This is a genomic window from Streptomyces sp. NPDC056738, assembly GCF_042790435.1.
Taxonomy (GTDB): domain Bacteria; phylum Actinomycetota; class Actinomycetes; order Streptomycetales; family Streptomycetaceae; genus Streptomyces.
Window position 1 is genome coordinate 1 of record NZ_JBHTZF010000006.1, and the last position, 461,373, is coordinate 461,373.

Consider the following 461,373-nt stretch of genomic DNA (forward strand, 5'->3'; position numbering starts at 1 on the left):
CGAGCACCGCGAGGACCGTGAACAGCAGCCGCAGCCCGCCCGCCCACACGAGCACTCCGCCGAGCAGCGGGCCGAGCGTGTAGCCGACGGACTTGAAGAAGCCGTAGCTGCCGAAAGCCCTGCCGTGCTTCGCCGCCGGGTTGAGCCGGGCGACCAGCGCGGAGGCCGAGGGCGAGAAGGCGGACGCGGCGGCGCCCTGGCCCAGGCGCGCCGCCCACAGCAGTCCTGGCCTGTCCGCCACCGCGTACACGGCGGAGGCGGCGGCGAACGCGACGAGCCCGCCGAGCAGGACCGGACGGGCCCCGACACGGTCCGCGAGCGTGCCGAAGACCGGCTTGAGCAACACCTCAGCGCCGTCGTACAGGGCGAGCAGGCCGCCGAGCACCATCAGCGACGTGACCGCACCGCTCCCGTGGCCGCCGAGGTTCGCGGCGATGCCGTGCGCTCCGAACGCGGTCGTGAACCCGGCCGCGTACAACGGCCACATCTGACGCACCGGGGCCGGCCGGGGGTCGGGAGTGCCGGTCATCGGCCGCTCCGGCGTCCCGCGCGGGGCACGGAAGTCCTGCTCCGTACAGCCTTCACGAGCATGCGCATACGAGGCCCTTGATGTAGGCGGGGTCGGTCCAGGAGTCCGTCGCGTTCCCCGGGCGTCGGCCGATCACCCACTGCGCCGAGGGGGGACGCCATCATCTTCTCCGCGAGCCCGGCTTTCCACCTGGCATGCGGGAAAAGACCGGCGGTTCGCGTCGGCCAGGTGTGGCTCCTGTCCGAGCCGAGCCCGTCGGCCGGGCGGCCCGCCTTCGCGAGGAAGTCGCCGACGGCCGATTCAACGGCGAAGAGCGGGCCACCGTGGCCTACGGGTCTCTGTGTCAGGGAAGGCGGAACCGGAGCCGGCAGATCACGGCGTCGGTCTCCCGCCTCACCGCGTGGGCGACCACCGCTCCCCGCTGGTTCTGGAGGAGGCGCTGCCACAGCCGCTCCGGTTGGGTCTCCGGGATCAGCACGGTCACCCGGGTGCCGGGTGCTGCGGCGGCCACCTCGCGGACGTACGCGGCTATGGGACGCCCCAGGCCGCGCCGTTCGCACGCGAGCCGCACCAACTCCACGCCCGGGTCCCACCGCGCCCACGCACGCTCGAAGGCGAGCGTCGCCGCCTGGTCCTCGGGATCCGCGTAGCAGACGGTCACCGCGCGGACCTCGTCGCCGAGCGAGGCCGCCGCGGTCAACGCCTCCGACGTGAGCCGGGAGAGCGAGGAGACCGGCACGACGACCAGAGAGCGCTCGCGATGGGGAGCCTCGGGGACACGGCCGAGTCCGAGCCGCTCGCCGATCCGGCCATAGGCGCGGTGCACCGCCTCGAAGCCCACCACCAGTGCCGGGAGTGCGAGCACGATCAGCCAGGCGCCCTCCATGAACTTGCTCGCGGTGACGACGACCGCGGCGACACCGGTGAGGAGTGCGCCGAAGCCGTTGAGCAGTGCCTTCCCTCGCCGGCCGCGCCGCCTGTCCGTCAGCCAGTGTTTGACCATGCCCACCTGAGCGATCGTGAAGCCGACGAAGACGCCGATGGCGAACAGGGGCACGAGGGTGTTCGTGTCCCCGCCGGAGAAGACGAGCAGCGCGGCCGAGACGACGGCCAGCGCCAGGACGCCGTGCCGGTGGACCTGCCGGTCTGCCTTCAGGGCGAAGACGTGCGGGGCGTAGTTGTCGCGGGCGAGCAGTTTCATCAGGACGGGGAGCCCGCCGAAGGAGGTGTTCGCGGAGAGCGCCAGCAGGATCATCGTGGCGAACTGGATGACGTAGAAGGCCCAGTTGTGGCCGAGGGAGGCGTCCGCGAGCTGGGCGAGGACGGTGACGCCCTCGACCGGCTGGAGGTGGAAGCGGCCGATCAGCACCGACAGACCGACCAGCATCAGTCCGAGTACGGCGCCCAGGGCCACCTCGGCGTGCTGTGCGCGGCGCACCCGCGGCACCCGGAAGGACGGGACGGCGTTCGCGATGGCCTCCACACCCGTCAGCGCGGCGCAACCGGAGGCGAACGCCTTCAGCAGGAGCAGCGCGCCCACGGTCGAGGCGTTGTCCGCGAGGACGGAGGCGTGCCCGTCCGCGGTCACCGTGCTCACGGGGTGGGACCGGAAGAGCCCGACGATGATCAGTACGAGGATCGAGCCGACGAAGACGACCGTCGGCACGATGAACGCTCTCGCCGACTCCACGATCCCGCGCAGGTTGACGCCCGTGATCAAGGCCAGCACCGCCAGGCACAGCCACAGCCGGTCGTCGTACAGGGCCGGGAAGGCAGAGGTCAGGGCCGCGACGCCGGCCGTCACGGCGACCGCGACGTTGAGGACGTAGTCCAGCACCAGCGAGGCCGCGGCCACCAGGCTGGTGCGCGGGCCCAGGTGCCTCTTGGCCACGGCGTAGGAGCCGCCGCCGTCCGGGAAGGCCGCGATGACCTGCCGGTAGGAGGCCACCAGAACGGCCAGCAGGCCGGCGATGGCCAGTGTCACCGGCATCGTGAAGCCCAGTCCGTGGGCGCCGGCGGCGGCGAGGACGAGGACGATCGCCTCCGGGCCGTACGCCACCGACGCCATCGCGTCCAGTGACAGGGCCGCGAGCCCGGTGACGGCGGTCAGCCGATGCCGCTCGCCCGTATCGGGGGGCTCCTCACCGGAGGGGACGGCATCCGGTCGCTCGGTGGGGGTCAGGACGGACATGGGTGCGTGCTCCTTCGTTCCTCAGCCCCGCACGACGGCCGACGGGCGCGCGGGTGCACCCAGGTTCAGTCCGGAACCCGGATCGGCGGCCGTTCCTTGCGCCTTCTTCGCGCCCGATCGGCCCGCCTTGACGGGACCTTGACGGGAAGGAGGGCGGAGATCCGGGCCAGCCCCTGGGATCACCGGCCTGGTTCGGACGGCCTGCCACGACGCGAGTCGCGCCGGTACACGCGTATGAGACGCGTCAGCATCCGCTTCTCCGGCGTCAGAGGTCCGTCAGCGACGATGGCCGGACCCGGCAGGGCCGCATAGCGTCGGTCGCGTGGAAGGAAACGGACCCGGCGGCTCGATCGGTGACCGGAACTGGCGTGGCAGCGTGCTGCTGGCGGTGACCTGCGCCCTGCTGTTCTGTGGCCTGGCCCTGCTCGTCGACTGGGACGCGGGGAGCGTCACGTCCCTGCGCGCCCTGCTGTGGCTCACGGTGTCCGCGGCGGTGGGCATCGTCCTGCTGCCGCCCCGGGTGAGCGCCGGTCCCGGCTGGCTGGCGGTCCGCACGCCGTGGCGCCGACGGGTCGTCCGCACGGACGCGTTGACGAGCGTGCGGCAGTACGACGGTGTCTCCTCCCACCTCGTACTGCGCGACGCGAGCGGGCACCGGTTGGAGCTCGACCCCCGTGTCCTGACCGCGAACCCGCTGATCTGGCACGAACTCGACACCGGCGTGCGGCGCTCCGTCGAGCGCGGAACCCTGCGCCAGGGAGCCGAGCTCCTCGACCGTCTGGGACACCGGATCGACGACGAGACGGTGCGTGCCGTGCTCAGGGCGTCGGGGCTCTCCGGCTGAGCGGCGGCCCGGCGCCGACCGGCCGATGTCCGTCGACAGCGTGAAGCGATTGATGGGTTGGGGTGTTCCTACTGCGGGGACGGCTCACTGACGCGTGGGACGCGGGCGGCCGAGCGCGAACCGGCTCGGTCCGGGCTCTCCGCGTACCAGCGCGGCCGCCAACTCGCCGATGACCGAGGCGAACTTGAAGCCGTGCCCGGAGAACCCTCCCAGCACGGTGACCGGGCCCTGCCGGTCGATCACGAAGTCATGGTCGGGGGTGGTGGTGTACAGGCAGGTCACAGCCTCGGGCGCGGTGTGGTCCACGCCGGGGAGCCAGCGCTCGGCGTACGCCGCCAGTTCTCGCAGGATCGCGGGGTCCGGGGTGCGGTCGCGCCGGTCGGGGTCGACGACCGGGCCGACGCCGTGGAAGCCCGCCTTGACGCCGTCGACGCTGCCGAGTCCGTACACCCCGTCCGCGGTGAGGCCGTCCACGGGCAGCGCGGCGCCCGGGTGGTGGATGTAGCTGGGCCAGGTGAGCGCGTCCGCCGCGGGGAAGTGCGCGGGCTGCTCCTGGGTGACACGCAGCACCGGTACGCCGCCGACCGGCGGAGCGGTACCGCCGCCCAGCATTCCGGGCGCCCAGCCGCCGACCGCGACCACGACCGCGTCGGCGCGCAGTTCCTCCTCCGTGTCCGTGACCACCCGGACCTCGGCGTCGCCGTGCACCGAGAGCCCGGTCACCCGGACGCCGTGCCGGACCTCCGCGCCGTGTGCCCGCGCCGCCTGCTGGAAGGCGGTGACCGCTTCGTCGGCGTGCAGGCGTCCGGCCTCCGGGTGGAACACCGCGCCGGTGTCGGCGCGCAGCCCCGGCCAGCGCTCGGCGACCTCCTCCGGGGCCAGCCGCTCGGCGGGGTGTCCGGCGGCGGTCAGCGTCTCGTACAGTGCCTCGGTCGTGGCGGCCGGGCCGTGGTCGACGGCTCCGGTGAGGGTGAGCACCTGCCGTCCCGTCTCCTGCTCCAGCCGCCGCCACAGCGGCAGCGACCGCGCGGCGAGCCCGACGTAGAAGGGGTCCGGGTAGGCGAGCCGGAAGATCCGCGAGGTGCCGTGCGAGCTGCCCCGGTCGTGGCCGGGCGGGAACCGCTCCAGCAGGGTGACGCGGTCCCCCTGAGCTGCGAGCCGCCACGCGGCGGACGAGCCCATGACCCCGCCACCGATGACGACGACTCGACGAGAAGACACGATGCTCGATCCTTCGGTGAACACCCCGGACCGACCGGGCAACCGGACGCCCCGAGGTTTTCCAGCCTGACCTGCAACGTTCTATCAGCCGTCAGCCCGGGGCGAACCAGCCGGGTCCACCCCGCCCGTCCCCGAGACGGCGCCGGTCACGAGGGCCCGCATGCTCCGTCTGCCCAGGGTGGCGCGAACCGAGGGCACGTCACCAGGGCACCTCTCCCTCGTCGTTGAAGAAGCGTCCCGTCGGCCCGTCGTCCGACACGGTGGCCAGCCGGATCGCGGCGGCCGCGCCCTGCTGGGGAGTGCGCACTCCCGTGAAGCCGTTGAGGTCGGTCGCCGTGAAACCTGGGCAGACGGCGTTGATCAGGATGTTGGTGCCGGCCAGTTCCTTGGCGTACTGCACGGTGACCGCGTTGAGGAACGTCTTCGACGGAGCGTAGGCGATGGAGATGGGGCCGGTCTCGGTGCCGGGCGTGGTCTGGAGTGTGAGGGAACCGACGCTGCTGGAGACGTTCACGATCCGCGGCGACGGCGAGCGGCGCAGCAGCGGGAGCAGGGCGTTGGTGACACGGATGACGCCGATCACGTTGGTCTCCACGGCCGCCCGTACCCGGTTCACGTCGACCGTGGTGGGCTCCTGCGGTCCGCCGCCGGTGATCGCCGCGTTGTTGACGAGCGCGTCGAGCCGTCCGGCGCGCTCCTCCATCAGCCGAGCCGCCGCTGTCACGCTGGCGTCGTCGGTCACGTCCAGCGGCACGCCGAACGCGTCGGCTCCGGCGGCTCGCAGCTTGTCCACGGCGGTCTCGCGCCGCTCCTCGTTCCGCGCGCCGACTCCGACGGACCAGCCGAGGGCGCCGAGCCCGGCGGCGATCTCGTACCCGATGCCCTTGTTGGCCCCGGTCACCAGCGCGACCTTGTGGTGGTTCACGGTGTTCGTCTCACTCATGACACCGATACTTCTCCCCGCCGGACAGGGCGTCCAAGACCGACTGGGTGGACGGCGATACCGTCCGGGTATCGCTCCTGGCCGTCCCGGTTAGGCTGGCGGGGTGGAGACACGTGAGCTGCGGTACTTCGTCGCGGTCGCCGAGGAGCTGCACTTCGGCCGGGCCGCGCGGCGGCTCGGGATCGCCCAGCCCCCGCTGTCGCGGGCGATCGGCGGACTCGAACGGCGCCTGGGCACGCTCCTGCTGGAGCGCGGCAGCCGGGGTGTCTCCCTGACCGGGGCGGGGGCGGTGCTGCTGCGGGAGGCGCGGGCGGCGCTGGACGCCGTCGAGGCCGCCGAACGGCGCACCCGCCGGGCCGCGCTCGCGGCGACCGGCAGCCCCGCCGTGGTCCTGGCCGCGAAGGCGGGCGCCTCAGGTGAACTGCTGGCGAAACTCCTCGACGCCTACGCCGCCGAGCCCGGCGCCGTCGCGGTGGACGTCGTGCTGTGCGGGCCGGGTGAGCAGACGCGGTTGCTGCACGACGGCCGGGCCGACGTGGCCCTGCTGCATCGGCCGTTCGACGACACGGCCGGCTTCGACACCGAGGAGCTGCACTCCGAGGGTCAGGTGGCGATCCTCCCGGCGGGCCACCCTCTCGGCGCCCGCCCCCACGTGCGGCTCGCCGAGGTCACCGACCTTCCCGACCTGCCCCTGCCCCGCTGGCCCCACCCTGACGGAACCTTCCCGGACGGCCCCGGACCGCAGGTGCGCGACCACACCCAACTCACCCAGCTCATCGCCCTCGGCCGCGCCTGCGCGGTCGTGCCGGAGTCGGGCCGCACCGGCCTGCGCGAGCACCTCACCGCCGTACCGGTCCGCGACGCGCCCCACGTCACCACGGTCATCGCCTGGCCCCCGCACAGCCGCTCGACGGCGGTCGCGGGGCTGGTCCGCGCCGCCACCGCCCTGTGACCGACGGCGAAGTGACGACAGGCCTGCCTTGGTGACGTCGTCGTGTGACCAGGCTCGGTAGTTGGCACTGGACAACGTTCGCGACCTGCACCGATGCCAAGTAGCTCCAGCAACTGGAGACACTGAATCAGCAAGATAGTTGGCACTTTGGTACACCGCAGGTCACGGGGTGTTTCGCGGAGGGCACTGGGGGCCATCCGCACTCCGGGCGAAAGGCCCGCTCAGGTGCGGCCGACGGACATCAGGTCCCGACGCAGCTTCTCTGCTGATGATCCGCACGGTGATGCATCCAGAGCACCACGTCGCAGACTCGCAACGTGCTGACGGTAGCTGGGAGATCGGCGGAATGCCGTAGGGCGGTCAGGTCGCGGTGCAGCGCATGGTCGTCGGCACGCAATGCGCCATGCAGGTCGAGCCAGAACGACTTCGGCCGGCCGAGAACGCACCGAACGACTTGGTCGTAGACCGGCAGCAGCCGCGGGCGCTTTCGGGCAAGGAGCTTGCCTGCCGTCACCCACCCGATTCCGGGCTGGTCGCAGAGAACGCGCCAGGCAGTGCGGGCCGGAGCCCCTTCGGCCAGGTCGGCAGCCTCGGCCTCGACCATGTCGATGTCGAAGCGAACGCTGCTCAGCAGCTCGGACAACCGGATTCCAAGGTCGCCTTCGAGTAGATCGACGGCGACCTGCGCAGGAATCCTGACCGAGAGAGTCTGCACGGCAATCAGGTCGTCGGCGGTCACTACGTTCGCGACCGCCTGACGGTCCCCTCCGCCGGCCAGATGCTCGAAGCGACTACCCGTGAACGGCACAGCATCATCGAGCAGGCCGATGCCGAAATAGCGTCGGAGATCGGGTACGGCCTGATCAGAGGTGATGAGGCTGTTCAGTCGGTGGGCGAGCGTCGGTTGACTCAATGCCGCAACCAGGTGGCGAAGGCGTCGACAAGGCCGGAGTAGAACCGCTCGTCGGGCACCGATCCCGGGTTCTTGCTCGCGTCGTAGAAAGCAACGTTGGTGAAGGTGGCGGAGGTGGACGCGTTGAGGTTCTTGTAGAACGCGAGCTTGCCGCGTCCGAATCCCACGAACAGCCAGAAGACACCGAGTGATGCGGTGTTCTGCAGCAAGGAGCGGACCTCGGCCTTGTCCCAAGGTTCGTCACCGACCTGAGTCACGACGAAGGCGGGATCAGTGGCGCCTGATTCCTGGTAGTGCCCTACTGCACGACGCATGGCGTCGGCGACATTGCCCCACCCCCAGTCGACCTGGGTATGCAACTGCCCGATACGACCGCGGTAGTTGTCCAGCCGGATCTCCTCCAGGAAGGGTTCCCGTCCGCTCGAGAAGACCACGGGAACCGTGCCGTCGTCATCGAGGGTGGCCGAGAGCGCCAAGACGCGCTCGGCGAAGGCTTGTACAGCGAACGACTCGTACAACTCTTCCATGTGCCAGTCGTGATCGAGGATCAGATACACCGCCGCCCGCTGGTTCGCGATGTCCCGGTCCACAAGAGCCTTGCCGGCCTGGCGTGCCGGAGACAGCAGTCCTGGGGCCAGCCGTTCGACCTTCGACAGGTCCACCACAGGCCCCGAAGACCTCGAATCCCGACGTCCTTGGGTGGGGAGCGGCGCAGGGGTTGCGGCGGGCTCGGGTTCGACATCGACGCCGTAGTCGGTCGCGAGACCCGCCAGACCGGAGGCGTAGCCCTGTCCCACTGCACGGATCTTCCATCCGCCGTCCCGTCGGTAGAGCTCCGCCAGAACCACGACCGTCTCCCCGGACGTGAAGTCCGGCGCCGTGAACGACATGGCCGGCGAGCCTGTCTGAGTGATCGACAGAAGCGGCGCGCGGGTGAAGACGACACCTGGCTGCAGCGGATCTGCACTCACCACGACAACCAGGCGGTCCACGTCAGCCGGCACGCGTGCGAGATCGACGGTAACCACCGGGCCGGCGATTGACACGCCGTCTTGGGCCGGATGGTTGTAGAAGACCAAATCGTCGTCGCTCCGAACCCTGCCGTCCGTTCCGAGCAAGAGTGCCGAGACGTCCGCAGCCAAGCCGTGAACCGACACCGTCAGTATCGCCGGCGCCGTCAACAGGCCGATGTTCTCCCCTTTGCGCAACGACGCCGTCTGCATCCTCGCCCCCTTGATCGCCGAAAGGGAAACGGTAGACCCCAGATGCCCGGCAGTCCCGACTTTGGGCAGAATTCGCCCCTGACGGACTTCGCTGGGAAAGATGAGCCCCGCATGTGCTCCCGAAGCATCCGGTAGTGCCACACTGTGCCCCCGGGAAAGGGGTGGGCCATGGGGTTCGGATTCCGTGTCGGTGTGCCTGGGATGAGTGTGCGTGTCTCCACACGTGGCGTGCGGACCTCCGTGGGCCCACGCGCCGCGAGGCTCAGCGTGGGCAGTGGCGGCACGCGGGTGTCGACGGGACTCGGTCCTTTCTACGCGTCGAGCTCCCTCAGCGGCAGTCGCCGACGGACCACCACACGGCGTACCGCGCAGACCCGGTCAGTCGCACCTTCAGCCGCACAACTGGAGCGGGCGCGCCGCCAGGCGGAAAGAGCACAACAGGAAGCAGAGCGCGATGCCGCCATCGCCGAGTTGCGAGAGCTGAGACGGGAGATGACCAGCGTCCACCTGCAGTCCTTCGCCGCAGCGCAACCGCCCCTGATCCCAACTGCTCCACAGCTCGGTCTTCCATGGGCACTCGCCGAAGCCCAGGCCTTTCACCTGCAAGGAGTGGGCCGACTGGCACGGGCTGAACGCGCTGCCGCCAAACAGCGCGCCCAGCAGGACGCTCCCGAGTACCTGGCCGAGGAGACGAACCGTCTGCACGCCGTACGGGAACAGATGGTCACCGAGGCCGGACAGTGGTGGCAGGAGCTGCTCTCCAACAACGAGGCCACCGTCTGCGAGGCGGTGAACCACGCCTTCTCCGACAATCCGGCCGCCGGCTGCGCAGTCGGCGTGGACGGCTCGGTCCTGTCGGTCGTCATGCGACAGCAAGACCTCGACACGATGCCCACCCAAACCGCCAGCCTCACACCCAGCGGGCGTCCCACCCTGAAGAACCTCACCAAACGCGACCGGACTCTGTGGTGGTTGACAGCCATGGGCTCCAACATCATCGCCACGCTCAAGGAAGGCTTCGCAACCGCGCCCGGCGTCGAAGCCATCGACCTGGCCGTCCTCACTCGATTGCCCGACACCCAACGGCTGGGCTTTGTCGCCTATGGCCGCTGGACACGACACGCGATCGAGTCCACGCCTTGGCGGGAACCGGAGGACGCCCTGCGGTTCCTGGACATCGGCCAGGACCTCGCTTGCTCCGTCACCACCACCGCCTCCGGCGCCTTCTCCAGTACGCTCAAGCCGCTGGACACCACCCGCGTACCCGGCCTCCAAGACCTGCTGGACGGCGCCCAGGACGCCTCCGACTCCGGCGAGCCCTCCCTCGCCGACCTGGACATCACCCTGGGCTCCAACACCCTCGCCGACCCGTCGGCCAGGGCTGGCGACCCCTACCGAATCCGGTCATTCACCGAGTGGAAGCAACAGGCTCCCGGTCCGTCACACCCCACGCCCGTCGCTCCTCCGACCGTGTCCGAGGTGCTCGTCCCGGGCCAGACCCTCGTCCTGCCAGATGAAGCCCGTCAGGGACTTCACGTCTCCTTCGGCTTCGCCGGCGCCGACGCCGACCTCACCCTGTTCCTCGTCGGGAACGACGGCAGGGTCTCCGGTGACGAGGACTTCGTCTTCTACAACCAGCCGTCCGCCGCAGACGGTGGGGCCCGCCTCCTGGGCAAACAGCAGGAGGGCCCCCACACCGTCGAACGCGCCACCGTTCATCTCTCCGCCCTGCCCGACCGCGTGCAGCGGATCGCCATTGCCATCAACATGGACGTCGACACCGGCTTGACTTGCGGATCCCTCACTCACGCAACCCTGAACCTAGACTGTGCGGGCGCCACTGCCTGGGCTTTCGAGCCTCCCGCCGACCCCTCCATCCGCGCCATGGTCATTGCTGAGCTCTACCGGCACATTGCCGACGGCCACCCGGTGTGGAAACTCCGAGCCCTTGGCCAGGGCTGGGCAGACGGACTCGACGGACTCGCTCGCGCATATGGGGTCAACGTCGAATAACTGCGAGGCGGGTGGGCATGGCAGCCCTGTGACCAAGATTGCTAGTAGGACTCCGTTAGGTTGGTGGGGGCTGTCTGCCGGATGTTCTTGGCAAGGGGCGGTGGCAGGTGGTGCAGGTACCGGTCCAGCAGTTCAGCAGGTCCTGGACGGCGTCGAGGGTCTGGCAGAAGGTGAGTCCGCTGTATCGGCTTTGGGGGCCAGGCGCTGTTCGGTGAGGAACGCGTGGGCGGCGGTAACCAGGGTGACGTGGTGATGCCAGCCGGTCTAGGAACGTCCCTCGAAGTGGTCCAGGCCCAGGCCGTGTTTGAGTCCAAGTCCACGTACCCCACCCCATACCGAGGTCAACGACGCCTCACCACATAGGACACGGTCTAAGTACGGCTTCGGCTCCGGACAAGCCCCAGCGGGATCCGGTGATGCCCAGGCGGTCTTTGACCACCAGGTGCCGGCATGCTCCCTCGATGATTCCGGTGGCGATCGGCCAGCCGCGTTCGAGGGCGGTGTCGTAACGCAGGTGCTCGGCCTTGCCGGTCAGGTAGTTGACGGCCTCGTCGATGCCCTTGCACCGGGCGCCAGGCAGTCCGGCGGCACAGGCGGCTTCCTCGAGTGCGGCGGCGGTCTGCTGCACTCCGCCGCCCACCAGGACACGGACGTGACGGGCGACCCAGTGCTCCGCGCAGGCATCGCCACTGTTGTGCAGGCACCAGGCTGCTCGCCACAGATATTCGAGCACGTGGATCAGGTCGACGCTCATATGGACGTCCAAGCCGCGCTGCTGTGCTTCGGCCTTGGTGAGGTCGATCTGATGGCGGGCCCCGTCGACCAGAACGACCCAGGGACGTCGGTGGCCGGGGTCGCGGTGCTCTGCCTGGTCGAACACAGCGGCCACCACCTGCGCGGCGGTGTGGGTCACCGAGCCGCACAGCCACTTCGACCGGGCCTTGGGCCCCTGGCGGCGCTCGGGTGCGGCACCGTGGCCGGCGTCGTCCTGCCGGTCGGGGTCGGCGATGATGTCGTCGGCTGTGCGTGGCGCGGGTTCGGCATTGCAGACGGCTCCCAGGGTGGCCATCCGTTTCCTGCCGTGTTTCTCGCTGATGGAGCACGGCGGCAAGTCCTGCGCTGGCTCGGCCGGCCAATGCTGGAGCAATCGCTCCACGATGCCCACCCGTAAGGCGGTTCGACGGTGCCTCCCGAGGCCGTATCCACAGCGCGCGTCCTCTGGACGCGAACGGACGGCCCGGGGGGGCCGCCGCCCGGTCCCCCGGAAGTGCGGAATGGCGTGAGCGTTCGCATCGTTCGCAGCCCCGGTGACGGACGCCGGATCGGCTCCCGTCAGGTCGAGGACGCGCGCAGCGCCGCGTACTGGGTGGCGGGTGGCTGGGCTCAGATCCAGGTGTCGAGCCACATTCTGGCGTGCCAGTCGGCGTACGGGATCGTCTGTCCGGTGTAGACCGGGAAGAAGTAGATGAAGTTCCAGGCGATGAGCAGGACCAGCAGGCCCGCGGCCACCGCGCCTCGTATGCGGCGCCCCTGAGTCGCTCCCGCAGGACCCAACAGGGCTCCCAGCATCATCGTCACGGCCAGGCACAGGTAGGGCACGAAGACGACCGCGTAGAAGGAGAAGATCGTGCGGTCCTGGTAGAGGAACCAGGGCAGATAGCCGGCACCTACCGCACAGAGGATCGCGCCGGAGCGCCAGTCACGGCGTAGCGCCCATCGGTAGAGCAGGTACACGAGTGCGCAGCACGCCAACCACCACAGGAGCGGTGTTCCCAGGGCGAGGATTGCCTGTGCGCAGCCGGCCGTCGCGTGGCAGCCGTCCTGCCCGGGTGCCGGCGACTGGTAGTGGAACAGCACAGGGCGACCGAGGACCGGCCAACTCCAGGGGTTCGACTGGTACTTGTGGGGAGTACTCAGTCCCACATTGAACTGGTAGACGGCGTGCTCGTAGTGCCACAGGCTGCGCAGCGGAGCCGGGATCCACGACCAGGTGCCACCCCGGGCGTCCGCCCAGTGGCGTGCGTAGCCGTTGTCGGACAGGAACCAGCCGGTCCATGTCGTCAGGTACGTCAGGACAGCGACCGGGGCGAGGGACAGCACCGACCAGCCGAGGTCCTTACGCAGCGCCGCGCGGTAGGGGCGGTGCGCTCCTGCCACGCGGCGAGCGCCGACGTCCCACAGCAGGGTGAGGATCACGAAGAAGGCGAGGAAGTACAGGCCGTTCCATTTGGTCGAGGCCGCCAGGCCCAGGCACAGGCCTGCGGCAAGCCGCCAGGGTCGCGCTCCCGTCCCGGCACGGTCGCCGGTGTGTCCGTCCGGGCGCACCCGGCCGTCCTCGTCGACCGGCAGAGCTGCCGCGAGCCGGGCCCGCGAGCTGTCGCGGTCGATGAGCAGGCAGCCGAACGCCGCCAGGACGAAGAACATGACGACGAGGTCGAGCAGCGCGGTGCGGCTCATCACGTCGTGCAGACCGTCCACGGCCATCAGCGCTCCGGCCAGGCAGCCCAGCAGGGTCGAACGGAACAGGCGGCGTCCTATTCGGCACAGCATCAGCACCGACAGCGTGCCAAGGAGCGCCGTCATGAAACGCCAGCCGAAGGGGGTGAGGCCGAAGATCCACTCGCCGAGGGCGATGACCCATTTGCCCGTCGGCGGGTGCGCGACGAAGGACCCGGTGTCGGAGAGCGGGATCACCTGCGGACCGGCGAGGATCTGCGGGTCGGAGATCTTGCTGCTGGGCCAGGTGCCCTCGTAGCCGAACCGCAGCATCGACCAGGCGTCCTTGGCGTAATACGTCTCGTCGAACACGACCGCCCGCGGGCTGCCCAGGCGCCAAAAACGCGGCAGCCCGGCCAGGAGCGCCACCAGCAGCGGCCCGCCCCACTGCGACCAGCGCGCCAGCCGGCGCCCCGCTGCCGGGGAGAACCCGAGCGTGCGCCAAAGCCATGACCCGGGTTCGGGAAACGGCACGACCAGGCGCTCGCGCACGGACACAGACGGACGCCCGACGTGCCCGAAGTCCCGCAGCCGCCGCTCCCAGGAGGCCGGCCGGCCATTCACCCCCTCCCCTGACTCGTCGACCAACACGGGCGTTCTCTCATGGATCACTGGTGAGCCTTCTCATGTGGAGGACAGGACGAGCGGGAGCAACCGCCCGGCAATCGGTGGTCGGTGGTCGTCACGCCGGCTCAGGCCGGCCCTCGCTGACCGCGACTGCCTGAACCCCGACAAGAAGCAGCCTGGAGGAGGTTGAGGCCGACACCGGCTCGAGCGTTGAAGAACGGTGCGTTATCGGCCCCCTCTTGCGGCCAAGGCGGAACGGGCACACGACGGAGCAGGCAGGAGACGGCGCCGGACCGACGTGGCAAAGGACAGAACAAGCCCGCCGCGCCCTCACGTTGGACACGAAATTCATCTACCAGGAGCGATCGGAGTCCCCGCAGGTTCCGCGTTTCCCGAACCGATAACCCAGTTTGGCGCAAACCGTGCCGGACAGGAGCTGTCCATTGACAGGGAAGCCGGTCGCCGTCGCGTCGCCGACCTGCAGCGACCACGTTGGATGTCACTGGTGCGAGGCGTCGGCCGTCTACCTGGTCCGGGCCGAGGCGTGCGCGACGAAGTGTTGAGGAATGTCCGCGCCTCAGCCGACCTCGTCCGCAGTTCTTCGCGCTCTGTTGCGCGGTGAAGCGCGCCGATCATCCCGATGGTCTGCTCCGCCTGTGCATGCAGGTCGTCATCGGGTACGAGCAGGCGCAGTCGGTGAACAGCTTGGAAGGCCTGACCACGGATCCGGAAAGCTTCCGTTCTGGCCGCCACGTGCGCCGGACCGTCACGTTCCTCGTGTTGCCGGTGCCACCAGTCGTGCCGGCTCCGTATCAATTCGTTGGTCGCTGCGGTGAAGGGCAGAACGGCGCTGCTCCGACGTCCTCGCCACCGCCTGCGACCGGCCCGTTGCCTCGGTGCAGACAGGCGACCTCGAGGCGCACCTGCGCGAGACCCAATCTCCATAGAAACGGGGCACACCAGGGTTCGGTGGCAGGTCATCCGCCGACGCCCCGGGGCGAACGGCGAGGGACACCTGAGGCTCGACACGGTTCGGGACTCCCTGCGACCAGAATCTGCACCTCCGCGTCTCCGTACGCACAGTCATTGAGTAGTTGACACGAACGCGCAGCACGCCGGAACCTCAACAGCCCTGAGGAAGCAACAGGTCAGCCGCCTCGGACAGGCTGCAAGCCGGGCCCGCTACCCTCAGGTCCGCGCCCTGTGTACGGTGCCAACTATCCCGCTTTTGTGCCAACTAAAAAGCTTCGTCACATCGCGTCAACGCCGCACGCGGGGCATCCCCAGCCCGATCCACGAGATGATCTCCCGTTGGATCTCGTTGTTGCCGCCGCCGAAGGTGAAGATCACGGCCGAGCGGTAGCCGCGTTCGAGTTCGCCGTGCAGGACGGCGCCGGTCGAGCCCTCCTTGAGGACACCGGGAGCGGCGACGATCTCCATCAGCCAGGCGTACGCGTCCCGGCGCGCCTCGGAGCCGTACACCTTGACTGCGGACGCGTCCTGCGGGGTGAGCGTGCCCTCCTGGACGGCGTTCACCATGCGCCAGTTGAGGAGTTTCATGGCGTCCAGCCGGGTGTGCGTGCGCGCGAGGAGGCGGCGCACCCACGGGAGGTCGACGACGCGGCGGCCGTCGGCGAGCTTGGTCTCCATCGCCCAGCGCTGGACGTCGTGCAGGGCGCGGATGGCCATGGTGCCGTGTGCCGCGAGGGTGACGCGCTCGTGGTTGAGCTGGTTGGTGATCAGCCGCCAGCCCTTGTTCTCCTCGCCGACCCGGCGCGTGGCGGGGACGCGGATGTTCTCGTAGTAGCTGGCCGTGGTGTCGTGCGAGGCGAGCGTGTTGATCAGGGTGCAGGAGTAGCCGGGGTCGGAGGTCGGGACGAGGAGCATGGTGATGCCCTTGTGCGGCGGGGCGTCCGGGTCGGTGCGGACCGCGAGCCACACCCAGTCGGCCGTGTCGCCGTTGGTCGTCCAGATCTTCTGGCCGTCGACCGTGTAGTGGCCGCTCTCCTCGTCGCCCTCCCGCACGGCCCGGGTCCGGAGCGCGGCCAGGTCGGTCCCGGCACCGGGCTCGCTGTAGCCGATCGCGAAGTCGATCTCACCGGCCAGGATCTTCGGCAGGAAGTACGACTTCTGCTCCTCCGTACCGAACCGCATGATCGTCGGCCCCACCGTGTTGAGCGCCATCAGTGGCAACGGCACCCCGGCCTGGGCGGCCTCGTCGAAGAAGATGAACTGCTCCATCGGGCTCAGGCCCCGCCCGCCGTACTCCTTGGGCCAGCCGACCCCGAGCCAGCCGTCGGTGCCGAGGCGTCGGATCGTCTCGCGGTAGAAGCGCTTCTGCGCCGCGGGATCGCCGTAGCGGGCGTAGGCGTTGTCCGGCACCAACTCGGCGAAGTAGAGACGAAGTTCGGTCCGCAACCGCTGCTGCTCCGGCGTGTATTCGAGATGCACGGCGCCTCCTGCTCCCCGAGCCCGACCTGACGGCGCACACCGTAGAACGTGTTCCAGAAATTGGGAATGCCGATGACGCGGACGGCTACGGGGAGATGACCTGCCGAGGGTGTGGGGGGGGCAGGCGTCGGGAGCGAGGCGTGGGGTGCGGGGTGCACGCGAGGGGGCGGTGTCCGGTCTCCCGGGCGCCGCCCCCTCGTGCGGGCCGGTTTCCCGGCCCTCGCGCAACAGCGTGGCTCGTACGTTCCCTGTCGCCGTCAGTGGCAGGGGAACCCGAGCAGGTGCCGGGCGTCGTGGACCCACTCGTGGACGTTCTCGCCGGAGACGAGGGAGGTGGCGCCCTGTTCGGCACCGACGAAGTAGAGCAGGACCAGCATGAGGATGCCGAAGAACGCCGCCCAGGGGACGATCGCGCCGATCGGCAGCTTGGCGGGAACGGCGGTGGGCGTGGCGGTCGGCTGGACGACGGACTGCGCCATGGGCAGAACCTCCTGGGGAACTCGCGTCCCGTCTCGGTGGTGCACAGGACGACAGCCACGGGTCTGACTTGCCCGCGTCCGTCACCCCTGGCCGGAGTGACATGTGCCGGGCTTACAGTGGCGCGACCGTGCCGGATTTCCACCGGGCTTCCGTCGAACCGTCGTCAATATCCATGTGACCGTACCGCGAAGCCGTCGGCCCGGCCAAGGGCGCACACCCCGGCGCTCCGTGCGCCCTGCGGTTCGTGGAGCATGACGGTGGGACAGTAACGTGCCTGATGGGCCCGGGGATTCCGCCTCTGCCCCCGGGTACACCGCACGATCCGCACCACACGACGGACGGAGCGGGCTGGACCATGGCACACGGTCCGAGCCCGCGACACATGAGAGTGACGACATGACCAGCCGAGTGATCTTGATCTCCGCGGCGATCAGCGAGGCGCTGCGCGAGGCCCGCTTCGACGACGGGAGTCCGGTGGACGCCTCGGGCCTGCGGGCAGCGCGCTCGGCCGCCGACGCGGGCGCCGTCCCGGCGGGCGGACGCCTGTGGGTCTCCCCCACCGCGCGATGCCGGCAGACCGCCGAGGCACTCGGACTCGAAGGCGCCGCCGAGACACCGGAGTTGGCCCCGCTCGACGTGGGCCGCTGGCGCGGGGCGACGCTGACCGAGGTGAGCGCGAAGGAGCCGGAGGCGGTGGCACGCTGGCTCGCCGATCCGACGGCGGCGCCGCACGACGGCGAGTCGGTGGTGGCGTTCTGCGACCGGGTGGCGGAACACCTGGATACGGCGGCCGGTTTCGACGGCCGGACCGTCGCCGTGGTGGAGCCAGACGTCGTACGGGCGCTGGTGGTACGGGTATTGGGGGCGCCGGAGCAGGCGTTCTGGCGCGTGGACGTGCCGCCGCTCACCGTGACGGAGTTGAGCGGGCGCGCCGGACGCTGGAACCTCCGCGCCGGACGCCCGCTCGTCGGGCCTGCCTGATCCGGGTGGGCCGGGTCTGCGCTGCTCCGGGCGACGATCCGGGGCCGCCCGACATGGGCCCGCGAGGCCTCACCGCAACGTGGCGATGAAGTCCGTGCAGGAGCGCGCGCATTCGCGGCATTTCCGCGCGGCGGCCTCCGACCCCGGACACGCGTCGAAGGCCTCGGCGCACTCCAGGCAGACGTCCCGGCACCACTCCAGCCGGGCGCGGAGCTCCCGGTCGCTGAGCCCCGGATGACGGGACAGCACATGGCAGGTCGCCTCGCAGACCTCCGCGCACAGGATGCCCGAACGCCGCGCGGCCTCCTGCTGCTTGGGCCCGTCGGGATCCATGAGGCTCGCGCGCAGCGTGGAGGTCCTGGCGCATTCGGCGCAGGCCCGGGCGCACTCGAAGCGGTCCTCCAGGTACCGGAAGAGCTCCTGCTGTGATGGCGTCGTCGTCACAACAGGCGGGTAGCCGGAGGAAGTCGGTTCAAACAGCGCGAGGCCACGCGCTCAGGCGCCGGCCGCCTCCCGGGAGATCTGCTCGAACTGAGCCCCCATGGCCTCGGAGAGAGCCTGCGCCGCTGACAACGGGCGGACCATCACGGTGAATTCGTCGATGCGGCCCTCCTCGTCGAAGTGCAGGAAGTCGCAGCCGTTGATCTCCTTGTCGCCCACCTTGGCCGTGAAGACGAGCGCGTGGTCGCGGCCGTCGGCACCGGCGATCTCACGGACGTAGCGGAAATCGCTGAAGACACGCCAGACGCCCCGCAGGATGGCGGCGGTGATCGGCTTGCCCGGGTACGGCTTGAAGGCGACGGGGCTGGTGAACACGACGTCGTCGGCCAGCAGCTCCTCGACCGCGTCGAGGTCTCCGGCCTCCACGGCCTTGCGGAAGGAGTTCATTGCGCCCGCCTCTCATACTCAATTAGTTGATTAGGTGTGGATAAGATTAGTCCTGTGAGTGCGGGGCGTCTAGCCTTGCCGGATGGCATTGCGCAACGCGGTACTGGCCTCGCTCCTGGAGGGTGAGGCGTCGGGGTACGACCTGGCCAAGGGGTTCGACGCCTCGGTGGCCAACTTCTGGATGGCGACCCCGCAGCAGCTCTACCGGGAACTCGACCGGATGGAGTCCGAGGGGCTGATCGAGGCCCGGGTCGTCCAGCAGGAGCGCCGGCCCAACAAGCGGCTCTTCTCACTGACCACGACCGGCCTCGAAGCGCTCGCTTCCTTCACCTCGGCACCCGCGAAGCCCACCGCGATCCGCGACGAGCTGATGGTCAAGGTGTACGCCCTCGACATGGGGGACGCCGACGCCGTCCGCGCGGCGATCGCCGAACGGCTGGAGTGGTCACGCGCCAAACTGGCGCATTACGAACGGATCGGCGCCCGCCTGCTCGACGGGCGCACCGAGGACGCGTACCTGGCCGAGGCGGAGCGCGTGGGCCCGTATCTCACGCTCCTGGGAGGGCGCGCCTTCGAGCAGGCGATCATCGACTGGGCGGAGCGGGCGCTGAGGATCCTGGAACAGCGGGCGACGCGGGCCCGCTGAAGGCGCCCTGTTCGCACCAACCTGGTCTTGGCCCAAGTCGATCACGGTTCGTAGCGGTTCCTGTCCCTTCACATCACTTCGAGCCGGTTTCATGTGAGCCTGGTCTGGTCCGTTCGCGTTCGGTCCGGTGCTGAGGAGGGCGATCGTGGTGCGTGCGCTCGGTGTCGCTGTCGTGGGGTTCGGCTGGATGGGACGGGTGCACACACAGGCGTACGCGCGCGTCCTCCACCACTTCCCCGAACTCGCCCTGCGCCCCGAACCGATCGTCGTCGCCGACGAGGCGCCCGGCCGCGCCGAGGAGGCCGCCGCACGGTACGGCTTCGCGAGCGCTGTCCGGGACTGGCGGGAGATCGCCACCGATCCGCGCGTCGAGGCCGTGAGCATCACCGCGCCGAACTTCCTGCACCGTGACATCGGTGTGGCCATGGCCGCGGCCGGCAAGCACATCTGGATCGAGAAGCCGGTGGGACTGACCGCCGACGACGCCCGGGCGGTCTCGGACGCGGTGACCGAGGCCGGGGTGCGGGGCACCGTCGGTTTCAACTACCGGGGCGCACCGGCAGTCGTGGCGGCGCGCGAGCTGATCGCCTCCGGGGACATCGGCGAGGTGACGCACGTACGCGTCCGCCTCTTCAGCGACTACGCGGCCCATCCCGAGGGTGCGCTGACATGGCGCTACGAGCGGGAGCGGGGCGGCAGCGGAGTCCTCGGCGACCTGGCCTCGCACGGCGTGGACCTGGCGCGTTTCCTGGTGGGCGAGATCGAGGCGCTGGCGGCGGACACCGCCGTGTTCGTACCGCTGCGGCCTCGGCCGGCCGGCGCGACCGCGGGCCACACGCGCGCGGCGGGCGGCGAGCCGGCCCCCGTGGAGAACGAGGACTACGTCAACTGCCTGCTGCGCTTCGCCTGCGGCGCGCGCGGCGTCCTGGAGGCGTGCCGTGTGTCGGTGGGCGAACAGAACGCCTACGGGTTCGAGATCCACGGCACCAAGGGCGCGGTCTTCTGGGACTTCCGCCGGATGGGCGAACTCGGTGTCAGCCGGGGCACGACGTACCAGGACCAGCCGGTCAGCACCGTGTACGTCGGTCCGGGCGCCGGGGACTACGCATCCTTCCAACCGGGCGCGGCGAACAGCATGGGCTACGACGACCTCAAGGTCATCGAGGCGCACACGTTCCTGCGCTCCATCGCCGACGACAAGCCGTACGGGGCCACGCCGGCCGACGCGGTCAGCAGCGCGACGGCGCTGGACGCGATGGCCCGCTCGGCGGGGTCGGGGGCGTGGGTGACGCTGGAGGTATAGCCCTCTGGACCCGCCACCTGGCGCTGTCGGGTCAGGCGTGAGTCCCGTAGAGACCCGCCACCTGGGCCGGTCGGGCCAGGCGTGAGTCCCGTAGAGACCCGCCACCTGGCGCTGTCGCGTCAGGCGTGAGCCCCGTAGAGACCCGCTGCCCGTCGGCTCAAGGTTCAGGTCACCAGGGCGTAGACCGCCAACCCCAGGATGCAGAGGGCGAAGGCCAGGACGACGGCGCAGGTGAGACGGAACCGGAACCTGCTCCAGTACTCCGCCCGCCGACCGTCGGGCGTGTCGGTGCGCCAGACCGAGGGGATGTCGACGCGCCCTTCGGCGATTGCCGTCGCGGCCCGTCGTACATCCCGGGGGTGGTACGAGTAGAAGGTCGGCGCCGCCCCGTACGTGCCCCGGCTCTCCCCGCCGTACCGGCGGACGCGGACATCCATACGCCCAGCCGCACCCGGCAGCCACTCGTCACGCACCGGCCACAGCGCGGCGACCTCGCGACTGTCCAGCCAGGGCTCCTCCTCCTGCTCCGACTCGGGCCCTCCCGAATCCGGCGTTCGCGGCATACGTCCCCCTCGATGCGGCAAGCACCCAGTACACACCCACCGCCCGGCACGCCGACAGAGCGCCTGCGGCGCCGCAACGCGCGATCGATGCGGCCCTACGGGCCGTGAGCCGTCGCCGCGAAACCGCCGCCACGCCCACCGACGAAACCGCCCCCGACGACGGGCCGACCACCGCCCGCCCCTGCCGCGGCCCGATCTCAAGCCGCCGCGTGCTTCTGAGGCTTCCATCCCTTCTCGGTCGTGACCAGCACGCGCTGCCCGGCGAGGCCCCGGTCGGCTGCGATCTCGACCAGGGCGCGGGCGACGTTCGCGAAGGGGAGGGTGGGCAGGCCGGGGACCCTGCCGACCTGGTCGAGAGGCTTGACCGTGGCTGCGGGGACGGCAGGGGCCTCCTTGAGGTTGACCGGGTTGACGATCGTCCAGTTCAGACCAGTTACCGGCAGGTTCTGCTCCGAGAGCGCCTTGTCCTTGAAGATCGCGGCGACGACCGTCTTGTAGACCAGCCGCCCGAGGAACGATGCCTTCGCGGCCGTGTCCCCGACACCGAAAGCGGAGACGAGCACGAACCGCTCGACACCGGCATCCTGCACGGCGGCGGTGATGACCGGCAGGGTGCGCTGCATCAGGTCGATGGGCTTCTTCGCGCGCAGGGCCACGCCGATGGCGGAGATCACGGCGTCGCCGCCGGCGAAGGCCTTGGCCATTGCGGCACGGTCATCGAGGGGGCCCCGCACGACGGTCAGCCCTGTCTGCCGCTGTACCGCGTCGGGGTTCCGGACATACGCGACGACCTCGTGCCCCTGGGACAACGCCTCCTTCACGACGTGTGAACCGATGTTGCCGGTGGCACCCAGTACGACGATCTTCATGATTCTCCTCCTCCAGGGTCCACTCGGACCCTCTTGGACCATTTACTTCGAATTCGAAGCAAAGGGGCGAAGTGCTTCGAATTCGAAGCACTTGAAAACGGTAGCATACTTCGAACTCGAAGCAAGGACGGTGGACCATGGAGCCGACCCCCCGACACGTCGCGGCCTACTTCGCCCTCATGGAGGCCGGAGCCCTACTGCAACAACTGGTCGAGAAGCAGCTGCGCGACGAGGGCGACCTCAGCTACATCCAGTTCCGCGTGCTGGCGCAGCTCGAGGAGGCTCCCGACCGGAGCGTGCGCATGACCGATCTCGCCGACGGCGTCGTCTACAGCCGCAGCGGACTCACCTACCAGGCCGACCGCCTGGAACAGAACGGCCTGATCGTCCGCACCCCGTCACCCGACGACGAACGCTCGGTGACCGTGGCGATCACCGAGGCCGGCCGGGAGGTCCTGACGCGCGTACTCCCTGGGCATATCGACCTCGTCGCGCGAGAACTCTTCGGCCCCTTGAGCGAGCAGGACGTCACGGCGATGGCGGACATCCTCACCCGAGTCCGCGACAACCTGCGCAACGCCCCACGCCGCGGGACGTCCCGCCGACGACCCTCCGCGAGTTGACCCTTTCGAGGACATCGCTCCGACCTCGCATCCCTTGACAGACTTACAGCATAAGCATTCTACTGCAGTCAGCCTTACGGCATAAGTCATCGGCTTTGGGACGGAGCCCCTGTCATGACCTCTGGGACTGTGATCATCGTGGGCTGCGGCCCCGTCGGACTCGGAGCCGCGCTGGAACTCGCGCGCTTCGGCGTTCCGAGCGTGGTACTGGAGAGGCGGATGGCGCCGTCACGGCACCCGAAGACCCGCAACTTCAACACCCGCACGATGGAGATCGCCAGGGGCTGGGGCCCGGCGGTCTACGGGCGGCTTCGCGGCATCGACACCCCGGAGGGCTGGAAGAGTCCCATCCGCTTCTTCGACACCGTCGTCGGCAAGGAGTTCGGCCACATCGACTCCAAGGGCTTCGAGGGGCCGGGCCCCGAGGTCAGCCCGGCACTCCCGGTGATGTCGTCGCAGGACCTGCTCACAGAGATCCTGCGGGACGCGGCTGCAGCGACCGGCCTGGTGGAGTTCCGGTTCGGCCACCGGGTCACCGAAGTCACCTCCGGCGCCGGCGACTTGGATGCCGAGGCGGTAGTCCGGGTCCTGGACGAGAGCACCGGTGAGTCGTACGCGCTGTCCGGCGCCGCCCTGGTGGCGGCCGACGGCGTCGACAGCTTCGTACGGCAGACGCTCGGCGTGCGGCTCGAAGGCGAACAGGGCATTCATCACTTCGTCAACTGCTACTTCCACTCGCCCGTGGAGCAGTACGTCGGCGAGCGGACCGGAGTGCTCCTGTACGTCGCCGGCTCCGATGCGCTCGGCGTGCTCCAGCCCCTGGACGCGAACGGCCGCTGGCTGTGCCAGATCTCCGTCCCGCCGGAGCAGTGGAACAGCGAGACGTGGACGGACGACAGGGTGCGCCACTGGGTCCGCGCCGCTGTCGGCGTGCCCGGACTGGAGGTGGACGTCCGGAGTGTGGGCGTGTGGCGGATGAACGTGACCGTGGCCGAACGGCTCGTGCTCGGACGGGTCGTGCTGTGCGGGGACGCGGCCCACCAGTTCCCGCCCACCGGCGGACTCGGCGTCAACACCGGTCTGCAGGGCATGCACAACGCCATGTGGAAGCTCGCCCTGTGCGTGCAGGGCCTCGCCGACTGGTCGCTGCTCGACACGTACGACACCGAGCGCCGGCCTCCGGCCCGCCGGACGGCCGACCAGTCGTACGAGAACTACCGCAACGTCTCCCGCATGGGCGCCGCGGCCTACGGTCTGGGCGACGATCTGGATCCGGACACGATCCTTCGGGAGACCCGCCGTTACGGCAACCATCTCGGCGTCGAGTTCGGCACCGTCTACGACTCCGCCGCAATCGTCCCGGACGGCACCCGCCCGCCGCCCGTCGAGGACGACTACTCCGACTACGCGCCCAGCGCCACGCCGGGCTGCCGGGCACCACACGTCCGCCTCGGCTCCGACGACACGCTGTCCACCCTCGACCTGTTCGGCCCCGGCTTCACCGTGCTCACCGGCCCGGACGGCACCGCCTGGCGGGAGGCGGCCGCGGTCGCCGCACACCGGCTGCGGCTCCCGGTGGCGGGCTACACCGTCGGCTCTCCCGGACTGACCGACCTCGGCGGCCTGTTCCTGCGCCGCTACGGAATCGGTTCCAACGGGGCCGTCGTCATCCGGCCGGACGGATACGTCGGCTGGCGGTCGGCCGATGCGGCGACGGCCGCCGGGAAGCAGCTCACGGAGGCGATCGAGCAGATCATCGGTCGTGATGATTACTGACGGTTCGTCATGTGTTTGGTTCAGTTCTCCACTTGAGCGAGGAGTGAGGCATGGATGTCGGCGTCGAACGCCGTGGCCCGGGTGTGGCAGCCATACTGCGGGGTCTCCGGGCGCCCAGCCTCGCCCCCTGGACGCATCTGTACGAGCCGCCGGCACCGCTTCGGCCGGGGGCGCCGCGCACCCTGTTCCTCGGCGTGTCCACGATTCTGCTGGACGACGGTGACACGGCGATCCTCACCGACGGGTTCTTCAGCCGTCCCGGCCTGTTGCGTGTGCGGTTCGGCCGGGTTCGACCGGACCGCACACGCATCACCGCAGCCCTGCGCCGGGCCGGTATCGATCGACTCGACGCCGTGTTCGTCGTCCATTCGCACTACGACCACGCCCTGGACGCTCCCGAGGTGGCCGCGGCCACCGGCGCCCGTCTCATCGGCTCCGCCTCCACCCGCAACATCGCCGCCGGGCACGGCTTCCCCGTCGACCGCTTCCAACCGGCCGTCACCGGCGAGCCGTTCATGATCGGGCGCTTCACCCTCACCGCCCTGCCCGCCCGGCACAGCCCGGGCGACCTGGCTCCCGGCCGGATCGATCGCCCTCTGAGTCCGCCGGCCCGCGCGACGGACTACCGGACCGGCGACTGCTACACCCTCCACGTCCGCCACGGCGAACGCCAACTCCTCGTCCACGCCAGCGCCCACAGCCTGCCCGGCGCTCTCGACGGTCACCGTGCCGACACCGTGTACCTGGGGATCGGCGCGCTCGGCAAGCAGGACGAGGCGTTCCGGGAGGAGTACTGGGACCTGCTGGTCACGGGTACGGGTGCCCGACGTGTCGTACCCATTCACTGGGACGACTTCACTCGCCCGCTCGATCGGCCACTGCGGCCCTTCCCCGCCTTCTTCGACGACTTCACGGCCACCATGAGCTTCCTGACCCGCAAGGCCGAACGCACGGGAGTCGCACTGACGCTGCCCGTGGTGGGCCGGCGGGCCGACCCGTGGCCGTCCTGACCGGTGATTCGCCGCCGGGCAAGGTGGCGCACGTTCGAAGAAACTTATGCTGTAAGTTCACAGGGAAACGGGATGGATGTACGCCGTACGTGCGTCAGCGTCCACCCACCCTTACTTTCTCCAAGGACATCCGCCATGAAAGTCCACCACCTGAACTGCGGCACCATGCGTCCGCCGGGGGCCCCTCTCGTCTGCCACGTCCTGCTGGTCGAGACCGCGAACGGCCTGGCCCTCGTCGACTCCGGCTACGGTCTCGGTGACATCGCCGCCCCCAAGCGGCGTGTCGGACCGGCGCGCCGTTTCGTGCGGCCGGCGTTCGACCCGGACGAGACGGCGGTCCGGCAGGTCGAGAGGCTGGGGTTCCGCCCGGACGACGTCCGCCACATCGTGTTGACCCACTTCGACGCCGACCACATCGGTGGCCTCTCCGACTTCCCCGACGCCCAAGTCCACCTGACGGCGGACGAGGCCCGCGGGGCCGTCCACTCGCCCTCGTGGCGCGAGCGGATCCGCTACCAGAAACCCCAATGGGAGCATGGCCCGAAGCTCGTCGAACACCGTCCCGACGGCGAGAAGTGGCGCGGATTCGCGGCGGCGAGGGAGCTCGATGTGATCGCTCCCGGCATCGTCCTGATCGCCCTGCCAGGCCACACCCGCGGGCACGCCGCCGTGGCGGTCGACGCCGGTGCGCGCTGGATCCTGCATGCCGGTGACGCCTTCTACCACTACGGCACCCTGGACGGTCATTCCCCCGTCCCGCCTTCGCTGCGCGGCATGGAGGCCGTCGTCGCGTACGACGGGAGGAAGGTCCGCGACAACCACGCCCGCCTCGCCGACCTGCACCGGCAGGCCGACCCGGGCCTCATGATCGTCAACGCCCACGATCCCGTGCTGTACGAGAAGGCACGGGCGAGTGCGTAGCCGAGGAGTAAAGGAAAGACGACCGTGCGTGTGTGCATTTCCCGAGCGTGAGTTGAGGGTGGAGAAGGTTCTCCAGCCCGCCCCGGGCAGGGCTGGAGTCCTGGTCGAGGTCGAGGCGGCCGGCGCCTCCCTGCCCGACGGGCACTGATTCTCGGGCGAGCTCGGCGGGATGCTTGGTAGGCGCGCACCGAGTCGTCGGTCCTGAGCAACGAAGGTGGCCGGCACCATTGCGGCGTTCGGCCCCGACGTGGACGGCTGGGAGTGTGGCGACCGGGTCGCACTCCAGGCGGGCGAACAGCCCGGCGGCAGGGTTTTGACGCGGCCCTTCTCTCACCGCCCGCGCACGCGCTCAAGTCCATCGGCTTCGCGCTCGCCGTGGGCGTCCTGATCGACGCCCTCGCCGTACGGTGCGGCTCGCGGAGAGGGACGAGTCGGGTCGGGTGACATGCCTCCCGAGCACGCCGGTGTCAGGAAGCAACCACTGCCCGGCGGCGGACGGTGTCGAGGAGGAGCTCCAGGCCGAACTCCATCTCCGCCTCGTGGTCGATCACGGCCAGTTCGCCCGCCGCGGCGGCCACCGCCGGCAGCCCGCTGTCGACGAGTTCCTGCTCGCTCGTTGCGGTCACCCCCGGGATGGCGCCGGCATACGTCGGCGCCATCCCCACCTCACGCGAGAGCGTCCCGACCAGGAATGCGATGAACGCCCGCAGAACGTGTACGGCTTCAGCGCCTTCCAAGCCGGCACGGTTCAGGAAACGCAGCGCGGCCTCGACGACGGGCATGACGGCGGGCGCGTTCAGCCGCCGGGTCAGCACCAGGGACGCGGAACGGGGGTGTTCCAGGGCTGCGGCCCGGAAGGAACGGGCGATGGCGCGCAGTCCGTCCTCCCACGGCAACTCTTCGGCGTCGGGAACGGCGATGCCCTGGAGGATCACGTCCGCCATGGCGTCGAGCACGTCGGCCTTGTCGTCGACGTGGTTGTACAGCGACATGGTCCGTACTCCCACCGCCGCGGCAATCTTGTGCAGCGACAGCTTCTCCATGCCCTCCGTCTCGGCCAACACCAGCGCCTGACGCACGATTTCCTGCCTGGTCAGCGGCCCCCGGCGAGTCATCCTCTGCGCCATCGCCCATCCCTCCGATCAGCGGCGCGCCCCTGCGCCTTGTATCAACTTATCTCATAAGTTTCAAGCGTTACGAGGAGTCCCCGTACGAAGAGCCCCGCAAGGCACCGAGGGTCGCCGCCCGTGTCTGCGCGAGTACGGCGTTCCGAGCCTCGGGGGCCTCGCACCGGAGGGCGACCGCGACGCCTTGGACCAGGAAACGGGTCGCAAGCTCACCGATGGCGCAGTCGACAGGACGTAGCGCCGACTCGGGAACCAGGACGAGGGTCAGACGAGCCGCGAGCGCCCCGAAGAGTGCGTTGGGTTCGCCGACCGGGCCCGGATCGCACAGCAGAGGCAGCAGGGCTGGACGCCCCTCCGCCAGAACCAGGACCGCACGAAGCACTTCGTCCATGGCCGAGACGGCGAATGCGTTCGCCGGGCCGGTCCTCTCGTCCAGGATTCGGGGCGCGACCGCGGTCTCCGCGCGGAGGTGTTCCGCGAACCGCTGCAACAGCCCCTCCACGACGGCCTGCTTGTGCGGAAAATACTGGTAGAGGGTGCCGGGGGATACACCTGCGTGCCGGGCGACGGCGTTCATGCCGACGGTTTCGACACCGACCGCCGCGACGAGTTCCTCCGCCGCGTCCAGGATCTGCTCGGCACGGCGCAGACCGCGCCACTGTCGCCTCCTGGCCTCTGCCTGCGGATTCATGCGCACTCCCCTTGCCGGCCCCGTCGTACGCCACCCCCACCCGCGCCCCGCCGGGCCGAAGATCAGCAGTTTCGATACCGTGCTGAAACCCGGCCTGATGGTCGCTCACCGCGAGACAGGTCGCGGCGGCGGACGGGCGCGGAACACCCAGGGCGACCATCTCGTCGACCCTGCGCCCGACCTGGTCCGGTTCGACCGTGCCCACGGTGATGGCCTAGCCCAGTTCCCACATGATCACGCCGACTGTGAACCGGCGAAGCTCCGCAACGCTGGGACGGGTTCCTGGGGCGGGAGCCCGGGTTCGGGGAAGTCGGCCAAGGCGCAACGGGCGTTCTCCATGGCCACCGGCGACTGTGCGGGCCGGGCGGGACGAACCAGGGCGGAGGCCTTGGGATACCGCACGACCGTGACCCCGAAAGCCACGGCCTGCGCCCTCACACGCTCCTGCCAGGTCCCCTCGACGCCCAGTCACCACGAGTTTCCGCACAGAGAAGAAGTCCGGACCGTCCCGGTCGACGGCCGCCGCGGCCTCGTTGACCTGTCCTGCGTCGGGCCGAGCCGCCCGTGCCGGGCTTTCATCGACGACCTCCCACCCTGACACGACTTATTCCGTAATCCTGACTTGAGGAAACAGTGTACATACGCCGTAAGTTTTATGGAATCCTTTCCGTGTCGTAAACGAGCTCGGGACGGTCGGTACAGCTGTTTGCGCCGGCGCGGTCACGATCGCCTTCGATCAGTGCGAGTCGTTCGGCCGGCCGGCCCGGGCCACACCCGGCGGCATCCGCCCACAGAACCTGCGCCGACCTCCCGGGTGGCGGCCGGCGCGGGCCGCGTTCAGTGGAAGGTCTGGCGCATCTCGCCGAGGCCCTCGATCCGGCTGACCAGGACGTCGTCGGGGCCGAGGAACCGCTGCGGAACGCGACGGTTGCCCACCCCGGCCGGGGTCCCGGTGAAGATCAGGTCGCCGGGGTGGAGCGGGCACACCGCGCTGATGAACTCCACCAACCGAGGCACGGAGAAGATCATCTCGCTGGTGCGTGCCGCCTGGACGCTCTCGCCGTTCAGGAGGCACTCGATCGCGATGTCGTCCCGGTCCGGCAGCTCGTCGGGGGTCACCAGCGCCGGACCGGTCGGCCCGAAGCCCGGGTACGACTTGCCCAGCGAGAACTGCGGTGGTTTGCCCGTGAGTTGGAGGACGCGCTCGGAGAGGTCCTGCCCCACGGTGAGCCCGGCCACGACCTCCCAGCCCTCGCTCGCGGGCACCCGATGGCAGGGCGCGCCGATGACGGCGACCATCTCGAGCTCCCAGTCGACATTGCCCTTGGGCAGTTCGACCTGCGCGGTCGGGCCGGTGATGCAGCTCGGGAACTTGGTGAAGAGCAACGGGACCTCGGGCGGGACGTAGCCGGCTTCGGTGGCGTGCGGACGGTAGTTCAGCGCCACCGCGAAGACCTGGCGCGGCCGCGGGACCGGTGCGTCCAGATCGGCGGTCCGGTACGGGCTCGCCGCGGGCAGTTCGGCGCCGGCGGCCCAGGTCCGGAACGCGGTCCACTCGTTCAGAACATCCATGGGGTCCGGGCCGAAGCGGCCCGACGAGGCGTCGGCGATGTCGACCGCGCCGTCGTCGGTGAGCAGGACGGCGCGGTCGGAGAGCGTGGCCAGTCGCATCTGCTCCGCCTCAGTTCGCCGGGCCGTAGAGATCGCTGGAGAACGGCTCGGTGTCGTGCGCGTCCTTCCAGCCGACCACGTGGTTCCGCAGCGTGCCGATGCCCTCGATCTCCGCCTCGATGCGGTCGCCCGGCCGAAGGTAGAAGTCGAACGGATTCGGCTGCACGGCGGCGACGCCCGAGATGGTGCCGGTCGTGATGATGTCGCCGGCCGTGTAGCCCTGGGCCGAGTGGTAGGCGACCAGGTGCGGGATCGAGATGATCATCTTCTCGGTGTTGCCCGTCTGCCGTCGCTCGCCGTTGACCCGGAGCTCCATTGCGAGCGCGTGCGGCTGGGGAACCTCGTCCTTCGTGACGATCCAGGGGCCGATGGGGCAGAAGGTGTCGATCCCCTTCGAGAAGGAGAAGACGCCCGACTGCATCTCGCGGCGCTGGATGTCCCGCGCGGTGATGTCGTTGAAGACGGTGTACCCGGCGATGTAGTCCTCGGCCTCCTCCGGGCCGAAGAACTTGCCGCTCTTGCCGATCACGACGGCCAGCTCGAGTTCGTAGTCGAGCTCCTTGGTGAGCCCCTCGGGATACACGATCGGCTGGTCGGGACCGATGATCGCGTCGACGTTCTGGAAGAAGACGATCCCCTTGTGCACCGGGTGCGACCAGTCGACGGCGGTCAGCTCGTCGTGGTGGTCGGTGAAGTTTCCGGCGGTGTGGAAGAACTTCTTGGGCACGATCGGCGCCTGCAGGGTGACCTCTCCGAGGGGGAATCGCCGCCCGGTCTCCCCGACCTTCCCTTCCTGTTCGAAGTAGGCGCGCATCGACGGGACGTCGAGCTCGATGACGGTCTCGCCGTCGGTGTGGCCGACCCGGCCGTCGTCGAAGGTCACGAGTTTCATGCGGAGTCTCCTGGCGGTCCGACGCGGAAGACGCGCAACTGCAGCGCGAGCGTCGCGTAGTAGCCCACCAGGGTGGTGAGCTCCACCACCGCCTCGATGCCGTTCAATGAAACGGCCCGGTCGAAGACGGCGTCGTCGGCGTCGCCCCTCGCGACCAGGACCCGCACCAGTTCGAGGGCGGCGGCTTCGGCCGGGTCCGAGAGCTCAGGGGCCGCGCCGGCGTTCGCCGCGGCGATCTCCGCGTCGGTCAGGCCCGCTGCCCGGCCGATCGGCTCGTGGGCGTAGCGCTCGAAGGCCGAGTCCCACCGGGCCGCGACCGTCAGGACGGCGAGTTCGCGGATTCGATCACTGAGCGAGGTCCGGTAGCGGATCGCCGAGCCCAGTTCCTGGAGAGCCGCCCCGACCCTTGGTGCGAACAGCATCGCGTTGAAGGGGCCGTTGAGTCTTCCCTGTGCGTCGGTGAGGGCGAAGAGCTGGGGACCGCCGGCGCGTGGCCCTCCGGTGATCGCGTCGTAGAGGGGGCGTTGGTCGAGGTCGAGTTCACCTGGGGTGAGGCGGGGCAACCGAGTCATGGTGTCGAGTGTCGTGCGCGCGCCGGAGTACACGCAGTGCCGTGCCGAGCAATGGCATGGCACTTCCGTACATCCGCACGTGCCAATGATTGAAACGAACGTAGTACGGATCACACGCCATCGCCTTTCATCCCTCGCATGGATGACTGGCTCGGACTCGAACAGCGCGCGGCCCTGGTGGCCGGTGCCGGCGGCATCGGTGCGGCCGCGGCCCTCGGCCTTGCCCGACACGGCGCCCGCGTGACCGTCACGGACGTCGACGAGGAGCGGCTTGCCGCGCTCGCCGAGCAGGCGTCGGCGGCAGGATTCTCGATCGCGACCCGCGCGGCCGACCTCACCGACCCGCTGAGCGCTCGTTCCGCGGTCGCCGAGAGCGCCGGGGCGATGGGCGGCCTCGACGTCTTCGTGCACGCGGTCGGTATCAACGACCGGCGCCCGGTGCTCGAGACTCCCGACGACGTCTGGGAGCGGATCATCGACGTCAACCTCAAGAGCGCCGTGTGGAGCGCTCAGGCGGCCGGCGCCCTGATGGTGTCGGGCGGCTACGGCCGGATCGTCCTGCTGTCCTCGGTCTCCGGACTCCTGGCGCACGCCGACCACGCTCCGTACGCCGCCACGAAGGGCGGGGTCAACCAGCTCTGCCGCGTCATGGCTCGCGAATGGGCGCCGCACGGCGTCACGGTCAACGCCGTCGCGCCCGGTTACACCGAGACCGACCTGACACGCGCCCACCTCGACAAGCCCGGCGTGCGCGAGGACATGGTCGGCCTCGTTCCGGCCGGCCGGCTCGGCACAGCCGACGACGTCGTCGCCCCCCTGCTCTTCCTCTGCTCCACGCAGTCCGCGTTCGTGACGGGCCACGTCATGTACGTCGACGGCGGTCGCACCCTCGTCTGAAAGGCAGACCATGAATCTTCCGCAGCGCTTCACCGACAAGGTCGTCCTGGTCACCGGTGCCGGCACCGGCCTCGGCGCCGAGATCGCCGTACGGGCGGCACAGGAGGGTGCCGACGTGGCGATCCACTACCGCAGCTCGCAGGCGGGCGCACGCCGTACGGCCGACCGGGTCGAGGCCGAGGGGCGCAAGGCCTTCCTCGTCCAGGCCGACATCGTCGAATGGGCGCAGATCACGCGCATGGCGGACGAGGTGTGGGGCCGCTTCGGCCGGGTCGACGTGGCGATCAACAACGTGGGCGACATGGCCGACGACCAGATGTCGTGGCGGGAGATCACCGAGGAGTCGATCGACCACACGCTCGCCGTCGACATCAAGGGCACGTTGGTGTGCACCCACGAGTTCGGCTCCCGGATGCTCGAGCAGCCCGGCGGCGGCTCGATCGTCAACGTGGGTTCCACGGTCGTGGTCCGCGGCAGCGCACGGGCTCCGCAGTACGCGGCCGCGAAGTACGGCATTCTCGGCATCACCAAGTCCTACGCCCAGGCGTTCGCGCCCAAGGTGCGGGTGAACACGTTCGCACCCGGTTTCATGGAGACCGAGCGCATGCTCAACCGTGAGGACTACAAGAACGGACGCGGTGAGAAGCTGCGGGAGATGACACCGATGCACCACATCCCGAAGCCCGAGGAGATCGCCGGCACGGCGCTCCTCCTCGCGACCGCGGACGCCCAGCACATCACCGGCAGCTACTTCGTCGCTGACGGTGGCTACAACATGATCGGAGCCTGACATGTCCGATCAGCGCATCCTCTTCGTCGGCGGCGACGTCTTCGACGGCTCGGGCACCCCGGCCGTCCGCGCCGATGTGGTCGTCCGCGGCGAGACGATCGAGGCGGTCGTCGTCGGCGGTGGCGTACAGGCGCGGCCGGGCGACCAGGTCGTCGACTGCACCGGCAGGACGGTCATGCCGGGCATGGTCGAGTCGCACTGTCACCTGACCTTCCCCTCGGCCGTCGGTCACATCGACACCTCCTTCAACCCGCCGCTGGACGTCAGCTTCTTCCACCACATGCCGACGCCGGACGAGCACCTGGAGATCGCGAAGCGCAACGCGCGCATCCTGCTCGACCAGGGCTTCACCAGCGCCTACTCGGCCGGCTCGCTGACCCCCGTACCGACCGAGGTGATCCTCCGCGATCAGATCGAGGCCGGTGCCGCGGTGGGACCGCGGATGCGTGCCGCGTCGTTCGAGCGCGACAACAACCCGGTGCAGATGGGCCCCGACGGCCCGCGCGAGCAGAAGACGGGGCCGGACGCGGTGCGCGCGTTCATCCGCGAGCAGGCCGCGATCGGCTTCGACAGCGTCAAGCTGCTGATGAGCAACGACGACGTCTTCTTCGAGGGCGGGTCGATGGTGACGCAGTACAGCGCCGAAGAGGCACGGGCCGCCGGCGAGCAGGCGCGCGAGTCCGGTGTCTGGCTCAACTGCCATGCCCAGAATCCCGAGTCGATCAAACTGGCGGTCACCAGCGGCTTCCGCTCGATCTATCACTGCTCCTACGCCGACGAGGAGGCGATCGACCTCCTCGACGAGGCGAAGGACTCGATCTTCCTCTCGCCTGCTGTCGGCATCATGTGGGCCAACGTCCACGAGGGCGAGGAGTTCGGCATCGACACCGCGATGGCCCGGACGATGGGCTCGGTGAAGTCGCTCGAGGCGATGACGAAGCTCTACCCCGAGCTCCGCAGGCGCGGCCTGCGCGTGCTGCCGGGCGGCGACTACGGCTTCCCCAACAACCCGATCGGCCGCAACGCCCGCGACCTCGAACTCTTCGTCGACCTCTTCGGTTACAGCCCGCTCGAGGCACTCGAGGCGGCCACCTTCCACGGAGGTCAGGTCCTGGAGTTCCCGGTCGGCCTGCTGGCGCCGGAATACCTGGCCGACATCCTCGTGGTGGACGGGGACCCGACGCAGGACGTGACCGTGTTGCAGGACGCCGGGAACCTCGTCGCCATCGTGCAGGGCGGCCGGTTCCACAAGGGCGCCGAGCAGCTCACGCGCGGTACGGCGTGAGGCGGGTCGACGGCGTGAGACGGGTCGACGGCGTCGAGTACGCCGTGATCCCGGGCTTCCGCCCGCTCGAACTCGACCTGTACCTGCCCGACGCGGTATCCGCGCCGGGCACTGTCGAGGTGCCGGTCATCGTCCACGTGCACGGCGGTGGATGGCGACGCGGTTCCCGTCGCCATCCGCTGCCGCGCCTGGGTGAGGACTTCTACCCCGCGATGGTGCGCGCGGGCTTCGCCGTGGCGGCGATCGACTACCGCCTCAGTGGCGAGGCGGCCTACCCGGCCGCGGCCGACGACGTGCGCGCCGCGGCCGCGGCCGTCGCCGAGGTCATGGCGCCCCACGGGGTCGACGCGGGGCCGGTGTTCCTCTGGGGCGACTCCGCCGGCGCGCACCTCGCCCTGCTGGCCGCGCTGACCGGCTCCGCCGTGGCCGGAGTGGTCGCGTGGTTCCCGGTCACCGACCTGACCGCCATGCCCGACCCCACCGATCCACAGACGCGGGAGGCGCTCTTCCTGGGGGCACCCGCCGCGAAGGTCCCGGACCTCGCCTGCGAGGCCAGTCCGATCAGCCACGTGCGCGCCGACGCGCCGCCCGTCCTCGTCATGCACGGCGACAGCGACACGATGGTGCCGACCGCGCAGAGCGTCGACTTCGCCGCGGCCCTGACCGCGGTGGGAGGGTCCGCGCAGTTGGTGCTCGTGCCCGGCGCGAGTCACTTCTGGGAGGGCGCCGACGACGTGACCGCCCTGCACCAGCGGTCGCTCGCCTTCCTGCGGACGCTCGTCACGCCATGACCCGTCCGGTGATCCCGGGATTCAACCCGGACCCCAGCGTGGTGCGGGTCGGTGACGACTACTACCTCGTCACGTCGTCGTTCGAATACCTGCCGGGACTGCCCGTCCACCACAGCACCGATCTGCGGCACTGGCGTCAGATAGGCCACGTGGCGACCCGGCCGGAGCAGGTCGAGCTCGAACGGATTCCGACGCCCGGCGGAGTCTGGGCCCCGACGCTGCGCCACCGCGACGGCCTCTTCCACCTCATCGTCACCGTCTTCCTCGGCGGCCGGGGCTGCGTCGTCTTCACGGCGACCGACCCGGCCGGCCCGTGGAGCGACGGTGTGAGCATCCCCGCCGTCGACGGGATCGACCCCGACCTCGCCTGGGACGACGACGGCACCGCGATCGTGACGTTCGCCCGCCATCCCGACCCGATTCAGCAGGTCCGCGTCGACCTGACGACCGGCCGGGCCATCGACACGCCCCGTGCGGTCTGGGCCGGCAGCGGCGGCTACTCCCCCGAGGGCCCGCACCTCTACCGCCGTGGCGCGTGGTGGTACCTGGTGGTGGCCGAAGGCGGCACGGACCGAGGCCACGCCGTCACGGTGGCCCGGGCCCGAAGACCGGACGGACCGTTCGAGAGCTGCCCGGGGAACCCGGTCCTCTCCGCCGCCGGGACCGGCCGGCCGGAGCAGAACCTCGGCCACGCCGACCTGGTCGAGACCGACTCGGGGACGGCGCTCGTCTGCCTCGGGGTCCGGCCGGTCGGGCTGGCGCAGTCGTTCTCGCCCCTCGGCCGCGAGACCTTCCTGGCCGACGTCGACTGGGCCGACGACTGGCCGAGCGCGCGGCTGACCGAGCTGCCTCCGGCACCGGACGAGGACGTGACGTACGACCTCGGCGCGCCGGACGCGCTGAGCGACCCGGTCTGGATCGCCGTACGCCAGTTGCCGACAGCGGTCGCCGCTCCCACACCGGACGGCCTCCTCATCCGTCGCACCTCCGGCCAGACCGGGCTGGACGGCCCACGACCGGCCTTCGTCGGGCGTCGGCAGCGGCATCTGGGCGCCGTGGTGAGCGCGGTGTTCGACGTCCGGGAAGGGCGCGGGGGCCTCGCGTTCCGCAACGCGGAGGACAACCTGGTCGCGCTCGAGGCCCGAGCCGCCGGAACCGGGGTCGAGGTCGAGGCGCGGGTCGTGGTGGCGGGATTCGACCGGACCTGGCACGCCACCCTGCCGTGCGGAGACGTCGAGCTGACCATCGCGACAGAGCCACCTCCGGCCGACTTCGCCGCCGGTGCGGTCGGGGGCGACCGGATCCGGCTGACGGCCCGGGTGGGCGACGACGACGTGACACTCGTCGAACTGGACGGCCGGCACTGGTGCTTCGAGACCGCCAAGGCGTTCACGGGCCGGGTCGTCGGGCCGTTCGCGACCGAGGGCGCGGTCCGGGTCCGCCGGCTCCGGTACTCGGGCCGGTCCTGACGATCACATCAGTCGGTCCTCAGGTTCCGGTCGCAGTCGGTCCTGAGGTTCCGTTCACGGTCCGTCCTGAGGTTCGGTTCACAGTCGCTTCTGAGGTTCCCTGCGCAGTCGGGCTTGAGGTTCCATTCAATGGAGCGGCCGGGTGACGTGGATCAGCGCGACCGCGACGCTGCGACGCATGCCGATTCATCCCGAGACCCTCCGGCGCTTCGCGCACATCGAGGGCGTTCCCAGCATGCAGGCCTTCTTCGAGGACCCCCAGTACGCCGAGCGGCGGGTCGCGTTCGAGTCCTGGCCCGATTACGAAGTCCCCGACGTCGCGGTTCGCACGGCCCAGGCGCCCGGACCGCACGGCCCGGTACCGGTACGGATCTACGGCGAGCGCCCGGGAGCGGCCGAACGGCCCGCTCTGGTGTGGATGCACGGCGGCGCCTTCATGATGGGCGACCTGGACATGCCCGAGGCGGACTGGACCTCGCGGGAAGTGGCGCGACGTGCCGACGCGGTCGTGGTCTCGGTCGACTACAGGCTGTGCCAAAACGGCGTGCACTACCCGGTGCCCCACGACGACGTCGTGGCCGCGGTGCGCTGGGTCCGCGAGAACGCGGCCGAGCTGGGTGTCGACCCCGCGTGGATCTCGGTCGGCGGGGCCAGCGCCGGTGCCAACCTCGCCGCGGGAGCCGCCTTGAAGGTGCGCGACGAGGACCAACGGCCCCCCGCCCACCTGATCTTCGCCTACGGCGTCGCCCACGCGGTGCTCCCGCCGCTGAGTCCCGAGCACACCGAGCTGATGAGCCACGTGCCCGAAGTGCTCCACTTCCCACCGGAGACGCACGGCTTCTTCAATCACAACTATCTCGGTGGTCCGCTCAGCAAGGCCGACGGATACGCGTTCCCGATCCTGGCCGACCTGCGGGGGATGTGCCCGACGCTGGTGCTCAACGCCGAGTACGACGACCTGAGGGTCTCCGGCGAGGCCTTCACGGCCGCGCTCGCGGCCGCCGGCGTGGACGTGCGGCAGGTGATGGTGCGGTCGATGATGCACGGCTACCTCAATCTCCCGGCCACCTTGGGGCCGACCGCAGCCGCGCTGGACCTGATCGCGGGCACGGTCGGCCGGCCCGTGCAGCCCGGCGCATGAGCGCGCCGACCGCCCTGGCCGTCGAGCATCTCGGTTGCCCGCTCGGGCTCGGCGAGCCCGCGCCCCGGCTGTCGTGGCGGCTCCCTGGGGGCACGCGCACCCAGACCGCGTACCGGATCCGAGCGGAGTTCGGTGGCGTGGCACACGACTCGGACTGGGTCGAGTCCACGGGGACCGTCCTGGAGGCATGGCCGTTCGAGCCGCTCGGGTCGGCGCAGCCGGTGAGCTGGCGGGTGCGGGTGCGGACCGATCGAGGGGAGTCCGGGTGGTCGGCCGCGGCGAGCTTCGAGACGGGCCTGCTCGACACCGGGGACTGGACCGCTGCGTGGATCCGGCCGGTCGAGCCGGACCCGCTCCCGCAGGCCCCGCGCCCCGCGTACGAACTGCGCGGTCGCCTGGCCGTCCGGCAGCCCGTACGCCGCGCCCGGCTCTACGCGACGGCGCACGGTCTCTACGAGACGTTCCTCGACGGGGTCCGGGTCGGCGATCTGGAGCTGACCCCTGGGTACACGCACTACTCCGCGCGGGTGCCGGTTCAGGTCTACGACGTCGCTCCGCTGCTCCGGCCGGGGTCGGTCTCCTGGACGGCGCTGCTCAGCGACGGCTGGTTCCGCGGCCAGGTCGGGATCTTCCGCGCGGTCGATCAGTGGGGCGAACGCACCGCGTTCCTCGCGCAGTTGCACGTGGAGTACTCCGACGGCACCACCGAGGTGTTCGGCACCGACGCGGGCTGGGAGTCCCGGCGGTCGAGCCTCGTCCGCGCCGACCTGATCGACGGTGTGTCCGACGACCGGCTTGCCACCGACGCGGCGGGATGGCGCCCGGTGGAGCCGGCCGCACTTGGGTACGACACGCTGTTCTGGTCGCCGGCGCCACCGACGCGTCGCATCGAGGAGCTACGTCCGAGGTCGGTGGTACGACGCGGCGACGACCGTCAACTGGTCGACCTGGGCCAGAACATCAACGGCTGGGTCCGGCTGAGCGACCTCGGCCCGGCGGGCGGCGAGGTGACGCTCGTCCACGGTGAGGCCCTCGATCCGAACGGCGATCTCACCACCGACCACCTCAGACCCGCGGTGCCGTTCCTGCCCGCGCCGCTTCCCGCCGGGCAGGTGGACCGCGTCCTCTCCGCCGGCCGGCCCGGTGACGTGTTCGAGCCGCGGCACACGACCCACGGCTTCCGGTACGTCACCGTCGAGGGGCATCCCGACGATCTGACGCCGGAGGACGTCACCGGTGTCGTGGTGCACAGCGATCTGCGCCGCACGGGATGGTTCTCATGCAGCGACGAGCGGATCAACCGGCTCCACGAGGCCGCCGTGTGGAGCTTCCGCGACAACGCCTGCGACATCCCCACCGACTGCCCCCACCGGGAGCGGGCGGGGTGGACCGGCGACTGGCAGGTCTACGCGCCGACGGCCGCTTTCCTGTACGACGTCGCCGGATTCTCGGCCAAATGGCTGGGCGACGTCGCGATCGAGCAATGGCCCGACGGCACGATCGCCAACATCTCGCCGCACGGCCCGGCGGAGGGCCCGCACGGTCCCACCGCGTCCTTGCAGGGTTCGGCCGGGTGGGGTGACGCCGTCGTCATCGTGCCCTGGGAGCTCTACCGCGCGTACGGCGACGAGCGGATCCTGGCCGATCTGTGGCCGAAGATGGTGCGCTGGGTCGGCCGTGCCGAGCGGATGGCCGCCGAAGGCCGGCACCCCGGCCGCACCGGCCCGGTCGCGGCGCACGAGCGCCATCTGTGGGACACGGGCTTCCACTGGGGTGAGTGGCTGGAGCCGGGCGACGAGGTCGACGACTTCGGCGCTTTCGTCGCCGCCGACAAGAGCGATGTCGCGACGGCGTACTTCGCGCATTCGGCGGGGCTGATGGCCCGTATCGCCGGGGTGCTCGACAAGCCGGAGGAGTCGGCGCGCTACGCCGAGCTCGCCGACCGCGTCACCGCCGCCTGGCGCACCGAATTCCTCGCCGCCGACGGCACGGTGCGCCCGGCCACACAGGCCACCCTCGCGCGGGCGCTGACCTTCGGGCTCATCCCGCGGGAGGCCGTTCCGAACGCCGTGGCGCAGCTCGTCGGCCTCGTCCGGGCCGCGGGCACCCGTGTCGGCACCGGCTTCCTGGCGACGCCCTTCCTCCTGCCGGTGCTGGCCGAACACGGCGAGGCGGAACTCGCCTACGAGCTCCTGTTCCAGGACGGTCCGCCGTCCTGGCTGCACATGATCGATCGGGGTGCGACCACGATCTGGGAGCGCTGGAACGGGGTCTCGGACGACGGCACGCCCCACGAGTCGCTCAACCACTACTCGAAGGGGGCGGTGATCAGCTTCCTCCACCGTCACACCGCGGGGCTGCGGCCCCTCGATCCGGCCTACCGCCGCTTCCGGGTGGCCCCGCTTCCCGGCGGCGGTCTCACCGCGGCCTCCGCCGCGCTCGAGTCGCCCCATGGACGCATCGAGTCGGCGTGGCGGCTCAGAGGCGACCGGCTGCTTCTCGAGGTCGTCGTGCCCCCGGGCACGACCGCCGAGGTCGTCATGCCGAGCGGCGGAGGGGAGGTGGTCGGACCCGGCCGGCACACCTTCACGTCTTGAGAGCGGCCGGCGGCAAGGCCGCGCTGGGGGCGCCGAGGGCGCGCGAGATGCCCTGCGCGGCGATCCTCACCGCGTAGGTGAGCCGGCGTGGCTGCGCCTCGCGTTCGGGGAGCAGCACGCCGATCGCGGCGACCGCCTCGTCGCGTTCGTCGAAGACCGGTGCCGCCACCGCCACCAGCGTCTCCAGCTCGGTGCGACGGAAGATGGCCACCCGCTCCCTGCGCACTTCGGCGAGCGTGCGCCGCATCGCCGCGGCGGGAATGAGTACCTTGTCCGGCTCGCTGTGCAGCGGCCGTGCGAGCAGTTCGTCCTGCACCTCGGCCGGTGCGAAGGCGAGGAGCGCCAGCCCCATGCCGGTCGCGTGGAGGGGCATCTTGCCGCCGACCCGATACCGGACCTCGACCGCTCTGTGCGCCGAGAGACGCTCGACCAGGGTCGCCTCGAGACCGTCGCGGACCGCGAGCTGCACGTGCTGATGGGTGACCGCTCCCAGGTCGCTCATGAAGGGCAGAGCCGTCTGGCGCAGACCGTGTCCGCGCGGGGCGAGCGAGGCGACCTCCAGCAGCCGCAGGCCGATCGAGTACCGGCCGGCTTCGTCGCGTTCGAGAGCGCCCCAGTCGAGCAGCCGGCCGGCCAGCCGCAACGTCGTGCTGACCGGAATGGAGGTACGCACGCTCAGCTCACGCAACGTCAGATGCCGCCGTGTCGCGTCGAACGCGTCGAGCAGCGACAGCGCCCGGTCGATGACGGGTTCCCCCTGCGGTGGGCGCTTGCCCCGGCGTCGGGTCGGGGCGGCGGCCGTTTCGCTCACAAATAGCACCTTCCGGTTAAGCGCGCGTTTCAATCAATGGCAATCATTGCTGACTTGTGTGACTGGCGCCACTCATTGTTCTCCCCAAGTCGGGCCAAGGCCCCGACCCGGACAACCGAGAGGCTTCGATGACCGGCTTCACCTTCAAGCGTCTGGGAGTCAGCACGCTGGCTCTGGCGGTAGCCACCGTCTCTCTGGCGGCGTGCGGCTCTTCGACGAACAGCGCTGATCGCTCTTCGGGCACCACACTCACCATCGGCTACGACTCCGACCCGGCACCGCAGGGCTACGACCCCCTGCTCTACGGCGGTGGCCAGCGACTCTTCTACGAGTCGGCCTACCAGTCGCTCTTCGCGGAGGGCGCCGACGGTCAGCCCGTCCCCGAACTCGTCTCGAGCTTCAGCTACAACAAGGCCAAGACGCAGATGACGCTGAAGCTCAAGTCCGGTGTCACCTTCACCGACGGCTCCAAGCTCACCGCCCAGCTCGTCAAGGCGAACCTCGACCGTCGCGGCAACTCCAAGCTCCAGGCCTACTCCGGCTTCGCCAAGGGCGGCTCGACGGAGATCAAGGGCGTCAAGGCCGCGAGCGCGGACACCGTGGTGCTCACCTTCCCCACCGCGCAGGGGTCGTTCCAGACGAACCTCGCGGGCGTCCCCGGGGCGATCGTCGGAGCGAAGGCGATCAGCGACCCCAGCCTGCTCAACCGGGGCCCGGACGGCTCGGGGCCGTACAAGATGCGCACCGCGGTCAAGGGCAGCAGCTACACGATGAGCCGCCAGCCCGGCACGGACAAGGCCACCTACCCGTTCCAGACGATCGTCTACAAGCCCTACCTTGACAAGAACGCCCGTCTGAACGCGCAGATCTCCGGCCAGAGCGACGCGTCGCTCCTCGACACGTCCACGAAGCAGACGGCGGCGTCCAACGGCGTCTCGCTGGCCAGGAACGGCGGCACGATGCTGGACCTGCTGGTCTTCGACAAGACCGGGGTCAGCTCGAAGCCGTTCGCCGACAAGGACGTCCGCCGCGCACTGAGCTACGCGATCGACCGGGCCGCCTTCGTCAAGACCGTGGCCAAGGGCGCCGAGCCGACGGTCAACGCCTTCCCCAAGTCCTCCCCCGGCTACGACCCCACGCTGAACACGCGGTACGCCTACGACGTCGCCGAGGCGAAGCGGACGCTGACGAAGGCCGGTTACCCGAACGGGTTCTCGTTCAAGATCACCGCCAGCCCGACGAATCAGGCCGCGCTGGAGTTCCTGCAGAACCAGTTCAAGGCGATCGGCGTCGACATGAAGATCGACGTCACCACCTCGACCGGACAGCTCTTCGCCGCGGTCAACACCCAGCCGCTCGGCTTCCTCCCGCTGACGATGAGCAACGAGATCGGCGTCACCGCAGGGGTTCTCGTGGGCGGCTTCGCCAACCCGCACAAGGCTCAGGACCCGGTGATCGGGGCCGCGCTCGGGGCGGCGTCGAACGCATCCGGCGCGGACCACCCCGCCGCGCTGAAGAAGCTGAACGGCGCGCTGATCGACGAGGGCTGGCTGATCCCGGTCGCCGAGCAGTACGCGTACGTCGGCTACGACGCCAAGACGCTCAAGGCGCCGAACTACCCCGGCACCGACGGCTACCCGCTGCTGAGCTCCTTCAAGCCGGCCGCCTGACCGTTCCCCCGCGGTCGGCCGGAGGTCCTCATGACCGTCGGCCGGCCGACGGGACGGCGTGCCCGGTGCCGTGATCCCGGAAAGGACCCCATGTCATGTTCACCTATGTCGCCCGTCGTATCGGGCTCGGTGTCGTCACCGTCCTGGTGGCGTCCGCCCTGAGCTTCCTCCTGGTGCACGCCTCCGGCGGCAGCCCAGGAGCCATCACCGCCGGGGAGGGGGCGACCAGGGCCCAGATCGCGGCGGAGAACGCCCGGCTCGGCTGGGACCGCCCGCTCGTCGCCCAGTACGCGAGCTGGCTCGGACACGCCGTCCGCAGCGACCTCGGGGTCTCGCTGATCGACGGTCACGACATCTGGCCGGACCTGATGCAGCGCGTACCGGTCACCGCTTCGACGGCGGTCCTCGCGACCCTGTTCAGCGCGGTCCTGGGAATCCTGGCCGGAGTCGTGGCGGCGGTGCGCCGGGGCAGAATCGATCGCCTGATCACCGTGACCAGCGGAATCATGCTCTCCCTGCCGCAGTTCTGGCTCGGCATCCTGCTGGTGTACGTGCTCTCGGTGAAGGCCCATCTGCTGCCCGCCACCGGCTACGTCGGGTTCACGGCCTCGCCGGCGCAGTACGTCCGGAGCCTGGTTCTCCCGGTGCTCGCGCTGGGGCTGACCGGAGCGGCGATCATCGCCCGCACGACCAGGGCCGGCATGGCCGACGCGCTGCAGCAGGAGCACATCCGCACCCTGCGAGCCCTCGGCACGCCGGTCTGGCGGATCCGCTACCTGCACGCCCTCCGCTTCGCCGGTGCGCCGGTGGTGTCGGTGATCGGCATCCAGTTCATCGCCCTGTTCGGCGGCTCGGTCATCATCGAGCAGCTCTTCGCGCTGCCCGGTCTCGGCCAGGCCGCCCAGGGCGCGATCAACACCCACGACTTCCCCGCCGTCCAGGGCGTCGTCGTCATCGCCACCGTGGTCGTGGTCCTCACCAATCTGGTCCTCGACCTCGTCCTCGCCGCCCTCGACCCGAAGGTTCGTGCCGCGTGAACGCCTTCACCGAAACCGTCCAGGTGCCCGCGGCGTCCGAACCGACGTCCGGCCGGCGCCGACTGCCGGCCCCCCTGCGCCGCCCCGTCACCGTGCTCGCGAGCGCGTGGCTGGCCGCGATCGTGATCGCCTCGGCGACCGCGCGCTGGTGGGTGCCGTTCCCTGTCGGCGCGCAAGACGCCGCCCACGCCCTGACGGGTCCTTCCGGCAGGCACTGGCTCGGCACCGACGAACTGGGCCGCGACATCTTCTCCCGGATCGTCACCGGTGGCTGGATCTCGATCGGCCCGGCGCTGCTGGCCGTGGCGGTCGCCTTCTGTGTCGGCGTGCCGATGGCGTTGCTCGCGGCCGAGCACGATCGCAGGATCGAGGGGACCTTCAGCCGCGTCGCCGAGCTGCTCCTGGCACTGCCGACCACCGTGATCCTGCTCGCCTTCGTCGGCGCGGTGGGGGTCCATGTCTGGGCCATCATGGCCGTGCTCGGCCTTCTGCTCGCGGCGCCGGTGTACCGGATCCTGCTCGCTCTCGCCCAGTCGCTGCGCACCCGCCTCTACGTCGACGCGGCGAAGGTGAACGGCGTCGGCTCCCTCCTGGTGAACGTGCGTCACGTGCTGCCCGGCATGGCGACCACGATCGCCGTCCAGGCGGCGCAGCTCTTCGCGCTCGGCATCCTGATCGAGGCCGGCCTGGCCTTCATGGGCTACGGACCGGCGATACCGGCGCCGAGCTGGGGCGGTCTCATCGGCGACGCTCAGCAGCACATCTACGACGACGCCTGGATGATGGTTCCCACCGGCGTCGTGCTCGCACTGACCGTGGTCGCGGCCAACCAGATCGCCGACGCCCTGGCCGGTGAGCGGAAGCGGACCGCCCCCGCCCGCCGCCCCGTGCGACGAACGGGTCGGTCCGTGGCAGCGGCCTCGGCCGCGGACGAGGCATCTCCTCGGACCGACGGAGCCCTGCTCGAGGTGCGCGATCTGCACGTCAAGGTCGTGGAGGGCACGGAACTGGTCACCGGTGTCTCGGTGTTGGTCCGGCCCGGCACCGTGCTCGGCCTGGTCGGCGAGTCCGGGTGCGGCAAGACGATGACCGCGCGGTCGCTGATCGGACTGCTGCCCGACGGCGTCGAGGTCGGCGCCGGCTCCATCCTCTTCGAGGGCCGGGATCTGGTCGGGCTCTCCGACAAGCAGTACGAGGCCGTCCGCGGGCGGGACATCGCGCTCATCTCACAGGAGCCGATGGTCGCGCTCGACCCGATGTTCTCCATCGGCCATCAACTCACCCGGCCCATCCGCCGCTTGCGCCAGGTCGGCCGCGACGAGGCCCGCCGCGTCGCACTGGACCTGCTCGCCCAGGTCGGCATCGTCGACCCCGAGCGCGTCCTGCGCAGCCACCCTCACACGCTGTCGGGCGGCATGGCCCAGCGCGTCTGCATCGCCCTCGCGCTCACCGGCTCGCCGAAGCTCCTGATCGCCGACGAGCCGACCACCGCCCTGGACGTGACCGTGCAGGCGGAGATACTCAGCCTGCTGCGCTCGCTCGTGCGCAGCACCGGCCTGTCGGTCGTTCTGGTCAGTCACGACCTCGGTGTGGTGGCCGACCTGTGCAACGACGTCGCCGTCATGTACGCCGGTCAAGTGGTCGAGTCCGGGACCGTGACCGCGGTCCTGGACCGGGCCGCGCATCCCTACACGAGCGCGTTGCTGAGCGCGAACCCCCACATCCCGCGGGGCGAGGCGGTCCCGGACCGGCTGCCCTCGATCCGCGGCACGGTGCCGGCGCCGAAGGACTGGCCCGCCGGCTGCCGGTTCGCGAGCCGGTGTCCCCTGGTCACCCCCGAGTGTCACGAGCCGATCGCGGCGGCGCCGGCGCACGGCGCGGGTACCGCGCGCTGCATCCATCCGCTGACCCTGGCGCCGAGCACGGCCACGCCGAACGAATCCGGAGTCGTCCGATGAACCAGTCAGCCCTCCGCGTGCGGGATCTCGTCGTCCACTACGGACGTCGTCGCAGGACGCCCCCCGCCGTCGACGGGGTCAGCTTCGACATCGCGCCGGGCGAGACCCTCGGTCTCGTCGGTGAGTCCGGCTCCGGCAAGTCGACCATCGGCAAGGCGATCCTGGGACTCCAGGCGGCGAGTTCCGGGTCGATCACGCTGAACGGGACGGACATCACCACGGCCTCGCTGCGACAGCGGCGGGTCAGCGCGATCGACCTGCGGGTGGTCTTCCAGGACCCCTACTCCTCGCTCAACCCGGCCCAGAGCATCGGCCGGACCCTGGTCGAGCCGCTCCGGGTGCTGCGTGTCCCGAAGCCGGAGCAGTGGCAGCGGGCCAAGGAGGCGCTCGAGGCGGTCGGTCTGCCGGGCGACGCGATCGACCGCTCTCCGTCGCAGCTCTCCGGCGGTCAGCGTCAACGCGTGGCGATCGCCCGTGCCCTGGTCTGCGACCCGAAGGTGATCGTGCTCGACGAGCCGGTCAGCGCGCTCGATCTCTCGACCCAGGCGCAGGTGCTGAACCTGCTGGCCGATCTGCGTGACCGACGGCAACTCGCCCTGCTCTTCATCGCGCACGACTTGGGTGTCGTCCGGTTCCTCTCCCAGCGGGTCGTCGTGCTCTACCGCGGCCAGGTGATGGAGCAGGGAGATGTCGAGTCGGTGACGCAGGACCCGCGCCACCCCTACACCGTCGCGCTGACCGCGGCGGCTCCCGTGCCCCATCCAGCCGAGCAGGCGCACCGCCGCGCCGCGCGCGAAGCGCTGGGCATCGGCGCGGCCGGGACGGCGGCGGCCGCACCGACGGGCTGTCCGTTCGTGCACCGGTGCCCGCTCGCGGGGGATCTCTGCCGCACCGAACGGCCCCCTCTCACCGGCACCGGTGACACCTCCGCGGCCTGCCATCGCCTCGACGAGGTCGCCGCGCTCCGTGCCACCCACTGACCCTCGCACCCCTTACGGAGATCCCATGCACCAGTTCCCCGCCGGCTTCCTCTGGGGAGTGGCCAGTGCCGGCCATCAGACCGAGGGCGACAACGTGTCCAGTGACTGCTGGTTCGCCGAGAACGTGACACCGACCGTCTTCAAGGAGCGGTCGGGCAAGGCGTGCGACGGCTGGGAACGCTGGCGCGAGGATGTCGACCTGGCCGCCGCCCTGAACCTCAACGCCTACCGCTTCTCCGTCGAATGGGCGCGCGTCGAGCCCGTCGAAGGCGAGTTCTCCGCCGCGGCCCTTGCCCACTACGAGGCGATCGTCGACCACTGCGTCGCGCGGGGTCTGGCACCGGTCGTCACGTTCCACCACTTCGTCGCCCCGCACTGGTTCGCCGCGCGCGGCGGATGGCTCGACGCCGAGGCCCCGGAGCGGTTCGCGCGCTTCTGCGATCGGATCATGACGGCCTTCGGCGACCGGATCGCGGTGGCGGTGACCATGAACGAACCCAACCTGCCGCCGATGCTGGCCTGGGCCGGGCTGCCGGACTTCGTCAGGGACCTCGAGCGGGCGACGCTGGAGGCCTGCACCCGGGCGGCCGGCGTCGAGCGCTACCGGCTCACCAACATCACGCTCGCCGAGGAGGCCGGCGCCCTGCTCGCGGGCCAGGAGGCCGGGCACCGTGCGGCTCGCGCGGCGATCAAGGCGCGTCGCGCGGATCTTCCCGTCGGCCTGTCGATCGCGATCGTCGACGACCTCGTCCACGGCCCGGACCCCGCCCTGCGGGACCGCAAGCGCGCCGAGGTTTATCAGCCCTGGCTCGAGCTCGCTCGCGAGGACGACTTCATCGGCGTCCAGAACTACGAGCGGCATTACTACGACGCGAAGCGTGCGGTGAACCCCGACGGCACACCCGCCGAGGGCGGGGTGATGAACCGCACCGACCCGGCGTCGCTCGGGAGCTGCGCGGAATACGCCCACGCGGTGAGCGGCGTGCCGGTCCTGGTCACCGAGCACGGCATGCAGGCGGACGACGACTCGAAGCGCGCCGGTTTCATCGAGCCGTCGCTGGCAGGTCTCCAGCAGGCGATGGACCGCGGCGTCCCCGTGCTCGGCTACTTCCACTGGACGCTCATGGACAACTTCGAGTGGATCTTCGGCTTCAGGCCCAAGTTCGGGCTGCACAGCGTCGACCCCGTCACCTTCGAGCGCACACCGAAACCGAGCGCGGGCCGCTACGGCGACCTGGTCGCGGAGCTGCGCCGTGGATGAGGTGTCCGCCGTCCGCTTCGAACATCGCGACGATCCGCTCGGCATCGGGGAAGACCGCCCGCGGCTCTCCTGGCAGGTCGCGAGTCGGCAGCGGGGACGCCGACAGGCCGCCTACGAACTGACCGTCGGCGACGAGTTCTTCCACGTGGATTCGGCCGACTCCGTGCTGGTGCCGTGGCCCACGAGGCCGCTGGCGTCCCGCGAGGCGCGCGAGGTCCGGGTCCGCGTCGTCGGCACCGACGGCGAGGTCTCCGACTGGAGCGACGCGGTCAGCGTGGAACGCGGTCTCGACGCCGCCGACTGGAAGGCCACGCTGATCGAGCCGGCCGGGGACGAGCGAGGGCCGGCATCGCTCCTGCGACGCTCCTTCGTCACCGACGGCGAGATCGCCCGCGCCCGCCTCTACATCACGGCGCACGGGCTGTACGTGGCCGAACTCAACGGCGAGCGGGTCGGCGACGACGCCCTCGCCCCGGGGTGGACCAGCTACCACCACCGGTTGCGCTACCAGACCTACGACGTCACCGGGCAGGTGCGCGCCGGTGAGAACGCGATCGGGGTGCAGGTCGCCGACGGCTGGTGGCGAGGCCGGGTCGGGTTCGTGCCCGAGTGGCGGGACACCTACGGCAGTTCACTGGGGCTGCTCGCCCAACTCGAGATCGACTACGCCGACGGCCGGCGTCGGATCATCCCCACCGACGAGAGCTGGCGCTCCTCGACCGGGCCGATCCGGTCCGCGGATCTCTACGAGGGCGAGACCTACGACGCGACGATGGCGATCCCCGGCTGGTCATCTCCCGGATTCGACGACGTCGAGTGGGACGGTGTGCACCGCGGTGAGCGCGACCCCGCCACCCTGGTGGCTCCCTCGGGGCCGCCCGTCCGGGCCGTCGAGGAGCGCGTTCCGGTCGACACGATCACCACTCCCTCCGGCCGTACGGTCCTCGACTTCGGCCAGAACCTGGTGGGACGACTCCGCATCCGGGTGCGCGGCCGTCGCGGCGCGACCGTCACCCTGCGCCATGCCGAGGTCCTCGAGAGCGGCGAACTCGGAGTGCGACCGCTGCGCACGGCCACGGCCACGGACCGGTACGTGCTCGCCGGGGACGTCGGCGGCGAGAGCTGGGAGCCCTCCTTCACCTTTCACGGCTTTCGCTACGCCGAGGTGAGCGGTGACCACGACGCACTGGAGGCGACGGCGGTCGTCTACCACTCCGACATGCGCCGGACCGGCTGGTTCGAGTGTTCCGACCCCCTCCTCAACCGTCTGCACGAGAACGTCGTGTGGGGGATGCGCGGCAACTTCGTCGACGTCCCCACCGACTGTCCGCAACGTGACGAGCGCCTGGGCTGGACCGGCGACACGCAGGTCTTCGCGCCCACCGCCGCCTACCTCTTCGACTGCGCCGGCCTGCTCACCTCCTGGCTGGCCGATCTCGCCGCGGACCAGACGCCGGAGGGCGTCGTCCCGCTGTTCGTGCCGCGGATCGACTTCCCGGGCCCGTTCGCGGAACCGGCCGCGACGGCCGGCTGGAGCGACGCCGCGGTGATCGTCCCCTGGGTGCTCCACCAGCGGTTCGGCGATGCGGGGCTGCTCCGTCGCCAGTACCCGAGCATGCGGGCCTGGGTCGACGGCCTGACCGCGTCGCTGGGGCCGGCCGGCCTGTTCGACAAGCCGGCGTTGCAGCTCGGCGACTGGCTCGACCCGGCGGCACCCCCGGACGCGCCCTGGCAGGCCGAGACCGACGCGCACCTGGTGGCCACCGCCTACCGCGCGCACGTCGCCGGCCTGCTGTCACGGATCGCGGCGGTGATCGGCGAGGAAGCGGACGCGGCCAAGTACGGCGAGCTCGCGAGCGGAGTGCGGCAGGCGTTCCACGACGAGTACGTGACCCAGGGCGGCCGGATCGCCGACTCCGGGCAGACCGGCTATGCCCTGGCACTCGAGTTCGCCCTGCTGCCCGACGCCGGACAACGCGCGCGGGCGGCGCGGCAACTGGTCCGGCTGGTGCGGGAGAAGGGCCACAAGGTGGCCACGGGCTTCCTCGGTACCCCGCTGATCTGCGACGCCCTCACCTCCGCCGGAGCGATCGACGACGCGTACCAGATGCTGCTCCAGACCGAGTGCCCCTCCTGGCTGTATCCGGTGACGATGGGGGCCACCACGATCTGGGAACGCTGGGACTCCATGCTCCCCGACGGTTCGGTCAACCCAGGGGAGATGACGTCGTTCAACCACTACGCCCTGGGCGCGGTGGCCGACTGGATGCATCGCGTGGTCGCCGGGCTCGCGCCCGACGCGCCGGGCTACCGGTCCCTGCGGATCGAGCCCCGCCCCGGAGGACGGATCGCGTGGGCACGCACGGCGCACCGCACCCCCTACGGCTTGGCCGAGGTCGCGTGGGAGCGAGCCGAGGGTGAACTCCGCGTCGACGTCACCGTGCCGACCGGGTCGGTGGCGACGGTCGTCCTGCCGGGCCTCGAACCCCAGGAGATCGAATGCGGCAGCCACCACTTCGTGGTCCCGCACCCGGGCCCGTCGTCCGACCGCGAATGGCACCCGTCCCCGCCGTTCCCGCTCGACGAACTGGCCACTGAAGGAGACCACTGACGGACAAGGTCACGGGTTCGGCTGCCGCCACGGTGGCAGTCGTCCCGGCGACACCGGCGCCGCGATGGGCGGCTTCGGACTCCGCCTCCTCCGTCGCAGGGCGAGCAGCGGACGGACTCCTGGCACCGGCAAGGGATGGATGACGACCCGGCAGGGTTCTAGCCGGCGTTTCGAACGGCCTCGCCAGTAAGGGTGTTGGGGAGTGGCCCCGCCGGCTTGCCGCGCGGGGTGGTGTCATCGCTGGCTGGGCCGGGCGGTTGAATACGCAGATGAACGAATCTCTGCGGAGTCGACACTCAGTTGCGGACGAGAGGGAAGTAGACCGCCTGACATCTGCCGGTCGCAACATACGGGCCCTCGCGATGATGCGCTCATCATGATCCGAGTTCCCACCTGCGTACTCAGCAGCTTTCAGGCACCTCAGGTCTCCCACGGCCACGACCCCGATCTGTTCGTGCAGATCGGTTCGTTGACCAAGGCGCTCACCGCGACCGTCCTGACCGCCTTGGCCGACGACGGCGTCCTGAGCCTCGACGACCCGCTGGAGCTGTTCCTGTCGACGCCGAGCGGCACGGGGATCACTCTGCGCCAACTCGCCGAGCACACCTCGGGCCTTCCTCGCCTGCCTCCCGGCATCGGCGGGCGCGATCCCTACGTGGCGTTCGACGCCGGCGCACTGGACTCGGTCGCACGGAACCTCGACACCCTGGTCACCGCTCCCGCGGGGACGGTCGAGGAGTATTCCAACCTCGGATACGCGCTCCTGGGCGCGGCTCTGGTCGCGGCAACCAGCACCCCGTACGAGGAACTCCTGCACCGCCACCTCCTCGACCCCCTCGGCATCGCCGATGTCGCCACCGATCCGCCGTCCGGCAGACGACTGTGCCGCACGGGGCTGTTCGGCCGACCTCGCCGGGACTGGACCATGGACGGCGCGATTCTCCCCGCCGGCGGCCTGTGGGCCACTCCCCGGGCCGCCGCCCGACTCCTCACCGACCTGCTGGTCGACCGCAAACTGGGTGAACCGGCACCGGCCTGGCAGAAGGCGGGAAACCTCCTGTGGCACAACGGCGCGACAGGCAGCGCGTCCGTCTTCGCGGGAGCCTCACCGCAGGGCTGGATCCTTGTCCACCGCCTGTCCGCCCGAAGCACCGTGACGGACAAAATCGCCCTGGACACGCTCAGACGGTTCATCGGGCCCCGAGCTTGACGCCGGGACGGGCAAGGCGACCTCAGTGTTCGTGCTCTGCTCGCGGGGCGTGATTGAGCGCTCCAGACACAGGGAATTGTGCTCTTCGGGGCTCACCCCCGGAGGGACGTGGCGCCGAGGGTCTGTGAGGTGTGCATGGCTGGTTCGCGGGCCGAGTCGGGGTCGGACGACTTGCTGGAGCGCTGGGATCAGCGGGGGCTGGCCATCGCTTGTCTCGTCGCCGTCTGCGGATCGGTGGCCGCCGCGCTCTTCGGACTGTCCGCCGCCTGGCAGATGCCGTTCCTGTTCACGGCGGTCTACGCAATCCTCCGCGCGCTCGTCCCCATCACCTCGTCCCGGCGGGAACTGACCGATCTCCGCGCCGAAGTCCAACTGCTGCGGCGGGACTTCGACCAGGTGAACTCGTCACGTATAGAGCACTATCCGGACGCGGCGGCCTTCTACAAAGCGGAGGTCGACTACCTCGTCAACCGCTGCCCCAGCCACATGGACGCCTGGTACATGCGGCTGGAGACCCCGGACGACTTCAGCGCGTCGTCCGCGGCCTTCTCGGACTACTTCCAGGCGGTACTCGACTGGGCGCACAACGGCGGCTCCGTACGACGCCTGTTCTGCCTAGGCTCGTCCAGAGGGTATGCCGGCTGGACGGCACGGCACCGAGAACAGACCCGCCACCTGCGCAGCTACAGCATCCGGGAGGTGACGTGGCCCATCAAGGCCGACCTCATGAGCATGGCCATCATGGACACGAGCGCGGTGTTCCTCGCATTCACCGTCGGTGACCGGGTCCAGGGCATGCGTATCGAAGACAGCGAGGCCGCGGCGTATTTCAAGTCGTACTTCGACCGGCACTGGGAGAACGCCCGAGAGGTGGCGAGTGTCCGTACGCCTTGAGGCGTGTTCCGGCTGTCCGCGTAGTCAGGTGGCGGAGCGGAAAGTGCCTTTCCGGCCTGGAAGTCCGGGGTCGGAAAGGCACCTTCACGCTTTCGTATCGGCAACGGCCGCGCTCGCACGCGACAGTGCGGCTATGGCCGCTGCTTCAGCCGGTCGACGACGGCCCACTCCACCACGTGTGACAGTTGGATGTACGTCTTGTCGCCGGACGCCGAGGTCCGTTCGTCGCGGAAGCCCAGGAATGCATAGGACTTCGGGTCGAAGATGAGGTACTTGCCCTTCGCGAAGGGACTCTTGGGGCAGGAAATCCCCACACCGGTGCGCCCGGCGGAATCCTTCACTCCGGGAATCGCCTCGACACCGGGCACGAGGGCCAGTGCCTTGTACGCGGCGGGACGCAGCCCCTGGGGCAGGACCGGCCACTTCAGGAGCTCACCGAGCATGAAGTAGGCGTCGAACCAGTCCTGTTCGGTGAAGTCGCTCGTCGACCTGTCGGAACGTCCGCTGCCGGCGATGGCCGGAATGAGTTTCTCCGGATCGGTGGGCAGCTTCTTCAGCTTCCTCCATTCCCGAGGCGGCCACACGCTCTCGCCGTTCTTCAAGGGCTCCTCCCAGATCACGCGGCCGAGTTCCATGGTCAAGGAGCGCTTGGAACCGTCCACCGAGTCCCAGTTGACGTCCACGTAGGTCTTGACCGCGCCCGTCCCGCGTTCCGTCTCCTTGATGATCCGCTTCGAGTAGATGAACTGGTCGTCGCGCGGAGCGACAGGCCTCTCGTCCCTGCCCGTCTGCGCCGCCGCCCCGTTCAGCACGATCACGGCATTGACGTTCTCCATCCTCGGGCTCGCTGTGCCCGAGGCGCGGCCGGTCCGGCCGGAGCGGTCGCCATCGTCCGCGCCGCGTTCGGTGATCACCACCGCTGTTCCCGTGACCGCCACCGCGACCACCGCGGCTGTCGCGAGGCGGAACGCGTGCCGTCGGCTGGGGGCCGGACCGGGGTGCTGCTGCGCACGCGCGATCGTGTTGAGCAGTTGGTGGCGGGCCTTCGCCCGGACCGGGTCGGCGAGCGGGACGGTGTCCGCGTCCCAGTCCCGCAGGAGTTCGAGTTCGTCAGTCATGGCCGGGTACCTCTCGCAGTGTCGTCGGATCGGATCCGCCCAACGCGTCGCGCACCTTGTTGCGGGCCCGGTGCAGTCGTGATCTGACCGTGCCGATGGGGACGCCGAGGGCCTGGGCCACCTCCTCGTAGCCGAGACCGCCCCACGCCACCAGCAGCAGCACGTCCCGGTGCCGTGCGGGCAGCGAGGCCAGTGCCTCCGCCAGTTCGCGGCCCACGGCTTGTGCCCCGACCCGGGCCGCGGCACGGTCGGCCAGTGGCTCCTCGTGATCGGCCGGAGCCGGGACCCGGGCCATGGCTTTGAAGCGACGACCCTCGGCCCGCCGGTGCCGGGCGACCAGATTGGTCGCTATGCCGAACAGCCAAGGGCGGGCGCCGTCGCCCGTGGCGCGCGAAGGGTCGTACCGGTGCCGTTGCTGGAAGGCGGTGGTGAAGGTCTCCGCCACGAGGTCGTCCGCGGGCTCGCCGCCGAGCCTGCGGGCCAGGTAGCGATGGACGTCATCCGCGTACCGGTCGAAAAGTGCGGCGAATGCTTCGGGCTCATCCCGGGACCGTGCAATCACCGAGGCATCGCTCTCCGCCCCCGTGCGGACGCCTGGTTCGACGGTCATCGGGGCTCCTCTCGTCTTGGGGAACGTGCTTCGAAGGCTTGGGCTTTCATCCCTCCTTCACCGCTCGCCCCCGGCGAGTTCCCTCGAGCCCCTCGGGTATCGAAAACAGGCCTCCCTGGCGGCCGGGATCCGACCGTCAGGCCTGGGCCGGCGTGCTGCCGCCGGGTGCGTCCTCGGGACGTGGGGCACGGGGCCGCCGGTGGACTCGCCTCAGCGCCGCGAGCCCGGCGGCGGTTCCGGCTGCGAGCGGAACAAGGGGCCAGTACACGGTGGTGTTCCCGAAAGCCGCACACCCGATGAGCGCGAAGCTCGCCGTCATCGCGACGAGGAACCCGAACACCCAGGGTGCGCCCCGTTCCTTCCGCTCCAGCCGTGCCCGGCCGTCGCGGCCGGCCAGGTTCGCGGCCGCGGCCAGGGCGAGGGCGATCAGATAGCCCGCGATCAGCGGGTAGAGCAGGAACAGCGCCATGTCCCACCCTCCGGGGTGCCAGCCGAGCCACACGTCACGCCCGTCGATCTCCACGACCCGCCCGTGCCACAGGCCCGCCTGGACCCGCTGCCCCTCCCGCAGGTCGTTCACGGAATCGTCCGGGACGCCGTTCACCGTCTTGGTCCCGTCACCGATGCGCAGGTCGATCGTGTACGTGGTGCTGACGTTCCATTCGCCGCTGCCGCCGTCCTGGCCCCCGCCGTCTCTCCCACTCACCGTGTGGGACGTCAGCCCCGTGATGGTGGCCCCGGCCGTGTGCAGCGTTCCGTTCGACTGTGCGTGCGCGACGCCCGTCTCCTCGTAGGTGCGCAGGGCGAGCAGCAGGATCAGGGCGGCCATGACCAGGCGGAACGCCCAGCGCAGTACGCGCCCCCGCACGGTCCTGGTCCGCCTCGTGCCCGGCGTCGTCCGCGCCGTCGTGTCCCCGGTCCGCTCCTGTGTCATCGGGTCCCCCGCCCTCCGGTCGGGAACAGCCGAAAGCCGCCCCACCGGATCACACGCCGCCCGGCTGACCATGGTTGCGGGGGCCGGCCACCCGGCCGGGGACGCACACGGCGTCGCCCGGCCGTCACGGATCACAAGGTGTCGGCGTCCACGGGGACGTCGGGGGCGATGTGGGGGCCGAGGGTTTCGCGGTAGAGGGCTACCTCGGTCAGCAGGGAGCGGCGGACGCTGTCGGCTCTGCGGAAGCCGTGGCCCTCGCCCTCGAAGAGCAGGAAGCGGTGCCACACTCCGCGTTCGGCCAGGTTGTCCACGATGCACGTGGCCTGGTCGGGGCGGCAGATGAAATCGTCCGCGCCCTGGAGCATCACCAGTGGCACGGTGATGCGGTCGGCGTTCGCGGCGGGTGAGATCTTGTCGAAGAGGGCCCGGTCCTGCGGGAGGACGCCGACAAGCGTGTCCACGTAACGGGACTCGAAGTCGTGGGTCTGCTCGGCCCGCCAGCGTGCCGGGTCGCTGATCGGGTAGAGGACCGTGCCCGCGCAGAAGACGTCGGTGTGGACCAGGCACGCCAGGGTCGTCCAGCCGCCGGCCGAACCGCCACGCACGGCCGTACGGGCCGGATCCGCCAGCCCCTCGGCGGCCAGGGCGCGGGCGACGGTGACGCAGTCGTCGACGTCCACCACTCCCCACTGGCCGCGCAGCCGGTCGCGGTAGGCCCTGCCGTAGCCGGTGGAGCCGCCGTAGTCGACGTCCGCGACGGTGAAGCCGCGGCTGGTGAAGAAGGAGTACTCCAGGTCGGCGGTGACACCGGTGGAATTCGTCGGGCCGCCGTGGACCTGCACCAGCAGGGGCGGCAGTTCGCCCTCGGGTCCGGTCGCGGTGGGGTGGGTGGGCCGGTGCAGCACGAAGTGGACGGGTCGGCCCTGCGCGTCGTGGACGGTACGGCGTTCGGGCCGGGGCTGCCAAGGGGCCAGCGGGTCCTCGGACTTGGGCCGGGTACGCCGGGCCGGACCGGAACCGGGGGCCAGCGGCACCGACAGCAGGGCGGAGCCGAGGGCCGGGTCGGCGGCGCGGACCAGGATCCGTTCGCCGTCCGACCAGAGGTCGCCCTGGAAGCTGGTCCAGCCGTCGGCGAGTTCGGTCAGTTCGCCGCTCTCGGGCGCCCAACGGGACAGCCGCTGCGGGCCGTTGCCGTGCGGCAGCACCACTCCGTACGGCGTCACGGCGAACCAGCTCGCGCCGACGCGCCAGACGGGGCCCGCGCAATCCTCCTGGAGGGGAAGGACGTTGGTGTTGGTGATCGCGGTGGGTGTCGGCCGGTCGGGGTCCAGGTCGACGCGGTGGAGGTTCCACCAGCCGTCCGGGTCCGCCATGGCGTAGAGGGTGTCGGGACCCGCCCACGCGGCCTGGGACACGGAGACCTCGGTGCCGTCGTGGCTGCCGCCGAGCAGCCGGACGGGCTCACCCGCGACGCCGTCGTGCAGCTCGGCGACCATCAACTCCGAGCTGTCCCAGGGCATATGGGGGTGGTCCCAGCCGATCCAGGCGAGCCGCCCGCCGTCCGGGGAGATCCGGTGTCCGCAGAGGAAGTGGTGGGAGCGGGCCACCACGCGCAGCGCGCCGGGGTCGTCGGCGGCGGCACCGGACAGCGGTACGGCGACGATCTCGCGCACGGTGCGGAGTGCCGGGTCGGCGTCGTGCGGTCCGGTGGCCGCGCGGGTGGTCTCCCGCACGCACCACACCTCGGTCCCGTCCGGGCCGGCCACCGGGTCGGCCCAGCAGGTCTCCCGGTCGGACGGATCGGCCGGGGTGAGCGGCACGGGCACGGGGAACGTCTTGTCGTCGGCGGCTCCGAGGCGGGACACCTCGGCTCGGTACAGGCGTTGGTCGCGGTGGTCGGTGAAGACCAGCAGGTGGCTGCCCGTGGCCGGGTCCGCCGCGCGTACCCAGTACGGCTTGCCGCCGTAGCCGAGGGAGCGGTTGCGCACGGAGACACCGGGGGCGAGCACCGGGACCGGCTCCTCGTGGCCGGGGGCGTTGCGCAGCAGCCGTACGGTCGCGGTGGCCGGGTCGTTGGCGCACCACCAGTTCTCCTCGCCGGCCCCCGAGGGCCACGAGGTGGATCCGGAGGCGGCGGCGACCGCTTCGGCGGTGATCGGGGACGGCCAGGTGCCGTAGGGCAGGTGGGACGCGGTGGACATGGGTGACTCCGAGTACGGGAGGGGGAGTTGGGGGGAGGTGGCGCGGGCGGTCCACCGCCTGGGCTGGGGTGGATTGCCGTGCATCGCCATGGGCTGCGGTGGACTGCCGTTGGGTTGCTGAGGGCGGGGCTGTGGGTGGGTGCGGTCACCGACCCCTGGGGAAAGCTCCATTGAGGACGGTGTCGTAGGAGGAGGTCCCGGTGCCCGTTGCGCCGACCCGGCGGTGCCCGCCGTAAGCCGCGCACACATGCCGCATGAGCGAAAGGTGTGCCCGGATCCAGCCGGAGACGCGCCCGGAGTCAAGTGAACCGGAGCCCCGCCGGAGGCGCGCGGGAGCACGGGAGGCGGAGCCCCGCCGCGGTCACCCGACGGTCAGTCGCACCGGCTCGCCCGGGCCGCCGCGACGGCCCCGGCAGGAAGCCGCGCGCACGCCCCGCGTGAGCGACAGGTGCGCCTGGATCCGGCGGGAGCGCGCCCGGGGCCAGGCGAACCGGAGCCCCGCCGAGGTCACCCGGCGGTCAGCCTCACCGGCTCGCCGTGCCCGTCGCGGCGGCGCAGGTCCTCCGGGGTCTCCCGGCGGACCATGAGACGGGCGCTGCCGTCGCGTACGGCGACGACGGCGGGCCGGGGCTGGGCGTTGTAGTTGCTGGCCATGGCGTGGTGGTAGGCCCCGGTGGCGGGGACCGCGAGGAGGTCGCCGGCGGCGATGTCCTCCGGCAGGGCGATGTCGGGCACGACCACGTCCCCGCTCTCGCAGTGACGGCCGACGACCACGGCGTGCACCGGATCGCCCTCGGCGGGACGGTTGGCGGTCCACGCGGTGTAACGGGCGAGGTAGAGGGAGGGGCGCAGGGCGTCGCTCATGCCGCCGTCGACGGCGACGAACCGACGGCGCAGCCCGTCCTTGACGGCGCCTACGCGGTAGAGCGTCACCCCGGCGGTACCGATCATCGACCGGCCGGGCTCGACGGCGAGCCGTACCGCCGAGCCGGGCAGGACCCGTTCCAGACCGGCGCGCAGGGCGGCCGTGAACGCGGCCGGGTCCAGGCGGGGTTGGCCCGGCAGGTAGGGGATGCCCGCGCCGCCGCCGAGGTCGATCTCGTCCATGGTGATGCCGTGGCGCTCGGCGAGCGCTGCGACGAAGGCACCGACCCGCTCGGCGGCGAGGGTCAGTCCCTCGGTCGCGGTGATCTGTGAGCCGATGTGGGAGTGGACGCCGGCCAGCCGCAGCGAGGGGTGTGCCGCGACGGCCAGCACGGCCCGCTCGGCGTGGCCGCCGCGCACCGGGAAGCCGAACTTGACGTCGTCGCCGCCGGTGGCCATGTAGTCGTGGGTCTCGGCGGCGACGCCGGGGGCGATCCGGACGTAGACGTCCTGGACCCGCCCGGCCGTCGCGGCGGCGCGCGCGAGCCGGTCGATCTCCTCCAGGCAGTCGACGACCACCACGCCGACGCCGTGGGCGACGGCGGCCTCCAGTTCGGGCACGGACTTGTTGTTGCCGTGGAAGACGATCCGGGCGGCGTCGAAGCCGGTGTCCACGGCGAGCCGGAGTTCGCCGCCGCTGCACACGTCGAGGTGCAGCCCCTCGGAGTCGACCCAGCGGACCATCTCGGCGCACAGGAACGCCTTGGAGGCGTAGTGCACCCGGTCCGCGCCGGACTCGCGCCACAGCCGGGCCCGGTGGCGGAAGTCGGCCTCGTCCACCACGTACAGCGCGGTGCCGCAGGCGTCGGCCAGGTCGTCCAGGGCGACGCCGCCCACGTGCACGCGGCCCTCGACGGTGCGGGCGGTCAGCGGCCACACCTCGGGGGCCGTCTCGGGTGAGGCGGCCGCGGCCAGTCCGTCGGGCAGCGGGGTCTCCGCCCGGGGTGCGGGCAGGGAGGGAGCGGTGGACACGGGGCTACTCCTCGGTGAGGACGACCAGCATCAGCAGGTCGTCGCTGGGGTCGGTGAAGTGGTGTTCGTCGGTGGCGGCGAAGTGGCAACTGTCGGCGCGGCGCAGGAGCCGTACGACGCCGCCCACAGAGACCCGGCAGGAGCCGGCCAGGACGAGCGCGAACTCCTCGCCGGGGTGGGCCGTCGGGTGGTCGTGGTCGCCGAGGTCGGCGTGCAGCAGCCGGGCGCCGATCCGGCTGGCGCCGGGGGCCGTGAGGTCCCAGATGCCGTGGTGCCCGTCGGCCTGGGCGAGCAGCGGTGCCGGGGCGAAGCGCGGCGGGAAGGCCGGGGCGGCCGCGGCGGCGACCGGTGTGGTGCCGCCGAGGAGTTCGGCGGGGGTGGCGCCGAGGGCGTCGGCGATCTGGGCGAGGGTCCGGACCGTGGGGTTGGCGGCGCCGGACTCCATCTGCGAGACGTAGGCCGGTGAGACGCCGGCCCGGGTCGCCACCGCGCTCAGCGTGAGCCCGGCGGCCCGGCGGACGCGGGCGACGGAGGCGGCGAGCACGTCTCCGGTGTCCGCCCGTTCGGGCGACGCACCCCGCTCCGCGTCGGCACTGTCGGGCGGCACGTCCTGACGGGCCTCCGCAGAGACCGACGACGCACCCCGACCCGTATCCGCGCGGTCGGGCTGCCCTCCCCGGCCCGCGTCCGCGGAGGCGGTCCCTCCCGCCCCGCTCCCCGATTCGTCGTCGGGCTGTACGGAATCGTCGGCGGCGCGACGCGAGTTCTGCCGCGAGGAGGGCGGATCGGCCGAAGAGTTTTCCGCGCCGGTGGCTCTTGACGAGGTCATGCGGCGACAGTAAGACTCACGCATCGCTTAGATCAAGCAATCTGACACCGCCGTTTAACTGTCAGCAGAGATGCAGTTCAGCACCCGGTTTCCCGGGTGTGGGCTGCCCTGAGTGGGAGGGGTGAGCAGTGACCGGTCCTCTGGCGCCTACGCCGACCCTCGAACTGCTGCGTGCCGCGGCCGAGCTGTGCGGTCCCGCAGCGCAGCGCCTGTTCGAGGTGCTGGCGGAGGACTACCCGGCCTCGCTGGAGCGCCGCCCCGGTCAACTGCTGCGGGCGGCCGACGCCAGCGCCGCGGACCTCGACGGACTGCTGGCGGCGGCGGGAGTCGCCTCCACCGACGACCTGCGTCAACTGGCGGCCCGGGAGAGCGGCCTGCGCCTGGCCGAGCCGGATCTGCGGTTCACCAGCCGTGATCCGGAGTCCGAGCCGCGCGAGCGGTCGGCGCTGCGCCGGATGATCACCGCGGAGGAGGGCAACCTCCGTCGCACGCTGGCCGATCTCCAGGCCAACGGCGCCCTGGAGTTGGCGGCCGCGGCCCTGTTGCGGGCGCGGCGGCGGTGGGTGCTCGGCGACCTGAAGTCGGCCGGGTACGCGTCGCTGCTGACCAGCGACCTCACCAGCAGCATGCGGGACGTGTTCCTCGTACCGCCTGCGACGGGCGCGGCCGTCAACGCGATCAGCGACGCGCACGCGGAAGACGTCCTGGTCGTGTTCAGCTTCCGCAACTACAGCGGGCTCACGGTGGACGTGGCCCGGGAGTTCCACGCGCTGGGTGCCTCGGTGATCGCGTTGACCGACAGTTACACCAGTCCGGTGTGTTCCTTCGCCACACACGTCCTGGCGGTGGACACCCGCAGCGAGTCGCCGCACCACTCGCCGACGGCGGTGGCGGCGGCGGCCCATGTGCTGGCGGCCCTGGCCGCCGCGGGCGCCAAGGGGGCGGCCCGGCGCAACCGGCGCCGGGCGGAGCTCTTCCGCTCCCTGGGCAGCTACGGCCTGGGCCGGACACCGTCCGTCACGGCCGCCGAGGAAGCGGAGGGCGCGCCGGATCTCCAGGGACCCGCCGCACACCTTCCCGCCGCACACCTTCCCGCCGCGGACCTTCCCGGCACCGGACTTCCCCCCGCGGACCTTCCCGGCACCGGAGTGCCCGCCGCAGACCTTCCCGGCACCGGTCTTCCCGGCACCCCCGCCACGAACCCGTCCGGCTTACCCACCGCCCCCGAGGACGAGCCCCCGCCCGCGCGGTGACCGCCCTCCTCCCTCCCTCGTCCCGCCTGTTCCCCGTTTCCGCGAGTCCGTCTCGCTGAGCCATCGACGGCAGAGGCCCCGTCCTCGCGCCCTGCCGCCGGGAAAGCAAGTGGTACCTCTTCATGAACGACCCCACCCTCTACCAGGACGGCGGCGCTCTCTCCCCCGCCGAGGACTCCGCACTGATCTCCGAAGTCACCGAGCTGTGCGCCCGGTTGATCCGTTTCGACACCAGCAATTACGGCGGTGGCGACTCCCGAGGTGAGCGGGAGGCGGCCGAGTGGACCGCCGGACTGCTCGCCGAGTCCGGCTACGAGCCGGTCGTGCTGGAATCGGCGCCCGGCCGGGCCAGCACCGTGGTCCGCATCCCCGGCGAGGACCGCGAGGCCCCGGCCCTGCTGGTCCACGGCCACCTCGACGTGGTTCCGGCCGAGCCCGCCGACTGGAGCTTCGACCCGTTCTGCGGGGAGATACGCGACGGCGCGATCCTCGGTCGCGGGGCGCTGGACATGAAGGACATGGACGCGATGATGCTCGCGGCCGCCCGGTCCTGGGCGCGCCGCGGGGTGAGGCCGGCACGCGACATCGTGATGGCGTTCGTCGCGGACGAGGAGGACACCGGCGAGCTGGGGGCGGGCTTCCTCGTCGACCGGCACGCGGACCTCTTCGAGGACGTCACCACCGCGATCGGCGAGTCCGGCGGCTACTCGGTCCATCTGCCGGACGCCTCCCGGCTCTACCCGATCGCCGTCGGCGAGCGCGGCAGCGCCTGGATGGACCTCACGGCACGCGGCGCGGCGGGCCACGGCTCCCGGCCCAACACGGACAACGCCGTCGCCACCCTGGCGGCCACCCTCGCCGCGCTGGCCGCGCACCGCTGGCCGGTGCGGATCGTGCCTCCGGTGGCCGCGCTCCTGGAGGGGCTCTCCGCCCGTCTGGGCGTGACGGTCGACCCCGCGGACCCCGCGTCCCTCGCGCAGTTGGGCGAGGCGGCCAAACTGATCGAGGCCACCGTCGCCAACACGCTCAACCCGACCATGATGAAGGCGGGTTACAAGCACAACGTCATTCCGAGCGAGGCGACGGCCGGCGTGGACGGCCGGATCCTGCCGGGCGCGGAGGAGGACTTCTTCGCCACGGTGGACGCCCTGCTCGGCGAGAAGGTCTCGCGGTCCTTCCACAGTTTCGCCGCGCCGGTCTCCGCCGATCACACCTCGGCCGAGTTCGAGGAGATGGCGGCGGCGCTGCGCCGCGCCGATCCCGAGGCCCTGGTGCTGCCGTTCATCATGTCGGGCGGCACCGACGCCAAGGCGTTCGCCCGACTGGGCATCCAGTGCTACGGGTTCGGTCCCGGCCTGACCCCGCCCGGCTTCGACGCGTGGCGGTATGTGCACGGCGTCGACGAGCAGGTCCTCGTCAGCAGTCTGGAGTTCGGCGTACGGGTGCTGGAGGACTTCCTGCGCACCGGCACCGGCACCGGGCCCCGGAAGGCGGAGTCATGACCGCCCCGTACCCCGGCTGACCCCGCACGGGCCCGCCACGGAGCCGGGGAGCTCCGCACCGGACCCGCTCCGCACCGGCCCCTCCCCCGTCCGCACCAGAGCCCGTCCACACCAGAGCCCCACCGTCCCCCTCCCCCTCCCCCGTCCCAGCGTGCACACGCATATACATGCATGCACCAATGCATAAACCAATGCACGTACCAATGCATAGACCAATAGGTGCAACGTGCATTTATCGTCGCGCTGTGCGACCCACCCCGGGTCGCCGGTGCAGCGGCCGCCCCGTCCCGTCTCCCGTCCCTTCGCGGCCCCGTGCCGCCGCCACCTCAGGAGAAGTCCACGATGACCACGTCCGCCCCTGTGCACAGAATCGGCCGCAAGGCCGCCGCACTGGCCACGTCACTGCTGCTCGGTACCGGCGCGGGCCTCGCCTTCGCCCCGGCCGCCACGGCCGACGACGGCGGCAGCACCCTCCGCATGCCGATCACCGGCATCGGCATCGACTCCCTGAACCCGTTCCTGGCCTACTTCGCGGGCAGCCTGGACGTGTTCGCCGGCATCTACCCGGCGCTGGACACGGTGGAGCAGGACGGCACCGTCAAGCCGTACCTGGCGGACTCCTGGACGACCTCCGGCGACAAGCTCACCTGGACCTTCAAGATCCACAAGGGTCTGAAGTGGAGCGACGGCAAGCCGATCACGGCCGAGGACGCCGCCTGGACCTTCAACCTGATCATGAAGAACTCCACGGCGGCCACCGCCAACGGCTCGCTGGTGAGCAACTTCGCGTCGGTCACCGCGCCGGACGACACCACGCTGATCGTGAAGACCAAGAAGCCGCAGGCCACCATGCTGTCGGTCAGCATCCCGGTGTCGGGCATCCCGATCGTGCCGAAGCACATCTGGGAATCCCACGTGAAGGACCTGAAGAGCTACAAGAACGACAGCTTCCCGATCGTCGGCTACGGCCCGTGGACGCTGACGGACTACAAGCCGGAGCAGTACGCCAAGTTCGACGCGAACAAGGACTTCGTACTCGGCGCGCCCAAGTACGGCCACATGATCGAGCAGTCCTTCAAGAACACGGACGCCGCGGTCGCGGCCCTGCGCTCGGGGCAGTTGGACTACGTCAGCGGTCTCAACCCCACCCAGTACCAGGCGCTCAAGGGCCAGTCCGGCATCAAGGCCTACGAGCAGGTCGGCAACCGCTGGAGCGGCATCGAGGTCAACGGCGGCGCCCGGACCCGCGACGGCAAGAAGATCGGCACCGGCCACCCGGCGCTCGGCGACGTCAAGGTGCGCGAGGCGCTGGCACGCGCCATCGACCGGGCGACCATCGTGAAGAAGGTCCGCAACGGCCTGGCGGAGGTCGGTGGCAGCTATCTGCCGCAGTCCCTGCCGCAGTACTCGTGGCAGCCCTCCGACCCGGAGAAGTTCGGCTACGACCCGGCCAAGGCCAACTCCGTGCTGGACGAGGCGGGTTACAAGAAGGGCTCGGACGGCATCCGGGTCGACCCGAAGTCGAAGCGCAAGCTGGAGTTCCGCCTCGGCATCCACTCCGACGACGACGGTGACGCCAAGGTGTCCACGTACCTCGCGGGCTGGTTCAAGGAGATCGGCGTCAAGGTCGACATCCAGTCGATGAGTTCCGCCAAGCTCAACGCCGACCTGGCCAAGGGCGACTGGGACATCCTGATGGACTCCTGGTCGACCGGTCCCGACCCGACGTACCTGCTGGGCATCCAGACCTGCTCGGCACTCCCCGACAGCAAGGGCGAGGGCGGCAGCACCGACTCGTTCTTCTGCGACAAGAACTACGACGACCTGTTCCTGCGTCAGCAGAGCGCCTTCGACGACAAGGAGCGCGCGGATCTGCTGCGGCAGATGCAGGCCATCCTGTACAAGGCCAACGAGAACATCATGATCTACAACGCCAGTGGCCTCGCCGCGTACCGCACCGACCGGGTGAGCGGCATCGTGGACGGCAAGGCGAACTCCGCCGGCGCCTACCCCGCGCAGGACTCCTTCCACCAGTACCTGAACGCGACCCCGGCCAAGGCCTCGTCCTCCTCCTCGGGCGGCAACTCCGGCACGCTGATCGGCGCTTCGGCGGCCGCGGTGGTCGTCCTGGCCGCGGGCGGCGTGTTCATGGCCCGCCGCCGCTCCTCCTCCGACGACCGCGAGTAGACCGTGGCCGACACCATCGACGCCACCGGCGCCGTCACGGCCGAGCCCGCCGCCCCGCGCGGCGGGCCCCGGCCCGGCTCGGGATTCGCACGCTACCTGGCCACGAAGCTGGCGGCCGCGGCCGTCAGCTTCCTGGCCACCCTCGTCATCGGGTTCGTCCTGTTCAGCCTGATGCCGGCGGACCCGGTGCAGTCCATCACCCGCGGCCGGCCGACCAGCGACGCGCAGATGGCGCAGTTGCGCCACCAGCTCGGCCTGGACCAGTCGGTGCCCGAACGCTTCCTCCACTTCGTCACCGACACCCTGACCGGTCACCTCGGGGAATCCTGGGAGTTCCAGCAGCCGGTCAGCTCCCTCATCGGCGACCGGCTGTGGCCGACCCTGCTGCTGATGGGCACGGCCACCGTCATCTCGGTGGTGCTCGGTCTCTGGCTGGGCATCAGGTCGGGCTGGCGGCACGGGAGTTGGCTGGACCGCATCGCCACCGGCGTCTCCCTGACGCTGTGGTCGGTGCCGACCTTCTGGCTGGGCATGATCCTGCTGATCACCTTCAGCGTCGGCATCGGCCCGATCCCCGGCTTCCTGCCCGCGGGCGGGATGAGCGACCCGGCGATCACCGGCGGCCTGGACCACGTCCTCGACGTGGCCGAGCACCTGGTCCTGCCCTGTCTGACCATGGTCCTGGTGATCTTCGCCCAGTACGTGGCCGTCATGCGCTCGTCGATCATCGACGAGCTGGGCAGCCCGTACCTGCTCACCGCGCGGGCCAAGGGGCTGCGTGACGACGACGTACGCCGCAGGCACGCCGTTCCCAACGCGCTGCTGCCCTCGGTCACCATGATCTTCATGCATCTGGGCACGGTGCTCGGCGGTGCCATCACCGTGGAGACCGTCTACTCCTGGCCGGGCCTCGGACAGCTCAGCTACCAGGCCCTGAAGGTGCCCGATCTGCCGCTGCTCCAGGGCACGTTCATCGTCTTCAGCGCGTCGGTGATCCTCATGAACCTCCTCGCCGACGTGATCTACCGCTTCCTCGACCCCCGGGTGCGTGCCCAGTGACCCACCACGAACCCCTCACCGAGGCCGTCTCCCCGCCCCGGGCGGGGGCCGACCCCACGCCGCCGGCCGTACCGGCCGCGCCGACGCCGCGCCGCGACGGATTCGCCGGTTTCGTACGCTCCTTCGTCCGCATCCGCTCCGGCGTGGCCGGCCTCACCATCCTGGTCGTGTTCGGCCTGCTGGCCCTGTGCGCGCCGCTGTTCATCTCGGCCGACGACCTCGACGTCATCAAGGTGGACGGCCCCTCGCTGCACTCCCCCACCGACGGGTATCCGCTCGGCACCGACCAGGAGGGTCGCTCCATCCTGCTGCTGGTCATCTGGGGGGCACGCTCCTCGCTGTCCATCGGTCTGATGGCCACGGTCCTGACGGTGGTGCTCGGCAGCGCGGTCGGCCTGGTCGCCGGTCATTACGGCGGCTGGATCGGCAAGGCGCTGATGCACCTCACCGACTGGTTCATCGCGCTGCCCAGCCTGCCGCTGGCCATCTCGCTGTCGGCGGTGATCGGCCAGGGCACCGCGTCCATCACCATCGCCATCGCGGTGACCAGTTGGTCCTCCACGGCCCGGCTGGTACGGGCGCAGACCCTCGCGGTGGAGGCCAAGCCGTTCATCGAGCGGGCCAGGGCGCTGGGCGCGGGCGGGCCGCAGGTGATGCTGCGGCACGTCCTGCCGAACGTCACCCCGCTGATCCTCGTCTCCTCCACCCTGACGGTGGCCTCGGCGATCCTGTCCGAGGCGACCCTGACCTTCCTCGGTCTGGGCGACCCGACGGGCATCTCCTGGGGCGCGATGCTCAACTCGGCGCTCAGCGGCGGCGCCGTCACCTCCGGCGCCTGGTGGTACCTGTACCCGCCGGGCATCGCCATCCTGATCGTCGTCCTCGGCTTCACCCTGACCGGCCGCGCCGTGGAGACCCTTCTCAACCCGAGGTCGGTGAAGACACGTTGAACGCGATGCTGGAGGTCAGGGACCTCAAGGTCACGTATCGCAGTGGCGGGCGCACGGTGCCCGCCGTGCGCGGGGTGGACCTCACCCTGGACGCCGGACAGACGCTCGGGCTGGCCGGCGAGTCCGGCTCGGGCAAGTCCACGCTGGCGATGAGCCTGCTGCGGCTGCTGCCGGCCGCCGCCGAGGTCACCGGCCAGGTCCTGTACCAGGGCGAGGACCTGCTCACGGCGAACTGGAGCCGGATGCGCGCGGTGCGCTGGGCGGAGGCCTCGGTGGTCTTCCAGGGCGCGATGACCGCCCTCAACCCGGTGCACACCGTCGGCGACCAGCTCGTCGAACCGATCCTGCTGCACGGCCGCAGGGCCGGCGAGGAGGGCGGCCGGATCACCGACAAGCAGGCCCGCGCCCGCGCGGCGGAACTGCTGGAGTCGGTGGGCGTCCCGGCCCGGCGCATGCGCAGCTATCCGCACGAGTTCTCCGGCGGGCAGCGCCAGCGCGTCATGATCGCGATGGCGCTCGCCTGCCGCCCGAACCTGATCATCGCGGACGAGCCGACGACGGCCCTGGACGTGATGGTGCAGGCCCAGATCCTGGACCTGCTGTCGGACCTCGTACGCGACGAGGGCATCGGCGTCATCATGATCAGCCACGATCTGTCCGTCCTCGGCCAGATGTGCGACCGGCTGGCGGTGATGTACGCCGGCGAACTGGTCGAGTCCGGCCCGTCCCGGCAGCTCCTGGACGACCCGTTGCACCCCTACACCCGGGCGCTGTCCCGCGCCTTCCCCACCATCGGCGACCCGGCCTCCCGCAGGGCGCCGGCCGGTCTGCCCGGCGACCCGCCCGACCCGGCCGCGCTCGGCCCCGGCTGCCCGTTCGCGGCGCGCTGCCCGGACGTCCACGCGGTCTGCCACGGCACCCCCGTGGAGCTGTGGCCGGCCGGTCCCGGACGGCAGTCGGCGTGCCTGCGGGTGCTGCCCGGTTTCCCGAACCTCGCCACGGCCCCGCCCGTGCCCGAACCGTCAGCGGAAGGAGCCCGCTCATGACCGTCACCACCACGGGCACGCTCACCGGACCCGACGCGGCCACTGCTCCGGCGCTGGAGGTCCGCGACCTGCACATCACCTACCCGCCCCGGGCGGGCCGCGGCCCCGCCCGCGCGGTGGACGGCGTCGACCTCCAGCTCGGCCGCGGCGAGATCCTCGCCCTGATCGGCGAGTCCGGCTGCGGCAAGTCCACCCTGGCCCGCGCCCTGACCGGGCTGGTCAAGCCCACGTCGGGCGAGGTGCTGAGCGACGGCGTGCCGCTGCGCTACACGAGCGCCGCGCTCAAGGCGCACCGCCGCAAGGTCCAGTTCGTCCTGCAGGACCCCGGCGGCGCCCTGAACCCGCGGCAGAACGTGTTCGACGCTGTCGCCGAGGGTCCCCGGCTGCACCGGATGAAGGACGGCCTCGAACAGCGCGTGCACACCGCCCTGTCCAAGGCCGGGCTGCGCCCACCGGAGCAGTTCCTGTCCCGCTTCCCGCACGAGATGTCCGGCGGGCAGCAGCAACGCGTGGTGATCGCGGGCGCGTTGGCGCTGGAGCCCTCGGTGATCGTGGCCGACGAACCGGTGGCATCACTGGACGCCTCCGTGCGCGGCGAGATCCTCAAGCTCGTCCTCGACCTGCGCCGCGACCTCGGCCTGTCCTCCCTGGTGGTCAGTCACGACCTGGGCCTGGCCTGGAACATCGCCGACCGGGTGGCGGTGATGTACCTGGGCCGGATCGTCGAGGTGGGCACCGTGGAGGAGGTCCTCCTCGCGCCGAAGCACCCGTACACCAAGGCGCTGCTGTCGGTGGTGTCCGCGGAGGGCGGCCGCGGTGAGCGGCGGCCCCAACTGCTCCAGGGCGAGCCGCCGGACCCGACCGACGTGCCCGAGGGCTGCCGGTTCCATCCGCGCTGCCCCGCGTGGGCGGGCCTCGACGCGGCGGGCCGTGCGGAGGCGGGCTGCGACCGGCGGACCCTGCCGGTCCTTCCGGCACAGGCGCCGGCGGGCGGCGGGGCCGCGTGTCACCTCGCGAGCGCCTCGTGAACGCGACGGCGACACCGAGGTGCGCGGCCGGTGCCCGGATGGCTCCGCCGCTGGTCGTACGTGACGTGGACGGACCGCTGGAGATGGGCGACTGCGTCGCGCTGTACGAGCGGGTCATGGGTCTGCGCCCCGGCGACGGCAGCCTCAACCCGCGCCTGCTGACCGCCCTGCAGGACAACAGCGGCATGGTCGTCGGCGCCTATCTCGGCGAGGCGCTGGTGGGATTCACCTACAGCTTCCTCGCCCGCGAGCGGGGCACCGACGGACGGGCCCCGCGCCTGTACCAGTATTCGCAGCTCGCCGTGGTGGCGCACGAACGTCAGGGCCTCGGCATCGGACGGCTGCTCAAGCTCGGCCAGCGCGACCGCTGCCTGGCGGAGGGGACGACGCTGATCCGCTGGGCGTACGACCCGATGCAGACCCGCAACGCCCACTTCAACCTGGACGTGCTCGGCACGGTGGTGGACGCGTTCAAGCCCGCGATGTACGGCGCCTCCGGCTTCGGCGCCGCCACCGGCGAGTCCACCGACCGCTTCATCGTCTCCTGGCACCTGGACGCCCCGGCACGGCCCGCCGCGCCCGCTCCCGGTCCGCCGCCCGGCGGCTGGAGCGTCGGCCAGGTGTACGACGAGGGCGACGACCGGATCGTGGTCCTGCCCGACGACTGGCACCGGCTGCGCGCCGAGGCCGGCCCCGAGCACGCCGCCCGGCTGCGCGGCCGCCTCACGCCCACCTTCACCCGGCTGCTCGCCGACCGCACGGCCGTCTCCTGCGTACGGCTGCCGGGCGGGCTCGCCGCGTACCGCTTCATCCCCCGTGCCGCCGCACCCGGCACGGCCCCTCGCCCCTGACCGGGGCCCCGCACGGTAGGACGACCCCACATGACCGTCACCCTTGCCGAGATCGAGCTGGCGCTGGTCCGGCTCGACCTCGTCCACTCCTTCGAGACCAGCTCGCACCGCAAGTCGTACCTGGAGCACATCGTCGTCCGCGCGACCGCCGAGGACGGCAGCGTCGGCTGGGGCGAGTGCGCCTCGCCGACCGACCCGTACTACTGCGACGAGTCCACCTGGAGCTGCTGGCAGGTGCTGGGCGAGTACCTCGCCCCGATGCTGCTCGGCCGGCCCTGGGACCACCCCGACGAGGCGGCGCGGCTCACCGCCAAGGTGAGCGGCAACCACTTCGCCCGCGCCGGCCTCGACATGGCCTGCTGGGACCTGTACGGGCAGCAACGCGGCGAGCCCCTGGCCGACGTGCTCGGCGCCGGCGCCGACGCTGTGCCCGCCGGGGTCAGCCTCGGCATCGAGCCGACGATCGACGCGCTGCTCGCGCAGGTCTCCCGGCACGTCGCCGACGGCTACCGCCGCGTCAAGCTGAAGATCCGTCCCGGCTGGGACCTCGAACCGGTCCGCGCCGTCCAGGCCGCCTTCCCCGGCGTCGCCCTCCAGGTGGACGCCAACACCGCCTACCGGCCCGAACAGGAGGCCGTACTGGCGGAGTTGGACGGCCGCGGCCTGCTGATGATCGAGCAGCCGTACGCCGCCTCCGACCTGCTCTCCCACGCGCGGCTGGCCGCCCGCCTGGATACCCCGGTGTGCCTGGACGAGGCGATCACCACCCCGGACGTGCTGCGCACCGCGCTGCACCTGGGCGCGGCCGACGTCGTCAACATCAAGGTGTCCCGGCTCGGCGGACTCGGCCCGTCGAAGACGGTGCACGACCTGTGCCTGGACGTCGGAGTGCCGGTGTGGTGCGGTGGCATGCACGAGTTCGGCATCGGCCGGGCCGCCAACCTGGCCCTCGCCGGGCTGCCCGGCTTCACCCTGCCCTCGGACGTCTCCGGCTCCGACAAGTACTACCGGCGGGACATCGTCACGCCGCCGATCCGCGCCGTGGACGGCATGGTCGCCGTGCCCCGCTCCCGGCCCGGCATCGGCCTCGACGTGGACCTCGACCGGCTGGGCCGGCACACCACGCGCACCTGGACCATCCGTCCCCGCGCGCATCTCACGACCTCTGAGGAGAAGGCAGCATGAAGGTCCTGATCTCCGCCGACATGGAAGGCGTCACCGGCGTCACCTTCCCTGACGACTGCGAGCCCGGCCACGCCCGCTGGGAGTACAACCGGCGGTTCCTCACCGCCGACGTCAACGCGGCGATCGCCGGATTCGCCGCGGCCGGCGCCACCGAGATCCTCGTCAACGAGGCCCACGCCGACCAGCGCAACCTGCTCCTCGACCAACTCGACAAGCGGGCCACGCTGCTCATCGGCACGCACAAGCCGCTCGGCATGATGGAGGGCGTCGACCGCTCCCCCGACGCGGTCGCCTTCGTCGGCTATCACACCGGCGCGGGCCAGCCGGGCGTGCTCGCCCACACCTATCTGCCCAACACCATCACCGCGGTGCGGATCAACGGCGAGCCTGCCTCCGAGGGCCGGATGAACGCGCTGCTCGCCGACGAGTACGGCGTCCCCGTCGTCCTGGTCACCGGCGACGACCTGTGCTGCGAGGACGCCCGCGACTGGGCGCCGCACGCCGCGCTCGCCGTGGTCAAGACCTGCGTGGACCGCTACTCCGCGATCTGCCTGCCGCCCGAGGTGAGCGCCGCCCGGATCACCGAGGCCGCCCGAGAAGGTCTCACCTCCCTGCCGGCTCCCACCGGCCCGCTCGCCCCGCCCGCCGATGGCTACACCTACGAGGTGTCCTTCGACGCCGCGCACCTGGCACCCGCCGCCAGCTACATCCCCGGCGTCGTCCAGAGCGACCCGCTCACCGTACGGTTCACACTGCCGACGATGTACGAGGCGATCCGCTGCTTCCGCGCACTGACCCGGGTGGTCACCTCGGCCGTGGAGAACTGCTATGGCTGAGCCCGCCGAACTCCTCTCCCTGGCCCGCACGTTCGGCGACCCGGTGCTCGAACGCTGGGAACGCCTGGTCGCGTTGGAGACCCCGTCCGGCGACGCGGACCGCGCCGCCGTGTTCGGCACGGAACTGGCCGCGGGCCTCGCCGCCACCGCCGACCGCGTCGAACGGCCGCCGGGACCGGGCGGCGACCACCTGGTGGCGTACTGGGACGGCCGCGGGACGCCGTCCCTGGACGACGATCCAGGCAACGGCCACACCCTCCTGGTGGCCCACAGCGACACCGTCTTCCCGGCCGGGACGGTCGCCCGGCGCCCCTTCAGGCTCGCCGAGGACGGCGACACGGTGACCGGCCCCGGGGTCTTCGACATGAAGGGCTCCCTGGTCGCCGTGGAACTGGCCATGGACCTGCTGGCCCGTACGGGGGCCACGCCCGGGCGTCCGGTACGCCTCGTGGTGGTCAACGACGAGGAGATCGGCAGCCCCGACGGAAAGCGGCTCGTCGCCGAGCACGCCGAGGGCGCCCACGCGGTGCTCGGCCTCGAACCGCCCCTGCCCGGCGGCGCGTTGAAGATCGGCCGACGCGGGGTGGCCCGGGTGCGGCTGAGCGTGCGCGGAGTGAGCGCCCACGCCGGCCTCGACGCCGCCCTCGGCGTCTCCGCGATCGACGAACTCGTCGACCAGCTCGCCGGGTTGCGGGCGACGGCCGCCGCCCTGCCCGACGCCGCGCTGAACGTCGGCACGATCACCGGCGGTACCCGTGCCAACGTCGTCGCCGACCACGCCGAGGCGGAGATCGGCCTGCGCTACGCCACCGTCGAGACCGAACGCGCCCTGTTGTCGGCCCTGTCGGAGCCGACCCCGGTACGGCGGCGGGCCGTCCTGTCCGCCGAGACGCTGTCCCACCGCCCGGCCTGGGCGATGGACCCGGCCAACCCCCTGGCGGCCGAACTGACCACGCTCGCCGCCGGCCTGGGCCTGGACCTGCCCCTCGGCTCCTCCGGCGGCGCTGGCGACACCAACCTCACCGGCTCACTCGGCATCCCGACGGTCGACGGCCTCGGCCCTGCGGGCGCCGGCGCCCATGGCGAGGACGAACACGCCTCGCTGGCCTCCCTGTTGGAGCGGGCGGCGCTCATAGCCACGTACCTGCAGAGCCACTGACCCTGCCTCGGCCTTTCACCACCCACTCTCCCCAAGGATCCCCATGCCCACCCTGCCCTCCGAGGGTCTCGTCCGCCCCGCCGCACCCAAGCCCGGTGACCGCGTCGCGGTCATCGCCGCCAGCGGACCGACCGACCAGGAGAACCTGGAGACCGGCCTGGAGTCGCTGCGCGGGCTCGGCCTCCAGCCCGAGGTCTTCGCCTCCGCGCGGGCGACCGGCGAATACCTCGCCGGAGACGACGCGCTGCGCGCCCGCGACCTGACCGCCGCCCTCACCGACCCCGCGTTCACGGCCGTCTTCTGCGCCAACGGCGGCTACGGCGCCCAGCGCACCCTGGAACTGGTCGACTGGGACGCCATCGGCACGCCCACCCCGCGTACCGTCATCGGATTCTCCGACGTCACGGCGCTGCTGGAGGCGGTGGCGGTGAAGCTGGGCTGGGCGGGCCTGTTCGGACCGATGCCCGCCATCCGCGGCTTCCACCCCGGCCGCGCCGACTTCGACGGGCTCGCCGCACTGCTCACCGACCCGGCCTCCGTCAAGGAACTGCGCTTCCCCGACTCCATCCCCCTGGTCGGCGGCACCGCGGAGGGCGTCACCCTGGGCGGCACGGTCACCCTGCTCGCCTGCTCGTTGGGCACCGACACCTCGCTGCCCGCGCGCGGCGGCATCGTCCTGCTGGAGGACGTGGACGAGGAGACCTTCCGGCTCGACCGGTTCCTGACCCAGCTCCGCCGCGCCGGATACTTCGACGGCGCGGCCGGCATCGTCTGCGGCACCTTCACCGACTGCGGTACACGCGAGCGCGTCGAGGAACTCCTCCACGACCGCCTCGGCGACCTCGGCATCCCGGTCCTGGCCCGCGCGGACATCGGCCACGGCGTACCCCAGCAGACCTTCCCCATCGGCACCCGGGCCCGTCTCGACGCCGACGCGGGCGTCCTCACGTTCCTGGATCCCGTCCTCACCTGAGTCGCCGGCACGCCGACGACACCGACCCTCCGGACACCGTTGCCAGGTTCATCGCCCCGCCCGGATTCCCCGGGCGGGGCGGAAACCGAGCGGGAGGCCGTCGCGCGGGAACTGCCGTGCAGCCGCGGCTCCTCCGTGCCACGGGCCGGACCTGACATCGAGTCCGTATCCCGCGAGGAAAACCGAAGCCTCCGCGATCAAGCACCGGTTAATATCCGCCACATGCCCTGGATACGTCGTCGTGCGCGCAAGGATCGCCCGTCCGAAGAGCGCCTGTCCGACCTCGAGTTCCTCGCCCTCGTCAAGGCGAGCCTGGAGGAGTACGCGCCCGGTGTCACACAGGACGCCGAGCTCAAGGGCAATTCGCTGAGCAGCCCGAGCGGTTGGGCGGTGGGCGTGGCGCCGCCCCACCACGGCGGTGGCCGCCACTACGACCTCGTCGCGATGCCCGACGTGAGCCTCCAGCCGGATGTCCCCTGCTTCATGGACTGTGTCGTGGCGGTGTCCGGCGACGCCCGCAAGGCGGCAGACGTCTGGGTGCAGACGGCGGGCGCGTGCCTGCTCGAACTCCTCGACCCCCGCTCACGCTTCGCCGATCACCTGGAACCCGATGACGAGCGCGGCGTTCCGGGCTGGCACTCGATCGTCTCCGGCACGATCGCCTTCGGGCTCGACGGCGCCGAGAACCGGCGTCTGCAGACCGCTCTGCTCGACGCGAACGTGCTCCACCGCATCGCGGACAGCTTCACGGCGGAGCTGGAATCGCCGTACTTCAACGGGGTCAAGGTCTTCTACGGCGGCCGGCCGGGTGCGATGCAGGCCGAGATCCGGGTCAACGGGGAGCGCCACGAGGCGGCTTCGACCGCCATGGCGGCACTGGAACTCCCCGAGCCGAAGGTGTTCACGGTCGCTCGCCACTACGCGCTGCTCTCCCCCCTCGCACCGTGAGCCGCGGCTCGGTCGACGGTCAGGCGTTCGCCGGACCGCGAGGCCCCATCCCCCTTGAGAGCTACAGGGACTGTCCATCCGGGGGTGACTCGCGGACGTCGACGCGTCCCTAGCGTGGTCGTCAGGTCGCCACCGGTGCGACCACCACCACAAGGGGAGGCCACGATGGGCACGAGGTCCACCGCACCGCACGACACGGGCTCCGGCCCGTACGAGGAGGGCGACGACCGGGGCGGCCGTCTCGGCCGGATCGTCCGGTCTCCGCTCGGCTGGATGCTGACGGGCATCGTCGGGGTCGGCCTGGTCTCGGGCCTGACCGCGACGGGCCCCGGTCCGGTGCCGGCGCTGGGAGCGGCCGCCGCGGTGGCCGTGTACTGGGCGGTCATGCGCTTCGTCGCACGACGGTCCACGCCGGAGATCGCCCGGAGCGGGGCCGGCCGGGAGGCCTTGCTCGGCGGCGGGGTCGGTCTGGGCTTCATCCTCGTGTCCACACTGCTGATCACGGTTTTCGGGGGCTACTCGTTCTCCTGGGCGGGCAACGGCCTCGTGTCGGTCGTGTGGTCCGCGGTCATGGTGCAGATCGGCGCCGCGGTCACCGAGGAACTGCTGTTCCGCGGCCTCGCCTTGCAGGCTCTGGAGCGGTTGTGGGGCAGCCGCGCGGCCATCGCGATCACCGGGCTGTTCTTCGGCGTCGCCCATCTGGGGGCTCCGGGAGCCAACGCGTGGAGTGCGGTGGCGATAGCTCTGGAGGCGGGCGTGATGCTCGGTGCCGCGTTCCTGTGGCGACGTAGCATCTGGTTCGTCGCGGGCCTGCACTTCGCCTGGAACACCGCCGAGCAACTGCTCGGCATCCCGGTCTCCGGACACACGCCCGAGGGTCTCTTCACCGTCCACGTCCATGGCTCCGCCCTGCTGAACGGCGGCGGCTTCGGCTTGGAGACGTCGATCGTGCCCGTCGTCCTCAGCGTGCTGATCACCGTCCGGATGATCGTCCTCGCCCGCCGGAACGGCGGTCCGCTGTCGCGACGTCAGACTCAGCGGTGAGCAAGTCCGGCCGGAGGAAGAGGAAATGATGTCCCGTCAGGCACCCTGGGGTCCCCCGCTGCTCCGGACTCCACTCGGCTGGTGGAGTGCGCGCGACGCCTCGGTCAAGGACGGCGTCCTTGCGCTGACGCTCACTCTGCTGGCCTTCGTGCCGACCTTGTCGAACATCGGCGGGCAGATAGGCGATCTGCCCGAGCGGCCGGCGAGCGCCCTGGGCATCGGACTGACCCTGGCTCAGACCCTGCCGTTGGCGGCCCGCCGCCGGTGGCCCGCGGCTTGTCTGGCCGTCGTCGCCGGCGCGTTCGCCCTGCACCAGGCGCTGGGCTTCGCCACGACGTTCGGGAGTGTGGGGCTGTATCTCGCCCTGTACTCCACCGGGGCCCATCAGGTCGGCCTCCGCCGCGCCGTGACCGTCGCCGCGAGTGCAGCCTACGCCGTACTGGCCGTCGTCCTGCACCAGCTCGGCTCACCGCAGCGGATCCCGGACTACCTCGCCTTCTATCTGACGCTGGCCGCGATCTGGCTGGTGGGAAGTGCCGTGCGGACGCGGCGGGGAGAAGAGGCGGAGCGGCGGCGGCTGGCCGCCGAGGTGGCCACGGCCGCCGAGCGGGCACGCATCGCCCGCGAACTGCACGACGTGGTCACCCACCACGTGACGGCCATGGTGGTCCAGTCCGACGCGGCGCAGTTCCTGCTCACGTCCGCGCCGGAACGGGCCGCGGAGGGAATGGCGGCCGTCAGCGACACCGGCCGCCGGGCCCTGACGGAACTGCGGTACCTGCTCGGCGTGCTGGAGGCGACCGGTGAGTCCGCGGTCGCCGGGTCGGCGCACGCTGACCGGGCCCCGGCCCTGGGACGGGTGGTGGACCTGGTCGAACAGGCCCGCAGGTCGGGTCAGCGGGTCGAGTTCAGTGAGCACGGCGAGCGGCGGACGCGGTCGGTGGACGTGGAGCTGGCCGCGTACCGCGTGGTGCAGGAGGCGCTCACCAACGCGATGAAGCACGCGTCCGAGCAGATGACCCACGTCCTGGTCCGGCACCGCGAGGAGCACGTCGAGATCGAGGTGACGACCGACGCACCCGCCGCCTCCCCGGCGACCGAACCGGTCCCGAGCGTGCCCGGTCCGGCGGGCGGACGCGGTCTGGCGGGCGGACGCGGTCTGGCCGGGCTGCGTGCACGGGTGTCGATGCTCGATGGTGAACTGGAGGCCGGACCCCGGCCCGAGGGCGGGTTCGAGGTCCGCGCAACGATTCCGTCGAAGCCCGTTCAGGAGTGACCCCGTGAGCGACGCGCCGCAGCCCATCCGTGTACTCGTGTGCGACGACCAGGCATTGGTGCGGACCGGCTACGTCACCATCTTCTCCGCGCAGCCCGACATCGAGGTCGTCGGGGAGGCCGAGAACGGGCACGCGGCGGTGGAAGCCGCGCGGCGGCTGCGGCCCGACGTGGTGGTGATGGACATCCGGATGCCCCTGCTCGACGGCATCCAGGCGACCCGGCAACTGGCCGGTCCCGATGCCGGGGTCCCGCCGAAGGTGCTGGTCGTCACCACGTTCAACGTCGACGCCTACGTCTACGACGCGCTGCGGGCCGGAGCCAGCGGCTTCCTCCTCAAGGACGCGCCTCCCGCGGAGCTGGTGAACGGGATCCGTACGGTCGCCCGGGGCGAGGCCCTGCTGGCGCCCGCCGTCACCCGCCACCTCATCGGTCACTTCGCCGCACACCTGCGTCCGGCCGAGACCTCCCGGTCGGCGGCCAGGGACGACCTCGTGCGCGCGCTGACCCCCCGCGAGCTGGACGTGCTCGGCCAGATCGCGGAGGGGCTGTCGAACGCGGAGATCGCCGCGGCGCTGTTCATCACCCCCGAGACGGTCAAGACGTACGTCTCGCGGATCCTGGCCAAACTCGGCCTGCGCGACCGGGTCCAGGCGGTGGTCCTCGCCTACCGGGTCGGGTTGATCCCGGCCGAGGACTGACGGGAGCCGCCACTGCCGTACCGGGCGGGGACCCGAGCGGCGCACCAGGACGACGTGACGCTTCAGCTGAGGATCGCGTCGCGCCCCGGCAGCGGCCAGCCCGTGTAGGCCTCGGCGAGGTAGGTCCGGCCGGCCTCCGACTCCACCACCGTGCGCAGCTCCCCGAGTTGACGCCGGCGCTCGAAGGCGTCGGCCTCGGGCCGGAGGTGCAGCATGCTCGTCATCCACCAGGAGAAGTGCTGCGCCTTCCAGATGCGGTCCTGGGCCGCCTCGGGGAACGCGTCGAGCAGCGTCTCGTCCCGGTCCAGCAGCAGGGCGCGCAGTGCCTCGGTCAGCAGGACGACGTCCGCGACCGCGAGGTTCATGCCCTTGGCTCCCGTGGGCGGCACGGTGTGCGCCGCGTCCCCCACCAGCACGACCCGGCCGCGACGCATCTCGTGGGCGACGAAGCTGCGGAACCGCAGTACGTCCCGCTGGAAGATCCGGCCCTCGCGGAGTGCCGCGCCGGGGACCCGCGCCCGCAGGAGCTCCCACAGCCGCTCCTCCGAGTACGCCTCGGGGTCGGTCCGCGGATCGCACTGGAAGTACATCCGCTGTACCTCGGGGCTGCGCCGGCTGACCAGCGCGAAACCGTTCGGGGAGTTGCTGTAGATCAGCTCCTCGGCGCTCGGCGGCGCCTCGCACAGGATGCCGAACCAGGCGAACGGGTACTCCCGGAAGTAGCCGCCGAGAGCCCCGGTGACTGCTTCCCGGGCCACACTGCGTGAGCCGTCGGCGCCGACCACCACGTCGGCTTCGATCTCGACCGAGTTGCCGTCGTTGTCCTTGGCGACGACCCGCGGCCGGGCTGTCCCGGCGTCCTCCACCCGCTCCGCGGTCACCCCGAAGCGAAGGTCCTGGCCCGCGGCCAGACGCGCCGCGACCAGGTCCTTCAGCACCTCGTGCTGCGGATACAGCCACACCCCACGGCCGACCGTGGCGGCGAAGTCGACGCGGTGGCGCTCGCCGCCGAAGCGCAGCTCGATCCCCTCGTGCTTCTGACCGACCGTGAGCACGCGGTCCGACGCGCCCGTCTCGCTGAGGATCTCCACCGTGCCCTGCTCCAGGATCCCGGCCCGGATCGTGGTCTCGATCTGCTCCCGGCTGCGGGAGTCCAGGACGACCGACTCGATCCCGTGTCGGTCGAGCAGGTGGGACAGCAGCAGACCGGCGGGGCCTGCGCCGATGATGGCGACGCGGGTACGTTCGGACATGTCGTCTCCTTCGACGCGTGTCGGGATGCACGGAGTCTGTCGTCGGCGGCCCCGGCCTTTCGACGCCGATTCCCGTTCAACGGGAAGCGGATTTTCGTCAGACCTTCGTCGACCGGCGGCACAAGGCACTTGAGGTCGTCCTGCCGCGGCGGCGCACGTCGTCCCGCCCCGGTCGCGCGCCAGGGCGTGCCGCGAAGTCCCGCCCGGCGGGCGGACGACGCGACCTCGCGGACCCGCTCTAGGACCGGTGCGCGCCCAGCGCCGCCGAGATGCCGGCCGCCGCGGCCCGCAGCTCTTCGACCGCGGGCCGGGGCGGTGTGTCCCGCGGGAGTACGGCCGACAGTGCGGCGATCACCGGCCCGCGCCCTTCGCGCACCGGCACCGCGACGCCTGTGGAGACCGTCTCCACGGATCCCGGTGCCACCACGAACCCGTCCCGCCTGATGCCGGCCAGGACGGCGCCCAACCGCTTCGGATCCGTCACGGTGTCCCGCGAAACCGCCTCCAACGGGCCCCGGAGGACCCGCTCACGCAACTCCTCGGGACCGAACGCGAGCAGGACCAGGCCCGACGACGAGGCGTGCAGGGGCAGTCGGCCCGCGATCCGGGTGATGTTCGCACCGGCGCGCGGATGGGACAGCCGCTCGACGAACAGGGCCTCGTCGTGCTCCAGTACCGCCAGTTGGGTGTGCTCCCCGATCCGGGACTGGACCCGCTCCATGTACGGCAGGGCCGTCTGCCGCAGCCGCAGGGCACGGGAGCCGCGCAGGGCCAGTTCCCACAGCCGCATGCCCAGCATGACCCGATGCTCCGCGTCCTTCTCCAGGAGCCCGCACTCGACCAGTTCGGAGACGATGCGGTACGCGGTGGACGAGGGCAGCCTCGCGCGCCGTGCGATCTCCGCCGAGGTCTGCACCGTACGGTCCGTGTCGAACGTCTCCAGGACGCGGACGATCCGCTCGGCCACCGTCTCCCCGGACGTCGAGTTCGCCATCGTCAGTCCTCACTCCTGGTCCGTGCTCGCGCCAAACCCGCTGGCCCGTCTCCGAGTTGGAAGCGGACAGGGTCGGTGCGCGCCGCGCCTCAGTCCTCGACGAGGGCGTCCACCACGGCCTTGGCGACGCGGGCGGCCCGCTCGGCCGTCCAGTAGGCGGTCTCCTCCATGGAGGAGACGTGGTGGCCACGGGTCAGCGGCGACAGGACGTCGGCGGCGAGGGCCGCGTCGGTACTCCCGCGGCGAGGGCGGCGTCGTGGAACTCCTGGCGTGCTTCGCGGGGTTCCCGCCGGTCGACGCCCGTTGTATCACAGGCTGTTCTGTGGGCGACCGGACGGGCGCGGACCGACTGCGCGCCACCGTGGAATGACACCTCAGCACGGAGCCCGAGGATCTGCTTCTGCGCACGATGCGGGTCGAGAAGCTTTCCCCGGCGCACGTCGACCCGGCTCTCCGGAGCGCCTACGGCACCGCTCCGACCGGCACCGACATGGCCGCGCCCTCCATGGCGTCGGCGGGCACCTTCGCCTCGGAGTGACGCAGGTCGAGCACGATGAGGACGGCCGCGGCGACGACGAGATAGATCAGCAGGTTGATCAGTGCCTGGCTGGTTCCGTGGCCGTCGAAGTAGATGGTGCGGTGCAGCAGGATGTACCCGTTGCGCGGCGGCAGATACGGCCCGAGGTCACGCCAGAAGGCGGGCAGGTACGGCACCCCGCTCGCGCCACCGGAGGACGGGTTGCCCAGCAGGATGATCACGATGACCGTCACGAGGGTGCCGATCGGCCCCAGCAGCTTCTGCAGGACCGCGGCGACGAAGGCCACCACGGCGACGATCAGTGAGGCGATGGGCCAGGTGATCCAGAACTTGCTGCTGGGAAATCCCTGGAGCCAGTAACAGACGATCAGGTCGATGACCAGACCGCTGATCACGGCGAACCCGGCGAGCTGGGCGGCCCGCCAGCGGCCGGCCGCCCTTCCGGTGGCGGCCATGAGCAGGGTGGAGGACATGTATCCGCCGATGAGCAGCGGAACGAGCATGAGTGCCTGGACCAGGCCGAACGGGTCCTTGGGCACCAGCGGAAGCGGCGCGTACTGCTCGACCTTCAGTTTCTGCCCGGTGCCGCGGGCCGCCTCCTCGAACCGGACCGCGAGGTCGAGGGGCGCCAGGTCGCTCATGGACGGCACCACGATCAGGGTGTTCGTCCCGCCCGACGAGACCAGCGCGCCGAAGACGCGGGCCTCGTCCATGGCGGACTTCGCCGCGGCCTCGTCCGGGTACTGGGTGACCTTCAGGGAGATCTTCTTCTGGGCCTCGGTCAGCACGGGCGACGAGCCGACCGCCCCGAACGGCATGTCGGAGGCCTTGGGGGCGTGTCCGGCGCTCATGTAGGTGGTGGCGAACAGGCACTGCATGACGGCACAGATGCCGAGCGCCACGACCATCCCGATCGCGGCACGACGGCGGCTCGGGGCGCTCGCCGCGGCACCGGGGGCCGACGAGGTCTCCGTACCGCCTGCCGCGGAGGCCGACCTGGCGGGGCGGATGCGGCCGAACCAGGCGATGACGGCCGTTCCGGCGGCGGCGTACAGGAACAGCACGACCAGCGGGGTCGAGATGTCGTTCCCGCCGAAGTACAGCACGCGGTTGACCAGGGTGACCGCGCTCTGCGGCGGCAGGACCACGCCGATGTTGCGCCAGTAGACAGGCAGCAGGTACGTGCCCAGTCCCCCTGCCGGCGGACCGCCGACGGCGATGAACAGCACCGCCACCAGGAGCGTGCCCCATTTGCCCGCCAGCGCCTGCATCGCGGCGGCCGCCAGCGCCACCGCCGAGGTGATGAGCCAGAAGCACGGCAGCAGCGGCCAGAAGTGGCTGCTGGAGTACGCGCCGATCCCCAGGCCGGCGATCAGATCGGTCAGCAGCGCACCCACCAGGGCGTACCCGATCAGGATGGCCGCCCGCCACGGCGCCGCGGCCACGCCGTGAGCCGCCTTGAAGACGAACACGGCGGCCAGATAACCGCCGATCAGCAGGGGCAGCAGCAGCAAGGACGTCACCGCGCCGATCGGGTCGCTGGAGGCGAGGGGCGCGACCTGCTGCACGGTGACGGGCCGGTGCAGCTTGTGCGCGGCGGCCACGAACGCCGGCTCCAGCTCGGTCTGGGCGAAGAAGCTCTTGGCCGGGACCACGACCAGGGTGTCGGACGCACTCGTGCTGAGGTACGCGCCGTACAGCTCGCCCCGACGCGCCGCCTCCATGACCGCCGACTCGTTCGGATAGGAGGTCAGGTCGAGTCCGGCTCGGGAGGCCACCTCGGCGACCACGGGAGAGGGCGGTCCGGAGACGCCGAAGGGCATGTTCCGCGGCACCAGGAGCTGTTGGGCGCTGACGAGGCACAAGGCCAGCAAGGCCTGGGCGACAAGCACCACGGCCAACGGGACGACGATCTTCAGGACGCCGCCGCGCCCCTGCGCGGCGGGAGCCGCCTGGGCCGGTCGCGTCGCCATCGCGCTCCTCCGTCAGCATTCGCGGCCCGGACGCGCTCGGCGGTCCGGGTCTCCTTCCCCCGGCAATCACCACACGGGCTCGATCGTGCGGCAACTCGGAGGGCTCCGACGGATGAAGCGGCTACGCCAAGGGGAACGCCGTGGTGCGCGTCCGCGCCCGCGCACAGGTATGAGGAGACGATCGGCAGGCGGGCGGGCGGAGAGTGAACGCCATGCAGGCGGAGTTCACGGAACGGTCGCCCGTACCGCCCGGCCTTCGACGGCCGGGGCCAGCAGAACCAGGGTGTCCCCCGGATCGGGTCGCGGGGCGTTGTCCTCGGTGACGGGCTCCAGCCGGTGGCCCGGGCGCACCACGAACAGCAGGTCACTGTCGGCGGGGACGCCGTCCTCGGCGGGGACCGCCACGATGGTGCTGCCCTCCTGGTGCCGGCGGGCGAGGGCGGGGCCCGTCAGATGCGGCCCGAACAGAATCTCGCCGCCGCGGTAGGGATCCACCGCGCCATGGCTGCCCTGTGCCGCGCCCACGCGCAGGACCGGTCCCTCGACACCGCCGTGCAGCACCGCGGTCGCCAGGGCGTTGAAGTCGTCCTCGCCGGTGAGGAGGAACACGCCGGTGATTCCTTCCAGCTCCGCGCCGGAGCCGGTGGCGTTGCCCAGCATGGCGCCCGGCGCGATCTCGAGTCCGGCTCGCCGGATGCGGTCGCGCTGCTCGTCGCGGCCTGCCCACATCAGCACCTCCATCCCGGTGGATCTCAGGGTCGCGCCGAGGTCGAGGACCCATGGGTCGCCGCCGACCAGGAGCGGGCGTGAACGGGACGGGCGTTTCACCCGCAGCAGCCGGGCCACGGGGGCCGCCGTGAGTCCGTAGAGGGTGACGGTGGCGACGATGACGACGAAGGTCGCCGGAAGGATCTTGGCCGCGCCGTCGATGTGATCGGCCACGAGCGCCGAGGTGAAGGTGGAGGCGGTGGCGGCCGCCACGATCCCGCGTGGCGCCATCCATCCGATGAAACACCGCTCGCCCCGGGACAGGTCGGTGCCGAAGGTGCACATCGCGACGACGAGGGGCCGGACGACGACGACCAGGAAGGCCGCCAACCCGAGTGCGGGCAGGCCCACATGGTCGAGCGAGGCGGGGGTGACGGTGGCCGAGATCGACGTGAAGAGCAGCCCGATGATGAGGCTGACCAGTGTCTCGAAGAACTGGCGGCGGACGGGGATGTCGATGCGGGAGATGTTGGCCACCGACAGGCCCATCAGCACGGCGGCGATGAGTCCCGAGTCGTCGCGCAGGATGTCGCAGCCGGCCGCCACACCGATCACGGCGGCGAGTTGGGCCGCGGTGCCGAGCACCTCTCCGGGCCGCACCACGCGGAACAGTGCCCACAGCACGGCCGCCCCGACCACACCTCCGGCCACGCCCGTGCCCACGCTGGCCGCGAAGTGCGCGATCCCGCCGGACGCGGTGGGCTGGGTGCTGGCGTCGACGGCGTGGAAGACGACGGCGCCGAGGATGCCGCCGACGGGGTCGATGAGGGAGCCCTCCCACACGAGGATGTGCAGGAGGCGGTCCTTGGGGCGGACGATGCCGAGCAGTGGCCCCACGACGGTGGGGCCCGAGACCACCAGGACGGCGCCCAGCGTGATGGCCGCCTGGTGGGACATGCTCAGCAGCGGAATGGCGAGCGCGGCGCCGAGCAGGCAGGTGGCGGGGACGCCGAGCCAGATCAGGCGGGTGACGACCGTGCGGTTGTGGCCCCTGAACCTGTTCAGGTCCAGGCCGAGGCCGGCGTCGTAGAGGATCACGGCGACGCCCAGGGTCACCAGCGGGGAGAAGGCCGGGCCGAGCAGTTGCTGGGGGTTGACGTCGTCGATCAGCGCTCCGGCCGCGAACCCGACCGGGAGCATGACGATCAGCGAGGGGATGCGCAGGACGCTGGCCAGCAACTGTGATCCGACGGCGAAGACCATGATCAGGGCCACGCCGGTGAGCACGTCATCCGTCGTCACGAACAGTCCTTCTCTCGGGAAGCCGCGGGAGCGGTGGCGCGTCAGGTGGTCGACGCCCGGCCGCGCAGGCCGATCCGCCGCCACAGGGCTCGCTGGAACGTGAGCGTCACGACGCCGACGACGATCAGCAGCAGGATGTTGAGCAGCAGTTGGAGGAACGAACCGCGGGCCTCGCTCCAACTGGAGTACGCGAGGGCGACCCCCATGTCGGCGGCGGCGGGGATGGTGGTGACCGAGATGAAGACGCCGAGCAGGGCGGTCGTCCTGGCCTGCGTCAGCGAGACGATCCCGACGATTCCGGCCAGTACGGCGACGGCCGCGGAGAAGAAGCCCGGAGTGTCGATCAGGGTGGTGACCGGTCTGACGCCCAGCCCGAACAGTCTCGGTGTGAGGCCCAGGCCCCTGACCGCCCACGAGAACAGGAACGTCGCCAGGACGGCCAGCGCGAATCCCCTGGTCAGGGCGAGCAGTCCCTGGCGGACCCTGGCACCGTTGCGGCGGTCGATGCCCAGGGCGACGCTGGCGACGGCGCCGTACTCGGGCCCGACGACCATGGCCGCGACGATCAGGATCTGCGAGTTGGTGAGGATGCCGACCGCCCCGATCACCCCGGCGATCACGAGGTAGAGGTAGAAGCTGGGGCCGTACGTGCCCTCGGCGCGGATGCGCGCCTCGACCTCTTCCCACACCGGCGTGTGGGCCAGCGGCCCCAGCCGGCGCTGCTCGGCCTCGGCGGCCTTGTCGGAGAACGCCGTGTCGACGGGTTCGATGACGATGGATCCGCGGGAGTCGATCTCCAGGGCGCGCAGGCCGCGCAGCACGGTGCTCGCGTCCCCGGCCAGCACGTCGCACTGGATGGCGTCGCCCGCCGGATTGCGGGCCTCGCCGGAGAGCACGAGGTTGAACACACAGCGGTCGTCGGAGAGGAGCTCGACGGTCCGGGGTGTGAGGTCGGGCGGGCTCACCAGTCGAACGTGGATCAGGTCCAAGGCCAGTCTCCCAGCTCTGCCGACGGTGGGGCCGGGTGCTGTGGACCAGGGCCGGCATGCACTTTCAGTGACGGATCGGGACAAAAAGTAGCAGCGATGGCCGGTGATTCACCGCTTCGGCGGCGTGTGGCGATGCCGCGACCAGGGACGGATAGTGGAAGCGGACGTACAAGGGGGTTGCTCGGGGAGACAGTGGAGTGACCGGATGGACCGCTATCCGCCCATCGCCGATCACGGCCTCGTCGGCGATCTGCAGACCGCCGCGCTCGTTTCCTCCCAGGGCGTGGTCGACTGGTTCGCGGCACCACGCTTCGATTCGCCCAGCATCTTCGCCGCCCTGCTCGACCACGACGGCGGCGGGCACTTCCGTATCGCTCCCGAGCATCCCGATCTCGCCTGCAAGCAGCTCTACTATCCGGACACCGCGATCCTGGTCACGCGGTTCATGTCGCCGGACGGCGTGGGTGAGGTCGTCGACTTCATGCCTCCCGACCGGACCCGTACACCGACCGACCGGCACCAGCTCATCCGTCTGGTACGGGCGGTCCGGGGAACGGTCGAGTTCTCCCTGGAGTGCCGGCCGCGCTTCGACTACGGCCGCGCCGAGCACCGGCTCGACGTCGACGGGAGCGGTGCCCGGTTCCACGCGCCGGGCACGGAGGCGTTCCTCCAGGCGACGTTCCCCCTGGAGGCGGACGGCCACGACGTGCGTGGCACCGTCCGTCTCGATGCGGGGCAGAGCGCCGGGGCGGTGTTCACGGTCTGCGCCCCGGGCGGCAGTCCGCCCGACCCCCTCACCATCGGTGCCGTCCACGAGCGGCTCACCGAGGTCACCCGGTTCTGGCACGCCTGGCTGCGCCAGTCCCGCTACCGGGGCCGCTGGCCGGAGCTGGTGCACCGCTCGGTGATCACCCTGAAGCTGCTGACGTACGCGCCGACCGGCGCGCTGGTGGCGGCCGCCACCATGGGCCTGCCCGAGCAGGTGGGCGGGGAGCGCAACTGGGACTACCGCTTCACCTGGATCCGCGACGGCTCGCTGTCCGTGCGGGCCATGCTCGACCTCGGCTTCGTCGAGGAGGCCACGGCCTTCGTGCACTGGCTGGTCGAGCGGCTGCGCGAGCGCGAGGGCAAGGAGGACGAACCGCTGCAGACGATGTACCGCATCGACGGCAGCCCCGACCTCCCCGAGGAGAGCCTCGAACACTTCGAGGGTTACCGCGGATCCGCGCCCGTGCGCATCGGCAACGGCGCCGCCGACCAGCTCCAGCTCGACATCTACGGCGAGGCGGTCTACGCCCTGTCCCAGGGGCGCGAGATCGAGGCGCAGTCGTCGTACGAGGGGTGGGAGACCTTCGCCAAGACACTGGACTGGCTGGCGGATCACTGGGACCGGCCGGACGAGGGGATCTGGGAGACCCGCGGCGGCCGCCAGGACTTCACGTACAGCCGGGTGATGTGCTGGGCGGCCTTCGACCACGGCCTGGCCCTGGCCGACCACTGGCGCAGACCGGCCGACATCGACAAGTGGCGCGCCGCCCGCGACGCCGTCTTCAAGCAGGTCATGGACCGCGGCTGGAGCGACAAGGAACGCGCGTTCATCCAGCACTACGACGGTGACGTGCTGGACGCCTCGCTGCTGCTGATGCCGAGGGTCGGCTTCCTGGGCTCCAGGGATCCGCGGTGGCTGTCCACGCTGGACGCCATGGACCGTACGCTGGTCTCCGACAGCCTCGTCTACCGCTACGACCCCGCCGCCTCCCCCGACGGCCTGCGCGGTTCGGAAGGCACCTTCAGCCTGTGCACCTTCCTGTACGTCGACGCCCTGGCGCGTGCGGGTCGGCTGGAGCAAGCCCGGTACACCTTCGAGAAGATGCAGACGTACGCGAACCATGTGGGCCTGTTCTCCGAGGAGATCGGCCCCAGCGGAGAGCAACTGGGCAACTTCCCGCAGGCGTTCACCCACCTCGCGCTCATCATGGCGGCGAGCACGCTCGACGACGCCCTCGACGCAGAGCACGGGCGCTGAGGCATGGCCGCCCGTGATTCCCGCGTGGAGGCGCCCCGGCTGACCACGGCCGAGTTCGACGCCCTGTACCGGCGGCTGGCGTCCGGCGCCTCGTGGGCGGCCGGCGCGCGGGGTGCGCTCGCCGCCCTGACGCCGGATCGGGTGGCGGCGGCGGCACGGGAGATACGGACCGGGAGGACGGTCACCCTGGCGGCGCCGGTGGAGACGTCGACGGGACCCGACAGCCCGGATCCCGCCCGGCACACCATGCGCGCCTGGTCCGACGCGTCCGACGACCAGGGGCTGCACTTCGCGCGGGACAGCTTCGCGATGAACGTGCACGGGGACACCGACAGCCACCTCGACGCCCTGTGTCACGTGATCTACCGCGGCACCCTGCACGGGGGCGTGGACGCGAGCAGTGTCACGGCGGACGGCGCGACGGCGCTGACGGTCGGGGCGCTCGCGGACGGGATCGTGGGCCGTGGCGTGCTGCTGGACATCCCACGGCTGCGGGGCGTGCCCTGGCTGGAACCCGGCGAGCACGTGAGCGCCGACGACCTCGCCGCCGCCGAGCGGTCCCAGGACACCCGGGTCGGGGAGGGCGACCTGCTGTTCGTACGGGTGGGTCACCGCAAACGCCGCGCCGAGGCCGGTCCCTGGCACACGGCGGAGGCCAGGGCGGGCCTGCACCCAAACGCTCTGGAGTTCCTGGCCGAGCGGCGGGTCGCGGTCCTGGGCAGCGACGGCAACAACGACACCGCCCCGAGTGCGGTGGACGGCGTGGACTTCCCCGTGCACGTGCTGGCGATGCACGCGATGGGCGTCCACCTCCTCGACTATCTGCAGTTCGAGGATCTGGTGCCGGTCTGCGCGGCCGAGGGGCGCTGGTCGTTCCTCTGCGTCGTGGCCCCGCTGCGGCTTCCCGCCGCCACCGGCTCCCCCGTCAACCCGATCGCCGTTCTGTGAGGGCGCCGTATGGGCAACCCCGGTCAGGAACCCGCGATCGTCGTGGTCATGGGGGTGTCGGGGTGCGGGAAGTCCTCGACGGGGATCCTGCTGGCCGAGCGGCTCGGGGTGCCGTTCCTGGAGGCGGACGATCTCCACCCCGCGTCGAACCGCGCCAAGATGGCCGCCGGCCGGCCGCTCACCGACGAGGACCGCCGCCCCTGGCTGACGGCCATCGACGAGTGGATCGAGGAGGCGACGGCCTCCCGCACGGGTGGGGTCGTGGCCTGCTCGGCGCTCAGGTACCGGTACCGGCAGATGTTCCGCAGGGCGGGGACCCGCGTATGGCTGCTGCATCTCGCACTCGACGAGGCGACGGCCCTCCGGAGGGTCGCACGGCGCAGCGGACACTTCATGCCGGCCGTCCTGGTGGACTCCCAGTACGCGGAGTTGGAGCCGCTGCGCCCGGACGAACCGGGCCTGACCGTCGACGCCGAGAACTCCCGTCAGTGGATCGTCGACCAGGCGGAGGCCGCTCTGCACCGGGTCGGATGGGCGGGGGGACCGTGCCGGCGAGAGCCCGGGTGAGCCCGCTTCCCGACGCCTGTTCGCCAGGGGCCGGGGGTGGAGGTGCCAAGGAGCCGGGGAGGTGGAAGCGCCAGGGTGCTGGGGGTGAAAGCGCCCGATAAAATCGGATGCGTATCCGATCACATCCAATAGGGGATTTTGAGCGATTCCAGCCGTGGGGGGCCGAGATCCGGACAGACAAGGCCAACGACTCCACGGACGGGGCGGTTCATGACCGGCGACCAGCACTACGACGTCATCGTCATCGGCACCGGAGCGGGCGGCGGCACTCTCGCGCATCGCCTGGCACCCAGCGGCAAACGCGTGCTGATCCTCGAACGCGGCGGCTACCTGCCCAGGGAGCGGGACAACTGGGACTCCACGGCGGTCTTCGTCCAAGGCAAGTACCGCGCACCGGAGTTCTGGTACGACAAGCACGGCAACGAGTTCCCGCCGGAGGTCAACTACTACGTCGGCGGCAACACCAAGTTCTACGGTGCCGCGCTCTTCCGGCTGCGCCCCGGCGACTTCGGCGAAGTACGCCACCACGACGGGCTGTCCCCGGCCTGGCCCATCGGCTACGAGGACCTGGAGCCGTACTACACACAGGCCGAGCACCTCTACCGCGTGCACGGGCGCCACGGAGAGGACATCACCGCGGGCCCGGCCGGCGAGCAGTACGCCTACCCGCCCGTCGAACACGAACCGCGGATCCAACAGCTCAGCGACGACCTGGAGAAGCAGGGACTGCACCCCTTCCACCTGCCGATCGGGGTCGACCTCACCCAGGACGGGCAGGGCCGGGCCACGCACGCCAGTGCCTGCATCCGCTGCGACCGGGTCGACGGGTTCCCGTGTCTGCTGGGCGCGAAGTCCGACGCGCAGGTGATCTGCGTCGACCCCGCGCTCGGGCACCCCAACGTCACGATGGTGACCCATGCCGACGTCCGCCGGCTGGAGACCGACGCGTCCGGGCAGACGGTCACCGGCGTGGTCGCGGACCTCGGGGACGGGACCACGGAGACGTTCACCGCGGACATCGTGGTCGTCGCCTGCGGCGCGGTGAACTCCGCGGTCCTGCTGCTGCGTTCGGCCAACGACCGGCATCCGGCGGGCCTGGCCAACAGCTCCGGCGTCGTGGGCCGGCACTACATGCGCCACAACAACCTGGCGCTGATGGCCGTGTCGAAGGAACCGAACCCCACCAGGTTCCAGAAGACCCTGGCCCTCAACGACTGGTACTTCGGCGCGGACGACTGGGAGTTCCCGCTCGGCGGCATCCAGATGCTCGGCAAGTCGGACGCCGACCAGATCCACGGCGAGGCGCCGCGCTGGGCCGGCAAGGTCTCCCCCGACATGCCGTTCGAGGTCCTCGCGCACCACGCGGTCGACTTCTGGCTGTGCGGGGAGGACCTTCCGCTGCCGGAGAGCCGGGTCACCCTGGACAAGGACGGCGGCATCCACCTCGCCCTGGACGAGAAGAACAACATCGCGGGCCTCAAGCGGCTTCAGCACAAGTTGCAGGGAATGCTGGGGCACTTGGGGATGCATCCGCACCGTCTGCTGTCCCACAGCATCTATCTGCACAAGGGGATGCCGATCGGGGCGACGGCCCACCAGGCCGGCACCGTGCGCTTCGGGACCGATCCGGCGAGCTCGGCCCTGGACGTCGACTGCAAGGCCCACGACCTGGACAACCTCTACGTCGTGGACACGTCGTTCTTCCCCAGCATCGGCGCGGTCAACCCGTCGCTGACCGCCATCGCCAACGCCCTGCGCGTCGGCGACCACTTGATCGAACGGCTGGGCTGAGGGCGAGCGGCCGGCCGGCGCGGCGGAGCGTCGATGCTCCGCCGCGCGGGCCGGCCCGCGTCACACGTTGTCCCCGGGAAGCCCCGCGGCGCGGGTGTCGGCGTCGGTCAGCGGCTCCAACTCGCCTTGTGTGTCGAGCCGGTAGACCAGCACCAGCGCGGGGCCGATCAGCACGACCGCGATGATCGCCACGATGGCCAGCCAGCGCAGTGTGTGCGCGGCCCCGGCCCCGTCGGCCACCGTCAGCGTGGTCGGCAGCAGATAGGGGCGCTGGGCGAAGCCCCAGGCCACGATGGCCAGGGCCACGGTGGCGACCGCGGTGTGCCGTGACCAGCGGTGGGAGCGGACCAGCAGGAGCGCCACCGTCGCCACGCCGGCACATGCCGCCAGGATCACCATGAGCAGGCCAAGACCCCGCGTCATCCCGTGCCAGACGTACGAGGCGTCGTGGTGGGTGACCGGCAGGGCGATCGCGGCCAGCACCACCACCGCGCCGAACGCGAGCAGGGCCCGCAGCCGGAAGTAGCCGACGAGGTCGTCCGCGCCGAACCGGCGCGCGTCCGCGACCAGGAAGACGGCGCCGAGGAAGGCGGTGGCCGCGATGGCGAGCAGACCCGCGAGGATCGACGTCGGGTTGGCCCAGACGTGCGCGGTGGCGGGCGTGCCCACCGCGACCCGGCCCGAGGCGACACCGCCGAGGACCGAGCCGAGGAAGTACGGCGTGAGGAGCGAGGCGACGGCGAACACCGCCCCGTAGACGCGCCGTCGGGCCAGGCGCCTGCTCGGCTTGCGCAGCGCGAAGCCCGCACCGCGCAGCACCGTCCCGACGGCCGCGAGGGCCAACGGGAGCCACAGAGCGGTGAACACGGCCTGGAACATCGTCGGGAAGCCGGTCCACATCAGGACGAGAACGAAGATCAGCCAGACGTTGTTGACCTCCCACACGGGCGCCATGGCGTGGTCGATCAGCCAGCGTGGCCGCTTGCCCCGGTCGGCACCGCCCGCCAGCAGATCCCAGAACCCCGCTCCGTAGTCGGTGCCCCCACCGCACGCGTAGGCGGCGATCACCACGACCAGTACCCAGGCGATGGCATCGGCGATCATCGCTCACCCCCAGTGGACCCGTCGGACGGTCCCTTGCCCGGCCCGCCGCCGGAGGGAGCCCCGGCGGTCGCGGCGTCGGCCGGGTGTCTGGGCCCGTACGGGGTGTCGGCCTCGGGCTCCAGCACCGTGGCCGAGGAGGTCGCGGCCTCGTCGGCCGCGCGCCAGCGGTCGCGCATCTTGAGCAGGACCGCCAGGAACGAGCCGAAGGCCGCGACGTACACGACGATGACGACCCCGAGCACGGCCCAGATCCCCCCGGCCGCGGTGTGGGTGACGGCCTCGGACACCCGCATGTGGTTGTAGACGATCCAGGGCTGGCGGCCGACCTCCGTGGCGATCCAGCCGCATTCGACGGTCACGAGGCAGGCCACGCCCGCCACCGCGGCGCAGCGCAGGAACCAGCGGTTGTCGGGCATGTCCCGGCGGCGCCACCACAGCCACGCGTACCACAGGGCCAGCAGGATCAGCACGCTGCCGATGAGCGCCATGATGTCGAAGCAGAAGTGGACGAGGGTCGCCTGGGCCGCGGTCGGCCGGTCCGCCGGCAGTACCGAGGTCAGTCCGGTCACCTTGGTGTCGGGTCTGAACCCGGCCAGGATCGAGTCCAGTTGGGGGATCTTGATGCCGCCGGAGATGGACCCGTCGGAGTGCAGCCGGCCGAAGATGTATTCAGGCACGTGCGTGTCGGTCTTCCAGACGATCTCCATGGCCGCGAACTTCACCGGCTGCTTCTGGAACACCGAACGGGCGGCGGAGTCCCCGAGGAAGAACTGGATCGGCGTCAGGATCGCGGCGATGGTGAACGGCACCATGAAGCCCAGCTTGTGGTACCGGTCGCGGCGGCCCCGCAGCCAGCCGACCGCGTACACACCCGCGACCACGTAACCGGCCGTCAGGAACATCGCCACCACGAAGTGCCAGTACTCGGTGCCGAAGATCGGGGTGAAGACGGCCTTCCGCACGTCGACGTCCGTCGGGTTGCCCTGGGCGTCGAGGCTGAACCCCTGCGGGGTGTTCATCCACGAGTTGGCGGCGATGATCCCGAACGCCCCCATCATGGCGGCCAGCGGCAGCGGTACGGCAAGCCAGAAGTGGGTCCACGGCTTGAGGCGGCGCCAGCCGTAGAGGTAGATGGCGATCATGATGGCTTCGAGGAAGAACGCCCAGGCCTCCACGCCGAAGCCCAGACCGAACACGTCACCCCAGCGCCCCATCATGCCCGGCCACAGCAGGCCGAACTCGAAGGACAGCACGGTGCCCGTGACGACACCGATGGCGAACTGCACCGCCATCACCGCCGACCAGCGCCGGGCGAGCTGCATCGCCACCGGATCGTCGCGGCGCAGGCCCCGGTAGTGCATGACCAGCGTGATGAAGGGCAGGGCCACCCCGAAGGGGACGAGCAGGATGTGCGAGGCCAGGGTGAAGGCCATCAACTCACGTGAGGGCAGGAGCTGGGCCGGTGTACCGGCGGCCAGGTGCGCTGCGGTGCTGAGCATAGGTGCCTCGGTGATCCTCACCCGCCTCGGCGGGGAACGCAGGGACAGGACGATGACGGCGCGGACCCCCGGCCCGGTCAGGGCCCGCGCAGCGCCGCGGTGACTCCGGGCGGCTCGGCGGGCCCGGTGCCGGGCACGGTGAAGGCCCGCTCCCGTCGCGCGCCGGAGGCGAAGACCACGGACCAGCTCAGGACCGCGCCCAGCCTGCTGCGGAACCCCGTCAGGAAGGCGATGTGGATGAACAGCCACGCCAGCCAGCCGCCGACGCCCGACAGGTGCACGGGCCCGGCCTTGACGACGGCCCGTCCGCGCGAGATGTAGGCCGCGCTGCCCAGGTCCCTGTACCGGAAGGGCTTCGGCTCCTTCGTCCGGCCCTCCACCGCGTGACGCACGGCCCGTCCCGCGTAGGCGCCGGACTGCATGGCGACCTCGGCCAGACCGGGCAGGTGGTCGAGGGCCATCACGTCGCCGACCACGCGGATCTCCGGATGGCCGGGAAGGGTCAGATCGGGTTCGACGGCGATACGGCCGGCCCGGTCCTGCTCCGCGCCCGTGGCCCGCGCCAGGGCGGCGACGATGGGCGGGGCCTCGACGCCGGCCGTCCACAGCACGGTCCGCGCGGGGTGCCGTGTGGTCGTGCCGTCCCGCTCCTTCACCGTCAGGCCCTGCTCGTCGAGGTCGGTGACCCGCGTGCCCAGATGGAGTTCCACACCCAGATCGCCGAGGGCGCGGGCCGCCCGCCCCGCCAGACGGTCCCCGAAGGGTGCCAGCACCTGGTCGGACCCCTCGAAGAGCAGCACCCGGGCCTGGAGGGGATCGATGGTCCGGAACTCCCGGTCCAGGGTGTGGCCGGCGATCTCCCGGATCTGGCCGGCCAGTTCCACGCCGGTCGGCCCGCCGCCGACCAGGGCGAAGGTGAGCCAGTGCCGCCGGTCCCGCGCGTCGGTGGCCGACTCGGCCATCTCGAAGGCGCGGTAGATCCTGCGGCGCACCTCCAGGGCGTCCTCCAGCGTCTTCATGCCCGGGGCGTGCGCCGCGAACTCGTCGTGCCCGAAGTAGGACTGGCGCATGCCCACCGCGACGATCAGGTCGTCGTACGGGACGACGAGGCTGCCGCCCTCCGGCCGCCGGGCGTGGACGGCGCGCCCCTTGACGTCCACGTCGGTCGCGTCGGCGAGCAGGCAGCGCACGTTCGCGTGACGGCGCAGGACCGCGCGCAACGGTTGCGCGATCTGGCCCTCCGACAGGATCCCGGCCGCGCACTGGTACAGCAGCGGCTGGAAGAGGTGATGCGCCCGGCGGTCGATCAGCGTCACCGCGACCGGTGACCGGCGCAGGGCCCGCGCGGCGAACAGCCCGGCGAACCCGCCCCCGATGATCACCACCCGGCGGGGCGTCACATGGTCTTCCACGAGGCCTCAGCCGCCGGTGGCGAAGCCGGGGAAGAGGGTCATCCCGCCGTCGACGTACAAGGTCGTGCCGACGACGTAGTCGAGCAGGTCGGACACCATCGCGACGACGGCGTCGGCGATGTCCTCGGGGTCGCCGACCCGGCGGTACGGGATGAGCTTGAGGAGTTCGGCCTCGGCCTCGGGGGTGTCCCAGGCGGCGGTGTTGATCGGGGTGCGGATGGCACCCGGCGCGACCGCGTTCACGCGGATGTGGTGCGGGGCGAGCTCCTGGGCCAGGGTCTGCATCATCATGCCGACGCCGCCCTTGGAGGAGGCGTAGTTCACGTGGCCCGACCACGGGACGATCTGGTGGACCGAGCTCATGCAGACGATCTTGCCCGCCGCACGGGACACCTCCGGGACGACACCGCGCCGCATGAACTCCTTGACGGCCTCCCGCGCGCACAGGAACTGCCCGGTCAGGTTGACGTCGATGACCTTCTGCCACTGGGCCAGCGTCATGTCCACGAGCGAGGAGTCCCGCTGGAGCCCGGCGTTGGCCACCATGATGTCGATGGTCCCGAACTCCCGCACGATCCGGGCGACCATCTCGACGACCTGGTCCTCGTCGGACACGTCGGCCTCGTGGGCGTAGGCGTTGACCCCGAAGCCCTTGATCTCCTCGACGACCTTCTCGGCCTCGTCGGCGCCGACGACGTAGTTGACCACGACGTCCGCCCCGGCCCGGCCCAGGGCGATGGCGGTCGCCTTGCCGATACCCGAGTTCGCGCCGGTCACCAGGGCCTTCTGCCCTCGCAGAAGCCGTGCGACCAGCGGCGTACCGCTTTCTACGACACTTCCTGCCACCAGGATCCTCCTCGCTCGATTCCCACCCGCACCCGCCCCCACCGGCCGGCGGGAAGGCCTCGCGGAAGACGCCAGAATTCGGTGGCCAGCAAAATGCATCGACGCCGTGAGCGGCTGCCCGACGCGCGCGGCCGGGTCCCTTCGACCGCCGATGTCACTCCGGTGGCTCAGGCGGATCGCGACGTCATGGGCGGCCGGTGGCAGGCCGGGCGCCGGGGTTCGCCGGAGCCGCCAGGCCGTGCGGGCGGCGCACCGTCGCCGCGTCAAGGCGGCGTGCCGTGCGGCACTCGCGGCACCGGGTGCATCGAAGCGTTCCCGCCGGAGTCGGCAAGATGTGATCTGAACCACACGGTGAAATTGAGCGTGCAATTTCACGTTCGCGCAAAGCGGGTTGGAATTCCTTCTTTTCTGTCAAAAAGGCAGCTCGTCGCGGGTGGCGCGCCAGGCGCGCGAGGTGGCGCGGTGTGGCGTTGCGCTGCAGCAAAGCGCGCCTCCCCGTCCAGGTGGGCGGAAAGCCGCCCGGTGTCGGAACGATCTGCTCGGAGGCCTGCACGTTTACCGGCACTGGTGGGCTTATCTGTTTTCCAGAGCAACGATGCTTCAGGTGCCTGCCCGCCCGACGGGGGACGGTGCGGTCACGCCACCGCCTGAAACGAAGGAAGACATTCACTGTGGACTACGACGTAGCCGGCTTCACGCTGGCCTTCGCCGCCGCGGCGCGGTCTTTCGCGCCCGACGTGTGGTTCTTAGTGCGGCGCCTCCTGGGCGCCGGTGTACGCCTCGGCGCACAGGCCCTGGTCGAACAGCAGCCTCCCTCCCCTGCAGCCCAGCCCGACGCGGCCTCCCTGGACGAGGGAGGCCGCCGGTGACCATCCAGCAGCCCGATCCGGCAGGACACACGATCGACAGTCGCACCCCTCAGATGCCGGCCGACTTCTGGGACTTCCACGCCCGCTACGACCGAGCCTGCCTGGAATACAGCCGCATCCACCTCGGCGACGCGGCGACCGCCCGCCGGCTGGTCGACGCCACGTTCCTCTACCTGTCCACCATCTGGCCCCGGCTCCAGTCCATGCCGGACCGCGGGTCGTACGCCTGGGCCCTGTTCAAACAACGCGTGCACGGCGAGCTCGCGGCCCTGGGCCGCAGCCCCGCCACCACCGAGACCCTGGCCTTCGCCCGGGCCATGCGCGCGGCCACCGAACCCCTCCTGGCCTCCTTCCGGGACTCCTTCCACGCCGAGCACGCGGACGAGATCGCCGAACTGGAGGAAGGACTGGGTCTCTACCGGCACATGGCGCGTCTGAGCGAGCGCCAGTTCGACGTCGTCGTCCTGCGCAACGCGCTCGGCTTCAGCACCGCGGACACCGCCCTGATCATGGGCATCAGCGAAGCCACCGTGCGCTCGACGCATCGCACGGCCAGGGCACGGCTCGCCGCCGCCATGGGATACCGCACCGACGACACCCGCGAGACGGACAAGGAGTGAGCGGCCTGTGAACCGCACCCCGCGCAGCATCGACGAGGCTCTGCGCCGCGCCCGCGTCTTCAAGGGCGAGTACACCGGCGCCGACCTCGACACCGCCCGGCACCGTCTTGCCCGGCACCTCCACGAGCTGCGCTGGGTGCAGTTCCTGAGCGCCGTCCCGCACGGCGGCCGGCGAGCCCGACCGCTCCCGGCCGCCCTGCACGAACGGGCCGCGTACGACCTGCGCCTGCTGTGCCGTGGCACGGTCCGTCACCGCGGCGCCGCCGCCCGCATCACGGCCTTCGACATGAGCCGCGATCCCGACGGCGCTCTCACCTTCGCGAGTCTGCTCTATCTCGCCGACCAGGAGGAAGGAGCGCAGTTCTGGTGGCACTTCGCGGCGGGCGCCGGCAACGTCACGGCGGCGTTGTGCCTCTACCTCACCCATCTCCGGCACGGCGACATGCGCGACGCCACCCACTGGGCCGGCCAGATCCACCGCCTCAACAGCCTCGGCTGGAACACGTACACACCCGTCCCCCATCACGCCGGCCTTCACCGCCGTGCGGCCTCGGCAACCCCCTCCATCACGTACACACTGCCGCCTCCCGGCCCCGATGTCCGCGAACACATCCTCAAGGACGCCGTCGACGGCCTGCACACCCCGCACAACGGCGACCTCGGCCCCGTCCCCCAGCCCATCCCGGCCCTCGCCGAACACTGGACCCACCTGGTCCACGGGGCACTCTGATCCGCCTCCCTCCCGACGGGGCACGGGATGTGTCGGACTCCGAAGCGTGGGAACCCGGCCTCACGAGGAAACGTCACCGCATTCGATGACACCTCGACAGATCCGTGGTTCGACCGCGGATTCAACGAATTTCGATGAGGGAGTCTTTCTTCATGAGTGACGGCATCTGGGGCTACCAGCCGACCACCGGCCACATCGCGGGCACCGACCTGATCGGATACAAGGTCGAGGCCACCGACGGCAGCATCGGGAAGGTCGACAAGCACTCGGACGAGGTCGACTCCTCCTACCTCGTCGTCGACACCGGCGTATGGATCTTCGGCAAGCACGTCCTGCTTCCGGCGGGCACCGTGCAGTCCGTCGACCAGGACGAGCGGAAGATCTACGTCGCGCTCACCAAGGACCAGGTCAAGAACTCTCCCGAGTTCGTCCAGGACAAGCACATCGGCGACGCCGACTATCACGAGCGGGTCGGCGGCTACTACACGAACCTGCGCATGATCTGACCTCACGGCATCGGCGCGCGAGGGGCGGGTGGTGAACGGACTTCCTCTGTTCGCCACCCGCCTTCTCGCATAACGCCCCTTCGCATGCCGCCACTTCGCGTACGGCGAGCCCGTCGGTCAGTCGGCTCCGGACGCCGAGGGATCGGGCGGACGGAGGCGGGCGGCGAAGACGATGATGTCGTCGTCGGGGTCCTCCCCGAAGGTGTCCACCAGGTGCGCGCACAACGCCTCCGGCTCCCCCGGCCCTTCCGCCACGACAGCGCTCAGCAGATCGAGGCGTTCGTTGAGATCGGTGTCGCGGGTCTCGACGAGCCCGTCGGTGATCATGACGAGCCTGCTGCCCGCTTCGACGGGATGGCTGACGGCCACGGGCTGCGGCAGGCCCAGGCCCAGGAGCGGGCCGTGTTCCCTCAGATAGCGGGGCGTCCCACCGGGCCCCAGGAGCAGGGGTGGCAGGTGACCGGCGTTGGCGACGTGCAGGCGTGCGTGGTCGGCGTCGACCAGGACGATGCACACGGTGGCGGTCCAACCGGGCTGGTGCAGACCCAGCAGATGGTCCAGGTGCTGCAGCAGGACGTGCGGGGGCAGGTTCTGAGCCGCGTAGGCGCGCAGGGCGTGGCGGATCTCGCCCATGACCATGGCGGCCTGGAGTGAGTGGCCGACGACGTCCCCGACGGCGAGGAGCAGACCCTGCGGGGTGGCGACCGCCTCGTAGAAGTCGCCGCCGATCTCCGTCGTGGCGGCGGCGGGCAGATAGCGCACCGCGAGTTCCGCCCCGGGGCTCTGGGGCAGGCTCGCGGGAAGGAAGGTGCGCTGGAGGGCCAGGGCGAGTTCGTGCTCCTGTCCGAAGCGCTCCACGACGTCCTTGTGCTCGACGGTCAGCTCCGCGTAGAGGGCCATCACCCCGGCGTTGGTCTCGGTCAGTTCCTCGTTGAGGCGTTCCAGTTCGTCGCGTTGGGCGTGGGCTTCCTGAAGTGCGTTGATCAGGTCGCGGGACTGTGCCTGCAGGTCGTCGATCGCGCTGGCGGGGCCGTCCGACTCCAGGAGGGAGAGGACCTGTTCCACCTTCAGGTCCCGGGCGGCGAGCTCGGGGATGTGGCAGACGATCTCTATCCGGCCGCCGCCCGAGTGGTCCGGGGGTCCGGGGGCCGGCTCGTGACGGGTCTGCGGCAGCAGCCGGGTGACGGCGGTCAGCGATTCGCCGCTGGGCGCGCGGTCGTCGCGCCACTGCAGGAGTGTGCGGAGCGCGGCGGGCTCCTGCTGCAGGCTGAACACGGCGGTCATCGCGGCGGGGCGCAGCAGATCGCGCCCCAGCTCGCTCACCGCCGTGGCCAGGCGCACCTGGTCGCGGTCGTCCAGGCCGACGGCCGAGGCGATGGTCTTGGCGTGGCGGCGCAGGGCGAAGATGTCGTGCTCGGTGCTGAGCGGCGTCACCAGCAGGGCACTGGCGCCCGCCGTGTACTGGTGGGCGCGTGGGGCGGGTACGTTCACCGGGCGGCCTTGGCGATCACCGCGCTGGCGTCGTCGCGGCGCGTTCCGGCCTGGCGCATCAGTGCGGCGGCGATCAACGCGGGCGGGTGGTGGAGCAGGCCCGCCAGGTCGTTGTGGGTCCAGCGTTCACTGAGGCCGTCGGAGTGCATCACCAGGATCCCGTGTCGAGGCAAGTGGTGCTCGTACGTGCGCAGTTGGTGCATCTGGTGACCGGTGATGCCCGGGTGGGAGAGCAACGTGCTGCGGCTGGTGCTGGTGACCAGGGCGGCGGTGATGTTCCCGACGCCGCAGAACAGCAGGCGGCCGTCCGGCTCCAGGCGCGCGATGGCCACCGCCGCGCCGCGTGTTCCACGCAGAGCACGGTGCACCTGCTCCATGGCCCCTTCCGGGGTGCGGGCGGTTCCCGTCCTGAAGGCGTGGACGGCCGCCTGGGCGGCCACGGCGGCCATCGGTCCGTGGCCCAGCCCGTCACAGGACATGATCAGTACGCCGGTGCCGGGCCCGGCGACGGCGGCGCGCACCGCCGTCGGACGACCTGAGCGGCCGGGGCCCGCGAAGGAGCCCCGGGTCGTCGCTGTCCGCGGGTGAGGGGTGGCCGGGCGGACACCGGTCAGGGCCGACCAGCCGACGGCACCGGACGCGGGCGGACCCGCCGCCTTCTCGGTGGGCGGGACGGAGAACTGCTCGCCGGTGTCCGTGCGGGCGGTCCAGGCGTCGCCGCAGACCTGCTCGCCGCCGATGGGCCGGGTGACGCCTCCCACCGCGGGTTCTCCGGCCACCGAAGGGTGTGCGGGACGTGGCCAGAAACGGGCGAGTTGTACGGTGCCCAGGCCGGGCTGGGAGTGGATGTGGAAGGAGTCGGCGAGGCGCCGGACCGCGCCGAGGCCGATGCCGAGGGTGCCGGTCGTCGACATGCCGTCCTGCAGGGCCGCCGGCACGTCGGCGATTCCCGGGCCGCCGTCCACCGCCAGCACCTCCACCCCGGCGATGTCCTCGTTGCGTACGACGCGCAGCAGCAGGGAGCCGTCGACGGCGTGCTTGGCGATGTTGCCCGCCAGTTCGGCCACCGCCAGCACGAGCTGGGAACTGCGCTGCTCCCCCAGGCCGATACGTCGGCCCAGGGCGGCGGCCGCACCACGGGCGGCCTCCGGCTGGTCGCGGAACCAGGCCACGTCCTCGCAGTCGAGCAACCGCGCGACGTCCACGGCCGTCACCGCGCCCACTTGGTGACGGTCACCGTGGTCCCCTGTCCGGCGACGGTCTCCAGGACGAAGTCGTCGACCAGTCGTTTGGAGCCGGACAGCCCCAGGCCCATGCCGGCGCCGGACGTCCAGCCGTCGGTCAGGGCCAGGTCCACGTCGGGGATGCCGGGCCCCTGGTCGCTGAAGACCAGGCGCACGCCGCGCCGGCCGCGTTCCTCCACCAGGCCGGCGGTCATCGTGCCGCCGCCTCCGTGGATGAGGGTGTTGCGGGCCAGCTCACTCGCGGCGGTGATCAGCTTCGTCTGCTCGACCAGGGAGAAACGGCATTCCTGCGCCAGGGCGCGCACCCGCTGGCGGGCCTGCACCACGCCGGCGTTGGCGGTGATCTCCAGCGTCTCCGAGGCGCTGGAGGCCCCGTTCACAGGCCTGCCGCGGCATCCGGCACGATGCCGTCGGATCCGGGACCGGCCGCGACGTCGGGATCGGACTCCCCGAGGGACTGGGCGCGGGCCTGTCGCAGCAGGCGCAGCCCCTTGTCCAGGGTCAGGGCGGTCCGTACGCCGCCCAGGGACAGGCCGAGTTCGACCAGGGTGATGGCGACGGCCGGGCGCATGCCCACCACGACGGTCTGCGCGTCCAGCAGACGCGAGATGGAGGCGATGGTCGCCAGCATCCGGCCCACGAAGGAGTCGACGATGTCCACCGCGGTGATGTCGATGACCACACCGTGGGCGCTCGTCTCGACGACCTTGGCGGCCAGGTCGTCCTGAAGGAGCATCACCGACTGGTCGTCGAGGTCCGTCTGGATCGACACCAGCAGGACCTGTCCGATCTGCAGGACCGGAACGCGCTCGGTCACCGAGCACCGGCCGGGGGTGCCGTGCGCGAGAGCGTGACACCGGAGCGGCGCAGCGCGTGCCGCAGGGCATCGGCCAGGGTGGCCTTGGTGACGATGTCACCGAAGTTGATCCCCAGCGCCACGATCGTCTGCGCGATCTGCGGACGGATGCCGGAGATCGTGCACTCGGCGCCCATCAGCCGGGCCGCCACGACGGTCTTCAGCAGGTGCTGGGCGACCTCGGTGTCCACCGCCGGCACGCCGGTGATGTCGATGATGGCCTGCTCGGCACCCGTGTCGATCAGGGCCTGGAGCATCTTCTCCATCACGACCATCGTGCGCGCCGAGTCCAGGGTCCCGACCAGCGGAACGCCGATCACCCCGTCCCACAGCTTCACGACCGGCGTGGACAGCTCCAGCAACTGCTCGGCCTGCGCCGATATCAGTTCCTCGCGCGTACGCGTGTAGACCTCGATCGTGAACAGGCCCAGGGTGTCCAGCAGCGCGGAGAACTTCAGGTACGCCTGCAGGTCGCTGTCGTCGCCGGACGGGGACGGCTCCAGGACCTCCTTGAGCGCGAACACGCTCACCGCGGTCTCGGTGGGGGTGAAGCCCTGGTGCGCGCGGTTGCGCGACAGTTCGGTCAGGAGCGCCCGGACCTCGCCGAACGCCTCCCCCCGCCCGTCCAGGCTGCCGTCGGCGAGCGCGGCCACCAATGCCGTGTAGATCTCCTGCAGTTCCCGCTGGACCTCGGCGCGGCTCACCCGCCCGCCGAGGGAACCGGTGACCTTGTCCGCCCATTCGGCGCCGAGATCCTCACCTCGGACCGTGAGCAGACCGACCAAACGATTCGATACGCCTTCACCAGCCACGGAGCACATCCTTCTTCGCAGGAGGCCAGGCGGCCTGTTCGGAACCTTAGGTCATCTGAGTGACCTGCGGACCTTGTCCTAAAACAGTGATGTGCGACACGCCGAAGCCGGCCGAGGCCCTTGATCCGGCGCCACCGGTGGCAGCGGTTCACGGGCCGCGTGCCAGGCGGCGGGGAGGGCGGCGACGCCCGTACGGGCGGCGATCACCCCGCCCGCGACGGCGCAGGTCGTGTCGATGTCGCCGCGTCCGGCGACCGTGAGCCACAGGCCCTCGTGCAGGTCGTCGAGGTGGCCCGCGGCGCACCACAGGGCGTACGGGACGGTGTCGGGCCCGGACATCCGGTAGCCGGAGCCCAGGACCTCCGCGGCGTGCCGGACCGAGGTGTGCTCCGGCATCCGGGCCGCGATCCGCACCCCCGACCGGACGTCGCTGTCGGGGAGTCGTTCGGCGACGGCCCGCAGGAAGTCCGGACGTGCCGGGGCGGGGCCGCCGCGGCTGCGTGTCGCCAGCGCCGCGGCGAGGGCGACCGCCACTCCCGCGGTGATCGCCTCCGGGTGGTGGTGCGAGACCTCGCTCTGCCGGGCGGCCTGCTCGGCGACGACGTCGAGGTCGACGGCGTGCCACGCGCCGAGCGGGGCGGCGCGCATGGCCGCGCCGTTGCCCCAGGAGCCCTGGCCGCCGAACTGCCCGGCGACCACGTCCCGCCAGGGCTCGCCCGCGCCGATCCGGCGGAGCACGTCGTGCATCGAGGCTCCGTAGCCACGGTGCGTGTCCTCGGCGTAGGCCGCCGCGAGGCTCAGGGCGAGGCGGTCCTGGTCCAACGTCTCGTCTCCCGCGGCGAGTTCGCGTACGAGGACGATCGCCTGGGCCGTGTCGTCGCTCCACTGCCACAGCGACTCCGGGGGTGGCGTCCGCGCCTCCAGGGCCGCCGTACCGTCCTGGCGCAGGATGCGGAACCAGCGGTCACCGAAGGCGTCGCCGAAGGCGAGCCCCTGCAACGAATCCAGCGCGGCTGCGGGAATGTTGATCATCGAGGCAGTATCACAGCGCGACGACGCTCCGGCCCAATGCTTTAGCCGCAGACGTACCTCCCCCCCCCGCTCGGAGGTCAGGGCGTGACGAGGACCTTCAGTGCCTCGCGTTCGTTCATGGCTCGGTAGCCGTCGGCGATGTTCTCCAGGTCGACGGTGCGGTCGAAGACGCGGCCGGGGCGGATGGAGCCGTCGAGGATGTGCGGCATGAGCTCCTCGATGTAGGCGCGGGCGGGTGCGACTCCGCCGGTGAGGGTGATGTTGCGCAGGAAGTCGCCGAAGCCGAAGGGGACTTCGGGGTACTGGGGTGCGCCGACCCGGCTGATCGTGCCGCCGTCGCGGACCACGCCGAAGCTCTGGGCGAGGGCGTCCTTGAGCCCGACGCATTCGAGGACCTTGCGGGTGCCCTCGCCACCGGTCAGGTCGCGTACCCGGGCGACGCCCTCGTCCCCGCGTTCGGCGACCACGTCGGTGGCGCCGAACGCGCGGCCCAGGTCGGTGCGTACGCGGTGGCGGCCCATGAGAACGATGCGTTCGGCCCCGAGCAGCTTCGCGCTGATGACGGCGGCCAGGCCGACGGCACCGTCGCCGACCACGGTGACGCTGTCCCCTCGGGTGACGCCGGCGGTGCGCGCCGCGTGGTAGCCGGTGCACAGGACGTCGGACAGGGTCAGCAGGTCCGGCAGCAGATCGGAGTCCTCGCCGACCGGCAGTCTCACCAGGGTGCCGTCGGCCTGCGGGACACGGGCGGCCTGGCCCTGGCCGCCGTCGACGCCGCGCACGCCCCACTGGCCGCCGTGCCGGCAGGAGGTGTGCAGGCCCTCACGGCAGTAGGCGCAGGTGTTGTCGCTGTAGACGAACGGGGCCACCACCACGTCGCCGGGCTTCAGGCCGGTGACCGCCGAGCCGGTCTCCTCTACGACGCCGAGGAATTCGTGGCCCATGTGGCGGGGGTCGTCGGTGGGCGGCAGCGACTTGTAGGGCCACAGGTCGCTGCCGCAGACGCAGGACAGGACGATCCGCACGACCGCGTCGGTGGGGTTCTGGATCTTCGGGTCGGCGACGTCCTCGACTCGGACGTCGTCGGCCCCGTACAGCAGGGTGGCTCGCATCGGCGCGGCTCCTCAAAGGGGGTGGGCTGGATTCGGTCTCGGCGGCGGTGGAACGTGCCGGCCGCCTGGTCGGCGGGTTCGCCGCGGTCTCTGTCAGGCCTCGGGGATGGCGCGGCCGTGGTCGGCGAGGGTGATCGCCTCGGGCTCGGGGCCGCCGCGCCGGCCGGTCTCCAGGGCGTCGAGGGCGGTGAGTTCGTCGGTGGAGAGGTCGAAGTCGAAGACGTCGAGGTTCTCGGCGATCCGCTCGCGCCTGGTGGACTTGGGGATGACCGAGCGGCCCTGCTGGAGGCCCCAGCGCAGCAGCACCTGGGCCGGACTCCTGTCGTGGGCCTTGGCGACGGCGGTGACGGCCGGGTCCTCGAGGACGCTGGTGCGGTGCTCGCCGTACCCGGGGTAGAAGGTGATGCCCCCGATCGGGGACCACGCCTGGTTGAGGATGTGGTGCCGGTCGTCGAAGTCGAGGACGGCGCGCTGCTGGAAGTAGGGATGGATCTCGAGCTGGTTGACCGCGGGTACCACGGAGGTGGCGTCCAGGAGCGCTGTCAGGTGATCGGTCATGAAGTTGCTGACGCCGATGGCGCGGACCTTCCCGTCGGCCAGCAGCTTCTCCAGGGCCTGGTAGGCGGCCAGGGTCCGGGCGAAGTCCGAGGGCAGCGCCTGGTGCAGGATCAGCAGGTCGATCCGGTCGACGCCCAGTTTGGCGGCGCTCTTGTCGAAGGCGTGCAGCGTCTCGTCGTAGCCGTAGTCACTGATCCAGATCTTCGTCTCGACGAAGAGTTCGTCGCGGGGTACGCCGGAGTCGCGGAGGGCCTCGCCGACCTCGCGTTCGTTGCCGTAGGCGGCGGCCGTGTCGATGTGCCGGTACCCCAGCTCGATGGCGGCGGTGACCGCGGCCCGCGTCTCCGGGGGCGGGGTCTGGAAGACGCCCAATCCGAGGGCGGGCATCTCGACACCGTTGTTGAGGGTGAGGGTCTGCATCACAGGCACCTTTCTTCGCGAGCGGCCCGTGGGGGCACGTCGAGGGTGGCGACGGTCGGACGGGCGGTCCGGCCGGTTCCTTCGGCCTTCTCCATGGGGTTCCCGCTCCATGGAATCCATTCGGTCCTCTCCATGGAACGCCGATCTCGCCCGCGGGTGGGAGTCACCGCTCTTCCGGGTACTGGCAGTACCTCGCAGCCGTCCGGAAGCCGACCTACTGTGAAGGAACCGCCGTCCCGCCCGTCGCACACCGAGCCGGTCGCGCACCGAGCCGAAGGAGCAGCCCGTGTCCCGCACACCCATCGCGTCCCGCGCCGCGGGCACGCCGAGCGGGCTCTGCCCCCGCGGCGGGCACGCGGCACAGGCGGGGCTGTGACCATGGACGCCTCGGAGAAGAGGAACCTGGCCGCCGAGGTGCGCGAGTTCCTCAGCACACGAAGGGCCCGGATCACCCCGCGGCAGGCCGGGCTGCCGGTCTACGGCGGACAGCGCCGCGTCCCGGGGCTGCGCCGCGAGGAGGTCGCCCTGCTCGCGGGCATGAGCGTCGACTACTACGTCCGCCTCGAACGCGGCAACCTCGGCGGAGCCTCCGACTCGGTCCTCGAGGCCCTGGCCCACGCGCTGCAGCTCGACGAGGCCGAGCGCACCCACCTGTACGACCTGGCCCGCGCCTCCGGCGTCCCGGGACGGCGGCCCGCCGCGACGACGACCCGGGTCCGGCCGACGATCGTGCGGATTCTCGACTCGATGACCGGCGTGCCCGCCTACGTGCGCAACCGCCGCTTCGACGTGCTGGCCGCCAACGCGCTGGGGCGGGCCCTGTACGCGCCGGTCCTCGACTCGCCCCTGTTCGCCCAGCGCGGGCCCGTCAACACCGCCCGTTTCCTGTTCCTGGACCCCGCCGCGCGGAACTTCTGGGTCGACTGGGACAAGGTGGCCGACGACTCGGTCGCCTTCCTGCGCACGGAGGCGGGCCGGGCCTTCCACGACAAGGCGCTGACCGACCTGATCGGCGAGCTCACGACCAAGAGCGAGGAGTTCGCGCGCCGGTGGGCACGCCACGACGTGAAGTTCCACCGCTCGGGCCTCAAGCGCCTGCGCCACCCCCTGGTGGGTGAGCTCGCGCTGCCCTACGAGGCGATGGAGCTGCCCGCCGATCCCGGCCTGCGCCTGAACTTCTACACACCCGAACCGGACTCCCCGGAGCGACAGGCCCTGGGCCTGCTCGCGAGCTGGGCGGGCACCGGCACGGTCGTTCCGGCAACGAACGACTGACGACGACACGAGGAGAGACACCCGTGCACCACCGACCGCTGGGCCGCACAGGCGTCCAGGTCAGCCCGCTGTGCCTGGGCGCGATGATGTTCGGCCCCTGGGGCAACGAGGACGAGGCCGACTCGGTACGGATCATCCACCGGGCCCTCGACGCCGGCATCAACTTCGTCGACACCGCGGACGTGTACTCCGCCGGGGTCTCGGAGGAGATCGTCGGCAAGGCGCTCAAGGACCGGCGCGAGGACGTGGTCCTGGCGACCAAGTTCTTCATGCCGATGAGCCAGGACGACCCCAACGCCCGGGGAGGCTCGCGGCGCTGGATCATCCGCGAGGTCGAGAACTCCCTGCGCCGCCTGGGCACCGACTACATCGACCTCTACCAGGTCCACCGTCCCAGCCCCGACACCGACGTCGCCGAAACCCTCGGCGCCCTCTCCGACCTCGTGCACCAGGGCAAGATCCGGTACATCGGCTCCTCGTCGTACTCCGGCTCCCAGATCGTCGAGGCCCAGTGGGTCTCGCGCGAGCGCCGTCTGGAGCGGTTCGTGACCGAGCAGCCGCCGTACTCGATCCTGGTCCGCGGCGTCGAGGAGGACGTGCTCCCCACCGTGCGCCGCCACGGCATGGGCACCCTGACCTACAGCCCGCTGGCCGGCGGGTGGCTCTCGGGCCGCTACCGCAAGGAGTCCTCCTCCGGCCCGGCCTCCGCGGCGCGACCGCAGGCCCGCTTCGACATGAGCAGCCCGGCCAACCGGCGCAAGCTCGACGCCGTCGAACAGCTCGCGCTCCTCGCGGAGAAGGCGGGCCTGTCGCTGATCGAGCTGGCCGTCGCCTTCGTGATCAACCATCCCGGCGTCACCTCGGCGATCATCGGGCCGCGCACCATGGAACAGCTCGAGGCGTTCCTCCCGGCCGCCGACGTCACGCTCACGGCCGACGTGCTCGACCGCATCGACGAGATCGTGGCCCCCGGCGTCACGGTCAACCCCGCCGACAACAGCTACGGCGACTTCGAACTGCGGGCGGACCAGCGGCGCCGCTGACACGGCGGATCCCCCACCCCTGCCGCCCGGCCCGGACCGTCGCGTCGACGGTCCGGGCCGGCGGTCGGGGTGCGCGCGGCGTCAGCGCAGTGCGGCCTCGCCGGTGCGAACGGCCCGCAGGGCGCGCTCGACGGTCTCCTCGTTCTCGCCGACCGGGGCCACGTAGTCCATGACGTCGCGCGCGGCGTCCTCCCCGAGCGTGCGGGTGATCACCCACGTGGCGAGGTACTGGGACGCCAGGCAGCCGCCCGCGGTGGCGATGTTGCCCTCGGCGTGGAACGGCGTGTCGAGCACGGTGATGCCGTCGGCTTCGACGAAGGGCCGGGTCTTCATGTCGGTGCAGGCGGGCATGCCGTCCAGCAGCCCGAGCCGGGCCAGCACCAGCGCGCCGGAGCACTGAGCGCCGATGAGCTGTCGCGCGGGGGCGAGCAGCAGCCTGGCGAGCAACCGGTCGTCGGCGACCACGTCTCGCGCCTTCACACCGCTGCCGATCAGCACGACGTCGGCCTCGGTCACGAACTCCATCGGGCGCTGTCCGGTCACCTCGACCCCGTTCATCGACGTGACCACCGGTGTCGGTGTCGTGATGAAGGCTTCCAGACCGCTCTTTCGGCACCGGTTGATCAGTGCGGAGGCGATGAAGCTGTCGAGTTCGTTGAATCCGTCGAAGGTGACCACGGCTACCTGCATGGCGTCTCCTCAAGGCACGGCACTGTCGGCACGGAAGGTGCAGCTTGTCAGGCGTTCCCTGCCCGGGTCGCGGGCCAATGGGCGATCGGTGGCTCGTCCGTCCGTCGCCTGTCGGTGCCGCGATGGTCGGGGCGGCCGCGCCCTCGAAGCGGGTCAGCGATGTTCGGCCTTCAGCCCGCCCCACGGCCCGCGGGGAAGCCCCCGACCGCTTCGCCGAGGTCGCGTTCGAGCTCACCGGGCGTCTGGAGGCCCCGCCCGGCGAGGTGGTCCAGGCGCTCGCGGCTGTCGGGCCGGGCGATCAGGCTCTGGAAGGTCGCGGCGTCGGAGCGGATGTGCGCGGGGGACGCCAGCGTGAGGGCGTTGACGGCACGCTTGGCCGCCCGCACCCCTTCGGGCGGGAAGCCCGCGACGCGTTTCGCCAGCCGCTCGACGAACCCGTCCAGCTCGGTGTCGGGCAGCGCGCGGTTGATCCAGCCGTAGCGCTCGGCGGTGTCGGCGTCGAAGTCGTCCGCGCCGACGATGGCCTCGATGGCGCGGGTCCGGCCGAGCCGCCGGGCCAGATGCTGGACGCCACCCGCGCCGGGCAGGGCGCCGGTGCCGGACTCGAACTGTCCGAAGACCGCCTTCTCGCGCGAGGCGAAGATCATGTCGCAGGCCAGGGCGAGTTCGTTGCCGCCGCCGCGGGCGCGCCCGCGGACCTTGGCGATGGTGATCACCGGAACAGTCGCCAGCTTGTGCAGGAACATGCCGAGGGAGGCGTCGCCGGGGCCGCCCGCCTTCGCGGCCTCGGCGGTGTACTGCGGGACCGCCGTGAGGTCCACGTGCGCGGAGAAGTACTCCGGCGAAGCGCTGTCGATGACGACGACACGCACGTCACCCGGGTCGGTGCACAACATGTCGACCAGGGCGACCAGGTCACGGACCAGGTCGACACCGATGAGGTTCAGGGGGCCGGCGTCGAGGGTGGCGAACAGGACGCCGTCCTCCAGCCGGGTCCGGACCGAGGGACGGTCGACGCTCATGATCGCTCCCGGAGGTGAGGTGGACGGTGGGTTTGAGCCTCCGTCCCAGAATGCGCCTCTCCTCACCCGGGGCACCTGCCGGAAGCCGGGAGTCCCGGCGAGTGGCCCTCGACGTCACTCGTTCACGCGGTACTGGAGGCGTCGGTCTCCAGTCGGTAGCCGTGCCCCCGCAGGGTGACGATGCGGGGCAGGCGACAGGGGCGGCCGGAGGCGTCCGCCGCCTGCGCGAGCCGGCGGCGCAGGCTCGCCATGGTGACGTCCAGGGTCTTGGTGGGGCCGAACCAGTTCTCGTCCCACACCTCGGCCATGAGGGTCTCGCGCGCGACGGCCGCCCCGGGGTGCCGGGCCAGGGTGGCGAGCAGTTCGAACTCCTTGGGGCGCAGGGTGATCTCCTCGCCGTGGAGGGTGCACCGGCGGGCCGTGGTGTCGATGACGAGGTCGTCCAGCCGTACCGGTGGCTGTTCGGCGGGCGTGACGACCCGTCGGCGCAGATGGGCGCGCAGGCGGGCGAGGAGCACGGTCAGGGAGAAGGGCTTGACGAGGTAGTCGTCGGCGCCGGCCTCGAGGCCGGCGATGATGTCGATGTCGTCGGTGCGTGCGGTGAGGATGACGATCAGCAGGTCCGGGGAGCGTCCACGCAGGTCCCGTGCGACGTCCAGTCCGTCGATGTCGGGCAGTCCCAGGTCCAGGAGGACGGCGTCGTAGGCGCCGGCACCCGCTTCGGTGAGAGCCGCGACGCCGGTACGGATCCAGATCGCGGCATAGCCGTTGCCCCGCAGGCCGGTCTCCAGATGGCGGCCGATGGTTTCGTCGTCCTCGACGACGAGTACGCGCAGACGGCTTCGGTCCGGTGGCGTGCTCGTGCCCATGGTGGACAGCGTAGGCCTCCTCGTGAGTTCGGCGATCTTTCCGGCCCGCGGACGGGGTTCACATGTCGCGCAGTTCCTCCACCGCGGGTCGCCGGGCGCTGCGGATGCCGTTGAGGGCCGCGGCCAGTACGGCGGTCAGGGCGGCGAGCCCGGTGAGGGCGAGGTAGGCGCCGGGGACCGCCAGGCCTGCGGGCGGGGGGTCGAAGACGCCGGTGAGGACCTTGACGAGCATCTGGGCCAGGGCCCAGCCGATGAGGGCGCCCGTCGCCAGGCCGCTCACGGCCAGGAGCAGCGCTTCGCTGAGGACCATTCCGCGCAGTTGACGCCTGGTGGCGCCGAGGACCGTGGCGATGGCGAAGGTGCGGCGGCGCTCGGCGAGGCCGAGAGCGAGGACGAGCCCGCCGGCTCCGGCGGCGAGCAGGACGGCGAAGGCGAGTTCGATGCGGGTGAGGCCGGCCAGGTCGACGGAGGTCAGGCTGGTGCCGATCGTGCCGCGGGTCCGGGTCAGGTCGGTGACGGTGGCGCTGCTGCCCAACTGCCCGCGCAGGTGCGTGGCGACCTGCTTCTGCCGGGTGCCGCCCGTGTCGATCAGGAAGGCGCCCACCGCGTCGCTGCCGGTGGTGCGGGCGATGTAGGAGGCGTTGGCGACGAAGAAGCTGTCCTTGGGCGCGGTCGGGAACTCCTTGACGACTCCGGCGTAGTGGAAGGGGATGGTGCGCAGGACGTTCGTACGGGCGTCCCGGATACGGAGGTTGACCGTGTCGCCGGGCGTGAGCTGGAAGTCGTGCACGGTCTCCTCGCTGACCAGCAGGCTGTCCGGGCGCTGGGCCAGGCGCTGCATGAGCTGGTCCGCGGTGCCGCCGGCGAAGTACGCGTCCTGCAGCGAGGTGGCTCGGGCGACGGTGTCCGGGCGGACGCCGTACAGGTCCTGGAGGTCGGAGCCGACATAGGCGAACCGGTGCTGAAGGGGCTCGACGTGCCGTGCGCCGGGGACCTGGAGGCCGGCCGCCGCACCGGGCGGAACGTGGGCGCCCGGGGGTTCGGTGACGGTGACGTCGGCGCCGTTGGTCAACCGGGCGTCCACTTCGGCCTGTTGCCGGTAGGTGGCGTTGAAGACCGCGGTGGACACGGCGAACGAGACGGCCAGGGCGAGCAGGACGACGGATCGTGCGAGCGTGCGGCTGCGGCGGGAGAAGGTGGCCGCGGTGGTACCGGCCAGGTTCCCGGTGAGCGGGCGGGCCAGCCGGGTCAGGGCGCGGCGGCCGTGGGTGAGGGTCAGCAGGGTGAGGCGCCAGACGAGCAGGCCGGCACCGATCCACAGCAGAACGGGGCCGAGGAAGGCCCAGTACGACACGGAGATGGTGGGCACGCCCTCGGGCGCGAGGACGAGGGCGTACTGGTTGCCCGAGGAGGCGCGGAAGACGAGCCACGATCCGATCAGCAGGACGATGTCCAGGCCGTAGCGCATCCACCAGGGGCTACGGGTACGACGGATGTTCTCCTTGCGGGTGTCGGCGACGGTCACCGTGCGCAGGTCGCGCAGGGCGGGTACGAGGACGGCCCCGGTGGCCACCGCGGCGCCGAGGACGAACGCGAGGCCGTACCAGAACGGCCAGGTGGTCCCTCCGCCGCCGAAGGACGCGGCGCCGAACGCGAACTGCCCGATCAGGGCGGCCGTACCGAGTCCGAGGACCCCGCCGAGCAGGCCGATCAACGCCGCTTCCAGGGCCGCGAGCCCGGTGATCTGGCCGGGGCGCAGCCCGCGCAGACGCAGCAGCCCCTGTTCCTGACGGCGGCGGTCGCCACCGGCCGAGGCGACCGCGGCGGTCAGGGCGGCGGCGAGGACGGCGCCGGGGACACCGAGGAAGAGGAAGAGGACCTGGGCGTACAGGGCGTCCTGACGGGCGGAGTCCAGGGCGGCGCCGACGTTGTCGCCGACGAGCGCGGTTCCCGTGGAGCGGGCTTCCAGGTGGTGGGCGGCGCCGGTGACCGTGGTGAAGGCCGCGGCCGGGTCCGCGGGCAGCCGGGTGTGGTCACGGGCGACGTGGATCTGCGTCGTGGCGCCGGTGCTGCCGTGGGTGAGCGCGGCGAACCGCGCGGCGGGCAGGAGCACGACGTTGTCCGGCGGCGCGGTGGGCTGGGACTGGCTCGGAGCGCCGACGGTCTGGAAGAGGGAGTCCGCCTGGGGCAGGTCGACCACCCCGCTCACGACGACCTGGCGTCGGCCGACGCCGGGGAGGGTGACGTCGATGGAGTCTCCGGGGGCGGCGTGGAGGTTGGACGCGGTCTGCTGGGCGAGCAGGACGCCGTTCGGGGAGCCGGCGAGGGTGCGGATCTCGTCGGGGAACCGGCTCCGGTAGCCGTCGGGCAGACCGAGCGCGATGCCGGGGCCGGTGGTCTGGGTGCTGCCCTGGGCGTGGGCGCTGAAACCGGTGGTGTGCGCGTAGCCGACGGGGAGTGCGGCCTGGGTGCCGGGTGTCCCGCGGACGAGGGACAGGACCTTGTTCGGGTCGGCGCCGGGCTGGACCTGGACCTGCCAGTCGACGGCGACCGAGCGCAGCGCGCGCTCCGTCATGGTCGCCTTCGACGCGGTGAGGAAGGAGCCGAGTGCGGCGATCAGGGAGACGGCGAGCGCGACGCCGGCCAGGGCGGCCAGCAGGCGTCCGGTGCGGTGGCGGGCCAGGCCCTTCACCCAGGTGGTGATCACGGTGTCTCCTCGGGTGCGAGCAGCCGTCCGCAGCGCATGGTGCGGCGCTGTTCGAGGCGGGCGGCCACGGACGGGTCGTGGGTCGTGACGACGAGGGCGGCCCGCGTCTGCTCCGCGGCGGCCAGCAGGGCGTCCAGGACGCGGGTGCCGCTGGCGTGGTCGAGGCGCCCGGTGGGCTCGTCGGCGAGGATCAGGCGCGGGGCCTGGGCCAGCACCCGGGCGACGGCCACTCGTTGGGCCTGGCCTCCGGAGATCTCTTCCGGCAGCCGGTCGGCCAGGCCCTGGACGCCGACGTGGGCGAGTGCCGCGAAAGCGGTCCGCCGTGCCTCGCTCTCCGGACGGTCGGCGAGGATCAGCGGGAGGGCGACGTTCTCGGTGACGTTCAGGGCGGGGATGAGGCTGTCGTTCTGGAAGACCAGCCCGATGTCGCTCGGTTCCAGGGCGGCGGCTCGGGTGACGGTTCCGCTGGTGGCCCGTTCGAGTCCCGCTATCAGGTGCAGCAGGGAGCTCTTGCCCGAGCCGGAGGCTCCGACGACCGCGAGCCGTTGTCCGGGCCGGATCGTCAGGTTCGCCCCGTGCACGGCCACCACCGCCCGGGTGTCCCGGCCGAAGGTGAGGGCCGCGTCCGTACAGGTCACGAGTGTGTCAGCGGGCGTCATCGTGAGACTCCTCCGGAGCGCCGCGGGGTGTGAGGGACGGCTTGTCGGTGGCCTTTCCGTCGTCCAGCGTGATGACCCGGTCGGCGATCCTGACGGCCTCCGCGCTGTGGGTCACGATCAGGACGGCGCAGCCCTCGGCCGCTCGCTGCCTCAGCATCGTGAGGACGAGCTGTTCCGTCTCGCCGTCGAGTTCGCCGGTGGGTTCGTCCGCGAGGAGGGCGGCGGGTGAGTTCGCCAGGGCGACCGCCAGCCCGGCTCGCGCGAGTTGACCGCCGGACAGCTCGCGCGGCAGGGCGTGGGCGCGATCGCTGATCCCCGCCTGCGCGAGGAGGTCGTCGGCCGGGACGGCGGGCCTGCGGCCCATGGCCCGCTGAGGCAGCCGGACGTTGTCGCGCACGCTCAGGTGCGGCAGCAGGTTGCGGGTCTGCAGCAGGACGCCGATGTGACGGGACCGCAGCCGGGCCCGTTCCGCCTCGGGCCGGTGGCTGACGCGGACGCCGCTCACGCGGACCTCTCCTCCGGAGGGTTCGTCGAGCCCTGCCAGACAGGCCAGCAGGGTGGACTTGCCCGCCCCCGAGGGTCCTACGACCGCGACCGTCTCACCGCGCCGCACCGTCAGGGACACCCCGCGCAGGGCGAGCGTCTCCTCCTCGCCGGCCCGGTAGAAGCGGTACAGCTCACGTGCCGTCAGGACGTCCTCGTCGAGGGGAGGAACGCCGGTGATGCCGGCCGGGGGCGTCGTCACTGTCCTCACCGCCATGCGACGGAGTCACTGACGATGCGCCACGGGTCGACGTTGTCGGCGTTCACCGGGCCGGACAGGGTCAGGTTCACCTCGTGGCCCGAGCGGTAGTAGGCGTACCGCTCGAAGGCGTCGCGCACCACCTTGCCGGTGACCGGGTCCTTGGCCGAGTCGCCCTGGTAGGTCAGCAGGACGACGGGGCCCGCGTGCCGGGTCACCTCGGAGACCTTCGGGGAGGCGAACTTCGGTGTCTGCGTGCGGAGTTCCGGAACGACGGTGCGGCTGACCGAGGCGGTCGTGGGGGCGGACGAGGCCGGTGCCGCCGTGATGGTGATGGTGTTCAGCTTGTCCGTGAACACCGTGGTGCCGCCCTGAGCGGTGCGGGCCCAGCCTTCGGGGACCTTGACGGTGAAACCGGTGAAGGTGCCGCCGGTCGGCCGGTAGGCGACATAGGCCTGGTTGTCGGGGATGTCGCCGGGCGGATTGGATTCGGTGGGCGCCGGTCGGTCCTGCCCCCGGCTCGCGGCCGAGGACCCGGGCGGTGCGGAGGCGTGCGATCCGGAGGTCGAGCAGCCGACGACCGCCGTCACCGCCATCGTCAGCCCGACGGCCACGAACGCCTGCTTGTATCGTCCCATGGTCCCTGCCCTTCCAAGTGGCTCCCGAGCCGGATGGTCATGGCAGCGACGCTAGGGCGCGGCGGGTTAGCGTTCCGCCCGGCGAGGGTTAGACGAAGGCAAAAGCGGCGCCGCGTCGCATCCGGCCAGGTCGCGGGCCCGCATGATGAAGGCATGAGACAGCGTGTGGTGCGAGTGGCCCTGACCGCCGCGCTGCTCGCCGTGGTCCTGCTTGCCGTCCCGCTGGCCCTGGTCATCCGGTCCTCGCTCTACACGGCACAGCGCGACGCGCTGGAGCGGGCGGCCCTGGCCGCTGCGGTCCACGTGAGCCCGGACTACGTCACCGGCGACCCGGTGGAACTCCCCCGCCGCCCGGCGGGCGGGAGCCTTGGCCTGTACGACCCGCGGGCGCGACTGCGGGCCGGCAGCGGTCCGACGCTCGGTGATGCTCCGGTGCGCCGTGCTCTGGGCGGAGGACTGGTCCGCGGTGGGGCAGGGGGTCAGATCGTCGTCACGGTGCCGGTCTCGCACGCGGAGCGGGTGATCGGCGTGGTCCGGGCGTCCTCGCCGGCCGGCTCCGTGCGGGGCCGAGTCCTCGCGGCGTGGGCGGTGCTGCTGGGGGTGGCTGTGCTGGCGGTCTTCATCGCGGTGCTCGTCGCTCGTCGTCAGGCGCGTGTGCTGGCCGCCCCGCTGGAGGACCTCTCCCGGCACTGCGAGGCCGTCACCGAGGGCGACCTGTCCCGACGGGCCGCCTCCAGCACCATCGCCGAGATCGACCAGGTCGCCCGCACGCACAACGACATGCTCGACAGCCTGTCCGAACTCCTGCGCCGCGAGCGGGACTTCACCGGCAACGCGTCCCATCAGCTCCGCACGCCGCTGGCCGGACTGCAACTGGCGCTGGAGGAAGGGCTCGGCCAGGACGACGAGACGAGGCTGCGGCCGGTCGTCGCCGAGGCCCTGGCCACGACGGAGCGCCTGCACCACACGGTGGAGGAACTTCTGCGCCTGTCGCGCTCGCGGGGCCGGGCCTACCCGGCCGCGACGTACGTGCCGGCCCTCCGGTTGATCGAGGAGACGACGGCCCGGTGGCACGGGCTCTTCGCCCGCGAGGGCCGTCGTCTGGTGAGCGCTGCCGACGACGTGCCCGCGGATGTACGGATCCCGGGCGGGCCCGTGTCCGAGGTGCTCGGCATTCTGCTCGACAACGCCAGGGTGCACGGGCGCGGCACCGTCCAGGTCCGGGTACGTGATCTGGGGAGCGCTCTGGCCTTCGACGTGACCGACGAGGGCCGTGTCGAAGGGGATCCGGCCCTGCTCTTCGACCGGGGGCACTCCGGGGGCGGCCCGGGAACGGGCATCGGTCTGGCGCTCGCCCGTGATCTGGCGGTCTCCCTCGGCGGACGGCTCTCCATGACGCACAGCAGCCCGGCCACCTTCATGCTCCTCCTGCCCATCGGACAGAACGACGCGGAAGACACGCCGCCCTAGGCCGGGCCTCCCGCCTCTCCGCTGCCTCCCCGCGCCGGGCATCGAGTGCGACCCGTCGACGCGGCCCGCGCTCGACCACCGCGAACGGTAGATTAGGCAAGCCTAAGAAGCATTCACGCCATCGCGGGAGAGACATGTCGGGCAAGGGTCGGGACGACAGACGTCCGCACGGTGAGCTCGTCGCGGACGTGCTCGCGGTGCTGTGGGAGGCCGGCAAGCCGTTGACCGCGCACCAGGTCAACGAGCTGCTCGACAAGGGGCTGGCCAGGACGACCACGGCCACGATCCTGTCCCGCCTCTACGAGAAGGGCACGCTGCGCCGCAGCCCTGCGGGCCGGAGTTTCGCCTACGAGCCGGTGGAGGACGCGGCCGGTCTCGTCGCGGGGCGCATGCGCCGTGAACTGGAGAGCGATCCCCACCGGGACCTGGTGCTGCGGCGGTTCGTGTCCTCCCTGTCCGAGGGCGACGAGGAGACCCTGCGGCGGCTGCTCCTGGAAGCCGAGGGCGACGGACGCGAGGACGGGACCGAGGACGGCTCCGAGTGACGCTCGTACTGGTCCTGGTCGTCCTGGCCCTCGCGGTCCCGTGGGGCGCGGCTCCGGTGGCCCGCCGCCTGGCCGCGGTCCTCCCGCCCCGGGAAGCCTGCTGGACGCTCACCGCGGCGGCACTCCTCCTGGCCGGCGGCACGATCGCGGTGCTGATCGGGTTGTTCCACGTACCGTTCCTCGCGTCGCTCGAACAGGTGCCGATCCGGCGGGTGCTGGACGTGTGGCCGGCGGCGGTTCCGGTCGCGGTCGCGGCCGGGTCGGTCATGCTCGCCCAGGTGGTTCTGGCGCTCCGGCGCTGGTTCCGGCACCGGTCCGTGCTGGAGCGGGCCTGGCGACTGGCGGCCCGGGGAACGGGCGACGGGGATCTCCTGGTGCTCCCCGGGGACGACGTGGACGCCTTCGCGCTTCCCGGCCACCGGGGCCGCACCGGCCGGATCATGGTGACCGTCGGCATGCTGCGGGCCCTGGGGCCGGGCGAGCGTGAGGTGTTGCTGGCCCACGAACGCGCCCACCTGTCGGGCCGTCACCACCTGTTCTCCGCCGTGGTCGACCTGTCGACCGCTGTCCATCCCGCGCTGAGCAGCCTGAGGGCGTCACTGCAGTTCCATCTCGAGCGATGGGCGGACGAAGCGGCGGCCACCGCCGTCGGCGACCGGAGGCTCGCCGCGGCCGCCATCGCCCGTGCGGCCCTGGTCGGTTCCCGGCGGCGCGAGGCGGGCGGTGGGTACCCGCTCCTGTCCGTGACGTCCGGACCCGTGCCTCGGCGGGTCGAGGCGTTGCTCCTGCCGGAGCCTGTCGGACCGCGCGGTGGCACCCACCGGGCGGGCGCCCTGGGCCTGGCGGCGACCGTGGCGGTCTCCGCTCCGGCGGCACTCGCGCTGGCCTACGGGCTGCACGAGTACGTCGAGTACGCGGCCGTCGCCGTACGCGGCGGCTGAGTTCATCCGCCCCGCAGTGCCGCCTTCCACTCCGTGGCGGGTCCTGCGTAGGCAGAGCCGGCAAAGTGATCGGCGGTGGCTTCAGGGAAGTCACCGCCGATCAGCCCCGTCAGCGCATGTCTGTGAGGAGGGTGGTGAGCTCGGCCTCCTGCTGTGCCGGCGACATCGACGGGTTCGTGTGGTCGATGCCGAAGGTCTTCAGCACCTGGTCCATCTGGGCGTCGAGAAACGTCCAGCCGGTGTTGTCCAGCGGCTGCAACGCGGCCTGATCGGCGTCCCAGAGGTCTCGCAGGGACTGGGCGGCCTTGTGGGCACCGGACGCGTTGCCCGAGCGTGCGTCCTTGAGCGAGGTCGAAGCGAGTGCCTTCAGCGCGTCGACCTTCGCCGCCGGGAACTTCTTCACGGCCTGGCCGGGGGCGAGTTGAACGGTGGAACTGGCGTCTTCCTCCGGCGCCGGCCCGACGTGCGGCTGGCTGTGCGCCCAGATCAGCAAGGCCCCCGTGGCGACCGCGAGGAGGCCGAAGCCGGCCAGCGCGACACGCTCCTTCCGCGGATTGTCGGTGACCTGCGGGGTGTGCGTGGCGTCGTAGGTCTCGGTCACGTCGGAGCGCGTCACCGTCAGGTAGACGACGGTCGCCAGGATCAGACCAAGGAAGATCAGGCTGGTGGTGAAGGTGCCCAGCGCGAGGCCGGTCGGTTCACCGGGGCCCTGAGCGACCTTCGGTGCGGCGAGCCAGTCACCGATGTTGGCACCCAGCGGGCGGGTCAGGATGTAGGCGAGCCAGAAGGACAGCACCGGGTTCGCGCCGAACTTCCACAGCAGCGTGATCGCCGCGATGAGGCCGAGCGGCAGGAGGACCGACACTCCCGGGCTCCAGCCGGTGAGCTCGAGGGTCCAGTCGCCGGTCGCGGTGCCGAGCGCGAAGGTGACGAGAACGGTGAGCCAGTAGAAGGACTCACGCGAGCGGGTCGTGACCGAGTGGATCGAGAGGGTGCGCTCGCGCAGCCACCACACGCCGAAGACCACGGCGAGCAGGACCGAGAACACGCTGGAGCTGATCCACAGCGGCACGTTGAGCTGGTCGGTCAGGATGTCGGTGTAGAGCGTTCCGGTGACGCTGACAACGACCACGGTCAGCCAGTACGGGAACGGGACGTACCGCTTCAGCCGCATCTGGACGGCCAGGACCACGACGAACACCGCGGTGAAGATCCACGCCGTGTTCACCAGGCCGACGCCCAGCTTCATGTTGATCCAGTCGGCGAAGCTCTCACCGACGGTCGTGCACAGGATCTTGATCACCCAGAACCAGATGGTGACCTCGGGAACCTTGTTCAGCATCAGCCGCCCGCTGCGGCGGCGCGTGCCCACTTCGCTTGTCGTCGTCATGCGGCCAGGCTGGCTCGGCCAACCTGCACTCAACCTGACTACGCGATCGCCTCCGGCGTGGGGAAGGTCACCTCGACGCGACCGTGACCGTCGGCGATGGCGCGAACCGCCACGCCCGCGGACGCGGCGAGGCGCTTCACCACGGCCAGCCCCAGCCCGTGCCCGGCGCCGCTGGTCACACCCGCTTCGAAAACACGGTCCACCTCCGCCGGATCGAACCCCGGGCCGTCGTCGAGGACATCGATCACGACCCCCTGCGGCTGGACACGCCCCGTGACCCAGACGCGCGACCTCGCATGCCGCAGGCCGTTCTCCAGCAGGGGTGACAGCACGGCGACGACGCATTCCGTGGCCACGGCGACGTCGACGTCGGCCGGGACGGCGAGATCGATGGCGCGACCGGCGATCGCCAGCCGCGCCGCTGCCGTGAGATCGCAACAGGTGCCGCCATCGATCCGTGACCGGGCGGAGCCCAGAATCGTCGTGATCGCCGTGTTCAGCCGGTCGACCTCGGTCAGAACGGACTCCGGTGCCACATGACGACCGGAGAGCTGAGCCAATTGCGCCTCACCCCGCAGGGCCGTCAGGGGGGTCCGCAATTCGTGGGCGATCTCATCGGTGAGCCGGCGCTCGTCGGCGAGCGCGTTGTCCACACGGTCGAGCAGGCGATCGAGAGTCCGCCCGAGTTCCCCGAACTCGTCGCGCGGAACGCCGAGGTCGAATCGGCGCCCGGGTTCCTGATCGCCCCAGTCGTCGGCGAGCGCGGCCATTTCGTGGACCACCCGCAACGCACGACCCACCACGACGTGTGCGACGACGCCCGCGAGAACGATGACGACGCCACCCAACATGAGCGACATCGTCAGGCTGCGCTGCTCCGACGTCTCATACGGCGTCAGGTCCACCCGCACGACCGCCATCACGTGGTGGCCTTCGAGCCTGATCGGCCGGGCGTACAGCAGGTGACTGCCGACCGTGGTGGTTTGGGACCGCCCGGAACCGACCAGCACATCGACGCGGTCGAGGACGCTGTCCGGCACGATCCCGTCGATGAGGTGCCCGTCGGCGTACACCCACGAGACCGTGTCCAGCGCTTCGTTGCCGCTCTCGATCAGCACGACGTGGCGACCGCGTACCGCCACGTTCGCCGCCACCGCCTCCGCGCGAGAATGCGCCAGAGTGTGCGCGTCCGCGTCGGTCACCTGGCTCAGCAGCACATGTGAGACCACCACCAGCACCGCGACCACCGCTGTCGCGATCAGAACCGCGAGCGCGACTACCCTCCCGCGGAAGCCCGTCACTCCCATCGGTAGCCCACCCCACGGACCGTCGCCAGGCGATCGGCCACGCCCAACGCACCGAGTTTGGTCCGCAGCCGCCGGACAAAGGAGTCAAGGGTGTTGTCGCTGACCTGCGCGCCGTGCGGCCAGCCGGCGGCGACCAGGGCGTGGCGGCGCACGGCGTCGCCCTGCGAAGCGACCAGTCTGCCCAGCAACCGGAACTCGGTCGGCGTCAGGCTCTCGCTCGTCGAACCGTGGCTCACGACGTGCTTCGCCGGGTCGAGAAGGACGCCACTCCGCGGGGTCGCCGCGGTTGTCCTGCGGAGCAGGGCGCGAACCCTCACCAGGAGCTCCGGGATGTCGAACGGTTTGGTCATGTAGTCGTCGGCTCCCGCCTCGAAGCCGCCCACCTTGTGGTGCATGCCGTCCAGAGCGGTGAGCATCAGGACCGGAGCGTCGACGCCCCGTGCCCGCAGCGCCAGGCAGACATCGCGGCCGTCGGCGTCCGGAAGCCCCAGGTCAAGGACGATCAGGTGGGGGGTCGGCTCGAGGTTGCCCAGCAGGCCGGCCGCCGTGGGAGTGACGGCGATCCTGTGGCCGTCGTGTTCGAGGGCGCGCTTGAGGACGCCACGGACAGCCGCGTCGTCCTCACACACCATGATGAAAGCCACGTGCTGCCCCTAGGTTGTCCGGCCGGAGTGCGTCACCAGACGCCTGAATGACTACAGCACTGTAGACGTCACCTGGAACCATAACCGCTCACCGCGGCGACCGGTGTGTTCGATCTTGCCCAGGCCACTCAGGCCACGTGCCGACCGGCGCTGCCGGCGCCCTGGCCGAACCGAGTCCTCGGCGCTGGGGTGCCGGTGGCACTAGTCGGCCTCGTCGTCCGCGGCGGCGCGCTGGACGAGCCGGAAGCCCCAGGGCTCCGGGAGCTTGCGTCCGGGGCGGCGGGGCAGGCCGGGGCCGCGCACCCCGGAACCGCGGGCCGGCAGCGGCCGCGCTCGCCGCGCCGTGTCCAACAGGGCCTTGAACGCGGACGACGTCCTGAGCAGCGCGCGGAGACGGCTGTCACGGAAGCCCGCCAGTCCGATGGCGTCGCGTTTCGTGGCGCCGTTGCCCATGGCGACGAGCAGGACCCGCAGCATCGCCGACGTGGGCCGCTCGTCCTGCCGCACCCCGTGCGCGGCCGCCAGAGCGCCGGCCGCGTGCAGGGCGGCGGCGAAGGCGGGGTCCTTGTCGATCCAGCCCTTCAGGACGGGTTCGGGGACCTCGGCCCACACCGCCGCCGCCTCGGATCCAAGTCCCCGCGCGGTCGCCTGGAGTACGTCCCCCATGCGCGCCAGGGTGGCCTCACGCTCGCTCGGCAGGCCGCCCAGCGAGGCCTGCAACGCGTTCTCGACGGCGCCGCGGTCCTTCAGCCAGGCGATCACCCGGTCCGCTTCCAGCGGTTCCTGGTCCGGCGCGGGCCCGGCCTCCTTCGGCTCGTACACCGTCCCTCCCCTCGCCGGTACCCGTCACCGTGCCGCCGGCGGTCCTAGCGCTCGGCCGGCTGGTTCACCACGGGGGCCGGGGCGGGCCGCTTCGGGCGGTCGGGAGCCAGGAAGAAGGCCATCACCGGGACGACGTACGCGGCCCAGACGATGGTCTGCAGGACGGTGGGGTCGGCCTGGAAGTTGAACACGCCCTTGAGGACGGTGCCGTACCAGGAGTCCGGCGGGATCGTCGTGGTGATGTCGAAGGCGAGGTCGCGCAGGCCGGGCAGGAAGTCGGCCTCCTGCAGATCGTGGATGCCGTAGGCGAGAACGCCCGCGGCGACGACGACGAGCATGGCTCCGGTCCAGCGGAAGAACTTGGCCAGATCGATCTTCAGGGCGCCCCGGTAGAAGAGCCAGCCGAGGACGACGGACGTGGCCAGTCCCAGCAGGGCCCCGACAAGGGGGCGGATGCCGTCGTCCGTGGCCTGGACCGCGGTCCAGATGAAGAGCGACGTCTCCAGCCCCTCGCGTCCGACGGCCAGCAGGGAGGTGAGGACGAGGGCACCGGTGCCGACGGCCAGGGCGGCTTCCAGTTTGCCGTGCAGGTCCCGCTTGAGGTGACGGGCGGTGCGCCGCATCCAGAACACCATCCAGGTGACCAGGGCCACGGACAGGATGGACAGGCTGCCGCCGAGGGCTTCCTTGGCCTGGAAGGTGAGGGTGGAGGAACCGAACTGCAGCAGGGCGCCGAACGCGAGCGAGAGCACGACCGCCATGCCGACTCCGGCCCACACGGGCAGCAGTCGGCGGCGGTTGTCGGTCTTGACGAGGTAGGCGACGAGGATGCAGACGACAAGGCTCGCCTCCAGCCCCTCGCGAAGACCGATCAGGTAGTTTCCGAACATTCCGTGTCCTTGTCTCAGGCGGTGCGGCGGGGCTGGTGTCGAGCTGCGAGAGGGCTCACTTCACGACCGCGGCGGCGAGCCGGGAGAGCGGCTCGGCGAGCGCGTTGACGCTGTCCGACAGCTCCTTGCGCCGCTCCTTGCCGACCTTCTCGTACGAGGTGAAGACGTAGCCGGTCCTGTCGGGACGGTAGGTGTCGAGCAGCGTGTTCATGGCGGCGAACTGCTTGTCGAGCTCGGCGACGAGGGCGGGCTCGTTCTTCAGGGCCACCGGCTTGAGCAGCTCGAAGGACTTCTCGGCACCCTCGACGTTGGCCTTGAAATCGACCAGGTCGGTGTGCGAGTAGCGCTCTTCCTCGCCCGTCACCTTGTTCTTGGCCACTTCGTCGAGGAGCTCCTTGGCTCCGTTGGCCATGGAGGTCGGGGTGATCTCGGCACGGCCGACCCGCTTCGCCCAGTCCGCGAGGTCCTTGTCGAGGAGGTCGGCGAGCTGCTTCTCCCGGGCACCGATCTTCTTGTCGTGCCACAGCGCCTTCTCCAGGCGGTGCCAGCCGGTCCAGTCCTTCGCCGGGTCCTGGCCGGCCTCGAGGCCGTCCTCGCGGACATCGACCTTGGGGTCGATGTCGCCGAAGGACTCGGCGACGGGTTCGGTGCGCTCCCAGCCGATACGGGAGTCGGCGTACGCCTTCTTGGCGGCCTCGATGTCACCGGCGCGGACCGCGTCGGTGAAGACCTTCGTCTTCGGCAGGGTCTCGTCGGCCTGTGTCTGCGCGAACCGCCGGTACGCGCCGACCGCGGTGTCCATCTCGGGCGAGCGCTCGGCCGCGGTGCCGCCGGTCACGGTGACCTTCTGGCGGATCCCGTCACCCTTCATGCCCGGCTTGCACGCGATCTCGTAGTCGCCCGCCTTGATCTCGGCGGTGATGACGGCCTTGGTGCCGGGGCCGATGTTCTCGCGCTCGCTGACGATCCGGTCGTCCGGGTAGAGCACGTAGACCTCTGTCACCTTGTTGCCGCGGTTCTCCACGTTCAACTTCAGGTGACCGGCCGGGAACTGCTTCTTCGAGACCGAGCAGGAGTCGTCCTTCGAGACGACCCGGACGGCTCCGGGACCGGCCGTGTCCTCGCCCTTCTGCGTACAGCCCGCCAGCGTGGCGACAACGGCTATGGCCGTGCCGGCGCCGACGAACAGGGGGCGGGGGCTGGCGGACATGGGTGCCTCGATTCACGTGTGTGGTCCCGAACAGCTCGGACCGAGCACGTCGCGAGCCGCCGCGGAGTCTACATAAATGTAGTCACTCAGGAAAGGCTTCCCTAAGTTCGCGGTCGCTCGGCGTCCTCGATCACGCGGGAAGCCCGTCCCTGCACGGCTCGGCCGCAGTCACCGGCGGCGCGAGGAGGGGTCCGTCCGTCCGTCCACAGCAGTCACGTTGAACGCGCGTCACGTCCGCTCGAACGAACGTGATCCGTCCCGCCCCACGCCCGCGGCGTTCCTGCGCGGCGCGGCCGGGGCCGCGCCGCTCGGGTGGTCCGGCTCAGCCGCCCAGGACGGTGTTGCCGGTCACCGTGCCGCCGGTACCGTCGACGGTCACCACGTGCCGCACCCCGTCGGGACCGACGACCACGATCCGCCAGGCCCGGCCGCCGCCCTGCTCCGTGACCGGCGCCAACGACTCGACCTTGCCGTCCTTGACCGCGGAGGCGGCCTTGTCCACGGCGTCCGCCGCGGAGAGCGAGGGCAGCGGGGCCGGAGCCTCACCGGCCGACATTCCACGGCCGTCCTCGCCGCGCGAACCGCCCTCGCCGTCCGGGATCCGGCCGTCGCGCAGCTTCAAGCCGTCACGCCCGTCGCGCCCTTCGCCCTCGGTCCGGAACCCGTCCCGCCATGCGCGGTCGCCGGCGGCCACGACCCTGCGCTCGCCGCGGCCGTCCTCCTCGTGGTGGTGGATCGCCGCCGCGGCGACGCCGCCGCCGATCACCACCACGGCCGCCGTCCCGGCGACGGCCCAGCGTGCCCGGCCGCCGACCAGCCGGCGCCTGCCGGCGGGCTTCGCCGCCGTACCCGGACCGTCCTCGTCCGGCTGCTCCTGCGGCTCCCTTGGTTCCTGCGCACCCACGGATTCGCTCACTGCGCCCACCCCGATCTCCCGGAAAGGTCCGGGCCCTGTGCCCGGTCGTCGCGCACAGCATCGCTGGAGGCCGCTGAAGACTTCCTGAAGACCTGAAGGCACCTTCAGCTTCGTGCCTGGCCGGCCCGGGGACCTGCCACCCTGGGGGCATGCGTGTACTGGTGGTGGAGGACGAGCGCCGGCTGGCCCTGGCGCTTCAGCACGGCCTGACGGCCGAGGGCTTCAGCGTGGACGTCGCCCACGACGGTCTGACCGGGCTCACCAAGGCCACCGAGCGCGCCTACGACGTGGTCGTGCTCGACATCATGCTGCCCGGCCTCAACGGTTACCGGGTGTGCCAGCGGCTGCGGGCCACGGGCAGCAACGTCGGCATCCTCATGCTCACGGCCAAGGACGGCGAGTGGGACGAGGCCGAGGCGCTGGACACCGGCGCCGACGACTACCTGTCCAAACCCTTCTCCTTCGTGGTGCTCGTCGCCCGCCTGCGGGCGCTGGCCCGCCGGATCGGCACGCGGGCCCCGCGCCGCACCGTGCTGGGCGACCTGGTGGTCGACTCCGCCGCCCGCACCTGCACCCGCGGGGGCGTGGCCGTCCCGCTCACCCCGCGCGAGTTCGCCGTCCTCGACCACCTCGCCCGGCGGGCCGGGGAGGCCGTCTCCAAGCGGGAGATCCTGGACGAGGTCTGGGACAGCGGCGCCGACAGCGACCCCAACACCGTCGAGGTCCATGTCAGCGCCCTGCGACGCAAGATCGACACACCGTTCGGGCGGGCGGCGGTCCAGACCGTCCGAGGCGCCGGATACCGACTGGCGGCCGACGGTGGCTGAGCCCGATCCGACCACGCGGAGACCGAGGCGTCGCGGGATCCTGCCCGCCGCCCGCCACCGGGTCCGTGCCGCGCTGGGCCGCCTCACCGGACATCCCCGTGCGGCCGCGCTGATCCGCCGGCTCGCGCCGCGCTCGGTCCGCACCCGCACCACCCTCGCCGCGTGCGCGAGCGTGGCCGTCGTCCTGCTCGCCACGTCGGCGGTCGTCCTGCTCCTGCTGCGGGGCAACCTCGAACGCACGGTGGAGACCGGGGTCCGCGCGCAGGCCCGGGACGTCGCCCGCCTCGCCGCGGACGGCCGTCTGCCCCGACCGGTGACGCTCGGCCCCGGAGCCGACTTCATCCAGGTCGTCGACGATCACGGCAACGTCGTGGCGGAGAGCCAGAACCTCACCGGGCGCGCCGCCCTCACACCCACCGGCACCCACAACGGCCACCGGACGTACGATCTCGACGCCCTCGGCGAGGAACACCACCAGCGCGTCACCACGGTCACCACCACCGGCCCCACCGGCCAGGTCACCATCCACGTCGGGGCCTCCCTGCGCACCGCCGACGCCGCCGAGGACGTCACCGCCGCGGCCCTCGCCGCCCTCAGCGCCCTGCTGATCTCCACCGTCGGCCTCCTGACCTGGCGTACGACCGGCCGCGCGCTGCGGCCCGTCGAGGCCATCCGCGCCGAGGTCGCCGCCATCGGCGACCGCGACCTGGACCGCCGGGTGCCCGCCCCGCGCAGCGACGACGAGATCGGCCGCCTCGCCGACACCATGAACGCCATGCTCGAACGGCTGGAGGCCGCGGGTACGCGGCAGCGGCAGTTCATCGCCGACGCCTCGCACGAACTGCGCAGCCCCCTCGCGGTGCTGCGCACCCAGTTGGAGGTCGCCCTCACCCATCCCGATCCGGACGTTCGCGACACCCTGGTGGCGGGCGCGCTCCAGGACACCGAGCGGCTCCAGGCGCTCTCCGCCGACCTGCTGCTGCTCGCCCGGCTCGACGCCACCGGACAGAGCCGGCCCACCGAACCCGTCGACCTCGTCGAACTCGCCCGCACCACCGTGGCGGTTCGCTCCACCGACTCCCACCCGGTGGTGCTCCACGCCCCGGACGACCTCACCGTTCCCGGCAACGCCCTGTGGATCGGCCGGCTCCTGACCAACCTCCTCGACAACGCCCAGCGCCATGCCCGGCACACCGTCACGGTGCGGCTTTCGGCGGACCCGGAGGCCGGTGCGGCCGTCCTGGACGTCACCAACGACGGCCCTCCGATCGCCCCCGCCGACCAGGAGAAGATCTTCGAGCGGTTCGCCCGTCTCGACGACGCCCGCAGCCGTGACGACGGCGGCACCGGTCTCGGCCTGCCCATCGCCCTGGACATCGCCGCCCTTCACGGCGGCACGCTCACCGTCCTGGACACCCCGGACGGCACCACGTTCCGCACCCGCCTTCCTGCCGGCACCCGGGCATGACGGCGGGTGGCACCGGCCGGTGGCACAACCCGATCGGATGCGAAGATACGAAGGAGACGCAAGGACGATTCACTTGTCTCGTCGCGGGACGCCGACACCCAGGACGGGACGAGGGACGGGGGCACCATGCAAGGCCTGTCGAAGGCATCCGGACCCGGTGGCGAGGCTCGGACGCCGGCGCCCGAACCGGTCCCCTTCGCCCCGGGATCCGTCCTGTGGGACCTCGCCGGTGACGTACGGATGCTGTTCGCCCTGCCCTCCGCCCTGGTGCTCCAGGTCGCGCACCCGGCCGTCGGTGCCGGCGTCGACGACCACTCGGTCTTCCGCACCGACCCCTGGGGCCGCGCGCGGCGCTCGCTGGAATCGCTCCAGCTGTGGGTGTACGGCGGCGAGCGGGCCCTGGAGGAGGGGCGCCGGCTGCGGCGCCTGCACAAAACGATCTCGGGTACGGACGGTCACGGCCGCGCCTATCACGCCCTGACCCCGGCCTACTACGCCTGGGTCCACGCCACCGCCTACCCGGTGTTCATACGGGCCGCGGACTGTCTCTCCCGACCCTTGACCGAGGACGAACAGCGCCGCCTCTACGACGAACTCCTGCGGCTCGGTGACATCCTCGGCATCCACCGCCGTGACATGCCGCCCACACCGGAGGCGTACTGGCGGTACTTCGACGCGATGGTCCGCGACGAGCTGGAGGCGACGGTCGTCGTCCGGGAACTCCTCGACCCGCACCGCCCCGTCGCGCTCCCGGACGGATCACCCGCCCTGCTCCGCGGCCTCTGGCCCCTGCTGCGCCCGCCGCTGGCCCGGTTGAACGTCTTCGTCACGACCGGCCTGCTGCCGCCCGCGGCACGGGAGCGGCTCGGCCTGACGTGGAGCACCCGCGACGAACGCCGACTGCGCCGCTTCGGAGCGGTCGTCCGCAGGACGGTCCCGCTGCTCCCGGAGCGACTGCGCTACCTACCCCTCGCCTACACCGCCCGCCGCGCGGCAGCCGGCCTCCCGACCCCCGGAACGCGCGCGTCGCGGTGACCTGACCCTTCGGGGCGTCCGGGGGAGGAAGTGGCCACGGGATCAGGTCGGCCTCACGGACCGCCGGTGTGGACAGCCTCTGTCGAGGGCGAGTCGTAGAGGGGTCAAGTCGGTTGCCGTTCACGGGTGTTGTGCGGTGGTCCGATCGCGTTCGCATGCGTGATGCGCCTGTTGCTGGGGATGTACGGGAGGAGAGACACGAACCCCGGCCGCACAGTGAGGTGCTGCAGAGATGGATCGCACGTTCTTCCCCCGTTCACGGAGAATCGCCCCGCTCGTCGCCCTGACCGCCGCAGCCTTATTGCTCGCCTCGGGGTGTTCCAGCAGCTCGGGCGGCAAGAAGGCCGAGGAGAGCGGGGGCGGTGGCGCCGCGGGGAAGGCGGACACGCCGCGGATGACGGTCGCCCTGGTCACCCACCAGGCGGCCGGCGACACGTTCTGGGACATCGTCCGCAAGGGCGCCGAGGCCGCGGCCGCCAAGGACAACATCAGGCTCGTCTACTCGCACAACCCAAACGCGGGCGACCAGGCCAACCTGGTGCAGAACGCGATCGACCAGAAGGTCGACGGCATAGCCATCACCCTGGCCAAGCCCGACGCCATGAAGGACGCGGTGAGCAAGGCGACTTCGTCCGGCATACCCGTCGTGGGACTCAACTCCGGTCTCAGCGACTGGAAGAAGCTCGGCCTGATGGAGTTCTTCGGCCAGGACGAGACCGTCGCGGGCGAGGCACTGGGCAAGAGACTGAACGCGGAAGGGGCCAAGAAGGCCGTCTGCGTCATCCAGGAGCAGGGCAACATCGGCCTCACCCAGCGGTGCGACGGCGTGAAGAAGACGTTCAGCGGCAGCACGCAGAACCTGTACGTCAACGGCACCGACATGCCGTCCGTGAAGTCGACGATCACCGCCAAGCTCAAGCAGGACCCCGCGATCGACTACGTCGTCGCGCTGGGCGCCCCGTACGCCCTGACCGCGGTGCAGTCGGTCGGCGACGCGGGCAGCAAGGCGAAGATCGCCACCTTCGACCTCAACAAGGAACTCACGGGCGCCATCAGCAAGGGCACCATCCAGTTCGCCGTCGACCAGCAGCCCTACCTCCAGGGTTACTTGGCGATCGACTCGCTGTGGCTCTACAAGAACAACGGCAACTACAGCGGCGGCGGCGAGCAGCCGGTGCTCACCGGTCCGGCGTTCGTGGACAAGAGCAACGTCGACCGCGTCGCCAAGTTCGCCACGAAGGGCACCCGGTGACGAGCGCGGCCGGGCCGACGGCGACCGCGCCGCCGGCTCCCGGCCCCGGGACGACCGGCGGGCGAACGGCACGGCGCCCCCTGGCGCTGCGGCTGCTCGCCCGCCCCGAGGTCGGGGTGTTCCTCGGCGCCGCCGCCGTGTTCGTGTTCTTCCTGATCGTGGCCCCGTCGGTGCGCTCCGGCAGTTCGATGGCGACCGTGCTCTACCAGTCGTCGACGATCGGCCTCATGGCCCTGCCCGTGGCCCTGCTGATGATCGGCGGCGAGTTCGACCTGTCCGCCGGCGTCGCGGTGATCACCTCGGCGCTCACGGCGAGCATGCTCAGCTACCAGCTCACCATGAACGTGTGGGCGGGTGTCGTGGCGGCACTCGTCCTCTCCGTCGCGATCGGGGCGTTCAACGGCTGGATGATGGTCCGCACCGGCCTGCCGAGCTTCCTGGTGACGCTCGGGACCTTCCTGATCCTGCAAGGCGTGAACCTCGCGGTCACCAAGCTGGTCACCGACAACGTCGCCACCGATGACATCAGCGACATGGACGGGTTCGGCCAGGCGAGGCGGATCTTCGCCTCGTCCTTCGACGTCGGCGGCGTCCAGGTGAAGATCACGGTCGTCTGGTGGCTCGTCTTCGCGGCGCTCGCCACCTGGGTGCTGCTGCGCACCCAGTACGGCAACTGGGTCTTCGCGGTCGGCGGCGACCAGGACAGCGCCCGCGCGGTCGGCGTACCGGTGACCTTCACCAAGATCACCCTGTTCATGGCGGTCGGCTTCGGCGCCTGGTTCGTCGGCATGCACCAACTGTTCTCGTTCAACACCGTGCAGTCGGGCGAGGGCGTCGGCCAGGAACTCATCTACATCGCCGCGGCGGTGATCGGCGGCTGTCTGCTCACCGGCGGCTACGGCTCCGCGATCGGCCCGGTCTTCGGCGCCTTCATGTTCGGCATGGTGAACCAGGGCATCGTCTACGCCGGTTGGAACCCCGACTGGTTCAAGGCCTTCCTCGGCGTGATGCTGCTCGGCGCCACGCTCGTCAATCTGTGGGTCCGCCGCACGGCGACCCGGAGGTGAACCGAACCATGGCAGACAAAGGATCCGGAACCGTGGACGCCGTCCGCCCGGGCACCCCGCGGGGTGACGGGAACGCCGCGATCGTCGAGCTCCGCGGCGCGGGAAAGTCGTACGGCAACATCCGCGCCCTGCACGACGTCTCCCTCACCGTCCGTCCGGGCCGGGTCACGTGCGTCCTCGGCGACAACGGCGCCGGGAAGTCCACCCTCATCAAAATCATCTCGGGGCTCCACCAGCACAGCGAGGGCGAGTTCCTCGTGGACGGCACGGCAGTGCGTTTCGGCACCCCGCGCGAGGCCCTCGCCCATGGCATCGCGACCGTCTACCAGGACCTGGCGACGGTGCCGTTGATGCCGGTGTGGCGGAACTTCTTCCTCGGCTCCGAGATGACCAGAGGCCCCTGGCCCGTACGACGGCTCGACATCGCCCGGATGAAACGGACCGCCGACGAGGAACTGCGCAACATGGGTATCGTCCTCGACGACCTCGACCGCCCCGTCGGCACGCTCTCCGGCGGCCAGCGCCAGTCCGTGGCCATCGCCCGCGCCGTGTACTTCGGCGCCCGCGTCCTCATCCTGGACGAGCCGACCGCCGCGCTCGGCGTCAAGCAGTCCGGTGTCGTCCTCAAGTACATAGCCGCGGCCCGCGACCGCGGCCTCGGCGTCATCTTCATCACCCACAACCCGCATCACGCGTACATGGTCGGGGACCACTTCAGCGTGCTGCGGCTCGGCACGCTCGAACTCAGCGCCGAACGGGGCGAGGTCGGCCTCGAGGAGCTCACCGACCACATGGCGGGCGGCGCCGAACTGGCCGCGCTCAAGCATGAGTTGGCGCAGGTGCGCGGGGTCGACGTACAGCGGCTCCCGGAGGCGGACGGTCTCGGGGCACCCGCCGCCCCCGCCTCCCCCGACGACTCCTCCTGACACCTCCCGTCCCGACACCTCCCGTCGGACGGACGCTCGACGCAGGCCGACGCACCCCGACGGACGGGTGGCACCCCGACGGACGCGTGGCACCTCGGTCCACCCGGTGAAGCGGACGGACCGGCGGCCGGTCGCACCCCAGGCGGTCGGCCGCCGCGGCCGAATTCACCCCCCGGAGGGGCGACGGTCACGGTGATGGAGGAACGGTTACGCTGAGATCATGCCGTCCACACGTCGTACCGCGCGCCAGACCGACCTGCTCCAGCGGCTGGTCGCGTTGCTGGTGGCGGAGGGTTTCGCGGCGTTCACCCTGGACGAGCTGACCGAGCGGCTGCACTGCTCGAAGACGACGCTGTACCAACTGGCCGGAAGCAAGCAGGAGTTGGTCCGGGAGGCGGTGAAGCACTACTTCCGTGAGGCCGCCCAGGCCGTGGAGAAGCGGGTGGCCGACACCTCCGCGCCCTCCGAGCGCGTGGTGGTCTACCTGGACGCGGTCGCCGAGCAGCTACGGCCGCTCTCCCGGCAGTTCCTCGACGACATGGCCCAGTTCGAACCGGCCCGCGAGGTGTACGAGGCCAACACGCGCCTCGCCGCGGGAAGGATCCGGCAGTTGATCGCCGACGGCGTGGCCGCCGGGGCGTTCCGTGACGTCCACGCCGCGTTCGTGGGCGAGGTCGTGGCCGCGACCATGCAGGAGATCCAGCGCGGCGAGGTCGCCGCACGCACCGGCCTGAACGACGCGGAGGCCTACGCCGAGCTCGCCTCGCTCATCGTGCACGCCGTCTCCCCCTGACGCGGTCTCCCCCTGACCCCGCCCCATCGAGGCCGCCCCCTGCCGCCGTCCTCCTCCGACGCGTCCTCCCCCTGACACCGTTCACCCCGGCGTCTCCGTAACGCGCCATAACGTGACATAACGCGCCGTAGCGCGAAGCGCTCGGCCAGCGGGGCGCACCGAGAGCCACCCGCGCTTCGCAGCGACGGCCCGCCTGCCCGTACCCCGCACAGCCGTCGGCACCACCGCACCCCATCGACCAAATCCATCACCGGCCCGCATGGCCTGGCGGTACCAAAAACGATACTGTTGTATCGCCTGGCGTATCAATATCGTCCGGCGAACCGCCACCACCGAGGACATGCCATGCCCGCGACCCGCACTCTCCCCACGTCGGAAGCCGTCGACCTGATCGCTCTGACCCGCGAGCTCGCCGAGAAGGAGCTCGCCCCGCGCGTCGCCGAGGCCGAGGCCGAGGGACGCTTCCCCCGCGATGTCTTCCGCACGCTCGGACGGGCCGGGCTGCTCAGCCTGCCCTACCCCGAGGCCTTCGGCGGCGGCGAGCAGCCGTACGAGGTCTACCTCCAGGCCGTGGAGGAGATCGCCGCCGTGTGGGCGAGCGTGGCGGTGGGCGTCTCGGTGCACGCGCTGTCCTGCTTCGCCCTCGCCGAGTTCGGCACCGAGGACCAGAAGAAGGAGTGGCTCCCGGACATGCTCGGCGGCGAGCTGCTCGGCGCCTACTGCCTGTCCGAGGCACACGCCGGTTCCGACCCGGCCGCGATGCGTACCCGGGCGGTCCGGGACGGTGACGACTACGTGCTGAACGGCGCCAAGGCCTGGACCACGCACGGTGGGCACGCGGACTTCTACACGGTCATGGCCCGTACGTCCGACGAGGGCTCGCACGCCATCTCCTGCTTCCTGGTCCCGGCCGACACACCCGGTGTGGTGGCCGATCCGCCGGAGCAGAAGATGGGCCTGACGGGGTCCGCGACCGCCACGGTGCGCCTGGAGAACGTGCGCGTCCCCGCGAGCCGCCGGATCGGCGAGGAGGGCGCGGGGCTCAGGATCGCGTTCGCCGGACTGAACTGCGGACGGCTCGGTATCGCGGCCGTGGCCACGGGCCTCGCCCAGGGGGCGCTGGACCACGCGCTGCGCTACTCGCGCGAGCGGGAGACGTTCGGCCGGCCCATCATCGAGCACCAGGGCCTGGCCTTCGTCCTCGCCGACATGGCCGCGGCCGTGCAGGTCTCACGGGCCACGACGCTCGCCGCCGCCCGCCTCAAGGACGAGGGACTTCCCTTCCAGTCCGAGGCCTCGATCGCCAAGCTGATCTCCACCGACAACGCCATGAAGGTCACCACCGACGCGGTCCAGGTGCTGGGCGGCGCGGGCTACACCCGCGACTTCCCGGTCGAGCGCTACATGCGCGAGGCCAAGGTCATGCAGATCTTCGAGGGCACCAACCAGATCCAGCGCCTGATCATCGGCCGCGGCCTGAAAGAGAGCGACCGCGGCAGCCTCCGGGTGAGCCACGCCGGGAACTAGAGCCCGTCCGACGATCGGAACCGGTGCGCGTGGCCCCCGCGCGCACCGGAGAACGTCCGGCCACGTGATTATCGCCGCCCGAACACCGATACTTCCCATGTGAGCTCCACGCACCGCCGACCGCCCGTCGGCCCAGCGGTTCTTCTCACCAGGAGGTTCCCATGAAGATGCTCATCAACGTGGCGGAGACGGTGGTGGCGGACGCGCTGCGAGGCATGGCGGCGGCCCATCCGGAGCTGACGGTGGACGTCGACAACCGGGTGATCGTCCGCAGGGACGCCCCGGTCGCGGGACGGGTCGGTCTCGTCTCCGGCGGCGGGTCCGGGCACGAGCCGCTGCACGGCGGATTCGTGGGCCGCGGGATGCTGTCGGCGGCGTGCCCGGGCGAGGTGTTCACGAGTCCGGTGCCGGACCAGATGGTACGGGCCGCCGCGGCCGTGGACAGCGGCGCGGGCGTGCTGTTCATCGTGAAGAACTACACCGGCGACGTCCTCAACTTCGACATGGCGGCGGAGCTGGCCGAGGACGAGGGCATCCGGATCGCCAAGGTCCTGGTCAACGACGACGTGGCCGTCACCGACAGTCTGTACACGGCGGGCCGGCGCGGAACGGGCGCGACGCTGTTCGTCGAGAAGATCGCCGGGGCCGCCGCCGAGGAGGGCGCGCCCCTGGAGGTGGTCGAGGCGCTGGCCCGGCGGGTCAACGACAGCTCCCGCAGCTTCGGCGTCGCGCTCAGCGCCTGCACGACCCCGGCCAAGGGCAGCCCGACCTTCGACCTGCCGGCCGGAGAGCTGGAACTCGGTGTGGGCATCCACGGCGAGCCGGGCCGGGAGCGGCGCGCGATGATGACGGCGCGCGAGATCGCCGACTTCTCGGTGCACGCCGTCCTGGACGACCTCGCGCCGCGCAATCCGGTGCTGCTCCTCGTCAACGGCATGGGCGCCACCCCCCTGCTGGAGCTGTACGGCTTCAACGCGGAGGTCCAGCGGGTGCTGGCCGAGCGGGGCATCCCCGTGGCCCGCACCCTCGTCGGCAACTACGTCACCTCCCTCGACATGGCGGGCGCCTCGGTGACCCTGTGCGAGGTGGACGAGGACCTGCTGCGCCTGTGGGACGCGCCGGTCAGGACACCGGGACTGCGCTGGGGTGTGTGAACGCCGTCGACGTGCCCCGAACGGCCCGCGGCCCCCGGGCCCTTCGTCGGCAGCCAGGTCAAGTTCCGTACCACGCAAGGAGATTCCGTGCTCGACGCCGATTTCTTCCGCCGTTGGATGACGGCGACCGCAGCCTCGGTGGACCGCGAGGCGGAGCGGCTCACCGACCTGGACTCACCCATCGGTGACGCCGACCACGGCAGCAATCTGCAGCGCGGGTTCGCCGCCGTGACCGCCACGCTGGAGAAGGAGGCCCCGGACACCCCCGGTGCCGTTCTCACGCTCTCCGGGAGACAGTTGATCTCTACGGTCGGCGGTGCGTCCGGGCCGCTGTACGGCACGTTGCTGCGCCGGACGGGCAAGGCGCTCGGGGACGCCGCCGAGGTCAGCGAAGGACAGTTCGCGGACGCGCTGCGCACGGGCGTCGACGCGGTCATGGCGCTGGGCGGAGCCGCGCCCGGCGACAAGACCATGATCGACGCCCTGGTGCCCGCGGTCGACGCGCTCGGCGAGTCGTTCGCCGCGGCGAAGTCGGCCGCCGAGGAGGGCGCCGTGGCGACGACGCCCCTGCAGGCACGCAAGGGCCGGGCGAGCTATCTGGGCGAGCGCAGCATCGGGCACCAGGACCCCGGCGCCACCTCCTCGGCCCTGCTGATCGCCGCACTCGTGGAGGCGGCCGGTGAGTGACACCGAGGAACGACTCGTAGGGATAGTGCTGGTCTCGCACAGCGCGGCCGTCGCCGCGTCCGTGGCCGAACTGGCTTCGGGTCTGGCCGGTGGCGGCGCGCTCGCCCCCGTCGCGCCGGCGGGCGGCACCCTGGACGGGGGGCTGGGCACCAGTGCGGACGTCATCGCCGCCGCGGCGGCGTCCGTGGACCGCGGTGCCGGGGTCGCCGTGCTCACGGACCTCGGCAGTGCCGTGCTCACCGTCAAGGCGTTGCTGGCCGAGGGCGACGAACTGCCGGACGGCACACGGCTGGTGGACGCCCCCTTCGTCGAGGGGGCGGTGGCCGCGGTCGTCACGGCCTCGGCGGGCGCCGACCTCGCCGCGGTGGAGGCCGCGGCGGCGGAGGCGTACACCTACCGGAAGGTGTGAGGATCGCGCGGCGTGACTGCCCGTATCAGGTGATTCCGTTCGCCGCGAAGATCAGGGCCGAGCGGATGGTCGCCGCCAGTTCGGAGTGGGCCTTCGCCGGGTCGGGCTCGGGGTCGTCGGTGCGCCACGCGTAGTGTTCGACGGCCGCGCGCAGCGCCGCGTTGAGCATGGCGGCCTGGATCTGCGAGCGCAGGTCGACGGCGTCGAGGCCGGCACGGTCGGCGAGCGCGCGGGCGAACACGGGCTCGGCCTCGTCATGGGCCTGGAGCCAGACGGCACGCAGTCCCGGTTCGGTCCGGGTGAGCCGCAGCAGCGTACGGACCCTGGGCGGTTCGGGTCGGAGCATCGAGTCCTCGCCGCTCGTCGACGCCTGCTCCAGGGCGTCCTCCAGGGGAGCGCCCGGGGGCCAGGCCCGCAGCGCCGCGGCGATGGCGTCGATCCCGGCCGCGAACAGCGGGCTCACGCAGCTTTCCTTGCCGGGGAAGTAGCGCCACAGGGTCCGCGTGGACAGGCCGACGGCCTGGGCGATCTGGTCGCCGGTCGTGGCGGCGACGCCCTGGTCCACGAACAGTTCCACCGCCGCGCGGGCGATCTCCAGCCGGATCTCGGCCTTGCGTTCGTCGGTGAGCGGCGGCCGCCCGGTACGGCCGGGGCCTCGGCCCGGGTGTTCGCCGATCGCGCCGTCCGGCACTGGTGACTCCTCGGTTCTCGGTTCCGTCCGCGGATGCCGTCGCCGCCCGGGACCGCGGTTGCGGCGAGTCTAGCGATCTCCGATCCCGTCCCAGGACGATCCCCGGCGCGACTTTCTGTCATTCAGCGACAATAAGTCGTACTGTGGCGGCGCGGGGCGTCACCCGCACTGATGAGCAACCTCTGGGAGAACGTCATGAGCACCACTGGACCGGACGGCCGCAGCGTCGTCGTCACCGGCGCCGGCTCGGGCATCGGCCGTGCCACCGCCCTCGCCTTCGCGGCCGGGGGCGCGCGGGTGGTCGTGGCCGATCTCAACGCCGAGGGCGCCGCGGCGGTCGTCGCGGAGATAGAGGCGGCGGGCGGGAGCGCCGTGGCGGTGACGGGCGACCTCAGCGAGCAGGCGGTCGTGGACCGGGTGACCGCGACCGCGGTGGAGCGGTTCGGCGGGGTGGACGTGCTGGTGAACAGCGCCGGGATCATGGACCGCATGTCGGCGGTGGCGGAGGTGAGCGACGCGGAGTGGGAGCGGGTCATCCGGGTCAACCTCACGGCCCCGTTCCTGCTCACCCGGGCCGTGCTGCCGCACATGCTCGCCGCCGGCAAGGGGGTCGTGGTGAACACCGCCTCGGAGGCGGGCCTGCGCGGCAGTGCCGCCGGAGCCGCGTACACCGCCTCGAAGCACGGCGTCGTGGGGCTCACGAAGTCCCTCGCCGTGATGTACCGGGACAAGGGCATCCGCGCGAACGCCATCGCCCCGGGCGGCACCAGCACGGCCATCACCGTGGACGTCGAGCCGGGCGCGCACGGCCCGGCCGCCCTCGGCGCCTACATGGGCAACGTCGGCCGGCTCGCCGAGGCCGAGGAGCAGGCCGCGGCGATCGTGTTCCTCGCCTCGGACGCGGCGAGCAACATCAACGGCGTGATCCTGCCCGTCGACAACGGCTGGGCGGCCGTCTGAGCGCGAAGCGGCTCTCAGCCCTCGCCGAGGAGCGCCCGGGCCAGCCTCTCCCCCGTGGCCACCGCCGCCGCGTGGTCCTCGATGGGTGAGACCCGGGCGTTCTTGAACACGAGGTAGGTGACCCCGGAGGGCGTGCCGCCGCCGCGGGGATCGGGGCGGATCCCGAGCCCCGCGGCGGTGGCGTACGAGGCCTCGCCGATGATGTCCTGGGGGCCGGTGTCACCGACGACGGCGTACTGGACGCGGTCCCGGTAGAGGACGGCCGCGACCGAGCCGGGCCCGATGCCGTGGTCCCGGAAGTTCCAGATGTCGCTCGGCGCCGGTACGACGATGTAGGGCAGGGTCTCCGCGCTCAGGTATCGGCCGTCGGACTGCGTGAAGGCCGTGGACTCGGAGAAGAGCGGGTCGGTGCGGCTGTTGCACCGGGGGCCCGCCCTGCCGTCGCAGTCGATGTCCATGTCGGCCGTCCAGAAGACCGCGCCCGGGATGCCGCAGACCGGGACGTCGGCACGGGTGCCGTCGTCGCTGCGGTATCGCCCCTGCGAGACGGGGGCGCAGCCGCCGAGTTTCGCCAGCAGGTCGGCCGCCTCGACGGAACCCTCCCGCGCGGGTACGGCGGGGCTTCCGGGGCGGCCCTTGGTGGAGGTCGTGGACAGCACCACCGGGGCCGTGGCGAGCAGGGCGGCTGCGGCGGCCGCGGCCAGCGTCAGCGACTGGACACGCACGATGGGAGACCCTCTCCTGGGGGACATGGACGCTCATTTGCCCAAATCTGGTGGGCCTTTGACAGCGCGTCCACCGGGAGGGGGCCGGACGGTGCACGGCCGCGCCCGCGGGCGCCGCACGGCCGAGGGCCCGAGCCGAACCCGGCTCCGGCCGCTCGGCCGCACGCGTCGGCGCGGGATCAGCGACGACAGCGTTCCGCGCCGTGGGCAGGAACTCCCCTGACAGTGGGGCGAGTTCACACCGCGTCGAGGATCAGCATACGTACGACCGCGACGGTCCGGTCAACGGCGTCCGCCCTCTTGATGTGGTCGCGTCACCCGTGTCTTATAGGTACAGACCAATCCCGTCGAGGGAGGGCAGACCCGTGCGACGCGTTCCCCCCACCGTCCCGCGCGCCCTGGTGTGCGGCGCGCTGCTCGCGCTCACCTCCTGCGGCTGGGGCGCCCCGGCGCCCGGCCAGGGCGAACGCGGGCCCGCCGCGGCGACGGGCGTGACCGCCGCCGCGGGCAGCTCGACCAGCGTCCACGTCATGTGGAACCTGGCGACCGAGGACCCGAGGATCACCCGGTACGAGGTGTATCGGGGCACCACCAAGGTCAAGGACGTGCCGGGTTCGGAGCACATGGTGGACATCACGCGGCTCGAACCGTCCACGTCGTACGTCTTCAGGGTCCGGGCCCGGAACGCGGACGGGGTGCCGGGACCGCTCAGCCGGCCGGTGCGGGCCACCACCCCTGCGGCGACCGCGGCCGACCGGACCGCGCCGACCCGCCCCGGCAGCCCGAAGGGGAAGGCCGTCGGCGGCCGGGCGGTCCAGCTCTCCTGGTCGGCGTCGTCCGACGCGCGGGGCGTGGCCTCGTACGACATCTACCAGGGCACGTCGAAGATCCACAGTGTCGGAGGCGCGCAGACGGCCGCCGTCGTCACCGGGCTGCGGCCGGGCACGGCCTACGCGTTCACCGTCCGCGCCCGTGACGCCGCGGACAACGTCTCGTCGCCGAGCGGCTCCGTCAGGATCACCACCGCGCCGGGGGCCGCCGACGACCGCAGCACGGCACCGGCCGGCTTCCGGGCGACGAGCCACCGGCGCGACGGGGCGTACTACCTCGACCTGGCGTGGACCGCGCCCGAGGTCGACGGGGTGATCACGGAGTACGAGATCCGGCTCGACGGCCGGGCCGTGACCTCGCTCGTCTGGGGTGGCAGCCCGCCCAGCGGCACCTGCACCCACAGCTTCTACGTCGGCAGGGAGGCGGACGTGACCCACCGGGTGCGGCTCCGGGCGAAGCTGCCCGACGGCACCTGGGGCGCGCTGTCCCCGGAGCGCTCCGTGACGACGGGCCGCTGACCACCACCCCCGGCTCCGGGGTGTCTCCACGGTCCACGCCCTCCGCGCGATCGGGCGGTCGTCCGCGCCGCCCGGTGCGCCGGACGATGGAATCCGTCACCTGCCCGGTCCCCGTCCGCATGCGGGCTCCGGCCGGGGCGCATTGGCTCGCACTGAGGCAGCACGGGCCTTTCCAATCCTCGGCGGCGCATGGGATGTACCGCCAACCGTGCCGCTGGAGGGCAGTTCCTATGCGTACCACTCAGAGACTTCTCCGCTCCGGCCTGACCGTGGCCGCCACCGCTGCGCTTCCGCTCACCCTGGCCGCGCCGGCGGCCGTCGCATGGGGTTCCGGGATCTCCGTGAGCACCAGTGGCACCTCGGTCTCGGTCACCACCAGCGCCTGCCCGAGCAACGGGAGCAGCTTCGGCAACGCCTCGCTGCTCTCCAGCGGGCAGACGAACTTCGCCCAGGGCCGCCAGATGCCGCTCACCGGGACGAGCGGCAATCAATCGGCGGCCTGGACGGGCGTGAGCCCCGGGACGTTCACGGTCATCGTCGTCTGCCAGGACGGTACGACGGCGGGTACCCAGGCGATCGTCGTCGCGGCCAGCGCGGCACCCGCGACCCCCACGATCTCGACGACGGTCTCCCCGTCGCCGTCGCGTGGCGTCATGGGCGGGCTGGGCGGAGCCGTGAAGGACTACGGCACGGCCACGGTCGTCGGCGGCGGGGCGCTGGTCGTGGCCGGCACCGTGGCGGCGGGCTGGTTCCTGCGCCGCCGTTCCAAGCCGCACCGGCTCTGATCCGGGCTCCGTCGCGACGGGCGGCCGTTCCGCCGACTCCGGTCGGGGACGGCCGCCCCGTGCCGGGTCCGGCCCGTCGGGCGGTGCTCAGTCGCCCGTGCGCATGCTCTCGAACTCGGCCAGGGCGTGGGTCAGCCACTGGGTCCAGAAGGTCTCCAGGTCGATGCCGGCGCGCAGGACGAGGTGGCGCAGCCGGTCCTCGGGCGTGCTCCGCCCGGGCGGGAAGTCCCGGTCCTGGATCTCCTCGTACTCGGCCAACTGGCTCCGGTGCAGGGCGAGATGACGGCGCAGATCGGCCTCCACGCCTTCGACGCCCTCGGTGCCGGCGACGGCCGCGGCGCGCAGGCGCAGGAGCATCGTGTCGCGCAGCGGCTTCGGGTCCTGCGAGGCGGCGGTCCAGCGGGCGAGTTCGGCGCGTCCGGCGGGCAGGACCTCGTAGCTCTTCTTCTGGCCCCGGCTGTGCTGCTCGGGAGGCAGGGCCTTGATGTATCCCTCGGCCTCCAGTTTTCCCAGCTCGCGATAGATCTGCTGGTGCGTCGCCGACCAGAAGTAGCCGATCGACTTGTCGAACCGCCGGGTCAGTTCGAGGCCGGACGAGGGCTTCTCGAGCAGGGCGGTGAGGATCGCGTGCGGGAGTGACATGAGGTCATCCTAGGGAGCCGCGCGGGCGCCGATCGGTGACCGGCCGCGCTCCCCCGGTCCCCGTGAACGGCACTCGCCCCGGCGGACTCGGTGAGTCCGCCGGGGCGAGCCGGGTCACGCGTCCCCGGGCGCCCGCCGGGTGGTACGCGGCGGGCGTCCGCGGTGGCGGGTCAGCGGGTGAAGGTCACCCGCTGCTCCTTGAAGGCGCCGCAGTTGGAGCCGGACACCTGGGTGTACACGTTCTTGATCTGGCCGCCCCAGTCCACGCAGTGGCCCTTGCCGTACACGTACGTCGGTCCCGCGTACGACGTGTACTGGCCGTAGTCGTCGTCGCCGAGGCCGGTGTCGGAGACGTAGACCCACGCGGACATCTCCACGGCGGTGCCCGGGCTGTTGCGGATGGTCGTGACGCAGTTCTTGCCGTTGGAGGAGTTGTACGTGAGGTAGACGGTGCCCAGGGAGCCGATGGGCGCCGAGTTCACGGTCTTGTAGGCGCTGCCGCAGACCTTCTGCGGCGTGGTGTTGGCCGCCGCCGAGGCGGGTGCCGCCAGCGCGGCGGTGGCTCCCACCAGCACCGCGGCGAAGGTGCCGGCCATCAGGGCGGAACGGTTGAATCCCATTATTTCCCCCTTGCGGATCTTTGGAGGCGTTTGCTCCTGCCTGATGTGACCCACGACACCCCGAAACGGTTGTGCCTCGCCGCGGAACTTGTTTCCTAGAGCGCCGCCGCCAGTTCCGTGCCCTGCTTGATGGCGCGCTTGGCGTCCAGTTCGGCGGCCACGTCGGCGCCGCCGATGAGGTGGACTCCGCGGCCCGTGGCGCGCAGCGCCTCGTACAGGTCGCGGCGCGGCTCCTGTCCGGTGCACAGCACGATCGTGTCGACCTCCAGGACCTGGCTGTGGCCGTCGACGGTGACGTGCAGCCCGGCGTCGTCGATCCGGTCGTACCGGACGCCGGGGACCATGGTGACGCCCCGGTGCTTGAGCTCGGTGCGGTGGATCCAGCCGGTGGTCTTGCCGAGCCCGGCGCCGACCTTGGACGTCTTGCGCTGCAGGAGGTGCACCGTGCGCGGCGGGGTGGGCCGTTCGGGAGCGCCGAGACCGCCGGGCGTCCGGTAGTCCATGTCGACGCCCCAGCTCCGGAAGTACGTCGCCGGGTCCTCGCTCGCCTTGTCGCCGCTGTCGGTGAGGAACTCGGCGACGTCGAAGCCGATGCCGCCGGCGCCGAGGATGGCGACACGGTCGCCGACGGGGGCCCCGTCGCGCAGGACGTCGAGGTAGCCGACGACGCTCGGGTGGTCGACGCCCTCGATGTCCGGGGTGCGCGGGCTGACGCCCGTGGCGACGACGACCTCGTCGTACGTCTCCAGGTTCTCCACGGTGGCCGGGGTGTTCAACCGGACGTCCACGCCGTGGAGTTCGAGCTGGGTGCGGAAGTAGCGGATCGTCTCGTCGAACTCCTGCTTGCCGGGAACCCGGCGCGCCACGTTCAGTTGACCGCCGATGTCGTCCGCGGCGTCGAACAGCGTGACGTCGTGGCCGCGTTCGGCGGCGCTGACGGCGCAGGCGAGTCCGGCGGGCCCGGCGCCCACGACGGCGACGGTCTTGCGCAGCCGGGTCGGCGCGAGGACGAGTTCCGTCTCGTGGCAGGCGCGCGGGTTGACCAGACAGGAGGTGATCTTGCCGCTGAAGGTGTGGTCCAGGCAGGCCTGGTTGCACCCGATGCAGGTGTTGATGGCTTCCGGGCGTCCGGCCTCGGCCTTGGCGACGAAGTCCGGGTCGGCGAGCATCGGCCGGGCGAGGGAGACCATGTCGGCGTGCCCGTCGGCGAGCAACTGCTCGGCGATCTCCGGGGTGTTGATGCGGTTGGTGGTGACCAGCGGGATCGAGACGGAGCCCATGACCTTCTTGGTCACCCAGGCGTACGCGCCACGGGGCACCGAGGTCGCGATGGTGGGGATACGGGCCTCGTGCCAGCCGATGCCGGTGTTGATGATCGTCGCTCCGGCGGCCTCGACGGCCCGCGCGAGCGTGACGACCTCGTCGAGCGAGGAGCCGCCGGGCACCAGGTCGAGCATCGACAGACGGTAGATGATGATGAAGTCGTCGCCGACGGCCTCGCGGACGCGGCGGACGATCTCGACCGGGAAGCGCATCCGGTTCTCGTACGAGCCGCCCCAGCGGTCCTCGCGCCGGTTGGCCTGGAGGGCGATGAACTCGTTGATGAGGTAGCCCTCGGAGCCCATGATCTCGACGCCGTCGTAGCCGGCCTGCCGGGCGAGCCGGGCGGCGCGGGCGTAGTCGTCGATGGTCTGCTCGATCTCGGCGTCGCTGAGCTCGTGCGGCACGAAGGGGCTGATGGGGGCCTGCAGCGCGCTGGGGGCGACCAGGTCCTGGTGGTAGGCGTACCGGCCGAAGTGCAGGATCTGCATCGCGATCTTCCCGCCCTCGCGGTGCACCGCGGCGGTGATCTCGGCGTGCTGCGCGGCCTCGGCCTCGGTGGTCAGCTTGGCGCCGCCCTCGTACGGCCGGCCCGCGTCGTTGGGCGCGATGCCGCCGGTGACGATCAGGCCCACGCCGCCTCGCGCGCGGGTGGCGTAGAACTCCGCCATGCGCTCGAAGCCGCGCTCGGCCTCCTCCAGGCCCACGTGCATGGAGCCCATGAGCACGCGGTTGGGCAGCGTGGTGAAGCCCAGGTCGAGCGGGTTCAGCAGATGCGGGTAACGGCTCATCGGGCCCTCCGTGCGCGGTGTCGTACGTCTGTTGTAGACGACGGGCCGCGCGTTATGCAACTAGTTGCACAATGAGGAGGATCACTTGTCCAGCCGCTGGCGGAGAGCTGTACGGGCCGGGGCCCCGCCGGCCTGGGCGGTGGAACACTCGGCTCGGGGCCGGGGCCGGGACATGGGTCGAGGCCGGGGCCGAGGCCAGGGCCGGGACAGGGAGCCGGGGCCGAGGTCGAGCCGGGGGCGGCTTCGCTGTTCAGGCCGGCACCCGGCCACCAGAGTGGGTTGGCGGATCAGCCGAGGGCCACCCGGGCCACGAGGGCGGCGACCGCCTCGGGCTGGTCGACCATCACCACGTGGCCCGCGTCGGGGACCTCGACCATCGTCACGTTCGGGCTGGCCTCCAGCCCGGCCCGCTCCTCGTCCTTCAGGCCGACCTCGTCACGGTCGCCGCGCACGACCCAGGCGGGCACACCCGAGTCACGGAGCCGGGGGACCAGGCTCCCGTAGCGGTCCAGGTGGTCGAAGTAGCGGCGGATCATCGGCCGGCAGAACGCCGGGTCGTTCTTGGCCAGGTCGGCGCCGAGGGCCTCGCGGCGGTCCGGCGGGACCATCTGCCCCACGACCCGCGGTGTCGCCTTGACCAGGCCGAACCAGGTCAGCGCCCCGAGGCCCGGCACCCGCCCGAGGCTGTTGGCGATCGTGAGCGCCTTGTCCTCGTCGGACGCCGAGAACGACGGGGAGAGCAGGACGACGGGTCCGGCGAAGTGCCCGCCGGCCGCCATCTCCAGGGCGATGTTGGCGCCCAGGCTGTGGCCGACCACCACACCACAGCCCCGCTCCGCGGCCAGGGCACCCGCCATCGCCGCGTAGTTCTCGATGGAGAGATCGCGCGGCGGCGTGGTGCCCGCGTGGCCCGGAAGGGTCGCGGCCACCAGCCGCACCGGCGCCGAGGCCAGCGACGGCGCGGCCATCAGGTCGTCGTAGAACACGGTGCCGCACATCCCCCCGGGCAGCAGCAGGACCCGGGTCTCCGCGTCGGCGGGCCCCGACTCCTTGATGTCCCACGCGTCGAACTTCTCGGGGGTGCTGGTCATGTCCGGGCCTTCCTCTGGCACCTGCGGTCAGCCAGAGTGTGGCGCGCCGGACGGGGAGAACGGCCGATCAGGGGCCGAACGCGGCATGTCGTCCGCGCCCGGCCCGCCGGGTCAGGGCTTCACGCCGATCACCACGTTGGCGTACCGCTCCTCCGAGACGGCCAGTCGCGCGATCAGTCCGGCGCGGGCGAAGGCCTCGACGGCCGTGGGCGCCTGCCGCTCGCTCGTCTCGACGAGGACGCAGCCGCCGCGGGCCAGCCAGCGCGGCGCCTCGTCGGCGACCCGGCGTGCCAGGTCGAGTCCGTCCGCGCCGCCGTCGAGAGCGACCAGGGGTTCGTGGTCGCGGGCCTCCGACGGCAGCAGGCCGACCTCGTCGGTCGGGACGTACGGCACGTTGGCGGCCAGGACGTCGACCCGGCCGCGCAGCGTGGCGGGCAGCGCCGCGAAGAGGTCGCCCTCGTGGACCCGGCCCGCGAACGGCGCGACATTGCGGCGGGCGCAGCGCACCGCGGCCGGGTCGATGTCGGCGGCGTGCAGTTCGGGACCGCCGAGGGAGGCGGCCAGCGCGGCGCCGACCGCGCCCGAGCCGCAGCACAGGTCCACCACGAGGGACGCGCCGCGCGCGAGCGCGACGGCCTGCTCGACGAGGAACTCCGTACGGCGCCGGGGCACGAAGACGCCGGGGTCGAGGCTGATGCGCAGGCCGTGGAACTCCGCCCAGCCGAGGACGTGTTCGAGCGGCAGTCCCGCGACGCGCCGGTCCAGCATCGCGGCGGCCTCGTCCGGGGTGCGGGCGGCGGAGCGGATCAGTTCCGCCTCGTCCTCGGCGAAGACACAGCCGGCGGAACGGAGCGCGGCGACCATGGGGTCGGCCGCGTCGGAGGAATCAGGAGCGAGAGGAGGCATGAAGCCGAGGGCCTTTCGACGAACCGAAGGGCGCTCCCACGGCCACCGTCAGACGGCGACCGGACTGCCTGGAGAGGAGAGCACCCGACCTGACACAGCGGTAATGGGTCTCACCTCCTCGACGGTTCGACGGCCGAGTCGTCCTCGGCCGGGACGGCCACCCTACAGGAACGATCAGTGGCCGGTGCGGGCATCCGGCCATCGCGCGCCGACCGCTCGCCACCCGACCCACCCGGGTCGACATGGGCGACTCTCACACCTCCTGCCCCAAGTTGTACTATGCAACCAGGGCAGGTCAGGGAGGTCCCGTCATGGCATCCGAAGGATCCGGTGAGCGCGCCGCCACCACGGGGACACCGGCCGACAGCGTCCCGGCGAACGACGTACCGGGCGACGCCGCCGTGGAGATCATCCAGCGGGAGATGACCGTCTTCGCCCGGCGGGCCCGTGCCTCGGCGGGGCGCATGCATCCCGAGCTGTCGCTGGTCTCGTACACCCTGCTCGGCCATCTGGAGGAGGTCGGCGGCTGCCGGGCCACGGACCTCGCCGCGCACTACGCGCTGGACAAGTCCACGGTCAGCCGCCAGGTGGCGGCGCTGGAGCGGGCCGGGCTGGTCGAGCGGCGCATGGATCCCGAGGACCACCGCGTCCAGGTGCTGTACCTGACCGAGGCGGGCACGGAGATCCTGTCCCAGGTGACCCACAGCCGCCGGTCGGCGTTCCGCGAGCGGCTGGCGGGCTGGCCCGACGAGGACCTCGCCCGCTTCGCCTCGTACCTGCTGCGCTACAACGCCACCGCCGGCGGCCGCGACACCGCCTAGCGCGCGTCCGCGAAGTCCCGCCCGCCCGGCATCCGGGCGGACGACGCGACCTCGCGGACGGGCCCTGGACCCTGCCGACGCCGGACCGACCCGGCATCCACGCCCGGTGTCAGCCCACGCCTGCGGTCCGGTCGTCGCCCAGGTGCTCGGGCACCCGTGCGGCCATGAAGCGGACGTTGCGGCGCAGCCGGAATCCCAGCGACTCGTAGAGCCGGATGGCGCCGGTGTTGCTCGCGGCGGTGTGCAGGAACGGGGTCTCGCCGCGCTCCCGGATGCCGTGCGCGACGGCCAGGATCAGCCGTGTGGCCAGGCCCTCGCCGCGGTGGCCGGGGTCCGTGCACACCGCGCTGATCTCGGTCCAGCCCGGCGGGTGGAGCCGCTCGCCGGCCATGGCGACCAAGGCGCCGTTCCGGCGGATGCCGAGATACGTGCCGAGCTCGACCGTGCGCTGTTCGAAGGGGCCGGGCTGGGTCCGTTCCACCAGGTCCAGCATCTCCGGCACGTCGGCGGGGCCGAGCCGGACGGCCTCGGCGTCGGGTGCCGCGTCCAGCCCGTCGTCCACGAGCTGCACTCCGTCGAGGCTGAAGACCACCTCCCAGCCGTCCGGGGTACGCCCGTCGAAACCGGCCAGCGGAGCCGCGCCCCCGGGACCGACCAGGGCCGCGAGGTCGGCCCAGTCGGCAGCGCCGGGATCGTCGGGCAGCGCCAGCCACGGAGACACGTCCAGGGGGTAGCGCAGCACGCGTCCGCGCCGTTCGGCGAAGTGGGCGTGGGGCCCGGTCAGGGAGCCGAGCGCCGGGTTGTCGAGGGGGTGACGGCCGGAGGGGCTCCCCTGCGTCTCCGGGCCCTCGAACCGTGTGGAGACGTACGCCTCGGTCATCTGCTCCCTCACTCTCCTTCGCGTTGGTCACCGGTCACCGTCGCCGTGACACCGCTCACCGTCTGTGCGTGTACGGGCCACCGGAGTCCGCTTCTGGGGCAAGGAAGATCGGGGCGCGGCTATTCCCGGGCCGCGGGAGAGTTCATACGCACGCAATGACCGGCGGCCGGTACCGGCTCGGAGCACGATCCCCGTGCGCGTACCGTTGAATGGTCAAGCAGCGATGCGTGCCGGACACCGGCCCGCGCCCGCACCACACGTCACCCCGATCCGCGGGCCGCCGTCCCCGGCGACCCCGCTCGATCCGCGGGCCGCCGTCACCCGTGGCCCTGGAGGCACCACCCGTATGAACGTCACGCGAGGCTTCACCGGCCGCCCGCGCGTCCACAACCCCGGACTGCCGCCCGGCCAGTACGACGCCGGCGACGACTGGCCCGTCCTGTCGGCCGAGGTCACCCCGGACCTGGCGCCCGCCGACTGGACCCTGCGGATCGACGGCCTGGTGGCCGAACCACGGACCTGGGACTGGGAGCAGGCGCACGCGCTGCCCGCCTCCTCGTACGAGGGCGACATCCACTGCGTGACGAGCTGGTCGAAGTTCGGGGTGCGGTTCAAAGGCGTGTCGCTGGACACGTTCCTGGAGGCCGTACGACCCGACCCGGCCGCCACTCACGCGGTCGCGTACGCGCACACCGGGTACACCGCGAACCTGCCGCTGGCCGACCTCACCGGCGGGCGCGCGTGGATCGTGTGGGAGTACGACGGACGCCCGCTGCCGGCCGAGCACGGCGGCCCGGCGCGGCTGATCGTGCCCCATCTGTACTTCTGGAAGAGCGCCAAGTGGATCGCGGGCATCCGGATCCTCGACCACGACGAGCCGGGATTCTGGGAGCAGAACGGCTACCACGCCCGCGGCAACCCCTGGGAAGAGCAGCGTTACTCCGGTGACTGAGACCATGACCTTCGTACCGCCGACGCGGTTCGCCGTGCCCGGACGCATCGCGGTGGACACGCGGACGGCCACCACCTGGCAGACCGCCACGCTCACGGAGATCCGGCGCGAGACCCCGCACGCGGCGACCTTCCGGCTCGCCGTTCCCGCGTGGGCGGGACATCTGCCGGGCCAGCATCTGATGCTGCGGCTCACCGCCGGGGACGGATATGTGGCGCAGCGCCACTACTCCATCGCTTCCTCGCCCGACGACACCGGGCACATCGAGCTGACCCTGGACCACGTCGACGGCGGCGAGGTCTCCGGCTGGTTCCACACCGTGGCCAGGACCGGCGACTCCGTCGAGGTCCGCGGTCCCAACAGCGGCTTCTTCGCCTGGCCCGGGGACCGGCCCGCGCTGCTCGTCGGGGCGGGTTCCGGCGTCGTACCGCTGATGTCGATGCTGCGGCACCACCGGGCGCGGTCTCTCGGCATGCCGCTGCGCCTTCTGGTGTCGGCGCGCAGTCCCGAGGAGCTCATCTACGCCCGGGAGTACGGCGCCGAGACCACCGCCGTGTTCACCCGCGCGGCCCCCGCCGGTGTGCCCGTCGGACGTATGACCGCCGCACATGTGGCGCCGCTCCTGGCCGAACAGCCGCCCGGTGGGTGGGAGGCCTACGTCTGCGGTTCCAACGGATTCGCGGAGCACGCCTCACGCCTGCTGGTGGAGGCGGGGCAGCCGGTGGACCGGATCCGGATCGAGCGGTTCGGCTGAGTCGTCGGGGGCGGCCGGTGGGTTCGCCGTCGAAGGGTGCCGGTGGTCCCGGCGTCGTCGCATGCCGGCCGGTGCGGAGCGGGCGCCGTCCGATGAGTGCCGCGTAGGCCGGTCGGCGCCGAGTCCGGCGTCGGCCGGTGCCTCTGGGTCCGGCGTCGGCCGTGTCCGGTGGGTGCGGCGCAGGCCGGTCGGCCGATGAGTCCGGCGTCGGCGGGCGTGGGGTCAGCCGTGGGGGACCACGGCGATCGGGCACGTCACCCGGCGGATGACGGTCCGTGCCGCGCGGCCCAGGCGCTCGCCCGCCCGGCGGCCGATGATGAGCAGGCCTGAACCGGTCGACGCCCTCAGCAGATGGTCCTCGGGGAGACCGTGGACGACCCGTTCCGAGACCGGGGTGTCCGGGAACCTGTCGCGCCAGGGCCGGAGCGCGTGGCTCAGGGCGTGTCGTCGGCCGGCCTCCCGGCCGCGCGCGTCGCCGATCGACGTCACCGTGGCAGATACCTCGGCCGGGGCGCGGTCGTCGTCCGGGGGCGAGGACCAGGCGTGCACCACCACGAGCGGTGCCGAGCGGACGGCGGCTGTCTCGAAGGCGTGACCGATCAGTCGGTCGGCGGCGTGCCGCGGGTCCAGGCCGAGGACCACGGGACGGTAGGGCACGGTGCCCGGAAGCGCGTCCCCTGAGGTGAAAGCCCGCTCGTCCTCGGGGAGTTCACCCGCGCGGACGAGAACGACCGGGCGCTCCGCGGCGCCCGCGACGGCCAGGGCGACGGAGCCGGCCAGGAATCCCGCCGGCGAGGGATCACCGGTGTGACCGCGGGAGCCGACGACCAGCGTCTCCGACTCGGCGGCCGCCGCGAGCAGCGCGGGCACCGCGGGCGCCTCGGTGTGACGCGCGATGATCTCCAACGCCGGGTGCGCGTACGAGAGTTGGATCGCCGCCCGATCGAGCGCCGACCGGGCGCAGCCGGCGGGTACGTCGACGTCCGGAACACGCGCGGCGACGGGCCGCGGTGTGCCCGCGTGCACGAGGCGCAGCGGAAGGCGGCGGCGTTCGGCCTCGCGGGCCGCCCAGTCGGCGGCGTCCAGGCCGGCGCGGGAGCCGTCGATTCCTGCGGTGATGGCGGGGCCGGTGTTCATGGGCGATGCCTTTCGGGGTGGGGGCGGATGGTGGCGGAACGCCGGTGGCGCACGGCGTCACCGTGGATCCGGCCCGGCGGGTGTATCCGGGCGGGGGCGGGGAAGTCGGGTGTGCGCCCGGGTGTCGCGGGCCGCGACGGCCGGTGTCCTGTCATCGGGGGCTCCTGTTCGTCGGCGTGGTGCTGCGCGGGTTCCACGGAGTGCGGGGATCAGTCGTCCGCCGGACAAGACCGGGCGGCCGGGCGTCGGATCGCCGACGGCGGTGGAGCCGATCGGGAAGCTGCGGCCGGGTGCGGTGAACCGGCCCTGAACGGCGGGTTGTTCGACGTCGAGGCCGGTGGGCTCAGGTCGCCTGTCATCGGCTCGGCGCGGGGCAGTGAGGAGGGGGCATGCGAACCCGGGTGCGCGGCTGGCGCTGGCGCCGGAATCCGCTGCGACGCCGCTCCGACGTCGTCGAGGCGTGGTGGGCGCTGGCCGTGGGTGTTCTGCTGTTCGTCGGCGCGCCGCTCCTGGGAGCGGGGGCGGCGTGGTGGACGTACGACGGCACGCAGGCGGACGCGGCCGCGCGGCGGGCCGTTCAGCACCATGTCCGGGCGGTGCTGATGGACGACGCGCCGACGACGGTGTCGTCGAGGCCGGTCGGCGGACGGCGCTCGCTCTCCGCGCTGGTGCGCTGGACCGGGTCCGACGGAAAGGCCCGGACCGGGCGGGTGGGCGTGCCCGCGGGTCTACGGCGCGGCGCGCGCGTCGACGTGTGGACCGACGCGCGGGAACGGATCGTGCGTCCGGCTCCGAGTTCTTCGATGGTCCTCCAACAGGCTCTGGCCACGGGCGTGTTCGCCACGACGGGCGCGGCCTCGGCCGTCGTCTTCACGCATTTCTGCGTACGCCGGGCCCTGGGGCGCCGACGGCTGGCCCAGTGGGAGCACGACTGGGCCCGGACGGAACCGGAGTGGACCCGGCGCACGGCGTGAGGGACACCCCGGGGTCTCCCCGGCCCCGGCAGGGCCGTAGCGGGGCTCCGGGGGTGGACGTACGGTGTGATCACCCGCGCCCGTGTGCCGAAAGGTGGTCCCCGATGGCCCTGTTCGACCTCCCGCTCGACGAACTCCGCGGCTACCGCAGCGCGTCCGCCGAGCCCGAGGACTTCGACGCCTTCTGGGCCAAGACCCTCCAGGAAGCCCGCGAGCACGATCTCGCCCCGCGCTTCGAACCCGTCGAGATCCCGCTGAAGACCGTCACGGTCCACGACGTCACGTTCGCCGGGTTCGGCGGGCATCCCATCAAGGGCTGGCTGACCGTGCCGGCCTGGGCGAACTCCCCGCTCCCCACGGTCGTCGAGTTCATCGGGTACGGCGGCGGACGCGGGCTCCCGCACACGCATCTGCTGTGGGCGTCGGCGGGCTTCGCGCACTTCGTGATGGACACCCGGGGTCAGGCGAGCGGGTGGGGCGGCGGCGACACCCCGGACCCCGTGGGCAGCGCGCCCGCCTTCCCGGGGTTCATGACACGCGGCATCGAGGACCCGGAGACCTACTACTACCGGCGGCTGTTCACGGACGCGGTGCGCGCGGTGGAGGCGGCCCGCTCGCATCCGCTGGTGGACGCCGGGCGCGTCGCGGCGCTCGGCGGGAGCCAGGGCGGTGGCATCACCCTCGCGGTCGGCGGACTCGTGCCGGACCTGGCGGCCATCGCCCCCGACGTGCCGTTCCTGTGCGACTTCCCGCGTGCCACCGTCCTCACGGACCGCGCCCCGTACCGGGAGATCGGCAACTACCTCAAGACCCACCGCGGCCGCACGGAGCGGGTGCGGCGCACGCTCTCCTACTTCGACGGGGTGCACTTCGCGGCGCGCGGCCGGGCCCCCGCCCTCTTCTCGGCCGCCCTGGAGGACCAGACCTGCCCGCCTTCGACGGTCTTCGCGGCGTTCAACGCCTGGGCGAACGACGACAAGGAGATCGAGGTGTACGACTTCAACGACCATGAGGGCGGCGGCCCCTACCAGCAGGCCGCGCAGTTGCGCTGGCTCCCCGCGCGCGTCTGAGGCCCGTGATGGACACGACGACGGCGGCACGACGCTTCGTGCGGGTATGGGAGCGGGCCTGGGCGGCCCACGACGTCGAGGCGATCCTGGAGCTCTACTCGGAGGCGTGCGTCCACCGGTCGATGCCGTTCCGGGAGCCCCATCGAGGCCGGGACGAGCTCGCCGCGTATCTCCGCTGGTCCTTCGCGTCCGAGATCACGGCCGACGTCCGCTTCTCCGACTCCTTGGTGGGCCAGGACGGCCGCGCGGTCGCGGAGTTCCGCGTCCTGGCACGGGAGGAGGACGGTCCGACCACCCTCGCGGGCTGTGTCTTCGTCCGCTTCGACGCCACGGGACTCGCGGTGGAGACCCGGGACTACTGGCACACCGTCCAAGGGTCCGTACCCGCTCTTCCGTGGCGGACGACCTAATACCGGAGCGGACCCGATACGCCTCTTCGCCTGGGAAGCACCTCCGGCGGTGGCGGAAACAGGGACGCCGACAATCCGTATTCCCGTCGACCGGAGACGCCTTTCTCCTCCCTGGCCAAAAGGCATTACGGGCGGCCGGAAACCGGGCTTCTACCCCGCTCCAAGTGGTGCCGATCTAGACATTCAGGGGCACATTCCGGTCCGGGGGGTCATGGATCCTTGCCGTATGCAGCCGCCCTGCAGGATCTTCGTGGGGAAAGCCCGAGTGACCCTGTTCGCATGTTGAATGAAGGAGAAGTCGTGATTTCAAGGACGCTGAGGGTAGCCCGTTCCGTGGGCGTGGCGGCGGCGGCCACCCTGGCCGTCACGATGGCCATGCCCACCGGCAACGCATTCGCCATCGACCACATAGAGTGCCGTGGCGGGGCGGACTACCTGAAGATCTGGTCGCACCTGGACGGGAGGTCCAGTGTGGACTGCTACGCCAACAAGGGCCGGACCAGCTTCGGCTCATGGTGGGTGGACCGCATTTCGACGGGCAACAACGATCTCATCTACTACGACGCGAACGGCGACTCGGTGCGCATCAACCGGTGGACCGACATCACTTTCCCGAGTCGTCCCCCGCTGGTCAAGGACATCGAAATCCTCTAGCGGACAATCCGGAAACTCCCCGGGAGCACGCGTACCGACGCGCGCCCCGCTCCGGGTACGCGTTCATTCCCGCACGGAATTGAATTCCGCATCGCGATCAACCGAATCGACTCCAGAATATCGATACAGGTCGCGCGATTTTCGCGCGGCCTGCATCGGCCTGTTCCCATAACGTTCCAGGGGCATGATCACGGGCACGCCGGGAGAAGAGAGATCCCCACCAAAAACGGTCGTGTCAGAAGAGGCCGGCCCACTGCGCGTCGACGCTCCATGTGTGTTCGCTCCCGCCGCGTAGTCGGCGAAGAGCGCGGCCACCTCGTCCCGCCCGCTCAGCACGCAACGGTAGTGGCGTTCCATCGAGCCTTCCCGGTGTTCGACGGCGAAGCCGTCCGTGGCCAGGCCCGCGTTGGGACCGTGGCCGACCTGCAGGAAGTAGCCGCTCCGCCGTTCCAGGATCAGGAACCAGTTCTCCGCGGACAGTCGGCGCACGGCACGCTCGATCACCTCGGGGTCCGCGTCCTCGACCGTCAGCCCGACGCACGGCCGAAGGCTCAGCCCGTCGGCCCCGCGCTGCGCGGGCGGACGGTGCAGCACCTGGGCCTGCGGGTCGAGGCAGACCAGACCGTGCCGGCCGGCGAGGTCCACCACCTCGGGCGCCGTGCCGTCGGCCCGGCTCCAGGACATCGCCATGATCACATGCGCGGCCGAGACGTCGAGGCCGGCTGCCCAGGGTGACGCCTCCGCCAGCGCGTCGTCGTCCACCGTGGACGAAAGCTCGGGGAACCGGTCGGTCAGTTCCCGGTGGAAGGCGGCCACGGCCTCGTTCGCCACGACTCCGGCTCCGGTCGGGTCGCCGTCGCACAGCCGCTCGTACGTGCGCGTGGCGTCGGCGACCGAGACGCGCCCGGACTCGAACCACACCGCAAGGTCAAAACTCACGTCGCCTCCATCCGCCGAACCCCGACGCGGGGAGCCTACGGCCGGCCGCTGACAACGCCTCTCCTGCATCGCGGTAGTTGGGGCACCTATCTACGCCGACGCCCCGCCACCTGCCGGCGCATCGAGCAGTTCCAGCTCCTCCGGGGCGAGCCGCAGGGCGCCGGCCGCGATGTTCTCGTCGAGGTGGGCCGGGTCGGCCGTGCCCGGGATGGCCAGCACATGCGGCCCCCGGTGCAGGGTCCAGGCGAGCCGCACCTGCGCCGGCGTCACTCCGTGGGCACGGGCGACCGCGCGGACCCTCTCGTCCCGCTCCTGCCCGGCGGCCGCCTCCCGGCGCAGCCCCGAGACCGCGAAGAACGGGACGAAGGCGATGCCGAGCTCGCCGCAGAGATCCACCAGTCCGCTCTCGTCGGCCCCGCGCGCGTCGAGTCCGTAGGAGTTCTGCACGCACACGACCGGGGCCAGGGTCCGCGCCTCGGAGACGTGCTCGGGGCCCACGTTGGACAGGCCCAGATGACGGATCAGGCCCGCCTCGCGCAGTTCGGCGAGCGCCCCGAAGTGCTCGGCGACGGAGTGCATGTCCCGGCCGTTCCGGCGCAGGTTCACCACGTCGAGATGGTCCCGGCCGAGCTGCCGCAGATTCTCCTCCACCTGACCGCGCAGTCGGTCGGGACGGACCATGGGGTACCACGCGCCGGACGGCTCACGGCCCGGCCCGACCTTGGTGACGACGACCACGTCGTCCCGGCGGGACGACAGCGCGCGGTTGATCAGCTCGTTGGCCGAGCGCAGCGGGGAGAAGTAGAAGGATGCCGTGTCGATGTGGTTGACGCCCTGGTCGACCGCCCGGCGCAGCAGGCCGACCGCGAGGTCGCGGTCGATCGGCGGGCCGTCCGAGTTCCCGGCCATGCCGTTGCCGGTCAGCCGCATCGCTCCGTAGCCGATCCGGTTGACCTCCAGGTCGCCCAGTTTCCAAGTCCCCGCGTCCGCCGCGCTCACTGCGTACCGTCTCCTCTCGTCCCCGGCCTGGGTGGACGGTCGCGTCTCCGTCCGGCCGGAGCCAGGAGTATGCGGCGGCCTCGGGGTGCTCCGACAGGGCTGCCGGCCAGGCGAATTGTCACACTCGAATCGGGAACGAACCTTCCCTGCCCGGCCGTTGAATCCGCAGACGGAGCATCGGACGGACGGGCTGAGGGACCTTCCGCTGGACCGGCCGAGTGACCTTCGGTCCGGGGTCCCGCGAACCCGCGGTCCGGGGCCCTCGATCGGCGCCCGGCCAGGGACTTTCGGACACGACGGGGTGGGCGGATCTCCCGATCTCGCGGCCCCGGAAACAGGGGCCGGCCGAGGTGCGTGATCGGTCCGCCGAGCCCGCGCATCGCCCCCGGATCAAGGAAGTCCGCACGCGAGGCCACCGGGAGCGGCGCGCCGCGAGCGCGGCGCGGGGCCACCGGAAGCGCGGGCGGAATTCGGCCGAAGTCCCCGAACGCTCTTTGCTAGTGGTTTAGACCAATGCTACATGTGGTGGCGCACCGAGCTCACACGGCTACTTCATGTCACCATCCAGGAGGCGCGGTCATGGCCCGCACCACCCATCCGACCGACCACGAACCGCTCTACGCGCGGATCGCCGCGCAACTGCTCGGCGAGCTGCGCGACGGGATCATTCCGCCCGGCGAACGACTGCCGGGGGAACGCGAGTTGTCCACCCGCTTCGGCGTCAGCCGGGAGACCGTACGGCAGGCGCTGCACATGCTGCGGCGCGACGGCCAGGTCTCGACCGACCGACGCGGCAGCCATGCGACGCTGTCCGGCACCGCCGCCGAACACGTCCCGTCCCTCGACTTCCCCGTAGGCGCGCACACGGGCGAACCCGAAGGGTGCCGCCGTACCACCGTGACCTGGGAGACCCCCTCACCGGAACACGCGAAGGCCCTCGGACTCGCCCCGCGGCGGGCGACGTTGGTCCATCGCTACGAGTCGGCCGCGACCGACGGAAGCGGGCTGCGCTCGGCCGTGACGTCGTTCTCCGCCATCGCCGTGACCGAGGTGGAGGAGCTCGCCCGCTACCGCGACCGCGCGGACGGCCACGCCTCGGCGCAGCTCTCACGCGCCTACGACTGGATGCGCAAGGCGGGCTTGACCCTGCACCACCGGGACGCGATCACCAGACTCCCGCAGTCGGTACGGGTCACCCGTCGGGTGCACGACCAGTACGACCGTCCGCTGGAGATCACCGACCTGACCGTGGACGCCCGACAGGACGCCCTGGTCTACGAGTTCACCCTGCCGGCGGCCGACTAGCGCCGGAGGCGGGGAACGGCGTCACGCGCCGCCGACGGGTGCTCCCGGGGTGTCCTCACGTGTGGCCACGACCATGCGGGCCCGTGGACTTCCGTCCCGTCGGCGGCCGAACTCGTCCAGCGCGTGGAGTTCCGTCCGGAATCCGGCCCGCGCCAGCTCCCGCTGGACGTCGCCGAGCCGGAACGTGCGGTAGTACATGACGAAGGTCGGGCGCCGGACGGCGTTGCGCACCCGCATCACCGTGTCGAAGCCCAGCAGGGCCCAGTACCAGGGGGAGCCGGGGCCCGGCGGAGCCATGATCGGGAAGGCGAAGCGCCCGCCCGGACGCAGGACGGCGTGGACGCCGGAGAACAGCCCGGGCAGCTCCCGCGGCAGAAAGTGCCCGAAGGCGCCGAAGCTCACGACCAGGTCGAACACGGACCCGAAGGGGAGGTCGCGGGCGTCCGCCCGCACGAAGGCGACCGCCGGCGACCGGCCCTCACCCCGCGGAGACCGCTCATCGACGGCCGCGAGCCGTGAGCGCCCGACCGTCAGCATGCCCGCGCTGATGTCGACCCCTGTGACGCTGTCCCGGCACAGCTCCCGCAGGACCTCCATACCCGCGCCGGTGCCGCAGCACAGGTCGAGTCCGGCGTCGAACGGCCCCATCGGCTCCAGGGCGCTCCCCACGGCTTCGAGGATCGTGTCCGGCGTCCGGAACGGCGTGTGGTCGAACTTGGGCGCGAGCAGGTCGTAGCCGCGTTCGATCGACGAGAGGGCCTGCACGGCCAGCTCGCGCAGGGTGGGACCTTGCGGGGTGAACATCTCGCCGAGCTTAGGACCTGTCCGGCCAGGAGGGCGGAAGATCCCGACGGCGCCATGCGGCGGACAGCGACCGAACGGCGGCCCGTGGGGCAGCGGACGCGCGGTGCGCTGATCTATCGTCCGGGGCATGACCTCGTTCCGCCCCGCCCCCGCCTGGCTGGCCGACGCCGTCTTCTATCAGATCTATCCGCAGTCGTTCGCCGACTCGAACGGTGACGGCATCGGCGACTTCGCCGGCATCACCGAACGCCTCGACCACCTGGCGTGGCTGGGCGTCAACACCGTATGGCTCAACCCGTGTTTCGTGTCCCCGTTCGGCGACGCCGGGTACGACGTCGCCGACTATCTGCGGGTCGCACCCCGCTACGGAACCTCCGACGACCTCGCCCGCCTCGTCGACGCGGCCGGCCGTCGCGGCATCCGCGTGCTCCTCGACCTCGTGGCCGGTCACACCTCCGACCGACACCCCTGGTTCCGGGCCGCGATGGACGATCCGGCCGACGACCGCTACATCTGGGCGCCGGAGGGCCAGGCCCCGGACGGCTTCGTCCCCTCACCGGGGACCCGTCCGGGGGCGTATCTGCCGAACTTCTTCGCGTTCCAGCCCGCGCTCAACTTCGGTTACGGACGGGCCCGTCCGGACGAGCCCTGGCGCCTGCCGGTCGACGCACCGGGTCCCCGCGCCAACCGGGCCGAGCTGCGCACGGTGATGGACCACTGGCTGGGCCTGGGCCTGGCCGGCTTCCGGGTGGACATGGCCGCCTCGCTCGTCAAGGACGACCCGGACAAGCGGGAGACGGCCGCGATCTGGACGGAGTTGAGACACTGGCTGGACGGCGCGCATCCGCAGGCCGTGCTCCTCTCGGAATGGGGCGAACCGGAGGTGTCCGTCCCGGCCGGGTTCCACGCGGACTTCTTCCTCCAGTTCGGCGGCCCCACCGACGGGCTGGCCCTGCGCTCGCTGTGGAGCAACGGGGAGGGCACGGTCAACGAGGCCTGGGACCCGCTCGACTGCTTCTTCGACGCCGGGGGCCGCGGCTCACCGGGCCCGTTCCTGGAGGCCTGGCGGCAGGCCTCCGGCGCGGTCGGCGAGGCCGGCTTCATCGCGCTGCCGACCGCCAACCACGACTTCTCCCGTCTCAACTGCGGCCCCCGCACGGCCGGTCAGCTTCCTGTCGCGTTCGTCTTCCAGCTCACCTGGCCGACCCTTCCGGCGATCTACTACGGCGACGAGATCGGCATGCGTTACGTCCCGGGGCTGCCCGACAAGGAGGGCAGCGTGCTGGGACCGCGCTACAACCGCGCGGGTTCCCGTACGCCGATGCAGTGGGACGAGGGCCCCAACGCCGGTTTCTCCACGGCCCCTTCCGACCGGCTGTACCTCCCTCTCGATCCGTCCCCGGACCGCCCGACGGTCGCCGCCCAACGAGCCGACGACACCTCGCTCCTGCGGCTCGTACGCCGTCTGGTCGCGCTGCGCACCGGCACGCCGGAGCTGGGGCCGGCCGGCTCGGTCGAGGTGGTGCACGCCGGATACCCGTTCGTGTACGTGCGCGGCGGCCGCTATCTCGTCGTCGTCAACCCGCGCCGGGAGCAGGCGAGTTGTCCCGTCGAGGTGACCTCCGGCGTCCGCCCCCTGGAATCGGACGGCATCGAGATCGGCACCGGCACGGTGAACGCCCGGGGATTCGGCTACGGCGTCTTCGAACTCACCGAGCCACGGCCCGGGTCAGCCGCCCAGCCGTAGCCCGGCGAGCCAGACGTCCGGGGCGCTCGGGACGCCTTCCGCGGCCGGGGCCTCCCACACGGCGGCCCGCTTCGGCCGCGCGCGGCGCGCGAGCAGCACTCCGAGGGCTCTCCTGGCGCGCCGCACCGGGACGGAACTCGCCACCGGTGCGGCCGCCCGGACGGCGGGGCCAGGGGCGGGCGCGGGGACCGTCGAGGCTGCGGCGGCGCCCGCCGCGCATACGCGGGCCGACAGGGTCGTGGGGGTTGCCTGGGCAGTCATGGGATGGAACCTCCTGGGCGTCGGAAGAGCGGCGGCGCCGCCCCCGGTCCGACAACGGCCGGGAGGCGCCTTCACCCCACCGACGAAGGGCCCCTACGCGGATCGACACTCCGCGAGCCGCTTCTCCAGAAATCTCCGCTCGGCCGCGTTCTCCACCAGCGCGAGGGCCCGGTCGTACGCCTCGGCCGCCTCCGTCGTGCGCCCGGCGCGGCGCAGCAGGTCCGCGCGGGTGGCGGGCAGCAGGTGGTACGTGTCCAGCTCGCCCTCCGCCTCCAGTTCGGCGACCAGGGCGAGGCCCGCGTCGGGGCCTTCGGCCATGCCCACCGCGACCGCCCGGTTGAGGCGGACCACGGCGGAGGGCACGAAGCGCCGGAGCTCGCCGTAGAGGCCGGCGATGTCGGCCCAGTCGGTCTCCTCGGCCGTGGCGGCGGTGGTGTGGCAGGCGGCGATGGCGGCCTGGATCTGGTACGGGCCGGGGCGTCCGCGGCGCAGCGCGGTCTCCAGGAGCGCCGCGCCCTCGTCCGCCTCGGCGGTGTCCCAGGCCGTACGGTCCTGGTCCTCCAGGGTGACGAGGTCGCCCGAGGCGTCGACGCGGGTGCCGCTGCGCGCGTCGTGGAGCAGCAACAGCGCGAGCAGTCCGAGCACTTCGGGCTCGTCGGGCATGAGGCGGGCCAGGACGCGGGCCAGCCGGATCGCCTCCGCGGAGAGGTTCGCGCGCACCAGATCGGCGCCGGCCGTGGCGGCGTACCCCTCGTTGAAGAGCAGATAGAGCACGCCGAGGACACCGGTGGTGCGTTCGGGCAGGAGGTGCGCGGGCGGCACCCGGTAGGGGATGCCGGCGTTGCGGATCTTCCGCTTGGCGCGCACCAGCCGCTGCGCCATCGTCGCCTCGGGGACGAGGAAGGCGCGGGCGATCTCGGGCGTGGTGAGCCCGGCCAGGGTGCGCAGGGTGAGGGCCACCCGGGCCTCGATGGCCAGCGCCGGGTGGCAGCAGGTGAAGACCAGCCGCAGCCGGTCGTCGTGGACTCCGCTCCCCTCGTCGGGGTCCGATCCGTACGGACCGTACATGCTGTACGGACCGTACGGGTCGTACGGTCCCTCGTCGCGTGCCGACACCGCCACCTCCCGCAGCTTCCGTGCTCCGACCGCCTCGCGGCGCAGCACGTCCAGGGCGCGGTTGCGCGCGGTCGCGGTCAGCCAGGCGCCGGGGCGGCGCGGCACTCCGTCGCGCCGCCACCGGTCGAGCGCCTGGGCGAAGGCGTCCTGCGCGCACTCCTCGGCGAGGTCCCAGTCGCCGGTCATCCGGATCAGGGTGGCGACGACCTGGCCCCACTCCTCACGGAACGCGGCCGCGACCGCCTCCTCGACCCCGTCGTTCACTCCCAGAGCGGCCGCACCTCCACGGAACCGCCGCCCAGCGCCGCCGGATGCCGGGACGCGAGCGCGATGGCCTCGTCGAGGTCGGCGACCTCGATGATGTCGATGCCCGCCACGTACTCCTTGGCTTCGACGAACGGCCCGTCGGTGAGCAGGACTTCGTCGCCCTGGACGCGGACGGTGGTGGCGTCGGCGGCCGGCCGGAGCCGGGCGCCGCCCGTCACGACGCCGCGCTCGCGCACCTCCTGGAGGTACGAGGTGAAGCGGGGGTCGTCGGCCATCTCGTCGGGGCCGAGTTCCTCGCCGTCGACGGGAGTGCAGATGAACAGCGCGTATTTCATGACCGCGTCTCCCCGGCCGGCGGGCTGCCTGCGTCCGACGGCACCGACATGTGCTGGTGCACGATCCGCCAGCGGTCGCCGGCCGCGCGGTAGCCCGTGGTGACGCGGGTGGTGGAGTCCAGCGTCGTGCCGTCGGTGAGCGGGGCGCGCAGGCGCACCAGGGCGTGGCTGAAGGCGACGCTCTCGTCGATGCGGACCCGGAAGTCCAGCACCTCGCGGTCGGCGGGGCCCGCGAGGGCCGCGAACCACTCCTCCTGCGCCTTGCGCAGGGCGTCGGCACCGCTCTGTTCCATGCCGCTCACGGGGTGGAAGACCTCGACGTCGGGGGCGTAGCAGACCATGGCCCGGTCGAGGTCCCGTTCGCGCAGGGCCTCGGTGAGCTCGGCGTCGAGTCGGCGGATCTCGCCCTCGGCGTCCTCGTCCTCCCAGAAGGCGCGGATCTCCATGGCGCCGATGGTGGCGACCGGGTGCTTCGCGGCGGCCTCGATCGCCTCCTCCATGGTGGCGCAGTCGAGGATGTCGAAGCCGGCGACGTACTCCTTCGTCTCGGCGAACGGCCCGTCGGTGCGGAGCACTTCACCGTCGCGCACCCGGACGGTGACCGCGTCGGCGGGCAGCCGGAGCCGGTGGCCGTGCAGCCGGACGCCGCGCTCGGCGCCCAGTTCCTCGACCCACGGTTCGACGGGCGCCATCCCGGACGCGTCGGCGGTGTCGTCGCCACAGACCAGCAGCATGTACTTCATGGTTCCTCCTGGTACTCATCGAGCTTCCTACACCCCACCGACGGACGGCGCCCCGGTGAATCGACAGGCGGCGAAAAACTTTTTCCCGAAGACCGTCAGACGCGGGAGGTGCCGGGCCGCACGGGAAGGACCTGGACGCTGTTGCCGACGAAGCTGGTCTGCTGGGTGAGCTCCGACTCGGACACGGCGAGGTCCAGGTCGGGGAAGCGGGTGAACAGCCGTTCGAGGGCGATGGTGGCCTCCGTCCGGGCGAGCGGCGCGCCGAGGCAGTAGTGGGCGCCGTGCCCGAGGGAGAGGTGGCGGACGGCGTCGGGGCGCCCGGGGCGGGTGACGTCGAAGTGGTCGGCGTCCGGCCCGTGGGCCGACCGGTCGCGGCCCGCGGCCGTGTAGCCGGCGAGGACGGGCGTGCCCTGGGGAATGACGGTCCCGTCGACGGTCAGGTCCCGTACCGGGTAGCGGAAGGGGAAGTAGCTGACGGGGGCGTTCCAGCGCAGGGTCTCCTCGACGACGTCCCCCCAGCTCGCCTCGCCCTTGAGGACCAGGTCGAGCTGGTCGCGGTGTCCGCACAGCGCCCGTACGGCGTTGGTGATCAGGTTCAGGGTGGTCTCGTGCCCAGCGATGATCATGAGCACGAGGGTGCCGATGAGTTCCTGCTGGCTGAGCCGGTCGCCGTCCTCGTCCCGGGCGGCGATCAGCGCGCTGGTGAGGTCGTCGCCGGGGTTCTCGGCGCGGGCGGCCGCGACGGCGCTGAGCACGGCGACCAGTTCGCGGTTGGCGGCGACGGCCTCCTCGGGACCGATGTCGGTGGCGACGACCTGGTTCGTCAGATGGTGGAGCCGGTCGCGGTACTCGGCGTCGACGCCGAGGAGTTCCCCGATGACGCTCATCGGCAGCGGGAGCGCGAAGTGCCGGCGCAGGTCGGCCACTCCCCCGCCCGCCTCGGCCGCCGCGTGCAGGCCGTCGAGCAGCTCGGAGGTCAATTCCTCCACGCGGGGCCGCAGTTGCTCGACACGGCGCGCGGTGAACGCCTTGCTGACGAGGGATCGCAGCCGCCGGTGGTCGTCGCCGTCCGCGGTCGTCATCCCCTGGACGGTGGCGAAGGTCATGAGCGGCCAGCCCGCGGCTATCCTCCCCTCGCGCAGGGCCGTGAAGTGCTGGGCGCCCTTGGCGACGTCCGGGTGGGCGAGGAACTCCTTCAGCGCCTCGTGCCCGAGCACCACCGCGCCCTCCACCCCACCGGGCAGCTCCACCGTCGCGACGGCGCCCCGCGCGAGCAGCCGCGCGTTGTCGGCGTGCGGGCAGCCGCCCGCGGGGTCCAGGCGGTGCGGTGTGACGGACGACGTGTCCACCGTGCTCTCCTTGCTGCTGGGCCGAGTTGACGGTCGTACGACGCCAACAGGCCCCGTACGACGATCGATTGTGCCTGCTCAGAGCAGCGCGCGCAGCACCTCGGCGAAGCCCTTCGGGTGGGTCAGGTTGCCGTTGTGGCCACCGGGGAAGTGGACCGGCGCGACGCCGAGTCCGGCGGCCAGTTCCTCGGCGCAGCGGTAGTCGAACACCTGGCGTGGCGTGGTGTGCCCGGCCGCGGGGACGATGCGGACCGGCCCCTCGCGGAGCGCCGCGATCTCGTCCCGCCCGAGTTCGGCCCGGCTCATGGTCACGGCGTCGTACGCGATGAAGAAGGTGAAGTTGGCCTCGCGGGACGCGTCCAACGGGGCCATTCTGGCGCCCGGTTCGACGTCCTGGCGGGCCGGGTCGATGCCGAGGATCTCGCCGATCCTGCGCACCCCGGCGATCCAGCCGTCCCTGCGGAAGACCTCCCGCATCTCGTCCAGCTCCCGTCGCGCGCGCAGTTTCTCGGCTTCGGGCAGCATGCCGGGGATGGCCGGCTCGTGAGCGACGAGAGCGCTCAGCCGCTCGGGGCGTCGCCGGGCGAGGCGGAGCCCGATGACGGCGCCCATGCTGCACCCGAGCATCAGGGCGGGCCCGTCGGCGAGATGGGCCAGCAGTCGGTCCACGTCGTCCACGTGCTCGTCGAGCGTGGCGCCGCGGGCCGGGTCGTCGAGGACGCTGCGGGACAGACCGCGCCGGTCGTACGTCACCACCGTGTACGCGTCGACGAGGTGGTCGACCAGCGCGTCGCTGCGGTTGGCGTCGCCCTCGCCGCTCTGCGACACGAGCAACAGGGGCCCCTCGCCGCGCACTTCGTAGTGGAGGGCGGCGCCGGGGACGGACAGTGAGCCGGTACGGGTTTCCTGCATGACGGGCTCCTCACGCGGTCGATCGCGGACACCGTTCGGCGTCGCGTCCCCCCGAACATAATCCATCATTTTTGATGCATCAAGCTAGATGTATCATCTCTGATACATCTGGCTTGATACGATCTGGAGCCATGAACGGAGCGGAACTCTTCCTGCTGGGCCGGACCCTGATGAAGATCGGCGAGGAGGCCATCCCCGCAGAGGGAGTCGGCCGCCGGTCCACGAGCACCCGGTCCATGCTGATCGTGATGCTGGACGTGTACGCCAACCCCGACACCACGGTCGGCGAGGTCGCCGTCCGCACAGGCATGCCGCAGAGCGCCGTCTCGGCCTGCGTGGCCCGCCTCAAGGAGGCGGGCTCGGTCCTCACCGCGACCGACCCCGCCGACCGCCGCCGCTCCCTGATCCGGCGCAACCCCGAGGTCGACGGGCGCCGGGCCGAGGTCGCGGCGACCCCGGTCGACGCCGCGCTGGGCGCCGCTCTCGGCACCGAGGACGAGGCGGAGATCGCCGAGACGGTCGCCCTCCTGGAACAGCTCGCCGAACGGCTGTCGCCCGACGTCCTGGGGCGCCTGCGCTGACCTGGCCTGACCTGGCCTGACCTGGCCTGACCGGGCCTGACCGGGCCTGACCGGGCCTGACCTGACCGGGGAGACCGGCCCGGAGACCCGGAGGCGCCCCGCCACGGGAAGCGGAAACCGCACCCGCCTCCTTACGCTCGTAGGGACACGTTTCCTTGGATCGCCCGGGTGCGGTCCCGGAGGTGACCGGCATGCGCGCCTCGCTGATACAGCTCTCCGTGGACGACGCGGACTCCGCGGACGAGCGCCGTCACCGGGCGGCCTCGCTGGTCCGCGCCCGGGCGGGCGACGACCTCGTGGTCCTGCCGGAGCTGTGGGCGGCCGGCGCGTGGGCGTACGACCGCTGGGAGCAGGACGCCGAGGGCCTCGACGGCCCCACAGCGGCGGCCATGTCCGCCGCCGCACGCGAGGCCGGAGTCTGGCTGCACGCCGGATCCGTCGTCGAACGGGACACGGACGGGACGCTGTACAACACGGCACTGCTCTTCGACCGGACCGGTGAACTGCGGGGGTGTTACCGCAAGATCCACCGGTACGGGTTCGACACCGGTGAGGCGACCCTGATGGGTGGGGGCGACGCCATCGTCACCGTGCCCACCGACTTCGGGGTGATCGGCCTCGCCATCTGCTACGACCTGCGCTTCCCCGAACTCTTCCGGGGCCTGCTCGACGCGGGCGCGGAGCTGATCGTGATCCCCGCCGCGTGGCCCGCAGCCCGGCTCACCCACTGGCAACTCCTGACCCGCACAAGGGCCTTGGAGGAACAGGTCTTCCTCCTGGCGTGCTGCGCGACCGGCACGCACGGCGGCATGCGTCAGGGCGGCCACAGCGTGGTCGTCGACCCCTGGGGAACCGTCCTGGGCGAGGCCCGCACGGCGGAGGAGACCCTGACCGTGGACCTCGACATGGCCCAGGTGGCGCTGATGCGCTCCGAACTCCCGGTCCTGCGCGACCGCGTGCTGGCCATCGAGGCCCCTGGGCGGCGCTGAATCCGGCCGCGGGCCATACCGAGCGAGGGCACTGCGAAGGCTCATCACCGAGGGGTTGGCCGTGGACTTCACACCGGACCGCGCTACGCCCGCACAGCCGTCCGCAGCGGTGACGTGTGCCTGCATCGCGTAGCCGGCGACTTCCCTGCAGGATCTCCTGCAGGCGTGGCGGGCGAGGCCGGAGAACCAACCCGCACCGGCATCCAACGTGCGAAGGCCTGTCTCCGATTTCAGACCCCGTGAGAAGCGGGGCTCACCTGCTGTTTAGGGTGCGGGCATGGCTGTCCCTGAGATCATCCCCATCGCCCATGAGCCGGGCTACCGAACGAGCGCCATCGGACGGTTCAGCGACGGCCAGTTCCTGGCTTCGGTCACCTACGCGTTCCCAGACGGGTTCGTGAGGGGGGACGGCTGGGAGGAGCAGAAGCGGCTCTTCGTCGTGCTGCACAGGTTCGACGACGACGGGCGCCATCAGGGCTCCGACATCTGGTGCGCCGGGACTTGGGCAGAGCAGATGAAGCGGCCGTATGACGAGCGCTCCGTGGTTGCCCGCGCGCGAACCCGGCTGGCCGACGTCCTCGCCAATCTCGCAGAACGTGAGTACTGCGACATCGCGATCCAGCCGTTCCAGCTCACCGTTGACGGTGTGGTCTTCGGCCTCATCACGGAGTGCCATGCCGAGGACGAGGACGGCGAGCACGACTGGGCTGAGCTCTATCCGGATGGGTTGGGCTTCTCGGCTCCGTGGAGCGGCGAGTACGACACCTGACAGACCGAGTGGTCGGCTGCGGTGGAAGGCCAGGCGCCTTGTCGTCGACAGCCGGTCACGGCCACCGACCGTCACTGAGGAGAAGGATCCATGAGAACGTTGCCTGCCGTCACCGGCCGTGATGAGCTGGCCGTCCTGGTCGTCAGGACCGATTACCACGACGACCAGGCGTGGCGGGTCGTGGCGGCGGCGCTGATGGAGCCCTGGGGGGACAGGCCGTACGAGGCACACGTCCACTTCATAGATGACCCGGCCTGGGCAGAAGCGACCGTCGACGAGGCCCTGAATGCGATCCGCCTCGACGAGAACCTGCCCGTTGTCTTCCTCGCCGACCGGACAACCATGCAGGCCGAGAGCCACCCCTTGCTGGCGGTCACCACGCTCACGCGGGAGGACTGTCTGGACGACGAGGACTACGAGCAGCTGACCGAGTTCGGCCGTGAGTTCCGCACCACCCCCGCAGGAGTCCACGACGTCCACGCCAACCTGGACATCGGCAACTTGGGCTTCGAGGAGTACGCCGCATGGGCTCACGATGATCCCGAGCGGATCTACCGGTCCTTCTGAACAGAGTTCTCGGAAACGGGGACAGAGCCAGATGCTGGGGAAGGCAGTGGCATGGAATCGCCACCCGCTACAAGACCGCGACGCTTTACCGTGGAAATCACTGGAGCAATAGTCAAGAGTTGTGGGTGAGCCGAGTCCGACCACGGGCCGGGGTGGGCCGAGTTTCGGGCGGCCTGCAGGATGTCCTCATGAGCATACGCTACGAGATGGTCTTCACTTGCTTCCTGAGGGACGACACACCTGAGTCGGTTCTTGACGCACTCCGCTGGTACATGGGCCTGCGCGCCGACAGACCTGAGCCTGTCGGAAATGATGAGTACCCGCATCCCCTGCTGACTCCAAATTCGGACAGCAGCACGCACCTGGCCGGTGGTGAGCTCGCGCACCTGGTACACCAGTCCCGGGGCTCTCGTGATGTCTGGGGACTCTTCGTCCGCGTCCTCTGGCCGGACGCCATATTGGAGGAGGCTGTAGCGATCCTCGAACTGCTGGCTCCGCACGTGGACGAGCCTGGCTACGGCGGTTACTTCCGTGAAGAAGCCGACGCCTGGCCCTCCGTTTACATGTTCCGCGAAGGAACGTACGACGTGACCGGGCCCATGTCGGACTTCCGACGAGACATCGATGCCAGCGTTGGCGGCCAGCGCCGCGGGTGACCTTGGTCCGCAGCTTCACCGTGCTGAAGGTCGACTCGCTCGGATTCGTCGTGCGCAGGTGGACCCAGTGCTCAGCCGGGAAGTCGTAGAACGCCAGGAGTTCAGAGGCGGTAGTCGACGCTGATGGGGTGCAGACGAAGTTCGTCCGCGGTCCGGTGCCGGTCGTATCCGTGCCGCAGGTACACGCGCAGGGTCTGCTCCCAGTCCGGGTGCTCGTCCAGCGATGACACCACCCCCGCGCAGCCGGCTAAGCGCGTGTCGCCGCAGCAGGGATGCCGGACTCTCTCAGTTTGCGGGCCAGGTGTTCCATCTCCGGAAGCGTTCCTGAGTAGTCACCGTTCACCACGCGACGAGCCACGTCCTTGGCGCTCGTCAGGTCGACACCGACTTCGGATCGCAGCACTCGCATGATGGCAACACCCTTGGCCGGAGGGCTACTCACCCGCAGACTTGCGGAGCCGTGCTCGGAGAGCAACTGATCCCGCCGTTCGGCCGGTACGTCGTCGCCGCACACGGCCATCGCGCATCCACAGGCGGAACACGTCGCATCGACGTCCCACCGCAAGCGGCCGCCCACGAGGGCCTGCGTCCCCCAACACGCCATCTCCGCGCCGCAGTCCGGGCACTCCGCCGAGTACCTGACGGACTCGGAAACCGTCTTCTCCATCCCCACCCCCGGCCCACCGACGTGACGGCCCTGTGAACCGACCACCGCGGCAAAGGTGGTTGACTCGCATCGTCCGAAACTCCTCGTCGTCCGGGGCGATTTCCCAACCCACGGAACCAGCGATGATGAATATATGGCCATGAGCTTTGCAGGGTTGCCGGCAGGGAGTGGACGATCAGGGGCTCGAAGAGTCGGAAGTTCAGCTACGAGTCGTAGGCAGCCTGAACTGCTATGACTTGCCTCCCTTTCGGCTGCGGCACACCAAGATCACCGGTAGCTCTTCCCCGACCGGAGGGTCGTGATTAGGGTGTCGTGATGCCTACGGATCATTTCGCCTGGTCGTCGATCGCCGCCGAGGGCTTCCCCTTTCCTGAAGGCGTTCCGGCACCCCTGGTCAGCGACGAGCTGTCGGCCATGCTTGTCTCCCCTGACCCCGAGATCCGCGATGATCAGGCGTACACGGCCGCCGCGCGCTGGATAGAGGACGGCTGTCTCGATGAGGTGCTTGAGAACCTCGGGGACACGGCCGCGGGTCGCTTCACGCATCCCGAGATCCAGGCGCGGACGTTCGCGCCGCTCGTCCTGCGATGCGTGCTGGCGCGCGCAGTCGCTGCCCGCGGCGCCGTGCCGCGAGCCGCCGCCGAGCGTTGGTATGCCCCCTTCACCGCCTGGTATCCGGCTGAGCGCGACACCCGTGGCTGGGACGACTCCCTGGGCTGGCTGCACGCCGTCGCCCATGGCGCCGACGCGGCCGCGGCGTTCGCGCAGGCGTTGCCGGAGCGGCGAGCGGAGTTGCTGGAGCTGTGTGCCCGCCGGATGACGGCTGCGGTCGACTACCGATACGTACAGATGGAGGATGCCCGTCTGGCCCGGGCGATCGGCCGCATCCTGCTCGTGCCCGGCCTGTCGGCCGAGCAGGCCACAGGGTGGCTGAGCGTGGTGACCAAGGCGCTGGAGGGCGGCGGTTACGGTCCGGTGCCTCCGTGGGCGTTCAACACGATGGCGACCCTCCAGTCGCTGCATCTGCATCTGACCCGCGGCCTCGCCGAGGGAGGGGTTCCTTCCCACGCCGCCGTCGTTGCCGAAGAAGTGGCCACCATCCTCCGCCTGCCCTATCACTGGCTCGCCTGACAGGCGGCGCAAGGTGGTTCCGGTCCAGCGATGATCTCGACGGACTGCCGCCCGAAAGGTACAAGCCCCCGCAGTTCAGGGGCCATTTCCTCGCGACGTGAAATCAGGCCGCAGGCCCTGCGGACCGAGGAACCTGGCCGGCGCTGAGACTGGCGGCCGGACGTGCGGATCGAGGCCACCGGGAGACGCAGGGCGTGTGGCCGCCGGGTGGTGGGCGTGTGGTGCGGGCGTTCGTCCGCCGGGGCGTGTGGCCTGGCGCTGTGCGCCGGGCCCTTGCTCCGTCGAGACGCGGATCACGTCCCCGCCGCTCCGACCCGTGCTACAGTGCGAACAGCACTCGTGCACGCCTCCTTCTTCAGGCGCCGGTGCCAATTCATTTCTCCCGCCGTCACACCGTCGATCCCGACGGACGGACCGGCTTCTCGGCACCACCTCCCGCACACCACCGGGGATTCCCCCCGTCGTGTCCGAGGTGATGTTCCCGCCGCACCGAGGCGCGCCCCGCGCCCTCCCGTAGCGGCCTCTCCCCCTTACCTCACGCATGCCCATGCGATCCCGTCCCCGAGAGGACAACCCACATGACCACCACACTCGAACACCCCCCGGTACAGGAGCGGCCCCAGGCCCGGACCGCCGTCGCCGGTGTCCTCGACATCGACGGCAACGGAAAGGGGCACCTCCGCTCCGCGAACCTCCTGCCCTCACCCGACGACCTCCAGGTCTCCCCCGCGCTGATCCGCCGTCACGGCCTGCGCAAGGGCGACGCCGTGGAAGGGGTACGCGGCGGGCCCCGGACCCTCACCGAGGTCGAACGGATCAACGGCCACGGCCCCGAAGAGCGGCGGCGCCGCCGCCAGTTCGGCGACCTCACCCCGCTGCACCCGCGCGACCGGCTCCGGCTGGAGCACCCGGCGAGCGGTCTGAGCGGACGCCTGATGGACCTGGTCTCACCGGTCGGCAAGGGCCAGCGCGGCCTGATCGTCGCCCCGCCGAAGACCGGCAAGACGGTCCTGCTCCAGCAGATCGCCGCCGCGGTGGCGGGCAACCACCCCGAATGCCACCTGATGGTGGTGCTGCTCGACGAACGCCCAGAGGAAGTCACCGACATGCGGCGCTCGGTACGCGGCGAGGTCTACGCCTCGACCTTCGACCGGACGCCCAAGGAGCACATCGCGCTTGCCGAGCTCGTCGTCGAACGGGCCAAGCGGCTCGTCGAAGCGGGCCAGGACGTCGTGATCCTGCTCGACTCGCTCACCCGGCTGTGCCGGGCGCACAACAACGCGGCCGCCTCCGGCGGGCGCACCCTCAGCGGCGGAGTGGACGCCGCCGCGCTCCAGGGACCCAAGCGGTTCTTCGGCGCCGCGCGCCTGGCCGAGGAGGGCGGCTCGCTCACCATCCTCGCCACCGCGCTGGTGGAGACCGGCTCCCGTGCCGACGACTACTTCTTCGAGGAGCTCAAGAGCACCGGCAACATGGAGCTCCGGCTGGACAAGAACCTGGCCGCCCGGCGGGTCTTCCCCGCGGCCGACATCACCTCCTCCGGCACCCGCCGCGAGGAACTCCTCCTGTCGGGATCCGAGTCGACCGCCGTACGAGGGCTGCGCCGGGCCCTGCTGACGCGTGACGGCCAGTCGGGGCTGGAGACGCTCCTGGAGCGACTGCGCGCCACCCCGGACAACGCGACCTTCCTGCGCCGCGTCCAGCCGACCCTGCCGTCCTGACCCCGAGCCACATCCAGCCGACTCTCTCGTCCCGCCCCTGCGCCCCCCTGCACCACGCCCAGCCCCCGCCCCTCTGGCCCCCGCGCCGCATCCAGCCGAACCCGCCGCCCCGCCCCCGCGCCTGCGGCATCCGGGTGTTGGATGACGCCACTCGGCCCGGCCACCCCGGCGTGTCCCGCGTCCGTTCCTACGTTTGCGGTATGACCATCGGATTCTCATTCCGGACTGTCGCCGCGCGCTCCGCGGTCACGCGGGCCGCCCTGACCTGTTCCGCCGTCTGCGCGGCCGGTCTGCTGGCAGCGGCGCAGAGCCCGGCCACCGCACTCGCCGGCGCGCTCCCCGGGGCACCCCGGCCCGCCGCGCCGCCCCGTTCGTCGCTGGATCAGCCGGGGACACAGGTACGGCCCCGGCCCGGCGCACCCGACGTCCCCGAGGACGTCTCCGCGCTGTCCTGGCTGGTGGCCGACGCCCGGACCGGCGACATCCTCGCCGCGCACAACGCCCACCGCAGACTGCCGCCCGCGAGCACCCTCAAGACGCTGTTCGCCCTCACCGTCCTCCCGACACTGCCCGGCAGCACCCTGCACACCGTCAGGGAGCGGGAGCTGGAGGGCATCGGCGCGGGCAGCAGCATGGTCGGCGTGGCCGAGGGGATCACCTACCGCGTCGCGGACCTGTGGCGCGGTGTCTTCCTCAACTCCGGCAACGACGCCGTGCACGTGCTCGCCTCGATGAACGGCGGCTGGGCCAGCACCGCCGCCCAGATGCAGGCCAAGGCCCGTGCCCTCGGCGCGAACGACACCCGCGTCGTCTCGCCCGACGGCTACGACACACCCGGTCAGGTCTCGTCGGCGTACGACCTCGCGGTGTTCGGACGGGACGGACTGCGCAACCCCGACTTCGCCCGGTACTGCTCCACGGCCGAGGCGATGTTCCCCGGCGAGGCCGGTTCCTCGTACGGGATCCAGAACACCAACCGGCTGCTCACCGGCGCGAAGGGGGTGGAGCGCTACCCCGGTCTGATCGGGGTCAAGAACGGCTACACCACCAACGCGGGCAACACGCTGGTCGCCGCGGCCAAGCACGGCAAGCGCACCCTCGTCGTGACGGTGATGAACCCTCAGGCGGGCGGCGGAGTGACCGTCTACGACGAGGCGCGCTCGCTGCTCGACTGGGGCTTCGCGGCGGCCGGCCGGGTCGATCCCGTGGGGACGCTGCCCGCCGCGCCCGCCGTTCCCGCGGCCGCCCCCTCAGCCCCCGCCCGGTCCGCCCCGCACCCGGGTCGCGGACCCGGTCACGCCGCCGGACCCGCGGCCACCGCCCGGCCCCCGGCCGGCGCACGTCCCGAAAGCAGCGCGCGGTCGGCCGCCGCGCCCTCTCAGGACGAGGGACTCGGCTGGTCCGGCGCGGCCGAGATCGCCGGTGCCGCCGTCCTGGGCGCGGCGGGCGTCGCCCTGGGCCTGCGGCTCAAGGCGGCCCGTGCGGCCCGTTCCGGGCGCGGCTGACCCACCGGCAGCCACAGCAGCAGCCCGAGCGTGATCCACGTATAGGTGTTGCTGCCGAGGAAGCCGTCGAGGCCGGACGCGTCGTCGAACCACAGCCACACCACACTGCTGCACAGCACCGCGTACAGGACTGCCGCGATCCGCAGCCGGCGCCGCCGCAGCAGTACGGCGAAGGACGGCAGCAACCAGACGAGGTGGTGAACCCAGGTGATCGGGCTGACAAGACACGCGGCCAGCCCGGTCAGGGCGAAGGCGGTGATCCAGTCGTCGTCGGACAGGGCGCGCGCGGTGCGCCACGCCCACACGCACAGGACCAGCAGGGCCAGCGTCGCCCACAGGGCCCTGCTCGGCTCCTGCGGTGCCACGAGCCGTGCCAGCACCCCCTGGAGCGACTGGTTGGAGACGTAGTCCAGGCGCCCGATGCGGGTCGTGTCCCACAACGCGTCGGTCCAGTAGAAGCGCGAGGCGTCCGGCGCCGCCCAGGCCGCCAGCGCGGTGGCCGCCGCGGCGACGGCCGTGGCGACACCGGCGGCCCGCCAGCGACGGCCGATCAGCAGCAGCGCGATGAACAGCGCGGGCGTCAGCTTGATCGCCGCGGCGAGACCGATCCCGACGCCGGCCCAGCGGCCCCGCCCGCTCGACAGCAGCCAGGCGTCGCTCAGGACGAGGGCGAGCAGCACCAGGTTGACCTGGCCGAAGCTGAAGGTGTCGCGGACGGGTTCGAGCAGGGCCAGCGCGCACGCCGCCAGAGCGCAGCCGAACCAGCCGTAGCGCCGCAGTTCGGGCCCGATCAGGATGCCCACGACCAGGGTCAGGGCCGTGAGGTTCAGGAGCAGGGTGAGGGCGATCGCCGTGCCGAGGCCGACCAGCGCCATCGGCAGCATGCCGACGGCCGCGAACGGCGGGTAGGTGAATCCGTACGTCGTTCCCGGCACCCGGTAGTCGTAGATGCTGCCGCCGTGGTGGACCCAGGTGTCGACGGCCCCGTAGTAGACGCGCAGGTCGAACCAGTCGCGCAGGAGCGGCACGGTGGCCGTGAACACGCCGACGACGACGGCCAGTCCGAGGACGAGCAGGGAGCGCCGGCGGTCGGTGCCCAGCAGCGCCGCCCATCCGGCGGGGCCCCGCCCGCCGGCCGTTGTCCGTGCTCGCGTCGTCCCCGTCGTCGTGCTCCGCGCGTTCATGGCCCTCGTCCCGATCGCCCCGTTGGTCTCCCCCGTGCGTCTCGCCCCGCCCGGGTCCGCGCCGTGTTCCGTGTCGTCCGTCATGCCGTCCGCTCCAGTCCCGGTGCCTGCGGCTGCGCCGCCTGGTGGGCCTGCCAGAGCACGACGAGCGCGAGCAGCCCGCCGGAGACGGCGAGGATCACCTGTCCGCCGTCCGCCGGCGAACCGCTCGGCAGCACCGCGAGCGCGAGTACCGCGCTGGCGGCCGCGACACGTCCGCGCACCGAACCGGTGGGCGCGGCCGCCGCGATGAGGAACAGGCCCCACAACGCGTACCAGGGCCGGATCGCGGGACCGAACACCGCGACCGCGGCCAGGCTCAGGCCCAACGCGTAGACGGGGTGCGGGCGCAGCCGCAGCCATATGAACAGCAGCAGCCCGACGGTCGCCACGAGTCCGACAGCGTGCCAGGCGGGCATCGCGAACGGCGCGAGGCCACTGCCGAGCTTCTGGAGCAGGGCGCCGGTGACGCGCCCGAGGACGCTGGTGGGTGACCAGTTGTGCGGCGAGACGGGGGTCTTGAGGGCGGCTATCCAGCCGTAACCCGTGCCGGCGACCGCCGTCGCGGCGACAGTCGTCGCGGCCGCGACCACGACGGTGGTCGCCGTGGCACGTGCGATGCCCAGGCGTCCCTGGCCGCGCCCGCGCAGCGCGATCACCGCCACCAGGCCCAGCGCGGCGGGCGCCTTGACGAGGGCCGCGAGGGTGACGAGGACGATGCCCACGACGGGCCGGCGGCCGCGCGCCGCCACCAGGCCGACGCCGAGCAGTCCGAGCATGATGGCGTCGTTGTGCGCGCCGGCCACCAGGTGCAGCAGGACCAGGGGGTTCAGCGCGCCCAGCCACAGCGCGGCGGCCGGGTCGGCGCCGCTGTGCCGGGCGAGGCGGGGCAGGGCGGCCGCCATCAGGGCGACACCGAGCAGGGCGACCATACGCATGCCGAAGAGTCCGGCCGGTATCTCCCCGCGGGTCAGGGAGGACAGTCCGCGGGCGACGGCGAGGAAGACCGGGCCGTACGGCGTCGTCGTGCTCTGCCACACCGGTGCCACCTCGTCGGCGAGCGGCCCGCCGAGCTGCGCGGGGCCGTACGCGTAGACGTCGATGTGCGCGTCGACCATGGCGCCCTGCGCGAGATAGCTGTAGACGTCCCGGCTGAAAAGCGGTGGCGCGAGCAGCAGCGGCGCCGCCCAGGTGGCCAGAACGAGCAGCAGGGCACGCGGAGTCGGCGGTTCGGGCCCGCGTACGACGGTGCCCAGCAGGGCCCAGGCGGCTATCAGCAGAACGACGCCGAAGTACACCCCCACCAGGCCGAGTACGGCCCTCCCGGACCCGGGGGCGAGGAGGTCCCGTGCGGGCAGGGCCCCGGCGGTCTCGCCGCCCAGGGCGAGAACGGCGGTACCGGCCAGGCCCAGAGCCTGGCAGCGGCGGAGATCGACGGGGAAAGCCATGGCCAACACTCCGCAAGCGTGTCAACGCCGAGTGGCCGGAAGGCGACGCGGCGCTCTCCTGACGGGGTCCGGAGCGTGACCTCCGTGTGGTGGGACGCCGTTCAGAACACCGACAGGCCGGTGAGGGTCGTGAAGCGGTCCAGGGCCGCCACGCCGGCCACGGAGTTGCCGCGTTCGTCGAGTCCCGGGCTCCAGACGCACAGGGTGCACCGGCCGGGCACCACGGCGATGATGCCGCCGCCCACCCCGCTCTTGCCCGGGAGCCCGACCCGGTAGGCGAAGTCGCCCGCGGCGTCGTACGTCCCGCAGGTCAGCATGACCGCGTTGACCTGCTTGGCCTGGCTGCGGGAGAGCAGCCGCCCGCCGTCGGCGCGGATGCCGTGCCGGGCCAGGAATCCGGTCGCGAGCGCGAGATCGGCGCAGGACGCGGCGATCGAGCACTGCAGGAAGTACTGGTCGAGCAGGGCCGGCACCGGGTTGTCGATGTTGCCGTACGACGCCATGAAGTGGGCGAGTGCTGCGTTGCGGTCGCCGTTCGCGGTCTCGGAGGCGGCGATGCCCCGGTCGAAGTCGAGCCGCGCGTTGCCGCTCTCGGCGCGCAGGAACTCCAGCAGGACGCCGGCCGCGTCCCCGGTACGGGTCTGGAGCCGGTCGGTGACGACGAGGGCTCCGGCGTTGATGAACGGGTTGCGCGGGATGCCGTTCTCGTACTCGAGCTGGACCAGGGAGTTGAAGGGGTTGCCGGAGGGCTCCCGCCCGACGTGCTCCCACAGGGCGTCGCCCTCGCGGGCCAGGTCGAGGGCGAGGGTGAAGACCTTGGTGATGGACTGCGCGGAGAACGGCTGCCGCCAGTCCCCCACGCCGTACACCGTGCCGTCGAGCTCCGCCACGGCCATGCCGAAGCGGCGCGGATCGCAGGCGGCCAGGGCCGGGATGTAGTCGGCGGGCCGGCCCCGTCCCGGGGTCTGCGCGATCTCGGTGGCGATGCGTTCCAGGATCGGCTGGAAGGTCTGGGAGGACGGGTACGGCGATTTCCCGGGCATGATCGCCATTGTGCCGCCCGCTCCGTCCCCCGGCCCGGCGGCCCGGCTCCCGGCTCCCGGCTCCGGTCCTGGCTCGGGTCCTGGCTCCCGGCCATGGGGTCGTACGGGGTGCGCGGGTGTACGGAGTGCGCGGGCCTCGCAGGGGCCACGGGACGGCAAAGGGGGCGCGGAGCCGGAATCCGGCTTCGCGCCCCCTGTGAGCGGCGTTCACGCCCGGAGCCGGTTCGCACCGGCGCCGCGGGCGGTGTCAGCTGTCGATGACGCCCGTGCCGAGCAGGCCGAAGAGCAGCACACCGATGATGATGCGGTAGATCACGAACGCGTTGAAGGAGTGCTTGGCGACGAACTTCAGCAGCCAGGCGATCGAGGCGTAGGCGACCACGAACGACACGACGGTGCCGGCGATCAGCGGAGCGGCGCCCACGCCGGTGCCCAGGGCGTCCTTGAGCTCGTACAGGCCGGCGCCCGTCAGGGCCGGGATGCCGAGGAAGAAGGAGAGCCGGGTCGCGGCGACCCGGTCCAGGTCGAGGATGAGGCCCGTGGACATGGTGGCGCCGGAGCGCGAGAAGCCGGGGAAGAGCAGGGCGAGGATCTGGGAGCTGCCGACCAGCATCGCGTCCTTGAACGAGACGTCGTCCTCACCGCGCTTGTGACGGCCCATCTGGTCGGCCGCCCACATCACGGCACTGCCCGCGATCAACGAGCCCGCGACCACCCACAGGGAGGCCAGCGGACCCTCGATGAGCGGCTTGGCCGCGAGGCCCACGGCCACGATCGGGATCGTCGCGTAGATGACCCACCAGGCGAACTTGTAGTCGTGGTTCTGCCGCTCGTTCTTGTCGCGCAGGCCGCGTCCCCAGGCGGAGACGATCCGCACGATGTCCTTGAAGAAGTACACGAGCACGGCGGCGATCGCGCCGACCTGGATGACCGCGGAGAAGCCGACGACGGCGTCGTCGTCGACGGGGATGTTCATCAGTCCCTCGGTGATCTTGAGGTGACCGGTCGAGGAGACGGGAAGGAATTCGGTCACCCCCTCGACGACTCCGAGGACGACGGCCTGACCGACGTTGATGACGCTCATGGGATCCAGTTCTGAGGAGTTGGTCGACAGTGCTGTAGACAAACGATGCAGGAGACAGTGTTACCTATGGCGGCGGGCGTCCCGCAACTACGTCCACAAAGCTTCGGCAAACGCGAACCCGGCGAACGCCGCGCCCAGGCCCGCCGTCACGCTCACGATCACGTTGGCGGCAGCGTAGAACGCCGCACCCGTCTCGCTCAGCCGCAGGGTCTCGTAGGAGAACGTCGAGTACGTCGTCAGCGCCCCGCACAGACCGGTCCCGATCAGCAGTCTCAGGTGCTCCGACACCTGCCCCGCCGAGGCGGCACCGGTCAGCAGCCCGAGGACGAGGCACCCTGCCACGTTCACGACGAGGGTGCCCCAGGGGAAGACCGTATCGTGCCTGAGCTGTACGGCCCGGTCGGTCAGGTAGCGCAGGGGTGCGCCGACCGCGGCGCCGATGATCACCAGCAGCCAGTTCACCGCGGGGTCCCGCCTTCCCTGGACGGGTCGCCGCCGGTCTCGCCGGAGGGGTCACCGGGTGAGCCGCCGCGGCCCACGTACCGGATGACCTCGCAGGGGTCGAGGACCACCAGACCCTCGGTGACGAGTTCGTCGAGCTGCGGCAGGAACGCCCGGACCCGCTCCTCGGTGTCCACGACGATCACGGCCACCGGCAGGTCCTCGCTCAGCGAGAGCAGCCGCGAGGTGTGGATGAGGGAGGACGCGCCGAAACCCTCGATGCCCTTGAAGACGCTGGCACCCGCGAGGCCGGCCGCGTGGGCGCGGTGCACGATCTCGGCGTAGAGCGGCTTGTGGTGCCAGGTGTCGTTCTCGCCGATGAGCACCGTCAGTCTCAGGGCGTCGCCGGTCAGCCTCGTCATCGCGGCCTCCATGCCAGGGCACGCCGGGTCGCCGTCGTGCCGAGCCACACCGCCGCGAGCGCCGCGCCCAGGGTCGCGGCGAGATAGCCGATCCCGGTGCCGGGGTGGCCGGTGCCGACCAGGTCGCGGATGTCGACGGCGTACGTCGAGAAGGTGGTGAAGCCGCCCAGGACTCCGGTGCCGAAGAAGGGGCGGGCCAGGCGGTGCACCGACCGTACGTCGGTGACCAGCACCATGAGCACGCCGATGACGGCACAGCCCACGACGTTGATCGTGAAGGTGGTCCAGGGGAAGGTGCCGTGCGGTGTGGGCCACAGCAGGCCCGCGCCGTAGCGGGCCGTGGCGCCGATGGCGCCGCCCAGGGAGACCGCCGCGACGACCGGGCCCTGGCCGCGCCAGGGGGACGGCGGGCGCGCGGGCGCGCGAGCGGGGGCGCCGGACTCGCCGACGTGCTCGGGGTGCGGGACGGTCATGGTCTCCGGTGCTCCTACTCGCCGGGCCGGGTGCGGGCACACGGCATCGCAAGCAGGGACCGTTGGCGGCATCCGCGCCGCGGTTCGGGTACGGCGGGCCCCACCGCCGCGCCGCGCTGCAAGATCGCGGCTGGTGACCAGGGTAACGCCGGGCTCGCCGGCCGCGCACACCCGGTCCTTCACCCGGAGCGCCCCGTGCTCCGGACCTGCGCGGGTGCCCGGCCCCGGGACGGCACCGGCGTAGCCAAGGCACAGGGGTCGCCTCGGTCTCGAGGCGACCCCTGTGCCTTGGCGGTCGTGACACGTGCCTTGGCGGTCGTGACGCGTGCCGGAGCCGTGCGTGGGTGGCGCGGTCGCGCTACGGGCGCGCCTCGTCCGCCGAGGCCTGTTCCTGGAGGAGGGCGGTGATCTGGTTGACGTCGTTGAAGATGCTGATGAAGCTGTCGAGGTCGTCGGTCGCGGCGCCGTTGACACCGACGAAGAACGTCAGCAGCCGTCCGTCGTCGGTCTTCAGGTAGCCGGCCTCGTTCTGGGCGGTGGCCGCGAGCTGCTGGTTCAGCTGGTCGTCACCGATGATGGTGCCGGGCTTCGCGAACACCTTGCCCTTGGCCGGGCAGTTCTCGGTGCAGGAGATCCCGTTCGAGCCGTCGACGCCGAGGATCGGGAGCAGCTTGCGGAAGGCCGTGGCGTCGGGGGTGTGCAGCCAGTAGGTGAGGAGCTCGACGAGGCCCCTGGGGGTGACGCGCTCGGGCGGTGTGCCGCCGCGCCCGTCGGAGAGCTGGAACTGCTTCGGGTCGATGTGGGCGACGTCGGTGAGGAACTCGTGCTCGATCGGGAAGGCGTCGAAGCAGTTCTTGCTGCCGCGCGCGACAGCCATGTTGCACAGCGCGAGGTTGGCGCCGAGGTTGTGACTGACCTTCAGGATCAGCTTGGCGTACTGGCTGTACGGCGGGGAGACGTACGCGGCGACGCGTCGGTCGCCCCGGTACGAGGCGGGGAGCTGGTCCTGCGGGTTGGCCCCGGTGGGCGGCGCGGTGACAGTGACGCCGACGCGGCCGAGGGCCTCGATCAGCGCGGTGCGGCCGAAGGCGTTCGGGTCCTGGACGGCGGAGACCCGCAGCAGCGGCTGGGAGCCTGCGGCGATGGTGCCGGACAGGTGGATCTGGGTGCCGTCGGGCGAGGCGGTCACGTTGACGGAGGTGTTCCCACCGCTGGAGACGGTCCGCACGCTGGAGGTGACGTGGTACGGCGAGACCTGCGGGCGCCACGACAGCTTCGCGGCCTGTCCGGGCCGGGTCGGGGTCGTCAGCAGGTCGATCAGGTTGTCGTTCAGGATGAGCGGCGTGGGCTGCGGGCTCAGGTCCGGGAGGTTGAAGAGGCGTGGGTCGATGATGACGTCGCCGTCGACCCTGGTGATGCCCGCGTCGCGGATCTGGCGGGCGATCTGGTTGATCCCGGCGAGCGGGTTCTCCGGGGTGAGGGTCGCTCCGGGGAGTTCGGCCTCCGTGTGGTCGATGTTCGTGTAGTCGACCGAACCGTCGGGCTTGGTGCGCCCGCCCATGGTCAAATCGCCCTGGGCGACCAGTGCCAGGTTCCCGTGCAGCGTCGACCCGGTGCGGGTGCCGGTCGCCATGACGGGAGTGGTGAAGCGGTGGTCGGGGCCCAGGGTGTGCCAGGCGGTCGAGATGGTGACCAGCTTGACCGTCGAACCGGGGACGAAGAACTGGTTCGCGAACTGGGAGTGGATCACCCGGCCGCTTTCCGGGTCCGTCTCCAACACGCCCCACTGCGCGTGCTTGTATTCGGGCTTGTGCATGATCGCCTCGATCGCGGGCCCGAGGTCGTCGTCGTGCGCCACCGCCTGGGGGCCGGCGGCGGCCGCCCCCGCGACGGCCGCGAGTGTCACACCGGCAGCGGCCCAGGTCCGCAGCCGGCCACAGATCATCGGTTTCATCCATTCCGCCATTTCTGGAGTCGAAGAAGCCGAGTCGGACAAGCCCGTCGCACGGGCCGACTCGCACGGGCCCTGCTCACAGGGGCGCTCCTGGCGGCATCGTAGGAACAGCGATCACGCATGCCCGGCTGCTGGGCTCCGTGCCGACAGCGCGTGGGACAACTTCATCCGGTCGGTCGATCGCCGAAGCACGGACCCGGAGGGCGCGCGCACGCCACGCCGCTCATACGGCTGATCCCGGAGCCGGCCCGCAGGGGAACCGACTCGTCACGGACGTCGAGGTCCCCTCCGTGTCCGGCCGGCCGGAGGGACTTGGGTGCGACCGTCCGGAACGACGGCGTGGCCGGCCGTTCAGCCGGTGGTGGCGCCCGGAAGATCACAGACGGCGAGCCCCCGCTCCCAGATGCTGCCGAGGATCAGCCGGCCGTCGGACTCGCAGGCACTGGTCACCATCCGGAACCGGGAGCGGCGGCTCTCCAGGTGGTGCACGACCTTGCCGTCGTCGTCGACCGCGAGGACCCCGGTGGTGCCCGGGGGCCTGAAGGGCGCCCGCACGGCGATCCGGGCCGCGGTGCGCCGGACGGCCGGGCCCCGCCGGTGCAGGAGTTCCAGCGCGCCGACGCGGGGGCCCGCCAGGGCCACCCAGATCGGGCCGTCCGGGGCGCGCCAGAGGTTGTCCGGCTGGCCGGGGAGGTCGTCGGCGAAGGTCTCGGAACGGCCCGCTCGCGGCCCGGTGAGCCAGTAGCGGACGAGGCGGAATCTGCCGGTCTCCGCGAGGACGAGGAACGACTCGTCGGCCGAGGCGGCGAGACCGTTGGCGAACTGAAGGCCTTCCAAGAGGAGTTCGGGTTCCTTCTCGCCCGGCGCGAGGCGCAGCAGGCAGCCGGATCCGGTGTGTTCGACGAGATCGCCGATCCACCGCTTCAGGGGGTAACTCCGGCTGGAGACCGTGAAGTACACGGTGCCGTCCGAGAGGGCGACCACGTTGCTGCAGAAGCGCAGCGGAACTCCGGCGACCCGGTCGGCCAGGACCCGGACCACTCCGTCCCCGAGGCCGACCCGCAGCAGTCCGCGTTCGGCATCGCACACCAACAGGGCGTTGTCCGGCAGGAGTTCGAGGCCGAGCGGCCTGCCGCCCGTCTCCGCGACGACCCGGACGGTGGTGCTGTCGGGATCACCGAGGCCTTCGACGCGTACGATGCGGCCGTCCTCGAGACCGGTCAGCACCCCGCCCCGGGAGTCGGCCACCACGTCCTCGGGGCCGCGGCCTCCGAGCGGCACCGCGCGCCTGGGCGAAAGAACTGCGGCCACCGTGCCGGACCCGTCTCCCACGCGCCTACCAGCCCTTCTCGAAGTAGTGGCCCACCTCGGCGATACGGTACTCGTCGCGTCGGTAGTAGGTCCGCCGCCCCCGCTTCTTGGCGCGCAGGAGGCCGACTCGGGCGAGGAGGTCGAGGTGGGTGCGCGCCACGGCCCGGCTCACTCCGAGCTTCGCGGCGAGGGCCTCGGGGCTGACACCGTCCTCGACGAGGTCCGCACCGCGCTGTGCCGGGAAGTGCGCCGCGGGGGTGCGCAACCACTCAAGGATGTCCAGTCTTCGACTGCCGCCGGGTCCCCTCAGCATCGCGTCCCCCTCCGTCGTGACGGTCTCCCGCCACTGTCCCGCAGCCGGCCGGGGCACGCACGGTCTTCCCGCGACCCTGGCCGGAGCCGGACGCATCACGGAACGCACGGGGCCCGGCCGCACCGGCGGCCGGACCCCGTTTCACTCAGCGGTGCCCGAACAGGGACATGGCCGGAAGCGCCTTGTCGTCGAAGCCGAACAGGGCCTGGTTCTCCCAGCCGTTGCCGGAGGAGGGATCGGCCGGGTCCCAGCCGTTGCCGGTCACGGCCGTCCAGGTGGCCTCCCAGTAGAAGACGCCGAGACCGCGGCCGTTCGGCACGGCCTCCACGATGTTCATGACGTCACGCAGCCAGTTGGACTGCCCGGCGGTCGTGGCCGCGTAGCCGGAGACCAGTTCGGCCGTCGTGTCGATCTGGTTGACGAGCGCGTCGTCGCTGTCCAGACGGAAGGGGTAGGCCGTCTCGGCGACGAAGACCGGCTTGGCGTAGCGGGCGGCCGCGTCGTCCAGGGTGGTCTGGAAGTCGTAGAGCGAGCCGTGCCAGTAGCCGTAGTAGGACAGGCCGATGGCGTCGAACTTCACGCCGTTGGCGAGCGCGGTGTCGAACCACCAGCGGGTGCCGGTGAGATCGCCGCCCTTGGCGAGATGCAGGGCCACGACGGTGGAGGAGCTGACCGCCTTGGCCGCGTCGTAGCCCGAGTTGAGCAGTCCGGCCAGCTGCGCGAAGTTGTCGGTGGAGCCCTCGGACCAGAGCATGCCGCCGTTGATCTCGTTGCCTATCTGCACCATGTCGGCCGTGGTGCCCTGTGCCTTCAGGGCGTTCAGGACGTCGTACGTGTGGTTGTAGACGTCCGTCTTGAGCTGGCTGTACGAGTGTCCGGCCCAGGCGGCCGGCTTGGTCTGGGTGCCGGGGTCGGCCCAGGTGTCCGAGTAGTGGAAGTCGACCAGGAGTTTCATGCCCTGCGCCTTGATGCGCTTGGCCATCGCCAGGACCCGCGCCTTGTTGTTGTAGCCGTCGGCGGGATTCACCCAGACCTTGAGGCGCGCGTAGTTCATCCCGGCCGACTTCAGGATGGCGAGCGCGTCGCCGGTGGTGCCGGAAGCGGTCTTGTAGACACCTCCGTAGGCCTCGCTCTTGGCGAGGGAGGAGATGTCGGAACCCTTGACGGACAGTCCGGTGGTCCCGGTGGTGAACGTCAGATCGTCGACGTTGATCCAGTTCCCGGCGTTGGCGTCGGAGGAGACGCTGATCGTGCACTGGTTGCCCGTCACGGAGACGGGCACGACCAGGTGGATCCACCCGCTGGTGGAGACCGGCAGGTCGGTGCGCTGTTCGGTGCCGCCGCAGTTCTTCAGGGCGAGGTAGGCGGAGTTCTGTCCGCCGCCCGAGCGGACCCACGCGGTGAGCTTGTAGCTGCCGTTGGTGAGCCCGGTGAGGGTCTGGTAGGTCTCGACCTTGTAGGCCGAGGCGGAGTAATGGCTGAGGCGGTAACTCCCGCCGTGGCCACCGGATTCGACGTACGAGGCGCCGGTGGAGCCGGACTCCGACCAGCCGGCGGGTACGGCGACGCCGGCCCCGTCGGACTCGAACCCGGCATTGGTCAGGGTGCTCGCCGCGTGCGCGGTCCCCGCGGGCAGGGCGGCGAGGGCGAGCCCGGCCGCGAGCGGCAACAACAGGGCCCTGAGCGTGCGTCTGGGATGGAACATCATCGTCCGTCGTCCCTTCGACGTGGTGGGGAGAGAGCGCCCCCGGTGGATCCGGGTGGATCCGGGGTGATGCGGACGTGCTTCGGGGGCGAACCCCTCCGCCCGCGGCTACGTGGCTCGCACGGGCGGAGGGGGGTCGGATGGCCGCCGAGTGCGATGACCCGGCGGCGGCCGGAGCGAACGGCGGGCCGCGCGGCCCGGCCGGTGGGGGGCTCCGGGAGACGCACCGGCCGCCTCGGCGGAAGCGGGAGGTGCTTGGAGGTGCTTAGGGGTGTCGGATGGGTGGTCGGGGCCGCCCGGAGGGCGGCGGATCAGATGCCCGGAGTTGCCCGGGTCGGCGGCCGGTCGGGGAGAGCTGCGGAGCTGCCCCGGTTGCGCCACCGGCCACCAGCCACGGGCCACGGGCCACGGGCCACGGGCCAGCGAACCAGGTCGAACGGCCGGTCGAATGGTCCGGAGCTGACTGACCGCCCGGGCTGCCGGTCCGGCAGCCAGGGCGCATGGAGCAGAGCCTGGCCGGCAGGATGGCCCGGCGCCGCCCGGCCAGGCGAGGACTCGGACGGCCCGAGGCGGTCAAGCCCCGTGCCCCGGTGGCCGGTCGGACCCGGTCCGACATCTTCCGCGCGGCGCGGACCAGTTGGTCCCGGGCCCGGGAGGCTCGGCCCTCACTCCGCCCGGCGACCGACCGGCGGGACCGCACCCCCGTACGGCCCACGGCCTGTCACGCGTCGAGGCGTACGACCCGTACCGCGCCCGCCGGGACCGCCAGCCGGCCCGCGGCGCGTTCGCCGGTCAGGAGCTCGGTGCCGTGCGCGTCCAGCGGCACCTTGGCGTCGGAGGCGGTGTGGTTGACGGCGAAGACGTACGTGCCCGACTCGCCCCTGCGGCGCACCACTTCGACATCGCGGGGCAGGTCGGCGCGCGGGGCGATGCGCGCGTCGTCGGCCACCCAGCCGATCAAGGCGTCGAGCCCCTCGGCCGCGAGGCGCGTGGACACGTACCAGGCCGAGCCCGCGCCGCTCCGGTGCCGGGTGACCGCCGGATGTCCGGCGGTGAGCCCGCTCGCGTACGTCCACACGGTCTCGGCACCGCGCGGCACCACGAACTCGGTCCACACGTCTCCGGTGAGTTCGGAGCCGTCGGGCCCGGTGATCCGGACGAGTTCCCCCTGGAGCAGTGGCGAGAACTCCTCGACGGTCAGGCCGAGTACGTCCCGCAGGGCGCCGGGGTGGGGGCCCTCGTGGACGGCGTCGTGCTCGTCGACGATGCCGGAGAAGTAGGAGACGAGGAGGGTTCCGCCGCGCTCGACGTACTCCCTGAGGTTGTTCCCCGCCGCCTCGGTCATCAGATAGAGGGCCGGCACGACGACAAGGGGATAGGCCGACAAGTCGGCTTCGGGGTGGGCGAAGTCGACGGTGAGGTGACGGTCGTAGAGGGCCTCGTAGAAGGCGTCGGCGCGCTCACGGGCGTCGTGGTCCTCGCTCGGACGCCACTGCAGGCTCTGCGCCCACCAGGACTGCCAGTCCCACAGCACGGCCACGTCGGCGACCGTCCTGGTGTCCTTGACGCCGCTCAACGAGTCGACTGCCGCGCCGAGTTCGACGACCTCGCGCCACACCCGGGAGTCGGTGCCGGCGTGCGGCAGCATCGAGGAGTGGAACTTCTCGGCGCCGCTGCGGGACTGCCGCCACTGGAAGAACATGGCGCCCTCGGAGCCGCGGGCCACGTGGGAGAGGGAGTTGCGGGCCATCTGGCCGGGGGCCTTGGCGGGGTTGCGCGGCTGCCAGTTGACCCCCGAGGTGGAGTGTTCGAGGAGCAGCCAGGGGGCGCCGCCCGCGACGGAGCGGGTGAGGTCGGCGGCCATCGCGAGGTTCACATGGGTGCGGCGCCCGTCGGTCATCAGATAGTGGTCGTTGGTGACCAGGTCGACCTCGCGGCCCCACGCCCAGTAGTCGACCGAGTCGCACTGGCTGAGGGCGGTCATGAAGTTGGTGGTGACGGGGATGCCGGGCGCGAGCCGGTGGAGGATGTCCCGTTCGGCGACGAAGTTCTCCCGCATGGTCGCGTCGGCGAAGCGCTTGTAGTCCAGCGCCTGTGCCGGGTTGCCGACGGTCGGGGTCACGCGGGGCGGGTCGACCTGGTCGAAGGCGGTGTAACGCTGGCCCCAGAAGGCAGTCCCCCAGGCCTCGTTGAGCGCCTCGACCGTCCCGTACGCCCCGGTCAGCCAGCGGCGGAAGTGTGCCGCGCAGGAGTCGCAGTAACAGGCGGAGACGGGGACCCCGTACTCGTTGTGGACGTGCCACAGGGCGAGGGCGGGGTGGTCGGCGTAGCGGGTCGCGAGCCGGGTGGTGATGGAGGCGGCGGCGGCGCGGTAGTCCGGGTCGCTGTGGCAGATCGCTCCGCGTGAACCGAAGGCGTAGCGGGTGCCGTCGGCGGCCACGGGGAGCGCCTCGGGGTGCTCGCGGTAGAACCAGGCGGGTGGCGCGACGGTCGGGGTGCCCAGGTCCGCGCGGATGCCGTTCTCGTGGAGCAGGTCGAGCACGCGGTCGAGCCAGCCGAACTCGTAGGTGCCCCGGGCCGGTTCGAGGAGGGCCCAGGAGAAGATCCCGACGCTCACCATCGTGACGCCGGCTTCCCGCATCAGCCGGACGTCCTCGGGCCAGACGCTTTCCGGCCACTGCTCGGGGTTGTAGTCCCCACCGAAGGCGAGCCCGGTGAGGCCCTTGGGGTTGGTCTCCGGCATGGATCTCTCCCATGTAATCGATCATTTGGGAACGTGCACACACAACGCCAGCGGCGTGAGCCCAACATAACCGCACAGCAACAACCATTGACAAGTGTCCGGGATGTTTCTCTACTGTGAACGCTCACAGAAGCACGGCAAGTGAGCCGAAGGGGCGCTCAGGTGTCGGCGGACGAGCGCGCGAGGGCCCGAAGAGCCCCGCGCACGCTCGTGGTCCCGTGCCGGCCGGCGCACCCCGGAGAAGCGAACCGCGCAAGAACAGGGCAGGCCTTCCGCAACAGGCGGAGGCCCAGGTCAGGGGAGAACGTTCCATGCCCAACACGAAGCACAACCGCCTCGTGGCCAGCACCATCGCCGTCGTCCTCGGCGCCACCTCGCTCGTCGCCTGCGGCTCGTCCGACGACGACAAGAGCGCATCCCAGTCCGGACCCGCGACACTGACGTTCTGGACCTGGGCGCCGGGCATGGACAAGGTCGTCGACCTCTGGAACAAGGGGCCGGGCAAGAAGCAGCAGATCACCGTCGAGGTGAAGAAGCAGGCCTCGGGCGACTCGCTCATCACCAAGATCCTCACCGCGCACAAGGCGAAGAAGGCACCGGACCTGGTGCAGGCCGAGTACCAGGCCCTTCCCACGCTGGTCAGCAACGACGCGCTCGCCGACATAGCCGCCGAGTCGAAGGAGGCGAAGACCAAATTCGCCGACGGCGTCTGGCAGCAGACGACGCTGGGGACGGACGCGGTGTACGCGATCCCGCAGGACATCGGCCCGATGATGTTCTACTACCGCGCGGACCTGTTCAAGAAGTACGGCCTGACGGTCCCCACCACGTGGGAGCAGTTCGGCGAGACCGCTCGCGCGCTGAAGAAGAAGGCACCGGACAAGGCCCTGACCACCTTCTCCGCCAACGACTCCGGCCTGTTCGCGGGTCTGGCGCAGCAGGCGGGCGCCAAGTGGTGGAGCGCCTCCGGCGACAAGTGGACGGTCGGCATCGACGACGCCGCCACCCAGAAGGTCGCCGACTTCTGGGGCGGTCTCGTCAAGGAGGGCGCGATCGACAACCAGCCGATGTACCAGCCGGCCTGGAACAAGGCGCTGAACACCGGCAAGGAGATCGCCTGGGTCAGCGCGGTGTGGGCGCCCGGAACCCTGACCACGGCGGCCCCCGAGACCAAGGGCAAGTGGGCGATGGCCCCGCTGCCGCAGTGGTCGGCGGGCGAGAACGTCACCGGGAGCTGGGGCGGCTCCTCGACGGCCGTCACCACCGACTCCCCGCACAAGGCGGCCGCCGCGAAGTTCGCCGCCTGGCTGAACACGGACCCGCAGGCGGTGGCCGCGATGGCGAAGGAGAGCGGCATCTACCCGGCCTCCACCAGCGCGCAGACCAGTGACGCGTTCGCGCAGCCGCCGGCGTTCTTCTCCAACCAGCCGGACTTCTACACCAAGGCCTCGGAGATCGCGAAGACCACGGCCCCCTCCGCCTGGGGCCCGAACGTGAACGTCGCCTACACGTCCTTCAACGACGCCTTCGGCGCCGCCGCCAAGAACAAGTCGGACTTCGGTGCCGCCCTGAAGACGATGCAGGACGCGACCGTCGCCGACCTGAAGAAGCAGGGCTTCGGGGTCGCTCAGTGACCATCGCACGCCGGAAGCCGTACGGGGTCAAGGGGGCCCCGTACGCTTTCCTCCTCCCCGCGACGATCCTCTTCGCCCTCTTCTTCGCACTGCCCATCGGCTACGCGATCTGGCTCAGCCTGCACAAGGTCCAGGTCAAGGGCCTCGGTCTGGGCGCCGGTGCCCGCGACGAGGTCTGGGCGGGCATCGGGAACTACGCCGACGCGCTCACCGACAGCGAACTCGTCGACGGCGCCCTGCGCGTGGCGGGTTACGGCGCCATCGTGGTGCCGGTGATGCTCGGCCTCGCGCTGCTCTTCGCGCTCATGCTCGACGCGGAGAAGGTGCGGCTCGCCCCCTTCACCCGGCTCGCGATCTTCCTGCCGTACGCCATCCCCGGCGTCGTGGCGGCGCTGCTGTGGGGCTTCCTGTACCTCCCGGACGTGAGCCCCTTCTACTTCGTCCTCGACAAGCTGGGCCTGCCCCAGCCCGACCTGCTGGACGGCGGCCCGCTGTACCTCGCGCTGTCGAACATCGCGGTCTGGGGCGGCACCGGCTTCAACATGATCGTCATCTACACCTCGCTCCAGGCCATCCCGGCCGAGGTGTTGGAGGCGGCGAGGCTCGACGGCGCCACCCCGCTGCAGACCGCGTTGCGGATCAAGATCCCGATGGTGGCGCCCTCCCTGGTGCTCACCTTCTTCTTCTCGATCATCGCCACCCTCCAGGTCTTCAGCGAGCCGACCACCCTCAAACCCCTCACCAACTCCGTCTCCACGACCTGGAGTCCGCTCATGAAGGTCTACCGGGACGCGTTCAACACCGGTGACATCTACGCCGCCGCGGCCGAGGCAGTGATCATCGCCGCGGTCACGCTGGTCCTGTCGTTCGGCTTCCTGCGCGCCGCGAACTCCCGTACCAAGCAGGAGGAAGCACGATGAGTTCTCTTGCCCTGCGCAAGGCCGCGCCGGCCGCGGGCACCACCCCCGGCACCGCCCAGGGACCGCCGCGCGGCCGGATCGCCCTGGTGCCTACGCTCACGCTGCTGTTCGGCGCGCTCTACTGTCTGCTGCCCGTCGCCTGGGTGGTGATCGCGGCCACCAAGTCGGGCAGCGAGCTGTTCTCGACCTTCACCTTCCTTCCGGGCACCGGGTTCACCCAGAACGTCAAGGAGCTCGCCGCCTACCGCAACGGCATCTACTGGAAGTGGATGGGCAACTCCGCGCTCTACGCCGGTCTCGGCGCCCTGCTGTCGACGGCCGTCTCGGCGGTCAGCGGCTACGCACTGGCGGTCTACCGCTTCCGGGGCCGCGAGACCGTCTTCAGCATCCTCATGGCGGGTGTGCTGATGCCGCCGGTGATCCTCGCGATCCCGCAGTACCTGCTGCTCGCCAAGGCGGACCTGACGGATTCGTACGCCTCCGTGCTGCTCCCGCTCGTCCTGTCCCCGTACGGTGTCTACCTCGCCCGCATCTACGCCGCCGCGGCCGTCCCCGAGGACGTGGTCGAGGCCGGCCGGATGGACGGCGCAGGTGAGTGGCGGATCTTCACCCGGATCGCACTGCCGATGATGGTGCCCGGCCTGGTGACGGTGTTCCTGTTCCAGTTCGTCGCCGTGTGGAACAACTTCCTGCTCCCCTACATCATGCTCAGCGACGACGAGAAGTTCCCGATCACCCTCGGCCTGTTCACGCTCCTGGAACAGGGCTCCAACACCCCGGCCCTGTACACCCTGGTCATCACCGGCGCCCTGCTCGCCATCGTCCCGCTGGTCGCGCTGTTCCTGGTCATCCAGCGCTTCTGGAGCCTCGACCTGCTGTCCGGAGCCGTAAAGTCATGACCATGAGCAACTCGGGGGGCCGACGCAAGCCGCCGACCATTCACGACGTCGCGCGGGAGGCGGGTGTCTCGCGGGGCACCGTCTCGCGCGTGCTCAACGGCGGGCACTACGTCAGCCCCTCGGCGGCGGAGGCGGTCAACGCCGCCATCCGCAGAACGGGTTACGTCGTGAACCGGCACGCCCGTTCGCTGATCACCGGTCGGTCCGACTCGGTCGGCTTCCTGCTGACCGAGCCCCAGGAACGGTTCTTCGAGGACCCGAACTTCAACGTCCTGCTGCGCGGCTGCACCCAGGCGCTCGCCGCGCACGACGTCCCCCTCCTGCTGATGCTCGCAGGGACCCAGGACGAGCGGCGGCGCATCACGCGCTACATCACGGCCGGCCACGTGGACGGGGTGCTGCTGGTCTCCAGCCACTCCGGCGATCCGGTCGCCGAGGAACTGCGCGAGGCGGGCGTGCCGCTCGTCGCGTGCGGCAAGCCCATCGGGCTCGGGTCCAAGGTGAGTTACGTGGCCGCCGACGACCGCGACGGCGCCCGGGACATGGTCACGCACCTGCTCTCCCTCGGGCGGCGCAGGATCGGCATGGTCACGGGACCGCTGGACACCCCCGGCGGTGTCGAGCGTCTGGCGGGGTACCGGGAAGTGCTCGCCGAGGCGGGCGTCGAGGCCGACGACCGTCTCATCGCCTCCGGGGACTACAGCCGCGCCAGCGGTGAGGCGGGGGCCGAACTGCTCCTCGACCGCGCGCCGGACATGGACGCCGTGTTCGTCGCCTCGGACCTGATGGCCCAGGGCGTGCTGGCCGCGCTGCGCAAGGCGGGCCGCCGGGTTCCGGAGGACGTCGCGGTCGGCGGCTTCGACGACTCCCCCGCCGCCACGGCCGCCACCCCGGCACTCACCACCATCCGCCAGCCCTGGGACCGCATCAGCTCCGAGATGGTGCGGGTCCTGCTCGCGCAGATCGGCGGCGAGGATCCGGCCGCGGTCATCCTGCCGACGGAACTGGTGCGCCGCGAGTCCACCTGAGGAACGTGCCGCGGGACGCCGGTTCGCGGGGGAGACTCCGCCCGCGCACCGGTCAGGATTCGAGAAGCCGTACCCGGCTCCCGCGGCTTAGCGTGAAAGTGCCGTCGGAACGCCGCCGGCACTGTCAGCCGGCCGACACGGCCGCACGCACCGCACAGGAGTCGAGATGACCGCCGGAGTCAAGACCATCATCTACCCCGTCAAGGACATCGCGAAGGCCAAGGCCCTGTTCACCCGACTGCTCGGGGTGGAGCCCTATGTGGACGAGCCGTACTACGTCGGTTTCAAGGACGCGGGCCAGGATGTCGGGCTCGACCCGAACGGCCACGCCAAGGGCCTGACCGGACCGGTCCCCTTCTGGCACGTCGACGACATCAAGGCGACCCTGGCGGCGCTGACCGAGGCGGGGGCCGAGACGCTCCAGGAGCTCCAGGACGTCGGCAACGGCAGGCAGGTCGCGTCGGTGAAGGACGCGGAGGGCAACATGTACGGGCTCATCGAGGACCCGACCAACTGAATGCAGGCACACTAATTGCATCCTCAACTAGTGGCCGGATCTCTGTTACCGTTCAATTATGGCAACGCAGACGCCCACTTCCCGCCTGGAGGACCAGTGGCGGGACATCCTGTCGGTGCACGCGCGCACGATGTGCGAGATCGACCGCGTGCTGCATCCGCACGGTCTGGGAGCCAGTGACTTCGAGGTCCTGGACATCCTCGTCACGGAGACGGTCGCGGAGCCCGGCGACCACTGCCGGGTGCAGAACATCGCGGACCGGGTCCATCTGAGCCAGAGCGCGCTGTCCCGGCTCATCGGCCGGCTGGAGAAGGACGGCCTGGTGGAGCGCACCGTCTGCCAGGAGGACCGCCGCGGGGTGTGGGTCGCGCTCACCCGCAAGGGCCGCGCACTGCACGCCGAGGTGCTCCCCCTGCAGCGGTCCGTGCTCGCCCGCATGCTGCAGGGCTGAGCGGCCCGCGCCTTCCGCGGGCCGGGGGCGGGCGGCCGGTTTCTCGCCCCCGCGGGGCCGGTCCGCCCGCACCGGTCCCGCCGGGCTCGCCACGACGCCCGCCGCGACCCTCGCTAGAGCACGAGTTCCGCCCCGTCGGGCAGGATCTCCGCGCCGGCCTCGGTGACCACCGCGCAGGCGTCCGTGGCCGGGTCGAGCAGCGGGTTGGCGCTGTCGAAGTGGGTGTACACGACGCGCGGGCCGGGGTGCCGGGCCAGCGCCGCCAGGCTGCCCTCCGCGCCGGAGACCGGAAGGTGCCACGCGGCGGCGGTCCGCCCGCGCGGCGCCCGTACCGAGGTGCCGGTGCCGCCGGCCGCGTAGAGGGTGCCGTCGAGCAGGACGCAGGTCGCCCCGTCGAGCAGTTCGTCGAGCGCGGGCGTCCACCGGCCCAGGCACGGTGCGTAGACGAGCACGCCCCCGCTGGCCAGGTCCTCGATCCGGTACGCCGTCACCCAGCGGTCGTCGTCGGCCACCCCGGGGATGTGGCCGGGGATCCGGGAGCCGAGGGCGTGGGCGCTGACGACCAGGCCTCCGGCCAGGACGAACCCTCCCTCGGTGAAGCTGTCAGCCCAGGCCCACGCGGCGGGGCGGTCGAGGAGGGGGCGCAACGGGGACAGCGCGGCGAGGACGGGCGGCGAGGCGTAGACCTTCAGCCCCGGGGCGCCGTCCAGCCCGGTCAGCCCCGTCGCGTGAGCGGCCTCGGCGTCCGTCAGCAGGACCCCGCGCACGGGCGTGCCCCCGGGCCCGGGGGCGAGGGCGGGGGTGGCGTTGAGCTGCGTACGGATGTCGGGGGAGGCGTTGAGCAGCCACCAGTCGCGGGAGTTGCCGCTGACGGCGACGCCTTCCTGGGTGCGCGCCGGCACCTTTCCGTCGCGGGCGGCCGAGCAGGGCGCGCAGGCGCAGTTCCACCGAGGGAAGCCGCCGGCGGCGGCCGTACCCAGCAGGACGACTCTCACGGGATCCCCACTCCTCCGCGGCGGCTTTCCAGGGATCTTCCCCCTTCGGACGGTCCGGGCCACTCCTCACGGAGGAGCGGATCCGGACATCCTTCGCCCGCGGGCCCGCCCACCGATCCCGGGGCGGTGGCGTGGGCGGCGCCCGCGTGACGCGGCCGAGGGTCCGACAGGCCCTAGCGCACCAGGAGCGTGCGTACGCCTTCGGAGGTGAGGGTCAGGCCGTGCGGCGAGGCGGCGTCGATGATCAGGTCCAGATCGCCCGAGGGCCACTGGGCGGCGAGCGCGCCGAGCGGCACGAGGCGGTAGCGGGAGACGGAGGGCAGGAGCTCGGCCAGTTCCTGTTCCGAGGTGAACACCGGGACGACCTGTCCGCCTTCGGGATCGTCCAGGATCGGCAGGGCCACGGCGTGGGGGTCGGCGACGTCCGCGTCCGTGGCGTCGTCCGGTACGGGGACCAGTACGTCGCTGCCGGCGAGGGTGTCCAGCGCCTTGGTGTCGGACGTGTTCGTGGCGAGGGTGTCCAGGGCTTCCTGGGCGGGCGTCGCCTCGGGTGCGCTGGGGTGGTGGTTGTTCAAGGGCGTGTCCATGGCAGATCCCCGGATCGTGGCGGGCGGGCGGCCACCCGGAGGCGGTCTGGCTCCCGGGCTTGTCGTTCGGTCGCGTACCCAACGGTCCGCGCGCCATTCATCCTGGCTCCCGGCCGGTGCGAGGGCGGCGGTCAGGCCGTCCCGCCCGGGCGTGGGACGCCCGGACGGGGCCAGGGTGACCGCCGCTTCCGCACCGGTCCGCCGCTCGCGGGCTACTTCAGATAGGGCCCGTCGGTTCCGATCCTGCCGGGTCCGTTCAGTACGTAGACCCGCAGGTTGCCCTTGCCGGGCGCGGGCACCGAGAGCGTTCCGCCGGAGACGGTCTTGACGTCACCGGTGACGGCGTCCGTGTACGTGCCGTTCGGGATGCCGGTGAAGGTCGCGTCGCCGGTGACCGTGACGAGGGCGAAGCTGTCGGTCGATCCGCTGGTGTAGCGGCGCTTGAAGGCCATCGAGCCGCTGATGCCGTCGGTGGAGTACTGGCCCGACTGGAGGGCCGGGATCGCCCGGCGGATCTGGTTAAGCCGCTGGAGGTGCTTGACCAGCGGCTGCGCGAGGGTGGTCGCGACCTCGCCGCTCGCGGAGTCGGCCTTGCCGAAGTCGGAGGCCGTGACGCTGCCCGCGAGGTGATCGCCGTAGTAGGCGCGCCCGGTCGTCGCCAGGGGGCAGGTCGGCCCGCAGTCGATCTGCTTGCCCTTCTGGAATTCGATCTCCGATCCGTAGTAGAGCGTGGGGATGCCGCGGAAGGTCCACATCAGGGCCATGTTCTCGGCCCAGGCGTCGGTTCCCCCGCTGTAGCGGGTGCTCGACTTGTTCGGGCCGTAGTCGTGGCTGTCGACGTAGACGACGTTGTACGTGGCGTCGTTGACGGAGTCGTCGGAGTCCTTGCCGTTGCTGTAGGCGTTCTGCGCGTCCCCGAAGTTCATGTGCATGCGCATGTCGATGATGTTCATCCCGGAGAACTGGCTGTGGTCCGGGGTGTGGTAGCTGTTGCCGCTCAGGAAGGCGTTGGCGGAGGTGGGCTGGTTGCCGGTGCCTAGCTGTTCCTCGTAGGTGTACTGCTCGATGGCGGCCGTCTCGTCGTCGGCGCTGTAGTCCTTGCGTTCCTTCCAGGTGTAGAACTGCGCGGAGTGGTTCACCGAGCCGCGGTTCCACTTGTCGTTGACGAAGGCGCCCACCTCGCCGAAGACGAAGAAGTTCTTCGCCGCCTCCGTGCCGAACCGCTGCGTGACCCGGTCGTAGATGGCGGGCAGGAAGCGGCGGTTCCAGGTGACGCGCGGGATGTGGACGGCCGTGTCGACGCGGAATCCGTCGACCCCCATGTCGATGTACTTGTCGTACGCGCCGATCAAGTAGTTCTGGACCGTGGCGTTCTCGGTGTTGAAGTCGGCAAGGTCCTCGTGCAGCCAGCACGAACGCGAGTCCTCGCCCTCCCAGTTGCCGATCCAGCACTGGTGGTAGTACGCCTTGGGGAACATGCCCGACGTGGGGCTCGGCCACTGGCAGTTGTACAGCGTGTAGCCCTCGGCGCTCTTGCCGCCGGTGGGTTTGCCCCAGTTGAGGCAGGTGTTGCCGGAGGGTTCGGCGGTCGACCAGAGGTCGCCGTTGTAGTACGACTTCCCCGACTTGGGCTCGACGGTCAGGCCGTCGTACTCGAAGCCCTCGTTCTTCTCGTCGTAGTACCAGCTCCACTGGGAGTCGCGCACGCCGTAGACGGTCGGGGTGAACAGGCCCTTGGCGCCCCAGCGGGAGCTGTGGTTGTAGACGACGTCCTGGTAGATCTTCATGCCCTTGGCGTGGGCCGCGTTGATCAGGTCCTGGTAGGAGGCGCCGGCGGACTCCAGGCGCGGGTCGACCTTGTAGAAGTCGTAGCCGTGATAGCCGTGGTAGTCGTAGTCCGAGCGGTTGAGGACGACCGGGGTGATCCACACGGCCGAGAACCCGAGCGCCTTGATGTAGTCGAGCTTGGCGACGAGCCCCTTGAAGTCGCCGCGGAACATGGGGTCGTTGTTGGCCGCGTTGCCCGACTTGACGTCCTGGCTGCCACCGCGGTCGTTGGAGCTGTCGCCGTCGTAGAAGCGGGCGGTGAGGACGAAGTAGATGGGGTCCTTGCGCGGGTCGGTGCCGAGCGGTGTCCCGGCGGCCGGCGCGGGCGCCTTCTCCCCGGTCGTGACGGTGGCCGCGGCGGAGGCGGGCGAGGTGTTCCCGGCCGCGTCGACGGCCTTCACGGTGTAGGTGTAGCCGGTCCTCTCCTCAAGTCCCGTGTCGGAGTACACCGTCGAGCCGACGTCCGTGACGACGGTCCCCTTCGTGCCACCCGTGCGCGTGAGCTGATACTTCGTCACCGCGGTGTCGTCGGTGGCCGGGTCCCAGCTCACCACCACCGAGGTGTTCGTGGCGGTCGCCTTCAGCCCGGCGGGCGTGGTCGGCGCCTGGGTGTCGGGGGCCTGTGCCGCGCAGGGGTCCTTGGCGTCGGCGGTGACGGTCCGGTCCTTCACGGTCGTGGTGCCGGACGGGATCGCGTAGTCGGAACCGTTGTTGTTGTCCCAGACGCCGTTGCCGTTGTTGAAGGCCGCCTTGAGCGCGGTGGCGGTCCCGAGGTCGAGGGTCTTCTTCCACCATCCGGTGCAGGCGCTCTCCATGCCGACACCGGGAACCGTCGTCCAGGAGCCGCCCGTCGGCGCGTAGTGGACGTTCGCGGTGGTCCAGCCCGAGGTGGCGGTCGAGTAGTACACGGTGGCCTGGTTGCCGGTGCCGGTACCGCTGTCGGCGCACGGGTCGCTGTGGGCGATGACCCCGTCCTTGACCGTGATGGTGCCGGTGCCCAGCGCGTAGTTGTTGCCGCCGTTGTTGTCCCAGGTGCCGCTTCCGTTGTTGAAGGTGGCCTGGAGCCCGGCGGCCGAGCCGAGGTCGACGGTCTTCTTCACCCAGTCCGTGCAGGCCGTCTCCATCTGCACGCCGGGCACGGTGGTCCAGGAACCGCCGTCCGGGGCGTAGTGGAGATAGGTGGACGGCCAGTTCTTGGTCTTCGTGTAGTAGAAGACGGTCGCCGTCGTGGAGGTGGCGGCCGTGCTCTCCATGGGGACGGACCCCGGGTCCGGCGGGGTCAGTCCGAACAGTCCGGTCACCGCCAGGAGCGCCGTCAGCGCTCTCAGGGGCGGGCGTCCACGTCTGCGGCTCATGGGGCGGCTCCAATGCGGGTGCGGGGAGGGGGAGTTGCCGGGGAGGCGTTGCCTTGCAAGGAGAACCGGCAAGTTCCTGAAAGGACTTGCGGCCCGGAAGCTACAGGTCCATGACAGCCACGTAAAGAGATGTGACAGCGACTGCGACGAGCGGGGCGTCGCCGCCGCCCCGCCCGGCGTCGGCCCGCACCGCACGCCGAGTGCCGGTCGCCCCGGTCAGGCGGAGGTCAAGAAACCCCCGGGCACGGGCAATCCCCTCGTCACCCGGTGAGAAGCTGTGGCCCGACCGGCGTACTCAAGGCGGAAGGGCAACCGCAGCCGCGCCCTTCCCCGACCGGAGGTACCTCGAGCGTGACCATCACCAAGGAAGCCCCGCCGCCCGTCCGGCGCCGGGACGAGGAGGACCGCGGGGGCCGGCAGGGCTGGAACGTCAACTCGCCGCTCGCCCTGACGATGCTCCTGCTGCTGGTCGTCGCGGCACAGGGGCCGATCCGCGGGATGCTGTCCGCCCCGGTGATGCAGAGCTGGATGACCGTGTTCGTCGCGGTGGTGGTCCAGGCCCTCCCCTTCCTCGTCCTGGGCGTCCTGCTGTCGGCGGTCATCGCGGTGTTCGTCCCGCCGTCGTTCTTCGCCCGCGCGCTGCCGAAACGCCCGGCGCTCGCGGTCCCGGTCGCCGGAATGGCCGGGGCGATCCTGCCCGGCTGCGAGTGCGCCTCCGTACCGGTCGCCGGCGCGCTGGTGCGCCGCGGTGTCACCCCGGCCGCCGCCCTGGCGTTCCTGCTGTCCGCCCCGGCGATCAACCCGATCGTGCTGACCGCGACCGCCGTCGCCTTCCCCCGCGACCCGGAGATGGTCCTCGCCCGCTTCGTGGCCAGTCTCCTCGTGGCCTGCTCGATGGGCTGGCTGTGGCAGCGCCTCGGCCGCACCGACTGGCTGCGCCCGCCGGCCCGCCCCGCGCACGAGGGCCAGGGCAGGGGGGCCGCGTTCTGGGGGTCGGTGCGGCACGACATCATGCACGCGGGCGGGTTCCTCGTGCTGGGAGCGATGGCCGCCGCCACGCTCAAAGCCGTCGTACCGGCGAGCTGGCTGCACGCCGCGGCGGGAAATCCGGTGGTGTCGGTCCTGGCCCTGGCGATCCTGGCCGTCCTGCTGTCGATCTGCTCCGAGGCCGACGCGTTCGTGGTCGCCTCGCTGACCCAGTTCTCGCTCACCGCCCGGCTGGCGTTCCTGGTCGTCGGCCCGATGATCGACCTGAAGCTCTTCGCGATGCAGGTCGGCACGTTCGGCCGCGGCTTCGCGACACGGTTCGCGCCCACCACCTTCGCGCTGGCGATCCTCGTGTCCGTCCTGATCGGGGCGGTGCTCCTGTGAACCGTCAGGCCCAGGCGGCCGTGCTCTTCCTCGTCGGCGCGGCGGTGCTGCACGCGAGCGTCACGGACCTCTATCTGCGGTACGTGAAGGCCGGGTTGCGGCCCCTGCTGCTCGCGGCCGGTGTCGTGCTCATCGTCACCGCCCTGGCGACGGTCTGGTACGAGATACGCGATCACCGGGCCTCGGCGGACCGGGCCGGAGCCGGCCACGAACAAGCGAACGCGGACGACGGCAGACAGGGGCACGGACACCAGCCCCTGGACGGCGACGGCCCTGGGCACGGAGCCCTGGAAGACGGCGTGCACGGAGCCCACGGCGGACACGGGGCGCTGGACGACGACGGGCACGGGCACGGTCATCGTGAGCCGTGGGTCTCGTGGCTCCTCGTGCTTCCGCTGCTCGCGCTCATCCTGGTCGCGCCGCCCGCCCTCGGTTCGTACAGCGCGATGCGCACCGGTACGGCGCTGCAGGCGCCCTTCGGCTACGCCAAGCTGCCGGCCGGCGAGCCGGTCACCCTCGGGCTGGTCGACTACGCGAGCAGGGCGGCGTACGGCCACGGCCGCTCACTGGGAGGCCGGGAGGTCAAGATCACGGGATTCGTCGCGCTCGACCGCTCCGGCGCTCCCTATCTCGTCCGCATGGCCCTCAACTGCTGTGCCGCGGACGCCCAGCCGGTCAAGATCGGCCTGTCCGGACGGACGCCGCCCGTCCTGCGGCCCGACACCTGGCTGGAAGTCACCGGCCACTACACCGCCAAGCGGACGACGGACCCGGTCAACGGCGGCATCATCCCCTACCTCGAGGTCGGTTCGGCAAAGCCGGTCCCGACGCCGCGCGATCCGTACGACGAGAGCTGGAACAACTGAGCCGAGGGCGGGGCGAGTCCACGGAACCCCGCCCCGGGCTCAGGCCTCGCGGTCCGGGAGATAGCTCGCGAGACCCCGCAGGATGATCTCCAACCCGATGTCGAACCTCTCGTCGGAGGAGTCCGTCACCATCGACCCGGACAGGGCCCGCAGATGGGGGAAGTCCTCCTCGGGCAGCGACGCGAAGTAGTTCTGCATCTCGTCGGCCATCTCACGCCAGTCGGGGCGGGCCAGCGAGCCGCCGCCGGACTGCTGCGCGGCCCGGTCCTGCCACATGCCCTCCTCCAGGACGAACCCCTCGATGTAGGTGGAGATGAGGTCACCGGCCTCGGCGGCGATGCGGTCGGGCAGTCCGGCGGTACGGAAGACGGCGAGCAACGACTCGACGTACGGCAGCAGTTCGGCGGTGAAGGGGACGTGGGCCATGGAGATCCTGGCCATGTCGCGATGGGACAGCAGCCGCCACCGCCAGGACCGCGCGTAGTCGCGCACCTGCTCCTGCCAGCGCTCCGGGTCGGGTTCAGGCAGCGTGAAGCTGGCGAACAGGCGGGTGTACATCAGCTCCAGAAGGTCGTCCTTGGAGCGGACGTAGGCGTAGAGGGCGGAGACCGCGACCCCCAGTTCGGCGGCCACCTGCCGCATCGACAGCTTGTCGAGGCCGGACCGGTCCAGCACGACGAAGGCGGCTTCGACGATGCGCTCGCGCGACAGCGGCTCGCGCGCCGGGGCGACGCGGGCACGGACGGGGCGCTCGCGCTCCCAGGGGGACGGCGGGGGTGATTCGGGGGTGCCGGCGGCCGCGTCGCTCATGACCACAGTCTAGGCGGCACCGGAGAGCAGTGTTCTCCCCTGGAGAGCGGCGTTCACCTCGACTCAACGCGATATATCTTGTCTCCCTCGCGGAGTTGCGCTATATCTTAATGAACGCCGTTCTCTGGATGAGCACTGTTCTGTTAAGGTGAACGGCGTTCACCGGCGTCTCGTCTCGTGCTTCTTCCTCCAAGACGGCGAGCCGGGCAGTCACACCCGTCCGTCCCACCGCGCTCCGGTCGACCCCGGCGCGGCCTCTTCGCGAGGAGTTCCCGATGTCCACCACCGGTGTCGCGTCCACCGAGACGCCCATCGACTCACCAGCGCCCTACCGATGGCGCTGGGCTGCGCTGTTCGTGATCCTCGCGGCCGAGGTGATGGACCTCCTCGACGCCGTCGTCACGAACATCGCCGGTCCCTCCATGCGGGCCGACCTCGGCGGCGGTGCCTCCACGCTCCAGTGGCTCGCCGCCGCCTACACCCTCTCGATGGCCGTCGGGCTCGTCACCGGAGGACGCCTCGGCGACATTCACGGGCGCCGCACGATGTTCCTGGTCGGAGCCGCCGGCTTCACCCTGGGTTCGCTGCTGTGCGCGGTGTCCGTGTCGCCCGGGATGCTGATAGGCGCGCGGGTCGTGCAGGGCCTGTTCGGCGCGGTCATGCTGCCGCAGGGCCTCGGCATGATCAAGGAGATGTTCCCGCCGAAGGAGTCGCAGAAGGCCTTCGGCATGTTCGGCCCGGTCATGGGCCTGTCCGCGGTGTGCGGGCCGATCCTGGCCGGCTGGCTGGTCGACGCCGACTACTTCGGCACCGGCTGGCGCATGATCTTCCTCATCAACCTGCCGCTGGGCGCCGCCGCCATCCTCGGTGCCGTCCGCTACCTGCCGAAGGGCCGGTCCGAGACCAAGCCGCGGCTCGACATCCCCGGCATGATCCTGGTCTCCGTGGCCGCGCTGCTCCTCATCTTCCCGCTCGTCCAGGGCCGTGAGTACGACTGGCCCGTGTGGACGTTCCTGATGATGGGCGCCTCCGTCGTCGTCTTCGTCGCCTTCGCCGTGTACGAGTCGCGCCGCAGCAAGGCCGGCCAGGACCCGCTGGTCGTCCCCAGCCTCTTCCGCAAGCGCGGCTTCAGCGGCGGCATGATCCTCGGGCTGGTCTTCTTCTCGGCCATGCAGGGCTTCATGCTCGTCTTCAACCTCTACACCCAGATCGGCCTCGGCTACTCGCCGCTCAAGGCGGGTCTGGTGATGGTGCCCTGGTCGGGCGGCATGATCGTCGGCTTCGGTGTGGCCCAGGGTGTGGTCCGGTTCGGCCGGACCGTGCTCCAGGCCGGCGCGCTGGTCATGGCCCTCGGTGTCTTCGGCGTGTGGCTGACCCTCGACCAGGTGGGCTCCGACGTCGGCCCCTGGCAGCTCCTGCCCTCGCTGCTCGTCACGGGCATCGGCATGGGCCTGCTCATGGCCCCGTTCTTCGACATCGTGCTCGCCAGCGTGGAGCAGCACGAGACGGGTTCGGCGTCCGGCACGATGACCGCGGTCCAGCAGCTCGGCGGCGCCTTCGGCGTGGCCATCCTCGGCACGGTGTTCTTCGGTCTGCTGGGCGGCGGGATCGCCACCGCCGTCGACCACCGCTCGGACGGTCTGCGGGGACAGCTCACCGCCGCGCACGTCGCGCCCCAGGCCCAGGACCGCATCGTGGCGGGCCTGCGCACCTGCGCCGCGGACCGCGCCACCGCCAAGGACTACGAAGCGACGCCGGCGTCCTGCGCCCGCCTGGAGAAGGACACCCGGTCGGCCGTGACCTCACCCGAGGACGGCGCCCGCATCCCCGCCGCGCTGCAGGCCACCGCGTCGTCGGCCTTCCGGAGCGGATTCGGCTCCGTCATGCAGACGGTGCTCTGGATCGTCGACGGCATGCTGGCGCTGACGTTCCTGCTGGCGTTCCTGCTGCCGCGGCACGCCCGGCCCGAGGACGCCGCCGGGCACTGAGCCCCGGTCGCGGCCGTCGTCGGTGAGCGGTACAGGCCGGGCATCTCTGCGGAGGTGCCCGGCCTGTGGTGTTTCTGCTGGTGGGGATGCGGGGCGGGGCGCCGGAAGGAGGGCGCTCCGGGGGCGGGGCGGGCGCCGGGACGCGGGGTGCGCCGGGGGCGGCTCGGAGGCCGGGACGCGCGGCGCGCCGGAGGCAGGCCGGACGCGGGGACGCGGGATGCGCCGGAGGCGGGCCGGACGCGGGGACGCGGGATGCGCCGGAGGCGGGCCGGACGCGGGGACGCGGGATGCGGGATGCGGGATGCGCAGAGTACGCGGGGTGCATGCCGGAGGCAGGCGCGCCTCCGGCATGGGGACCGCCGCCCTCGAAACGTGGGGCTGCACCCCCGCGCCCGTCCCCGCAGATTACGGCGCGTACCGTGCGAGCGGGCAGAATCGCTCACGTCGGTGGACGGGGTACGCGGGCCTCCGCGCACGCGCGGTAGGAAAGCGGCACGCCGTCCTCCGCGCGCACGCGACCCTGCTCATCCTGACCACCTGGCCGGTCACCCTGATCACCAGGTGCGCTCACCGCCACACCGCCCGACCCGCGCCGCCCCGGAAGGACGAGCCCCGTGCTCACGTCGTACGCAGCCCACTTCGACACACCCGCCGGGTATCTCGACTTCGCACGGTTCGGTCCGCCGTCGCGGGACGCCGTGGCCGCCACCGCGCGGGCCATGGAGGAGTCCGCCCTCGCCGATCACACCACCGTGGACGGCCTGATGCGCGCGGAGTCGGTCGCCCGCGACACGGCCGCGCGCCTCGCGGGCACCGACAGTCGGCACACCGTGCTGCTGCCCAACGCCTCGACCGGACTGTTCCACGCCGCCCTCGGCATCCGGACGGGTGTGGTCCTCACGCCGCGCAGCGACTTCCCGGCGAACCACTATCCGTGGCGCCGCACCGCGGACCTGGGCCGGGCCACGCCGCGCTGGCTCGATCCAGTGGCGGGCGGCGGAGTCACGCCGGAGCTGGTCCGTGCCGCGCTGACCGACGACGTGGTCGCGGTGTCCGTCAGCGCCGTGGACTTCCGTACCGGATTCCGCGCGGACCTCGCTGCGCTGCGCGAGGCGATCGGACCGGACAGGCTGCTGATCGTGGACGCCATCCAGGCGTTCGGTGTGGCCGCGATGGACTGGGACGCGGCCGACGTGGTCGTGGCGGGCGGCCAGAAGTGGCTGCGCGCGGGCTGGGCGACGGGCTTCGCCACTCTCTCGGACCGCGCTCTGGAGTCCCTGGAACCGGTCCTCACCGGCTGGACGGGCGTCGAGGAGGTCGGTGTCTTCGACGGCGAGGAACACCCGCCGGCGGCGGACGCGCGGCGCTGGTCGATCACCAACCTCAGCCCGGTGACGGCAGCCGCGTTCGCGGCCGCGCTGGAGCTGGTGGAGCGGCACACCGTATCGGCGATCGAGACGGCCGTGGCGGAGCGGATCACCGAGCTGACCGAGACGGTCGAGGCCCATGGCGCCCGCGTCCTCTCCCCCACCACCCCGGCGCGGCGCGCAGGCATCCTCTCCTTCACGATGCCGAACCACGACCCGTCCGTCGTGGCGAAGGCGCTGCACGCCGAGGGCGTCACCCCGACCGTACGCACCGACTCACTCCGCTTCTCCCCCCACGCCTCGACCCCACCGGAGGTCTCCGAGAGGGTGGCGGCGGCGTTGTCGACACTGGGCAACTGAACCACCGGGCCGAGCGGAAGGCAGGGGGCTCCGATGAGCAAAAGACGCTACGTCGCCAGAGGAGTGCCCGGCGGCTATCGAATCTGGGACAACCGAGGTCGCCGATGGTGGGGGGATCTCTACGAGTTGTGCCCTGACGATCTGACGGCCGAGCTCAACGGGCAGGCGGACCCGACCCGGATCACCGCACTCATGAAACGCTACCGAGCACAGAAGCGCTAGCGGCACCCTGAACGGGGAGTTGGCGCGAAGCCTGCCTCACAGGCACCGCTCGTCCATGACCACGCGTTCGTCAGAAGATACCGAAGAAGCGGTCCCACCAGGTGGGTCGCCGACCGTGCACGGGCAGCTCGCTCGGCCCGGCGTAGTCGCTCTCCAGGAGTTCCTCGGGAACGACCACGTACCCGAGGTGGGCCAGCGTCCGCTCGATGTTGGCCAGATCCGCCGCGTCCAACTCGCCCTCGGCTTGCGCTTCCTCGGCGCCCAGGAAGGCACCGGGGTTGTCGGCGCAGATCAGCGCCAGTGAGCCGAACTTGCTCACGCAGACGACGATCCGGGTTCCGCACACAGTCGCGTCCGCCGGCACGGTGATCCGCCCGTACTCGCTGGAGTCCTGCGTGTCCCGTTCGCGGGCACAGGGCGCCGCGAAGTCGTCCTCAAGTCGCGCCACAAGGACGTCGAACAACGCACCCGTCTCGCCGCGGTCGTAACCCCGGGGCCGCTCAAGGAACTCGGGGGCGTCGAGCTCGTGCAGCAAGGTCACCAGGTCTTCCTCGTACTCCGTCACACGCAGATCCTGGCGGATCAGCAGCACGCCTCGCCGGACCGGCATCGATCGATCTCCCGCGGTCGGGCCCGCACGACCCGCGGCCCCCGGAGTGATGTCAGTCCGCTGACGTATCGTTCCCGCCACCGCACACCGACCTGGAGGATCGAGAGAATTGACTGCCCTGCCCGCCTTCCCGTTGCCCTTTCATGGTTCGCGTTCCCTGTCGTTCGCGACACCGCGCACGCTGCGGGAACTTCAGATCATGCAGTGCAGCGCGCACATTCGGGCGAAGCCTGGCTGGTTCGACAAGATGAACGACGCCGGCATCGTCGACAGGTGGACGCGGGAAGCCGTCGCCCAGGGCCTCACCGAGGCGCAGGTTCGTTACGTGCTCGACGAACTCGCGTACTACGCCGCCCTGCGGGACGCGCGAACCGGCGTCGAGGTGTCCGCCGTGGACGGGGTGTGGCAGTCGGACACACTGATCGACGACAAGCTCGCGACCCGGCTGCGCGAGGCGGTCCGGGTTCTGGAAGAGGTCCCCGAGGCCGAGCTGGACTGGCATCCCGGATCCGACGGCCAGGTGCTGGACCTGGTTCATCCCTCCCTGTTCTGCCTGGTGAAGGACGCGAGCGGCGCACCCGAGCGGGCCTGGCAGAACCCGACCAACCGATACTCGCGCTACGAGTTCTCCGAGAAGTTCCAGTGGCTGCCCACCGACGTCGACGTCAGTGACGACGGCGAGGTCGCCTTCCGCTCGTACGTCAACAACGTCCACCCCGAGACCCATCGCGAACTGGCCTCCGTGCTGCCGGACTTGTTCGGGCGCATGCGCCCGCTGCTGGAGAACGTGCTCACCGACCTCCGCCATCCGCGGCCCCCGCGGATCGAGGCCGATCCCTACGGGTGGTACGAGTCGCGGGAACCGGAGTATCCGAACAAGTCCTCCTACAGCGAGAGTGCGGCTTACGACGAAGCCGTCCGTGCGTGGGAACAGGCCCATGACGAGTGGTGGGAGAGCCGTCGCCCGACCATCCCGGACGCCCCGGCCTTCGTCGCGCCCGAGGCGCCTGACGCATCGGTCCGGGTCGACCTGCGCGGTCGCCCTCTCCAGGTCATCGTCAAGCTCGCCACCATCCATCTCACCCCGGAGAAGCCCGAGTACGCGGGCGGTTCCTGGCACGTCGAGGGGATGTTGAACGAGCGGATCGTCTCGACCGGCATCTACTACTGGGACAGCGAGAACATCACCGAGAGCCGGTTGAGCTTCCGGGCGGCACTCGACGACCCCAACTACGAGCAGAACGACGACAACGGGGTCCGTGAGGTCTACGGCCTGGAGAACGAGGACGCGCTGAACCAGGTGCTGGGATCGGCGTCGACCCCGGCCGGCCGCTGCCTGGCGTTCCCGAACATCCTGCAACACCGTGTCGGTTCATTCCGCCTCACGGACGACACCCGTCCGGGCCACCGCAAGATTCTCGCGTTCTTCCTCGTCGACCCGTCGGAGACGATCGTCTCGACATCCGACGTGCCTCCGCAGCAACCCTGGTCCGCCACCTCGACCATGACGCTCGACGAGGCCAGGGAATACCGCGAACAGCTCATGCGGGAACGCAAGTTCTTCGTCGCCGAACACAACGAGCAGCTCTACGAGCGCGAATTCTCCCTCTGCGAGCACTGAGGTCCGGCCCGTCGCCCGCACGCTCTCCCCGTCACTCCGCCAGCCTGCGGGCGATCACCTCCATGATCTGGCCCGCCGGCCTGGGCATGTGCAGGTCGTGGTGGGAAGCGTCGATGTCGTACTCCTCCAGGGAGCCGAGGACGTACGGGCGCCAGCCGGGCCCGTACGACGACAACCCGTCGACCTTGTCCGACTTCGCGTTGAAGTAGAGCAGGTCGCCGCGGTAGACCGGTGACGCGAACACCGCCATCTTGTTCAGGTTGTTGGCACCCACCTTGGACATGTCCTCCAGGAAACCGTCCAGGTTGCCAGTGTTCATGTACTGGCCGAAGACCTCCTCGACGTCCCCCCGGTACATCGCCGCCGTCCTGCCCGCCACCTGCTTGAACGGGCTGTCCGGAGACGTGGTCGCCGGCGGGGCGTCCAGGACGGCGACGAGCCCGACGCGGTGGCCGCGCCGGTCCAGCTCCGCCGCGGCCGCGTGCACGACCGGGCCGCCGAAGGACCAGCCGATCAGGTGGTACGGGCCTTCCGGCTGGCGGGCGAGGATCTGGGCGAGGTAGTCGTCGATCATCTCCTCCACCGAACCGGCCAGTGGATCCTTGCCGTTGGAGCCTCGGGACTGCAAGGAGTACGCCGCCCGGTCCTTCACGTGCGGGGCGAAGGTGAAGAACGCCCAGCCCAGGCCGCCGCCTCCGTGGAAGAACCAAAGGGGCGGCTTGCCCGTACCGGGATCCCTGTTCAGGGGCAGCACCACCCCGTACGAGTCGCTCTGGTCGTCCGGTGTACCGCCGACGATGACCAGCCCGCCCAGCTCGGCCACCGTGGGGTAGTCGGTGATCGTCTTGAGCGGCAGGTCGATGCCGAACTCTTCGCCGATGCGCGTGCTCAGGCGCGTGGCCAGGTCCGGATTCCCTCCGAGCCCGAAGAAGTCCTCGTCGATTCCGACCCCTTCGACCCCGAGCAACTCACCGAACAGGGCGCACAGTTTCTCCTCGTGCGCGTTGCGCGGACCGGAACCGCTCAGGTGCCCCTCGCGCGCTGTGCCCGGACGGCGGTCGCTCGGCTCCTTCGCGAGCCTGCCCCGTCCGGCCTCCGGCACCTTGATCGCCTTGACCGGAGTCTGCGGGGCGGCGACCAACTGGTCCACCACCGAGACGAACCCCGCAGCGATCGCCTCGGCTGTTTCCCGGTCGAACAGCTCAGTCGCGTAGACGAGGTCTCCTCGCAGCGCCCCGGTACCGTCCTCCTCCGCCATGCTGAACATCAGGTCGGCCTGAGCGGTCGACGTGAGGTGCTGCTCGAACTCGACCGCCAGTCCTCGGAGTTCGAGTCTCCGCTTGTCGAAGTTCTGCCAGGCGAACATCACCTGGAACAGCGGCTGGTACGCAGCGGAGCGCTCGAGGTCGAGCGCCTCGACCAGCATCTCGAACGGCAGGTCCTGGTGCTCGTAGGCCGCCAGCGCCTTGTCCCGCACCCGCGCGAGCAGGTCCGCGAACGAGGGGTTGCCGGAGAGATCCACCCGCAGCACCTGGGTGTTGACGAAGAACCCGACCATGTCGGCCAGCCCTTCATCGGTGCGGCCGGCGATCGGGTTGCCGATCGGCACGTCCTCGCCGCCCCCCAGTTCGCCGAGCAGCACGGCCAGCGCGGCCTGGAGGACCATCGACAGGGTCACCCCGCGTGCGTCGGCCAGTTTCCGCAGCCGGGCCGCGGACTCGGGCCCCACCAGGACATCGACCATGTCGCCCTCGGAGCTACGCACCGGTGGCCTGGGGCGGTCGAGCGGCAGGTTCAGCGGCTCCGGCACGCCGTCCAGTTCCTTGCGCCAGTACTCGCTCTGCGCCGCGGCCAGGCTCTCCGGGTCCGCCACGTCACCGAGCAACTCACGCTGCCACAGCGCGTAGTCCTTGTACTGAGCGGCCAACGGCTCCCACTCCGGGGCCCGTCCGTCCAGGCGCGCGGCATAGGCCTCGGCCAGATCGCGGGCAAGCGGCGCCCCCGAACTGCCGTCCGTGGCGATGTGGTGGATGACCAGGACGAGGACGTGCTCCTGGGCGGAGCGGCGCAACAGGGTTGCCCGCAAAGGTATTTCTGCCGCGAGGTCGAACCAGTGCGCGGCGGCTTCCTCGATCGCCCGGGACTCGTCCTCGGGCGCCACCTCGATCACCGGCACCCGCACCGGCGCCTGTTCCGCCGACAGGATTCTCGGCTCGGGCTCACCGTCGGCGTCGGTCACATAGGTGGTGCGCAGGATCTCGTGCCGGGCGACGACGTCACCGATCGCGGCGGCCAGGGCCCCCTCGTCCAGTGGCCCGGTCAGCCGGAACGTCGGGGAGATGGCGTAGGTCGCCGTGCCACGGTCCAGTTGGTGCAGGATCCACATGCGGCGCTGGGCGAAGGACAGCGGAGTCGCGGCGTTCTCCCCTGTGTGATCGCCCGGCTCGAACCGCAGGCGGCGGGGAGCGGCCGCCTTGCCGGCCCATGCGGCGAACGCGGCCACCGTCGGCAGGTCGAAGATCTTGCGGATCGGTATCTCGATCCCCATGTCGGCGCGGGCGCGGTTGATCAGCCGGGTGGCCAGCAGCGAGTGCCCGCCGAGCGCGAAGAAGTCATCGTCGATGCCGACCCTCTCCAGGCCGAGCAATTCGCTGAAGAGGGCGCACAGCTTCTCTTCATGGAACGTGCGCGGCCCTCGACCTGTCACAACGGTCGTGTGCCGCGCGGGCAGTGCTCGTCGGTCGATCTTTCCGGCCGGGTTCAGGGGGAGCCGCGAGAGCGGTACGAAGGCGGCCGGGACCATGTAGTCGGGAAGGCGTTCACGCAGGTAGGCGGGCAGTTCGGCCAGCAGGGGGCCGATCGCCTTCGCGAGCGCGGGGGCGTTCACCCGGATCCGGTCGGCACCGGGACGGGGAACGAACCCTCCGGAGACGGTCTTCGGCCCGTCCTCCCCTTCGGGCAGGAGGATCACGTCGAAGGCGTGGACGGTCTCGCCCGACCAGGTGAGGACGGCGTCCAGACCCTGCCGCCGCGCCCAGTCCGCGACTTCCTCCGGATCGAGTGGCAGCCCGGAGGGCGTGACAGTGGGGGGCATGGCAGCGCCCGTACCTCGACCGACCATGGCGCTCGCAACGGGGGCTGGGCCTCGACCGGCGACGGCGGTGGCCACGGCCTCCTCGGTCAGCCGTGCGTTGGGGATCCCGGTCACCCGCACCGGGCCACCGGCCGCCCGCTCGACGCAGCCACCAAGCCCGGCGAAGCCGGTGACTTCCCCGCCCCACGCCACCGCGGCCACATCCGAAAGGTCGAGGACATCGGTCGGCGCCTTGTGCAGCACGACCTCGTAGCGGTGCCGGGTCAGTTCGTTGTGCGCCTGCCCCGCCTTCAGCCGGATGTCCACTCCGCCGGCATGCTCACGCGCCCAGTCGGCGAACCACTCCGGGGCGACCACGAGCTCCCGCTCGGCGAGCAGTGCCTGCTCCACCAGGGTCCGTACCTCGCTCAAGGACGCGTACGGGTGCGCCGCGCGCTGCACGGCGGTGGTCAGCATCCGCAGGGTGGCGGCGTTGCGGACGTCACCGACGATCAACCGCCCGTCTTCCGTGAGGAGTTGCATGGCCTGGCGCAGCACCCGGTCCAGGTACTCGGCGCTCGGGAAGTACTGCGCCACCGAGTTGACGATCACGGTGTCGAAGGCGCCCCGGGGCAGCCCGGAGAGGTCGTCGGCCGCCTGGGCGCTGAGCCGGACCCGGTCGCCGAGACCGGCCTCGTCGGCCTGGGCCCGGACCCGGTCGACTACCGTCGGCGAGATGTCGGTACCCCAGTACTCCTCGACCTCGCCGACGATCTTCGCCAGGAGCAGGCCGGACCCCACGCCGATCTCCAGCACCCGGCGCGGGTCGCATCGCAGCACCTGGGCCACCGCCGCGTCCCGCCACTCCTCCATCTCCTGGAGCGGAATCGGCTCACCGGTGTAGCTGGAGTTCCAGCCCTGGAAGTCCTCGCCGAACGTGCCTTCGGCCGAGGCGGTGTACGTGTCGTCATAGACGTGACGCCATTCCTCGATCTGGGCGGTGGTGTCGGTGACGGCGGCGTCGGGGTCGGGTTCGATGTAGGCGACCAGACGCTGGTCGCCCTTCTGGTCCTCGCGGACCACGACCGCGGCCTGCGCGACCGAGGGATGCCCGGACAGGACGTGGTCGATCTCGCCGAGTTCGATGCGGAAACCACGGACCTTGACCTGGGAGTCGGTGCGCCCGAGGTATTCGACCTGCCCGTCCTTGTTCCACTTCACCAGATCACCGGTGCGATACATCCGGGTGCCGGCCGCGCCGAAGGGGCAGGCCACGAACCGTTCCGAGGTCAGTCCGCTCTGGCCCAGATAGCCGCGGGCCAGGCAGGTCCCGGCGAGATAGAGCTCGCCGGCCACGCCGGGGGCGACCGGACGCAGGGAGGCGTCGAGGATGTAGACCTGGTTGTTCCAGATCGGGGTGCCGATCGGGACGCGGTCGGCGCCGGGGACGTGCTGCCAGCCGGTGACCTCCACGGTGGCCTCGGTGGGGCCGTAGAGGTTGTGGGCGGCGCAGGCGGGGAGCAGTTCGGTGAAGCGGTTGGCCAGGGCTGCGGGGAAGGCCTCGGCGGCCACCTCGATCCAGCGCAGGCTGCCGCAGTGCGCGGCGGCGGGCTCGGTGACGAACGCGGAGAGCAGCGAGGGCACGAAGAACGCGGCGCTGACCTGCTCGCGCCGGATCAGCTCGGCGAGGTAGGCGGGGTCGCGGCGGCCCTCGGCCCCGGCCACCACGACGGAGGCGCCCATCTGCAGGTTGGAGAACATCTCCGGCACCGAGGCGTCGAAGCTGGCCGAGGTGCTCATCAGCATCCGGTCCTCGGCCGTGACCTGGAAGTGCTCCAGGCCCCACTCGATCCGGTTGGTGATCGAGCGGTGCGCCACCGGCACCCCCTTGGGCCCGCCGGTCGAGCCGGAGGTGAAGATGACATAGGCCGCGTTGTCCGGCGACAGGGCCCGCTCCGGGTCGCTGTCCGGATACGCCGACACGTCCGGGAGGGAGTCCTCCAGGAGCAGCAGCGGGTTCGCGCCCGCCAGGATGTGGCGTACGCGTTCGGCGGGCAGCTCGGTGTCCAGCGGCACATACGCGGCACCCGCCTTGACCACCCCGTACACCGCCACCAGCAGATCCACCGAACGCGGGATCCTCACCGCGACGAGCTGCTCGGGGCCCGCACCCTGCTCGATCAGCCAGTGCGCGAGCCGGTTGGCGCGGGCGTTGAACTCGGCATAGGTGAGCCGCTCGTGCTCGGCGATCACCGCGATCCGGTCGGGGGTGCGGGCGACCTGCGCCTCGAACGCGTCCGGCAGCGTGGTCCCGGAGACGTCGCGGGCGGTGTCGTTGACCTGCCGTACCAGGCGGTCGTGTTCGTCCTCGCCGAGCACGTCGATGGCGCTGAGCGGGGCCCTGGGTGCGGCGGCGACCTGCTCCAGGACCCGTACGAACCGGTCGACGATACCGTCAGCGGTCTCCTGGTCCAGCAGGTCCTTCTGGTACTGCAGGACCAGTTGGAGCTGAGGGTCGGCCGCGGCGGCCAGGATGACCGGGTAGTGCGAGCCCGCGAACGGGCGGAGTCCCGTGATGGCGACACCGGCCGCGGAGTTGGCCTCGCCGATGGCTTCCCGGTCGATGGGATACGACTCGAACACGACCATCGTGTCGAACAAGGTCGCCAGCCCGGTGGCCTGCTGGATCTCCGCGAGGCTGTGCTGGTGATGGTCGAGCAGGGCCGCCTGCCGGTGCTGCAGATCGGTGAGCAGGTCGGCGAAGGTGGTCTGCCGGTCACAACGCACCCTGACGGGAATGGTGTTGATGAACAGCCCGACCATGGCGTCGACGTCCTTCACCGCGGCCGGGCGCCCGGACACGGTGGCGCCGAAGACGATGTCCGACTGTCCGGTGAGCCGGGCGAGGAGCACGGCCCAGGCGCCCTGGACGAGGGTGTTGAGGGTGACGCCCAGCTCCGCGGCCCGTCGGGACAGGCCCTGCTTGCCCTCGAACACGACCTCGATGGTGCCGATGCCCGCGGAATCGCGCTGCGTTCCCGCGTGCGGCACGAGCAGGGTGGGCTCCTGGACACCGTCGAGTTCGGCCGCCCAGACGCGCGCGGACTCCTCGTGGTCGTGCCGCGTGAGCCAGGTGAGGAAGTCGGCGTAGTCGCGCGCGGGGGTGAGCGCGGCCGGGTCGCCGTCGGCGGCATACAGCAGGAGCAGGTCGCGCATCAGCAGCGGTGTGGACCAGCCGTCGAACAGGACGTGATGGGCGGTCAGGACGAGTTCGGCCCGGTCGGGTTCGAGGGCGGCCAGGGCCAGCCGGATGAGCGGTGGGGTGTCCGCGTCGAAGTAGGTGGTCCGGTCCTGGTCGAGGAACCGCTCGAACTCCTCGGTGCGCTGCGGCTCTTCGGCCGCGGTCAGGTCGAGGTGCCGCCACGGCAGCGTCACCGACTGCGGTATCACCTGTACGAGATCGCCGTCCGTGCGGTCGACGAACGCGGCGCGCAGGGCGGGGTGGCGGTCCAGGAGGGCTTGTCCGGCGCGGCGCATCCGTTCCGCGTCGACCTTGCCGGACAGATGGAACACGAGTTGCATGTGGTAGGCGTCGAAGGAGGAGCCGGCGAGCATCGCGTGGAACAGCAGGCCGGACTGTGCGGGGGTGGCCGGCCATACCTGGGCGAGCTTGCCGAAGCGGGCCTCCCAGGCGTCGATCTCCTGTTGGGCCACGGTGACCAGAGGTGCGTCGCCGGGGGTCAGTCCGCCGGCGTCGGCGGTGGTGGCGTGCCGGGCCAGCGCGGTCAGGGCCCGGACCCACAGACCTGCCAGTTCCCCGACCTCTTCGCGGGACAGGAGGCCGGTGGGGAAACCGAAGTAGGCGGTCAGTTCCTCGCCGGCGCCGGTGTCGGCGGCGACCGCGTTGATCTCCAGCGCGGACAGCGCCTCCATGTCCGGGTCGGGAGCGGCGATCAGGTCGGCGTGCGTGGTGTCCGGCGCCCAGCCCAGGCCGCGGAGTTCCTCGGGGATGTCCGTACCGGCGGTCCTGCCCAGGTAGTTGAAGCCGATCTGCGGGCGGCGCGCGCCGGCCAGTACGGTGGCGGTGTCGGGGTTGAGGTGGGCGAGCAGGCCGTAGCCGAAGCCGGAGTCCGGAACCGCGCGGAGCTGTTCCTTGACGGCCTTGACCGCCCGGCCGGCCGCCGGGCCGCCCGCGAACGCGTTCGCCAGGTCGATGCCGGTCACGTCCAGGCGGACCGGGTACATGGCGGTGAACCAGCCGAGCGTGCCGGACAGGTCCGCGCCCGGTACGAGGTGTTCCTCGCGGCCGTGGCCCTCCAGTCGGACCAGTGCCGATGTCGCCTGGAGTCCGGACGCGCCGCGGGTCCGGCGCCAGTGTGCGAGAGCCAGGGCGAGGCCGGTCAGCAGGCCGTCGTCGACGCCGGCGCGGAAGACCGTGGGCAGGGTGTCGAGCAGGATCTTGGTGACGTCGGCCGGGACGCCGACGCGTACCGTGTCCACGGTCGCGGCGACATCACGAGCGCCGTCCAACTCCCTTGCTCCCAGAACCGGTTCGCCGCCGTCCAGGATGCCTTGCCACAGGGGCAGTTCGGCGATCCGCTCGGGGCGGGCGGCCTCCTCGGCCAGGGCGTGGGTCCACCGGCGCAACGAAGTGCCGGTCGCCGCCGGTCGCGTGGCGGTGCCGGATCGGATCTGCTGCCAGGCGGCCACCAGGTCCGGGAGCAGGATCCGCCACGAGACACCGTCGACGACCAGGTGGTGCAGCACGATCAGCAGCCGGTCCGGTCCGCTGTCGTCCATCAGCCGCACGAACTGGGCCATCACGCCCGCGTCCGGGTCGAGACGGCCGGCGGCGGCGTCCAGTTCGGTCCGCGCGTCGGCCGCGTCCCGTTCGGTCCGCGCATCGGCCGCGTCCGCTTCCGTCTGCTCGTCGGCCGTCCGCCAGGGGACCTCGCGCAACAGCGCGGCCGCGTCGACGTGTCCGGCCGCCTCCATCCACAGGCCCGGCCGGTCGCGGTCGAGCCGGGAGCGCAGTACGTCGTGCCGGTCCAGTACGGCCTGCAGGGTGGCGACCAGGTCCGCGCGGTCGATGTCCTCGGGCAGGGTCAGCAGGGCGGACATGCAGAACCGGCCGATGCCGCCTCCCAGCGCGAGCACGTGCGCCGCGGTGGGCGGCAGCGGCGCCCAGCCGACTCCCCCGCCCTCCAACTCGGCCGCCGCCACCGGCTCCTGTCCGGTCCGGCCCTCGGCCAGTTCCGCGAGCCGGGCGACCGTACGGTGCTCGAAGATCTCCCGCGTGGTGACGACGACACCGCGCGCCTTGGCCCGTGCCACCACCTGGATGGACCGGATGCTGTCGCCGCCACCGGCGAAGAAGTCGTCGTCGACACCGATCTGTCCGGGACCGGCGCCCAGCACGTCGGCGTACACCTCGGCAAGGACCCGCTCCGCCTCGCCGCGCGGTGCTCGGTACTCGGCGCCCGCGAACCGGGGCTCGGGCAGCGCGGCCCGGTCCAGCTTCCCGCTCGGGGTCAGCGGCAGCCGGTCGAGGACCAGCAGGTGGGCGGGCACCATGTAGTCGGGCAGCCGCCTGGCCGCGAACCGCCGCAGGTCGGCCACCGAGACACCGGCGTCCAGGGCGAAGTCACCGTCGCCCGCTCCGCCGTCCACCGCCACCACGTAGCCGACGAGCCGTCTGCTGCCGGAGGGGTCCTCGCACACCGTGACGGCGGCCCGGCTGACGGCGGGGTGCCGGGCCAGGACGGTCTCGATCTCGGTGGGCTCGACGCGGATGCCGTTGACCTTGACCTGGTCGTCGGCGCGTCCCGCATACATCAGCCGACCCTCGGCGTCCCACCGGGCCAGGTCGCCGGTGCGGTACATCCGGGCGCCGGGCGGGCCGAAGGGGCAGGCGACGAAGCGCTCGGCGGTGGCGGCGGCGTTCCGGTGGTAACCGCGGGCGACCGGGCCCGCCACGTACAGCTCACCGGTCACGCCCGGAGCGACCGGGGCGAGTTCCGGCCCCAGGACATGGGCCCGCATGTTGCTCAGCGGGGCGCCGACCGGTATCGCACCGGTCCCGGTCCATTCCCGCGAGACGGTGAACGTGGAGGCGTAGAAGCTCTCCGTCTGGCCGTAGGCGTTGACGACGCGGGTGGCGGGCAGCGCCTGACGCACCCTGCGGACCAGGTCGCCGGAGAGCTCCTCACCGGCGAACACGACGGTTTCCACGTCCAGGTGGAGTCCGCTGGAGCCGTCGGCGGTGAGCTGGTCGAGGAGCGCGGACACCATGCCCGGTATGGCGCTGACGGTGGTGCCCGACCAGGCGTCGCGCTCGGCGAGTTCGAGGAGGTCGCGGACGACCTCGACGCTCGCTCCGGCGGTCAGCGCGGTGAAGATCTCGAACACGGAGACGTCGAAGTTGACCGAGGTCGCGGCCAGCATCCGGGAGCCCGCCGTGACGTGGGTGCGCCGGGCCAGGTCCTGTACGCCGTTGACGACGGCGGCGTGGGTGACGCAGACGCCCTTGGGTGTCCCGGTCGATCCGGACGTGAACATCACGTACGCCAGGTGGTCGGGCCCGATCCCGGCCGTCGCGGCGTCGACGACGGGGCCGTCCAGGTCCAGGTCGAGGTCCAGGTCGTCGAGGTGCAGCAGCGGGGTCGGGCAGCCGGCCACCGTGTGCGCGGTGTCGTGGCCGGTGAGCACCAGGGACGGGCGTCCGGTGTCCAGCAGGAGGCCGGCGCGCTCGGAGGGGAAGGCCGGGTCGATCGGCAGGTAGGCGCCGCCTGCCTTGAGGACGGCCAGCAGCGCGACGACCAGGTCCACCGAACGCGGCAGGGCCACGGCCACCAGGACGTCCGGCCCCACTCCCTGTTCACGCAGCACCGCGGCCAGCCGGCCCGCGCGGACCTCCAGCTCCCCGTACGACAAGGTGGTCCTCCCGCACACCACGGCGGTCGTCTGCGGGGCCCGTGCCGCCTGGGCGGTGACCAGCTCCGGGACCGTCGCCGCCGGCGCCGGCGCCGGTGCCGGTGCCGCCGTGTCGTTCGACCGGGCCAGCCCGGCCCGCTCGCTCTCGGTGAGCACGTCCACCGCGCCGAGCCTGGTCCCAGGACGGGCGACCACCTGCCGCAGCACCCGCACATAGCGGTCGACGAGGGACTCGGCCGTCGCGTGGTCGAACAGTTCCGTCGCGTACTCCAGGCGTCCGTACGCCCGCCCGGAGGCGTCGGGGACGATGTTGAGGAACAGGTCGAACTTCGCCGTCTCGGTGCCCGGCCAGACCAGGGTGCCCCGCAGGCCCGGCAGTTCGATCTCCGGCCAGACGAACTGCCAGGCCAGCATCACCTGGAAGAGCGGCTGGTAGGCGGTGGTGCGGTCGGGGTCGAGGAGTTCCACCAGGTGCTCGAAGGGGACGTCCTGGTGGTCGTAGGCACCCAGCGCCCGCTCGCGGACCTGGTCCAGCAGATCACCGAACGCCGGGTTGTGCGCCAGGTCGACGCGCAGCACCCAGGTGTTGGCGAAGAACCCGATCAGGTCCTCGAGCTGTTCGTCGGGGCGGCCTTCGATGGGGCTGCCGATGGTGAGGTCGTTGCCGGCGCCGAGGTGGTGCAGCAGGACCGCGAGGGCGGCCTGGGCGACCATCGGCGCCGTGGCGCCGTGCTGCGCGGCCAGCTTCCGGACCCCGGACAGCAGTTCGGGTTCCAGCTCGAACATGACCTCGGCGCCACGATGGCCGGCCGAGCCGGGCCGCGGGCGGTCCAGCGGCAGTTGGACCGGCTGCGGCACCCCGTCGAGTTCGCGGCGCCAGTGCTCCAACTGCTCGGCGGCGACGCTGTCGGGGTCGTCCTCCTCGCCGAGCATCTGCCGCTGCCACACGGTGTAGTCCTTGTACTGGACCGGTAGCGGAGCCCAGTCGGGCGCGGTGCCGCGCCCGCGTGCCTCGTAGGCCGACAGCAGGTCCCGGACGAACGGCGCCATCGACGCCCCGTCCGCCGCGACGTGGTGGAACACGAACAGCACCGTGTGTTCGCGGGGCGAGACACGGAACACGGCGGTCCGCAGGGGCAGGTCCCGGTCCAGCTCGAACCCCGCACGGACGACGTCGAGCATCGCCTCGCCCACCGCTTCGGCGGCCATGTCGACCACCCGGAACGGCGTCGCCGCCTCCTCGGCCGGCAGGATCCGCTGCTCGGGAACGCCGTCCTCGCTCTCCACGAGCAGGGTGCGCAGACTCTCGTGCCGGGCGACGACGTCCGCCACGGCCGCGGCCAGGACCGCCGTGTCCAACTCCCCCTCCAGGCGCAGCGCGAAGGGGATGTTGTACGTCGCCGACGGCCCCTCCAGCCGGTACAGGAACCAGAGCCGGCGCTGAGCGAAGGACAACGGGATCATCGGCTACTCCTCGACGCGTACGCGACCGGCCGGCGGGGTGACCAACCGAGAATGCCCAGCACGGGACCCGAATCGAAGTCCGTACGGCCCTTTGCCTGGCGGTCGGGCTCGGCGAACTGCAGGCGGTGGTCGGTGAATTGACTTATCGATCCATCCGGTGCAAGGGGGACGCGGAGGCGCCGCGGGGCGGTCCCGCGGTGTCGTGGTGTGTCCCGCCGACGGGACGCACCACGACACCGGCCCGGCGTTCAGGGCGCGGAACTCACCTGCGGCGTCGGTGCAGTTCGATGGCCAGCGGTGTGGCGGTGAACATCGAGGAGTAGGTGCCCACCGCGAGGCCGATGAGGAGGGCGAGGGCGAAATCGGACAAGGTGTCACCGCCGAGGACGGCCAGTGCGGTGAGGATGAAGGCCGCCCCCATGCCGGTGTTGACGGTGCGGGGCAGCGTCTGCAGGAGAGCCCGGTTGGCGAGGCGGGCGAAGGGCTCCTCGCCCTTGCGGCGGCCGAGTTCCCTGATCCGGTCGAAGACGACGACCGAGTCGTTGACGGAATAGCCGATGACGGTCAGCAGCGCGGCCAGGAAGACGCCGTCGACGGGCTTGCCGAGCCAGGCGAAGACGCCGACGAGGATCACGACGTCGTGGGCGAGCGCGGCGACCGCGGAGGTTCCCAGCAGCCAGCGGAAACGAGCCGCGAGATAGACGAGTTGGGCCCCCAGAGCGACCATCAGGGCGACGATGGCGCCTTGGCGGAGTTCCTTGCCGAGGCTGGGCCCGATGGCCTCGTCCCGGATCTTGTCGGCTCCGCCCGCCAGACCGCTGACGGTCTCGGTGACCGTCGCCGCCTGGGCGTCGCTCAACTGCCCGGTGCGGACGGTGAGCTGGTTCTCGCCGGAGCTCTGGACGACGGCCCGGGGGAATCCGGCGTCGGCGAGCGCGCCGCGGGCCCGATCGGGATGGACGGGAGTAGCCGTGTCGTACGCGACGAGTCGGCCACCGGTGAATTCGACGCCGAGGTCGATGCCCCGTACGGCGATCCCGGAAGCGGCGAGGACGAGGACGGCGGCGGAGGCCGCCAGCCACGGGCGCGGATGGCCCATCAGGTTCGGGGCGGTACGGCCGAGGCGCTCGCGGACGACGCCGGTGTGCGCGATGCCCGTCAATCGCGGGCGGCGGCGCAGACGCGGCCGGGCGACCGCGTAGTCGGCCAGGGCGCGGGTGATGACCAGGGCGCTGACCATGGAGGCGAGTACGCCGATCCCCAGGGTGACTCCGAACCCGCGCACGGGCCCGGAGGCGAGGAGGAACAGCAGGCCGGCGGCGATCAGTGTGGTGATGTTGGAGTCCGCGATCGCGCTGAAGGCCTGACGGAAGCCCGCGGCCAGCGACGACCGTGGAGTGGGGCGAAGGCGGGAGGCGTACTCCTCGCGGGCGCGTTCGAAGACGAGCACGTTGGCGTCGACCGCCATCCCGATGGCCAGGACGAACCCGGCGAGGCCCGGCAGTGTCAGGGTGGCGCCGAGGGCGGCGAGACCGGCGTAGGAGATCAGGCCGTAGCAGGCCAGGGCCACCGTGGCCAGGACGCCCATGATCCGGTACACGGCGATGATGAACACCGCGGTGAGAGCGGTACCGATCACGGCGGCCCAGGCGCCGGCCGTGACGGCCTGTGCTCCCAGGGTCGCGCCGACGGTGCGCTGTTCGATGGTCTCGACCGGTACCGGCAGGGCGCCGCCGTTGATGAGCAGGGCCAGTTCCTTGGCCTCGGCGTCGTCGAACGACCCGGTGATCCGGGTGGAGCCACCGGTGATGCCGGACCGGCAGGCCACCGACGGATCGACCTCCGGCGAAGAGATGATCTTGTCGTCCAGGACGATGGCGACCCGGCGGGCGGGATCCCCGGCGGCGTGACACGCGGCCTCGCCGGTCAGGCGGGCCCATCCCGCTTCGCCGGCTCCTGTGAAGTCGACGGTCACATGCCATCCCGCACCGCCCTGCGGGTCGAAGCGGGCCGCTGCCTTGTCCACCTCGTTCCCGGTCAGGGAGGCGGTCCGCAGGCGCAGCGGGTGGCCCGACTCGTCGGGCATCACCTGCTCGCGCGCCCGCTTGGGCAGGGGATCCGCCGCGTCGTCGGGGCCGACCGCCGTGCCGAGCACCGGGTGGAAGGTGAGCTGGGCGGTGCGGCCGAGCACGTCGGCCGCCTTCCGCGGATCCTGCAGGCCGGGCAGTTCGACGACGATCCGGTCGGTGCCGGAGCGGGTGATGGTGGGTTCGGCGACACCGAGCGCGTCGATACGGCCGCGCAGCACTTCCACGGTGCGATCCGTGACGTCGGTGTCGGTCTCGGCGTCGCCATCGGTGTCGGCGTCGGTGGCGGGGGCGGTGGAGGGGCGGGTCTCCAGCACGATCTGGGTGCCGCCCCGCAGATCAAGTCCCAGGGTGACGGGCACGGTGAGCGCGACATACAGGGAAAGAGCGACGACGGCGAGGGCGATCAGGCCTCTGACGTGCGGGGATCGGTTCACGGGGAGCCTCCGGCGGGCATGCCGCGGCCAGGGCACCGGCCGCGGCCAAGGAAGGGGGGAAGCGGGGAAGAGGGTTCAGATTCCGGAGGTCGAGGGAGGTGCCCGTACACCGTGACGGTGCGAAGGTCGCCCGGATCCGCAGGGGTCCACGGCCGCGAGCGGGGGCCGGGTGGGCTGGAGCCGGTCGACGGCCGGACCATGGGATACGCCCGGGGCGGAGACCGGCGGAGGCTGACGCTCGCCGGCGGCATCCCGAAGGCTGCGAACGGAGGCGGTGATGAGGGCGGGATCCCCTTGGTCCACGTGCGTGTCGCTGCGCACCGACCTGTCAGCGGATGCTGTGCCGACGGGTGCCGTGCCGGCGGACGCCCATGAGTCCTCGCCGCCCGGTGCGGACAGGCCGAGCACGGTGATGAGCACGGCGAGCAGGAGCGCCGGCACCATCCCGGGGCCACGGGGGCGGCGCGGAAGGGCAGGCACGTACCGGGCCATCCCCGCCCCTTCGGTCTCGATGGTGGTCTGGTGGCCGCGGTGTCGAGCCACGGGAATTCGGGACCTCGGCCAGGGAGCCTCAGGACCCCGGCTCGGGGGTAGGGGCCGGGGCCCTGAGGCGGTCGGTGGGTCAGGCCTCGATGAGGCCGACGCGAATCGCGTAGCGCGTGAGTTGCAGCCGGTCACGCAGGCCGAGCTTGTGGAGCAGGTTCTCCCGGTGCCGGTGCACGGTCTTGATGCTGATGAAGAGCATCTCGGCGATCTCCTTGGAGGAGTGCCCCTCGGCCACCAGCTTGAGGACCTCCTCCTCGCGCGCCGTCAGCACCTGCTCCGGCGGCTCCTCGCCCTGGCGGACACGGTCCAGGTAGTTCCGGACGAGCGCGGTGACGGCGCCGGGATACAGGAAGGGCTCGTCCCGCATCGCGGCCCGGCAGGCCGCCACCAGGTCGCGATCGGCCACGGACTTCAGCACGTATCCGCTGGCTCCGGCCTTCAGCGCCTGGAAGAAGTACTGCTCGTTGTCGTGCATCGTCAGCATCAGCACCCGCACGTCCGGCTTGAGCGCGAGGAGTTCCCGGGTGGCCTGCAGACCGGTCATCCGGGGCATGGCGATGTCCATGACGGCCAAGTCGACGTCGTGGGTGCGGGCCAGCTCGACGGCCTCCGCCCCGTCCCCGGCCTCGGCGACCACCTCCAGGTCCGGCTCCCGGTCGAGGATGAGCCGCACACCGCGTCGTACCAGCGCGTGGTCGTCGGCGAGGAGGATGCGGATCACGGAGGCGTGGGGGGTGCTCATGGCTGCTTCCTGACGAGGGGCACGGTGAGCCGGACCTGTGTGCCGGCCTGCGGTGGAGAGGTGACGTCCAGCGTGGCCCCGATCAGCAGGGCCCGCTCGCGCATGCCGCGGATTCCCGCCCCTTCGCGGGCGACCCCGTTGCCGCGGCCGTCGTCGACGACGGTCAGCACGACGGCCTCGTCGGTGTGACGCAGGCTCACCTCGACCTGGCTCGCCTCGGCATGGCGGGCCGCGTTCGTCAGGGCTTCCTGGGCGACGCGGTACAGCACCAGCTCCGTCTGCTGGTCCAGCAGCGGCAGGCCCGTGTCGAAGCGGCGCACCACGCGCAGCCCGACGTGGGTGGAGAACTCCTCGGTCAGCGAGGTCAGGGCGCTGACCAGGCCGAGGTCCTCCAGCACGCCCGGCCGCAGACGACGCGCCAGACGGCGCACCTCGTCCAGGCTCCCCCGGGTGATCTCCTGCACCTGCCGCAGTTCACCGCGCAGCGGCTCGTCCGCGTCGTCGGCGGCCCGCTCCAGCGCGAGCAGGATCGCGGTCATGCTCTGGCCCACCTCGTCGTGCAGTTCCTGGGCGATGCGTCGCCGCTCCGCCTCCTGCGCGAGCAGGACGCGGGCGCTGGAGGAGGCACGTTCGTGCTCGAGGCGATCGAGCATCGCGTTGAAGGTGCGGATCAGTTCGGCGGTCTCGCCGCGGCCCCCTTCCGGCAACCGCTGCCCGGGGCGCAGCAGATCGACGGTGGTCATCAGCCGGGTGAGCCGTTCGAGCGGGGCGAGGCCGATCCGCAGCATGGCCGCGTTGGCGACCAGCATGACGACCAGGCCGGCCAGGAGGATGACCGCCTCGGTCAGCACCACGGGCACCGAGACGGTCACGGGAGCCCACAGCAGCAGCGCGGTGGCGGTTCCCAGCACGACCGCGTTGAGTGCGAAGACCCTCCAGAACAGGGACACCCGGATGACGCCTTTCTCTGTGTGACATGGCTGCGTGCGGCAGGCCCGGTCCCGGCTGCCGGTCACGCACGGCCCGAGGACGAGCCGGCGGCACCGGTCCTGACCGGCCCACTTCCAGGCTGCCCGCTTCCCGGGCCCACCGTCGATGGGCTCCAATGCCCATTTCCTGGATCAGTGCCGCCCGCGTCTTCTGGAACGATCCCGCCCGCGCCGCGACGGACCACGAGGGGCCGTGAGGGGCCGCGAGGGGCCGTGAGGGGCCGCGAGGGGCCGCGATGGGCTCCCGGACAGGCCGGAGATGGGTATCGCGCCCGATGGTTTCCGGGTGGCTTTGCGACGACGGTGAAGGCATGAACCACAACCGCCCTCCCCCGCTCCCGACATCCCCGACGATCCCCCGCCCGGCGCGAGCCGCCTCCCCGTCGCAGGAAGGAACCACCATGTCACTCGATACGCCCCAGGCCGGAACCCGCCGTGAGCGGCTGACGGCGCACGAGGCCCTGCAGCGCCTCGAACACGAACGTTCGTCCCGCCTCGTGGAGCTGAGCGCCATGGGCGAGGTCACGGGCGACGTCACGCAGGGCGGGCAGGAACACGCGATGGCAGCGCGGAAAGAGACCATCAAGCGCGTCCTCACCGAGGTCGAGGCCGCCTTCGCCCGCGTCAAGGACGGCAGCTACGGCGTCTGCCGGAAATGCTCCGAAGCGATCCCGGTCGAGCGTCTGGAAATCCTGCCCCACACGGCGTACTGCGTCCCGTGCCAGCGTAGCGCCGGCTGACAACCGCCCGCCCGCACTGCCCGGGGGTGAATGGGTGAACCACCAGATCATCGACGACCGCGATACGACCCTGTCGCCCGAGGACTTCGCCGTGTTGCGCGAGGACCTGCGCGAGCAGCTCCTGTTCCGCCGGGAGCAACTGCAGCAGCTCTCGGACGCCGCGAACGGCGCCGACGCGTTCCTCGACCGGCGGACAGCCGGCCAGATGGAGGTCCGCGTCAAGCTCGCGGCCTCCGCCGCCATGGTCCTCACCGACGTCGAAGCCGCCCTCGTACGGATGGACCTGGGTCACTACGGCATCTGCCACCTGTGCCGCACGCCCATGGCCCGCGAACAACTGATGATCGTGCCGCAGGCGCGCTACTGCGGCCGGTGCCAACACGTCCGGGAGGCCAGGCCGTGACGCTTCCACCGGGGCCCGGCCCCGCGCCCGCCCGGAACCGCACGTGGTCCCGGGGCCGGCCGTACACCGGCATCGCCCTGGACCTGGGCAGCGCCCGCACACGCGCCTGGATGTCCGGGCGCCGCATGATCCTCGACGTACCCACGGTGACCTTCCCGGGCGCCGGAGCCACCTACCCCATCCAGCGCGGCACCATCGTCGACGCGCCCGGAACCGCCCGGATGCTGAACCGGCTGCTCGGCCATCGTCTGCCCCGCTTCGGGCGTCCCCTGCTCATCCTGACCACACCCGTACTGGGCGGAATCGCATATCGGGCCCAGGCCCGCACCGCGGTCGAGATCCTGCGCCCGCGTTCGGTCCTGACCGTCCCGACCGCGCGCGCCGTGGCCGTCGCCGCCGACGCCGACCCGACCTGTCCCCTGCTCGTGGTGGACATGGGCGCGCACCTCACCGAGGTCACGCTGCTCGCCGACGGCGCGGTGACCGACGCGCGCCACACCGCCCTGGGCACCAGCGACCTGGACAGCCGCACCCCGCCCGCGAGGATCACCGAGGCGGTCGTCGCCATGGTGACGACCATGCTGGAGCAGGACCACACCTCGGCGACGTTCGAGGCCCTGCACCGGGGCGCCCTTCTCGCGGGTGGGGGCGCGCTGCGGCCCGACATCACGTATCGGCTCGCCGACCGGCTGCGCGCGCCGGTCCAGCCCGTCCCTGCACCGCACACGGCGGCGGTCCGCGGCGCCGCGAAACTCCTTCAGGCCGCCCAGGCCCATCCCTCCGTCCACGCCATCACGGACGCGCACCGCTCCTAGCGCACCCCCTTTCCAGCCCCCGTCCCCGTCCCCGTCCCCGCAAGATCCGGTGAGGCCGCCACGCCCCCACGGAAGGAGCGACGTCGTGGCCCGCGCGACGCCCCCGTCACACCCTCCCGAAGAGCTCCCGCGCATCCTGTGGTGGCGCTGGCGGCGCAATCCCCTGCGCCGGCGCACCGATCTCGCACAGGCGTGGGTCGCCGTCGGCCTGCTGCTGGCCGTCCTCGTCGGCATCCCCGCCGCCATGTTCCTCGTCGGCGACGCCTCCTACCGCCACCACAGGGAGTCCGCACGGCATCAGGCCGCCACCCGGTACGACACCACCGCCGTACTGGTCCACGACGCCCCCCGGCACCCGGAGCCGGGATCGGACGAGGCGAAGGAGGCGCTCTACCCCGTCACCGTGCGCTTCACCGACGCCCAAGGGCACGTCCGCACCGCCAAGGCCGACGTCGAACCGGCGCTCAGCAGGGGCAGCACCGTCCGCGTCTGGGTGGACACCGAAGGAAGGATCACCGGCCCGCCCCTGACCCCGGAACAGGTCCGTGACCGCACCATGGCCTGCGCCGTCCTCGCCGGTCTCGCCGTCCCCGCCCTCGGCGCCGGCGCGTACGGCTGCGTCGTCCGCGGGCTGGCGCGGCACAACCTCGCCCGGTGGGACACGGCCTGGGCCGACACCGCTCCCCGGTGGACCGCCTCCCGCTGACCGTTCCCCCGGCCGAAGCCGGTTCAGCGCGTCCGGTTCGCGTGGGGGCGCCCGGAGGGCCGGAACAGGCCCAGGCGGGCGTTGTGCTCGCGTTGCCGCTCGGCCACGGCACGGGCCGGCTTCAGCACGAGCCGCTGCAGCCGCCGCGCTGCCTCGAGGTGGTCGGCGGTCCACACGACCCGGATGGCGGCCGGTGACTGCTCGATGTTCTCGTCGACGAGATCACGCTCGACCGCGTGGATCAGCCGTTCGTCGGCCCCGACGTCCCTGGGCTGTGCCTCGGGCACGTCACCGAACCCGGTCATGGCGTTCGCCGTGGCCTCGTACCAGGCGACCAGCGCGTCCCCCGAGCGATCGATCTCCGAGCGGGCGGCGGTACGGTCGGCGCCCGGCTGCCCCCGGTCCCGCTCCCACAGGTCGAGTACGGAGTCGGCGGTGAGCCGGAGCACGGCGACGGCCGTCACCAGAGTGGTGATGTCGGTCAGCGGAAGGTGCTTGGTGCCGCGTTCCGCGAGGAACCCACGGAAGGCGTCGTCGAGCCGCCGGGCCGCCGCCGCGGCACGGTAGCGCTCCTCCTCCGGGAGCGGAGCGGTCCGTACGAGGCCGTCGCAGCGGGTCACTCCGTAGCCGATGGCGCCGCGCAGATACCGGGTGCTCTCCGCGAACCCCTCCGCGAGGGCGTGCCCGAGGAGGGGCGCCGCGCCGCGGGGCCAGAACAGCGTTCCCACGACGACGCTGACGGCGCATCCGATCGCGACGTCCTCGATCCGCACGATCCCCACGCTCCAGCCGACGGGTTCGAGGAGGTTGAACAGGATCAGGATCGACACGGTGAAGCCGGCCTGGCCCGCGGCGAAGGAGATGGTCGCCGGGGCGAGGCCGGTGAAGAGCACCGCGATGGGGAGCAGGATCCAGAGGAACGGGGTGTTCGATCCGATCAGGTAGATCAGTCCACCGCCGATGATGATGCCGACCGCGGTACCGGCGATCGCCCGCAGCGAGTTCTGCCCGGTCAGGACGGCGCTGGAGCGCAGGACGGCCAGCGTTCCGAAGACCACCCAGAAGCTGTGCTGCACACCCGACCGCTCCGCGACCAGCACGGCGAGAGCCAGGGCGATCGCGCCGCGGACGCTGTTGCGCAGCCACACCGAGTGGCGCTCGGTGTGCGCACCGGCCCGTTCCTGGGCCGAGGCCAGCGTCGAGGCGGCGCCTTCGGGGCGTCGTCCGATGAGCCGCTGCCACAGGGTGCGCCCACGCGCCGCGAGGATCAGCTCGACGTTCCTGGCGATCGCGGAGACCGCGAAGCTCATCTCCTGGGCGCGGAAGCTCGGTTCCAGTGAGCTCACGAAGCGTGTGGCGGTCGCGCCGGGCCGGGCTTCGGCCCGCGGCTTCCCGGCCTGGCCGCCATCGGTGGTGACCGGCCGGAAGGAGGTGACCGTGTTCTCCATCGCCGACCGCGTCACGGCCAGACGTTCCTGCAACGGTGTCAGGTGTCCGGGCTCCTGGTCGTCCGTCGCGGACAACGCCTCCGCGCTCGCCCGCAGCAGATCCGCGGCGGCCGTCTTCACCCCGCAGACGACCGCGTCCGAGGGGGTCGCCTTCTCGCCCACGGACACGCGGTCCAGGATCGTGGCGAGCAGCAGCACCTCGTCGACCAGACGGATCAGGACGCGGGTGGACGTGGAGAGACCGGTCGGCCGGTAGGGGGTGGCGAAGTACGCCTCGCGCAGCGCCGTCACCGCGTCCTTCGCCTCGCTCACGATCGTGCCGAGCGCCGAGCGGTCCGCCGTGCCGAACCCGCGCAGGACGCAGTCCGCCTCGGCCCTGAGCTGCACGGCGAGTGCCCGGCACGCGTCGGCGGTGGCGTTCCGCAGCGGCTCCCGCACGGGAGTGGGCCACAGCACCCGGACGGCCACGAGCGAGGTCACGCCGGCCAGACCCCAGCCCGCGAGCCGGTCCGGGATCGCCTGCGCGGTCCCGGGGAGGGTGGCGGCCAGCACGAAACTCACGAGCAGGGAGGTGGAGGCACCCGCCAGGGCCGAGCTGACCACGCCGGAGAACAGCACGAGGAAGCTGACGACCGCCGTGGCGAGGGTGCACAGCCATACCTCGCGTGAGACCAGCGTGCCGAGGGAGATCAGCACCGCTCCCGTCACGACGAGTGCGGCCTGTTGGACGAGCCGGTCGCGCATGGGCCCACCGAACTCCACGAACAGCAGCATCGCGATCGATCCGAACGCCGCGAAGAGCGGGACGACCGGACTGTCCGTGACCGCGAGCGCGACGGCGAAGAGCCCAGGAGCGACGATCGCGGCTCTGACCGACCTGCGGAGCGCGGTCAGCCCCGCGTCGCGCCGAAGCAGGGACCGCAGGACGTTCACAGCAGACGCCTCCCAGACACATCAGGTCTCTCGCACGTCACGTCACTCTGACAGCTCGCCCTGTGAAGACCCGTCAGGCTCCGGCCCCGGGAGGGTCGCGCGACCGTGCTTCCGCCGCGAAGCAGCGTCCCTCGCGGAGAGGAGGCTGAGCCTCAAGCGCGCGCATCTCGGCGGCGAGGCCGTCGTCGTCGCGCAGGTGGAGGGTCTCGTCACGCTTCGTGACGGGGCACCCTGATTCAAGAAGCCAAGCCGACCGGAAGCGCGGAAACGCGCTCGAGGGCGGTCTGATCATGCTGCTCCTGTGCGCGTCTCTCCGGCGAACCCGGACCGGCCGTCGCCGTCGGGGCCGGCGCCCGGTGGTCCTGGTGCGGTCGTCGCGCCCTGACGGGCGATGCCCCCGGCAGGTCAGCACGGCCCCACCGGCCGCGCCATTCCGGCAGGGGCAGCGTTCCCCGCGCGATCCGCTGGTGTGGGCGAAGCGAGCTCCGGTGGTATTCAATGAGGTGTGCGCCCCGGGAGCTCGGTGCCCCGACGCATGGGTCCGAGAACAGCCCCGGCGCTGCGCCGGGGATTGCGAGAGAGCCGCATGGACTCCACACCCTCCCCATCGTCCTCTTCTCCGTTCGACATGGTCAGCAGTGCCCTCGGGCGCTACATCCCGCGCGGCGGAGCGCCTGCGGCGGCCGGTCCCGCGAAGGCGCGGGGCGACCGCGCCACCCGCCAACGCGTACCCGACAACTCGGCGGCCGACCGTCAGGATCAGATTCTCGGCGTGGTCAACCTGGACAGGGACCTGAGAATCACCCGATGCAATCTGGACGCCCCCGTCTTCGCGGGTCTGGACGCCGTGGCGGGGAGTCCTTTCGCCGATCTCCTGCCCGCCGGGGACGTACCGACGGTCACACGGCGGTTGCGGCAGGTCCTGGAGATCGGTGAGGCGCACGTCGCCCGGATCCAGCGCCTGCGGCGCTCCGACGGGTCGGAGCTGGTGGTCTCGCTGAGCATCCTGCCCGCCGCGCCGCCTCAGGAGGGCTTGACCGTCTCCGTGATCGCCATGGCCAGGAGGCTGCACCTGTACGCCGCCGAGACCGCGATCGGCACCTCGCTGGACATCGGGGAGACCGCGCAGTCGCTGGCGGAGTCCCTGCTGGCTTGGGGAGAGGTGGCCGCCGTCGACCTCGATTTCGCCGTCTGGACGGGCGAGGGAGTCACCGAGCACGCGCGGGGGCGCATCCGGCTACGGCGGGCGGCCCTGGTGCCGGACCGGGCGTGGCCCGAGGGTTACGTGACTCCGGGCGGCGACCTTCCGAGCGACGCGAGTCGCCTGCTGGCTCAGGCGGTGCGGCGGGACGATGCCCCGCAGCCCATCGTCATACCCGACCGGAAGGCGGTCGAGCGGCTGCTCGGCAGTCAGCGAGTCATCCGTGCCCTGGTGCCCGGTGACCGGTCGGCGAGTGTGGCGTGCGTACCGCTGGTCCTGGACGGCACGCCACCCGTCGTGCTGGGGCTGGCGGAGGTCTGGCGGCGGGCCGGCCGCCCCTTCCGCGACAGCGAGTTGTTCGACCTGCAGGAACTCGTGGCCAGGACCGCCCATCACGTCGACCTCGCCCGTCAACACCAGCGCGAGCACACGCAGGTGCTGGCGTTGCAGCGCCGGCTGTTGCCGCGGACCGGTGGCCACACGATGGAGATCGCCAGCGTCTACCAGCCCGCCACCCCCGACAGCGCGGGCGTCGGCGGCGACTGGGTGAACAGCTTTCCGCTGCCGGACGGCCGTACCGCGCTGGTGGTCGGTGACGTCGTCGGGCACGGCCTCGGAGCCGCGGCAACCATGGGCCAGCTGAGCATGGAGGCCCGCGCGCTGCTGTCCGCGGGGCTGGCACCCGACGAGGTGCTGGAGCACCTGGACGAGACCGTGACGCTGCTGGACGACGCGGAGTCCGGGCTGGCGGCCGGCTACAGCGCCCTCGGCTCCACCTGCTGCATCGCCCTCTACGACCCGGTCGGCCACCACGTGACGCTCTCCAGCGCGGGCCACCTCCCTCCGGTCCTGGTGCTTCCGAACGGGGACGCAAGCCCGCTCGCGGTGCACCCTCACCCCGGCCTGGGCGCCGAGTTCGCGCTGCGGGAGCCCTTCAAGGTGCACACGTTCGGCGTGCCGCCGGGCTCCCTGCTCGCCCTCTACACCGACGGTCTGGTGGAGGATCCGGCCCTGTCGATCGACGAGGGCATCAGCAGGCTGGCGGATGCCGTTTCCACGGTGCACCCCTGGGATCCCCTGGACCAGGCCGCACGGCACGTCGTCTCCGCGCTGGCGCCCGTGCGCCGGCGCGACGACGTGACCCTGCTGCTCGCGCGCATGATCGGCCACCGCAAAGGGGACACCGCGACCTGGCGGCTACCCGCCCGCGACGACGCGCCCGCCCGTGCCCGCGCGCACGTCTCCGCACTGCTGCGCCGGTGGCACATCAGGAGCGACACCCAGGACGACGTGGCACTGCTGGTCAGCGAGCTGGTCACGAACGCGGTGCGCTTTGCCACCGGACCCATCACGATACGACTGATCAGGGCGGGTGGTCACGGCCTGTTGTGCGAGGTGGGCGACACCGGCAACGGCAGGCCACGCCTGAGCCGTGGCGGCCTCCTCGACGACGGCGGGCGTGGCCTGCACGTCGTGCACCGGCTGACCACCCGGTGGGGGGTGCGGTGGACGGACACCGGCAAGGTGGTCTGGGCGGATGTCGCGAGATGACGCGGCTGCGGAGCGGGGCGCCGCCGGGCGTGCGCGAGCGCGGCGAGGGCAGGGGCGGCGTGCGGCGTCAGCCGGCGCCACCGACGGTCCGCACGACGCCCTCAGCGGTACCGATGGCGTGACCGGTGATGATGGCGACCGTCCGCCGCTGCGGGTGGCGCGGGCTCGCGCTACAGCCACTCCCCTTCCAGGGCGGTGGCGGTGAGGCCCGGTGCCGCCGCGTACAGGACGGCGCGACTGCCCGACTTCTGTCCGGCGTCGTGCGCCCGCCTCAGGATGTCGAACACGGCGGCGCCTCCACGGTTGCCGCTGGTGTAGCTGTCCCGGCTGTGGTCCAGCAGCCCGGACGGCCACGCGTCGGGCATCGTCTGCTCCATGTACTCCAGCACCCGGGTCCCGCCGGGGTGCGCGAGCAGCACGTCGGGGTGCCAGGAGTCGGGGTCGTCCTGGTATCGGGCGCGCAGCCACTCCCACATCGCGGTGACCGTCTCCTGTACGGCACGCGGGCCGCGCCGGTCCATCACGAAGTGGGTACCGTCCGCCCGTGTTTCCAGGCGGTGCAGGTCTTGGGTGTCGGGCACGGTGTGGTGCCAGGCCGCGTCCAGCCGCAGGACCGACTCGCGCCTCGGGCGGCCCGTGACCACCGCGGCGACCGCGGTGTCCGCGAACAGCAACCGGACGATCAGGGACTCGAGGGTGTCGTCCGCGGGCTGGTAGGTCGTGCTCAGCGCCTCCGCGATCACGACCAGGACCACCCGATCGGGGTCCGCGGCCACGAGATCGGCCGCCAGGGCCAGGGAGCGGGTCCCCGCGACACAGGCCCACTGCGTGGCCGGCAACAGCATCACGTCGTCGCGGAGCGCAAGCTTGTTGGCCAGGGCGACGTCCAGACCGGGCAGCGCCGGGGTGGTGGAGTGACTGGTGATCAGGCAGTCGATGTCCGTGGCGTCCAGCCCGGCGATCTGCAGGGCCCCGCGCGCCGCACGCTCCCCGTAGGACTGCACGGCCTCCCAGGCCGGCGCGGTGCGCTCCTGGACGGTCTGCGGCGCGGGTATCGCCTCCAGGGCGGCGATCACGCGGTCCACGTCCTGCTGGGTGAACCCGTCGCGTGCCAGGGCCTCTTGGGCGGTACTGATGCCGACAGCCTGCAGGCCGCTGCCGTCGCCGGGCGCGACGACGGTCTCCAGCGGCAGCATCCACCCGCGGGTGTCGATGCCCGTACTGGCCGCGATGCCGTCGATCCGCGGCGCCCACGCCGCATGCGGGTGCCGGTCGCGCACCTCCGCCACGATCTGACGGGTCTCCACGGCGTGCTCGCCGTGTATCACGGCAGGAGGGCAGACGTAAGCGGCCATGAGGGGCACCTTTCCAGGGAGAACAAGGAGGAACGTCACGAGGGCTGCGGCATGGGCCGCTTCGGAAGGTCGCGCCCATGCCGACGGGCTCCCCTTCGGGAGTCGCTGTCCAGGTCGAGCATGGACACAAAAGGGGCAATACCGCTGTGACCAAGACAACTCGGGTGACCCTTGGGGCGCGTGATGCGGCACACACCGCCGAAGCGGAGGGCCCTCGGAGCGATTCCACAAGTCTCGGCTGACCCCACGTCAGCCGGGGAGGCCACCCGGTCCGGGCACGCATCGTCGGCGAGTCAGGGTCGGCGCCCACGGGGTTCGCCGAAATTCCCCAGGCCGACCCGCAGATCTCCGAAGTCGCCGTCCACGACAGTGCGCACGCTCACGACCAGTTCGCGAGCCGTCAAGCCGTCGACCGACAGCGCCGCCCGGATGTCACGCCAAGCCCAAAAAGTGAGGCCCCCATGGACCGTCCGCCGTGGGGACGCCGGTTCCGCGCCCACTTGACCTGCGCGACGGTGGGCGCGACCGAGGCAGCTCAGCCCAGCAGCCAAGCGCTGCCGGCCGGTAAGGCGTTCGGTGGGCCGGTAGTTCGCTGCCGATCAGGCGGATGCCTAACTCGTGGAAGAGGCGCTGATGCTGCCGGAAGGACTGACGGATGGACTGGCGGAGGAACTGGCGGAGGGCCGCGCGGAAGGGGTTGCCGTCTGCGAGGGCGAGCTGGGGCGGCGGCCGCTGGAGGCTCGGGGGGTCGGCTTCGCCTTCACCGGCGGCGGCGCACTGGTGGTCGCGGGCGGCCGAGAGACCGGTGCCATGCTGCGAGTCGCCGTTGGCAGAGGACGCCCGATCCCGTCACCGTTTCGGTCCCGGACGCCCCTTCGGGCCGGGTGCGTGCTCACACGCTCTGGTGAAGCCTGTGAATCGGGAACGCGAACCGCGGTCCCGTCGGGGGACGGCTGTTCCGGTATCGAGGCTGCTCGCGGGGCCGCCGACTGGGGAAACACCGATGCCGTGGCCAGGCCTCCGAGGAGGGTGAAGGCGATTGCGGCAAGAGACCGGACGGCGTACTTCTTCAGCCGCACCGGACGATCGTGCCGGTCAGCCGACGGATCTCGCGAGGCAGTCGGTGACCCGGGAAGGAGCGATCCGGAGGAGTTCGGTCCCCGACCCGAGCGGATCTCCGGGATCACGGTCTCGAGGGTCGGAGCACCGCCCCTCCGATCACTCACCTGTGCCATGCCGGGGTCGTGTGCCCCACACTCCGGGCAGGTGACAGCGCCGTTGAGCGTGCGGTTGCACGGGATGCAGTAGTCCATGAAGCGACCGTCCTCAGTCCTTGAGTTGACGGGAGCAAAGGTGCGCCCGACCCGGGCAGCAGTCAGCGGCAGGGAGACGCCTCTTGGTTTGTTTCGGACCGATCTTTGACATGTACGAACCTCACTTACCGGTCTATAGGTGGTTCACCGGTTACTGGGTTCAACGGGGCGCATCGAGCCAGCGCTCACCCGCGGGCCGAACAGTGGGGTAAGTAACTCCGCTGGAAGGGACGTTGAGGTTCGGGACGGCACGACACCCTCGGCGTACGAGCCGGACGGTTGCGGCTCGATCCGGGCCGAGTGCTGCTCGCCTCCCACGGCTCGACGCCCCCTGGTCGCCATTTCTTCGCTCCTGCGACGTCCTGGGGCAGGACGGTCAGGCCAAGGAGAGTCCCGCGGGCAGCGGCAACCGCACGGCGACCACGGCCACTCATCCGCGAACCGGCATGGTGGCCGCACGCATAGGCACCCCTCGAACTATGTTGTCCCACCACATGTGCGCCTGAACTGGCTGTTCCTACGGTGTGCCGACACGTACCCGTCCCCACCGCACACGAGGAAGTGGCGCACATGGCCTCCGCAGCATCCGCTCCCCCGACATCCGCCCATCTGAAGCGCATCGTCGCCGCCAGTCTCATCGGCACCACCATCGAGTGGTACGACTTCTTCCTCTACGGCTCGGCCGCCGCCCTGGTCTTCAACAAGCTGTTCTTCCCCGACTCCGACCCGCTCGTCGGCACGCTGCTGTCCTTCCTCACCTACGCGGTCGGGTTCGCGGCCCGGCCGCTCGGCGCGCTCGTGTTCGGGCACTTCGGTGACCGGCTCGGCCGCAAGCGGCTGCTGGTGCTGAGTCTGCTGCTGATGGGCGGGGCGACGTTCGCGATCGGTCTGCTGCCCACGCACGCGACCGTCGGCGCGGCGGCTCCCGTCCTGCTCACCACGCTGCGTCTGGTGCAGGGGTTCGCACTGGGCGGCGAATGGGGCGGCGCGGTCCTGCTGGTGTCCGAGCACGGTGACGCCAAGCGGCGGGGGTTCTGGGCGTCATGGCCGCAGACCGGTGCTCCGGCCGGTCAGCTCCTGGCGACCGGTGTCCTGTCACTGCTGACCGCCACGCAGTCGGACAGCACCTTCCTCTCCTGGGGCTGGCGCGTGCCGTTCCTCCTCTCCGGGGTCCTGGTCGTCGTCGGTTTGTGGATTCGTCTGTCTGTCGATGAATCGCCCGTGTTCAAGGAGGCTCTGGCGCGGTCCGAGGCCCGCAAGTCCGCCGGAACGGACGAGAAGGAGAAGCTTCCGCTGGTCTCCGTCCTGCGCCACCACTGGCGTGACGTGCTCGTCGCGATGGGCGCCCGCATGGCCGAGAACATCAGCTACTACGTGATCACCGCCTTCATCCTCGTGTACGCCACCACCTCGGCCGGCGTCTCCAAGCAGACCGCGCTCAACGCCGTTCTCATCGCCTCGGCCGTGCACTTCGCCGTCATCCCGGCCTGGGGCGCCCTCTCCGACCGCATCGGCCGCCGCCCCGTCTATCTGCTCGGCGCCGCGGGTGTCGGTCTCTGGATGTTCCCGTTCTTCTCGCTCATCGACACCGGCGGCTTCGCGAACCTGATCCTCGCCGTCACCGTCGGCCTGGTCCTGCACGGCGCCATGTACGCGCCCCAGGCCGCCTTCTTCTCCGAGATGTTCGCGACCCGGATGCGGTACTCGGGTGCCTCCATCGGGGCCCAGTTCGCCTCCGTCGCGGCGGGCGCGCCCGCGCCTCTCATCGCGACGGCCCTGCTCGACTCCTACGGCAATTCCACTCCCATCTCCCTGTATGTGATCGGGGCGGTGGTCCTGACCCTGATCGCCGTGGGCCTCGCCAAGGAGACCCGCGACCGCGACCTGTCCGCAGTCGACGCCGTACCCGACGACCGGCCGGCCCCGGTCGCGCAGGCGGACGCCCACACGGTCTGACCCCGTCCCGCGGTTCCTGATCCCCGTACGCGATGGCGTGTGCGGGGATCAGTGCGGTCCGTCCGCCGACAACCGGTGCAGTCTCAGGGCGAGTTGGATCTCCAATATGCGGGCCGGAGTCTGCCAGTCGTCCCCGAGCAGGCGCCCCACCCGCTCCAGCCGCTGCGCCACCGTGTTCACATGGACATGCAGGGCGTCCTTCGTGCGGGCCGGGCTCATCCCGCTGGCGAAGTACGCGTCGAGGGTGCGCAGCAAGTCGGTCCCGCGCCGTTCGTCGTAGTCCACGACTCCGCCGATCGTCCGTGCGACGAAGCCGGAGATGTCCCTGTCCCCGGCGAGCAGCAGTCCGAGGAAGCCGAAGTCCTCTGCTGCCGCGCCGTCCCCGGTCCGGCCGAGCAGGCGCAGCGCTTCCAGGCAGCGCTGCCCCTCCGTGTAGGCCGCGGCCACCGCCTCGGGGTGCGCGGCCAGTCGGTCGAAGGGCGCGGAGGCACCCACGGTCACGGCCTCCTGAACGGCGGTGCCCAGTTCCTTGGCCGTGCGGCGAGCCATCGTCGTCGCCGTGTCGCCGGATCCGAGCGGGAGCAGCAGGACGGTGCCTCCGTCACGGGCGGCGGCCAGTCCGTGACGGGTGGCGGCGAGATGGGACGCGGCCGACCACAGCCGTCTGCGCGCGCCCGCCTCCTGGCCGGCGTCCGCGGCCACGACGTCGAGCCGGGCCGCGAGCACCACATGGGGTCCGTCGAGATCGGCGTGGAGCCGCGTCGCCCTCGCCCGCAGCAGGCCCGGATCGCGGTCCCGGCCGTCCAGCAGGTCGTCCAGCAGCTCACCACGCACCCGCTGCTCGGCCTCCGAGGCCGAGCGTCTGGCGAGCAGGAGCAACGAGGTGACCATCGCGGCGCGCTCCAGGGTGCGCTGGTCGACGGGGTCGAGGCCCGGATGCCCGCGCAGCACCAGCGCGCCGAGCAGTTCGCCTCCCGCGGCCACCGCGGCGACCCAGTCGTCGCCGTGCCGCACCGCGTGACCGTCGGCGCGGGCCGCTTCCACGGCCACTTGAGGTGTTCCGCCGGGCTCCGTGAACTCGACGGTGCCGTCCAGGACTTCGGACACCGCGGCGGCGACGTCGTGGACTCCCCCGCCGCGCAGCACGAGCTCGGCGAGCCGGTCGTGGACGTCCGAGGCGCGTTCGATGACCGCGCTGCGGTCCTGGATGATCTCGTTGGCCCGGCCCAGGCGGTCCAGGGCGGAGCGCGCCTCCGTGAGCGCGTTGGCCGTGTCGATGGCTGCCGCGGCCAGGGCCGCGAAGGAGCCGAGCAGGGCGATCTGCTCGCGCTCGAAGACCCGGGCCCTGCGGTCCGCGGCGAACAGCACGCCGATGACCTGGGGCCCGATCATCAGGGGCACGCCGAGGATCGCGACGAGCCCCTCGTCCTGCACGCCCGCGTCGATGGTCCGGGTGTGCTGGAAGCGCTCGTCCTTGAAGTAGTCGTCGGTCACGTACGGGCGGGCGGTCTGGGCGACGAGTCCGCCCAGTCCCTCTCCCATGCCGAGCCGCAACTGCTGGAAGCGCGCGGCGACCGAGCCCTCGGTCACACGCATGTAGGTGTCGCCCCTGGTCGCGTCGTTCAGGCTGAGATACGCGATGTCCGTGCCCAGCAGGGACCGGGCCCGCTGCACGATGGCGCGCAGGACGGCGTCGAGGTCCCGCAGGCCCGCGAGGTCGTGCGCGGTCTCGAAGAGCGCGGAGAGCTCGGCCTCGCGGCGGCGCCGTCCTTCTATCTCCGTGCGCACGCGCAGCGCGAGCAGCTTGGCCCGTTCGAGCGCGGCGACGCGCCCGTCGGGCAGGCCCTCGGCGCGGGCGAGCAGCACCGGCTGCTCGTAGGCGTCGGCGGTCGCTCCTCGGGCCAGGAGTTCCAGGAACGGCGCTTCCGCGCTGTCGGCGGAGCGCTCGGCTGATGGCAGGTGATCGCTGGACATGGCAACAGGATCGCGCATATGCGGTTCGGCGCCTCCGCCCTGTGGACAACCACCCGCGAAGCGGCGCCTCCGCCCTGTGGACAAGTCTCCGCAGGCAGAACCTCAGGCTCGTGGACAAGTCTCCGCGGCAGCACGTCAGGCTCGTGGACAAGTCTTCGCAGGGCAGTACCCAGCCTCGTGGACGACCCTCCGCAGGCAGCTCCTCGCCCTGCTGGACGCCCGTCCGCGGGGCAGTTCCTCGGCTTGGTGGAGCATCCGCGGGGGCAGTTCCTCGGCCTGGTGGAGGGCTCGTCCCCGGCCCGGATGCGGCAGGATCCGCAGGGGAAGGAGGAGGCCGGGCTCCGGCTCAGTGCGCGGTCCATCCCCCGTCCAGCGCGAGCGACGTCCCGGTCATGAAGGCCGCCTGCGGTCCGCAGAGGTAGGCCACCGCCTCCGCGACCTCCTCGGGCTCGATGAGGCGCTTGACCGCGCTGTCCCGCAGCAGGACCTCGGTCAGGACGCGCTCACGGGGGATGCCGTGCGTGCGCGCCTGATCGGCCAGTTGTTTCTCGACGAGTGCGGTGCGCACATAGGCGGGGTTCACACAGTTCGAGGTGACCCCGTGGGGCGCGCCTTCCAGGGCCGCGGTCTTCGAGAGCCCTTCGAGTCCGTGTTTCGCGGCGACGTACGCCGATTTGAACGCCGAGGCGCGCAGTCCGTGGACCGAGGACACGTTGACGATGCGGCCCCAGCCCTGTCCGTACATGTGCGGCAGGGCGCCGCGGATGAGGCGGAACGGCGCTTCCAGCATCACGGTCAGCACCGTGTGGAAGACGTCGGGCGGGAATTCCTCGATGGGGCTGACCAGTTGCAGCCCGGCGTTGTTCACGAGGACGTCGGTGCCGGCCGCGGCCTGTTCCGCCGCGTCGAGGTCGGTGAGGTCGAGGACGTGCGGCTCGACCGTGCCGGCCAGGCCGTGTGTCCGCTCGGCAAGGGTCTCCAGACCCTCGGCGTCCCGGTCGACCGCTCTCACCTTGGCGCCGGCGGCGGCGAGCCGCAGCGCGCAGGCGCGGCCGATGCCGCTCGCGGCTCCGGTGACGAGGGCGGTACGTCCGCCGAGGTCGAGAGGGAAGGCGTGGGGGCCCGGGAGGGCGCTGGGCGCGGTCATGCCTCGACCCTAGGCAGCGCCCAGACCCCGTCCGATGTGGTCAGCGCACACACTTCACCCTCAGGTCATGGGCTCGAACCATGTGGGTTCGTCGAGCAGCGCCTGCTTGATCCGGACGAGCGCGTAGTCGTCCAGTTTCGGCAGCGCGTCCACGGCGAACCAGCCGACCTGGAGCGACTCGTCGTCGTTGACGCGGGCCTCACCGCCGACGGCACGGCAGCGGAGCGTGGTGTCCATGAACTGGCAGACGTCGCCGTTGGGGAAGGTCACCTGTCCCCCGGCCTGGATCATCACGACGCGTTCGACCTCGACGTGGACGGCCGTTTCCTCGTACACCTCGCGCACCGCGCAGGCGGCGGGCTGCTCGCCCGGCTCGGGGATGCCGGAGATCAGCGCCCACTTGTGGCTGTCCGAGCGCTGGCCGAGCAGGATCCTGCCCTCGTCGTCGAAGACCACGACGCTGACGCCGGGGAGCCAGAGGAGCTGGTGGCCGGCGAAGGCCCGGATCTCGCGGATGAAGTCGGGAGTAGGCATAGCCCGACCCTATCCGCGCGACTCCGACGCCCCGCACGCAGGCGCCGACAGGTGCCACCGACGCCGGCCGACGGGTGCCGCCGAGGCCGACCGACGGGTATCGCCCCCCGGCCTGCCCATGCCCCGACGCCCGCCGTCATGATCGGCGGGACGTCTCCCAGGGCGTGTCCGCAGAATCTCCCCTGCGCGGCGCCCGGCCACGCCGGGTGCGTCCTAGACGCCGCTGTCGCGCCGCGAGCGGACCGCCGTCGTGGCGGCCCAGCCGAGGCCGCCCGCCGCGACGAGCACCAGCAGGATCTCGGGGACGATGCCGAGCTGGGTGGCCGGGGTCTCGGAGGAGCGCAGCGGAACCTTCTGGACCAGGGAGTCCGCGACGAACATCCCGGTCTTCTGGGTGATCTTCCCGTCGGGCATGATCACGGCGCTGACACCGCTCGTCACGGGCACCGTGACCGTGCGGCTGTGCTCGACGGCGCGGACGCGGGACATGGCGAGCTGCTGGTAGGTCATCTCGCTGCGGTCGAAGGTCGCGTTGTTGCTGGGCACGGAGATGATCTGCGCGCCGTCGGTGACGGTGCTGCGCACGGCCCAGTCGAACGCCGCCTCGTAGCAGGTGACGAGCCCGACGCCGGTGCCGTTCATCTTGAAGACGCCCGGCTTCGAGCCGCGGCTGAAGTCCTGGCGGACCATGCTGGTCCAGTTCTTGTTGATGGCGTTGAGCAGCGGACGCAGCGGGAGATACTCGCCGAACGGCTGGACCTGCCGCTTGTCGTAGGTGTCCACGGGCCCCTTCTCCGGGTCCCACAGGATCTGCTCGTTGTAGAGCTTGCCGTTCCGCTCGACGACCGCGCCGACGGAGACGGGGGCGCCGATCGCCTTGGCCGCCTGGTCGATCACGATGCTCGCGTCGGAGTTGGCGAAGGGGTCGATGTCGGAGGAGTTCTCCGGCCACAGCACCAGGTCGGGCTTGGCGACCTTGCCCGCCTTGACCTCGGCGGCCAGACGCTCGGTCTCGCGCACGTGGTGGTCGAGGACGGCACGCCGCTGGGCGTTGAAGTCGAGTCCCGCGCGCGGGACGTTGCCCTGGATGACCGCGACCGTCGCGGTGCCGTCCTCGGCCTTGTCGCTGACGAGCGTCCGCGCGGCGAGCGCACCGACGACGGGGACGGCGACGCTGAGCAGGGCCACGACGGCCGCGCCGCGGCGCAGGACACCGCTGCCGCGCCGTTCGACGGCGAGACGGACGATCTCGTAGAGCCCGAAGCCGCACAGCACGACGCCGAAGCCGAGGACGGGGGTGCCACCGAGCGCGGCGAGCGGCAGGAAGACACCGTCGGCCTGTCCGAACGCGATCTTCCCCCAGGGGAAGCCGCCGAAGGGCGCACGCGCGCGTGCCGCCTCACCGGCGATCCAGAGGGCGGCCGCCCACAGCGGCCACCCGGGCAGCCGGGAGACGAAGGTGATCCCCGCGCCGACCAGGGCGACGTAGACGGCCTCCACGGCGACGAGCGCGAGCCAGGGACCCGAGCCGACCTCGACGCCGGTCCAGACCAGCAGCGGGAGCAGGAATCCGAGGCCGAAGAGATAGCCGAGGCCGAGTCCGGCCTTCCAGGAGCGACCGCGCAGGACCCAGCCGAAGACCGCGAAGGCCGGCAGCGCGAGCCACCACAGGGTCCGTGGCGGGAAGCTGACGTACAGCAGCACTCCGGAGAGCGCCGCGACGGCGGCCGGAACGAGGCGACGGACCAGGTGGGACCCGCGCGAGGCGGGCACGGCCTGGGGTTCGAGCTGTTCCGGCTCGTCTACGGTGGTTGCGGTGGCGGTCACTCGGGGAGTGTACGGCGCCTGACCTGGGCGCGGACAGCTCGGCCGGTCGGGTCCCGGTGGGCGGTACACCCCTTGACAGGTCGCCGCGTACGGATGGACGGGTCGCCTCGTACGGCCCTGCCGCAACGTTCCTGCACAACGGTCCCCAAACCTGCACATCACCCGTTACGGTGTGGCCGAGCCTCTGACGTGCGGCCTGATGCGGTGACGGCGCCCGGGGCGAGCACAGTCGGGGGGCGACGGGGGTGGGTTCCGCGGGGATGACCTCCACGGCCGAAGAGGTGGCCACGGGCGAAAGACGCAGTGCGTCGGACGTCGTCGGCATGGTCGTGCTCGTGGCCTGCGCCGCCTGGTCGCTGATCACGGCGGCCGCGCACGAGGGCCGGCCCGAGGGCGTGCTGCTCGCGGTGCTCGCCGTGACGGCGGGCTACGCCGCGGGGCGGATCTCCGGGGCGCTCCTGCCGGTGGCCGCCCCCTGCGTCGCTGCGGCGGCCGGACTCGGCCTCGCGATCGCCACGCCCGGCCCGCAGATCAGTCTGCAGCTCGGTCACACCGGTGCCACGGCCGCCCTGCTCACCCTCTCCTGCGGCGCCGCGTGCTGCGCGGCCTGGGCCGCGCGCACCTTCGCCCTGCGGCTGGCGCTGCGTCTGGCGGCCGCCGGGACCGCCGTGACGGCGGCACTCCTCGGGTCCACCACCGGCCTCGTCACCTGCACCGGTGTCCTGCTCTGTTCGCTCGCCACCGCCCGGGTCCACCGCCGGGCGCTCGGTCTCTCGGGATTCGCGGCGGCCACGGCCCTGGTGACCGGGGCGACCTGGGCGATCGGCCAGGACGCGCTGCCGGGCGGACTGACCGCCTCCCTGGAGGGGCAGCTCACCGAGCACCGCATCCTGCTCTGGCACGACGCCCTGCGCATGGCCCGTGCCGAGCCCGGGCTGGGGGTCGGCCCAGGCCGCTACGAAGCGCTCAGTCCCACGGTCGCCCAGTCCCTGCTGCCCGACGGCAAACCCCACTCCGCGCCCCTGCAGCAGGCCGCCGAGCAGGGGCTGACCGGAGTGGTCCTGCTCGCGGCGGCGTTCTGCTGGGTTCTCTACGCGCTTCTGCGCTCGCCGCGCACGACGCCGATCGTGCTGACGGCGGGGGCGGCCCTGACGGCGGTGGCCGCGATCGCCTCGATCGGCAACGCGCTGAGCTTCATGACGGTGACCGCGGGCGCGGGACTGCTGGCCGGGTTCGCCACCGCGCGGCCGCTCGCCCCGGCAGCGCCGGACGGCGTGCCGATCGGGGCCGGCCGTCCCGACGGTCACGCGGGAACGTGACCGACCCCTCGGGCCTGCACCCTGACGGTCACCCCGATACGTACATGATCTCCGGATCGAACACTCCAGGGGTCAGCCGTACGCATACGTATGTGCGCCCCGGGCGTGCACTCTGGCGGTCACTCCGATACGTACACAATCCCCAGGGCGAGCACTCGGACGGTCACCCCGATCCGTGAACGACGCCCGGACAGGGCCTCAGCGCGCCACGCCGGTCGTGTCCGGACGCAGCCTGCCGCGGATGATCCGGACCGCCGCCTCGGCGTTGTCCACGGTGATCGTGAACGTGTGGCCGTCCCCCAGGCGCAGCACCACGCCCTCGCCGCGCCGGACGACGACGGCGGTTCCCTGCTCGGGCCGCCAGCGGTACCCCCAGCCGCCCCACTGACGCGGGGTGACCTGGGGCGCGAAGTCGGCGCCGACGACCGTGGACAGCGGGATGCGGCGGCGCGGCAGCCCCATGTGGCCGCAGCGCACCTCCAGACAGTCCTCGTCCACCCGCACGGCGACGTGCACGAAGGCGAGCGTGCCGAAGAGGATGAGCAGTCCGGCGGCGATGCAGCCGACGACGGACATGACCAGCGGTGCCGTTCCCGACGTCCAGCCGGAGCCGACGGCCAGCTCGATCCCGAGAGCCAGACAGGCCACACCGCCCAGGGCGGGCAGCAACTGGACGCGGTTCCTCGCACGCCCGGTCCAGATCGCCGGGTGCGGGGAGGTTTCGCCGTGGGGGTGGTCCCTCATGCCCATGAGAGTACTCAGATTCCGCTCTGCGGGCACCGGGTCGCGGAGCGTCACTCCGCCGGGTGGACGAGGGCCCCACCGAGGGCCCCACCGAGGGTGTCCCTATGGTGACCGGACGTGCCCGGGGAACGGGTGTCCGCATGTGTCCCACGGGTGTCCAGGGCCGGACGTCCCGAAACGGGGACGGCCCCCCGAGTGGTGGGGCGAGCCGGTGCGAGGGCGGTTCCGTCGCTCAGCGTGCGGGGCTGACCGCCGACAGGATGCGGCCTTCCTCGTAGGTGAGCGCCGTGGCGGGCAGCGCGCCCTCGCGGCCGCCCAGAAGCACGGTGACCGCGGAGTCGGAGGGGGCCGCGGGGTCCGGCAGCTCGCCGATGCGGCGCAGGGCCTGGGCGGCGACCGCTCCGGCGGAACCGTGCAGCACGAGCGGCGGGCGGCCGGGGCGCTGCACGGCGGCGCGGATGCGCTCGGCGACGAGCTCGTAGTGGGTGCATCCCAGGACGACGGCCGTCACGTCCTCGGGGGTGTGCGCGGCGGCCGCCTCGATCGCCGCGTCGATGGCGGCCTGATCGGCGTGCTCGACGGCGGCCGCGAGGCCGGGACAGGCCACCTCGGTGACCGCCACTCCGGCGGCGAACTCCTCGATCAGTCCGCGCTGGTACGGGCTGCCCGTGGTGGCGGGCGTGGCCCAGATCGCGACGGGTCCGCCGCCGGCCGCGGCCGGCTTGATGGCCGGGACGGTGCCGATGACGGGCACCTCCGGTTCGAGGCGGGCCCGCAGGGCGGGCAGGGCGCGTACGGAGGCGGTGTTGCAGGCGACGATCAGGGCGTCGGGGCGGTGCAGCGCGGCGGCCTCGGCGACCGCGAGGGCACGCGCGGTGACGTCTTCCGGCGTGCGGGGTCCCCAGGGCATGCTGCCGGGGTCGGAGGAGAGGACGAGATCGGCGTCGGGCCGCAGTCGACGCACCGCGGCGGCAGCAGCGAGCAGTCCGATTCCGGAGTCCATGAGCGCGATCTTCACCCGGTCACCATAGACGATCCGTGTTGACGGGCGACCTCGGTGGGGCAGACTGCGGCGAGTGAGCGCCCTCCTGTGGATCGCCGTCGGATCACTGGCAGCGTGGCTGTGGCTGCTGCTCTGCCAGGGCTCCTTCTGGCGTACGGACGTACGGCTGCCCGCCCGCCGTGAGCCGTCGGACTGGCCCTCCGTCTGTGTCGTGGTGCCGGCCCGGGACGAGGCCGCCGTCCTGCCGGACAGTCTTCCCTCGCTCCTGGCCCAGGACTATCCGGGGCGGGCCGAGATCTTCCTCGTCGACGACGGCAGCTCGGACGGCACGGGCGAGCTGGCCCGTGCGCTGGCCCGCCGGCACGGCGGGCTGCCGCTCACCGTCGGCTCACCGGGTGAGCCGCCGGCCGGCTGGACGGGCAAGCTGTGGGCCGTGCGCCACGGCATCGGTCTGGCCCGCGCGCGGGACCCCGAATTCCTCCTGCTGACCGACGCGGACATCGCGCACGCCCCGGACAGCCTGCGGCTCCTGGTGGCGGCGGCGCGCACGGGTGGCTTCGACCTCGTCTCGCAGATGGCGCGGCTGCGGGTGGAGAGCCTGTGGGAGCGGCTCGTCGTGCCCGCCTTCGTCTACTTCTTCGCGCAGCTCTACCCCTTCCGCCGCATCGCCGTGAGGGGCTCGCGGACGGCGGCCGCGGCGGGGGGCTGCGTCCTGCTGCGCGCGGACACCGCGGAGCGGGCGCGGATCCCGGAGTCGATCCGGCATGCCGTGATCGACGACGTGGCGCTCGCCCGTGCCGTCAAGCGGGGTGGCGGCCACATCTGGCTGGGCCTCGCGGAGCGGGTGGACAGTGTGCGCCCCTATCCGCGGCTGCGTGATCTGTGGCGCATGGTCTCGCGCAGCGCGTACGCCCAACTGCGGCACAGCCCTCTCCTGCTGGCGGGGACGGTCGCCGGGCTCGCCGTGGTGTACCTGGTGCCGCCGGTCGCCCTGGTGGCGGGACTCGCCTCCGGGAACGCGTGGGTGGCCGCCGCCGGGGGGCTCGCCTGGCTGGTGATGACGGCGACCTACGTACCGATGCTGCGGTACTACCGGCAGCCGCTGGCGCTCGCTCCCCTGCTGCCGGTCACCGCGTTCCTCTATCTCCTCATGACGGTCGATTCCGCCGTACAGCACTACAGGGGGCGCGGCGCGGCCTGGAAGGGCCGCACCTACACGCGCCCCGGCGCCGCCCTCGACGAGAGCTGAGGACGGGTCATTTCCGGCCGGGCGTCCAGTTCATGCCCCAGCCGTAGGCGTGGTCGACGGTGCGCTGGGGGCTCACCCCACGCGCGGGTACGAGGTACCGGGCCTCGCGCTGGACGACGAGGTCGGCGCCGTTGCCGGTGATGAGGGCGAGCGCGCAGACGGTGGAGGGCACCGTGCACTCGTCGAGGGAGAAGTCGATGGGCGCGCCGTTCTGCGGCTGGAGGGTGACCGTGGCGTGCAGATCGGCGAAGGAGCGGGCGCCTTCGTAGATGGTCACGAAGATGAGGATGCGCCGGAAGCTCTGCTTGTGGTCGAGGTTGATGGTCAGGTTCTCGCCACTGGCCACGGCCCCGGTCCGGTCGTCCCCGTCGAGGTGTATGAACGGCGGCTGGTGCAGGGCCCCGAAGGCGTTGCCGAGGGCCTGTACGACTCCCTTGCGGCCGTCGGAGAGTTCGTACAGCGCGCACAGGTCGAGGTCGAGGTCCGCGTGCATGGCGACGGCCCGGCCGCGTTTGCTGCCCCAGCCCGAGAACTGCTTGCGCACCTCCCAGTTGAGGTTCACGCGCATGGCGCCGCCCGTGCCGCCCTGTTTGGCGAGGGAGACCGAGGGCGCCTCCTTGGTGAGCGTGACCTTGGAGAGACGGACGGGAGCCGGAGGGGCCGCGGGCGGCTGGGGCGCCATGGGGGGCGGCACGGTGACGGGCGGGGCGACCGGCGGCGGCACGGTGACCGGTGGTGCGACGGGGGGCGGCGGCCCCTGTACGAGGGTGGCGGGGCCCTGCGGCGCGGCGACGGGAGGGGTCGCGTGCTGCGGCTCGTCCACCGTGATGCCGTAGTCGGTGGCCAGCCCTTCGAGGCCGCTTCCGTAGCCCTGTCCGACGGCGCGGAACTTCCAGGCGCCCTGGCGCCGGTAGAACTCGCCCAGGACGAAGGCGGTCTCCACGGTCGCGTCGGTGCTGTCGAAGCGGGCGATCTCCGTGCCGGCCCGCGTGTCGAGCACCCGGATGTACAGACCGGGTACGCGCCCGAAGGAGCCGCCGTCGGCGGACGCGGCCAGGACCACGTTCTCGACGACGGGTTCCACGCGCGTGAGATCGACGAACAGGGTGTCGGTCACCTGGCCGCCGTCGTCGCGCTTGCCCTCGTGGCGGACGGCGCCCGAGGAGTGCGCGGGCTGGTTGTAGAAGACGAAGTCGCCGTCCGAACGGACCTTTCCGGCCACCAGCAGAAGGGCGGACGCATCGACGTCGGGCACCCCCTGTCCTGAACGCCACCCCAATTCCACTCGGAGTGCGCTCGTCGGGACATGAACATTGGATCCCTTAGGCATTGACATGTACGCCCCCATCGCGTGTCTCCGCACCGGTGCGAGTCCCGAACGGACCCCCGGCTCCGTTCCGGCCAAACCTAATCCCCAGGTCCGCCGACTCCCATGGCTCTCGCAGGAAGATCCTGGTCAACCGCCGGTAACCCGTCCGAGGCTGGGCCTTTACACGATCTCAACCATCTTTGACGTCCTTTTTTGCCAAGTTCGCTCGCATTGGGGATCCCACGTCACCACGGACACCAAAAAACAACCCTCTTATCGGTCTCCCCAACCAGCACATCGTGGGCTTAACTTATGTGCCATGACCTCCCCCCGCTCCACCTATGGCGGCGGTTACTACTCCGCCTTCCCGGACACCCCGATCTACGACTCCCTGGTCGCCGAACGGGGTACCCCTCAGATCGCCCCGATCCGGGTCCCTTCCGCCTACGACTCGGGCATGAGCAACAACCTCCCGGCACTGCCGTCCGCGCTCCCCGCGCTGCCGGCCGGCCCCTCTTCCTACGGCTACCAGCAGGCCCAGCAGCCCTCGCCGCTGCAGCAGGCCCCCGCGCCGTACATCCCGCAGCAGGCCGGCGCCCCCCGGGGCTACCCCAGCCCGCAGCCGCAGCAGCCCCGCCCGATGGCGGCCCCCTCGGGTTTCGAGGCCATGCGCCCCGCGGCTCCGCGGCCCGCCCCCGCTCCGTACCAGGACCCGTACAACGGTCAGCAGTACCGCGGGTACTGACCACCCCCGACCGGATTGTCGGTGCTTCCTGGCACCATGGCGGTCATGGGGAACGCGGTACTGCACTCGATTCACGTCCATCCGGTCAAAGCCTTCCGGAGCGTCTCGCTCCAGGAGGCCGAGGTCGAGCCCTGGGGGCTGGCCGGAGATCGACGCTGGGTCCTGATCGACGACGGGGGAAAGGTCGTCACGCAACGCGAGCAGCCGCGTCTGGCGCTGGCCGCCGCCGAGACACTCTCCGGCGGCGGCCTTCGCCTGTCCGCCGAGAACCTCGAGCCGGTGACGGTCGAGGTGCCCGAACCCCTCGGCACGACCACGGTGGAGATCTTCGGCGACAAGGTGGAGGCCGTCCTCGCCGACGCCGCCGCGCACGACTGGTGCAGCCGACACGTGGGCGCGGACGTACGCCTGGTCCACATGGACGATCCGGCCGTCCGCCGGCCCGTCGACCCGGAGTTCGCGCTCCCGGGCGAGACCGTCAGCTTCGCCGACGGCTATCCGCTCCTCGCCACCACACTCGGATCGCTGGACGCTCTCAACTCCCTGATCGCGCGGGGCGACCGGGCCGAGGAGGGCCCGGTGCCGATGAGCCGCTTCCGGCCGAACGTCGTCATGTCGGGCACGGACGCCTGGGCCGAGGACGACTGGACGCGGATCGCCATCGGCGATGTCACGTTCCGGGTCACCAAGATGTGCGGCCGTTGCATCGTGACCACGACCGACCAGGACACCGCCCGGCGCGGCAAGGAACCGCTGCGCACGCTCGCCCGGCACCGGCGCTTCGGCGGAAAGGCGATGTTCGGTCAGAACCTGGTGCCCGAGAACCGCGGCTCGGTGCGGGTCGGCGACCCGGTCACGGTCCTGGCGTAGCCGGTCGGACGACATCGCGCCAGAGCCGGGCCACCGGGAACCCCGCGGCCGGGCGGGATCGTTGGGTCTTTGGGAGAAGTTCAGGAAGGGCCCTGGGGGAGGGTGATGTCGGCCTCTCTTCCAGGACCTCCCGTGTGAACGGCTCCGCCGCTGGACATCACGGAGGGGGAAGGGGGGCTGGACGGTGCGCGCGATCATCGGTCTCTGGCGCTGGCGGCGCAATCCGCTGCGCCGTACGACAGATCTCGTGGAGGCCTGGCTTGCCCTGGCCGCGCTCCTGCTCGTCCTGTTCGCGGCACCCCTCGCCGGAGTGGCCGTCGGGGCCTCGGTGCAGGGGACGCTGCAGAAGGCGGTGCGGGACCAGCGCAAGGACCGGCACCACGTGGCGGCCGTCGTCGTCAAGAAGCTGTCGCGGGGCCCGCTGGCTCCCGACCCCGAGACCCCGTCGGGACGGGACCCGCACAGCCGGGTCGTGGCCGACTGGACCGCGCCCGACGGCACCCCGTGGCGCGGCACGGTGATCGCCGACCTCAAGTCCCCGCGGCCGGGCGACCGGTTCGCGATCTGGACCGACCGGCACGGCCGAATAATGGGCCGCCCGCTGGACCGTGCCACCGCGACCGCGCACGCCGCTCTGGCGGGTTTCGGCGCCGCGGTGCTGGCGGCCGGACTGCTGGAATGCGGCAGGCGGTTGATCCTCTGGCACATGATCCGCCGGCGTCACACCCGGTGGGACCGGGCCTGGGCCAAGGCGGGTCCCGACTGGGGCAAGGCAGACACCGGTAGCTGACGGCCTTCCCGCTCCGGTCAACCGGGCACCCCCGCGCACGCTACGGTGGACCGGCCGAACTGTTCGGCACCGCCGTGAGAGGCTGTCGGGCAGGGCCCGGGATGCCGATCGACGGGGCATCGGCACGACCTCGCAGGACCCGCGTACGACGAGGTGGGGGCACAACAGCGCCATGGCACAGGGCACGGTCCAGGTGACGCACACCGGAACCTCGCGGTGGCGGCGCCGCACGGGTGAGTACGCTTCGCTGGCCGCCGCCCTGGAGGCCGCGGCCGAAGGTGACGTGCTGACCATCGCTCCCGGCACCTACCGGGAGAACCTGGTGGTGGAGCGCGCGGTGACCCTGCGCGGACCCGAAGGCTCCCCCGGCTCCGTACGCATCGCGCCGATCGACGGCGTGGCGCTGACCGTTCGCGCCTCGGCCGTCGTCCAGGACCTGCACGTGGAGGGCCAGGACTCGGCCTCGCCCGCGCTGCTCGTCGAGGACGGCACGCCGGAACTGCTGGACATACGGATCGTCACCCGTTCCGCGGCCGGGATAGAGGTCCGCGGGAGTGCCCGCCCGACCGTGCGCCGGTGCACCGTCGACAACCCGGCCGGCGTCGGCATCGCCGTACTGGACGGCGGAGGCGGGGTGTTCGAGGAGTGCGAGGTCGTGGCGGCCGGTCAGTCGGGAGTCGTGGTCCGCGGGGGCGCGCGTCCGCGACTCGAGCGCTGCCGGGTACACCACACCTCCGGTCCCGGGCTGTCGGCCACCGGCGAGAACTCCTCGCTGGAGGCGGTGGGTTGCGAGGTGTACGAGGTCAAGGGCTCCGGGGTGCAGATCACCGCCCGGGCCGTGGCACACCTCACCGACTGCGACGTGCACCGGACGACCGCGGACGGCGTCACCCTCGACACCGACGCCGTGCTCACCCTCGCCGACTGCCGCATCCACGACATCCCGGAGAACGCGGTCGACCTGCGCTCCCGTTCGGTGCTCACCCTGACCCGCACGAGCGTGCGGCAGTTCGGACGCAACGGCCTGTCGGTCTGGGACCCGGGCACCCGCGTCGACGCCAACCAGTGCGAGATCTTCGACAGCACGGGCGACTACCCCGCGGTGTGGGTGAGCGACGGGGCGACCGCCGTCCTGGACTCGTGCCGCGTGCACGACGTGCCGGACGCGCTGTTCGTCCTCGACCGGGGCTCGCGCGCGGACGTCGTCGACTGCGACATCTCCCAAGTGCGCAACACGGCGGTGTCGGTGAGCGACGGAGCGACCGCCCAGCTCGACGACTGCCGGATCCGGGACGCGGCCACCGGAGCCTGGTTCCGCGACCACGGCAGCGGCGGCACGCTGTCCGGCTGCATCATCGACGGCACCCAGACCGGCGTGATCGTCACCAAGGGCGCCGATCCGACCTTCGAGCGCTGCACGGTCACCTCCCCCGCCGAGGCGGGGTTCTACGTCTCGGCGGACGGCCGGGGCAGCTTCACGCACTGCCGGGTCGCCGACAGCGGAGGCTACGGCTTCCACGTGATCGACGGCTGCCGGTCGACGTTGCGCAAGTGCCGTACGGAGCGATGCGCGCGTGGGGGCTACGAGTTCGCCGACGCGGGCTCGGCCCCCGGCTCGGGTCCGGTCGTCGAGGACTGCGCGAGCGACGAGAGCGCGTCGCTGCGCACCCCGGCGCACGAGGCGGCGGTCGAGACGTCGGCTTCGTCCGTGAGTCTGCTGGGGACGATCCCCGGTCAGCGCAGCACCGAGCGGGAACCGGCCGTCACGGGCACCGAGCCCGCCGCTCCGGCCCGCGGACCGAAGATCGTCCTCGGTGAACTCGACACACTCGTGGGCCTGGACAACGTCAAACGCGAGGTGCGCGCCCTCACCGACATGATCGAGGTGGGCCGGCGCCGGCAGGAGGCGGGCCTCAAGGCGGCGTCCGCACGGCGCCATCTCGTCTTCACCGGCTCCCCCGGTACGGGCAAGACGACCGTCGCCCGGCTGTACGGCGAGATCCTGGCCTCGCTGGGCGTGCTGGAGCGGGGTCATCTGGTCGAGGTGTCCCGGGTGGATCTGGTCGGGGAGCACATCGGGTCGACCGCGATCCGCACCCAGGAGGCGTTCGACCGGGCGCGCGGCGGCGTGCTGTTCATCGACGAGGCGTACGCGCTGTCCCCGGAGGACTCGGGCCGGGACTTCGGGCGTGAGGCCATCGACACGCTGGTGAAGCTGATGGAGGACCACCGGGAGGCGGTGGTGGTCATCGTCGCCGGGTACACCGCGGAGATGGAACGGTTCCTGTCGGTCAACCCCGGGGTGGCGTCCCGCTTCTCACGGACGATCACCTTCAACGACTACATCCCCACCGAGCTGCTGCGGATCGTCGAGCAGCAGGCCGAGGAGCACGAGTACCGGCTGGGTCCGGGCGCGCCCGAGGCGGTCCTGAAGTACTTCACCTCCATCCCGCGAGGGCCCGCCTTCGGCAACGGCCGCACGGCACGGCAGACGTTCGAGGCTATGGTGGAACGGCACGCGGGCCGGGTCGCCAAGCTGGACGAGCCGAGCACGGACGACCTGACCCTGCTCTATGCGGAGGACCTGCCGGACCTGCCGTGAGCGCTCGGCTCTAGCACGGCCGCTGGCCCGGGACTTCGGGCAGGAGCCGTTCCAGCAGGAGTTCCCGCTCGGCGGCGAAGACCGGGTCCGCCTGGTAGTCGGAGTGGCCGAGGACCGGGGCGGGCAGCGGCTGCCGGTCGGTGCGCCCGTAGGCGAGCGGGTCCTTCAGGGGCTCGTGGTCGACCTCGGGGCCGCAGTCGCCGGGCAGCCGGACGGGCCCGCCGATCGGGTCGGTGCGCCGGTACAGGTTGCGCCAGCAGGCGACCTCGCGGTGCAGCGAGGCCAGCGCTGCCGGGCCGAAGTGGGCCGGGAACCAGCGTCCGTACAGGCGCTCCAGCGGTGAGCCGTAGGTGAGCAGCGCGATCCTTCCCCGGACCGAGGGCTTGAGCTGCCAGGCCGCGGCGGCCGCCAGCACACTGCCCTGGGAGTGTCCGGAGAGCACCAGGCGTCCGCCGGTCGCCCGGGTCCAGGTGGCCATCCGCCAGGTCAGGTCCGGCACCGCGCGCTCCGCGTAGCAGGGCGGGGCGAAGGGGTGGGCGGCACGCGGCCAGAAAGTGCCGACGTCCCACAGGATCCCGATGGTGCGGCGGGCGGCCGGGTCCTTGTAGGCGCGCCGGCCCCAGGTGACGAACAGGATGAAGCCGAGGCCGATCAACCAGGAGCCCAGGGCCTGCGCGGTCTCGGCCGCCCCGTGGACGAAGCCGCTCGTGCCCCGGGCGGCCTCGCTCGGGGTGTCACCGGTGGCGAGGGCCCCGGCCAGGGAACAGCCGCCGAGCAGCAGGGTCACGGAGGACAGGACACCGATCATGAGCGGTGCCCGGTCGGTGAGGGCGGCCATCGCGCGGGTGCTCGCGATGCGGCGGGTACGGGCGGAGTCCCTCGGTTCGCCCGGGTACTCGCGCTCGACGGCGGTCATCTCGCCGCGGCGCAGCCGCCAGGTGCGCCGGCCGAGCCAGCCGACGAGGGCGAGCAGGACGACGAGCAGCGGTGGGATCACCGAGGCCTGCCAGGTCAGCAGGACGGGCGGCCCGGGGATCGAGTGGCGGGTGCCGTCGAGCCAGTCGGCGACCCGCTGGGACACGCCTCCGGACATGACACCTCCGAGCGCGCAGCCGAGCATGGCGACGGCGGGTCCGGCGAAGCCGCGCATCGCGGTGCGCGGGCCGGGGGCCCCGTCCGCCGTCGGGCCGGGATCCGCGACCTGGGGAGCCGTGCGGTACAGCGCGCGGGCGACCACGCACAGCGCGATCACGAGCAGTCCCTGTACGAGGGTGAGGCCGCCGAACGTGGCGTCGCCCGCCAGGCGCCCCGACGACTGCCAGTGCGGCCGTGACCAGCCCGCGTACACCAGGGTGAGGGCGAGCAGGGCGGCCGCGCCGAGCGGCAGCCTGCGCACGAGCGCCTGGTCGCGTCCGTGGTCGATCCGGTTCTCGCTGCGGCCGCGACGGCAGACCACCCACAGCACAACGGCCCCGCCCGCCACGAGGGTTGCGTTCAGGAGCCCGCCCAGCGTCTCCAGTAGGGCGGACCCGCCCGGGGCGCGGTCGTGGTGGGTGGCCGGGGAGGCCACGGCCGCGGCGACGGTCAGGAACCCCGCGGCGGTGTGCGCGGCGCGCAGCCGGGCCACCAGTCGGCGCCCGTACCAGAAGCCGGGTCGGCCGAGTCCCGTGCCGTCGGTCTCCTCGTGGGCCTCGGCCGCGCGGGCGATGGGCTGCTGCGACTCGTACGCGCTCCACGTGCGGTGGGAGAGGTACCACAGGAGCGTGGTGAGCGCCGTGGGCACCAGCGCGGCCACGGCGAGGCGGCGGCCGGGCAGGCTCCACCAGCCGGCGTCGGGCCGGTCCGGGGAGAGGAATCCGAGCCAGGAGTGGTTGCGCACGCACAGACGGGTGCCCGCGCACTGCCAGGCGGCCAGATCGAGGGCGACCTCGCAGGCGGCGGCGACCAGCAGCACCGTGAGGGTGAGCCCGGCCAGACGCACGAGCAGCCCGTACAGGCGCACCGTCCGTCCGTGACCGTGCGAGGCCGGGCGCATCCAGTGCGCGAGGTTGACCACCATGAAGGGCAGGAGGAGGAGCCACAGGGCGCGGGCTCCGTTGCCGGACGTGAGGTTGCACCACACGTACGCCTCGCGCACCGGTCCGCCGCGGGGGTCCCCGGGGCGCTCCTCGGCGTCGGCGTCGTCGGCGCGCCGGAAGACGGCGGCCGTCGCGTCGCCGGTGATCCGCACCGTCCGCGGATCGTTCAGCATCTCCTCCGGCGTGGCGCCGCCCACGCCGTGGACCAGGAGCTCCAGGGCCGCTCCGGCCGTTCCGGGCCGCTGCGCGGGGCTGCCGGGCTCCCCGTCGACGGCTTGTTCCCGTGCACGATCCACTGTTCCGCACTTCCCCGTGCCACACGTGTCTCAGGTGTCATGTGCAGGCACAAGGCTCTCGCGCCGGGGGCGTCGTGCGCACCCGTAGGCACCAAATCTCCCCGATACGTGTGAACGCCGCGGCACAGGAGGGGCACAGCGGGCGCACGGGCAGTGGCGCGACCGAGGGTGTCCCGTGCAAGGATGGGGCGTCCTCCAGACCTCGGGCAAGGAGTATGTCCACGTGGGAGTGGGTTCGGACGGAGTGTCGGGCAGGCAGCGGCGAAAGGACCGGAGCGGTCGTGAGTGAGAATCAGAACCTCCTCGCGGAGCAGCGGCGCGCTCTGATCCTCGACGAGGTGCGTCGCCGCGGTGGCGTCCGCGTGAACGAGCTGACGCGAAGGCTCGGTGTCTCCGACATGACGGTCCGCCGTGACCTGGACGCCCTGGCCCGTCAGGGTGTCGTCGAGAAGGTGCACGGCGGCGCGGTGCCCGTGGTCGAGGCGAGCACGCACGAGCCGGGTTTCGAGGCCAAGTCGGGTCTGGAGCTGACCGCCAAGGAGGACATCGCGCGGACCGCGGCCGAGCTGGTCGCGGCGGGTTCGGCGATCGCGCTCTCCGGTGGTACGACGACGTACGCGCTGGCTCATCATCTGGTGGACGTCCCGGACCTGACCGTGGTCACCAACTCGGTCCGTGTGGCCGACGTGTTCCACTCGGCGCAGCGCACCTCGGGCCAGCGTCAGGGGGCCGCGACCGTGGTCCTCACCGGCGGGGTGCGCACTCCGTCCGACTCGCTCGTCGGGCCGGTCGCCGATCAGGCCATCGCGGCCCTGCACTTCGACGTCCTCTTCCTCGGTGTGCACGGCATATCGGCCGAGGCGGGGCTGTCGACGCCGAACCTCGCGGAGGCGGAGACCAACCGGCGGCTCGTGCAGTCCGCGCGGCGGGTCGTGGTGGTGGCGGACCACACCAAGTGGGGCACGGTGGGCCTCAGTTCGTTCGCCGCGCTGGACCAGGTCGACACGCTGGTGACCGACGGCGGCATGCCCGCCGATGCGCGCGCGGAGATCTCGGAGCACCTGCGCCTGGTGGTGGCCGGTGAACCCGAGGACGATACAGACATCTGACGGTCCGCCAGCTAGGGTGACGCTGCCCGCGCCGCCGGCACCGCGTGGGTGCCGTCCGTGGCGCGGGCCGTCACGGACGTTCGTCCGGTGGGGACCGGTTTCCGGTTGTCTCAAGGGGGTTCGCGCATGGCACGTCGACTGCGTCCGGTGGGATCCGACTTCGTCGAGACCGCTCCGCTGCGACTGGTGTTCGCGCGGGAGGTCGCCGCTCCTCCCGCGGCCGTGTTCTCCGCGCTCGCCGAGGACGCGTCCGGCTGGAGCGAGTGGTTCTCGGCGGTGACCCTCGTCCGCCCCGCGGCCGACGGCACCGGGCGCGAGGTACGGCTGCGCGGCGGGACTCGTTTCGAGGAGACCATCCTGGTCAGCGAGGCTCCCGAGGTGTACACGTACCGCGCGGACGCCACGAACGCGCCGGGGCTCCGCGCCCTGGTCGAGGAGTGGCGGCTGACGCCCGCGGGCGAGGGGACGCGTGTGCGGTGGACCTTCGCCGCCGACGGAACCGCCTTGTTCCGGGCGGCACTCACCGTGGGCCGGGGCGGCCTCGGCCGCGCGTTCCGCCAGGCGGTGACGACACTGGACCGCCGGCTCGCGTCGACGCCCGCGTGAACCGCCGGGGCCGACGTCAGCGAGGCGTCGACGCGGGCCGGGTCCGACCCGGCATCGAACACCTGTCACCGCAGGGCCCGGCCTCGAAGACGTCGACCGAATCCATCTAGGGCCCGTCGAGTGCCTTGTCGAGGGTGAGAGTGGCGTCGATGAGCGCGAGATGGGTGAACGCCTGCGGGAAGTTGCCGAGTTGACGGCCCGTCGGGTCGACCTCCTCCGAGTACAGGCCCAGATGGTTGGCGTACCCCATCATCTTCTCGTACACCAGGCGTGCCTGGTCCGTCCGTCCCGCCCGGACGAGGGCGTCGACGTACATGAACGTGCAGAGCGAGAAGGTGCCCTCCGAGCCGCGCAGGCCGTCGGGTGACGCCTCCGGGTCGTAGCGGTAGACGAGGCTGTCGCTGACCAGTTTCCCCTCGATGGCGTCCAGGGTCGTGGCCCAGATCGGGTCCTCGGGGCTGAGGAAGCCGACCGTGGACATGCGCAGCAGCGAGGAGTCCAGCACGCCGCTGCCGTAGTGCTGGACGAAGGCCTGCTGGTCCTCGCTCCACCCCTTGGCCATGACCTGGTCGTAGACGGAGTCCCGCTCCGTCCGCCACCGTCCGTACGCCGACGGCCAGCCCTTCGACTCGGCGAGGCGCAGGGCGCGGTCGAACGCCACCCAGGACATGACCCGGCCGTAGGTGAAGTCCTGACGCCCTCCGCGGGTCTCCCAGATCCCTTCCTCGGGCTGGTCCCAGTGGTCGGCCAGCCAGTCCAGGTTCTCCCGCATGGACGTCCATCCCGCGTGCCCGATCTGGAATCCGCGCTCGTGGGCGAAGTGCATGCTGTCCAGCGCCTCGCCGTAGATGTCCAGTTGGAGCTGCGTCGCGGCGCCGTTGCCGATCCGTACCGGCGCGGAGCCCGCGTATCCCTCCCAGTGGTCGAGGATCCGCTCGTCCAGGTCGGCCGAGCCGTCGACCTTGTACATGACGTTGAGCGGGCCCGTGGTCCCGCTCTCGCCGGCCCGCTCCTTGACCCGGTCGCTCAGCCAGGCGATGAACGCCCGTGCCTCTTCGGTGAAGCCGAGCCCCAGCAGGGCGTACACGGAGAACGAGGCGTCGCGGATCCAGGTGAAGCGGTAGTCCCAGTTGCGTTCGCCTCCCAGTTGCTCAGGGAGAGCCGTCGTCGGGGCGGCCACGAGGGCGCCGCTGGGTGCGAAGGTCATGAGCTTGAGCGTGATCGCGGAACGCTCCACCATCTCGCGCCAGCGCCCGGTGTAGCGCGACTGGGTCAGCCAGGAGCGCCAGAACGCCACGGTCTGGTCGAAGAGCCGCTGGTACGCGTCCAGACGGATCTCGGCCGGCGGTCCGGCGGCGCCCGTCTCCAGGACCAGTCCGCGCTGTTGACCGGCCCGCAGCGTGACGGACAGGCTCAGGTCGCCGTCCTGGTCCGTGAGCACGTCCAGGAGTCGCTCGTCCTCGGGTTCACGGATGGGGTGCATGGTGAGTTCGGTGCCGTCCTCCGCCGCGAAGACCGCTCCGTGCTCGGTGATGTGCGCCTCGTGCTTCGCGCGTCCGTAGTCGAAGCGCGGGGCGATCTCCACCTGGAACGTCATGGTGCCGCGCACACAGCGGACCAGACGCACCAGCCGGTGGCGGGCGGTGACGGTCGTACCGGTCACGGGCATGAAGTCGACCACCTCGCCGGCACCCGCCTCGGTCATGAACCGGGTCACCAGGATCGCCGTGCCGGGCAGGTACAACTGCTTGGTCGCGTGGGTCGGATGCGCCGGGCGGACCGTGCAGTGGCCGCCCTTCTCCGTGTCCAGCAGCGCCCCGAAGACACTGGGCGAGTCGAACCGCGGGGAGCAGAACCAGTCGACCGTGCCCTCGGTGGTCACCAGCGCCGCGGTCTGCAGATCGCCGATGAGACCGTGGTTCTCGATCAGTGGGTAGCCGTCCATCGGAGCGCGCCTTTCGGTTGCCGGAGAAGGTGGATCACGGAGGCTGTGTCGAGGGGAGCTGTGCCGAGGGAGCGGTGTCGAGGGGACGCTGTCGAGGGAGCGGAATCGAGGGGACCTGTGCCGAGGAAACCGCGTCACAGAAGGTGTTCGTCGTCCGTCGTCTTGCGGTTCCGGTTGGCCATTTCCTCCCAGAAGGCGTGCAACTCCCTGACGGGGACGCTGACCCAGGGCGCGGTGTGCCGGCTGACGGCCGGGAGGTGCCAGCGGAAGCGGCTGTGCAGAAGGGCCTGTTGCTGCCGGCAGAACAGCTCCGCCACCTCCGCCTGCGCGTTCCCCGCCTTGGGCGGATAGGGGCACAGACGGAACTCGCACGGGGAGGTGCAGGTGGTGCGGGATTCACCCTTGTCGGCCCGGCCGATGCTGCGTTCGGGGTGGAGCAGGCCGCGGTCGTGGGTGAGACAGTGCGGGAGGCCGGGCTTGTTCGAGAGCTTCAGACGTTCCTCGATGTCGTCCGGGCTGCCGTCGCCCTGGGTGAGGTTGAGCAGGACCATGACGTCGGCGAGAAGGCGTTGCGCACGAGGATGCAGGCTGCTCCAGCCGACGGACGGGGAGATCCAGAGGTTGTGCTTGCGGTAGCGGTCCGGATCGGCCGGGGTCGAACCGACGCTGTCGCTCACCTCGTTCTCGTCGATCCAGATGAACCGCTCGGGGTGTCCCGTCTCCAGGGCCAGGGTCACCAGATCACCGGCTTCGGCGATGAACGGGTGGAGGACCTTCTCGCCGTCGCGACGGTACGCGGCGCCGATGTGGCCCGGGGTCTTCTCGTGCGCGCTGCCGGCCATCGAGAGCCATCGGGTGACCGACCTTATGGGCTCCATCGGGCCGCCGGACGCCGCGTCGTCGTCCTTCGTGAGGCTGGTGCCCGGCGCCGCGGAACGGCTCCGCCGGTTCGCCGTGCCGGACCCGGGGGCGCGTCCGATGGTGTCGGGAAGCTCCCACAGGCACAGTGCCTGAAGCAGGCTCACTTGCGCGTACCAGTAGCGGCTGCAGGTGAGCATCTTCTCCGCCTGCTTCACCAGATAGGCACGGGTCTCCTCGTAGGCCTCCGGATGCCGTCTCCTGCGGTTCGCCGCGTTCTTGAAGCCCTGGGCCAGGGCGTTCTCCAAGGAGAGCGGCATGAGCGGACTCTGTTCCCCGGTCTCGGCGGTCAGGTTGCTCAACCAGAGGCTCAGCCGCTCCTTGGCCTCGTCCCGGTACTTCTCGGAGACGGACCCGACGACCATCGGAACGAGCCAGGCCCGGAGGCTGAAATGGCGCCACCACGTGGTCCGGCACTGCTCGTACTCCCTCACCATCCAGTCGTGCTCCCGCTGCCTCTTTTCCACGGCGTCCGGACCGGCCGCAGGGTCCGGATCCTCTTCATTGAGCCACGCGGTGTAGTCGCGGTCGAGTTTCTGCTTGGCGTCACGAATCTTTCCCAGGTACTGGGATATGGGGTCGGATCCGAGGGGGAATTCCGTACGCAGTTCCTGGAAGGCCGCGTCACCACCGGCGGCGATCTGATGGGCGATCGCGATCCGGACGGCGTGGGACGGCTCCTTCGTGCCGATCTGGAAGAGGTGCTTGTAGGGAAGGGTCGGGCGCGCGGGATCCTGACCCGAACATTCTGCGGGTGGACGTTGCGCCTTGTTGCGACGGTCCCGTTCACGCAGGGCGGCTCCGAAGTTCCGTACCAGCCTCAGTTTCGCGCTCTCGATGGTCCGCTGATCGCCTCGGATGTCGAGGCCCGCCCATTGTTCGTCGAGCTCATGGGCCAGCTTGTCCTGTATCGGGACCGGATCCACGCAGTCCAGTTCCAGGGCCGCGGCGTACAGGTCGAAGTACTTCGCGTCGTGCCGGGCCGATGCGGCGTTGCTGAGCAGCTCGGCCAGTTTCGGCGACGCCGCGTGACGGTTCTTGGCGCGATGGGCGCGCTGCGCGCCGGCCGACCGGGGAGTGAGAGGCGCTGCCCGGTGCCGCGAGAGGAGCACCAGAGCGATGAGCAGTTCCCGCGACGGACCCGGGCTGTGCAGTGCCGGTTCGACGACCGCGGCGATCTTGTCGTCCGGTATCTCCCTCAGCAGGCGGTAGCCCATGTACGCCTGGAGGATGCTGTGCGGGAAACGGACCTTGTTCTTGCGGCCGTACACCAGCCCCAGGAGTTGTCCGTTGGCGGTGTGCCTCGCCAGCTCGGTCCGGCACTCGTTCGGGTAGTCCAGCGTGTTGAGCCAGTGCGCCGACCCGCCGATCTTCCGGCACATCACCCCCCAGATCGCGTCGCGTTGCGCCGCGGAGATGGCGAGGCGGGTTCCGTACTGCTGGGCGGCGTCCGGGGATTCCTGGTGATTCTCCTGCGACTGCGCGCGGCGCCGGAGGTCGTCCGCGTGTGCGCTGACGAAGTCGTCGAACGTCACTTCGATGCTGTCCTGCAGGAGTCCCAGGCAGGCCATGGCCGACACGACCCACATGGTCTCCCGGCGTTCCTCGCGCCCCATCACCAGATCGTCGAATATGCGACCGTCTTCGATGGCCTGCCGGTAGGTGTTGAGGAATCCCAGTCTGAGAGTGGAGCAGTCGTTGCTGCGGGTGTCCAGGCGGTCCTTTTCGTCGCGGAGGGTGAGGTGGTCGAGCAGCCCGCACTGCTGAAGCAGTCGGGCGATCCGGAGATAGATCGGCGATTCCACGACCTTGGCGGTCTCCACCACCCAGTCGAGGCGGCGCTCGTCCAGCTCGCCCGGTTCCCGCACCAGATATTCCAGGGCCGCTTCCTCACTCAGCGGTTCCATGTCGGCGATCGCCGCCCGGGTGCCCTCCAGGGGTGTGTGCGGGCGTGAGGCGATGACCAGGGGCAGCTTCTGGCGGTCCGCTCGCTCGATCGCCCGTCGGATGATGTTGTCGCGGTCCTCCTGGTACTTCTCGTCGAGAAGGGCCTCTTCCAGGCCGTCGGCGATCACGACCACCTTGCCGTCGAGCCTGAGCTGCCGCCATGTCTTGTCGATGTTGCTGCCGGCGAGCACCCCCTGGTCCGCCTCCTCCGCGAAGCGGCGGCGCGCCATTTCCTCGAAGTCGAGCTCACCGTCGCCCTTCATGTCGCGCAGGCTGATGGGCACGGGAACGGCGGACTGCTGGGCCAGCATCCGGGTGAGTTCCACGAGAACGGCCGTCTTGCCGACGCCCACGCCGCCGACGAGCAGATAGGGCTTGCGGGTCTTGCGGTTGCGGAGGGTCTGGGCGATCACCTGGGACAGTTCGCGGCGGCCGACGATTCGGTTGCCGAAGGTTCCGGCCGTGGAGACCAGCTCGTGCGGACGCGTACGCGCCTTGTCGATGAGCGGTTTCTTCGTCTTGTGATACCAGTAGAGGAGGAAGAAGGTCAGGATCAGGGAGCCCGTGAGGACCGGGCCCGCGATGTGGTTCACAGCGTCGAACCAATCGGATCCCAGAACCTTGTGGAACGGCGACTCATCGTGCTTCACAAAGTCGTAGACGGCCGCCGCGACCCACATGAAAAGCAGCGCCGTCCCGACGAGAGCGTACGCGCGCAGCATGGGTCCGAGAGAAAACAGTCCGGGGCGCCAACTGCGAGCCGCGGCGATGCTCTTGTGAGCTTCCCGCTTCGTCCGGAACGTGCGCCATTCCTTGCGGGTCGCCCCTGAGAGCCGGGACCACCAGCGCCTCGGGTACAGCGTGTACCAGGGGGCGTCGTGCGGCCGTTCCTTGCCTTCCGGACGGCGGATCACTTTTGTGGGCATGAGGACGTTCCCTCCGCGCTGCACATCATTGACGGGACGTCATACGGGTGCCGGGTTGTGGACACACGGGCAGGTGTGGACCCACAGGGAAAAACGGTCAGCCGTAGTCGTGGCACCGCGCATCGCCTGCGCGTCCTCCGCCCCACACCGCCACAGCGCAATACAGCCGCCCCACGCCGAGGTCTTCTGCCTCGCGCATATTCCGCTGGCACGCATGCCTTCATTTCCATGAAAGCACTGGTCGGGAAGATCGCAACACGACCGCCGGCCGGCCGCGGGAGACCACCCGCGCAACCGGAGAACAGACGGAGACCGTCTCCGGAAAGGGGCACGACCGCCACGCGAGCGCGCGGCGCCTCACGCTTGCCGTGGTGCTGCGCGAGGAGGTCTTTTCCCAGGGCGGAGCGCGCAGTTGGGCGGCTGGAGCCGACCGAGCACCTTGACCGTCCGCCCGGTCGGAGGCATGGACGGACCTCCATCAGGCATACAGGGACGGGGTGTTGGGCGCACGAGCGCGCAGTCCGCCGCCTGGTGCCCATCGCGGCGTTCGGGAAATTGTGCGCAGAAAAGGTTTCCTGAGGCTCCTTCAGGTTCCTTCTCGCTCAGGGCGCGACGTGCGGCAGGCGCCCCGGCACATCCAGCGATCTTGAGGGTTCGCGCGTATCGTTGCTGACGCGACAGCGGCTCGTGCGCCGCGTCAGCAGCAGCGACACCAACGCGCAGCTCGACCATCGAAGTTGCCATGAACAATCTGCGCTCTCTTGCGCCGTTCATCGGCTCGCTCGCGCAGAGTTCCCACACCTACCCGTGGCGGCAGCCCATGGGCGCGATCGGCGTCCGCAGCGGACCTCGGTCGCCGGGCGACCCTTCCCATGCGTCCGCCACACGCGTTCGGACCGAGGCCGTGTGACCGCGGCCGACCGGCTCGAACCCAGGCAGCCATGCCGTTCCCGGCTGAGCCTGGCAGTGGAGGAGTGACTGTCCCATGTACGCGAAGTTTCCCAAGGGGGCGGCGCACCGCACCGATCCCGGGGCGGCGGCCGAGGTCCTCTACGACGCCGTCGTCGTCGGCGGCGGGATCTCCGGCGCTCTCGTCGCCCTGCGGCTGAGCGAGGCCGGCAGGAAGGTGCTGCTCCTCGAAGCGGGCCCGGCCGAAGACCTCACCCTCAGGGGCTACGAGCGCTACCTCGACCGGTTCTACTCAGCCGTCAGCAAGGACAACCAGGCCCCCTACCCGGTCGTCGCGAACGCCCCGATGCCCCGCGGCACCGACGCACGGCGCATCACCCCCGGCGCGCCCGACGCCTCGGGCTACATCGTCCAGAACGGGCCCTTCACCACCGACACCACCTACACGCGGGTCCTCGGCGGCACCACCATGCACTGGGAGGGCAAGGCGCTGCGGATGCTGCCCGAGGACTTCCGGATGCGGACGCTCTACGGCGAGGGGGCCGACTGGCCGCTCACCTACGAGGACCTCGCCCCGTACTACAGCGAGGCCGAACGCGAGATCGGCGTCTCCGCCGACGTGGAGGACCAGGCCTACCTCGGGATCAGCTTCGACGAGGACTACGTCTTCCCCATGAAGGGACTGCCCCTGTCCTACCTGGACCGGACGGTCGCCAGGGACGTCGACGGGATGCCGGTCGAACTCGACGGGGAACATCGCGAGTTGCGGGTCCGTCCGTTCCCGCAGGGCCGGAACGGGATACCGAACCCCGCCTACGACGGCGGTCGGGGCTACGTCCCGCGAGGCGCGGTGAGCGCGTACCAGGTCGAGGTCGGCGAGCGGTGCCAGGGCAACAACAACTGCGTGCCCATCTGCCCGGTGCAGGCCAAGTACAACGCCGGCAAGACCCTGGCCCTGGCCCTCCAGAGCGGCCGGGTCGACCTGGTGGCCCAGGCGGTGGCGTACAAGGTGCACGTCGACGAGCGCACGCACCGGGTGACCGAGATCGAGTACCGCCGCTACGAGCGGCCCGACAGCCGCGGCTACACCACGATGCGAGCACGCGGCCGGCTGTTCGTCCTGGCCGCCAACGCGGTGGAGAACCCCCGGCTGATGCTGGCCTCCGGCCTGCGCGGTTCGAGCGGCCTGATGGGGCGCAACTTCATGGACCACGCCTATCTGCTCGCCTGGGCGCTGCTGCCCGAGGTGGCCGGCACCTTCCGGGGCACGATCTGCACGGGCGGTATCGCCGACCTGCGCGGGGGCCGCTTCCGGAGCCGGCAGGCGGCGTTCACCGTCGACATCCACAACGACGGCTGGGGCTGGGCCCGGGGCGCGCCGATGACCGACCTCATCGGTCTGGTGGACTCCGGCGGCCGCTACGGCGAGTCCCTCCGCCAGGGCCTGGTGGACCGGGTGTCCCGTCAGCTCCAGCTCGCGTTCATGGTCGAGGTCCCCGCCGACCCCGGCAACCGGGTCACCGTGAGCCCGGACTTCACGGACGAGCTGGGCAACATGCGGCCCGTCCTCACGTACAACGTCCCCGAGTACACGATGCGGGGCGTGGCGTACGCCCGGCAGTTGTCGAAGCGGATCTTCGCCCGTCTGGGGGCCGAGGACCACACCGCGTACAACCCGAACTTCTGGGGCTACGCCGTCCACGACGGCGAGGGCTACGAGATCCACGGGGGCAACCATCTCGCCGGCACCCATGTGATGGGCCGCGAGCCGTCGACCTCGGTGGTCGACGCGGACCAGCGGTGCTGGGACCACGAGAACCTCTACCTGGTCGGCGGGGGCAGCATGCCCACGGTGGGCACCTCGAACGTGACGCTCACCCTCGCCGCCCTGTGCCTGCGCAGCGTCCGGGCCATGCTGGCCCAGCTCGACTCCGAGACCGCGCCGATCGACGTCACCTCCGGCCGGCGCCACGCGGCGCCGAACGCACAGGAGGCGGCCTCATGATCGCGCCGACGATCGAGAACCGTGACGACCTGCTCGTCTACCTGAACGCGGCGATGGCCCTCGAGCACGCCACCATCCCGCCCTACCTGACCGCGTACTACTCCATACACTCCGGCACCAACTCCGACGCCGCCCACATCATCCGGGTGACCGCGGTGGAGGAGATGCTGCACCTGACCCTCGCCGCCAACGTCCTGAACTCCATCGGCGGAACGCCCGACCTGACCCGCCCCGGCTTCGTGCCGTCCTATCCGGCCCGGCTGCCGGACGGGGAGGACGACTTCACCGTCGACCTGCGGCCCTTCTCCCCCGAGGCGGTGGAGACGTTCTGCAAGATCGAGCGGCCGGGCAAGGCCCCCGGCGCCGACTCGCGGTTGGTGAGGTCACCGGACCGCAAGACCCGTTTCCTGGTCTCCAGCCCCACGACCGAGCAGATGCGCTTCTACAGCATCGGCGAGTTCTACGAGGAGATCATCGAAGGGCTAGAGAAGGTGGCGGCCAACGATCCCGCGCTCTTCCAGGGCGATCCGGCCCGTCAGGTGGGGCCCGAGTACTTCTACTCCGGCGGCGGGGAGGTGGTCGTCGTCTCCGACCTGGAGTCGGCGCAGCAAGCGCTCCGCTTCATCGCCGGGCAGGGCGAGGGCCTCGACTGCGGCATCTACGACGCGGAAGGGGAGCTGGCCCACTACTACCGGTTCCGGCAGCTCCAGCTCGGGCGCTACTACCAGGTGGGCGACCACCCCGACGCGCCCTCGGGGCCCTCGCTGAGCATCTCCTGGGACGACGTGTACAAGGTGAAGACCAGTGTCCGGCTGGCCGACTATCCGGCGGGATCGGAACTCGCCCGGGTCGCCGAGGACTTCAACGCCGACTACGGGGCGTTCCTCGCCCTGCTCACGAAGGCGTTCAACGGACAGCCGGAAGTCCTCCAGGAGAGCGTCTGCGAGATGTTCCGCCTGCGCGACGGCTTCAACCGGCTGGTGTGCACCCCCCTGCCGGGCGGCGGCGGCCTGCACGCCGGCCCCACCTTCGAGATTCCGGCAGCGGCCGGGCCCGGTCCGGGAGCCTCACCCGGTACCGACGAGACCACCCGGACGGTGACGTGATGACCGCCCCGTCGTTCGAGAGGTTCCTCCTCCTGTCGGTCGACCTCACCGCCTTCGAGGAGACCGATCTGCTCGGCACCGGCATGGCCCACCGGTATCTGGCGAAAGTGCGGGCCGCCTGCGGGGACGAGATCGTCAGCGCGCTCCTGGAAGCGCACAGGGCGGCACGGGCCGACGCGGCGGGAGAGGCCGGAAGGCACCCGCGAGCCCCGCTCGACCGGGATCTCTTCGACCGGGCCCTGCGCCACCGGATCTTCAGCGACGACCGGCTCGGCCCCGTGGCCCGCAACGTGATCAAGCTCTGGTACGCCGGGATGTGGTACGCGCTGCCGCCCGAGTGGACCGATCGTCACGGGGCCCGGGCGGCGGGCGAAACCTCCACGGTCACCGCCGCCGCCTACCAGGAGGGGCTCCTGTGGCGGGCCATCGGTGCCAATCCCCCGGGTGCCAAGGCCCCCGGATACGGCTCCTGGGCTCGGCCGCCCCGCATCGCCGACCGCTACCTGAAAGGGGCGACGAGATGACGGACACACTCGCCCGTCTCAGCCCGGACAAGGTGAAGCTCGGCGTCTGCTGCACCCTGTGGTGGAACGACGACTTCCCCGCCATCGACGCCGGCATCTCCTTCGGCCAGGCCGTGAGCGACATGGCGCTCGCCGGCTTCCAGGGATGCAGCATCGGGCACAAGTACCCCTCGGACGCCGCCGAGCTCAAGGCCGCCCTCGATCTGCGCGGGCTGAGCGTGTCCGAGCCCTGGACGAGCACGTACTTCACGATCGGCCGGATGCGGGAGAAGACGGTCGCCGCTTTCGAGGAGACGCTGACCCACATCAAGACCCTGGGCGGGACCGAGCTGGTCGTGGCCGAGTTCGGCGCCTCGTCCCACCTGCTTCCCGTGGACGTGTTCGCCAACCGCCCGGTCTTCACCGACTCCCAGTGGAACGCCCTGGCTTCGGGTCTGAACGAGCTCGGCGGGATCGCCGCCTCGGCCGGGCTGAAGCTCAGCTATCACCACCACATGGGGACGGGCGTCATGACGCGGGCCGACATCGACCGGCTGATGGCCTCGACCGATCCGGAGCTGGTCCACCTCCTCCTCGACACCGGCCACATGGCCTTCGCCGGTGACGATCCGCTGGACCTGGCCCGGGACTACGCCGACCGCATCGGCCACGTCCACCTGAAGAGCGTCCGGCCCGAGGTCGTGAGCCGGGTGCGGGAAGAGGGCCTGTCGTTCCAGGAGGGCATCCAGCTCGGCGTCTTCACCGTGCCCGGAGACGGCGGGATCGACTTCCGGCCCATCCTGGAGGCGCTGGCCGCGGCCGACTACCGGGGGTGGCTGGTCGTGGAGGCGGAACAGGATCCGAACAAGGCCGTGCCGCTCGAGTACGCCAAGAAGGCCCGTGCCTACCTCGCCGACATCCTGGGCTGGTGACCATGAACGCGACCATCGGACGAGACGTCTTCTTCAGCTTCTTCATGTTCACGGCTGATCTGCGGCCACACGACGAGCGGTACAGCCGGGTGCTGATCGATCACCTGAAGGCCCTGACCGACATGGGCTACGACGGCTTCGACGTGCACATCGCCGCTCAGCCCCCGGGTGTCGATCACAAGGTCGAGGTCGACGCTTACGCCGGCCTCAAGAAGACCTTCGAGCGGGCGGGGCTGGGGGAGGTCGGGTTCACCACCAATGTCGGGACCACGCGCACCTTCGACCCGACCTCGCCCTACGAGGAGCAGCGCGCGCGGGCCCTGTCCTACCTCAAGTCACGCGTCGACATCACCCACGTCCTGGGCGGCGACTCCATCATGTCCGGGCCGTTCATCCATCCCTACGGTGTCTTCCCGGTCACGGACACCGACGAGCCGCTCTGGAGCGACGCGCTGCAGGACTGGATGAAGCCGCGCTACGACGCGGCACGCCCCGTCTTCGAGGAACTGCTGGAGTACGCCGCGACGCGCGAGGTGCGGCTCGCCGTCGAGCCCGTCAAGAGCTGGGAGACGCCGCCGCCCAACATGGTCTCGGAGGTACTGGACTTCCTCGAGGGCCTGGAGCACCCGCGCGGTGGCGTGACGATCGACACGGCGCAGGTCGTGATGGAGAGCCAGGGTCCGTCGGTCCTCAGGGAGAACGTCGGGCGGGCGACACGGCAGGACCGGCTCCACTACGTCCACATCTCCGCTCCCGACCGAGGGGCGGTGAAGGACAGCTGGATCCCGTGGGAAGTCCTCGCGCGCGAGATCGAACCGGTGTACCACGGGCCGTACCTGATCGAGGTGTTCAACGCGATCCCGCCGTTCGACGCTTCCATGCGCATGGCGCGCCGGCGTTTCTGGCGCCCCGGCGAGGACGACCCGGTTCCCGGCGGGGACAGCGCCTACGACGTGGCCGAGGCCGCGTTGCGGGAGCTGCGAGAGAAGACCGCACCATCCCGGAAAGGGGACTCCCGTGCTGGCTCAGGTGTCGGATCCCATCACCATGGTCGTGAAGCAGACGGGTGACGTCCGTATCCACACGTTCGTCGCGTCCTTCGCGGGCAGCAACATCGCGAACGCCACGCATGTCGTCGAAACCAGGAATCAGCTCGTTCTCGTCGACGCGCAGTTCCTCGCCCCCTACGCGAGAGCCTTCAGGGACTACGCGGACGGTCTGGGCAAGCCCATCGAGAGGCTGTACATCTCCCACCGTCATCCCGACCACTGGTTCGGTCTCGGGACCGCGTTCGGCGACGTCACGGTCCACGCGCTGTCCGAGACCATGACGTTCATCCACGATCACGGTGAGGACTCGCGAAGCGACCACTGGAAACTCGGTGACCTCGCCCCGGACCGCGTCGTCGTCCCGGAACAGGTCGCCCGTGTCGGCGAGGACAAGATCGACGGGGTCAGGTACCTCCTCGACCGGGTGACGGACACCGAGATCGACTACCACCTCACGATCAGGCTTCCCGATCTGGGCGTGTACTTCACCCAGGATCTGGTCTACAGCGGCACCCATCCGTACCTGACGAAACACCTGGACCACTGGATCCGGGTGCTGCGCGACATGCTCGTGTCGGACTACGAGCTGTTCATGCCGGGCCACGGTCTGCCGGCCGACAAGAACGAGGTCGCGCGCAACGTCGAGTACCTCTCCACCGCCCGGCAGGCGATCGGCGACGGGCTGACGGGCGACGCCTTCAAGAGCTTCCTGCTGCAGCGGTATCCGGAGCGCAAGTGCCCGGGAATCTTCGACATCTACATGCCCCGGCTGTTCGGCGGCGCGAGCGACTACTGACCACGGAGGTGCTTCAACCATGAACGAGAGTTGCACTGTAGGGCGGTACCTGGTGGACCGGCTCCGTCAACTGGGCCTGGAGCACCTGTTCGCCATCGCGGGAGACTACTCGATCGAATGGCTGAACCGGTACGTCGCGCCGAGCGGCACGAAGATCATCGAGGAGGTCAACGAGGTCAACGCCGGTTACGCGGCGGACGGATACGCGAGGCTGAGGGGAATCGGCGCACTCTGTGTGACCTACTCGGCGGGCGCGCTGTGCGCCGTGAACGCGGTCGCCGGCGCCTACGTCGAGAAGGTTCCCCTCGTACTGATCAACGGGACGCCGAGCGTCAAGAAGACCATCACCTTCGAGCAGACCGGCTTCAGCGCGCATCACTTCATCAGCGGACGGGAAACGGATCTCCAGTCCTTCGAGCACCTGACGGTGGCGGCCATCCGGATCGACAACCCGGACCTCGCGCCGACGCTGATCGACTACGCGCTGACCCGGTGCATCAGCGAACGGCGCCCGATCTACATCGAACTGCTTCAGGACATGGTCGACTTGGAGTGCCGGCCGCCGGAGGGCGTTCTGAAGCCGGTCAGGGTCCTGTCGGACCAGAGCAGCCTGGAACAGTCGGTCGCCCGGATCTGCGCGAAGCTCGAAAGCGCCGAGAATCCGCTCATCTGGCTCGGCGTGGAGATCGACCGTCTCGGCCTTCAGGACAAGGCCACGAACCTGATCCGGCAGCTGAACGTCCCGTTCGTCACGGAACTGCTGAGCAAGGCCGTCCTGTCCGAGGACGACGCCCTGTTCGCCGGTGTGCTGGACGGCCAGGCGTCGTCGAAGGTCGTGACCGATCTGGCGGCCACCTCCGACTTCGTCCTGGCACTCGGCGTGTGGCTCACCGACATCAACTCGCTGGGCTGGGAACCGGATTACGACAGGACCGCGTTCGCGTCGTTCGACGCGGTCAAACTCGGGACCTATTTCGGCGGGCAGGTCGCGCTGGAGCATCTGATCGACGGCATCCTGGCGGAGAGGATCGCCCCCAAGGAACGGAAGCTGCCGGAGGCCCCGGCGCGCAGCGCGCCGGACGTGGAGAAGGCCGACGTCATCACCTACCAGGGGTTCTACGACTACATCCAGCGGTACGTCGACAGGAACACCATCGTCGGTGCCGACGCGAGCATGAACTATTTCGGAAGCCTGCTGCTCGACGTGCCCGGTCCCGGCGGGTTCGTCGTCCAGTCGTCCTACTCGTCGATCGGCTACAGCGCCCCGGCCGCGACGGGCATCTGCCTGGCGAAGCGCCCCGAACAAAGGGTCCTGGTCCTCTCCGGTGACGGCGGCTTCCAGATGACGGCCCAATGCCTGTCGACGCAGACCCGGTTGGGGCTCGATCCGATCGTGTTCGTCATCGACAACGGCGTCTACGCGGTGGAGCAGTGGCTCGCCGACGCGGCGGTGTTCCACTCCGACGAACCGTTCTACAAGCCCTGCGAGCTGCACCGGTGGAACTACAGCACGCTGGCGGAGGTCTTCGGCTGCCGGGGATGGGAAGTCGGCACGTACGGCGAGCTGGAGGACGCCGTGACGGGTGCGCTGGAGTACGCGAGCGGTCCGTCCATCATCCAGGTGCGCGTGCCGGAGAAGACGATCCCGGACAACGCGAACTGGAAAGCCCGGTAGCGGGACTCCTCGCGCGGACGGCGAGGCGTGACGGGAACGTGTGATGCGGTGGTGGCGGCATGGCATTTGGCTGGGTGCGGTCGCGCTCACAGGGACCGTGCTCTGCGTGGCGTTCTCGAACGGAGATCTCGGCAAGACCTCGGTGCTGACCGCCGTTCTCGGCTTCGGGTTCTCGCTCTTCGGGCTCTCGGTCAATCTGTGGAAGAGCGCCCCGCAGGGCGAGGCGGCGGACGAGGGCTCGGCCCCTTCCCGGGAGCGACTGGAGCAGTGGGCCGAGCGGTTGTCGGGGGCGGTGGAGGAGCAGTGGCGGGCGGAGTGGCGGCTGCGCCGGCTCCAGGACCCCTACCCGCTGGAGGTGCGCTGGTCGCCCGCCGAGGCGTGGCTGGTCGACGCTCCCGGCGAGGTCGGTCCCGTCGTGACCGAAGGGGACCGGGCCGAGGACATCGCGAGCGTCCTGGAGGCCGTCCCGTCCCGGCGGCTGGTGGTGCTCGGTGAACCGGGGAGCGGCAAGACCATGCTGGCGGTGGGGTTCATCCTGGACCGGATCGCCCGATGGGCGCCCGGCGACCGTGTCCCGGTCCTGTTTCCCCTGTCGAGCTGGCAGCCCGAGCACAAGAGCCTGCGGGACTGGATGGCCGCGCATCTGGCCGCGACCCATCCGGGCGCCTCCTGGGCCGGCAAGCTCCTGCGAGCCGGGCTGGTGCTGCCCGTCTTCGACGGGTTGGACGAGATGCCGGAGTCCTCGTGGGCGACGGCTCTGCGCCGGCTCAACACGGAACTCGACCCGGGTGAGCCCGTCGTGGTGACGTGCCGTACGGAGGCGTACGCGAAGGCGGTGGAGACGAGCGACGTGTTCACCGCCGCCGCGGTGATCGAACTGCGGCCTCTGACGTTCGAGACCGTGGGTTCCTATCTGGCGCGCACCGGCAGGCCCGTACGCGGAAAGGGCGGAGAGCGCGCCACGCGCTGGGATCCGGTCCTCGAGGAGTTCCGCCGCTGTCCGGACGCCCCCGTCGCCCGTACGGTCCGCTCGGCGTTCAGCACACCGCTGATGGTGGCCATGGCGCGGGCCGCCTACGGTGACACCGGCCGGGACCCCGCCGAACTGCTCGACAGCCGGTTCGCCGATCCGGAGGTCCTGGAACGGCATCTGCTGGACGGTTTCGTCCCGGCCGCGTTCGCGGACAGCCCACGCGCCGAGCAGGCCCGCGCCTGGCTGGGTGAACTGGCCGCTCAGCTCCAGCGGCAGACCACCCGGCAGCTCGCCTGGTGGCGGCTGCGCCGCGCTCTGCCGTGGCCGCTGCGCACGCTGGGCCCGATCCTGCTCCTGGGGTGCGTGGCGCTCCTGCTCGGCGTGGCCTGGTTCCCGGCCGCCGGGGTCAAGGCGCCGGCGATGATGTGCGGGTTCATCCTCGGCGTGGGGCTGGGCTACACCGTGCTCGGGACGCGGGTCTCGACCCGCGGGCGGAGGGCGGAAGGGGCGGCCCGGGTGGTCGTCGCGGCCGTGCTGGCGGGGGTCCTGGTCGGGGCGGTCGCCAGCACCAGCCTCGACTGGACCACCTCCCTGCCGAACGCGAACGTCGGCCCGGCGTGGCTGGGCGCGGCCGCGTTCGCCATGGCGTTCGGGCTCGCCACGGCCATCGCGCTGGGGGTGCTGGGGATCATCGGGGAGCCGCTCCCCTCCTACGCGGCGTTCGGCGGGCGGGGGGCGGTCAGGGCGGTGCTGGTCGTGCTGGTGTCCGCGGTCATCGGCTTCTTCCTCCCGCTGCTGTTCCTCGTTCCACCGTGGGTGCCGCCCACGACGGCGGTGGCCGCCGGCGCCCTGGTCGCGGTGGGGCTGCGCAACTGGCACGGCGGCGCCTGCCCGGGAGCGTCTCCCCGTCCACGGCGTGCTCGCGGAAACTTCCGGACCGCCCTGGTGCGCGGACTCAGAACCGGCCTCCTGACCGGCCTGGCCCTGGGCGCGGCGTTCGGTGTCACGACCGCGACCGTGGCGGGCGCCCGGGCCGCCGTGTCGGCGGACTTCCCCGCCGGGGCGATGCACCACCTCACGGACGGCACGCGCTACGTCGTCACGGCGGACGGCTGGGTCCACGGGGTACGCCCCAACGACGACCGCTATCTGCGACCGCCCGGGCCGGTCGACGGCGTCGTCGAGGCCTACGCCGACGGCACGACGTACGCGTCGCCCGCCGCGACGGCGAGCGAGGACTGCACCGGCTCCGTGCGCTGCACCCGCTTCCACGGTCGCATCGAGCTGGAGCTGCGCAGCTCCCGTACCAATCCGCAGGTCAAACTGCCGAGCGGTGCGTACGTGGAGGACTCAGCGTTCCAGACCGAGGTGCCCGGCCGTTCCTACGAGTGGCTGTTCGCGGCGTCGCCGGGCGTGCTCTTCCGGAGCTATCTGAGTCTGGGGCTGACCGCCGGCCTGGGCCTCGGTCTGGTCAGCGGACTGGCAGCCGGCTTCCACGCGTGGATGGTCTCGCCGATCGACACCGCGCGAGCCGCCGGGCCCCAGGCCACGTTGCGGTTCGACCGGATCGCCGCCATCACGCGGGGCGTCACGCTGGTGGCGTTCGGCGTCGTCGCCGCGGTCGTCGCCGCGGTGGCCCTGGCCAAGGCGTCGGGGCAATACGATTCCTTCGGCCTCGTCCTGCTGACCTGGCTCCTCGTCGGCCCGTTCTCCGTGTTCATCAGCGCTTGGGGCTGGCTGCTCGTGACCCGATTGTGGATGTGCGGCAACGGGCGGCTGCCGTGGCGTCTGATGGCGTTCCTGGAGGAGGCGCACCAGCGCGGTGTGCTGCGTCAGGCGGGCGCGACCTACGAGTTCCGGCATGCCCGGCTCCAGGAACACCTGGCGTCGTCCGCGCCGCCGACCGAGCCGGACCCTCTCCGGCCGAACGACGGCCGGATTTAGGGGTGTTCACCGGGCCCGCCCCCGGGCCGGCCCGAACGCAGGGGCCTTCACACCGCCGGACAACGGTCGGCCGGACCCAGGGGTGCCCCCGGCTCAGGCCGGCCAGACGCCCGTCTCCAGCAGGGAGTTGATCGCCGTCATGTACGGCGCGATGTCCAGGCCCTGTTCGGCCAGCCACGCGTCCGAGTAGTACTTGTCGAGATAGCGGTCACCGGGGTCGCACAGCAGCGTCACCACGCTTCCCGTGCGTCCCTCGGCCACCATTTCGGCGACGATCTTCAGGGCGCTCCACAGGCCGGTGCCGGTCGAGCCGCCCGCCTTGCGGCCGATGGCCCGCTCCAGTGCGCGTACGGCGGCGACGCTCGCGGCGTCCGGCACCTTCATCATGCGGTCGATGGCCCCGGGCACGAAGCTCGGCTCGACACGCGGCCTGCCGATGCCCTCGATGCGTGAGCCGCGCTCGCAGGTGACGTCCGGGTCGCCGGTGGTCCAGCCCTCGAAGAAACAGGAGTTGTCCGGGTCGGCCACACAGATGCGGGTGTCCGCCTGCATGTAGTGGACGTAGCGGGCGAGGGTCGCCGAGGTGCCGCCGGTGCCGGCCGTGGCGACGATCCAGGTGGGTTCCGGGAAGCGTTCGAGGGCCAGTTGGCGGAAAATGGACTCGGCGATGTTGTTGTTCCCGCGCCAGTCCGTGGCCCTTTCCGCGTAGGTGAACTGGTCCATGTAGTGGCCGCCGGTCTCGGCGGCGAGCGCGACGGACTCCTCGTAGATCTTGCGCGAGTCGTCCACGAAGTGGCACTGCCCGCCGTGGAATTCGATCAGCCGGCATTTCTCGGCGCTCGTCGTGCGCGGCATGACGGCGATGAAGGGCACACCGACGAGCCCCGCGAAGTAGGCCTCGGACACGGCCGTGGAGCCGCTGGACGCCTCGATCACCGGGCGGCCGGGCCGGATCCAGCCGTTGCACAGGCCGTACAGGAAGAGCGAGCGGGCCAGGCGGTGCTTGAGGCTGCCCGTGGGGTGGGTCGACTCGTCCTTCAGGTAGAGATCGACACCCCACTCCTCGGGGAGCGGGAAGCGGAGCAGATGGGTGTCCGCCGAGCGGTTCGCGTCCGCCTGGACCTTGCGCACGGCTTCTTTGAGCCAGCTCCGGTACTCCGGGTCGCTCCGGTCGACGTCGAGGGTCTCACCGGTCCTGATCGGCTGGGCAGTGCTCACGGGAGGGCTCCTATCGCGTGGCGCCGACACCGCTTCGACTGGTCGGACGCCTCGATCATAAGCACCTTCCGCACGCTTCTCACCTGCATAAACACACCTTTGGGCAGCCCAAAGCCACCCCTGGGGGGAGGCGGGGAATCCACATCCCGGGATCATCGGATCCGGGTTCCGGGGACGCTCGGATCCCGGTTCAGGGGGGCGCATCCCGGCCTTTGCTCCCGTCACCGCGACCGCCTCGCCATACGTACTGGTGCTCGTCGCCACCTGCGGGCAGACTGCACCGCGCGGGGCGGTGGTCCCCGACGCGGATGCACACTGGGTCACGACAGGACACAGCCGGAGCGCACAAGGGGGCGGAGCGTCATGGCGGAGCCGGAGTTCACGGCCACGGGCGTGCGGATCGGGAAGAGGCTGCGTTCGCTCACCCGGGCCGGACAGGTCCGGATCAGCGACGGCAGGCTGGAACTGCTCACCAGCTACGGCAGCGAGATCGACAGCGCGCCGGTGCAGGCGGTGCGCGCCTCGAAACCCTGGTTCGCCCACGAGGACCGGGCGTTGGCGGATGTCAACGGCACGCGGTACTCGCTCACGCTCGGTGAGCACGATCCGGCACCCGGCCGGGCGGGCCCCCCGTCGGCGCGCCGCTTCATCGAGGCGGTCCGCAAGGCGTCGGGACGCGGCGGCTGAGGTACGCGGTCGGCAGGGCGCCGGGGCTCGGCGGCTGACGTACGCGGTCCGCGGAGCGCGGCGAGCGGCTGACGTACGCGGTCGACCGGGCGCGGCCCAGCGGCTGAGGTGTGCGGTCGGCGAGGCGTCGGGGCGCGGCGGCCGAGGTGCGCCGACGGCGCCCGCCACACGTCCTTGAGCACCGCGAGTTGCGGGACCCAGCCCCCTGAGTCACTCTGATGTCACATCACTCTGGGTTTACCGGCGATAACGCTGCGAACCAGCCCGCCGGTCATCACAGCAGGCGGCCGTTCGACTCAGCCAGTCTGCTGGATCCGATCTCCGCCTTCTTCCGGACCTCAATTCGGGGAGTCGCAGCCGTGATCAGCCAGCCAAGCAGGCATTGCACGGTGGAGCTCCAAGCCCTGCCGTCGCGGATCGGCCAGGTCCGCAGAATCGTCTCTGCGCAGTTGCGCTACTGGCATCTTGACCCCTTGATAGACCGGGCCGCGCTCGGCGTGACCGAGCTGCTGTCGAATGTCCACCGGCACGCCCAGCCGGACAAGATCTGCACCGTGGAGATCGAGCTGCTGCTCGACCGGCTCACGGTCTCGGTGCACGACCACGACCCCCGGCTCCCGGTGGTGCGCGAGGCCGACCCCGGCTCCACCTGCGGACGCGGCCTCGCCATGGTCGCGGCGGTCAGCGAGAGCTGGGGTGTGCGCCCCGACGGCGAGTCGGGCAAGGTCGTGTGGTTCACGCTGCCGGCGTCCACCCCCGTGGTGGCGGCTTCGCTGCGTCCGCCGTACGAGATCGCCGACGAGGTCACCCTCCGGCACACCGTCGACGTGCTCAGGCCGGAACACGCTCCCGCCCGGTCGGCCGTTGCCGGCTGACCGGGCGGTGATCCCCCTCCCGTACGCGGCTCGCTCACGAGCGTCGTACGGCACCGGGCTCACTCCGTGGCGATGGCCCGCAGCACGTCGAGGCGGGCCGCCCGCCGTGCCGGACGCAGTCCCGCGAGGGCCCCGGCGGCGAGACCCACCAGCGCCACCACGACCAGCCGCAACGGCGGGATCGCGAAGGCGAAGGCGCTGTCCGACGCCCCGTCGGACGCCTCGACCAGCACCCAGCCGAGGAAGGCACCGAGGGCGAGACCGCCCGCCGTGCCGAACGCGGCGACCAGGACCGACTCCCAGCGGACCATGGCGCGCAGTTGCGCCCGGGTCTGTCCGACGGCCCGCAGCAGACCGAGTTCCCGTGTGCGTTCGTGGATCGCCAGCGTGAGGGTGTTGGCGATGCCGAGCAGCGCGATGAGCACCGCGAGCGCGAGCAGCGCGTAGACCAGGGTCAGCATCATGTCGATGCCGGACGCCGACGACTGCGCGTACTCCTCCCGGGTCTGCACCTCGGGACTGCCGTACCGCTCGGCGACCTGGCGCACCGCCGCCTTGCCGTCGGCCGTGCTCACCCCGTCCTTGAAGGAGACGGCGACGAGCGTGTCGGCGTCCTGGGTGCGGTGCGGGGCCCAGGCGGCGCGGCTGATGACGTAGTCGCCCGCGAGCTCCGAACGGCCGTAGACGGCACGGACGGTGAAGTTCACCCGCTGTCCGTCGGTGAAGGTCAGCCGGGCGGTGTCACCGGTCTTCAGGTGCTGTCTGCCGGCCTCCGCGCGGGTGATCGCGATGCCGTCGGCGCCGAGGCCGTTCAACGAGCCCTGTACGTGTCCGAGGTCGAAGACCTCGCCGAGCGTGACCGGATCGGTGACGGTCAGCGCGCGGCCCTGACCCTGGACCTCGGCGACTCCCTTGCCCAGTCCCACGGCGTGCTCGACCTCCGGCCGGCTCGCGATGGCCGGGGCCAGTTTCGGACTGAGTCCGCTGCCGCCCGCTCCGAACGACGGTGTGCTGACGGCGACATCGCCGGCGAAGGACCGCGAGACGGTCTGGTCCATGGTGGCCTTGAGCGAGGCGCCGAAGACCGTGAACAGCGAGACGACGGCGACGCCGATCATCAGGGCGCCCGCGGTGGCGGCGGTCCGCCGGGGGCTGCGCAGCGCGTTGCGCCGGGCGAGTCCGCCCGTGACGCCGCGCAGTCTGCCGAGCGGCGCGCCGAGGACCCGTACGGCCGCCGAGGACGCGACCGGTCCGAGGACGACGAACGCGGCGAGGGCCAGCACGGCACCGAGTCCGGCGAGCCACAGCGACGGGGTGAGCAGGACACCGGTGAGGGTGACGCCCACCGCCAGGACGGCCAGTACGCCGCCTGCCGCCGCCCGGGTCCGGGAGGCGCCGGACTCGTCGACCGCCGTCTCCCGCAGGGCGGCGAGCGGAGCGGTCCGTCCGGCACGGGCGGCGGGCAGCAGGGCGGAGCCGAGGCAGACGACGACGCCGACGAACAGCGGCAGCAGCATGGACAGGCCGCTGATCACCAGACCGCCGTCGGGGAAGGGGAACCCGATGGCGGGGAAGAGGGCCTGGAGCCCGGCCGCGATACCGATGCCGCCGGCGATCCCCGCGGCCGAGGCGGCCACGGCGACGGCGCTCGCCTCGGCCAGGGTCGACGCGGTCACCTGCCGCCGCGAGGCGCCGAGGGCGCGCAGCAGCGCGTTCTCCCGGGTGCGCTGGGCGACGACGATCGCGAAGGTGTTGTGGATGGAGAAGGTCGCCACCAGGAGCGCGATGCCGGAGAAGACGAGCAGCAGCGTGGTGAAGAGGGTGAGGAACTGGCTGGAGACCATGTCCGTGTTCTCCCGCGCGGACTCCTGGCCCGTGATGGCCTCGACTCCCTCGGGAAGTACGGGAGTCACCGCGGAGACGAGTTCGTCCTGACCGACTCCGGGGCCGGCGCGCACGCGGATGCTCGCGGCCTCGCCGGGCTTCGCGGTGAGGTACTTCTCCGCGTCGGCCTGTGTCATGCCGGTGAACGTCACCTGGGCCATGCCGTCCTCGCCACCGAAGGTCGCGAGGCCGACGACGGTCACCCGGACCGGGTCGGGGGTCCGCAGGACGGTGGTGTCGCCGATCCTCAGGTGGCCCTTCTTCGCGGCTCCGCGGTTGACGACGACCTCCCCGGACCTCGCGGGGGCGCGGCCTTCGGCGAGCCGGTACGCGTTGAGTTTCGGGTCGTCGATCCAGTTGCCCGCGAGGGTGGGCGGGCCCTGTCCGCCGATGGGCTCGCCGTCGGAACCGATGAGCTGGCCCGCGCCCTGGATGTCGGGCGCGGCGGCGGCGACACCGGGGACCCGCTCGATCGTGGCGGCCAGATCGGTGCGGACGGGAGCGCGGACGCCCTGGCTCTGCCCGGGTGTGGTGATGACGCCGGCGCTGCGGACGACGGCGTCGGTTCCCTTGGTCGCGTCGCCGAACATGGTGTCGAACCCGGCGCGCAGGGTGTCCCCCATGACGAGGGTGCCGGCCAGGAACGCGACGCCGAGGAACACGGCGAAGAACGTCCCGGCGAAACGGCGCTTGTGGCCGCGCAGCGACGAGAGGCTGAGGCGCAGTGCGGCGTTCATACGGGCGCGCCTTTGCTGTCGAAGGCCTTCATGCGGTCGAGGACCTTGTCGGCGGTCGGGTTCTCCATCCGGTCCACGAGGCGTCCGTCGGCGAGGAAGACCACCTCGTCGGCGTGGGCGGCGGCGACCGGGTCGTGGGTGACCATGACGACCGTGCGGTCCATCCGGCGCACCGCCCGGCCGAGGAGGTCGAGGACTTCCTGGCCGGAGCGGGAGTCGAGGTTGCCGGTCGGTTCGTCGGCGAAGACGACGTCGGGCTCCGAGGCGAACGCCCGTGCCACGGCGACGCGTTGCTGCTGTCCGCCGGACAGTTCGCTCGGCCGGTGGTGGAGCCGGTCGCGCAGACCGACGACGTCGACGAGGGTGTCGGTCCACGCGCGGGAGCCCTTGGTCCCGGCGAGGTCCATGGGCAGGGCGATGTTCTCGGCGACGGTGAGCGTCGGGATCAGGTTGAACGCCTGGAAGACGAAGCCGATCCGGTCGCGGCGCAGCAGGGTCAGCCGGCGGTCGTCGAGGGCGCCGAGTTCGGTGTCTCCGATGTACGCGGCTCCCGAGGTGAGCGTGTCGAGCCCGGCCGCGCAGTGCATGAGGGTGGACTTGCCGGAGCCCGAGGGCCCCATGATCGCGGTGAAGCGGCCGGCCGGGAATCCGACGCTCACTCCGTCCAGGGCCCGGACGGCGGTGTCGCCACGGCCGTACACCTTGACGGCGTCGACCACACGGGCCGCGTCCGCACGGCCGGTCGCGCCGGTCATGCCGCACCGCCCTTGCCCGTGCGTCCGAACTGCTCGTCGAGGACGGAGAGCCGGCGCCAGTACTCGTCCTCGTCGATCTCGCCGGAGGCGAAGCGGCGGCCGAGCACGGCGATCGGCGAGTCACCGGCCGGCAGGGAACCGCCGGGACCGAAGCCGCCCGTCGCCCGCCAGGGGCCACGGCCCGAGCGCCAGGCGGTGCGCCGCAGCACGGTCACGACGCCGATCACGACCGCCGCCCAGATCAGCGGGAAGAACAGGATCCACGGGCCGGGACCGCCGTCCCAGTTCGCCAGGGTCTGCATCTCGAGTCATCTCCTCGGTGGAACCACGCGGCTGCGCGGGATCTCTTGGTGATGTCTCGAGACTCGCTCCGGGAGGGGGTCCGCGTCGTCGTACGGCCAGCGGCCGTGCGCGTACCTCCCCGGGAGTACGCCGGGCTCCCCGGGCTGCTTCGCCGGTCACTCCCCCGCGGCCGGGCCCGCTTCACGGTGCTCGGGCGCACCCCGGGGGTCAGACGGGCAGTGCCTTCAGCGGGTCGTCCAGCACCGGCTGCCAGGCCAGCTCGGCGGCGCCGACCAGGCTGTTGTGGTCCAGCGTGCAGGCGAGGATCGGCACCCCGCCGCTCCGCCCCCACAGGCTGCGGTCGGCGACGACGGCGCGCAGCCGGTCGGGGTCGGCGTCCAGGAGGGCGCGGTGCAGTCCGCCGAGGATGATGCGGTCCGGATTGAGGATGTTGACGAGACCCGCGAGGCCTAGGCCCAGGCGGTCGATGAGTGCCTCGATCGCCGTACGGACGGCGGGATCGGCGCTCTCGTGGCGGATCAGTTCGTTGGACTGCTGGAGCAGCGACACCTCGGGGCCCGGGGTCCGGCCGGCCGCGGTGAGGAAGGCCAGCGGGTCGGCCTCGACGTCGAGACAGCCGCGGCTTCCGCAGTGGCAGGGGCGGCCCTCGGGGTTGACCGTGAGATGGCCGACTTCGAGGGCGAGCCCCGAACTGCCGGTGTGCAGACGCCCGTCGAGCACCAGGGCACCGCCGACGCCCCGGTGTCCGGTGGCCACGCACAGCAGATCGCGGGCGCCCCGGCCCGCTCCGTGCCGGTGCTCCGCGAGGGCGGCGAGGTTGACGTCGTTGGCGGCGAACGCCGGCCCCTCGATCCCGGCCGCGCGCACCCGCTCGGCGAAGATCTCCCGCACGGCGGAGCCGGCGGGCCAGGCCAGGTGCAGGGGGTTGAGCGCGAGCCCTTCGGGTTCGGTGACGGCCGACGGCACGGCGAGCCCGGCCCCCACGCAGCGGCGCCCCGTCTCGCGGAGCAGTTCGGCGCCCGCGTCGACGACGGAGCCGAGCACCTTGGCCGGGTCGGGGTCCACGGTCTCGCAGCCGGGGGCGGTCGCGACGATCCGGCCGCCGAGGCCGACCAGCGCGGCGCGGAAACCGTCGGCGTGCACCTGCGCGGCCAGCGCGACGGGCCCGTCGTCGGCGAGTTCCAGCCGGTGCGAGGGCCGACCCTGGGAACCGGCGGCGGCGCCGGGCCGTGCGTCGACCCGGATCAGTCCCAGCGCCTCCAGCTCCGCGGCGACCGCGCCCGCGGTCGCCCGGGTGACGCCCAGTTCGGCGGTGAGGACGGCACGGGTCGGCGCGCGCCCGGTGTGCACAAGTTCCAGCGCCGGTCCGAGTGCTCCGCGCCCCCGGTCGAGCCGTGTCCGTGTACTGCCATCCCCCGCCGTCCGGGGGGCCGCCTTGCCGTTCATGAGGGCGAGTCTCCCATGATCCGCTCGCGCGGGGCCCGTCCGGTCGCGGCCCGAGGGGACCGGCCCCGCGTGCGTCCCTCCGGTCGCGGCGGCCGCTGTACGAGCGCGACGGCGTCCGCGGCTACCGGGCGGGCTCCGGCGGGAGGCCGCTCGCCCTGAGAGTGAGGTTCAGCCGCCCGGTCAGGCCCAGCCCGGGGGGAGCCGTGCCCGCGTACACCTTCGGCACTCCGTGGTAGGCGAGCCGTGACGGGCCGCCGAACACGAAGAGGTCGCCGCTGCGCAGCTCGATGTCGGTGTACGGCCGTGCCCGCGACTCCGTGTTGCCGAAACGGAAGACGCAGGTGTCGCCCAGGCTCAGCGACACGACCGGGGCGTCGCACGATTCGTCGCTGTCGCGGTGCATGCCCATACGGGCCTCGGCGTCGTAGAAGTTGATCAGCGCGATGTCGTACGGGGCGGACGGATCCGCGCCCGGAGCGTCGGGGCCGAGGGCGTCCGTGACCGCCTCGCGGGCCAGCCCGCCGAGCCGATCGGGGAAGGGTTTCACCGGCGAACCGTCGCCGTCGACCACCGTCCGCGCGTAGCCGTACGGGTACCAGTGCCAGCCCAGACAGACCTGCCGGGCGGTCATCGTGCCGCCACCCGGGGTGCGGACGGTGCGCAGGCCCGCCGGCGGGCGGGCCCAGCCCCGGCAGGCGTCCAGGAGGTGCCGCTGACGTGCGGCGTCCAGCCAGTCCGGGAGGTGCACGGCGCCGGGCGCGAGCTCCGTCCTGCCGCGCGGGAACAGCTCCGCGTCGATCGACATGCCCCCATCCTCGCGCACGTCGAGCGGTCCCGGTCCCTTAGCCTTGACCCACGATGAACGACCGGATGACGACACCCTGGGGCGAGTACGAACTCGCCCGCTTCCCCGAGGACCCGCGCGACCGGCTGCGCGCCTGGGACGCCGCCGACACGTATCTGCTGCGGCATCTCGCGGAGAGCGGCACCCCGCTGACGGGGTCGGTCGTCATCCTCGGCGACCGGTGGGGCGCCCTCACCACGGCTCTGTCCGAGCGGCGGCCGACGCTGATCACCGACTCGCACCTGGCGCGGGAGTCGACCCGCGCCAACCTCGCGCGGGCCGGTGCCGAGGAGTCCGCCGTCCGTCTCCTCACGACCCAGGACCCGCCTCCCGAGCGGATCGACGTGCTGCTCGTGCGGGTGCCGAAGAGCCTCGCCCTGCTGGAGGACCAGCTTCACCGGCTGGCGCCCGGGGTGCACGAGGAGACGGTCGTCATCGGCACCGGGATGGTCAAGGAGATCCACACCTCGACGCTGCACCTCTTCGAGCGGATCCTCGGTCCCACCCGTACGTCGCTGGCCGAGAAGAAGGCCCGCCTGATCTTCTGCACCCCGCTCCAGGGGATCGCCCGCAAGGCCAACCCCTGGCCGTACCGCTACGAACTGCCCGACGACGTCGGCCCGGTCTCGGGCCGCACGGTCGTCAATCACGCGGGCGTGTTCTGCGCCGACCGCCTCGACATCGGCACCCGCTTCTTCCTGGGACACCTGCCGCGCAGCCGGGGCGCCGAGCGGGTCGTGGACCTGGGCTGCGGCAACGGCGTGCTCGGTACGGCCATGGCGCTCGCCAACCCCGAGGCCGAGGTGCTGTTCGCCGACGAGTCGTACCAGGCGGTGGCCTCGGCGGAGGCGACCTACCGGGAGAACGCCGAGGGGAAGGCCGAATTCCGGGTCGCCGACGGACTGGAGGGTGTGCCGTCCGGGAGCGTCGACCTCGTCCTGAACAATCCGCCGTTCCACTCCCATCAGGCGATGACGGACACGACCGCCTGGCGGATGTTCGCGGACGCCCGGCGCGCGCTGCGCCCGGGCGGCGAGCTGTGGGTGATCGGCAACCGCCATCTCGGCTACCACCTGAAGCTGCGCCGGCTCTTCGGCAACAGTGAACTGGTCGCGGGCGACGCCAAGTTCGTGATTCTCCGGGCCGTGAAGAAGGATGCCGAGCGATAGACCGGCCCACCGGCGCCGACCGCCCCGGAGACGCTCACGCGCCGCACCAACGGCACATTCCACTCACTTTTTGATCACCTCTGGACAGTCGCGCGTACGACCGTAGAGTGATGCCGATCACCAATGACAACAGGGGGAATCATGTCGCGGCGCGCTGTCGTCATCGGCGGGAGCGTGGCCGGCATGCTCGCCGCCGCGGCCCTGTTCCGGTCCATGGACGAAGTGATCGTCCTGGAGCGGGACGAGCTGCCCGACAGGCCGTCCCCGCGCAAGCGCATCCCCCAGGCACGGCACGCCCACATCCTGCTGCCGAGCGGACGCGACGCGATCCAGGAACTGCTTCCGGTGGCGGACGTGCACGGACGCCTGCTCGCCGCCGGGGCGCACGAGCAGTCCCTGACCGACATGCTGGGCTTCGGCCCGCAGGGCTGGTACCGCCGCTGGGACGTCGTGGCCGCGGACCTGCTGCTCACCTGCTGCAGCCGCGACCTGCTCGACTGGACCCTGCGTGACGCGGTCGTGGGCACGACTCCCGTCCGGGTCCGCCGGGCCGAGGCGGTGTCCCTGCTGGGAACCGCGGAACGCGTCACGGGTGTACGCGTTCTCGCCGAAGGCCTCCAGGAGGACCTGCGCGCCGACCTCGTCGTCGACGCGAGCGGACGGGGTTCGCGGGTGGAGCACTGGCTCGAAGGCCTCGGGGTGACGGACATACCGACCGACGAAGTCGACTCGGGACTCGTCTACGCCAGCCGGATCTTCCGTGTCCCGAAGGGCGCCGAGGACTTCCCGCTGACACAGGTCGAGGCCGACCCGACCGCGAACCGGCCGGGACGCTCCGGGAATCTCGTACCGATCGAAGGCGGCCGCTGGCTCGTCAGCCTCGCGGGCACGCGCGGCGGCGAACCCGGCAGCCGTCCCGAGGCGTTCACCGACTTCGCCCTCAACCTGCGCCACCCGATCATCGGTCAGCTCGTCTCGGCCGCCGAGCCGCTCACCGAGGTGTTCCTCAGCCGCAGCACCCGCAACAGGCGCCGCGACTTCGACAAGACGGCGATGCCCGAGGGCCTGGTGGTGCTCGGTGACGCCGTCGCCACCTTCAACCCCGTCTACGGCCAGGGCATGTCGGTGGCCGCCCTGGGCGCCCAGGCGCTGAGCCGGCAGTTGCGGCAGACCGACGTGACCGCTCCGGGCTTCGCCCGCGACGTCCAGCGGGCGGCCGCCAAGTCCGTCGCCGCCGCCTACACGATGAGCGCCTCGCAGGACCAGTGGTTCCCGGAGGTCGTGGGCAAGGCTCCGACGCTCGCGGACCGGCTCCTCAGCCGCTACATGGGCCGGATGTCACGCGTGGCCACCACCTCGTACGCCGTGTCCGCGGCGATGTGCCGGGTCATCACGCTCCAGGCCGACGCGAGCCGCCTCGTGGGCTCGGAGCTGCTCGTGGCCACACTGAAGGGACCTGTCAGGGAACCCCTCACCGGGCCTCCGCTGACCGAGGAGGAGAGCGCCTTCCTGGACTCCGTGGACCCGCTCGCCGTATGACGGCGGCGCGCGTCGCCGTATGACGCCGGCGCTCGCCGTACGGACGTCGGTCCCGCCCTTTCACGCTGCGGGCCTCCGTGCCACGGTCGCGCGAGGGGCCCGGGACGGCCGAGGCGCGCGGCGCGCTCAGGACGGCTGTCGCACCGCGGTTCTACGGGACTGGATCGCGGCGTCGACGATCGGTGTGCGCACCGCCTTGGACAGGCTCAGCAGGGACGGCTGGCCCGTGTCCAACGACCGCGAACCGACGGCCGGCCGACGCACGCGCGCGCTGACCGAGACCACCACGTCGACGTCACCCACCGAGATGCCGATGGTGCCGGTCTCCCCCATGGGAGTCGGCGCCTCCGCGAGAGCGGCCACGGCCACCATCGCGGCCATCCCGATCGTCTCGGCCTCCGCCGCCGAGGATCCGGCGGCCAGAGCGTCCCGGTAGGCGCGGCTGCGCACCTGGTCGTCGAGCTGTCCGGCGAGCCGTTTGAGACCGTCGCGAATGGCGGTCTCCCTTGTCGTGAGCCGCAGTTCGACGTCACCGATCATCCGCCACGACAGCGCGCCGAAACAGCGCCGCCGGCTGCCCGGCCCCGCCAGGAGCTGGAACAGCGGACGCAGCCGCACGAACGTGACGGCCGAGTCGACGCGCGGACCGACGAGGGGAAGGATGTAGCCGGCGGAGGCCAGACAGGAGCCGACCGCCACGAGCGGCGCGACGCTGGTGCTGAGGCTGTCCCAGTGGTCTCCGCGCCAATGAGCGGTCAGCGCGACGAACTTGACGACGCTGTAGGCGCTGGTGAACAGCCAGCCCAGCACGAGCAGGACCAACGAGCCCCGCGTCCAGCGTTTCACCTTCCGTATCCAGCTCCAGCACAACAGGGTCGTCGTCACCGCCGCCACCATGTGCGCCACCAGGTACAGCACGATCATCTCCCGGATGAACGGCGTCGAGGCGTAGTAGGTGTCGAAGTCGGCACGGCGCTCCACGGGCGCGTCGCCCAGCGAGAACAGCACGCCCTCGGCGGCGATCACGCCCAGGTAGCTGAACAGCCAGGCCCGCGACGTGCGCCGCACCTGGGCGGGGTCGCTGCCCCGCCAGTGCACGATGAGGATGAGCGAGGCCGCGCCGAACGCGGTCACCGCGCCGTAGGTCAGCGGTGCCGCCATGTTCGGAATGCCCGTAAGGCTGTTGACGAGAGCGACGGTGGGCGGCGCCCCGAGCACGAAACAGAGTCCCGAGAGAAAGATGACCGCGCAGAACGACCGCTTGAGCGGGTCCCTGCGGTGCCGGCGCAGATCCGGGAGCTGAGCGGCGAGGCCCATCCAGAGGACGGCGGCGGCGAGGTAGTAGATCAGTCCGTTCACATCGGACCCAGGAGGGTGCGAGGCCGGAGTCCCCGATGCGCGCCGGGGCGCGGGCCGGATTCCGGGATCGTCCTGTTCACCGAGGCGTACAGGCGGCCCCCACCCGCCAACCTACCGATACCGGCCAGAAGTTGACCGCTCAAGGCCTTCTCCGTCCTGCGCCCGGACCGGTGCCCGACCTGCCCCGAAAACACCGCAAACCCCTGCTCCCCGCGTTCATGGGGGCTTACGGACGCGTGCCCGAGCGGTCTCCGGGGCGTAGGTTCACCCGCGAGCCCGCCGTGCCCTTTCGGCCTCCTCATAGTCGTTCACCCTAGCCACCTTGTCACCCGCTCGAACTGTCGTCGGTGCAAAAGCACATGCGGAAAACGGCTTCCACCGGCAGCGACCCCCGGGGAGGGGTCGCTTTGGGGCGCATGTCCGGCTGCAGGGGTATCCGGACGGGGCCGGGACCCTCGGCACGGCGACGCGCCCCCTCGCTTCTCCCCGGCGAGGCCGCTCACCCCCGCAGTACGGAGATGAGCCCCGCCACGGTGCGTGCCATCGCCTCGCGCCCCACGCCCAGGTACTTCCGCGAGTCCACGGCGTCGGGGCTGGCGGTGAGGAACTCCCGTATGGCGCCCGTCATCGCGATGTTCAGCGCGGTACCGACGTTGACCTTGGCGATTCCGCCCTCGACGGCCGCCCGCAGCTCCCCGTCGGGCACCCCGGAGGAGCCGTGCAGGACGAGGGGGACGTCGAGCGCGGCGGCAAGGCGCTTGAGGAGGTCGTGGTCGAGGGCAGCGGTGCGGGTGGTCATGGCGTGCGAGCTGCCGATCGCCACCGCCAGGGCGTCCACGCCGGAGTCGGCCACGAAGGCCCGGGCCTCCTGGGGGTCGGTACGGGCACCCGGCGCGTGCGCGTCCCGCGGGGGTTCGCCGTTCTTGCCGCCGATCTCCCCCAACTCCGCCTCGATCCAAAGGCCTTGGGCGTGGGCCCAGTCGGCGGCGGCGCGGGTCGCGGCGAGGTTCTCCTCGTACGGCAGGCCCGATGCGTCGTACATGACGGAGCTGAACCCGGCACCGGGCGCCTGGCGCAGCAGCTCGTCGCTCTGTACGTGATCGAGGTGCAGGGCGACGGGCACGGAGGCCCGTTCGGCGGCGGCGGTCGCGGCGCGGGCCAGCGGGAGCAGCCTGCCGTGGCGGAACTTGACCGCGTTCTCGCTGACTTGGAGGACGACGGGCGCGCCGACCGACTCCGCCCCCGCTATGACGGCCTCGATGTGTTCGAGGGTGATGACGTTGAACGCGGCGACGGCGGTCCGGGGCTCGGCGGTCCGGGCGACCAGCTCTCCGGTTGCTGCGAGGGGCACAACTCCTCCTGTTCCATGGGGGATCGAGCCGAGCCGGGGCGGTGGCTTCGGCGGTACCGGTGGCCTTAAGGGCTGGGGGCCCCGGGGGCACCGGCGACCTCAAGGGCTCGGTGGCCCCGGCGGCACCGGCGACCTCAAGGGCTCGGTGGCCCTGGTGGCCCCGGTGACGGCGGCGACTGCGGCGGCTTCCGGGGGCTCGGTGAGCCCGGGGAACGGCGGGCGGTTCAGCCGTCGAGGATCACCGAGCGGGTGAGGTGGCGGGGCCGGTCGGGATCGAGCCCGCGTGCCGCGGCGACGGCGACGGCGAGGCGCTGGGCGCGGACGAGCTCGGCGAGCGGGTCGAGGCCCCCGCCGACCCACAGACCCCCGGTCCCGCGGACCTGTTCGGCCAGCCCGTCGGGCGCTTCGCCGAGCATCCAGGTGGCGGTGCCCTGCGTCGTGATGCTGATGGGGCCGTGCCGGTACTCCATCGCGGGGTAGGCCTCGGTCCAGGCGAGGGACGCCTCCCGCATCTTGAGCCCCGCCTCGTTGGCGAGCCCGACCGTCCAGCCGCGGCCGAGGAAGGTGAACTGCGAGCAACCGACGAGCTCTTCGGGCAGCGGGGTGTCGAGCGCGGTGCGCGCGTCCGCGACGACGGCCTCGCCGTGCAGGCCGAGGTGGGCGCGCAGCAGGGTGAGCGCGGTCGTGGCGAACCGGGTCTGCACGACGGAGCGTTCGTCGGCGAAGCCGAGCACGACGACGTCGTCCGCGGACTTCATCACGGGTGTGTCCGGATCGGCGGTGACGGCGGTCGTACGGGTCCGTCCGCGCAGTAGGCCGAGCAGTTCGAGCACTTCGGTGGTCGTCCCGGAACGGGTCAGGGCGACCACGCGATCGTACGAGCGGCCGGCGGGGAACTCCGAGGCGGCGAAGGCGTCCGTCTCCCCGTGCCCGGACTGTTCGCGGAGCACGGCCGTGGCCTGCGCCATGAAGAACGAGGTGCCGCATCCCACGATCGCGACACGCTCCCCGGGCGCCGGCAGCGCGGCCGCGTGCGCCGCCGCCTCGTCGGCCGCGCGGATCCAGCACTCGGGCTGGCTGTTCAGTTCGTCCTCGACATACGTCATGGCTTACCCCTCCCACCGATGCTCGTTTCTGCAAGATATAGCGAGGTTTCGAGCACAATCAAGCATCTGGACGCGGTTGGGGTGCGTTAAGGTCGCGGAGGAGCGAGGAAGGGAGAGCGCCGATGTCGCGGGACGCCCGGTGGAAGGCGCTGCTGGAACTGCTCGTGGAGCGGGGCCGTCTGGACGTCGAGGAGGCCGCTGCGCGGCTGGAGGTCTCGGCGGCGACGATCCGGCGCGACTTCGACCAGCTCGCCGAGCAGCAGATGCTCGTGCGCACCCGGGGCGGCGCGGTCGTGCACGGCGTCTCGTACGAACTGCCCCTGCGCTACAAGACGGCCCGTCACGCCTCCGAGAAGCAGCGCATCGCGAAGGCGGTCGCCGACCTCATCGCCCCCGGCGAGGCGGTGGGCCTCACCGGGGGGACCACGACGACCGAGGTGGCCCGCGCGCTCGCCGTACGCCCGGACCTGGCGTCCGGTTCCCCCGCGCTGACCGTGGTCACGAACGCGCTCAACATCGCGAACGAGCTCGCCGTACGCCCCCAGTTCAAGATCGTGACGACCGGCGGGGTCGCCCGGCCGCAGTCGTACGAGCTGATCGGGCCGCTCGCGGACGCCGTCCTCAAGCAGATCACCCTGGACGTCGCGGTGCTCGGCGTGGTCGCGTTCGACGCCACGCACGGAGCGGCCGCCCACGACGAGGCGGAGGCGGCGATCAACCGCCTGCTGTGCGAGCGGGCCGAGCGCGTGATCGTCGCCGCCGACTCCAGCAAGCTGGGGCAGCGCGCGTTCGCCCGCATCTGCGCGGCCGAGTCGGTGAACACCCTCGTCACGGACGCGGCGGCGGGGCCCGAGACGATCGGACGGTTCGAGGAAGCCGGCATCCAGGTCCTGGCCGTATGACCGTCCGGCCCGACCAGTCTTTCGACCGGACGACCGCCCGCGCCTGACGGCTCCGATCCTCGGGGCGGGACCCGGCTCACGGCACCGGACCTGGCTCACCGCACGGAGGCGCGGGACCTGCCTCACCACGCGGAGGCAGGACCTGGCTCACCGCGCGGAACCCGCCTGCGCCCGTCACCCGGCCGGCGGGCCAGCGGGCCGGCGGGCCAGCGGGCCAGCGGGCCGAAGCATGCTCGCGAGCGGCACGCGACCGCCCCGATCCCATGCCACGAAAGCCCCGGCGGACGTCGGCCTCCCCACGAGTGGACACCGCATGAACGTCAGAAACAGGGTCCGGTTACCATATGAGCGCCACCTAGCTCGAAAGATGATTCCTGTGACTGTCAACGACGACGCGTTCACCAACTGGAAGACCCGCGAAGAGATCGCGGAGTCGATGATCCCCATCATCGGGAGGCTGCACCGGGAGCAGGACGTCACCGTTCTCCTGCACAGCCGCTCCTTGGTGAACAAGTCGGTGGTGAGCATCCTCAAGACCCACCGCTTCGCCCGGCAGATCGCCGGCGAGGAGCTCTCGGTCACCGACACGCTTCCGTTCCTCCAGACGCTCACCACGCTCGATCTCGGCCCGTCCCAGATCGACATCGGCATGCTCGCCGCGACGTACGCGGCCGACGACCGCGGCCTGTCCGTCGAGGAGTTCACCGCCGAGGCGGTCTCCGGGGCCACCGGCGAGAACAAGATCGAGCGCCGCGAGGGCCGTGACGTCGTCCTCTACGGCTTCGGCCGCATCGGCCGGCTGCTCGCCCGCCTGCTCATCGAGAAGACCGGCTCCGGCAACGGCCTTCGCCTGCGTGCCATCGTCGTGCGCCAGGGCGGCGACCAGGACATCGTCAAGCGCGCCTCGCTGCTGCGCCGCGACTCCATCCACGGCCAGTTCCAGGGCACGATCACGGTCGACGAGGCGAACAGCACGATCATCGCCAACGGCAACGAGATCAAGGTCATCTACGCCAACGACCCGTCCGAGATCGACTACACGACGTACGGCATCAAGGACGCCATCCTCATCGACAACACCGGCAAGTGGCGTGACCGCGAGGGCCTCTCGAACCACCTGCGCCCCGGGATCGACAAGGTCGTCCTGACGGCTCCGGGCAAGGGCGACGTCCCGAACATCGTGCACGGCGTGAACCACGACACGATCAAGCCGGACGAGCAGATCCTGTCCTGCGCCTCCTGCACCACCAACGCGATCGTGCCGCCGCTCAAGGCGATGGCCGAGGAGTACGGCGTTCTGCGCGGCCACGTGGAGACCGTCCACTCGTTCACCAACGACCAGAACCTGCTGGACAATTACCACAGCTCCGACCGTCGCGGCCGCTCCGCGCCGCTCAACATGGTCATCACCGAGACGGGTGCCGCCTCCGCGGTCGCCAAGGCCCTGCCCGACCTCAAGGCGCCGATCACCGGCAGCTCGATCCGCGTTCCGGTGCCGGACGTCTCCATCGCGATCCTCAGCCTGCGTCTGGGCCGCGCGACGACCCGCGAGGAGGTCCTCGACTACCTCCGCAACGTGTCGCTGACCTCGCCGCTCAAGCGCCAGATCGACTTCATCAGCGCCCCCGACGCGGTGTCCAGCGACTTCATCGGCTCGCGCCACGCCTCGATCGTCGACGCCGGCGCCACCAAGGTCGAGGACGACAACGCGATCCTCTACCTCTGGTACGACAACGAGTTCGGCTACTCCTGCCAGGTCATCCGCGTCGTCCAGCACGTCTCGGGCGTGGAGTACCCGACGTTCCCGGCACCGGCGGCCTGAGCACGGATCCACCCCGGGCGCCTCGCGTTTCGGCGGGGGCTCCCGGGCGGGTGCGGTGAACACCCGAACCGCTCGCGGTACAGAGCACGATCGCTGAACGACGGCACGACACCGAGGGCCGCCATCCGCATTCCGGACGGCGGCCCCGGCTTCTGGAGCGGCTCGCCACCGAGTGGGACACGTGGGCGCCGACGGCTCACCCCGATCGCGGGCCGCACCGATCGATGGTCCGCGGCTCGACCTACGTTGTTCGGCCCCCGAGCCGGGCCCGACCGAAGCCCTATGACACTCGAGCCCGGTTCGACCGAAGCCGTACAGCCAGAGGTCGGGCTCTACCGAAGCCGTACGACCCCGAGCCCGGCCCGACCGAAGCCACGGCCCCGAGCCCGGCTCCACGGATACGCGAGCGGGACTCCATCCGGCCTCCACCAGCGCATTCGCATGATCGCGGCCCTCGAATCCCGGCCCGCCCCTCCCCTTGCCCCGAGCAGGGCAGCCGTCTAACGTGAGTTTGTGCCGCTCATAAACAAAACGGTCCCGCACAGTGTCGTGCCGGATCGTTCCCTCACCCGACTCCGTGTCACCCTCACCGCCTTCTTCGCCCTGGACGGCTTCGTCTTCGCCGGGTGGGTCGTCCGTATCCCCGCCATCAAGCACCAGACCGGCGCCTCCGCCGGCGCGCTCGGCCTCGCCCTTCTCGGCGTCTCCGCCGGGGCCGTGATCACCATGATGCTGACGGGGCGCCTGTGCCGGCGGTTCGGCAGTCACCCGGTGACCGTGGCCTGCGCGGCGCTGCTGTCCTTGAGCATCGTCCTGCCCCCGCTCGCCCACTCGGTACCGCTCCTCGGACTGTTCCTGCTGGTCTTCGGCGTGGGTTACGGCGGTATCAACGTCGCCATGAACAGCGCGGCCGTCGATCTCGTGGCCGCGCTGCGCCGCCCCGTGATGCCCAGCTTCCACGCGGCCTACAGCCTGGGCGGCATGCTCGGAGCGGCTCTCGGCGGGCTGGTCGCCGGGTATCTGTCCCCGACCCGCCACCTGGTCTGCGTCTCCGTCGTCGGCCTGCTCGTGACCGCCGTCGCGGGACGCGCGCTGCTCCGCGAGGAGGTCCCGGTCGCACCGGACCGCCCACAGGGCGACGCATCCGGACAGCGACGCCGTCTCGACTCCCGCACCCGCGGCCTGGTGGTCGTCTTCGGGCTGATCGCCCTGTGCACCTCGTACGGCGAGGGCGCCCTCGCCGACTGGGGCGCGCTCCATCTGCAGCAGGACCTGGACTCCCGCCCGGGGACCGCCGCCGTCGGCTACTCCTGTTTCGCCCTCGCCATGACGATCGGCCGGCTGAGCGGGACGACCCTGCTCGAACGGCTGGGCCGGACCCGCACGGTGGTCATGGGCGGCACGACGGCCGCGCTCGGCATGCTGCTCGGTTCGCTCGCGCCTTCCGTCTGGGCCGCGTTCCTCGGCTTCGCCGTCACCGGGCTCGGCCTCGCCAACGTCTTCCCCGTGGCGGTCGACCGGGCCGGCGCGCTCGCCGGGGCGAACGGGGTCGCCGTCGCCTCCACCCTCGGATACGGGGGGCTGCTGATCGGGCCGCCCGCCATCGGGTTCATGGCCGACTGGTACTCCCTGCCGACGGCGCTCACGAGCGTGGCGGCGCTGGCGGCCGTGGCCGCCCTGATCGGCTTCACGACGCGCCGCGCCGCGACGGGCTGACCGGCATGGGGAGGCACCCCGGCACAACGCGCTGACGGGGCATCGGAGTGCCGGGCCCCCCGGGCTGACGGGGGCGGGGAGGCGCCGAGCGAGGCGACGGCAGGGCCGAGCCCCAGCCCCGACACGCTGAAGTCGCCTCCCCTCCCCCGCACTTCAGCCCCGCCCTCCGCGCCCGGCGCCCGCGTCGGGCACACTTCTCGGCATGGAGATTCGGGAGTTCGTGGAGACCCTGGACCAGGAGGGCCGGTCGCTGGCCACCGCCGCGGAGAAGGCCGGCACCGACGCCGAGGTCGCGACCTGCCCCGGCTGGCGGGTCGGGGATCTGGTGCGGCACACGGGCATGGTCCACCGCTGGGCCACCGCGTTCGTCGCCGAGGGGCTCACCTCGTACCACCCCGACGGCGGTCTGCCGGATCTGGACCACGACGAGTTGCTGACCTGGTTCCGTGACGGGCACCGCCGGCTCGTGGACACGCTGACCGACGCCTCGCCGGACGTGCGGTGCTGGAGCTTCCTGCCGGCACCCTCGCCGCTGGCCTTCTGGGCGCGCCGCCAGGCGCACGAGACCACGGTGCACCGGGTCGACGCCGAGTCGGCACTCGGCGGGGAACCCACCGCCGTCCCCTCGGACTTCGCGGTCGACGGGATCGACGAGCTGCTGCGCGGATTCCACGGCCGGGACAGGAGCAGGGTCCGCACCGAGGAACCCCGGGTGCTGCGCGTGCGGGCCACGGACCGCGCGGACGCCGTGTGGACCGTACGCCTGTCGTCCGGACCGCCGCTCGCCGAGCGCGGCGCTGCCCCGGATACCCATCGTGAGGTGGACGCGGGCGTGGACTGCGAGTTGGCGGGACCGGCCGCGGGGCTCTACCTGGCCCTGTGGAACCGCGCCCCGTTCCCGGCCGTGACGGGTGACGCCTCACTCGCCACGCTGTGGCGGGAGAAGTCCGCCATCACCTGGAGCTGAGGAGCACTTCCGCCGGCCTGCCCTCCGCGTCGGCGGGGAACCGCGGACCCGGCGGCAGCCCGGTCACTCCCCGCAGGCCGCCGGGTCGCCCGCCAGCATCCGGGCCAGGACGGCACGCTGCAACGGCAGTACCTCGCCGTGCAGTTCACGCCCCTTCGGGGTGACGCACACCCGCACGCCGCGTCGGTCCTCGGCGCACATTCCGCGCGTCACGAGGCCGTCCTTCTCCAGACGTCCGATCAGGCGGGACAGGGCGCTCTGACTGAGATGGACGCGCTCGGAGATCTCCTGGACGCGGAAGCTGGGGCCGCCGTCCGCGGCCGTCCCCGTCGTCAGCAGGTCGAGGACCTCGAAGTCACTGGCTCCCAGACCGTGGGGATGCAGCTCGCGGTCGAGTTCGCACAGGGTGCGGGCGTGCACCGTCAGGATGCCGCGCCACTGGTCCACGAGCACTTGCTCGGCATTCTCGGCAGCCATGCACGCACCGTAGCAAAGAATCGACTTTGTTGCGTCGTAATTAAATGCGCTTGCATTGAATGCATGTGCATGTACTGTCGACCGCATGACCTCTCCGCTCACCCACCCCGCGCCGGGACGCTGGACCCCCCGGCTGTGGGGCACCCTGCTCGTGCTCTGCGCCGCGATGTTCCTGGACGCGCTGGACGTGTCGATGGTCGGCGTGGCACTGCCGTCCATCGGCTCCGAACTCGACCTCTCCACCTCGACGCTCCAATGGGTCGTCAGCGGCTACATCCTGGGCTACGGCGGGCTGCTGCTCCTCGGCGGACGCACCGCCGACCTGCTGGGCCGCCGTCAGGTCTTCCTCGTGGCCCTCGCCGTGTTCGCGCTCGCCTCGCTGCTCGGCGGCCTCGTCGACTCGGGCCCGCTGCTGATCGCCAGCCGGTTCATCAAGGGGCTGAGCGCCGCGTTCACCGCGCCCGCCGGCCTGTCGATCATCACCACGACGTTCGCCGAGGGCCCGCTGCGCAACCGCGCGCTCTCGATCTACACCACCTGCGCGGCCACCGGATTCTCCATGGGCCTGGTCCTGTCCGGGCTGCTCACCGAGGCGAGCTGGCGGCTGACCATGCTGCTTCCCGCCCCCATCGCGGTCGCCGCACTGTTCGCGGGCATGAAGCTCATCCCGCGCAGCGAACGCGAGAAGAGCCACGGCGGTTACGACATCCCGGGCGCCGTCCTCGGCACCGCCTCGATGCTGCTGCTCGTCTTCACCGTCGTCCAGGCCCCCGAAGCCGGCTGGGGATCGGCCCGGACCCTGCTGTCCTTCCTCGCCGTCGCCGTGCTGCTCACCGTCTTCGTCCGCGTCGAACGGCGCAGCGCGAGCCCGCTGATCCGGCTCGGCGTGCTGCGCTCCGGCAGCCAGGTCCGGGCCCAGCTCGGCGCGATGGCGTTCTTCGGCTCGTACGTCGGCTTCCAGTTCCTCGTCACGCTGTACATGCAGTCGCTGCTCGGCTGGTCGGCCCTGCACACCGCGCTCGCCTTCCTGCCGGCCGGTGCACTGGTCGCCCTGTCCTCCACGAAGGTGGGTGCCGTCGTCGACCGGTTCGGCACACCCCGCCTCATCGCGGCGGGCTTCGCCCTGATGGTCGCGGGGTACGCGCTGTTCCTCCGCGTCGACCTCGACCCCGTCTACGCGACGCTCATCCTGCCCACCATGCTGCTGATCGGCGCCGCGTGCGCCCTCGTCTTCCCGTCCCTCAACATCCAGGCGACCAACGGCGTCGACGACCATGAGCAGGGCATGGTCTCGGGCCTGCTCAACACCTCGGTGCAGGTCGGCGGCGCGATCTTCCTCGCGGTCGTCACGGCCGTCGTCACCGCGAGCTCCTCCGCGGGATCCTCGCCCCAGGACGTCCTCGACAGCTACCGCACCGGCCTGATGGTGGTGACCGGCATCGCCTTGGCCGGCCTGCTGATCACCCTGCCCGGCCTGCGCACCACGCGCCGACGGGAGTCCCTCGTCGTCGCCCGCTCCGACGAGCCCGTACACCCCGACCAGACGGTGGCGGAGCCGGCGCCGGAACGGGTCGGCGTCCTCGACAACTGACCACCCGACGCACACGCCCGGCGGGGTTCTTGCTCCGCCGGGCGCACGGCTGTTGACTCGGCCCATGAACAACAACGGGGAAATCGCGGGTGGTTACCGCAGCCGTGCCGACGTGACGCGGGCGCCACACACCCATGCACAGCATCAGGCACGGCGCGACGCCGTGACCGTCGAGATCGGATACGCCCTGGCCAGCGCCGCGTTCGTGGCAGCGGTCGCCTTCGGGGTGGTCACCGGTCCCGCTCTCTTCCTGGACCTGTCGTCCGCCACAGTGCACGCGCTCGTCACCGTTGGCGGCACCCTGGCCACCACCCTCTTCGCGCTGCGGGTGGCCACCGTACTGTTCCGCTTCCACCGGGAAGACGCCGTCCCTCAGCCCAGCCAGCCCGGTCGTACCAGGCCCGACTCATAGGCGAGTACGACCAGTTGGGCGCGGTCGCGGGCGCCCAGTTTCACCATCGTCCGGCTGACGTGGGTCTTGGCCGTGAGCGGGCTGACGACCAGGCGGCGGGCGATCTCCTCGTTCGAGAGGCCGATGCCGACCAGCGCCATCACCTCCCGTTCGCGCTCGGTGAGTTCGGCCAGGCTCGCGACCGACTCCGGCTGCTTCGAGCGCGCCGCGAACTCGGCGATCAGCCGACGGGTCACCCCGGGCGAGAGCAGGGCGTCGCCCTCGACCACCGCCCGTACCGCGCGCAGCAGTTCCTCGGGCTCGGTGTCCTTGACGAGGAAGCCGGAGGCACCGGAGCGGATGGCCTCGAAGACGTACTCGTCCAGCTCGAACGTGGTGAGCATGACCACCTTGACGTCCCCGAGCGCCGCGTCGCCGGTGATACGGCGCGTGGCGGCGAGGCCGTCCAGCACGGGCATCCGGATGTCCATCAGGACGACGTCCGGAACCAGTTCACGGACCGCCCGCACCGCCTGCTCGCCGTCGGCGGCCTCCCCGGCCACCTCGATGTCCGGCTGGGCGTCGAGCAGGGCCTTGAAGCCGGCTCTGACCAGTGACTGGTCGTCGGCGAGCAGGACGCGGATCACCGGTTCTCCTCCTTGGCCTTCCACGGCAGTACGGCCAGCACCCGGAACCCTCCGTCGTCGCGTGGACCGGCCTCGATCGTGCCACCCAGCGCGGCCGCCCGCTCCCGCATGCCCGCGAGCCCGTTGCCACTTCCACCCGCGTCCGCGCCGGTGGCCGGACCGTCGTCGTCGATCCGCAGCCGCAGCACGCCCCGCTCGTGATCGAACCGCACCCGTGCCCGGCGCGACCCCGAATGCCGTACGACATTGGTGAGCGCTTCCTGGACGATGCGGAACGCGGCGAGGTCGGTGCCGGGCGCCGGCGCCGGTACCTCACCCTCGATCTCGACGGTGAGACCGGCGCTCGCCGCCTGCTCGACCAGTTCGGGAAGCCGGTCGAGCCCGGGAGCGGGCGCGCGCGGCGCCTCCCCGGGCGCTCGCAGGGTGTCGAGCACCTGCCGGACCTCGCCGAGCGCCTCCTTGCTGGCCGCCTTGATGGTGGTGAGTGCCGTACGCGCCTGTTCGGGATCGGAGTCGAGGAGCGCGAGCCCCACGCCCGCCTGGACGTTGATCACCGAGATGCTGTGCGCCAGCACGTCGTGCAGTTCACGCGCGATCCGCAGACGTTCCTCGTCGGCGCGGCGCCGGGCCGCCTGCGCGCGCTCGGCCCGTTCCCGGCTCCACTGCTCGCGGCGCACCCGCACCAACTCCGCCAGGGCCACCACCGCCACGACCCAGGTGGCGATGCCGATCTCCTGCATCCAGGAGGGCGGGAGGTCGCCCGTCGGGGGCAGTTGGCGGTACAGCCAGTGGGCGACCACGAGATGCCCCGCCCACAGCAGGCCGAGCGCCGTCCAGGCCGCCTTGCGGTGCCCGGCCACCACGGCGCTGAAGCAGCCAACGGCCACGGGGAGGAAGACCGGCCCGTAGGGATATCCGGCGGCCACGTAGACCATGGCCACCGCGGCCGTTCCGAACACGACGACCACGGGATGGCGCTGGCGCCACAGCAGCAGGCCGGAGCCCACCAGGAGAAGCGCCCGGGAGAAGGGGTCCAGGGCGAGCCGGTCGCCGTGCTGGGCGTGGGCGGCGAAGTTGGAACCGATCAACACGAAAGCGGTGAGCAGCAGCGTGGAACGCCAGGGCCAGCGCGCGCGGCGCCCCTCGTCGTCCCGGCGGTCCCACCCGGGCGGCCCGTGCCACCAGCGCGACGGACCGCCCCACGTCCGCGCCGCGGGTGTGTGCTGCTCTTCCATGGCCGTCACGCTAGACGGCCGACCGCGACGGCGGCGTCCGCCGGGCGAGGTGATCACCCGTACTCCCCACGGAGTACGAGGCGACCGAGACCCGGCCGACACCGGTGGCCCACGCACCACGCACCACGCACCACGCACCACGCCCCACGCCAAGGAGACCCGCCCGCGCCGGTGGCGGCACGCACCACGCCGAGGGAGACACGGTCCTTCCCGGGGGAGGCACGGTCGACGCCGGAGGGGCACGTTCACACCGAGGGGGCGCGGTGCCACGCCGGGGGGAGGGCCCGGTCGACGCCGAGGAGGCACCGTTCACGCCGACGCAGGCGTCGTCCGCCCCCAGGGCGGCCGTCCACGCCGAGCAGCGCCTACGCCGACGGAAGTCGCCCCGCACCGAGCGCGCGGCCCGGCCCACGCCGAGAAGAGCCCGCCTACGCCGGAGTCGGACCCGCGGGGGGCCCACCCGCCTCCGGGAACACCAGCCCCACGTCCTGCGCGAGCCGCCCCGCCGCATGCCGGAAGAACGGCTCCCGGTCCTCCACGACCCGGTTGAACTGGCCGAACAGCTCGAACCCGATCAGCCCGTAGAGCTGCGCCCACGAGGCCACCAGCGCCACCACCACCTCGGGCGGCAGATCGGGCGCGAGGTCGGCGGCCATCCGCCGCGCCTCCGCCTTCAAGCCGTCGGACAGCGGCGTACGGGCCACACCCTTGCCCCGGTACGCGTCCCGGACGACTCCGATCAGGAGCAGCCCGACCCGGGAGGCGGCCGGAACGGTCTCCTGCGGCGCGACGTACCCGGGGACGGGCGAACCGTAGATGAGCGCGTACTCGTGCGGATGCTCCAGCGCCCAGCGCCGCGCCGCCACGCACACGGCGATCCAGCGCTCGCGGGGTCCGGCGGCGGCCACCTCGGCGTGGGCCGACTCGGCCGCCTCGCCCAGCGAGTCGTAGGCGTCGATGATCAGCGCGGTCAACAGGTCGTCCCGGCTGGGGAAGTACCGGTAGAGGGCGGAGGAGACCATGCCCAGCTCGCGGGCGACGGCCCGCAGCGAGAGTTTGGCGGCACCCTCGGCAGCGAGCTGTCTGCGCGCCTCGTCCTTGATGGCCGCCGTGACCTCGATCCTGGCTCGGGCGCGTGCCCCTTGCGCGGTACTCATACGGTGCAGTGTCCCACGTTTTCAGAGCAGTGCACACAAACGAGAGCGGCGATCTGAAAACGGATCGATGCTCCGCGAGGGGATCACCCGTCACAAAAGAGATCGGCGCACAAAAACGAGAGCACTGCTCTTGCATTGGATCACCGATCCGATGCAGACTCTCCTCAAGCGAGAGCGGTGCTCACAAAACAGATCGGCGCTCTCATCAACTCGCCCGCCCCGAGAGGTCACCGTGTCCACACACGTCCAGAAGCCCGGCTGGTTCACCGTCAACGTCCTCAACCGTGCCGTGGCCTGGATCACCAAGCGCGGTCTGAGCCTCCGCGGCTCGCGCGTCCTGGCCGTCCGGGGCCGCAAGAGCGGTGAGTGGCGGACCACCCCCGTCAATCCGCTCACCCTCGACGGTCAGCGGTACCTCGTCGCACCCCGCGGTCACGTGCAGTGGACGCACAACATGCGGGCCGCCGGCGGGGGCGAGCTGCGCCTCGGCAAGAAGGTGGAGACCTTCACGGCGGTGGAGGTGGCCGACGACGACAAGGCGTCGATCCTGCGCGCGTACCTCAAGCACTGGAAGGCCGAGGTCGGCGTGTTCTTCGGCGGCGTGGGCCCCGACTCGTCCGACGAGGAGCTGCGGCGCATCGCTCCCGACCACCCGGTCTTCCGGATCACCGTCGAGCACTGACGCCGGCCGCGCCCTCTGCCGGACCCCGATGAACCCGACGAACCCCGTGAACCCCGGTGAACCCCGAGCCGTCCGACGCTTCCCGTCCGCCCCGGCAGTCTCCGGGCGTGTCGGGAATCGTCGGACAGGCTCGGGTTCCGCTCGCCTGCTCGCGGTCTTCGGCCCTCGGCCGGCTGCCCCTCAGCTCGCCGCCCCTCGGCTAGTCCTCCGCGCCTTCCGCCGTCTGGGGGCGGCGGTCGAGGCTCGTCAGAGCGCGCCCGACCATCGGGTGCGTCCGGATGATTTCCCCGAGCGTGGTGGAGCCGCGGGTGATTCCCGTGAAGGCCTTCCACACCGGGCGCAGTCCGGTGAGCCCGGCGTGGAACATGCCGGGGCGACGCTCGAAGGCTCCGAGCAGGCGCTTGCCGACGCTCATCTCGACACCGAGCCCGGCCTTGATCGCGAAGGCGTAGTTCAGCGCCTGGCGGCGGGCGTCCACGGCGTCGTGCGCCTCGGCGATCCGTACGGCCCACTCGCCCGCGAGGCGCCCGGAGCGCAGCGCGAACGAGATGCCCTCACGGGTCCAGGGTTCGAGCAGTCCCGCCGCGTCACCGCAGACGAGGACCCGGCCGCGCGACAGCGGCGAGTCGTCGGCGCGGCAGCGCGTCAAGTGGCCCGAGGAGATCGACGGTTCGAAGCCGGCGAGGCCGAGCCGGGCGATGAAGTCCTCCAAGTACCGCTTGGTGGCGGCGCCTTCGCCTCGCGCGGAGATCACGCCGACGGTGAGCGTGTCGCCCTTGGGGAAGACCCATCCGTAACTGCCGGGCATGGGGCCCCAGTCGATCAGGACACGGCCCCGCCAGTCCTCGGCGACCGTCTCCGGCACCGGGATCTCGGCCTCCAGGCCGAGGTCGACCTGGTCGAGCTTCACACCGACGTGGGCTCCTATCCGGCTGGCACTGCCGTCGGCACCGACGACCGCGCGCGCCAGAACGGTTTCTCCACCCTGCAGGACCACGGCCACGGTGCGCCGGTCCGGCACGGCCGAACCGTGTTGCTCGACGCGCGAGACCGTGGCCCCCGTCCGCAGTTCGGCGCCGGCCTTCTGCGCGAACTCGACGAGCTGCTGGTCGAATTCCGGGCGGTTGATGAGCCCGAACAGCATGTGCCGGGACCGCCGCGTGCGGGCGAACTTGCCGTCCATCGAGAAGGTGACCGCGTGCACCCGGTCCCTGAACGGCAGTTCGAAGCCCGGGGGCAGGGCGTCCCGTGAGGGGCCGATGATGCCGCCGCCGCATGTTTTGTAGCGGGGCAGTTCGGCCTTCTCCAGCAGCAGGACGCTGCGTCCCGCGACCGCTGCCGCGTAGGCGGCCGAGGCACCCGCCGGCCCTCCGCCGACGACCACGACGTCCCACACCTGCTGTTCGTCGTCCGCCGCACGCCGCTCGTCGTCCGCCGAAGAGTTCTCGCTGCTCACGTTGGTCTACTGCTCCCAGTCCAGCCGTCTGCCGCACCTGTCCCCCGCATCCTACGGCGGGCGTCATCGCAGGCCGCTGTGGGAGGATCTGCCACGGATGCGTCCTGTACACCAGTACGCATCACTCGATCATCTGTACATAGAAGTACAACGTCGCACCTACAAGGAGCGTGCCCATGTCGTCGAATCCGGTCGCCGAGACCGTCGCCTCGCTCATGCCGCGGGCGAAGGCGGAACTCGCCGAGCTGGTGGCTTTCAAGTCGGTGGCGGACTTCGACCAGTATCCGAGGAGCGAGAGCGAGGGTGCCGCCAACTGGATCGCGGACGCACTGCGCTCCGAGGGCTTCCAGGACGTGGCGCTGCTCGACACCCCGGACGGCACGCAGTCGGTGTACGGCTACCTGCCCGGCCCCGAGGGCGCGAAGACGGTCCTGCTGTACGCGCACTACGACGTGCAGCCGCCGCTGGACGAAGCCGCCTGGACGACGCCTCCGTTCGAGCTGGTGGAGCGCGACGGCCGCTGGTACGGACGCGGCAGCGCCGACTGCAAGGGCGGTGTCGTCATGCATCTGCTGGCGCTGCGCGCCCTGAAGGCCAACGGCGGCGTTCCGGTGCACGTCAAGGTCATCGTCGAGGGTTCCGAGGAGCAGGGCACCGGCGGTCTCGAGCGGTACGCCGAGGCGCACCCCGAGCTGCTGACCGCCGACACCATCGTCATCGGCGACGCGGGCAACTTCCGGGCGGGCCTGCCGACGGTCACCGCGACCCTGCGGGGCATGACCCTCGTACGGGTGCAGGTGGACACCCTCGAAGGCAACCTGCACTCCGGTCAGTTCGGCGGTGCCGCGCCCGACGCGCTGGCGGCGCTGATCCGCGTCCTGGACTCGCTGCGGGCGAAGGACGGTTCGACGACCGTGGACGGCCTGGCGGGCGAGGCCGCGTGGGACGGCCTCCAGTACGAGGAGCAGGCGTTCCGTGAGGACGCCAAGGTGCTCGACGGGGTGGAGCTCATCGGTTCCGGCACCGTCGCCGACCGGGTCTGGGCGCGTCCGGCCGTCACGGTGCTCGGGATCGACTGCCCGCCGGTCGTCGGCGCGACGCCGTCGGTGCAGGCGAGCGCCCGTGCGCTGATCAGCCTGCGGGTGCCGCCGGGCGTCGACGCCGTCGGGGCGACGAAGCTGCTGGAGGCGCACATCGAGGCGCACACGCCGTGGGGCGCGCGAGTACGCACCGAGAGTGTCGGCCAGGGCCAGGCGTTCCGCGCCGACACCTCCAGCCCCGCGTACGCGTCGATGGCCGAGGCCATGGGGGTCGCCTACCCGGGCCAGGAGATGCAGTCGGCGGGCATGGGCGGCTCGATCCCGCTGTGCAACACGCTGGCCTCGCTGTACCCCGACACGGAGATCCTGCTCATCGGTCTGAGCGAGCCGGAGGCGCAGATCCACGCGGTGAACGAGAGCGTCTCGCCGGACGAACTGGAGCGTCTGTCGGTCGCGGAGGCGCTGTTCCTGCGGAACTACGCGGCGAGCTGATCCGGCCAGAGCCGATCGTCCCCCGACGCGGCAAGGGCCCTCGCACGCAAGCGAGGGCCCTTGCCATGTCCGGTCGTTCCATGGCCGGTGGATCACGGCGCGCGAATTCCGACCGTCGCCGGGCCACGGGCGCGTACAGAGCGGCTACGGGGTCCGTACGAAGCAGCCGACGCGGGTCCGTACGGAGCAGCCGACGCAGGCCCCTGCGGCGCAGCCGCAGGCAGGTGGGCCGTACGAAGCAGCCGACGCAGACCCCTGCGGAGCAGGCCGCCGACAGGACCGTACGGAGCGGCCGAACGAGTGGCTCGCAGCGGCGATGTCAGCCGAGCGGCACTCCGGCCTCCAGGTACAGCGCCGCGCCGCGCTCACGGGCCCGCAGGGCCCAACGGAGGCGTTCGTAGCGCACGGGTGGCAGCAGGTCGGCCGCCTCCTGCTCGGTGACGAACCGCCAGCCGCGCAGTTCCGGTCCCGGCAGCAGGAGTCCTCGTACGGCCTGTTCGTCGAGGCGGCCGCCGTCGAAGAGGAGCCGCAGACCGCCGTAGCCGGGCGGTGTGGGGGTCTCCCAGTCGACGACGAGCAGCGTGGGCACCTCGTCGAGGGTGATCCCGGTCTCCTCGGTTACCTCGCGCATACCGGCGCGGGCGGGGGCCTCACCGGCCTCGACGACCCCGCCGGGGAACTCCCATCCCGCCTTGTACGTCGGGTCGACGAGCAGGACCCGGTCATCGTCGTCGAAGAGGAGCACTCCGGCGGCGACCGTCTCCGCGGTGGGTTCGGGAGTCTGCACGATGTCGCACACGGGCGCCTCGCCGGTGCGTACGGCTTCGGCGACGCGCAGGGCCGACTCGTACGGGGTGAGCGCGCTGGTGTCGACCGGGTGGGCGTCGGCCGTGAGCCACGGGAGCGCGGCGCGGTAGGGCTCGATGTGGTCGTAGGACCACTGGCGGACGCGCATCTCGCCGTCGGGGAGGTCCGGAGGTACCTCCCGCCCGGCTATTCGCTCCCGCAGGATCGTTTCCGCCGGAGCGAGGAGCACATGGTGCACGGGGATCCGGCGCGCGGCGAGGCCGCCGAAGATCTCGTCGCGGTACTCCTGCCGCAGCAGGGTCATGGGGACGACGAGGACGCCGCCGAGTTCGGCGAGCAGGGCGGCCGCGGTGTCGACCACGAGCCGGCGCCAGATCGGCAGGTCCTGGAAGTCGCCGACCTCGGCGAGGTGCTTGGCCGGGAGCAGCTGCGTGAGTGTGGCCCCGACGATCTCGGGGTCGAAGAGCGTGCTGTTCGGGATCAGCTCGATCAGTTCCCGTGCGGTGCTGGTCTTTCCCGCACCGAACGCACCGTTGATCCAGACGATCACGATTCCCCCTCTTCTGTGGCCCCCTGAGGCTTGCCCGCTCCACCCTGCCACGGAAACCAGCCGCTGATGAGGGCGCCGACAAGGCGACGCCGGTGCCCCGTGACGGGGACACCGGCGCGGCGCGGGGGCCTTCAGCTCTCCTGGCCGCCCAGGGCGCCCTCGTCGACCGCCAGGCTGTCGGTGCCGACGGTGTGGTCGAGCGAGCTGAGCGTGTCGTTGACGTTCAGGTCGTTCAGGGCGTCCCCGCTCAGGGCGTGGGACGGGGTGATCGCCGCGACGACGAACCCGGTGGCCAGGGAGGCGATGGCGAGCATGCTGCGCTTCTTCATGCCCGGTTCAACTACGCAGACCGGACGGAGTCACGGGTGGACCGGACACGTTCATCCGGTCCGCTCGATCCGGCCGGGTGGGTGAGGAGTGCCACCTGGTCCCCTGACGTACCCGAGAGGCGGACCGGAGGAGCTGATTCCTGCACCCGCAGCCGGAATCCGGCGCGAAGGGCCGTGCCGGTACATCGATGCCCGTCGCCACTAACCGCCGCATCTCCGTCCAACAGCGACGGGCTGATGCACCGGCACGGCCCCGACCCACCACCGGACGGCTGAGGCCCGGCGAACTATCTGAGCTGGTCGGCGGAATCCCCGAGTTGGTCGGCGGAATCCCCGAGCCGGTCGGCGCCCCCGGGTCGCGTGTGTACGAAGCGACCCGGGACCGGAGGATCAGACGTGTGCCGTAGCCGTCCGCGAGCGGCGGGTGAGTGCCGCCGCGGCCGCGCCGACCAGCCCGGCGTCGGTCCCCATCAGGGCGGGCGTCACGGTCAGGCGGCGGACGAAGGACAGCGTCGCGTAGTCGGCCAGGGCCCGGCGCAGCGGCGCGAAGAGCACCTCGCCGGCCTTGCCCACTCCCCCGCCGATCACGGCGATGTCGATCTCGACCAGGGTCGCGGTCGCGGCGATGCCCGCCGCGAGGGCCTGCGCGGCCCGTTCGAAGGAGGCCACGGCGACCGGGTCGCCGGCGCGGGCCGCCTCGGCGACCGCGGCGGCCGAGGTGTCGCCGTCGGGGCCGGGCCGCCAGCCCGCCTCCAGGGCGCGCCGGGCGATGTTCGGGCCGCTGGCGATGCGCTCGACGCAGCCCCGGGAGCCACAGGGGCAGAGATCGCCGTCCAGGTCGACGCTGATGTGCCCGATGTGGCCCGCGTTTCCGGTGGGGCCCGCGTGGAGCTGACCGTTCAGGACGAGCCCGCCGCCCACGCCGGTGGAGACGACCATGCACAGCGCGTTGTCGTGGCCGCGGGCGGCGCCCTGCCAGTGTTCGGCCGCGGTGATCGCGACGCCGTCGCCGATCAGCTCGACGGGCAGTCCGCCGGCGGCCTCGGAGGCCCGCTCGACCAGCGGGTAGCCGCGCCAGCCGGGGACGTTGACGGGGCTCACCGTGCCGGCGGAGGCGTCCACGGGGCCCGCGCTGCCGATGCCCAGGGCTCCGGCGCCGCTCCACAGCGGGGAGACCGCCAGTTCACCGATGACGTCCTCGACGGCGCGCATCACGGTGTCGCCGTCCTCCTGGGCGGGCGTCGGGCGCTGCGCGCGCAGGACGATCCGGCCGTGGCCGTCCACCAGCGCTCCGGCGATCTTGGTGCCGCCGATGTCGAGCGCGGCCACGAGGTCGGTGTGCATCAGTTTCAGGTCTCCCATGGGGTGTGGTGACGGGCCCGCCGCGCCGCGGGTCCGGGTCTCCGGCCGGGGACGGTTCGGGATCGGGCCCCGTCGTACGCCGCGCGGAGTGCGCCGACGGACCCCGGGGACCGTGCGCCCTGGGGAAGACGCAGGCCGGAGATTGCGGTGGACAGTGTCTCCCGCATCTGACAACGTTGTCCAGGCTCTATGCTCGACGCCACATCCTCATACAACCCCATGGACCTACGCATCCCCGTGGACGACAGGACAGGACAGCACATCGTGGCCGAGACCGCCCGCCGATCCGAGAACCGCTACGGCAACCGCCCGACGATGAAGGACGTGGCGGCGCGTGCGGGAGTCGGTCTGAAGACGGTCTCCCGCGTGGTCAACAGTGAGCCGGGGGTCACCCCGGACACGGAGCGGCGCGTCCAGGAGGCCATCGAGGCGCTGGGCTTCCGCCGCAACGACAGCGCCCGGGTGCTGCGCAAGGGCCGTACGGCGAGCATCGGGCTGGTTCTGGAGGATCTGGCGGACCCGTTCTACGGTCCGCTGAGCCGCGCGGTCGAGGAGGTGGCGCGGGCGCACGGGGCGCTGCTGATCAACGGGTCCAGCGCGGAGGACCCGGAGCGCGAGCAGGAGCTGGTCCTCGCGCTGTGCGCGCGCCGGGTGGACGGGCTGGTCGTGATCCCGGCCGGCGACGACCACCGCTATCTGGAGCCGGAGATGAAGGCGGGCGTCGCCACGGTCTTCGTGGACCGCCCGGCGGGGCGGATCGACGCCGACGTGGTCCTGTCGGACAGCTTCGGCGGCGCCCGGGACGGTGTCGCCCACCTGATCGCCCACGGCCACCGGCGGATCGGCTTCATCGGCGACATGCCGCGCATCCACACCGCGGCCGAGCGACTGCGCGGCTACCGGGCGGCGATGGAGGACGCGGGGATACCGGTCGAGGACGACTGGATGTCCCTCGGCGTCACCGACCCGCAGCGGGTGCGCAAGGCGGCCGAGGACATGCTGTCGGGCCCCTCCCCGGTCACGGCGGTCTTCGCGGGCAACAACCGTGTCACCGTGACCGTCGTGCGTGTCATCGCCGAGCGCGGTCGCCCGGTCGCCCTGGTCGGCTTCGACGACATCGAGCTCGCCGACCTCCTGGAGCCCGGCGTCACCGTCGTCGCCCAGGACGCCGCGGCCCTGGGCCGCACGGCCGCCGAACGCCTCTTCCGCCAGCTCGACGGCAACCTCATCGCCCCCGAACGCATCGAACTCCCGACCCGCCTGATCACCCGCGGCTCGGGCGAACTGCCTCCGGCGGATTGAGCGCGCCGTGCAGCGGGCCCTCTATGAGGACGGCTTCCGGTTCCTTACGATGACCGCGCACACGTCATCCCCGGGCAGCCATCCGACGGCGAAAGGCCTGACGGCACAGTGGACGATCGTACGCTCGAAGCACTCGGACTCTCCGAGGCCCCACGCGAACATCCCCTCAGCTATCCAGGCGCCTGGCCCGTTGAATCCGGGCTGTTGCACCAGAACCGTCTGCTGCGGCTGACGCCGAAGCCGCAGCGGCGTCTGGCCAAGTGGCTGGTGGAGCAGCCACCCGACGGCTTCCGCCGCGGTGCCACGGGAGGCGCTCCCGTTCCTCTCAACTACGCCCTGATGAGCGCCAACCAGACCCTCGTGGGTGACCGCTTTCCGGTCATCTCCATCGGCTCCAACGCCTGCCCCGCTCAACTGCGCCACAAGATGGAGGGGGCCGGCGTCTCGTCGACGATTCCGATCGTGAAGGCACGTGTCACGGGGATCGGGATCGGTGTCTCGGCGTACGTGAGTCCGCTGGGATACGTCTCGTCGTCACCCTTCCACGCGCCGGGCGTGTCGCGGGATCTGTTCATCACATGGCTCGACGCCGCCCAGTTGGAGATCGTGGACGCGAGCGAGGGGATCTCCGATCCCCGCGGCGAGTACGACCGGGTGCTGCTGCCGTCCGACGACTTCCGCATGGAACTGGCATCGGGGGAACTGCTCGGCACGGCCTACCTGTACGTGCACCGGTACGGGGTCATCCATGACGGGACGGGCGCGCCCCGAACCCACCTCGGGGAACGCCGTCTCCTCACCGACCTGCTCTCGGAGTCGGCTCAGTTGAGGGAGTGGTTCGGCGAGACACCCGAGGAGTTCAGCAGGCGAGCACGGGGCAACGAGCAGCTCTGTGAGAAGGGCACGCGCCTGTTCGCCGACGAGGAGCGGGTGACGGACTCCGGCCTGCGCCAGTACGTCACCGCCGAGCCCTCCCGCATCGTGTACGACGACATCCGCCCGGCCAACTCCCTGCCCACCGGCGCCTTCCACACCGGGCGCACCCCCGATTCCTTCGACCAGCGCGGTGCCGGAGTGGTCCGCTTATCGAGCGCGGTCTCTGCCGCCCTGGGAGACCCCCAGTTCGCCGTCGTCCAGAACGCCCAGATTCCCGAGGCCCGCCACGAGCGGCTCGGCGCGCTCGCCACCGTGATCGTGGCTCCCGACATACCCGCGCAGGAGGAGGGCCGGATCGAGGTCGATCATTCGCTGCGGGTCGGCGTGGGTCTCGAACCGGGCGAGGCGGTCACCGTGCGCGCCGCGCATCTGCCCCGGACCCGTCGACGCTGGCAGGAGACGTTCTTCGGCCACGTCAACTACGTGACCTGCCGTGTGCAGGACGGCGACCGGGCCAGCGCCGAGCAGGAGGTGTGCCTCCTGGACACTCTGACGCTCGAACTGCTCGGTGTCTCCAGCGGGGACGAAGTCGTCCTGGAAGGATTCCCCGGCGCGGACGGCGTCGTGCCGGTTCTCCAGCTCAAGGCCATCCGCACCAGCGAGGAAGTACAGGAGCGCCGCAAGGAGCTGCACGGCGGCGACATGACCAGCCGGTATCCCAGCTCGCTCGACGCCCTGGGCACCTTTCCCGATCTCCCTTGGGTGTTCCTCGACCGCAGGCTGTGGTCGGGCCTCGGGCTGGACGGTCAGTGGCTGGCGACCGTGCGGATCAGGTGCAGTCGCTCCTACCAGCTCAAGAAGGAACTCCGGGAAATGGTGTTCCTCCTGGGCATCGCCTTCATCGGCGTCGTGACCGTGCTCAACAGTGTGGTCTGGCAGGCCACCAGCCTCGCGGTCCTGGTTCTCCTCGTGGGGTTCGTGGTCAACGTACGCCTGCGCAGCCGCCTCAATCAGCGCGCCAAGCGCATCACGTCCCGGCGGACCTAGGATCCGGATCCGGCACTGCCTCCGCGCACCGGCTACCGCCCCGCCCCCGTCAGATCCCCCCGTCGCGGCCCCGCGAAGCCCTCCAGTTCGGGGCGGGTCAGGCCCGACTCCCGGGCGACCTCGCCCGGGTCCAGGGCGCCGCAGTCCAGGCCTCGGAGGAGGTAGCCGCTGAGGGCCTTGGCCGTGGCGGGTTCGTCCAGGACGTCGCCGGGGGCGTGGCCCGCGTAGCGGGAGAGGCGGGCGGCGGCCTGTCGGAAGCCTTCGCGGTAGAAGGCGAAGACGGCGGCGTAGCGGGTCGGGATGTGGGCGGGGTGCATGTCCCAGCCCTGGTAGTAGGCGCGGGTCAGGGCGCGGCGGGTGAGGCCGTAGTGCAGGCGCCAGGCGTCGTGGACCTTCTCGGTGGGGCCGACGGGCAGGACGTTGGTGGAGCCGTCCGAGAGGCGTACGCCGGTGCCGGCGGCGGCGACCTGCATGATCGCCTTGGCGTGGTCGGCGGCGGGGTGGTCGCTGGACTGGTGGGCGGCGGAGACGCCGAGGCAGGCGCTGTAGTCGAAGGTGCCGTAGTGCAGTCCGGTGGCGCGGCCCTCTGCGGCCTGGATCATCCGGGCGACGGTGGCCGTGCCGTCGGTGGCGAGGATGGCCTGGCTGGTCTCGATCTGGATCTCGAAGCCGATCCGGCCGGGTTCCAGGCCGCGGGCCTTCTCGAACTCCTCCAGGAGCCTGACCATGGCGGTGACCTGCCGCGCGTACGTCACCTTGGGCAGGGTGAGGACGAGCCCGTGGGGCAGGCCGCCGGCCTCCATCAGGCCCGTCAGGAAGATGTCGAGGGTGCGGATGCCCCGGTCGCGGACCGCGGCTTCCATGCATTTCATGCGGATGCCCATGTACGGGGCCGCGGTGCCGTTCTCGTACGCCTCGGCGACGATCCGGGCCGCGCGGGCCGCCGTGGCGTCCTCCTCGGCGTCCGGGCGGCTGCCGTAGCCGTCCTCGAAGTCGACGCGCAGGTCTTCGACGGGTTCGCGTTCCAGCTTGGCCCGGACGCGGTCGTACACGGGTCCGGCGAGTTCGTCGGCGAGGCCGAGGACGGCGGCGAAGGTCGCGGCGTCGGGGGCGTGTTCGTCGAGGGCGGCGAGGGCACGGTCGCCCCAGGAGCGGACGGTGTCGGCGGCGAAGGCGTCGCCGGGGACGTACACGGTATGGACGGGCTGGCGGGTGCCGGGGTCTCCTGGATAGCGGCGTTCCAGTTCGGCGTCGACCGGGGCGAGGGAGGCGCCGATCGCTTCGGTGACGGCCCCCGACAGGCTCGTCGTCACCGTGTCCTGCTGACCCTTACCCATCCGACAGCCTCCTGCTTTCCGCAGTACGGAATCAACAATCTGTTGAATGAAGTTATCCGGCGGGCTTCCCGCGGGTCAACACCCTCGTGGACCACGGGACACGCCCCGGCCCCGCCGCGTTCACTCCCGTCCCGGTCTCCCGGGGCAGACTTTCCCGGTTCCTTGTTCCCCTCCGGTGGTGCGCGCCCCGTCCCGACTCGCGAGCGAAGGAGCACACGTGCCCGACTCCAGGAGAGTGACCCGGCGCACCGGGCTGAGAAACGCGGTGGCCGCCGCGGTCGTCCTGCCCCTGCTCACCCAGGCCCGGGCCTCCGCCACCCGGCGGCCCGGCCCCCGCCCCCGTCTCGACGTCATGACCTACAACCTGCGCTTCGCGAGCGACGTCGAGCCGAACAGCTGGCCGGTGCGCCGTCCGGTGATGCGTGAACTCCTGCGCCGTACGTCGCCCCATGTCATCGGCACCCAGGAGGGCCTCTACCAGCAACTCCTCGACATCGAGGCCGACCTCGCGCCGCACTACAAGTGGATCGGCACCGGCAGGGAGGGCGGAAGCGGCGACGAGTCCGTGGCGATCTACTACGACACCCGGCGCCTGGCCCCGCTGGCACACGACACGTTCTGGCTCTCCGACACCCCCCGGGTGATCGCCTCGAACACCTGGGGCGCCGCGCTCCCCCGCATCGCCACCTGGGTACGCTTCCGCGATCTGCGGGACGGCGGGCGGCAGTTCCACGTTCTCAACACCCACCTGGACCACGCGAGCCAGTACGCGCGCGTACGGGCCGCCGCGCTCGTCGCCGAACGGATCGCGCGGTTCGATCCGTCCCTGCCGTGCCTGGTCACCGGGGACTTCAACGCGCATGCGCACCGGAACGAGGTCTACGACATCCTGCTGGGCGCCGGACTCACGGACACCTGGGACACGGCCGCCTCACGGAGCCCGCTCTACGCGACCTTCCACGGCTACGCCCCGCTGACGCCGGACGGCGACCGCATCGACTGGATCCTGGCGGGCCCCGGGACCGAGGTGGCCCGGGCGTCGATCGACACCTTCTCGCTGCACGGCCAGTTCCCGAGCGACCATCTGCCCGTACGGGCCTCACTGACCCTGGGATGACGAGCCTCGCCACCCCCGGGACGGACGAAGGCCCCCGCGACCGGTGCGGTCGCGGGGGCCTTCCTCAGCGCTTGGGGATCAGCCCTTGCGGGACTTGATCTCCTCGGTGAGCTGCGGGACGACGTCGAAGAGGTCGCCGACCACTCCGTAGTCGACCAGGTCGAAGATCGGCGCCTCGGCGTCCTTGTTGATCGCGACGATCGTCTTCGAGGTCTGCATGCCGGCGCGGTGCTGGATGGCGCCGGAGATGCCGGAGGCGATGTAGAGCTGCGGCGACACCGACTTGCCGGTCTGGCCGACCTGGTTGGTGTGCGGGTACCAGCCGGCGTCGACCGCGGCACGCGAGGCGCCCACGGCGGCACCGAGCGAGTCGGCGAGGTTCTCGATGACCGAGAAGTTCTCGGCGCCGTTGACGCCACGGCCGCCGGAGACGACGATCGCGGCCTCGGTCAGCTCGGGACGGCCGGTCGACTCGCGCGGGGTGCGGGCCGTGACCTTGGTGCCGGTGGCCTTGTCGGAGAAGGTGACCGCGAGGGCCTCGACGGCGCCGGCGGCCGGGGCGGCCTCCACGGCGGCCGAGTTCGGCTTGACCGTGATGACCGGGGTGCCCTTGGAGACACGGGACTTGGTGGTGAAGGAGGCGGCGAACGCGGACTGCGTGGCCACCGGACCCTCGTCACCGGCCTCCAGGTCGGTGGCGTCGGTGATGATGCCCGAGCCGATGCGGACCGCGAGGCGGGCCGCGATCTCCTTGCCCTCGGCGGAGGACGGGACGAGCACGGCGGCCGGGGAGACGGCCTCGTACGCGGCCTGGAGCGCGTCCACCTTCGGCACGACGAGGTAGTCGGCGTACTCGGCGGCGTCGTGCGTGAGGACCTTCACCGCACCGTGCTCCGCGAGCGCGGCGGCGGTGTTCTCGGCGCCGGAGCCGAGGGCGACGGCGACGGGCTCGCCGATGCGGCGGGCCAGCGTCAGCAGTTCGAGGGTGGGCTTGCGGACGGCACCGTCCACGTGGTCGACGTAGACGAGAACTTCAGCCATGGGAATGCTCTCCTGCGGATTGCGAAGTCTGAGGGGCGGTAAGCGGGGTGGGCCTTGGCCGCGGAGACGGTCCGGAGGCACGCCCCGGACCCTCGGCGACTAGATGAACTTCTGGCCCGCGAGGAACTCAGCGAGCTGCTTGCCGCCCTCGCCCTCGTCCTTGACGATCGTGCCGGCGGTGCGCGCCGGACGCTCGGTGGCGGTGTCGACCTTGGTCCACGCACCCTCGAGACCGACCTCGTCCGCCTCGATGTCGAGGTCGGACAGGTCCCAGGACTCCACCGGCTTCTTCTTGGCGGCCATGATGCCCTTGAAGGACGGGTAACGCGCCTCGCCCGACTGGTCGGTGACCGACACGACCGCGGGGAGGGAGGCCTCGAGCTGCTCGGAGGCGGTGTCGCCGTCACGGCGGCCCTTGACCACGCCGTCCTCGACGGAGACCTCGGAGAGCAGGGTGACCTGCGGGACACCGAGGCGCTCGGCCAGCAGCGCCGGGACGATGCCCGCGGTGCCGTCGGTGGAGGCCATGCCGGAGACGACCAGGTCGAAGCCGGCCTTCTCGATCGCCTTGGCCAGCACCAGCGAGGTGCCGACGGCGTCGGTGCCGTGCAGGTCGTCGTCCTCGACGTGGATGGCCTTGTCGGCACCCATGGACAGCGCCTTGCGCAGCGCGTCCTTGGCGTCCTCGGGGCCGACGGTCAGCACGGTGATCTCGGCGTCGTCCGCGTCCTCGGCGATCTGCAGCGCCTGTTCGACGGCGTACTCGTCGAGTTCGGACAGCAGGCCGTCCACGTCGTCACGGTCGACGGTCAGGTCATCGGCGAAGTGCCGGTCGCCAGTGGCGTCGGGCACGTACTTCACAGTGACAACGATCCTCAAGCTCACGCCGGCTCTCCTACTGCATCGTCATTTCTGGGCTGCCTTCTTTCAGGCAGCATAGGCGCCTGAAGCGGCCGATCCCGGTCGGGGCGGCCCGCGCTCCGAACGAAATATTACTCACCAGTACACCCAGTGGGCGCACACTAAGCAAGCGCTTTGGACTGTGACCTTCGCAACGCTGCGTAACCAGCGAGTAGAACCGGTGAGTAGCAAACCCACTGCCCCCGGCCTGCGGGTTCAGTCACGCAGGCCGTTGAACCGCCCCTGGTGGTACAGGAGGGGGCTGCCCGCGCCCGAGTGATCGCCCAGCACGACCTCCGCCAGGACGATCCGATGGTCGCCGGCGTGCACCCGCGCCACGACACGGCACACCAGCCAGGCCAGGACGCCGTCCAGTACGGGAACTTCCTCGGGCCCCTTACGCCAACGGGTGGGCGCGCCGAACCGGTCGGCGCCGCTGCGGGCGAAGGTGGCGGCCAGCTCCCGCTGGTGTTCGCCGAGCACGTGGACGCCGACGTGCCCGGCCTCGGATATCGCGGGCCAGCTCGACGCGCCGGTGCCGATGCCGAAGGAGACGACCGGGGGCTCGGCCGAGACCGAGGTGAGCGAGGTGGCGGTGAAGCCGACGGGACCGCGGGCACCCGAGGCGGTGATCACGGCCACACCGGCCGCGTGACGCCGGAACACCGATCGCAGCAGATCGGGTGATGCGGGCCGTGGGGTGCCGAGGCCGGGCGTGGCCGTCATGGAGCTGTCCTTCTGCGAGTGCCGGCGTGAGGTTCGCGCCGCTCGGGCGGAACCGGGGGCGGGAGACGGTCCTTGGCCGGTCAACAGCCCGGACCGCGCGCGCCCGCGGTGCGGGGCGGGTCCGTGTCGGCGAGCTCGGGGAGAAGGCTGTGCGGTGACATACGGTCAGGCTGACGAGAGGCGGCGGGCGCAGTCAAGGGCGTACGCGCATGTGGGAGATGCCTCACCATGATCGCCACCGGTCAGACGGCCTCGCCGAGCGCCGCGATGACGTCCGCCTTGCGTGGCTGCCCCGCCGCGCGCCGCACGATCAGTCCGTCGGCGTCGAGCACGAGCACCGTGGGTGTCTTGAGGATGCCGAGATCGCGTACGAGGTCCAGGTGGTCCTCGGCGTCGATCTCCACGTGCGACACGCCGGGGACCATGCCGGCCACCTCGCCCAGCACCTGCCGGGTGGCCCGGCAGGGGGCGCAGAAGGCGCTGGAGAACTGCAGGAGCGTGGCCCGTTCCCCGAGGGCCTGCCCCAGCTCCGCCGCGCCGAGCCGCTTTCCTCCGTCGCGCCCGCTCACCCGCACCCTCCCGCTCCGCCGCCGGTGCAGCACTCCGAAGACGCTCGCCGCCGCGAGCACCACCACGCACACCACAAGTCCGCTCATCACATGCACAAGCATTCACGAGACCGCAAAGATTCCCGGGGCCGGGAGGCGTCGTTCGTGCGGAATGCTTGATTCATGGACATCGATGCGAGAGGGCCGCGGTTCGGCGCGGCGGTGACGGCGGTCGTGCTGGCGGTCACGCTGATCACCGGGAGCGTCTGGCTGCTGGCGTGGCAGACGCTGGCGTTCGCGCTGGGCGCGGCGGGCGGCGTGACGCGCTCGCCGTACGGCTGGGTCTTCAGGAAGGCCGTACGGCCGCGGCTCGGCCCGCCGAGCGAGTTCGAGGCGCCGGAGCCGCCGCGGTTCGCGCAGGCGGTCGGGCTCGGCTTCGCGGTGGTGGGTCTGATCGGCTGGACCGTGGGGCCGGGGTGGCTCGGGTCGGCGGCCACCGCGTGCGCCCTCGCGGCGGCGTTTCTCAATGCGGCGTTCGGGTACTGCCTCGGATGTGAGATGTACCTGCTCGTACGGCGTGTGACGGTACGCGCAAAGTAAAGGCGTGTTAAAACCCCGAGGTGGATCAAGGGGCGACGTGACGAGGATCTCGCCGCTACCCGGCACCAGGACTGGCCACCCGTCCGTTCTTCGGGCACGATCTGCGCATTGCCGTAAACCTACGGCAGCGTAACTTTCCCGCCGGGAGACCCCTTCCCAGGCAGAGAGAAGGGTCCACCCCGTCCATGGCAGAGCTTGTCTACCGTCCCGTCGTCGGCCTCGCCCAGACACTGTTCAAGGCGTGGGACCTCAAGATCGACTGCCAGGGATCGGAGAACATTCCGCGCTCGGGCGGTGCCGTGCTGGTCAGCAACCACATCAGCTACCTGGACTTCATCTTCGACGGTCTGGCCGCTCTGCCGCAGAAGCGCCTGGTGCGCTTCATGGCGAAGGAGTCGGTCTTCCGCCACAAGATCTCCGGTCCGCTGATGCGGGGCATGAAGCACATCCCGGTGGACCGCGCCCAGGGCGAGACGGCGTACCAGCACGCGCTGGAGTCGCTGCGTTCCGGTGAGATCGTCGGCGTCTTCCCCGAGGCGACCATCTCGCAGTCGTTCACCCTGAAGAGCTTCAAGTCCGGTGCAGCGCGCATGGCCCAGGAGGCCGGCGTACCGCTCATCCCCATGGCTCTGTGGGGCACGCAGCGGCTGTGGACCAAGGGCCACCCGCGCAACTTCAAGCGCAGCCACACCCCGATCACCATCCGGGTCGGCGAGCCGGTGGAGGCCCCGAAGGACCAGTACGCGGGCGCCATCACGCGGCGGCTGCGCGAGCGGGTCCAGGAGCTGCTCGAATCGGCCCAGCGCGCCTATCCCGTACGCCCCAAGGGTCCGGATGACACCTGGTGGATGCCGGCCCACCTCGGCGGAACCGCGCCGACCCCCGAAGAGGTGCGCGCGGCCGAGGCCCGCTGACCCCTCCCCCTCCGACCGTGAGGGACGCTTCCCCGCCTCACAGCGCGAGGGGAAGCGTCCTGAGCAGGGACGCCCGGCCCGGGGCCGCTTTCATGGCGCCGATGACGGCCGGGTGCGGTGCGGCGTACAGCCCCGGATAGTCCTGCTCGCCGAGGTCCGGGTCGGGCGCGAAGGCGAGCCGTTCGCCGTCGAGCGAGAAATGGGCGTCGACCCCGGGCTTGTTGCCCCGCGGGTCCTGCCGGTGCCAGGCGCCGTCGAGGCGTACGGCCACGAGCCCGTGCAGCACCTCGAACCTCTGGTAGCAGAACGCGGTGGGGATGTCCTCGGCCCGCAGGAGCGCGGCGAGCGCGTGCGCCTTGGCATGACAGATGCCGGTGCGCTGCTCCAGGACGTCGGAGGCACGCCAGGTGACCCTCGGGTCACCGGAATCGATCGAGTGAGGGATGGCGTCCCGAACGAATTCGAACGCCGACCGCGCATAGGCATACGAGTCGACGGATCCCTTGGCGAGCCGTGCGGCCGTCTCGCGGACGAGTGGATGGTGATGGTCGACCACCTCGTCGGCGGCCAGATAAGCGGACAGGTCGCTTGTCTCCTGGATCAGCTCCATGCCCGTAGAGCATAGGAATGCGACCACCCGAGAGTCAATGACTTTTCGGATGGTCGCATATCTATGCACTCTGTTCGGTGCCGGCCCCGCTACTGCTGGGCCATCTCCTCCTTGAGCGCGGCGACGAACCCGTCGACGTCGTCCTCGGTGGTGTCGAAGGCGCACATCCAGCGGACGTCGCCCGCCGCCTCGTCCCAGAAGTAGAAGCGGAAGCGCTTCTGCAGTCGCAGGCTGACGTCGTGCGGGAGCCGCGCGAAGACCGCGTTGGCCTGGACCGGGTAGAGGATCTCCACTCCGTGCACGGCGCGGACGCCCTCGGCCAGGCGCTGGGCCATCTCGTTGGCGTGCCGGGCGTTGCGCAGCCACAGATCCTTGGCCAGCAGCGCCTCCAACTGCACCGACACGAAACGCATCTTGGAGGCGAGCTGCATCGACAGCTTGCGCAGGTGCTTCATGTGGCTGACGGCGTCCTGGTTGAGGACGACGACCGCCTCGCCGAACAGCGCCCCGTTCTTGGTGCCGCCCAGGGACAGGATGTCCACGCCGACCGCGTTGGTGAACGTCCGCATCGGGACGTCCAAGGAGGCGGCCGCGTTGGATATCCGGGACCCGTCCAGGTGCACCTTCATGCCGTGCGCGTGGGCGTGGTCGCAGATCGCGCGGATCTCCTCGGGCGTGTAGAGCGTGCCCAGTTCGGTGTTCTGGGTGATCGAGACGACCTGCGGCATCGCGCGGTGCTCGTCGTCCCAGCCGAACGCCTGCCGGTCGATCAGTTCGGGCGTGAGCTTGCCGTCCGGCGTGGGCACCGTGAGCAGCTTGAGGCCGCCCATGCGCTCGGGGGCGCCGCCCTCGTCGACGTTGATGTGCGCGCTCTCCGCGCAGATCACCGCGCCCCAGCGGTCGGTGACCGCCTGGAGCGCGACCACGTTCGCGCCGGTGCCGTTGAAGACCGGGAAGGCCTCCGCGCCGGCACCGAAGTGACTGCGGATGATCGTCTGGAGGTTGTCCGTGTACGCGTCCTCGCCGTAGGCGACCTGGTGCCCGCCGTTGGCCAGGGCCAGGGCGGCGAGCACCTCGGGGTGGGCCCCCGCGTAGTTGTCGCTGGCGAAGCCGCGGACGGCCGGGTCGTGATGACGGCGGGCGTCGGTCTTCGGAGGGTTCACGGCTTCTCGGTCAGCCACAGGCGCTTTCCGTTCACTTCGGCGGCGGGCTTGTCCCAGACGCCGACGATGGACTCGGCCAGTTCCGTGACGTCCGTGAAGCCCGCGAACTTCGCGTTCGGTCGCTCGGCGCGCATCGCGTCGTGCACCAACGCCTTCACGACCAGGATGGCAGCGGCGGAGGTCGCGCCGTCGGCGCCCTCGGCGATGCCGGCCTTGCGGAAGTAGTCCGCCATGGCCAGGGTCCAGGCCTCGGCGGCGGCCTTGGCCGCGGAGTAGGCGGCGTTGCCGGCGGTGGGGTTGCTCGCGCCCGCGGCGCTGATCAGGACGTACCGGCCGCGCTCGCTGGCCTGCAGCGCCTCGTGGAAGGCCAGCGTGGTGTGCTGCACCGTGCGGATCAGCAGGAGTTCGAGCAGGTCCCAGTCGTCGAGGACCGTCTTGGTGAAGGTCTCGCTGCCGCGCCAGCCGCCGACGAGGTGGACGAGCCCGTCCACCCGGCCGAAGTCCTTCTGGATGCGCGCGGACCAGTCACGCGTGGACTGGAGGTCCAGCAGGTCGACGGTGTCGCCGACGACCGTCGAGCCGCCGTGCGCGTAGCGGGCCGCGTCGACGGCCTCCGCCAGCCGCTCCGCGTCGTTGTCCGCGCCGATGACGGTCGCGCCGGCTTCGGCCAGCCTGAGCAGCGCCGCCCGGCCGGCGGGTCCACCCGCGCCCGCCACCGCGATCACCGCACCGCTGAGAGCCCCGTTCCCCATGGTCTTCGCCTCCTGAGCAATGTTCTCGCTACCGCGGTCGGTCACGCGGCGACCCGCTCGGAGCCGGCCGCGGTGATGCCCTTGGTGGAGGCGATCACGTTCTTCAGCTTCTTGGAGAGCGCCTCATAGAACATGCTCAGGGGAAACTCGTCCGGAAGCACGTCGTCGACGAGCTTGCGCGGCGGCAGGGACAGGTCGAGGGCGTCGGGACCCTTGGCCCAGCGGGAGCCGGGGTGCGGGGCGAGGTAGGTGGAGACGAGCTCGTACGCCTTGAACCAGTGGACGAGCTTGGGGCGGTCGATGCCGGCTCGGTAGAGCTCCTCGATCTCGGAGCAGAGCTGGTTGGTGACCTGCGGGGCGCGCTGCCAGTCGATGTGCAGCTTGTTGTCGGTCCAGCGGACGACGTCGTGCTTGTGCAGGTAGGCGAAGAGGAGCTGGCCGCCCAGACCGTCGTAGTTGCGCACGCGGTCGCCGGTGAGCGGGAAGCGGAACATACGGTCGAAGAGGACGGCGTACTGCACGTCACGGCCGTGCTCGTTGCCCTCGGCCTCCAGCTTCACGGCCTCCTTGAAGGCGGTGAGGTCACAGCGCAGCTCCTCCAGGCCGTACATCCAGAACGGCTGGCGCTGCTTGATCATGAAGGGGTCGAACGGCAGGTCGCCGTGGCTGTGGGTGCGGTCGTGGACCATGTCCCAGAGCACGAAGGCCTTCTCGCAGCGCTCCTGGTCGTGGACCATGGCGGCGATGTCCTCGGGCAGTTCGAGGCCCAGGGTGTCCACGGCGGCCTCGGTGACGGCGCGGAAGCGGGCGGCCTCGCGGTCGCAGAAGATGCCACCCCAGGAGAATCGTTCCGGCGCCTCGCGCACGGCGATGGTCTCCGGGAAGAGGACGGCCGAGTTGGTGTCGTACCCGGCGGTGAAGTCCTCGAACGTGATGCCGCAGAACAGCGGGTTGTCGTAGCGGGTGCGCTCCAACTCGGCCAGCCACTCGGGCCACACCATGCGCAGCACGACCGCTTCGAAGTTGCGGTCCAGGTTGCCGTTCTGGGTGTACATCGGGAAGACGACCAGGTGCTGGAGGCCGTCCTCGCGGTTCGCGGCGGGCTGGAAGGCCAGCAGCGAGTCCAGGAAGTCGGGCACCTCGAAGCCGCCGTCGGCCCAGCGGCGCAGGTCCTTGACGAGCGCCTCGTGGTACGCGGCGTCGTGGGGCACGAGCGGCGAGAGCGCGTCTATCGCCTCGGCCACCCGGCGCACGACCGCCTCGACGTCTGCGGCGGCGGGGGCGCCGTCCGCCTGGAGGTCGATGGAACCGTCAGCGGACTGCCAGGGCCGGATCTGCTCCACGGCAGCCTTGAGCACGGGCCACGCCGGGTGCTCCACCACCCTGGCCACGGGAGGAACCCGCTCCTCCGAACCCACCTGCACAAGAACTTCCGTCATGTCCCATCCTCCACAGGAAAACCTCGCGTATGGACACCGTATGTATGCGAGGTTCCGTTACGCAAGAGGAAAGCCGGGAGATTATCCTGTGCACCCCCCGTCTTCACCGCTCTTTTTCCTGTCTGACACCGTCCATGCGATGACATGCGCCACAGCTTCCCGGGCGGCACGGGCGTCGGCCGGAACCTCCGGACAGCCGAACGGCCGGTGGAACACACCCCGTTGGCCGCTCCCGGCGACCCGTGCCACGGCTTCCCCGGCCACCTCTTTGCGCCCCTTCCCGCAGACTGGTGGTGTACGCGTGGCCCTCGTCACGCCGAGGGTCTCCGGGCCCCGGTCATGGTGAGGTTCGCCGGGCCCCGGTCACGGTGGGGTTCGCCGGGCCTCTCGTCCCGTCCGCGCTCGCGGTGCGGCGCCCGTCCCGGCGCTCCCGCCGCGCCGTGTGAATCCGACACTCCCATTGCACGGCGTAGGAACGGGTACACAGCACAGCCAGGCCATTAGGCTGCGGCCTGCCGCGTGGCCGCCCGTCGGAACCACGCGCGAGCCGAGCCGCCGTCGACGGAAGCGAGTCGAATCTTGAACTTCCTCACCATCGGTCACCGCGGAGTGATGGGTGTCGAGCCCGAGAACACCCTCCGTTCCTTCATCGCCGCCCAGAACGCGGGCCTCGACCTCATCGAACTCGATCTGCATCTGAGCAAGGACGGCGCCCTCGTCGTCATGCACGACGCCGAAGTGGACCGTACGACCGACGGCACGGGGCCGATCGCCGACAAGACGCTCGCGGAGCTGCGCACGCTCGACGCGGGCCACGGCGAGCGCGTCCCCGTGTTCGAGGAGGTCCTGGAGGCGGTCAGGACGCCGTTGCAGGCAGAGATCAAGGACGTGGCGGCGGCCAGGGCGCTCGCCGAGGTGATGCACCGCAAGGACCTCGTCGGACGGGTGGAGGTGTCGTCGTTCCACGACGAGGCGATCGCCGAGATCGCCCGGCTGGTGCCGGGCGTCCGTACCGCGCTGATCGCGAGCCGCTACGGGACCGACGTGGTGGACCGCGCCGTCGAGGCCGGTGCCGCGACCGTCTGCCTGAACATCCGCAGGCTGAGCCTGGAGGTCGTCGAGCACGCCCGCAAGGCCGACCGGAAGATCATCGGCTGGGTCGTGAACACCCAGGACCACCTCCGGCTGGTACGCGCTCTGGAGCTCGACGGCGCCACGACCGACTACCCCGAGATCAAGCGCACGGGCCGTTTCACGGCGTAGCCGGACGAAGCCGGGCCCGCGCCGTTCGAGGCGATGTTCGCGAGGTTCGCGGGCCGTCCGACGGCCGCTCGGCGGGGACGCGCCGAGCGGCCCGGTCGGCGGCCGTGGTCGATGCCCCGGCCCCCGTCCGGGCCGGGAGGGCTCGGCCGCGTGGGTTCAGGCGAGCGGGTGCAGGCGGACAGGTTCGGACGAGCAGGTTCAGACGAGCGGCTTGACCAGCAGTTCGAAGCGCAGGTCGTCGCGCTGCGGGACACCGAAGCGCTCGTCGCCGTACGGGAAGGGCGTCATCCGGCCCGTACGGCGGTATCCGCGCCGCTCGTACCAGGCGATGAGGTCCTCGCGCACGGAGATCACGGTCATGTGCATCTCCGTGGCGCCCCACACCTCGCGGACCGTCCGCTCCGCCTCCGCGATGATCACCTTGCCGAGCCCGCCGCCCTGGAGCGCGGGACTGACCGCGAACATGCCGAAGTAGGCGTGGTCGCCGCGGTGCTCGAGCTGGCAGCAGGCGACGAGCGCGCCGTCCCGCTCCACGGTCAGCAGCCGGCTGTCGGGTGCCTCGACGATGGCGCGGACCGCGTCGGCGTCCGTCCGCTGACCGTCGAGGATGTCCGCCTCCGTGGTCCAGCCGGCCCGGCTGGAGTCACCTCGGTACGCCGACTCGACCAGCGCGACCAGCGCGTCCACATCGCTGTCGACGGCGTCGCGGAAGGTCAGTCCGGTGGCGGCGGCGGTTTCCATGGCGGCGGTTCTCCGATCGGTGACACGGCAGGGCACGCCCGAGCGTAACGCTCCCCCGGGAGCGGACCGACAGGTCCCGTGGCCTGTCGGGTCCTAGGCTCCGGGGCATGGTGCATGTACTGAGCAGCCGGACCCTCCTTCGCCCGACCGATCCGGAGCGTTCCCGCGTCTTCTACGGTGAGCGGCTCGGCCTCGCCGTGTACCGCGAGTTCGGCACCGGGCCCGAGCGCGGAACCGTGTACTTCCTCGGCGGCGGTTTCCTGGAGGTCGCCGGGCGCTCCGAGACGCCGCCCTCCCCCGCGCTGAAGCTCTGGCTCCAGGTCGCGGACATCGCGGCGGCCCACGAGGAGCTGACGGCCGCCGGTGTCGAGGTGGTGCGCGGGCCCGTGCGGGAGCCGTGGGGGCTGATCGAGATGTGGATCGCGGACCCGGACGGGACCGAGATCGTGATCGTCGAGATCCCGGCCGACCATCCCCTGCGTCACCGGCCCTGAGGCCCCCGGGCCGGTGTGTCCCGATGGCCGGTGCTCCACGGCAGGCTTAGCGTGCTGAGGGAACTCGCTGCGGAAGGAACGTCATGAAGCTCGACAGGCCCGTGCCCGGCGGACCCTGCTGGACAGAGCTCGGCACCGACGATCTGGAGGGCGCCAAGGCCTTCTACGCCGATCTGTTCGGCTGGCGCCCCGAGACGGACCCGCGCCCGGAGGCGGGCGGGTACACCGTCGCCCACCTGGGGGACGCGGCCGTCGCGGCGATGACCCCGATCTACCAGGAGTCGCAGCCCGTCGCCTGGAACGTCTCCTTCGCCGTCACCGACGTGGACGCGACCGCTGCGGCCGTGCAGGCCGCCGGCGGAACCCTCGCCCTCGCTCCGATGGACGTGCTCGACGTGGGCCGTTTCGCGGTCGCCTTCGACCCGGGCGGCGCCGTGTTCCAGATGTGGCAGGCGCGGGCCTTCCCCGGTGCGGGTCTGTTCAACGCCCCCGGCTCGCTCGGCTGGGTGGAACTCCTGACCCGGGCCCCGGACCGGGTGACCGAGTTCTACACGACGGTGTTCGGCTGGACCGTGAAGCCCTCGCCGCACTACCCGCAGTGGGGCATCGACGGCGCCGACTTCGGCGGCATGGTCACGATGGACGAGAACTTCGCGCACGAGGTCCCCTCGCACTGGCTGCCCTACTTCGCCGTCGAGGACGTGGACGAGACGGCGAACGCGGTCCTCATGGCGGACGGCCACCTGCTGATGGAGCCCGTCTCCCAGCCGGGCGGCCACCGCCGCCTGGCCGTCGCCCGGGACAGACAGGGCGCGGCCTTCGGGATCTACGCGGACGGCGGCGCGAAGGGCTGATCCGGGGAATCCACGCGGAGGCCCGAAGGGCCGACCAGAGGGGGCCGACCCGAGGGGACCGACCCGAGGGGTCTGCCTGCTCTGCGGCCCCGGCCCGGTCAGGCGCGGGGCAGTCGCAGCCGGCCTTCGAGCTGCCCGAGCAACTCACCCAGGAGTCCGGCCAGTTCACGCCGGCGCTCCCCGTCGATGCCGGACAGGACACCGCTCTCGTAGGCGAGTTGATCGGGGAGGACGGCGTCGACGAGGTCCCGTCCGGCGTCGGTCAGCCGGACGTGTGCGACACGCCGGTCCCGGGTGTCGCCGCGCCGCTCGACGAGACCGCGTTCAGTGAGCTGCTTGAGCCGCTTGGTCACGGCCGCGCCCGAGGAGAAGGTCTCGCGGGCGATGTCGCTGGGGGTCAGCTCGTGCCCGGTGCGGCGCAGTGTCCCGAGCACGTCGAACTCTGGGCGGGTGAGCCCGGCCCGGCGCAAGGGCGCGTCCTCGGCCTGCTGGAGGAGCGCGGCACAGCGGTTGACCCGCCCGATGACCTCCATGGGCCCGGTGTCGAGGTCGGGCCGCACGTTCTCCCACTGCCGCACGACGGCCGCCACGGTGTCACCGGCGACGGCGGCGCCGGGGGACCGCTCGGCGGGGCTGCCGGCGGAAGGCTCCCCGTGCGGCGCCGGCTCACGGTCCGTCGCCGGATCACCGTCCGCCGCCGGATCGCCGCCCCGGGCCGGGTCGCCCTCCGCCGCTCTCCGCCCGTCCGCTGTCGTCATGCCTGTGCGCCCTCCCAGCAGTGCAGTCCCTGGCGTCGTACCGTCGCGGCGAGCGTACGGTGTCCGGCCTGCTCGGCCCGCATCACCCGCTCCTCCGGCAGGGCGTGCTTCCACCATTCGCCCGCGGCGGCGTCCGCGACGGAGCGCAGGTGAACGACGGCGGCGGACAGTCCGCGGCGGGCCGATTCCAGGGCGCCGGGCTCGGGCCGCTCCTCGGCGAGCAGTGCGGCGGCGTGTTCCTGGGCCCGCCCCACGGCGGAGAGCGCCTCCTCGATCCGGTCACCGGCCCGCCGGTTGGTCACGGCGACGGCCGCGAGGAACCCGACGACCGCTCCGACGAGGGTGTCCAGGACCCGGTCGGTCATCAGCTCGCCGGGCCGCTGGGTGTGCGCGAACTCGGTGATGAGCAGGGCCATGGGGGTCACGCAGACACTGCCGAGCCAGTAGTTGCGGCCGATCAGCGCCTCGGCGCCGAAATTCAGCGCGAGGCAGCACAGGACGAGGGCCGCCTGGCCCACGTGGGCGAGCGGGACGAGGACGGCGAAGACGGCGACCCCGACGAGGTTGCCGGTCACGCGCTGGACTCCGCGGCTCCAGGTCAGGGTGACGTTGGCCTGGTAGAGGGAGGCGGCGGTGACCAGGGCCCAGTAGGGGCGGCCGACACCGAACGCGAGTGAGACGTATCCGGCGAGGGCGCAGCCGAGCGCGGTGCGCAGGGCGACGGGGGCGAGCGGGCCTAGCCGGGCGAGCAGGCGCGGTTCCCCGAAGGCGAGGGCGGCCTCGACGCCGAGAAGCTCGACCGCGGCGTCCCCGAGCCCGTCGGGGCACGGGACGGGTCCGGTGCCGGAGAGTGCGCGGGCCCAGCCGCGCAGCCGTCCGGGATCCGTGTCGGCGGGTGCGGCGAGCGCGACCTCGGCCCGTACGACGAGCCGTTCGAGAGCGCGCCGGGGTTCGCTGCGGGCTCCGGTGGACAGCAGCGACTGCCAGGCGGCGTGGACGGCGGCGGCCGCGGCGGCGCGGGCACGGGGGTCGTCGGGGGCGTCGACGGACACGGCCGCGGCGTTCAGCGCGTGCGCGGTGGCACGCCGTTCCGGGCCGTGCGGGCGTACGAGCCCGGGCGCCATGCCGACGATCCAGGCCCAGGCCCCCGCCGCCGCGCCCAGCGCGAGGTGGCCCGGCACCTGGCCGAGACTCTGCGGCACGAACAGGGACGCCGAGGAGATGAAGGCGAGGACGACATGGCCCGGCGGGCCGATGGGCGTGGCGTCGCACAGGATCTTCTGCGTGGCGGCCAGCAGCGCGCCGACGGTGACCAGCACGACGGCGTTCGTCGTGAGCGAGGCCGTTACGAGCGCGACGCCCAGTCCGCCGAGCATCCCGGCCACCACCCAGGCGAGGGCCCGGGCCCGGGCGGCGTAGGGACGGCTGTGGGCGTAGAGCGCGCAGAGCGACCCGGCCATGGTGTACATCGCCAGGTCCAGCCGGCCGAGTGCCAGCAGCGTGAGGTTCGGCGGGGCGACCGCGACGACGACGCTCAGGGCGGGCTTGAACCAGATGTCCGAGGGCCTGCCGAGACGCAACGCGCCGGCCAGCGGGAGCCGGCGGGCGGGCGATGGACGGGGAGGGGTCGCACTGCTCATTCCACAACCTTAGCAGGTGTTTTATCTGTAAATTAGTTTCTCCGACCGCCTCCCACCTGCGACGCACCCCCGCACGCTCCCCCGTGTACACCCCTGCGCTCGCTTGCGCCCCGGCCGGCCGGGGCATGCCCTGACCGACCGCCCGATGTCCGGCACCGCTGCCCGGCACCTTCCGCCCGGCATCGCGTGTCCTGCGTCGCGTGTCCGAGGTCGTCTTGCGGGGAGGTACGCGGTGCACGGACCGGCTTCACCCGGCTGGCTGCTCGTCGCGCTGTGCGCGGCGACCGGGGCCTACTGCCTGCTGCGGATGCGCAGCCCGGTCGAGGAACAGCGCCGCACCGCGGGCGGCGAGGCCCTCATGGGGTTCGGCATGGCCGCGATGGCCGTACCGGCGGCCGTGGTGACCCCGCCGCGCTGGGCCTGGTTCGTGTGCACGGCCGTCTTCGGCGTCGCCGCGCTGCGCGCGCTGTGGACGGCCCGCGGCGGCGGACACCATCTGCACCATCTGATGGGCACGGTCGCGATGGTCTACATGGCCGCGGTGATGACCACCGCCCCCGCCCACCACGTCCACGGCGGCACCGGCGTCCCCGTCCTCACCGGGGCGCTCCTGCTGTACTTCACCGGCTACGTACTCCGCTCCGGGGCCCGCCTCCTGCCCCTGGCCGTCGCGTCGGGGCCCGTCGCGTCGGGGCCCGTCGCGAGCGGCCCGCCCGCGGGTGCCGTCGGCTGGGGCGACCGCCCCGAACTCTCCCGGGCCTGCCGCCTGTCGATGGGCATCGCGATGCTGGCGATGCTGATCACGCTCTGAGGCCCGTTCGTCCGCTACGCACCCGTGGCGTACGTCACTTGGGGTCGCGGGGCGTATCCAGCGGCGGGCCCCGCTCATAGGCTTCGGCCATGATGGTCCCCGCGGCACTGTTGCTGCTCGGCGCCCTTGCCTCCGTGGTCGCTCCGCGACTGCTCGCACGGGCCGACTGGCCGGACCGGGAACCCGTGGTCGCCCTGTGGGTGTGGCAATGCGTGGTGGCGGCCGTCCTGCTGTGCTGCGTCCTGTCGATGACACTGAGCGCGTCCGCCGCCTGGGTGGCCGTGCGCGGACCTGTCTTCGGCGGCGCACCGGCGGCGGTCGTCGAAGCCTATGTGCCGAGAGCGGGCGCCCCCTGGGCCGCAGCCACGGCGGTGGCCCTCGCATGCGGCGGCGCCTGGACCGCGGCGATGCTGGCACGCGAGATCGTACGGGCGCGGACGCGCCGTCGGCAGAACCGGTCCGAACTCCTGGTGCGGGCACCGCTGTTGCCCGGTGAGGAGGGCGGCACCGCCGGCCGTCTCGTCGTCCTGGAGGGGGAACGCCCCGACGCCTGGTTCCTGCCCGGCGCCGCTCCCCGACTGGTCATCACCACAGCCGCGTTGCGCCGCCTCAAGGGACGCCAACTGGACGCCGTACTCGCCCATGAGCAGGGCCACGCGCGGGCCCGGCACGACTGGCTGCTGCACTGTTCGGCCGCGCTGGCCAACGGGTTTCCGCAGGTTCCCGTGTTCGCCGCGTTCCGCGACGAGATGCACCGGCTGGTCGAACTCGCCGCCGACGACGTGGCGTCGCGCCGGTTCGGACGGCTCACGATCGCTCTCGCCCTGGTCGAACTCAACGAGGACCGGAGCGTGTTCGGACCCGGCCCGGCGAGCCCCGGCGCGCATCTCCCCCAGCGGGTGGACCGCCTCCTCACACCGCGGGACCGGCTCCCGGCGGGCCGCCGGCTGCAACTGACGGCGGCAGCCGCGCTGGTGCCGGTGGTCCCCGTCCTCGTGGCGTTCGTACCGGGTCTGCGAGCACTGGGCTAGCCCGTACCACCGAGCCACTCGCCCGATCGGCGGTATCCGGACTCCCGCGCGGGGGCGGCGGACGAGTGCTTCTTGACCGCCACGGGCAGCGCCGCAAAGGATCTCCCGCATGACCTTCAAGGGTGTGCTCTTCGACTTCTCCGGGACCCTCTTCCGCGTCGAGGACACGGAATCGTGGCTGCGCGCGGTGCTCGTGGAGAGCGGTCATACGCTCCCGGAGCGGGAGTTGGCCGAAAGGGCGCGTGCCCTGGAGGCGGTGGGCGCGCTCGCGGGCGGAGCCCCTCCGACGCTCCCGGTGCCGGATCACCTCCGCGACCTCTGGGCGTCCCGCGACCGCGGTGCCGAGCAGCACCGGGCGGCGTTCACCGGCCTCTCCCGGCAGGTGTCACTGCCCGATCCGGGTCTGCACGACGCTCTCTACGACCGCCAGATGCGACCCGCCGCGTGGCGGCCCTATCCCGACGCCGCCGAGGTGCTCGGCGCGCTGCGCGAGCGGGGTCTGGTCGTCGGGGTGGTCAGCAACATCGGCTGGGACCTGCGGCCCGTCTTCCGCGAGCACGGGCTCGACCCGTATGTCGGGACGTACGTCCTGTCGTACGAGCACGGTGTCCAGAAGCCGGATCCGCGGCTCTTCGCGACGGCCTGCGCCGAACTCGGCATCACCCCGGAGGACACCCTGATGGTCGGCGACGACCGCACGGCGGACGGCGGCGCGGCCGCCCTGGGGTGCGCGGTGCTCTTCGTCGACCATCTGCCGGGGGCGGACCGCCCGGACGGACTGCGGCCGGTGCTCGACCTGGTGGACACGAACTGACGCACCGGAGACAGCCGTTCGGCGTCGCCGGAACACCCGTTCAGGAATCCCGACAAGGAAGCGACGACTTTCGGCCACGGGCAGGCCGGCAGCGTCAAGTTCTGGCCAACAAAGGCCAAACGCTTCGCAATGCGGGATCCGTGGCTACGTTGGCGCCTCCGCCACACAGTCCCGAGGTCCGCAATGAAGACAGTGTTCTGGATTCTCCTCGCCGGCTTCCTCACCTGCGTCACCGGCGCCGCTCTCGTCAACACGGCGCGCAGTGACGACAGGGAGACCCTCGTCGGCAACGTCCTGCTGAGTCTGTCGGTCGGCTGGTACATGGTCACCACCTGGCGACGCGCCTACCTGGCCGTGAACCGGCGCACATCCTTCGACGGAATGTCCGGGACGCGGAACGACGCTTCGCGGCGCGAGGACGGCAGCCGTCTCGACGGCACTCCCCCGACGCCCGCTGCCGCGCGTCCGACCTGAGGCGATCCCCCGCGTCGCCCCAGGTCGGCGGCAGCCCGGAACCGACCCGCGAAGGGCCTCGATCCGGACGCGTTGAGTATAGTTGGCTGGCAGCCAGTCAACGCAGGAGTTACAGCATGTCCCCGCGAAGCGCCTCGGTCAATGAAGAGTTGCGGCGGCGCTCCCGGGAGCGCTTGCTGCAAGCCGCGGTCGAGCTCGTCAGCGAGCACGGGTACGACGCCACGACGCTCGGGGACATCGCCGATCGCGCGGGATCGGCGCGCGGGCTCGTCTCGTACTACTTCCCCGGCAAACGCCAGCTCCTGCAGTCAGCGGTGCACCGGCTGATGCACCGCACGCTGGAGGAGGCCCTCGAACGCGAACCGCGCAGCGAGGACGGCCGGGAGCGGATGGCCCGGGCCATCGACGCGATCCTCGGCCTCACCCAGGACCAGCCGGTGCTGATGCGGCAGCACATGGCCGGGCTGCTCCAGGCCGAGGGGTTCGTGCAGTGCCCCGAACAGGTGCGGCTCTCCGAACTGCTCGGGGACACCGTGGCACGGTACGGATCGCAGCAGGTCTCGGCCGACTACCCGATGCTGCGCGCCCTGCTCATGGGCGCGGTCTACTCGGCGCTGGTGCCGGGCGTCCCGATGAAGGTCCCGGTGCTGCGGGCCGAGCTCTTCAAGCGCTACCGGCTGGACTGGGAGATGGGGACGCCGCCGGACGCCGAGGCGTCGAACCGCCCCCGCGAGACGGATCTCTCCCGCTTCTTCGCGACCGATCCGGAGCCCGAGCACGACCCCGAGCCCAAGCACGGACCCGAGCCCGAGCCCGCGGACGGTCCGTCCACGTAGCCCACGGCTCAAGGGCGTTCGGCGTGACGATGAGCCCTACCCGCCGGCGGGCCCGCACCAAGGGCCACCGGCGAGCCGGGCCGCCTCCGTCAGCGGCGCGCGTGACGAGGTGCCAGGAACCCCGCGTCGCGGGCCCCGGCGATCAGCCTGAGGGACTTGCGGCGGCTGTGCCCGGTGGCGTCCATGACCGCGAGCACCGGATCCACTCCGTCCCGCTGCGCCGCCATGTACTCCTCCGCCACCAGCAGACGCCCCTCGGCGCCGCGCGGCCAGGTGGGCCGGGCGCGCCGCGCCTGGCTCTCCCGCTCCTGTTCGGGGCCGGTGCCGAGGCGGCCGCCGCACGCCTCGGACAGGGGTTCCTCGATCCACTCGGCGACCACCGCGAGGTCGTCCAGGGACAGGGGCGGCTCGGCCCGTACGTCCTCGATGGACAGGGCCGTCGCCGAGAGCACCGCGAGCAGGTCGACCCTGGCACCGTCGGCGAAGGCCAGCCGGACGTGGAACCAGGACGTGACGCCCGACGCGGACTCCCGCACTTCCCAGGCGGGCCACACCGACACGTCGCCGTCCGCGCGGCAGCGGTCGGACAGATTAAGAAACGATGCGTCTAGCACATACGGAACGTAACCGCATCATCACATTCCATACGAACGGACACGCGCGTGATCGGCACGCACCGCACCCTGTCAGCGGAGCACCCGGTGGTGCGATCCTGGGAGCACCAGCGATGTCCTGTCAGCGATCTTCCTGATCCCTCGGGTGAGGAGTTCCGCCGTGCTGCGTGTCGCCGTCGTCGGTTCGGGACCCAGCGGGGTCTACAGCGCACAGGGCCTGGTCCAGCGGAGCGGGCCTCCCGACGTCCGCGTCGACGTCCTGGACCGGCTGCCCTGCCCGTACGGCCTGGTGCGCTACGGCGTGGCGCCCGACCACGAGAAGATCAAGTCGCTCCAGAACAATCTGCGGACCGTCCTGGAGGACGAGCGGGTGCGCTTCCTCGGCGGCGTCGAGGTGGGACCCGGCGGGGTGTCCGTGGCGCGGTTGCGGGAGCTGTACCACGCGGTCGTGTACTGCGTCGGCGCCGCCACCGACCGGCATCTCGGCGTGCCCGGCGAGGACCTGCCCGGCAGTTGGTCGGCGACCGAGTTCGTCTCCTGGTACAGCGCGCACCCCGACGCCGTGGCCGGTGACTTCGTGGCCGGGGCGCGCTCGGCCGTCGTCATCGGCGTCGGGAACGTGGCGGTCGACGTGACCCGCATCCTGGCCCGCACGGAGCCCGAGCTGAGCCCCACCGACATCCCGCAGGCGGCGCTCGGCGCGCTGGCGGCCAGCGAGGTCACCGAGATCAGCATGGTCGGGCGGCGCGGGCCGTCGCAGGCCCGCTTCACCACGAAGGAGCTGCGCGAGCTGGGCGGCCTTCCGGGGGCCGACATCAGGGTGGACGAGGCGGAGCTGGCACTCGATCCGGCCTACCTCGATCCGTCCGGGCTGCCCGGGGCCCAGCGGCGCAACGTGGAGGTCCTCCGGGGCTGGGCGGCCGCCGCGCCACGGGGCCGGCTTCGTCTGATCCGCCCGCGCTTCTTCCTGCGGCCCGTCGAACTCCTCGCCGACGGGGGCCGGGTGGGCGCGGTGCGGTTCGAGCGGACGGTTCCGGACGGGGCGGGCGGGGTGACGGGGACGGGGCGGTTCGAGGAGATCGAGGCCCAGTTGGTGCTGCGCTCGGTGGGCTATCGCGGGGTGCCGCTGGAGGGGATGCCGTTCGACTCCGGTCTCGGAACGGTGCCGCAACGGGCGGGACGGGTCCTGCGGGACGGCGCGGTCTCGCCGGGTGAGTACGTGGCGGGCTGGATCAAGCGAGGTCCGACCGGGGTCATCGGGACCAATCGCCCGTGCGCCAAGGAGACGGTGGCCTCCCTGCTGGAGGACGCCCCCGGACTCGTACGCCGAGAGGTGGCCGGTGATCCCCTCGACGCACTGCGGGCCGAGGGGATACGGCCGGTGGAATGGGCCGGATGGCAGGCGATCGAGCGGGCCGAGGCGGAGCTGGGAGCCAGCCTGGGCCGCGAGGTGGTCAAGCTGCCCGACTGGGAGGCGCTGTGGACGGCGGCACGGGCCGCCACGTCCTGACCATGGCGCCGGCTGCCGGCGGCCCACGGTGAGCGGCCCCCACGAGCCACGGGCCGGGGCCGAAGGCCGCACGGGCGGACACCCCGCCCGTGCGGCCTTCGGCCGGTTCGTTCCTGCCTGGACCACCCGCCGTCGGCCTCGACCTCCGGCGGCGTGAGGGGGTTCAGCGTGTCAGGGGGTTCAGCGTGTCAGGGGCTCGTGAGGATGACGAGTCGCTGGGTCGCCCGGGTCATCGCGACATAGCGGTCGACCGTTCCTTCCACGCCCTCTCCGAAGTTCTCCGGGTCGACGAGGACGACCAGGTCGAATTCGAGGCCCTTCGACAACTCCGGTGTCAGCGAACGGATCCGGGAGGTCGCCCGGAACGTCGGATCGCCGATCACGCAGGCGATGCCCTCGGCGTGGTCGCGAAGCCAGGTGTCGAGCACCGACTCCAGGTCCGCGACCGAACCGTGGGCGACGGGGACGCCGGAACTGCGCACGGAGGTCGGCACGTTGGCGTCCGGCAGCGCGGTCCGGACGACCGCCTCGGCCTCCACCATGACCTCTTGCGGCGTCCGGTAGTTGATGGTCAGCGAGGCCACGTCGATCCGGTCGAATCCGACCCGCCCGAGCCGTTCCTCCCAGGACTCGGCGAAACCGTGTCTGGCCTGTGCGCGGTCCCCGACGACGGTGAAGCTCCGGGACGGGCAGCGCCGCAGCAGCATCTGCCATTCCGCGTCGGTCAGTTCCTGCGCCTCGTCGACGACGACGTGCGCGAACGGCCCCGCGAGCAGGTCCGGTCGGTCCGCGGGCAGTCCGCTCTCGTCGATCAGGGTGTCCTGCAGATCCCGGCCGCGCAGCATCGTCACCGCGCCCTCGCCGTCGTCGTCGGCCGCCAGCACGTTGTCGATGACGCCGGCCATGCGCTCGCGTTCGGCCGCGACGGACGCCTCGTGGCGACGCCTTCGCAGCGAGGTCTCCGGGTCGCCGAGCCGCTGCCGCGCCGCGTCCAGGACGGGCAGGTCGGAGACCGTCCAGGCCCGCGGGTCCGGGCGCTGCAGTCCGCGGACGTCGTCGGGTCCGAGCCAGGGAGCGCACAGCCGAAGGTAGGCGGGCACGGACCACAGGTCGCCCACGACGTCGGCCGCGTCGAGCAGCGGCCACGCGCGGTCGAGGGTCCCGACGAGCTCCTGGTCGTGCAGCAGCGCTCTGCGCAGCAGTTCGGGCGGGACGTCGTCGTCGTGCTTGTCCGTCAGGATCGCGACCAGCGCCTCCCAGATCTGGTCGCGTGCCTCGTTGTGCGGCGTGCCCGGCTCCGCCGCCTCGAACGCCTCGGCCCAGTCGTCGGCGCTCAGCGGGACCTCGGCCCACGGGGTCGTGACCGTCATCCCCCGGGCGGGCGGGTCCTCGTAGAACCTGACGGCCGTCTCGATCGCCCGCACCATGTCCGCGGTCGACTTCAGACGGGCCACGTGCGGGTCGCGCTCGGCCGCCGCTCCGGCTCCCTCGGCGACGAGGTCGCGCAGGGTACAGATCTGCACGCCCTCTTCTCCGAGGCTGGGCAGGACGTCGGCGACGTAGGAGAGGTAAGGCTGGTGCGGACCGACGAACAGCACGCCGCCGCGTCGGTGGCCGAGCCGGGGGTCGGAGTAGAGGAGGTAGGCGGAGCGGTGCAGGGCGACGACCGTCTTGCCGGTGCCGGGACCGCCGTCGACGACGAGGGCGCCGCGGGATCCCGCCCGGATGACGGCGTCCTGGTCGGCCTGGATGGTGGCGAGCACGTCCCGCATCCGCGCCGAACGGCTGCCGCCCAGACCGGCGATGAAGGCGGACTGGTCGTCGAGCGCCGCGTGCCGTTCGAGTCCCTCGGCGGTGAACACCTCGTCCCAGTAGTCGCTGATGCGGCCGTCGGTCCAGCGGTATCTGCGGCGGCTCGTCAGACCCATCGGGCGGGCGTGGGTCGCGGCGAAGAACGGCTCGGCGGCGGGAGAGCGCCAGTCGGTCAGCAGTCGGCGGCCCTCGCTGTCGGTGAGGCCGAGGCGCCCGATGTACAGGGGTCCGGAGCCGTCCGCCGGAACGACGTGTCCGAGGCACAGGTCGAGTCCGAAGCGGCGCAGTGCGCGGAGCCGCCCGGTCAGCCGGTGGATCTCCAGGTCTCGCTCCATCGCCTCGCGGCCGAGGCCGCCGGGCGCCCTGCGTTCGGCGTCGAGCCGGTCGGACAGTTCGGCGATCGCGCGGTCGAGGCTCTCGGCGAGCGCCGCGAAGTGCCGCTCGTCCGCGGCGATCAGCGCCGGGTCCGCCTTGGCGGAGAGCCGGCCGGGGAGGCGGAACGCGCTGGTGGTCAGAGGGCTCATGTCAACTTTCCGCAGGTCCTGGCTTCGGCCAGTGATTCTGCGGGACGACGGGGGCCTTGCCGCAAGCCCCCCGGTGCGCTATAAGTTGAGAGTGGCAAGGGATGGCTTTCCCCCTTGCCCTTTCTTTTTGCCCGGAACCCGGAGGCCTCGGAAGCGGCTCCGTGAGGGGTCCGCCGGCGCCGCGGTGAACCATCGGCGGCGGTGCCGCGAGGTGTCCGAAGCGGGCTCCGCGACGGTCACCGCTCCGGGCGCGCGGCCTGCCGGGTGGCGGCCTCCAGGACACGGTCGAGGAGTCCGGGGAAGAGCACTTCGAGGTCGTCCGTACGCAGGCCGTTGAGCTTCGCCGTGCCGCGGTAGACCTGGCGGACGACCCCGCTCTCGCGGAGCACCCGGAAGTGGTGCGTCGTCGTGGACTTCGTGACCGGCAGGAGGAAGTCCGAGCAGGAGAGTTCACGGCCCTCGACGGCGAGTTCGCGGACGATCCGCAGCCGCATCGGGTCGGACAGCGCGTGCAGGACCGATTCCAGCCGGATCTCCTCGCGCGCGGGGTGCGGCAGATCACGGCCACGTGCGGCGGGCGTCACGGCGGCTCCACTTCGTCCGGGGGCCTCGGTCCTCGCCCCCTCGTCTTCGGCATCGTCCGGCGGGCTTCACCCGACCCCGCCGCACTCCGGCATTGTACGAGACTCGTCGTAGTTTGACACTCGCCGTACTACGAGGTTTATCGTACGACGCATACATCGGTCCCGCCACGAATGGAGTCGGTCGTGAGCGCTCTCTTCGAGCCCTGCGTCCTGCGCGAAGTCACCATCCCCAACCGGGTGTGGATGCCCCCGATGTGCCAGTACTCGGCCGCGCCCGACGGCCCCTCGGCGGGCGCTCCGCACGACTGGCACTTCGCCCACTACGCCGCTCGCGCCACGGGAGGGGCGGGCCTGGTCATCGTCGAGGCGACCGCCGTCTCGCCCGAGGGCCGGATCTCCCCGTACGACCTGGGCATCTGGAACGACACCCAGGTCGAGGCCTTCCGCCGCATCACGCGCTTCCTGTCCGCGCAGGGCACGGTGCCGGCCGTGCAGCTCGGTCACGGCGGACGCAAGTCCTCGACCGAGCGCCCCTGGAAGGGCGGCGCCCCGGTCGGCCCGGACGCGCACGGCTGGCAGGCGGTCGCCCCGAGCGCGCTCGCGTTCGACGAGAAGCACCCGGTCCCGGACGAGCTGACGGTCGACGGAATCCGCGAGATCGTGGGTCAGTTCGCCGACGCGGCTCGCCGCGCCCTGGCGGCCGGCTTCGAGATCGTCGAGATCCACGGAGCCCACGGCTACCTCATCAACGAGTTCCTCTCGCCCCACTCCAACCACCGCACCGACGTGTACGGCGGCTCGTACGAGAACCGCACCCGGTTCGCCCTCGAAGTCGTCGACGCCGTGCGAGAGGTCTGGCCGCAGGACAAGCCGCTCTTCTTCCGTATCTCCGCGACCGACTGGCTGGAGGACGCGGGCTGGAGCGCCGACGACACCGTCCGCTTCGCCGCCGAGCTGCACGAACACGGCGTGGACCTGCTCGACGTCTCCACGGGCGGGAACGCCTCCGGTGTACGCATCCCCGTCGAGCCCGGCTATCAGGTCCCGTTCGCCGCACGGGTGAAGAAGGAGACCCCGATGGCCGTCGCCGCCGTCGGTCTCATCACGGAGGCCGAGCAGGCCGAGAAGATCGTCGCCAACGGCGAGGCCGACGCGGTGCTGCTGGGAAGGGAGCTGCTGCGCAACCCGTCCTTCGCCCGGCTCGCCGCACGTGAACTCGGGGCCGAGGTGCGCGTGCCGGACCAGTACCACCGGTCGGTGTAGGCGCCGTCCGGCCGCGGAGGCGACCGAACGGGGCCCGCTACGGGTGGTCGACCCGCCGCACCACCACCCTGCCGGAGAGCCGGGCCCCGACTCCGCCGGTCCGTCCGGCGCCCGCCGTGGGCGCCGGACGGGTGACACGCCGCGTGATCCGGATCACGCGCCGCGGACGCCCCCGCCCCGCATGGGGGCCGTCGTCCGGGGTAGCCGCCACGACACCGCCGAAGCACGGCCAGGACACGGAGACCCTACGTGCTGTAGGGTCCCGGCGGTGAGCGAGCGACGTACGTCAGGGGGAGCCCGTGAAGGAGCATGACACCGGGCGGGTGGCACGCGGACCGGCGTCCGTGCTGGCACTGCTCCTGCCGAGCCTCGGCATCGCCGCGCTGGGCGTGTACCACCTGTGCGGCTTCGATCTGCACGCCCTGCACGGGCGCCCGCACCTCGGCGACGGGCTGACCATGGCCGGAGTGATCACGGCCCTGGTGGCGGCAGGTGCCGCGCTCGGAGACCTCCTGTGGTGGGCGACCACACGCGCGGACCGCGAGCGGGGCGCGACACCGCACCGCTGAGGGCCACCCCCAATCCGCGGCGCCGAGGAACCCACTGAGGGCCACCCCCAATCCGCGGGGCCGAGGAACCCCGCAGCTGAGCCACCCCCCAATCGCCGCCGCCGAGGAACATCGCCGCTCAGGCGCGAAGCCCCACCGCCCTCCAGCGAGGGCCCCCCGCCTGAGGCCCCGTGCGCCGAGGCCCCCGACGCTGGGCCCCCCACACCCCGCCGAGGACCCCTGCCACTGAGGCGCGACGCCCACCTCTGGGCACCCTCGCCGCCGAGGCGCGACGCCCCACCATCGAGGCCCCCACCACTGCTGTGGGTCCGACCCTCGGGCTCAGCCCGCCGCTGATGCGAGGCCTCCGTGATCCATGAGGGGCACGCCCGCTTAAGACATCCGGCTCGGCCGGCGCCGGGCCGAGCCGCGGCCAGCGATACGGTTCGACGTCCACGGCGGGACCCCGGGGCGCCGGGCTCACGCGACCTTGCCCGAGCGGAGCAGGGGCGGCGCGGAAGTCGCCGACAGAGGCGAGGCGGAGCCAGCAGGCACGCGTGGAGCGCCCGCTTCGCATTCTCAACTCCTCCTTACCTCTTCACTCCGTCTCTGGCTGGCCATAACCTCACTCTTCCCTACAAGATGTAGTGTTCCGGCCTCAGTCCCCACCGGTTCTCCCGCCCTCTCCCCAAGGTGATGTTCCACGGTGTCCGTACAACAGTCAGCGCTCATCCCGGAACAGCGGAACGCGAGCCCGCGCCGTGAGGCTCCGTCCGGACGAGCGGGCGACGGAATCCGGCCCAGAGCCGCCGCGTTCACGGTCTGGTACCTGCGGCTGCTCGCCGTCCTCAACGTCGTCGCCGTGTCCTCGCTGCCCTTCCGCGAAGAGGTGCACGAGCACAACGGAGGCGAGTTCTTCACTCCCTATCTGGCCACCGCCGGGCTGATCTCGGCGGCGCTGGCCCTGTTCCTCGCGCTCGTGATGCGGCGCCGCAAACGAGCCGCCTGGATCTTCAACCTGCTGCTCGCCGGGCCGCTCCTGGTGCTCTACGGCGTGGCCCTGACCCAGGACCGCTACCAACGGCACGTCTTCAACTGGATCTCGCTGCTCCTCACCGCGCTGTTCGTCGTCGCCCTCCTGCTGGGGCGCAAGGAGTTCCACGCCGTCGGGGACCGCTCGAATCCCCGACTCGCGCTGGCCGTCGGCGCGGGCGGCCTGCTCGTCAGCGCGACACTGGGCACCCTGCTCGTCAGCGCCACCAACCGGGTGTCGGGCACACCGCTGAGCGACCGGATCGCGTACACCCTGCTGCGCGGAATCAGTGTCGGCCCGCTCGCCGACCGGTTCGACAGCGTCGTCGCGCCCCGCTGGGTCGACATCCTGGTCAACGCCCTGGTGGCCGCCACGTTCCTGCTGGTGCTCTACGCGTGCTTCCGTTCCCCGCGTGGTCTCGAACTTCTCGGCGAGGACGACGAGACCCGGCTGCGGGCCCTGCTGGCCCGACACGGGGAACGCGACTCGCTCGGCTATTTCGCGCTGCGCCGCGACAAGGCGGTCATCTGGTCCCCGAGCGGCAAGGCGGCGATCGCGTACGGCGTCCGCGGCGGGGTGACCCTCGCGTCCGGCGACCCGATCGGCGACCCGGAGGCCTGGCCCGGCGCGATCGAGGCGTGGCTGCGGGAGGCGCGTCGGCACGCGTGGACGCCCGCGGTGATGGGGGCCGGCGAGGAGGCCGGGACCGTGTACGCCCGGCACGGCCTGGACGCCCTGGAGCTCGGCGACGAAGCCATCGTGGACCGGTCCGACTTCACCCTGGAGGGACGCGCCATGCGCGGCGTCCGGCAGGCGCACAAGCGCATCCGGCGCGCCGGATACACGGTCCGCGTCCGTCGGCACGAGGACATCCCCGAGGCCGAGATGGCCGCGTTGACCGACAAGGCGGACCAATGGCGCGACGGAGCCACCGAACGCGGCTTCTCCATGGCGCTCGGCCGGCTGGGAGACCCCGCCGACGGACGCTGCGTGATGCTGGAGTGCCACGACAGCGAAGGCGAACCCCGGGCCGTGCTGAGCTTCGTGCCGTGGGGTGAGCGGGGCCTGTCCCTCGACCTGATGCGCCGCGACCGGAACTCCGACAACGGCCTCATGGAGTTCATGGTGATCGAACTGCTCCAGCACGCCGAGGAGTTCGGTGTCGAGCGGATCTCCCTGAACTTCGCGATGTTCCGGTCCGTCTTCGAACGCGGCACCCGGCTGGGCGCGGGACCCGTACTGCGGCTGTGGTGTTCGGTGCTGACGTTCCTCTCGCGCTGGTGGCAGCTCGAATCCCTCTACCGGGCCAACGCCAAGTACCGGCCGGTCTGGGAGCCTCGGTACCTCCTCTTCGAGAAGAGCGCGGACCTTCCCCGTATCGGTATCGCCGCGGCGCGCGCCGAGGGTTTCCTCGCCCCGCCGGCCCTGCCCCGGTTCGCCTCCCGGCGCCCGGCCCACCCGGACCGGCCATCCCAGGAACCGCCCCTCGCTGCACCCGCTGCACCCGCTGCACCCGCCGCGACCTCGGGGACCTCGGCCGGGTCCGGAAGTCCCGGGGCGTCCGCCCCGGGCGAGTAGCGCCACGCCGCGGACCGCGGCCTCGATCCGTCGGCACACGGCCGGGCACCCAGGAGGTGCCCGGCCGCGGTGTCTCCACCCGCCCCTCTCCCCCGGCCAGGCGTCCCTCTACGACGGCGGCAGCCCCGCCCGACCGTCGGAAAACAGCCGTTCGCCCCGTAGTTGGCTGGACCGACGCCATCGACGGGAGGGTCCACGAGCGTCACTGTCAGTGCCGTGGTGCACACTCACGATCAATGGCCGTACGCATGGGGAGGACACGTGTTCAGGGGGATCGACGAGGTCGACTGGGCCTCGATGCAGCATGCGTACGGAAGCGCCGCGGACGTGCCGGAGCTGCTGCGGGGACTCGCCTCACCGCTCCCCCGGGAGCGGGAGACCGCGCTCGACGGGATGTACGGAGCCGTGCACCACCAGGGCGACGTGTACGACTCGACGCTCGCGTCGATCCCCTTCCTCTTCGCACTCGCCGCCCGCGCCGGACTTCCCGACCGGGGCGGAATCGTGGAACTGCTCACCAGCATCGGCGGTTCGGACGACGCGGACACCTTCGGGGACACCTCCGGGGACGCTGAGGACGGCGCGGACGAGGACGGCGGTGGCCGGGACTCGGAGGTCCCCGAGGACGACAACCACGCGATGGCGCACGCGGCGGTCCGGGCGGGTTCCGCGGTATTCCTGGACCTCGTCACGGACGGCGACCCGCAGGTGCGCCGCGCCGCGCCGACGGCGCTCGTACGCTTCCACGGCGAACCTCCTCGCGTCCTGGCCCTGTTGAGCGACCGCTTGCGGGACGAACAGGAGGACGGCGTCCGGCTGGCACTGGTCGAGGGTCTCGGCCTCTTCGCCCGGCTCCACGGCGGTTCCTCGGCCCCGGCGGTGGACTGTCTGGTGTCGCTGTGCGGCCCGCCGCACGACCCCGGGCTGCGGCTCGCGGCGCTCGGTCAGCTCGCCTCGTGCGCCCTCGACCGGCTGCCCGCCGACCTCGTGCCGACGGTCGTCGCGCTGCTCCACACCCGGTCACAGCGGATCCGGCCGTCCAGAGAACCCGTCCGGACCTCGTCCGACACCCTCATCGGCAGTCTGCGCCGGATGCGCCCGGCGGACGAGGAGGGGGCGCAGTTGCTCCGGACGCTCCACAAGGCGCTGGGCGCCCGCACCACGGACCGGATCGCCCTGCTCAAGGGACAGTTGAGCTGCCAGAACACCGCCGACCGGTGCAACGCCGTCTGGATGTCGGCGGGGCTGTTCCGTGAATGGCGGGGCGCGTACGAGGAGCCGGTCGCGCTGATCGGGGAGCAACTCGGCTCGGACGAGGAGCGGTTGCGCTGCGCCGCCGTGTCCGTCCTGGAGTTCCTGTTCACGCTGGCGGTTCCGGCGGCGGACCGGCTCGCCGACCTCGTGGAGGCCGGCACCGACTCCCGGGGGCGGGGTACGGCGACGTTGTACCGCCCTCTGAAAGCCCTCGCCCGGTGCGGGGACGTACGGGCGATACCAGCGCTCGCCGAGGTGCTGCGGGGCCCGGCCGTGCCGAACGAGACCGGGTACGCGATCGGCTTCCTGGGACCGGCCGCGGCACCGCTGGCTCCCCTGCTGCGCGAGCGGCTGGCCGAGGTTCCGCTCGACTCTCCGGAGACGTACGACCGTGCCGCTCCGCTGCTGTCCACGCTCGGCACGCTGCGGTACGCCGCGGCCCTGCCCGAGGTGCTGCGACTGCTGCACGGCACACCAGGGGATCTGCGGCTCCGGAACGCCCTGGTGAAGGCGCTGGCCAGGACAGTCGCCGCGTTCGGCCCCCGGGCGCGTGAGGCCGTACCGGCGCTGCGGGAACTGCTGACGGATGAGACCGGTGAGAACGCCGTGGCGGCGGCCGACGCGCTCCGGGAGGTGGAGGGGGACGTCGAGGCGGTCCTTCCCGTTCTCCTCGGGGCGCTGGCACCGGAGCGGGACGCCGGAAGTCGCCGGGCGGCGGCCGAGGCGCTCGGCCGGTCGGGGGCGGCGGCCGCGCCCGCGCTCCCCGGGCTGCGACGCCTGACGGACTCCGCCGAGGTGTGGGAGCGGACGGCCGCCGCCTGTGCCCTGTGGGAGATCGCCGGAGATCCGGACCCTGTCCTGCCGGTGTTCCGCGAGGCCTGGCGGAACCCGTACACCCGGGGCACCGTCACCGCCTGCCTCGTCCGGATGGGCGACGCGGGCGCGCCCGTCCACGACCTGGTCCGAGCGGAGCTTGCCTCTCCCCGCCGTCACCGCGCCCGGTCCGGCGGCCACGGCAGCCACGACGTCCTCGACGACGAGACGCTCCTGAGGGACTGCCGGAGGGTACTGGAGATCGCGTAGGGACGACCCGAAGCTGCCCGCGAGCGGGCGTAGCGGTGGGGTGAGGGGCCGCAACGGCGGAGCGAGCGGCCGCAATCAGTGCATAAGTGGGGTGAGGGGTCGCGGCGGCGGGGGCCGGCGGCCGCAACAGCAGGGCGCGAGGCCGTGGCGGTGTGCGGCTGGGCGACGCGGGGCGTGGCGGTGGGCGACGCGGGGCGTGGCGTGGCGCTGGGCGACGCGGGGCGTGGCGCTGGGCGACGCGGGGCGCTGGGCGACGCGGGGCGTGGCGGAGGCACGGGCCCTTCGCCGTCCAGGCGCTGGGGCCCTGTCGGCTCTGGCGCCAGGTGCATGGACCCTGCCGGCTCCCGCCACTCAGGGCTGGGATCCTGTCGGCTCAGCTCGTCATCCGGCCCCAGAGCGGGCCGATCCGGGCCCAGTCCTCGTCCCAGCGGTCCACGCGACGGCGTTCCAGGCGGCCGCGGAGGAAGCTGCCGACGGCGAGGGGGATGCCCGCCACCCCGGCGCCGGCGAAGACGCCGATCAGCCAGGCCCGCAGCCGGGCCACGGGGACGGTGGTGGGCCGGTCGACGAGACGCCCGTCGGGGTCGGTCCACACCAGCACCGGGGTGTCCGCCAGGGTGCCCGCGGCGACCCGCACCTGACCGGAACGGACGGTGCCGTCCGGTGCCGTCCAGCGGACCCTCGTCCACACGACGCGGCCGGCCGGCCCGCTCGCTTCCCGCGCGTCCTCGATCAACTGGGCGGGGACGGTGCGCGACTCCGCCCGCTCCCTCGCGAGACTGTTCTCCACGGCGCCGACGGTCGCCAGGCCCGCCACCGCACCGCCCAGCACCGTGAACACCCAGGCCGCGAGCATGATCCAGGCTTCCAGGACATCGCTTCGCCGCCGCAGCGGGTTCCTCCGCCACCGCCACAGCCAGACCCCCGGACCACGGAACGCCGCCATCAAGGGCCTCCTCCTCACGACCGCACGGACACGCCACATCTCCTTCCCTTACGCGCGTGCTCCACGCGATGCTCACACCTCGCGCCCACCGGCTCGTCCGACCTGCCGGACCGGAGCCCCGGCACCGGAGCCGGAAGGTGCCGACACACCCCGTCCGACCTGCGCAGACGTCACAGCGGAAGGTGACTGTCGGTGCCGGGGTGCAGACTGGCCCGTAGCGCAGACAACGACGTCGCGGAGGTGGCCGGTCATGGCCGACGTACTGCTCACGGTAGGCACCCGCAAAGGCCTCTTCATCGGGCGACGGCGCGGCGGCGCCTGGGAGTTCGACGAGAGTCCGTACTTCAACGCGCAAGCCGTGTACTCGGTCGCGATCGACTCCCGGGGCGACAATCCCCGGCTGCTGGTCGGCGGGGACAGCGCGCACTGGGGCCCGTCCGTGTTCCACTCCGACGACCTGGGCCGTACGTGGACCGAACCCGCGCAGCCCGCGGTCAAGTTCCCCAAGGAGACGGGCGCCTCGCTGGAGCGGGTGTGGCAGTTGCACCCGGCGGCCGCCGAACCGGACGTGGTGTACGCGGGCACGGAACCGGCCGCGCTGTACCGCTCGGAGGACCGGGGCGAGTCCTTCGAACTCGTCCGCCCCCTGTGGGAGCACCCCACCCGCTCGAAGTGGGTCCCCGGAGGTGGCGGCGAGGGGCTGCACACCATCCTCACAGACGAGCGCGACGCGCGCGCCGTGACGGTGGCCGTGTCCACGGCCGGGGTGTTCCGCACCGGCGACGGCGGCGCGAACTGGGAACCCGCCAACTCCGGTGTCTCCGCCGTGTTCCTGCCCGATCCGAACCCGGAGTTCGGGCAGTGCGTGCACAAGGTCGCGCGTGACGCGGTGAACCCGGACCGGCTCTACCTCCAGAACCACTGGGGGGTGTACCGCAGTGACGACGGGGCCGGGCAGTGGACCGACATCGGCGCGGACCTGCCGTCGACGTTCGGCTTCACGGTGGCGGCCCACCCGCACCGCGGGGACACGGCCTACGTCTTCCCGATCAACGCCGACGCCGACCGTGTCCCGGCCGACCGGCGCTGCCGGGTCTTTCGTACGGACGACGCGGGCACGACCTGGGAACCGCTGACGGCGGGCCTGCCCTCCGAGGACCACTACGGCACGGTGCTGCGGGACGCCCTGTGCACGGACGGCGCGGACCCCGCGGGCGTGTACTTCGGCAACCGCAACGGCGAGGTGTACGCGTCCGCGGACGACGGCGACAGTTGGCGACAGCTCGCCTCGCACCTCCCGGACGTCCTGTGCGTCCGCGCGGCGGTGATGGCCTGATCCCGGCCGAAGCCGGAGGGGCGTGACCTGAACCCGGCCGAGGCCGGAAGGGCGTGACCCGAACGCAGCCGAGGCCGGACGGGCGTGGCCTGAGCCCTGTCGAGGCCGGAGGGGCGTACCCGCCCCGGCCGGGAAGCCGTCATCGCTGCCTCCCGGCTGGGAAGCCGTTATCGCTGCCCCGGCTGGGAGGCCGTCAGCGCTGCCCCCGGCCCGGCGGGTCGGCCCGTCATTCCGCGAGTACGGCGGACGCGAGCCTCACCCGGGTGCCGATCGCCTTCTTGATCTTGGCCAGAGCCACGCTGTTCTTCTCGATCGCCTGCCGTTGCAGGGCGGCGTCGACGGCGTACCAGACGCCGACGACGTTGTTCCGCTTCTTGCAGTCCGCGTCGGCGCGGGCCGCCGCCTTCTCCTTCACCGACGCGGTCCTCGTACGCCAGGCCGGGTCGCTGGTGGCCGCCAGCGGGTCCGAGTAGGTGAAGCCGCGGCCTTCCATGCACCGGGACCACTGGGCGAACACGGCTTTGACCAGCGGATGCTGCCGCGAGGCCTCGAAGCTCTCGATGTTGATGTCGTCGGAGAGCTTCGCGTCACCGCCGGCTTCCGGCCCTTCGGATCGCAGTCGGGCCCGGGCCTCGCCGACACATCCGCCGACCGGAATCCTCCGGCCCTTGTGGACCTGGCCACCGGCCTCGGTGGAGCTGGGTTTGACGTGCGGGTCGTTCGTCCCGGTCAGTACCAGCGTCGTCTCCGCGGACAACGGGGCGGGTTCGGTGGTCGCCGGGGCGGTTCTGCTGCCGGCCGGAGCGAATCCGTCGGTCGCCGCCGCCCCGGGGTCGGTCACGCCGTACCGGAACTGGGTGGGGGTCCTCGGCCGGAACACCGGGGCCGGGGCGGGAGACGTGTAGCGCAGCCCGAACCGTGCCATGCATGCCTCGGTCAGCTTGGCCTGGGCCGCGGTCAGTTCGTCCGACTGCTTGTCGCTCAGGAGGTAGGGGGCGATCGGCAGCGTCCGGTCGGCTGCCGTGATCAGCCGCGGCACGGAGGAGACCTCCGGCATCGCGACGGCCGCGCCCTTCGGCCGGGCGGGCCCCGGGGACGACGGCGAGGACGAGGAGCAGCCCCCGGCCATCAGCACGGCGGCCGTCGCCAGGACGACGGCGGCCTTCGGATAGCCGCGGACAGGGGACGAGTTCATGAGCCGGTGTGTCCTCGATGCGGTGGGTGGGTACGCAAGGACGGCCGAGCGTGCGGCCGGGGCGCGGGGGATGCCCCGCCCGGTGTGTTCGGAGCGGGGCACCCCTGCGCGAGGCTGCGTGCGGGACCTCGGTCGGTCGGGAGGTCCCGGCGGATCAGCCGAACTTCCCCGATGCGTTCTCGTTGCGCAGCGTGGAGTTGAAGTTGCCGCCGCCTCCCGCGGCGAAGCGCTGGCTCGCTCCGGTGTAGTTGACGTGGAAGTACACGGTGAAGGCGTTGTTGAAGTCCCAGTTGTCCACCGAGGCGGCGTTGTTGCGGACGCCCTGGCCGGCGCCGTCACTGCCGTTGGCGCTGGCCGTGAAGGTGTAGCCGGAGTAGTTGGGGATGTTGGGGAACTGCTTGAAGAAGGCGCCCTGATAGTTGGGGTGGTAGTAGATGCAGGCGTAGCCGCTGGAGCAGGTCGTGTCGGCCGCTGACGCGGGGCTGATGGTGAGGGCGGTGGCACCGGCGGCCAGGACGGCGGCGGCGGCCGCCGAGCGACGTATGTTGTTCACGGTGTGTCGTATCCCTTCCGGTACGGATGCGGGCTGCCCGCCATACTCGCCAGCGTGTTCGGTCGAGGGACACTCCTTTCCACCGCGGTCGAAATGCGCAGGTGGTCACCGGCCCGGCCATGTTTCCGCTCTCAAGTGCCCGATGGATGGGCCGCGTCGACCAAGGCGGATCCGGTGGGGGTTCGGGTGTGCAGGATGAGCTCGCCCTGCTGGAGGGTGCGCAGAAGACCCGCCGCGCGCAGTGCGGACAGATGATGACTCACCGTGGCGGCGGACACCCCCACACGGCGGGCGAGTTCCCCGGATGTCGTCGCGGTCTCGGTGGCGATCAGGATGGAGGCGCGGGTGCCACCCATGAGCCGGCCCAGAGCCCGGACCGTCACCGGCGCCGTCGTCCTGTCGTACCCGGCGGGGTAGACGAGGACGGGTGGCAGCGCGGGGTCGGCGAGCGAGTTGGCGGGTCCCTGGCCGAAGTGCGACGGGGCCAGGAGCAGTCCTCGTCCGTTCAGTCGGAGTGTCTGATCGACGGCGTACCGGACGTGCAGGACGGGCGGCGCCCATCGCATCAGCGACGGGTAGCTGTGCAGCAGTCCGTGGACTCCGCCGTCGAGAAGGGCGCGGGTGCGAATGGCCCGGTCCGCCTCGACGCTGTTTCGGATCGCATTCCAGTGAGGGGCGAGGGCGATTCGGTGATAGTCCAGCAGGAGTTTTCGTAAATCTTCCCGGGCCGAAAGATCCGCTTCGTACAAGCGCTCCAGCCAGGCGGATCCCCGGCCGCGGTCGAGGAGGTCGAGTTGACCGCGCACGACACTTCTGGGGCTTCCGGCCACGGATTCAATGATCGATTCGACCCCTCCGTGCCGCCGACTTTCCGGAGTGAGAAAGTCCGGAAAATATCCCGAGGCCGGGATCATGGGCATCAGCATGAGCCGAATGCGTTGCACCAGATCACTGCGGGCCGCTTCGGCCCTGACCTGCCGATACCACGGTTCATACCGGGCCACGGCAAGTCGCCTGCGTAATCGGAAGACGCTCAACACCAGTTCCCACATGGGATCCGGCGACGAGATCACCCTGGTTTTCAAGAGATCTTCGGTCGTGAAATGAATCCGCAGCATCTCCCACCCCCACGAGCCCCCACACCTCGTCGTTCATTGTCTATACCAGGAATGGCGGGACCCGCAAGAAAATTTCTCACAATTCCAGGTGCGCCAATCGATGTGCGCCAATCCATGTGCGCCCATCACGCCTGGCCGAATCGTCGATTACGGCCCCCATCAGCCCATATCACCGCCTCCATCCGGCGGATGGCTGAATTCATGCCGACGTTTTCGGGCAACCGGGTCGGCCGCACGGGGGTGGTTCGGTGTATCCGCTGCTTCACGGAGCCGTACCTCACGGAGCCGTGCCTCGCGGAGCCGTGCCTCGCGGAGCCGTGCCTCGCGGAGCCGTACAGGGAACTCGTCGGCCGGTCGGAGTCCAACGCCCCGCCCTGGCAGGCGTCTTGCGCCCGTAGCCGTCCTATTCGGCGACGAATCGGTCATCCCCGATCGCGGGACGGGCACCGGTTTGATCTCGGCCATGTGTACGGCAGTAGGGTGACGCCCGTGGCACCACGACCGTTGCATGAGATCGTCGAACCGGGCTGGGCGAAAGCCCTCGAACCCGTCGCAGGACGGATCGCCGAGATGGGCGACTTCCTGCGCGCGGAGATCGCCGCGGGACGCACCTACCTGCCGTCCGGGGCGAACGTCCTGCGGGCCTTCCAGCAGCCCTTCGACGACGTACGCGTCCTCATCGTCGGGCAGGACCCCTACCCGACCCCGGGACACGCGGTGGGCCTGTCGTTCTCGGTGGCCCCGGAGGTACGTCCGCTGCCGCCGAGCCTGATCAACATCTTCCGCGAACTGAACAGCGACGTCGGCGCGCCCCCGCCGTCCAACGGTGACCTCACCCCCTGGGCCGACCAGGGCGTGCTGCTGCTCAACAGGGCACTGACCACGGCACCCCGCAGCCCCGCCGCACACCGCGGAAAGGGCTGGGAGGAAGTCACGGAACAGGCCATACGGGCACTGGCCGCACGCGGACGACCGCTGGTGTCGATCCTGTGGGGCCGCGATGCCCGCAATCTGCGCCCCCTGCTCGGCAGTCTCCCCTCGGTCGAATCCGCGCACCCCTCCCCCATGTCGGCGGACCGCGGCTTCTTCGGCTCGCGCCCCTTCAGCCGCGCCAACGACCTGCTGACGAAGCAGGGCGCCGAACCGGTGGACTGGCGCCTGCCGTGACACCCGGCGGAGGACACGGCCGACCGCGCGACGGGCAGAGCCCCGCCGTGGTGCTGGCCGTGGACTCCGGAGGCTCGGGCCTGCGTGTGGCGCTCGGCGCCCACGGGGCCCCGGACGACGCAGACGGCAGCGCACGCCTCGCGGCCCCGGACCGGCTCGGTGGACCGCTGACCTCCCGGGAGCCGGTCCGTACCGGCCCGCGCGGGATCTCGGCCGATCATCTGCTGGAACAACTGCTGCCGATGGCACGCCGCTTGATGGCCGAGGCGGGTGCCGATCGGCTCGGGGCCGTGGCCGTCGGCGCCGCAGGTCTGGCCACGCTCGGCGACGAACTGAGGGACGAACTGCCGGCCGCGCTGGAGCGCGAACTGGGCGTACGGCGGCTCGCCCTGGCGGCGGACGCGGTGACCGCGTACGCGGGAGCCCTGGGCAGCCGGGCGGGCGCCGTGATCGCGGCGGGCACCGGCATGATCGCGATCGGCACCGACCTCACGTCCTGGCGCAGGGCCGACGGCTGGGGCCATCTGCTCGGCGACTGCGGCGGCGGAGCCTGGATCGGCCGCGCAGGCCTGGAAGCGGCCCTGCGCGCGTTCGACGGCCGCCCGGACGGCTCGGCCGCGCTGCTGGCACGGGCGGAGGACAGGTTCGGACCGATGCCGGAACTTCCCGGCCTGCTGTATCCGCGCACCGACCGGGCCGCCGTCCTGGCCTCCTTCGCCCCCGACGTGGCCGACCTCTCCGGGAGCGATCCCGTCTCCTCGCGCATCCTGCGGACCGCCGCCCGGCACCTGGCCGAATCGGCCGCCGCCGTGTGCGCCGCCGACGGCGATCGCCATCTCGCCTTCACCGGGGGCCTGTTCAACCTGGGCGCCGCGCTCCTCGAGCCCCTGGACGAGGAGTTGGCCGAGCGCCTGCCGAACGTCCACCGCGTACCGGCGGCGGGCGACCCTCTCGACGGCGCGCTCCGGATCGCGGCCGACCTGGCGGACGGCCGGCTCGCGCTGCCCCTGGACGAACGGATGTTGCACGTGGTGGCCGAAAAGCCGTACCCGGAAATCCATGGCCCGAATACACCGTAGGGCCGACAAGTAGGCGTTTACCGATCACTTCTGATCCGTACGTAACTCATCAGACAAAAGCGGACGGATACCGCTCACCTGCACCCTCCCCGAACAGGGGAACCCAAGAAACCAGTAACATGCGGCGCCATGAGCTCCCCCACTGGGCCCGCGTCCGGCCTGCCAGTACGAATGCCGCGACCCCGCCAAGCCGGGCGGCACCGCCGTCCGGAACCTCTGGCGGCTCCTGAGGGCGCGCCCGCGCTCGTCCTCGCGGTGCCGGGCACCCCCAGCGCCGCCACGCGCAGCCTCGCCGAGGAGGTCGTGAGCATCGCCCGCTCCGAGCTCCCCGGCCTCGATGCCCGCATCGGTTACCTGGATGGGGACGACGAGTTCCCCACGCTGCAGTCCGTGCTGACCCACGCCGCCGAGGAGCGCACCGCGCGCTTCGAGCAGGCCCGCGCCGCCGGTTCCGACGTCTCGGAGCCCGACGGCCCCGTCGGCATCGTTGTCCCGCTGCTCGCCGGTCCGGACAGCGCCCTGCTGCGCCGCATCCGCCAGGCGGTCATGGAAAGCCGTGTCGCGGCCGAGCTGACCGACGTCCTCGGTCCGCACCCGCTGCTCGCCGAGGCGCTGCACGTGCGTCTCTCCGAGGCCGGTCTGGCCCGCGCCGACCGCGCCCGGCTGTTCACCGTGGCGACCGCCGCGGACGGCATCGTGCTCGCCACCGTCGGCGGCGAGGACGCCGTGCAGGCCGCCGGGATCACCGGCATGCTGCTCGCCGCGCGGCTCGCCGTGCCGGTCATGGCTGCCGCCCTCGACGAGGAGGGTTCCATCGCGGCCATCGCCGAGCAGCTCCGCGGCTCCGGTTCGCAGCAGCTCGCGCTCGCCCCGTACCTGATCGGTCCGGAGCTCAACGCGGGTCTGCTCGACGCGGCCGCCAAGGAGGCCGGCTGCAGCGCCGCCGAGGCCCTCGGCCCGTACCCGGCGATCGGCAAGCTCGCGCTCTCCCAGTACACGACGGCGCTGGGCATCGCCCCGCCGCAGTCCCAGGGAGCGCCGGCCTTCTAGTCGGCCGCCGCCACCGCACCACCCGTACCACCCGCACACCGAAAGGGCCCGCTCCTGAGTCAGGAGGGGCCCTTTCCCATGGGCCGACGCCGACGTACCGGGTGGAGACGCACCAGGCGGGAAGGGGTCGGGCCGGCCGCGTCAGTCGAAGACCACGCAGGACGCGGCGGGCGCCTCGACCGAGCCGCCCCGGACCGGAACGCCGGTGTCCGGATCGACGACGAACCAGGTCACGTCGCCGGAGCGCTCGTTGGCCGCGTACAGGAAGCGCCCGGACGGGTCGAGGGCCAGCGCGCGCGGCCAGACGCCGCCGCAGGGCACCTCCGCGACGAGTGTGAGCCCCTCGCCGCCCGCGTCGACGGCGAACACGGAGACGGTGTCACACCCTCGGACGGCGGCCCAGACGAAGCGGCCGTCGGGCGAGACGACGATGCCCGAGGGGTACGCGTCGCCGTCCGGGACACCGGACAGGACCGGCGCCTCACCGACCGGCCGCAGCGTGCCCTCCCCGGCGTCCCAGCGGCAGACGGTGACGGTCGGCGCGAGTTCGTTGAGGACGTACACGTGCTCGCCGCGGGGGTGGAAGGCGAGATGGCGCGGCCCGGAGCCGGGACGCAGCGCGATCTCGCGGTGCACGGTGAGGTTTCCGCCGTCGAGGGCGCACACCCGGACCGAGTCCGTGCCGAGGTCCACGCTGACCGCCCAGCGGCCGGTGAGGTCGGGCTGCACCTGATGGGCGTGCGGCCCCTGCTGCCGCTGTGTGTGCGGACCGGAACCGGCGTGCCGGAGCACGCTGGACGCGGCGGGCGCCAGTTCCCCGCCGGGGCGGACGGGTACCGCGCTGACGCTGCCCGAACCGTAGTCCGCCGTCAGGACGTGTCCGTCGAAGACACTGAGGTGGGTGGGGCCGCTGCCGCCGGTCGGGGTCGGCGGACCGGTCAGTTCCGGTTTGTCGCCGTGCACCCGGTAGGCGGCCACCGCGCCCTCGGCACTCTCGCTGACCGCGTACAGGACGTCGTGCGCGGGAGCGAACACGAGATACGAGGGGTCGGGTACGTCGTCGGCGGCACCCAGCACGGTCAGCGCGCCGGTGTCCGGGTCCACGGCCGCCGCGAGGACGCCGAGCCCTCCCGCCGCCGTGAACGAGCCGATGAACGCCCGCTGTCGCCGCCTGTCGCCGTGCGCCACTGCTGTCCCCTCTCGGTCCCGCGTCATCGGGGCGACGGTAGCAGTCACGGGGCTGCGGTCTAGACCAAAGCCCGGGGGTCGAGGGGACGGCCGCACGTCGGGCCGTCCGGTTGACGGACGGCCGTACGCCGGCCCCGCCGGTCGGCGGACGGGCGAACGGGTGGACGGCGGCCGGTCTGGCGATCCGGCGGCGGGAAGCGGGGGTGCGCCAGGCTGCGTACCGAGCCGGGGTGCGACAGCGTGCGTACGGCACACATATGGACGCACGTGGGCCACGAGGGCACATGGAGCCCGCAAGACGGCCGCCACGAGCCTCTCCGGCGCCCGCCGGACCCGAGGCCTCCGGAACGACTCCGAAGCCGTCCAGCGGGCGCCCTGGGCCTCGTTGTGGATCTTCGGAGCCGACACCGGCGGAGCTTCCTCGGCCCCTGCACCGGGCGACCCCGCACCGATAGAGAGAATCGGCCCCTGGGGCGTCGTACGACGCCCCAGGGGCCGGAGGAAATGCGGTGCTGCCCGTGTCCGTCAGGCGCCGACGACGAGTCGGGAGCGGGGAACCGGACCACGCAGCGGTGTCGCCATGTCGACGAGCGCGCGCTCCAGGCCGTGCAGGTGCACGAGCGCCTGCTCGGCACCGGGGTGATGGCCCGGGACACCGTGGTGGGACGCCGGAGCGCCGCCCGGTACGGCGCCGACCAGGGACTCCATGGCGGTCTCGACCCGTCGGCAGGCCGCGGTGAGGCGCGCGTCGTGCGAGGCGTCCGGGTCGGCGGCGACCGCGGCGAGACCGCGCACCTCGCGGGCGCAGTCGTCCAGCAGGGCGAGGATCGCGCGCGCCCGCTCCTTGCGCTGCCGCATCGGGTTGAGCGGATGCACCAGAGGTGCGAGAGCCATCCGTACGCGCCCCAGAAGGGCTTCGAGCTCCCCCGCGAGCGGTGCCGGGTCGGCCCGGTCGTCACCCGCGAGCCGCCGGGCCGCCGCCGAGGTACAGCCGTGCACGGCGTGCAGGGCGCGCTCGATCCAGCGATCGGTGACCGTGTGCGTGGTGATCGGCAGGACGAGCCCCACCGCGAGCGCGGCACCGAGCGCGCCGACACCGGTCTCGGCGAGCCGGAGGCCCAGCAGCCCGGGATGCAGGACGCCGAGCAGCCCGTAGAGCAGGCCCGCCATGACGGTGACGAAGAACATCATCCAGCTGTACGAGGGAGCGGCGGTGTAGAAGATCCCGAAGACGCTCACCGCGACGAGGACGGCGGTGGGGGCGGGCGCTCCGTGCAGCGGCACGGCGACCAGGAGCCCGGCCACGATGCCGACGAGCGTGCCGATCACGCGCCGGAAGCCCCGGACCAGCGTCTCACCGCGCGAGGCCGTGTTGACGAAGATCCACCACGCTGTACCGACGGCCCAGTACCAGCGGTCGTGCGAGAGCAACTGGCCGGCGGTGAGTGCGAACGCGCAGGCCGCGGTCGCCTGGAAGGCCTGACGGGTGGCGGGGCGCGCCAGCCCGCGCCCTTCCAGCGGCAGCGGCGCCGCGGGCAGGGGGCTGCGTCGCTCGATGCACCATGCGCCGAACCGCACGGCCGAGGAGGCCGTCAGTGACATCGCGACGGCCGCGTAGAGCTGCGGGAGCTGGCCGGGCACGGCGTGCAGGAACTGCGTCGTGAAGAACATCATGAACGCGAAGATGCCGAGGGCGTGACCGCGCGGGCCGAAGCGGCGGGCGTACACCCCGGCGAAGATCACGGCGAGCCAGGTCGCGTCCCGCAGCAGCGGCGCCCCGTGCAGGGTGGTCGCCAGCGCGAGGACCGGGAAGCCGGCCACGGGGAGCAGCGCGGTGGTGCCCGCCTGGCCGCGCACGGTCGGGTCGCCGACCGTGAACAGCGCGAGGAGCGCCGCGAGCCCGCCCGCGATCGAGGCCGGGAGCGAGAGTCCGGTCAGCTGGCACAGCGCGACCGCGAGGCCGATGCCGAGAACCGCCCGGAGCGACACCCGCAGACGGAACAGTCCCGGATCCGGCGCCATGAACATCTTCTTCACCTTCGGCGGCCCGCCCCCACTTCGCAGTTCAACAGAGATCCGGCATGCGCGGCGCACATGCGAAAGGCGCCGCGGGTCCGGAACGGCTTCCTTGCCGTCCGGCACTACGCAGCGCCATCGATACGGACAAGGTACGTGGCGGCCCTGAACTGGCTCAACCGGCGTGGTTTCGGCTGGGCCATTGGTACAGTCGAAGAAGAACATATTCGGCCGCGAGGAGGCCAACGGACCATGCCCGTGGACGAGCTCGACACCCGCATCCTGCGGTTGCTCCTGGAGCAGCCGCGCACCAGCGTCCGTGAGTACGCCCGTGTCCTCGGGGTCGCCCGGGGCACGCTCCAGGCCCGCCTCGACCGGCTGGAGCGGGACGGGGTGATCACCGGGACCGCGCCGTCGCTGTCTCCCGCCGCTCTCGGTCATCCCGTGCTCGCGTTCGTGCACATCGAGGTCACGCAGGGGCATCTGGACGACGTGGGCGACGCGCTCGCCGCCGTGCCGGAGATCATCGAGGCGTTCTCCATCACCGGCGGCGGCGATCTGATCACCCGGGTCGCGGCGCGCGACAACGCCCACCTGGAGGACGTGATCCAGGCCCTGATCAGCCTCCCCGGAGTGGTCCGCACCCGGACCGAGGTGGCCCTGCGCGAACGCGTCCCGCACCGGCTGCTGCCCCTGGTGGAGTCGATCGGGCGGGCCACGCGGGGCTGAGCGCGACTCCGGGCCACCGGGCCCACGCGTGCCGAGCGCGGCTCGGGGCACCGGGCCGACACCCGTCCGTGGGCCATTTCTCAAGTCCCGGCCGGAGCTCCGCCGGGTGCGCCAGAATGCCGGGCGGCGAGAGGTTCCGGCCGCCGAGGCGGCCCGGCCGTGACACGACCGGGAGGTTCCGGCGGTCGTTCCGGAAGGAGTACGCGTGCACCCCGAAAAGGACGCACCCGCGGGCTCGGGGGCGCCGCCAGGTCCGTACGACCCGGCCGGCGGCCCGGGCACGGAGCGACGCTCGTACGACGCGGCCGCGGGCTCGGGGGCGACGTCGCCCCCGAGGGTCCGACCCGCGGCGGGCTCGGGCACGCCGACCGGAGCGGACGACGCCCCGCACGGTCCGCTGCGCTCGGACGCGCGGCGCAATCGTGAGCGCATCCTGGCCGTGGCCCTCGCGGAGCTGACCCGCTCCGCCGACACACCGCTGAGCGCGATAGCCAGGAAGGCGGGCGTCGGTCAGGGGACCTTCTACCGCAACTTCCACCACCGCGAGGCGCTCATCCTGGAGATCCACCGCCACGAGGTACGGCAGGTGACCGAGGCGGCGGCGCATCTGCTCGCCACCCGCCCGCCGGACCGGGCGCTGCGGGAGTGGACGGACCGTCTCGCGCGGTTCGCGATGGCCAAGGCGGGTCTGACCGAAGCGCTGCGCACGACCACCGCCACACCCCGGGGACTCCTCACGAGCCTCGACCACGGGCCCCTGAGCTCGGCGGTCGCGCTCCTGCTGAGGACCAACGAGGAGGCGGGCACGATCCGGCCGGGGGTGACTCCCGACGACTTCCTGCTCGCCGTCGCCGGGCTGTGGCACCTCGACCGGCACGGCGACTGGCAGGCGCACGCCCGCCGCCTGCTGGACCTGGTGACGGACGGCCTGCGCGTGGGCGCGCCGGGACCGGACACGCGCGCCACGCCTGCGGACTGAGCCCGCGGCTCGCGCGCGGGCCGGGAGCGCCGTCGGTCACGATCAGCCGGGGCCTGCCTCGAAGGGGGTCGGCTCAGCGGCGGACCAGCCGGACGTGCGTCGCGGCCAGCGATGCGACCGTCTCGGCCACCCGGTAGCCGTCGATGGCGTCCCCGAGGTCGCTGAGCAGGAGTTCTCCGCCGCCCAGGAGCCGCGGGACGACGGCCATGTGCAGTTCGTCGAGGAGTCCGGCGCGCAGGTACTGCCGCACGGTGGCCGCTCCGCCGCCGAGCCGGACGTCCTTGCCCGCCGCCGCCTCGAAGGCGCGGGCGAGGACCTTCTCGACGGGTTCGTCGGTGAAGTGGAAGGTCGTTCCGCCCTCCATGACGACGGAGGGCCGCAAGTGGTGCGTGTGGACGAACACGTCGTTGTGGTACGGAGGGTTGGCGCCCCACCAGCCCGTCCACGACTCGTCCTCCCAGGGTCCGCGGTGAGGCCCGAACATGTTGCGGCCCATGATGGTGGCGCCGATGTTCTCCTCGCTGCGCCGGACGTACTCGACGTCGGTCCCGTCCTTGCCGTCGGCCAGGTCGCGCATGGCGGCGAACATCCACTCGTGCATGGTCCCGAAGCCCTCGCCGAGCGGATGCTCGAGATCCTGGCGTGGACCGGCGGCGTAGCCGTCCACCGAGACGGTGATGTTGTGTACGCGCAGCTTGGGCATGGCCGTGCTCCCTGGGTTGGTGGTGTCCCGCTCTCACCCGTACGTCGAACGGGACGCGCGGGGATCGACGGGCTCCCGAAAGATTTCCCTGCCGCCCGGAATCCGGCCAGTCGTCACCGGGCCGCCGTCACCGGGCCGCCGAAGGAGGCGGCAGGCGCAGTTCCGCGAGGTCCGGAGGGATGGGGGTGTCGGGGCGGAAGAACGGGGCGGGTTCGCCGTCGGGCGCCGTGGCCGGTGCGTCGGTGAGGCGGAAGCGGTCGCGCAGCCGTCCGTAGAAGTCGGTGGGGCGCAGCCGGATGAGGCGCACCCGCTGCGGGGCGCGGAAGACCCCGATCCAGTCGCCGGGGTCGAGCACCCCGCGCAACTGGCCGTCGATGCTGACGGCGGCCTGGCCCGAGTGGGGCAGCACCCGCAGGGCGACGGGCTCGTCCGGGGCGGCGACGACACTGCGGTCGAAGGTCATGTGCGGCGCGATCGGGGTGAAGACGACGGCGTCCATGTGCGGAGAGAGCACGGGGCCGCCGGCGGCGAAGCTGTAGGCGGTCGATCCGGTGGGGGTGGCGACGGCGAAGGCGTCCGCCGAGTAGGAGGCGAGCAGCCGGCCGGCGAGGTACACGCCGACGCCGACCTGGCGGTCGCGGGCCAGTTTCTCCAGGACGACGTCGTTCAGGGCCGTGACGTCCAGCGCCACCCCCCAGCCGTCGCCCTCCGTCGTCTCGCCCCTGACCTGCGGCGGGGGCAGTGCGGGACCCCGCCCGTAGCAGAGGACCGTCTCCACCTCCGCGGGGATCTCGAGGACCCGGGAGGCCCGCAGCGTCAGGGTCATCCGTTCCTCGACCGTGGCCCTGCCCTCGTGGACCGTCTGCAGCGCCCGGGTGACGTCGGCCGCGGGCACCTCGGTGAGGAAGCCGACCTTGCCGAGGTCGACGCCCAGCACGTTCGCACCGCTCTTGACGGCGATCCGGGCGCCGCGCAGGAAGGTGCCGTCGCCGCCGAGCGTGACGACGAGGTCCGGGTTGCCGGCCGCTTCGGCCTCGGCGCGTCCGCCGCGGCGCCGCTGGTCCTTGGCCCAGACGTCGATCTCGGTGCACCGGATGCCTCGCGCGTCGCACCACTCGTGAACGGCGCGGGCCACGTCGCGGGCCGCGGTCCGCCCCTGGTGGACGACCAGGCCGACGCGGTGCACGGACACGGCAACCTCCTCCAGGTCCCATGGGGTACGTACCGATCCTTCCACGAATGGGGTGTTTCGGACGGGGAGAGGGGGCCGTCCGGCCGCACCGAGGCCCCGCGGCGCCGCCGGACCGGGAAATCCGCGGGGGCGCCGGGCCGGCGTGCGGCGACGGATGTCGGTCGCGGGTGCCGCCGCGGACGTGCGGCGACGGAAGCCCGGCTCGGGCGCCGCCGCGGACGTGCGGCGACGCAAGCCCGGCTCGGGCCCGGCGAGCGGCGCCCGGCCAGTGTGCGGCGAGTGGCGTGCGGTGTGCGGCGGCGGATGCCGGTCCCGCACGCCGGCCGCGACGCCGGCCGCTTCACCCCCCGCGACGCCGAACCGATCACCCGGGCGCGCGATCCCGCGCCGAGGCCCGAGTGCCGGAGCGGCCATGCCGCCGTAACCCCAACTCCCCTCATGAACAGCCGACTTGGCCATGTCTCCCACCCAGAGCGGGACTTGCCGCCACGAGCGTCGCTCCGGCCCCGAATCCCCCGGACGGATTCCGGCCGTGTCGGTGTCACCCGGGTAGGGCAACTCGCCTCCGTTCAGCACGAGTTCGGGTGCCGTCAGCAGCGGGGCAGCCGGCACAGGAGCCGTTCCGCGGGCCGAACAGTTTCGGACACTTGGGCATCCCGCGGAACGCTGAACGACTATCGTCTCGAATTGACGTCTCCTGAGCGACCGACAAGGCTCGGAGATCCCGCCATGGCCGCTTTCATCCGCATTGCGCACTACTTCGACCGCCCCCATGAAAGGTTCCTTTCGTGATCAACAGCAATCACGGGACTGATTACGAGAGCCTTCCGCTCGACCGCAAAGGCCAGGCCGAAGCCTTCGACGCCATCGGCGACCGCTACGACGAGGCCTTCCCGCACAAGGAAGGCCAGGTCACCGCGGGCGAGTGGCTGGTCGGATCACTGGCCGAGGGGGCACGGGTCCTGGATCTCGGCTGCGGCACGGGTGTGCCGACCGCGCGCCAGATGGCGGACGCGGGGTTCGAGGTCGTGGGGGTCGACCTGTCCGGCGGCATGGTGGAGCTCGCGAGCGGATACGTCCCCGAAGGGACCTTCCACCAGGTGGACCTCGCCGATCTGCGCCCGGGCGGTCCCCGCGACCTCGGGCGTTTCGACGGCGTCGCCGCCTTCTTCTCGCTGCTGATGCTGCCGCGCGCCGAGATCCCCCTCGCCCTGCGGACCGTGCGCCATCTGCTGGTGCCCGGCGGCCTGTTCGTCCTGTCGATGGTCGAGGCCGACGTGGACAACTTCGCGATCCCGTTCCTGGGGAACACGATCCGGGTCTCCGGCTATCTGCGGGAGGACCTGCACAAGGTCGTCGAGGAGGCGGGCTTCGAGATCGTCAAGGAGACCTCGTACACGTACGCCCCCGCGGTGACCGACGTCCCGCCCGAGGAGCAGGTGTTCCTGTGCTGCCGGCGGTGTGACTGAGGAGCGGAGTCCGAGCCGCGGACCGCGCCACCCACCCGACGGGACAGAAGCGTGACCGAGCACCGCACCCCCCAAGAGGGCACCGCGCCGCCACAGGTCCTCCTGCCACCTGTGGCGGTGACGGACGGCCGCGTGCCACAGACCGACCGCCTCCGGTACCTGGACGTGGCGACGCGGCGGATCGCGCGCGGGATGGATCTGGACGAGACGCTCCGGGAACTGCGGCAGGCCGCCGTACCGGCCTTCGCGGACGCGGTCTTCATCCACCTCGACGATCCGCTGCCGGTGGGCACGGAGACGTCGACGGGACCCGTCGTGCTCCGCCTGCACAGCTCCGAACGGACCTGGCCGGGAGCGACGCACACCGCCACGACGCTGTACGGCGACACGGCCGTGAGCGCCGCCCCGGCCACACGCGTGGGGGCACCCCCGCAGGTCGAGGCAGCCCCGTACCCCGAGGCAGCCCCTCACGCCGCGGCAGCCCTTCACGCCGACCCGGCCCCGTACACCGGCCAGACCCCGCCACCACCGCTCCCCGACATCGCCGAGCGCGTGGAACCGGCCGGCGGCGGCCGGCTCGCGGAGCTGCTGCGGGACGGGCGTCCCGCGTTCGGTGACGCGCCCGGCAACGCGCCCGCCGTCGCCGAACTGCTCGCGGCGGGGACCGTCCCGCCCGACACGCTTCCGCCGGGCCACCGTCTGATCATCGCGCCGCTGCACGGCAGCCATCACGTCATGGGCACGGTCGTCCTGGTCCGGTGCGCCGACCGCCCGGTCTTCACCAGCGACGATCTCCTCGTCGCCTCGCAGCTCGCCACGCACACCGCGCTCGGGGTCCAGAAGGCGGTGATGTACGGCAACGAAGCCGCCGTCGCGGACACCCTCCAGCACACCATGCTCCCGTCGTCGCTGCCGGAACCCACCGGCATCCGGCTGGCCAGCCGCTATCTGCCCGCCTCCAAGACCGCCCAGGTCGGCGGCGACTGGTACGACGCGATCCCGCTGCCCGGCAACCGGATCGCCCTGGTCGTCGGCGACGTCATGGGCCACTCCATGACCTCCGCCGCGATCATGGGCCAGCTCCGGACCATCGTGCAGACCCTCGCCGGGCTCGACCTGCCCCCGAACGAGGTCCTGCACCACCTCGACGAGCAGGCCCAGCGGCTGGGCAGCGACCACATCGCCACCTGCCTCTACGCGATCTACGACCCGATCTCGCACCGCCTGCTCATGGCGAACGCCGGCCACCCGCCCGCGGTTCTGCTCCACGAGGACGGCCGGGCCGAGGTGCTGGGGGTTCCGCCCGGCGCCCCGATCGGCGTCGGCGGTGTCGTCTTCGAGTCGGTGGAGATGGCCGCGCCCCCCGGGGCGACCCTGGTGCTGTACACCGACGGACTCGTCGAGTCCCGCGACACGGACATCGGCAGCGGCGTCGAGGCGCTGCGCGGCCGTCTCCAGAGCACCGGCCACGGACTCGCCTCGCTGGAGGTGCTCTGCGACCAGGTGCTCGGGACCCTGGGCCCGGGGACCCGGGACGACGACATCGCCCTGCTCACCGCCCGATTCGACGGCTTCCCGCCGGACAGCGTCGGTTACTGGTTCCTGGCCCCGCACCCGATGACCGCGGGTCAGGCGCGCCGGCTGACCCGCAGGGCACTGCGCCGCTGGGGTCTGGAGTCGCTGGTCGACCCGACGGAACTGATGGTCAGCGAGATCGTGACGAACGCCGTGCGGTTCGCCTCCCGTCCCCTGTCGCTGCGGCTGCTGCGCACCGACGTGCTGCGCTGCGAGGTGACCGACGACTCGCCCCAGGTGCCGAGGATGCGGCAGGCCGGCGCCGGGGACGAGAGCGGTCGCGGCCTCTTCCTCGTCAATCAACTCGCCCTGCGCTGGGGCGCGACACGCGTGAGCAGCGGCAAGGTCGTCTGGTTCGAGCAGAAGATCCCCGCGAAGTAGCCGCCGCGAGGACGGCGTCCGGCGCCTTCACCCGCGCCGGCCACCGGCCCTCACCAGCTCCGCGGGCGCCGCCGCGATCCGCATTCGGCTGATTCTTGAGCGATCTCGAACGACGGTCCCGGTGGTTCCGGGGCAGGCATACCCGTCCGGGGTACGGTGGCGGTCCTAGCTCGCAGGAAGTGCTGACGCCCCTGATGACGGTACGCATGTTGCCCTGGGCCCGGCCCGCCGTTCCTCTCCTCACCGCGCACATAGGCCACGTCCCCACGGCACTCCGCGTCCTCGGACGCCGTACGGCCGTGTGTGGACCGTCCCGAAACGCCTGTCGCGCATCGAGAAGAGGACTCCCCGTGAACAGCATCAACCGTCGCACCGTCCTCGCCGGACTGGGCGCGGCAGGTACCGGCCTGCTCGCCGCCTGCGGCAAGGACGCCCCCAGCGCCCCCGCCCTGCTCAGCCCCAACGGACCCCAGGTCGCCCGCGTCGAGAAGAAGCGCGGCGCCACGGGCCGGGTACGCAGCCTCAACGTGACGGCCGCGCCCGCCACCGTCGACCTGGGCGGCGGGGTGACGGCCAAGTCCTGGACCTTCGGCGGGCAGATTCCCGGCAAGGAGATCCGCATCTCCGCCGGGGACACGCTCGAGGCCGAGCTGTCCAACCAGTTGCCCGACGCCACCACGACGTCCATCCACTGGCACGGCATCTCCCTGCGCGGCGACATGGACGGCGTACCGCCCGTCACACAGAACCCGGTGCGGGCCGGATCCAGCTTCACGTACCGCTTCGTCGCCGACAAACCCGGCACGTACTTCTTCCACCCGCACGTCGGCGTCCAGGTCGACCGCGCCCTGTACGCGCCGCTGATCATCGAGGACCCCAGGGAGCCGCTGTCGTACGACGACGAGTGGGTTCTCGTCCTCGACGACTGGCTCGACGGCGTGACCGGCACGCCCGACGACGTCTTCACCGAGCTCAGTCACGGCATGTCCGGCATGAACATGAAGGGCAGCGGGTCGCGGCAGCCGACGTCCTCGCACCACCCGTCGATGCGGACGTCCCCGTCCGCGTCCGCCGGCGACGGCCCCTCGACGCGGTTCAGGCTCGCCAGTTCCGCCAGCCCTCTGCTCGGCCGTGACGCCGGGGACGTCAACTACCCGTACCACCTGATCAACGGACGGGTGCCGACCGACCCGGCCGTCTACAACGGCACGCCCGGCAGGCGGGTCCGCCTCAGGATCATCAACGCCGGCGCCGACACCGCGTACCGGGTGGCGCTCGGCGGCCACAAACTGACGATCACCCACACCGACGGCTTCCCCGTCGAGCACGAGGAGGTCGACGCCCTGCTGGTCGCCATGGGCGAGCGGTACGACGCGCTGGTCACCCTCGACGACGGCGTCTTCCCCCTCGTCGCGCTGGCCGAGGGCAAGGACGTCTCCGGCATGGCGCTCGTGAAGACCGGGTCGGGCGGCCTGCCGGATCCGGCCGTGCGTCCGAGCGAACTGGACGGCCGCATCGTGACCGCAGGACAGTTGCGCGCGAGCGACGACGTACGACTGGGGACGAAGGATCCCGACCTGGTCATCCGCGTCAAGCTCACCGGCAGCATGGGCACGTACGACTGGGCGATCAACGGCAAGCGGTTCGACATGGCCGCCCCGACCGCGGACCCGCTGCTCGTGCAGCAGGGCCAGCGGGTCCAGCTCGACTTCGTCAACGCCACGGGCATGTGGCACCCGATGCATCTGCACGGGCACACGTACCAACTCGGCCCCGACGGCGCGCGCAAGGACACGACCATCGTGCTGCCCAGGTCGAAGGTGTCCGTCGTCTTCGACGCCGACAACCCCGGGCAGTGGATGCTGCACTGCCACAACGCCTACCACAGCGAGGCCGGGATGATGGCGCTCCTGGCCTACGGGGCCTGAGTCCGCGGCGCGTCGGGGCCCTGCAGCTCAGCCGAGGAAGCTCAGTCGCACCTGACGGTTCGGGTTGTCCTTGTTCGTGTCCACGAGGCACACCGACTGCCAAGTCCCCAGCTCCAGGGCCCCGTCCACCACCGGCAGGGTCGCGTGCGGCGGGACGATGGCGGGAAGGACGTGGTCGCGGCCGTGCCCGGGACTGCCGTGACGGTGCTGCCAGCGGTCGTCCGCGGGAAGCAGGGAGTGCAGCGCGGTCAGGAGGTCGTCGTCGCTGCCGGCGCCGGTCTCCATGATGGCGATTCCGGCGGTGGCGTGCGGCACGAAGACGTTCAGGAGGCCGTCGCGGCCGGCCGCGACCTCACGGAGGAACGCCTCGCAGTCGCGGGTGAGGTCGACGACCGTCTCCGACGTGCCGGAGGAGATGTGCAGGACCTGCGTGGTGAAGGCATCGGACATGCCTCAATCCTCCCCCATCCACGGGCTCGCGGCCTGTGGCGACTGCGCCTGTCCGGCGGCCGTGGCGAGGGTTCCGGCGGGCGAGGCGAGGAGTCCTCTGCGGCCGTGGCGAGGGGTCCTCGGCGGCTGTGGCGAGGCCTTCGGCGGCCGGTCGTGATCGGCCTTCCGTCGACTCTCACCGGCGCGACGGTCCGTCGGGTGGCTCACAGTGAGGTACCCGACGTGCCCGGCGGGAAGATCCCGGACCCCGGTCCGGTTCCCAGAGACGTGAACAGCACCGGGGTGAACGCGCGCGAGGTCGATGTGGTCGTCGTCGGGGCCGGCCAGGCCGGTCTGGCCGCCGCCTACCACCTGCGGCGCACCGGCTTCGAGCCCGAGCGGGACTTCGTCGTGCTCGACCACGCGCCGCATCCGGGCGGCGCCTGGCAGTTCCGCTGGCCGTCGCTGACGTACGGCAAGGTGCACGGGATGCACTCCCTGCCCGGTATGGACCTCAAGGACGCCGACCCGGACCGTCCGTCCTCGGAGGTGATCTCGGAGTACTTCGCCACGTACGAGAGCGCCTTCGGCCTGCCGGTGCACCGGCCGGTCGACGTCAGGTCGGTCCGGGAGGGGTCCGACGGGCGACTGCTCGTGGAAGCCGGCGACCGATCGTGGTCGACGCGGGCGCTGATCAACGCGACGGGGACCTGGGACCGCCCGTTCTGGCCCCGCTATCCGGGCCAGGAGACCTTCCGCGGGCGGCAGTTGCACACGGCTCAGTACCCGGGCCCCGAGTGGTTCGCCGGGCGGCGCGTGATCGTCGTGGGCGGTGGCGCTTCCGGCACCCAGCATCTGATGGAGATCGCCTCGCACGCGGCCGGGACCACCTGGGTCACCCGGCGTCCCCCGGTCTTCCGCGAGGGACCGTTCACCGAGGAGTTCGGGCGGGCCGCGGTCGCTCTCGTCGAGGAGCGGGTCCGGCGGGGGCTGCCGCCGAAGAGCGTGGTCTCGGTCACCGGGCTGCCGCTGAACGACGCGATCCGTCAGGCGCTGGCCGACGGCGTGCTGGACCGGCGGCCGATGTTCGACCGGATCACCCCGGACGGCGTGGAGTGGGCGGACGGAGCGCGGGTGGAAGCGGACGTGATCCTGTGGGCGACCGGTTTCCGGGCCGCCATCGACCACCTGGCCCCGCTGCGGCTGCGCGAACCGGGCGGAGGCATCCGGGTCGAGGGAACGCGCGCGGTCGCCGATCCGCGGATCCACCTGGTCGGGTACGGGCCCTCCGCGAGCACCATCGGCGCCAACCGGGCGGGCCGGGCGGCCGTACGGGACATCAGGCGGTTGCTGGCGGACGCGCCGGTCGCCGTGTGATGCCCCGTACGAACGTCAGCTCGTGGGAACGACCGTGGGACCGGTCGTGGGATCGGCCGTGGGCGTGGCCGTGGGGGGCGCGGCGGAGGTGACCGCGGGTGAGACCTCCGGCGTGATCGCCGGGGTGACGGCGGGTGAGGCCACGGGCGGGACCGTGGGTGAAGCCGGGGACGTGACCGTGGGAGAGGCCGTCTGCGGGAGCGTGGGCGAGGCCGTCGGGGATCCGCTCTTGTGCTGCCGCCGGTTGAACTCGGCCACGTTGCGCTGGTGTTCCTCGTAACTGGCCGTGAAGCGCGTGTCGCCCGGCTTGACCGTGACGAAGTACAGCCAGTCGCCCGCGGGCGGGTTGACCGCGGCACGCATCGCCGCCTCGCCGGGGTTGGCGATGGGAGTGGGCGGCAGGCCCATGCGCCGGTACGAGTTGTACGGGCTGTCGAGCCTGGTGTCCGCCTCGCTGGTGTTCAGGGTGGAACGGTTGAGCGCGTAGTTGATGGTGGAGTCCATCTGCAGCGGCATACCGCGCGCCAGGCGGTTGTAGACGACGCGGGCCACCTTGCCCATGTCCGCCTCGGTCGCCGCCTCCGCCTGCACGATGCTCGCGACGGTGACCGCCTGATAGACGTTCATCGCGTTGCGCTGCGCGCCCGCCGCGATCGGCGCCCCGTTGAACTTCTTGTTCGCGGTGTCGACCATGAACGTCAGCAGGGACTCCGGGGTCGCCTTGTCACGGATCGGATAGGTGGCCGGGAAGAGATAGCCCTCGGGGTTGCCCCTGGCGTCGTTCGGAAGCTTCAGACGGGCTTTCCCCAGGGACTTCTTGGTGGTTCCGGCGGGGACCCGGAGGGCCTTGTCGACGGCCGCGTAGATCTGTCCGGAGCGCCAGCCCTCCGGAACGACCAGAGACGTCGGACGGGCGTCGTCCCCCATGGTCAGCAGCGGCACCGCCACGGCGGTTGCCGCCACGACGGCGCCGGTCGCGATCAGGGCGACCCGGCCCCGGCGCGTCAGTCGGATCGTGCTCCGTGGCGGAGTGTTCGTCTGCATACGGGGCACGGTAACGCGCTATTGCCCACAAACCCGGCATATCGTCATCTTGTCGGCTCCAGTTGGGCGTCCCGGTGGACGAGCGCGGCGTAGCGCCCCTCCGCCGCCAGCAGTTCCTCGTGCGTGCCCCGCTCGACCGCGCGGCCGGAGTCGAGGACGACGATCTGGTCGGCACCGCGGATCGTGGAGAGCCGGTGCGCGATGGTGAGCGTGGTGCGGTTGGCCGACAGGGCGTCGATGGCCTCCTGGACGGCGTGCTCCGTACGGGTGTCCAGGGCGCTGGTCGCCTCGTCCAGGATGAGCACGGGAGGGTCGCGCAGGATCGTGCGGGCGATGGCGAGGCGCTGCTTCTCGCCGCCGGAGAAACGGTGGCCGCGTTCGCCGACGACCGTGTCGTACCCGTCGGGCAGCGACGCGATGTGGTCGTGGATCTGGGCCGCCCGCGCCGCCGCGTGCAGTTCCTCGTCGGTGGCGTCCGGCTTGGCGAAGCGCAGGTTCTCGGCGACCGAGGCGTGGAAGAGGTACGTCTCCTGGGAGACGACGCCGACCGCGCGTGCGAGGGTGTCGAAGTCCAGGTCCCGGACGTCGACCCCGTCGAGGGTCACCCGGCCGCCGGTGACGTCGTACAACCGGGGCACCAGATAGCTGAGCGTCGACTTGCCGGAACCGGTGGGACCGACGACGGCGAGGCTGCCGCCGGCCGGGACGGTGACGTCGATGCCGTCGAGGATCGGGGCGCCCTTGTCGTCGTAGCGGAACTCGACGTCCTCGAAGCGGATCTCACCCTTGACCTGGTCGAGGTGCACCGGGGTCTCGGGCTCGGTGATGTCGATGGGCAGGTCGAGGTACTCGAAGATGCGCTGGAACAGCGCGAGCGAGGTCTGGATCTGCACGCCGGTGGACAGCAGGCTGACCGTCGGCCGGAACAGGCCCTGCTGGAGCGAGACGAAGGCGACGAGCGTGCCGATCGATATGGAGGGTCCGCCGAGCTGAAGGGCCACGCCCGCGGTCCAGTAGATGAAGGCGGGCATGCCGGCCATGACGATGCCGATGACGGACATCCGCCAGCGCCCGGCCATGTTCGACCTCACCTCGAGGTCGACGAGCCCCTCGGACTCCTCGGCGAAGGACTTCGTCAGCGAGTCGGCCCGGCCCATGGTGCGCCCGAGCAGGATGCCGCTGACGGACAGCGATTCGGTGACGGTGGCGGCCATCGCCGCCATCTGCTTCTGCCGCTGGGTGGTGATCTTCTTGCGTTCGTTGCCGACCCGGCGGCTGATCCACACGAAGACCGGCAGCAGGAGCAGGGAGACGACGGTCAGGCGCCAGTCGAGGGCCACCATCGCGATGATCGTGGCGACCACGCTGGTGAGATTGGAGACCAGCGAGGTGGCCGTGGAGGTGACGGTCGCCTGTATGCCGCCGATGTCGTTGGCGATGCGGGACTGGACCTCGCCCGTGCGCGTCCTGGTGAAGAAGGCCAGCGACATGCGCTGGAGACGGCCGTAGACCGCCGTGCGCAGGTCGTGCATCACGCGCTGGCCGACGGTCGTGGAGATCAGTGTCTGCAGGACGCCGAAGACGCCGCTCAGGACGGCGCTCGCGATCATGCCGAGCGCGAGCAGGGTCAGCAGGCCCGTACGCCCCTGGGGGATCGCGGTGTCGAGGATCGCCTTCAGCAGGAAGGGCGTGGCGACCCCCACGAGGGAGGCGGCGCCGACCAGCAGGCCGACGATCGCGAGGCGGCCACGGTAGGGCCGGAAGAGACTCAGGATGCGGCGCACCTGCCGGGGCTGTTGCTTGTCGACAGGTGGCGGGCTCCAGGTCGGCTGTTCGGGGCGCAATGGACTCCTAGGGAATCGAGAGGACAGGGGGTGCCGATGACGACATGGACATCGACAAGGATCCGACGACTGACGGACCCCAGCTCATTGTTACCTATACTCACAATGAACGGCATCCTGATATTGTTCCCGCATGAGCACCCCCGATGCCGACGGCCTGCTCGCCGAGCAGTTGCTGCGTCTGACGCGACGCGTGCACCGCATCCAGAAGCGCCATCTGGAGCAGCGCGAGCTGGGCATCACCCCTGCCCAGTCCCGGCTCCTGCGTACCCTCGCGCACTACGCCTCACCACCCCGCATGGCCGATCTCGCGGAGCGCCTCGAAGTGGTGCCGCGCGCCGTGACCACGCTGGTCGACGGCCTGGAGGCGAGCGGCAAGGTGCGCCGGGTGCCCGATCCCACCAACCGCCGGGTGATCCGTATCGAGGTCACGGACGAGGGCCGCAAGGCGCTGCGCGAGCTGCGCGCCGCGCGCCGCGGCGCCGCGGAGGAGATCCTGGCTCCATTGACGGACGAGCAGCGCGAGGTGCTCGGCGGGCTGCTGGACACCCTGGTGGACGGCATGCCGAGGGTGGACCACCGGTGCTGAACGGGCTCGGGGCGGTGCGCCGCCGCTGAGGCGGCCCGGGACCGGAACGGCCGGGACTGGAACGGCCGGGACTGGAACGGCCCGCGCCGGGACGGCCCGCGCTGGGGCGGCCTGGACCGGGCGGCCTGGAGCGGAACGGCCCGGCCCGGGGCGGTCTCGTCCTGAGCCGACTCGGCGCACCGCCCGCCCGCCGCCGCGAGCGTAGGAGGAGTGGTCCGCTGTGCCTCTGCTGGAGCCCGACCCCGACAGGCTGCGTCCCGGGACGCGCCCCGACGCCCCGGCGGCCGACCGGGTCCCGGAGGACCGGGCCGGCGGGACCCCCGAGCCCCTGCGCGGCGACCTGATCGCCCTGCTCGGCGCCGACAAGGTGGTGACCGGGATCTCCGACCTGGTGCGCTACGCCTCCGACGCCAGCCCCTACCGCTTCGTGCCACGGGTCGTGGTGGTCCCCGAGGACGTCGACGACGTCTCGGCGGTGCTCTCGTACGCCCACGGCAAGAGCCGCGAGGTGGTGTTCCGCGCGGCCGGGACCTCGCTCAACGGCCAGGCGCAGGGCGAGGACATCCTCGTCGACGTCCGCCGGCACTGGACGGGAGTCGAGGTCCTCGACGGCGGAGCGCGGGTCCGGATCGCTCCGGGCACGACCGTCGCCCGCGTGAACGCCGCACTCGCCCGGCACGGGCGCGTGCTCGGCCCCGATCCGGCGAGCGCGGTCGCCTGCACGGTCGGCGGCGTGGTCGCGAACAACGCCTCCGGCATGACGGCGGGCACCACCCGCAACACCTATGTCACCCTGGCCTCGCTCACGTTCGTCCTGCCGTCCGGCACGGTCGTGGACACGGCGGAACCGGACGCCGACGAGCGGCTGTCGGCGGCGGAACCCGCCCTGTGCGCCGGGCTCATGGAGCTCAAGGCGGATATCGAGGCGGACGCCGCGCTCGTCGAGCGCATCCGGGCCAAGTACGCGATCAAGAACACCAACGGCTACCGCCTGGACGCGTTCCTCGACGGCTCGACGCCCGTCGGGATCCTGCGCGGTCTGATGGTCGGCTCGCAGGGCACGTTCGGCTTCATCTCGGAGGTCGTCTTCGACACCCTGCCACTCGACCGCCGGGTCTCCGCGGCGCTGCTGTTCTTCGGCTCGCTGCCGGCCGCGGCCGCCGCCGTGCCCCTGTTCACCGCCGCCGGCGCCTCGGCCGTCGAGCTGATGGACGGCAACACCCTGCGCGCCTCGGTGGCCGTCGACGGCGTGCCCGGGGACTGGACCGGTCTGCCGGGTCCGACGACCGCGCTGCTCGTCGAGTTCCGCGCCCCGGACGAGGAGGCACAGGAGGCGTACGAGGAGCGGGCACGCGCGGTCCTCGATGAGCTTCCCCTCGTGTCGCCCGTGCCCTCGGTCACGAACGCGTTCACCCGTGACCAGCGGACCGTCGCCGGTTACTGGAAGGCCCGCAAGGCGTTCGTGACGGCCGTCGGCGGCGCGCGCCCGCCCGGCACGACACTGATCACGGAGGACTTCGCGGTACCGCCCGAGCGGCTCGCCGAAGCCTGCGAGGCGCTGCTGGAACTCCAGACCCGGCACGGCTTCGACGCCGCCGTCGCGGGCCACGCCGCCCACGGCAACCTGCACTTCCTGCTCGCCTTCGACGCCTCCCGGCCCGCCGACGTCGAGCGCTACGCGGCCTTCATGGACGCGTTCTGCCGGCTCACGGTCGAACGCTTCGACGGCTCGCTCAAGGCCGAACACGCCACGGGGCGCAACATCGCACCCTTCCTGGAGCTCGAATGGGGGCCCAGGGCGACGGAGTTGATGTGGCGTACGAAGCGGCTGATCGACCCCGACGGCGTGCTCGCCCCGCGCGTCGTGCTCGACCGCGATCCGCGTGCGCACGTACGGGGTCTGAAGACGATCCCGCGTGTCGAGGCGATCGCGGACCCGTGCATCGAGTGCGGCTTCTGCGAACCGACCTGCCCGAGCCGTGACGTGACGACGACACCGCGCCAGCGGATCGTGCTGCGCCGCGAGCTGATGCGCCAGCCCGACGGCTCACCCGTCGGCAAGGGGCTCCTGGAGGCCTACGGGTACGACGCGGTGGACACCTGCGCGGGCGACTCGACCTGCAAACTGGCCTGCCCGGTCGGCATCGACACGGGCGCCCTGATGAAGACGTTCCGGCACGCCCGGCACACGCCGCGCGAGGAGAAGGCGGCCGCACTGGCCGCGCGGCACTTCCGGGTCGTCGAGGGCTCCGCGCGCCTGGCCGTCGCCGCCGCGGACCGGATCGGCGGCGGGCCGGTGAACGCCGTGACACGGGCGGTCCGCAGAGTCGTGCGCCCCGATCTCGTGCCCGAGTGGCTGCCGGGCATGCCCGGAGCGGCGCCCTCCGCCCTGCCCCGCACCGCGCGCGTAGGTGCCGCCGCCGTCTACTACCCGGCCTGCGTCAACCGCATCTTCGGCGGCCCGGGAGAGGTGTCCCTCGCGGAGGCCGTCGTCTCGGTCTCCACACGCGCGGGAAGACCGGTGTGGATCCCGGACGATGTGCGCGGCACCTGCTGCGCGACGATCTGGCACTCCAAGGGGTACGACGCCGGCAACGCCGTGATGGCCAACCGCGTCGTCGAGGCGGCCTGGGGGTGGACCGCGGGCGGCAGACTGCCGCTCGTCGTGGACGCCTCGTCGTGCGCGCTCGGCATCGCGCGCGAGGTCGTACCGTATCTGAGCCCGGACAACCGGGAGTTGCACGCCGAGCTGCGGGTCGTCGACTCGGTCGTGTGGGCGGCGCGGGAGCTCCTCCCCCGCCTCACGGTGCACCGCACGCTCGGCTCGGCCGTCCTCCACCCGACCTGCTCCATGCGGCACTTGGGCGACGAGGCCGAGCTGCGCGCGGTGGCCGAGGCCTGCGCGGACGAGGTGGTCGTTCCCGACGACGCCGGGTGCTGCGCCTTCGCGGGCGACCGCGGCATGCTCCACAGGGAGCTCACCGAGTCGGCCACCCGCGAGGAGGCGGCGTACGTGACCTCACGCGCCTTCGACGCGCACCTGTCGGCCAGCCGCATGTGCGAGATCGGCATGGATCACGCGACGGGCCGCTCGTACCACTCCGCCCTACTGGCACTGGAGCACGCGACCCGCCCCGGCGCCGGACCGACCGACCCGTCTCCCTGACGTGCTGCCGCCTGCCGGAGCGGGCGCCAGGGCGGCGGCACGCGCCTCCGCGCCGCCGCTCGGGCACCCTTTGCTCAGCAGCGGGCGCGGTCCCGTGTGAGCGTCCCTTGCACGGTCACCAGCGAGCGGTCGTAGCACCCGGCCGAACCGTGCCGATAGCGCTCGCTCGTCGTGGCGACCGCGTGACGCTGATCGCGCGGCACACCGGTCGTGTAGGTCGCGTCGCCCGTGTAGGTGTCGTCGAGCCATGACCATGCGGTGGGCCGACCACCCGAGTCCTCGTTCGCGGCGGCCCGGTCGCCGAGCGTCAGCACGGTCCGCAGCCGGCCGTCCGCGCCGAGGGTCGTCGTGCCGTCCATCGTGTACGTGCGCCGGGTGCGCGTCGTCGTGGCGGGTCCGCGTCCGTCGACGGTCACGACCTCGTCGTCGGTCCACCTCGCCTCGATGCCGTCCGTGTCCTCGCCCTCGGTCCAGCGGTGCGTGGAGGTGTTGGCGAGCTCCCGGCCGACCGTCGTGAGCACCCGGCCGTGCGAGGTGTCGACATAGCCGGCGACCGTCAGCCGGTGCCCGCCCACGGTGTCGACGCGGTGCTCCGAACCGGGTGTGTACGTGGCCGAGTCGGTGAGGTCCCCCTCCTCGGCCCGGACGAGCCCACCGCTCACCCGGGCGCGCCCCGGGTCCTGCCGGACGAGCACGTTGACAGGCAGACTCCATCCGGACTGTCCCTCGGGAACGCCCACGACGGAGACGTCGATCCGGTGCGGACGCCCGTCGTCGAGGACTCCGGCGAACGGGGTCAGGTCGTACTCGATGGGCCGCACCGCGAAGGCGCGGGGTCCCGGAATCACGTACCAGAGGAAGGGGTTGGACCAGCCTCCGGTCCACACGGTCGGAAACGGCTCGGCGATTCCGGCGAGCCGGCCGTCGACCTTGATCTGCACCTCGCGGTAGGCGCCACCGGCCGCCTTGCAGGAATACGACGCCTCGTCCGGGACCGTCATGTACCAGACCTCCTCGCAGCCGCCGCCTGACCCGGTCGCGTACACCTCGGCGATCACGCGCTCACTGTTGCGCGGGGTGGTCAAGGTGCCGTCCTGGAGGGTCAGCACACGGTCGGGCGTCACGGCGGGCCTGCCGGTGTAGAAGGTCAGCGTGGCCTTGACGTCGAGAACGCCGGTGTACGTGTCGTCGACGACGTTCCCGATGAGCATCTCGACGTCCTGGCTCCGCCGGAACGTGTCGCTGTAGCGCGTCACGTCCGTCTCGACGGACCACTCGATCCCGTCGGGCGACGGCTCGGGCGTGGACGTACGGAGAATCTCCACCCCGCCGACGTGCAGATAGCCGAGACGGTCGAACTGCCGCCCCTTGACCTTGCCTTCGAGCCGGAGCACGACCTTGCTCCAGCGGTCGCCGCAGCCCTTCGGCGGGGTGTAGGTGCCGGTGTAGGGCGTGAAGTCGCGGAACTGTGCCTCGGCGACCGTCACTTCGCAGGACTTCCCGGACGGCCGGCCGACGGGTGGGGCGGCGGTGAGCGGGTCGTGCCAGTCGCTGCCGAACTCGGCGGGCGCGTCGCCCGATTGGACGGCGGGAGCCGAGGCGCTGTCCGCGGCGGACGCGGTGGAGGCCACGGACGTGGTGGAGGCCGGGGACGCGGTGGAGGCCGGGGACGGGCGATCCGCGACGGGCACTGTGGCCGCCGGAGCCGGGGCCGCCCCGAGGAGGGTGCTCGCGGCTAACAGCAGCCCGGCGAACATGGACATGATGACCGGTCTCTTCATGTGCGGTGTTCTACGGGGCGGTCGAGCCGTCCGCAATGGCGCACCGTCGTCCCCGGCCAACACACATGGGTTCGCCAGGGCGTGTCCGTCCTAGGCCTTCAGATCCGCCTTGTCCCCCATCAGCACCACGGGATGCTGCTCCGGGTCGAGGGTGCGCAGAAGGTACTCCATGCCTTCCTTGGGCAGACTCACGCACGCCGACGTGCCACTGCCGTGGTCCATGTGCAGCCAGATGCCGCCGCCCTTCTCGTCTCCCCAGGGCCGGGTCGGATCGTCCGGAGGATTGCCCTCGAGGCGGTTGTAGTCGATGGCGATGACGTAATCGAAGTCGTGCCAGTACGACTCGGGCCAGTCGTGCGGAGCCTGGTACGTCTCCGACTGCGAGTACGGCAACAGGGCACCCGGGTCGTCGAGCACGCCACCGGCGTCGCTCAGCGTGAACACACCGACGGGGCTGCGCTTGTCGTCCTCGTGATGGTCGGTGGTCCAGCCCTTCTTGCCGTTGTGCGCTGCCCAACTACGCGTCTTCTCCCAGGCCGTACCGGACTTCGTGAACAGCACGGCCGTGGACTCCGCGGAGTCCTTGCCCTCGCCGTACACCGCCAGGACCTGCCGCGAGTCGGAGGGGATCTCCCGCTGCAGCCGGTCACCGACGTCGGGGATGCGTGTCGGGTCGACCGCGGGCGCACTCGTACGAGCGACCTCGCCGCGGGCCCCCGAGTGGCCCTTCCCACCGCTGCCGCTTCCGCCCTCCGCGCCACCGCAGGCCGAGAGAGCGACCACGAGGGCCCCGCAGGCCATGGCCGCGAGCCCCGTACGCATCGCACCGTTCTTTCGCATGCGGTCCATCCTCGCATCACGTATCGGGCGAATCACCCTTCTCTCCCGTACCGGCCAGTCGCGGCCACCCCGGTCCGGTTCCTTGCCACGGGACGTAAAACCGTTTGCCTTCGACCACACTGCGGCGCGAACCTGTCACGGTTTGCTGCCGGCCCCGGCCGGACGGCCCGCCGACATCCGGAACCCTCTCCATCGCCTTACACGAGCCACTGGGACGTCATGCAGATCCAAGACCTTCCGTATCCCGACCCGGGTGTGCCCGACGCACGCTCAGGTCCCCGATTCCTGTGGTGGCTCGGGCGGAATCAACTCGGCGGACAGTTCAAGGCCCTGGCCTGGGGTCTGCTGCACTTCCTCGCCGTCTGCGCGCTGCCGTTCTGCGTCGGTCTGGCCGTCCAGTCCGTCATCGACCGCTCGGGCACCCGGCTCGCCCTGGCCGGCGCGATCATGGTCGTGTGCGGCGCGGGCATCGCCGTCGGCGAGCTCATGCTGCACCGCACCGCGGTCACCAACTGGATCACCGCGGCCGCGCGCGTCCAGCAACTCCTGGCCCGCCGAACCGCGCTGCTGGGCTCCGCGCTCACCCGGCGCGTCGCCGCGGGCGAGGTCGTCTCCGTCTCCACCGGCGACGTCGAGAAGATCGGCTGGTTCGTGGAGGGCGTGTCCCGGTTCTCGGCCGCCGCCGTGACCGTCGTGGTGGTCTGCGTGGCCCTGGTCGTCTACCAGCCGGCCCTGGGCGTGATCGTCGCCGTGGGCGTACCGGTGCTGGCGGTGGCCGTCCTGCCGCTGCTGCCCCGGGCCACCCGGCGTGCCGACCTCCAGCGGGAGAAGGCGGGCCGTGCCACCGAGCTGGCCTCCGACACCGTGGCGGGCCTGCGGGTGCTGCGCGGCATCGGTGGCGAGGAGCTCTTCCTCGACCGGTACCGCCGCGCCTCTCAGGAGGTGCGCCGGGCCGCCGTGCGCAGCGCGCGCATGTGGTCGATGATCTCGGCGATCCAGGTGCTGCTGCCCGGTCTGCTGATGATCGCCGTCGTCTGGCGCGGTGTGGAGCTGGCCCGGGACGGCCGGATCGAGGTCGGTGAACTGGTCACCGTGTACAGCGCCGTCATGCTGCTCACCTACCCTTTGCGGCATTTCGAGGAGATCGCCATGGCGTACTCCTTCTCCCGTCCGTCGGCCAAGCGGGCGGCCCGGGTGCTGTCCCTGGAACGGGCCATCGACAGCGGCGGTTCCCTCGCCGCGGAGCTGCCGCGCGGCGACCTGTACGACCCTTTGACCGGTCTGCTCGCTCCCGCAGGCCGTTTCACCGCCGTGGTGTGCGGGGACCCGGACGCGGCCGGACTCCTGGCCGAACGGCTCGGCGGCCACCCCTCCGAGCGGAGCGACGAGGGCAGCGCCGAGGACGGGGACGGGGCCGGGGACGGGGCGAGAAGCACCTCGGTGGTGCTCGGAGGCGTACCGCTGGACGAGCTGCCCCTGGAGTGCGCCCGCACCGCCGTCCTCGTCCAGGACAAGGACCCGGTCCTGCTGTCGGGCACGCTGCGCGAACTGCTCGACGTGCCCGCGTCGGGTCTCGTGAGCGCCGAGGCCGCTCTGTCGGCGGCCCAGTGCGGTGATGTCCTGGACGCCCTCACCCAGGGCTCGCTCGACAGCGAGGATCCGATGGACGCGCGCGTCACCGAACGCGGACGCTCCCTGTCCGGTGGCCAGCGCCAGCGGCTCGCGCTGGCCCGGTCCCTGATCACGGACCCGGAGGTGCTCGTCCTGGACGAGCCGACGTCCGCGGTCGACTCGCACACCGAGGCCCGCATCGCCGACGGTGTGCGCGCCCTGCGCACCGGGCGCACGACCGTGGTCTTCACCTCCTCACCGCTGCTCCTGGACCACGCGGACCGGGTCGTCCTCGTCCACGAGGGCGAGGTCGTCGCGGTCGGCGCGCACCGCGAACTGGTGCACAGCGAACCGCGATACCGGGCCGTGGTGACCCGCGAGACCGAGGAAGAGGCCGCCACCGGGGCCGCCGCAAAGGCTGGCGGACGAGCCGAGCTCGTCGCGACGGCTCCTGACGCCGAGGCCGCCCTCGGCCCGGCGGGCGTCAACGACGAAACCGCTCTCGGCACCGTGACCGCCGACGACGAGGCCGTTCTCGACGGCGTACTGGAAGAGATCGAGGAGACCGCATGATCGGCGTGGCCCCACCGGCGTACGACCCGGCCGCCCCGACGACGGCGAACACACTGCCCGTCGGCGCGCCCGCGACCGTGCGTGCCTACGTGACCGAGTTGTTCCGACGGCACCGCGGAGCCTTCCTGCTCCTGGTCGCCGTCAACACCGTGGCCGTCGTGGCCTCGATGGCCGGGCCCTATCTGCTGGGCTCGGTCGTCGAACGCGTCTCGGACCACGCGCGCGACCTCCATCTGGAGGCCACCGCCGCCCTCTTCGTCGTCGCGCTCGTCGTTCAGGCCGTGTTCGTCCGGGAGGTCCGGCTGCGCGGTGCCATGCTCGGCGAGCGGATGCTGGCCGACCTGCGCGAGGACTTCCTCGTACGGTCGGTGGGTCTGCCGCCCGGCGTCCTGGAACGGGCCGGGACGGGCGACCTGCTGTCCCGCATCACCACCGACATCGACCGGCTCGCCAACGCGATGCGCGAGGCCGTCCCGCAACTGGCCATCGGCGTGGTGTGGGCGGCCCTGCTCCTCGGCGGGCTCGCCGTGACCGCCCCCGTGCTCGCTCCCGCCGTCCTGGTGGCCGTCCCGGTGCTGGTGATGGGCTGCCGCTGGTACTTCAAGCGTGCACCCGCCGCCTACCGCTCGGAGGCGGCCGGCTACGCCGCCGTCGCCGCCGTCCTCGCCGAGACGGTCGATGCCGGGCGCACCGTCGAGGCGCACCGCCTGGGCGGGAGCCGCATCGAGCTGTCGGACCGCCGCGTGCGGGAATGGACGGCGTGGGAGCGCTACACGCTCTGGCTGCGGTCGGTCCTCTTCCCGGTCGTCAACATCACGCATGTGACGGTGCTCTGCTCGGTCCTGATGATCGGCGGCTGGCTCGCCCTCCAGGGCTGGATCGGGGTGGGCCAGCTCACGACGGGTGCGCTGATCGCCCAGATGCTCGTCGACCCGGTGGGACTGATCCTGCGCTGGTACGACGAGCTGCAGGTCGCCCAGGTCTCGCTGGCCCGGCTGGTAGGGGTGCGGGACATCGAGCCGGACGCGGGCGACCCGGCCGTGAAGCCCGAGGGACGCGACGTCCACGCCGACCGGGTGCACTTCGGCTACCGCGCGGGGGTGGACGTGCTCCGGGAGGTCTCCCTGGCGGTGCCGCCCGGCACCCGGCTCGCCCTGGTCGGCCCGTCCGGCGCGGGGAAGTCGACCCTGGGCAGGCTGCTCGCCGGAATCTACGCGCCCCGGGACGGCCACATCACCCTTGGCGGCGCCGAGCTGTCCCGGATGCCCGCGGAGGAGGTCCGGGCGCACGTCGCGCTGGTCAACCAGGAGCACCACGTCTTCGTGGGCTCCCTGCGCGACAACCTCCTGCTCGCCGTCCCCCAGTCCCGGCGACACCAGGACGAACAGCACGATCAAGAGCAGGCTCAGGGGAAGAAGCAGGGACGGAGGCAGGTGCAGGAGCAGCAGGTTCCGGCACCGGCCGCAGGCGCGACGCCGGCCCCGGCTCCGGCCGCGGGTTCGGCCGCGGGTTCGGCTCCAGCCCCGGCTCTCGCTCTGGCCCCGGGTGGGGCCGCGAGTCGGGACGGGACTCCTGCGCCGTCCCCGACCCCGACCCCGGCTGCCCATCCGGCCGAAGGCGCCGACTCCGTCGACGCCCGGCTCTGGGCCGCTCTCGGCGCGGTCGACGCGGCCGGCTGGGCGCGGGCGCTGGACGACGGTCTGGACACCGAGGTCGGCTCGGGCGGGTTCGCGCTCACCCCGGCCCAGGCCCAGCAGATCGCGCTGGCCCGTCTGGTCCTGGCCGACCCGCACACCCTGGTCCTGGACGAGGCGACCTCGCTCCTGGACCCGCGGGCGGCCCGCCATCTGGAACGCTCGCTGGCTCGCGTCCTCGACGGCCGCACCGTCATCGCCATCGCCCACCGTCTCCACACCGCTCATGACGCGGACGTCATCGCCGTCGTCGAGAACGGCCGCATCAGCGAGCTCGGCAGCCATGACCAACTGGTCGCGGCGGACGGCGCGTACGCGGCACTGTGGAGGTCCTGGCACGGGTGAGCGGGGCACCCCGCCGGGGTCTGTGGCGCTGCTGGTCGGCCGCTGTGGCGTTGCGCGGTGCCGAAGGGGGGTGGAAGGCTGGATGTGGGCACCCGCTCGGGGGACTCCCGGGAACCAACCGGTTCGCGGGAAGCGACGCCTGTGTCCTCGGGTCCGCGCGCCCACCGTCGAACACGGTGGCTCCGGTCCCGTCCGCACCCCCTGGAGGTACCTGTGGACAGCGCCGACGGATGGGGAGACGACGTCTACCAGCCCGACGGATCCGAGGTGCAGGACGACGCGGGGCTGCTCGACTCCGAGGACACACTGGTCACAGACGGTGTGAGTGACCCCCTGGACCGCGGCTGGTCGCCGCCGGAACGGCCGTGGGCGGTGGAGCACAACGGGGTGACCGCCTCGGAGCGCCGTGCGGGCGAGACCCTGGACCAGCGCCTCGCCGACGAGCTCCCCGACATCGCCGGATCCGACGGCGACGGCATCGGCGACTGCGAGGGCACCGACGGTGAGCCCATCGACAACGAGGTGGGCGCCCTCCGCTCGGGCCGTCTGGTGGCCCCGAACGAAGGCGCGCACGAGGACGAGGAGAGCGGGCTCATCGCCACGGACATCGGCATCGACGGTGCCGCGGCCTCGGCGGAGGAGGCCGCGATGCACATCGTCGACGAGGACGCCGTGTCCGGCTGACCGGCACGCCTCCCGTTTCCTTCCCAAGGAGTCGCCATGCAGCAGGACAAGCAGCCCGACTACCGCCCGGTGGTGTTCCGCGACCGTGCCGCCGGTTACGCCTTCCTCACGCGCTCCACCGCCACGAGCGACCGGACCATCGACTGGGACGACGGCGAGACCTACCCGGTCGTGGACGTCGAGATCTCCTCCGAGAGCCACCCGTTCTACACCGGCAAGGCCCGAACGGTGGACTCCGAGGGCCGCATCGCTCAGTTCGAGCGGCGCTTCGGAGGCGGGGAGCAGGGGTCCGGCGCCGGCACCGACGGCTGACCGCGACGGGGGCGGGGGCGGCGACGGGCGCGGGCGCCCTCCGTCGAGCCGAAGGCGCCCGTACGGCCTCGAAGGAGCCGCGCGACCCCGATGCGGAGCGGGCGGCGCGGGACTCAGATGAAGTTCAGCGCGGCCGCGCAGCCCACGGCGCCCAGCACCATGAACACCGGCGTCAGCACCTTGAGCTCGACCCAGCTCCCGGCCCGGAACCGCATCACCTTGGGCGGGCCTATCGGGTACCAGCGCTTGCGGCCGACCGGGATGGGCCACAGGATCGGGCAGCCGGACACCGTCAGCGCGTCCCCGATGTCGTGCACCAGGGCGCCGAGGATGATCGGCAATCCGAGCCACAGGTACTCCTGGCCCGGAGCGGAGAACAGCCAGTCCGCGCCGTTGCCCGGCTTGTCCAGGGTCTGCGCGAGGATCCACGAGCTCGTCGCGGCGAGCAGCCAGACCAGGACGTTGCTGCTCGAACCGCGGGCGGCCCGCCACAGCAGCCCCTCGATGGCGAGCACCATGTGCACGAAGAGGATCCCCAGGACCGCCCACCGGCCGCAGGTGATCGCCAGCACCGCAGTGCCCGCTCCGATCGCGACCGCCCACACCCAGGTGTGCGTCAGTGTGCGGTGCCCGCCGTTGCGCCGGGGGTCGCCCGGCTTCCTGGTCCCCTTGTAGGCGGCGTAGGAGAGCTTGTCGACGATCTCGCAGAGTCTGCGTGACACCGGTCCGAAGGCGTTCGAGATGGTCGCGGCCTTGTGGTCCAGGTCCGGGGCGAGAGCGGCGCCGGCGCAGATCAGCGCGCCGACGAGCAGGACCGGCCAGGGCATGGCATGGCCGGCCGCGGCGGCCGCCGCTCCGACGCCGAGCCAGGCCGCGGCCCCCGACAGTGAGTGTGCTGGTCCCATCATGGCCGTTCCCCGCCCCATTTCTCTTGCAACGCTGTCCAGTTGCCCGTGCACGCTGACGCGTCACCGGCGCCACAGCGTAGCGGTCGTGATCTTCCCCCGAACATCCGATTCCCCCATCACGTGTATCGACAGGCAAGATGGGGGCGTGACCCTTATCGATCAGCTCCCGCAGACCACAGACCCCGACGCCCTCTACGAAGCCTTCGAGTCGTGGGCCGGGGAACGCGGTCTCACCCTCTACCCCCACCAGGAGGAGGCGCTGATCGAGGTTGTCTCGGGTGCGAACGTGATCGTCTCGACACCCACCGGCTCGGGCAAGAGCATGATCGCGGCGGGCGCTCATTTCGCGGCGCTCGCCCGCGACGAGGTCACCTTCTACACGGCACCGATCAAGGCGCTCGTCTCGGAGAAGTTCTTCGAGCTGTGCAAGATGTTCGGCACCGAGAACGTCGGCATGCTCACCGGCGACGCCTCCGTGAACGCCGACGCCCCGGTCATCTGCTGCACCGCCGAGGTCCTCGCGTCCATCGCCCTGCGCGACGGCAAGCACGCCGACGTCGGCCAGGTCGTCATGGACGAGTTCCACTTCTACGCCGAGGGCGACCGGGGCTGGGCCTGGCAGATCCCGATCCTGGAACTTCCGCAGGCGCAGTTCATCCTGATGTCGGCGACGCTCGGCGACGTCTCGATGTTCGAGAAGGACCTCACCCGCCGCACCGGCCGCCCCACGGCGGTGGTCCGGTCGGCGACCCGGCCCGTCCCGCTCTCCTACGAATACGTGCTCACTCCGCTGACGGAGACGCTCACCGAGCTGCTCGCCACGAAGCAGGCCCCGGTCTACATCGTGCACTTCACCCAGGCGCAGGCCGTGGAGCGCGCGCAGGCTTTGATGAGCATCAACATGTGCACGCGTGAGGAGAAGGACCAGATCGCCGAGCTCATCGGCAACTTCCGCTTCACCACCAAGTTCGGCCGCAACCTCTCCCGCTACGTACGCCACGGCATCGGTGTGCACCACGCCGGCATGCTGCCCAAGTACCGACGGCTGGTGGAGAAGCTGGCCCAGGCAGGTCTCCTGAAGGTCATCTGCGGCACCGACACCCTGGGTGTGGGCGTCAACGTCCCCATCCGCACGGTGCTGTTCACCGCGCTGACGAAGTACGACGGGACGCGGGTGCGCACGCTGCGCGCCCGTGAGTTCCACCAGATCGCCGGCCGGGCCGGGCGCGCGGGCTTCGACACGGCGGGCTACGTCGTCGCCCAGGCGCCGGAGCACGTGATCGAGAACGAGAAGTCGCTGGCCAAGGCGGGCGACGACCCCAAGAAGCGCCGCAAGGTGGTGCGCAAGAAGGCTCCCGAGGGTTTCGTGGGCTGGACGGACAACACCTTCGAGAAGCTGATCGCCTCCGATCCCGAGCCGCTGACGTCGCGCTTCCGTGTCACGCACACGATGCTGCTCTCGGTGATCGCACGACCCGGCAACGCCTTCGACGCGATGCGGCATCTCCTCGAGGACAACCACGAGCCGCGCAAGCAGCAGTTGCGGCACATCCGCCGGGCCATCGCGATCTACCGTTCGCTCCTCGACGGCGGCATCGTCGAGAAGCTCGACGAGCCGGACCCGACGGGCCGCATCGTGCGCCTGACGGTCGATCTCCAGCAGGACTTCGCGCTCAACCAGCCTCTGTCGACGTTCGCGCTCGCCGCCTTCGACCTGCTGGACCCCGAATCCCCGTCCTACGCCCTGGACATGGTGTCCGTCGTGGAGTCCACGCTGGACGAACCGCGGCAGATCCTCGCCGCCCAGCAGAACAAGGCCCGTGGCGAGGCCGTGGCCGCGATGAAGTCCGACGGCGTGGAGTACGAGGAGCGCATGGAGCGGCTCCAGGAGGTGACGTACCCCAAGCCTCTGGAGGAACTGCTCTTCCACGCGTACAACACCTACCGCAAGAGCCACCCGTGGGTCGGCGACCACCCGCTGTCGCCGAAGTCCGTCATCCGTGACATGTACGAACGGGCCATGTCCTTCACCGAGTTCGTGTCCTTCTACGAGCTCGCCCGCACCGAGGGCATCGTCCTGCGCTACCTGGCCAGCGCCTACAAGGCCCTCGAGCACACCGTCCCGGACGACCTCAAGTCCGAGGACCTGGAGGACCTGATCGCCTGGCTGGGCGAGCTGGTGCGCCAGGTCGACTCCAGCCTCCTGGACGAGTGGGAACAGCTCGCCAACCCCGAGGTGATGACGGCCGAGGAGGCCCAGGAGCGGGCCGACCAGGTCAAGCCGGTCACCTCGAACGCCCGGGCCTTCCGCGTCCTCGTGCGCAACGCGATGTTCCGCAGGGTCGAGCTGGCCGCTCTGGACAACGTCGACGAACTCGGCGAGATGGACGGGGAGTCCGGCTGGGACGCCGACGCGTGGGGCGAGGCGATGGACAAGTACTGGGACGAGTACGAGGACCTCGGCACCGGCCCCGACGCCCGTGGCCCCAAGCTGCTCTCGATCGTGGAGGAGCCGCAGAACGGTCTTTGGCGGGTCCGCCAGACGTTCGCCGACCCGAACGGCGACCACGACTGGGGCATCAGCGCCGAGGTCGACCTCACGGCCTCGGACGCCGAGGGCCGTGCCGTCGTCAAGGTCACCGATGTCGGACAGCTCTGAGTACAGGAGAACTCCACCGATGACGAACCCGGCCGAGAGGCTCGTCGACCTGCTCGACCTGGAGCAGATCGAGGTCAACATCTTCCGCGGGCGCAGCCCGCAGGAGTCGCTGCAGCGCGTCTTCGGCGGCCAGGTGGCAGGCCAGGCGCTGGTCGCCGCCGGCCGCACCACCGAGGGCGACCGGCCGGTGCACTCGTTGCACGCGTACTTCCTGCGCCCGGGCCGTCCGGGCGTCCCGATCGTGTACCAGGTCGAACGGGTGCGGGACGGGCGGTCGTTCACCACGCGCCGCGTCACCGCCGTGCAGCAGGGCCGCACGATCTTCAATCTGACCGCCTCCTTTCACAAGCCCGAGGAAGGGAGCTTCGAGCACCAGTTGCCGCCGGCCCGTGAGGTGCCGGACCCCGAGTCCCTGCCGACAGTGACGCAGGAGATCAAGGAGCATCTGGGTGCTCTGCCCGAAACGCTGGAACGCATGGCGCGGCGCCAGCCGTTCGACATCCGCTATGTGGACCGGCTGCGCTGGACGGCCGAGGAGGTCAAGGGCGCCGAGCCGCGCAGTGCGGTGTGGATGCGTGCCGTCGGCCCGCTGGGCGACGACCCGCTCGTGCACACCTGCGCCCTCACCTACGCGAGCGACATGACTCTTCTGGACGCCGTCCGCATCCCGGTGGAACCTCTGTGGGGTCCGCGTGGTTTCGACATGGCGTCGCTGGACCACGCCATGTGGTTCCATCGCCCGTTCCGCGCGGACGAGTGGTTCCTGTACGACCAGGAGTCGCCGATCGCGACGGGTGGCCGCGGTCTGGCCCGCGGGCGCATCTACGACCTCAAAGGGCGCCTGCTCGTCTCGGTCGTGCAGGAGGGGCTGTTCAGGGCCCTGTAGGCGGACTCGTCCGGGCTCCCGCGCCGCAGCCATGCGAGCAGCCTCCGCGACCGGGCTGACTCCGGCGGCCTCGGCGGGGCGGCCGCGGCGGTCGCGCAGTGCCGTTCAGCGCGCGGAGAGCCGACGGGTGCGGTCCGGGCCGCGCGCGGTGGAGCTCCGATGGGCCCACTTACCGACGACCCGGGCGACGGAACCCGCGCCGGAACGCTCGGGGCGCGCGGTGCCGGGCGGGGCGCGGGGCGGACTTCCCTGGCTTCCAGGACGCTCTGCCCGAGGTCGGCCCTCAGCCAGCCGATCTCGTCCGGGTGCTCAGCGGTCGTGATGCGTTCGGTGATCCGGGCACCGGGCGAGTCCGGTGCGGCCCGTGAAACAGGCGCGGGCATGAGACGGTTGAGATGCGCGCGCTCGTAGGGATCCTTGACGATCTCGGCCACGTGGACGGGGTCGAGCAGGGACGCCACCACCGCGGCGCGGGCCCAGGGGTCCTCGGTCTGCCGCAGCAGGAACCCGAGGTGGCGGCCACGCCAGTTACGGGGACGGAGGTCGAGGCCTTCGACCAACTGGTCCCGGAGGCCCTCCGGTGTGCGCCCGCTCAGCAGCGGCGCGTTGTGCTCGTCGGCCGCGAACTGCTTCAGCTCCTCGGCGAGGTAGAGCCAGACGACCACCCTGTAGCGATTCAGGTAAAACTTCACCGGCACGACCAGCCCCAGGCGGGCGAGGCGTGTGAAACGGGCGGTCGTCACGCCGACGAGGGCGGCGCCCTCCGTGGTGCCGACGGCTTTGACCCGCTCGCGCAGCGTCTCCGGGAACCCGGCTTCGGCTCGCACCCGTTCGATCTCGGTGCGGGCGATCCGGCGTCCCCCGCCTCCTTCGTCGGGGACCGAGCGCACACAGCCGAGATGCAGGGCCAGGTCGAACTCGCCCCGCTTGAGCTCCAGTTCCCGAGCCGCCCGGCTGAGCGAGACGGTGGCGGACTGCGTGATGGTGGTCGCGGACATGACGGTCTCCCCTGTGGTGTCGGAGGCTCGCGCCGGTGTGCGTTGGCCTCGGGAAAAACCGTATCCGGCTTGTCGGACATCGTGGCGGGCCTGTGGAAAACCTCGGCCACGGCGGCGTATCAGCAGGTCAGAAGTCTGAAGCGGGCTTTCCTTCCGGTTGCCGCGCGTCCACGCGAAGGTGTTCGCCGACGCGGTTCACCAGCAGCGTCATCTCGTAGGCGACCTGCCCGATGTCCGCCTCCGCCCCGCTGAGGACGGACAGACAACTGCCCGTGCCGGCCGCGGTGACGAAGAGAACCGCGTCGTCGAACTCGACCATCGTCTGCCGTACCTGCCCGGCGCCGAAATGGCGGCCGGAGCCCTTGGCCAGGCTGTGCAGTCCCGACGAGACCGCGGCGAGGTGTTCCGCGTCCTCCCGTCGGAGTCCCGTGCTCGCGCCCGTCACCAGCCCGTCGTTGGACAGCACCAGCGCATGCCGAACGTGCTCGACCCGCTCGGTGAGGTCGTCCAGCAACCAGCCGAGTCCCGTGTTCTGTTCCATGTTCCGGTCTCCCCGTGTGCCGTCCCCCTGGCCGGAGGTTTCGACCAGCAAGCCTTCCCCACTGCCGCCGTCCCGGCAAGGCGCACGGGTGGCATGGCAGAGAAGATGGCCGACGAACGGGCGCGAAGGGCGGACCGCGAGGAGGCCGTGCGACGGTGGCGTGGCGCCGGCGCCTCGCCGAGGCGACGACGGGCTCTCTCAGCCGACGGATTCGAGCAGCCGGGCCGTGTACACCCTCCCCGCGTACTCCACGAGCCTGATCAGCACCTCCTTCCCGGAGTCGCGGTCGCGGGCGTCACAAAGGACCACGGGCGTACCTGGGTCCAGGTCGAGGGCACGGGAGACGTCCTGGGTCCCGTACGCGCGAGCGCCCGGGAAGCAGTTGACGGCCACGACGAAGGGGATCCGGCGGTGCTCGAAGTAGTCCACCGCGGGGAAACAGTCCTCGAGCCGTCGGGTGTCGGCCAGGACGACGGCGCCGAGAGCGCCCGTCGACAGTTCGTCCCACAGAAACCAGAACCGGTCCTGGCCGGGTGTTCCGAAGAGGTAGAGCGAGAGTCCTGAACGGATGGTGATGCGTCCGAAGTCCATGGCCACGGTGGTGGTGATCTTCTGGGCCACGCCGTCGGTCGCGTCTACGGAACGACCGGCCTCGCTCAGCAGTTCCTCGGTGCGCAGCGGCCGGATCTCACTGACCGCGCCCACCAGGGTCGTCTTCCCGACGCCGAACCCGCCGGCGACCAGTATCTTCAGCGCCATGGCGGTCGGGTCGCCACCCGTGGCGTCGGAGTTCTCGGAGACCATGGATCACTTCTCTCGGGATCGCCGGCGACGGCCGGCATCGATGCGTCTGATCGGGCGAGCGAAGCCAGCATCATGACAACTACGGCTCGACCGGGCGGGGTTGGACCGCAGATTGCCTCTTGCGATCGGAACGCGCCCGTTCCGTGCCCAGGAGTGCACGCGATTGGCCGTGACGCCGATCGAATTGTGGTTCGCCTAGAGCGCCCTCAGCCCCTCGATCACCTCGCGGAGGATGCGCTCGTCGGGCAGGTACGCGGGCTGTACCGGGCGGTTGACGGTGACACAGCGGCGTTCCAGGAGGTCGCCCAGGAGCACCCTGACCACGCCCAGCGGAAGTCCGGTGCCGGCGGCCAGTTCGGCGACGGACAGGGTCTCGGAACGGCACAGTTCGAGCATCGTCCGGTGCTCGGGGCCGAGCGAGGTGTCCTCGTCGGCTCCCGGCGCCGTCCTGTCGAGCGTGACCAGGGCGATCAGGTCGAAATGCGTCCCGGCCGGACCGGCGCTGGTGCGGCCGCCCGTCACGGCGTAGGGCCGGACGAGCGGGCCCGCCTCCTGGTCGTACCACTGGCTGCCCGGCCATGCCGGGATGTCCGGCGCGTCCTCGGTCATCTGCGCGGGCCGCCCTCGGTCATCCCGCCGCGGGCGGCTGTGCGCCTACCCGGGGCGGGGCGTGGAGATGCTCGCCGACACGCTTGACCAGGAGCGCCATCTCGTACGCCACGAGTCCGATGTCGGCCGTGACCGTGGTCAGGACGGCGAGGCACGAGCCGTCCCCCGCGGCGGCCACGAACAGGAAGCCCTCGTCCATCTCCACCATCGTCTGGCGCACCCCGCCCGCGCCGAAGTGGCGGCCGGCTCCCTTGGCCAGGCTGTGGAATCCGGAGGCGACGGCCGCGAGGTGTTCGGCGTCCTCGCGCCGCAGGGCGGTGGACGCGCCCACCGCCAGTCCGTCGTTCGACAGCACCACGGCATGCCGTACTTCGGTCACGCGCAGCACCATGTCGTCCAGCAGCCAGTCGAGCTCACCGGACCGCTGGGCACCGTCCCTGGTCGGGTCCTGGATCATGAGGGGTCTCCTTCGCTGCTGTCGGTGCCCGCTGCGGGGCCTGGAGTTGTGCCCACTCCGGGCGACCGGCCGCCGCCGCGTGCCCAGCCGGCCCGGTAGGCGGTCATGCGGGCCCGTACGACTTCGGGTGTGCGCTCGTCGTCCGACGGGGACACCGGAGGAACCTCCGACTCCTCGGAACGCTGTTCGCGCAGTTGGGGGGCGAGGTTCGCCTGGCGCACCCTGCGTGGAAGTCCGCCGGAACCTGCGGAGTCCTCCGAGGGAGGTTGCGGGCGGAGCAGCGCGATGTCCGAACGAGCTGTCTCCTTCGTGCCGTTCGCCGGGGGCGGGGTCCCCGCCGATCCGTTCGTCCGCTCCTCGGAAGCCCTCGGTCGCGGGGGAACCAGTGCGGGCCGCTCGGTGACCGCCTCGACCGCTTCGGGTTCCGGAGCGACCGGCACGCGCGCGTACTCCCTCTCGGGTGGTGGCCCGTCCGCGTCGGCCTCCAGGAGGGAACGTTCCGTCGGACCGTCCTGCAGCAATGCCGTGGGCAGCAGCACGACCGCGGTCGTGCCTCCGTAGGGAGAGGCCTGCAGGTGAACCTTGATGCCGTGCCGGGCCGAGAGCCGGCTGACCACGAAGAGGCCCAGCCGGTCGCTGTCGTACAGGTCGAGGGCTTCGGACCGCTCGATGCGGAGGTTGGCCTCGGCGATCCGGTCCTTGCCCATGCCCAGTCCCCGGTCCTCGATCTCGACCGCGTAGCCGTTCGCCACCGGTTCACCGGTGATCCGCACGCGGGTGTGCGGGGGCGAGAACTGGGCCGCGTTCTCGACGAGTTCCGCCAGCAGATGGGTGAGGTCGGCGATCGCCCCGCCGACGACGGCCGCCTCGGGGAGCTGCCGCACCTCCACGCGCGCGTAGTCCTCGACCTCGGAGACCGCCGCCCGGACCACGTTCGTGAGCGAGACGGGCCTTCGCCACGCCCGTCCGGGCGCGGCTCCGGACAGGATGATGAGGCTCTCCGCGTGACGCCGCATCCGCGTGGTGAGGTGGTCGAGGCGGAACAGATCGCTCAGCTCGTCCGGGTCCTCGGACCTGCGCTCCATGGCGTCCAGGAGGTTCAACTGGCGGTGCACGAGGACCTGGCTGCGCCGGGCCAGGTTGACGAACACCCCGGAGATGCCGTCGGCCAGCTCCGCGCGTTCGACGGCGGCCCGCAGAGCGGCCCGGTGCACGGTGTTCAGCGCCTGCGCGACCTGCCCGGTCTCATCCTCCGAGGGCCGTCCCGGCGGTGCCTCGTCGTCGACGTCCACCGGCTCGCCCGCGCGCAGCCTGCGCATGGCTTCGGGGAGCTTGCGGCGGGCGATGTCCAGGGCGCCGTCGCGCAGTCCCACGAGTTCGACCACGAGATCGCGTCCGATGCGTACGGAGATGATAAGCGAGGCGATGACCGCGACGAGGCCGAAGAGGACCGCGGCGCCGGCCGGGGTGAGCAGCGCGTGCCCGAGCGGGTCGGTCGCGTCGTCCGCGGCGACACGGCCCGCGTCGGCCTCGACCGTGCGCATGCCGTCGCCGACGCGCTCGTGAGCGATGCTCCAGGCGGCCTCCGGCGCTGCGTCGAGTGCCTTGGGCCCGGGGCGCGAGAGGAGCACCTTGTCCTCGACGGCGCGCACGTCGTCGTACGCGCTCCCCTCCACGAGATCGTTCCAGGCGGTCCGTTCGGGCCCGTCGAGGTCCGGCGTCGCGGCGTCCGTCAGGGTGCGGCGTGTGTCCACGGCACCCGTGAACAGTCGCAGCCGCTCGCCGTCCAGGGTTCCGGCGAGCCGGGCTGCGCCGAGCACGGCGTCCTCCTGGGCCAGCGCCTCCCCCGCCCGCGAGAACTCGAGGAGGACCCGGGCGTCGGTGCGCATGGCCGTTCCGGAGACGCCGGTGAGCGCGCCCTCGACGCCGAACGCCGTCGAAATGGTCCTGGTGTACTCCCCGTACGCCTCCTCCCATCCGGTGCGGCGCTCCCGTACACCGGTGCGCAGCGACTTCAGTCGCTCCACGTCGGCGACGAAGGCGGCGAGGCGCCCGGAGACTCCGTCGGGCAGGTCCGCTCCGTCGGCGACGGTGTTGTGGTCTCCCAGACGGAGCTTCGCCACGGCGCGGTCGGTGAGGCGTGAGAGGTCCTCGAAGTCGCCCGGCGACACGGCGGCTGGGGCGGTCGCGTAGCGGACGGCCTCCGCCCGTTCGGCCTGGAGCGCGGCGACCGCGGCGTCGACGGGGGCGCGGACCGTGGCGTCCACGCGCTGCGACTGCCGCAGCCGCGCGACGTCCTGCGCCGTGCTCACGGTGGCGTATGCCCACAGGGCGAGCAAGGAGACGATGGGCACCATCAGCAGGCTGACGATCTTGGCCCGGACGGTTCGGGGCCTGACGCCCCACCGTCCCGCGCGCGTGAGCGCTTCGGGCGAAGGTCCGGTGAGGAGGTCACCGATGTCCCCCTCGTCCGCCGGCGGGCCCGCGTGCGCGCGACGGCCGCGGCGCGGGGGCGATGACTGGGCGCCTGCTGTGGTGGTCCTGCGGGGTGTACGCATGGCCTCCTCGATCGGAGAGTGTCGGGGTGTGCCGTCCGGGCCGCGCGGCTGCGGCACCGCCGTCAGTGGGCGACGCCCTCGACCGGCCGCCGGGCCGTCGCGGACGCTTCGGCTCGGCCGGACATCGGGGACAGCGCGACGAAGGCCGCTGTCAGGAAGAGGTAGGAACCGAGGCCGACGGCGAGGGGGAAGATGAACTGCATCGCCGTGGCGCCCGACAACGCGTCGCTCGAGGGGCTGACCCGTACGTTCACGGCCATCATTCCGGTGTAGTGCATGCTGCTCACCGCGCCGCCCATGACGAGGGAGGCGATGGCGACGGCCACGGGTGACCTGATGGAGAGCGCGGCCCACAGGGCGGCGGTCGCCGCGATCACGCCGATCACGACGGAGAGCGCCACGAGCGCCGGGTCGTAGCGCACCTGGCCGTGCAGCCGCAGCGCCGCCATCCCCAGATAGTGCATGCTCGCGATGCCGAACCCGGCGGTGAGGCCGCCGACGACGAGTGCGCGGCGCCGGTCACGGCCGTAGGCGACGGCGAAGAGGCCCGCGCCGACGACGGTCATCGCGATCAGCAGGCTGAGGATCGTCAGAGGCACGTTGTAGCGGATCTCCGTGCCGGTGACGCCGAAGCCCAGCATCGCCACGAAGTGCATCGTCCAGATGCCCGTACCGAGCGCGGAGGCCGCCGTGAGCAGCCAGTTGCGGCGCGACCGGCCGGTGGCGTCGAGTCCGCGGACCGTGCAGCGCAGCCCCAGCGCGGACCCTGTGCAGGCCATCGCGTACGACAGTACGGGGGTCAGCCAGCCGAAGGCGGCGTGGTCCAGGTGTCCCATGGCCCCGGGACGCTAGTGCGCACAGGGGCGCACGACGGGGGCGCGTTTCGAAAGCTGATGCAAAGTGACGAAGAGCTGTGCCCGAGCGATCGCATGGGGCTCGAACGTGTGCAGCGCGCCGTCCTTCGTGTCGGTGAGAGATCATGCGGCACATGAGCGACGACCACACACACGTCCAGGAGTTCTTCGGTGCGCGGGCCGCCGACTGGGACAACCGCTTCCCCGACGACGGGCCCGCCTACGCGGACGCCGTGGCGCGCATGGGGCTCCGCGCGGGTGATCGCGTGCTCGACGCGGGCTGCGGCACGGGGCGCGCCCTGCCCCCGCTGCGAGCGGCCGTGGGCGGCACCGGCGTGGTCGTCGGGGCCGATCTGACTCCGGCCATGCTGGAGGCCGCCGTCCGGGCCGGACGGGACCGTGAGGGGCGGCTGCTGCTGGCCGACGTCACCGCGCTGCCGCTGCGTGACGAGTCGCTGGACGCGGTGTTCGCGGCCGGACTCGTGGCCCACCTGCCGAACCCGGCCGAGAATCTGATGGAGTTGGCCCGGGTGGTACGGCCTGGTGGCACACTCGCTCTCTTCCACCCGATCGGCAGGGCCGCGCTCGCGGCCCGACAGGGCCGTCGGATCACTCCCGACGACCTGCGCGCCGAGGACAACCTGGGCCCCCTGCTCGCCGGTTCGGGCTGGGACATGACCTCGTACGTGGACGAGGACACCCGCTTCCTCGCGCTGGCCGTACGCCGAGGATGACCTCCCGCTGAGGGTGAGCGCCGGCCTTGTCGCGGGAGGAACACACCAACCTGATCCGGTGATCGACCGTCAGGCCGAGCCGGCGACGGCCGCCGCGAACGCGTCGGGGTTGTCGAACATGATGTTGTGTCCGGCACCCGGCACGTTCACCACACGCACCCCTGCCGCTTCCAGGCCGTCGGCGCCCGGGAGTTCACCACTGAGCTCGCCCTGAAGGAACAGGCGCTCCATCGTCAGCTCTACGAGCATCTGACGCATCGTGGGGGTGGTGCCCCGGGCGAGTCCCGTCGCCGAGCGGTGCAGGGCTCGTGGATCGGCCAGGCGCATGGTCGCGGCCCAGAGGTCGCCGACCTTCTCGAGCACGCGCGCGTGACCACCGTTCTCGACGTACTCACCCTCCTCGTAGGAGGCGATCCCACTGCTGCCGGCGGTGACCGGAGGGCGCGGATCGAGGTTGGCCTCCACGAGGACGAGCCGCGAGACGAGCTCGGGACGCCGATGGGCGAGCACGACGGCAACCGAGCCGCCCATGCTGTGTGCGACGAGTTCCGCTCCGGTGACATGAGCGGCGTCCAGAGCTGCCGCCAGAGCCGCGGCGTGGTCCTCCAGTGTGTAGCCGAAGTCCGCGGGCCGGTCGCTGATGCCGTGGCCGGGCAGGTCGACGAACAGGGTGCGGCGACCCGCCAGTTCGGGCCGGGCCGCGATGTGGGCGTTGTACACCGTCGAGGCCGACCCCAGGCCGTGCACGTAGACGCGCGCGGGGCCCCCGCCCGCCGCCTCCGTCCAGCGGATCATGCTCCCCCTGCCGTCGAACTCCACCTGCCGCATCGCGCTCTCCCCTGTCGCCGTCCGGTCGTCTTCCACAGCCCGAAGAGCATACATCGGTTCCGATGTATGACTGAAGCGATGTACAGCGCCGATGCGACAGAATGGAGACATGCTGGAGCTGGCCATCCTCGGTTTTCTGTACGACGCCCCGTTGCACGGCTACGAGCTGCGCAAGCGCATCACCGCTCTGACGGGGCATGTGAAGCCGGTCGCGGAGAGCACGCTGTATCCCGCGATCAAGCGGCTGGAGAACGCGCAGCTCCTGGAACGGGCCACACAGCCCGGCTCGGTCGCCGCCCCTCGTCACGTCCTGACACTCACCGAGGAGGGCGGACGCGAACTGCGCCGCAGGCTCGCCGAACCGGCGCGACGGGACATCACCGACGAGAACCGCTGGTTCGCGGTGCTCGCCTTCCTCAGACACCTGCCGGACCCCAAGGCGCAGGCCGCCGTACTGCGCCGCAGACTGGCCTTCCTGGAGGAGCCCGCGAGCTTCTTCTACGACGGCGACCGGCCGCTCCGGGCGGAGGAGCTGGACGACCCCTTCCGGCGCGGCATCCTGACCATCGCGCGAGCGACCAGCCGGGCCGAGCTGGACTGGCTGCGGACCACCCTCGACTCGCTCGACACGGCGGGCCACTGACAAGAGATCCGGTTTCACCGGGCCGCCCCTCTTCTACCGCCGCAGCTCCATCTCTACGTTGGGTAGCGGCAACCACACGATCAGCGATCAGGCAGGGATGGTGACCGGATGACCGGCATATTCGGCAGGCTCCGCTCGATCGGGCGCGGGACCACGGCCGGGCGGCCCGAGAAGGGCGCGCGGGAGGTGGGCCGCAACGAGAGAAAGCGCACATACAACCTGTTCGAGGCGGCCGCCGTGTACGTGGCCGCGTGCGCGGAGGACGACCAGGAGCAGATCGACGAGGCAGCCGCCTGGGTGTCGCCTGAGGCCCTGTCGTTCGGGGTCAACGAGCTGGCCTGCCGGGCTGTTGTCGCTCTCGCACGTGAACGCGACGAGTCGCCCCAGGCGGTCGCCCGCACCCTGCTCGGACTGCCCGCCGCCTGACCGGGCGGGCCCACGAGGGCGTTTCGCCCCTGTCCAGCCGGATAGCAGCAGCTCCGCACGGGTTTCGGGACCGTGACAAGCGCCTCCCTGTCGCTTAGGGTGCGCCGACAGATGGAGCGATCGGGAGGCTGGAATGGCCGGGACGGACGAAGACGCCGTCGACACCGGGGACGACGACGCGCTGTATGTGCTGACGGCGGTACTGCTGACGCCGGCGAAGTTCCCCAGCGTGCTCGGTGACGACTACCCGGAGGCCTGCGCGACGCTCGACCTCGCGCCTCTCGCAGAGGGGTACGGGCTGGTGCTCGGCCAGGACGGGGAGGGCGCGCGCTGGACCGTCGTCATCGACGACGTCTCCCTGGTCGCCGTCGCCATCGCGTCCTGGGACTGCGGGATGGAACACGAGCTGTCGCCCGACGAGCGGACGGTCGTCGCCGCGCTGCCGGGCTGGCCTCTCGAGGTGGCGGTATCGGCCCCCGGGGTGCCGGCTCCGCACGATCCGTCGGCCGAACTCACGGAACGGCCTCCGCTGAGCCCGCCGGACACCACGGAATGGGGACCGGCCCAGCGACGCCTCGGCGCGGACGAGATCGCGCTCCAGTGGGCCATGTGGCGCGACCAGATCGACGACAGCGAGTTCGCACCGTCGGAGGGTGGCGATGGCACCCCTGGCGACGCCGAGGACGCTCAGGAGTCGCAGGACTCCCAGGGCGGCGACGAGAGCGAGGCCGAGGACGGGAAGAAGGTGAACCGCGCCGGGATCCGCCGCGTTCTCGCCGAGGCCCGCGCGTACGTGGACACACCGCCCCCGCTGGGCCGTGTCCGCTCATCCTTCGCCACCGGCGACGCCCGCACCCTGCGCGCCGACGGTCCCGGCTGGTCGCTGGTCGCCAGGACCGACGACATCGCGTTCGTCCTGCTCGACGAGGAACCCGGCGAGGTCCTGCCCATCGGTCGCGGACCGGAGCTGCCCGGCCTCCTGGAGGCCCTGGACAAGATGGCGGTCCGCCCGAGCTGAGCGACCGCGTCACGTGGAATTCCCGCGACGCGGCTCTCGGCCGGCCCCGCGTTCGTCACGTCGGTCCCGCCGCTCACCGTCCGCGGTGAGCGGCGGGACACCCGACAGGCGGATCCCCGACAGGCGGATCCCCGACGGACCGAACGCCGTCGGGCGGATCGCCACCGGGCGGTGACCGCTCAGCGGCCCAGCTCCTTGCGGCTGACACGGCGCAGCCTGCGCCGCTGCGAGGGGTCCAGCGCCAGATACGCGACAGCCGGAACCCCCAGCACGATCAGGAATGCGGCCCACCAAGGCAGCCAGATCAACAGAATCAGGCCGACCGCCACACCTCCTGCGGCGATCTTCGCGTTCTTCGACATGTGTCGCCTCCTCCGCGGCTGCTGCCGCTCTCTGTCCTGAGAACGGGTCCCCGCGTCCCACGGTTCCGGACCGCGACCCTGATACGTCCCTGACGCGCGCCCCCTACTCAACCCTGAGACCGCCCTCGCGTCGACCGATGGAGACCCGATGACTGTCCGACGCGCGGCGTTCACCCTCACGTCGCGAACCGTTCGGCGCCGGGGCCAACTCTGGCCGCTGTCAACGAACTTGTGACTCAGGAGGCCTGATGTCCGCGCATGTCGCCGGCAAGCAGCACATCCACCGATCCATCGCCCTGGGCGTGCCGCTCGCCGTGCTGGCCACCTTCGTGCTGGGCGGCACCTCGGACGCGGCGTCCGGACCGGCGCAGCCGCACGTGACGCGCACCGCGACCCTCGGGGACATCCCGCTCGGCTCGTTCAGCAACGCGCTGCTGCCCGGCACGGTGGACGACGACCGCGGTGTCGATCTCGGCGGCATCGGCAGCGACATCTACCCGACGGGGCGCAAGGGCGAGTTCTGGACGGTGACCGACCGGGGGCCCAACGGTCAGATCAAGGTGGACGGAACGAAGCGGCGGACCTTCCCGGTCCCGGGCTTCGACCCGGCGATCGTGAAGATCCGGGTGTCCGGCGACACCGTGAAGGTGATCGACTCGATCCCGATCACCACCTCGTCCGGGAAGCCGGTCACCGGCCTGTCCAACCAGGCGGGACGCGACGAGGCGCCGTACTCCTACAACGCCCAGACCCCCCTCTCGTACAACGCGAACGGCTTGGACACCGAGGGCGTCGTGCGGGCCAAGGACGGCTCGTTCTGGCTCGTGGACGAGTACAGCCCGTCGCTGGTGCACGTCTCCGCGCGTGGGAAGGTCCTCACGCGCTATGTCCCCAAGGGTCTCAAGCTGACCGGCGCGGACTACCCGGTCGTCGAGGCGCTGCCCTCCGTGCTGCTCCACCGCAAGACCAACCGCGGTCTCGAAGGGCTCGCCCTGCTCCCCGACGGTGATCTGGTGATGGCGCTGCAGAGCCCCCTCTCGCTGCCGAACGCGGCCGCGGGCGACGCGTCGCTCACCACCCGCCTGCTGCGCTTCTCTCCCAGGAAGCGGGCTGTGACCGCCGAGTACGCGTACCGCTTCGACGCCGTGAATGTGGTCGATCCGAGTGAGGACGACACGTCCGAGCTGAAGATCTCCTCCGTCGTGGCCGTCGGCGGCGACCGACTGCTCGTGGAGGAGCGCACCGACAAGGCGGCCCGTCTTCAGTCGGTGCGGCTCACACGGAGCGCGAACATCCTCGGCGGCCCGTACGACAGCGACACCACGTCGCCCTCGCTCGAGCAGTTGGACGACCCGGCGTCGGCGGGCGTTCCGGTGCTCGCCAAGCGTCTGGTCGTCGACCTGGGTACGGTCTCCGGGGTGCCCGGCAAGATCGAGGGCGTCGCGCGCGTGGATCACGACACCCTCGCCCTCATCAACGACAACGACTTCGGGATGACCGACGGGGCGGGCGCCTTCGACGCGCAGGGGCGGCTCGTGGACAGCGGCATCGAGACGACTGTCACCTACGTGCGACTGCCGCGCGGAGTCTGATCCCGGAAATCCCCTCAGCGCGGTACGCGCGCGTGCACGATGGACAGCGGCCACGCGCGCGTACCGCTCACTTCAGCGGCCTGGTGAGCCTGTGGGTGCCCTTGCCGACGTCCGCGGCCAGGCTGCACGCGACCTTGTCGATGCCGGTCGCGTAGCTCCCGGTGTCCGGGTACTGCACGAGTGTCTGGCTGACCGTGCCGGCCGTCTGGTTCGCCGCTTTTCGCTGCAGCGGCGCCTCGCACAGCGCGGAGGCGGCCTTCTTGAGGGCCGCCTCCGTCGTGTAGGTGCCGTTGAGCTCGGTGACCGTCACGACCTCGGCGTCGTGCGGCTGGGTGCACTTCCGCTTGGCGGCCTGTCCGGGCAGGGCGTCGTCCGTGTCGAAACAATCGCCCTTCCGGAGCAGGTAGTAGGGCACGTCGTCGTCCGCGAGGGACGGGAAGAGGGATCGCAGATCGCTGGGCACCAGCCCGGTGGGCAGATCCGAGGGAAGCGACGGCAGGACACTGGGCAGGCTCGATGGGAGCGACGGGAATCCGGACGGGAGGCCAAGGGAGGGACTCGGCGTCCGCCCGGTGCTCGCGGTGTTCCCGCTGGGGGACTTCCCGTCTCCGCCCCCGCCGCCCATGGCCGCCACCGCCACGGCCACGATGACGCCGACTCCGACGATCACCGCGATGACGAGGAGCAGCCTGTTGCGACGGCGTCCTCCGCGGTGGCCGCCGGGCCCGGGCGGAGGTCCCGGTGGAGGGCCGGGCGGCGGAGGAGGCGGCCAACCACCGCCGCTGTGCCCGGGAGGAAAGCCGCCGCCCTGATCCGGCGAACCGTAGTCTCCGGAAGGAGGGCCGTCGCCTCCCGGAGGCGGGCCGAAGCCGTCCGGTGGAGGACCGTAACCGCCGGACGGGGGCGGGCCGTAGCCACCGGACGAGGGTGGACCGTAGCCACCGGAGGGCGGGCCATAGCCACCGGAGGACGGCGGACCATAGCCGCCGGAAGGAGGAGGCCCGTAGCCGCCAGAGGAGTCCGGAGGGCCGTAGCCACCCGTCGGCGGTGAGCCGTAAGCCCCGGATGACGAAGGCCCGTAGCCCCCCGGGCGCGGGCTTTGGGCATCGTCCCCGGGAGGGCGGGGGTCTCCCTGCGAACGCGGAGACCGAGGCGGTTCGGGCGGCATGGCCATACCGCCAAGAGTCGCCTCGAATCCGGTCATCGCGCGACCCCTGTGCGGAAGTTGATACGGACTCATGCCATGGATCGCATGATTCCGGGAATTTCCGCACGAAGATCAGGCACTGCGGTGGACGGACCCGCCCGGGGACGGACCCGCCATGCGGGCGGGTCCGTTCCCTCAGAGCGCTCCGGTCAGCCGCGTACGCCCAGGAGGTGGTCCATCGCGAGCTGGTCGAGCTGCTCGAAGGCCATGCCACGCGCGGCCGCGGCCTCGACGTCGAAGTCCTCGAAGGCGGCACGGTCGGCGAGCAGACCCGCGAGGCCGTCCTCGGCCGTGGGCTGAGCGAGCTCGTGCAGACGCGAGGCACGCAGAGCCGCCTGGACCTCGGGGTCGCCCCGGAACGCGGCGGCGCGCTCGCGCAGGATCAGGTAGTTGCGCATGCAGCCCTCGGCGGACGCCCAGACGCCGTCGAAGTCCTCGGTCCGCGGCGGCTTGAAGTCGAAGTGCTTCGGACCCGCGTAACCGGCGCTCTCCAGGAGGTCGACCAGCCAGAAGGCGGACCGCAGGTCGCCCGCGCCGAAGCGCAGGTCCTGGTCGTACTTGATGCCCGACTGGCCGTTGAGGTCGATGTGGAAGAGCTTGCCCGCCCACAGCGCCTGCGCGATGCCGTGCGGGAAGTTGAGTCCGGCCATCTGCTCATGGCCGACCTCGGGGTTGACGCCGTACATCTCCGGACGCTCCAGGCGCTCGATGAAGGCGAGGGCGTGGCCGACCGTGGGGAGCAGGATGTCGCCGCGGGGCTCGTTCGGCTTGGGCTCGATCGCGAACTTCAGGTCGTAGCCCTGCGAGAGCACGTACTCGCCGAGGAGGTCGAAGGCCTCCTTCATGCGGTCGAGGGCGACGCGTACGTCCTTGGCGGCGCCGGACTCGGCTCCCTCGCGGCCGCCCCAGGCGACGTACGTCTCGGCGCCGAGCTCGACCGCCAGGTCGATGTTGCGGACGGTCTTGCGCAGCGCGTAGCGGCGCACGTCACGGTCGTTCGAGGTGAACGCGCCGTCCTTGAAGACGGGGTGCGTGAACAGGTTGGTGGTGGCCATCGGCACCTTGAGGCCGGTGGCGTCCAGGGTCTGCCTGAACCGCTTGATGTGCGACTCGCGCTCAATGTCCGAGGACCCGAAGGGGATCAGGTCGTCGTCGTGGAAGGTCACTCCGTAGGCACCGAGCTCGGCCAGGCGCTGTACGGACTCGACGGGGTCCAAGGCGCGCCGGGTGGCGTCGCCGAACGGGTCCCTTCCCTGCCAGCCGACGGTCCACAGGCCGAAGGTGAACCTGTCCTCGGGGGTGGGCTGGTAGTTCATGCCGCGGCTCCTTGCTAGCTCCGACTATTTCGTCATGGCGGTTTACAAATTAGTATGCGGACGCACCTCTGGGAAGAGACGAAGTAGGAAACCTGGTCACATCGGTCCGGGAACGAACCGCGGGATCCGGGCCGTGGCGGTCCGGACACGCCTGTGACCAGCACAAATCCCGTGACCAGCACGATCCCGCGGAGCCGCGGAAGAGGGAGAGTCCGATGTCAGCAGCCGAGGGTCCGCTCGTCATCGGGGTGGACTCGTCCACCCAGTCCACCAAGGCGCTGGTCGTCGACGCGTCGACCGGACAGGTGGTGGCGAGCGGCCAGGCGCCGCACACCGTCTCCACCGGAGAGGGCCGCGAGAGCGACCCCCGCCAGTGGTGGGACGCGCTCTGCGAAGCGCTGCGCCAGTGCGGTGACGCCGCGCACGAGGCCGCCGCCGTGTCGATCGGCGGACAGCAGCACGGGCTCGTGACGCTCGACGCCCACGGCGAGCCCGTACGGCCCGCACTGCTGTGGAACGACGTGCGCTCGGCGCCGCAGGCCCGTCGGCTGGTCGAGGAACTCGGCGGCCCCAAGGCCTGGGCCGAGCGGACCGGCAGCGTGCCGGCGGCGTCCTTCACGGCCACGAAGTGGGCCTGGCTGGCCGAGCACGAGCCCGAGGCCGTCCGGGCGACGGCGGCGGTCCGGCTGCCCCACGACTACCTGACCGAACGGCTCACCGGGCAGGGCACCACCGATCGCGGCGACGCCTCGGGCACCGGATGGTGGGCTTCCGGGAGCGAGGCGTACGACGAGGAGGTCCTGGCGCACATCGGCCTCGACCCCGCCCTGCTCCCCCGCGTCGCCCGGCCGGGCGAGGTGGCCGGGACCGTGCACGCCAATGGTGAGCTGCCGTTCTCCAAGGGCACCCTGGTCGCGGCCGGGACGGGCGACAACGCGGCGGCCGCGCTCGGCCTCGGGCTGCGCCCCGGCACGCCGGTGGTCAGCCTGGGCACCTCGGGAACCGTGTACGCCGTCTCGACGCACCGCCCGGCCGACCCGACCGGCACGGTGGCCGGGTTCGCGGACGCGCGGGGCGACTGGCTGCCGCTGGCCTGCACGCTGAACTGCACGCTCGCCGTCGACCGGTTCGCCGCGCTGCTCGGACTCGACCGGGAGGCGGTCGAGCCCGGCTCCTCGGTGACGTTCCTCCCGTATCTGGACGGCGAGCGCACACCGAACCTGCCGCACGCCTCGGGCCTGCTGCACGGGCTCAGGCACGACACGACGGGCGGACAGCTCCTCCAGGCCGCCTACGACGGCGCCGTGCACTCCCTGCTGGGCGCCCTCGACCTGGTACTGGACGAGGACGCCGATCGTTCAGCGCCGTTGCTCCTGATCGGCGGCGGGGCGCGGGGCAAGGCCTGGCAGCAGACCGTGCGCCGGCTCTCGGGCCGGCCCGTGCAGGTGCCCGAGGCCAGGGAACTGGTCGCGCTCGGCGCCGCCGCCCAGGCGGCCGGCCTGCTCACGGGCGAGGACCCGGCGGCGGTGGCGCGGCGCTGGGACACCGCCCGCGGACCGGTGTTCGAGGCCATCGACCGGGACGAGGAGACGCTCGCGCGGATCACCGGGGTACTCTCCGACGCGGCCCCGCTGCTCGAACGGGAGCCGAACAGGAACTGACGACGATCAGGCGTGCCGCCCCGGCGCGGCCGGCTCTCGGCGTGGCATCCCTCCCGCGTGAGCGGTACCGGCCGGGGCCGCCCGGTCGCCCCGCTCGACGCGGGACCGCTGGACGGGCACCCGCACCGAGACAGGCCGACGGGACGGCCGGACGAGGACTGACGGAAGCATGACCGCACCGCTGCACGAGGCCCATCCGACCGGTCCCGGCCGGCGACTGCCCGACACCCAGCAGGGCATGCGCCGCCGCAACCTCGCCCGGGTGATGCACACCGTCGGCGACGAGGGACCGCTGTCGCGTGCCGCCGTCGCCTCCCACATCGGTCTGACCCGGGCGGCCGTCTCCACCCTGGTGGACGAGCTGATCCGCACGGGGCTGCTCGAGGAACTGGGGCCCGAGCGTCCCGGCCGAGTGGGACGTCCGGGTTCGGCACTCGCGGTCAGCGGAAACGGCCCCGCCGGGATCGGCGCCGAGGTGGGCGTCGACCATCTCGCGGTGTGCGCGGTCGATCTCCGCGGCACCGTGCGGGCCCGTGCCGTTCGGCACGGCACGAATCGCGGCCGGGCGGCCGGTCCCGTGATCCAGGAACTGACGGCACTGATACGTCAGGTCGTCGCCGAGGCCGACCGGGAAGGGCTGTGGCCGGCCGGCCTCGCCGTCGCCGTCCCCGGACTCGTGGCCCGTGACGCCCGGACCGTGGTCCGGGCGCCGAACCTCGACTGGCACGACACGGACCTCGGTGAGCTGCTGCCCGCCGAGTGGCCCTTGACCGTGGGCAACGAGGCGAACTTCGGCGCGCTCGCGGAGCTCTGGCTCGGCGAGGCGACCCCGCGTGACTTCCTCCACGTGTCCGCGGAGATCGGCATCGGTGCCGCGGTGCTCGTGGACGGGCAGCTCTTGCGCGGGACCCGTGGTTTCGCGGGCGAGTTGGGGCACGTTCCGGTGCGCCCGGAGGGGCCGGAGTGCCCGTGCGGCGGTCGCGGATGCCTCGAACAGTACGCGGGCGAGGAGGCCGTGCTGCGGGCCGCCGGTCTCGAACCGGGTGAGGACCGGGTCGGGCTGCTGTCCCGGCGCGCCGCCGACGGCGATCCGGACGTACGTCGTGCCCTGCGCGACGCCGGCACCGCGCTCGGCATCGCCCTGACCGGGGCGGTCAACCTCCTTGACCCGGAGACGGTCGTGCTCGGCGGGGCCCTCGCCGGGCTGGCGCCCTGGCTGCTCCCCGCACTGGAGGACGAGCTGGCGCGGCGCACGGCGGGTCCCGCCTGCCCGGTGTCCGTCTCCCGCCTGGGGTCCGAGGGGCCGCTGCTCGGTGCGGCGCATTCGGTGGTGCGCGCGGTGCTCGACGATCCGGCGGCGGTGGCGGGGCGGTCGTAGAGGGCCGGTTGCGGGATGCGGTGGAGAGGGAACCTCACCGGGGCGTTTGGGCCGCACGGGCTTGTCGTGGGCGGAACCCCTCCCGAACGTCGAGCACGACGGGCCGACGGGCCGACGGGCCGACGGGCGAGGTGAACGCGGCCGGCTCGGCCGAGGAGCTTCCCCCTTGTGGGTGATCGCGTTGTCCACATTCGGCGGTCCGTCCACGGACTCGCGCCAGGCCCTTCCTGCCCAACCGGCAAGCGCCGTACCGTAATTCACGCGAGGCGCAGCCGTCATGCCGAGGGCTGTGTTCCGGTCGGATCGGGGGATTCTGATGTCGGAGGAGGCGGTTCCGGGTCTGCGGCGTGAGGCGATCGGCCTGCGCGAGGTCCTGTTCCAGAGCATCACCGCGATGGCACCGGCCGCGGCGGTCGCCGCGTCCATCCCGTCGGGAGCCGCGTTCGCGGGCGGCAGTCTGCCGCTGTCCGTTCTCATCGCCCTGGTGGCCTGTCTGTTCACCGCGTCGTGCGTGGCCGAGCTGGCACGCGAGATGCCCGCCGCGGGATCGGTGGCCACCTACACGGCGCGAGGGTTACACCCGTCCCTCGGATTCCTCGTGGGCTGGGGGTACGTGTTCGTCGAGGCCCTGGTGCCGCCCCTGCTCCTTCTGCAGCTCGGGTTCACCACGGCCGGCACGCTGCACCAGGAATGGTCCTCGTATCCCGGCGACCTCTGGTGGCCCTGGTCGCTAGCGGGGGCGGCGGTCATCGCCGTCGCCGGCTATCTGGGAGTGCGCGCCTCGGCCCGCTTCGGAACCGTCCTCGGCGTCTTCGAGGTGCTGGTCTTCCTCGTCTTCGCGGTGTGGCTGATCGCCAAGGCCGGCGGCGACAACACCCTGTCGGTGTTCGGGACGTCCCACACCGCCAAGGGCTACGACGGGATAAGCGGCGTGTTCGCGGGGTCGGTGTACACGGTGCTCGCCTTCGCCGGGTTCGAGGCGGCGGCCCCGCTCGCGGAGGAGACCAAGGACCCGCGCCGCACGATGCACCGGGCCGTCCTCGGCGCGGCGCTGGCCATCGGTCTCGTCTACGTCCTGACGACGTACGCCATGTCGGTGTACTTCGGCCCCGACCGGTTCGCGGGATTCGGGGCCTCCGGCTCCGCCTCGTGGGAAGGGGTGGCTCGCGCCTCGTTCGGGCTGTTCTGGGTGCTCGTGTTCCTCGCGGTGGTCAACTCGACGATCGCCAACGCCAACGCGTGCGCCACCGTCTCCACGCGGACGGCCTTCGCGCTGGCCCGGATCCGCGTCTTTCCCGCGCTCTTCGCGCGCGTGCACCCTCGGCATCGCTCGCCCGTGGCCGGCGTGGCCGTGCAGTGTGTCGTGAGCGTGGCGGTCATGCTGGGTCTCGGCCTCGCGTACGACCCGGTGACCGCGTTCCTGCTTCTCGCGACCGTGATCGTCACCGTGGTGATCGGCGTGTACATCGTGGTCAATCTCGCCTGCGCGAGCTACTTCCTGCGCCGCAGACGCGAGTTGCTCAAACCGGTGCGGCACGTCGTGTTCCCGCTTCTCGGCATCATCGCCTTCGTTCCCGCCCTGCTGACGGCCGCCGGTCTGCCGGTCTTCGACTTCGTGACCGAGCTGACCCCACCCGTGTCGTACGCCGGACCGGTCGTGGGTGTCTGGATGTCGGCCGGTGTCGTGATATTGATCTTCCTGCTGCGCCGCCACCCCGGGCGCATAGCCGAGACCGCCCGTGTCCACCTCGACGAGACCTCGACCACCGCCCCTTCGCAGAGCGGAGTTGTGCAGTCATGAGCGACCCCCGGATCCTGACCGTGCGCCCCACGCCGGACGAGTTCGCCTGGACGTTCGGCGGAGCGCCCCCGGTGGCACGCATCGCGCCGGGCACGGTGCTCGATCTCTACACCGAGGACTGCTTCGCCGGACGGGTGCGCTCCGAGAAGGACTTGGTCTCCGAGGTGTGCGAGTTCCCGTTCCTCAACCCGCAGACCGGTCCCTTCCATGTCGAGGGGGCGGAGCCGGGTGACACGGTCGCGGTCCACTTCGTGTCGATCGAGCCGGCCCGTGACTGGGCGGCGTCCACGACCGTGCCCCTGTTCGGCGCCCTGACCTCCACGCACACCACCGCCTCGCTTCAGCCACCGCTGCCGGAGACCGTGTGGATCTGGCAGCTCGACCGGGAACGGCGGACCGCACTGTTCAGTGCGCGGGACAGTGACATCCAGGTCGAACTGCCGATGGATCCGATGCACGGCACCGTGGGCGTGGCGCCCGCGAACCTGGAGGTGCGCTCCGCCCTGGTGCCCGACGCCCACGGCGGGAACATGGACACGCCGGAGATGCGCGCCGGGGTGACCTGCTACCTCGGGGTGAACGTCGAAGGCGCCCTGCTCAGCCTCGGCGACGGGCACGCTCGCCAGGGTGAGGGCGAGACCTGCGGCGTCGCGGTCGAATGCGCGATGAACACGGTGGTGATCGTCGAGCTGCTCAAGGGAGTCGCCACCCCCTGGCCGCGTATCGAGTCCGACACCCACATCATCTCGACCGGCTCGGCCCGCCCGCTGGAGGACGCCTTCCGGATATCCCAGCTCGACCTCGTGCAGTGGCTGGTGCGCGACTACGGGTTCAGCGAGCTGGACGCGTACCAGTTCGCGACGCAGACGGTCGAGTCTCCCCTCGCGAACGTATGCGACACCAACTACACGTGCGTCGCCAAGCTGCGCAAGGAATGGCTGCCCGCGCGGGAGACCCATCGAGGACTGCACGCCCGACTGCGGGAGACGGCCGCGGCACTCCGGCACTGATGCGCGTGCTCCACGCGCGACATCGACAGAGCCGGCACTCCGCTCCTTCCGGCAGCCCCGTCGACCAGCCCGGCTCCGGCCTGCCTGACCGCGGCCCCACCCCACCCCCCACCGACGAAAGGCCAACTCTCCATGGAACGAGCACGGCCGTTCCCCAGCCGGCGGCGGCTGCTCAAGGGCGCGGCCCTCGCGGCCCTTCCCTACGCGCTGCTCCCCGACGTCAAGGCGACGGCGCAGCCGGCGGCGGCCGTCGACTATCCGGACGCCGAGTGGAACCCGGCCACGAGCTCCAACTACACGGCTTCCGACCGCCCCTACAGCTACGACGTCGACTACGTGATCATCCACGTCACCCAGGCCACGTACACCACGACCCTGTCGATCTTCCAGAACCCGCAGAAGAAGGTGTCGGCCCATTACCTGGTTCGCTCGGCCGACGGCCACATCGCCCAGTGCGTGAGAGAGCGGGACGTCGCCTGGCACGCGGGCAACTGGGACTACAACACCAGAAGCATCGGTATCGAGCACGAGGGCTGGGTGGACCGGCCCGCCTACTTCACCGACGCGCTCTACGAGGAGTCGGCCAAGCTCACCGCCACGATCTGCGACCAGTACGGGATCCCCAAGGACCGCGCCCACATCCTCGGTCACTACGAGGTTCCGGGCACCGATCACACGGATCCCGGGCCGAACTGGGACTGGACGCGGTACATCCGGCTCGTCAACTTCGCCTGACCAGGGACGGTCTCGCGGCGCATCGGGCGGGACCGAGTGAGCATGCCGCGGGACACCGAGCGGAAGGAGAGCGTCACACGGGTTGTCCAAGCCCGCACCGGGAGTGACGATGGGACCCAGTCGCATCGCCTTCCTGGAGGCCGAGTTGACCGATCCTTGGGTGGCCCTGGAACCGGGCGCCGATCCCGCCGAGCGGGTTCGGCTGATGCGTCGCGCGTACGAGTCGTTCACCGAGGCGGGCACGGTGCCGCGGCCGGTGCGTGCCGTGGTCGCCGATTCGTGGCGGCGTTCGGCGCGGGCGGGCGTCGCTCCGGAGGGCACCGCGAGGGTGGAACTCACGGACGGAGAGCTCGGTTCGTACCGGGCGGAGCATCCGCTCGCGCGGGTGATGCCGTTGTTCCGGGAGCTCATGGGGACGTTCGCCGCGGACGGGGAGCATCTGCTGGCGGTGTGCGACGCGCAGGGCCGGCTTCTATGGGTCGAAGGCCATCCCGGGACGCGGCGGCAGGCCGGGCGGATGAACTTCGTACCGGGCGCGCGATGGTCGGAGGCCGCGGTCGGGACGAACGCGCCGGGTACGGCGGTCGCCGTCGACCGTCCGGTACAGGTGTTCGCGGCCGAACACTTCATCCGGCGGGTGCAGCCCTGGACCTGCGCGGCGGCACCCGTGCACGATCCCCGCACCGGGCGGGTGCTCGGCGCGGTGGACATCACCGGCGGGGACGGGCTCGCGCATCCGCACAGCCTCGGCTTCGTACAGGCGGTGGCACGGGCGGCCGAGGCCCATCTGGCGCTGCTCGCACCGCCGCAGGCCCTGGCCGACTCCCTCGAACTGACCGCGCTGGGGCGCGACGAGGCCCAACTCGTCGCGGACGGACGCAAGATCAGGCTCAGCCGCAGGCACAGCGAGATCCTCGTGCTGCTGGCCCTGCATCCGGAGGGGCTGACGGGCGACGAGTTGCAGTGCGCGCTGTACGAGGACGAGTCGGTGACTCCGGTGACCCTGCGGGCCGAGTTGGCGCGGCTGCGCAGGATCCTCGGTCCCGGACTGCTGAGTTCTCGGCCCTACCGGCTCACCAGGCCGGTCGAGTCCGATGTGGCGGTGGTGGAGCGGCGGCTCGGCAGCGGCGCGGTGACGGCTGCCGCGGCGGTCTACGCTGGGCCACTGCTGCCGGGTTCGACGGCGCCGGCGGTGACGCGGCTGCGGCGGCGGCTCGCCGACGGGCTGCGTACGGCGATCATCGCCCGGCGTGATCCCGACCTGCTGGCCGACTGGGCCCGTGCGCCCTGGGGCGAGGACGATCTCGACGTCTGGCGGGCGTTGGCGGCGCTGCGCCCGGGTCCGGCCGTCCACGCCCGCGTGGCGGAGCTGGAGTCCGAACAGGCGGCGCCGGCCGGCTGGGCGTACGCCGCACGCGACGGCCGGACGCGCCCGCGGTCGCACTGAATCCGGGTCCGGCTTCCGGGTCCGGGTTCAGGTCCAGCTCTTGACCCTGAACCTGACCGCCCCTGACCCCTGGCCCCTGACCCCTGACCCCTGACCCCTGACCCCTGACCCCCGCAACGTCGTTGCAACGTCCCGGTTTCTAGCCTCGCGGCGAGAGCTGCCCAACGGCGGGCGGCGCTTCTCCGGGAGGCAACCAGCATGACCCGTTACGCGGCGCCCGGCACCGAGGGCGCGATCGTCTCCTACCAGGCGCGTTACGACCACTTCATCGGCGGGGAGTACGTCGCGCCGGCTCGCGGGCAGTACTTCGAGAACCCGAGCCCGTTGAACGGGCAGCCGTTCACCGAGGTCGCGCGAGGTACCGCGGAGGACGTGGAACGCGCACTGGACGCGGCACACGCGGCGGCACCTGCCTGGGGGCGCACCTCCGTGACCGCGCGCGCCGACGTCCTGCTCAAGATCGCCGACCGGATGGAGGCGAACCTGGAGAAGCTGGCGGTCGCCGAGACCTGGGAGAACGGCAAGCCGGTCCGCGAGACGCTGGCGGCCGACATCCCGCTCGCGATCGACCACTTCCGCTATTTCGCGGGGGCCATCCGGGCTCAGGAGGGCGCGCTCAGCGAGGTCGACGACGACACCGTCGCGTACCACTTCCACGAGCCGCTGGGCGTGGTCGCGCAGATCATCCCGTGGAACTTCCCCATCCTGATGGCGGTGTGGAAGCTGGCCCCGGCACTCGCGGCGGGCAACGCGGTGGTCATCAAGCCGGCCGAGCAGACACCGGCGTCCATCCACTACCTGATGAGCCTGATCTCGGACCTGATCCCGCCGGGTGTGGTGAACATCGTCAACGGCTTCGGCGTGGAGGCGGGCAAGCCGCTGGCCTCCAGCGCGCGGGTGGCGAAGGTCGCGTTCACGGGTGAGACCACCACGGGGCGGCTGATCATGCAGTACGCCTCGGAGAACATCAAGCCGGTGACGCTGGAGCTGGGCGGCAAGTCGCCGAACATCTTCTTCGACGACGTGTGGGCGCAGAACGACGACTTCCGCGACAAGGCGCTCGAGGGCTTCACGATGTTCGCGCTCAACCAGGGCGAGGTGTGCACCTGCCCCTCGCGCGCTCTCGTCCAGCGCGGCCACTACCGCGAGTTCATGGAGGCGGCGGTCGCCCGCACCGAGCTCATCAAGCCCGGCAACCCGCTCGACACCGACACGATGATCGGCGCCCAGGCGTCCAACGACCAGTTGGAGAAGATCCTCTCCTACCTGGACATCGGCCGGCAGGAGGGCGCCAAGGTACTCACCGGTGGTGAACGCATCGAGCACGACGGCGAGTTGAAGGGCGGGTACTACGTCCAGCCGACGATCTTCGAGGGTGACAACCGGATGCGGATCTTCCAGGAGGAGATCTTCGGCCCGGTCGTCTCGGTGACGTCGTTCGACGACTTCGACGACGCCATCAAGATCGCGAACGACACGCTGTACGGGCTCGGCGCCGGTGTGTGGACGCGGGACATCAACACCGCCTACCGCGCGGGCCGTTCCATCCAGGCCGGCCGTGTCTGGACGAACTGCTATCACGCGTATCCGGCACACGCCGCGTTCGGCGGATACAAGCAGTCCGGCATCGGCCGCGAGAACCACAAGATGATGCTGGAGCACTACCAGCAGACCAAGAACCTGCTGGTGTCCTACTCGCCGAAGAAGCTGGGCTTCTTCTAGAGCCCAAAGCCGGGTGCCCGGAGGCCTCGTCGGCCTCCGGGCACCCGGCGACGCCCGTGAACGCCCCCTCCGGCCTGCCGAGGACAACCAGATACAGTGCGCGGGATGGCAGCCTGGTCAGAGAGGGGCAGCGTGACCGACACCAGCGACACCCGACCCGCCGACGGTGCGGCGCAAGCGCCGCGGCAGAGCCGACTGCACCGTCTGATGCGCTACATCCCGCTGATCGCCCCCGTCCTGTTGTGGGCCGTGCCCTGCTGGGTGCTCCTGTACACCGGCCAGCACTGGCCGCTGCCCGTCACCCTGGTCGGCACCGGCCTGTTCGTCCTCGGTCTCGTCGGTATGCCGCTCGCGATGGTGCGCGGCCACGGCCGGCGTCAGCAGGACCGGTTGGCGATCGTCGGTGACACGCTGCTGGGCACGAGCTGGGTCCTGTTCACCTGGTCCGTCCTGCTCGGCATCCTGCTGCGGCTCGCGCTGACCGTGGCCGGCGTCGGTGAGAGCCAGGACCGGGCCCGCGTCGTCACGTGGGCCGTGCTCGGCGTCGCCGCCGTACTGCTCGCCTGGGGATACACCGAGGCCCGCCGCGTGCCCCGGGTGCGCCGCCTCGACGTACAACTCCCGCGGCTGGGAGCGGGTTTGGACGGCACGCGCGTCGTCCTCATCACCGACACCCACTACGGCCCGCTCGATCGTGCCGACTGGTCGGCGCGGGTGTGCGAGACGGTGAACACGCTGGAAGCCGACCTGGTCTGCCACACCGGTGACATCGCGGACGGCACGGCCGAACGCCGCCGCGCCCAGGCCGTCCCGCTCGGAACCGTGCGGGCCTCCCGGGCCCGTGTCTACGTGACCGGGAACCACGAGTACTACAGCGAGGCACAGGGCTGGGTCGACCTGATGGACGAGCTGGGCTGGGAGCCGCTGCGCAACCGCCATCTCCTGCTCGAACGCGGCGGCGACACCCTCGTGGTCGCCGGCGTGGACGACGTCACGGCCGAATCCTCGGGCCTGGAAGGCCACCGCGCCCACCTGGACGGGGCTCTGACCGGCGCCGACCCCGACCTGCCCGTCCTGCTCCTGGCGCACCAGCCCAAGTTCGTCGACCGGGCGGCGGCGGCCGGTGTCGACCTCCAGCTCTCCGGCCACACCCACGGCGGCCAGATCTGGCCCTTCCACCACCTGGTCCGCATCGACCAGCCCACCGTCGCCGGCCTGAGCCACCACGGCGCCCGCACCTTCCTCTACACCAGCCGCGGCACCGGCTTCTGGGGTCCGCCGTTCCGTGTCTTCGCCCCCAGCGAGATCACCCTGCTCGTGCTCCGCTCCCCGCAGCCGTCCGCCGCACCGCGGTAGCACGCTCCCTCTACGCGTCGGGCGTCTCCCGGATCACCGCGAAGAGCGCGCGGTCCGTGGGAAGGCCTTCGGCGTCGAAGGCGCGGTGTCGGCCGAGGTGTTCGATCCGCCCACCAGAACAGGTCTTCAGCAGATACTCCGTGAGCCACACGTCAGGCGTCGGCACCATGGGAGGCAACCCGAACGACGCGGGCATCTCGTCCTCGCCGCTGTCGAAGAACATCACCTTGCCGGTCCGATTCCAGAGTCCTCGCAGCAGATCGGTAGCGGCCTCGAGGCCCAGTTCCCGCACCATGTGATGCCAGACGGAAAGCAGGAGGGTGCAGTCGGTCGCCGGCACCAGGGCGAGAGTGCCGGGGCCGAGCTCGAGGTCCATCACCGCCACGTTGTTCAGCCGGTTCCGCCGCACGGCTGTCATCGCGGTGCGAACGCACTTCGGATCCGACTCCAGCGCGACGGAAGGTATTCCTCGCTGCGCGAGCTTGATGGGGAAATAGCCGACGTTCGCGCCGACATCGAGCGCGCTCTTCACTCTCAGCCGATCGACGATCGGCTCCATCGCCGTCCATCGCGAGCCGGTACCGACAGCTCGCTTCGCCTTGCGCACGGGTACGCCCGGGACCGGTTGGTAGATGCCCGCCGGCAGTGCGTCGAGCTTGAGACGGAGCAGATCAATCGCGTCGTCGAGTTTGCGACGTGCTCCACGCATCAGCTCATTCGAGGGAAAACGCTGTTGGAGGCGCATCATGCGCGGAGAAGCCTGAGTTCCGTCCGAATGGTCCACGGATACCTCTATCAAGGGCGATACCAGGTCACCCCTATTGCCACTCCTAAGAAATGGAACAGGAGCAATGACGCAATAGCACATTTTTATCGCCTCAATCGTAACTTTTACCTCACTGTTCTGCAATTCGACAACACCCGGAAACAGATCCGACGGAACAAGGGGTCGAACGCCACCTCGCCGTTTCCCAGACGTCCGACGCCCCCAGGACCGAGATGCCCGGCTCGGGTACCCCGCCTAGCATCGGACGTGGGCACGTGGGTCCTCGGTCCGTGAGCGCCGTCCTCGCGGGGCCCTTGCGCCCGGCGGGAGAGACCCGTGAACGCAGCCGCCGAGCTCCTGATCGACACTCCGGCCGGTCTCGCGCGCGTCACCGCACCGGCTCCACGCGACGCCTGGTGGGAGTTGGCAGGCAAGGACCAGAACACCAACCCCAGCCAGACTCCACTGTGGCTGGACTGCCTGTGTGCGACAGGCCCGTACCGGGATGCGAGCCGTCTCTACGAGTTCGAGCGCGGCCATCGGCTCGTGCTCCCTCTCGTGAGCAGAAGGCGGCGCCCGCGGATCCTGGGGACAGACGAGTCCTGGCCGGCCCAATGGGGCATCGGAGGACCGGTATGCCCGGAGAGCGTGAGTCCGGCGGAGGCACGCGCGGTATTCACCGATCTCGCGCGCCTGCGGGCGCTTCGGGTCGCTGTGCGGTTGCGGCCGACGGACGAGGCGTTGTGGGGGCACGCCGCCTCCGCCTTCAGTCCCGAGCCGCACATGACGCAGATGGTGGACCTCGACGGCGGCTTCGGTACCGTCTGGGAGCAGCGCTTCGGACGTCGCGTGCGGCGGGAGATCCGGCGTGGCGAGCGCTCGGACGTCGACGTGGAGGTGGATCGTACCGGCCGGCTCGTCCCCGCCTTCTACCACCTGTACCGGAAGTCGATAGTGCGCTGGGCCGCGCAGCAGCACGAACCACTGGCCCTGGCTCGCCTGCGCAGGACGCGGGAGTTCCCCGTGCGGCGGCTGGAAGAGGTGGCCGCCCGGTTCGGCGAGGACTGCGCCATCTGGGTGGCCTGGTGCGGCGGAGAGCCGGCCGCGGCGTGTGTCGTGCTGAGGCACGGTGGGCACGCCAAACTGTGGCGTAGTGCGATGGACCGGGAGCTGGCCCATCCGGTCCGGGCGATTCCCCTGCTCTACCGCCTGGCGATCGAAGAGGCGTGCGACACGGCCTGCCGCACGTTCGACATGGGAGAGTCCGCCCCTGGATCCTCTCTCGCCGAGTTCAAGGCGTCGTTCGGAGCGGAGGCCTTCTCCTCGCCGCGCTACCTCCGGGAGCGGATACCCGTGTCGGCGGCCGATCGACGGCTGCGGACAGCCGTCAAACGTCTGATCCGCTTCGAGGACCCCTGAGGTTCCCTCACTCGCCTGATCTGCTTCCGGGCCACTCGGTTGACCTCCGCCTGATCGTCAACCCCACACATCGACGGGCTCCGCCGCGGCGCTGTGGTCGAGGGGCTTGAGGTCGTAGGCGTCCAGGAGCATGCGCAGCAGCCCGAACTGATTGTTCGGCTGGTCGTCGTCGCCCGGCCGGACGTGCTCACCGACCAGGACGGTGGGGATGTGATTGGGCCCTTGTCCCTCGTCCTCGTCCCAGGTGACGACCAGCAGGCTGTTGTGGGTCATGGCCCAGTCGGCATAGTCGCTGAGATTGTTCCGCAGCCAGGTGTCCCCCTCCCGCACGCTGCCGTCGTGCATGTCGTGTTCGAGGTCCGGGACGACGAAGGACACGGTCGGCAGATTCTTGAAGTCGCGAGGGAAGTCGGTCCACGGGCGGTTGGCGGAAGCTGGAAGGTTGTCGAAGTTCACCCATGGGTTGTGCCGGCGCACGTAGGCGCCGCTGGAGCAGCCGGAGAACCCGACGCGGGGCAGGCTCTGCGCGTAGCCCACGAAGCTCAGATGGTCCTGGCGGAGTTGCGAGCCGAGATTGCGGGCCGTGAGGGCGTGCGGGCAGGAGTCGTCGTCGACGCCCAGGAAGGAGCCTGAGAAGAGCGCCAGGTAGTTGGGCTGGCTCGGATGGGTGAGAGCGTAGAACTGGGTGAGCGAGGCGCCCCGCCGGGCCAGTTGGTTGAGGTACGGGGCCTCCGGGCTCCCTATGACAGCTTCGTACGACTGGTCCTCCTCGATCACCACGACGATGTGGTCCGGACGGGAGACCCCGGAACCGGCCGCCGACTGGCCACAGCCCGCTGTCGTCAGAAGCGTCGCCACCGCCGCCCAGGCGAGGAACTCTCTCGTCGGGCGATGCCCCGACCATGCCCGCGCGCTTCGCGATCGTGGCTTCACCGCTCTCCCTCCGGGCGCCGTTTCGACGCGCTCCGTGTGTGATCGCTACGGGCCGCCACTTGCAGCCATCGAAATTGCCGTCACAATCAGTACTAATACCTCTTATCAGTCGACATCGCGTAGTGATGTGGATCGATGAGCGCGAGTGCCGTCAGCCGGTGCCACCGATGGCCGTTCGCCGGGACACGTAGGCCGGCAGGCCCGGATCCGGAAGGTGCCAGATGCGTCGAGTCAACGCCCCTGTCGGTCGCGGTGGCGAAGTGGCGGATCCTTTCGAGGAGCCGTTGTGCCGCGTGACGGGGATCGTCGTCGGAGCACCGGCTCCCCGGGAGACCACTTCATGGGCAAGCTCCAGACGCTGACGAACGGACGCATGGCTTCCTTCGCAAGCGCTGTGGCGCGGCGGCCGGGCACCGCCGCCGACGAGGGATGTCGCCCGGACAGGACCCCGGCGAGCCAGTGGACGGCGCGCCTCCTCCTTCCGGTGGCGCTCACCATCTGGCTCCTTTCCCTGCGCCATGTGAACCTCACCGGGATGCGCGACTACGGCCTGCTCCAGGTGCTGCCCGTTCTCTTCTGGATCGCCGTCGGCCTGCTCGTCCTCGGCTTCTGCCTGCTTCTGAGCGACCGGCGCACGGCCGGCGGATGGTTCGCGGGCTACGTCCTGGGGCTGATCGCTGTCATCCACGCGACGCCGACACTCCTCTACCCGACGCTGCGCTACAGCTGGGCGTGGAAACACGTCGCGGTGACCGACGCCGTGATCCGCCACCACGGCGAGGTGCCGCATGCGGGCAAGCTCGACATCTACAACCAGTGGCCCGGGTTCTTCGACCTCAACGCGTTCTTCCTGCAGGCCACCGGCCTGCATTCGGCGCTGGGCTACGCGACTTGGACCCCGCCCGTCTTCAATGCCGTCCTGCTCGCCCCCCTGCTGCTGCTCTACCGGACGGTGACGCGCGACCGCCGACTGATCTGGGGGGCGGCGTGGATCTACTACTCGTGCTCCTGGGTGGGGCAGGACTACTTCGCCCCCCAAGCCTTCGCGTTCCTGCTCTTCGTCACGGTAATCGCCCTGGTCATGGGGCAGTTGCCCACCTCGGTGCTCCACCGCACGGGCGACACGCGCTACATCCGTACGGGCGACACGAGATCCGGCGACTTCCGTGCGGGCCGATGGCCCGTCGGCCGGTTCGTGCTGGTCATGGTGCTGTCGGCAGTGATCATCTCCTCACACCCGCTGACACCGCTCATGCTGATCAGCGCCCTCGTGGTGCTCTCACTGCCGCGGCGCAACCGACGCGTCGTGCTGCCCGTCCTGACCGGCGCGGTACTGCTGACCGTTGCCTGGAACGCCACGGTGGCCCGCCCCTACATCTCCCAGAACCTGCACGACTTCCTCGGCTCGCTGCTGAAACCCGATACCAATGTCGTCTCCGGGCTGGCCGCCCTCGGTACCGCTGCCCCGGGGCATGTCGTGGTGGCCTGGGTCGACCGGGGCCTGTCCGCTTCGGTCTTCGTCCTGGCGGCCATCGCCTTCCTGGCCCGTCCGTGGGTCCGCCGCACCGGCCTGGCACTGCTCGTCGTAGCCCCGCTGCCGGTCCTGGCGGCGAACGCGTACGGCGGAGAGATGATCTTTCGCGCGTATCTCTTCGCGCTGCCCGCGGCCTCACTCCTGATCGCGGTCCTCCTCTTCGAGCACGGCACCCGGCCGCGTCTCCAGGTGTTGGCCGCCGGTCCGCTGCTCCTCGCCCTGCTCGGGGGGCTCATGTTCGGCTACTACGGCAAGGAATCGGCGAACTACTTCACGAAGGACGAGGTGGCGGCGGGGCGCTTCGTCGCGGCGACCGCTCCCCCGGGGTCCACGGTCGTGTCCCTGACTTCGGCCGTACCCGGCCTCTACCTGCGCTACGACGAGAACCCACAGGTGGAGTTCGACCAGCAGGACATCGACGACCGGCGGCGCCTGGTCAAGGATCCGGTCAAGGGCCTGGAGGGGTTCCTCCAGCAGGCCAGCCCGCAGCAGCCCGCCTACATCATCCTGAGCCGGGCCCAGGCCGCGGACATCTACCAGACGGGCATCCTGCCCGCCGACCTCATGGACCGCATGAACTCGGCCCTGTCGAAGAACCCGGACTACTTCCCCGTCTACCGCACCAAGGACGCGGTGGTCTACCGGTACCAGGGCACGAAGAGCTGAGGGGTCATGACCTCCCTGCGCTGGGGGCTCGCACTGTCCGGCTGGGTGACCCTCGCGGTGGTCACCCTCCTCCCGGACGCCCTGGTCCTGCGGGGTGTGGTGGCGACGGCCTTCCTGCTCGCCTGCCCCGGCCTGGCGGCCTCCCGGTGGGCCCGTCCGGGTGCCGTACGGGCCTCGGACCGCACGGCACTCCTGGAGACGGGTGTCCTGACGCCGACCCTCAGCGTGTCGATGGCGGTCCTCGTCGTGGAACCGCTGTTCCTGTGGGACGCCTTCACCGTCACCCGGGCGCTGGTCGTGCTGGCCGCCGTCACCTCCGTGCTGACCCTGCTGCCCAGGCGTGGCGGATGGTCGCGCCGGGCGTCGCGAGCCGCCGGGAACCCTGCCCCGAGGGCGGCCGACAGCGGTCGGCCCGAGCCTCCCGCCTCGGAGTGAGACACCAGCGTCCCCTCCGAGCTGCCGCAACACTCCACGTCAGGCGCCACCCGAACAATCCCGTCGCCGTCTTGACGTCTCCCACAAATCGGGTAAAGGTGTAGATATACGTTGTAAACGTATACCGTAGGCCGCGCACTCGGAGATGCATGATCATGTACAACGACCCGATCATCAGTGACCAGCGAGACGCCGAGACACACGGCACCGTCAGTCTGGTCGTGCCTGCCCTCAACGAGGCGCGCAACATCGCGTGGGTCTTCGATCAGATCCCGGCCTGCGTGGACGAGGTGATCCTCGTCGACGGCGACTCCACCGACGCCACGGTCCCCATGGCCCAGCACTGCCTGCCGACCGTGCGCAACGTCCGGCAGAGCGGCCCCGGCAAGGGCAACGCCCTGCGCACGGGCTTCCTCGCGGCCAAGGGCGACTACGTCGTGATGATGGACGCCGACGGCAGCATGTCACCGGCGGAGATCCCCCACTTCGTGCACTTCCTCGACCACGGCTACGACTTCGTCAAGGGTTCAAGGTTCGTCGCGGGCGGCGGCTCGCTCGACATCACCCCCATCCGCAAGATGGGCAACCACGTGCTGCTGCTCGCCGCCAACAAGCTGTACGGCGCGTGCCTGACCGACCTCTGCTACGGCTTCTGCGCCTTCCGGCGCAGCTTCCTCGACCAGCTCGACCTGCACGCCGCCGGATTCGAGATCGAGGCCGAGATGATCGTGCACGCGTTGCGCTCCGGTCTGCGCATAGCCGAGGTCCCCAGCCTGGAACTGCCCCGGCGCAGCGGCTGCTCGAACCTCCACGCCATATCGGACGGGCGCCGGGTGCTGCGCACCCTGCTCTCGGAGCGCCCGGGCGCACGCTCCTCCTCCGCCCGGCACGCCTCCGCGCGCCCCTCCTCCACCCAGCCCGAGCGGAGCGCATCGTGACCGCCGCGGCGGTCCGCTCCTCTATCGTGCGGCCCCCCGTGCCGGTGGTCGACATCGACCTGGCCCGCCCGGGCGAGTTCCGGCTGCCCGGTGACCAGGGTCCGACCCGACCGCGGAGACAGGCCCGCGCACTCGTACGACTGCACGGTCGCCCTCTCGGCATGGTCAGTGCCCGGGACGCCTCCGGACCCGACGGCCTGTGGCGGGCGCTGGCGGACACCGCGAACGTGGAGCTGGCCGAACAGCTCTCCCGCTTCCGCGCTGTGGACCGGGCCGCGCCCTCCTCCGGCGGCGTCCGGCACCCCGCACTCCAGCAGGCACCCGCCATCAGTGTCATCGTGGCCACGCGTGACCGGCCCGAGATGCTGCGCCGCTGCCTGCGGTCGCTGCTGCGCTCGACGTACCCCGAGTTCGAGGTCATCGTCGTCGACAACGCACCGGCCGACGGTACGACCGAGGCCCTGATCCGCCAAGAGTTCGCCGGACGGGTCCGCTACGTCCGCGAACCCGTGGCGGGACTGGCCCGCGCCCACAACACGGGGCTCGTCAGGGCCCGCGGATCCGTCGTCGCGTTCACGGACGACGACACGCTCGTCGACCCCGGATGGCTCCCGGCGCTTGCCGGGACCTTCGCGCGCGACCCACGGATCGCGTGTGTCACCGGGCTGATCGTCCCCGCCGAACTGGAGACCCCGGCCCAGAACGCCCTCGAACGGCAGGGCGGTTTCGCGAAGGGGTATGTGCCTCGCACGTGGTCCCTGTCCGATCCGCCGGGGGACCCGCTGTTCCCGTTCACCGCCGGCCGCTTCGGCTCCGGCGCCAACATGGCGTTCCGTACCGACGCGCTCAGCGCCCTGGGCGGCTTCGACACCGCGACCGGGGCCGGGACCCCCGGCCGCGGCGGTGACGACCTGCTGGCCTTCTTCGAGATCCTGACGGCTGGTCACACACTCGTCTACCAGCCGAGTGCCATCGTCTGGCACTGTCACCGCCGCACGCGCGACGCCGTGGCGGCGCAGGCCTTCGGTTACGGCGCCGGCCTCGGCGCCTACCTCACGGGTGCGCTGCTGCGGCACCCCCGGCGCCTCCCCGCCCTGCTGCGGAGGCTGCCCCGCGGCATCCAGTACGCCCTGACCAGATCGCGCGCCCGCGGCGCCGATCCCGAATCCGGCTGGTCACGGCACCTGGCACTCCTGGAGTTCCGGGGGATGGTCTACGGCCCTTGCGGCTATCTCCGCGGGCGTCTCAACGGCGCCGGCGTCGGAACCCGGTGAGGTGATCGGCTTGTGGACACCACTCCGGTGACCGACTCCGCCGCGAAAGGGGCAGGCATCCGGCGTCGCCCCTTGGTCATGATCCGCGCCGGTGTCGCCGCGGTGCTCCCGGGCGAGCCCGTACTGCGCACGGGACACGTCCTCGCGGTGAGTTCCCTCGTCAACGCGGGTCTCGGATTCTTCTTCTGGACGTTCGCGACGCATTGGTACGACGAACGGACCGTGGGCCTGAGCTATTCGGCGCTCTCCGCGTCCCTCTTGCTCACGGGCATCGGACAGCTCAACCTGAACGACTTCCTGGTGCGGTTCGTCCCGAACGCGGGCCGCCGCAGCCGTCGGATGATTCTCACCTGCTACGCGGCGAGTGTCTCCTTCAGCGTCGTGGTGGCCCTCGTGTTCCTCGCCGTGGTGCCGTTGATCGCACCGAGGCTGAGCTTCCTGCTCACGCCGGTGACGGCGACCTGTTTCGTGGTGGCGACAGCCGGATACGCCGTCTTCGTCCTGCAGGACGGAGCACTCACCGCGGTCCGCATGCCCGGCTGGGTCGTGGGCGAGAACCTGATCTTCGCCATCGTGAAGATACTGCTGCTCGGCCTCGGTGCCGCCCTGGGCTTCTTCTCGGGGATCCTGCTGTCGTGGGCCGGCGCGCTCTTGGTCTCGCTGTTCGTGGCCAACTTCGTCCTGATGGGCCGGGGCATCCCCCGCCACGAGCGGGAGACGACGACCGCGCCGCCACCGCCCCGCATGCTCAAGTACGCCGCCGCCGACTACGTCGGCTCCCTGTTCCGGACGGCCGGGTACACCCTGGTCCCGCTGATCGTGCTGAACAACTGCGGTGCCGAGGAGAGCGCCTTCTACTCGGTCGCCTGGGGCGTCGCCTACGTCCCCTACCTGATCGCCCGCAACATGGGCACGTCGCTCCTCGCGGAGTCCGTACGCGGGCCCGGACGGCTCGTGGAGCACTCTCGGCGCGTGCTGCGCCACTCGGGACTGCTGCTGGGCGCCGTCACCGTCGTCCTGGTCGTCGCGGCCCCGCAGATCCTGTCGATCTTCGGCGCCTCGTACGCCGCCGAGGGAACCACGCTGCTGCGACTGCTGGCCCTGTCGGCGCTGCCGAACCTGCTGCTGAGCGTGGCCATCGACGTGGCCCGGGCGCAGCGGCGGCTGCGCTGGGCGGTGTGGCTCCAAGCGGCGATGTGCGTCCTGGTGCTCGGGCTCACCCATCTGCTGCTGCCGGTGGCAGGCCTCGCGGGCGCCGGCCTCGCCTGGCTCGTCACCCAATGCCTGATCGCCGGCTTCCTGGTCGTGTCCCGGTCCCGCTGGCTCGTCCCCGTCACCGAAGGATCGTCATGAACAGCGCACGCTCCGCCGAACGCACCGTCCCCACCCTGGCGGTGGTCATCTGCGCCTACACCCTCGACCGCTGGGGAGACCTGCGGGCCGCGATCGCGTCGGTGCTGGCCCAGGACCCGCCCGCCGACGAGGTGGTGCTGGTGGTCGACCACAACCGGGCCCTCCTGGAGCGGGCCGAGCGGGAGCTGTCCGGCGTCCGCGTGGTGCCGAACCAGCGGCGCCGCGGTCTCTCAGGGGGTCGCAACACCGGAGTGGCGGTCTCCGAGGCCGACGTGGTGGCCTTCCTCGACGACGACGCCACCGCGGAACCGGGATGGACGGCCCGTCTGCTGGCGCCCTACGGCGACCCGCGGGTGAGGGGTGTCGGCGGTTTCGTCCGGCCGTGGTGGGCCACCGAACGCCCCTTGTGGTTCCCGCCGGAGTTCGACTGGGTCGTGGGCTGCTCCTACCGGGGACAGCCCCTGGAGGCCGCCCACGTACGCAACTTCATCGGCGCCAACATGTCCTTCCGGCGAAGCGAACTGATCGCCGTCGGCGGCTTTCTCGACGCCCTCGGACGCGTGGGCAGCCGTCCGGCGGCAAGCTGCGACGAGACCGACCTGTGTCTGCGGATCGCCGCCCGCGACCCGGAGGCCGTCCTGCTGTACGAGCCGAGGGCCGAGATACGACACCGGGTCCCGGCGTCCCGTACGACTTGGGGGTACTTCCGCAACCGCTGCTACATCGAGGGGCTGTCCAAGGCGCTGGTGGCGCGGCGCTGCGGCAGCGGACCGGCGCTGGCCAACGAACGCGTGTACGTGCGGTCGGTCATCCCGCGTGCCCTCGCCCGCAACCTCACCCGGATCCGCCGTCCCGGCGCGCTGCGCACGATCGCGGCGCTGTCCGGGGGTGTCGGCGCGACCGTCACCGGCTATCTCGTCGGGTCGATCCGTCCCCTGGGCTCGCGGGACTCCTCGCTCCGTCCGCGAGGAGCGGCGGAGCCGACGACGCTGGCCCGGGCATGACACCGCGCCGACGACGACGGCCCGGGCATGAGCACGGCACCGACGACGAAGGCCCGGTCATGAACGTCGTCCCCGTCTTCCTCTATCACGCGGTGTCGGACGACTCACCGTCGTGGCTCGCGCAGTTCACGGTCAGCCCCCGCACGTTCGTGGAGCACCTGGACATGATCGCGGACAGCGGGCTGCGCGTGATCCCCCTGCGCAGGCTGGTCGCGGCACTGCTCGGCGGCTCCCCGGTGCCACGACGCTCGGCGGTGCTGACCTTCGACGACGGATACGCGGACTTCGCCACCACGGTGGCTCCGCTGCTCGCCGCGCGGGCACTGCCCTCGACCCTGTACGTGACCACGGGTGCCCTGCGTCCCTCGGAGAGCATGCCGTTCCCGTCCGCGGCGACGCTGACCTGGTCCCAGGTCAGGGAGTTGGACGCGGCCGGGGTCGAGATCGGCGGGCACACCGAGACGCATCCGCAACTGGACACGCTGCCCCGGACCCGGGTGCGGGAGGAGGTGGCCGGCTGCAAGCGGCGGCTCGAGGACGAACTCGGGCACCCCGTCGACTCGTTCGCCTACCCGCACGGCTACTCCAGCCGCTCCGTGCGCGCGTCGGTGCGGGAGGCGGGCTGGACGTCGGCCGCCGCCATCCGGGCGGCCTCGGCGTTCAGTTCGGAGCGGGACGACCCCCTGCGGTTCGCCCGGCTCATGGTCCAGGCCGACATGGGCCGGGACCGCTTCGCGAACTGGACGAGCGGCACGGGAGCCCCCGTGGCACCGTTCTCCGAAGGGCTTCGGACCAGGGGCTGGCGGGCCTACCGCCGGGCGAGAGCGGTGGCCGGGTTGCCGTACCGGGCGATACCCGCCTGATCCACCGGCCCACAGCAGAACTACCGGGACCGGAAGGCCCCCTGACGGTGCGTCAATGCTGCCAGACCCGGACCCAGTCCACGAGCATCCGCGCCGAGTCGGTGCCCGGGGGCGGGGTGTAGGGGAGGCCGACGGCCAGGTTGAGGATGACCTCCATGGGCTCGTGGGGGATGCGCTCGGGCTCGCTCACCCGGAAGCGTTCGATGCCGTCCACGTACCAGACGAGGCGGTCCTTCTCCCAGAGCAGCCCGAAGACGTGATAGCCGTCGGGAAAGCCGTCCGAGGTGAAGGTCCCCCGCTGCTTCCTCTCCTCACCGTCGGCGTTCCGCCAGTGCACGAACATCGACAGCGTGCGCGGCGTGCCGAGGAACTCCATGATGTCGATCTCGGGCGGGGTGTAGCGGCTCGCGGGCATCATCCAGAACTCGGGTGCCATCCCGCCCTCGGACGGGATGCGGATCGCCGCCTCGAAGTAGCCGTAGGTGAAGGTCTTCCGGGGCTGGGCGTACCAGTTGTCCCGGCCGGTGGAGATCATGCCGGACACCCAGGGGTAGACCTTGCCGTCGCTGCCGCGGACGGAGCGGCGCTCGGCGTCGAGGCTCACCTTGCCCCCGCTCACGGTGACCTGACCGGGCTGGTACCACTCCAGTTCGTGGTTGGTGCTGATGGTGCAGCCGCGGTCGTTCCAGTCGTAACACGTGGCCCAGCGGTTCTTGTCGAGGCGTGAGCCGTCGAAGTCGTCGTGGAAGACGAGCCGCCAGTCGCCCTGTGCCGGGGGCCGGGGCGTCGTCGTCCCGGAGGTGGTCCCGGGCGCGGGCCCGCCGCCACCGCATGCCACCAGCAGCAGCATGAGCGCGCCGAGCAGCACACCTCGCGCGTTCATCGGCGGGTACGTGTCCCTGCCGCGACGGAGCGGGCCACCCGGCGCGCGGCGAATTGCGTGCCCGCGACGAACCTCAGGACGGGACCGAAGGTGGGGGCGGCGGCCAGTCCGGTGAAGAACAGGCCGGGCACGGAGGACTCGAACCCGGACGACAGCCTCGGTGCGCCGTGGACCGTCCATATCTCCCGCCGGAGCCGGGGTGCCAGCAGTCGCAGCCGGTCGACGTCCACCCGGTATCCGGTGGCCAGCAGCAGATGGCCGGCCCGCAGCACCCTCGTCCCCGCGTCGGCGTCCACGAGGTCGAGGCGCACCATGCCGTCCTCGGCCTCCGAGGAGCGGACCGTACGGCCGCACAGGACGGGGATGTCCTCCATGCGGGGCCGCAGCCACCAGCCCCCGGACGGTCCGAGCACGTCGTGCACCAGCCGCGCCCGCAGGCCCGGCGGCAGATGGCGGATGGCACCGCCGCCGTGGCAGCACGCCAGCAGCGACCAGCCCGGTCCGAGCGGCGAACCCGGCTTCAGCATCCGTACCGGACGCGGCCGGTCGGACGGCCGGTCCGTGGCGGGCGGGCTGCCGAACGCGACGGCCGGCGCGCGTGCGATCACGGTGGGGAGGGCCCCGGCCTCGTGCAGCAGAGCGGCGCTCTCCAGGGCCGACTGACCCGCTCCGAGGACGGCGACCCGCTGCCCGGAGAACCGGGAGAGATCACGGTGCCGACTGGTGTGGGAGACCAGTTCTGCGGGGAGCCGGCCGGCCAGTTCCGCGGGTTCGTGGGCGAAGGGGACCTGCCCGGTGGCCATCACCACGTTCTCGGCGAGGAACTCCTCCCCGGAGTCCAGGGTGACGCCGAACAGCCCGTCCACATGCTCGACGCCACGGACGATCCGGCGCTCCAGTTCCGGCACGCGGCGCTCCTGGAACCATCGCCCGTACGCGATCATCTCGTCGATGGGGATGGGGTACCGGTCGCCCACCGGTCCCAGTCCCCGCGCCGCCCGGAAGTCCTCCAGCCGGTATCCGGACTCCGGCGCGGAGATGGAGGAGGCGGCGGGGACGGACTTCAGATACATGCCCATGGGCATGTTGGTGTGCCAGGACTCCATGGGTTCGCCGAACACCCTCCGCGCCGTCCCCGACGCGCTCAGCCAGGCGGCCGTGGCGAGCCCGTAGGGGCCCGCCCCGATGACGACCGTGGGCGCCGGCGCCGTCACAGCCGTGCACCGGCCCAGCGGGCGCATTCGTCGAGCACGGGTGCCACCGTGTGGGTGATCCACCCGTAGCTCTGGCCGAACCTCGGCGATTTGCGCACGTTGTTCGCCACATGCCACAGCCAGCTCAGGAGGGGGATCGCCACCGGGTCGGCGACGTCGCGGTCCGGGTCGAGGCCGGCCACCGCGAGCAGGGCGCGGTCGGCGTCCGGTACCCGGCCGGCGCGCAGCGTCTCGGCGACGAGGCCGCCCAGCGGACGCCCGGTGAGGGTGCTGCGCAGGGCCACCGCAAAGGTGTACGCGTCGATCTCGCAGGGCCCGTCGACGCGGCCGCTGCTCCAGTCGAAGACGCCGGTGACCTGGAGGGGGACGCGGCCGAGCAGCACATTGCCGGGGTGGTAGTCGCCATGGGTCCAGCCCTCGGTCAGCTCGGCACCGGCCAGGGCGGCGTCCAGCCGGTGGCGCAGCGCCTCGAACGCGGCGGCCCGCCTGCCGGAGCGGTAGCGGGGCATCCCGGACGACAGCGCCGTGAGCTGCGACTCGCACCAGGCCGGGATCCGGTCGGCCGCCGCACGGGGTCGCCCGGTGGCGGCCCGCAGTTCCGCCAGCAGGCGCAGGGCGGGGGCCACGATCGCGGGGGCGTCCTCGGGCGTGTCCAGGATCAGCCGCTCCGCCGGGACGCCCGGGAGCGTGTTCTGGGCGAAGGTCCCCTGGGGCCCGGGCGAACCGACGACCCGGGGCAGGAGGGCACGCCAGGGAGCGAGCCGGCTGTCGGCGTCGAGCTCCTGGAGGACCTCCCGCTCCCGCGCCGTGACGGCGGCCCCCGCCTCGTTCCTGGGGTGTTTGACGACCAGGCTTCCCGTGCCGCGCCGCAGCTCGAACATCAGGAGACCCGCCTCGGGCAGCGAGGGCCGCCGGACGACGGTGATGTCCCTGGGGCCGGCGCCGCGTACGAGCCAGTGGGCCCGGAGGCGGTCGTCGAGGCCGGCCAGCGCCCGCGGGAAGTAGAGGGGCAGCAAACCGGAGAGCGAGGACATCTTGGCGGGTGTCTTCATACCAGACCTCGCCGGGCCGTCGTCGGCACGACCCTCGGTTGCCGGGGATAATGGATACGGCGATCTGTCACATATAAGTAGATCTGCAAGCTTCATCCATATTAGTTCCTTTCGGGAGAAGCTTCCCGGAGAGGGGCGGGTGGTCTTCTTGCTCGACGACGAGGTGCCCGTCCTCCTCGCCCGGATCGGCAACTATCCGCTGCACCACGGCAGTCTGGGCGTGGTGCGCACGGTCGGGCGGCTGGGCGTCCCGGTCCACGCCGTCGTCGAGGACCGCTTCACCCCGGTCGCCCTCTCGCGCCACCTCACCAGCGGGTTCGTATGGCCGACGACCGGTCGTGAGGAACCGCTGGGGCTGGCGGAGGGCCTGCTGTCGATCGGCCGCAGGATCGGGGGCCGGTGTGTGGCGGTGCCGACGGACGACGAGGCGGCGATCGTGCTCGCGGAGTACGCGCACCTGCTGAAGGAGTGCTTCCTGATTCCGCCCGTACCGGCCCATCTGCCGCGGCTGCTGGCCTGCAAGGCGAGCCTGCACCGGATCTGCGAGGAGGTCGGCGTCCCCTCGCCGCGGTCACGGGCGCCGACGAGCCGTGACGAGCTGGTCGACGCGGGCCACGCACTCGGATATCCACTGGTGCTCAAGAACCTGGCGCCGTTCAGCCGGCTCCGCACCCCGGCCGTCAGCGGCACCACCACCGTGGTGCCCGACGAGCGGGCGCTCCTCGACCGCTTCCCGGGGGCCGCGCCGCCGCCCGTCCTCGTGCAGGAGTACATCCCCAGGCAGCAGGCGGAGGACTGGATCACCCACATCTACGCCGGTGCGGACGGCGTGCCGCGCGCGCTGTTCACCGGCTTGAAACTGCGCTCCTGGCCTCCGTACGCGGGCATGACCGCCCGCGCGGTGGCGTTGCGCAACCCCGAACTGGCCGGGCTCGCGGAGCGGCTGTGCCGCCGCGTCGGATACAGCGGACTCGCGGACCTCGACTGGCGCTACGACCGCCGCGACGGGCAGTACAAGCTCGTCGACTTCAACCCGCGCACCGGCGCCCAGTTCCGCCTGTTCGAGAACGTCCACGGCGTGGACGTCGTCCGCGCCATGCATCTGGACCTGACCGGCCGGACGGTGCCGGAGGGCGCACAGGTCGAGGGGCGGGTCTTCGTCGCCGGTCAGCTGGACTTCGCGTCGGTGGCGGCGTGGCTGCGCCGCGAGCGCCGGCTGCCGCCCGACCTCCGGAGCGAGCGGCCCACCGAGCGGGCCTGGCTGTGCCGGGACGATCCCCTGCCGGCCGCGGCCGAGGCGATCCGGTTCACGACGCTGGTGACGTGGCGTCTGCTGCGGCTGGGGCGGTCCGGTCCGGCGGGGTGCCACTGACCGGACGTACGTCGCGCCCGGGCGCGACGGTGGAGTGCGTGCCCGGCGTGACGGTGAAGTCGGCGCCGCCGGACCTCACATCAGTGCTGCCAGACCCTCACGTAGTCGACCTTCATGTCGGCGGGAGCCACGTTGGTTCCGCTGTGATCGGGATTGATTCCGTTGTTGAGGATCAGGTACATCGGGGAGGACGTGATCCCGGAGGTGATCTGACCGACCTGCTTTCCGTCGTAGTAGTACGTGACGGAGCCCTGCTTCCATTCGGCGCCGAACGTGTGCCAGCCACCGGAGTAATTGCCGGAGGCACAGCCTCCGGGGCCACCCGCCGTGGAATGGAAGTGATAACAGGCGGAGCCGCCCAGGCCTTCCATGACGTCCAGCTCGCCGTCCGTCGGCCAGTTCTGCCCGTCCACCCAGAACTGCGGCCAGTTGGCCATCTGCGACCCGGACGAAGGCGTGTAGATACGGGACTCGAAAGCGCCGTAGGTGAACTGGGCCTTGCCGTTACTGTTCACCAGACCGGAGACGTACGGGTACGTCTTGCCGTCGACGGTGGTCGACTGCTGCTTGAGATTCAGGTGCAGGGATCCATCGGCGACAGTGACCTGCGACGGGGAATAGGCGGACGCCTCGGCGGAGTTCACCGGCTTGGTGGCACACCCGGAACAGCCGAACCAGTTCGCGTTCCACTTGGAGGTGTCGAGTGCGGTGCCGTTGAATTCGTCGCTGAACACCTGATGCCAGGTGCCGCCGATACCGGCGGGCATCGCCGCACCCGTGGACGGCGCCGAGGAGGTCGCACTGGGGGTCGGCGTCGAAGCCGGGGTCGACGCGGGTGCCGACGCCGGGGTGGACGGCGGAGTCGAGGTCGGAGTCGAGGCCGGGGTCGACGCGGGCGTGGACGTCGGTACCGGTGCGGCGGTGGACGGCGGCGTCACAGTAGGGGCCGCGGTGGACGGCGGCGTCGCGGTCGGCGTCGCGGAGGAACCGGTACCGGCCGAGGTGCCCGAGGTGAAGGACTTCACCGGAGAGACGCTGTGCCAGCGGTCGTGGAACTTGTACGCCACGTAATACGTGTAGGTGCCGGCCGGGAATGAGCGGGAGCCCGAAGTGAAAGCGGTGGGCCGCGTTCCCAGAGTGGCCGCGGTGGCGCCGGGGAAGTCGTACTTGCCGCCGTCGGCGGACCGTACGGCGACGGTCAGTGCCTGCAGTTTGATCGTTTTGGCGCTGTGGACCGCGGCAGTGGCTTTGGACTGTCCGTTCGAGGCGGCCGAGACGGAAAGGGAATCGACCACGACGCCGGGAGTCGACGCCTCCGCTTGGCCCGTTTGCGTAAGGACGCCTCCGGCGACCGCGGAAGTGGCGACCGCGAGCGCACCCAATTTCATTCGCATGGTGCGAGGACGACGGTGTTTAGCAATATCAGTTGTGCGATTCATTGGCATGTACGCGTGACCTTTCGCCCCCATGCGACACAGGTGTGCCACGCAAAACCGGTGGGCAATGGCGGACTGAACGGTGATGGACTCTGCGGGAGGTGAACCGGATCCGCAAGTACCTGACCACCCCCGGAGCACCCCATTCCTCAGGGGAAATTCATGTCCCGCACTGGAGTTGACCGGGTCGGGCCCGGTCCAGTGATGTCCGACACGTGACGGGGCAATTCGGTCATACACTCCAAATCGCATGCCATCGGCCCCAGTCGGCAGCCATCGGCCCCAGTCGCCCGGACGTCGGGCGCCGACGGGGACACCACGGCGGACCGCGTCACCGACGGCGCGCGCCGGGCCACTGTCAGTGGCGGGTGGCAGCATCGGATTCATGACCGAGACCACGACCTTCGCCTGGCGGCCCTTCCTGCTCACCTGGAGCGGGGAGTGGGCGGATTCCCTGCCAGAGGACGAGACACGGGACGAGGGCGACGCGAGCGCCCGGCAGGCGCGCTGGCTGGGATTCCCGCCCGCGCCCGAGGACCGGATCGAGGCCATGGAGGAGCGCCTGGGCCGGCGCCTGCCCCCGTCGTACAGGGAGTTCCTCAAGGTCACCGACGGCTGGCGGCACGCGGGCGGGTTCGTGTGGCTGCTGGCCGGGACGCAGGACGCCGACTGGCACGACGACGCCTCGGGACTCGGGGCGTCGTTCGAGGAGTATCTGGACGAGGACGCCGGGCCCGAGGAGCGGCGGGAGGCGGACATCTGGCGGCGCGGACTGCAGCTCGACGTGGAGTCGGACGCCACGTACGTCCTCATGGATCCCGAGGACGTGGACGAGGACGGCGAGTGGGCCGTGTACACGTGGGCGAGCTGGCGCGCCGAGGCACCCGAACGGCACGCGAGTTTCCTGGAGTTCATGCGGGACATGCACCGGGAGTTCCACAGTCTGCGGGCACACGGCCGCGACGGCGAGCCGGCGTTCGTCAACGGCACGACACGGGAGCAGGACGCCCGGGTGGCCGAGGCCCGGCTGGAGGCGCTGGGCGGCGGCTGGGAGCGGGCCGTTGCGCTCCTCGACGAGGCCAGGAGTTACGGCAGGCCCGGGGCCGCAGGCCTGGGTGACCAGATACGGCGTCTGCTGGGCCAGACCTACATGGTGTATTTCGAGGACCTGGTGACGGACCCTCGGTACGCGCCCGATCTCCTGCCGCCGCTGGTCGCCGAACACGCGGCGAACTCGAATGGGGACGACTCCACGCTGAAGTTCCACCTGCGGGGTGCGGACGACGACCTGGTGTCACTGGCCTTCGCGACGCTGGATCAGGTGAGGGGCGGCGCCTATCGGTACGCACCGGGCGGACCGTTCGGGGAGGCGGTCGAGCGGGCGCGGGAGACGGCGCGGTGGGGGGACACGGACGGGGCGTGGCGGACGCTGAGGGACGCCGTGCCCCTGTGGGAACCGCTGGGACCCCACCACCTGGCACCGCTGGGGTGGGTGGCCGACCCCGTGCTCGGCCCGCTGCTGACCCCGGAGCGGGGCCGAGAACTGCTGTCCACCCCGAGGGGAGGGCGGTCCGGTGAGGTGCCGGAGCCGACGCCCGGCCTCGACCCGGGCGGGCTGGCCTGGCTCGCGGAACCGGAGCCGGGCGACAACGGCAGGTCCTATCGGTTCGTCCTGGTGGAGGGCGTGGAGCCACAGGAACTGCCCGGACGTCTCGCGGACGACAGCTCCGGGCTCGACGATCCCAAGACCCGCTGGGAGGCACGGAGCGGATCGCTGCGCGGCAGGCGGGAGTTCTCCTCCTACGGGGACGAGGCCCTCGTGGCGGTCGGCCGGGCCGGCGACGGCTGGAGCTTCGCCTACGACGGCCACCCCGCCCCCTTCGGCAGGCAGCGGTTCGTGTCGCCGGCGGCGCGCGCGGGCACGGCCTCCCGCGCGGTAGTGGTGTGGAGCGGCCTCGGGACGCGGCACGGGGAGCCGTTCTTCCACCTCTCGGTGGCGTGGGACGGCGCCGAACAGTACGCGTTCACGTACGCGGGCGGGGAGGTCCGGCGGAGCGGGGAGATACCGGAGTCGCTGGATCCCGACCGGTTCTTCGGCGGACCGGAGGACAGCCACGAGGCGGAGCGGCGGCTGCTCGAAGCGGTGGGCGCGGAGTTCGGGGTCCATCTGCCGCGTCACGCGATCCGGAGCGGGCGGCTGCACTCGTTCACCACACGCTCGTGGACCCGGCCTCCCGGGGAGGGAGAGACGTACATGACGATCTGGGTGGATGCGGGAGCCCCACTCCCTGCGGCCGTCGAACCGACGGGAGACCACATACCGGGGAGCGAGTAGCGGGCGGCCGGGCCGAAGGCTCCGGGCACTCCCCCGGCCCGGCCGGGCCACCCCCCGGCCCGGCCACCCCCCGGATCGGGTCCCGCCCATGGACGGGACCCGGCGGCTCACGATCGGCTCGGCCGGTGCGGCCAGGGCCTGTCCGACAATGCGCGTCGTCGCCCGAAGGGCGGGCCCTAGCGCGGGGCGGGGCCGTGGTGCGGAGGGGCGAGCGGGTCGCCGGCCTCGGCGGCCACCTCGGCGATCCAGGCCATGACCTCGGGCACGTCGTAGTTGCCGGCGTGCGGCTGGTTCCAGGCGAGCCGGTAGTCGACGTTCTTGACCTGCTTGTCCGCCTCCAGCGCCCGGTCCAGGTTGACCGAGATGATGAAGGAGGTGTCCCGGTCGCGGGTGCCGTTGCGGACGTACCAGTTCGGCGCGGTGTCGGCGCTCGTGCCGACGAAGTCCATGGGGTCGATCAGATGGATCTGGTCGTCGAGGGTCGTGCTCTTCTTACCGGTGTACTGGTCCCAGGTCAGCCCGGTGTCGTCGATGCCGCTGCCGTCGCCGGCGACGTCGTTGTGGTTCCAGCTCCACTCGGTGTAGTTCATGTACGTCTGGGTGTACGGGCCGAAGAGGTTGGTCTCGGTCCCGCTGGTGGTGTTCCCGTGCACGCCGACGGCGTCGAAGGCGGGCGTCGTCTTCAGCTTGGCCTGAGTGGCGACGAACGCCAGGTACTTCGCCATGTCGACCGACAGCACCTTGTCCGCCGCGTTGTCGACGTCGATCCAGTCGTTCACGTACGACTTCGTGGTCGTCCCGCCCGGCCCGCCGGAGGTGATGTCGAAGGTGGCTCCGAGCGCCGGAACGGTGTTGGCCGGGTCGGCCTTCATGTAGGTCTCCGCGGAGCGGATCACCTCCTTCTTGATCGTGTCGAGCATGTCGTCGGCGGTGAGCCTGGAACCGTCGGGGTTGCGGAGCTTGAGGCTCTTCTCGTACGCGGGGAACCCGGCCGCGATCTCGGCGGCGTCCTCGGGCGTGGCGTTCGAGCCGGTCGCGTCGCGGGTGCCAAGGACGTTGTAGAGCCATTCGTAGGCCGTGTCGGCGTTGCCGAGGTCGGTGATCGGGCAGTACGCGTCGACCGCGAACACGTCGTCGCGCAGGGTGCTGCGGCCCTTGGAGTCGATGCCCGCGGCGCCGATCGCGGCGAGGTAGGAGTCGTACTCGGCGCTGTTGCCCGAGGCGCCCAGGATCGAGGACAGCGCGCCGCCACCGCTCGTGCCGTTGACGACGATCCGCTCGGCGCTGCCGGGCATGACGGCGTCGTTGAGGCGGAGGTAGCGGACCGCGGCCTTGGCGTCGACCACCGCGGCGGGGGCCTTGCCCGGCGAGGACCCGTCGGCGCCGACCAGGCCTCGGCTGCGGTTGGCGACGTCCACGAAGACGTACCCGGCCTTCAGCGCCGCGCCGACGTTGCTCGTCGCGCTGTTGTAGGACGCGCCGTCGGCGACGCTCGCCCGGATGTAACTGGCCATCCAGCCGGCGTTGTTCACCGCGAAGTAGACCGGCGCGCGCTGGTCGTCGAAGGCGCTCTCGGGCACGAAGACGTTCATGCTCTCGTAGCCGCAGCGCGTGTTCGCGATGGTGGTGGTGCCGTTGATGCCGGACTGCTGCGCGGCCGCGGCGACCGGGGCGGCGACGTAGCAGAGTTCCTTGTAGGAGCGGACTTTGACCGGCTGCCCGTCGACGGTCACGGTGAGCGTCGTGTAGGCGGCGGCGTCGAAGGCCAGAGCGGCGTCCTCCGGGTCCACGACGTGTGCGTGCGACGCGGGGTGCCCCTGGGCGGCCACCGCGGACGAGGGCATCGCGAGCGCCGTCAGGGCGAGTGAGCCCGCTATCGCCATGCCCCGCACACGACGCCCGCGGCCGGGGGCGCGTCCTTCCGCTTCACCCGCCGGGCGGGCGGAGCCTGCTCGACCGGAGGATTCCGAGAGCGACTGCATGGGGTCTCCTCTTGTTGCGTATCGAGTGATCCACTGACACCTCGGGCCCAAGGCGTCACGCACGCTACAAGATTGTTAACAAAATACCCAGCAATTTTGCGAACATTTCGCGCCATCCGGCGGCCGCCCCACGGCACGCCTCCGCCGCGACGGGGGTGCGGGACGGCGATAGGGCCCGTTCGCACTTACCGGCGACGCCTCCTGGCGGTCACCATGGGAGAGGCTGTTTGGCCAGCTATGACCTGAATGAGCTGATCCCAGGAGGGCTCATGGACGCCCCGACCGCGACGACGGCGGGCCCGGCCGCGCAGGACGACGCGCAGGAGGACCCGACCGTCCACATTCTCTGGATCAACGCGGGGCTGAGCTGCGACGGGGATTCGGTCTCGCTGACCGCCGCGACCCAGCCGAGCATCGAAGAACTGGCCCTCGGCGCGCTGCCGGGGCTCCCCAAGGTGGCGGTCCACTGGCCGCTGATCGACTTCGAGTGCGGGCCCGTGGAGGGCGCCGACAATTTCGTCGAATGGTTCTTCAAGGCCGACCGGGGCGAGCTGGAGCCCTTCGTGCTGGTCGTCGAGGGGTCCATCCCGAACGAGCGGGTCAAGCCGGAGGGCTACTGGTGCGGCTTCGGCGACGATCCGGAGACGGGTCAGCCGATCACCACCAGCGAGTGGCTGGACCGGCTCACCCCCAAGGCGCTCGCCGTGGTCGCCATCGGCACCTGCGCGACGTACGGCGGCATCCACGCGATGGCCGGGAACCCGACCGGCGCGATGGGGGTGCCGGACTACCTCGGCTGGGAGTGGAAGTCCAAGGCCGGCATTCCGATCGTCTGCATCCCGGGCTGCCCCGTGCACCCGGACAACGCCTCCGAGACCCTGCTCTACCTGCTGTACCAGGCGGCGGGCGCGGCACCCATGATCCCGCTCGACGAGGAGCTGCGGCCGACGTGGCTGTTCGGGGCCACGGTCCACGAGGGCTGCGACCGCGCCGGCTACTACGAGCAGGGGCAGTTCGCGAACGAGTACGGATCTCCCGAGTGCCTGGTCAAACTCGGCTGCTGGGGCCCGGTGGTCAAGTGCAACGTGCCCAAGCGCGGCTGGATCAACGGCGTGGGCGGCTGCCCGAACGTCGGCGGGATCTGCATCGCCTGCACCATGCCGGGCTTCCCCGACAAGTTCATGCCGTTCATGGACGAGCCGCCGGGCGGCCATGTGTCCGCGACGGCGAGCGGTATCTACGGATCCGTCATACGACGCCTGCGGAACATCACCGCGAAGACCGTCGACAAGGAACCGAAGTGGCGCGGCAAGGGCGAGGAGCTCACGACCGGCTACAAGGCCCCGTGGTGACCACGGACACCCGCTGAGCAGGACACTCGACAGGAAGGTGGCGCGGCACCATGGCGACGGCGACGAACAAGCCGGCCGGTGACGGCCTCACGGAGATGTCGTGGGACCCGATCACCCGCATCGTCGGCAGTCTCGGCATCCACACCAAGATCGACTTCAAGGCGAAGCGGGTCGCGGAGTGCTACAGCACCTCGTCCGTCTTCCGCGGGTACAGCGTGTTCATGCGCGGCAAGGACCCGCGCGACGCGCACTTCATCACCAGCCGGATCTGCGGCATCTGCGGCGACAACCACGCCACGTGCTCGGTCTACGCCCAGAACATGGCGTACGGCGTGGCTCCCCCGCACCTCGGCGAGTGGATCATCAACCTCGGCGAGGCCGCGGAGTACATGTTCGACCACAACATCTTCCAGGAGAACCTGGTCGGCGTGGACTACTGCGAGCGGATGGTCCGCGAGACCAACCCCGGCGTGCTCGAACAGGCCGAGCGCACCGAGGCCCCGCACGCGGCCGACCACGGCTACCGCACCATCGCCGACATCATGCGCTCGCTCAACCCGCTGGAGGGCGAGTTCTACCGTGAGGCGCTCCAGGTCAGCCGCTACACCCGGGAGATGTTCTGCCTGATGGAGGGACGCCATGTGCACCCCTCCACGCTCTACCCGGGCGGTGTCGGCACGGTCGCGACGATCCAGCTCTTCACCGACTATCTGACCCGGCTCACCCGCTACGTGGAGTTCATGAAGCGGGTCGTCCCGCTGCACGACGACCTCTTCGACTTCTTCTACGAGGCCCTGCCCGGGTACGAGGACGTGGGCAGGCGCCGGGTGCTGCTGGGCTGCTGGGGCGCCCTGAACGACCCGGAGTACTGCGACTTCCAGTACGCCAACATGGAGAACTGGGGCCGGCGGATGTTCGTCACCCCGGGCGTCGTCGTGGACGGCAAGCTGGTCACCAACAGCCTCGTCGACATCAACCTCGGCATCCGCATCCTGCTCGGCAGTTCGTACTACGAGGACTGGTCGGGCATGGAGAAGTTCGTCGAGCGGGACCCGCTCGGGAACCCCATCGACGAGCGGCACCCGTGGAACCAGCACACCATCCCGGCCCCGCAGAAGCGGGACTTCGACGACAAGTACAGCTGGGTCATGTCGCCGCGCTGGTTCGACGGCACCGACCACCTGGCCCTGGACACCGGCGGCGGCCCGATCGCCCGGCTGTGGTCCACGGCGCTCTCCGGTCTCGTCGACATCGGCTACATCAAGGCCACCGGGCACAGCGTGCAGATCAATCTGCCACGCACGATGACCAAGCCCGAGATGGCGCTCGAGTGGAAGATCCCGCAGTGGAGCAACGCCCTCGAACGCAACCGGGCCCGCACCTACTTCCAGGCGTACGCCGCCGCTGCCGCCCTCCACTTCGCCGAGCAGGCGATGGAGGAGGTACGGGCCGGACGTACCCAGACCTGGGAGAAGTTCGACGTGCCGGACGAGTCGATCGGCTGCGGCTTCACCGAGGCCGTCCGGGGTGTGCTCTCCCACCACATGGTGATCAGGGACGGCAAGATCGCCAACTACCACCCGTACCCGCCGACCCCGTGGAACGGCAGTGTGCGCGACAGCTACGGCACACCGGGCCCGTACGAGGACGCGGTGCAGAACACGCCCATCTTCGAGGAGAACCCGCCCGAGAACTTCAAGGGCATCGACATCATGCGGGCCGTCCGCAGCTTCGACCCGTGTCTGCCGTGCGGTGTGCACATGTACGTCGGCGGCGGGCGGACCGTGGAGCAGACGCACCTGCCGACGGGGCTGAGCGGACTGGCCGGCTGACCTTCCCGGGATCCGACGTTCATCGCGATCCGACGTTCATCGCGATCCGTCCTTCCTCGCGATCGACCTTCCTCAGGAGAGGGGCTTGCCGATGGCCGGACAGGAGACGGGCGAGCGGATAGGCGCGCTGCTCGACGAGCTGGCGCAGCGGGCGGGACCGGAGGCGCGCGACATCGCGGACGAACTGGTGCGCTGCCTCATGGAGTTCTACGGCGAGGGCCTGGCCCGGACCGTACGCCTGCTGCGCTCCGCCCCGGACGGCGCGGATCCCCTCGCCGTCCTCACCGCCGACGAACTCGTCAGTGACCTGCTGATCCTGCACGATCTGCACCCCGAGGACACCGCGACCCGGGTGGGCCGCGCCCTCGACAAGGTCCGCCCCTACCTCGGCTCGCACGCGGGTGACGTGGAGGTGGCGGGCCTCGACCTGGAGACCGCCGACGGTCCGACGCTGCGGCTCAGGCTGCGCGGCAGTTGCGACGGCTGTCCGTCCTCCACCCAGACCGTGCGCTGGACCATCGAGGAGGCGGTCGCCCGGATCGCACCCGAGATCGCCCACATCGAGGTCGAGGGCATGACCGACGGGAGCCCGGAGCCGGCGCTGCTGCAGATCCTGCCGCACCGCCCGGACGACGCCCCGGGCGAGGCGGCGCCCTCCGCGGGACCGGGCGAGGCGGCGCGCTGGTACGAACTCGTCCCGGGTTCCTTGCCTGCGGGCGACGGCGGCACCGGAGTCACCGAGGTGGCGGGCCGCGCCCTCCTGCTGATCCGTCTGCCGGGCCAGTTGTACGCGTACCGCGACCGCTGCCCCCTGTGCGCGGCGGGCCTCGCCGGAGCCGTCCTGGACGGTGAACTGCTGGTCTGCGCGGGCTGCGGCGCCACCTTCGACGTCCGCCGGGCGGGCCGGGGCGACCAGGGCCATCTGGAGCCCGTACCCCTGCTGGAGGAGGAGGACGGGTCGGTGCGGGTGGCACTGCCCGGTGAGCTGCTGGGGGCGGGACCGTGACCACCGACATCCTCAGGCAGTTCAAGCGCAGGCCACCGCCCGAGGGCGAGCGCTGCGACCTGTGCGGGGAGCCGCTGCCGGCCGAACACCGGCATCTCGTGGACACCTCCCGGCGGTCCCTGAAGTGCTCCTGCCCGCCCTGCCATCTGCTGTTCACCCGGCCGGGCGCGGGACAGGGCCGGTTCCGGGCGGTCCCGGACCGGTATCTCACCGACCCCGGGTTCGTCCTGGACGAGGCCGACTGGAACCGGCTGCAGATCCCCGTCGCGCTCGCCTTCTTCTTCCGCAACTCCGAGCTCGGCCGGCTCGCCGCCTTCTATCCGAGCCCGGCGGGCGCCACCGAGAGCGAACTCGACCCGGCGACCTGGGACGCGGTGCTCGGCCGCAGCGAGCTGGCGGGGCTGCTGGAACCCGATGTGGAGGCGCTGCTGCTGCACCGCGGCCGCGGCGGGGCGGTGACCTGCACACTCGTCCCGGTCGACGTCTGCTACGAACTGGTCGGACGGATGCGGCTGCACTGGAAGGGCTTCGACGGCGGTGCCGAGGCCCGCGCGGACATCGCGGAGTTCCTGGAACGGATCACCGCGAGCGCCCGGCCGCTGGAGCACGCGGGAAGCGGGGACGACTCCGGGAGCCTGGAGAGGACCGGGAGCGCGCGGACCTCCGGGGACGTCGAGAGCGCCGGAAAGGTCGAGAGCGCCGGGAACGCGGAGAGCTCCGGGGGCGCCCCGTGACCGATCTCCAGTTCACCTGCACCGGTGTGCGCCCCGAACCGTTCGGCGCCGGGCCCACGCTGCTGTTCGGGCTGCGCATCGAGGAGGCGGACCACCAGCCGGTGCACGCCGTCGCGCTGCGCTGCCAGATCCGTATCGAGCCCGCCGGTCGGTCCTACGATCCCGAGGAGGTCGGCATGCTGGGCGACCTGTTCGGTGAGCCGAGCCGCTGGAGCAGCACGCTCAAGCCGCTCCAGTTCGCCCACACCTCCATCACGGTCCCGGGGTTCACCGGCTCGACCGAGGTGGATCTCCCGGTGCCCTGCACCTACGACACCGAGGTCGCGTCCGCGTCGTACTTCCGGGCCCTGTCCCGCGGCGAGGTCCCGCTGCTCCTGCTGTTCTCCGGCACGGTGTTCACCGGCCGCGACGGCTTCCGGGCCGAGCCCGTGCCCTGGCACAAGGAGACGTCGTACCGGATGCCGGTGGACGTGTGGCGGAACATGATCGAGCAGTACTTCCCCAACTCGGGCTGGCTCCGCGTCCGGCTGGACGTCCTGGACGCCCTGCGCCGCTACCGGTCCGCGCGCGCCCTGCCCTCCTGGGAGCGGGTCTTCGACGAACTCCTCGCCACCGCCGACGCGAAGGGGGCCGACTGAGATGAGCAATCCGCTGGAGGACCGCTTCGAACGGGCCCGGGCGGTGGCGGACGCCGTCCTGTTCGAGGGATACGTCCTCTACCCCTACCGTGCCTCCGCCGCGAAAAACCAACTGCGCTGGCAGTTCGGCGTCCTGGTGCCGCCCGCCTGGACCGCCACGACCGGGGAACACTCCGTCCAGCGCACCGAGTGCCTGCTGGAGCCCCGCAAGGGCGACCGGCTCCACGCCGAACTGCGGTTCCTGCACGTGCGGCGACGCACGGTCGAACGGCTCGACGCGGACGGCGGATACACGGAGGTTCCCGAACTCGACCTGCCCGACCGGGTGTTGGTCCCGTGGGACGAGGGACACGAGGAGCGTGTCCTGATCCATGAAGCGCTCGACAAGCTGACGGGCGATCAGGCACCGGTCCACGCCGTACGGTTCGACCTCCCCGACGCCGTGGAGTACGAACCGGTGACCGACGCCGAGGGCCGGACGCTGGGCCGTCTGGTGCGGCGCAGAAAGCGACTGACGGGAGAACTGCGGCCGCGTGTCGAGGAGTTGCCCGGACCCTACCGGGTGCTGCGGCTCACGGTGAGTGTGCACAACACGACCGCCGTCACGGAGCGGGAGGACGCCGACCGCGAGACCGCCCTGGCCCACAGCCTGATCGGCACCCATCTGCTGTTCGGCGTACCCGGCGGACGGTTCCTGTCGCTGACGGACCCGCCGGAGTGGGCCCGCCCGGCCGCCGCGAGCTGCCGGAACGAGAGCACCTGGCCCGTGCTCGCGGGCCCGCCCGGCGCGGACGACGTCATGCTGTCCTCGCCGATCATCCTGGAGGACCATCCCGCCGTCGCCGAGGAGAGTCCCGGGCCCCTCTACGACGCCACCGAGATCGACGAGATCCTCTCGCTGCGCACGGCCGCGCTCACCGATCGGGAGAAGCGCGAGGCCCGCGGCACGGACGCCCGCGCCGCCGACGTCATCGACCTGGTCGACGCCATGCCGGGCGCGGTCCGCGAACGGCTGCACGGGGCGATCCGGGGGCTGCGCGAGGTCACCGGCGACGGCCCCGCGGGCGAACCGCGGCCCGCCGCCCCCGACACCGGACCGACTCTCCCTCAGGGTCCCGGGCATCCCTGGTGGGATCCGGCGCAGGACGCCGAGGCCGCCGAGGTGCCCGACGCCGTCGTCGTGGACGGCGAGACGGTACGCGCCGGCAGCAGGGTCAGGCTCACCCCCGGCGCCCGGCGCTCCGACGCCCAGGACTCCTTCCTGCACGGCCGGCACGCCACGGTCGAGGCCGTGGTCGGCGACCTCGACGGCGAGACGCATCTCGCCGTCGTCGTGGACGACGACCCGGGCACCGACGTACGCCGGGCCCAGGGCCGCTTCCTCTACTTCAAGCCCGACGAGGTGGCACCGCTGAAGGAGCGGGAGGAGGAGGCGACATGACCGGATCCCCGCACAGCGGCCCCTCCGGTCCGGCCGCGGAGCACGCGACCGGCCGGATTCTGGTCGCCGGAGTCGGCAACGTGTTCCTCCAGGACGACGGGTTCGGGGTGGAGACCGTACGACGGCTCGCCGCCCGTGCGCCCGGACTGCCGACCGGCGTCGAACTGATGGACGCCGGCATCCGCGGGGTGCATCTCGCCTACCGGCTGCTGGAGGGGTACCGGACGCTCGTGCTCGTGGACCTCGTCAGCCGCGGAGGCCCGCCGGGCACGCTCTACACGATCGACGTCGGCCCCGAACCCCCCACGGCGGGGAACGCACCCGGTCCGCTGGACACGCACGCCATGGACCCCGCCACCGTGCTGGCCCTGCTGCACGACCTGCACGCCGGTGCGGGCGGCACCCTCCCCGAGGAGGTGTACGTCATCGGCTGCGAACCCCTCGACACAGGCGAGGGCATGGGCCTGACTCCCCCGGTGGCCGGTGCCGTGGACGCCGCCGCCGACCTGGTGCTCGACCTCGTACACCGCGCTCCCTCTGTACCCCAGAGGAGCTGACCACGATGGAGGCAAGGATGGAATGGCAATGGGTTGGCCTGGCCGCGGGCCTCGTAGTGGCCTACGGAGTCGCGAGGAACCTGTCGGACATCCGCCGCTACTTGCGCATGCGGCGCATGTGATCCGGCGGATGCGTGTGATCCGGCGGGCGTGCGTGATCCGGCGGACGGGCTCCGGCGCGCGGACTCCCGCCGTCCCGGGGACTCCCGCCGTCGCGACCGGCGCGGCCACCGACGTCCTCGAGCTGCACATAGCGCTCCAGGAAAAGATGCAGGGTGCCGTGGAGTTCACCCAGGCGCACGAACCACAGGGCGAGGTTCATGGCGCCCTGCTGGGTGATCGCGTAGACGCGGCGTGCGGGGCCGCTCTCCGAGGCGCGCCAGTGCGAGGTGACCTCACCGCTGCTCTCCATGCCCCGCAGCAGCCGGTACACGTGCGCCTGGTCCGCGTCGCCGCAGCCGAAAGCTCCCAGGCGCTGCACCAGTTCATAGCCATGACCTTGGCGTTCGGCCAGCAACAGGAGCAGCACCGGGGTGAGCAGAGCGCGTCTCTCGACCTCTTGCCCGGTCATCGTGTTCTCAGGGTAACCAGCCATGCGCGGGCCTCACATCCGGGCGCGGCGGCACCGCGTGGCGGACCGGCGGCGGGAGGTGAGGTCCGTGCATGAGCTGTCGATCGCCGTGGCGGTCGTCGAACAGGTCGAGGAGGCCGTGCGGGAACAGGGCCGCGCGGTCGTGTCACTGACCCTGCGGATCGGCGAGCTCGCGGGCGTGGTGCCCGAGGCACTGGAGTTCTCGTTCGAGCTCGCCGCGGAGGGCACCGCGCTGGCGGGGGCACGCCTGCTGATCGAGACTGTCGATGCCCGGGGCCGCTGCGAGGGCTGCGGCCGCGAGGCGGCGACCGGGATGCCTCCGGTGCTGTGGTGCGCCGGGTGCGGGGCACCGCTGACCCTGCTCGGCGGCCGGGAGCTGGAGATCGTCCGGGTGACGCTGGCCGACGGGCCGGCGGACGCGAACGGGCCCGTGAACGGGTCCCGGAACGAGAAGGGCGTGAAGGGCCCGGACGGAAGGGGCCCGGACGGAAGGGGCCCGGACGACGGGCCGCGGTCCGCGCCGCCCGGGCTGCCGGTACGCGACGAGGAGGCGAGCCATGTGCCGCACCGTTGACCTGCATCAGGCCGTACTCGCCAAGAACGACGCGAACGCGCTGGCCCTGCGGGGCTACCTGGGTGACCGCGGCACGGTGGCGGTGAATCTGCTGTCGAGTCCCGGCAGCGGCAAGACGGCCCTGCTGGAACTGCTGCTCGCGCGCGCCGTGGCGGGCGGCACCCCGGCGGCCGCCGTCACCGCCGACCTGGCGACCGAGAACGACGCGACACGGCTGGCCCGCTCCGGGGCGCCGGTGCGGCAGATCCTCACGGACGGGCTGTGCCATCTGGAGGCCGGCATGCTCCAGCGGCGGCTCGAGGGATGGCTGCCGGAGGGCACCCGGCTGCTGTTCGTCGAGAACGTCGGCAATCTCGTCTGTCCCGCCTCCTACGACCTCGGGGAGACCCTGCGCATCGCGCTCGCGTCGGTGACCGAGGGCGAGGACAAGCCGGTCAAGTACCCGACGGCGTTCGGGCTCGCGCACCTGGTCGTGATCACGAAGACCGACATCGGGGACGCCGTCGGCTTCGACCGGGAGGCGTTCCTGCGCGGGGTCCGCCAGGTCAATCCCGGGGTGCCGGTCCTGGAGACCTCGGCGCGCACCGGCCAGGGGGTCGACGCCCTGCTGGCGCACGTCCTGCGCTGCGCGGCCGGCGAGGAGGCGCACGTACCGGTCCTGGCCCGGCAGCACGAGCGGTATCTGCACAGCCACGAGAACGGGGACGGGAACGGCGGTGCGCACGAACACGCGCACGACCGCGACCACAGCCACAGCCACGGCCCCGCGCACGACCACCAGCACGAGCAGGAGCACGAGCGCAGAGACGAACATGCCCGCGAACACGCCCCGGTGGACGGACAGGCGCCATGAAACGGGCCCCAGGGCGCGAGCGCCGGCACGTCACGGTCACGGGCGTGGTGCAGGGGGTGGGTTTCCGGCCCTTCGTGTACACCCTCGCGGAGGAACTGGGGCTGAGCGGCTGGGTCACCAACAACGCGCGGGGCGTCGAGGCCGAGGTGGAGGGCCCGGCCGCCGACGTGGCCGAGTTCTGCGCGCGGGTGGGGACGCGGCCCCCGCCGCTCGCGGTCGTCGAGTCGGTCGAGCACCGGGCGGTACCCCTGGAGAACGACGGCCCGGTGTTCACCATCCGGCCCTCCTCCGGCGGGCCGGGCCGCACCCTGGTCTCCCCGGACACCGCGACCTGCGACGCCTGCCTGCGTGAGCTCGCGGACCCCGCCGACCGGCGGTACCGGCATCCCTTCATCACCTGTACGCACTGCGGTCCGCGGTTCACCATCGTGACCGCGCTGCCGTACGACCGGGACAGCACCACGATGGCGGGCTTCCCGATGTGCCCGGACTGCGCCCGTGAGTACGCGGTTCCCGCCGACCGGCGCTTCCACGCCCAGCCGATCGCCTGCCCCGCCTGCGGTCCCCGGCTCACCCTGCGCACGGGAGCGGACGATCCGGGCGAACTGCGGGGCGCGGAGGCACTCGCCGAGGCCCGCCGGCTGCTGGCCGAGGGCGCCGTGGTCGCGGTCAAGGGCATCGGCGGCTACCACCTGGCGTGCGACGCGGCGGATCCCGCGGCCGTCCGCACGCTGCGCAAGCGCAAGAACCGCGGCGGCAAACCCTTCGCGGTGCTCGCCGGCTCGCTGGAGACCGTCCGGCGGCTGGCCCATGTCGGGCCCGAGGAGCGGGAGTTGCTCCTCGGGCCGCGCAAGCCGGTGGTCCTGCTGCGGAGGCGGGCGGGGACGGGCGACGAGATCGCGGCGGGCGTCGCGCCCGGCAGCCCCGACCTCGGCTTCATGCTCCCGTACACACCGGTGCACCGGCTGCTGCTCGGTCTGCCCGGTGACCCGCCCGGTCCCGACGTCCTCGTCATGACCAGCGGGAACCGTTCGGGCGAACCCATCGTCACCGACGACGCCGAGGCGCTGACCCGGCTGGCGGGCCTCGCCGACGCCTGGCTCGCGCACGACCGGCCCATCCACGTGCCCTGCGACGACTCGGTGGTCCGGGTCTGCGCGGGAGCCGAGCTGCCGGTGCGCCGCTCGCGCGGTTACGCCCCCTTCCCGATCGCGCTGCCGGTGCCGGTGGTCCCGGCGCTGGCGGTGGGCGGCGACCTGAAGAACACCTTCTGCGCCGGGGACGGCCGCTACGCCTGGCTGTCCGCGCACGTCGGGGACATGGACGACCTGGCCACCCTGACCGCCTTCGAGCGGGCCACCGGCCATCTGACGGAGCTCACCGCCGTCACGCCGCGCCTGCTCGTCGCCGACCGGCATCCCGGCTACCGCGCGACCCTGTGGGCACGGCGCGCCGCCGAGGGCCGCGGACTGACGCTGCGCCAGGTCCAGCACCACCACGCCCATGTCGCCTCGGCGATGGCCGAGCACGGGCTCGACGGCTCGACGCCGGTGATCGGGGTCGCGTTCGACGGGACCGGCTACGGCGACGACGGGGCGGTGTGGGGCGGTGAGGTACTGCTCGCCGACTACGACGGATACCGGCGGTTCGCCCATCTGGGCTATGTCCCGCTGCCGGGCGGCGACGCGGCCGTACGCAATCCCTACCGCATGGCGCTGTCGCACCTGCGGGCCGCGGGACTGCCGTGGAGGGACGAGCTGCCGTGCGTCGCGGCCGCCACACCCGAGGAGCGGCGACTGCTCGAACGGCAGCTCGAACGGGGGTTCAACTGCGTCCCGACGTCCAGCATGGGACGCCTCTTCGACGCGGTGTCCTCGCTCGCGGGCGTCTGCCACCGGGTGGAGTACGAGGCGCAGGCCGCCATGGAGCTGGAGAACGCGGCGCTGGGCGACCTGGCCGGACCGCTGGCCGACGACGAGCGGAACGACGCGTACCGGTTCATGCTGAGAACGGTCCGTCAGGACCCCGAAGCGCCGCTGATCGCCGATCCGGCGCCGGTCCTGGCCGCCGCCGTCGCGGATGTCGGATCCGGCTCCGGGGCCGGGCGGGTGGCCCGTCGGTTCCATCGGGCCGTGACCGGTCTGGTCCTGGAGGTGTGCACGGTGGCGCGGACACGGACGGGCATCGGCGTCGTCGCCCTCAGCGGCGGGGTGTTCTGCAACGCCCTGCTCACCGAGGCCTGCGGCGCCGTCCTGGAACGGGACGGCTTCACCGTGCTGAGGCACCGCAGGGTTCCCCCCAACGACGGCGGTCTGGCCCTCGGTCAGCTCGTCGTCGCCGCCCGGTCGCTGGACTAGCGCGGCGCACGAGCGAGGCAGGAGCAAGTCATGTGTCTGGCCGTACCCGGCCGAGTGCTGGAGATCGAGGAACGTGACGCGACGCGGATGGCCAAGGTGGACTTCGGCGGTGTCGTCAAGGACGTGTGTCTGGAGTACGTGCCGGACATGAAGGTCGGTGACTACGCCATCGTCCATGTGGGATTCGCGTTGCAGCGGCTGGACGAGGAGTCGGCGAAGCAGACCCTGGAGCTCTTCGAGAACCTCGGCGTGCTGGAGGAGGAGTTCGGCGACGCCTGGGGCAAGGCGGCCCGGGACGCCGGTGCCGAACGCCCCGCAGGAACCGGACCACCGCCCCTGGAGGGCGTCGAGAAGGAGGCGCGGTCATGAAGTACCTGGACGAGTTCAGCGACCCGGTCCTCGCCAAACGGCTCTTCGACGACATCAGGGCGGTCACCACCCGGCCCTGGTCGCTCATGGAGGTCTGCGGCGGCCAGACGCACTCGATCATCCGCCACGGCATCGACCAGCTCCTGCCCGAGGAGATCCAGTTGATCCACGGGCCGGGCTGCCCGGTCTGCGTGACCCCGCTGGAGATCATCGACAAGGCGCTGGAGATCGCCTCCCGCCCGGACGTGATCTTCTGCTCCTTCGGCGACATGCTGCGCGTGCCCGGCAGCGGACGCGATCTGTTCAAGGTCAAGAGCGAGGGCGCGGACGTACGCGTCGTGTACTCGCCGCTGGACGCGCTGAAGATCGCGCAGGAGAACCCCGACCGGCAGGTCGTGTTCTTCGGCATCGGCTTCGAGACCACGGCACCGCCCAACGCGATGACCGTCTATCAGGCCAAGAAGCTGGGCATCCCCAACTTCAGCCTGCTGGTCTCGCACGTCAAGGTGCCCCCGGCCATCGACGCCATCATGAACTCGCCCGACTGCCGGGTCCAGGCGTTCCTCGCCGCCGGGCACGTCTGCACGGTGATGGGCATGGCCGAGTATCCCGAACTCGCCGAACGGCACCGGGTGCCGATCGTGGTGACGGGCTTCGAGCCACTCGACATCCTGGAGGGCATCCGCCGCGCGGTGCGCCAACTGGAGGCGGGTGAGCACACCGTGGAGAACGCCTATCCGCGCGCGGTGCAGCCCGAGGGAAGCCCCACGGCGCGCGCCATGCTCGCCGACGTCTTCGAGGTGACCGACCGGGCCTGGCGCGGGATCGGCATGATCCCGCAGAGCGGCTGGCGGCTGTCGCCCAAGTACCGCGAGTTCGACGCCGAGCACCGCTTCTCGGTGACGGACATCGAGACCGAGGAGTCGACCGTCTGCCGCAGCGGCGAGGTGCTCCAGGGCCTCATCAAGCCCCACGAGTGCGCCGCCTTCGGCAAGGAGTGCACCCCGCGCAATCCGCTGGGCGCGACCATGGTCTCCAGCGAGGGCGCCTGCGCCGCCTACTACCTCTACCGGCGGCTGGACAGCCCGGACCAGAAGGAGGCGAGCTCCGTTGGCTGACTCGGCGTACGCTCCGGTCGACTTCTCCTCCTGGACCTGTCCCGCGCCCCTGCGCGACCACGACAGGATCGTGATGGGGCACGGCGGAGGCGGCACGCTCTCCGCCGAACTGGTGGAGCATCTGTTCGCGCCCGCCTTCGGCAACGACGTGCTGGCCGAACTCGGCGACTCCGCCCATCTGCTGCTGGGCGGCGCCCGGCTCGCCTTCTCCACCGACTCCTTCGTCGTACGGCCGCTGTTCTTCCCCGGCGGCAGCATCGGGGACCTCGCCGTCAACGGAACGGTCAACGACCTGGCCATGGCGGGGGCCGTTCCGGCCTACCTCTCCTGCGGGTTCATCCTGGAGGAGGGCGTCGAGCTCTCCGTCGTGGGGCGCGTGGCCGAGGCGATGGGCGAGGCCGCGCGGACGGCCGGGGTGGTGGTGGCGACCGGCGACACCAAGGTCGTCGACGCCGGTCACGGCGACGGCGTCTTCATCAACACCGCCGGGATCGGGCTGATCCCCGAGGGCGTCGACATCCGCCCGCAGCGCGCGGCACCCGGTGACGTGGTGCTGGTCAGCGGGCCGATCGGGGTGCACGGGGTGGCGATCATGAGCGTGCGGGAGGGGCTCGAGTTCGGCGTCGAGATCCAGAGCGACACCGCCTCGCTGGCCGGTCTGGTCGCGGACATGCTGGCGGTCTGTCCCGACCTGCACGTGCTGCGCGACCCGACCCGGGGCGGCCTGGCGACCTCGCTGAACGAGATCGCGGCGGCGGCACGGGTCGGCATCCGGCTCGACGAACGGTCCCTGCCCGTCCCGGAGACGGTCGCCAACGCCTGCGCCTTCCTCGGTCTGGACCCGCTGTACGTGGCCAACGAGGGCAAGCTGGTCGCGTTCGTGGCGGCCGAGCACGCCGACGCGGTGCTCGCGGCGATGCGGGCGCACCCGCTGGGCAAGGAGTCCGTGGCGATCGGCCACTGCGTCCCCGACCACCCCGGCATGGTGGTCGCGGCCACCGGCCTGGGCGGCACCCGGGTGGTGGACATGCCGCTCGGCGAGCAGCTTCCGCGCATCTGCTGACCCACCCCGTCCACGCCCACGGCTGACGCCCCGTCGGCCGGCACGAACACTTCCGAGGCCGGTCCTCGGTGACGGACCCGCATCACGCGGGTGTCACCGGGGACCGGCCCTTTTCCGTACCCCGGGGCGGGTGCAACCCTCTCGCAACGTCCGGTCTGGTCGGCTGGTGCGCGACAGCCGCGAGACCCGAGGGGGAGAGCCGATGGACGTCGTCCCACGCGTGGAGCTGACACCCGCGGCCGCCGAACTGCTGCGGCGGCTGCGGACCCTGCACGGACCGCTGATGTTCCATCAGTCCGGCGGCTGCTGCGACGGCAGCGCCCCCATGTGCTACCCGGAGGGCGAGTTCCGCACCGGCGGTTCCGACGTCCTGATGGCCGAGCTGGAGGTCGAGGGGGTGGCCGAGCCGGTCTCCTTCTGGATCTCGAAGAGCCAGTACGAGCTGTGGAGCCATACGCGGCTCATCGTGGACGTCGTGGCCGGCCGGGGCAGCGGCTTCTCCCTCGAAGCACCCGAAGGAGTGCGTTTTCTGATCCGTTCCCGCGTCGTCGGCGTCTAGCCACCGGGCCGGGTCCCCGTCTCTGGTGCAATTCCCCTGAGTCCTGGCAGAGTTGACGAGACATCAGGGGGCACCGTGACGCGTCTTGGCAGACGGTTCAGAACGGCACTGACGGTCTTCACGGCAACCGGAGCGCTGGCCGGTGCGGCCCTGACGGGGGCGGCGCCGGCCGACGCCGCGGAGAGCGCGACCCGTGTCGCGCCCGGGGTCGCGTACACGGAGCTGGACATCCCGGGAGCCAAGGGAGTGGCCCACGCGCATGTGCTGAACGTCGATCTGCGCAATCCCCATGTGCGGGTCGACCTCCTCTACCCCGGCGCGGTGGCGGCGCGGGCTCCGGTGTCGCAACTGGCCGACTCCCGGGGCGCGGTGGCCGGGGTCAACGGCGACTTCTTCAACATCACGGAGACCCAGCATCCGGGTGTCGAGGCGACGGGCGCGACGGTGGGCCCCGCGATCGCGAGCGGACGGGGGCTCAAGGCCGCGGTGCCCGACGGCCAGCGGTTCGGGCCCGCGCTGCCGCCCGGCACCCACACCGAGGACGTGTTCGGTGTGGGCGTCGACCGCCGGGCCCGGCTGGACGACGTGATCCTCGACGGATCCGTCCGCGGTCCCGAGGGCACCTGGCCGCTGGGCGGGTTCAACCAGTACGCGCTCCCGGTCGACTCCGTCGGCGCGTTCACCGCGGACTGGGGAAGCGTCTCGCGGGTCCGCGCGACCTGCGGTACGGACACGGACCGGGCCGCGCCGTGCAGTACCGACACCTATGAGGTGACGGTCCGCCACGGGCGGGTCGTGACCGCGGGCGACGCTCCGGGGAGCGGACCCATCGCCCGGGGCACCACCGTCCTCGTCGGCCGCGAGGCGGGTGCCCAGAAGCTGCGGAAGCTGTCCGTGGGCGAGCCGGTCGGGGTAAGGCACCGGCTGGTCGCGAAGTCCTCCAAGGTGCCCTACCGCTTCGCGCTCGGCGGCTATCCGATGATGACCGACGGCGTGCCGCTGCCGGGTCTGGACGACCGGACCGCCGCCGTACGCACCGCGGTCGGCTTCTCCGACCACGGGCGCCGGATGCAGCTCCTCGCCCTCGACGGCGCACCGCAGTTCCGCGCCGGCCTCACCATCGCCGAGGTCACCGGGGCGATGAAGCGGCTGGGGTCCGAGGACGCCTTCAGCCTGGACGGCGGCGGATCCACCACGATGGTCGCCCGGTGGCCGGGGGCGGACGCCGTGAGTGTCCTCAACCATCCGAGCGGCGGCGCCGAGCGTCCGGTCCCCAACGGCATCGGGGTGTTCGAGGGCCCGTGAGGCGCCCCTCGGGTGAGAGGACCGGGGCGTCAGGGGGTCAGGCTGCCCACGATGTCGGCCGTCGCGGTGAGCCCGCTGTGGATGGTCGGGGCCATGCTCGTACTGGCCAGCAGGAACCCGAGCAGGGCGCAGACCAGGGCGTGGGAGATCTTCAGCCCTCCGTTGCGCAGGAAGATCACCGCCAGCACCAGGAGAAACAGCACCGCAGAGATGGAAATGGCCATCGTCAACCTCCTCCGCCACGTCCGCTTCGCGGCGTTCGGCCGCAAGTGTGGCGTAGCGGAGGGTTGGTCCGGGCGGCTGACGTGCCCCCCGAACGGGTGGTCTTCTACCGTCGGTCGTGGGCGTCCAGGAACTTCTCGAGACCGCCCAGGTCATCGGTGTTGAAGTAGTCGACGCCGGCGGCGAGGAGTTCGCTCCAGAGCGCCTCGCGTGTCGGGCCGGCGACGTCCGGCGTGGCCCAGAACCGGACCTTCTGCCGGCGCGCGTGGGCGGTGGCCATGATGCCGCGCAGCTTCTCGCGTTCGGCGTCGGGGAAGGGGCCTTCGCCCAGCCAACTGAAGTTGAGTGTCCAGTTGTCGCTGATCAGCGGGATGAAGGAGGCGGGGGCGGGGCCGCCGAGGTCGGCGAGCCGGCCGTCGTAGAAGGCGAGCCGCTCGGGCTGCGCCTCCATCGGGACGCGCGCGGCGCGGTCCCCGGAGATCACGGCCGTGACCGGGCCGGGGCGCACCTTGCCGTCGGCGTACGAGGTGAACAGGTGCCGGTGGCGGCGCAGATGACGGTCGAGTTCGAGGTAGGTCGAGGAGCCCTCGGTCTTGATGTCGATGAGCAACTGCAGCGGCCGGTGGTGGCCCCGGTACACCGAGCCGTGCTCGGCCCTGACGCGGGCGGCCAGCGGTTCGAGGTAGAGGGATTCGAGGGTGCGGGTGGGGTCGAGGTCCACCGGGTCGTGGGCGACGAGGAGTTGGTCGCCGACGAGGTAGATGTCGGCCTCGACGCTGCCGAAGCGGTGGTCGAGCGCGTCGAGGAGGGGGCGGGGGTGCTCGTAGTCGTTGTGCGCGTGGGCTCGCCATAAGGGCCGGGTCCGGGGCCTCGGCTCGCCCGCGAGAGCTCGCGGCGCGGGCAGCGCGAACGAGCCCGCGAGGGCGGCGCCGAGGGTGGTGAGGGCGCTGCGGCGGGTGGTGTGGGCCATGCTCTGCCTCCCTTGAGGATGCCGTTCAGGACCTCAGGGAGTATGGAGCCTGCCCGCCGCCGCGGACCCTCGCTCCGGGGGGAGTTGGCCGGACTGACGTGACGTGTTCACCTCACCGGAGCGGAGCGGAGCGGGGCGGAGCGGGGCGGAGCGGGGCGGGGCGGGACGGGGTCCGGTGTGACCTCCTCGCCCTCTCCGAACCGGGGTGCGACGGGCGCACGAGAAGAGCCCGACCCAGGTGGGGCGGGCTCTTCCGGACGTGGCGTCAGGGCGCTCGCGGGAAGGCGCTGTCAGGGCGCCTGGAGGTCGACCAGTTCGGCCAGGGCCTCGCGGTGCGCGCCCGCCGTGCCGTAGGCGATGGAGTCGGCCTTGGCGCGCTTGAGGTAGAGGTGGGCCGGATGCTCCCAGGTCATGCCGATGCCGCCGTGGAGCTGGAGCGCCTCCTCCGCCGCGTGTACGGCGACGGGTGCCGCGTACGCCTGGGCGACGGCCACGGCCACGTCGCCGTCCGCACTCGCCGTGGCCAGCGCGTCGGCCGCGTTCCGGGCGGCGGCACGGGTGTTGACGACCTCCAGCCACACCTGGGCGAGCCGGTGCTTGAGCGCCTGGAACCCGCCGACCGGCCGGTTGAACTGCTTGCGCTCCTTGAGGTAGCGGACCGTCTCGGTCAACGAGTGGTCGGCGAGCCCGAGCTGCTCGGAGGCGAGCAGTCCGGCCCCGGCCCGCAGCGCGCGCCGTACGGCACCGGGCGCGTCCGCGGTGAGCAGCCGAGCGGGCGCGGAGTCGAAGGTGATCCGGGCGAGCGGCCGGGTCTGGTCGAGGCTGACCTGCGGGACGATCGTGACGGCGTCCGCGTCGACGGCGTACAGCCCGCCGTCCTCGGCCGGAACGAGCAGCACGTCGGCGGCGGCCGCGTCGGCGATGCCCGTCAGCTCCCCGTGCAGGGAACCGTTCTCCAGACGGACGGCTCGGTGGACGGCTCCCGGGGCGACGTTCAGGGCGACCGCGAGGGCGCCCACGGTCCGGCCGGAGGCGAGCGCGGCGAGCAGCTCGGCCGCGGCCGGTCCCTCGCAGGCCAGCAGGGCCTCGGTCGCGACCACGGCGCTGGTCAGATAGGGCACGGGAGCGACCGCGCGGCCCAGCTCCTCCAGGACCACGGCGGCCTCGCGGTGCGTGGCACCCTGGCCGCCCCGGTCCTCGGGCACGAGGAGGCCGGCGAGACCCATGCCCTCCGAGAGCGCCTTCCACAGCTCGGCGTCGTGCGGAGTGCCCGACTCGCTGCGGGCGATGACGTCCGCCGCGGCGCAGCGGTCGGTGAGGAGGTCGCGGACGGCGGCGCGCAGCGCCTCTTCCTCCTCCGTGTAGAGCAGATCGGGCTCGGTGCTCACCTGGCTCATCGGGCGAGGTCCTTCCATGCGACGTCCTTGTCGGTGCGCGGCTCGGACGGCAGGCCGAGGACGCGTTCGGCGACGATGTTCAGCAGGACCTCGCTGGTCCCGCCCTCGATGCTGTTGCCCTTGGAGCGCAGGTAGCGGTATCCGGCGTCCCGGCCGGTGAAGTCGACGAGTTCGGGCCGGCGCATCGTCCAGTCCTCGTACAACAGGCCTTCCTCGCCGAGGAGTTCGACTTCGAGGCCGCTGATCTCCTGGTTGAGCCGGGCGAAGCCGAGCTTCATGCCGGAGCCCTCGTGGCCGGGCTGGCCCTGGGCGAGCTGCTGGCGCAGCCGTTCGCCGGAGAGCCGGGCGACCTCGGACTCGACCCACAGCCTCAGGAGCCGCTGGTGCGTGTCGTGGGTGCGCAGTTCGGGCCGCTCGCGCCAGGTCTTCGCGACCGGGCCGATCATGCCGCCCTCGCGCGGGATGCGCATGCCGCCGATGGAGACGCGCTCGTTCATGAGCGTGGTCTGCGCGACCCGCCAGCCGTCGCCGACCTCGCCGAGGCGGTGCGCGTCGGGAATGCGGACGTCGGTGAGGAAGACCTCGTTGAACTCGGCCTCGCCGGTGATCTGGCGCAGGGGCCGCACCTCGACGCCCGGGTCGGTCATGTCGCAGATGAAGTAGGTGATGCCCCGGTGCTTGGGCACGTCCGGGTCGGTGCGGGCGATGAGGATGGCCCAGCGGGCGAGGTGGGCGCTGGAGGTCCACACCTTCTGCCCGTTGACCACCCAGTCACCGTCCTCGCCGTCGGTGCGGACCGCGCGGGTGCCGAGGGCGGCGAGGTCCGAGCCGGCGCCGGGCTCGCTGAAGAGCTGGCACCACACCTCCTCGCCGACCCACAGGGGCCGCAGGAAGCGGCGCTTCTGCTCCTCGGTGCCGAAGCCGAGGATGGTCGGGGCGGCCATGCCGAGGCCGATGCCGATCCGCCGGGGGTCGTTGTCGGGTGCGCCGGCGGCCGCGAGTTCGGCGTCCACGACGGCCTGGAGGCGGCGCGGGGCGCCGAGGCCGCCGAGGCCCTCGGGGTAGTGCACCCAGGCGAGCCCGGCGTCGAAACGGGCCCCGAGGAAGTCCAGCCGGTCCGTCTCCCCGGGCGGGTGTGCGGCCAGCAACTCCTGGGTGCGGCGGCGCAGTTCGGCTGCGTCGGTCATGCGGCGGCTCCGTTCTCCAGTGTGGGCACCACGGCGATCCGCCCGGTGGTGACTCCGTCGGCGACCCGCTGCACGGCGGCGGCGGCCCCGCTCAGCGGCACCCGCTCGCTCACCAGCGGCTTGATCGCGCCCCGCGCGGCCAGTTCGGTGAGCTGCTCGTGGCAGTGCAGGACGAGCTTCGGGTTCTTGGCGTTGTACAGGCCCCAGTGCAGGCCGAGGACGCCGTAGTTCTTGACGAGGGCGTGGTTCAGCGCGGGGCTCGGGATCGAGCCGCTGGCGAAGCCGACGACCACGATCCGGCCCTCGAAGGCGACGACCTTCGTGGACTGGGTGTAGGCCTCACCGCCCACGGGGTCGTAGATCACGTCCGCGCCGCGTCCGCCGGTCGCCTCCTTGACGGCGGCGATCACGTCCTCGGAACGCCGGTCGACGACGACGTCGCAGCCCAGCTCGCGCGCGACGGCGGCCTTGTCGGCACCGCCGACGACACCGATGACCCGCGCGCCCGCCGCCTTTCCGAGCTGGACCGCCGCGCTGCCGACACCTCCGGCGGCCGCGTGGACGAGCAGCGTCTCGCCGGCTTCCAGCCGGGCCCGGCGGTGCAGGCCGAACCAGCCGGTCTGGTAGCCGATGTGCAGCGCCGCGGCCTCGGCGTCGTCGAGGGCCTCGGGCGCCGGTAGCAGGGCGGCGGCGTCCGCGACCGCGTACTCGGCGAAGCCGCCGTACGGCAGGGCGGGGTTGGCGATCACCCGGCGGCCGTCCTCGGTCTCGCCGCAGATCTCCACGCCCGGCGTGAACGGCAGCGGCGGCCTGACCTGGTACTGACCGCGGCACATCAGGGCGTCCGGGAAGTTGATGTTCGCGGCGCGCACCTTGAGCAGGACCTGGCCGTCACCGGGCGTCGGCCGCTCCACCTCCAGGAGGCGCATCGCCTCTGCGGGCTCGCCGTTCTGGTGCACTTGCCATGCCTGCATGCGGGGCCTCCAGGGGACTGTGTCGGCTGACCGGGGTCCTTCGCATACTAAGCGGTCGCTTGCCGCCCTGGGAACAGCGAACGACCCACGTCTTCACCAAGCCCCACGACCGTGGCCCCCCGCCGCGTCGGCCCGCACCCCCGCCACCCCGCCGTCCCACCGCACAGGCCGCACGCGCGCGCCGGCCACCCCGCCGCAGGGAACCCCGCACCCCGGCCGCCCCGGCGTCCGCCGTCACTCCTCCTTGGACCGGGTCTTGGGCCGGGCCCGTACGTGCATGCGCTCCCCCTGCGGACCGAAGAGGCTCAGGAACTCCGCGGGCCCCTCCCCCGTCGAGCCGAACCAGTGCGGCACGCGCGTGTCGAACTCGGCCGCCTCACCTGCCTCCAGCACGACGTCGTGCTCACCGAGGACCACCCGCAGCCGCCCCGAGAGCACGTACAGCCATTCGTAGCCCTCGTGGGTGCGCGGATCGGGCTCCCCCGTCCGCTGCGGTTCGAGCACCTTGTAGGCCTGGAGTCCACCGGGCTGACGGGTCAGCGGCCAGTACGTACGGCCGTGGCGCACGAGCGGCTCGGCGCGCACCCGGGGGTCGCCGACCGGCGGGGCGCCGACCAGTTCGTCCAGGGCGACCTGATGGGCCCGCGCGATGGGCAGCAGCAGCTCCAGGCTGGGCTTGCGCAGGCCGGACTCCAGACGCGAGAGCGTGCTCACCGAGATGCCGGTGGCCTCGGACAGCCCCGCGAGGGTCGCCCCGCGCTCCTTCCTGATCCGGCGCAGCCGCGGACCCACCTCGGCGAGAACCTCGTCCGTCGCCGCGTCGCCGGTCGCACCGCGCCCACCGCCGTCGCGCCCGCCGCTGTCACTCTCGCCCGCACGGGCCGCCTCACTCATCCCTCCATTGCAGAATCGGCAAAGCCGTTTGTCAATCCGGCGGGTTCGGGGCGACCTTCTCCATGGAGGTGGTCACCATGACCGAGGCAATGACCGGGACAGCGGCCGAGACAGCGGGCGGGACAGCGGCCGGGGCAGCGGCCGGACCGTCGGCCGGGACGTACGAAGTGGTCGTCGTCGGCGGCGGCACGGCGGGGCTCTCCGCGGCCCTGGTCCTCGGCCGGGCGCGGCGCCGCACGCTCGTCGTCGACGAGGGCGAGCCGCGCAACGCGCCCGCGGCGCACATGCAGGGCTATCTGACCCGCGACGGCATGCCGCCCGCCGCGTTCCTCGCCGAGGGGCGGCGGGAGGTCGAGGGGTACGGCGTGGAGATCGTCCGGGGCCGGGTGACGGACGTCGTCCGGGACGGCGCCGGGGAGTTCGACGTGACGCTCGGTTCCGGGGACAGGGTCCACGCGCGCCGGCTGATCGTCACGACGGGCCTGGCGGACGAGATGCCGTCGGTGCCCGGCGTCGCCGAGCGCTTCGGGCGCGACGTGCTGCACTGCCCGTACTGCCACGGCTGGGAGGTCCGCGACCAGGCCTTCGGGGTGCTGGCCGCGACGCCGATGAGTGTGCACCAGGCGTTGATGGTCGGCCAGTGGTCGAAGGACGTCACCTTCTTCCTGCACACGGTGGCCGAGGACGAGCTCTCCGACGAGGACCTGCGCAGGCTCGCCGCCGCGGGGGTGGCCGTGGTGCCGGGCGAGGTCGCGGACCTGGTGGTCGAGGACGGCCGGCTCACCGGCGTACGGCTCGCGGACGGGACCACGCACGACCGCTCGGTGCTGTTCGTGGCGCCGCGCCCGGTGCCGCGGACCGGTCTGCTGGAGCGGCTGGGCGCGGAGCTGCGGGAGACGCCGTTCGGCAGCTACCCGGTCGTCGACCCGACCGGACTGACGAGCGTGCCCGGCGTCTGGGCGGCCGGCAACGCCGCCGGTTTCGCCGAGCAGGTGGTGAACGCCGCGAGCGCCGGGTACCGCGCGGCAGCCACGCTCAACGGAGAACTCCTCTTCGCCGACCTCGACGCGGCGATCGCCCGCGGCCAGGGCTGAGACCAGCGCCCGGGGGCGCACCCGGCCCGGACGGCGAGGCGGACGAACGGTAGGCGGCGACGCCCGTGTACGACGCGTGGCTGAAGCTGCCCGCGGCGGAGCGCCGGGCGAGGCTCGCCCACCGCCTGGCTCGCGGCGACCCGCGCGGCCGGTCTGGTCGGCGGGCGGGACGAGGCCCGGGGCCCGGCTGCACAGACCGGTCCGATCCGAGGCCCGCGACCCGACGGCACACACCCGGACCGATCCCAGGCCCGGGGCCCGGGACCCGGCGGCACACCCGGACACCGCTGCGGGCCCGCGGCCCTGCGGCACCACCCGGACAAGTCCGCGAGCCCGCGGTCCGGCCGCACGAGGCGGGCCGGGTGGCGAGCCCGCCGCCCACAGCACACCCGGACCGGGCCCCGGGCCCGCCGTCCGTCGGCCCTGGGGGGGACTGGGCCGAAACACGCCCTCCGGGCGCATCCTCCGCGTCCCGTACGGGTGTGAACCGGGCGCTCGCGTTGCAGGATGGCTGCATGCTGCTGAGCCGGCTCGCCCATGTGTCCCAGGAGGTCGCCGCCACCTCGGCGCGGTCCCGGAAGACCGCTCTGCTCGCGGAGCTGTTCCGGGACGCCGAGGCGGACGACGCGCCGATCGTGATCCCGTATCTCGCGGGCCGGCTGCCGCAGGGCCGCATCGGGGTCGGCTGGAAGGTACTGAGCACGCCGGTCGCCCCCGCCGCCGGCCCCACCCTCACCGTGCGCGAGGTGGACGCCCGGCTGACCGAGCTCGGCAAGGTCTCCGGCACCGGTTCGCAGGCCGAACGGGCCCGCCTGGTGGCCGAGTTGATGGCGGCGGCCACGGAGGAGGAACAGCGTTTCCTGTTCGGGCTGCTCACCGGTGAGGTCCGCCAAGGCGCGCTGGACGCGCTCGCGGTCGAGGGCCTCGCGGAGGCGACCGGCACGCCCGCCGAGGACGTACGGCGGGCGGTGATGCTGGCGGGTTCGCTCTCGGCGGTGGCGCGGGCCCTCCTCGCGGACGGCCCGGGGGCCCTGGACGGCTTCCGGCTCACGGTCGGCCGCCCGGTGCTGCCGATGCTGGCGCACTCGGCCTCCTCCGTCCCTGAGGCGGTCGGCAAGCTCGGCGCCTGCGTGGTCGAGGAGAAACTGGACGGCATCCGGGTGCAGCTCCACCGGGACGGCGAGGACGTCCGCGTCTACACCCGCACCCTCGACGACATCACCGGCCGGCTCCCCGAACTGACCGCTGTCGCGATGGAGTTGCGGGGTGAGCGGTTCATCCTGGACGGCGAGGTGATCGCGCTGGACGACCGGGGACGGCCGCGTTCCTTCCAGGAGACGGCCGCCCGGGTGGGGTCGCGGGTGGACGTGACGACGGCCGCGGAGACCGTGCCCGTCTCCCCCGTCTTCTTCGACGCGCTGTCCGTCGACGGCCGGGACCTGCTGGATCTGCCGTTCACCGAGCGGCACGCCGAACTGGCCCGGCTGGTTCCCGAGCCGATGCGGGTGCGGCGGACGCTCGTGCCGGGGCCGGACGACGCCGCGCGGGCCGAGACGTTCCTCGCCGACACGCTGGCCCGGGGGCACGAGGGCGTCGTGGTGAAGGCCCTCGACGCCCCGTACAGCGCGGGCCGGCGCGGTGCCGCCTGGCTCAAGGTCAAACCCGTGCACACCCTCGATCTCGTGGTCCTGGCGGCCGAATGGGGTCACGGGCGGCGCACCGGCAAGCTCTCGAACCTGCACCTGGGAGCCCGCGCCGCCGACGGCTCCTTCGCCATGCTCGGCAAGACGTTCAAGGGCATGACCGACGCGATGCTCGCCTGGCAGACCGAGCGGTTCCGGGAGCTGGCCGTCTCGGACGACGGCCACGTGGTGACCGTACGGCCCGAACTCGTCGTGGAGATCGCGTACGACGGTCTGCAGCGGTCGACCCGCTACCCGGCCGGTGTCACCCTCCGCTTCGCCCGGGTCGTGCGCTACCGCGAGGACAAGGCGGCCGCCGAGGCCGACACCGTCGACACCCTGCTGGCCGCCCACCCGGAGGTGACGCGATGAGCGGAGACCAGCACGGGCGCCGGAGTGCGGGACTGCTGTTGTTCCGGCACACCGACCACGGCGTGGAGGTATTGGTCGGCCATATGGGCGGCCCGTTCTTCGCGCGGCGGGACGCCGGCGCCTGGACCCTTCCCAAGGGCGAGTACGAGCCCGACGAGACGGCCTGGGACGCCGCCCGCCGCGAGTTCCGGGAGGAGCTCGGGCTGCCGCCGCCCGACGGCGCGGCGATCGCCCTCGGCGAGGTGACCCAGAAGAACGGCAAGGTGGTCACGGCCTGGGCGATCGAGGCGGATCTCGATCCGGCGGCCATGGTCCCCGGCACGTTCACGATGGAGTGGCCCCCGAGATCGGGGCGGCGCCAGGAGTTCCCCGAGCTCGACCGGGTGGAGTGGATGAGCCCGGAACGGGCCCGTTCCTTGCTCGTGACCGCCCAGACCGTGTTTCTCGACCGCCTGGCTGAGCACTCGCACTGAGAGTCGGCGTTCGGCCAGAAGCGCCGGCTCACCTCGGGGCCCGCCCGCGTTGCGCCGTGCCGCCCCGCGCGGGAGGGTCGGGGAACAGCCAGCTTTCAGGAGGTCGGCCATGCCCATCGCGACGGTGAACCCGGCGAACGGCGAGACGCTCAAGACGTACGACGCCCTCGGCGCCGAGGAGATCGAGCGCAGGCTCGCTGCCGCCGAGGCCACGTTCCGTACGTATCGCACCACCCCGTTCGCCGAACGGGCGCGGCTCATGCACCGCGCGGCCGCTCTCCTGGACGACGACCTGGACGACATCGGCCGGGTGATGACCACCGAGATGGGCAAGCCGGTCAAGCAGGCCAGGGCGGAGGCCGCCAAGTGCGCCAAGGCGATGCGCTGGTACGCCGACCACGCCGAGGATCTGCTCGCCGACGAGCTGGCGGCCCCCGCCGACGCCGCGGACTCCGGCGCCTCCCGGGTCCTCGCGCGCTACCGTCCGCTCGGCCCCGTGCTCGCCGTGATGCCGTGGAACTTCCCGCTCTGGCAGGTGGTCCGGTTCGCCGCGCCCGCGCTGATGGCGGGCAACGTGGGACTGCTCAAGCACGCCTCGAACGTGCCGCAGACCGCCCTGTACCTGGAGGACCTGTTCCGTCGCGCGGGCTTCCCCGAGGGCTGCTTCCAGACGCTGCTGGTCGGCTCCGGGGCGGTCGAGGGCATCCTGCGTGATCCGCGGGTCAAGGCGGCCACCCTCACCGGCAGCGAACCGGCCGGCCGGGCGGTCGCCTCGGTCGCCGGGGACGAGGTGAAGAAGACGGTGCTGGAGCTGGGCGGCAGCGACCCGTACGTCGTGATGCCGTCCGCCGACGTCGAGCGCGCCGCGACCGTCGCCGTCACCGCGCGTGCCCAGAACAACGGACAGTCGTGCATCGCCGCCAAGCGGTTCATCGTGCACACCGACGTGTTCGACGCCTTCGCGGAGCGGTTCACGGAGGGCATGCGGGCCCTCGCGGTCGGCGACCCGCTGGAGGAGGACACCGACATCGGGCCGCTGTCCACCGAGCAGGGCCGGGCCGACCTGGAGGAGCTCGTCGACGACGCGGTCGAGAACGGCGCGACCGTGCTGTGCGGCGGCGAACGCCCCGACGGTTTCGGCGGCGGCTGGTACTACCTGCCGACCGTGCTCACCGACATCACGCCCGACATGCGCATCCACCAGGAGGAGACGTTCGGGCCGGTCGCCACGCTCTACCGCGCGGCCGACCTGGACGAGGCGGTGGCCCTCGCCAACGACACGCCGTTCGGGCTGAGCTCGAACGTGTGGACCCGCGACCAGGCGGAGGTGGAGCGGTTCGTACGTGATTCCGAGGCGGGCGGCGTGTTCGTCAACGGGATGACGGCCTCGCACCCGGCGTTCCCGTTCGGCGGGGAGAAGCGGTCCGGCTACGGGCGTGAACTGTCGGGGCACGGAATCCGCGAGTTCTGCAACATCACCACCGTATGGCACGGAGCGTGAGCGTTCCGCAGCTACGATCCCTCGTGTGAACCGCGAAGTGACCCTCCCCCTGATCGTCGACGACCGCGGCACGTTGCAGGTGGCGGCCGCCGACGTCAGCAAGCTGCTGCGCACGGTGGGCGGCCGATGGCTGCATCTGGTGGAGGCCGGCCAGGACGGTCTCGACGAGGACACGGTGGCCGCGCTCACGATCGAACTGGCCAAGCTGGCCGACCGGATCGACGTGGCCTGCATCGCGCACAGCAGCGGCCCGAGCGGCCGCTGACCGTCGACGACGGCGGCGCGTCCAGGCCGCGGACGGCGTCCCGGCACGGGACGCCGTCGCCGCCGTCTCAGGCGACGCGCTGGTCCTGTTCCCACAGGGCGTGCCAGAACTTCGCCTCGTAGGCCTGGAGCAGCCGCCCGTGGCGCAGGACGTCGTCCAGGGAGATCCGTTCGGCGTCGAGACCGGCCTGCACGGCGTCCAGGGCCTTGCTCTCCAGCTCGGGCGCCGGCTCGGCGAAGAAGTCGAAGAAACCGCACACCTCGTCGTCGAAGCCGTAGTGACGGCGCAGCGCCTCGGTGATGGTCTCGCAGTAGCCGCCCCACGCGGCGAGGTTGGCGCCGAGCGCGAGGACCACGTCGGCGGGCTCCCCGTTCAGGGCGAGCCAGGCGACGTACGCGGGATAGGCCTGGCAGTCGGCGAGGGGTTCGTACTCCGAGGCCCGTGCCTCGCCGGCTCCCACCGCGGCGGCGAACGCGGGGAGCCGGGCCCCGGCCACCGCCTCGCCCTCGGCGAGCGTCTCGAAGAAGGCGGCGCTCGCCGGGTCGGCCGCCGAGCGTCCGGCCAGATGCACGAACGCGCGGTGATCGGCCGCGACGACATGACGCTGTTCCATAGCCAGCGCGGCGAGCGTGTCGAGCTGGGCGGCACCCCGGGCGATCAGCGGGAGCAGCCGGTTGGCGTGGGGGTCGGGGGCGAGTTTTCCGGTGACGCCCTCCAGCAGTTCCCTGGCCGTCCGCGTCATCGCGCGCTCCTTCGGTCCGGCTGACTCCGAGCCCCCGCGACCAGAGTGCACGGTCACCCCCGGTTCATCGCGCTGCGACGCGAAGTCCCAGGTCCGGTGGGGTGACGCCGGCTGTGCGCGACGGTGGCCCGCCGCGCCCGCCCGCGTAGACCCCGCGGGCGCCCGGGACGCCGGTGATCACCGGCGTCCCGTCGGGGGAACGGCTCCGGGCCGCGCGGCGTCAGCGGATCGGCATCCCGGACAGGGTGCGGGCGATGACGAGGCGCTGGATCTCGCTGGTGCCTTCGAAGATGGTGTAGATCGCCGCGTCGCGGTGCATCCGCTCCACGGGGTACTCGCGCGTGTAGCCGTTGCCGCCGAGGATCTGGATGGCCTGGCCCGTGACCTTCTTCGCCGTCTCGCTGGCGAACAGCTTCGACATCGAGCCCTCGGCCGCGGTGAACTGCTTGCCGTTGACCGCCATCCAGGAGGCCCGCCAGACCAGCAGCCGCGCCGCGTCGATCGAGGTGCGCATGTCGGCGAGCTGGAAGGCGACGCCCTGGTTGTCGATGATCGGCCGGCCGAACTGCTCACGCGTCTTCGCGTAGTCGAGGGCGACCTCGTACGCGGCCCGCGCGGTGCCCACCGCCATGGCGCCGACGGCCGGGCGGGAGGCCTCGAAGGTGGCCATCGCCGCGTTCTTCACCCGCTCGCCGCCTCCGGCCCTGGCGCGCTCGCGGGCACGGGCGAGACGCTCGTCGAGCTTCTCCTTGCCGCCGAGCAGGCAGGATCCGGGGATCCGGACGTTCTCCAGGACGACCTCGGCGGTGTGCGAGGCGCGGATGCCGTGCTTCTTGAACTTCTGGCCCTGGGACAGGCCGGGCGTGTTCGGCGGCACGATGAAGGAGGCGTGGCCCTTGGAGCCGAGTTCCGCGTCGACGACGGCGACGACGACGTGGACGTTGGCGATGCCGCCGTTGGTCGCCCAGGTCTTCGTGCCGTTCAGGACCCACTCGTCCTTGGCCTCGTCGTAGACGGCGCGGGTCCGCATCGAGGCGACGTCGGAGCCGGCGTCGGGCTCGGAGGAGCAGAAGGCCGCGACCTTGACATCGTTGGCATCGCCGTACATCTGGGGGATCCAGGTGCCGA

392 protein-coding genes, 5 pseudogenes and 1 riboswitch (1 of these 398 only partly in view) are annotated in these 461,373 nt (G+C 71.5%); of the genes and pseudogenes, 212 read left to right on the forward strand and 185 right to left on the reverse strand.

The annotated features are described in order from the left end of the window. On the reverse strand, positions 1–529 hold a 529-nt coding region (locus ACFRIC_RS17065), incomplete at its 3' end, for an MFS transporter (RefSeq protein WP_382785978.1). A gap of 343 nt (positions 530–872) precedes the next feature. Then, a complete protein-coding gene (locus ACFRIC_RS17070) occupies positions 873–2,720 on the reverse strand; it encodes an APC family permease (RefSeq protein WP_382785981.1) in 1,848 nt (615 codons plus the stop codon). Positions 2,721–3,042: 322 nt separating this feature from the next. Here ACFRIC_RS17070 and ACFRIC_RS17075 point away from each other — a divergent pair, with 322 nt between their 5' ends. Continuing rightward, positions 3,043–3,564: a hypothetical protein gene (locus tag ACFRIC_RS17075; protein WP_382785984.1), complete on the forward strand. Its 522-nt coding sequence runs from the start codon at positions 3,043–3,045 to the stop codon at positions 3,562–3,564. An 84-nt stretch (positions 3,565–3,648) separates the two neighbouring features. Here ACFRIC_RS17075 and ACFRIC_RS17080 read toward each other — a convergent pair whose 3' ends face one another. Both ACFRIC_RS17080 and ACFRIC_RS17085 read right to left on the reverse strand, forming a co-directional pair. Beyond that, positions 3,649–4,785, reverse strand: a complete 1,137-nt coding sequence (locus ACFRIC_RS17080; RefSeq protein WP_382785987.1) for an FAD-dependent oxidoreductase — start codon at positions 4,783–4,785, stop codon at positions 3,649–3,651. A gap of 199 nt (positions 4,786–4,984) precedes the next feature. Beyond that, positions 4,985–5,728, reverse strand: a complete 744-nt coding sequence (locus tag ACFRIC_RS17085) for an SDR family oxidoreductase (RefSeq protein ID WP_382785990.1) — start codon at positions 5,726–5,728, stop codon at positions 4,985–4,987. Between the two features lie 103 nt (positions 5,729–5,831). Between ACFRIC_RS17085 and ACFRIC_RS17090 the strand changes: the two genes are divergently transcribed. Continuing rightward, positions 5,832–6,680 (forward strand): LysR family transcriptional regulator, encoded by an 849-nt coding sequence (locus ACFRIC_RS17090; RefSeq protein ID WP_382785993.1) that lies wholly within the window; start codon positions 5,832–5,834, stop codon positions 6,678–6,680. A gap of 241 nt (positions 6,681–6,921) precedes the next feature. Here ACFRIC_RS17090 and ACFRIC_RS17095 read toward each other — a convergent pair whose 3' ends face one another. Then, positions 6,922–7,593 carry a DUF6308 family protein gene (locus ACFRIC_RS17095; RefSeq protein WP_382785996.1) on the reverse strand — a complete coding sequence of 224 codons (672 nt, stop codon included), beginning with the start codon at positions 7,591–7,593 and terminating at the stop codon, positions 6,922–6,924. Then, positions 7,590–8,816: a VWA domain-containing protein gene (locus ACFRIC_RS17100; RefSeq protein ID WP_382785999.1), complete on the reverse strand. Its 1,227-nt coding sequence runs from the start codon at positions 8,814–8,816 to the stop codon at positions 7,590–7,592. The genes ACFRIC_RS17095 and ACFRIC_RS17100 overlap by 4 nt, the downstream gene beginning before the upstream one ends. A gap of 492 nt (positions 8,817–9,308) precedes the next feature. Here ACFRIC_RS17100 and ACFRIC_RS17105 point away from each other — a divergent pair, with 492 nt between their 5' ends. After that, a complete protein-coding gene (locus tag ACFRIC_RS17105) occupies positions 9,309–10,829 on the forward strand; it encodes a TerD family protein (RefSeq protein ID WP_382786001.1) in 1,521 nt (506 codons plus the stop codon). A 132-nt stretch (positions 10,830–10,961) separates the two neighbouring features. Here ACFRIC_RS17105 and ACFRIC_RS17110 read toward each other — a convergent pair. The 5 genes and pseudogenes from ACFRIC_RS17110 to ACFRIC_RS17130 form a co-directional block, all read right to left on the reverse strand. Continuing rightward, positions 10,962–11,138, reverse strand: a pseudogene (locus ACFRIC_RS17110) (IS701 family transposase); the annotation flags it as partial. 43 nt (positions 11,139–11,181) lie between these two features. Further along, positions 11,182–11,985: a hypothetical protein gene (locus tag ACFRIC_RS17115; protein WP_382786003.1), complete on the reverse strand. Its 804-nt coding sequence runs from the start codon at positions 11,983–11,985 to the stop codon at positions 11,182–11,184. Positions 11,986–12,212: 227 nt separating this feature from the next. Then, on the reverse strand, positions 12,213–13,889 hold the full coding sequence (locus ACFRIC_RS17120; RefSeq protein WP_382786005.1) for a dolichyl-phosphate-mannose--protein mannosyltransferase: 1,677 nt from the start codon (positions 13,887–13,889) through the stop codon (positions 12,213–12,215). A 1,263-nt stretch (positions 13,890–15,152) separates the two neighbouring features. Further along, the gene (locus ACFRIC_RS17125; protein WP_382786007.1) at positions 15,153–16,343 is read right to left on the reverse strand and encodes an acyl-CoA dehydrogenase family protein; all 1,191 of its coding nucleotides are present in this window, start codon (positions 16,341–16,343) and stop codon (positions 15,153–15,155) included. A gap of 257 nt (positions 16,344–16,600) precedes the next feature. Then, positions 16,601–16,822: a CbtB-domain containing protein gene (locus ACFRIC_RS17130; protein WP_382786009.1), complete on the reverse strand. Its 222-nt coding sequence runs from the start codon at positions 16,820–16,822 to the stop codon at positions 16,601–16,603. A 61-nt stretch (positions 16,823–16,883) separates the two neighbouring features. Continuing rightward, positions 16,884–16,974, reverse strand: a riboswitch (cobalamin riboswitch). 245 nt (positions 16,975–17,219) lie between these two features. Here ACFRIC_RS17130 and ACFRIC_RS17135 point away from each other — a divergent pair. Further along, positions 17,220–17,804, forward strand: a complete 585-nt coding sequence (locus tag ACFRIC_RS17135) for a histidine phosphatase family protein (RefSeq protein WP_382786012.1) — start codon at positions 17,220–17,222, stop codon at positions 17,802–17,804. A gap of 69 nt (positions 17,805–17,873) precedes the next feature. Here the strand turns inward: ACFRIC_RS17135 and ACFRIC_RS17140 are convergent, their stop codons facing one another. Then, a complete protein-coding gene (locus ACFRIC_RS17140) occupies positions 17,874–18,248 on the reverse strand; it encodes a ferredoxin (RefSeq protein WP_382786015.1) in 375 nt (124 codons plus the stop codon). Positions 18,249–18,299: 51 nt separating this feature from the next. After that, positions 18,300–18,692: a nuclear transport factor 2 family protein gene (locus ACFRIC_RS17145; protein WP_382786018.1), complete on the reverse strand. Its 393-nt coding sequence runs from the start codon at positions 18,690–18,692 to the stop codon at positions 18,300–18,302. Positions 18,693–18,774: 82 nt separating this feature from the next. Between ACFRIC_RS17145 and ACFRIC_RS17150 the strand changes: the two genes are divergently transcribed. Together ACFRIC_RS17150 and ACFRIC_RS17155 are read left to right on the forward strand one after the other, a co-directional pair. Continuing rightward, positions 18,775–19,338, forward strand: a complete 564-nt coding sequence (locus tag ACFRIC_RS17150; protein ID WP_382786021.1) for a PadR family transcriptional regulator — start codon at positions 18,775–18,777, stop codon at positions 19,336–19,338. 145 nt (positions 19,339–19,483) lie between these two features. Next, positions 19,484–20,641 carry a Gfo/Idh/MocA family protein gene (locus tag ACFRIC_RS17155; protein WP_382786024.1) on the forward strand — a complete coding sequence of 386 codons (1,158 nt, stop codon included), beginning with the start codon at positions 19,484–19,486 and terminating at the stop codon, positions 20,639–20,641. Positions 20,642–20,805: 164 nt separating this feature from the next. Here ACFRIC_RS17155 and ACFRIC_RS17160 read toward each other — a convergent pair whose 3' ends face one another. After that, entirely contained in the window at positions 20,806–21,204 is a 399-nt protein-coding gene (locus ACFRIC_RS17160; protein ID WP_382786027.1) for a hypothetical protein, read from the reverse strand. Between the two features lie 197 nt (positions 21,205–21,401). Then, positions 21,402–22,073 carry an NAD(P)-dependent oxidoreductase gene (locus ACFRIC_RS17165; protein WP_382786030.1) on the reverse strand — a complete coding sequence of 224 codons (672 nt, stop codon included), beginning with the start codon at positions 22,071–22,073 and terminating at the stop codon, positions 21,402–21,404. A gap of 137 nt (positions 22,074–22,210) precedes the next feature. Here ACFRIC_RS17165 and ACFRIC_RS17170 point away from each other — a divergent pair, with 137 nt between their 5' ends. From ACFRIC_RS17170 to ACFRIC_RS17185, 4 genes are all read left to right on the forward strand, one after another. Beyond that, complete coding sequence (locus tag ACFRIC_RS17170; protein ID WP_382786033.1) at positions 22,211–22,696, forward strand: MarR family winged helix-turn-helix transcriptional regulator; 486 nt, start codon at positions 22,211–22,213, stop codon at positions 22,694–22,696. Positions 22,697–22,810: 114 nt separating this feature from the next. Continuing rightward, a complete protein-coding gene (locus tag ACFRIC_RS17175; RefSeq protein ID WP_382786037.1) occupies positions 22,811–24,472 on the forward strand; it encodes an FAD-dependent monooxygenase in 1,662 nt (553 codons plus the stop codon). Positions 24,473–24,522: 50 nt separating this feature from the next. Next, positions 24,523–25,482, forward strand: a complete 960-nt coding sequence (locus ACFRIC_RS17180; protein WP_382786040.1) for an MBL fold metallo-hydrolase — start codon at positions 24,523–24,525, stop codon at positions 25,480–25,482. A gap of 135 nt (positions 25,483–25,617) precedes the next feature. Beyond that, on the forward strand, positions 25,618–26,403 hold the full coding sequence (locus tag ACFRIC_RS17185; protein ID WP_382786043.1) for an MBL fold metallo-hydrolase: 786 nt from the start codon (positions 25,618–25,620) through the stop codon (positions 26,401–26,403). A 467-nt stretch (positions 26,404–26,870) separates the two neighbouring features. Here ACFRIC_RS17185 and ACFRIC_RS17190 read toward each other — a convergent pair whose 3' ends face one another. From ACFRIC_RS17190 to ACFRIC_RS17210, 5 genes are all read right to left on the reverse strand, one after another. Beyond that, positions 26,871–27,530 carry a TetR/AcrR family transcriptional regulator C-terminal domain-containing protein gene (locus ACFRIC_RS17190; protein WP_382786046.1) on the reverse strand — a complete coding sequence of 220 codons (660 nt, stop codon included), beginning with the start codon at positions 27,528–27,530 and terminating at the stop codon, positions 26,871–26,873. Between the two features lie 67 nt (positions 27,531–27,597). Further along, positions 27,598–28,221 (reverse strand): TetR/AcrR family transcriptional regulator, encoded by a 624-nt coding sequence (locus ACFRIC_RS17195; protein WP_382786049.1) that lies wholly within the window; start codon positions 28,219–28,221, stop codon positions 27,598–27,600. An 837-nt stretch (positions 28,222–29,058) separates the two neighbouring features. Then, positions 29,059–29,892, reverse strand: coding sequence for a fumarylacetoacetate hydrolase family protein (locus ACFRIC_RS17200; RefSeq protein ID WP_382786052.1), 834 nt, complete (start codon positions 29,890–29,892; stop codon positions 29,059–29,061). Positions 29,893–29,902: 10 nt separating this feature from the next. Then, positions 29,903–30,784: a fumarylacetoacetate hydrolase family protein gene (locus ACFRIC_RS17205; protein ID WP_382786056.1), complete on the reverse strand. Its 882-nt coding sequence runs from the start codon at positions 30,782–30,784 to the stop codon at positions 29,903–29,905. Further along, a complete protein-coding gene (locus ACFRIC_RS17210; RefSeq protein WP_382786059.1) occupies positions 30,781–31,356 on the reverse strand; it encodes a carboxymuconolactone decarboxylase family protein in 576 nt (191 codons plus the stop codon). Before ACFRIC_RS17210 ends, ACFRIC_RS17205 begins: the two co-directional genes overlap by 4 nt. Positions 31,357–31,494: 138 nt before the next feature. Between ACFRIC_RS17210 and ACFRIC_RS17215 the strand changes: the two genes are divergently transcribed. The 7 genes from ACFRIC_RS17215 to ACFRIC_RS17245 all read left to right on the forward strand — a co-directional run bounded on the left by ACFRIC_RS17215 (position 31,495) and on the right by ACFRIC_RS17245 (position 40,326). Continuing rightward, entirely contained in the window at positions 31,495–32,253 is a 759-nt protein-coding gene (locus ACFRIC_RS17215) for an SDR family NAD(P)-dependent oxidoreductase (protein ID WP_382786061.1), read from the forward strand. 10 nt (positions 32,254–32,263) lie between these two features. Further along, a complete protein-coding gene (locus ACFRIC_RS17220; RefSeq protein WP_382786064.1) occupies positions 32,264–33,043 on the forward strand; it encodes an SDR family NAD(P)-dependent oxidoreductase in 780 nt (259 codons plus the stop codon). Between the two features lies 1 nt (position 33,044). After that, positions 33,045–34,328, forward strand: a complete 1,284-nt coding sequence (locus ACFRIC_RS17225; protein ID WP_382786067.1) for an amidohydrolase family protein — start codon at positions 33,045–33,047, stop codon at positions 34,326–34,328. A gap of 14 nt (positions 34,329–34,342) precedes the next feature. After that, positions 34,343–35,119: an alpha/beta hydrolase fold domain-containing protein gene (locus ACFRIC_RS17230; RefSeq protein WP_382786070.1), complete on the forward strand. Its 777-nt coding sequence runs from the start codon at positions 34,343–34,345 to the stop codon at positions 35,117–35,119. After that, the gene (locus ACFRIC_RS17235; protein WP_382786072.1) at positions 35,116–36,588 is read left to right on the forward strand and encodes a glycoside hydrolase family 43 protein; all 1,473 of its coding nucleotides are present in this window, start codon (positions 35,116–35,118) and stop codon (positions 36,586–36,588) included. The genes ACFRIC_RS17230 and ACFRIC_RS17235 overlap by 4 nt, the downstream gene beginning before the upstream one ends. Before the next feature lie 178 nt (positions 36,589–36,766). Further along, positions 36,767–37,729: an alpha/beta hydrolase gene (locus ACFRIC_RS17240; RefSeq protein WP_382786077.1), complete on the forward strand. Its 963-nt coding sequence runs from the start codon at positions 36,767–36,769 to the stop codon at positions 37,727–37,729. Further along, positions 37,726–40,326: a family 78 glycoside hydrolase catalytic domain gene (locus tag ACFRIC_RS17245; RefSeq protein WP_382786080.1), complete on the forward strand. Its 2,601-nt coding sequence runs from the start codon at positions 37,726–37,728 to the stop codon at positions 40,324–40,326. The genes ACFRIC_RS17240 and ACFRIC_RS17245 overlap by 4 nt, the downstream gene beginning before the upstream one ends. Here the strand turns inward: ACFRIC_RS17245 and ACFRIC_RS17250 are convergent. Next, positions 40,316–41,137 (reverse strand): IclR family transcriptional regulator, encoded by an 822-nt coding sequence (locus tag ACFRIC_RS17250; RefSeq protein ID WP_382786083.1) that lies wholly within the window; start codon positions 41,135–41,137, stop codon positions 40,316–40,318. The two genes, ACFRIC_RS17245 and ACFRIC_RS17250, sit on opposite strands and share 11 nt — an antisense overlap. A 128-nt stretch (positions 41,138–41,265) precedes the next feature. Between ACFRIC_RS17250 and ACFRIC_RS17255 the strand changes: the two genes are divergently transcribed. The 8 genes from ACFRIC_RS17255 to ACFRIC_RS17290 all read left to right on the forward strand — a co-directional run bounded on the left by ACFRIC_RS17255 (position 41,266) and on the right by ACFRIC_RS17290 (position 52,758). Continuing rightward, positions 41,266–42,807: an ABC transporter substrate-binding protein gene (locus ACFRIC_RS17255; protein WP_382786087.1), complete on the forward strand. Its 1,542-nt coding sequence runs from the start codon at positions 41,266–41,268 to the stop codon at positions 42,805–42,807. Positions 42,808–42,902: 95 nt separating this feature from the next. Continuing rightward, entirely contained in the window at positions 42,903–43,844 is a 942-nt protein-coding gene (locus ACFRIC_RS17260; protein ID WP_382786090.1) for an ABC transporter permease, read from the forward strand. Then, on the forward strand, positions 43,841–45,802 hold the full coding sequence (locus tag ACFRIC_RS17265; RefSeq protein ID WP_382786093.1) for a dipeptide/oligopeptide/nickel ABC transporter permease/ATP-binding protein: 1,962 nt from the start codon (positions 43,841–43,843) through the stop codon (positions 45,800–45,802). Before ACFRIC_RS17260 ends, ACFRIC_RS17265 begins: the two co-directional genes overlap by 4 nt. After that, the gene (locus tag ACFRIC_RS17270) at positions 45,799–46,782 is read left to right on the forward strand and encodes an ABC transporter ATP-binding protein (RefSeq protein WP_382786097.1); all 984 of its coding nucleotides are present in this window, start codon (positions 45,799–45,801) and stop codon (positions 46,780–46,782) included. The genes ACFRIC_RS17265 and ACFRIC_RS17270 overlap by 4 nt, the downstream gene beginning before the upstream one ends. 25 nt (positions 46,783–46,807) lie before the next feature. Next, on the forward strand, positions 46,808–48,043 hold the full coding sequence (locus tag ACFRIC_RS17275; RefSeq protein WP_382786100.1) for a family 1 glycosylhydrolase: 1,236 nt from the start codon (positions 46,808–46,810) through the stop codon (positions 48,041–48,043). Beyond that, complete coding sequence (locus ACFRIC_RS17280; RefSeq protein ID WP_382786103.1) at positions 48,036–50,654, forward strand: glycoside hydrolase family 78 protein; 2,619 nt, start codon at positions 48,036–48,038, stop codon at positions 50,652–50,654. The genes ACFRIC_RS17275 and ACFRIC_RS17280 overlap by 8 nt, the downstream gene beginning before the upstream one ends. Before the next feature lie 376 nt (positions 50,655–51,030). Next, positions 51,031–51,864, forward strand: coding sequence for a serine hydrolase domain-containing protein (locus ACFRIC_RS17285; protein WP_382786106.1), 834 nt, complete (start codon positions 51,031–51,033; stop codon positions 51,862–51,864). Between the two features lie 135 nt (positions 51,865–51,999). Beyond that, positions 52,000–52,758: a hypothetical protein gene (locus ACFRIC_RS17290; protein WP_382786108.1), complete on the forward strand. Its 759-nt coding sequence runs from the start codon at positions 52,000–52,002 to the stop codon at positions 52,756–52,758. Positions 52,759–52,889: 131 nt separating this feature from the next. On the opposite strand, the gene ACFRIC_RS17295 is transcribed toward ACFRIC_RS17290, so the two are convergent. The 6 genes from ACFRIC_RS17295 to ACFRIC_RS17320 form a co-directional block, all read right to left on the reverse strand. Next, positions 52,890–53,876 carry a CU044_5270 family protein gene (locus ACFRIC_RS17295; protein WP_382786111.1) on the reverse strand — a complete coding sequence of 329 codons (987 nt, stop codon included), beginning with the start codon at positions 53,874–53,876 and terminating at the stop codon, positions 52,890–52,892. Beyond that, positions 53,869–54,486 carry an RNA polymerase sigma factor gene (locus ACFRIC_RS17300; RefSeq protein ID WP_382786114.1) on the reverse strand — a complete coding sequence of 206 codons (618 nt, stop codon included), beginning with the start codon at positions 54,484–54,486 and terminating at the stop codon, positions 53,869–53,871. The genes ACFRIC_RS17295 and ACFRIC_RS17300 overlap by 8 nt, the downstream gene beginning before the upstream one ends. A gap of 136 nt (positions 54,487–54,622) precedes the next feature. After that, positions 54,623–55,420, reverse strand: coding sequence for a hypothetical protein (locus ACFRIC_RS17305; RefSeq protein WP_382786116.1), 798 nt, complete (start codon positions 55,418–55,420; stop codon positions 54,623–54,625). 131 nt (positions 55,421–55,551) lie between these two features. Continuing rightward, positions 55,552–57,621: a prolyl oligopeptidase family serine peptidase gene (locus ACFRIC_RS17310; RefSeq protein WP_382786119.1), complete on the reverse strand. Its 2,070-nt coding sequence runs from the start codon at positions 57,619–57,621 to the stop codon at positions 55,552–55,554. Positions 57,622–58,128: 507 nt separating this feature from the next. After that, positions 58,129–59,517 (reverse strand): diaminopimelate decarboxylase, encoded by a 1,389-nt coding sequence (gene lysA / locus ACFRIC_RS17315; RefSeq protein ID WP_382786122.1) that lies wholly within the window; start codon positions 59,515–59,517, stop codon positions 58,129–58,131. A gap of 4 nt (positions 59,518–59,521) precedes the next feature. Then, positions 59,522–60,124, reverse strand: coding sequence for a helix-turn-helix domain-containing protein (locus ACFRIC_RS17320; protein ID WP_382786125.1), 603 nt, complete (start codon positions 60,122–60,124; stop codon positions 59,522–59,524). A gap of 350 nt (positions 60,125–60,474) precedes the next feature. Between ACFRIC_RS17320 and ACFRIC_RS17325 the strand changes: the two genes are divergently transcribed. The 16 genes from ACFRIC_RS17325 (at position 60,475) to ACFRIC_RS17400 (ending at position 78,343) form a co-directional block, all read left to right on the forward strand. Further along, positions 60,475–61,599: an SIS domain-containing protein gene (locus ACFRIC_RS17325; protein WP_382786128.1), complete on the forward strand. Its 1,125-nt coding sequence runs from the start codon at positions 60,475–60,477 to the stop codon at positions 61,597–61,599. A gap of 122 nt (positions 61,600–61,721) precedes the next feature. Next, positions 61,722–63,101, forward strand: coding sequence for a M20/M25/M40 family metallo-hydrolase (locus ACFRIC_RS17330; protein ID WP_382786131.1), 1,380 nt, complete (start codon positions 61,722–61,724; stop codon positions 63,099–63,101). Between the two features lie 342 nt (positions 63,102–63,443). Further along, complete coding sequence (locus ACFRIC_RS17335) at positions 63,444–65,288, forward strand: ABC transporter substrate-binding protein (protein ID WP_382786133.1); 1,845 nt, start codon at positions 63,444–63,446, stop codon at positions 65,286–65,288. 3 nt (positions 65,289–65,291) lie between these two features. Further along, the gene (locus ACFRIC_RS17340) at positions 65,292–66,347 is read left to right on the forward strand and encodes an ABC transporter permease (RefSeq protein ID WP_382786136.1); all 1,056 of its coding nucleotides are present in this window, start codon (positions 65,292–65,294) and stop codon (positions 66,345–66,347) included. Then, positions 66,344–67,297 (forward strand): ABC transporter permease, encoded by a 954-nt coding sequence (locus ACFRIC_RS17345; RefSeq protein WP_382786139.1) that lies wholly within the window; start codon positions 66,344–66,346, stop codon positions 67,295–67,297. The genes ACFRIC_RS17340 and ACFRIC_RS17345 overlap by 4 nt, the downstream gene beginning before the upstream one ends. Positions 67,298–67,302: 5 nt before the next feature. Further along, positions 67,303–68,343 (forward strand): ABC transporter ATP-binding protein, encoded by a 1,041-nt coding sequence (locus ACFRIC_RS17350; protein WP_382786142.1) that lies wholly within the window; start codon positions 67,303–67,305, stop codon positions 68,341–68,343. Then, entirely contained in the window at positions 68,340–69,371 is a 1,032-nt protein-coding gene (locus tag ACFRIC_RS17355) for an ABC transporter ATP-binding protein (RefSeq protein ID WP_382786145.1), read from the forward strand. Before ACFRIC_RS17350 ends, ACFRIC_RS17355 begins: the two co-directional genes overlap by 4 nt. A 38-nt stretch (positions 69,372–69,409) precedes the next feature. Beyond that, entirely contained in the window at positions 69,410–70,222 is an 813-nt protein-coding gene (locus tag ACFRIC_RS17360) for a hypothetical protein (protein WP_382786148.1), read from the forward strand. 30 nt (positions 70,223–70,252) lie between these two features. After that, positions 70,253–71,407 carry an o-succinylbenzoate synthase gene (gene menC, locus ACFRIC_RS17365; RefSeq protein WP_382786151.1) on the forward strand — a complete coding sequence of 385 codons (1,155 nt, stop codon included), beginning with the start codon at positions 70,253–70,255 and terminating at the stop codon, positions 71,405–71,407. Beyond that, a complete protein-coding gene (locus ACFRIC_RS17370; RefSeq protein ID WP_382786154.1) occupies positions 71,404–72,243 on the forward strand; it encodes a M55 family metallopeptidase in 840 nt (279 codons plus the stop codon). Before menC ends, ACFRIC_RS17370 begins: the two co-directional genes overlap by 4 nt. Continuing rightward, entirely contained in the window at positions 72,236–73,402 is a 1,167-nt protein-coding gene (locus tag ACFRIC_RS17375) for a M20/M25/M40 family metallo-hydrolase (protein WP_382786157.1), read from the forward strand. The genes ACFRIC_RS17370 and ACFRIC_RS17375 overlap by 8 nt, the downstream gene beginning before the upstream one ends. Before the next feature lie 43 nt (positions 73,403–73,445). Beyond that, positions 73,446–74,375 carry an LD-carboxypeptidase gene (locus tag ACFRIC_RS17380; RefSeq protein ID WP_382786160.1) on the forward strand — a complete coding sequence of 310 codons (930 nt, stop codon included), beginning with the start codon at positions 73,446–73,448 and terminating at the stop codon, positions 74,373–74,375. A 222-nt stretch (positions 74,376–74,597) separates the two neighbouring features. Next, on the forward strand, positions 74,598–75,323 hold the full coding sequence (locus ACFRIC_RS17385; RefSeq protein ID WP_382786163.1) for a DUF6348 family protein: 726 nt from the start codon (positions 74,598–74,600) through the stop codon (positions 75,321–75,323). 165 nt (positions 75,324–75,488) lie between these two features. Then, entirely contained in the window at positions 75,489–76,367 is an 879-nt protein-coding gene (locus tag ACFRIC_RS17390) for a CPBP family intramembrane glutamic endopeptidase (RefSeq protein ID WP_382786166.1), read from the forward strand. Positions 76,368–76,392: 25 nt separating this feature from the next. After that, on the forward strand, positions 76,393–77,643 hold the full coding sequence (locus ACFRIC_RS17395) for a sensor histidine kinase (RefSeq protein ID WP_382786169.1): 1,251 nt from the start codon (positions 76,393–76,395) through the stop codon (positions 77,641–77,643). Between the two features lie 4 nt (positions 77,644–77,647). Then, positions 77,648–78,343, forward strand: coding sequence for a response regulator (locus ACFRIC_RS17400; protein WP_382786172.1), 696 nt, complete (start codon positions 77,648–77,650; stop codon positions 78,341–78,343). 62 nt (positions 78,344–78,405) lie between these two features. Here ACFRIC_RS17400 and ACFRIC_RS17405 read toward each other — a convergent pair whose 3' ends face one another. From ACFRIC_RS17405 to ACFRIC_RS17425, 5 genes are all read right to left on the reverse strand, one after another. Continuing rightward, entirely contained in the window at positions 78,406–79,596 is a 1,191-nt protein-coding gene (locus tag ACFRIC_RS17405; protein ID WP_382786175.1) for a 4-hydroxybenzoate 3-monooxygenase, read from the reverse strand. 238 nt (positions 79,597–79,834) lie between these two features. Beyond that, positions 79,835–80,590 (reverse strand): IclR family transcriptional regulator, encoded by a 756-nt coding sequence (locus ACFRIC_RS17410; RefSeq protein ID WP_382786179.1) that lies wholly within the window; start codon positions 80,588–80,590, stop codon positions 79,835–79,837. A gap of 462 nt (positions 80,591–81,052) precedes the next feature. Then, positions 81,053–83,101, reverse strand: coding sequence for a hypothetical protein (locus ACFRIC_RS17415; protein ID WP_382786183.1), 2,049 nt, complete (start codon positions 83,099–83,101; stop codon positions 81,053–81,055). Positions 83,102–83,326: 225 nt separating this feature from the next. Then, positions 83,327–85,111, reverse strand: coding sequence for a cation:proton antiporter (locus ACFRIC_RS17420; protein ID WP_382786189.1), 1,785 nt, complete (start codon positions 85,109–85,111; stop codon positions 83,327–83,329). Between the two features lie 41 nt (positions 85,112–85,152). Next, positions 85,153–86,100 (reverse strand): DUF389 domain-containing protein, encoded by a 948-nt coding sequence (locus ACFRIC_RS17425; RefSeq protein ID WP_382786192.1) that lies wholly within the window; start codon positions 86,098–86,100, stop codon positions 85,153–85,155. A gap of 205 nt (positions 86,101–86,305) precedes the next feature. Here ACFRIC_RS17425 and ACFRIC_RS17430 point away from each other — a divergent pair, with 205 nt between their 5' ends. The 4 genes from ACFRIC_RS17430 to ACFRIC_RS17445 all read left to right on the forward strand — a co-directional run bounded on the left by ACFRIC_RS17430 (position 86,306) and on the right by ACFRIC_RS17445 (position 91,432). Next, positions 86,306–88,126 (forward strand): glycoside hydrolase family 15 protein, encoded by a 1,821-nt coding sequence (locus ACFRIC_RS17430; protein WP_382786195.1) that lies wholly within the window; start codon positions 86,306–86,308, stop codon positions 88,124–88,126. 3 nt (positions 88,127–88,129) lie between these two features. Further along, positions 88,130–89,074, forward strand: coding sequence for a cyclase family protein (locus ACFRIC_RS17435; RefSeq protein WP_382786198.1), 945 nt, complete (start codon positions 88,130–88,132; stop codon positions 89,072–89,074). Positions 89,075–89,083: 9 nt separating this feature from the next. Continuing rightward, entirely contained in the window at positions 89,084–89,641 is a 558-nt protein-coding gene (locus ACFRIC_RS17440; protein WP_382786201.1) for a gluconokinase, read from the forward strand. 210 nt (positions 89,642–89,851) lie between these two features. After that, positions 89,852–91,432, forward strand: a complete 1,581-nt coding sequence (locus ACFRIC_RS17445) for a GMC oxidoreductase (protein ID WP_382786204.1) — start codon at positions 89,852–89,854, stop codon at positions 91,430–91,432. Positions 91,433–91,492: 60 nt separating this feature from the next. Here ACFRIC_RS17445 and ACFRIC_RS17450 read toward each other — a convergent pair whose 3' ends face one another. The 4 genes from ACFRIC_RS17450 to ACFRIC_RS17465 form a co-directional block, all read right to left on the reverse strand. Then, a complete protein-coding gene (locus tag ACFRIC_RS17450) occupies positions 91,493–92,536 on the reverse strand; it encodes a cytochrome d ubiquinol oxidase subunit II (RefSeq protein WP_382786207.1) in 1,044 nt (347 codons plus the stop codon). Then, positions 92,533–94,035 carry a cytochrome ubiquinol oxidase subunit I gene (locus ACFRIC_RS17455; protein WP_382786210.1) on the reverse strand — a complete coding sequence of 501 codons (1,503 nt, stop codon included), beginning with the start codon at positions 94,033–94,035 and terminating at the stop codon, positions 92,533–92,535. Before ACFRIC_RS17455 ends, ACFRIC_RS17450 begins: the two co-directional genes overlap by 4 nt. Before the next feature lie 77 nt (positions 94,036–94,112). Next, positions 94,113–95,447, reverse strand: coding sequence for an NAD(P)/FAD-dependent oxidoreductase (locus ACFRIC_RS17460; protein ID WP_382786213.1), 1,335 nt, complete (start codon positions 95,445–95,447; stop codon positions 94,113–94,115). 6 nt (positions 95,448–95,453) lie between these two features. After that, on the reverse strand, positions 95,454–96,293 hold the full coding sequence (locus ACFRIC_RS17465; RefSeq protein WP_382786216.1) for an SDR family oxidoreductase: 840 nt from the start codon (positions 96,291–96,293) through the stop codon (positions 95,454–95,456). A 671-nt stretch (positions 96,294–96,964) separates the two neighbouring features. Here ACFRIC_RS17465 and ACFRIC_RS17470 point away from each other — a divergent pair. The 4 genes from ACFRIC_RS17470 (at position 96,965) to ACFRIC_RS17485 (ending at position 99,018) form a co-directional block, all read left to right on the forward strand. Further along, positions 96,965–97,162 carry a hypothetical protein gene (locus ACFRIC_RS17470; RefSeq protein WP_382786219.1) on the forward strand — a complete coding sequence of 66 codons (198 nt, stop codon included), beginning with the start codon at positions 96,965–96,967 and terminating at the stop codon, positions 97,160–97,162. Then, positions 97,159–97,782, forward strand: coding sequence for an RNA polymerase sigma factor (locus tag ACFRIC_RS17475; RefSeq protein WP_382786222.1), 624 nt, complete (start codon positions 97,159–97,161; stop codon positions 97,780–97,782). Before ACFRIC_RS17470 ends, ACFRIC_RS17475 begins: the two co-directional genes overlap by 4 nt. A 7-nt stretch (positions 97,783–97,789) precedes the next feature. Further along, positions 97,790–98,512 (forward strand): hypothetical protein, encoded by a 723-nt coding sequence (locus tag ACFRIC_RS17480; protein WP_382786225.1) that lies wholly within the window; start codon positions 97,790–97,792, stop codon positions 98,510–98,512. Between the two features lie 152 nt (positions 98,513–98,664). After that, positions 98,665–99,018: a PRC-barrel domain-containing protein gene (locus ACFRIC_RS17485; RefSeq protein WP_382786228.1), complete on the forward strand. Its 354-nt coding sequence runs from the start codon at positions 98,665–98,667 to the stop codon at positions 99,016–99,018. A gap of 117 nt (positions 99,019–99,135) precedes the next feature. Here ACFRIC_RS17485 and ACFRIC_RS17490 read toward each other — a convergent pair whose 3' ends face one another. The 8 genes from ACFRIC_RS17490 to ACFRIC_RS17525 form a co-directional block, all read right to left on the reverse strand. Beyond that, positions 99,136–100,509, reverse strand: a complete 1,374-nt coding sequence (locus tag ACFRIC_RS17490; RefSeq protein WP_382786230.1) for a PP2C family protein-serine/threonine phosphatase — start codon at positions 100,507–100,509, stop codon at positions 99,136–99,138. Continuing rightward, positions 100,506–101,732 (reverse strand): ATP-binding protein, encoded by a 1,227-nt coding sequence (locus ACFRIC_RS17495; RefSeq protein WP_382786233.1) that lies wholly within the window; start codon positions 101,730–101,732, stop codon positions 100,506–100,508. The genes ACFRIC_RS17490 and ACFRIC_RS17495 overlap by 4 nt, the downstream gene beginning before the upstream one ends. After that, positions 101,720–102,133, reverse strand: a complete 414-nt coding sequence (locus tag ACFRIC_RS17500; protein WP_382786235.1) for an anti-sigma regulatory factor — start codon at positions 102,131–102,133, stop codon at positions 101,720–101,722. The genes ACFRIC_RS17495 and ACFRIC_RS17500 overlap by 13 nt, the downstream gene beginning before the upstream one ends. Continuing rightward, positions 102,130–102,570 (reverse strand): STAS domain-containing protein, encoded by a 441-nt coding sequence (locus tag ACFRIC_RS17505; RefSeq protein WP_382786237.1) that lies wholly within the window; start codon positions 102,568–102,570, stop codon positions 102,130–102,132. The genes ACFRIC_RS17500 and ACFRIC_RS17505 overlap by 4 nt, the downstream gene beginning before the upstream one ends. Then, positions 102,567–103,430, reverse strand: coding sequence for an STAS domain-containing protein (locus ACFRIC_RS17510; protein WP_382786240.1), 864 nt, complete (start codon positions 103,428–103,430; stop codon positions 102,567–102,569). The genes ACFRIC_RS17505 and ACFRIC_RS17510 overlap by 4 nt, the downstream gene beginning before the upstream one ends. Positions 103,431–103,499: 69 nt before the next feature. After that, positions 103,500–104,453 carry an ADP-ribosylglycohydrolase family protein gene (locus tag ACFRIC_RS17515; RefSeq protein WP_382786243.1) on the reverse strand — a complete coding sequence of 318 codons (954 nt, stop codon included), beginning with the start codon at positions 104,451–104,453 and terminating at the stop codon, positions 103,500–103,502. Between the two features lie 77 nt (positions 104,454–104,530). Further along, entirely contained in the window at positions 104,531–105,565 is a 1,035-nt protein-coding gene (locus ACFRIC_RS17520; protein WP_382786245.1) for a zinc-dependent alcohol dehydrogenase family protein, read from the reverse strand. A gap of 93 nt (positions 105,566–105,658) precedes the next feature. Continuing rightward, positions 105,659–106,543 carry an aldo/keto reductase gene (locus tag ACFRIC_RS17525; RefSeq protein ID WP_382786248.1) on the reverse strand — a complete coding sequence of 295 codons (885 nt, stop codon included), beginning with the start codon at positions 106,541–106,543 and terminating at the stop codon, positions 105,659–105,661. A gap of 378 nt (positions 106,544–106,921) precedes the next feature. On the opposite strand from ACFRIC_RS17525, the gene ACFRIC_RS17530 reads away from it, so the two are divergent. Both ACFRIC_RS17530 and ACFRIC_RS17535 read left to right on the forward strand, forming a co-directional pair. Next, positions 106,922–107,818 (forward strand): helix-turn-helix transcriptional regulator, encoded by an 897-nt coding sequence (locus ACFRIC_RS17530; protein ID WP_382787218.1) that lies wholly within the window; start codon positions 106,922–106,924, stop codon positions 107,816–107,818. Between the two features lie 23 nt (positions 107,819–107,841). After that, positions 107,842–108,861, forward strand: a complete 1,020-nt coding sequence (locus ACFRIC_RS17535; protein ID WP_382786251.1) for an aldo/keto reductase — start codon at positions 107,842–107,844, stop codon at positions 108,859–108,861. An 81-nt stretch (positions 108,862–108,942) separates the two neighbouring features. On the opposite strand, the gene ACFRIC_RS17540 is transcribed toward ACFRIC_RS17535, so the two are convergent. From ACFRIC_RS17540 to ACFRIC_RS17570, 7 genes are all read right to left on the reverse strand, one after another. Beyond that, a complete protein-coding gene (locus ACFRIC_RS17540; protein WP_382786254.1) occupies positions 108,943–109,551 on the reverse strand; it encodes a DJ-1/PfpI family protein in 609 nt (202 codons plus the stop codon). 170 nt (positions 109,552–109,721) lie between these two features. Next, a complete protein-coding gene (locus ACFRIC_RS17545; protein WP_382786257.1) occupies positions 109,722–110,573 on the reverse strand; it encodes an enoyl-CoA hydratase/isomerase family protein in 852 nt (283 codons plus the stop codon). Between the two features lie 122 nt (positions 110,574–110,695). Next, positions 110,696–111,442, reverse strand: coding sequence for a response regulator transcription factor (locus ACFRIC_RS17550; protein ID WP_382786260.1), 747 nt, complete (start codon positions 111,440–111,442; stop codon positions 110,696–110,698). Between the two features lie 58 nt (positions 111,443–111,500). Continuing rightward, a complete protein-coding gene (locus ACFRIC_RS17555; RefSeq protein WP_382786263.1) occupies positions 111,501–114,149 on the reverse strand; it encodes an FtsX-like permease family protein in 2,649 nt (882 codons plus the stop codon). Further along, positions 114,146–114,808, reverse strand: a complete 663-nt coding sequence (locus tag ACFRIC_RS17560) for an ABC transporter ATP-binding protein (protein WP_382786266.1) — start codon at positions 114,806–114,808, stop codon at positions 114,146–114,148. The genes ACFRIC_RS17555 and ACFRIC_RS17560 overlap by 4 nt, the downstream gene beginning before the upstream one ends. Beyond that, complete coding sequence (locus ACFRIC_RS17565; RefSeq protein WP_382786270.1) at positions 114,795–115,568, reverse strand: ABC transporter ATP-binding protein; 774 nt, start codon at positions 115,566–115,568, stop codon at positions 114,795–114,797. The genes ACFRIC_RS17560 and ACFRIC_RS17565 overlap by 14 nt, the downstream gene beginning before the upstream one ends. Beyond that, positions 115,559–116,188 carry a hypothetical protein gene (locus ACFRIC_RS17570; protein ID WP_382786272.1) on the reverse strand — a complete coding sequence of 210 codons (630 nt, stop codon included), beginning with the start codon at positions 116,186–116,188 and terminating at the stop codon, positions 115,559–115,561. Before ACFRIC_RS17570 ends, ACFRIC_RS17565 begins: the two co-directional genes overlap by 10 nt. Positions 116,189–116,341: 153 nt before the next feature. Between ACFRIC_RS17570 and ACFRIC_RS17575 the strand changes: the two genes are divergently transcribed. From ACFRIC_RS17575 to ACFRIC_RS17585, 3 genes are all read left to right on the forward strand, one after another. Next, a complete protein-coding gene (locus tag ACFRIC_RS17575) occupies positions 116,342–117,658 on the forward strand; it encodes a sensor histidine kinase (RefSeq protein WP_382786275.1) in 1,317 nt (438 codons plus the stop codon). A 134-nt stretch (positions 117,659–117,792) separates the two neighbouring features. After that, positions 117,793–118,203 carry a BlaI/MecI/CopY family transcriptional regulator gene (locus ACFRIC_RS17580; RefSeq protein ID WP_382786278.1) on the forward strand — a complete coding sequence of 137 codons (411 nt, stop codon included), beginning with the start codon at positions 117,793–117,795 and terminating at the stop codon, positions 118,201–118,203. Continuing rightward, positions 118,200–119,144, forward strand: coding sequence for a M56 family metallopeptidase (locus tag ACFRIC_RS17585; protein ID WP_382786280.1), 945 nt, complete (start codon positions 118,200–118,202; stop codon positions 119,142–119,144). The genes ACFRIC_RS17580 and ACFRIC_RS17585 overlap by 4 nt, the downstream gene beginning before the upstream one ends. 109 nt (positions 119,145–119,253) lie before the next feature. On the opposite strand, the gene ACFRIC_RS17590 is transcribed toward ACFRIC_RS17585, so the two are convergent. The 7 genes from ACFRIC_RS17590 to ACFRIC_RS17620 form a co-directional block, all read right to left on the reverse strand. Beyond that, positions 119,254–120,534: a hypothetical protein gene (locus tag ACFRIC_RS17590; RefSeq protein ID WP_382786283.1), complete on the reverse strand. Its 1,281-nt coding sequence runs from the start codon at positions 120,532–120,534 to the stop codon at positions 119,254–119,256. A 38-nt stretch (positions 120,535–120,572) separates the two neighbouring features. Then, complete coding sequence (locus ACFRIC_RS17595) at positions 120,573–121,841, reverse strand: sensor histidine kinase (protein WP_382786286.1); 1,269 nt, start codon at positions 121,839–121,841, stop codon at positions 120,573–120,575. Continuing rightward, on the reverse strand, positions 121,832–122,485 hold the full coding sequence (locus ACFRIC_RS17600; RefSeq protein ID WP_382786288.1) for a response regulator transcription factor: 654 nt from the start codon (positions 122,483–122,485) through the stop codon (positions 121,832–121,834). Before ACFRIC_RS17600 ends, ACFRIC_RS17595 begins: the two co-directional genes overlap by 10 nt. A 201-nt stretch (positions 122,486–122,686) precedes the next feature. After that, positions 122,687–123,307: a hypothetical protein gene (locus tag ACFRIC_RS17605; protein ID WP_382786290.1), complete on the reverse strand. Its 621-nt coding sequence runs from the start codon at positions 123,305–123,307 to the stop codon at positions 122,687–122,689. Between the two features lie 44 nt (positions 123,308–123,351). Further along, positions 123,352–124,197, reverse strand: coding sequence for an iron uptake transporter permease EfeU (efeU, locus tag ACFRIC_RS17610; RefSeq protein WP_382786293.1), 846 nt, complete (start codon positions 124,195–124,197; stop codon positions 123,352–123,354). Positions 124,198–124,252: 55 nt separating this feature from the next. After that, positions 124,253–125,407 carry an iron uptake system protein EfeO gene (gene efeO / locus ACFRIC_RS17615; RefSeq protein WP_382786296.1) on the reverse strand — a complete coding sequence of 385 codons (1,155 nt, stop codon included), beginning with the start codon at positions 125,405–125,407 and terminating at the stop codon, positions 124,253–124,255. 322 nt (positions 125,408–125,729) lie between these two features. Beyond that, complete coding sequence (locus ACFRIC_RS17620; protein WP_382786304.1) at positions 125,730–126,323, reverse strand: hypothetical protein; 594 nt, start codon at positions 126,321–126,323, stop codon at positions 125,730–125,732. Between the two features lie 149 nt (positions 126,324–126,472). Here ACFRIC_RS17620 and ACFRIC_RS17625 point away from each other — a divergent pair, with 149 nt between their 5' ends. The 11 genes from ACFRIC_RS17625 (at position 126,473) to ACFRIC_RS17675 (ending at position 137,468) form a co-directional block, all read left to right on the forward strand. Next, a complete protein-coding gene (locus ACFRIC_RS17625) occupies positions 126,473–127,150 on the forward strand; it encodes a response regulator transcription factor (RefSeq protein WP_382786309.1) in 678 nt (225 codons plus the stop codon). Then, positions 127,143–128,618 carry an ATP-binding protein gene (locus ACFRIC_RS17630; RefSeq protein WP_382786312.1) on the forward strand — a complete coding sequence of 492 codons (1,476 nt, stop codon included), beginning with the start codon at positions 127,143–127,145 and terminating at the stop codon, positions 128,616–128,618. Before ACFRIC_RS17625 ends, ACFRIC_RS17630 begins: the two co-directional genes overlap by 8 nt. Before the next feature lie 126 nt (positions 128,619–128,744). Beyond that, entirely contained in the window at positions 128,745–129,653 is a 909-nt protein-coding gene (locus tag ACFRIC_RS17635; protein ID WP_382786315.1) for an oxygenase MpaB family protein, read from the forward strand. A 232-nt stretch (positions 129,654–129,885) separates the two neighbouring features. Then, positions 129,886–130,905, forward strand: coding sequence for a sugar ABC transporter substrate-binding protein (locus ACFRIC_RS17640; RefSeq protein ID WP_382786318.1), 1,020 nt, complete (start codon positions 129,886–129,888; stop codon positions 130,903–130,905). Beyond that, complete coding sequence (locus ACFRIC_RS17645; protein WP_382786321.1) at positions 130,902–131,972, forward strand: ABC transporter permease; 1,071 nt, start codon at positions 130,902–130,904, stop codon at positions 131,970–131,972. The genes ACFRIC_RS17640 and ACFRIC_RS17645 overlap by 4 nt, the downstream gene beginning before the upstream one ends. Before the next feature lie 8 nt (positions 131,973–131,980). Further along, positions 131,981–132,898: an ATP-binding cassette domain-containing protein gene (locus ACFRIC_RS17650; RefSeq protein ID WP_382786324.1), complete on the forward strand. Its 918-nt coding sequence runs from the start codon at positions 131,981–131,983 to the stop codon at positions 132,896–132,898. Between the two features lie 220 nt (positions 132,899–133,118). After that, positions 133,119–133,691: a TetR/AcrR family transcriptional regulator gene (locus ACFRIC_RS17655; RefSeq protein ID WP_382786326.1), complete on the forward strand. Its 573-nt coding sequence runs from the start codon at positions 133,119–133,121 to the stop codon at positions 133,689–133,691. A gap of 345 nt (positions 133,692–134,036) precedes the next feature. Beyond that, positions 134,037–135,218 carry an acyl-CoA dehydrogenase family protein gene (locus tag ACFRIC_RS17660; protein WP_382786328.1) on the forward strand — a complete coding sequence of 394 codons (1,182 nt, stop codon included), beginning with the start codon at positions 134,037–134,039 and terminating at the stop codon, positions 135,216–135,218. 161 nt (positions 135,219–135,379) lie between these two features. Beyond that, complete coding sequence (dhaK, locus tag ACFRIC_RS17665) at positions 135,380–136,372, forward strand: dihydroxyacetone kinase subunit DhaK (protein WP_382786331.1); 993 nt, start codon at positions 135,380–135,382, stop codon at positions 136,370–136,372. An 87-nt stretch (positions 136,373–136,459) separates the two neighbouring features. Beyond that, entirely contained in the window at positions 136,460–137,059 is a 600-nt protein-coding gene (gene dhaL, locus ACFRIC_RS17670) for a dihydroxyacetone kinase subunit DhaL (RefSeq protein ID WP_382786334.1), read from the forward strand. Continuing rightward, positions 137,052–137,468 carry a PTS fructose transporter subunit IIA gene (locus ACFRIC_RS17675; protein ID WP_382786337.1) on the forward strand — a complete coding sequence of 139 codons (417 nt, stop codon included), beginning with the start codon at positions 137,052–137,054 and terminating at the stop codon, positions 137,466–137,468. Before dhaL ends, ACFRIC_RS17675 begins: the two co-directional genes overlap by 8 nt. Before the next feature lie 25 nt (positions 137,469–137,493). Here the strand turns inward: ACFRIC_RS17675 and ACFRIC_RS17680 are convergent, their stop codons facing one another. Further along, complete coding sequence (locus ACFRIC_RS17680; protein ID WP_382786340.1) at positions 137,494–138,159, reverse strand: TetR/AcrR family transcriptional regulator; 666 nt, start codon at positions 138,157–138,159, stop codon at positions 137,494–137,496. Between the two features lie 195 nt (positions 138,160–138,354). Here ACFRIC_RS17680 and ACFRIC_RS17685 point away from each other — a divergent pair, with 195 nt between their 5' ends. Then, complete coding sequence (locus ACFRIC_RS17685) at positions 138,355–139,119, forward strand: SDR family NAD(P)-dependent oxidoreductase (protein WP_382786343.1); 765 nt, start codon at positions 138,355–138,357, stop codon at positions 139,117–139,119. Positions 139,120–139,133: 14 nt separating this feature from the next. Here the strand turns inward: ACFRIC_RS17685 and ACFRIC_RS17690 are convergent, their stop codons facing one another. Continuing rightward, entirely contained in the window at positions 139,134–139,844 is a 711-nt protein-coding gene (locus ACFRIC_RS17690) for a glycoside hydrolase family 75 protein (RefSeq protein WP_382786346.1), read from the reverse strand. Between the two features lie 365 nt (positions 139,845–140,209). Between ACFRIC_RS17690 and ACFRIC_RS17695 the strand changes: the two genes are divergently transcribed. Beyond that, a complete protein-coding gene (locus ACFRIC_RS17695; protein ID WP_382786348.1) occupies positions 140,210–141,193 on the forward strand; it encodes a fibronectin type III domain-containing protein in 984 nt (327 codons plus the stop codon). 230 nt (positions 141,194–141,423) lie between these two features. Next, entirely contained in the window at positions 141,424–141,978 is a 555-nt protein-coding gene (locus ACFRIC_RS17700; protein ID WP_382786351.1) for a hypothetical protein, read from the forward strand. An 87-nt stretch (positions 141,979–142,065) separates the two neighbouring features. Here the strand turns inward: ACFRIC_RS17700 and ACFRIC_RS17705 are convergent, their stop codons facing one another. The 5 genes from ACFRIC_RS17705 to ACFRIC_RS17725 form a co-directional block, all read right to left on the reverse strand. After that, entirely contained in the window at positions 142,066–142,620 is a 555-nt protein-coding gene (locus tag ACFRIC_RS17705; protein ID WP_382786354.1) for a PadR family transcriptional regulator, read from the reverse strand. A 170-nt stretch (positions 142,621–142,790) separates the two neighbouring features. Next, positions 142,791–143,240 (reverse strand): spore-associated protein, encoded by a 450-nt coding sequence (locus tag ACFRIC_RS17710; RefSeq protein ID WP_382786357.1) that lies wholly within the window; start codon positions 143,238–143,240, stop codon positions 142,791–142,793. Positions 143,241–143,335: 95 nt separating this feature from the next. Then, positions 143,336–145,351: an FAD-dependent oxidoreductase gene (locus ACFRIC_RS17715; RefSeq protein WP_382786360.1), complete on the reverse strand. Its 2,016-nt coding sequence runs from the start codon at positions 145,349–145,351 to the stop codon at positions 143,336–143,338. A gap of 287 nt (positions 145,352–145,638) precedes the next feature. Next, complete coding sequence (locus ACFRIC_RS17720; RefSeq protein WP_382786363.1) at positions 145,639–146,442, reverse strand: alpha/beta fold hydrolase; 804 nt, start codon at positions 146,440–146,442, stop codon at positions 145,639–145,641. A gap of 111 nt (positions 146,443–146,553) precedes the next feature. Then, positions 146,554–147,348 carry a putative protein N(5)-glutamine methyltransferase gene (locus tag ACFRIC_RS17725; RefSeq protein WP_382786366.1) on the reverse strand — a complete coding sequence of 265 codons (795 nt, stop codon included), beginning with the start codon at positions 147,346–147,348 and terminating at the stop codon, positions 146,554–146,556. Between the two features lie 422 nt (positions 147,349–147,770). Between ACFRIC_RS17725 and ACFRIC_RS17730 the strand changes: the two genes are divergently transcribed. Further along, on the forward strand, positions 147,771–148,169 hold the full coding sequence (locus ACFRIC_RS17730) for a MarR family winged helix-turn-helix transcriptional regulator (protein WP_382787220.1): 399 nt from the start codon (positions 147,771–147,773) through the stop codon (positions 148,167–148,169). 109 nt (positions 148,170–148,278) lie between these two features. Here the strand turns inward: ACFRIC_RS17730 and ACFRIC_RS17735 are convergent, their stop codons facing one another. Then, entirely contained in the window at positions 148,279–149,049 is a 771-nt protein-coding gene (locus ACFRIC_RS17735; protein ID WP_382786368.1) for a GNAT family N-acetyltransferase, read from the reverse strand. Positions 149,050–149,395: 346 nt separating this feature from the next. Between ACFRIC_RS17735 and ACFRIC_RS17740 the strand changes: the two genes are divergently transcribed. Together ACFRIC_RS17740 and ACFRIC_RS17745 are read left to right on the forward strand one after the other, a co-directional pair. Next, complete coding sequence (locus ACFRIC_RS17740) at positions 149,396–150,001, forward strand: sulfite oxidase-like oxidoreductase (RefSeq protein WP_382786371.1); 606 nt, start codon at positions 149,396–149,398, stop codon at positions 149,999–150,001. Between the two features lie 4 nt (positions 150,002–150,005). Then, positions 150,006–150,755: a ferredoxin reductase gene (locus ACFRIC_RS17745; protein ID WP_382787222.1), complete on the forward strand. Its 750-nt coding sequence runs from the start codon at positions 150,006–150,008 to the stop codon at positions 150,753–150,755. Positions 150,756–150,977: 222 nt separating this feature from the next. On the opposite strand, the gene ACFRIC_RS17750 is transcribed toward ACFRIC_RS17745, so the two are convergent. Next, the gene (locus tag ACFRIC_RS17750) at positions 150,978–151,892 is read right to left on the reverse strand and encodes a universal stress protein (RefSeq protein ID WP_382786374.1); all 915 of its coding nucleotides are present in this window, start codon (positions 151,890–151,892) and stop codon (positions 150,978–150,980) included. Positions 151,893–152,281: 389 nt separating this feature from the next. Between ACFRIC_RS17750 and ACFRIC_RS17755 the strand changes: the two genes are divergently transcribed. From ACFRIC_RS17755 to ACFRIC_RS17770, 4 genes are all read left to right on the forward strand, one after another. Next, positions 152,282–152,866 (forward strand): hypothetical protein, encoded by a 585-nt coding sequence (locus ACFRIC_RS17755; protein ID WP_382786377.1) that lies wholly within the window; start codon positions 152,282–152,284, stop codon positions 152,864–152,866. Between the two features lie 104 nt (positions 152,867–152,970). Continuing rightward, positions 152,971–153,936 (forward strand): acetylxylan esterase, encoded by a 966-nt coding sequence (locus ACFRIC_RS17760; protein ID WP_382786379.1) that lies wholly within the window; start codon positions 152,971–152,973, stop codon positions 153,934–153,936. Between the two features lie 8 nt (positions 153,937–153,944). After that, entirely contained in the window at positions 153,945–154,346 is a 402-nt protein-coding gene (locus tag ACFRIC_RS17765) for a nuclear transport factor 2 family protein (protein ID WP_382786382.1), read from the forward strand. Between the two features lie 279 nt (positions 154,347–154,625). After that, positions 154,626–155,000, forward strand: coding sequence for a beta/gamma crystallin domain-containing protein (locus ACFRIC_RS17770; protein ID WP_382786385.1), 375 nt, complete (start codon positions 154,626–154,628; stop codon positions 154,998–155,000). 63 nt (positions 155,001–155,063) lie between these two features. Here ACFRIC_RS17770 and ACFRIC_RS17775 read toward each other — a convergent pair whose 3' ends face one another. Then, positions 155,064–155,831 (reverse strand): hypothetical protein, encoded by a 768-nt coding sequence (locus ACFRIC_RS17775; protein ID WP_382786387.1) that lies wholly within the window; start codon positions 155,829–155,831, stop codon positions 155,064–155,066. Between the two features lie 198 nt (positions 155,832–156,029). Further along, positions 156,030–156,938, reverse strand: a complete 909-nt coding sequence (locus ACFRIC_RS17780; protein WP_382786390.1) for an oxidoreductase — start codon at positions 156,936–156,938, stop codon at positions 156,030–156,032. A 579-nt stretch (positions 156,939–157,517) separates the two neighbouring features. Here ACFRIC_RS17780 and ACFRIC_RS17785 point away from each other — a divergent pair. Beyond that, entirely contained in the window at positions 157,518–158,243 is a 726-nt protein-coding gene (locus ACFRIC_RS17785) for a GntR family transcriptional regulator (protein ID WP_382786392.1), read from the forward strand. Between the two features lie 21 nt (positions 158,244–158,264). Here ACFRIC_RS17785 and ACFRIC_RS17790 read toward each other — a convergent pair whose 3' ends face one another. Further along, positions 158,265–159,047 carry a class I SAM-dependent methyltransferase gene (locus ACFRIC_RS17790; protein ID WP_382786395.1) on the reverse strand — a complete coding sequence of 261 codons (783 nt, stop codon included), beginning with the start codon at positions 159,045–159,047 and terminating at the stop codon, positions 158,265–158,267. A gap of 127 nt (positions 159,048–159,174) precedes the next feature. On the opposite strand from ACFRIC_RS17790, the gene ACFRIC_RS17795 reads away from it, so the two are divergent. Further along, positions 159,175–160,794: an alpha-amylase family glycosyl hydrolase gene (locus ACFRIC_RS17795; RefSeq protein WP_382786398.1), complete on the forward strand. Its 1,620-nt coding sequence runs from the start codon at positions 159,175–159,177 to the stop codon at positions 160,792–160,794. Here the strand turns inward: ACFRIC_RS17795 and ACFRIC_RS17800 are convergent. The 6 genes from ACFRIC_RS17800 to ACFRIC_RS17825 all read right to left on the reverse strand — a co-directional run bounded on the left by ACFRIC_RS17800 (position 160,777) and on the right by ACFRIC_RS17825 (position 165,777). Next, positions 160,777–161,055: a hypothetical protein gene (locus ACFRIC_RS17800; RefSeq protein WP_382786401.1), complete on the reverse strand. Its 279-nt coding sequence runs from the start codon at positions 161,053–161,055 to the stop codon at positions 160,777–160,779. The genes ACFRIC_RS17795 and ACFRIC_RS17800 overlap by 18 nt on opposite strands. Before the next feature lie 93 nt (positions 161,056–161,148). Next, the gene (locus ACFRIC_RS17805; protein ID WP_382787224.1) at positions 161,149–162,441 is read right to left on the reverse strand and encodes an RNA polymerase sigma factor; all 1,293 of its coding nucleotides are present in this window, start codon (positions 162,439–162,441) and stop codon (positions 161,149–161,151) included. Further along, on the reverse strand, positions 162,432–162,773 hold the full coding sequence (locus ACFRIC_RS17810) for a YciI family protein (protein ID WP_382786404.1): 342 nt from the start codon (positions 162,771–162,773) through the stop codon (positions 162,432–162,434). Before ACFRIC_RS17810 ends, ACFRIC_RS17805 begins: the two co-directional genes overlap by 10 nt. Next, the gene (locus ACFRIC_RS17815) at positions 162,770–163,516 is read right to left on the reverse strand and encodes a nuclear transport factor 2 family protein (protein ID WP_382786412.1); all 747 of its coding nucleotides are present in this window, start codon (positions 163,514–163,516) and stop codon (positions 162,770–162,772) included. The genes ACFRIC_RS17810 and ACFRIC_RS17815 overlap by 4 nt, the downstream gene beginning before the upstream one ends. A gap of 95 nt (positions 163,517–163,611) precedes the next feature. Beyond that, positions 163,612–164,865: a cytochrome P450 gene (locus ACFRIC_RS17820; RefSeq protein WP_382786415.1), complete on the reverse strand. Its 1,254-nt coding sequence runs from the start codon at positions 164,863–164,865 to the stop codon at positions 163,612–163,614. Positions 164,866–164,943: 78 nt separating this feature from the next. Beyond that, positions 164,944–165,777 carry an alpha/beta fold hydrolase gene (locus tag ACFRIC_RS17825; protein WP_382786417.1) on the reverse strand — a complete coding sequence of 278 codons (834 nt, stop codon included), beginning with the start codon at positions 165,775–165,777 and terminating at the stop codon, positions 164,944–164,946. A 131-nt stretch (positions 165,778–165,908) separates the two neighbouring features. On the opposite strand from ACFRIC_RS17825, the gene ACFRIC_RS17830 reads away from it, so the two are divergent. The 5 genes from ACFRIC_RS17830 (at position 165,909) to ACFRIC_RS17850 (ending at position 169,339) form a co-directional block, all read left to right on the forward strand. Further along, positions 165,909–166,358, forward strand: coding sequence for a MarR family winged helix-turn-helix transcriptional regulator (locus tag ACFRIC_RS17830; RefSeq protein ID WP_382786420.1), 450 nt, complete (start codon positions 165,909–165,911; stop codon positions 166,356–166,358). Positions 166,359–166,549: 191 nt separating this feature from the next. Then, on the forward strand, positions 166,550–167,347 hold the full coding sequence (locus ACFRIC_RS17835; RefSeq protein WP_382786423.1) for a carbon-nitrogen family hydrolase: 798 nt from the start codon (positions 166,550–166,552) through the stop codon (positions 167,345–167,347). Positions 167,348–167,624: 277 nt separating this feature from the next. After that, the gene (locus ACFRIC_RS17840; RefSeq protein ID WP_382786426.1) at positions 167,625–168,116 is read left to right on the forward strand and encodes a hypothetical protein; all 492 of its coding nucleotides are present in this window, start codon (positions 167,625–167,627) and stop codon (positions 168,114–168,116) included. A gap of 90 nt (positions 168,117–168,206) precedes the next feature. Beyond that, entirely contained in the window at positions 168,207–168,683 is a 477-nt protein-coding gene (locus ACFRIC_RS17845) for a DUF6924 domain-containing protein (RefSeq protein WP_382786428.1), read from the forward strand. Between the two features lie 188 nt (positions 168,684–168,871). Continuing rightward, positions 168,872–169,339: a hypothetical protein gene (locus tag ACFRIC_RS17850; RefSeq protein WP_382786430.1), complete on the forward strand. Its 468-nt coding sequence runs from the start codon at positions 168,872–168,874 to the stop codon at positions 169,337–169,339. Here the strand turns inward: ACFRIC_RS17850 and ACFRIC_RS17855 are convergent. The 3 genes and pseudogenes from ACFRIC_RS17855 to ACFRIC_RS17865 form a co-directional block, all read right to left on the reverse strand. Continuing rightward, positions 169,323–169,442: pseudogene (locus tag ACFRIC_RS17855) on the reverse strand (IS256 family transposase); the annotation flags it as partial. The gene ACFRIC_RS17850 and the pseudogene ACFRIC_RS17855 overlap by 17 nt on opposite strands. Beyond that, the gene (locus ACFRIC_RS17860) at positions 169,441–169,572 is read right to left on the reverse strand and encodes a helix-turn-helix domain-containing protein (protein WP_382786432.1); all 132 of its coding nucleotides are present in this window, start codon (positions 169,570–169,572) and stop codon (positions 169,441–169,443) included. The gene ACFRIC_RS17860 and the pseudogene ACFRIC_RS17855, both read right to left, overlap by 2 nt. A 14-nt stretch (positions 169,573–169,586) precedes the next feature. Beyond that, positions 169,587–169,748: a hypothetical protein gene (locus ACFRIC_RS17865; protein WP_382786435.1), complete on the reverse strand. Its 162-nt coding sequence runs from the start codon at positions 169,746–169,748 to the stop codon at positions 169,587–169,589. Between the two features lie 573 nt (positions 169,749–170,321). Between ACFRIC_RS17865 and ACFRIC_RS17870 the strand changes: the two genes are divergently transcribed. The 3 genes from ACFRIC_RS17870 (at position 170,322) to ACFRIC_RS17880 (ending at position 174,363) form a co-directional block, all read left to right on the forward strand. Further along, the gene (locus tag ACFRIC_RS17870) at positions 170,322–171,137 is read left to right on the forward strand and encodes a DUF2785 domain-containing protein (protein WP_382786438.1); all 816 of its coding nucleotides are present in this window, start codon (positions 170,322–170,324) and stop codon (positions 171,135–171,137) included. 578 nt (positions 171,138–171,715) lie between these two features. Then, positions 171,716–172,858: a transcription termination factor Rho gene (rho, locus tag ACFRIC_RS17875; protein WP_382786440.1), complete on the forward strand. Its 1,143-nt coding sequence runs from the start codon at positions 171,716–171,718 to the stop codon at positions 172,856–172,858. A gap of 200 nt (positions 172,859–173,058) precedes the next feature. Next, positions 173,059–174,363, forward strand: coding sequence for a D-alanyl-D-alanine carboxypeptidase family protein (locus tag ACFRIC_RS17880; RefSeq protein ID WP_382786443.1), 1,305 nt, complete (start codon positions 173,059–173,061; stop codon positions 174,361–174,363). A gap of 224 nt (positions 174,364–174,587) precedes the next feature. Here ACFRIC_RS17880 and ACFRIC_RS17885 read toward each other — a convergent pair. The 12 genes and pseudogenes from ACFRIC_RS17885 to ACFRIC_RS17940 form a co-directional block, all read right to left on the reverse strand. Continuing rightward, positions 174,588–175,631: pseudogene (locus tag ACFRIC_RS17885) on the reverse strand (glycosyltransferase family 87 protein); the annotation flags it as partial. Then, positions 175,628–177,034 carry a polyprenol phosphomannose-dependent alpha 1,6 mannosyltransferase MptB gene (gene mptB / locus ACFRIC_RS17890; protein ID WP_382786446.1) on the reverse strand — a complete coding sequence of 469 codons (1,407 nt, stop codon included), beginning with the start codon at positions 177,032–177,034 and terminating at the stop codon, positions 175,628–175,630. The gene mptB and the pseudogene ACFRIC_RS17885, both read right to left, overlap by 4 nt. 101 nt (positions 177,035–177,135) lie before the next feature. Further along, entirely contained in the window at positions 177,136–178,077 is a 942-nt protein-coding gene (locus tag ACFRIC_RS17895) for a glutaminase (protein WP_382786448.1), read from the reverse strand. Between the two features lie 247 nt (positions 178,078–178,324). After that, positions 178,325–179,161, reverse strand: a complete 837-nt coding sequence (locus tag ACFRIC_RS17900; RefSeq protein WP_382786450.1) for an undecaprenyl-diphosphate phosphatase — start codon at positions 179,159–179,161, stop codon at positions 178,325–178,327. An 87-nt stretch (positions 179,162–179,248) separates the two neighbouring features. Further along, positions 179,249–179,623, reverse strand: a complete 375-nt coding sequence (gene crcB, locus ACFRIC_RS17905) for a fluoride efflux transporter CrcB (RefSeq protein ID WP_382786453.1) — start codon at positions 179,621–179,623, stop codon at positions 179,249–179,251. Then, the gene (locus ACFRIC_RS17910; protein ID WP_382786456.1) at positions 179,620–180,024 is read right to left on the reverse strand and encodes a DUF190 domain-containing protein; all 405 of its coding nucleotides are present in this window, start codon (positions 180,022–180,024) and stop codon (positions 179,620–179,622) included. Before ACFRIC_RS17910 ends, crcB (ACFRIC_RS17905) begins: the two co-directional genes overlap by 4 nt. Beyond that, entirely contained in the window at positions 180,021–180,497 is a 477-nt protein-coding gene (gene crcB, locus ACFRIC_RS17915) for a fluoride efflux transporter CrcB (protein WP_382786458.1), read from the reverse strand. The genes ACFRIC_RS17910 and crcB (ACFRIC_RS17915) overlap by 4 nt, the downstream gene beginning before the upstream one ends. A 358-nt stretch (positions 180,498–180,855) precedes the next feature. Then, positions 180,856–182,463, reverse strand: a complete 1,608-nt coding sequence (dacB, locus tag ACFRIC_RS17920; protein ID WP_382786461.1) for a D-alanyl-D-alanine carboxypeptidase/D-alanyl-D-alanine-endopeptidase — start codon at positions 182,461–182,463, stop codon at positions 180,856–180,858. 339 nt (positions 182,464–182,802) lie between these two features. Continuing rightward, positions 182,803–183,762, reverse strand: a complete 960-nt coding sequence (locus tag ACFRIC_RS17925) for an SMP-30/gluconolactonase/LRE family protein (RefSeq protein WP_382786464.1) — start codon at positions 183,760–183,762, stop codon at positions 182,803–182,805. Positions 183,763–183,787: 25 nt separating this feature from the next. Beyond that, the gene (locus ACFRIC_RS17930) at positions 183,788–184,075 is read right to left on the reverse strand and encodes a winged helix-turn-helix domain-containing protein (RefSeq protein WP_382786467.1); all 288 of its coding nucleotides are present in this window, start codon (positions 184,073–184,075) and stop codon (positions 183,788–183,790) included. A 145-nt stretch (positions 184,076–184,220) separates the two neighbouring features. After that, a complete protein-coding gene (locus ACFRIC_RS17935) occupies positions 184,221–185,780 on the reverse strand; it encodes a glycosyl hydrolase 53 family protein (RefSeq protein ID WP_382787226.1) in 1,560 nt (519 codons plus the stop codon). A 721-nt stretch (positions 185,781–186,501) separates the two neighbouring features. After that, the gene (locus tag ACFRIC_RS17940; protein WP_382786469.1) at positions 186,502–188,523 is read right to left on the reverse strand and encodes a beta-galactosidase; all 2,022 of its coding nucleotides are present in this window, start codon (positions 188,521–188,523) and stop codon (positions 186,502–186,504) included. Between the two features lie 311 nt (positions 188,524–188,834). On the opposite strand from ACFRIC_RS17940, the gene ACFRIC_RS17945 reads away from it, so the two are divergent. The 6 genes from ACFRIC_RS17945 (at position 188,835) to ACFRIC_RS17970 (ending at position 193,972) form a co-directional block, all read left to right on the forward strand. Then, positions 188,835–190,157 carry an ABC transporter substrate-binding protein gene (locus ACFRIC_RS17945; RefSeq protein WP_382786472.1) on the forward strand — a complete coding sequence of 441 codons (1,323 nt, stop codon included), beginning with the start codon at positions 188,835–188,837 and terminating at the stop codon, positions 190,155–190,157. Then, positions 190,154–191,077 (forward strand): carbohydrate ABC transporter permease, encoded by a 924-nt coding sequence (locus tag ACFRIC_RS17950; protein WP_382786475.1) that lies wholly within the window; start codon positions 190,154–190,156, stop codon positions 191,075–191,077. The genes ACFRIC_RS17945 and ACFRIC_RS17950 overlap by 4 nt, the downstream gene beginning before the upstream one ends. Continuing rightward, positions 191,074–191,976, forward strand: a complete 903-nt coding sequence (locus ACFRIC_RS17955; RefSeq protein ID WP_382786477.1) for a carbohydrate ABC transporter permease — start codon at positions 191,074–191,076, stop codon at positions 191,974–191,976. The genes ACFRIC_RS17950 and ACFRIC_RS17955 overlap by 4 nt, the downstream gene beginning before the upstream one ends. Next, positions 191,973–193,004 carry a LacI family DNA-binding transcriptional regulator gene (locus ACFRIC_RS17960; protein ID WP_382786480.1) on the forward strand — a complete coding sequence of 344 codons (1,032 nt, stop codon included), beginning with the start codon at positions 191,973–191,975 and terminating at the stop codon, positions 193,002–193,004. The genes ACFRIC_RS17955 and ACFRIC_RS17960 overlap by 4 nt, the downstream gene beginning before the upstream one ends. A gap of 166 nt (positions 193,005–193,170) precedes the next feature. Beyond that, positions 193,171–193,521, forward strand: coding sequence for a VOC family protein (locus ACFRIC_RS17965; protein ID WP_382786483.1), 351 nt, complete (start codon positions 193,171–193,173; stop codon positions 193,519–193,521). 58 nt (positions 193,522–193,579) lie between these two features. Continuing rightward, positions 193,580–193,972 (forward strand): MarR family winged helix-turn-helix transcriptional regulator, encoded by a 393-nt coding sequence (locus ACFRIC_RS17970; protein ID WP_382786485.1) that lies wholly within the window; start codon positions 193,580–193,582, stop codon positions 193,970–193,972. A gap of 113 nt (positions 193,973–194,085) precedes the next feature. On the opposite strand, the gene pqqB is transcribed toward ACFRIC_RS17970, so the two are convergent. From pqqB to ACFRIC_RS17985, 3 genes are all read right to left on the reverse strand, one after another. Next, a complete protein-coding gene (pqqB, locus tag ACFRIC_RS17975; RefSeq protein WP_382786488.1) occupies positions 194,086–194,967 on the reverse strand; it encodes a pyrroloquinoline quinone biosynthesis protein PqqB in 882 nt (293 codons plus the stop codon). Between the two features lie 173 nt (positions 194,968–195,140). Continuing rightward, entirely contained in the window at positions 195,141–195,554 is a 414-nt protein-coding gene (locus ACFRIC_RS17980; RefSeq protein WP_382786491.1) for an SseB family protein, read from the reverse strand. Between the two features lie 212 nt (positions 195,555–195,766). Next, a complete protein-coding gene (locus ACFRIC_RS17985) occupies positions 195,767–198,736 on the reverse strand; it encodes a carbohydrate binding domain-containing protein (protein ID WP_382786494.1) in 2,970 nt (989 codons plus the stop codon). Positions 198,737–199,087: 351 nt separating this feature from the next. Here ACFRIC_RS17985 and ACFRIC_RS17990 point away from each other — a divergent pair, with 351 nt between their 5' ends. Together ACFRIC_RS17990 and ACFRIC_RS17995 are read left to right on the forward strand one after the other, a co-directional pair. Beyond that, complete coding sequence (locus ACFRIC_RS17990) at positions 199,088–200,107, forward strand: permease (protein ID WP_382786497.1); 1,020 nt, start codon at positions 199,088–199,090, stop codon at positions 200,105–200,107. After that, positions 200,104–200,973: a TIGR03943 family putative permease subunit gene (locus tag ACFRIC_RS17995; RefSeq protein ID WP_382786500.1), complete on the forward strand. Its 870-nt coding sequence runs from the start codon at positions 200,104–200,106 to the stop codon at positions 200,971–200,973. Before ACFRIC_RS17990 ends, ACFRIC_RS17995 begins: the two co-directional genes overlap by 4 nt. A gap of 39 nt (positions 200,974–201,012) precedes the next feature. Here the strand turns inward: ACFRIC_RS17995 and ACFRIC_RS18000 are convergent, their stop codons facing one another. Further along, positions 201,013–201,783: a TetR/AcrR family transcriptional regulator gene (locus ACFRIC_RS18000; protein ID WP_382786503.1), complete on the reverse strand. Its 771-nt coding sequence runs from the start codon at positions 201,781–201,783 to the stop codon at positions 201,013–201,015. 275 nt (positions 201,784–202,058) lie between these two features. Here ACFRIC_RS18000 and ACFRIC_RS18005 point away from each other — a divergent pair, with 275 nt between their 5' ends. From ACFRIC_RS18005 to ACFRIC_RS18015, 3 genes are all read left to right on the forward strand, one after another. Beyond that, positions 202,059–203,771 (forward strand): MFS transporter, encoded by a 1,713-nt coding sequence (locus tag ACFRIC_RS18005; protein WP_382786507.1) that lies wholly within the window; start codon positions 202,059–202,061, stop codon positions 203,769–203,771. Positions 203,772–204,385: 614 nt separating this feature from the next. Continuing rightward, a complete protein-coding gene (locus ACFRIC_RS18010; protein ID WP_382786510.1) occupies positions 204,386–205,498 on the forward strand; it encodes an aminotransferase class V-fold PLP-dependent enzyme in 1,113 nt (370 codons plus the stop codon). 33 nt (positions 205,499–205,531) lie between these two features. After that, positions 205,532–205,720, forward strand: coding sequence for a hypothetical protein (locus tag ACFRIC_RS18015; RefSeq protein ID WP_382786514.1), 189 nt, complete (start codon positions 205,532–205,534; stop codon positions 205,718–205,720). A 70-nt stretch (positions 205,721–205,790) separates the two neighbouring features. Here ACFRIC_RS18015 and ACFRIC_RS18020 read toward each other — a convergent pair whose 3' ends face one another. Continuing rightward, positions 205,791–206,330 carry a hypothetical protein gene (locus ACFRIC_RS18020; RefSeq protein ID WP_382786517.1) on the reverse strand — a complete coding sequence of 180 codons (540 nt, stop codon included), beginning with the start codon at positions 206,328–206,330 and terminating at the stop codon, positions 205,791–205,793. A gap of 109 nt (positions 206,331–206,439) precedes the next feature. On the opposite strand from ACFRIC_RS18020, the gene ACFRIC_RS18025 reads away from it, so the two are divergent. Further along, positions 206,440–207,951, forward strand: a complete 1,512-nt coding sequence (locus tag ACFRIC_RS18025; protein ID WP_382786520.1) for a DUF4246 domain-containing protein — start codon at positions 206,440–206,442, stop codon at positions 207,949–207,951. A gap of 31 nt (positions 207,952–207,982) precedes the next feature. Here the strand turns inward: ACFRIC_RS18025 and ACFRIC_RS18030 are convergent, their stop codons facing one another. The 4 genes from ACFRIC_RS18030 to ACFRIC_RS18045 all read right to left on the reverse strand — a co-directional run bounded on the left by ACFRIC_RS18030 (position 207,983) and on the right by ACFRIC_RS18045 (position 224,183). Next, entirely contained in the window at positions 207,983–219,421 is an 11,439-nt protein-coding gene (locus tag ACFRIC_RS18030; protein WP_382786522.1) for an amino acid adenylation domain-containing protein, read from the reverse strand. Positions 219,422–219,683: 262 nt separating this feature from the next. Next, positions 219,684–221,945, reverse strand: coding sequence for a protein translocase subunit SecD (secD, locus tag ACFRIC_RS18035; protein WP_382786525.1), 2,262 nt, complete (start codon positions 221,943–221,945; stop codon positions 219,684–219,686). Positions 221,946–222,567: 622 nt separating this feature from the next. Next, positions 222,568–223,233 (reverse strand): response regulator, encoded by a 666-nt coding sequence (locus tag ACFRIC_RS18040; RefSeq protein ID WP_382786528.1) that lies wholly within the window; start codon positions 223,231–223,233, stop codon positions 222,568–222,570. Beyond that, complete coding sequence (locus ACFRIC_RS18045) at positions 223,230–224,183, reverse strand: HAMP domain-containing sensor histidine kinase (RefSeq protein WP_382786531.1); 954 nt, start codon at positions 224,181–224,183, stop codon at positions 223,230–223,232. The genes ACFRIC_RS18040 and ACFRIC_RS18045 overlap by 4 nt, the downstream gene beginning before the upstream one ends. 440 nt (positions 224,184–224,623) lie before the next feature. Between ACFRIC_RS18045 and ACFRIC_RS18050 the strand changes: the two genes are divergently transcribed. The 4 genes from ACFRIC_RS18050 to ACFRIC_RS18065 all read left to right on the forward strand — a co-directional run bounded on the left by ACFRIC_RS18050 (position 224,624) and on the right by ACFRIC_RS18065 (position 226,886). Beyond that, positions 224,624–224,962 (forward strand): TraR/DksA family transcriptional regulator, encoded by a 339-nt coding sequence (locus ACFRIC_RS18050; RefSeq protein WP_382786534.1) that lies wholly within the window; start codon positions 224,624–224,626, stop codon positions 224,960–224,962. A gap of 34 nt (positions 224,963–224,996) precedes the next feature. Next, positions 224,997–225,365 carry a TraR/DksA family transcriptional regulator gene (locus tag ACFRIC_RS18055; RefSeq protein ID WP_382786537.1) on the forward strand — a complete coding sequence of 123 codons (369 nt, stop codon included), beginning with the start codon at positions 224,997–224,999 and terminating at the stop codon, positions 225,363–225,365. After that, complete coding sequence (locus tag ACFRIC_RS18060; RefSeq protein WP_382786540.1) at positions 225,362–226,180, forward strand: hypothetical protein; 819 nt, start codon at positions 225,362–225,364, stop codon at positions 226,178–226,180. The genes ACFRIC_RS18055 and ACFRIC_RS18060 overlap by 4 nt, the downstream gene beginning before the upstream one ends. Before the next feature lie 85 nt (positions 226,181–226,265). Then, on the forward strand, positions 226,266–226,886 hold the full coding sequence (locus ACFRIC_RS18065) for a hypothetical protein (protein WP_382786543.1): 621 nt from the start codon (positions 226,266–226,268) through the stop codon (positions 226,884–226,886). 23 nt (positions 226,887–226,909) lie between these two features. On the opposite strand, the gene ACFRIC_RS18070 is transcribed toward ACFRIC_RS18065, so the two are convergent. After that, entirely contained in the window at positions 226,910–229,267 is a 2,358-nt protein-coding gene (locus ACFRIC_RS18070) for an FUSC family protein (RefSeq protein ID WP_382786546.1), read from the reverse strand. Positions 229,268–229,853: 586 nt separating this feature from the next. Here ACFRIC_RS18070 and ACFRIC_RS18075 point away from each other — a divergent pair. Further along, a complete protein-coding gene (locus ACFRIC_RS18075; RefSeq protein ID WP_382786549.1) occupies positions 229,854–232,019 on the forward strand; it encodes a SpoIIE family protein phosphatase in 2,166 nt (721 codons plus the stop codon). Between the two features lie 170 nt (positions 232,020–232,189). Here ACFRIC_RS18075 and ACFRIC_RS18080 read toward each other — a convergent pair whose 3' ends face one another. Next, on the reverse strand, positions 232,190–233,374 hold the full coding sequence (locus tag ACFRIC_RS18080) for a type III polyketide synthase (RefSeq protein WP_382786552.1): 1,185 nt from the start codon (positions 233,372–233,374) through the stop codon (positions 232,190–232,192). Between the two features lie 1,883 nt (positions 233,375–235,257). On the opposite strand from ACFRIC_RS18080, the gene ACFRIC_RS18085 reads away from it, so the two are divergent. Beyond that, on the forward strand, positions 235,258–236,643 hold the full coding sequence (locus ACFRIC_RS18085; protein ID WP_382786554.1) for an MFS transporter: 1,386 nt from the start codon (positions 235,258–235,260) through the stop codon (positions 236,641–236,643). 48 nt (positions 236,644–236,691) lie between these two features. Here ACFRIC_RS18085 and ACFRIC_RS18090 read toward each other — a convergent pair whose 3' ends face one another. The 4 genes from ACFRIC_RS18090 to lnt all read right to left on the reverse strand — a co-directional run bounded on the left by ACFRIC_RS18090 (position 236,692) and on the right by lnt (position 242,125). Continuing rightward, positions 236,692–238,617: a helix-turn-helix domain-containing protein gene (locus ACFRIC_RS18090; protein ID WP_382786556.1), complete on the reverse strand. Its 1,926-nt coding sequence runs from the start codon at positions 238,615–238,617 to the stop codon at positions 236,692–236,694. 346 nt (positions 238,618–238,963) lie between these two features. Further along, on the reverse strand, positions 238,964–239,764 hold the full coding sequence (locus tag ACFRIC_RS18095) for a 3-hydroxybutyrate dehydrogenase (protein ID WP_382786559.1): 801 nt from the start codon (positions 239,762–239,764) through the stop codon (positions 238,964–238,966). Between the two features lie 60 nt (positions 239,765–239,824). Next, positions 239,825–240,298: an NUDIX domain-containing protein gene (locus tag ACFRIC_RS18100; protein ID WP_382786562.1), complete on the reverse strand. Its 474-nt coding sequence runs from the start codon at positions 240,296–240,298 to the stop codon at positions 239,825–239,827. Between the two features lie 213 nt (positions 240,299–240,511). After that, complete coding sequence (gene lnt, locus ACFRIC_RS18105; protein ID WP_382786565.1) at positions 240,512–242,125, reverse strand: apolipoprotein N-acyltransferase; 1,614 nt, start codon at positions 242,123–242,125, stop codon at positions 240,512–240,514. Between the two features lie 260 nt (positions 242,126–242,385). Here lnt and ACFRIC_RS18110 point away from each other — a divergent pair, with 260 nt between their 5' ends. Further along, a complete protein-coding gene (locus tag ACFRIC_RS18110) occupies positions 242,386–243,444 on the forward strand; it encodes an O-antigen ligase family protein (protein WP_382786568.1) in 1,059 nt (352 codons plus the stop codon). Positions 243,445–243,642: 198 nt separating this feature from the next. Here the strand turns inward: ACFRIC_RS18110 and ACFRIC_RS18115 are convergent, their stop codons facing one another. Next, positions 243,643–244,188, reverse strand: a complete 546-nt coding sequence (locus ACFRIC_RS18115) for a hypothetical protein (RefSeq protein WP_382786571.1) — start codon at positions 244,186–244,188, stop codon at positions 243,643–243,645. Positions 244,189–244,420: 232 nt separating this feature from the next. Beyond that, positions 244,421–245,206 (reverse strand): glutamate racemase, encoded by a 786-nt coding sequence (locus ACFRIC_RS18120; protein ID WP_382786574.1) that lies wholly within the window; start codon positions 245,204–245,206, stop codon positions 244,421–244,423. Positions 245,207–245,264: 58 nt separating this feature from the next. Here ACFRIC_RS18120 and ACFRIC_RS18125 point away from each other — a divergent pair, with 58 nt between their 5' ends. Continuing rightward, on the forward strand, positions 245,265–246,440 hold the full coding sequence (locus ACFRIC_RS18125; RefSeq protein ID WP_382786577.1) for a glycosyltransferase: 1,176 nt from the start codon (positions 245,265–245,267) through the stop codon (positions 246,438–246,440). Positions 246,441–246,447: 7 nt separating this feature from the next. Here ACFRIC_RS18125 and ACFRIC_RS18130 read toward each other — a convergent pair whose 3' ends face one another. Further along, complete coding sequence (locus ACFRIC_RS18130) at positions 246,448–247,776, reverse strand: TerD family protein (RefSeq protein WP_382786580.1); 1,329 nt, start codon at positions 247,774–247,776, stop codon at positions 246,448–246,450. A 292-nt stretch (positions 247,777–248,068) separates the two neighbouring features. On the opposite strand from ACFRIC_RS18130, the gene ACFRIC_RS18135 reads away from it, so the two are divergent. The 4 genes from ACFRIC_RS18135 (at position 248,069) to ACFRIC_RS18150 (ending at position 252,756) form a co-directional block, all read left to right on the forward strand. Continuing rightward, positions 248,069–248,494 (forward strand): DUF6643 family protein, encoded by a 426-nt coding sequence (locus ACFRIC_RS18135; protein ID WP_355763715.1) that lies wholly within the window; start codon positions 248,069–248,071, stop codon positions 248,492–248,494. A 45-nt stretch (positions 248,495–248,539) separates the two neighbouring features. Further along, positions 248,540–249,364 carry an MOSC domain-containing protein gene (locus ACFRIC_RS18140; RefSeq protein ID WP_382786584.1) on the forward strand — a complete coding sequence of 275 codons (825 nt, stop codon included), beginning with the start codon at positions 248,540–248,542 and terminating at the stop codon, positions 249,362–249,364. A 184-nt stretch (positions 249,365–249,548) separates the two neighbouring features. Next, a complete protein-coding gene (locus ACFRIC_RS18145) occupies positions 249,549–250,154 on the forward strand; it encodes a hypothetical protein (RefSeq protein WP_382786587.1) in 606 nt (201 codons plus the stop codon). Between the two features lie 172 nt (positions 250,155–250,326). Next, complete coding sequence (locus tag ACFRIC_RS18150; RefSeq protein WP_382786589.1) at positions 250,327–252,756, forward strand: right-handed parallel beta-helix repeat-containing protein; 2,430 nt, start codon at positions 250,327–250,329, stop codon at positions 252,754–252,756. Positions 252,757–252,766: 10 nt separating this feature from the next. Here ACFRIC_RS18150 and ACFRIC_RS18155 read toward each other — a convergent pair whose 3' ends face one another. Beyond that, positions 252,767–255,130 carry a hypothetical protein gene (locus tag ACFRIC_RS18155; RefSeq protein ID WP_382786592.1) on the reverse strand — a complete coding sequence of 788 codons (2,364 nt, stop codon included), beginning with the start codon at positions 255,128–255,130 and terminating at the stop codon, positions 252,767–252,769. A gap of 281 nt (positions 255,131–255,411) precedes the next feature. Between ACFRIC_RS18155 and ACFRIC_RS18160 the strand changes: the two genes are divergently transcribed. Both ACFRIC_RS18160 and ACFRIC_RS18165 read left to right on the forward strand, forming a co-directional pair. Further along, the gene (locus ACFRIC_RS18160; RefSeq protein WP_382786595.1) at positions 255,412–256,239 is read left to right on the forward strand and encodes a DeoR/GlpR family DNA-binding transcription regulator; all 828 of its coding nucleotides are present in this window, start codon (positions 255,412–255,414) and stop codon (positions 256,237–256,239) included. Between the two features lie 126 nt (positions 256,240–256,365). Further along, positions 256,366–256,845, forward strand: coding sequence for an SRPBCC family protein (locus ACFRIC_RS18165; protein WP_382786597.1), 480 nt, complete (start codon positions 256,366–256,368; stop codon positions 256,843–256,845). Positions 256,846–256,951: 106 nt separating this feature from the next. Here the strand turns inward: ACFRIC_RS18165 and ACFRIC_RS18170 are convergent, their stop codons facing one another. Beyond that, entirely contained in the window at positions 256,952–258,790 is a 1,839-nt protein-coding gene (locus ACFRIC_RS18170; RefSeq protein WP_382786599.1) for a glycoside hydrolase family 15 protein, read from the reverse strand. A gap of 134 nt (positions 258,791–258,924) precedes the next feature. Further along, positions 258,925–262,581, reverse strand: a complete 3,657-nt coding sequence (locus tag ACFRIC_RS18175) for an ATP-binding protein (RefSeq protein WP_382786602.1) — start codon at positions 262,579–262,581, stop codon at positions 258,925–258,927. 985 nt (positions 262,582–263,566) lie between these two features. Between ACFRIC_RS18175 and ACFRIC_RS18180 the strand changes: the two genes are divergently transcribed. From ACFRIC_RS18180 to ACFRIC_RS18215, 8 genes are all read left to right on the forward strand, one after another. After that, a complete protein-coding gene (locus tag ACFRIC_RS18180; protein ID WP_382786605.1) occupies positions 263,567–265,495 on the forward strand; it encodes a GMC family oxidoreductase in 1,929 nt (642 codons plus the stop codon). Beyond that, a complete protein-coding gene (locus tag ACFRIC_RS18185) occupies positions 265,492–266,601 on the forward strand; it encodes a ferritin-like protein (protein ID WP_382786608.1) in 1,110 nt (369 codons plus the stop codon). Before ACFRIC_RS18180 ends, ACFRIC_RS18185 begins: the two co-directional genes overlap by 4 nt. Beyond that, complete coding sequence (locus tag ACFRIC_RS18190) at positions 266,601–267,125, forward strand: hypothetical protein (protein ID WP_382786611.1); 525 nt, start codon at positions 266,601–266,603, stop codon at positions 267,123–267,125. Before ACFRIC_RS18185 ends, ACFRIC_RS18190 begins: the two co-directional genes overlap by 1 nt. Then, entirely contained in the window at positions 267,122–268,036 is a 915-nt protein-coding gene (gene iolE, locus ACFRIC_RS18195) for a myo-inosose-2 dehydratase (protein WP_382786614.1), read from the forward strand. Before ACFRIC_RS18190 ends, iolE begins: the two co-directional genes overlap by 4 nt. Positions 268,037–268,038: 2 nt before the next feature. Further along, a complete protein-coding gene (locus ACFRIC_RS18200; RefSeq protein WP_382787228.1) occupies positions 268,039–269,106 on the forward strand; it encodes a sugar phosphate isomerase/epimerase family protein in 1,068 nt (355 codons plus the stop codon). Continuing rightward, on the forward strand, positions 269,054–269,881 hold the full coding sequence (locus tag ACFRIC_RS18205) for an MBL fold metallo-hydrolase (RefSeq protein ID WP_382786617.1): 828 nt from the start codon (positions 269,054–269,056) through the stop codon (positions 269,879–269,881). Before ACFRIC_RS18200 ends, ACFRIC_RS18205 begins: the two co-directional genes overlap by 53 nt. A gap of 19 nt (positions 269,882–269,900) precedes the next feature. Beyond that, positions 269,901–271,556, forward strand: coding sequence for an alpha-keto acid decarboxylase family protein (locus tag ACFRIC_RS18210; protein ID WP_382786620.1), 1,656 nt, complete (start codon positions 269,901–269,903; stop codon positions 271,554–271,556). Positions 271,557–271,662: 106 nt separating this feature from the next. After that, positions 271,663–274,473 carry an NACHT domain-containing protein gene (locus ACFRIC_RS18215; protein ID WP_382786623.1) on the forward strand — a complete coding sequence of 937 codons (2,811 nt, stop codon included), beginning with the start codon at positions 271,663–271,665 and terminating at the stop codon, positions 274,471–274,473. Positions 274,474–274,566: 93 nt separating this feature from the next. On the opposite strand, the gene ACFRIC_RS18220 is transcribed toward ACFRIC_RS18215, so the two are convergent. Beyond that, positions 274,567–275,691 (reverse strand): PLP-dependent cysteine synthase family protein, encoded by a 1,125-nt coding sequence (locus tag ACFRIC_RS18220; RefSeq protein ID WP_382786626.1) that lies wholly within the window; start codon positions 275,689–275,691, stop codon positions 274,567–274,569. A 363-nt stretch (positions 275,692–276,054) separates the two neighbouring features. On the opposite strand from ACFRIC_RS18220, the gene ACFRIC_RS18225 reads away from it, so the two are divergent. Both ACFRIC_RS18225 and ACFRIC_RS18230 read left to right on the forward strand, forming a co-directional pair. Beyond that, entirely contained in the window at positions 276,055–276,378 is a 324-nt protein-coding gene (locus tag ACFRIC_RS18225) for a hypothetical protein (protein ID WP_382786629.1), read from the forward strand. Positions 276,379–276,737: 359 nt separating this feature from the next. Continuing rightward, positions 276,738–277,253 (forward strand): ATP-binding protein, encoded by a 516-nt coding sequence (locus ACFRIC_RS18230; protein ID WP_382786636.1) that lies wholly within the window; start codon positions 276,738–276,740, stop codon positions 277,251–277,253. A 59-nt stretch (positions 277,254–277,312) separates the two neighbouring features. Here ACFRIC_RS18230 and ACFRIC_RS18235 read toward each other — a convergent pair whose 3' ends face one another. The 5 genes from ACFRIC_RS18235 to ACFRIC_RS18255 all read right to left on the reverse strand — a co-directional run bounded on the left by ACFRIC_RS18235 (position 277,313) and on the right by ACFRIC_RS18255 (position 283,177). Beyond that, positions 277,313–279,874 carry an ABC transporter permease gene (locus ACFRIC_RS18235; protein WP_382786645.1) on the reverse strand — a complete coding sequence of 854 codons (2,562 nt, stop codon included), beginning with the start codon at positions 279,872–279,874 and terminating at the stop codon, positions 277,313–277,315. Continuing rightward, a complete protein-coding gene (locus ACFRIC_RS18240) occupies positions 279,871–280,629 on the reverse strand; it encodes an ABC transporter ATP-binding protein (RefSeq protein ID WP_382786647.1) in 759 nt (252 codons plus the stop codon). Before ACFRIC_RS18240 ends, ACFRIC_RS18235 begins: the two co-directional genes overlap by 4 nt. Beyond that, on the reverse strand, positions 280,626–280,931 hold the full coding sequence (locus ACFRIC_RS18245; RefSeq protein WP_382786650.1) for an SHOCT domain-containing protein: 306 nt from the start codon (positions 280,929–280,931) through the stop codon (positions 280,626–280,628). The genes ACFRIC_RS18240 and ACFRIC_RS18245 overlap by 4 nt, the downstream gene beginning before the upstream one ends. Positions 280,932–281,139: 208 nt before the next feature. Next, on the reverse strand, positions 281,140–282,378 hold the full coding sequence (locus tag ACFRIC_RS18250) for an ROK family protein (protein WP_382786653.1): 1,239 nt from the start codon (positions 282,376–282,378) through the stop codon (positions 281,140–281,142). A 121-nt stretch (positions 282,379–282,499) separates the two neighbouring features. Beyond that, positions 282,500–283,177 (reverse strand): alpha-ketoglutarate-dependent dioxygenase AlkB family protein, encoded by a 678-nt coding sequence (locus tag ACFRIC_RS18255; protein WP_382787230.1) that lies wholly within the window; start codon positions 283,175–283,177, stop codon positions 282,500–282,502. Between the two features lie 59 nt (positions 283,178–283,236). Here ACFRIC_RS18255 and ACFRIC_RS18260 point away from each other — a divergent pair, with 59 nt between their 5' ends. Both ACFRIC_RS18260 and ACFRIC_RS18265 read left to right on the forward strand, forming a co-directional pair. Then, positions 283,237–284,391: a methyltransferase gene (locus tag ACFRIC_RS18260; RefSeq protein WP_382786656.1), complete on the forward strand. Its 1,155-nt coding sequence runs from the start codon at positions 283,237–283,239 to the stop codon at positions 284,389–284,391. Between the two features lie 141 nt (positions 284,392–284,532). Further along, positions 284,533–285,930, forward strand: a complete 1,398-nt coding sequence (locus tag ACFRIC_RS18265) for an FAD-dependent oxidoreductase (RefSeq protein ID WP_382786658.1) — start codon at positions 284,533–284,535, stop codon at positions 285,928–285,930. Between the two features lie 126 nt (positions 285,931–286,056). Here the strand turns inward: ACFRIC_RS18265 and ACFRIC_RS18270 are convergent, their stop codons facing one another. The 3 genes from ACFRIC_RS18270 to ACFRIC_RS18280 form a co-directional block, all read right to left on the reverse strand. Further along, the gene (locus ACFRIC_RS18270; protein WP_382786661.1) at positions 286,057–287,289 is read right to left on the reverse strand and encodes an MAB_1171c family putative transporter; all 1,233 of its coding nucleotides are present in this window, start codon (positions 287,287–287,289) and stop codon (positions 286,057–286,059) included. 499 nt (positions 287,290–287,788) lie between these two features. Beyond that, positions 287,789–288,640 (reverse strand): ketose-bisphosphate aldolase, encoded by an 852-nt coding sequence (locus tag ACFRIC_RS18275; RefSeq protein WP_382786664.1) that lies wholly within the window; start codon positions 288,638–288,640, stop codon positions 287,789–287,791. Positions 288,641–288,864: 224 nt separating this feature from the next. Continuing rightward, the gene (locus ACFRIC_RS18280; RefSeq protein ID WP_382786666.1) at positions 288,865–289,746 is read right to left on the reverse strand and encodes an SIS domain-containing protein; all 882 of its coding nucleotides are present in this window, start codon (positions 289,744–289,746) and stop codon (positions 288,865–288,867) included. Positions 289,747–289,868: 122 nt separating this feature from the next. Between ACFRIC_RS18280 and ACFRIC_RS18285 the strand changes: the two genes are divergently transcribed. The 4 genes from ACFRIC_RS18285 (at position 289,869) to ACFRIC_RS18300 (ending at position 295,153) form a co-directional block, all read left to right on the forward strand. Beyond that, on the forward strand, positions 289,869–290,648 hold the full coding sequence (locus tag ACFRIC_RS18285; RefSeq protein WP_382786669.1) for a DeoR/GlpR family DNA-binding transcription regulator: 780 nt from the start codon (positions 289,869–289,871) through the stop codon (positions 290,646–290,648). 376 nt (positions 290,649–291,024) lie between these two features. Next, entirely contained in the window at positions 291,025–292,470 is a 1,446-nt protein-coding gene (locus ACFRIC_RS18290; protein WP_382786672.1) for a glyceraldehyde-3-phosphate dehydrogenase, read from the forward strand. A gap of 549 nt (positions 292,471–293,019) precedes the next feature. Beyond that, a complete protein-coding gene (locus ACFRIC_RS18295; protein WP_382786675.1) occupies positions 293,020–294,186 on the forward strand; it encodes an MFS transporter in 1,167 nt (388 codons plus the stop codon). A gap of 202 nt (positions 294,187–294,388) precedes the next feature. Next, positions 294,389–295,153, forward strand: coding sequence for a maleylpyruvate isomerase family mycothiol-dependent enzyme (locus tag ACFRIC_RS18300; RefSeq protein ID WP_382786677.1), 765 nt, complete (start codon positions 294,389–294,391; stop codon positions 295,151–295,153). Between the two features lie 63 nt (positions 295,154–295,216). Here ACFRIC_RS18300 and ACFRIC_RS18305 read toward each other — a convergent pair whose 3' ends face one another. Further along, positions 295,217–295,630: a MarR family winged helix-turn-helix transcriptional regulator gene (locus tag ACFRIC_RS18305; RefSeq protein WP_382786680.1), complete on the reverse strand. Its 414-nt coding sequence runs from the start codon at positions 295,628–295,630 to the stop codon at positions 295,217–295,219. A gap of 85 nt (positions 295,631–295,715) precedes the next feature. Between ACFRIC_RS18305 and ACFRIC_RS18310 the strand changes: the two genes are divergently transcribed. Continuing rightward, on the forward strand, positions 295,716–297,221 hold the full coding sequence (locus tag ACFRIC_RS18310) for an MFS transporter (RefSeq protein ID WP_382786683.1): 1,506 nt from the start codon (positions 295,716–295,718) through the stop codon (positions 297,219–297,221). 64 nt (positions 297,222–297,285) lie between these two features. Then, complete coding sequence (locus ACFRIC_RS18315; protein ID WP_382786686.1) at positions 297,286–297,633, forward strand: DUF6332 family protein; 348 nt, start codon at positions 297,286–297,288, stop codon at positions 297,631–297,633. Here the strand turns inward: ACFRIC_RS18315 and ACFRIC_RS18320 are convergent. From ACFRIC_RS18320 to ACFRIC_RS18330, 3 genes are all read right to left on the reverse strand, one after another. Continuing rightward, complete coding sequence (locus ACFRIC_RS18320) at positions 297,594–298,259, reverse strand: response regulator (RefSeq protein ID WP_382786689.1); 666 nt, start codon at positions 298,257–298,259, stop codon at positions 297,594–297,596. The two genes, ACFRIC_RS18315 and ACFRIC_RS18320, sit on opposite strands and share 40 nt — an antisense overlap. Further along, on the reverse strand, positions 298,256–299,494 hold the full coding sequence (locus ACFRIC_RS18325) for a sensor histidine kinase (protein WP_382786692.1): 1,239 nt from the start codon (positions 299,492–299,494) through the stop codon (positions 298,256–298,258). Before ACFRIC_RS18325 ends, ACFRIC_RS18320 begins: the two co-directional genes overlap by 4 nt. A gap of 428 nt (positions 299,495–299,922) precedes the next feature. Continuing rightward, positions 299,923–300,651: a TetR/AcrR family transcriptional regulator gene (locus tag ACFRIC_RS18330; protein WP_382786695.1), complete on the reverse strand. Its 729-nt coding sequence runs from the start codon at positions 300,649–300,651 to the stop codon at positions 299,923–299,925. 232 nt (positions 300,652–300,883) lie between these two features. On the opposite strand from ACFRIC_RS18330, the gene ACFRIC_RS18335 reads away from it, so the two are divergent. Further along, positions 300,884–301,333, forward strand: coding sequence for a nitroreductase family deazaflavin-dependent oxidoreductase (locus ACFRIC_RS18335; protein ID WP_382786698.1), 450 nt, complete (start codon positions 300,884–300,886; stop codon positions 301,331–301,333). A gap of 199 nt (positions 301,334–301,532) precedes the next feature. Here the strand turns inward: ACFRIC_RS18335 and ACFRIC_RS18340 are convergent, their stop codons facing one another. Continuing rightward, complete coding sequence (locus ACFRIC_RS18340) at positions 301,533–302,789, reverse strand: geranylgeranyl reductase family protein (protein ID WP_382786701.1); 1,257 nt, start codon at positions 302,787–302,789, stop codon at positions 301,533–301,535. Between the two features lie 176 nt (positions 302,790–302,965). Here ACFRIC_RS18340 and ACFRIC_RS18345 point away from each other — a divergent pair, with 176 nt between their 5' ends. After that, positions 302,966–304,321 (forward strand): dipeptidase, encoded by a 1,356-nt coding sequence (locus tag ACFRIC_RS18345; protein WP_382786704.1) that lies wholly within the window; start codon positions 302,966–302,968, stop codon positions 304,319–304,321. A gap of 319 nt (positions 304,322–304,640) precedes the next feature. Here the strand turns inward: ACFRIC_RS18345 and ACFRIC_RS18350 are convergent, their stop codons facing one another. The 3 genes from ACFRIC_RS18350 to ACFRIC_RS18360 all read right to left on the reverse strand — a co-directional run bounded on the left by ACFRIC_RS18350 (position 304,641) and on the right by ACFRIC_RS18360 (position 307,351). Beyond that, positions 304,641–305,681 carry an NUDIX domain-containing protein gene (locus tag ACFRIC_RS18350; RefSeq protein WP_382787232.1) on the reverse strand — a complete coding sequence of 347 codons (1,041 nt, stop codon included), beginning with the start codon at positions 305,679–305,681 and terminating at the stop codon, positions 304,641–304,643. A 128-nt stretch (positions 305,682–305,809) separates the two neighbouring features. Continuing rightward, a complete protein-coding gene (locus ACFRIC_RS18355; RefSeq protein ID WP_382786707.1) occupies positions 305,810–306,007 on the reverse strand; it encodes a hypothetical protein in 198 nt (65 codons plus the stop codon). Between the two features lie 390 nt (positions 306,008–306,397). After that, positions 306,398–307,351: an ROK family protein gene (locus tag ACFRIC_RS18360; protein ID WP_382787234.1), complete on the reverse strand. Its 954-nt coding sequence runs from the start codon at positions 307,349–307,351 to the stop codon at positions 306,398–306,400. Between the two features lie 237 nt (positions 307,352–307,588). Between ACFRIC_RS18360 and ACFRIC_RS18365 the strand changes: the two genes are divergently transcribed. Both ACFRIC_RS18365 and ACFRIC_RS18370 read left to right on the forward strand, forming a co-directional pair. Beyond that, the gene (locus tag ACFRIC_RS18365) at positions 307,589–308,671 is read left to right on the forward strand and encodes a LacI family DNA-binding transcriptional regulator (RefSeq protein ID WP_382786709.1); all 1,083 of its coding nucleotides are present in this window, start codon (positions 307,589–307,591) and stop codon (positions 308,669–308,671) included. Between the two features lie 108 nt (positions 308,672–308,779). Continuing rightward, positions 308,780–309,640, forward strand: a pseudogene (locus ACFRIC_RS18370) (hypothetical protein); the annotation flags it as partial. A gap of 986 nt (positions 309,641–310,626) precedes the next feature. Here ACFRIC_RS18370 and ACFRIC_RS18375 read toward each other — a convergent pair. Further along, positions 310,627–311,931 (reverse strand): DUF6986 family protein, encoded by a 1,305-nt coding sequence (locus ACFRIC_RS18375; protein WP_382786712.1) that lies wholly within the window; start codon positions 311,929–311,931, stop codon positions 310,627–310,629. Between the two features lie 217 nt (positions 311,932–312,148). On the opposite strand from ACFRIC_RS18375, the gene ACFRIC_RS18380 reads away from it, so the two are divergent. Beyond that, a complete protein-coding gene (locus tag ACFRIC_RS18380) occupies positions 312,149–313,048 on the forward strand; it encodes an endonuclease/exonuclease/phosphatase family protein (protein ID WP_382786714.1) in 900 nt (299 codons plus the stop codon). 78 nt (positions 313,049–313,126) lie between these two features. Here ACFRIC_RS18380 and ACFRIC_RS18385 read toward each other — a convergent pair whose 3' ends face one another. The 4 genes from ACFRIC_RS18385 to ACFRIC_RS18400 form a co-directional block, all read right to left on the reverse strand. Beyond that, entirely contained in the window at positions 313,127–314,089 is a 963-nt protein-coding gene (locus ACFRIC_RS18385) for an electron transfer flavoprotein subunit alpha/FixB family protein (protein ID WP_361680899.1), read from the reverse strand. A gap of 99 nt (positions 314,090–314,188) precedes the next feature. Further along, a complete protein-coding gene (locus ACFRIC_RS18390) occupies positions 314,189–314,974 on the reverse strand; it encodes an electron transfer flavoprotein subunit beta/FixA family protein (protein ID WP_361680902.1) in 786 nt (261 codons plus the stop codon). A 231-nt stretch (positions 314,975–315,205) separates the two neighbouring features. Continuing rightward, the gene (locus ACFRIC_RS18395; RefSeq protein WP_382786718.1) at positions 315,206–315,715 is read right to left on the reverse strand and encodes a flavin reductase family protein; all 510 of its coding nucleotides are present in this window, start codon (positions 315,713–315,715) and stop codon (positions 315,206–315,208) included. Between the two features lie 242 nt (positions 315,716–315,957). After that, positions 315,958–316,371, reverse strand: coding sequence for a TlpA family protein disulfide reductase (locus ACFRIC_RS18400; protein ID WP_382786721.1), 414 nt, complete (start codon positions 316,369–316,371; stop codon positions 315,958–315,960). A 75-nt stretch (positions 316,372–316,446) separates the two neighbouring features. On the opposite strand from ACFRIC_RS18400, the gene ACFRIC_RS18405 reads away from it, so the two are divergent. Both ACFRIC_RS18405 and ACFRIC_RS18410 read left to right on the forward strand, forming a co-directional pair. Continuing rightward, a complete protein-coding gene (locus tag ACFRIC_RS18405; protein WP_382786724.1) occupies positions 316,447–316,863 on the forward strand; it encodes a DUF4395 domain-containing protein in 417 nt (138 codons plus the stop codon). Between the two features lie 185 nt (positions 316,864–317,048). Then, positions 317,049–317,777 (forward strand): lysophospholipid acyltransferase family protein, encoded by a 729-nt coding sequence (locus ACFRIC_RS18410; protein ID WP_382786727.1) that lies wholly within the window; start codon positions 317,049–317,051, stop codon positions 317,775–317,777. A 37-nt stretch (positions 317,778–317,814) separates the two neighbouring features. Here the strand turns inward: ACFRIC_RS18410 and ACFRIC_RS18415 are convergent, their stop codons facing one another. The 4 genes from ACFRIC_RS18415 to ACFRIC_RS18430 form a co-directional block, all read right to left on the reverse strand. Continuing rightward, complete coding sequence (locus tag ACFRIC_RS18415) at positions 317,815–318,387, reverse strand: transglutaminase domain-containing protein (RefSeq protein ID WP_382786730.1); 573 nt, start codon at positions 318,385–318,387, stop codon at positions 317,815–317,817. Positions 318,388–318,476: 89 nt separating this feature from the next. Beyond that, positions 318,477–319,550, reverse strand: coding sequence for a threonine aldolase family protein (locus tag ACFRIC_RS18420; RefSeq protein WP_382786732.1), 1,074 nt, complete (start codon positions 319,548–319,550; stop codon positions 318,477–318,479). Further along, the gene (locus ACFRIC_RS18425) at positions 319,547–320,302 is read right to left on the reverse strand and encodes an SDR family NAD(P)-dependent oxidoreductase (RefSeq protein WP_382786734.1); all 756 of its coding nucleotides are present in this window, start codon (positions 320,300–320,302) and stop codon (positions 319,547–319,549) included. The genes ACFRIC_RS18420 and ACFRIC_RS18425 overlap by 4 nt, the downstream gene beginning before the upstream one ends. A gap of 41 nt (positions 320,303–320,343) precedes the next feature. Next, complete coding sequence (locus tag ACFRIC_RS18430; protein WP_382786737.1) at positions 320,344–321,741, reverse strand: DUF6421 family protein; 1,398 nt, start codon at positions 321,739–321,741, stop codon at positions 320,344–320,346. A 579-nt stretch (positions 321,742–322,320) separates the two neighbouring features. On the opposite strand from ACFRIC_RS18430, the gene ACFRIC_RS18435 reads away from it, so the two are divergent. Next, on the forward strand, positions 322,321–323,004 hold the full coding sequence (locus ACFRIC_RS18435) for a glycerophosphodiester phosphodiesterase (protein ID WP_382786740.1): 684 nt from the start codon (positions 322,321–322,323) through the stop codon (positions 323,002–323,004). 198 nt (positions 323,005–323,202) lie between these two features. On the opposite strand, the gene ACFRIC_RS18440 is transcribed toward ACFRIC_RS18435, so the two are convergent. Beyond that, the gene (locus tag ACFRIC_RS18440) at positions 323,203–323,745 is read right to left on the reverse strand and encodes a GNAT family N-acetyltransferase (RefSeq protein WP_382786743.1); all 543 of its coding nucleotides are present in this window, start codon (positions 323,743–323,745) and stop codon (positions 323,203–323,205) included. 107 nt (positions 323,746–323,852) lie between these two features. Here ACFRIC_RS18440 and ACFRIC_RS18445 point away from each other — a divergent pair, with 107 nt between their 5' ends. Continuing rightward, positions 323,853–324,239 carry a VOC family protein gene (locus tag ACFRIC_RS18445; protein WP_382786746.1) on the forward strand — a complete coding sequence of 129 codons (387 nt, stop codon included), beginning with the start codon at positions 323,853–323,855 and terminating at the stop codon, positions 324,237–324,239. Between the two features lie 83 nt (positions 324,240–324,322). Further along, positions 324,323–325,093, forward strand: coding sequence for a VOC family protein (locus ACFRIC_RS18450; RefSeq protein ID WP_382786749.1), 771 nt, complete (start codon positions 324,323–324,325; stop codon positions 325,091–325,093). 98 nt (positions 325,094–325,191) lie between these two features. Here the strand turns inward: ACFRIC_RS18450 and ACFRIC_RS18455 are convergent, their stop codons facing one another. Together ACFRIC_RS18455 and ACFRIC_RS18460 are read right to left on the reverse strand one after the other, a co-directional pair. Continuing rightward, complete coding sequence (locus tag ACFRIC_RS18455; protein ID WP_382786752.1) at positions 325,192–325,851, reverse strand: MarR family transcriptional regulator; 660 nt, start codon at positions 325,849–325,851, stop codon at positions 325,192–325,194. After that, positions 325,848–327,491, reverse strand: a complete 1,644-nt coding sequence (locus tag ACFRIC_RS18460) for an FUSC family protein (RefSeq protein WP_382786755.1) — start codon at positions 327,489–327,491, stop codon at positions 325,848–325,850. The genes ACFRIC_RS18455 and ACFRIC_RS18460 overlap by 4 nt, the downstream gene beginning before the upstream one ends. 232 nt (positions 327,492–327,723) lie before the next feature. Here ACFRIC_RS18460 and ACFRIC_RS18465 point away from each other — a divergent pair, with 232 nt between their 5' ends. The 5 genes from ACFRIC_RS18465 to ACFRIC_RS18485 all read left to right on the forward strand — a co-directional run bounded on the left by ACFRIC_RS18465 (position 327,724) and on the right by ACFRIC_RS18485 (position 331,457). Next, a complete protein-coding gene (locus tag ACFRIC_RS18465; protein ID WP_382786758.1) occupies positions 327,724–328,302 on the forward strand; it encodes a DUF5134 domain-containing protein in 579 nt (192 codons plus the stop codon). 89 nt (positions 328,303–328,391) lie between these two features. After that, positions 328,392–329,333, forward strand: a complete 942-nt coding sequence (locus ACFRIC_RS18470) for a M56 family metallopeptidase (protein ID WP_382786761.1) — start codon at positions 328,392–328,394, stop codon at positions 329,331–329,333. A gap of 109 nt (positions 329,334–329,442) precedes the next feature. Beyond that, positions 329,443–330,147: an HAD family hydrolase gene (locus ACFRIC_RS18475; RefSeq protein ID WP_382786764.1), complete on the forward strand. Its 705-nt coding sequence runs from the start codon at positions 329,443–329,445 to the stop codon at positions 330,145–330,147. Positions 330,148–330,330: 183 nt separating this feature from the next. Further along, positions 330,331–330,621: a hypothetical protein gene (locus ACFRIC_RS18480; RefSeq protein ID WP_382786767.1), complete on the forward strand. Its 291-nt coding sequence runs from the start codon at positions 330,331–330,333 to the stop codon at positions 330,619–330,621. 116 nt (positions 330,622–330,737) lie between these two features. Then, positions 330,738–331,457, forward strand: coding sequence for a TetR family transcriptional regulator (locus ACFRIC_RS18485; protein ID WP_382786769.1), 720 nt, complete (start codon positions 330,738–330,740; stop codon positions 331,455–331,457). Positions 331,458–331,546: 89 nt separating this feature from the next. On the opposite strand, the gene ACFRIC_RS18490 is transcribed toward ACFRIC_RS18485, so the two are convergent. Next, positions 331,547–332,017 carry a DUF6214 family protein gene (locus tag ACFRIC_RS18490; protein ID WP_382787236.1) on the reverse strand — a complete coding sequence of 157 codons (471 nt, stop codon included), beginning with the start codon at positions 332,015–332,017 and terminating at the stop codon, positions 331,547–331,549. Between the two features lie 214 nt (positions 332,018–332,231). On the opposite strand from ACFRIC_RS18490, the gene ACFRIC_RS18495 reads away from it, so the two are divergent. Continuing rightward, positions 332,232–333,581 carry an FAD-dependent oxidoreductase gene (locus tag ACFRIC_RS18495; protein ID WP_382786772.1) on the forward strand — a complete coding sequence of 450 codons (1,350 nt, stop codon included), beginning with the start codon at positions 332,232–332,234 and terminating at the stop codon, positions 333,579–333,581. A gap of 188 nt (positions 333,582–333,769) precedes the next feature. Here the strand turns inward: ACFRIC_RS18495 and helR are convergent, their stop codons facing one another. Then, the gene (gene helR, locus ACFRIC_RS18500) at positions 333,770–335,917 is read right to left on the reverse strand and encodes an RNA polymerase recycling motor ATPase HelR (RefSeq protein WP_382786775.1); all 2,148 of its coding nucleotides are present in this window, start codon (positions 335,915–335,917) and stop codon (positions 333,770–333,772) included. A 236-nt stretch (positions 335,918–336,153) separates the two neighbouring features. Beyond that, entirely contained in the window at positions 336,154–336,501 is a 348-nt protein-coding gene (locus ACFRIC_RS18505; protein ID WP_382786777.1) for an ArsR/SmtB family transcription factor, read from the reverse strand. Positions 336,502–336,684: 183 nt separating this feature from the next. On the opposite strand from ACFRIC_RS18505, the gene ACFRIC_RS18510 reads away from it, so the two are divergent. The 4 genes from ACFRIC_RS18510 (at position 336,685) to ACFRIC_RS18525 (ending at position 343,260) form a co-directional block, all read left to right on the forward strand. Then, positions 336,685–337,764, forward strand: a complete 1,080-nt coding sequence (locus ACFRIC_RS18510; RefSeq protein ID WP_382786780.1) for an NADH:flavin oxidoreductase/NADH oxidase — start codon at positions 336,685–336,687, stop codon at positions 337,762–337,764. A gap of 299 nt (positions 337,765–338,063) precedes the next feature. Next, positions 338,064–338,333, forward strand: coding sequence for a hypothetical protein (locus tag ACFRIC_RS18515; RefSeq protein WP_382786783.1), 270 nt, complete (start codon positions 338,064–338,066; stop codon positions 338,331–338,333). A gap of 685 nt (positions 338,334–339,018) precedes the next feature. After that, the gene (locus ACFRIC_RS18520; RefSeq protein ID WP_382786786.1) at positions 339,019–340,923 is read left to right on the forward strand and encodes a phosphatidylglycerol lysyltransferase domain-containing protein; all 1,905 of its coding nucleotides are present in this window, start codon (positions 339,019–339,021) and stop codon (positions 340,921–340,923) included. Between the two features lie 261 nt (positions 340,924–341,184). After that, the gene (locus ACFRIC_RS18525) at positions 341,185–343,260 is read left to right on the forward strand and encodes a HEAT repeat domain-containing protein (RefSeq protein ID WP_382786789.1); all 2,076 of its coding nucleotides are present in this window, start codon (positions 341,185–341,187) and stop codon (positions 343,258–343,260) included. A 373-nt stretch (positions 343,261–343,633) separates the two neighbouring features. On the opposite strand, the gene ACFRIC_RS18530 is transcribed toward ACFRIC_RS18525, so the two are convergent. Continuing rightward, a complete protein-coding gene (locus ACFRIC_RS18530) occupies positions 343,634–344,206 on the reverse strand; it encodes a hypothetical protein (RefSeq protein ID WP_382786792.1) in 573 nt (190 codons plus the stop codon). A 250-nt stretch (positions 344,207–344,456) separates the two neighbouring features. Between ACFRIC_RS18530 and ACFRIC_RS18535 the strand changes: the two genes are divergently transcribed. Next, positions 344,457–345,542 (forward strand): WD40/YVTN/BNR-like repeat-containing protein, encoded by a 1,086-nt coding sequence (locus ACFRIC_RS18535; RefSeq protein ID WP_382786794.1) that lies wholly within the window; start codon positions 344,457–344,459, stop codon positions 345,540–345,542. A 226-nt stretch (positions 345,543–345,768) separates the two neighbouring features. Here ACFRIC_RS18535 and ACFRIC_RS18540 read toward each other — a convergent pair whose 3' ends face one another. From ACFRIC_RS18540 to ACFRIC_RS18550, 3 genes are all read right to left on the reverse strand, one after another. Next, positions 345,769–346,737 carry a hypothetical protein gene (locus ACFRIC_RS18540; RefSeq protein ID WP_382786797.1) on the reverse strand — a complete coding sequence of 323 codons (969 nt, stop codon included), beginning with the start codon at positions 346,735–346,737 and terminating at the stop codon, positions 345,769–345,771. Positions 346,738–346,891: 154 nt separating this feature from the next. Further along, complete coding sequence (locus ACFRIC_RS18545; RefSeq protein ID WP_382786800.1) at positions 346,892–347,290, reverse strand: peptidase inhibitor family I36 protein; 399 nt, start codon at positions 347,288–347,290, stop codon at positions 346,892–346,894. A 131-nt stretch (positions 347,291–347,421) separates the two neighbouring features. Continuing rightward, positions 347,422–348,408 carry an ArsR/SmtB family transcription factor gene (locus tag ACFRIC_RS18550; protein WP_382786803.1) on the reverse strand — a complete coding sequence of 329 codons (987 nt, stop codon included), beginning with the start codon at positions 348,406–348,408 and terminating at the stop codon, positions 347,422–347,424. Positions 348,409–348,897: 489 nt separating this feature from the next. Between ACFRIC_RS18550 and ACFRIC_RS18555 the strand changes: the two genes are divergently transcribed. The 3 genes from ACFRIC_RS18555 (at position 348,898) to ACFRIC_RS18565 (ending at position 351,704) form a co-directional block, all read left to right on the forward strand. After that, positions 348,898–349,575: a uracil-DNA glycosylase gene (locus tag ACFRIC_RS18555; protein WP_382786806.1), complete on the forward strand. Its 678-nt coding sequence runs from the start codon at positions 348,898–348,900 to the stop codon at positions 349,573–349,575. Continuing rightward, positions 349,572–350,654: an N-acetylglucosamine kinase gene (locus ACFRIC_RS18560; RefSeq protein ID WP_382786810.1), complete on the forward strand. Its 1,083-nt coding sequence runs from the start codon at positions 349,572–349,574 to the stop codon at positions 350,652–350,654. Before ACFRIC_RS18555 ends, ACFRIC_RS18560 begins: the two co-directional genes overlap by 4 nt. Positions 350,655–350,783: 129 nt before the next feature. Further along, positions 350,784–351,704 carry a sirohydrochlorin chelatase gene (locus ACFRIC_RS18565; RefSeq protein ID WP_382786813.1) on the forward strand — a complete coding sequence of 307 codons (921 nt, stop codon included), beginning with the start codon at positions 350,784–350,786 and terminating at the stop codon, positions 351,702–351,704. Between the two features lie 141 nt (positions 351,705–351,845). On the opposite strand, the gene ACFRIC_RS18570 is transcribed toward ACFRIC_RS18565, so the two are convergent. Together ACFRIC_RS18570 and ACFRIC_RS18575 are read right to left on the reverse strand one after the other, a co-directional pair. Continuing rightward, positions 351,846–352,919: a lactonase family protein gene (locus ACFRIC_RS18570; RefSeq protein WP_382786815.1), complete on the reverse strand. Its 1,074-nt coding sequence runs from the start codon at positions 352,917–352,919 to the stop codon at positions 351,846–351,848. A gap of 498 nt (positions 352,920–353,417) precedes the next feature. Further along, positions 353,418–354,920 (reverse strand): FUSC family protein, encoded by a 1,503-nt coding sequence (locus ACFRIC_RS18575; protein ID WP_382786817.1) that lies wholly within the window; start codon positions 354,918–354,920, stop codon positions 353,418–353,420. 240 nt (positions 354,921–355,160) lie between these two features. Here ACFRIC_RS18575 and ACFRIC_RS18580 point away from each other — a divergent pair, with 240 nt between their 5' ends. After that, positions 355,161–355,637: an Lrp/AsnC family transcriptional regulator gene (locus tag ACFRIC_RS18580; RefSeq protein WP_382786820.1), complete on the forward strand. Its 477-nt coding sequence runs from the start codon at positions 355,161–355,163 to the stop codon at positions 355,635–355,637. A gap of 397 nt (positions 355,638–356,034) precedes the next feature. Continuing rightward, positions 356,035–356,616, forward strand: coding sequence for a TetR/AcrR family transcriptional regulator (locus ACFRIC_RS18585; RefSeq protein ID WP_382787238.1), 582 nt, complete (start codon positions 356,035–356,037; stop codon positions 356,614–356,616). A 73-nt stretch (positions 356,617–356,689) separates the two neighbouring features. Here the strand turns inward: ACFRIC_RS18585 and ACFRIC_RS18590 are convergent, their stop codons facing one another. Both ACFRIC_RS18590 and ACFRIC_RS18595 read right to left on the reverse strand, forming a co-directional pair. Then, positions 356,690–357,319 (reverse strand): dihydrofolate reductase family protein, encoded by a 630-nt coding sequence (locus tag ACFRIC_RS18590; RefSeq protein ID WP_382786823.1) that lies wholly within the window; start codon positions 357,317–357,319, stop codon positions 356,690–356,692. A gap of 127 nt (positions 357,320–357,446) precedes the next feature. Next, positions 357,447–358,511: an NAD(+)/NADH kinase gene (locus ACFRIC_RS18595; RefSeq protein WP_382786826.1), complete on the reverse strand. Its 1,065-nt coding sequence runs from the start codon at positions 358,509–358,511 to the stop codon at positions 357,447–357,449. A 788-nt stretch (positions 358,512–359,299) separates the two neighbouring features. Between ACFRIC_RS18595 and ACFRIC_RS18600 the strand changes: the two genes are divergently transcribed. From ACFRIC_RS18600 to ACFRIC_RS18610, 3 genes are all read left to right on the forward strand, one after another. Further along, entirely contained in the window at positions 359,300–359,980 is a 681-nt protein-coding gene (locus tag ACFRIC_RS18600; protein ID WP_382786829.1) for a class I SAM-dependent DNA methyltransferase, read from the forward strand. Positions 359,981–360,172: 192 nt separating this feature from the next. Then, a complete protein-coding gene (locus ACFRIC_RS18605; RefSeq protein WP_382787240.1) occupies positions 360,173–361,936 on the forward strand; it encodes a SpoIIE family protein phosphatase in 1,764 nt (587 codons plus the stop codon). 350 nt (positions 361,937–362,286) lie between these two features. Then, entirely contained in the window at positions 362,287–363,864 is a 1,578-nt protein-coding gene (locus ACFRIC_RS18610; protein WP_382786832.1) for a multicopper oxidase family protein, read from the forward strand. A gap of 27 nt (positions 363,865–363,891) precedes the next feature. On the opposite strand, the gene ACFRIC_RS18615 is transcribed toward ACFRIC_RS18610, so the two are convergent. Then, positions 363,892–364,314, reverse strand: a complete 423-nt coding sequence (locus ACFRIC_RS18615; protein ID WP_382786835.1) for a secondary thiamine-phosphate synthase enzyme YjbQ — start codon at positions 364,312–364,314, stop codon at positions 363,892–363,894. 267 nt (positions 364,315–364,581) lie between these two features. Here ACFRIC_RS18615 and ACFRIC_RS18620 point away from each other — a divergent pair, with 267 nt between their 5' ends. After that, on the forward strand, positions 364,582–365,670 hold the full coding sequence (locus ACFRIC_RS18620; RefSeq protein ID WP_382787241.1) for an NAD(P)-binding domain-containing protein: 1,089 nt from the start codon (positions 364,582–364,584) through the stop codon (positions 365,668–365,670). A gap of 210 nt (positions 365,671–365,880) precedes the next feature. On the opposite strand, the pseudogene mltG reads toward ACFRIC_RS18620, so the two are convergent. Both mltG and ACFRIC_RS18630 read right to left on the reverse strand, forming a co-directional pair. Continuing rightward, positions 365,881–366,714, reverse strand: a pseudogene (mltG, locus tag ACFRIC_RS18625) (endolytic transglycosylase MltG); the annotation flags it as partial. 44 nt (positions 366,715–366,758) lie between these two features. After that, entirely contained in the window at positions 366,759–368,558 is a 1,800-nt protein-coding gene (locus tag ACFRIC_RS18630; protein WP_382786839.1) for an ABC transporter ATP-binding protein, read from the reverse strand. A gap of 133 nt (positions 368,559–368,691) precedes the next feature. Here ACFRIC_RS18630 and ACFRIC_RS18635 point away from each other — a divergent pair, with 133 nt between their 5' ends. Both ACFRIC_RS18635 and ACFRIC_RS18640 read left to right on the forward strand, forming a co-directional pair. After that, positions 368,692–369,147, forward strand: a complete 456-nt coding sequence (locus ACFRIC_RS18635) for a MarR family winged helix-turn-helix transcriptional regulator (protein WP_382786842.1) — start codon at positions 368,692–368,694, stop codon at positions 369,145–369,147. Between the two features lie 220 nt (positions 369,148–369,367). Next, positions 369,368–372,313: an FAD-binding and (Fe-S)-binding domain-containing protein gene (locus ACFRIC_RS18640; RefSeq protein ID WP_382786845.1), complete on the forward strand. Its 2,946-nt coding sequence runs from the start codon at positions 369,368–369,370 to the stop codon at positions 372,311–372,313. Between the two features lie 74 nt (positions 372,314–372,387). Here ACFRIC_RS18640 and ACFRIC_RS18645 read toward each other — a convergent pair whose 3' ends face one another. Together ACFRIC_RS18645 and ACFRIC_RS18650 are read right to left on the reverse strand one after the other, a co-directional pair. Further along, entirely contained in the window at positions 372,388–374,094 is a 1,707-nt protein-coding gene (locus ACFRIC_RS18645) for a peptide-N4-asparagine amidase (RefSeq protein ID WP_382786847.1), read from the reverse strand. 90 nt (positions 374,095–374,184) lie between these two features. Continuing rightward, complete coding sequence (locus ACFRIC_RS18650; protein ID WP_382786849.1) at positions 374,185–374,934, reverse strand: L,D-transpeptidase family protein; 750 nt, start codon at positions 374,932–374,934, stop codon at positions 374,185–374,187. Positions 374,935–375,153: 219 nt separating this feature from the next. On the opposite strand from ACFRIC_RS18650, the gene ACFRIC_RS18655 reads away from it, so the two are divergent. The 4 genes from ACFRIC_RS18655 (at position 375,154) to ACFRIC_RS18670 (ending at position 380,153) form a co-directional block, all read left to right on the forward strand. Next, on the forward strand, positions 375,154–377,118 hold the full coding sequence (locus tag ACFRIC_RS18655; RefSeq protein WP_382786851.1) for an ABC transporter transmembrane domain-containing protein: 1,965 nt from the start codon (positions 375,154–375,156) through the stop codon (positions 377,116–377,118). Beyond that, entirely contained in the window at positions 377,115–379,157 is a 2,043-nt protein-coding gene (locus ACFRIC_RS18660) for an ABC transporter ATP-binding protein (RefSeq protein WP_382786854.1), read from the forward strand. The genes ACFRIC_RS18655 and ACFRIC_RS18660 overlap by 4 nt, the downstream gene beginning before the upstream one ends. A 213-nt stretch (positions 379,158–379,370) precedes the next feature. After that, positions 379,371–379,841, forward strand: coding sequence for a DUF5709 domain-containing protein (locus ACFRIC_RS18665; RefSeq protein WP_382786857.1), 471 nt, complete (start codon positions 379,371–379,373; stop codon positions 379,839–379,841). 36 nt (positions 379,842–379,877) lie between these two features. Further along, positions 379,878–380,153 (forward strand): type B 50S ribosomal protein L31, encoded by a 276-nt coding sequence (locus tag ACFRIC_RS18670; protein WP_382786860.1) that lies wholly within the window; start codon positions 379,878–379,880, stop codon positions 380,151–380,153. Between the two features lie 113 nt (positions 380,154–380,266). On the opposite strand, the gene ACFRIC_RS18675 is transcribed toward ACFRIC_RS18670, so the two are convergent. Next, a complete protein-coding gene (locus ACFRIC_RS18675; RefSeq protein ID WP_382786863.1) occupies positions 380,267–381,061 on the reverse strand; it encodes a metal-dependent hydrolase in 795 nt (264 codons plus the stop codon). A gap of 145 nt (positions 381,062–381,206) precedes the next feature. On the opposite strand from ACFRIC_RS18675, the gene ACFRIC_RS18680 reads away from it, so the two are divergent. Both ACFRIC_RS18680 and ACFRIC_RS18685 read left to right on the forward strand, forming a co-directional pair. Continuing rightward, on the forward strand, positions 381,207–383,720 hold the full coding sequence (locus tag ACFRIC_RS18680; protein ID WP_382786866.1) for a DEAD/DEAH box helicase: 2,514 nt from the start codon (positions 381,207–381,209) through the stop codon (positions 383,718–383,720). 19 nt (positions 383,721–383,739) lie between these two features. After that, on the forward strand, positions 383,740–384,606 hold the full coding sequence (locus tag ACFRIC_RS18685) for an acyl-CoA thioesterase (protein WP_382786869.1): 867 nt from the start codon (positions 383,740–383,742) through the stop codon (positions 384,604–384,606). Here ACFRIC_RS18685 and ACFRIC_RS18690 read toward each other — a convergent pair. The 7 genes from ACFRIC_RS18690 to ACFRIC_RS18720 all read right to left on the reverse strand — a co-directional run bounded on the left by ACFRIC_RS18690 (position 384,543) and on the right by ACFRIC_RS18720 (position 391,409). Further along, positions 384,543–385,604, reverse strand: coding sequence for a DUF6397 family protein (locus tag ACFRIC_RS18690; RefSeq protein ID WP_382786872.1), 1,062 nt, complete (start codon positions 385,602–385,604; stop codon positions 384,543–384,545). The genes ACFRIC_RS18685 and ACFRIC_RS18690 overlap by 64 nt on opposite strands. 127 nt (positions 385,605–385,731) lie before the next feature. After that, positions 385,732–386,145, reverse strand: coding sequence for a roadblock/LC7 domain-containing protein (locus ACFRIC_RS18695; protein ID WP_382786874.1), 414 nt, complete (start codon positions 386,143–386,145; stop codon positions 385,732–385,734). Positions 386,146–386,343: 198 nt separating this feature from the next. Beyond that, positions 386,344–386,949: an ATP/GTP-binding protein gene (locus tag ACFRIC_RS18700; RefSeq protein ID WP_382786876.1), complete on the reverse strand. Its 606-nt coding sequence runs from the start codon at positions 386,947–386,949 to the stop codon at positions 386,344–386,346. Positions 386,950–387,144: 195 nt separating this feature from the next. Further along, positions 387,145–387,558 (reverse strand): DUF742 domain-containing protein, encoded by a 414-nt coding sequence (locus ACFRIC_RS18705; protein WP_382786879.1) that lies wholly within the window; start codon positions 387,556–387,558, stop codon positions 387,145–387,147. A gap of 19 nt (positions 387,559–387,577) precedes the next feature. Continuing rightward, the gene (locus tag ACFRIC_RS18710; RefSeq protein ID WP_382786882.1) at positions 387,578–388,015 is read right to left on the reverse strand and encodes a roadblock/LC7 domain-containing protein; all 438 of its coding nucleotides are present in this window, start codon (positions 388,013–388,015) and stop codon (positions 387,578–387,580) included. Beyond that, the gene (locus ACFRIC_RS18715; protein WP_382786885.1) at positions 388,012–390,573 is read right to left on the reverse strand and encodes a nitrate- and nitrite sensing domain-containing protein; all 2,562 of its coding nucleotides are present in this window, start codon (positions 390,571–390,573) and stop codon (positions 388,012–388,014) included. Before ACFRIC_RS18715 ends, ACFRIC_RS18710 begins: the two co-directional genes overlap by 4 nt. 62 nt (positions 390,574–390,635) lie before the next feature. After that, positions 390,636–391,409 (reverse strand): MHYT domain-containing protein, encoded by a 774-nt coding sequence (locus tag ACFRIC_RS18720; protein WP_382786889.1) that lies wholly within the window; start codon positions 391,407–391,409, stop codon positions 390,636–390,638. 152 nt (positions 391,410–391,561) lie between these two features. Between ACFRIC_RS18720 and ACFRIC_RS18725 the strand changes: the two genes are divergently transcribed. Continuing rightward, positions 391,562–392,161, forward strand: a complete 600-nt coding sequence (locus tag ACFRIC_RS18725; RefSeq protein ID WP_382786892.1) for a class I SAM-dependent methyltransferase — start codon at positions 391,562–391,564, stop codon at positions 392,159–392,161. Between the two features lie 69 nt (positions 392,162–392,230). Here ACFRIC_RS18725 and ACFRIC_RS18730 read toward each other — a convergent pair whose 3' ends face one another. Next, complete coding sequence (locus ACFRIC_RS18730) at positions 392,231–392,989, reverse strand: alpha/beta fold hydrolase (protein ID WP_382786895.1); 759 nt, start codon at positions 392,987–392,989, stop codon at positions 392,231–392,233. A 109-nt stretch (positions 392,990–393,098) separates the two neighbouring features. On the opposite strand from ACFRIC_RS18730, the gene ACFRIC_RS18735 reads away from it, so the two are divergent. The 3 genes from ACFRIC_RS18735 to ACFRIC_RS18745 all read left to right on the forward strand — a co-directional run bounded on the left by ACFRIC_RS18735 (position 393,099) and on the right by ACFRIC_RS18745 (position 395,076). Then, entirely contained in the window at positions 393,099–393,632 is a 534-nt protein-coding gene (locus ACFRIC_RS18735) for a PadR family transcriptional regulator (protein ID WP_382786898.1), read from the forward strand. Positions 393,633–393,740: 108 nt separating this feature from the next. Beyond that, entirely contained in the window at positions 393,741–394,058 is a 318-nt protein-coding gene (locus tag ACFRIC_RS18740; protein WP_382786901.1) for a hypothetical protein, read from the forward strand. A gap of 133 nt (positions 394,059–394,191) precedes the next feature. Then, positions 394,192–395,076, forward strand: coding sequence for a hypothetical protein (locus ACFRIC_RS18745; RefSeq protein ID WP_382786904.1), 885 nt, complete (start codon positions 394,192–394,194; stop codon positions 395,074–395,076). Between the two features lie 179 nt (positions 395,077–395,255). Here the strand turns inward: ACFRIC_RS18745 and ACFRIC_RS18750 are convergent, their stop codons facing one another. After that, positions 395,256–395,438: a hypothetical protein gene (locus tag ACFRIC_RS18750; protein WP_382786907.1), complete on the reverse strand. Its 183-nt coding sequence runs from the start codon at positions 395,436–395,438 to the stop codon at positions 395,256–395,258. 248 nt (positions 395,439–395,686) lie between these two features. Between ACFRIC_RS18750 and ACFRIC_RS18755 the strand changes: the two genes are divergently transcribed. Next, complete coding sequence (locus tag ACFRIC_RS18755; RefSeq protein WP_382786909.1) at positions 395,687–397,030, forward strand: esterase-like activity of phytase family protein; 1,344 nt, start codon at positions 395,687–395,689, stop codon at positions 397,028–397,030. Between the two features lie 67 nt (positions 397,031–397,097). On the opposite strand, the gene ACFRIC_RS18760 is transcribed toward ACFRIC_RS18755, so the two are convergent. Together ACFRIC_RS18760 and xylA are read right to left on the reverse strand one after the other, a co-directional pair. After that, a complete protein-coding gene (locus ACFRIC_RS18760) occupies positions 397,098–397,700 on the reverse strand; it encodes a hypothetical protein (RefSeq protein WP_382786912.1) in 603 nt (200 codons plus the stop codon). A gap of 686 nt (positions 397,701–398,386) precedes the next feature. Then, entirely contained in the window at positions 398,387–399,553 is a 1,167-nt protein-coding gene (xylA, locus tag ACFRIC_RS18765; RefSeq protein ID WP_382786914.1) for a xylose isomerase, read from the reverse strand. 215 nt (positions 399,554–399,768) lie between these two features. On the opposite strand from xylA, the gene xylB reads away from it, so the two are divergent. From xylB to ACFRIC_RS18805, 8 genes are all read left to right on the forward strand, one after another. Further along, a complete protein-coding gene (gene xylB, locus ACFRIC_RS18770; RefSeq protein WP_382786917.1) occupies positions 399,769–401,214 on the forward strand; it encodes a xylulokinase in 1,446 nt (481 codons plus the stop codon). A 169-nt stretch (positions 401,215–401,383) separates the two neighbouring features. Next, complete coding sequence (locus ACFRIC_RS18775; RefSeq protein ID WP_382786920.1) at positions 401,384–402,592, forward strand: ROK family protein; 1,209 nt, start codon at positions 401,384–401,386, stop codon at positions 402,590–402,592. Between the two features lie 316 nt (positions 402,593–402,908). Then, complete coding sequence (locus ACFRIC_RS18780; RefSeq protein ID WP_382786923.1) at positions 402,909–404,393, forward strand: APC family permease; 1,485 nt, start codon at positions 402,909–402,911, stop codon at positions 404,391–404,393. Further along, complete coding sequence (locus ACFRIC_RS18785; protein ID WP_369479760.1) at positions 404,390–405,403, forward strand: acetamidase/formamidase family protein; 1,014 nt, start codon at positions 404,390–404,392, stop codon at positions 405,401–405,403. Before ACFRIC_RS18780 ends, ACFRIC_RS18785 begins: the two co-directional genes overlap by 4 nt. Positions 405,404–405,535: 132 nt before the next feature. After that, positions 405,536–406,138 (forward strand): N-acetylmuramoyl-L-alanine amidase, encoded by a 603-nt coding sequence (locus ACFRIC_RS18790; protein WP_382786927.1) that lies wholly within the window; start codon positions 405,536–405,538, stop codon positions 406,136–406,138. Positions 406,139–406,247: 109 nt separating this feature from the next. Then, positions 406,248–407,585, forward strand: a complete 1,338-nt coding sequence (locus ACFRIC_RS18795; RefSeq protein ID WP_382786931.1) for a GAF domain-containing protein — start codon at positions 406,248–406,250, stop codon at positions 407,583–407,585. A 198-nt stretch (positions 407,586–407,783) separates the two neighbouring features. After that, entirely contained in the window at positions 407,784–409,307 is a 1,524-nt protein-coding gene (locus tag ACFRIC_RS18800) for an aldehyde dehydrogenase family protein (RefSeq protein WP_382786934.1), read from the forward strand. A 132-nt stretch (positions 409,308–409,439) separates the two neighbouring features. After that, positions 409,440–410,663 (forward strand): metallophosphoesterase, encoded by a 1,224-nt coding sequence (locus tag ACFRIC_RS18805; protein ID WP_382787243.1) that lies wholly within the window; start codon positions 409,440–409,442, stop codon positions 410,661–410,663. Between the two features lie 10 nt (positions 410,664–410,673). On the opposite strand, the gene ACFRIC_RS18810 is transcribed toward ACFRIC_RS18805, so the two are convergent. Then, positions 410,674–411,447 (reverse strand): hypothetical protein, encoded by a 774-nt coding sequence (locus tag ACFRIC_RS18810; protein WP_382786938.1) that lies wholly within the window; start codon positions 411,445–411,447, stop codon positions 410,674–410,676. A 318-nt stretch (positions 411,448–411,765) separates the two neighbouring features. Here ACFRIC_RS18810 and ACFRIC_RS18815 point away from each other — a divergent pair, with 318 nt between their 5' ends. After that, positions 411,766–412,848, forward strand: coding sequence for a GNAT family N-acetyltransferase (locus ACFRIC_RS18815; protein WP_382786940.1), 1,083 nt, complete (start codon positions 411,766–411,768; stop codon positions 412,846–412,848). 57 nt (positions 412,849–412,905) lie between these two features. On the opposite strand, the gene ACFRIC_RS18820 is transcribed toward ACFRIC_RS18815, so the two are convergent. Then, positions 412,906–413,706, reverse strand: coding sequence for an alkaline phosphatase family protein (locus ACFRIC_RS18820; RefSeq protein WP_382786943.1), 801 nt, complete (start codon positions 413,704–413,706; stop codon positions 412,906–412,908). A 448-nt stretch (positions 413,707–414,154) separates the two neighbouring features. On the opposite strand from ACFRIC_RS18820, the gene ACFRIC_RS18825 reads away from it, so the two are divergent. From ACFRIC_RS18825 to ACFRIC_RS18855, 7 genes are all read left to right on the forward strand, one after another. Then, positions 414,155–415,981, forward strand: a complete 1,827-nt coding sequence (locus ACFRIC_RS18825; RefSeq protein ID WP_382786946.1) for a glycosyltransferase — start codon at positions 414,155–414,157, stop codon at positions 415,979–415,981. A gap of 6 nt (positions 415,982–415,987) precedes the next feature. Further along, positions 415,988–416,416 carry a hypothetical protein gene (locus tag ACFRIC_RS18830; RefSeq protein WP_382786949.1) on the forward strand — a complete coding sequence of 143 codons (429 nt, stop codon included), beginning with the start codon at positions 415,988–415,990 and terminating at the stop codon, positions 416,414–416,416. A 149-nt stretch (positions 416,417–416,565) separates the two neighbouring features. Continuing rightward, complete coding sequence (locus tag ACFRIC_RS18835; RefSeq protein ID WP_382786952.1) at positions 416,566–417,354, forward strand: glycosyltransferase family 2 protein; 789 nt, start codon at positions 416,566–416,568, stop codon at positions 417,352–417,354. A gap of 38 nt (positions 417,355–417,392) precedes the next feature. Continuing rightward, positions 417,393–418,628 carry a glycosyltransferase gene (locus ACFRIC_RS18840; RefSeq protein WP_382786956.1) on the forward strand — a complete coding sequence of 412 codons (1,236 nt, stop codon included), beginning with the start codon at positions 417,393–417,395 and terminating at the stop codon, positions 418,626–418,628. 12 nt (positions 418,629–418,640) lie between these two features. Then, complete coding sequence (locus tag ACFRIC_RS18845; RefSeq protein ID WP_382786959.1) at positions 418,641–419,981, forward strand: lipopolysaccharide biosynthesis protein; 1,341 nt, start codon at positions 418,641–418,643, stop codon at positions 419,979–419,981. Beyond that, positions 419,978–420,985: a glycosyltransferase family 2 protein gene (locus ACFRIC_RS18850; protein ID WP_382786963.1), complete on the forward strand. Its 1,008-nt coding sequence runs from the start codon at positions 419,978–419,980 to the stop codon at positions 420,983–420,985. Before ACFRIC_RS18845 ends, ACFRIC_RS18850 begins: the two co-directional genes overlap by 4 nt. Positions 420,986–421,044: 59 nt before the next feature. Continuing rightward, positions 421,045–421,848, forward strand: coding sequence for a polysaccharide deacetylase family protein (locus ACFRIC_RS18855; protein WP_382786966.1), 804 nt, complete (start codon positions 421,045–421,047; stop codon positions 421,846–421,848). A gap of 52 nt (positions 421,849–421,900) precedes the next feature. Here ACFRIC_RS18855 and ACFRIC_RS18860 read toward each other — a convergent pair whose 3' ends face one another. From ACFRIC_RS18860 to ACFRIC_RS18870, 3 genes are read right to left on the reverse strand one after another with little or no spacing between them, the layout of a single operon-like run. Next, positions 421,901–422,731 carry a family 16 glycosylhydrolase gene (locus ACFRIC_RS18860; protein ID WP_382786968.1) on the reverse strand — a complete coding sequence of 277 codons (831 nt, stop codon included), beginning with the start codon at positions 422,729–422,731 and terminating at the stop codon, positions 421,901–421,903. After that, positions 422,728–423,945, reverse strand: a complete 1,218-nt coding sequence (locus tag ACFRIC_RS18865; RefSeq protein WP_382786970.1) for an NAD(P)-binding domain-containing protein — start codon at positions 423,943–423,945, stop codon at positions 422,728–422,730. The genes ACFRIC_RS18860 and ACFRIC_RS18865 overlap by 4 nt, the downstream gene beginning before the upstream one ends. Continuing rightward, positions 423,942–424,997 (reverse strand): phosphotransferase family protein, encoded by a 1,056-nt coding sequence (locus tag ACFRIC_RS18870; protein ID WP_382786973.1) that lies wholly within the window; start codon positions 424,995–424,997, stop codon positions 423,942–423,944. The genes ACFRIC_RS18865 and ACFRIC_RS18870 overlap by 4 nt, the downstream gene beginning before the upstream one ends. A gap of 139 nt (positions 424,998–425,136) precedes the next feature. On the opposite strand from ACFRIC_RS18870, the gene ACFRIC_RS18875 reads away from it, so the two are divergent. Continuing rightward, complete coding sequence (locus tag ACFRIC_RS18875) at positions 425,137–426,369, forward strand: ATP-grasp domain-containing protein (RefSeq protein WP_382786975.1); 1,233 nt, start codon at positions 425,137–425,139, stop codon at positions 426,367–426,369. Positions 426,370–426,449: 80 nt separating this feature from the next. Here ACFRIC_RS18875 and ACFRIC_RS18880 read toward each other — a convergent pair whose 3' ends face one another. Next, positions 426,450–427,136 carry a family 16 glycosylhydrolase gene (locus tag ACFRIC_RS18880; protein ID WP_382786978.1) on the reverse strand — a complete coding sequence of 229 codons (687 nt, stop codon included), beginning with the start codon at positions 427,134–427,136 and terminating at the stop codon, positions 426,450–426,452. On the opposite strand from ACFRIC_RS18880, the gene ACFRIC_RS18885 reads away from it, so the two are divergent. Together ACFRIC_RS18885 and ACFRIC_RS18890 are read left to right on the forward strand one after the other, a co-directional pair. Beyond that, entirely contained in the window at positions 427,114–427,440 is a 327-nt protein-coding gene (locus ACFRIC_RS18885) for a hypothetical protein (RefSeq protein ID WP_382786981.1), read from the forward strand. The genes ACFRIC_RS18880 and ACFRIC_RS18885 overlap by 23 nt on opposite strands. A gap of 750 nt (positions 427,441–428,190) precedes the next feature. Continuing rightward, entirely contained in the window at positions 428,191–430,140 is a 1,950-nt protein-coding gene (locus ACFRIC_RS18890; RefSeq protein ID WP_382786984.1) for an SMI1/KNR4 family protein, read from the forward strand. A 176-nt stretch (positions 430,141–430,316) separates the two neighbouring features. Here the strand turns inward: ACFRIC_RS18890 and ACFRIC_RS18895 are convergent, their stop codons facing one another. Further along, entirely contained in the window at positions 430,317–432,023 is a 1,707-nt protein-coding gene (locus tag ACFRIC_RS18895; RefSeq protein ID WP_382786987.1) for a subtype B tannase, read from the reverse strand. A 368-nt stretch (positions 432,024–432,391) separates the two neighbouring features. Here ACFRIC_RS18895 and ACFRIC_RS18900 point away from each other — a divergent pair, with 368 nt between their 5' ends. The 8 genes from ACFRIC_RS18900 to ACFRIC_RS18935 all read left to right on the forward strand — a co-directional run bounded on the left by ACFRIC_RS18900 (position 432,392) and on the right by ACFRIC_RS18935 (position 439,804). Then, positions 432,392–433,474, forward strand: a complete 1,083-nt coding sequence (locus ACFRIC_RS18900; protein ID WP_382786989.1) for a hydrogenase expression protein HypE — start codon at positions 432,392–432,394, stop codon at positions 433,472–433,474. 50 nt (positions 433,475–433,524) lie between these two features. Further along, a complete protein-coding gene (locus ACFRIC_RS18905) occupies positions 433,525–435,306 on the forward strand; it encodes a nickel-dependent hydrogenase large subunit (protein WP_382786991.1) in 1,782 nt (593 codons plus the stop codon). 91 nt (positions 435,307–435,397) lie between these two features. Then, complete coding sequence (locus tag ACFRIC_RS18910; protein ID WP_382786993.1) at positions 435,398–436,312, forward strand: NifU family protein; 915 nt, start codon at positions 435,398–435,400, stop codon at positions 436,310–436,312. Continuing rightward, positions 436,309–437,046: a DUF5947 family protein gene (locus tag ACFRIC_RS18915; RefSeq protein WP_382786996.1), complete on the forward strand. Its 738-nt coding sequence runs from the start codon at positions 436,309–436,311 to the stop codon at positions 437,044–437,046. The genes ACFRIC_RS18910 and ACFRIC_RS18915 overlap by 4 nt, the downstream gene beginning before the upstream one ends. Beyond that, entirely contained in the window at positions 437,043–437,684 is a 642-nt protein-coding gene (locus ACFRIC_RS18920) for a DUF6084 family protein (RefSeq protein WP_382786999.1), read from the forward strand. The genes ACFRIC_RS18915 and ACFRIC_RS18920 overlap by 4 nt, the downstream gene beginning before the upstream one ends. Position 437,685: 1 nt before the next feature. After that, the gene (locus tag ACFRIC_RS18925) at positions 437,686–439,125 is read left to right on the forward strand and encodes a hypothetical protein (RefSeq protein WP_382787002.1); all 1,440 of its coding nucleotides are present in this window, start codon (positions 437,686–437,688) and stop codon (positions 439,123–439,125) included. Beyond that, positions 439,122–439,682 (forward strand): hydrogenase maturation protease, encoded by a 561-nt coding sequence (locus tag ACFRIC_RS18930; RefSeq protein ID WP_382787005.1) that lies wholly within the window; start codon positions 439,122–439,124, stop codon positions 439,680–439,682. Before ACFRIC_RS18925 ends, ACFRIC_RS18930 begins: the two co-directional genes overlap by 4 nt. Positions 439,683–439,699: 17 nt before the next feature. After that, positions 439,700–439,804, forward strand: coding sequence for a DUF6893 family small protein (locus ACFRIC_RS18935; RefSeq protein ID WP_376453418.1), 105 nt, complete (start codon positions 439,700–439,702; stop codon positions 439,802–439,804). Here the strand turns inward: ACFRIC_RS18935 and ACFRIC_RS18940 are convergent. After that, the gene (locus ACFRIC_RS18940; protein ID WP_382787008.1) at positions 439,780–440,253 is read right to left on the reverse strand and encodes a helix-turn-helix transcriptional regulator; all 474 of its coding nucleotides are present in this window, start codon (positions 440,251–440,253) and stop codon (positions 439,780–439,782) included. The genes ACFRIC_RS18935 and ACFRIC_RS18940 overlap by 25 nt on opposite strands. A gap of 88 nt (positions 440,254–440,341) precedes the next feature. Here ACFRIC_RS18940 and ACFRIC_RS18945 point away from each other — a divergent pair, with 88 nt between their 5' ends. The 8 genes from ACFRIC_RS18945 to ACFRIC_RS18980 all read left to right on the forward strand — a co-directional run bounded on the left by ACFRIC_RS18945 (position 440,342) and on the right by ACFRIC_RS18980 (position 448,472). Continuing rightward, a complete protein-coding gene (locus ACFRIC_RS18945; protein WP_382787010.1) occupies positions 440,342–440,848 on the forward strand; it encodes a hydrogenase maturation nickel metallochaperone HypA in 507 nt (168 codons plus the stop codon). Continuing rightward, positions 440,832–441,701 (forward strand): hydrogenase nickel incorporation protein HypB, encoded by an 870-nt coding sequence (gene hypB, locus ACFRIC_RS18950; RefSeq protein WP_382787013.1) that lies wholly within the window; start codon positions 440,832–440,834, stop codon positions 441,699–441,701. The genes ACFRIC_RS18945 and hypB overlap by 17 nt, the downstream gene beginning before the upstream one ends. After that, positions 441,698–444,058 carry a carbamoyltransferase HypF gene (gene hypF / locus ACFRIC_RS18955; protein WP_382787020.1) on the forward strand — a complete coding sequence of 787 codons (2,361 nt, stop codon included), beginning with the start codon at positions 441,698–441,700 and terminating at the stop codon, positions 444,056–444,058. The genes hypB and hypF overlap by 4 nt, the downstream gene beginning before the upstream one ends. 30 nt (positions 444,059–444,088) lie before the next feature. Further along, positions 444,089–444,427, forward strand: coding sequence for a HypC/HybG/HupF family hydrogenase formation chaperone (locus ACFRIC_RS18960; RefSeq protein ID WP_382787023.1), 339 nt, complete (start codon positions 444,089–444,091; stop codon positions 444,425–444,427). Next, a complete protein-coding gene (hypD, locus tag ACFRIC_RS18965) occupies positions 444,424–445,545 on the forward strand; it encodes a hydrogenase formation protein HypD (RefSeq protein WP_382787026.1) in 1,122 nt (373 codons plus the stop codon). The genes ACFRIC_RS18960 and hypD overlap by 4 nt, the downstream gene beginning before the upstream one ends. A gap of 73 nt (positions 445,546–445,618) precedes the next feature. Next, complete coding sequence (gene hypE / locus ACFRIC_RS18970) at positions 445,619–446,608, forward strand: hydrogenase expression/formation protein HypE (RefSeq protein ID WP_382787245.1); 990 nt, start codon at positions 445,619–445,621, stop codon at positions 446,606–446,608. Positions 446,609–446,810: 202 nt separating this feature from the next. Beyond that, entirely contained in the window at positions 446,811–447,167 is a 357-nt protein-coding gene (locus ACFRIC_RS18975; RefSeq protein ID WP_382787029.1) for a DUF779 domain-containing protein, read from the forward strand. 75 nt (positions 447,168–447,242) lie between these two features. Next, positions 447,243–448,472, forward strand: a complete 1,230-nt coding sequence (locus ACFRIC_RS18980) for a phosphodiester glycosidase family protein (protein ID WP_382787032.1) — start codon at positions 447,243–447,245, stop codon at positions 448,470–448,472. Between the two features lie 29 nt (positions 448,473–448,501). On the opposite strand, the gene ACFRIC_RS18985 is transcribed toward ACFRIC_RS18980, so the two are convergent. The 6 genes from ACFRIC_RS18985 to ACFRIC_RS19010 all read right to left on the reverse strand — a co-directional run bounded on the left by ACFRIC_RS18985 (position 448,502) and on the right by ACFRIC_RS19010 (position 454,116). Next, complete coding sequence (locus ACFRIC_RS18985) at positions 448,502–448,696, reverse strand: hypothetical protein (protein WP_365734568.1); 195 nt, start codon at positions 448,694–448,696, stop codon at positions 448,502–448,504. 104 nt (positions 448,697–448,800) lie between these two features. After that, a complete protein-coding gene (locus ACFRIC_RS18990) occupies positions 448,801–449,664 on the reverse strand; it encodes a phosphatidylinositol-specific phospholipase C/glycerophosphodiester phosphodiesterase family protein (protein ID WP_382787036.1) in 864 nt (287 codons plus the stop codon). Positions 449,665–449,954: 290 nt separating this feature from the next. Then, the gene (locus tag ACFRIC_RS18995; RefSeq protein WP_382787039.1) at positions 449,955–451,079 is read right to left on the reverse strand and encodes an acyl-CoA dehydrogenase family protein; all 1,125 of its coding nucleotides are present in this window, start codon (positions 451,077–451,079) and stop codon (positions 449,955–449,957) included. Next, positions 451,058–452,248 carry an acyl-CoA dehydrogenase family protein gene (locus tag ACFRIC_RS19000; RefSeq protein ID WP_382787041.1) on the reverse strand — a complete coding sequence of 397 codons (1,191 nt, stop codon included), beginning with the start codon at positions 452,246–452,248 and terminating at the stop codon, positions 451,058–451,060. The genes ACFRIC_RS18995 and ACFRIC_RS19000 overlap by 22 nt, the downstream gene beginning before the upstream one ends. Continuing rightward, a complete protein-coding gene (locus tag ACFRIC_RS19005) occupies positions 452,245–453,222 on the reverse strand; it encodes an NADPH:quinone oxidoreductase family protein (RefSeq protein WP_382787045.1) in 978 nt (325 codons plus the stop codon). The genes ACFRIC_RS19000 and ACFRIC_RS19005 overlap by 4 nt, the downstream gene beginning before the upstream one ends. A gap of 234 nt (positions 453,223–453,456) precedes the next feature. Continuing rightward, positions 453,457–454,116: a helix-turn-helix domain-containing protein gene (locus tag ACFRIC_RS19010; protein ID WP_382787047.1), complete on the reverse strand. Its 660-nt coding sequence runs from the start codon at positions 454,114–454,116 to the stop codon at positions 453,457–453,459. 62 nt (positions 454,117–454,178) lie between these two features. Here ACFRIC_RS19010 and ACFRIC_RS19015 point away from each other — a divergent pair, with 62 nt between their 5' ends. The 5 genes from ACFRIC_RS19015 to ACFRIC_RS19035 all read left to right on the forward strand — a co-directional run bounded on the left by ACFRIC_RS19015 (position 454,179) and on the right by ACFRIC_RS19035 (position 459,503). After that, positions 454,179–455,210, forward strand: coding sequence for an NAD(P)/FAD-dependent oxidoreductase (locus ACFRIC_RS19015; RefSeq protein ID WP_382787050.1), 1,032 nt, complete (start codon positions 454,179–454,181; stop codon positions 455,208–455,210). 515 nt (positions 455,211–455,725) lie between these two features. Next, entirely contained in the window at positions 455,726–457,264 is a 1,539-nt protein-coding gene (locus ACFRIC_RS19020; RefSeq protein ID WP_382787054.1) for an ATP-dependent DNA ligase, read from the forward strand. After that, entirely contained in the window at positions 457,261–457,737 is a 477-nt protein-coding gene (locus ACFRIC_RS19025) for an NUDIX domain-containing protein (RefSeq protein ID WP_382787057.1), read from the forward strand. The genes ACFRIC_RS19020 and ACFRIC_RS19025 overlap by 4 nt, the downstream gene beginning before the upstream one ends. A 109-nt stretch (positions 457,738–457,846) precedes the next feature. Next, on the forward strand, positions 457,847–459,238 hold the full coding sequence (locus tag ACFRIC_RS19030; RefSeq protein WP_382787060.1) for an NADP-dependent succinic semialdehyde dehydrogenase: 1,392 nt from the start codon (positions 457,847–457,849) through the stop codon (positions 459,236–459,238). A 25-nt stretch (positions 459,239–459,263) separates the two neighbouring features. Continuing rightward, complete coding sequence (locus ACFRIC_RS19035; RefSeq protein ID WP_151470505.1) at positions 459,264–459,503, forward strand: DUF6213 family protein; 240 nt, start codon at positions 459,264–459,266, stop codon at positions 459,501–459,503. 67 nt (positions 459,504–459,570) lie between these two features. Here ACFRIC_RS19035 and ACFRIC_RS19040 read toward each other — a convergent pair whose 3' ends face one another. Then, a complete protein-coding gene (locus tag ACFRIC_RS19040) occupies positions 459,571–460,245 on the reverse strand; it encodes a transcriptional regulator (RefSeq protein ID WP_382787063.1) in 675 nt (224 codons plus the stop codon). 220 nt (positions 460,246–460,465) lie between these two features. Then, positions 460,466–461,373, reverse strand: partial view of an acyl-CoA dehydrogenase family protein gene (locus ACFRIC_RS19045; RefSeq protein ID WP_339127945.1) — the 3' portion only. 322 nt of this gene lie beyond the right edge of the window; 908 of the gene's 1,230 nt are visible here — the last part of the coding sequence; its start codon lies beyond the right edge, outside the window; it ends in the stop codon at positions 460,466–460,468.

Bases quoted from the DNA above. Each gene is read 5' to 3' on its own strand.
- ACFRIC_RS17375 (WP_382786157.1), top strand. From the start codon at position 72,236: ATGGCTGAGCCCGCCGAACTCCTCTCCCTGGCCCGCACGTTCGGCGAC.
- dhaK (WP_382786331.1), top strand. From the start codon at position 135,380: ATGAAGATGCTCATCAACGTGGCGGAGACGGTGGTGGCGGACGCGCTG.
- ACFRIC_RS17940 (WP_382786469.1), bottom strand. From the start codon at position 188,523: ATGCCGGAGACCAACCCCAAGGGCCTCACCGGGCTCGCCTTCGGTGGG.
- ACFRIC_RS18570 (WP_382786815.1), bottom strand. From the start codon at position 352,919: ATGACGCGGGACCGAGAGGGGACAGCAGTGGCGCACGGCGACAGGCGG.
- ACFRIC_RS17685 (WP_382786343.1), top strand. From the start codon at position 138,355: ATGAGCACCACTGGACCGGACGGCCGCAGCGTCGTCGTCACCGGCGCC.
- ACFRIC_RS18000 (WP_382786503.1), bottom strand. From the start codon at position 201,783: ATGAGCGACGCGGCCGCCGGCACCCCCGAATCACCCCCGCCGTCCCCC.
- ACFRIC_RS17380 (WP_382786160.1), top strand. From the start codon at position 73,446: ATGCCCACCCTGCCCTCCGAGGGTCTCGTCCGCCCCGCCGCACCCAAG.
- ACFRIC_RS17210 (WP_382786059.1), bottom strand. From the start codon at position 31,356: ATGACTCGGTTGCCCCGCCTCACCCCAGGTGAACTCGACCTCGACCAA.
- efeO (WP_382786296.1), bottom strand. From the start codon at position 125,407: ATGTCCGCCAGCCCCCGCCCCCTGTTCGTCGGCGCCGGCACGGCCATA.
- ACFRIC_RS17735 (WP_382786368.1), bottom strand. From the start codon at position 149,049: ATGACCGAGGCGTACGTCTCCACACGGTTCGAGGGCCCGGAGACGCAG.
- ACFRIC_RS18685 (WP_382786869.1), top strand. From the start codon at position 383,740: ATGACGAACCCGGCCGAGAGGCTCGTCGACCTGCTCGACCTGGAGCAG.
- ACFRIC_RS17725 (WP_382786366.1), bottom strand. From the start codon at position 147,348: ATGCCTCCTCTCGCTCCTGATTCCTCCGACGCGGCCGACCCCATGGTC.
- ACFRIC_RS18580 (WP_382786820.1), top strand. From the start codon at position 355,161: ATGCCCGTGGACGAGCTCGACACCCGCATCCTGCGGTTGCTCCTGGAG.
- ACFRIC_RS18880 (WP_382786978.1), bottom strand. From the start codon at position 427,136: ATGCCCGCCGGTATCGGCGGCACCTGGCATCAGGTGTTCAGCGACGAA.
- ACFRIC_RS17305 (WP_382786116.1), bottom strand. From the start codon at position 55,420: ATGACACAGGAGCGGACCGGGGACACGACGGCGCGGACGACGCCGGGC.
- ACFRIC_RS17525 (WP_382786248.1), bottom strand. From the start codon at position 106,543: ATGCAGACCCTCACCCTCAACAACGGTGTCGAGATGCCCGCCCTCGGA.
- ACFRIC_RS18265 (WP_382786658.1), top strand. From the start codon at position 284,533: ATGTCGCGGCGCGCTGTCGTCATCGGCGGGAGCGTGGCCGGCATGCTC.
- ACFRIC_RS18450 (WP_382786749.1), top strand. From the start codon at position 324,323: ATGAAGCTCGACAGGCCCGTGCCCGGCGGACCCTGCTGGACAGAGCTC.
- ACFRIC_RS17760 (WP_382786379.1), top strand. From the start codon at position 152,971: ATGGCCCTGTTCGACCTCCCGCTCGACGAACTCCGCGGCTACCGCAGC.
- ACFRIC_RS18190 (WP_382786611.1), top strand. From the start codon at position 266,601: ATGACCGCCCCGTCGTTCGAGAGGTTCCTCCTCCTGTCGGTCGACCTC.
- ACFRIC_RS17070 (WP_382785981.1), bottom strand. From the start codon at position 2,720: ATGTCCGTCCTGACCCCCACCGAGCGACCGGATGCCGTCCCCTCCGGT.
- ACFRIC_RS18830 (WP_382786949.1), top strand. From the start codon at position 415,988: ATGACCTCCCTGCGCTGGGGGCTCGCACTGTCCGGCTGGGTGACCCTC.
- hypB (WP_382787013.1), top strand. From the start codon at position 440,832: ATGTGCCGCACCGTTGACCTGCATCAGGCCGTACTCGCCAAGAACGAC.
- ACFRIC_RS18085 (WP_382786554.1), top strand. From the start codon at position 235,258: ATGGCCTCCGCAGCATCCGCTCCCCCGACATCCGCCCATCTGAAGCGC.
- ACFRIC_RS18565 (WP_382786813.1), top strand. From the start codon at position 350,784: ATGAGCTCCCCCACTGGGCCCGCGTCCGGCCTGCCAGTACGAATGCCG.
- ACFRIC_RS17130 (WP_382786009.1), bottom strand. From the start codon at position 16,822: ATGGCGCAGTCCGTCGTCCAGCCGACCGCCACGCCCACCGCCGTTCCC.
- ACFRIC_RS18785 (WP_369479760.1), top strand. From the start codon at position 404,390: ATGAGCGACCCCCGGATCCTGACCGTGCGCCCCACGCCGGACGAGTTC.
- ACFRIC_RS17455 (WP_382786210.1), bottom strand. From the start codon at position 94,035: ATGCTCAGCACCGCAGCGCACCTGGCCGCCGGTACACCGGCCCAGCTC.
- ACFRIC_RS17550 (WP_382786260.1), bottom strand. From the start codon at position 111,442: ATGGGCACGAGCACGCCACCGGACCGAAGCCGTCTGCGCGTACTCGTC.
- ACFRIC_RS18115 (WP_382786571.1), bottom strand. From the start codon at position 244,188: ATGAGGGACCACCCCCACGGCGAAACCTCCCCGCACCCGGCGATCTGG.
- ACFRIC_RS17175 (WP_382786037.1), top strand. From the start codon at position 22,811: ATGACCTCTGGGACTGTGATCATCGTGGGCTGCGGCCCCGTCGGACTC.
- iolE (WP_382786614.1), top strand. From the start codon at position 267,122: ATGACGGACACACTCGCCCGTCTCAGCCCGGACAAGGTGAAGCTCGGC.
- ACFRIC_RS19025 (WP_382787057.1), top strand. From the start codon at position 457,261: ATGAGCGGAGACCAGCACGGGCGCCGGAGTGCGGGACTGCTGTTGTTC.
- ACFRIC_RS18740 (WP_382786901.1), top strand. From the start codon at position 393,741: ATGACCGGCATATTCGGCAGGCTCCGCTCGATCGGGCGCGGGACCACG.
- ACFRIC_RS17580 (WP_382786278.1), top strand. From the start codon at position 117,793: ATGTCGGGCAAGGGTCGGGACGACAGACGTCCGCACGGTGAGCTCGTC.
- ACFRIC_RS17840 (WP_382786426.1), top strand. From the start codon at position 167,625: ATGGCTGTCCCTGAGATCATCCCCATCGCCCATGAGCCGGGCTACCGA.
- ACFRIC_RS18470 (WP_382786761.1), top strand. From the start codon at position 328,392: ATGATGGTCCCCGCGGCACTGTTGCTGCTCGGCGCCCTTGCCTCCGTG.
- ACFRIC_RS18910 (WP_382786993.1), top strand. From the start codon at position 435,398: ATGGCCGGACAGGAGACGGGCGAGCGGATAGGCGCGCTGCTCGACGAG.
- ACFRIC_RS17360 (WP_382786148.1), top strand. From the start codon at position 69,410: ATGGCTCCGCCGCTGGTCGTACGTGACGTGGACGGACCGCTGGAGATG.
- ACFRIC_RS18285 (WP_382786669.1), top strand. From the start codon at position 289,869: ATGTCGCGGGACGCCCGGTGGAAGGCGCTGCTGGAACTGCTCGTGGAG.
- xylA (WP_382786914.1), bottom strand. From the start codon at position 399,553: ATGAACTACCAGCCCACCCCCGAGGACAGGTTCACCTTCGGCCTGTGG.
- ACFRIC_RS17970 (WP_382786485.1), top strand. From the start codon at position 193,580: ATGGCAACGCAGACGCCCACTTCCCGCCTGGAGGACCAGTGGCGGGAC.
- ACFRIC_RS19010 (WP_382787047.1), bottom strand. From the start codon at position 454,116: ATGAGTGAGGCGGCCCGTGCGGGCGAGAGTGACAGCGGCGGGCGCGAC.
- ACFRIC_RS17625 (WP_382786309.1), top strand. From the start codon at position 126,473: ATGCGTGTACTGGTGGTGGAGGACGAGCGCCGGCTGGCCCTGGCGCTT.
- ACFRIC_RS17190 (WP_382786046.1), bottom strand. From the start codon at position 27,530: ATGGCGCAGAGGATGACTCGCCGGGGGCCGCTGACCAGGCAGGAAATC.
- ACFRIC_RS17770 (WP_382786385.1), top strand. From the start codon at position 154,626: ATGTTGAATGAAGGAGAAGTCGTGATTTCAAGGACGCTGAGGGTAGCC.
- ACFRIC_RS18575 (WP_382786817.1), bottom strand. From the start codon at position 354,920: ATGTTCATGGCGCCGGATCCGGGACTGTTCCGTCTGCGGGTGTCGCTC.
- ACFRIC_RS17100 (WP_382785999.1), bottom strand. From the start codon at position 8,816: ATGCAGACGGCGTCGTTGCGCAAAGGGGAGAACATCGGCCTGTTGACG.
- ACFRIC_RS18735 (WP_382786898.1), top strand. From the start codon at position 393,099: ATGCTGGAGCTGGCCATCCTCGGTTTTCTGTACGACGCCCCGTTGCAC.
- ACFRIC_RS18635 (WP_382786842.1), top strand. From the start codon at position 368,692: ATGAGCACCCCCGATGCCGACGGCCTGCTCGCCGAGCAGTTGCTGCGT.
- ACFRIC_RS17715 (WP_382786360.1), bottom strand. From the start codon at position 145,351: ATGAGCCGTTACCCGCATCTGCTGAACCCGCTCGACCTGGGCTTCACC.
- xylB (WP_382786917.1), top strand. From the start codon at position 399,769: ATGTCAGCAGCCGAGGGTCCGCTCGTCATCGGGGTGGACTCGTCCACC.
- ACFRIC_RS17930 (WP_382786467.1), bottom strand. From the start codon at position 184,075: ATGCTGAGGGGACCCGGCGGCAGTCGAAGACTGGACATCCTTGAGTGG.
- ACFRIC_RS17285 (WP_382786106.1), top strand. From the start codon at position 51,031: ATGATCCGAGTTCCCACCTGCGTACTCAGCAGCTTTCAGGCACCTCAG.
- ACFRIC_RS18675 (WP_382786863.1), bottom strand. From the start codon at position 381,061: ATGATGGGACCAGCACACTCACTGTCGGGGGCCGCGGCCTGGCTCGGC.
- ACFRIC_RS17650 (WP_382786324.1), top strand. From the start codon at position 131,981: ATGGCAGACAAAGGATCCGGAACCGTGGACGCCGTCCGCCCGGGCACC.
- ACFRIC_RS17945 (WP_382786472.1), top strand. From the start codon at position 188,835: ATGCCCAACACGAAGCACAACCGCCTCGTGGCCAGCACCATCGCCGTC.
- ACFRIC_RS17980 (WP_382786491.1), bottom strand. From the start codon at position 195,554: ATGGACACGCCCTTGAACAACCACCACCCCAGCGCACCCGAGGCGACG.
- ACFRIC_RS19015 (WP_382787050.1), top strand. From the start codon at position 454,179: ATGGAGGTGGTCACCATGACCGAGGCAATGACCGGGACAGCGGCCGAG.
- ACFRIC_RS18855 (WP_382786966.1), top strand. From the start codon at position 421,045: ATGAACGTCGTCCCCGTCTTCCTCTATCACGCGGTGTCGGACGACTCA.
- ACFRIC_RS18540 (WP_382786797.1), bottom strand. From the start codon at position 346,737: ATGAACTCGTCCCCTGTCCGCGGCTATCCGAAGGCCGCCGTCGTCCTG.
- ACFRIC_RS17435 (WP_382786198.1), top strand. From the start codon at position 88,130: ATGGCCGCCCGTGATTCCCGCGTGGAGGCGCCCCGGCTGACCACGGCC.
- ACFRIC_RS17150 (WP_382786021.1), top strand. From the start codon at position 18,775: ATGGCATTGCGCAACGCGGTACTGGCCTCGCTCCTGGAGGGTGAGGCG.
- ACFRIC_RS18695 (WP_382786874.1), bottom strand. From the start codon at position 386,145: ATGGAACAGAACACGGGACTCGGCTGGTTGCTGGACGACCTCACCGAG.
- ACFRIC_RS18280 (WP_382786666.1), bottom strand. From the start codon at position 289,746: ATGACGTATGTCGAGGACGAACTGAACAGCCAGCCCGAGTGCTGGATC.
- ACFRIC_RS18935 (WP_376453418.1), top strand. From the start codon at position 439,700: ATGGAATGGCAATGGGTTGGCCTGGCCGCGGGCCTCGTAGTGGCCTAC.
- ACFRIC_RS18655 (WP_382786851.1), top strand. From the start codon at position 375,154: ATGCAGATCCAAGACCTTCCGTATCCCGACCCGGGTGTGCCCGACGCA.
- ACFRIC_RS18325 (WP_382786692.1), bottom strand. From the start codon at position 299,494: ATGGAAGAGCAGCACACACCCGCGGCGCGGACGTGGGGCGGTCCGTCG.
- ACFRIC_RS17260 (WP_382786090.1), top strand. From the start codon at position 42,903: ATGTTCACCTATGTCGCCCGTCGTATCGGGCTCGGTGTCGTCACCGTC.
- ACFRIC_RS18300 (WP_382786677.1), top strand. From the start codon at position 294,389: ATGGAGATTCGGGAGTTCGTGGAGACCCTGGACCAGGAGGGCCGGTCG.
- ACFRIC_RS17755 (WP_382786377.1), top strand. From the start codon at position 152,282: ATGCGAACCCGGGTGCGCGGCTGGCGCTGGCGCCGGAATCCGCTGCGA.
- ACFRIC_RS18180 (WP_382786605.1), top strand. From the start codon at position 263,567: ATGTACGCGAAGTTTCCCAAGGGGGCGGCGCACCGCACCGATCCCGGG.
- ACFRIC_RS17245 (WP_382786080.1), top strand. From the start codon at position 37,726: ATGAGCGCGCCGACCGCCCTGGCCGTCGAGCATCTCGGTTGCCCGCTC.
- ACFRIC_RS18660 (WP_382786854.1), top strand. From the start codon at position 377,115: ATGATCGGCGTGGCCCCACCGGCGTACGACCCGGCCGCCCCGACGACG.
- ACFRIC_RS18260 (WP_382786656.1), top strand. From the start codon at position 283,237: ATGAACGACCGGATGACGACACCCTGGGGCGAGTACGAACTCGCCCGC.
- ACFRIC_RS17710 (WP_382786357.1), bottom strand. From the start codon at position 143,240: ATGGGATTCAACCGTTCCGCCCTGATGGCCGGCACCTTCGCCGCGGTG.
- mptB (WP_382786446.1), bottom strand. From the start codon at position 177,034: ATGGCTTTCCCCGTCGATCTCCGCCGCTGCCAGGCTCTGGGCCTGGCC.
- ACFRIC_RS18130 (WP_382786580.1), bottom strand. From the start codon at position 247,776: ATGTCAATGCCTAAGGGATCCAATGTTCATGTCCCGACGAGCGCACTC.
- ACFRIC_RS18835 (WP_382786952.1), top strand. From the start codon at position 416,566: ATGATCATGTACAACGACCCGATCATCAGTGACCAGCGAGACGCCGAG.
- ACFRIC_RS17570 (WP_382786272.1), bottom strand. From the start codon at position 116,188: ATGGGACGATACAAGCAGGCGTTCGTGGCCGTCGGGCTGACGATGGCG.
- ACFRIC_RS18375 (WP_382786712.1), bottom strand. From the start codon at position 311,931: ATGGGTAAGGGTCAGCAGGACACGGTGACGACGAGCCTGTCGGGGGCC.
- ACFRIC_RS17765 (WP_382786382.1), top strand. From the start codon at position 153,945: ATGGACACGACGACGGCGGCACGACGCTTCGTGCGGGTATGGGAGCGG.
- ACFRIC_RS17540 (WP_382786254.1), bottom strand. From the start codon at position 109,551: ATGCAGGTAGCCGTGGTCACCTTCGACGGATTCAACGAACTCGACAGC.
- ACFRIC_RS18250 (WP_382786653.1), bottom strand. From the start codon at position 282,378: ATGAACGGCAAGGCGGCCCCCCGGACGGCGGGGGATGGCAGTACACGG.
- ACFRIC_RS19040 (WP_382787063.1), bottom strand. From the start codon at position 460,245: ATGACGCGGACGGCCAGGGAACTGCTGGAGGGCGTCACCGGAAAACTC.
- ACFRIC_RS17485 (WP_382786228.1), top strand. From the start codon at position 98,665: ATGAGTGACGGCATCTGGGGCTACCAGCCGACCACCGGCCACATCGCG.
- ACFRIC_RS18005 (WP_382786507.1), top strand. From the start codon at position 202,059: ATGTCCACCACCGGTGTCGCGTCCACCGAGACGCCCATCGACTCACCA.
- ACFRIC_RS18700 (WP_382786876.1), bottom strand. From the start codon at position 386,949: ATGGTCTCCGAGAACTCCGACGCCACGGGTGGCGACCCGACCGCCATG.
- ACFRIC_RS17510 (WP_382786240.1), bottom strand. From the start codon at position 103,430: ATGTGCTCCGTGGCTGGTGAAGGCGTATCGAATCGTTTGGTCGGTCTG.
- ACFRIC_RS18705 (WP_382786879.1), bottom strand. From the start codon at position 387,558: ATGACCGAGGACGCGCCGGACATCCCGGCATGGCCGGGCAGCCAGTGG.
- ACFRIC_RS19005 (WP_382787045.1), bottom strand. From the start codon at position 453,222: ATGCAGGCATGGCAAGTGCACCAGAACGGCGAGCCCGCAGAGGCGATG.
- dacB (WP_382786461.1), bottom strand. From the start codon at position 182,463: ATGGCGGAATGGATGAAACCGATGATCTGTGGCCGGCTGCGGACCTGG.
- ACFRIC_RS17195 (WP_382786049.1), bottom strand. From the start codon at position 28,221: ATGAATCCGCAGGCAGAGGCCAGGAGGCGACAGTGGCGCGGTCTGCGC.
- ACFRIC_RS18140 (WP_382786584.1), top strand. From the start codon at position 248,540: ATGGGGAACGCGGTACTGCACTCGATTCACGTCCATCCGGTCAAAGCC.
- ACFRIC_RS18850 (WP_382786963.1), top strand. From the start codon at position 419,978: ATGAACAGCGCACGCTCCGCCGAACGCACCGTCCCCACCCTGGCGGTG.
- ACFRIC_RS17225 (WP_382786067.1), top strand. From the start codon at position 33,045: ATGTCCGATCAGCGCATCCTCTTCGTCGGCGGCGACGTCTTCGACGGC.
- ACFRIC_RS17830 (WP_382786420.1), top strand. From the start codon at position 165,909: ATGAACGGAGCGGAACTCTTCCTGCTGGGCCGGACCCTGATGAAGATC.
- ACFRIC_RS18930 (WP_382787005.1), top strand. From the start codon at position 439,122: ATGACCGGATCCCCGCACAGCGGCCCCTCCGGTCCGGCCGCGGAGCAC.
- ACFRIC_RS18795 (WP_382786931.1), top strand. From the start codon at position 406,248: ATGGGACCCAGTCGCATCGCCTTCCTGGAGGCCGAGTTGACCGATCCT.
- ACFRIC_RS17750 (WP_382786374.1), bottom strand. From the start codon at position 151,892: ATGAACACCGGCCCCGCCATCACCGCAGGAATCGACGGCTCCCGCGCC.
- ACFRIC_RS18790 (WP_382786927.1), top strand. From the start codon at position 405,536: ATGGAACGAGCACGGCCGTTCCCCAGCCGGCGGCGGCTGCTCAAGGGC.
- ACFRIC_RS17835 (WP_382786423.1), top strand. From the start codon at position 166,550: ATGCGCGCCTCGCTGATACAGCTCTCCGTGGACGACGCGGACTCCGCG.
- efeU (WP_382786293.1), bottom strand. From the start codon at position 124,197: ATGTTCGGAAACTACCTGATCGGTCTTCGCGAGGGGCTGGAGGCGAGC.
- ACFRIC_RS17430 (WP_382786195.1), top strand. From the start codon at position 86,306: ATGGACCGCTATCCGCCCATCGCCGATCACGGCCTCGTCGGCGATCTG.
- ACFRIC_RS18750 (WP_382786907.1), bottom strand. From the start codon at position 395,438: ATGTCGAAGAACGCGAAGATCGCCGCAGGAGGTGTGGCGGTCGGCCTG.
- ACFRIC_RS17350 (WP_382786142.1), top strand. From the start codon at position 67,303: ATGCTGGAGGTCAGGGACCTCAAGGTCACGTATCGCAGTGGCGGGCGC.
- ACFRIC_RS17205 (WP_382786056.1), bottom strand. From the start codon at position 30,784: ATGAAACTCGTGACCTTCGACGACGGCCGGGTCGGCCACACCGACGGC.
- ACFRIC_RS17335 (WP_382786133.1), top strand. From the start codon at position 63,444: ATGACCACGTCCGCCCCTGTGCACAGAATCGGCCGCAAGGCCGCCGCA.
- ACFRIC_RS18720 (WP_382786889.1), bottom strand. From the start codon at position 391,409: ATGGGACACCTGGACCACGCCGCCTTCGGCTGGCTGACCCCCGTACTG.
- ACFRIC_RS17445 (WP_382786204.1), top strand. From the start codon at position 89,852: ATGACCGGCGACCAGCACTACGACGTCATCGTCATCGGCACCGGAGCG.
- ACFRIC_RS17180 (WP_382786040.1), top strand. From the start codon at position 24,523: ATGGATGTCGGCGTCGAACGCCGTGGCCCGGGTGTGGCAGCCATACTG.
- ACFRIC_RS18345 (WP_382786704.1), top strand. From the start codon at position 302,966: ATGTCGTCGAATCCGGTCGCCGAGACCGTCGCCTCGCTCATGCCGCGG.
- ACFRIC_RS17185 (WP_382786043.1), top strand. From the start codon at position 25,618: ATGAAAGTCCACCACCTGAACTGCGGCACCATGCGTCCGCCGGGGGCC.
- ACFRIC_RS17595 (WP_382786286.1), bottom strand. From the start codon at position 121,841: ATGGGAGTGACGGGCTTCCGCGGGAGGGTAGTCGCGCTCGCGGTTCTG.
- ACFRIC_RS18890 (WP_382786984.1), top strand. From the start codon at position 428,191: ATGACCGAGACCACGACCTTCGCCTGGCGGCCCTTCCTGCTCACCTGG.
- ACFRIC_RS17935 (WP_382787226.1), bottom strand. From the start codon at position 185,780: ATGTTCCATCCCAGACGCACGCTCAGGGCCCTGTTGTTGCCGCTCGCG.
- ACFRIC_RS17720 (WP_382786363.1), bottom strand. From the start codon at position 146,442: ATGACCAGCACCCCCGAGAAGTTCGACGCGTGGGACATCAAGGAGTCG.
- ACFRIC_RS18730 (WP_382786895.1), bottom strand. From the start codon at position 392,989: ATGCGGCAGGTGGAGTTCGACGGCAGGGGGAGCATGATCCGCTGGACG.
- ACFRIC_RS18210 (WP_382786620.1), top strand. From the start codon at position 269,901: ATGAACGAGAGTTGCACTGTAGGGCGGTACCTGGTGGACCGGCTCCGT.
- ACFRIC_RS18135 (WP_355763715.1), top strand. From the start codon at position 248,069: ATGACCTCCCCCCGCTCCACCTATGGCGGCGGTTACTACTCCGCCTTC.
- ACFRIC_RS18825 (WP_382786946.1), top strand. From the start codon at position 414,155: ATGGCTTCCTTCGCAAGCGCTGTGGCGCGGCGGCCGGGCACCGCCGCC.
- ACFRIC_RS18185 (WP_382786608.1), top strand. From the start codon at position 265,492: ATGATCGCGCCGACGATCGAGAACCGTGACGACCTGCTCGTCTACCTG.
- ACFRIC_RS17565 (WP_382786270.1), bottom strand. From the start codon at position 115,568: ATGGCGGTGAGGACAGTGACGACGCCCCCGGCCGGCATCACCGGCGTT.
- menC (WP_382786151.1), top strand. From the start codon at position 70,253: ATGACCGTCACCCTTGCCGAGATCGAGCTGGCGCTGGTCCGGCTCGAC.
- ACFRIC_RS17240 (WP_382786077.1), top strand. From the start codon at position 36,767: ATGCCGATTCATCCCGAGACCCTCCGGCGCTTCGCGCACATCGAGGGC.
- ACFRIC_RS18650 (WP_382786849.1), bottom strand. From the start codon at position 374,934: ATGCGAAAGAACGGTGCGATGCGTACGGGGCTCGCGGCCATGGCCTGC.
- ACFRIC_RS18225 (WP_382786629.1), top strand. From the start codon at position 276,055: ATGGCGGAGCCGGAGTTCACGGCCACGGGCGTGCGGATCGGGAAGAGG.
- ACFRIC_RS18165 (WP_382786597.1), top strand. From the start codon at position 256,366: ATGGCACGTCGACTGCGTCCGGTGGGATCCGACTTCGTCGAGACCGCT.
- ACFRIC_RS17635 (WP_382786315.1), top strand. From the start codon at position 128,745: ATGCAAGGCCTGTCGAAGGCATCCGGACCCGGTGGCGAGGCTCGGACG.
- ACFRIC_RS18535 (WP_382786794.1), top strand. From the start codon at position 344,457: ATGGCCGACGTACTGCTCACGGTAGGCACCCGCAAAGGCCTCTTCATC.
- ACFRIC_RS17590 (WP_382786283.1), bottom strand. From the start codon at position 120,534: ATGACGACGACAAGCGAAGTGGGCACGCGCCGCCGCAGCGGGCGGCTG.
- ACFRIC_RS18900 (WP_382786989.1), top strand. From the start codon at position 432,392: ATGGACGCCCCGACCGCGACGACGGCGGGCCCGGCCGCGCAGGACGAC.
- ACFRIC_RS17135 (WP_382786012.1), top strand. From the start codon at position 17,220: ATGACCAGCCGAGTGATCTTGATCTCCGCGGCGATCAGCGAGGCGCTG.
- ACFRIC_RS17085 (WP_382785990.1), bottom strand. From the start codon at position 5,728: ATGAGTGAGACGAACACCGTGAACCACCACAAGGTCGCGCTGGTGACC.
- ACFRIC_RS17310 (WP_382786119.1), bottom strand. From the start codon at position 57,621: ATGTCCACCGCGTCCCACCTGCCCTACGGCACCTGGCCGTCCCCGATC.
- ACFRIC_RS18690 (WP_382786872.1), bottom strand. From the start codon at position 385,604: ATGTCCGCGACCACCATCACGCAGTCCGCCACCGTCTCGCTCAGCCGG.
- ACFRIC_RS17270 (WP_382786097.1), top strand. From the start codon at position 45,799: ATGAACCAGTCAGCCCTCCGCGTGCGGGATCTCGTCGTCCACTACGGA.
- ACFRIC_RS18475 (WP_382786764.1), top strand. From the start codon at position 329,443: ATGACCTTCAAGGGTGTGCTCTTCGACTTCTCCGGGACCCTCTTCCGC.
- ACFRIC_RS18710 (WP_382786882.1), bottom strand. From the start codon at position 388,015: ATGATCCAGGACCCGACCAGGGACGGTGCCCAGCGGTCCGGTGAGCTC.
- ACFRIC_RS17105 (WP_382786001.1), top strand. From the start codon at position 9,309: ATGACCAGCGTCCACCTGCAGTCCTTCGCCGCAGCGCAACCGCCCCTG.
- ACFRIC_RS18800 (WP_382786934.1), top strand. From the start codon at position 407,784: ATGACCCGTTACGCGGCGCCCGGCACCGAGGGCGCGATCGTCTCCTAC.
- ACFRIC_RS17880 (WP_382786443.1), top strand. From the start codon at position 173,059: ATGACCATCGGATTCTCATTCCGGACTGTCGCCGCGCGCTCCGCGGTC.
- ACFRIC_RS17800 (WP_382786401.1), bottom strand. From the start codon at position 161,055: ATGACTGCCCAGGCAACCCCCACGACCCTGTCGGCCCGCGTATGCGCG.
- ACFRIC_RS18990 (WP_382787036.1), bottom strand. From the start codon at position 449,664: ATGGCCCACACCACCCGCCGCAGCGCCCTCACCACCCTCGGCGCCGCC.
- ACFRIC_RS18860 (WP_382786968.1), bottom strand. From the start codon at position 422,731: ATGAACGCGCGAGGTGTGCTGCTCGGCGCGCTCATGCTGCTGCTGGTG.
- ACFRIC_RS18175 (WP_382786602.1), bottom strand. From the start codon at position 262,581: ATGCCCACAAAAGTGATCCGCCGTCCGGAAGGCAAGGAACGGCCGCAC.
- ACFRIC_RS17795 (WP_382786398.1), top strand. From the start codon at position 159,175: ATGACCTCGTTCCGCCCCGCCCCCGCCTGGCTGGCCGACGCCGTCTTC.
- ACFRIC_RS18245 (WP_382786650.1), bottom strand. From the start codon at position 280,931: ATGCAGACCCTGGCGAACTGGGACGGCGGTCCCGGCCCGTGGATCCTG.
- ACFRIC_RS18100 (WP_382786562.1), bottom strand. From the start codon at position 240,298: ATGCCTACTCCCGACTTCATCCGCGAGATCCGGGCCTTCGCCGGCCAC.
- ACFRIC_RS18895 (WP_382786987.1), bottom strand. From the start codon at position 432,023: ATGGCGATAGCGGGCTCACTCGCCCTGACGGCGCTCGCGATGCCCTCG.
- ACFRIC_RS18170 (WP_382786599.1), bottom strand. From the start codon at position 258,790: ATGGACGGCTACCCACTGATCGAGAACCACGGTCTCATCGGCGATCTG.
- ACFRIC_RS18310 (WP_382786683.1), top strand. From the start codon at position 295,716: ATGACCTCTCCGCTCACCCACCCCGCGCCGGGACGCTGGACCCCCCGG.
- ACFRIC_RS18360 (WP_382787234.1), bottom strand. From the start codon at position 307,351: ATGCACACCGACCTCGTGGCCGCGCTCGACATCGGCGGCACCAAGATC.
- ACFRIC_RS18780 (WP_382786923.1), top strand. From the start codon at position 402,909: ATGTCGGAGGAGGCGGTTCCGGGTCTGCGGCGTGAGGCGATCGGCCTG.
- ACFRIC_RS18960 (WP_382787023.1), top strand. From the start codon at position 444,089: ATGTGTCTGGCCGTACCCGGCCGAGTGCTGGAGATCGAGGAACGTGAC.
- ACFRIC_RS17390 (WP_382786166.1), top strand. From the start codon at position 75,489: ATGGGCACGAGGTCCACCGCACCGCACGACACGGGCTCCGGCCCGTAC.
- ACFRIC_RS18415 (WP_382786730.1), bottom strand. From the start codon at position 318,387: ATGGAGCTGATCCAGGAGACAAGCGACCTGTCCGCTTATCTGGCCGCC.
- ACFRIC_RS18090 (WP_382786556.1), bottom strand. From the start codon at position 238,617: ATGTCCAGCGATCACCTGCCATCAGCCGAGCGCTCCGCCGACAGCGCG.
- ACFRIC_RS18480 (WP_382786767.1), top strand. From the start codon at position 330,331: ATGAAGACAGTGTTCTGGATTCTCCTCGCCGGCTTCCTCACCTGCGTC.
- ACFRIC_RS17560 (WP_382786266.1), bottom strand. From the start codon at position 114,808: ATGACGCCCGCTGACACACTCGTGACCTGTACGGACGCGGCCCTCACC.
- ACFRIC_RS18550 (WP_382786803.1), bottom strand. From the start codon at position 348,408: ATGCTGCGGATTCATTTCACGACCGAAGATCTCTTGAAAACCAGGGTG.
- ACFRIC_RS18030 (WP_382786522.1), bottom strand. From the start codon at position 219,421: ATGATCCCGTTGTCCTTCGCTCAGCGCCGGCTCTGGTTCCTGTACCGG.
- ACFRIC_RS17825 (WP_382786417.1), bottom strand. From the start codon at position 165,777: ATGCAGGAAACCCGTACCGGCTCACTGTCCGTCCCCGGCGCCGCCCTC.
- ACFRIC_RS17370 (WP_382786154.1), top strand. From the start codon at position 71,404: ATGAAGGTCCTGATCTCCGCCGACATGGAAGGCGTCACCGGCGTCACC.
- ACFRIC_RS17790 (WP_382786395.1), bottom strand. From the start codon at position 159,047: ATGTTCACCCCGCAAGGTCCCACCCTGCGCGAGCTGGCCGTGCAGGCC.
- ACFRIC_RS18200 (WP_382787228.1), top strand. From the start codon at position 268,039: ATGAACGCGACCATCGGACGAGACGTCTTCTTCAGCTTCTTCATGTTC.
- ACFRIC_RS18015 (WP_382786514.1), top strand. From the start codon at position 205,532: ATGAGCAAAAGACGCTACGTCGCCAGAGGAGTGCCCGGCGGCTATCGA.
- ACFRIC_RS18995 (WP_382787039.1), bottom strand. From the start codon at position 451,079: ATGGAAGGACCTCGCCCGATGAGCCAGGTGAGCACCGAGCCCGATCTG.
- ACFRIC_RS18975 (WP_382787029.1), top strand. From the start codon at position 446,811: ATGGACGTCGTCCCACGCGTGGAGCTGACACCCGCGGCCGCCGAACTG.
- ACFRIC_RS17815 (WP_382786412.1), bottom strand. From the start codon at position 163,516: ATGAAGTACATGCTGCTGGTCTGTGGCGACGACACCGCCGACGCGTCC.
- ACFRIC_RS17520 (WP_382786245.1), bottom strand. From the start codon at position 105,565: ATGCGAGCCACCCTGCTGTACGGGGCCGACGACGTCCGAGTCGAGGAC.
- ACFRIC_RS17955 (WP_382786477.1), top strand. From the start codon at position 191,074: ATGAGTTCTCTTGCCCTGCGCAAGGCCGCGCCGGCCGCGGGCACCACC.
- ACFRIC_RS17850 (WP_382786430.1), top strand. From the start codon at position 168,872: ATGAGCATACGCTACGAGATGGTCTTCACTTGCTTCCTGAGGGACGAC.
- ACFRIC_RS17785 (WP_382786392.1), top strand. From the start codon at position 157,518: ATGGCCCGCACCACCCATCCGACCGACCACGAACCGCTCTACGCGCGG.
- ACFRIC_RS17385 (WP_382786163.1), top strand. From the start codon at position 74,598: ATGCCCTGGATACGTCGTCGTGCGCGCAAGGATCGCCCGTCCGAAGAG.
- ACFRIC_RS18905 (WP_382786991.1), top strand. From the start codon at position 433,525: ATGGCGACGGCGACGAACAAGCCGGCCGGTGACGGCCTCACGGAGATG.
- ACFRIC_RS17160 (WP_382786027.1), bottom strand. From the start codon at position 21,204: ATGCCGCGAACGCCGGATTCGGGAGGGCCCGAGTCGGAGCAGGAGGAG.
- ACFRIC_RS18455 (WP_382786752.1), bottom strand. From the start codon at position 325,851: ATGACGACAGCGGACGGGCGGAGAGCGGCGGAGGGCGACCCGGCCCGG.
- ACFRIC_RS18400 (WP_382786721.1), bottom strand. From the start codon at position 316,371: ATGAGCGGACTTGTGGTGTGCGTGGTGGTGCTCGCGGCGGCGAGCGTC.
- ACFRIC_RS17865 (WP_382786435.1), bottom strand. From the start codon at position 169,748: ATGCGAGTGCTGCGATCCGAAGTCGGTGTCGACCTGACGAGCGCCAAG.
- ACFRIC_RS18305 (WP_382786680.1), bottom strand. From the start codon at position 295,630: ATGGCTGCCGAGAATGCCGAGCAAGTGCTCGTGGACCAGTGGCGCGGC.
- ACFRIC_RS17845 (WP_382786428.1), top strand. From the start codon at position 168,207: ATGAGAACGTTGCCTGCCGTCACCGGCCGTGATGAGCTGGCCGTCCTG.
- ACFRIC_RS18445 (WP_382786746.1), top strand. From the start codon at position 323,853: ATGGTGCATGTACTGAGCAGCCGGACCCTCCTTCGCCCGACCGATCCG.
- ACFRIC_RS17440 (WP_382786201.1), top strand. From the start codon at position 89,084: ATGGGCAACCCCGGTCAGGAACCCGCGATCGTCGTGGTCATGGGGGTG.
- ACFRIC_RS17910 (WP_382786456.1), bottom strand. From the start codon at position 180,024: ATGACGAGGCTGACCGGCGACGCCCTGAGACTGACGGTGCTCATCGGC.
- ACFRIC_RS17900 (WP_382786450.1), bottom strand. From the start codon at position 179,161: ATGAGCGTCATCAACGTCGGTCAGGCCGTCGTCCTCGGAGTCGTCGAG.
- ACFRIC_RS17545 (WP_382786257.1), bottom strand. From the start codon at position 110,573: ATGAGCGTCGACCGTCCCTCGGTCCGGACCCGGCTGGAGGACGGCGTC.
- ACFRIC_RS18040 (WP_382786528.1), bottom strand. From the start codon at position 223,233: ATGAGCACCCCCCACGCCTCCGTGATCCGCATCCTCCTCGCCGACGAC.
- hypE (WP_382787245.1), top strand. From the start codon at position 445,619: ATGGGGCACGGCGGAGGCGGCACGCTCTCCGCCGAACTGGTGGAGCAT.
- ACFRIC_RS17415 (WP_382786183.1), bottom strand. From the start codon at position 83,101: ATGGCGACGCGACCGGCCCAGGCGGCTCCCGCCGCGCAGGGGCGCGGC.
- ACFRIC_RS17330 (WP_382786131.1), top strand. From the start codon at position 61,722: ATGAACGACCCCACCCTCTACCAGGACGGCGGCGCTCTCTCCCCCGCC.
- ACFRIC_RS17655 (WP_382786326.1), top strand. From the start codon at position 133,119: ATGCCGTCCACACGTCGTACCGCGCGCCAGACCGACCTGCTCCAGCGG.
- ACFRIC_RS18615 (WP_382786835.1), bottom strand. From the start codon at position 364,314: ATGTCCGATGCCTTCACCACGCAGGTCCTGCACATCTCCTCCGGCACG.
- ACFRIC_RS17300 (WP_382786114.1), bottom strand. From the start codon at position 54,486: ATGACCGTCGAACCAGGCGTCCGCACGGGGGCGGAGAGCGATGCCTCG.
- ACFRIC_RS17395 (WP_382786169.1), top strand. From the start codon at position 76,393: ATGATGTCCCGTCAGGCACCCTGGGGTCCCCCGCTGCTCCGGACTCCA.
- helR (WP_382786775.1), bottom strand. From the start codon at position 335,917: ATGAGCCCTCTGACCACCAGCGCGTTCCGCCTCCCCGGCCGGCTCTCC.
- ACFRIC_RS17255 (WP_382786087.1), top strand. From the start codon at position 41,266: ATGACCGGCTTCACCTTCAAGCGTCTGGGAGTCAGCACGCTGGCTCTG.
- ACFRIC_RS19030 (WP_382787060.1), top strand. From the start codon at position 457,847: ATGCCCATCGCGACGGTGAACCCGGCGAACGGCGAGACGCTCAAGACG.
- ACFRIC_RS17895 (WP_382786448.1), bottom strand. From the start codon at position 178,077: ATGCCCGGGAAATCGCCGTACCCGTCCTCCCAGACCTTCCAGCCGATC.
- ACFRIC_RS17640 (WP_382786318.1), top strand. From the start codon at position 129,886: ATGGATCGCACGTTCTTCCCCCGTTCACGGAGAATCGCCCCGCTCGTC.
- ACFRIC_RS17705 (WP_382786354.1), bottom strand. From the start codon at position 142,620: ATGTCACTCCCGCACGCGATCCTCACCGCCCTGCTCGAGAAGCCCTCG.
- ACFRIC_RS18410 (WP_382786727.1), top strand. From the start codon at position 317,049: ATGGCAGAGCTTGTCTACCGTCCCGTCGTCGGCCTCGCCCAGACACTG.
- ACFRIC_RS17410 (WP_382786179.1), bottom strand. From the start codon at position 80,590: ATGGCGAACTCGACGTCCGGGGAGACGGTGGCCGAGCGGATCGTCCGC.
- ACFRIC_RS18485 (WP_382786769.1), top strand. From the start codon at position 330,738: ATGTCCCCGCGAAGCGCCTCGGTCAATGAAGAGTTGCGGCGGCGCTCC.
- ACFRIC_RS18050 (WP_382786534.1), top strand. From the start codon at position 224,624: ATGTCACTCGATACGCCCCAGGCCGGAACCCGCCGTGAGCGGCTGACG.
- ACFRIC_RS17215 (WP_382786061.1), top strand. From the start codon at position 31,495: ATGGATGACTGGCTCGGACTCGAACAGCGCGCGGCCCTGGTGGCCGGT.
- ACFRIC_RS17965 (WP_382786483.1), top strand. From the start codon at position 193,171: ATGACCGCCGGAGTCAAGACCATCATCTACCCCGTCAAGGACATCGCG.
- hypD (WP_382787026.1), top strand. From the start codon at position 444,424: ATGAAGTACCTGGACGAGTTCAGCGACCCGGTCCTCGCCAAACGGCTC.
- ACFRIC_RS17355 (WP_382786145.1), top strand. From the start codon at position 68,340: ATGACCGTCACCACCACGGGCACGCTCACCGGACCCGACGCGGCCACT.
- rho (WP_382786440.1), top strand. From the start codon at position 171,716: ATGACCACCACACTCGAACACCCCCCGGTACAGGAGCGGCCCCAGGCC.
- ACFRIC_RS17745 (WP_382787222.1), top strand. From the start codon at position 150,006: ATGACCTTCGTACCGCCGACGCGGTTCGCCGTGCCCGGACGCATCGCG.
- ACFRIC_RS19020 (WP_382787054.1), top strand. From the start codon at position 455,726: ATGCTGCTGAGCCGGCTCGCCCATGTGTCCCAGGAGGTCGCCGCCACC.
- ACFRIC_RS17870 (WP_382786438.1), top strand. From the start codon at position 170,322: ATGCCTACGGATCATTTCGCCTGGTCGTCGATCGCCGCCGAGGGCTTC.
- ACFRIC_RS17405 (WP_382786175.1), bottom strand. From the start codon at position 79,596: ATGTCCGAACGTACCCGCGTCGCCATCATCGGCGCAGGCCCCGCCGGT.
- ACFRIC_RS17165 (WP_382786030.1), bottom strand. From the start codon at position 22,073: ATGAAGATCGTCGTACTGGGTGCCACCGGCAACATCGGTTCACACGTC.
- ACFRIC_RS17700 (WP_382786351.1), top strand. From the start codon at position 141,424: ATGCGTACCACTCAGAGACTTCTCCGCTCCGGCCTGACCGTGGCCGCC.
- ACFRIC_RS17810 (WP_382786404.1), bottom strand. From the start codon at position 162,773: ATGAAATACGCGCTGTTCATCTGCACTCCCGTCGACGGCGAGGAACTC.
- ACFRIC_RS18150 (WP_382786589.1), top strand. From the start codon at position 250,327: ATGGCACAGGGCACGGTCCAGGTGACGCACACCGGAACCTCGCGGTGG.
- ACFRIC_RS17575 (WP_382786275.1), top strand. From the start codon at position 116,342: ATGAGACAGCGTGTGGTGCGAGTGGCCCTGACCGCCGCGCTGCTCGCC.
- ACFRIC_RS17985 (WP_382786494.1), bottom strand. From the start codon at position 198,736: ATGAGCCGCAGACGTGGACGCCCGCCCCTGAGAGCGCTGACGGCGCTC.
- ACFRIC_RS18460 (WP_382786755.1), bottom strand. From the start codon at position 327,491: ATGAGCAGTGCGACCCCTCCCCGTCCATCGCCCGCCCGCCGGCTCCCG.
- ACFRIC_RS18430 (WP_382786737.1), bottom strand. From the start codon at position 321,741: ATGACGGAAGTTCTTGTGCAGGTGGGTTCGGAGGAGCGGGTTCCTCCC.
- ACFRIC_RS18235 (WP_382786645.1), bottom strand. From the start codon at position 279,874: ATGAACGCCGCACTGCGCCTCAGCCTCTCGTCGCTGCGCGGCCACAAG.
- ACFRIC_RS18240 (WP_382786647.1), bottom strand. From the start codon at position 280,629: ATGACCGGCGCGACCGGCCGTGCGGACGCGGCCCGTGTGGTCGACGCC.
- ACFRIC_RS17515 (WP_382786243.1), bottom strand. From the start codon at position 104,453: ATGATCAACATTCCCGCAGCCGCGCTGGATTCGTTGCAGGGGCTCGCC.
- ACFRIC_RS17740 (WP_382786371.1), top strand. From the start codon at position 149,396: ATGAACGTCACGCGAGGCTTCACCGGCCGCCCGCGCGTCCACAACCCC.
- hypF (WP_382787020.1), top strand. From the start codon at position 441,698: ATGAAACGGGCCCCAGGGCGCGAGCGCCGGCACGTCACGGTCACGGGC.
- ACFRIC_RS17170 (WP_382786033.1), top strand. From the start codon at position 22,211: ATGGAGCCGACCCCCCGACACGTCGCGGCCTACTTCGCCCTCATGGAG.
- ACFRIC_RS18405 (WP_382786724.1), top strand. From the start codon at position 316,447: ATGGACATCGATGCGAGAGGGCCGCGGTTCGGCGCGGCGGTGACGGCG.
- ACFRIC_RS17200 (WP_382786052.1), bottom strand. From the start codon at position 29,892: ATGCGACTGGCCACGCTCTCCGACCGCGCCGTCCTGCTCACCGACGAC.
- ACFRIC_RS18715 (WP_382786885.1), bottom strand. From the start codon at position 390,573: ATGCGTACACCCCGCAGGACCACCACAGCAGGCGCCCAGTCATCGCCC.
- ACFRIC_RS18365 (WP_382786709.1), top strand. From the start codon at position 307,589: ATGGACCTACGCATCCCCGTGGACGACAGGACAGGACAGCACATCGTG.
- ACFRIC_RS18645 (WP_382786847.1), bottom strand. From the start codon at position 374,094: ATGAAGAGACCGGTCATCATGTCCATGTTCGCCGGGCTGCTGTTAGCC.
- ACFRIC_RS18385 (WP_361680899.1), bottom strand. From the start codon at position 314,089: ATGGCTGAAGTTCTCGTCTACGTCGACCACGTGGACGGTGCCGTCCGC.
- ACFRIC_RS17660 (WP_382786328.1), top strand. From the start codon at position 134,037: ATGCCCGCGACCCGCACTCTCCCCACGTCGGAAGCCGTCGACCTGATC.
- ACFRIC_RS18985 (WP_365734568.1), bottom strand. From the start codon at position 448,696: ATGGCCATTTCCATCTCTGCGGTGCTGTTTCTCCTGGTGCTGGCGGTG.
- ACFRIC_RS18925 (WP_382787002.1), top strand. From the start codon at position 437,686: ATGAGCAATCCGCTGGAGGACCGCTTCGAACGGGCCCGGGCGGTGGCG.
- ACFRIC_RS17235 (WP_382786072.1), top strand. From the start codon at position 35,116: ATGACCCGTCCGGTGATCCCGGGATTCAACCCGGACCCCAGCGTGGTG.
- ACFRIC_RS17275 (WP_382786100.1), top strand. From the start codon at position 46,808: ATGCACCAGTTCCCCGCCGGCTTCCTCTGGGGAGTGGCCAGTGCCGGC.
- ACFRIC_RS18355 (WP_382786707.1), bottom strand. From the start codon at position 306,007: ATGAAGAAGCGCAGCATGCTCGCCATCGCCTCCCTGGCCACCGGGTTC.
- ACFRIC_RS18440 (WP_382786743.1), bottom strand. From the start codon at position 323,745: ATGGAAACCGCCGCCGCCACCGGACTGACCTTCCGCGACGCCGTCGAC.
- ACFRIC_RS18110 (WP_382786568.1), top strand. From the start codon at position 242,386: ATGACCTCCACGGCCGAAGAGGTGGCCACGGGCGAAAGACGCAGTGCG.
- ACFRIC_RS18940 (WP_382787008.1), bottom strand. From the start codon at position 440,253: ATGACCGGGCAAGAGGTCGAGAGACGCGCTCTGCTCACCCCGGTGCTG.
- ACFRIC_RS17220 (WP_382786064.1), top strand. From the start codon at position 32,264: ATGAATCTTCCGCAGCGCTTCACCGACAAGGTCGTCCTGGTCACCGGT.
- ACFRIC_RS18075 (WP_382786549.1), top strand. From the start codon at position 229,854: ATGGACTCCACACCCTCCCCATCGTCCTCTTCTCCGTTCGACATGGTC.
- ACFRIC_RS18425 (WP_382786734.1), bottom strand. From the start codon at position 320,302: ATGGGGAACGGGGCTCTCAGCGGTGCGGTGATCGCGGTGGCGGGCGCG.
- ACFRIC_RS17530 (WP_382787218.1), top strand. From the start codon at position 106,922: ATGGACGCCTCGGAGAAGAGGAACCTGGCCGCCGAGGTGCGCGAGTTC.
- ACFRIC_RS17450 (WP_382786207.1), bottom strand. From the start codon at position 92,536: ATGATCGCCGATGCCATCGCCTGGGTACTGGTCGTGGTGATCGCCGCC.
- ACFRIC_RS18590 (WP_382786823.1), bottom strand. From the start codon at position 357,319: ATGCCCAAGCTGCGCGTACACAACATCACCGTCTCGGTGGACGGCTAC.
- ACFRIC_RS18755 (WP_382786909.1), top strand. From the start codon at position 395,687: ATGTCCGCGCATGTCGCCGGCAAGCAGCACATCCACCGATCCATCGCC.
- ACFRIC_RS18670 (WP_382786860.1), top strand. From the start codon at position 379,878: ATGCAGCAGGACAAGCAGCCCGACTACCGCCCGGTGGTGTTCCGCGAC.
- ACFRIC_RS18020 (WP_382786517.1), bottom strand. From the start codon at position 206,330: ATGCCGGTCCGGCGAGGCGTGCTGCTGATCCGCCAGGATCTGCGTGTG.
- ACFRIC_RS19000 (WP_382787041.1), bottom strand. From the start codon at position 452,248: ATGACCGACGCAGCCGAACTGCGCCGCCGCACCCAGGAGTTGCTGGCC.
- ACFRIC_RS18530 (WP_382786792.1), bottom strand. From the start codon at position 344,206: ATGGCGGCGTTCCGTGGTCCGGGGGTCTGGCTGTGGCGGTGGCGGAGG.
- ACFRIC_RS17145 (WP_382786018.1), bottom strand. From the start codon at position 18,692: ATGAACTCCTTCCGCAAGGCCGTGGAGGCCGGAGACCTCGACGCGGTC.
- ACFRIC_RS18870 (WP_382786973.1), bottom strand. From the start codon at position 424,997: ATGAAGACACCCGCCAAGATGTCCTCGCTCTCCGGTTTGCTGCCCCTC.
- ACFRIC_RS18395 (WP_382786718.1), bottom strand. From the start codon at position 315,715: ATGACGGCCACGCCCGGCCTCGGCACCCCACGGCCCGCATCACCCGAT.
- ACFRIC_RS18095 (WP_382786559.1), bottom strand. From the start codon at position 239,764: ATGACCGCGCCCAGCGCCCTCCCGGGCCCCCACGCCTTCCCTCTCGAC.
- ACFRIC_RS18745 (WP_382786904.1), top strand. From the start codon at position 394,192: ATGGCCGGGACGGACGAAGACGCCGTCGACACCGGGGACGACGACGCG.
- ACFRIC_RS17295 (WP_382786111.1), bottom strand. From the start codon at position 53,876: ATGACTGACGAACTCGAACTCCTGCGGGACTGGGACGCGGACACCGTC.
- ACFRIC_RS18080 (WP_382786552.1), bottom strand. From the start codon at position 233,374: ATGGCCGCTTACGTCTGCCCTCCTGCCGTGATACACGGCGAGCACGCC.
- ACFRIC_RS18725 (WP_382786892.1), top strand. From the start codon at position 391,562: ATGAGCGACGACCACACACACGTCCAGGAGTTCTTCGGTGCGCGGGCC.
- ACFRIC_RS18330 (WP_382786695.1), bottom strand. From the start codon at position 300,651: ATGAGTACCGCGCAAGGGGCACGCGCCCGAGCCAGGATCGAGGTCACG.
- ACFRIC_RS17290 (WP_382786108.1), top strand. From the start codon at position 52,000: ATGGCTGGTTCGCGGGCCGAGTCGGGGTCGGACGACTTGCTGGAGCGC.
- ACFRIC_RS17960 (WP_382786480.1), top strand. From the start codon at position 191,973: ATGACCATGAGCAACTCGGGGGGCCGACGCAAGCCGCCGACCATTCAC.
- ACFRIC_RS18315 (WP_382786686.1), top strand. From the start codon at position 297,286: ATGAACAACAACGGGGAAATCGCGGGTGGTTACCGCAGCCGTGCCGAC.
- ACFRIC_RS17730 (WP_382787220.1), top strand. From the start codon at position 147,771: ATGACCGTCTTCGCCCGGCGGGCCCGTGCCTCGGCGGGGCGCATGCAT.
- crcB (WP_382786458.1), bottom strand. From the start codon at position 180,497: ATGACCGTCCCGCACCCCGAGCACGTCGGCGAGTCCGGCGCCCCCGCT.
- ACFRIC_RS18775 (WP_382786920.1), top strand. From the start codon at position 401,384: ATGACCGCACCGCTGCACGAGGCCCATCCGACCGGTCCCGGCCGGCGA.
- ACFRIC_RS18605 (WP_382787240.1), top strand. From the start codon at position 360,173: ATGGATCTGGACGAGACGCTCCGGGAACTGCGGCAGGCCGCCGTACCG.